Annotated in this window: 327 protein-coding genes, 16 tRNA genes, 2 rRNA genes, 1 other RNA gene, 8 pseudogenes, 4 riboswitches and 1 other annotated feature (1 of these 359 cut by a window edge); of the genes and pseudogenes, 106 read left to right on the forward strand and 248 right to left on the reverse strand. The window is 36.9% G+C overall.

The features are described 5' to 3' along the window. On the forward strand, positions 1-775 hold the 3' portion of the coding sequence (locus AC4G3K_RS08580) for a multicopper oxidase family protein (protein WP_491076594.1). Its footprint begins 767 nt before the window's first position; only the last 775 of its 1,542 coding nucleotides appear in the window; its start codon lies beyond the left edge, outside the window; it ends in the stop codon at positions 773-775. Positions 776-868: 93 nt separating this feature from the next. Here AC4G3K_RS08580 and sdaAA read toward each other — a convergent pair whose 3' ends face one another. From sdaAA to AC4G3K_RS08605, 5 genes are all read right to left on the reverse strand, one after another. Further along, complete coding sequence (gene sdaAA / locus AC4G3K_RS08585; protein WP_491076593.1) at positions 869-1,774, reverse strand: L-serine ammonia-lyase, iron-sulfur-dependent, subunit alpha; 906 nt, start codon at positions 1,772-1,774, stop codon at positions 869-871. 28 nt (positions 1,775-1,802) lie between these two features. Then, complete coding sequence (sdaAB, locus tag AC4G3K_RS08590; RefSeq protein ID WP_491133045.1) at positions 1,803-2,468, reverse strand: L-serine ammonia-lyase, iron-sulfur-dependent subunit beta; 666 nt, start codon at positions 2,466-2,468, stop codon at positions 1,803-1,805. Positions 2,469-2,740: 272 nt separating this feature from the next. Further along, positions 2,741-3,412 (reverse strand): helix-turn-helix transcriptional regulator, encoded by a 672-nt coding sequence (locus tag AC4G3K_RS08595; RefSeq protein WP_491133046.1) that lies wholly within the window; start codon positions 3,410-3,412, stop codon positions 2,741-2,743. 343 nt (positions 3,413-3,755) lie between these two features. Next, on the reverse strand, positions 3,756-4,739 hold the full coding sequence (locus tag AC4G3K_RS08600) for a ring-cleaving dioxygenase (protein WP_491133047.1): 984 nt from the start codon (positions 4,737-4,739) through the stop codon (positions 3,756-3,758). A 125-nt stretch (positions 4,740-4,864) separates the two neighbouring features. After that, positions 4,865-5,392: a YceI family protein gene (locus AC4G3K_RS08605; protein ID WP_491133048.1), complete on the reverse strand. Its 528-nt coding sequence runs from the start codon at positions 5,390-5,392 to the stop codon at positions 4,865-4,867. A 1,313-nt stretch (positions 5,393-6,705) separates the two neighbouring features. On the opposite strand from AC4G3K_RS08605, the gene AC4G3K_RS08610 reads away from it, so the two are divergent. Next, on the forward strand, positions 6,706-8,157 hold the full coding sequence (locus AC4G3K_RS08610; RefSeq protein ID WP_491133049.1) for a DHA2 family efflux MFS transporter permease subunit: 1,452 nt from the start codon (positions 6,706-6,708) through the stop codon (positions 8,155-8,157). Positions 8,158-8,486: 329 nt separating this feature from the next. On the opposite strand, the gene AC4G3K_RS08615 is transcribed toward AC4G3K_RS08610, so the two are convergent. Next, complete coding sequence (locus AC4G3K_RS08615; RefSeq protein ID WP_491076587.1) at positions 8,487-8,876, reverse strand: PepSY domain-containing protein; 390 nt, start codon at positions 8,874-8,876, stop codon at positions 8,487-8,489. A 322-nt stretch (positions 8,877-9,198) separates the two neighbouring features. Between AC4G3K_RS08615 and AC4G3K_RS08620 the strand changes: the two genes are divergently transcribed. Next, entirely contained in the window at positions 9,199-9,873 is a 675-nt protein-coding gene (locus tag AC4G3K_RS08620) for a response regulator transcription factor (RefSeq protein WP_491133050.1), read from the forward strand. Beyond that, positions 9,870-11,237 (forward strand): ATP-binding protein, encoded by a 1,368-nt coding sequence (locus AC4G3K_RS08625; RefSeq protein ID WP_491076585.1) that lies wholly within the window; start codon positions 9,870-9,872, stop codon positions 11,235-11,237. The genes AC4G3K_RS08620 and AC4G3K_RS08625 overlap by 4 nt, the downstream gene beginning before the upstream one ends. Positions 11,238-11,352: 115 nt before the next feature. Here the strand turns inward: AC4G3K_RS08625 and AC4G3K_RS08630 are convergent, their stop codons facing one another. The 5 genes from AC4G3K_RS08630 to AC4G3K_RS08650 form a co-directional block, all read right to left on the reverse strand. Continuing rightward, entirely contained in the window at positions 11,353-11,952 is a 600-nt protein-coding gene (locus tag AC4G3K_RS08630) for a YdhK family protein (RefSeq protein ID WP_491133051.1), read from the reverse strand. 269 nt (positions 11,953-12,221) lie between these two features. After that, on the reverse strand, positions 12,222-13,349 hold the full coding sequence (nspC, locus tag AC4G3K_RS08635; protein ID WP_491133053.1) for a carboxynorspermidine decarboxylase: 1,128 nt from the start codon (positions 13,347-13,349) through the stop codon (positions 12,222-12,224). A gap of 1 nt (position 13,350) precedes the next feature. After that, positions 13,351-14,550, reverse strand: a complete 1,200-nt coding sequence (locus AC4G3K_RS08640; RefSeq protein WP_491133054.1) for a saccharopine dehydrogenase family protein — start codon at positions 14,548-14,550, stop codon at positions 13,351-13,353. Between the two features lie 66 nt (positions 14,551-14,616). Continuing rightward, positions 14,617-15,480, reverse strand: coding sequence for a polyamine aminopropyltransferase (gene speE, locus AC4G3K_RS08645; protein ID WP_491133055.1), 864 nt, complete (start codon positions 15,478-15,480; stop codon positions 14,617-14,619). Between the two features lie 4 nt (positions 15,481-15,484). Further along, the gene (locus tag AC4G3K_RS08650; RefSeq protein ID WP_491133056.1) at positions 15,485-16,957 is read right to left on the reverse strand and encodes an aminotransferase class I/II-fold pyridoxal phosphate-dependent enzyme; all 1,473 of its coding nucleotides are present in this window, start codon (positions 16,955-16,957) and stop codon (positions 15,485-15,487) included. Between the two features lie 849 nt (positions 16,958-17,806). Here AC4G3K_RS08650 and AC4G3K_RS08655 point away from each other — a divergent pair. Both AC4G3K_RS08655 and AC4G3K_RS08660 read left to right on the forward strand, forming a co-directional pair. Beyond that, positions 17,807-19,006 (forward strand): dicarboxylate/amino acid:cation symporter, encoded by a 1,200-nt coding sequence (locus AC4G3K_RS08655; RefSeq protein ID WP_491133057.1) that lies wholly within the window; start codon positions 17,807-17,809, stop codon positions 19,004-19,006. A gap of 442 nt (positions 19,007-19,448) precedes the next feature. Continuing rightward, positions 19,449-21,062 carry an SH3 domain-containing protein gene (locus AC4G3K_RS08660; protein ID WP_491133058.1) on the forward strand — a complete coding sequence of 538 codons (1,614 nt, stop codon included), beginning with the start codon at positions 19,449-19,451 and terminating at the stop codon, positions 21,060-21,062. 114 nt (positions 21,063-21,176) lie between these two features. On the opposite strand, the gene AC4G3K_RS08665 is transcribed toward AC4G3K_RS08660, so the two are convergent. The 4 genes from AC4G3K_RS08665 to ssrS all read right to left on the reverse strand — a co-directional run bounded on the left by AC4G3K_RS08665 (position 21,177) and on the right by ssrS (position 22,485). Beyond that, positions 21,177-21,308 (reverse strand): sunset domain-containing protein, encoded by a 132-nt coding sequence (locus AC4G3K_RS08665; RefSeq protein ID WP_491133251.1) that lies wholly within the window; start codon positions 21,306-21,308, stop codon positions 21,177-21,179. Then, the gene (locus AC4G3K_RS08670) at positions 21,302-21,511 is read right to left on the reverse strand and encodes a thermonuclease family protein (protein WP_491133060.1); all 210 of its coding nucleotides are present in this window, start codon (positions 21,509-21,511) and stop codon (positions 21,302-21,304) included. Before AC4G3K_RS08670 ends, AC4G3K_RS08665 begins: the two co-directional genes overlap by 7 nt. Positions 21,512-21,652: 141 nt before the next feature. Next, on the reverse strand, positions 21,653-22,066 hold the full coding sequence (locus AC4G3K_RS08675) for a hypothetical protein (RefSeq protein ID WP_491133061.1): 414 nt from the start codon (positions 22,064-22,066) through the stop codon (positions 21,653-21,655). A 222-nt stretch (positions 22,067-22,288) separates the two neighbouring features. Beyond that, positions 22,289-22,485, reverse strand: a non-coding RNA gene (gene ssrS / locus AC4G3K_RS08680) — 6S RNA. A 271-nt stretch (positions 22,486-22,756) separates the two neighbouring features. Between ssrS and AC4G3K_RS08685 the strand changes: the two genes are divergently transcribed. Continuing rightward, the gene (locus AC4G3K_RS08685) at positions 22,757-22,936 is read left to right on the forward strand and encodes a hypothetical protein (RefSeq protein ID WP_491076576.1); all 180 of its coding nucleotides are present in this window, start codon (positions 22,757-22,759) and stop codon (positions 22,934-22,936) included. A gap of 132 nt (positions 22,937-23,068) precedes the next feature. On the opposite strand, the gene AC4G3K_RS08690 is transcribed toward AC4G3K_RS08685, so the two are convergent. The 3 genes from AC4G3K_RS08690 to AC4G3K_RS08700 all read right to left on the reverse strand — a co-directional run bounded on the left by AC4G3K_RS08690 (position 23,069) and on the right by AC4G3K_RS08700 (position 25,121). Further along, a complete protein-coding gene (locus AC4G3K_RS08690) occupies positions 23,069-23,215 on the reverse strand; it encodes a DUF1731 domain-containing protein (protein WP_491076575.1) in 147 nt (48 codons plus the stop codon). A 165-nt stretch (positions 23,216-23,380) separates the two neighbouring features. Further along, the gene (locus AC4G3K_RS08695) at positions 23,381-24,226 is read right to left on the reverse strand and encodes an ATP-grasp domain-containing protein (RefSeq protein ID WP_491133063.1); all 846 of its coding nucleotides are present in this window, start codon (positions 24,224-24,226) and stop codon (positions 23,381-23,383) included. Continuing rightward, positions 24,219-25,121, reverse strand: a complete 903-nt coding sequence (locus AC4G3K_RS08700; protein WP_491133064.1) for an ATP-grasp domain-containing protein — start codon at positions 25,119-25,121, stop codon at positions 24,219-24,221. The genes AC4G3K_RS08695 and AC4G3K_RS08700 overlap by 8 nt, the downstream gene beginning before the upstream one ends. A gap of 171 nt (positions 25,122-25,292) precedes the next feature. Here AC4G3K_RS08700 and AC4G3K_RS08705 point away from each other — a divergent pair, with 171 nt between their 5' ends. Beyond that, positions 25,293-26,051: a YqcI/YcgG family protein gene (locus AC4G3K_RS08705; protein ID WP_491133066.1), complete on the forward strand. Its 759-nt coding sequence runs from the start codon at positions 25,293-25,295 to the stop codon at positions 26,049-26,051. A gap of 365 nt (positions 26,052-26,416) precedes the next feature. Here AC4G3K_RS08705 and AC4G3K_RS08710 read toward each other — a convergent pair whose 3' ends face one another. From AC4G3K_RS08710 to AC4G3K_RS08720, 3 genes are all read right to left on the reverse strand, one after another. After that, positions 26,417-27,091, reverse strand: coding sequence for an SOS response-associated peptidase (locus tag AC4G3K_RS08710; protein ID WP_491133067.1), 675 nt, complete (start codon positions 27,089-27,091; stop codon positions 26,417-26,419). Between the two features lie 86 nt (positions 27,092-27,177). Beyond that, a complete protein-coding gene (locus AC4G3K_RS08715; protein WP_491076570.1) occupies positions 27,178-27,657 on the reverse strand; it encodes a spore coat protein in 480 nt (159 codons plus the stop codon). Positions 27,658-28,219: 562 nt separating this feature from the next. Beyond that, complete coding sequence (locus AC4G3K_RS08720) at positions 28,220-28,777, reverse strand: phosphatidylglycerophosphatase A family protein (protein ID WP_491076569.1); 558 nt, start codon at positions 28,775-28,777, stop codon at positions 28,220-28,222. A 132-nt stretch (positions 28,778-28,909) separates the two neighbouring features. Between AC4G3K_RS08720 and AC4G3K_RS08725 the strand changes: the two genes are divergently transcribed. The 3 genes from AC4G3K_RS08725 to AC4G3K_RS08735 all read left to right on the forward strand — a co-directional run bounded on the left by AC4G3K_RS08725 (position 28,910) and on the right by AC4G3K_RS08735 (position 30,665). Beyond that, positions 28,910-29,653, forward strand: coding sequence for an alpha/beta hydrolase (locus AC4G3K_RS08725; protein WP_491076568.1), 744 nt, complete (start codon positions 28,910-28,912; stop codon positions 29,651-29,653). Positions 29,654-29,718: 65 nt separating this feature from the next. After that, positions 29,719-30,234, forward strand: coding sequence for a 2'-5' RNA ligase family protein (locus tag AC4G3K_RS08730; protein WP_491133069.1), 516 nt, complete (start codon positions 29,719-29,721; stop codon positions 30,232-30,234). A 5-nt stretch (positions 30,235-30,239) separates the two neighbouring features. After that, the gene (locus AC4G3K_RS08735) at positions 30,240-30,665 is read left to right on the forward strand and encodes a GNAT family N-acetyltransferase (RefSeq protein ID WP_491076566.1); all 426 of its coding nucleotides are present in this window, start codon (positions 30,240-30,242) and stop codon (positions 30,663-30,665) included. 151 nt (positions 30,666-30,816) lie between these two features. Here AC4G3K_RS08735 and AC4G3K_RS08740 read toward each other — a convergent pair whose 3' ends face one another. Then, complete coding sequence (locus AC4G3K_RS08740) at positions 30,817-31,101, reverse strand: hypothetical protein (RefSeq protein ID WP_491076565.1); 285 nt, start codon at positions 31,099-31,101, stop codon at positions 30,817-30,819. A 149-nt stretch (positions 31,102-31,250) separates the two neighbouring features. On the opposite strand from AC4G3K_RS08740, the gene AC4G3K_RS08745 reads away from it, so the two are divergent. After that, positions 31,251-33,563: a UvrD-helicase domain-containing protein gene (locus AC4G3K_RS08745; RefSeq protein WP_491133071.1), complete on the forward strand. Its 2,313-nt coding sequence runs from the start codon at positions 31,251-31,253 to the stop codon at positions 33,561-33,563. Between the two features lie 68 nt (positions 33,564-33,631). Here AC4G3K_RS08745 and spoVIF read toward each other — a convergent pair whose 3' ends face one another. Next, positions 33,632-33,889 carry a sporulation-specific transcription regulator SpoVIF gene (gene spoVIF / locus AC4G3K_RS08750; protein WP_491076563.1) on the reverse strand — a complete coding sequence of 86 codons (258 nt, stop codon included), beginning with the start codon at positions 33,887-33,889 and terminating at the stop codon, positions 33,632-33,634. A gap of 186 nt (positions 33,890-34,075) precedes the next feature. Beyond that, positions 34,076-34,231: a YjcZ family sporulation protein gene (locus AC4G3K_RS08755; RefSeq protein WP_491133073.1), complete on the reverse strand. Its 156-nt coding sequence runs from the start codon at positions 34,229-34,231 to the stop codon at positions 34,076-34,078. Between the two features lie 171 nt (positions 34,232-34,402). On the opposite strand from AC4G3K_RS08755, the gene AC4G3K_RS08760 reads away from it, so the two are divergent. Beyond that, a complete protein-coding gene (locus tag AC4G3K_RS08760; RefSeq protein WP_491133074.1) occupies positions 34,403-35,116 on the forward strand; it encodes a GNAT family N-acetyltransferase in 714 nt (237 codons plus the stop codon). 394 nt (positions 35,117-35,510) lie between these two features. Here AC4G3K_RS08760 and AC4G3K_RS08765 read toward each other — a convergent pair whose 3' ends face one another. The 13 genes from AC4G3K_RS08765 to mgtE all read right to left on the reverse strand — a co-directional run bounded on the left by AC4G3K_RS08765 (position 35,511) and on the right by mgtE (position 51,039). After that, positions 35,511-39,266, reverse strand: a complete 3,756-nt coding sequence (locus AC4G3K_RS08765; RefSeq protein WP_491133076.1) for an AAA domain-containing protein — start codon at positions 39,264-39,266, stop codon at positions 35,511-35,513. A gap of 186 nt (positions 39,267-39,452) precedes the next feature. Beyond that, positions 39,453-39,809, reverse strand: a complete 357-nt coding sequence (spoVAE, locus tag AC4G3K_RS08770; RefSeq protein ID WP_491076560.1) for a stage V sporulation protein AE — start codon at positions 39,807-39,809, stop codon at positions 39,453-39,455. 22 nt (positions 39,810-39,831) lie between these two features. Beyond that, positions 39,832-40,848 carry a stage V sporulation protein AD gene (gene spoVAD / locus AC4G3K_RS08775; RefSeq protein WP_491076559.1) on the reverse strand — a complete coding sequence of 339 codons (1,017 nt, stop codon included), beginning with the start codon at positions 40,846-40,848 and terminating at the stop codon, positions 39,832-39,834. A 1-nt stretch (position 40,849) separates the two neighbouring features. Then, positions 40,850-41,329, reverse strand: coding sequence for a stage V sporulation protein AC (spoVAC, locus tag AC4G3K_RS08780; RefSeq protein WP_491076558.1), 480 nt, complete (start codon positions 41,327-41,329; stop codon positions 40,850-40,852). A gap of 12 nt (positions 41,330-41,341) precedes the next feature. Beyond that, positions 41,342-41,812: a sporulation protein gene (locus AC4G3K_RS08785; RefSeq protein ID WP_491133078.1), complete on the reverse strand. Its 471-nt coding sequence runs from the start codon at positions 41,810-41,812 to the stop codon at positions 41,342-41,344. Positions 41,813-42,178: 366 nt separating this feature from the next. Next, on the reverse strand, positions 42,179-42,748 hold the full coding sequence (locus tag AC4G3K_RS08790; protein WP_491133079.1) for a CotO family spore coat protein: 570 nt from the start codon (positions 42,746-42,748) through the stop codon (positions 42,179-42,181). 165 nt (positions 42,749-42,913) lie between these two features. Then, positions 42,914-43,813, reverse strand: coding sequence for a nickel transporter permease (nikC, locus tag AC4G3K_RS08795; protein ID WP_491076555.1), 900 nt, complete (start codon positions 43,811-43,813; stop codon positions 42,914-42,916). A gap of 16 nt (positions 43,814-43,829) precedes the next feature. After that, positions 43,830-44,837, reverse strand: a complete 1,008-nt coding sequence (locus tag AC4G3K_RS08800; protein ID WP_491076554.1) for an ABC transporter permease — start codon at positions 44,835-44,837, stop codon at positions 43,830-43,832. 75 nt (positions 44,838-44,912) lie between these two features. Further along, positions 44,913-46,511, reverse strand: coding sequence for an ABC transporter substrate-binding protein (locus AC4G3K_RS08805; RefSeq protein ID WP_491076553.1), 1,599 nt, complete (start codon positions 46,509-46,511; stop codon positions 44,913-44,915). 13 nt (positions 46,512-46,524) lie between these two features. Beyond that, positions 46,525-47,520 (reverse strand): ABC transporter ATP-binding protein, encoded by a 996-nt coding sequence (locus tag AC4G3K_RS08810; RefSeq protein ID WP_491076552.1) that lies wholly within the window; start codon positions 47,518-47,520, stop codon positions 46,525-46,527. After that, complete coding sequence (locus AC4G3K_RS08815) at positions 47,498-48,517, reverse strand: ABC transporter ATP-binding protein (protein WP_491076551.1); 1,020 nt, start codon at positions 48,515-48,517, stop codon at positions 47,498-47,500. Before AC4G3K_RS08815 ends, AC4G3K_RS08810 begins: the two co-directional genes overlap by 23 nt. 275 nt (positions 48,518-48,792) lie before the next feature. Then, positions 48,793-49,572: an enoyl-ACP reductase FabI gene (gene fabI, locus AC4G3K_RS08820; protein WP_491133082.1), complete on the reverse strand. Its 780-nt coding sequence runs from the start codon at positions 49,570-49,572 to the stop codon at positions 48,793-48,795. Positions 49,573-49,677: 105 nt separating this feature from the next. Continuing rightward, positions 49,678-51,039: a magnesium transporter gene (gene mgtE, locus AC4G3K_RS08825; RefSeq protein ID WP_491133084.1), complete on the reverse strand. Its 1,362-nt coding sequence runs from the start codon at positions 51,037-51,039 to the stop codon at positions 49,678-49,680. 132 nt (positions 51,040-51,171) lie between these two features. Here mgtE and prpE point away from each other — a divergent pair, with 132 nt between their 5' ends. After that, positions 51,172-51,918: a bis(5'-nucleosyl)-tetraphosphatase PrpE gene (prpE, locus tag AC4G3K_RS08830; protein ID WP_491133086.1), complete on the forward strand. Its 747-nt coding sequence runs from the start codon at positions 51,172-51,174 to the stop codon at positions 51,916-51,918. Between the two features lie 101 nt (positions 51,919-52,019). Here the strand turns inward: prpE and AC4G3K_RS08835 are convergent, their stop codons facing one another. The 3 genes from AC4G3K_RS08835 to yjbM form a co-directional block, all read right to left on the reverse strand. Then, positions 52,020-52,922, reverse strand: coding sequence for an RluA family pseudouridine synthase (locus tag AC4G3K_RS08835; protein WP_491133088.1), 903 nt, complete (start codon positions 52,920-52,922; stop codon positions 52,020-52,022). A gap of 119 nt (positions 52,923-53,041) precedes the next feature. Beyond that, positions 53,042-53,839 (reverse strand): NAD kinase, encoded by a 798-nt coding sequence (locus tag AC4G3K_RS08840; RefSeq protein WP_491077174.1) that lies wholly within the window; start codon positions 53,837-53,839, stop codon positions 53,042-53,044. 22 nt (positions 53,840-53,861) lie between these two features. After that, positions 53,862-54,485: a GTP diphosphokinase gene (yjbM, locus tag AC4G3K_RS08845; RefSeq protein WP_491076546.1), complete on the reverse strand. Its 624-nt coding sequence runs from the start codon at positions 54,483-54,485 to the stop codon at positions 53,862-53,864. Positions 54,486-54,755: 270 nt separating this feature from the next. Here yjbM and AC4G3K_RS08850 point away from each other — a divergent pair, with 270 nt between their 5' ends. The 5 genes from AC4G3K_RS08850 (at position 54,756) to AC4G3K_RS08870 (ending at position 58,045) form a co-directional block, all read left to right on the forward strand. After that, positions 54,756-55,340 (forward strand): CYTH domain-containing protein, encoded by a 585-nt coding sequence (locus AC4G3K_RS08850; protein WP_491076545.1) that lies wholly within the window; start codon positions 54,756-54,758, stop codon positions 55,338-55,340. Between the two features lie 17 nt (positions 55,341-55,357). Beyond that, positions 55,358-56,029 carry a lytic transglycosylase domain-containing protein gene (locus AC4G3K_RS08855; RefSeq protein ID WP_491133090.1) on the forward strand — a complete coding sequence of 224 codons (672 nt, stop codon included), beginning with the start codon at positions 55,358-55,360 and terminating at the stop codon, positions 56,027-56,029. Positions 56,030-56,266: 237 nt separating this feature from the next. After that, entirely contained in the window at positions 56,267-56,671 is a 405-nt protein-coding gene (locus AC4G3K_RS08860) for a globin domain-containing protein (protein WP_491076543.1), read from the forward strand. Next, the gene (locus tag AC4G3K_RS08865) at positions 56,664-57,548 is read left to right on the forward strand and encodes a ClpXP adapter SpxH family protein (protein WP_491077173.1); all 885 of its coding nucleotides are present in this window, start codon (positions 56,664-56,666) and stop codon (positions 57,546-57,548) included. The genes AC4G3K_RS08860 and AC4G3K_RS08865 overlap by 8 nt, the downstream gene beginning before the upstream one ends. Positions 57,549-57,862: 314 nt before the next feature. Beyond that, a complete protein-coding gene (locus AC4G3K_RS08870) occupies positions 57,863-58,045 on the forward strand; it encodes a hypothetical protein (protein WP_491076542.1) in 183 nt (60 codons plus the stop codon). Positions 58,046-58,285: 240 nt separating this feature from the next. On the opposite strand, the gene pepF is transcribed toward AC4G3K_RS08870, so the two are convergent. The 6 genes from pepF to AC4G3K_RS08900 form a co-directional block, all read right to left on the reverse strand. Then, the gene (gene pepF, locus AC4G3K_RS08875; RefSeq protein ID WP_491076541.1) at positions 58,286-60,097 is read right to left on the reverse strand and encodes an oligoendopeptidase F; all 1,812 of its coding nucleotides are present in this window, start codon (positions 60,095-60,097) and stop codon (positions 58,286-58,288) included. Between the two features lie 51 nt (positions 60,098-60,148). Then, on the reverse strand, positions 60,149-61,300 hold the full coding sequence (locus AC4G3K_RS08880; RefSeq protein WP_491133092.1) for a competence protein CoiA: 1,152 nt from the start codon (positions 61,298-61,300) through the stop codon (positions 60,149-60,151). 120 nt (positions 61,301-61,420) lie between these two features. Continuing rightward, positions 61,421-62,935 carry a cardiolipin synthase gene (cls, locus tag AC4G3K_RS08885; RefSeq protein WP_491076539.1) on the reverse strand — a complete coding sequence of 505 codons (1,515 nt, stop codon included), beginning with the start codon at positions 62,933-62,935 and terminating at the stop codon, positions 61,421-61,423. Positions 62,936-63,123: 188 nt separating this feature from the next. Then, positions 63,124-63,783 carry an adaptor protein MecA gene (mecA, locus tag AC4G3K_RS08890; protein ID WP_491076538.1) on the reverse strand — a complete coding sequence of 220 codons (660 nt, stop codon included), beginning with the start codon at positions 63,781-63,783 and terminating at the stop codon, positions 63,124-63,126. A 269-nt stretch (positions 63,784-64,052) separates the two neighbouring features. Further along, on the reverse strand, positions 64,053-64,448 hold the full coding sequence (gene spxA / locus AC4G3K_RS08895; RefSeq protein WP_066101447.1) for a transcriptional regulator SpxA: 396 nt from the start codon (positions 64,446-64,448) through the stop codon (positions 64,053-64,055). A gap of 356 nt (positions 64,449-64,804) precedes the next feature. Further along, positions 64,805-65,386: an N-acetyltransferase gene (locus AC4G3K_RS08900; protein ID WP_491133093.1), complete on the reverse strand. Its 582-nt coding sequence runs from the start codon at positions 65,384-65,386 to the stop codon at positions 64,805-64,807. A 284-nt stretch (positions 65,387-65,670) separates the two neighbouring features. On the opposite strand from AC4G3K_RS08900, the gene AC4G3K_RS08905 reads away from it, so the two are divergent. Continuing rightward, positions 65,671-65,871, forward strand: a complete 201-nt coding sequence (locus AC4G3K_RS08905) for a hypothetical protein (protein ID WP_491133094.1) — start codon at positions 65,671-65,673, stop codon at positions 65,869-65,871. Between the two features lie 493 nt (positions 65,872-66,364). On the opposite strand, the gene AC4G3K_RS08910 is transcribed toward AC4G3K_RS08905, so the two are convergent. From AC4G3K_RS08910 to AC4G3K_RS08935, 6 genes are all read right to left on the reverse strand, one after another. Further along, positions 66,365-67,549 carry a putative glycoside hydrolase gene (locus AC4G3K_RS08910; protein ID WP_491133252.1) on the reverse strand — a complete coding sequence of 395 codons (1,185 nt, stop codon included), beginning with the start codon at positions 67,547-67,549 and terminating at the stop codon, positions 66,365-66,367. Between the two features lie 178 nt (positions 67,550-67,727). Continuing rightward, on the reverse strand, positions 67,728-68,669 hold the full coding sequence (locus tag AC4G3K_RS08915) for an ABC transporter ATP-binding protein (RefSeq protein WP_491076535.1): 942 nt from the start codon (positions 68,667-68,669) through the stop codon (positions 67,728-67,730). Position 68,670: 1 nt separating this feature from the next. Next, the gene (locus tag AC4G3K_RS08920) at positions 68,671-69,741 is read right to left on the reverse strand and encodes an ABC transporter ATP-binding protein (RefSeq protein ID WP_491076534.1); all 1,071 of its coding nucleotides are present in this window, start codon (positions 69,739-69,741) and stop codon (positions 68,671-68,673) included. Between the two features lie 18 nt (positions 69,742-69,759). Then, positions 69,760-70,788 carry an oligopeptide ABC transporter permease gene (opp3C, locus tag AC4G3K_RS08925; RefSeq protein WP_491133095.1) on the reverse strand — a complete coding sequence of 343 codons (1,029 nt, stop codon included), beginning with the start codon at positions 70,786-70,788 and terminating at the stop codon, positions 69,760-69,762. After that, positions 70,788-71,717 carry an oligopeptide ABC transporter permease gene (gene opp3b, locus AC4G3K_RS08930; RefSeq protein ID WP_491076532.1) on the reverse strand — a complete coding sequence of 310 codons (930 nt, stop codon included), beginning with the start codon at positions 71,715-71,717 and terminating at the stop codon, positions 70,788-70,790. The genes opp3C and opp3b overlap by 1 nt, the downstream gene beginning before the upstream one ends. A gap of 123 nt (positions 71,718-71,840) precedes the next feature. Beyond that, on the reverse strand, positions 71,841-73,496 hold the full coding sequence (locus AC4G3K_RS08935; RefSeq protein WP_491076531.1) for a peptide ABC transporter substrate-binding protein: 1,656 nt from the start codon (positions 73,494-73,496) through the stop codon (positions 71,841-71,843). Between the two features lie 365 nt (positions 73,497-73,861). Between AC4G3K_RS08935 and AC4G3K_RS08940 the strand changes: the two genes are divergently transcribed. From AC4G3K_RS08940 to AC4G3K_RS08950, 3 genes are all read left to right on the forward strand, one after another. Then, positions 73,862-74,239 carry a DUF3899 domain-containing protein gene (locus AC4G3K_RS08940; protein ID WP_491076530.1) on the forward strand — a complete coding sequence of 126 codons (378 nt, stop codon included), beginning with the start codon at positions 73,862-73,864 and terminating at the stop codon, positions 74,237-74,239. Positions 74,240-74,286: 47 nt separating this feature from the next. Further along, positions 74,287-74,527, forward strand: a binding site (T-box leader). A 46-nt stretch (positions 74,528-74,573) separates the two neighbouring features. After that, positions 74,574-75,563 carry a tryptophan--tRNA ligase gene (trpS, locus tag AC4G3K_RS08945; protein ID WP_491133096.1) on the forward strand — a complete coding sequence of 330 codons (990 nt, stop codon included), beginning with the start codon at positions 74,574-74,576 and terminating at the stop codon, positions 75,561-75,563. A gap of 77 nt (positions 75,564-75,640) precedes the next feature. Next, on the forward strand, positions 75,641-75,793 hold the full coding sequence (locus AC4G3K_RS08950) for a hypothetical protein (protein WP_491133097.1): 153 nt from the start codon (positions 75,641-75,643) through the stop codon (positions 75,791-75,793). Between the two features lie 446 nt (positions 75,794-76,239). Here the strand turns inward: AC4G3K_RS08950 and AC4G3K_RS08955 are convergent, their stop codons facing one another. The 4 genes from AC4G3K_RS08955 to AC4G3K_RS08970 form a co-directional block, all read right to left on the reverse strand. Then, positions 76,240-77,001 carry a YjbA family protein gene (locus AC4G3K_RS08955; protein ID WP_491076528.1) on the reverse strand — a complete coding sequence of 254 codons (762 nt, stop codon included), beginning with the start codon at positions 76,999-77,001 and terminating at the stop codon, positions 76,240-76,242. A 93-nt stretch (positions 77,002-77,094) separates the two neighbouring features. Next, the gene (locus tag AC4G3K_RS08960; protein ID WP_491133098.1) at positions 77,095-77,877 is read right to left on the reverse strand and encodes a DUF2268 domain-containing putative Zn-dependent protease; all 783 of its coding nucleotides are present in this window, start codon (positions 77,875-77,877) and stop codon (positions 77,095-77,097) included. 137 nt (positions 77,878-78,014) lie between these two features. Continuing rightward, positions 78,015-79,256, reverse strand: a complete 1,242-nt coding sequence (gene fabF / locus AC4G3K_RS08965) for a beta-ketoacyl-ACP synthase II (protein ID WP_491076526.1) — start codon at positions 79,254-79,256, stop codon at positions 78,015-78,017. A 33-nt stretch (positions 79,257-79,289) separates the two neighbouring features. Continuing rightward, positions 79,290-80,225: a beta-ketoacyl-ACP synthase III gene (locus AC4G3K_RS08970; RefSeq protein ID WP_491076525.1), complete on the reverse strand. Its 936-nt coding sequence runs from the start codon at positions 80,223-80,225 to the stop codon at positions 79,290-79,292. Between the two features lie 184 nt (positions 80,226-80,409). On the opposite strand from AC4G3K_RS08970, the gene AC4G3K_RS08975 reads away from it, so the two are divergent. Continuing rightward, the gene (locus AC4G3K_RS08975; RefSeq protein WP_491076524.1) at positions 80,410-80,655 is read left to right on the forward strand and encodes a hypothetical protein; all 246 of its coding nucleotides are present in this window, start codon (positions 80,410-80,412) and stop codon (positions 80,653-80,655) included. A 4-nt stretch (positions 80,656-80,659) separates the two neighbouring features. Here the strand turns inward: AC4G3K_RS08975 and AC4G3K_RS08980 are convergent, their stop codons facing one another. From AC4G3K_RS08980 to AC4G3K_RS08990, 3 genes are all read right to left on the reverse strand, one after another. Next, a complete protein-coding gene (locus AC4G3K_RS08980; protein ID WP_491133099.1) occupies positions 80,660-80,851 on the reverse strand; it encodes a ComZ family protein in 192 nt (63 codons plus the stop codon). Positions 80,852-80,917: 66 nt separating this feature from the next. After that, positions 80,918-81,670: a Rossmann-fold NAD(P)-binding domain-containing protein gene (locus AC4G3K_RS08985; RefSeq protein ID WP_491133100.1), complete on the reverse strand. Its 753-nt coding sequence runs from the start codon at positions 81,668-81,670 to the stop codon at positions 80,918-80,920. Between the two features lie 59 nt (positions 81,671-81,729). Further along, positions 81,730-82,452, reverse strand: coding sequence for a hydrolase (locus tag AC4G3K_RS08990; protein WP_491076521.1), 723 nt, complete (start codon positions 82,450-82,452; stop codon positions 81,730-81,732). Between the two features lie 263 nt (positions 82,453-82,715). Between AC4G3K_RS08990 and AC4G3K_RS08995 the strand changes: the two genes are divergently transcribed. Beyond that, positions 82,716-82,907: a YjzD family protein gene (locus AC4G3K_RS08995; RefSeq protein ID WP_491133101.1), complete on the forward strand. Its 192-nt coding sequence runs from the start codon at positions 82,716-82,718 to the stop codon at positions 82,905-82,907. Between the two features lie 24 nt (positions 82,908-82,931). Here AC4G3K_RS08995 and AC4G3K_RS09000 read toward each other — a convergent pair whose 3' ends face one another. Genes AC4G3K_RS09000 through argC form a run of 6 tightly spaced genes read right to left on the reverse strand, consistent with a single transcriptional unit; the run spans position 82,932 to position 88,422 of the window. Then, positions 82,932-83,117, reverse strand: a complete 186-nt coding sequence (locus AC4G3K_RS09000) for a YjzC family protein (RefSeq protein WP_491133102.1) — start codon at positions 83,115-83,117, stop codon at positions 82,932-82,934. A gap of 47 nt (positions 83,118-83,164) precedes the next feature. Next, the gene (gene argF, locus AC4G3K_RS09005; protein WP_491076518.1) at positions 83,165-84,127 is read right to left on the reverse strand and encodes an ornithine carbamoyltransferase; all 963 of its coding nucleotides are present in this window, start codon (positions 84,125-84,127) and stop codon (positions 83,165-83,167) included. A 57-nt stretch (positions 84,128-84,184) separates the two neighbouring features. Continuing rightward, positions 84,185-85,348 (reverse strand): acetylornithine transaminase, encoded by a 1,164-nt coding sequence (gene argD, locus AC4G3K_RS09010; RefSeq protein WP_491133103.1) that lies wholly within the window; start codon positions 85,346-85,348, stop codon positions 84,185-84,187. After that, positions 85,348-86,118: an acetylglutamate kinase gene (gene argB, locus AC4G3K_RS09015; RefSeq protein ID WP_491133104.1), complete on the reverse strand. Its 771-nt coding sequence runs from the start codon at positions 86,116-86,118 to the stop codon at positions 85,348-85,350. The genes argD and argB overlap by 1 nt, the downstream gene beginning before the upstream one ends. A gap of 14 nt (positions 86,119-86,132) precedes the next feature. Further along, complete coding sequence (argJ, locus tag AC4G3K_RS09020; RefSeq protein WP_491133105.1) at positions 86,133-87,359, reverse strand: bifunctional ornithine acetyltransferase/N-acetylglutamate synthase; 1,227 nt, start codon at positions 87,357-87,359, stop codon at positions 86,133-86,135. A 25-nt stretch (positions 87,360-87,384) separates the two neighbouring features. Beyond that, positions 87,385-88,422 carry an N-acetyl-gamma-glutamyl-phosphate reductase gene (argC, locus tag AC4G3K_RS09025; protein ID WP_491133106.1) on the reverse strand — a complete coding sequence of 346 codons (1,038 nt, stop codon included), beginning with the start codon at positions 88,420-88,422 and terminating at the stop codon, positions 87,385-87,387. Positions 88,423-88,923: 501 nt separating this feature from the next. On the opposite strand from argC, the gene AC4G3K_RS09030 reads away from it, so the two are divergent. Then, complete coding sequence (locus tag AC4G3K_RS09030; protein ID WP_491133107.1) at positions 88,924-89,559, forward strand: pentapeptide repeat-containing protein; 636 nt, start codon at positions 88,924-88,926, stop codon at positions 89,557-89,559. Between the two features lie 212 nt (positions 89,560-89,771). On the opposite strand, the gene AC4G3K_RS09035 is transcribed toward AC4G3K_RS09030, so the two are convergent. From AC4G3K_RS09035 to AC4G3K_RS09070, 8 genes are all read right to left on the reverse strand, one after another. Continuing rightward, entirely contained in the window at positions 89,772-89,972 is a 201-nt protein-coding gene (locus tag AC4G3K_RS09035) for a twin-arginine translocase TatA/TatE family subunit (RefSeq protein WP_491076512.1), read from the reverse strand. Between the two features lie 141 nt (positions 89,973-90,113). Continuing rightward, positions 90,114-90,572 carry a GNAT family N-acetyltransferase gene (locus AC4G3K_RS09040; protein WP_491076511.1) on the reverse strand — a complete coding sequence of 153 codons (459 nt, stop codon included), beginning with the start codon at positions 90,570-90,572 and terminating at the stop codon, positions 90,114-90,116. A 394-nt stretch (positions 90,573-90,966) separates the two neighbouring features. Further along, positions 90,967-91,611, reverse strand: a complete 645-nt coding sequence (gene thiE / locus AC4G3K_RS09045) for a thiamine phosphate synthase (protein WP_491133108.1) — start codon at positions 91,609-91,611, stop codon at positions 90,967-90,969. Next, on the reverse strand, positions 91,608-92,423 hold the full coding sequence (gene thiD, locus AC4G3K_RS09050; protein ID WP_491133109.1) for a bifunctional hydroxymethylpyrimidine kinase/phosphomethylpyrimidine kinase: 816 nt from the start codon (positions 92,421-92,423) through the stop codon (positions 91,608-91,610). The genes thiE and thiD overlap by 4 nt, the downstream gene beginning before the upstream one ends. Beyond that, the gene (gene thiM, locus AC4G3K_RS09055) at positions 92,420-93,175 is read right to left on the reverse strand and encodes a hydroxyethylthiazole kinase (protein WP_491133110.1); all 756 of its coding nucleotides are present in this window, start codon (positions 93,173-93,175) and stop codon (positions 92,420-92,422) included. Before thiM ends, thiD begins: the two co-directional genes overlap by 4 nt. After that, entirely contained in the window at positions 93,175-93,423 is a 249-nt protein-coding gene (locus AC4G3K_RS09060; RefSeq protein WP_491076507.1) for a hypothetical protein, read from the reverse strand. The genes thiM and AC4G3K_RS09060 overlap by 1 nt, the downstream gene beginning before the upstream one ends. Before the next feature lie 85 nt (positions 93,424-93,508). Continuing rightward, positions 93,509-93,611: riboswitch (TPP riboswitch) on the reverse strand. Positions 93,612-93,677: 66 nt separating this feature from the next. Then, positions 93,678-93,779, reverse strand: a riboswitch (TPP riboswitch). Positions 93,780-93,962: 183 nt separating this feature from the next. Beyond that, positions 93,963-94,271 carry a metal-sulfur cluster assembly factor gene (locus AC4G3K_RS09065; RefSeq protein ID WP_491076506.1) on the reverse strand — a complete coding sequence of 103 codons (309 nt, stop codon included), beginning with the start codon at positions 94,269-94,271 and terminating at the stop codon, positions 93,963-93,965. A 71-nt stretch (positions 94,272-94,342) separates the two neighbouring features. Further along, a complete protein-coding gene (locus AC4G3K_RS09070; protein WP_491133111.1) occupies positions 94,343-95,104 on the reverse strand; it encodes a prolyl oligopeptidase family serine peptidase in 762 nt (253 codons plus the stop codon). Positions 95,105-95,250: 146 nt separating this feature from the next. On the opposite strand from AC4G3K_RS09070, the gene AC4G3K_RS09075 reads away from it, so the two are divergent. The 3 genes from AC4G3K_RS09075 to AC4G3K_RS09085 all read left to right on the forward strand — a co-directional run bounded on the left by AC4G3K_RS09075 (position 95,251) and on the right by AC4G3K_RS09085 (position 96,476). Continuing rightward, a complete protein-coding gene (locus AC4G3K_RS09075) occupies positions 95,251-96,069 on the forward strand; it encodes a Cof-type HAD-IIB family hydrolase (RefSeq protein ID WP_491076504.1) in 819 nt (272 codons plus the stop codon). Positions 96,070-96,144: 75 nt separating this feature from the next. Beyond that, positions 96,145-96,282: a hypothetical protein gene (locus AC4G3K_RS09080; protein ID WP_491076503.1), complete on the forward strand. Its 138-nt coding sequence runs from the start codon at positions 96,145-96,147 to the stop codon at positions 96,280-96,282. After that, positions 96,282-96,476, forward strand: coding sequence for a DUF3813 domain-containing protein (locus AC4G3K_RS09085; protein ID WP_491076502.1), 195 nt, complete (start codon positions 96,282-96,284; stop codon positions 96,474-96,476). Before AC4G3K_RS09080 ends, AC4G3K_RS09085 begins: the two co-directional genes overlap by 1 nt. Before the next feature lie 38 nt (positions 96,477-96,514). Here the strand turns inward: AC4G3K_RS09085 and AC4G3K_RS09090 are convergent, their stop codons facing one another. Continuing rightward, a complete protein-coding gene (locus AC4G3K_RS09090) occupies positions 96,515-97,357 on the reverse strand; it encodes a YitT family protein (RefSeq protein WP_491076501.1) in 843 nt (280 codons plus the stop codon). 135 nt (positions 97,358-97,492) lie between these two features. Between AC4G3K_RS09090 and AC4G3K_RS09095 the strand changes: the two genes are divergently transcribed. The 5 genes from AC4G3K_RS09095 to AC4G3K_RS09115 all read left to right on the forward strand — a co-directional run bounded on the left by AC4G3K_RS09095 (position 97,493) and on the right by AC4G3K_RS09115 (position 101,422). Then, positions 97,493-98,350, forward strand: coding sequence for a DegV family protein (locus AC4G3K_RS09095; RefSeq protein WP_491076500.1), 858 nt, complete (start codon positions 97,493-97,495; stop codon positions 98,348-98,350). Positions 98,351-98,438: 88 nt separating this feature from the next. Then, positions 98,439-98,573: a DUF3941 domain-containing protein gene (locus tag AC4G3K_RS09100; protein WP_491076499.1), complete on the forward strand. Its 135-nt coding sequence runs from the start codon at positions 98,439-98,441 to the stop codon at positions 98,571-98,573. A gap of 125 nt (positions 98,574-98,698) precedes the next feature. Continuing rightward, positions 98,699-99,190 carry a YajQ family cyclic di-GMP-binding protein gene (locus AC4G3K_RS09105; protein WP_491076498.1) on the forward strand — a complete coding sequence of 164 codons (492 nt, stop codon included), beginning with the start codon at positions 98,699-98,701 and terminating at the stop codon, positions 99,188-99,190. A 261-nt stretch (positions 99,191-99,451) separates the two neighbouring features. Next, positions 99,452-100,324: an SDR family oxidoreductase gene (locus tag AC4G3K_RS09110; RefSeq protein WP_491133112.1), complete on the forward strand. Its 873-nt coding sequence runs from the start codon at positions 99,452-99,454 to the stop codon at positions 100,322-100,324. Positions 100,325-100,555: 231 nt separating this feature from the next. After that, a complete protein-coding gene (locus AC4G3K_RS09115; RefSeq protein ID WP_491076496.1) occupies positions 100,556-101,422 on the forward strand; it encodes an SDR family oxidoreductase in 867 nt (288 codons plus the stop codon). Between the two features lie 66 nt (positions 101,423-101,488). Here AC4G3K_RS09115 and AC4G3K_RS09120 read toward each other — a convergent pair whose 3' ends face one another. The 4 genes and pseudogenes from AC4G3K_RS09120 to AC4G3K_RS09135 form a co-directional block, all read right to left on the reverse strand. Then, positions 101,489-102,517 carry a LacI family DNA-binding transcriptional regulator gene (locus tag AC4G3K_RS09120; protein ID WP_491133113.1) on the reverse strand — a complete coding sequence of 343 codons (1,029 nt, stop codon included), beginning with the start codon at positions 102,515-102,517 and terminating at the stop codon, positions 101,489-101,491. A gap of 18 nt (positions 102,518-102,535) precedes the next feature. Beyond that, entirely contained in the window at positions 102,536-104,215 is a 1,680-nt protein-coding gene (locus tag AC4G3K_RS09125) for a glycoside hydrolase family 13 protein (RefSeq protein WP_491133114.1), read from the reverse strand. Between the two features lie 82 nt (positions 104,216-104,297). Beyond that, positions 104,298-105,839, reverse strand: a complete 1,542-nt coding sequence (locus AC4G3K_RS09130) for an alpha-amylase family glycosyl hydrolase (protein ID WP_491133115.1) — start codon at positions 105,837-105,839, stop codon at positions 104,298-104,300. Between the two features lie 34 nt (positions 105,840-105,873). After that, a pseudogene (locus tag AC4G3K_RS09135) lies at positions 105,874-105,959 on the reverse strand (sugar ABC transporter permease); the annotation flags it as partial. Between the two features lie 170 nt (positions 105,960-106,129). Between AC4G3K_RS09135 and AC4G3K_RS09140 the strand changes: the two are divergent. The 3 genes from AC4G3K_RS09140 (at position 106,130) to AC4G3K_RS09150 (ending at position 109,016) form a co-directional block, all read left to right on the forward strand. Beyond that, a complete protein-coding gene (locus AC4G3K_RS09140; protein WP_491133116.1) occupies positions 106,130-107,872 on the forward strand; it encodes a glycoside hydrolase family 13 protein in 1,743 nt (580 codons plus the stop codon). Positions 107,873-108,160: 288 nt separating this feature from the next. Next, positions 108,161-108,544, forward strand: a complete 384-nt coding sequence (locus tag AC4G3K_RS09145; RefSeq protein WP_491133117.1) for a hypothetical protein — start codon at positions 108,161-108,163, stop codon at positions 108,542-108,544. Next, on the forward strand, positions 108,534-109,016 hold the full coding sequence (locus AC4G3K_RS09150; protein WP_491076490.1) for an aminodeoxychorismate lyase: 483 nt from the start codon (positions 108,534-108,536) through the stop codon (positions 109,014-109,016). Before AC4G3K_RS09145 ends, AC4G3K_RS09150 begins: the two co-directional genes overlap by 11 nt. A 174-nt stretch (positions 109,017-109,190) precedes the next feature. On the opposite strand, the gene AC4G3K_RS09155 is transcribed toward AC4G3K_RS09150, so the two are convergent. After that, positions 109,191-109,544: a DUF4240 domain-containing protein gene (locus AC4G3K_RS09155; protein ID WP_491133118.1), complete on the reverse strand. Its 354-nt coding sequence runs from the start codon at positions 109,542-109,544 to the stop codon at positions 109,191-109,193. 93 nt (positions 109,545-109,637) lie between these two features. Beyond that, positions 109,638-111,488: an asparagine synthase (glutamine-hydrolyzing) gene (asnB, locus tag AC4G3K_RS09160; RefSeq protein ID WP_491133119.1), complete on the reverse strand. Its 1,851-nt coding sequence runs from the start codon at positions 111,486-111,488 to the stop codon at positions 109,638-109,640. A 221-nt stretch (positions 111,489-111,709) separates the two neighbouring features. On the opposite strand from asnB, the gene AC4G3K_RS09165 reads away from it, so the two are divergent. Then, positions 111,710-112,279 carry a DUF2777 family protein gene (locus AC4G3K_RS09165; RefSeq protein ID WP_491076487.1) on the forward strand — a complete coding sequence of 190 codons (570 nt, stop codon included), beginning with the start codon at positions 111,710-111,712 and terminating at the stop codon, positions 112,277-112,279. 128 nt (positions 112,280-112,407) lie between these two features. On the opposite strand, the gene AC4G3K_RS09170 is transcribed toward AC4G3K_RS09165, so the two are convergent. The 6 genes from AC4G3K_RS09170 to AC4G3K_RS09195 all read right to left on the reverse strand — a co-directional run bounded on the left by AC4G3K_RS09170 (position 112,408) and on the right by AC4G3K_RS09195 (position 117,437). After that, positions 112,408-113,100, reverse strand: coding sequence for a copper homeostasis protein CutC (locus AC4G3K_RS09170; RefSeq protein ID WP_491133120.1), 693 nt, complete (start codon positions 113,098-113,100; stop codon positions 112,408-112,410). Positions 113,101-113,291: 191 nt separating this feature from the next. After that, on the reverse strand, positions 113,292-114,098 hold the full coding sequence (locus AC4G3K_RS09175) for a GNAT family N-acetyltransferase (RefSeq protein ID WP_491133121.1): 807 nt from the start codon (positions 114,096-114,098) through the stop codon (positions 113,292-113,294). 315 nt (positions 114,099-114,413) lie between these two features. Then, positions 114,414-114,767 carry a YisL family protein gene (locus AC4G3K_RS09180; RefSeq protein ID WP_491076484.1) on the reverse strand — a complete coding sequence of 118 codons (354 nt, stop codon included), beginning with the start codon at positions 114,765-114,767 and terminating at the stop codon, positions 114,414-114,416. A 72-nt stretch (positions 114,768-114,839) separates the two neighbouring features. Then, positions 114,840-115,727, reverse strand: a complete 888-nt coding sequence (locus AC4G3K_RS09185; RefSeq protein ID WP_491133122.1) for a fumarylacetoacetate hydrolase family protein — start codon at positions 115,725-115,727, stop codon at positions 114,840-114,842. A gap of 16 nt (positions 115,728-115,743) precedes the next feature. After that, the gene (locus tag AC4G3K_RS09190; RefSeq protein WP_491133123.1) at positions 115,744-116,247 is read right to left on the reverse strand and encodes a DNA topology modulation protein; all 504 of its coding nucleotides are present in this window, start codon (positions 116,245-116,247) and stop codon (positions 115,744-115,746) included. Beyond that, positions 116,244-117,437 carry a DUF418 domain-containing protein gene (locus AC4G3K_RS09195; protein WP_491133124.1) on the reverse strand — a complete coding sequence of 398 codons (1,194 nt, stop codon included), beginning with the start codon at positions 117,435-117,437 and terminating at the stop codon, positions 116,244-116,246. The genes AC4G3K_RS09190 and AC4G3K_RS09195 overlap by 4 nt, the downstream gene beginning before the upstream one ends. Before the next feature lie 183 nt (positions 117,438-117,620). Between AC4G3K_RS09195 and AC4G3K_RS09200 the strand changes: the two genes are divergently transcribed. Genes AC4G3K_RS09200 through AC4G3K_RS09225 form a run of 6 tightly spaced genes read left to right on the forward strand, consistent with a single transcriptional unit; the run spans position 117,621 to position 119,500 of the window. Then, entirely contained in the window at positions 117,621-117,842 is a 222-nt protein-coding gene (locus AC4G3K_RS09200; protein WP_491076480.1) for a spore germination protein, read from the forward strand. Between the two features lie 11 nt (positions 117,843-117,853). Beyond that, complete coding sequence (locus tag AC4G3K_RS09205) at positions 117,854-118,075, forward strand: spore germination protein GerPB (protein ID WP_491133125.1); 222 nt, start codon at positions 117,854-117,856, stop codon at positions 118,073-118,075. Further along, complete coding sequence (gene gerPC, locus AC4G3K_RS09210; RefSeq protein WP_491076478.1) at positions 118,072-118,689, forward strand: spore germination protein GerPC; 618 nt, start codon at positions 118,072-118,074, stop codon at positions 118,687-118,689. The genes AC4G3K_RS09205 and gerPC overlap by 4 nt, the downstream gene beginning before the upstream one ends. An 8-nt stretch (positions 118,690-118,697) precedes the next feature. After that, complete coding sequence (locus AC4G3K_RS09215; protein ID WP_491077170.1) at positions 118,698-118,874, forward strand: spore gernimation protein GerPD; 177 nt, start codon at positions 118,698-118,700, stop codon at positions 118,872-118,874. Between the two features lie 12 nt (positions 118,875-118,886). Beyond that, positions 118,887-119,282 (forward strand): spore germination protein GerPE, encoded by a 396-nt coding sequence (locus AC4G3K_RS09220; RefSeq protein ID WP_491076477.1) that lies wholly within the window; start codon positions 118,887-118,889, stop codon positions 119,280-119,282. Then, complete coding sequence (locus AC4G3K_RS09225; RefSeq protein ID WP_491076476.1) at positions 119,282-119,500, forward strand: spore germination protein; 219 nt, start codon at positions 119,282-119,284, stop codon at positions 119,498-119,500. The genes AC4G3K_RS09220 and AC4G3K_RS09225 overlap by 1 nt, the downstream gene beginning before the upstream one ends. Positions 119,501-119,505: 5 nt before the next feature. On the opposite strand, the gene hlpB is transcribed toward AC4G3K_RS09225, so the two are convergent. From hlpB to AC4G3K_RS09250, 5 genes are all read right to left on the reverse strand, one after another. Continuing rightward, complete coding sequence (gene hlpB / locus AC4G3K_RS09230; protein ID WP_491133126.1) at positions 119,506-119,808, reverse strand: HNH nuclease-like protein HlpB; 303 nt, start codon at positions 119,806-119,808, stop codon at positions 119,506-119,508. Positions 119,809-120,330: 522 nt separating this feature from the next. Beyond that, positions 120,331-124,071 carry a helicase-exonuclease AddAB subunit AddA gene (gene addA / locus AC4G3K_RS09235; RefSeq protein ID WP_491133127.1) on the reverse strand — a complete coding sequence of 1,247 codons (3,741 nt, stop codon included), beginning with the start codon at positions 124,069-124,071 and terminating at the stop codon, positions 120,331-120,333. Continuing rightward, positions 124,064-127,543, reverse strand: coding sequence for a helicase-exonuclease AddAB subunit AddB (addB, locus tag AC4G3K_RS09240; RefSeq protein ID WP_491133128.1), 3,480 nt, complete (start codon positions 127,541-127,543; stop codon positions 124,064-124,066). Before addB ends, addA begins: the two co-directional genes overlap by 8 nt. Before the next feature lie 307 nt (positions 127,544-127,850). Beyond that, positions 127,851-128,024: a hypothetical protein gene (locus AC4G3K_RS09245; protein ID WP_491133129.1), complete on the reverse strand. Its 174-nt coding sequence runs from the start codon at positions 128,022-128,024 to the stop codon at positions 127,851-127,853. A gap of 328 nt (positions 128,025-128,352) precedes the next feature. Beyond that, entirely contained in the window at positions 128,353-128,964 is a 612-nt protein-coding gene (locus AC4G3K_RS09250) for a TVP38/TMEM64 family protein (protein ID WP_491076470.1), read from the reverse strand. Positions 128,965-129,175: 211 nt separating this feature from the next. On the opposite strand from AC4G3K_RS09250, the gene AC4G3K_RS09255 reads away from it, so the two are divergent. Next, positions 129,176-129,550: a YhjD family protein gene (locus AC4G3K_RS09255; RefSeq protein ID WP_491076469.1), complete on the forward strand. Its 375-nt coding sequence runs from the start codon at positions 129,176-129,178 to the stop codon at positions 129,548-129,550. A gap of 31 nt (positions 129,551-129,581) precedes the next feature. Here the strand turns inward: AC4G3K_RS09255 and AC4G3K_RS09260 are convergent, their stop codons facing one another. After that, positions 129,582-130,163: a competence protein ComK gene (locus tag AC4G3K_RS09260; RefSeq protein ID WP_491076468.1), complete on the reverse strand. Its 582-nt coding sequence runs from the start codon at positions 130,161-130,163 to the stop codon at positions 129,582-129,584. 260 nt (positions 130,164-130,423) lie between these two features. On the opposite strand from AC4G3K_RS09260, the gene AC4G3K_RS09265 reads away from it, so the two are divergent. Next, positions 130,424-130,654 (forward strand): IDEAL domain-containing protein, encoded by a 231-nt coding sequence (locus tag AC4G3K_RS09265; protein WP_491133130.1) that lies wholly within the window; start codon positions 130,424-130,426, stop codon positions 130,652-130,654. Positions 130,655-130,932: 278 nt separating this feature from the next. Here the strand turns inward: AC4G3K_RS09265 and AC4G3K_RS09270 are convergent, their stop codons facing one another. The 15 genes from AC4G3K_RS09270 to AC4G3K_RS09340 all read right to left on the reverse strand — a co-directional run bounded on the left by AC4G3K_RS09270 (position 130,933) and on the right by AC4G3K_RS09340 (position 146,862). Continuing rightward, positions 130,933-131,397: an NUDIX domain-containing protein gene (locus AC4G3K_RS09270; RefSeq protein ID WP_491133131.1), complete on the reverse strand. Its 465-nt coding sequence runs from the start codon at positions 131,395-131,397 to the stop codon at positions 130,933-130,935. A 66-nt stretch (positions 131,398-131,463) separates the two neighbouring features. Next, complete coding sequence (locus AC4G3K_RS09275; protein ID WP_491133132.1) at positions 131,464-132,000, reverse strand: DinB family protein; 537 nt, start codon at positions 131,998-132,000, stop codon at positions 131,464-131,466. A 151-nt stretch (positions 132,001-132,151) separates the two neighbouring features. Then, positions 132,152-133,408, reverse strand: a complete 1,257-nt coding sequence (locus AC4G3K_RS09280) for a M48 family metallopeptidase (RefSeq protein WP_491133133.1) — start codon at positions 133,406-133,408, stop codon at positions 132,152-132,154. A 383-nt stretch (positions 133,409-133,791) separates the two neighbouring features. Continuing rightward, positions 133,792-134,706 (reverse strand): patatin-like phospholipase family protein, encoded by a 915-nt coding sequence (locus tag AC4G3K_RS09285; RefSeq protein WP_491133134.1) that lies wholly within the window; start codon positions 134,704-134,706, stop codon positions 133,792-133,794. A 474-nt stretch (positions 134,707-135,180) separates the two neighbouring features. Then, positions 135,181-135,783, reverse strand: a complete 603-nt coding sequence (locus AC4G3K_RS09290) for a DUF2238 domain-containing protein (RefSeq protein WP_491133135.1) — start codon at positions 135,781-135,783, stop codon at positions 135,181-135,183. Positions 135,784-135,992: 209 nt separating this feature from the next. Further along, complete coding sequence (locus AC4G3K_RS09295) at positions 135,993-136,979, reverse strand: ABC transporter substrate-binding protein (RefSeq protein ID WP_491133136.1); 987 nt, start codon at positions 136,977-136,979, stop codon at positions 135,993-135,995. 18 nt (positions 136,980-136,997) lie between these two features. Next, positions 136,998-137,663, reverse strand: a complete 666-nt coding sequence (locus AC4G3K_RS09300) for an ABC transporter ATP-binding protein (RefSeq protein WP_491133137.1) — start codon at positions 137,661-137,663, stop codon at positions 136,998-137,000. Between the two features lie 28 nt (positions 137,664-137,691). Further along, a complete protein-coding gene (locus AC4G3K_RS09305; RefSeq protein WP_491133138.1) occupies positions 137,692-138,453 on the reverse strand; it encodes an ABC transporter permease in 762 nt (253 codons plus the stop codon). Next, a complete protein-coding gene (locus tag AC4G3K_RS09310) occupies positions 138,446-139,069 on the reverse strand; it encodes a hypothetical protein (protein WP_491133139.1) in 624 nt (207 codons plus the stop codon). Before AC4G3K_RS09310 ends, AC4G3K_RS09305 begins: the two co-directional genes overlap by 8 nt. Before the next feature lie 682 nt (positions 139,070-139,751). Continuing rightward, positions 139,752-140,513: an SDR family NAD(P)-dependent oxidoreductase gene (locus AC4G3K_RS09315; protein WP_491133140.1), complete on the reverse strand. Its 762-nt coding sequence runs from the start codon at positions 140,511-140,513 to the stop codon at positions 139,752-139,754. Positions 140,514-140,876: 363 nt separating this feature from the next. Beyond that, positions 140,877-142,958, reverse strand: coding sequence for a class I SAM-dependent methyltransferase (locus tag AC4G3K_RS09320; protein ID WP_491133141.1), 2,082 nt, complete (start codon positions 142,956-142,958; stop codon positions 140,877-140,879). A gap of 240 nt (positions 142,959-143,198) precedes the next feature. Further along, positions 143,199-143,699, reverse strand: coding sequence for a GNAT family N-acetyltransferase (locus AC4G3K_RS09325; protein WP_491076452.1), 501 nt, complete (start codon positions 143,697-143,699; stop codon positions 143,199-143,201). A gap of 250 nt (positions 143,700-143,949) precedes the next feature. Further along, positions 143,950-144,765, reverse strand: a complete 816-nt coding sequence (locus AC4G3K_RS09330; protein WP_491076451.1) for a ZIP family metal transporter — start codon at positions 144,763-144,765, stop codon at positions 143,950-143,952. Between the two features lie 710 nt (positions 144,766-145,475). Then, positions 145,476-146,186 (reverse strand): B3/B4 domain-containing protein, encoded by a 711-nt coding sequence (locus AC4G3K_RS09335; protein WP_491133142.1) that lies wholly within the window; start codon positions 146,184-146,186, stop codon positions 145,476-145,478. Between the two features lie 292 nt (positions 146,187-146,478). Next, positions 146,479-146,862 (reverse strand): nuclear transport factor 2 family protein, encoded by a 384-nt coding sequence (locus tag AC4G3K_RS09340; protein ID WP_491133143.1) that lies wholly within the window; start codon positions 146,860-146,862, stop codon positions 146,479-146,481. Between the two features lie 292 nt (positions 146,863-147,154). Between AC4G3K_RS09340 and AC4G3K_RS09345 the strand changes: the two genes are divergently transcribed. Further along, positions 147,155-147,448 carry a hypothetical protein gene (locus AC4G3K_RS09345; protein WP_491076448.1) on the forward strand — a complete coding sequence of 98 codons (294 nt, stop codon included), beginning with the start codon at positions 147,155-147,157 and terminating at the stop codon, positions 147,446-147,448. A 70-nt stretch (positions 147,449-147,518) separates the two neighbouring features. On the opposite strand, the gene AC4G3K_RS09350 is transcribed toward AC4G3K_RS09345, so the two are convergent. The 7 genes from AC4G3K_RS09350 to AC4G3K_RS09380 all read right to left on the reverse strand — a co-directional run bounded on the left by AC4G3K_RS09350 (position 147,519) and on the right by AC4G3K_RS09380 (position 153,051). Next, on the reverse strand, positions 147,519-148,385 hold the full coding sequence (locus tag AC4G3K_RS09350) for an aminoglycoside phosphotransferase family protein (protein WP_491133144.1): 867 nt from the start codon (positions 148,383-148,385) through the stop codon (positions 147,519-147,521). Positions 148,386-148,465: 80 nt separating this feature from the next. Further along, positions 148,466-148,669, reverse strand: coding sequence for a hypothetical protein (locus AC4G3K_RS09355; RefSeq protein WP_491076446.1), 204 nt, complete (start codon positions 148,667-148,669; stop codon positions 148,466-148,468). A 584-nt stretch (positions 148,670-149,253) separates the two neighbouring features. After that, the gene (locus AC4G3K_RS09360) at positions 149,254-149,691 is read right to left on the reverse strand and encodes a GNAT family N-acetyltransferase (RefSeq protein WP_491076445.1); all 438 of its coding nucleotides are present in this window, start codon (positions 149,689-149,691) and stop codon (positions 149,254-149,256) included. Positions 149,692-149,796: 105 nt separating this feature from the next. Next, the gene (locus AC4G3K_RS09365; protein WP_491076444.1) at positions 149,797-150,516 is read right to left on the reverse strand and encodes a nucleotidyltransferase domain-containing protein; all 720 of its coding nucleotides are present in this window, start codon (positions 150,514-150,516) and stop codon (positions 149,797-149,799) included. A 120-nt stretch (positions 150,517-150,636) separates the two neighbouring features. Further along, a complete protein-coding gene (locus AC4G3K_RS09370; protein WP_491133145.1) occupies positions 150,637-151,173 on the reverse strand; it encodes a GNAT family N-acetyltransferase in 537 nt (178 codons plus the stop codon). A 290-nt stretch (positions 151,174-151,463) separates the two neighbouring features. After that, positions 151,464-152,219, reverse strand: coding sequence for an SDR family oxidoreductase (locus AC4G3K_RS09375; protein ID WP_491133146.1), 756 nt, complete (start codon positions 152,217-152,219; stop codon positions 151,464-151,466). A gap of 517 nt (positions 152,220-152,736) precedes the next feature. After that, complete coding sequence (locus AC4G3K_RS09380) at positions 152,737-153,051, reverse strand: hypothetical protein (RefSeq protein WP_491076441.1); 315 nt, start codon at positions 153,049-153,051, stop codon at positions 152,737-152,739. 418 nt (positions 153,052-153,469) lie between these two features. Between AC4G3K_RS09380 and AC4G3K_RS09385 the strand changes: the two genes are divergently transcribed. Further along, on the forward strand, positions 153,470-153,877 hold the full coding sequence (locus tag AC4G3K_RS09385) for a hypothetical protein (protein ID WP_491133147.1): 408 nt from the start codon (positions 153,470-153,472) through the stop codon (positions 153,875-153,877). Positions 153,878-153,938: 61 nt separating this feature from the next. Here AC4G3K_RS09385 and AC4G3K_RS09390 read toward each other — a convergent pair. Together AC4G3K_RS09390 and AC4G3K_RS09395 are read right to left on the reverse strand one after the other, a co-directional pair. Continuing rightward, positions 153,939-154,214 (reverse strand): annotated as a pseudogene (locus AC4G3K_RS09390) (ABC transporter ATP-binding protein); the annotation flags it as partial. A 36-nt stretch (positions 154,215-154,250) separates the two neighbouring features. Further along, positions 154,251-154,475, reverse strand: coding sequence for a hypothetical protein (locus AC4G3K_RS09395; RefSeq protein ID WP_491133148.1), 225 nt, complete (start codon positions 154,473-154,475; stop codon positions 154,251-154,253). Between the two features lie 134 nt (positions 154,476-154,609). Here AC4G3K_RS09395 and AC4G3K_RS09400 point away from each other — a divergent pair, with 134 nt between their 5' ends. Both AC4G3K_RS09400 and AC4G3K_RS09405 read left to right on the forward strand, forming a co-directional pair. After that, positions 154,610-154,993 carry a MerR family transcriptional regulator gene (locus tag AC4G3K_RS09400; protein WP_491133149.1) on the forward strand — a complete coding sequence of 128 codons (384 nt, stop codon included), beginning with the start codon at positions 154,610-154,612 and terminating at the stop codon, positions 154,991-154,993. 15 nt (positions 154,994-155,008) lie between these two features. Beyond that, positions 155,009-155,827 (forward strand): SDR family oxidoreductase, encoded by an 819-nt coding sequence (locus tag AC4G3K_RS09405; RefSeq protein ID WP_491133150.1) that lies wholly within the window; start codon positions 155,009-155,011, stop codon positions 155,825-155,827. A 187-nt stretch (positions 155,828-156,014) separates the two neighbouring features. Here AC4G3K_RS09405 and AC4G3K_RS09410 read toward each other — a convergent pair whose 3' ends face one another. From AC4G3K_RS09410 to AC4G3K_RS09425, 4 genes are all read right to left on the reverse strand, one after another. Further along, a complete protein-coding gene (locus AC4G3K_RS09410) occupies positions 156,015-156,431 on the reverse strand; it encodes a small multi-drug export protein (RefSeq protein ID WP_491133151.1) in 417 nt (138 codons plus the stop codon). A 101-nt stretch (positions 156,432-156,532) separates the two neighbouring features. Continuing rightward, the gene (locus AC4G3K_RS09415; RefSeq protein ID WP_491133152.1) at positions 156,533-158,086 is read right to left on the reverse strand and encodes a fatty acid--CoA ligase family protein; all 1,554 of its coding nucleotides are present in this window, start codon (positions 158,084-158,086) and stop codon (positions 156,533-156,535) included. Between the two features lie 299 nt (positions 158,087-158,385). Beyond that, complete coding sequence (lplA, locus tag AC4G3K_RS09420) at positions 158,386-159,375, reverse strand: lipoate--protein ligase (protein WP_491133153.1); 990 nt, start codon at positions 159,373-159,375, stop codon at positions 158,386-158,388. Positions 159,376-159,392: 17 nt separating this feature from the next. After that, complete coding sequence (locus AC4G3K_RS09425) at positions 159,393-160,127, reverse strand: MBL fold metallo-hydrolase (RefSeq protein WP_491076434.1); 735 nt, start codon at positions 160,125-160,127, stop codon at positions 159,393-159,395. A 351-nt stretch (positions 160,128-160,478) separates the two neighbouring features. Here AC4G3K_RS09425 and yhfH point away from each other — a divergent pair, with 351 nt between their 5' ends. After that, the gene (yhfH, locus tag AC4G3K_RS09430; RefSeq protein WP_491076433.1) at positions 160,479-160,613 is read left to right on the forward strand and encodes a protein YhfH; all 135 of its coding nucleotides are present in this window, start codon (positions 160,479-160,481) and stop codon (positions 160,611-160,613) included. 1,017 nt (positions 160,614-161,630) lie between these two features. Further along, on the forward strand, positions 161,631-161,765 hold the full coding sequence (locus AC4G3K_RS09435; RefSeq protein WP_491076432.1) for a hypothetical protein: 135 nt from the start codon (positions 161,631-161,633) through the stop codon (positions 161,763-161,765). A gap of 102 nt (positions 161,766-161,867) precedes the next feature. Here AC4G3K_RS09435 and hemY read toward each other — a convergent pair whose 3' ends face one another. From hemY to hemE, 3 genes are read right to left on the reverse strand one after another with little or no spacing between them, the layout of a single operon-like run. Then, entirely contained in the window at positions 161,868-163,301 is a 1,434-nt protein-coding gene (gene hemY / locus AC4G3K_RS09440; protein ID WP_491076431.1) for a protoporphyrinogen oxidase, read from the reverse strand. A 16-nt stretch (positions 163,302-163,317) separates the two neighbouring features. Beyond that, positions 163,318-164,262, reverse strand: coding sequence for a ferrochelatase (hemH, locus tag AC4G3K_RS09445; protein ID WP_491133154.1), 945 nt, complete (start codon positions 164,260-164,262; stop codon positions 163,318-163,320). Beyond that, a complete protein-coding gene (gene hemE, locus AC4G3K_RS09450) occupies positions 164,262-165,323 on the reverse strand; it encodes a uroporphyrinogen decarboxylase (RefSeq protein WP_491076429.1) in 1,062 nt (353 codons plus the stop codon). The genes hemH and hemE overlap by 1 nt, the downstream gene beginning before the upstream one ends. 287 nt (positions 165,324-165,610) lie before the next feature. On the opposite strand from hemE, the gene AC4G3K_RS09455 reads away from it, so the two are divergent. After that, positions 165,611-166,105: an antibiotic biosynthesis monooxygenase gene (locus AC4G3K_RS09455; protein WP_491133155.1), complete on the forward strand. Its 495-nt coding sequence runs from the start codon at positions 165,611-165,613 to the stop codon at positions 166,103-166,105. A gap of 210 nt (positions 166,106-166,315) precedes the next feature. Then, a complete protein-coding gene (locus tag AC4G3K_RS09460) occupies positions 166,316-167,500 on the forward strand; it encodes an amidohydrolase (protein WP_491133156.1) in 1,185 nt (394 codons plus the stop codon). Between the two features lie 122 nt (positions 167,501-167,622). On the opposite strand, the gene AC4G3K_RS09465 is transcribed toward AC4G3K_RS09460, so the two are convergent. Genes AC4G3K_RS09465 through AC4G3K_RS09475 form a run of 3 tightly spaced genes read right to left on the reverse strand, consistent with a single transcriptional unit; the run spans position 167,623 to position 170,297 of the window. Then, positions 167,623-168,348, reverse strand: a complete 726-nt coding sequence (locus tag AC4G3K_RS09465) for an EcsC family protein (protein WP_491133157.1) — start codon at positions 168,346-168,348, stop codon at positions 167,623-167,625. A gap of 19 nt (positions 168,349-168,367) precedes the next feature. Then, positions 168,368-169,564, reverse strand: coding sequence for an ABC transporter permease (locus AC4G3K_RS09470; RefSeq protein WP_491133158.1), 1,197 nt, complete (start codon positions 169,562-169,564; stop codon positions 168,368-168,370). After that, the gene (locus tag AC4G3K_RS09475; protein ID WP_491133159.1) at positions 169,557-170,297 is read right to left on the reverse strand and encodes an ABC transporter ATP-binding protein; all 741 of its coding nucleotides are present in this window, start codon (positions 170,295-170,297) and stop codon (positions 169,557-169,559) included. The genes AC4G3K_RS09470 and AC4G3K_RS09475 overlap by 8 nt, the downstream gene beginning before the upstream one ends. A gap of 518 nt (positions 170,298-170,815) precedes the next feature. On the opposite strand from AC4G3K_RS09475, the gene AC4G3K_RS09480 reads away from it, so the two are divergent. After that, complete coding sequence (locus tag AC4G3K_RS09480; protein ID WP_491076423.1) at positions 170,816-171,238, forward strand: HIT family protein; 423 nt, start codon at positions 170,816-170,818, stop codon at positions 171,236-171,238. Between the two features lie 960 nt (positions 171,239-172,198). On the opposite strand, the gene AC4G3K_RS09485 is transcribed toward AC4G3K_RS09480, so the two are convergent. Further along, positions 172,199-172,942 (reverse strand): SDR family NAD(P)-dependent oxidoreductase, encoded by a 744-nt coding sequence (locus AC4G3K_RS09485; RefSeq protein WP_491133160.1) that lies wholly within the window; start codon positions 172,940-172,942, stop codon positions 172,199-172,201. A gap of 432 nt (positions 172,943-173,374) precedes the next feature. Here AC4G3K_RS09485 and serC point away from each other — a divergent pair, with 432 nt between their 5' ends. Together serC and AC4G3K_RS09495 are read left to right on the forward strand one after the other, a co-directional pair. Then, a complete protein-coding gene (gene serC, locus AC4G3K_RS09490; RefSeq protein WP_491133161.1) occupies positions 173,375-174,481 on the forward strand; it encodes a 3-phosphoserine/phosphohydroxythreonine transaminase in 1,107 nt (368 codons plus the stop codon). Positions 174,482-174,568: 87 nt separating this feature from the next. Beyond that, entirely contained in the window at positions 174,569-175,084 is a 516-nt protein-coding gene (locus AC4G3K_RS09495) for a tryptophan transporter (RefSeq protein WP_491076420.1), read from the forward strand. 61 nt (positions 175,085-175,145) lie between these two features. On the opposite strand, the gene yhzF is transcribed toward AC4G3K_RS09495, so the two are convergent. Further along, on the reverse strand, positions 175,146-175,331 hold the full coding sequence (gene yhzF, locus AC4G3K_RS09500; RefSeq protein ID WP_491076419.1) for a membrane protein YhzF: 186 nt from the start codon (positions 175,329-175,331) through the stop codon (positions 175,146-175,148). A 259-nt stretch (positions 175,332-175,590) separates the two neighbouring features. Here yhzF and AC4G3K_RS09505 point away from each other — a divergent pair, with 259 nt between their 5' ends. Together AC4G3K_RS09505 and AC4G3K_RS09510 are read left to right on the forward strand one after the other, a co-directional pair. Then, entirely contained in the window at positions 175,591-175,956 is a 366-nt protein-coding gene (locus AC4G3K_RS09505) for a YtxH domain-containing protein (protein WP_491076418.1), read from the forward strand. A gap of 110 nt (positions 175,957-176,066) precedes the next feature. Further along, entirely contained in the window at positions 176,067-176,642 is a 576-nt protein-coding gene (locus AC4G3K_RS09510) for an HTH-type transcriptional regulator Hpr (protein ID WP_491076417.1), read from the forward strand. A 602-nt stretch (positions 176,643-177,244) separates the two neighbouring features. Here the strand turns inward: AC4G3K_RS09510 and AC4G3K_RS09515 are convergent. Both AC4G3K_RS09515 and AC4G3K_RS09520 read right to left on the reverse strand, forming a co-directional pair. Beyond that, positions 177,245-177,331 (reverse strand): YjcZ family sporulation protein, encoded by an 87-nt coding sequence (locus AC4G3K_RS09515; protein WP_066101882.1) that lies wholly within the window; start codon positions 177,329-177,331, stop codon positions 177,245-177,247. Between the two features lie 35 nt (positions 177,332-177,366). Continuing rightward, positions 177,367-177,453: a YjcZ family sporulation protein gene (locus AC4G3K_RS09520; RefSeq protein WP_491077169.1), complete on the reverse strand. Its 87-nt coding sequence runs from the start codon at positions 177,451-177,453 to the stop codon at positions 177,367-177,369. A gap of 282 nt (positions 177,454-177,735) precedes the next feature. On the opposite strand from AC4G3K_RS09520, the gene AC4G3K_RS09525 reads away from it, so the two are divergent. After that, positions 177,736-178,584, forward strand: a complete 849-nt coding sequence (locus AC4G3K_RS09525) for a peptidylprolyl isomerase (protein WP_491133162.1) — start codon at positions 177,736-177,738, stop codon at positions 178,582-178,584. 35 nt (positions 178,585-178,619) lie between these two features. Here the strand turns inward: AC4G3K_RS09525 and AC4G3K_RS09530 are convergent, their stop codons facing one another. The 6 genes from AC4G3K_RS09530 to AC4G3K_RS09555 all read right to left on the reverse strand — a co-directional run bounded on the left by AC4G3K_RS09530 (position 178,620) and on the right by AC4G3K_RS09555 (position 186,489). After that, a complete protein-coding gene (locus AC4G3K_RS09530) occupies positions 178,620-178,790 on the reverse strand; it encodes a sporulation YhaL family protein (protein ID WP_491076415.1) in 171 nt (56 codons plus the stop codon). A 107-nt stretch (positions 178,791-178,897) separates the two neighbouring features. Beyond that, positions 178,898-179,836, reverse strand: a complete 939-nt coding sequence (gene yhaM / locus AC4G3K_RS09535; protein WP_491076414.1) for a 3'-5' exoribonuclease YhaM — start codon at positions 179,834-179,836, stop codon at positions 178,898-178,900. A gap of 65 nt (positions 179,837-179,901) precedes the next feature. After that, the gene (locus tag AC4G3K_RS09540; RefSeq protein ID WP_491133163.1) at positions 179,902-182,886 is read right to left on the reverse strand and encodes an AAA family ATPase; all 2,985 of its coding nucleotides are present in this window, start codon (positions 182,884-182,886) and stop codon (positions 179,902-179,904) included. Positions 182,887-182,903: 17 nt separating this feature from the next. Next, on the reverse strand, positions 182,904-184,130 hold the full coding sequence (locus AC4G3K_RS09545; protein ID WP_491133164.1) for a metallophosphoesterase family protein: 1,227 nt from the start codon (positions 184,128-184,130) through the stop codon (positions 182,904-182,906). A 225-nt stretch (positions 184,131-184,355) separates the two neighbouring features. Next, positions 184,356-185,597, reverse strand: coding sequence for an ABC transporter permease (locus tag AC4G3K_RS09550; RefSeq protein ID WP_491076411.1), 1,242 nt, complete (start codon positions 185,595-185,597; stop codon positions 184,356-184,358). After that, complete coding sequence (locus AC4G3K_RS09555; protein ID WP_491133165.1) at positions 185,590-186,489, reverse strand: ABC transporter ATP-binding protein; 900 nt, start codon at positions 186,487-186,489, stop codon at positions 185,590-185,592. The genes AC4G3K_RS09550 and AC4G3K_RS09555 overlap by 8 nt, the downstream gene beginning before the upstream one ends. Positions 186,490-186,637: 148 nt before the next feature. Between AC4G3K_RS09555 and AC4G3K_RS09560 the strand changes: the two genes are divergently transcribed. After that, positions 186,638-186,823 (forward strand): YhzD family protein, encoded by a 186-nt coding sequence (locus AC4G3K_RS09560; RefSeq protein WP_491076409.1) that lies wholly within the window; start codon positions 186,638-186,640, stop codon positions 186,821-186,823. A gap of 52 nt (positions 186,824-186,875) precedes the next feature. Here the strand turns inward: AC4G3K_RS09560 and AC4G3K_RS09565 are convergent, their stop codons facing one another. The 5 genes from AC4G3K_RS09565 to AC4G3K_RS09585 all read right to left on the reverse strand — a co-directional run bounded on the left by AC4G3K_RS09565 (position 186,876) and on the right by AC4G3K_RS09585 (position 192,136). Beyond that, on the reverse strand, positions 186,876-187,667 hold the full coding sequence (locus AC4G3K_RS09565; protein ID WP_491133166.1) for an enoyl-CoA hydratase: 792 nt from the start codon (positions 187,665-187,667) through the stop codon (positions 186,876-186,878). Positions 187,668-187,818: 151 nt separating this feature from the next. Then, positions 187,819-189,321: a coproporphyrinogen III oxidase gene (locus tag AC4G3K_RS09570; protein WP_491133167.1), complete on the reverse strand. Its 1,503-nt coding sequence runs from the start codon at positions 189,319-189,321 to the stop codon at positions 187,819-187,821. 200 nt (positions 189,322-189,521) lie between these two features. Continuing rightward, a complete protein-coding gene (locus AC4G3K_RS09575) occupies positions 189,522-190,391 on the reverse strand; it encodes an HAD hydrolase family protein (RefSeq protein ID WP_491076406.1) in 870 nt (289 codons plus the stop codon). A gap of 164 nt (positions 190,392-190,555) precedes the next feature. Beyond that, positions 190,556-190,906 carry a YlbF/YmcA family competence regulator gene (locus AC4G3K_RS09580; RefSeq protein WP_491076405.1) on the reverse strand — a complete coding sequence of 117 codons (351 nt, stop codon included), beginning with the start codon at positions 190,904-190,906 and terminating at the stop codon, positions 190,556-190,558. 93 nt (positions 190,907-190,999) lie between these two features. Continuing rightward, the gene (locus tag AC4G3K_RS09585) at positions 191,000-192,136 is read right to left on the reverse strand and encodes a DUF445 domain-containing protein (RefSeq protein WP_491076404.1); all 1,137 of its coding nucleotides are present in this window, start codon (positions 192,134-192,136) and stop codon (positions 191,000-191,002) included. Positions 192,137-192,332: 196 nt separating this feature from the next. On the opposite strand from AC4G3K_RS09585, the gene AC4G3K_RS09590 reads away from it, so the two are divergent. The 3 genes from AC4G3K_RS09590 (at position 192,333) to AC4G3K_RS09600 (ending at position 194,716) form a co-directional block, all read left to right on the forward strand. Further along, positions 192,333-192,548, forward strand: coding sequence for a YheE family protein (locus tag AC4G3K_RS09590; protein WP_491076403.1), 216 nt, complete (start codon positions 192,333-192,335; stop codon positions 192,546-192,548). A gap of 30 nt (positions 192,549-192,578) precedes the next feature. Further along, positions 192,579-193,484, forward strand: coding sequence for a PucR family transcriptional regulator (locus tag AC4G3K_RS09595; RefSeq protein ID WP_491133168.1), 906 nt, complete (start codon positions 192,579-192,581; stop codon positions 193,482-193,484). Between the two features lie 131 nt (positions 193,485-193,615). After that, entirely contained in the window at positions 193,616-194,716 is a 1,101-nt protein-coding gene (locus AC4G3K_RS09600) for an ABC transporter ATP-binding protein (protein ID WP_491076401.1), read from the forward strand. Between the two features lie 103 nt (positions 194,717-194,819). Here AC4G3K_RS09600 and AC4G3K_RS09605 read toward each other — a convergent pair whose 3' ends face one another. Then, entirely contained in the window at positions 194,820-195,068 is a 249-nt protein-coding gene (locus AC4G3K_RS09605; RefSeq protein WP_491133169.1) for a hypothetical protein, read from the reverse strand. A 301-nt stretch (positions 195,069-195,369) separates the two neighbouring features. On the opposite strand from AC4G3K_RS09605, the gene AC4G3K_RS09610 reads away from it, so the two are divergent. Continuing rightward, positions 195,370-195,588 (forward strand): alpha/beta-type small acid-soluble spore protein, encoded by a 219-nt coding sequence (locus AC4G3K_RS09610; RefSeq protein ID WP_491076399.1) that lies wholly within the window; start codon positions 195,370-195,372, stop codon positions 195,586-195,588. 69 nt (positions 195,589-195,657) lie between these two features. Here AC4G3K_RS09610 and fumC read toward each other — a convergent pair whose 3' ends face one another. Continuing rightward, complete coding sequence (gene fumC, locus AC4G3K_RS09615; RefSeq protein WP_491076398.1) at positions 195,658-197,046, reverse strand: class II fumarate hydratase; 1,389 nt, start codon at positions 197,044-197,046, stop codon at positions 195,658-195,660. 385 nt (positions 197,047-197,431) lie between these two features. Here fumC and AC4G3K_RS09620 point away from each other — a divergent pair, with 385 nt between their 5' ends. Beyond that, a complete protein-coding gene (locus tag AC4G3K_RS09620; protein ID WP_491076397.1) occupies positions 197,432-197,728 on the forward strand; it encodes an HPr family phosphocarrier protein in 297 nt (98 codons plus the stop codon). A 117-nt stretch (positions 197,729-197,845) separates the two neighbouring features. Here AC4G3K_RS09620 and AC4G3K_RS09625 read toward each other — a convergent pair whose 3' ends face one another. After that, positions 197,846-199,855: a transglycosylase domain-containing protein gene (locus tag AC4G3K_RS09625; protein ID WP_491133170.1), complete on the reverse strand. Its 2,010-nt coding sequence runs from the start codon at positions 199,853-199,855 to the stop codon at positions 197,846-197,848. A 108-nt stretch (positions 199,856-199,963) separates the two neighbouring features. Next, complete coding sequence (locus AC4G3K_RS09630; protein WP_491076395.1) at positions 199,964-200,128, reverse strand: hypothetical protein; 165 nt, start codon at positions 200,126-200,128, stop codon at positions 199,964-199,966. Between the two features lie 288 nt (positions 200,129-200,416). Here AC4G3K_RS09630 and AC4G3K_RS09635 point away from each other — a divergent pair, with 288 nt between their 5' ends. Further along, the gene (locus AC4G3K_RS09635; RefSeq protein ID WP_491076394.1) at positions 200,417-200,917 is read left to right on the forward strand and encodes a universal stress protein; all 501 of its coding nucleotides are present in this window, start codon (positions 200,417-200,419) and stop codon (positions 200,915-200,917) included. 163 nt (positions 200,918-201,080) lie between these two features. On the opposite strand, the gene AC4G3K_RS09640 is transcribed toward AC4G3K_RS09635, so the two are convergent. From AC4G3K_RS09640 to AC4G3K_RS09655, 4 genes are all read right to left on the reverse strand, one after another. Beyond that, complete coding sequence (locus tag AC4G3K_RS09640; RefSeq protein WP_491076393.1) at positions 201,081-201,545, reverse strand: helix-turn-helix domain-containing protein; 465 nt, start codon at positions 201,543-201,545, stop codon at positions 201,081-201,083. Positions 201,546-201,848: 303 nt separating this feature from the next. Continuing rightward, the gene (thiT, locus tag AC4G3K_RS09645; RefSeq protein ID WP_491133171.1) at positions 201,849-202,439 is read right to left on the reverse strand and encodes an energy-coupled thiamine transporter ThiT; all 591 of its coding nucleotides are present in this window, start codon (positions 202,437-202,439) and stop codon (positions 201,849-201,851) included. A 113-nt stretch (positions 202,440-202,552) separates the two neighbouring features. Next, positions 202,553-202,653: riboswitch (TPP riboswitch) on the reverse strand. 69 nt (positions 202,654-202,722) lie between these two features. Next, a complete protein-coding gene (locus AC4G3K_RS09650; protein ID WP_491133172.1) occupies positions 202,723-203,982 on the reverse strand; it encodes a dicarboxylate/amino acid:cation symporter in 1,260 nt (419 codons plus the stop codon). Between the two features lie 385 nt (positions 203,983-204,367). Next, positions 204,368-204,538, reverse strand: a complete 171-nt coding sequence (locus AC4G3K_RS09655; RefSeq protein WP_491076390.1) for a hypothetical protein — start codon at positions 204,536-204,538, stop codon at positions 204,368-204,370. A 474-nt stretch (positions 204,539-205,012) separates the two neighbouring features. Here AC4G3K_RS09655 and AC4G3K_RS09660 point away from each other — a divergent pair, with 474 nt between their 5' ends. After that, positions 205,013-206,374, forward strand: a complete 1,362-nt coding sequence (locus AC4G3K_RS09660; RefSeq protein ID WP_491133173.1) for a hemolysin family protein — start codon at positions 205,013-205,015, stop codon at positions 206,372-206,374. A 191-nt stretch (positions 206,375-206,565) separates the two neighbouring features. Here the strand turns inward: AC4G3K_RS09660 and AC4G3K_RS09665 are convergent, their stop codons facing one another. From AC4G3K_RS09665 to AC4G3K_RS09675, 3 genes are all read right to left on the reverse strand, one after another. After that, positions 206,566-207,618: an AI-2E family transporter gene (locus AC4G3K_RS09665; RefSeq protein WP_491077168.1), complete on the reverse strand. Its 1,053-nt coding sequence runs from the start codon at positions 207,616-207,618 to the stop codon at positions 206,566-206,568. Between the two features lie 207 nt (positions 207,619-207,825). Then, positions 207,826-209,052: an aminopeptidase gene (locus AC4G3K_RS09670; protein ID WP_491077167.1), complete on the reverse strand. Its 1,227-nt coding sequence runs from the start codon at positions 209,050-209,052 to the stop codon at positions 207,826-207,828. A gap of 278 nt (positions 209,053-209,330) precedes the next feature. Further along, the gene (locus AC4G3K_RS09675; protein ID WP_491133174.1) at positions 209,331-210,248 is read right to left on the reverse strand and encodes a LysR family transcriptional regulator; all 918 of its coding nucleotides are present in this window, start codon (positions 210,246-210,248) and stop codon (positions 209,331-209,333) included. A 126-nt stretch (positions 210,249-210,374) separates the two neighbouring features. On the opposite strand from AC4G3K_RS09675, the gene AC4G3K_RS09680 reads away from it, so the two are divergent. Continuing rightward, entirely contained in the window at positions 210,375-211,664 is a 1,290-nt protein-coding gene (locus AC4G3K_RS09680) for an NCS2 family permease (RefSeq protein ID WP_491133175.1), read from the forward strand. 122 nt (positions 211,665-211,786) lie between these two features. Here AC4G3K_RS09680 and AC4G3K_RS09685 read toward each other — a convergent pair whose 3' ends face one another. The 3 genes from AC4G3K_RS09685 to AC4G3K_RS09695 all read right to left on the reverse strand — a co-directional run bounded on the left by AC4G3K_RS09685 (position 211,787) and on the right by AC4G3K_RS09695 (position 214,791). Then, on the reverse strand, positions 211,787-212,680 hold the full coding sequence (locus tag AC4G3K_RS09685) for a cation diffusion facilitator family transporter (protein WP_491133253.1): 894 nt from the start codon (positions 212,678-212,680) through the stop codon (positions 211,787-211,789). Positions 212,681-212,838: 158 nt separating this feature from the next. After that, on the reverse strand, positions 212,839-213,777 hold the full coding sequence (locus AC4G3K_RS09690; protein ID WP_491076386.1) for a magnesium transporter CorA family protein: 939 nt from the start codon (positions 213,775-213,777) through the stop codon (positions 212,839-212,841). A gap of 513 nt (positions 213,778-214,290) precedes the next feature. Continuing rightward, positions 214,291-214,791: a YusW family protein gene (locus AC4G3K_RS09695; RefSeq protein WP_491133176.1), complete on the reverse strand. Its 501-nt coding sequence runs from the start codon at positions 214,789-214,791 to the stop codon at positions 214,291-214,293. Positions 214,792-215,047: 256 nt separating this feature from the next. On the opposite strand from AC4G3K_RS09695, the gene AC4G3K_RS09700 reads away from it, so the two are divergent. From AC4G3K_RS09700 to AC4G3K_RS09715, 4 genes are all read left to right on the forward strand, one after another. Continuing rightward, positions 215,048-217,195, forward strand: coding sequence for an MMPL family transporter (locus AC4G3K_RS09700; RefSeq protein WP_491133177.1), 2,148 nt, complete (start codon positions 215,048-215,050; stop codon positions 217,193-217,195). Between the two features lie 80 nt (positions 217,196-217,275). After that, complete coding sequence (locus AC4G3K_RS09705; RefSeq protein WP_491076383.1) at positions 217,276-218,064, forward strand: TIGR00266 family protein; 789 nt, start codon at positions 217,276-217,278, stop codon at positions 218,062-218,064. A 432-nt stretch (positions 218,065-218,496) separates the two neighbouring features. Beyond that, positions 218,497-219,099 carry a hypothetical protein gene (locus AC4G3K_RS09710; protein ID WP_491133178.1) on the forward strand — a complete coding sequence of 201 codons (603 nt, stop codon included), beginning with the start codon at positions 218,497-218,499 and terminating at the stop codon, positions 219,097-219,099. A 193-nt stretch (positions 219,100-219,292) separates the two neighbouring features. Then, positions 219,293-219,670 carry a GtrA family protein gene (locus AC4G3K_RS09715; RefSeq protein WP_491077165.1) on the forward strand — a complete coding sequence of 126 codons (378 nt, stop codon included), beginning with the start codon at positions 219,293-219,295 and terminating at the stop codon, positions 219,668-219,670. A 131-nt stretch (positions 219,671-219,801) separates the two neighbouring features. Here the strand turns inward: AC4G3K_RS09715 and glpX are convergent, their stop codons facing one another. The 4 genes from glpX to AC4G3K_RS09735 form a co-directional block, all read right to left on the reverse strand. Next, the gene (gene glpX, locus AC4G3K_RS09720) at positions 219,802-220,776 is read right to left on the reverse strand and encodes a class II fructose-bisphosphatase (protein ID WP_491076381.1); all 975 of its coding nucleotides are present in this window, start codon (positions 220,774-220,776) and stop codon (positions 219,802-219,804) included. A gap of 175 nt (positions 220,777-220,951) precedes the next feature. Further along, positions 220,952-222,394, reverse strand: a complete 1,443-nt coding sequence (gene hpaB / locus AC4G3K_RS09725) for a 4-hydroxyphenylacetate 3-monooxygenase, oxygenase component (protein ID WP_491133179.1) — start codon at positions 222,392-222,394, stop codon at positions 220,952-220,954. A 120-nt stretch (positions 222,395-222,514) separates the two neighbouring features. Next, on the reverse strand, positions 222,515-223,300 hold the full coding sequence (locus AC4G3K_RS09730) for a glucose 1-dehydrogenase (RefSeq protein ID WP_491133180.1): 786 nt from the start codon (positions 223,298-223,300) through the stop codon (positions 222,515-222,517). Between the two features lie 21 nt (positions 223,301-223,321). Continuing rightward, positions 223,322-224,173, reverse strand: coding sequence for a GRP family sugar transporter (locus tag AC4G3K_RS09735; protein ID WP_491133181.1), 852 nt, complete (start codon positions 224,171-224,173; stop codon positions 223,322-223,324). Between the two features lie 458 nt (positions 224,174-224,631). Between AC4G3K_RS09735 and AC4G3K_RS09740 the strand changes: the two genes are divergently transcribed. Continuing rightward, entirely contained in the window at positions 224,632-225,909 is a 1,278-nt protein-coding gene (locus AC4G3K_RS09740) for an MDR family MFS transporter (RefSeq protein WP_491133182.1), read from the forward strand. 138 nt (positions 225,910-226,047) lie between these two features. Here the strand turns inward: AC4G3K_RS09740 and AC4G3K_RS09745 are convergent, their stop codons facing one another. Next, the gene (locus tag AC4G3K_RS09745) at positions 226,048-226,260 is read right to left on the reverse strand and encodes a DUF3006 domain-containing protein (protein ID WP_491076376.1); all 213 of its coding nucleotides are present in this window, start codon (positions 226,258-226,260) and stop codon (positions 226,048-226,050) included. A gap of 284 nt (positions 226,261-226,544) precedes the next feature. On the opposite strand from AC4G3K_RS09745, the gene AC4G3K_RS09750 reads away from it, so the two are divergent. Together AC4G3K_RS09750 and AC4G3K_RS09755 are read left to right on the forward strand one after the other, a co-directional pair. Further along, positions 226,545-226,874: a hypothetical protein gene (locus AC4G3K_RS09750; protein WP_491133183.1), complete on the forward strand. Its 330-nt coding sequence runs from the start codon at positions 226,545-226,547 to the stop codon at positions 226,872-226,874. Between the two features lie 338 nt (positions 226,875-227,212). Beyond that, a complete protein-coding gene (locus tag AC4G3K_RS09755) occupies positions 227,213-228,205 on the forward strand; it encodes a nuclease-related domain-containing protein (RefSeq protein WP_491133184.1) in 993 nt (330 codons plus the stop codon). Positions 228,206-228,506: 301 nt separating this feature from the next. On the opposite strand, the gene AC4G3K_RS09760 is transcribed toward AC4G3K_RS09755, so the two are convergent. The 4 genes from AC4G3K_RS09760 to AC4G3K_RS09775 form a co-directional block, all read right to left on the reverse strand. After that, a complete protein-coding gene (locus AC4G3K_RS09760; RefSeq protein ID WP_491133185.1) occupies positions 228,507-229,367 on the reverse strand; it encodes a DUF421 domain-containing protein in 861 nt (286 codons plus the stop codon). Positions 229,368-229,408: 41 nt separating this feature from the next. After that, complete coding sequence (locus AC4G3K_RS09765) at positions 229,409-229,579, reverse strand: DUF1657 domain-containing protein (RefSeq protein WP_491076371.1); 171 nt, start codon at positions 229,577-229,579, stop codon at positions 229,409-229,411. Between the two features lie 188 nt (positions 229,580-229,767). Next, the gene (locus AC4G3K_RS09770) at positions 229,768-230,466 is read right to left on the reverse strand and encodes a Crp/Fnr family transcriptional regulator (protein WP_491133186.1); all 699 of its coding nucleotides are present in this window, start codon (positions 230,464-230,466) and stop codon (positions 229,768-229,770) included. Between the two features lie 164 nt (positions 230,467-230,630). Next, on the reverse strand, positions 230,631-231,419 hold the full coding sequence (locus tag AC4G3K_RS09775; RefSeq protein ID WP_491133187.1) for an HAD family hydrolase: 789 nt from the start codon (positions 231,417-231,419) through the stop codon (positions 230,631-230,633). Positions 231,420-231,686: 267 nt separating this feature from the next. Here AC4G3K_RS09775 and AC4G3K_RS09780 point away from each other — a divergent pair, with 267 nt between their 5' ends. The 3 genes from AC4G3K_RS09780 (at position 231,687) to AC4G3K_RS09790 (ending at position 233,677) form a co-directional block, all read left to right on the forward strand. After that, complete coding sequence (locus AC4G3K_RS09780) at positions 231,687-232,871, forward strand: NupC/NupG family nucleoside CNT transporter (RefSeq protein WP_491076368.1); 1,185 nt, start codon at positions 231,687-231,689, stop codon at positions 232,869-232,871. 200 nt (positions 232,872-233,071) lie between these two features. Beyond that, positions 233,072-233,200 carry a YpzI family protein gene (locus AC4G3K_RS09785; RefSeq protein WP_491133188.1) on the forward strand — a complete coding sequence of 43 codons (129 nt, stop codon included), beginning with the start codon at positions 233,072-233,074 and terminating at the stop codon, positions 233,198-233,200. A gap of 165 nt (positions 233,201-233,365) precedes the next feature. Beyond that, a complete protein-coding gene (locus AC4G3K_RS09790) occupies positions 233,366-233,677 on the forward strand; it encodes a putative ABC transporter permease (RefSeq protein WP_491133254.1) in 312 nt (103 codons plus the stop codon). 34 nt (positions 233,678-233,711) lie between these two features. Here AC4G3K_RS09790 and AC4G3K_RS09795 read toward each other — a convergent pair whose 3' ends face one another. The 11 genes from AC4G3K_RS09795 to AC4G3K_RS09845 all read right to left on the reverse strand — a co-directional run bounded on the left by AC4G3K_RS09795 (position 233,712) and on the right by AC4G3K_RS09845 (position 245,669). Next, on the reverse strand, positions 233,712-234,929 hold the full coding sequence (locus AC4G3K_RS09795) for a BRCT domain-containing protein (protein ID WP_491133189.1): 1,218 nt from the start codon (positions 234,927-234,929) through the stop codon (positions 233,712-233,714). 359 nt (positions 234,930-235,288) lie between these two features. Continuing rightward, on the reverse strand, positions 235,289-235,900 hold the full coding sequence (locus AC4G3K_RS09800) for a DedA family protein (protein WP_491076365.1): 612 nt from the start codon (positions 235,898-235,900) through the stop codon (positions 235,289-235,291). Positions 235,901-236,534: 634 nt separating this feature from the next. After that, positions 236,535-237,716 carry an MFS transporter gene (locus tag AC4G3K_RS09805; protein WP_491076364.1) on the reverse strand — a complete coding sequence of 394 codons (1,182 nt, stop codon included), beginning with the start codon at positions 237,714-237,716 and terminating at the stop codon, positions 236,535-236,537. Between the two features lie 73 nt (positions 237,717-237,789). Then, positions 237,790-238,629, reverse strand: a complete 840-nt coding sequence (locus AC4G3K_RS09810; RefSeq protein ID WP_491133190.1) for a MerR family transcriptional regulator — start codon at positions 238,627-238,629, stop codon at positions 237,790-237,792. A 99-nt stretch (positions 238,630-238,728) separates the two neighbouring features. Next, positions 238,729-239,202, reverse strand: a complete 474-nt coding sequence (locus AC4G3K_RS09815) for a methylated-DNA--[protein]-cysteine S-methyltransferase (protein WP_491133191.1) — start codon at positions 239,200-239,202, stop codon at positions 238,729-238,731. A gap of 164 nt (positions 239,203-239,366) precedes the next feature. After that, positions 239,367-241,493, reverse strand: coding sequence for a heavy metal translocating P-type ATPase (locus tag AC4G3K_RS09820; protein ID WP_491133192.1), 2,127 nt, complete (start codon positions 241,491-241,493; stop codon positions 239,367-239,369). A 1-nt stretch (position 241,494) separates the two neighbouring features. Next, positions 241,495-241,854: an ArsR/SmtB family transcription factor gene (locus tag AC4G3K_RS09825; RefSeq protein ID WP_491133193.1), complete on the reverse strand. Its 360-nt coding sequence runs from the start codon at positions 241,852-241,854 to the stop codon at positions 241,495-241,497. A gap of 293 nt (positions 241,855-242,147) precedes the next feature. Beyond that, entirely contained in the window at positions 242,148-243,047 is a 900-nt protein-coding gene (locus tag AC4G3K_RS09830; protein ID WP_491076359.1) for an EamA family transporter, read from the reverse strand. 972 nt (positions 243,048-244,019) lie between these two features. After that, the gene (locus AC4G3K_RS09835) at positions 244,020-244,352 is read right to left on the reverse strand and encodes a zinc ribbon domain-containing protein YjdM (protein WP_491076358.1); all 333 of its coding nucleotides are present in this window, start codon (positions 244,350-244,352) and stop codon (positions 244,020-244,022) included. 230 nt (positions 244,353-244,582) lie between these two features. Continuing rightward, positions 244,583-245,221: a protein kinase domain-containing protein gene (locus tag AC4G3K_RS09840; protein ID WP_491133194.1), complete on the reverse strand. Its 639-nt coding sequence runs from the start codon at positions 245,219-245,221 to the stop codon at positions 244,583-244,585. 247 nt (positions 245,222-245,468) lie between these two features. Next, positions 245,469-245,669: a cold-shock protein gene (locus AC4G3K_RS09845; RefSeq protein ID WP_491076356.1), complete on the reverse strand. Its 201-nt coding sequence runs from the start codon at positions 245,667-245,669 to the stop codon at positions 245,469-245,471. Positions 245,670-246,214: 545 nt separating this feature from the next. Between AC4G3K_RS09845 and AC4G3K_RS09850 the strand changes: the two genes are divergently transcribed. Next, positions 246,215-246,463 carry a hypothetical protein gene (locus AC4G3K_RS09850; protein WP_491133195.1) on the forward strand — a complete coding sequence of 83 codons (249 nt, stop codon included), beginning with the start codon at positions 246,215-246,217 and terminating at the stop codon, positions 246,461-246,463. A 76-nt stretch (positions 246,464-246,539) separates the two neighbouring features. On the opposite strand, the gene AC4G3K_RS09855 is transcribed toward AC4G3K_RS09850, so the two are convergent. The 3 genes from AC4G3K_RS09855 to AC4G3K_RS09865 form a co-directional block, all read right to left on the reverse strand. Then, positions 246,540-246,722, reverse strand: a complete 183-nt coding sequence (locus AC4G3K_RS09855; protein ID WP_491133196.1) for a hypothetical protein — start codon at positions 246,720-246,722, stop codon at positions 246,540-246,542. 279 nt (positions 246,723-247,001) lie between these two features. Beyond that, the gene (locus AC4G3K_RS09860) at positions 247,002-247,403 is read right to left on the reverse strand and encodes a cytidine deaminase (RefSeq protein ID WP_491076353.1); all 402 of its coding nucleotides are present in this window, start codon (positions 247,401-247,403) and stop codon (positions 247,002-247,004) included. Positions 247,404-247,464: 61 nt separating this feature from the next. Continuing rightward, positions 247,465-248,616: an MFS transporter gene (locus AC4G3K_RS09865; RefSeq protein ID WP_491133197.1), complete on the reverse strand. Its 1,152-nt coding sequence runs from the start codon at positions 248,614-248,616 to the stop codon at positions 247,465-247,467. Between the two features lie 91 nt (positions 248,617-248,707). On the opposite strand from AC4G3K_RS09865, the gene yeiL reads away from it, so the two are divergent. Then, on the forward strand, positions 248,708-249,370 hold the full coding sequence (gene yeiL, locus AC4G3K_RS09870; RefSeq protein ID WP_491133198.1) for a transcriptional regulator YeiL: 663 nt from the start codon (positions 248,708-248,710) through the stop codon (positions 249,368-249,370). A gap of 89 nt (positions 249,371-249,459) precedes the next feature. On the opposite strand, the pseudogene AC4G3K_RS09875 reads toward yeiL, so the two are convergent. Further along, positions 249,460-249,741, reverse strand: a pseudogene (locus tag AC4G3K_RS09875) (low molecular weight phosphatase family protein); the annotation flags it as partial. 389 nt (positions 249,742-250,130) lie between these two features. On the opposite strand from AC4G3K_RS09875, the gene AC4G3K_RS09880 reads away from it, so the two are divergent. Then, a complete protein-coding gene (locus AC4G3K_RS09880; RefSeq protein ID WP_491133199.1) occupies positions 250,131-252,248 on the forward strand; it encodes a beta-glucosidase family protein in 2,118 nt (705 codons plus the stop codon). Positions 252,249-253,006: 758 nt separating this feature from the next. Here AC4G3K_RS09880 and AC4G3K_RS09885 read toward each other — a convergent pair. From AC4G3K_RS09885 to AC4G3K_RS09895, 3 genes and pseudogenes are all read right to left on the reverse strand, one after another. Further along, the gene (locus AC4G3K_RS09885; protein ID WP_491076348.1) at positions 253,007-253,207 is read right to left on the reverse strand and encodes a cold-shock protein; all 201 of its coding nucleotides are present in this window, start codon (positions 253,205-253,207) and stop codon (positions 253,007-253,009) included. A gap of 385 nt (positions 253,208-253,592) precedes the next feature. Next, the gene (locus AC4G3K_RS09890; protein ID WP_491133200.1) at positions 253,593-254,873 is read right to left on the reverse strand and encodes an MFS transporter; all 1,281 of its coding nucleotides are present in this window, start codon (positions 254,871-254,873) and stop codon (positions 253,593-253,595) included. A gap of 417 nt (positions 254,874-255,290) precedes the next feature. Further along, positions 255,291-255,413, reverse strand: a pseudogene (locus tag AC4G3K_RS09895) (SpoVR family protein); the annotation flags it as partial. 139 nt (positions 255,414-255,552) lie between these two features. On the opposite strand from AC4G3K_RS09895, the gene AC4G3K_RS09900 reads away from it, so the two are divergent. Continuing rightward, positions 255,553-256,125 carry a cupin domain-containing protein gene (locus AC4G3K_RS09900; RefSeq protein WP_491133255.1) on the forward strand — a complete coding sequence of 191 codons (573 nt, stop codon included), beginning with the start codon at positions 255,553-255,555 and terminating at the stop codon, positions 256,123-256,125. Positions 256,126-256,558: 433 nt separating this feature from the next. On the opposite strand, the gene AC4G3K_RS09905 is transcribed toward AC4G3K_RS09900, so the two are convergent. Further along, positions 256,559-256,759 carry a cold-shock protein gene (locus AC4G3K_RS09905; protein WP_491074947.1) on the reverse strand — a complete coding sequence of 67 codons (201 nt, stop codon included), beginning with the start codon at positions 256,757-256,759 and terminating at the stop codon, positions 256,559-256,561. 200 nt (positions 256,760-256,959) lie between these two features. Between AC4G3K_RS09905 and AC4G3K_RS09910 the strand changes: the two are divergent. Then, positions 256,960-257,252 (forward strand): annotated as a pseudogene (locus tag AC4G3K_RS09910) (D-glutamate cyclase family protein); the annotation flags it as partial. Between the two features lie 137 nt (positions 257,253-257,389). Here AC4G3K_RS09910 and AC4G3K_RS09915 read toward each other — a convergent pair. From AC4G3K_RS09915 to AC4G3K_RS09975, 13 genes and pseudogenes are all read right to left on the reverse strand, one after another. Beyond that, positions 257,390-257,764, reverse strand: a complete 375-nt coding sequence (locus tag AC4G3K_RS09915) for a nucleotide excision repair endonuclease (protein ID WP_491076347.1) — start codon at positions 257,762-257,764, stop codon at positions 257,390-257,392. Between the two features lie 171 nt (positions 257,765-257,935). Further along, complete coding sequence (locus AC4G3K_RS09920) at positions 257,936-258,115, reverse strand: hypothetical protein (RefSeq protein WP_491133201.1); 180 nt, start codon at positions 258,113-258,115, stop codon at positions 257,936-257,938. 59 nt (positions 258,116-258,174) lie between these two features. After that, positions 258,175-258,459: an iron-sulfur cluster biosynthesis family protein gene (locus AC4G3K_RS09925; RefSeq protein WP_491133202.1), complete on the reverse strand. Its 285-nt coding sequence runs from the start codon at positions 258,457-258,459 to the stop codon at positions 258,175-258,177. 174 nt (positions 258,460-258,633) lie between these two features. After that, positions 258,634-259,053: an arsenate reductase (thioredoxin) gene (gene arsC, locus AC4G3K_RS09930; protein ID WP_491133203.1), complete on the reverse strand. Its 420-nt coding sequence runs from the start codon at positions 259,051-259,053 to the stop codon at positions 258,634-258,636. Positions 259,054-259,091: 38 nt separating this feature from the next. Continuing rightward, on the reverse strand, positions 259,092-260,150 hold the full coding sequence (arsB, locus tag AC4G3K_RS09935; RefSeq protein WP_491133204.1) for an ACR3 family arsenite efflux transporter: 1,059 nt from the start codon (positions 260,148-260,150) through the stop codon (positions 259,092-259,094). Between the two features lie 17 nt (positions 260,151-260,167). Beyond that, entirely contained in the window at positions 260,168-260,485 is a 318-nt protein-coding gene (locus AC4G3K_RS09940) for an ArsR/SmtB family transcription factor (protein ID WP_491133205.1), read from the reverse strand. Between the two features lie 513 nt (positions 260,486-260,998). Next, positions 260,999-261,997: a DNA/RNA non-specific endonuclease gene (locus tag AC4G3K_RS09945; RefSeq protein ID WP_491133206.1), complete on the reverse strand. Its 999-nt coding sequence runs from the start codon at positions 261,995-261,997 to the stop codon at positions 260,999-261,001. A gap of 290 nt (positions 261,998-262,287) precedes the next feature. Then, positions 262,288-262,916, reverse strand: a pseudogene (locus AC4G3K_RS09950) (SpoVR family protein); the annotation flags it as partial. Between the two features lie 195 nt (positions 262,917-263,111). Then, positions 263,112-263,765 (reverse strand): TetR/AcrR family transcriptional regulator, encoded by a 654-nt coding sequence (locus AC4G3K_RS09955; RefSeq protein WP_491133207.1) that lies wholly within the window; start codon positions 263,763-263,765, stop codon positions 263,112-263,114. Between the two features lie 40 nt (positions 263,766-263,805). Continuing rightward, entirely contained in the window at positions 263,806-264,870 is a 1,065-nt protein-coding gene (locus tag AC4G3K_RS09960) for an ABC transporter permease (RefSeq protein ID WP_491133208.1), read from the reverse strand. After that, positions 264,867-265,598 (reverse strand): ABC transporter ATP-binding protein, encoded by a 732-nt coding sequence (locus tag AC4G3K_RS09965; RefSeq protein ID WP_491076338.1) that lies wholly within the window; start codon positions 265,596-265,598, stop codon positions 264,867-264,869. Before AC4G3K_RS09965 ends, AC4G3K_RS09960 begins: the two co-directional genes overlap by 4 nt. Positions 265,599-265,836: 238 nt before the next feature. Continuing rightward, positions 265,837-266,326: pseudogene (locus AC4G3K_RS09970) on the reverse strand (SpoVR family protein); the annotation flags it as partial. A 271-nt stretch (positions 266,327-266,597) separates the two neighbouring features. Continuing rightward, positions 266,598-267,149 (reverse strand): NADPH-dependent FMN reductase, encoded by a 552-nt coding sequence (locus tag AC4G3K_RS09975; protein ID WP_491076337.1) that lies wholly within the window; start codon positions 267,147-267,149, stop codon positions 266,598-266,600. Positions 267,150-267,330: 181 nt separating this feature from the next. Between AC4G3K_RS09975 and AC4G3K_RS09980 the strand changes: the two genes are divergently transcribed. Beyond that, positions 267,331-267,699, forward strand: a complete 369-nt coding sequence (locus AC4G3K_RS09980; RefSeq protein ID WP_491133209.1) for a winged helix-turn-helix transcriptional regulator — start codon at positions 267,331-267,333, stop codon at positions 267,697-267,699. Between the two features lie 42 nt (positions 267,700-267,741). Here the strand turns inward: AC4G3K_RS09980 and AC4G3K_RS09985 are convergent. Next, a pseudogene (locus AC4G3K_RS09985) lies at positions 267,742-268,377 on the reverse strand (SpoVR family protein); the annotation flags it as partial. 346 nt (positions 268,378-268,723) lie between these two features. Here AC4G3K_RS09985 and AC4G3K_RS09990 point away from each other — a divergent pair. Beyond that, positions 268,724-269,434, forward strand: a complete 711-nt coding sequence (locus tag AC4G3K_RS09990) for a hypothetical protein (RefSeq protein ID WP_491133210.1) — start codon at positions 268,724-268,726, stop codon at positions 269,432-269,434. Between the two features lie 128 nt (positions 269,435-269,562). On the opposite strand, the gene AC4G3K_RS09995 is transcribed toward AC4G3K_RS09990, so the two are convergent. After that, entirely contained in the window at positions 269,563-270,174 is a 612-nt protein-coding gene (locus AC4G3K_RS09995; protein WP_491133211.1) for a TetR/AcrR family transcriptional regulator, read from the reverse strand. Between the two features lie 1,036 nt (positions 270,175-271,210). Here AC4G3K_RS09995 and AC4G3K_RS10000 point away from each other — a divergent pair. Both AC4G3K_RS10000 and AC4G3K_RS10005 read left to right on the forward strand, forming a co-directional pair. After that, positions 271,211-271,432, forward strand: coding sequence for a hypothetical protein (locus AC4G3K_RS10000; protein WP_491133212.1), 222 nt, complete (start codon positions 271,211-271,213; stop codon positions 271,430-271,432). Positions 271,433-271,836: 404 nt separating this feature from the next. Continuing rightward, the gene (locus tag AC4G3K_RS10005; protein ID WP_491133213.1) at positions 271,837-272,337 is read left to right on the forward strand and encodes a DnaA N-terminal domain-containing protein; all 501 of its coding nucleotides are present in this window, start codon (positions 271,837-271,839) and stop codon (positions 272,335-272,337) included. 318 nt (positions 272,338-272,655) lie between these two features. Here the strand turns inward: AC4G3K_RS10005 and AC4G3K_RS10010 are convergent, their stop codons facing one another. Then, positions 272,656-274,068, reverse strand: coding sequence for a SpoVR family protein (locus tag AC4G3K_RS10010; RefSeq protein ID WP_491133214.1), 1,413 nt, complete (start codon positions 274,066-274,068; stop codon positions 272,656-272,658). A gap of 374 nt (positions 274,069-274,442) precedes the next feature. Here AC4G3K_RS10010 and AC4G3K_RS10015 point away from each other — a divergent pair, with 374 nt between their 5' ends. Both AC4G3K_RS10015 and AC4G3K_RS10020 read left to right on the forward strand, forming a co-directional pair. Further along, positions 274,443-274,976, forward strand: coding sequence for an LPXTG cell wall anchor domain-containing protein (locus tag AC4G3K_RS10015; protein WP_491076321.1), 534 nt, complete (start codon positions 274,443-274,445; stop codon positions 274,974-274,976). Positions 274,977-275,561: 585 nt separating this feature from the next. Further along, positions 275,562-275,813, forward strand: coding sequence for a YhdB family protein (locus tag AC4G3K_RS10020; protein WP_491076320.1), 252 nt, complete (start codon positions 275,562-275,564; stop codon positions 275,811-275,813). Positions 275,814-275,917: 104 nt separating this feature from the next. On the opposite strand, the gene AC4G3K_RS10025 is transcribed toward AC4G3K_RS10020, so the two are convergent. From AC4G3K_RS10025 to AC4G3K_RS10035, 3 genes are all read right to left on the reverse strand, one after another. After that, positions 275,918-277,645, reverse strand: coding sequence for a phospho-sugar mutase (locus tag AC4G3K_RS10025; protein ID WP_491133215.1), 1,728 nt, complete (start codon positions 277,643-277,645; stop codon positions 275,918-275,920). Positions 277,646-277,748: 103 nt separating this feature from the next. After that, on the reverse strand, positions 277,749-279,290 hold the full coding sequence (locus tag AC4G3K_RS10030) for a GNAT family N-acetyltransferase (protein ID WP_491076318.1): 1,542 nt from the start codon (positions 279,288-279,290) through the stop codon (positions 277,749-277,751). Between the two features lie 188 nt (positions 279,291-279,478). Beyond that, positions 279,479-281,164, reverse strand: a complete 1,686-nt coding sequence (locus AC4G3K_RS10035) for a glycoside hydrolase family 13 protein (protein WP_491133216.1) — start codon at positions 281,162-281,164, stop codon at positions 279,479-279,481. Between the two features lie 213 nt (positions 281,165-281,377). Here AC4G3K_RS10035 and AC4G3K_RS10040 point away from each other — a divergent pair, with 213 nt between their 5' ends. Together AC4G3K_RS10040 and AC4G3K_RS10045 are read left to right on the forward strand one after the other, a co-directional pair. After that, positions 281,378-281,815, forward strand: a complete 438-nt coding sequence (locus AC4G3K_RS10040) for a disulfide oxidoreductase (RefSeq protein WP_491133217.1) — start codon at positions 281,378-281,380, stop codon at positions 281,813-281,815. Further along, positions 281,812-282,273 carry a thioredoxin family protein gene (locus tag AC4G3K_RS10045; RefSeq protein ID WP_491133218.1) on the forward strand — a complete coding sequence of 154 codons (462 nt, stop codon included), beginning with the start codon at positions 281,812-281,814 and terminating at the stop codon, positions 282,271-282,273. The genes AC4G3K_RS10040 and AC4G3K_RS10045 overlap by 4 nt, the downstream gene beginning before the upstream one ends. A gap of 34 nt (positions 282,274-282,307) precedes the next feature. On the opposite strand, the gene AC4G3K_RS10050 is transcribed toward AC4G3K_RS10045, so the two are convergent. Continuing rightward, positions 282,308-282,700 (reverse strand): DUF5365 family protein, encoded by a 393-nt coding sequence (locus AC4G3K_RS10050; protein ID WP_491076314.1) that lies wholly within the window; start codon positions 282,698-282,700, stop codon positions 282,308-282,310. Between the two features lie 105 nt (positions 282,701-282,805). Between AC4G3K_RS10050 and AC4G3K_RS10055 the strand changes: the two genes are divergently transcribed. Further along, positions 282,806-283,690 (forward strand): RluA family pseudouridine synthase, encoded by an 885-nt coding sequence (locus AC4G3K_RS10055; protein WP_491076313.1) that lies wholly within the window; start codon positions 282,806-282,808, stop codon positions 283,688-283,690. A 100-nt stretch (positions 283,691-283,790) separates the two neighbouring features. Here the strand turns inward: AC4G3K_RS10055 and AC4G3K_RS10060 are convergent, their stop codons facing one another. Continuing rightward, positions 283,791-284,045, reverse strand: coding sequence for a GlsB/YeaQ/YmgE family stress response membrane protein (locus tag AC4G3K_RS10060; RefSeq protein ID WP_491076312.1), 255 nt, complete (start codon positions 284,043-284,045; stop codon positions 283,791-283,793). Between the two features lie 820 nt (positions 284,046-284,865). Further along, positions 284,866-285,099: a hypothetical protein gene (locus AC4G3K_RS10065; RefSeq protein ID WP_491076311.1), complete on the reverse strand. Its 234-nt coding sequence runs from the start codon at positions 285,097-285,099 to the stop codon at positions 284,866-284,868. 313 nt (positions 285,100-285,412) lie between these two features. On the opposite strand from AC4G3K_RS10065, the gene ltaS reads away from it, so the two are divergent. The 5 genes from ltaS (at position 285,413) to ald (ending at position 292,101) form a co-directional block, all read left to right on the forward strand. Continuing rightward, on the forward strand, positions 285,413-287,395 hold the full coding sequence (gene ltaS, locus AC4G3K_RS10070) for a lipoteichoic acid synthase (RefSeq protein ID WP_491133219.1): 1,983 nt from the start codon (positions 285,413-285,415) through the stop codon (positions 287,393-287,395). A gap of 424 nt (positions 287,396-287,819) precedes the next feature. Continuing rightward, a complete protein-coding gene (locus AC4G3K_RS10075; protein ID WP_491076309.1) occupies positions 287,820-288,440 on the forward strand; it encodes a DUF47 domain-containing protein in 621 nt (206 codons plus the stop codon). 20 nt (positions 288,441-288,460) lie between these two features. Further along, on the forward strand, positions 288,461-289,459 hold the full coding sequence (locus AC4G3K_RS10080; RefSeq protein ID WP_491076308.1) for an inorganic phosphate transporter: 999 nt from the start codon (positions 288,461-288,463) through the stop codon (positions 289,457-289,459). Between the two features lie 146 nt (positions 289,460-289,605). Next, complete coding sequence (locus AC4G3K_RS10085) at positions 289,606-290,844, forward strand: PucR family transcriptional regulator (protein ID WP_491133220.1); 1,239 nt, start codon at positions 289,606-289,608, stop codon at positions 290,842-290,844. A gap of 117 nt (positions 290,845-290,961) precedes the next feature. Next, entirely contained in the window at positions 290,962-292,101 is a 1,140-nt protein-coding gene (gene ald, locus AC4G3K_RS10090; protein ID WP_491076306.1) for an alanine dehydrogenase, read from the forward strand. A 127-nt stretch (positions 292,102-292,228) separates the two neighbouring features. Here the strand turns inward: ald and arcA are convergent, their stop codons facing one another. Then, positions 292,229-293,461 (reverse strand): arginine deiminase, encoded by a 1,233-nt coding sequence (arcA, locus tag AC4G3K_RS10095; protein ID WP_491133221.1) that lies wholly within the window; start codon positions 293,459-293,461, stop codon positions 292,229-292,231. Positions 293,462-293,884: 423 nt separating this feature from the next. Here arcA and AC4G3K_RS10100 point away from each other — a divergent pair, with 423 nt between their 5' ends. Then, positions 293,885-295,264, forward strand: a complete 1,380-nt coding sequence (locus tag AC4G3K_RS10100; protein ID WP_491076304.1) for a peptide MFS transporter — start codon at positions 293,885-293,887, stop codon at positions 295,262-295,264. Positions 295,265-295,335: 71 nt separating this feature from the next. On the opposite strand, the gene yhbH is transcribed toward AC4G3K_RS10100, so the two are convergent. From yhbH to queG, 7 genes are all read right to left on the reverse strand, one after another. After that, on the reverse strand, positions 295,336-296,505 hold the full coding sequence (gene yhbH / locus AC4G3K_RS10105; RefSeq protein ID WP_491076303.1) for a sporulation protein YhbH: 1,170 nt from the start codon (positions 296,503-296,505) through the stop codon (positions 295,336-295,338). A 540-nt stretch (positions 296,506-297,045) separates the two neighbouring features. After that, positions 297,046-297,240: a hypothetical protein gene (locus tag AC4G3K_RS10110; protein WP_491076302.1), complete on the reverse strand. Its 195-nt coding sequence runs from the start codon at positions 297,238-297,240 to the stop codon at positions 297,046-297,048. A 253-nt stretch (positions 297,241-297,493) separates the two neighbouring features. Next, positions 297,494-299,389, reverse strand: a complete 1,896-nt coding sequence (locus tag AC4G3K_RS10115; RefSeq protein ID WP_491133222.1) for a PrkA family serine protein kinase — start codon at positions 299,387-299,389, stop codon at positions 297,494-297,496. A 548-nt stretch (positions 299,390-299,937) separates the two neighbouring features. Further along, positions 299,938-300,675, reverse strand: coding sequence for an oxygen-insensitive NADPH nitroreductase (gene nfsA, locus AC4G3K_RS10120; RefSeq protein ID WP_491076300.1), 738 nt, complete (start codon positions 300,673-300,675; stop codon positions 299,938-299,940). Between the two features lie 109 nt (positions 300,676-300,784). Further along, positions 300,785-301,261 carry a tRNA (uridine(34)/cytosine(34)/5-carboxymethylaminomethyluridine(34)-2'-O)-methyltransferase TrmL gene (gene trmL / locus AC4G3K_RS10125; protein WP_491076299.1) on the reverse strand — a complete coding sequence of 159 codons (477 nt, stop codon included), beginning with the start codon at positions 301,259-301,261 and terminating at the stop codon, positions 300,785-300,787. Positions 301,262-301,334: 73 nt separating this feature from the next. Continuing rightward, on the reverse strand, positions 301,335-302,201 hold the full coding sequence (locus AC4G3K_RS10130) for an amidase domain-containing protein (protein WP_491133256.1): 867 nt from the start codon (positions 302,199-302,201) through the stop codon (positions 301,335-301,337). Positions 302,202-302,275: 74 nt separating this feature from the next. Then, on the reverse strand, positions 302,276-303,415 hold the full coding sequence (queG, locus tag AC4G3K_RS10135) for a tRNA epoxyqueuosine(34) reductase QueG (protein ID WP_491133223.1): 1,140 nt from the start codon (positions 303,413-303,415) through the stop codon (positions 302,276-302,278). Positions 303,416-303,498: 83 nt separating this feature from the next. Here queG and AC4G3K_RS10140 point away from each other — a divergent pair, with 83 nt between their 5' ends. Next, positions 303,499-304,188 carry a B3/B4 domain-containing protein gene (locus tag AC4G3K_RS10140; RefSeq protein ID WP_491133224.1) on the forward strand — a complete coding sequence of 230 codons (690 nt, stop codon included), beginning with the start codon at positions 303,499-303,501 and terminating at the stop codon, positions 304,186-304,188. A gap of 59 nt (positions 304,189-304,247) precedes the next feature. Here the strand turns inward: AC4G3K_RS10140 and AC4G3K_RS10145 are convergent. Both AC4G3K_RS10145 and AC4G3K_RS10150 read right to left on the reverse strand, forming a co-directional pair. Continuing rightward, a tRNA-Gly gene (locus AC4G3K_RS10145) sits at positions 304,248-304,318 on the reverse strand. Positions 304,319-304,441: 123 nt separating this feature from the next. Then, positions 304,442-305,227: a glycosyltransferase family 2 protein gene (locus tag AC4G3K_RS10150; RefSeq protein WP_491076296.1), complete on the reverse strand. Its 786-nt coding sequence runs from the start codon at positions 305,225-305,227 to the stop codon at positions 304,442-304,444. 212 nt (positions 305,228-305,439) lie between these two features. On the opposite strand from AC4G3K_RS10150, the gene AC4G3K_RS10155 reads away from it, so the two are divergent. Further along, complete coding sequence (locus tag AC4G3K_RS10155; protein ID WP_491133225.1) at positions 305,440-305,697, forward strand: hypothetical protein; 258 nt, start codon at positions 305,440-305,442, stop codon at positions 305,695-305,697. Positions 305,698-305,791: 94 nt separating this feature from the next. On the opposite strand, the gene AC4G3K_RS10160 is transcribed toward AC4G3K_RS10155, so the two are convergent. The 7 genes from AC4G3K_RS10160 to AC4G3K_RS10190 form a co-directional block, all read right to left on the reverse strand. After that, entirely contained in the window at positions 305,792-307,375 is a 1,584-nt protein-coding gene (locus AC4G3K_RS10160; RefSeq protein WP_491133226.1) for a Na+/H+ antiporter NhaC family protein, read from the reverse strand. Positions 307,376-307,519: 144 nt separating this feature from the next. Further along, positions 307,520-307,700, reverse strand: a riboswitch (Lysine riboswitch). A 479-nt stretch (positions 307,701-308,179) separates the two neighbouring features. Beyond that, on the reverse strand, positions 308,180-308,887 hold the full coding sequence (locus tag AC4G3K_RS10165) for an ABC transporter ATP-binding protein (protein WP_491076293.1): 708 nt from the start codon (positions 308,885-308,887) through the stop codon (positions 308,180-308,182). After that, positions 308,887-309,666 carry an ABC transporter ATP-binding protein gene (locus AC4G3K_RS10170; RefSeq protein WP_491076292.1) on the reverse strand — a complete coding sequence of 260 codons (780 nt, stop codon included), beginning with the start codon at positions 309,664-309,666 and terminating at the stop codon, positions 308,887-308,889. The genes AC4G3K_RS10165 and AC4G3K_RS10170 overlap by 1 nt, the downstream gene beginning before the upstream one ends. Next, positions 309,641-310,609, reverse strand: coding sequence for a branched-chain amino acid ABC transporter permease (locus tag AC4G3K_RS10175; protein ID WP_491076291.1), 969 nt, complete (start codon positions 310,607-310,609; stop codon positions 309,641-309,643). Before AC4G3K_RS10175 ends, AC4G3K_RS10170 begins: the two co-directional genes overlap by 26 nt. A 13-nt stretch (positions 310,610-310,622) precedes the next feature. Further along, positions 310,623-311,501, reverse strand: a complete 879-nt coding sequence (locus AC4G3K_RS10180; protein WP_491076290.1) for a branched-chain amino acid ABC transporter permease — start codon at positions 311,499-311,501, stop codon at positions 310,623-310,625. Between the two features lie 69 nt (positions 311,502-311,570). After that, on the reverse strand, positions 311,571-312,746 hold the full coding sequence (locus AC4G3K_RS10185) for an ABC transporter substrate-binding protein (protein ID WP_491133227.1): 1,176 nt from the start codon (positions 312,744-312,746) through the stop codon (positions 311,571-311,573). A 205-nt stretch (positions 312,747-312,951) separates the two neighbouring features. Beyond that, positions 312,952-313,269 carry a DUF3949 domain-containing protein gene (locus AC4G3K_RS10190; protein ID WP_491133228.1) on the reverse strand — a complete coding sequence of 106 codons (318 nt, stop codon included), beginning with the start codon at positions 313,267-313,269 and terminating at the stop codon, positions 312,952-312,954. Between the two features lie 241 nt (positions 313,270-313,510). Between AC4G3K_RS10190 and AC4G3K_RS10195 the strand changes: the two genes are divergently transcribed. From AC4G3K_RS10195 to AC4G3K_RS10215, 5 genes are all read left to right on the forward strand, one after another. Further along, entirely contained in the window at positions 313,511-314,413 is a 903-nt protein-coding gene (locus AC4G3K_RS10195; RefSeq protein ID WP_491076287.1) for a MerR family transcriptional regulator, read from the forward strand. Positions 314,414-314,622: 209 nt separating this feature from the next. Further along, positions 314,623-315,690 (forward strand): ABC transporter permease, encoded by a 1,068-nt coding sequence (locus tag AC4G3K_RS10200; protein WP_491133229.1) that lies wholly within the window; start codon positions 314,623-314,625, stop codon positions 315,688-315,690. A gap of 4 nt (positions 315,691-315,694) precedes the next feature. Then, the gene (locus AC4G3K_RS10205) at positions 315,695-316,372 is read left to right on the forward strand and encodes an ABC transporter ATP-binding protein (RefSeq protein ID WP_491133230.1); all 678 of its coding nucleotides are present in this window, start codon (positions 315,695-315,697) and stop codon (positions 316,370-316,372) included. 224 nt (positions 316,373-316,596) lie between these two features. After that, a complete protein-coding gene (locus AC4G3K_RS10210; RefSeq protein ID WP_491076284.1) occupies positions 316,597-318,069 on the forward strand; it encodes an amino acid permease in 1,473 nt (490 codons plus the stop codon). 334 nt (positions 318,070-318,403) lie between these two features. After that, positions 318,404-319,090: a YoaK family protein gene (locus tag AC4G3K_RS10215; RefSeq protein WP_491133231.1), complete on the forward strand. Its 687-nt coding sequence runs from the start codon at positions 318,404-318,406 to the stop codon at positions 319,088-319,090. 101 nt (positions 319,091-319,191) lie between these two features. Here the strand turns inward: AC4G3K_RS10215 and AC4G3K_RS10220 are convergent, their stop codons facing one another. From AC4G3K_RS10220 to AC4G3K_RS10345, 26 genes are all read right to left on the reverse strand, one after another. After that, entirely contained in the window at positions 319,192-319,707 is a 516-nt protein-coding gene (locus AC4G3K_RS10220) for a gamma-glutamylcyclotransferase family protein (protein WP_491076282.1), read from the reverse strand. After that, a complete protein-coding gene (pcp, locus tag AC4G3K_RS10225) occupies positions 319,707-320,348 on the reverse strand; it encodes a pyroglutamyl-peptidase I (RefSeq protein ID WP_491076281.1) in 642 nt (213 codons plus the stop codon). The genes AC4G3K_RS10220 and pcp overlap by 1 nt, the downstream gene beginning before the upstream one ends. A gap of 30 nt (positions 320,349-320,378) precedes the next feature. Next, positions 320,379-321,308 (reverse strand): DUF979 domain-containing protein, encoded by a 930-nt coding sequence (locus AC4G3K_RS10230; RefSeq protein ID WP_491076280.1) that lies wholly within the window; start codon positions 321,306-321,308, stop codon positions 320,379-320,381. Next, positions 321,286-322,002, reverse strand: coding sequence for a DUF969 domain-containing protein (locus AC4G3K_RS10235; protein ID WP_491076279.1), 717 nt, complete (start codon positions 322,000-322,002; stop codon positions 321,286-321,288). Before AC4G3K_RS10235 ends, AC4G3K_RS10230 begins: the two co-directional genes overlap by 23 nt. A gap of 346 nt (positions 322,003-322,348) precedes the next feature. After that, on the reverse strand, positions 322,349-323,401 hold the full coding sequence (locus AC4G3K_RS10240) for a DNA/RNA non-specific endonuclease (RefSeq protein WP_491077160.1): 1,053 nt from the start codon (positions 323,399-323,401) through the stop codon (positions 322,349-322,351). 1,024 nt (positions 323,402-324,425) lie between these two features. Beyond that, entirely contained in the window at positions 324,426-326,048 is a 1,623-nt protein-coding gene (gene aspD, locus AC4G3K_RS10245) for an aspartate 4-decarboxylase (protein WP_491133232.1), read from the reverse strand. Between the two features lie 212 nt (positions 326,049-326,260). Then, positions 326,261-327,772, reverse strand: a complete 1,512-nt coding sequence (arfA, locus tag AC4G3K_RS10250) for an arabinosylfuranosidase ArfA (protein WP_491133233.1) — start codon at positions 327,770-327,772, stop codon at positions 326,261-326,263. 750 nt (positions 327,773-328,522) lie between these two features. Beyond that, positions 328,523-329,788 carry a cytosine deaminase gene (gene codA, locus AC4G3K_RS10255; protein ID WP_491133234.1) on the reverse strand — a complete coding sequence of 422 codons (1,266 nt, stop codon included), beginning with the start codon at positions 329,786-329,788 and terminating at the stop codon, positions 328,523-328,525. Further along, a complete protein-coding gene (codB, locus tag AC4G3K_RS10260; protein ID WP_491133235.1) occupies positions 329,772-331,046 on the reverse strand; it encodes a cytosine permease in 1,275 nt (424 codons plus the stop codon). Before codB ends, codA begins: the two co-directional genes overlap by 17 nt. A gap of 459 nt (positions 331,047-331,505) precedes the next feature. Then, positions 331,506-331,587 (reverse strand) — tRNA-Leu (locus tag AC4G3K_RS10265). 7 nt (positions 331,588-331,594) lie between these two features. Further along, a tRNA-Cys gene (locus AC4G3K_RS10270) sits at positions 331,595-331,668 on the reverse strand. Positions 331,669-331,679: 11 nt separating this feature from the next. Next, positions 331,680-331,754 (reverse strand) — tRNA-Gly (locus AC4G3K_RS10275). Positions 331,755-331,762: 8 nt separating this feature from the next. Beyond that, positions 331,763-331,837, reverse strand: a tRNA-Gln gene (locus tag AC4G3K_RS10280). A gap of 53 nt (positions 331,838-331,890) precedes the next feature. Next, a tRNA-His gene (locus AC4G3K_RS10285) sits at positions 331,891-331,966 on the reverse strand. A gap of 5 nt (positions 331,967-331,971) precedes the next feature. Then, positions 331,972-332,045: transfer RNA gene (locus tag AC4G3K_RS10290), tRNA-Trp, on the reverse strand. Between the two features lie 7 nt (positions 332,046-332,052). After that, a tRNA-Tyr gene (locus AC4G3K_RS10295) sits at positions 332,053-332,136 on the reverse strand. Between the two features lie 11 nt (positions 332,137-332,147). Beyond that, positions 332,148-332,220: transfer RNA gene (locus AC4G3K_RS10300), tRNA-Thr, on the reverse strand. Positions 332,221-332,264: 44 nt separating this feature from the next. Further along, a tRNA-Phe gene (locus AC4G3K_RS10305) sits at positions 332,265-332,340 on the reverse strand. A gap of 16 nt (positions 332,341-332,356) precedes the next feature. Then, positions 332,357-332,433: transfer RNA gene (locus AC4G3K_RS10310), tRNA-Asp, on the reverse strand. A gap of 6 nt (positions 332,434-332,439) precedes the next feature. Then, positions 332,440-332,513: transfer RNA gene (locus AC4G3K_RS10315), tRNA-Met, on the reverse strand. A gap of 28 nt (positions 332,514-332,541) precedes the next feature. Further along, positions 332,542-332,617 (reverse strand) — tRNA-Val (locus tag AC4G3K_RS10320). Positions 332,618-332,626: 9 nt separating this feature from the next. Next, a tRNA-Glu gene (locus AC4G3K_RS10325) sits at positions 332,627-332,701 on the reverse strand. 16 nt (positions 332,702-332,717) lie between these two features. Further along, a tRNA-Ser gene (locus AC4G3K_RS10330) sits at positions 332,718-332,809 on the reverse strand. Between the two features lie 3 nt (positions 332,810-332,812). Beyond that, a tRNA-Asn gene (locus AC4G3K_RS10335) sits at positions 332,813-332,887 on the reverse strand. 12 nt (positions 332,888-332,899) lie between these two features. Further along, positions 332,900-333,016, reverse strand: a 5S ribosomal RNA gene (rrf, locus tag AC4G3K_RS10340). Between the two features lie 134 nt (positions 333,017-333,150). Continuing rightward, a 23S ribosomal RNA gene (locus AC4G3K_RS10345) occupies positions 333,151-333,268 on the reverse strand; the annotation flags it as partial.

Below are 333,268 nucleotides of genomic sequence, written 5' to 3' on the forward strand. Positions count from 1 at the left end.
ATCCAATACACGTGCTTACCAGATGGAGCTTGATTCAGGGCAATCTTTTTATCAGATTGGTTCTGATGGCGGTTTATTACCTAAAACAGTTAAAATGGACAGTTTATTAGTTGAACCAGCGGAACGAATGGATGTTATTATTGATTTTAGCCATTTTGAAGGACAAATTATCACATTAAAAAACAATCTTGGTCCTGATGCAGACCCTGCTGATCAAACTGGGGATATCCTTCAAATCAGGGTAAATCAGCCGCTTTCCGGTCAAGACAAGAGCCGTATTCCAAAAAAATTATCAGAAGTACCATCCTTAAAACATAACAAAATATCGGCTATTCGCAACCTAAAGCTGGTTAGTACCACAGATCAATTCAATCGTACTTTGCTGTTGCTTAATAATAAAATGTGGATGGATCCAGTAACAGAAAAGCCGCGACTGGATACTACAGAGATTTGGAGTTTAATAAATCTTACCGCTATTACTCATCCAATTCATATTCATTTAGTTCAATTTCAAATACTTGATCGACGGCCATTTGATGTGGAGCGTTACAATAAAGATGGAACGATTGTCTATACTGGACCGGCACAACCGCCCAAACCGAATGAATACGGATGGAAAGATACAGCCGCCACTCCTCCCGGAGAGATTACCCGTTTGATTATGCGATTCACACCATATAGCGGCTCATATGTTTGGCATTGTCATGTTTTGGAACATGAAGATTATGATATGATGAGGCCGTTTATTGTTATCGATCCAAATAAAAAGGATTAAGAGATTCCCTAATCGGCAAAAGTTCTCGGTCAAATAATAAAACAAATCCGAAAAAAGCGCCTGCCCACAACTGATGCCGGCAGGCGCTTTCTATTATTTCACCAACAAATAATCTACTAATTTCGCCTTTGGTTTGCCAAAGATTTCCTCTTCCAGTCTGCGGCCTGTTGGCGTAGCAGCAAGTCCGCCTTCTGCTGTTTCACGTAAAGCTGAAGGCATGGATTTGCCAATCTCATACATGGCACTGATTACTTCATCACATGGGATGCGACTTGTCACTCCTGCCAACGCCATGTCAGCAGCCGTTATCGCATTAGATGCTCCCATGGCATTCCGTTTGACACATGGCACTTCGACCAATCCAGCTACTGGATCACATACAAGCCCAAGCATATTTTTCATCGTAATGGCAAAAGCTTCTGCAGATTGCTGCGGCGTACCGCCAGCCATCTCAACAATTGCGGCTGCAGCCATTGCACTGGCAGAACCTACTTCTGCCTGACAGCCACCGGCTGCACCAGAGATCGATGCATTATTGGCTACTACAAATCCAAAAGCTGCTGTCGTAAATAAGAATTCAATCATTTCCATGCGCGTCGGATTCAGCTTTTCTTTAACGGCAAATAATGTACCGGGAACGACACCAGCAGATCCTGCTGTCGGTGTTGCGCAAATAACACCCATTGCCGCATTTACTTCATTGGTTGCCACAGCTTTACTGACTGCATCTAATAATAAATGCCCGGAAAGTGATTTACCTGAATTAATATAGTTTTGTATTAATACGGCATCTCCCCCAGTGAGCCCGGAATGAGATTTAACTCCGTTAAGCCCTCTTTCTACCGCTTGTTCCATAACTGTGAGATTTTGATCCATCTGAGCAATGATATCTTCTCTTGATCGCTCAGATACTTCTATTTCCTGTCGAATCATGATCTCAGCAATTTTAACTTTATTGGATTGTGCCAGCTCTACAAGCTCAGCCACATTTCGAAACATATCTTTTACTCCTCCTGAATACCACTATTTAATTTTCCATACGGATTATCTGGTTTACGTCCGGCAAAGAACTCAGTTCTGCCACTACTCCGTCTCCCAGTTTTTGATCCATTTCAATCACCATAATTGCGGTGTCCCCGCGTTCTTTACGAGAAACCTCCATATGGCTGATATTAATCTCATATTTAGCTAATACACTCGTAACAGAATATATCAGTCCAAATTGATCCCTGTGAATAACCAGTATAGCTGGTTGTCCGCCGGAAAGTTTTAATTTAAATGAATTTATTTCAATTATTTCAATCGTTCCTCCACCTATGGAAATACCGACCAATTCCAACTTTTTATCTTCATCATCGAAAAGATTTACCTTTACAGTATTGGGATGTTCAGTAACAGCCTCTTCTACCAGGAATTGAACCTCCATTCCTGCTTGTTCAGCCAATTTATAGGCGTCAGGTATTCTTTCATCAAAGGTGTCAAAGTCCAATAGACCAGCAATTAAAGCTAAATCAGTTCCGTGACCTTTATAGGTTTTCGCAAAAGAACCGTACAATGAAATAATTGCTCTCTTTGGTTGTTTACCAAAAATAGTTCGGGCGGACCGACCAATCTTGGCAGCACCTGCTGTATGTGAACTCGATGGCCCAATCATGACCGGACCAATTATATCAAATGCTGATCGATACTTCATTATGTTTTTCTCCTTTTTCCAACCTGCTTTTTAGATAGCTAATTCCTTCAGATACTTCCATCTTCTCTTTGCTATCTTCCTCATTTATATAATTGTAAAGATTAAATCCAATCCACCGGGTACTTTTTTCCGGATTCCACTTTTACAGTAAATGTAGCCAGTTAAGCTGCGATAAATCCCTGCAATAGACCATGACCAGCTACACAAGCGATTTCCAAATTTAGGGGCTTAATAGTTAAATTGTGAAAATAACCCTAAAACTCCAGATTGCTTTATTTCACCTGATATTCTAATCGGTACTCGATTTGTGTTCGTATTTTTTGCAGATAATTATAGATTGTAAACTTCGAAACTCCTAAAACGGATGCTAAATAGTCAGTTGAACCTTTAATCATGAATGCTCCTTTTTCCTGCAGTAGACGGACACATTCAATTTTTTCTTCAAGACTCAGCATTGATGGCGCTTTATTAAAGCCAGTTAATACTTGATCGACCATATCTTGGATAACTTCCTGCACTGTATTATAAAAAGTTTCGGATTTCTCTTCAGTTTTGGTAAATGATATAAAATCCTGAATCTCTGTTTCATATTGAATCATCATAGATATATCATAATTAATACAAAGTGCACCAATTACTTGTTCTTCTTCATCCCGTAAAAAAATGGTTGACGATTTCATGGTAATCCCATTTGGCAATCTGGTTTTATAGTTTGGCAGATCCTCAATATCAGATTCAGACTTTGTCAGTTCATTTAATACCAAATCCGTACTTGGACTGCCCATTTCTCTTCCTGTAACATTACCAGCTAAATAGATGAGAGATTTCTTTAAGTCAGTAAAGTCATGTACGGCTACTTCACATCTTGATCCAAACATTTTAACGAGCATATCAGCTGTCCTAATCGCCATATTAAAAATCGGCGCATTCGGATTTTTCCCCATGCTCTCACCTCTCTTTTGCAAGCGATTTCAAATATATCTAAAAAAATAAAAAATAATCAAATTTGGCCTTATTTGGCAACACGGATATCATACCATAAATTAGGTAAAATTCAAATAAAATTGTAAAGGTTACAAAAAAATTGTAATAGATTCAGAATGATGAACGCACATTCCTCGCTTGCAGATTAATACTATATCTTTCAACAAAAATAAGGCTAATCGATATTCACCGATTAGCCCTAAAATAGAGGGATTCTATTCATAACATTGCATTTCAGCAAAACATTTTTTGGTTGGCTGAATGTTTCCAATTCTGTCTGACGCTAATTGCTATTTGGACCTATTACAGGTATTCTTTTTCGATTCTTCTTGTACTGCGAACCGTATCGATGGGACGAACTATGCTTTCAATATCATCACGCTTTTCTTCCAAAAACGGTGGCAAGGATAATTTCTCTCCAAGAGTTTCATACGGTTCATCTTCCATAAAACCAGGACCATCCGTAGCAAGCTCAAATAAAATATGCGGAGCTACTTTTGAATAGAGAGAACCAAAATAGTAACGTTCTACATAACCAGAGTTGGGAAGTTTACTTTCTTGTAAACGTCTTTGCCAATCTTCTAACTCAGTGCGATCTTTCACACGGAATGCCACATGGTGGATCGTGCCAAATCCTTGTTGACCCTCGGGAAGCGTTGTATTATTCTCAACAATAACCTGTGCACCATTCCCTCCTTCACCCATTTCAAATAGATGAAAAGATTCATGGTCGTCTATTTCCCTGAACAATAAAACCTCTTCCAGTAGTTGTTTAAAATAATCGAAATAGGAAGTACGCACAAATATAGGCCCCAACCCTGTAATCGCATATTCCAACGGAACAGGTCCCTCTTGCCAAGGTGTTCCGGAAGCAACCCCCACATTGTTCTGATCTGATATGAGTTGATACTGTTGATCATCAAAATCACTAAAAGACAATGTTTTTTTACCGAATTGCTCTTTTATCCCCGTATGGTGCACTTCATATTTATCAAATCGTTTTACCCAATAATCCAAAGCCGCATTATTTGGTACACGGAATGAGGTTTTTGCAATTTCATTTGTTCCATGAAAACCTTTAGGAATACCAGGGAAATCAAAGAAAGTCATATCTGTTCCGGGAGCGCCGACATCATCTGTGAAATATAAATGATACGTTTTAATATCATCTTGGTTTACCGTTTTCTTCACTAACCGCATTCCCAAAACAACTGTAAAGAATTCATATATTTTTTCTGCGCTGCTCGTAATGGCCGTTACATGGTGCAATCCCTTTAATTCATTCAATCTTTGTCTTCCTCCTCTTTTAACTTTTTATCTCGAATTCAAGATATTAGATAAAAAGCCGAGTGATTCCACTTGTTTGAAAATAATCCTGTATATTTCTTTCCCTTAAGAGGAAGCTATAAAACTTATACTTCTGGGTTAATTTCTAATTCTACTTGAATTTTAATGTCTTTTCCTACTAATACGCCACCTGTTTCAAGTGCTGCGTTCCAAGTAAGTCCAAATTCTTCACGGTTAATTTTTGTTTCTGCTTCGAAACCGTATACTTCTACTCCCCATGGATTCGTTCCTTTACCGCCAAATTCCACATCAAATATTACTGGCTTTGTAATATCCTTTATCGTTAAATCACCTTTTACTTTATAATCGTCTCCATCTCTTGTAATGCTTGTAGATGTAAATTCAATTGCAGGAAATTTATCTACATCAAAAAACTCAGCCGATTTTAAGTGAGTGTCCCGATCCTCTAAATGTGTGTTAATACTTGCTGTATCTACTTGAAAATCAATCTTGGCAGTTGTCAAATCTGTTAAATCTGCTGCTTCAATATTTGCTGCGTAAGAGTCAAACTGTCCTTTTACTTTTGATACCATCATATGTTTAACTGCAAATCCAACTGATGAATGAGATTGATCTACTATCCATTTTGTCATATTTATTCCTCCAATATAGTATTTCTTGAAATTCAAGATTTTCATTAAAAACACTATTTATCTTTAATTCGAATATCTTTAATTAAAGATAAATTTAACATACGATCTATACCCTGTCAACGAATCTTAATTGCCATACCGAATTAATCAGGAGACCTATAGCAATATATATGTCATCTTTACAATTAATATGATTATCTATAATACAATTTAGGAATTCAAAAAGGTTAGATTACAAAGCTACCAAAGAGGTTCAACTAAAACTCAGAAAAGATACTTCTATTTTATAATTTTATGGATTTATACTGCTTGTTATATAAGAAAGGTTTATGTTGACCACTTTAAAACACAAAAACCCAGCATGTTCTAATACACGCCGGGTTTATTTTCTTCTTTATGAATTTACCATACTTCATAAAGGATTATTTAATAATGGGGAACTTGCTAGAAGGAAGAGAAATAGATATTCAGAGGATAATGATTTGGTATCGCCTATCGATGGATATTTATTAAAGTTTAAAGAGTTTTATAACCTTCTCCTTAAACCTCCTTAAAATAACCTTCGCAAATTATTATTCTAAAATAGTAAAAAACACTTTATAAATTATATAACAGTTATAATACTTATCCCTATTTAGTTTGTGTTTACCCTGCTCGAAATGTAAGAGTATACATGACAAACAAGGTTTATATATAGATTTATCCTTGACCTATTAGGGTTTTTTGTTATCCTTCATGCACAATACTACTAATCCATAAAAAGATTATTAATAAAAAAATAATGTCATAGAAAGTACAAATTACTTACACGAGAAGAAATATTTTGTTATAGTGGAAAACAGACTGACTGGTTGGTATGGTGGAGGTGTACTAACAGGAGAGATACGAAATCGCTGATTATGTCAATCGCGGTGGGCTATTTCACCAAAAGGATATAAAGGTGTTGGATCCAACGAAACAATCAAAAAGATGTGCAAATGTTTCGTCCTCTCACCATTTCTAAATAGAAAGAAGTAAGATCTCTACTTGAGAATACTGGATTAATCTCAAATTTATATAATTAATGCCCGAGTGGAATAATTAAAAAACGAAACAATGACTTAAGAAACAGCGAAGACCAGGACCTGCTTTCATATAGCAAAGCTGAGTGAAAAGGCACCCTGATATGGTTCAGTATGTATATTTGTGAAAGTCTGTTTTAAATTGAGAGAACTTTATAATCAAAAGTTATTGTCAAATCCTTTTTCTGAAGATTCTGTATTCTTTTATTTTTTAGTGATGAGGCTTCCAATGAAGGGGATGTATATTTACAAATGAGTCCCTATCCGAGAGCAATCTCAAATGTTTTAAATAAATTATTTTTAGAGGAGTTAGAACAAGTGAATAAACAAATCAAAACGGGACCGATTATGGCTGCCCTTCTGGTAGCAGGCTTTGTCGGACTTTTTAGTGAAACAGCTTTAAATATAGCATTAGGTGAATTAAGCCAAATTTTTAATGTGGATCCTACAACAATTCAGTGGTTAGCAACGGGCTACTTTTTAACACTTGGTATTTTAGTACCAGTAACAGGTATCTTGATGCAAAAATTTACAACACGCCAAATGTTCATGGCGTCTTTATTCTTCTCCCTTATCGGAACAGTTTTAGCTGCTTTGGCACCGACATTTAGTGTGCTCCTAACAGCGCGTATCATACAATCAGCTGGGTTAGCTATCATTCTACCTTTAACACAAAGCGTTATTTTTACGATATTCCCGCCTAATAAACGCGGAGCTGCCATGGGAACAATGGGATTAGTTATTTTAGCAGGCCCAGCTTTTGGTCCAACGCTAGCTGGCATGATTTTAGATACATTATCTTGGCCTTGGATTTTTTGGTTTACGATTCCCTTCTTATTATTTTCATTAATCTTTGGCTATAAGTTTATTCCGAATGTCAATGAAATTAGGAACGTATCGATTGATATTTTATCCGTAATATTATCAACAATTGGTTTCGGCGGTGTTGTATACGGTGTGAGCGTAGGCGGAGATCTTGGATGGACAAGTTCAACCGTATTAGGAAGCATCATTGTCGGCTTAATTGCCTTGCTATTATTCTGTATCCGTCAAACTAAGATGGAACACCCAATGTTAAACTTAAAAGCATTTAAATATCCTATGTTCGTATTAGGTCTGGCGATGAATATTATCACTTTCCTGAACATGCTTTCTATGCTTGTTGTTTTACCGATGTATATGCAAATGGCACTTATCGTTTCAGCGTTTGTTACAGGTCTAATATTACTGCCAGGTAGTTTGATTAACTGTATTTTGGCTCCCGTGATTGGTAAATTATTCGATAAATATGGACCTCGTGCTGTTATCACTCCTGGTACAATCCTAGTTGTTATAGGTTATAGTCTATACGCCATCTACGGAACAGATACAGCCCTTTGGATCATGGTGCTGACACACATCATCATGATGCTTGGTGTTGGTATGGTTTTGGCTTCCGTTCAAACGAATACACTAAATGCTTTACCTAGACAATACTATCCAGATGGAATTGCGATTACGCAAACATCTCAGCAAGTAGCCGGGGCAATTGGTATCGCCGTAATGGTTTCACTCTTCTCTATGAAACAAGCTGATTATTTGTCCGGTGCGGCTAATGATTTATCTACTGCGGCTGCTACAGGTTCAGCATTTGTATTTAAGATTAGTTTGATCTTAGCTATCATAAATGTCGTTCTTTCATTCTTCTTGAAAAAAACACAATAAATAGAAGAATCATAGAAACAACCCCCACATGATGAAAGCAAATAAAGCTAATACCCTTAATCCTTTGTGATTCTAGTTGGCGTTAGCTTTTTTTATGATTCTATAAAGTTATCAATATATCCCTAATAACTATCTACGCCTTCTTTAAGAGCTTGAATAGATTCATAAAATATGCTAAATATTAATAATTTTACTCATTCGTTTCAACAAATAAGAGACCCCTAAAAAGATAATTCTTTTCAAGAGTCTCCAGCTATCTAAATCCAACTAATTCAATTGTACAAGTTCTTCATCTTAACGTTGGTTGTACTTAAGAAATTTTTCGGAGTTTATTTTTTAACATCATATTCGGAACGCGCAATATCGTCATCGTCAAGATCATCATCTATTTCAATTGTACCTGTTCTACCTTTTACTGTAATTGTTTTCAAAAGGTTTTCTGGCGTTTTAATTTCTACATCGTATTCGTATTCAGAACGGGAAATACGATCATCTTCCAGATTGAATTCTTTTTGAACGCTGATTACTTCTCCTTCAATTTGCTCCAAAGCAATTTCTTTAATCTGTGCTTCTGTGTAATTGTCATTCTTATTCGCATAGTAATAACCCATACCAACATAACCGCCAACAACTACTAATCCAAGAACAATAATTGCAATAAAGCCGCCTATTATTTTCTTTTTATTTTCTACTAACCTGTTTTTGTATTTTGTTAACATTTCTATCTCTCCTTTTTATCGTTTATATATATTTTCCTTTTTCAATAAATCTTCAAACTGGTTCAAACTGGTCTAATGGGTCATTAAATTGTTTTTAACTTTACGAACATCCTGAGACCATTTGACCAGAATCGGCACCAATTATCATTATATTAATTAGCTCGACTCTCCTCCTGTCTTTTATTCTTTTCCTTAACCTTGACTTCATCATAATGGGTAAACATTAAAGGAACATTAATAAAGGAGAAATGAGTTCTCATTTTTTTTTAATAAAAATGCATTATAGTAAGATATATATAATAGGAAGAAAAGGAGAATAAACATGCGGATTCTCATAGTCGAAGATGAAAAAGATTTACAAAACGTTCTCGCAAACCGATTGAAAGTGGAAAATTACAGTGTGGACGCATGTGGAAATGGGGCTGATGCACTCGATTTTATTTCCATGGCTTCTTATGATTTGATTGTTTTGGATATTATGATTCCAGAAGTAAATGGGCTGGAAGTTTTGCAGCATATAAGAGAAGAAGGAAATCGTACTCCTGTTTTATTGTTAACCGCAAAAGATACTATTGAAGATCGGGTCAAAGGACTGGATTTAGGAGCGGACGATTATTTAATCAAACCTTTTGCCTTCGATGAATTACTGGCCAGGATACGGGTGTTAATGCGCCGGCAATCAGGCAACACATCCAACGTTTATGAAATAGGCGATTTAACAGTGGACTGCAATACCCATAAGGTAACGCGACAGGGTAATAATATTGACCTTTCCAGCAAGGAGTTTGCGATTTTGGAATATATGATTCGCAACAAAGATATTGTATTGTCTCGGGAAAATATTGAACAACATGTTTGGAATTATGATTATGAAGGCGGTTCGAATATCGTTGATGTTTATATTCGTTATCTAAGAAAGAAAATAGATAATGATTTTGAGGTTAAGCTAATCCATACCATTAGAGGATCTGGCTACGTACTGAGGGAAGAGTCATGAGAAAACTATCTATCAAAATGAAAATCACTCTTTGGTATACAGGCCTGATAGTGATCATTATGGCATTGGTATTGAGTATTATTTTAGCCTCCTCAGATAAAATTCTATTGTTAAACATCCAGGATCAACTTGAGGAATCTGTAAAAGAAGGCTTTAAAGATATAGAATATGAAAACGGTCAGTTAGAGATAGATAATGATTTTGAGTATTTTGATGATGGAGTCACTCTTTTAATTTATGATAAAGACGGCGTTCTACTGGAAGGCAATCTTCCAGCCGGATTTGATGGAAATACACCAATAAGTAAGGATAGTTTTCAAACGATTAACCAGAATGGACAGGAATGGCTTTTATATGATCATCCGTATAAAAAATTCGATGATGAACTATGGATTCGTGGCGTTTATCAATTAGACCAATTATCGTCAGCCATGAACACCATTTTACTTGTGACGCTGGTTGCTTTCCCATTCCTTATTATTGTAGCGGCTTTGGGTGGGTATTATATTACGAAAAGGGCATTTCGCCCCGTGCAACAAATGATTGACACAGTCAGCGAAATCAATGATGGACAAGATTTATCAAAACGAATTAACCTAAAGGGATCAAATGATGAAATTCATGCTTTGGCACAGACCTTTGATCGAATGTTCGATAGACTGCAATCTGCCTTTGAGAATGAAAAACAATTTACATCGGATGCCTCTCATGAATTAAGGACACCTACCTCAGTCATCATCTCGCAAGCTGAATATGCCTTGTCTCAACTTGATGAATCGAAAGAAGTAAAAGAATCCTTAGAGGTCATTTTAAAACAATCTAAAAAAATGTCTTCTCTTATCTCACAGCTTCTTTTGCTGGCAAGGGTCGATCAAAAGAACATGGATCATTTTGTTTTTGAACAGATTAATATAAGCGAGCTGACAGAAATGGTAGCAGAAGAATTAACCTATACGGCAGAACAAGCAGGAATTGATATACGTACGGAGCTAGAGGAAAATCTTTTCATCGAGGCTGATCAGACATTACTCATGAGATTGCTTATGAACCTAATCACGAATGCCATTGCCTATGGTAAACCAGAAGGATATGTAAAGATTAAATTATATCAGAAGGATGGCCACGTTATTGGTGAAATATCGGATAATGGGATTGGCATTAACCCAGAGCATATCGATAAAATATGGGATCGTTTTTATCGTGTAGATCCATCGAGAACTTCAACAGCCAATGGCAATACAGGACTTGGTTTATCCATTGTAAAATGGATTGTGGACTTACACGGCGGAACCATCGATGTATCCAGTAAAGTAAACAAAGGCAGTACATTTACATTTTGCTTACCAATGAAAAGACTAAAATAAAGCTATAAACGTGCTGGTTATTTAAATAATCAATTAAACAACTTAGAGCAACCCTAATTTTTAAGAGGCACCTTCTATATAGAGGTGCCTCTTAAAGTATTAAAACTTGATGAAGTTAATCAATTGACTCCAATTCATCTTCAGTGACCCATTTATGATTGGTTACTTTTTCTCCGCCTGTTGTTGGCTTGTAGTCTATCATATATACAGTAGTTGGTTTAGCTGACTCAATTTCTACAGTGGTACCTTTCATACCATCCATATGAGAGGCAGTAGTTACTGTTTTTGTACCAGGCTTTAAGGAATCTGCTCCACTAGCTTTGAGTTCTTCATGAATAATCCATTTATGATTTTCTACTCTTTCTCCACCAGTAGCCGGAGTATATGAAACACTATAGGCAGTAGTATCATAGGCTCCAATTATGGTAGCTTCTGCACCTATCATGCCTTCCATATGTCCATCTCTAAGAATGACTTTGCTGCCAATATTATAAGCCGGATTTTCAGCAACTTTTAAGCCCTCTGGAACCTCATCTGAACCTGAATGATCCATACCGGCATGATCATCCATTTCTTCATCTTGTGGTGGTTGGGTTTCATTATTTAGTTCCTTATTATTCTCTTGACTTTGCTCTTTCTCATCGTATTGAGAGCAAGCACCCAATACGAGGAAAAAAGCAGTCAGTAAAGATAAGAGAGTGAATCTTTTCAACATAACATATCCTCCTTTGATGATAAACAGCCTCACAATTATGTTCTTTTTTCCAATACCCTTTTTGTTGTAAAATCTACCATGACTTCCTTTCTAGTTTTTAAATGTAAACCTTTCAAAAGTAATTCTACAAAAGCAAAAAAAAACACATGCAAAATCGTCGATTATTCCCTTTAATCAGACTGTTAAAATAAAATATAATCGAGTTTCTTCTATTATATAGGCCTTCCTATAGTAAAAAGCCAGATTCCCATTAGAATCTGGCTTTTCCTTTAAGATAATCTATACTTAAAATCCATATAATTAAATTTGTGAAGGATACGGCATTCACCGTCTTGGCCCTGCACCGCAATTGTTGGCAAAGCCATTCCGTTAAAGGTATTGTTCTTCACCATAGAATAAATCGCCATGTCTCCAAAAACCAATCTGTCATTACTTTTTAACGGCTGATCAAATGAATAATCTCCAATAACGTCCCCAGTTAGGCAGGTTGGACCGCCTAATCTATAGGTATAGGCCTTTTCACCTGCTTCGCCACTGCCGATAAGCGGCGGACGATAGGGCATTTCGAGAACATCCGGCATATGGCAGGAAGCAGAAGTATCCAGGATGGCAATCTCCAAATCATTCTTTAATGTATCAAGGACAGTTGTCACCAAATATCCAGCATTAAGAGCTATGGCTTCGCCAGGCTCCAGATAAACCTCCAAACCATATTTCATTTGCATTCGCGTAATACATTCCTCAAGCAAGGCAATATTATATCCTTCTTTCGTAATATGATGACCTCCGCCAAAATTAATCCATTTCATTTGAGGTAGCCATTCGCCAAACTTTTCTTCAATCGCATCCAACGTTTGTGCCAATGCATCTGAATCCTGCTCACAAAGTGTATGAAAATGTAATCCCGATACACCATCAAGCAAATCAGACTGAAATTCCTCAGCAGTCACGCCAAATCTTGATCCTCTCGTACAAGGATCGTAAATTTCATGTCCCACTTGTGTTGAACATTCCGGATTAATACGAAGACCTATGCTTTTATCTGCCTGACGTACTTTATCTCCAAATCTCTCAAGCTGTGAAAAGGAATTGAAGATAATATGGTCACATATTGTGATAATTTCATCTATCTCATCTTCACGGTAGGCTGGGGAAAACACATGGTTTTCCTTCCCCATTTCCTCATAGCCAAGCTTAGCCTCATACAAACCGCTTGCTGCCGTCCCACTTAAATACTGGCCAATCAACGGATACATTGCATGCATGGAGAATGCTTTTTGTGCCAGGATTATTTTACATCCGCACCGGTCCATAACGCCCTTTAGTATTTTAAGGTTTTTTTCCAGTAGACTTTCATCTACCACATAACAAGGTGTTGGTAATTGTTCAAATTTCATCTCAGTCTACTAACTCCGGATTAAAGCTTTCTTTCCAAGGAAGTCCCCATTTATTCAATGCCTCCATGAATGGATCTGGATCAAACTCCTCGATATTGAAGACGCCCGGTTTATTCCATGTTCCATTCATAATCATCATGGCACCAATCATTGCTGGAACCCCCGTTGTATATGCAACTGCCTGTGATCCCACTTCCTTATAACATGCTTCATGATCGCAAACATTGTACACATAGTAAGTTTTATCTTTTCCGTCTTTTTTACCGTGAAAAATACAGCCGATATTTGTTTTTCCTTTTGTACGCGGACCAAGTGATGACGGATCCGGAAGAACTGCTTTCAAAAACTGAAGGGGAATGATTTGTTTACCCTCAAATTCGATTGGTTCAATAGATGTCATCCCTACATTTTCAAGACATTTTAAATGAGTCAGATAACTTTGGCCAAATGTCATGAAGAAACGGATTCGTTTAACGCCAGGAATATTCAAAGCAAGGGATTCAATTTCCTCATGGTGCAATAGGTACATATCTTTTTCACCGATTTCAGGAAAATTATATGTACGTTTAATTTCCATCGGTTCCGTTTCTACCCATCGGCCGTCTTCCCAATAAGACCCGTTTGCTGTTACTTCCCGGATATTAATTTCCGGATTAAAGTTTGTTGCAAATGGATATCCATGGTCGCCGGCATTACAGTCCAAAATATCAATGTACTCAATTTCATCAAAATGATGTTTTAGGGCATGAGCAGAAAATACGCCTGTAACACCCGGATCAAATCCACTGCCTAACAGGGCAGTAATTCCCGCCTCTTCAAAGCGCTCACGGTAATCCCATTGCCATTTATATTCAAATTTCGCTGTATCTTCAGGTTCATAGTTTGCTGTATCCATATAATTTGTTTTAGTAGCGAGACACGCATCCATGATTGTTAAATCTTGATAAGGTAATGCCAGGTTCATCACGATGTCTGGTTTCACTTCTTCAATTAGCGCGATTAGTTCATCTACATTATTAGCATCAACCTGTGCAGTTGTAATGTTAGTTTTTCCGCCATCAAGCTTAGCTTTTAAATCATCGCATTTTGATTTTGTACGGCTTGCAATACAAATCTCTTCAAACACCTCGCTGTTTTGTACACATTTGTTTATCGCTACAGAGGCTACTCCGCCACAACCAATAATAAGTGCTTTTCCCATTTTCTTATCCCCAATCTATTGTTTATTCATCTAGTAAAATATTGTTTCCTCATTGAAAACGAAAAATTATTTTGATACATCCTCTACACTTCTTAGCAATTCTTCCACATACGTAGGCAAAGCGAAAGCTCCGCGATGTAAATTTGGATTGTAATAGCGTGTTTTGATAGTTAACTGTTCCCAGCTCTCTTGATTTAAGTCTGCAAGTGGTTGATATTTTTTGGATGCAAATCCAAATAACCAGTGTCCGGATGGATAGGATGGTATATGCGCCTGGTATACCCGGCTAATTGGAAAACAGTCGATAATGCGTTTGTGTGCCCTTTGCATGGCTGCCCTGTCTTCTGCATAAAATGGACTCTCATGCTGATTGACCATAATTCCATCTTCATGCAAGGCTTTATAACAATTTCCGTAAAACTCTTTTGTGAATAAACCTTCACCTGGTCCGAATGGGTCAGTGGAATCTACAATAATCAGATCATATTGATTTTCACAGGAGCGGACAAATTTCAATCCATCCTCATGGTGAATATGAACACGTGGGTCATCAAGCTTAGACGCTGTTAGCGGTAAATATTTTTTGCACGCTTCAATCACCTTTTCGTCAATTTCGACCATATCAATACATTCAATCTGTTGATAACGGGTTAGCTCGCGCACAACCCCGCCATCTCCGGCGCCAATGACTAACACTTTACGAGGGTTGGGATGAACAGCCATAGGTACATGTGTAATCATCTCATGATATATAAACTCATCTTTTTCAGTTAGCATCATAAATCCATCAAGGGTCAGAAATCGACCAAATTCTTTAGATTCGAAAATATCAATCCGTTGAAATTCACTCTGTTCATTATACAAATGCTTATCTACCTTGATAGATAGCTTCACATCGGCTGTGCTTCGTTCATGAAACCATAATTCCATGCTATCACACTCCTTTCAGTACATTCAGACGTTCAATTGCGAGGTCTTCCGGTCCAGTCATGGAACAACCTTTCGCTTTGGCATATTCAATATAATCAATGATTTCTTCCGTGATTTTCTCACCTGGTGCGAGAATTGGAATTCCTGGAGGATAGCACATCACAAACTCACTGCATACCCGCCCCTTTGTATCACGCAGAGCCAATGATTCTTTATCCGCATAGAATGCTTCTTGTGGTGTAGTCACAACCTCCGGATCAATATACTCTTGTGTAATTAAGCCTGATTGATCCTTTGAATAACGACGGCGAATCTCTGATAAGGCACTAATCAAACGTTCGACATCTCGTTTCCTATCACCCACAGATACATAGGCTAAAATATTGCCTATATCTCCAAATTCTATTTGGATATCATACTCATCACGCAACAAATCATAAACCTCAATTCCAGCAAGCCCGATATCCAGTGTGTGTACGGAGAGCTTTGTTACATCGAAGTCATATATACTGTCACCGTTAATCAATTCTCTTGAAAAGGCATAATAGTCACCAATTTGATTGATTTCTTTACGAACGTATTCTGCAAGGTTTATCACATCTTTGAAAATAGCTTCACCATTTAATGCGAGGTTTCTTCGGGAAAGATCCAGACTCGATAATAGTAAATAGGAGCTACTGGTCGTCTGTGTTAAATTGACAATTTGCCTTGCATAACCAGCATTGATAGATGGGCCCATCAACATAAACGAGCTTTGCGTCAGACTACCTCCTGATTTATGCATGCTGACTGAAGACATATCTGCGCCGGCAGCCATGGCACTGACAGGTAAATCATTACCAAAATACAAATGAGCTCCATGCGCTTCATCCACAAGAACCAACATGTTATAGTGATGAGCCAACTTTACAATCCCTCTCAAATCAGAACAAATGCCATAATAAGTTGGATTGTTGACTAAAATAGCTTTGGCATCGGGATTTTCCTTGATTGCCTTTTCTACCTGTGAAATAGACATGCCAAGCGCAATACCGAGTTCCTTGTTCATTTCAGGATTTACATAGACCGGTTCAGCTCCGCATAGGACAAGTGCATTAATAACACTGCGATGAACATTTCTGGGAAGAATTATTTTATCTCCCGCTTTACAAGCTGTAAGAACCATTCCCTGTACAGCTGATGTCGTTCCATTTACCATAAAAAACGCATGGGCTGCACCGAATGCTTCGGCTGCCAATTCTTCTGCTTCTTTAATCACGGATACCGGGTGACAGAGATTATCGAGAGGCTTCATAGAATTCACATCCACACTGACTGCTTGTTCACCCAAAAAAGCTGTTAATTCAGGATTGCCTCTGCCTCGTTTATGCCCAGGTACATCAAAAGGAACGATCCGTTTTTTCTTGAATTCTTCCAACGCCTCATAAATAGGCGCCCGCCCTTGTGAAAGACGATACGACTTTTCTCGTTCAATCATCACAAAACATCCTCTCGCTGAAAATTCTTTCCTTTGTGCTTGCAGCCTGGCATAGAAACCAATTATTTGACAAAATTTTATTTATTTGTAAATTTATAGATGTTAAAAGACGACAAAAAAGCAAGTGTTCGCGCAAAAATTAGCACATCACTTGCTTGTAGATAGTATTATCCTATTAAAAAGCATATGTAAACACAGACATATTGTTATACATAAAATCCACAGCATTTTATGTCTGAAAAGCTTTTTAATATTCAACATACCTAAATAGGAGATCAGAGTCTATATAGCAAATAAATACTTTTACCACTCTTATTGACCGTTTCACAAGTTTTGCACGATTTATGTCGCACTGGTTATAAAGTAACCAACTTATAAAATTTGAGCTTCTAACTCAATCAATAGGGCAACTATTGTTGCCAGTCGGCATTTGACCCGGCTGTCCGTATGGCCTTAACTTCCCGTGGGCAAGTGGTCAATTTTATCTGCTTGGAAAGACTCTTACTGTGTGAATATTTGCTTTCCAAAAATAACAATGCCCTAATATTATCAGCTAATGAAAAGATTGGCAATAGTTAATTTTAACTTTTTATACCTTTAAAGACTAAATTAACCACTATAATGTATTTTTTAGATTTTCAATATAAGAAAAAACTGTCTTTGTCTTTGTATACTTTTTACCTCTTTCTTATTGAAATCAACACGTATGTTCCCCAACTCGAAAGATTTCTCTCCAAATACCAATCAAAAACATTATTTTTATCCTTTTCAAGCAATTTGGTTACTTTATTATTCATTTTTCTGTATAATCCACATATAAAGAACAAATGTATTTTCAAGGAGGACAACATGAAACAATTCGGTATTTTACCAAAGATTATAGTAGCGATTACCCTCGGAATTGTGATTGGGTTGATTGGACCTGTATGGATGGTTCGTATATTTGCCACATTCAATGGACTGTTTAGCAGCTTTTTAGAATTTATTATCCCATTTATCATTATTGGATTTATTGCTTCAGGAATTGGTGTGATGGGGAAAGGTGCCGGTAAAATGCTCGGAATCACAACCGGTTTAGCTTATGTTTCCACTATACTGGCTGGTTTACTAGCCTTTATCGCAGCTAAAACATTATATCCAGTTATACTGAAGAATCAGGCAGCTCAAACCTTTTCAAATCCTGAAGAAGCTTTGGTATCTGCCTACTTTACCATTGAAATGCCTCCTGTCATGGGTGTTATGACAGCCTTGCTTGTGGCCTTTACAATTGGTTTGGGTATGGCATCAATTAAAGGGGAAGTTCTTCTGAATGTGATGGATGAATTTAAAGAGATAGTTGTTAAGGTGATCAATTCCATCATCATTCCACTTTTGCCTTTTCATATTTTCGGTATATTCGCCAACATGACTCAGGGCGGTCAAATTGCATCAATCATCAGTGTATTTGCAAAAGTATTTGTGATGATTATTGCCTTGCATTTGGTTATGTTAACTCTTCAATATACAGTAGCAGGTACGGCTTTTAAGAAAAACCCGTTTAGTATGCTAAAGACAATGTTACCAGCGTATTTTACGGCATTGGGAACACAATCTTCTGCATCTACTATTCCTGTTACGGTGGAACGTACCAAAAAAATGGGTGTAAAAAATAAAGTTGCGGAATTTACCGTTCCGCTCTTAGCTACTATTCATTTATCAGGAAGTACGATTACATTAGTCAGCTGTGCCATGGCAGTTATGTTATTACAGGGAACAGATGCCAACTTCACGCAAATGCTACCTTTTATTTTAATGCTTGGTGTTACAATGATTGCTGCACCGGGCGTACCGGGAGGAGCTGTTATGGCCGCTCTCGGTTTATTGGAATCCATGCTCGGTTTCTCTGATAATATGCTATCCCTCATGATTGCGTTATATCTTGCTCAAGATAGCTTCGGAACTGCATGCAATGTAACAGGTGATGGCGCTATATCTGCTCTTACAGATCGAATTGTTCCTGATAAAAAGGACCAACATAAAGAAAATGAATGGACCGAAAATGTAATATAAATACGGATTATCTCTTCATAAGCTAATTATTTTTAAGAAGTATTTTTATAATCTGACCCAAGCAACAAGAAATTTAGGCATAAGAAAGAGAAACCTCAGATAGCGAGGTTTCTCTTTCTTTTTAACATCACTTTCAATTATTCACTGCATCTTCGAAATATCCTCTTTATTACACCTTTATGCACGTTTCCTTAACTACCCCATATACACGCAAACCTACAAATATTAATCTTCATTTAATGGATACCACTTTATTGATATTCCTCAAGTTCTCAATCTAATTAATTTATCATCTTTATACTAAAAAAATATATTACATATACCGATATAAAGAGATGACCACTATAAACATAAGTTTTAATGAGTATTATTCACTATATATTTATAGCGCACCACTAATGGTTAAAAAAAGAGAAAATATATTTTTGAGGGGATATCTATCATGAAAGTTTCAATAACACAAAAGTTCTTATTTATTTTCATTGTATTTGCTTTAATTGTATTTAGTACACCAGATTTATATGCGAAAGTAGATGCTGCAGCTATCCAGTACAAAACCACTGACAATGTTAACTTACGCAAAGGACCATCCACCAAGCACAGTATAATCATAACGATTCCTAAAGGGAAAGTAGTTAATTACATAACGAAATCCGGTACTTGGTACAAAGTAAACTATAATGGAAAAATTGGCTTTATAAGCTCAACCTTTGTAAAAAAAGCCACGGTTTCAAAGCTAGCTATTCCATCTGCAACAGTTTTGTCTTCAACAATCTATCAAACGACGGCCAGCCTTAATTTAAGATCTGGTGCCTCCACCAAGCATAAAGTAGTCATCATGATTCCTAAAGGGAAAAACGTAACCTATCTCTCTAAATCCGGTTCTTGGTATAAAGTAAAGTATAGCAATAAGACTGGCTTTGTAAGCTCTTCCTATTTGAAAAAACCAACAACTATAGCCACATCTACTGTGAGTTACCAAACCACGGCCAATGTTAATTTAAGGACCGGCGCTTCTACCAAGCATAAAGTAGTCATCATGATTCCTAAAGGGAAAAACGTAACCTATCTCTCTAAATCCGGCTCTTGGTATAAAGTAAAGTATAACAATAAGACTGGCTTTGTAAGCTCTTCCTATTTGAAAAAACCAACCACTATAGTCACACCTACTGTGACGTATCAAACTACGGCCAATGTTAATTTAAGGACCGGCGCATCTACCAAGCATAAAGTAGTCATCATGATTCCTAAAGGGAAAAACGTAACCTACCTCTCTAAGTCCGGTTCTTGGTATAAAGTAAAGTATAGTAATAAGACTGGCTTTGTAAGCTCTTCTTATTTGAAGAAGCCTACTGCCAACGTTAAAATATCTAATTATAAATATGTTCGATACTATGATACAAATGTCCATGTTTATACAAGCAATCTAAATGCTCATTTAACAGTTTCCAAAGGGAAAGCCAATGTTCTAGAAACATTATCGTCCCTTAAAGTCCCTAATGAATTAGCCAAGACCAACATGGGCTTCTTTGATTCAAAAATGGAACATGGCGGTTTATACATGGTAAATGGTCAAGTAACAAACAATCATAAATCCAAGTACATAATTATGGAATATAAGAAGACTGGAAAAATAGATATTCGTAGTTTAGGTACCACAAATAGCACCTTAGGAGGGAACACTCTTCAAGAATTAGAGAATATGAAAAAAAATGATTATTTTGCTGTTGGCAGTTCATACTCTTTAGTACAAAACGGCAAAAAAAATCTGGCACATAGCGAATATTTTGCACTTAGCAAAAGTCGAAATCCTCGAACTTTGTTTGGTCAAACCAAAGATGGAAGATTTATTATGGCAGTGACAGATGGGCGAATCAAAGGAAGCAGTGGGTTAACAGCCAGTCAAAGTGCTGAAGTTATGTTAAAATTGGGAGCCGTTGAAGCCGTGAACTTTGATGGTGGAGGATCCAGTACCTTTTATATTGGAGGTACACTAAAGAATAAACTAGGAGAAAGTGCAAGAAGAATCGGCAGTGCCCTATTTATTACCAAGTAGGTAGAATATCATTTATAAAAACAACTCCTAATTTCTTAGATTAGGAGTTGTTTTTATTTAGAAAAAATTGGCTCAAGTATTTTTTAGGACCTATTCAATATATATTTTATTCAGTCATTGTTTCGCCTTTATAATAAAACCGGCTTCCTTTGCTTCTTTCACCGTACAAAACATTTCTTCTGCTTTTGTAAGATCATAATTTTGCTGACCAGGTATATGATAGATTCTTAATGATCCTATTAATATTCCCTTTTATAGTACAGGAAGATGTTGTTTTTATAGGCTTCCGGATTGAATCCTTTATCCGTGGCATAATTCTCTACCGACCATATGCCAATATCAAGAGCTTGGGCTTTTTTCTGAATTTCATAGAAACGATCCACATACTTTGTATTGGGTGAATATACATAGGCTACACGTGCTAATCCTTTTTCCAAAAAATGTTTCATTAAACACTTTCCCATCCACATATAGATAAACTAACAACTGCCATATTTGTCACGGCCATCACCAAGTCCTGTTTCTACTTTAATGGATTTACCGGCAGGCAACATCTTTTTAGTAAAATAGATAGAAGCCTTAGATTCATCTCATGCACGTTTTTTCAGGCAAATGATGCCCGTTAATATTACAAGAATCCCCGGAACAAACAAGGTTTTTATGAAATGAGAACCTGTCTGTGGTTTTCCTTCCACAAACATACCTTTACCTGTTACACATTCACTTGGTACTATTCGACCCATTATTTCTTTGGAAACAATGGAATTAGCTAATTGTACAGCTGAATCCTGATATTTTGAAGTCTCATAAAGGGATTCATTTGCTTTTGAATCAGCCATTATTTCATCAGTTGTACTCTTATGAGTGTCGTTCTGATATACGAGTACAGTAGATTCATTTTCTAAATTAACAGCACCAGCGATGACTGTCTGTTTTGTTAAAGTAGGTAGGCAAAAGTTCAGTAAAGAAAATATAATAGCTAAAATAAATACCCTATAACTCATATAACATCCTCCATTAATCAGAACGGCGTTTTCAGCTTCAACTCTTCTATATAATATTAATATAATAAATATTCGAAAAATAATAAACAAAATAATTATTTAATAGCGTTATAAATTATATAAATATACTAATAAATAAAAACAAACCCATAACTGAATCAATTTATTCTGGCTATTATGATAATTTTGCATATAAAAAAACCAATCCCAGTTGGAATTGGTTTTTAAGCCACTGTTGCCGTTACATATAAGAAAGTTTTAAACCACCACTTCTCCAAGTGGGTGTTCGCAAAAGCGTTCCTGCATGTCCTCCAAGTCATATAGACAGAGGCCTGTCATTCCCGCCTTTATATTAAAACTCCCTATTACAGCTTAAAGGTTAAAACTTAAATTATGCATCACGTACAATGTAGCTTGTATAAAGTATATTACTCCTCTATTCGTTTAAAAGCAATGGAGATGACTTCCAAAATGAATAAAATAAATCCTTGGTTTCAAGAAGAATTATGTATTCTATATAATCCGAACATCTATTACTTTAAATTAACACAAAAAGTGCTATTATCAATTTTACTTTTACAAAACGGATTTTATGTAGAGTAAATGAACACAAAATTTTACATTTATTATTTATATTAGTATTATTAACCTATAATCATTAAACTATTATCTATTTATGGAGTGGTTTGGTTGTCATTAATACGTATGATGTCTTCCCAAGAACTGAAAGATTGCATAAAAATCTTGAAAGAAAGTGTGACCGAGAACGTCTTTGAATATGGATACTATCACGAAAGAACTCAGCAAGCCAGCAAAAGACTTGAAATTTATAAATATTACTACGAAAAAACATTGGATATCAAAGACTAATTTGCCATTATAGGAGCTGAATGATACATCAAGATTTTAAATGGAGTCGATATTTTCTTTACTTTATCTCAAGAATCGTATCCTTACATTATTTGATCTCTTTAAATAATACTTAACGAAAAATCAAGCATATCAGCCTATTATCTCTGTTAGGCCCCTTTTCAAATCTCTAAATTTAAATGGATACCCAGCTTGTACAAGCCTTTCAGGAATTACCCAGCGGCTTTTTAAAACAAGCTCCTCCTCGGTCCTAATAATGACTGCCCCTGCTTTAAGCATCCACGCCGGAGTAGGAAAGCCAAATTACCCTATTCATACTGTTTTACGCAGGCTGGCCATTAATTCACGGTATCTGATTGGACATGGTGATGAGCAATTATATACTCCATCCAGATCTTCTCTCTCCATTAGAAAAACGACAATTTGAAATAAATCCTCAATTAATCATTTCATTTGTTTACCAATATACTCTAGGTACATTTCTACAACATTATAATCATAATGCTGATAAAGCGTTCGTGTGCCCACTGCATCTTCTATTTCGTTAAATAAGAATTCGCCATCCCGGTCGACGAGAAAATCAATCCCTACAAAATCAAAATCAAGAATTCCACTTATTTTACCCACTAATTTCCTTTGGCTTTGAGACAAACTATAGCGCTCAGCCATCCCACCAAGTGAAAAATTGGATTTGAACTGGCTTTTGGAATACCGCTTAACAGATCCAATAATCTCTCTTCCTAACAAGAAGACCCTCACATCAACCCCAGGATTATTACATAATTCCTGCAGGATAACTTCATCCGCTTCATACTTCTGCATATGTTCAGTTAATTCTGTTTGACTATTTACTTTATAGACTTCCGTACCCCCATATCCTCGATTGCTCTTTAAAATAACTGGATAGTTTAATGCGGACTGTATACCAGCAGAAGGAATCACCGTCCTTACTGATTTAATCCCCTGGCTGTTTATCATTTGATGCGTTTTAGCTTTATTGTTACAAACTTCTGTCACCCTGTAGTTATTAAAGACTCTGCAGCCCATCAGTTCAAAATGAAGACTGATTTGACTATTCCGGCTTCGATTAATAACGAAATCAGGCCGAAGCAAAATTCTATCACCCTTATAAACGGATAATTTCCCATCTTCAATCATTAAACTCAGATTCTCGGTGAAAACAATCTGAATATCCAGATTATACTTGTTGCCATTCTGAATAAATTGATTGGCAAACCATTGATTTTTTTTGTAGTCTTCTTTTTTATAGATAAGCAACCCTTTATACATGCCACACCTTCTGCAAAATATGATCGAATATATGCCCAGTCACATCAATTCCTGTGCAATCATAAATGTTTTTAATATGTGCATTTGAATTTATTTCACAAAGGATTGGTTCCCCCTCTTCGCCGAACAAAAGATCTACCCCCGTAAAATCAGCACCAATAATCCGGCTTGCCAGAATCGCCAGATCTTCAAATTCCTTAGGCGGTTCAAATTCATGCATCTTTCCACCATTCGTTACATTTGCTCGAAAATCATTTTCAGAAGTACGCAGCATGGAAGCAACCGCTTTGTCACCTACTACATGTATTCTTACATCTTTCCCTTTGCTGCTTTGTATGAATTCCTGATATAGATGGGGTCTCAGAAGTAACTCTTTTCTCTTTTCTAGTAATTCTCTGCGATTATTTACCAGGTGTACCTGTTCACCAAATGATCCGAAAGCTTCTTTCACCACCATTGGATAGGTAAGTTCTCTTTCGAGGAAATCAATAAATGAGTGATCCAATTCGGGTGATTCCAAGAAAACCAAAGGGGAAAAAATGGTTTTTGGTAACTTGACTGAATGATTAGCCAGAGCCTGGAAGGTCATGATTTTATCATCACATGCTTCTACTACTGATGCTTTGTTAAATAAGCGATAACCCAATTGCTCCAATTGTTTTGCCAACCGTACATCTTTATCTAAAAACAGAATAAAATCCGGCTTTTCATACTGATTTTCTGTTTTAATGATTGTCTGATTTTGTTCGATAACAGAAAAAATATCCGAGTTTTTAATTAAATCGAGTATAATCCCTTTTTCTGCAGCTGTTTGTTTATACCAATCATGGATTTCTATAAATTTGGAAGATAATAAGCTTCCATTATAGACTAACCATCCATACATTCTTTCCATCTGAGGATGCTCCTTATTATGTAATTCGTTTGTTTCATTATAGCAAAACCCTATCTATGAAGTATTTCTCATAAAACTAAATAGTACAAAGCAACTATCTATTTTTTTTCATATGATGAAGTATTCTCAAATTGTTTTTAAAATAAAAGTACACTCAAGGGGTTATTCCACATGAATAGACTGCTGATTCACTCTGATTTTGAAAAGGATTTTCATCTTCCAAGGTGGCTGGTAAAGGCATATCAACACTGGACGTCCATCGTCAGCGACCAACACTTTCCGTGTCACTTTGGGGTGAAAGCAGAACGGGATGGACACTTACGGTATACGTATTGTGAAAATCATGATTTTTCATCCCTTCCCCAAACGCTTGCAACATTTCTTGAGTTCTCAAAGACAAACCCCACTATACGGCATGCATTAGTCTTATTCGTACAACCCGAACCGCATAACCTGGATTTCAACTATTACAACGCTTATTTTTGGAATGTCTTATCTTATCTGCATGAACAGGATATCAAAAAGTGGCCAGATGAGTACCCTATGGATCCACATGATTCGAATTGGGAGTTTGTTTTCAATGGGGAGCCCATTTTTGTATCTGGTAATGCTCCTTTTTATCAAAATCGAATTACCAGAAATTTAGGAGATTGTTTGATTATGATTTTTCAGCCACGAAGAATTTTTTCTAATATTTCCCACAACACTCCTCATGGAAAAAAAGCGATGGAACTTATCCGAAGAAAAGTTGAAGAAATCGAAAGTATACCATTTCATCCAGACTTAGGCGGATATGAAGATCAAACTAAAAGGGAATGGAAACAATACTTAATTACAGATGATACAAATCCAATCAGAGGGAATTGCCCGATGAGGGAGACACTTTTATCAAAATGCAAACAAAAGCTAGAAAAGGAAAAACCATGCTGAATGCATGGTTTTCTTGATTTCATATGATTAACCTCTTATATTATATACACAACAAAAGTGTTCCTTTGATTTTTCTGCATCGCTATCTATCAAGGTCCATTTCTAAGAAGACCTTGACCATTGCTCCCAAAAACTCTTTATAAGCCTTAGTTCTTCGAAATTTTTATTATTATTTCGGCTATCAGAATCGTATGAAAGATAGAAACGAATAATGAAATTTTCTTGGCTTTATCATGATTAGAGTATCTTTATTAAAGTAGTTTCACCCTATAGGGAATATTTGGCATTACTTCATGTTATCGTCACAATGGTTCAAAATCGGGACATGGGACAGACAAGTAAAGGCCGCTCAGGCCTTTACTTCATTAACATATTCTCTGAATTAATTGTTCACTATTATTTTTAGGTGAATTTACTTCTGTACTCACTTCAAATGCTTCCATCCATTCAGGGTTAAATGGTTGTAAATACTGAGTTAATAATTGGGAATCCCGTATCTTTGGATCCAGCCAATTTCGTTCATCATCAGGTTTAAGGATAACCGGCATCCGGTCATGTATAGACGAGGTCAACTCATTTGATGATGTAGTGATAATTGTACACGTATAGACAGCTTGTCCTTCAGGTGATTTCCATGACTCCCACAAACCGGCCATTCCAAAAGGTTCGCCACTTTTCAGTTTAATCCGCATCGGGATTTTACGGTCAGGTGTCTGCTGCCATTCATAATAGGAATCAGCCACAATAAGGCAGCGTTTGTTTTGATAGGCTTTTCGAAAACTTGGCTTTTCTGCGAGTGTCTCCGATCGGGCGTTAATCAGTTTATATCCAATTTTTTCATCCTTTGCCCACGGTGGGATAAGCCCCCATCGCAAATAGCCTAATCGGTTTTTTGATCCGTCATTGATGACTGCAACGATCCTTTGGGATGGGGCTATATTATAACTAATCTGGTAATCCATCTCGTCAAACGAAGAATCAATATGGAATCGTTCCATAATTGTTTCAAATGTCGAAAACAATGTAAATCTCCCACACATATCATCACCTCAGAGCCATTATAACAGTCCCGGTATACTTAAACCAAAAAGGCACCCACTTGGGCACCTATTTAATAATTAAAAACTTAATACTTTTTAGCCAAAGCTTTATTCGCATTGTTAACATCGTTTTTAATCAATGCACTTAAATCATAAGCAGGATACATATTGTTTTTAGCCATGTACTTAAAAACCTGGCTATGTAGATCAATAACACCATTCAGTTGATTTGTTAATGTAGTTTTCAATACAGGTGTAGCCGTTTCAGTGATTGCAATCGCATAATTTCGTATTAAACTTTTTGTTAACCCCAAAAGATTCCCTGCATAGAATCCGGCATCCTGTTGATCTCTTTCATCCTCATCCCTTTGTGGTGCTCTTGGAAAGTACTGCAGCAACTCTTTAATATATCTTTCCATAACTTTAATAGCGGTAAGATATAAATTTTTCAGTTCTTGATTTGGTACATCTCTGACCTTCATTTTCAATCCTATTAAGGCATTTGATTCAAAGGCTATTAACTCGTGTAGTTCAAGTGTTTCATGGTATGCCAATGTGTTAGCCAATCAATCATCCCCTCCTTTTTTCCTTCAAGAAGAATATATGATTATATAGCTCGTCACTTTCCATTTTTTATTATGGTCAAATTTCACAAAATATTACTGCATGAACTATATTTAAAGGCATAAAATACATACCTATACATTTACTTATTTAGTTGGGAGTATATCTTAATTAGATAGAAGAGATATCTTACTTTGTCTATCAGTGTCTGATTGTTAATTCTTAAACAGACTCACCACAACAAAACAGAACAAACATTCGTTTTTTCGTTGCATAGAAAACGTACGTTCGCATATAATAGGTATAGGAGGTGACTTAATGAATAATTTAGTTAGAAGCATGCACGAACACATTCCTGTTGATATTATATATGTCTCCAATCAAAATATATTTACAAAGAGACGCATCTTGGTCAAATCAATGGATGACAAACTTATACGGGCCTATTGTTTCCATAGAAAACTTTATCGAACATTTAAAAAAGAGCAAATCCTATCTACCCAGCTTATTTATTGTTCAAAACAATCTTCCTAATAAAAAAAGAAGAGGTATCCCCCTTCTCTCTTAGCCTATCATCTCTTCATGATCAATATCTTGAATTTCACTTTCGGAGAGGGACTCCTCTTTATCACGCTGGCGATGAGCTAATCTGGAAGAGGCACTTGCGGCAATTGCGGCGACCATATCATCAAGAAAAGTATTTACTCCCCTGCCCTCTTTCTTCGTATCTAAATATCGTATGATCCCCAATTTATTCTTATCAAGGTGACCAAATGTTGTGAGTCCAATACTTCCATATCCAAGAACGGCGCCAAACGCAAGCGTCTCATCCACACCAAAAAGAGACTCATCAGATTCTACAATGGATTGTAATGGTTCTGACAGCATTCCCCTTTCAGCTAAACGATCTAGTTCAATCCCTACAAGAAGTGCATGCTGAATTTCACGTTTCATCAGGACACGCTCTACACTGTATATACACTCTTCCAATGTCAAGCCTTCATTATAAGGAAATTGCATCTCATAAACAATTTCCGCAATTGCCTCCATTGATACCCCTCTGCTTTGTAAGGCGAGCTTAGCCGCATTTGTTACAGTTTTACTATGTACACGATTTTTCATCTATTTTTACTCCTTTATTACTCTTTTCTTCATTATAACATCTGAATCTTCGCAATTTAACAAATTTAAGATTATTATTCAAAGGATAAATTATGCTAAAATAAACCTTATAAGAATACAGAGGTGAAGCCATTGGCATTAAGTACTGGATCAATTAAAGGAATGTCTTTTTATAGTAAAGAATTAAATGAGGATCTTGAACTCCTTGTATATGTACCTTCCACCTTCTCCCAACTATATAAGTACTCTGTACTGATAGCACAGGATGGGAAAGATTATTTCCAAATGGGAAAAATCGGACGAGTTGCAGATGAGCTATTGGCAAAAGAAGAGATTGAAAATATCATTATTATAGGGGTCCCGTATAAGAATATCGATGACCGCTGGAATAAGTATCATCCTGATGGTCATAAGCATGCTGCCTATAAAAGATTTCTTGCTCACGAGCTAGTACCTTTTATAGATGCCAAATATCCCACCTATCAAATGGGGATGGGCCGAGCCTTAATCGGGGACTCTCTCGCGGCGACAGTTTCGTTAATGACAGCTCTCGATTATCCCAATACATTTGGCAAAATCGCTTTGCATTCCCCACTCGTAAACGAGACTGTATTATCAGCAGTGAATACTTTTGAGTACCCACACTTAATGCAGATCTACCATACGATCGGGAAAAACGAAAGACAGGTGCAGACTTCCAAAACAGGAATTATGGATTTTTTGGGACCGAATCAGGAACTGAATTTATTAATTGAAGGTAAAGGTTTTCCTTCCTTTTACGAGGAGATTGATGGGAATCATACATGGAAAGCATGGCAGTCAGATATGAAAAGGACGATCACCTGGCTCTACCACACACCAGAACCAGTTAGTTAATTTATTGAATATTTGTTATAATAATGTAATATCAAATTCTACAATATAAGACAGGGGGTTCTTCCATGAATTTTGGCATTGCTATTTTTCCTTCCAAACAAATGCAAGATGTTGTTAACTCATACAGAAAGCGTTACGATTCACATTACTCTACTATTCCACCACACGTCACATTAAAAGCCAGTTTCACAACCACAGAGGAAAAAATCAAGGAAGTATCTGCAAAACTTAAGGAAGTCTCAGGCAAACACGAACCTTTTACCTTAAAGATCTTAAAAGCCAGCACCTTTCAACCAGTTAATAATGTCATTTATTTAAAAGTTGATCCTACCCTGGAATTAATTGCTCTTCATGAAGATTTACACAACGAATTCCTGGGCAAAGAAAAGGAATATAAATTCGTTCCCCATATTACCATAGGCCAAGATCTATCTGACAAGGAACATAATGATATTCTTGGGCAATTGAGCCTGATGAAATTTGAACATGAAGAAGTAGTTGAGCAATTCCATCTCCTCTATCAAACAGAAAACGGAGCATGGAAAGTCTATGAAACTTACCAATTAGGAAAGGGAAATTAACCTCTATGAACATCGAGATTGTATCAGAACAACCAGAAATGGAAAAAGTATTTTCCGTACGAACACAGGTCTTTGTAAATGAACAAAATGTACCGGAAGAAGAAGAAATTGATCATTTAGAAGAGGAATCTACGCACTTTCTCGTAACTGATGATGAAGGAAACCCTACAGGAGCCGGTCGTTTCCGAGTGGTTGACGGCTACGGGAAAGTCGAAAGGATTTGTGTCTTGCCGGATTACCGCTCAAAAGGCGTGGGCCACGCACTTATGAAAGCGATTGAACAATTTGCTTTATCTCAACAAATTGAAATCCTTAAATTAAATGCTCAAAATCAGGCAATCCCTTTTTATGAAAAACTGGGGTATGCCATTACCTCTGAAGAATTTATGGATGCAGGCATCCCTCATCACGCTATGAAGAAACATATTTAAGACTGCAGCTGGCTAAAATGCCACTGCAGTCTTTATTATTTATATACATGATTTTGCTTTCGAAAAACTAAACGTAAGCAGACTAAAAAGCAGTACATTTCTAGAGGAAATAAACTGCTTTAAGAATTACCTTTAATTTTGAATATTTTCATTAAATGCTTTCATTCACAAACTGGCCGATTCCTGTCACTTCTACAGCGGTTTTTTCAACTACATCCATCGGGATATTGTTGTTATGCATGTGATTTGAAGAAAACTGGAAATCTGCACTGTTCTTTTCCTCAAGTGTATCATGATCATTATTCTTATCACGGAATTTGATTGGTTTTATAGGTTTAAAACGAGTGATTGTGTCCTTCGCCAGTTTCTCTGCTGCAATTGTTCTATTTGTATATTGTATGTATTCATATTGTGTTACTGGACTTATGTATCCCATTCTTTTTCCACCTCACTTTTCCACTTTTACTTTTATTACCCAATTTCCACAGGAATAAACAACTATCCGCTTTTGTATTATGTGATTCGATTTGATAAGATGATATTTGTCTGTCGTGATTAAAATTTTTTATATAAATGAGGAATATGATGAAAACAGCTAATTGGAAAAACGAATCTATCTCTTTACTGACATGGCCGAAGGAGGCATTTGGTCGTATTCATGAAGCTGGTAAAAATGGTGAACTTCAATGTGATTATTGTGGTCAACCTGTCTATATGTATCTTGGAATTCATGAAGAGCCGTATTTTACTCATCGCGATTCTTCACGGCCACCATGTGTGGAACAAACTGAGAAAACGAATCTGGCAGTGAATGAGGCTTCCGTGGAATATGGTGGATTTCGTCTACCACAATCAAGGTCCATTATCGATTGTACGGAAGTATCCATTTGGCAAGGTCCAAAGTCCATCACGAATCTGCCTGTATATAATGAAAAGCATTTACCGGGGGTGCATAACTGCCATCCCTTTATCAGCATATTGAAGGAACACGGATGGTTGCTGGATGATCAACAAGCGAGCGCTGTCACTACGGATGCAAAGCATTTACTTGTACTTGCAGGTGCGGGCAGCGGAAAAACTCGTGTTTTAACCGCTCGTACAGCCTTCTTACTAATAGAAAAACAAGCACATCCCAAATCGGTGATGCTTGTTACCTTTACATCGAAAGCAGCTGCCGAAATGAAAAAACGGCTGCAACAAATGCCTGGCGTCACACCATACATGCTGAAGGATGTATTTACAGGCACCTTTCATTCTATTTTTTATCGAATTCTTTTACGGCATGAACCTCAAAAATGGCATTCAAGTAAATTGATAAAATTTGATGGAGAAAAAGAATATGTTCTAAAAATGGCTGCTTCAGAATTAGGAATCGATGAACGAGAATTTGCATTTGATCAGGCATTGCAGCAGATTAGCAGATGGAAAAATGATCTCCTCTCTCCTCAGGATGTTCATCCAACTGATGACTGGGATTTCAGCTGCCTGGAACTTTATAAAAAATATGAATCTTATAAAGAAATAAACGGTAAATTTGATTTTGATGATATGCAAACCGGCTGTTATCAGCTTTTGAAGGAAAATAAAGAAGTGCTGGATTTATATCACAATCGGTTTAAACACTTTTTAGTTGATGAATTCCAGGATATTAATAAAGTACAATATGAGATTGTTAAACTACTTGCTGCGAAAGCAGAATATGCTTGTTTTGTAGGAGATGATGATCAGGCAATCTATTCATTCCGTGGCAGTGATTCAGCTTTTTTGCATAATTTAAAGCTCGATTACACCTATCTTGAAACAATTATTTTAACGGCTAATTACCGCTCTGGTCATAAAATTATCCAAACGGCCAACAAAATTGTATCGCAAAATAAAGTTCGGACACCTAAAAAAATGGTTGCGACACATGACCAATCCCCATCGCCGGTTTTGTTTCATCCATTCGATGAAGAATCTGAAGCAATCATGATTATGACTGACATGACCGAAAAAATAAGGAATGGAGCTAAACCTGACGATTTTGCAATTCTTTATCGTACCAATACAATGAGCCGTGCTATTTTTGAAAAACTTGCATCTTCGAGTCTTCCATTCCGTGTCGATCAAGACTATGACTCCTTTTATACTAGAAAGACCGTACGCAGTATACTTGCTTTTATGAAAGCGAGTATAAATCCAGATGACCCTGGAATGCTGCAGGATTTATTGCCGCCGCTGTATTTAAAAAAGTCGGCAGTTCAGGACGCCAAGGCCCTATCTATCTTAAATGATTGTTCATTGCTCGAGGCACTGCGTTTTATCAACAATTTAAAACCATTTCAAAAGCGGGCAATAGATAAAGCTGTTTCCGTTATTGGTTTACTTAAGGATCTATCCCCCTCAACTGCTATCGAAATGATTGAAAAGGAACTCGGCTTTCAAGCTTACCTCAAAAAACGGGGCGAAGAAGGAAATAAAATGGACAAAGGATCAGATGATATTAAAGATACAAAAATTGCAGCAAGACGATTCGATTCCGTTGAAGACTTTATTCTGCATGCTGACCATATGTCAGCCATGGCAAAAGAAATTAAAACGATATCCAGGGAAACCTTAAATGCCATCCAACTGAGCACAATCCACCGTTCAAAAGGCCTTGAATATAAATATGTTTATATCCTTGGCTGTGTAGATGGAAATATGCCACATGATTATGCTCTCGAATCCTGGCGTGACGGAGACCGTAAACCTTTGGAGGAAGAAAGACGTTTATTATATGTAGCTGTGACACGCGCACGCGAGGGTTTATATCTATCCATACCGGAATATAGAAGGTCAAAGCGGGCAAGAGCTTCACGTTTCTTATCCATTTTAAAAGGGGAGCCATCTTACAAAGAAGCATTGATTTCCAAATAGCCAGGAATGCAGGCTTGGATAATTAGAAAACAGAATAAGCTTCCTATGTAAAGGTGGCTCCTTTACTCTTATTTTTTATTATTCATCATATTGGCAATTGTATTGAAATCCAGTGATTTCCCATCTTTTATGATGGATTGAACCAACTGATCCTCTACATCCTTCGGTACAGGTTTATTGGCAATTTGCGATACCCTCTTAATGACACCGCGGACTGTTCTTTCATCTTTAAAATTTGCATTTTGTAAGGAATTAGCCAATTCCATTACATCTTTCATATTTACGCCAGTTTTCTTCTCCATATTTTTAAAGAATCCGTTATCCATATTTCCGCCTCCTTCTCGTTACAACTATAATATGAGTGTTGCTCTAGAAATGTGAACCTCTTTTCTCCATGCAAGAAAGAGATTCAGACCAAGCTGAATCCCTTGCTTTCATTTACCAGTTGTAAATGTGTGATTATTGTATTGGCACAGAAGAGGTTTTAAGGCCTCTTCTTTGTACTTTCATTATTAGCAGAAGCTAGCGCCAACAATAATTAACAAGATAAATAGTACAACGATTAGGACGAAAGTAGATCCATAACCACCACCGTAGTTACCGCCGCCACCGTATCCATAGCCGCCGCAGTTACCACCGCCGCCGCCGTATCCATAACAACCAAACATGTAAGTCACCTCGCTTTCGCTTAGTACACTCATAACATATGTCAAAAGTGTTTCCTCTGTTTGGGCTAATCTCCATTCACAAATACCTAATTTTTCATAGTGGGTATAAACCCTTGAACTGTCACAATCCTATCTTTTACACTTAAAGAAAACAGTAAGGAGTCCTGCATCATGACTATAGAATGGAAAGAAATCACCCATTTAGAGGATAGACTGTTAAAGGAAACATTAGCTTTATATGATTCTTGCTTTCCTGAACATGTACGGGAGGACCATAACGTTTTTTATGAGTCCATCAGGCAACGTGAAAAAAATCCCCCCAACCATTTTCATTTTTTAGTTGGTATATCAGACGAGAGAGTCATTTGCTTTGTAACCTCTCATTATTTAGCTGATGTAAATAGTGGATATATTGTTTATATAGCGGCTGATCCGAAAGAACGCGGGAAAGGTTTAGGAAAACAAACATTACTAAAAATAGAGGAATTACTCTCTCTAGATGCCAGAAATGCTGGCCACCCTACTTTACTGGGGATTTTCCTCGAAACCGAAAGAGAAGTAGATGCGGATAATGAAGAAGAATACAAAGAAAATGTAAATCGACTTCAATTTTTCAATCATAACGGGTATTTACCAATAAAAGACTATCCGTATGTTCAGCCTCCCTTATATAATGGACAAACTCCTGTGCCTTTATATCTGGCATTTAAACCGTTAACCGAAGTGGATGAACTTCCTTATGAACAAATGGTTAGAGTAATCTATTATGAAAAATATTATAAAATGAATAAGATTTCCTTAAATATCCTTGAGGATTGTATGAATTCTCCGGCTCTTTCCCCTCGAGACAATCTTGTAGAGGACACAAGCTCATCAACTTATTGATTACATTATGATATCTTTCCAGTAAAATACAAGAAAACCCCGGCTAAGCCGGGGTTTTAGTGCTTTATAGACGCTTTCTCTCGCCTTTCACCCATACATGACCCGCTTTTACCCTGGTATAGCACAGGCATAGGTGCTCGATAGGTGCTTTCTCCGGTCTTTCATCCACACTTGACCCGCCTTTACCCCGGTATAGCCCGGGCATAGGCGGTCCATATATACTTCATAGGCGCTTTCTCTCGCCTTTCACCCATACTTGATCCGCCTTTCACCCCGGTATAGCCCGGGCATAGGCGGTCCATAGGTACTCCATAGCCGCTTCCTCCGGCCTTTCACACACACTTAAATCGCCTTACCCCGGGTATAAGTCGGGTAAGGGCGATTTATAGGTGGGTCATAGGCTGATTTTTTTCTTTACCTCTTCACTTCTTACTAATTCCTTGACCTTTTGATCAATTCTTTCGATTTCTTTACTAGGTGCTTTCCACCAGTTTCTGCTCCAGATTCGCTCAATCGTCCAACCTCGGCTTTCGAGGAATCGCTGACGATAGATATCTCGTTCTTTTGCATTGGCAGAACTATGGTACATGGCCCCATCACATTCAATTCCCAATATATATTTTGAAGAATCATTTGGATGAACGATGGCCATATCAATTCTGTATCCTGACATTCCTACTTGTGTAGCTACTTCATAACCCAAATTTCTTAGCTGTTTATAAACTTGTTCTTCAAAAGGCGAGTCAAAATGCAGTCCTAGTTCTTGTACATGTGTGTTGACATTTTCATTGATTTCCTGGACAACCGAATCTATTTCAGCCTTATGATTCTTAGAAACCGCCCTTACATATTTTAAATAGGATTTAAGAAGCTTCGGCCCAATTTGTGCTGTGTTCGCAACATTCAATTCTTCTGGTTCGATGCTTGATACCACGATTATGCGTTCTTTCGCTCTTGATACGGCAACATTTAATCTATTTTCTCCCCCGTATTGGTTTAGCATACCGAAGCGGTTATAAACCTTCCCTTCTTCGTTTTTAGCATAGCCAACAGAGAAAATAATGATATCTCTTTCATCCCCTTGGACGTTTTCAATATTTTTAACAAAAACTCTTTCATCCAGTTCTTTTGCCATCGCTTGATTATAAGCAACATTAAATTCTTGATCTTCTGCTGCTGATCTTTCGATGATATCCAGTATTTTGGTTTGTTGTTTTGCATTAAATGTAATGATACCGACCGTTTTTTTTGGCTGATTAATCAATGTGTCTTTTAAGAGTTTATATACCTCGATTGCTTCTACTTCGTTAGATTGATTCATCCATCTTCCATTTACTTTTTTCCATTGGATTGCTGGAGGATCCTTTAACGGTTCAACATTAGGAGCAATCTGAACGTGTCCATTATAAAAAGCGTGGTTCGAAAAGTTAATTAGTTCCTCATATTTGGAACGATAATGCCACTGAAGAATTTTCTCCGGAAATCTCCTTTTCGCCAAATTTAACAAACTTTGCGATTCATCAATTTCATACTCTTCTTCATCGTCTTCATTAACAATAGAAGACTGGAACATATTAAAAGGTGGCAATTGTTTTTCGTCTCCTGCAACTATTAATTGTTTTGCTCTAAAAACAGCAGGAAGACCGCTTTCTACTGTACATTGAGAAGCTTCATCGAAAATAACTAAATCAAATAATTGATCATCTAATGGGAAAATAGAAGACACTATTTCAGGTGAGGCCAGCCAAACTGGCATTAATTTCACCAGCCCTTTACCGGAAAATTCATTGACCAATTTGCGCAGTGGCCAAATCATTCTCTTTTTTCCTACCTGATGTTTTAGATTCCTTAATTCTTTCGGGAAAACTTTCTGTAGCTCATCGACAGATTGGGTCATTTGATGAATTAAATATTGATTTGCAGCCACCCTTTTCTGCTCAATCAATTGGCCGAATCTTTCCCTTATCCTTGAATATTCACTCGTTGATATTTTTTTAACCTCAGGATATTTGCTTTCCGTTTCATCAATCCAATGAATATAGGTCGAGTTTTTAAATAAATGAACCCAGTATTCCGGTAAAGCTTGATCTGAAGCGATACCTTTCTCTATAAGTTCTTGGATGATTTCTTTTGTTAGCTCTGAACAATCTTCCCAATAAGAATCCATTTGTTGAAGGTCCTCAAAATCCTGGTGAACATATTCTAATATTTTATCTAATTCTTGTAATGGAATATCACCTTCCGCGATTCTGCTTTGATAACGTTCAAGCACTTTATCATCGAAATATCTTTTTAAGCGGTCGATTTCCTCGGACATCTTCTTTGTTTCATTCCCTAATTGATTCATGATCATAAGGGCTTGCTTAATTTTCACCCACTCTGTTGAGTTTGTTCCTTTAAACTTTTCACCTTCTAATAGCTCCTCGAGAATTGATTTACCGGGAAAGGAGGTCCACCACCAAATCCTCAAGCTTTGCAACGTTTTTTTGTTATTATCCTCTAAGTCCGGATATATCTTTGCTAACTTATCTTCCATCAGCCATGTGTAGGCAGGAGTGATTTTTTTATAGTCTAATGAATTTAAATAACCAGATGCGTTCTTCGCCTTTTCAATCAAATCATTAAGCAAATCTACCAATTCCAGCTTATCTTTAATCGTAAATCGTGCAAATGATTTACGGTCTTTCAGTTCGTATTGCTCACCGCCAAATCGTTCATACCACTCGGCATAGCTGTATATTTTTTCACTTATATCAACTAAGACATCTTTGTTCAATTGATTCAACACTGGTTTTAAGTTCAACATTTTAGTCATATCATCTAATGGAGCTGCTTTTCCATAAAGATCATATAAACGGTATCCATAGTTCTGATACTCATATAGCCCCTTGGCAATCTGGTTTAAAAGTTTTTCATGCTCCGTTAAACTTTTTGAAGCAGATTCCAACTCAGATTTCGATCGTTCAAACATGACTCTATTATTCTCAAGAACAGCATTTATTTTGTTATATAAAGGCTTGCGATCCACCTTTTCATCATGAACTAAAGCTACATGGTTGGTTAACTTTAGGCTATCCAAGCGTTGATAGACTACATCAAGAGCAGCCCTTTTCTGACAAACCACCAATACTTTCTTTCCCTGACTCAGTGCATCGGTGATTAAATTTACAATTACCTGTGATTTTCCCGTACCTGGAGGCCCATGGACTACAAGTCCTCTCTTGTATCTTGCTTCTTTTAAAATTTCCTCTTGGGACCCATCTGTAACAAGCAGATTCAGTATATCCGGTTCTTCAGAAGGAGTATTTCCATTCATTTCATCAACCTCAACATCTCCACATTCAAGCTCTTGTGGATCAATCAATTCACTCACCAGTGAGGATAGTGCAGCTTCGTTTGTTAGGTCTACCATTGCATCATAGTCTTTGACAATTGAAGAACCACCCTGTGGAAAGTTCCCGATAATCGCATGTTCTAATAAAGTGATGCCAGTTGTTTCAGGGATATCTTCCTTCCTATACTCTTTTAATTTTGTCAGCCCATCATTCGTAAAGGATAGATTTAATTCATATTTTTCAAAGAACAAACTCCATTGTTCTATATCATATGACTTAGCAATTTCAGCAGCCTCTTCAAAGAAATCTTCAGTAAAATCTACTCTGTTAAATTTCTTAAAAGCTAGAAATAAGGTCCGATTAATCTGCGGACCACCTTCTTCTACTCGAATTATCCATTTATTCGTATTTAACCTGCTATTTTCTAAACGGATGGGATATAAGAATAAAGGAGCTTGAAAAAATGTCCCATCCGCGAGGGTTCCAGATATAAAAGGGAAGCCCAAATAAAAGTCATGGACACCAGTTTCTTCTTCAATGGCTTTTATATTCCGTAATAGATCAGTCAATTTTTTTGACATCACCATGGAATCTTCATTTCTTTTTGTTGCCTTAAGCAAGACAATTTCATCTTTATATTGTTTTACAATCTTTTTTACTATAGATTCACTACTATTTTTATTATCAGCAGATAACTTATCTAATTCAGTCAAATCAAAGCTCCACTTATTGTATATCTTTAATAATCTTATGGAGCGATTACGACGACTAATATTATTTAATTTATCTCTCATATGAATTAGTTTATCTTTCACCGTTTAACCTTCTTTCCAGAAAATCCGCATCATAAAAGGAACCATATATGCTCCCATAAAAAGTAATTTATATAATAATATCTCTTATTTCATTGTTAAATTCAATGGGATGTAATACTAAAAGAATAATAAAAAAATACAAAAAAATCCCCACCATTCATAATTATGCTTAGTGGGGATTTTTCATTAACCTTTTGGTTTAAAAATCAAGGCTGCGATAAATCCAAAGACGATCGCTGCCGTTATACCTGATGATGTAATTTTAAACATTCCCGTTAGCACGCCAATCACGCCATGCTTATCTGCCTCCTCTAAAGCACCGTTTACAAGCGAATTTCCAAAGCTTACAATCGGAATAGAAGCCCCAGCACCTGCAAAATCCAATAACGGTTCATACCACCCGATACCACCCAATATAGCTCCAATGACAACAAATGTCGAAAGGGTATGAGCAGGCGTTAATTTTGCTACATCAAATAGAAGCTGTCCAATCACACAAATAATGCCTCCTACAACAAAGGCCCAAAAAAACATTGCCAGCATATATATCCCTCACTTTCAAGCGCTATAGTCTTTCAATCGCAACTGCGTGTGCTATACAAGGAATAGATTCTCCTTGCTGGAATGTCAGGGGAGATAGAAGAGCTCCCGTTGCTGCCATTAAAATTCGTTTATATCTGCCATTACGCATTTCATTCAGTAAATGGCCGTATAAAACTGACGCTGAGCAACCTGCTCCACTTCCTCCTGATTGTACGGGCTGATCTTCTTTATAAATCAATAATCCGCAATCCCTAAATTTATCTTTATCGAGCTTTATACCCTTCTGCTCTAATAAATCAAGTGCAGTTTCATGGCCTATTTTCCCTAGATCTCCTGTTACGACTAAATCATAATGATCATCAGGAAGTTTTAGATCCCTGAAGTGATGATAAATCGTATCGGCTGCAGCAGGTGCCATCGCGCCTCCCATATTAAACGGATCCTTCAATCCCATATCAACAACCTTGCCTATGGTTGCACTCGTAACAACCAGTTTACTTTCAGGAGATTTATCATTTTTCTCAACTAAGGCAACACCAGCTCCCGTAACAGTCCATTGAGCAGTTGGTGGTTTTTGACCCCCATATTCTGTTGGGTACCTAAATTGCTTTTCTGTAGCGGCATTGTGACTAGAAGCACCAGCCAATACTTTATTGGCACCACCGTAATTAACAATAAAGGACGCAAGCGCCAAGCCTTCAGTGGTTGTTGAGCATGCACCGAATAAACCCAAGTACGGAATTCCCAATGTTCGGGCTGCAAAACTGGTGGGTGTGATTTGGTTGATAAGGTCACCAGCAAAGAAATACTGGATATCATGTGTTTGCAGATTCTTTTTTTCCAAAGCTGTTTGAGCGGCTTCTTCTAATAATACACGACTTGCTTTCTCATATGATTCTTCATTAAGCCAAAGGTTATCATGAATGATATCAAAATCATCTGCCAAATTGCCGTTGCCTTCAAATGGTCCGACAGCCACGCCTGTGGAGGAAATGACCGGTTGATTTTCTAATATCCAAGTTTGTTTACCAGTTAGCATATTAACCTCCTATAACCATTAGATAGATTTGTTTTATTAATGCAACGACAAATGCTGAAAAAACACCATATAGGATTACAGTTCCAGCCAATTTAAATATATTTCCTCCTACCCCAAGTACAAATCCTTCTGTTCTATGCTCAATTGCTGCTGAAATGACTGCATTACCAAATCCGGTAACCGGAACAGCACTTCCCGCTCCAGCAAATTGACCTATCCGATCATAAACCCCAAAGCCTGTTAATAACATCGATAAAAAAATCATCGTTGCCACTGTTGGGTTACTGGCTGTTTGTTCAGTAAAATTAAAATAAAATATATACATATACGTTATAACTTGTCCTAGAAGACAAAATAAACCACCTACAAAAAATGCCTTAATACAATTCTTTACAACTGGGCGTTTTGCTTCATATTTTTGTTCCAGCTCTTTATATTTTTGTTGTTCAGGGGTTAGTTTCTTATTCTTTTTATTTGCCATATGTACACCTGCCTATGCCATACCCTTCTGTAGTTTCATTATTTTATCAAACCAGTTTCCAGCTTTTTTCTTGGGGTATCCTTTATCCTTCACGTTCACGATTAACTCGACTGTTTCAAGAAATATTTTCATATCACTTGATACAGTAAAATTAAAGGATTTAAAGTTTTTCTTTAATTCCTTATCCAATTTACTTTCAATACTTTTCATGTGAAAACGCTGCATATGCTTAACCTTGTACGCCACCAAAATATCTTTATCCTTTTGAACAACAGCCACATCATAAAGTTCTTTATGGGAAGCTACTTTCTTTTTTATTTCTTCTAATGGTGCCTTTGAACTGTCACCAAGGTAGACCGGGTCTTGATCCACAGACTGAATAAGCGACATTCTGGCTTCCTTACTGCTTGAATCACCGGAACACCCGCTTATCATTGTGAAAAACATTGCTATGGCTAAAAATGAAGAAACCCTCTTTTGCATAGCATTTTTCACCCCCTCACTTTATATTAAAATCATTTTCCTGTATTGTTTGTAAAAAACTGCATTTTATCCACTAATTCTAGGGGAAACTTACTTGAGTATGTTAGATTTTTCTAAACAAAAAAAGCCCGCTGATTAAACAGCAGGCTACGGTTGCAAGCGAATCCTCTTTTTATTTTTTGTGCATCCGCAATTTTTTTTTACTTGCTTTGAAGGTGTCCTCTTGATTTCTGTTCCTTTTTGTTTTTGTATTTTCATTAAAGGGTCCTCCTTCCCAAATTAGGACTCATAATAGTATACGTATGTAGGAAGGGATGGTTAGTCTATTATAAATAACCAGAAAATCCAAAAACTAATTTGTATTTTTTAAAATCGGACGATCTTAATATCTTTTATCTGCTTCAATGTATATTTAATCCACTTCTTACCAAAAGCAACTTTAATATAGATATACTCTCCTTTTACTTTTTCAACGGTCCCCCTTAACCTCTTCCCATCTTCCACTATAAAATCACAGACCGGGCTTGGCATGAGTGGCGGCATTTTTGTCAGATAAGCCACCAATTCATCCTTAGACATATCTTCCATACGTTTCCGCTTCTTTTTTCCATTCACTTCAACTGGTTCTGGCAAATTAGATTCTTGTTCTTTTGGAAGTTCTGTTGCGTTCTTTTTTTCAATACCAAAGCTTAATAGAGGCGGTTGCTGCAACGATATTTCCTCATCATCTTGACCTTCAAGTGAATCTTTCAAATTTTCAATATGATCATTCGGTTCCTCCGACTGATTTACTTTATGCATCAATTCTTTTGTCGCAACATTTGTAAAAAAGTCATCAATTTCTACTATTTCTTCTTCACGTAATCGGACCATGATTTGTTCCTTATCTAGCCAGGCATTTGCCGGCAATGGATTGTTGATTTCATTATGTTTCATCCTTTTCCCCTCCTATGCCTGCAGTCTATTTATTATGTATATGTGTATTAACTTGAGGATATTTCAGATTCAAAACGGATTTCCATACAAATCCACGAAAAAAACTCCCAATTGCAGTCCTAACTAACAATTGGGAGTAGCAGATTACTATCCTTTTTTTACAGTCTAACGCTGTTTCATTTTAGGATCCAGGGCATCTCTCAATCCATCACCTAATAAATTAAATCCAAGCACTGTTAACATGATCGCTAAACCTGGAAAGAAGAGTGTACCAGGAGCCTGAACTAAAAAACCCTTCGAATCCGCCAACATTTTTCCCCACTCAGGTGTTGGTGCCTGGGCCCCCAATCCGAGAAACCCAAGCGCAGCCGCCTCAATAATCGCTGTAGCAATGGCCAAAGTAGCCTGAACGATGATTGGTGTCATGCTGTTTGGCAAAATGTGACGTAAGATAATTCTTGAATCCTTCATACCTATTGCATTTGCTGCCATAATATATTCTTCTTGTTTCACACTCAGTACTCTTGATCTTATGAGACGTCCGAAATTAGGTACATTAATAATTGCGATTGCAATCAGGGCATTTTGCAGAGATGGTCCTAAAATAGAAATAATCGCGATTGCCAATAAAATACTTGGAAAGGCAAGAAGGATATCAAAAAAACGAGAAATAACCGTATCAATCCATCCGCCATAATATCCGGCAACAAGCCCCAGTATCGAACCAACAATGACAGAACCCAGTACAGAGAAGAAACCTACCGATAAGGAAATCCGTGCGCCATATAATATACGTGAAAGTATATCTCTCCCAAAGTCATCTGTTCCAAACCAATGCTCGGCAGATGGCGGTTTTAAACGGTCGGTTAAATTAACCTCCTTAAATCCATAAGGAGCAATAATCGGAGCTAATAATGCCAATAAAATAAAGAATAAAACAATTCCCAGACCCACCATTGCCAAACGGTTACGCTTAAAGGCAGCCCATGCTTCCCCCCATGGAGAAATCACTTTTTCTTCCATTATCAATGGTGTTTCACCTGTATTTCGTACCAATTCCCCCAATGCCTTACACCACCCTTTATTTGGAGTATTTAATTCGTGGATCGACCAAAGCATAAAGGAGGTCGACAACTAAATTAATAAAAACAAATGCAGCAGCAATCAGTAAAATACCTGACTGAATCACAGGATAATCCCGATAGCCTATCGCTTCATATAAATATCTGCCTATACCTGGCCAAGCAAAAATGGTTTCTGTCAGAATGGCTCCTCCAAGAAGTAAGCCTGTTTGCAGCCCTATGACAGTTAAAACCGGAATAAATGCATTTTTCAAAGAGTGCTTGTACACTACCCAAAACATACTGACACCTTTTGCACGAGCAGTACGTATAAAATCAGCTTGCATGACTTCCAGCATAGTTGATCTTGTCATTCTTGCAATAATGGCCATTGGAATAGTTGCTAACGCAATACTTGGCATAATCAGATGCTTGATGGTCACAATAAATTGGTCAAAATTACCTTGCAGCAATGTATCTAGCAAATATAGATTAGTGATCGCATTGATTGGATCTCTGATATCTTCACGTCCCGTTGTCGGTAACCAGCCCAGCTGCAGAGAAAAAGCCCACTGCTCCATCAACCCCAGCCAAAAAATGGGCATGGATACCCCAATTAACGCTAAGATCATCGCTAAGTAATCAAACCAGGAATTTGAAAACCACGCACTGATGATGCCAGCATTTACGCCGATGACGATGGCAATGATCATCGCAACAAACGTCAATTCTAGAGTGGCAGCAATATACGGCCAAATCTCATTAGTAATCTCTGCATTCGTTCTAATAGAAGTGCCCAAATCACCAGTAAATAAATTCTTAATATAATCTATGTATTGAACATACCAAGCTTTATCCAATCCAAGCTCCTGAGTTAATACGGCAATGGACTCCTTTGTTGCTCTTTGTCCTAAAATAACCTGTGCCGGATCTCCAGGAATGGCTCTGACGATGGCAAATACAATCAACGTCATTCCAAACAGAACCGGTATAACAGACAGAATCCTTTTCAGAGTATAAGAAAACATCTGTATGCACCCCCATAATAAACTGGCGCCCTTATATGAATCTATCCATATAAAGGCGCCCTTACTTAACCAGTTTTACTTAAATTCTACATTTTTTAAAATATCGGATCCGGTTGGATGCGGTACAAGTCCAGTTAAATCAGCTGATGCTGCCAATATAGGCGTTGAGTGAACGAGTGGAATCCACGGCGCATCTTCATGGATAATTTCCTGAGCCTGTTTGTATAGCTCATTTCGTTTATCCTGATCCACGATTGTTTGCGCTTCAATTAATATGTCATGGAGCTTATCATTTGAATAATAGGAATAGTTATTGGAGCCAATAGAGTCTTTATCAAGCAATGTATAGATAAAGTTATCAGGGTCTCCATTATCACCTGTCCAGCCCAGCATATAGGCTGGGAACTCACCTGCTGTAGCTTTTTCAAGGTATGTAGCCCATTCTACAGTCTGAATTTCTGCCTTAACCCCTATTTTCTCGAAATTTGCCTGAATCGCTTCTGCAATTTTCTTTCCTTCTGGTATATATGGACGCGGAACTGGCATAGCCCAAAGATCCATTGTAAATCCATCCGGATAACCAGCTTCTTTTAATAATTCTTTTGCTTTTTCTAAATCAAATTCATAATCCTGAATTTCATCATTATAGCCTTCAACTGAGTCCGGCAAAGGGTTTTTCGCTGGTTTTGCCATTCCTAAATAGAAAGCATCAATGATAGCTTGCTTATCCACGGCATGGCTTAAAGCTTGGCGTACCTTTGGATTATCAAAAGGTTTTTTCGTTACATTAAATCCTAGATATCCTACATTCATGGAAGGGCGCTCAATTGCTTGAATGTTCGCATTCCCTTTAATCGTTTCAAGATCCGATGGGTTCACACCATCCATCAAATCAATCTCACCGCTTGTTAATGCATTCAATCGGGCGGAGTTATCAGGAATTGTACGGAAAATAATTGTTTTTAATTTTGGCTCTCCATCTACATAATAATCTTCATTCTTTTCAATCACGATTTTGTCATTTGCTTTTTCTTTAAATTTATATGGTCCGGTACCAACCGGGTTTTCCCGGAATTTATCACCATCTTTTTCAACTGCAGTAGGGCTGGCAATTCCAAAACAGCTCATAGCGATGTTTTTAAGGAAGGTCGCCTGAGGACGCTTCAATGTAAATTGAACAGTCGATTCATCAACTGCTTTTACTTCCTTAATAACATGCCCTTCATCCTTTTTATAGCCGCCAAACATGCTGTAATAAGGGAATTGATCAGCATCGCCATTCATCCATCGGTTAAAGTTAAAAACGACCGCTTCTGCGTTAAAATCGGTACCATCATGGAACTTAACGCCTTTTTTCAACGTGAATGTATAAGAAAGGCCATCTTTTGAAGCTTCCCATTTCTCAGCCAATCCAGGCTGCAGTGTAGTATCCTGTTTACCGTAAGTTAATAATGTATCGAAAATATTGATTGTGACTTTAAATGATTCCCCTTCGGTTGTCGTAATCGGATCTAAAGAAGTAGAATCTCCACCACGTCCAAAAACAAGTGTATCTTTTGTATTTCCTTTCTCTTCACTTCCTCCACCCTCAGTTTCCTTGTCGCCAGAATTACATGCTGCCAGTACAATACTTAGCATCAGAACACTGACCATAGATAATAAAAGCTTCCTCATATGAAACCCCCTCTTATATTTGTTTATTATCATTGCTGTCATGTTCACCATAGAGATGACAAGCAGCATAATGATCGGTTTTCATTTCCTGATATACAGGGTTAATAGTCTTGCAAACTTCCATTGCATGCTGACATCTAGTATGGAAAGCACAACCACGCGGCGGATTGGATGCGCTTGGTATGTCTCCAGTTAAGATGATAGATTCACGTTTAATATCTGGGTCTGGTATGGGCACTGAAGATAACAAAGCTTGAGTGTACGGATGAAGAGGATGTTCGTATAACTCTTCGCTGCCAGACAACTCTACCATTTTACCTAAATACATGACTCCCACGCGGTCACTGATATGCCTGACAACCCCCAGATCGTGTGCGATAAAAATATAAGTAAGTCCGAATTCTTTTTGGATATCCTTTAATAGGTTTAATACCTGAGCCTGTATAGATACATCAAGCGCAGAAACTGGCTCATCTGCAATGATTAATTTAGGTTTTGTCATTAGGGCTCGGGCAATGCCAATCCGCTGGCGCTGACCGCCACTGAATTGATGAGGATAACGTTTTAAATGATAGGAATTGAGTCCCACAACATTCATCATTTCTGCCACCCTATTTGCCCGCTCCTTCTTATTGCCAATACCATGAACAATTAAAGGTTCCTCTAATATTTGCTGTACGGAATGCCTCGGATTTAATGATGCATAAGGATCCTGAAAAACCATTTGAATATCACGTCTCACTTGTCTAAGCTGCTTTTTTGACATAGACATAATTTCCTTATCCTCAAAGACAATACTTCCTTCTGTTGGATCAATCAACCTCATTAATAATCTGCCAGTCGTTGACTTTCCACAGCCACTCTCTCCAACAATCCCAAGGGTTTCCCCTTTTTTCACATGGAAGGAAATGTCGTTTACAGCTTTTACTTCACCAATTTTCCTGCTCAAAATACCCCCATTAATCGGGAAAAACTTCTTCAAGCCTTCAACTTTTAATAGCTCCGTCATGAATGATGCCTCCTTCCTGCCCCTGATATAATAGGCATCTTACCCATTGATTTTCAGGAGATACCTTTTGTAAAACCGGATCCACTGTAGCACAGGCGGGCATGGCATATTCACACCGCGGAGCAAAAACACAACCATTCTGAATCATCCCTGGTTTTGGCACATTACCGGGAATCGAATATAATTTACTGTCTTTCTGCCGGATATCAGGTACGGATTTCAACAATCCTTTTGTGTATGGATGTTTAGGGTTTTTAAATATATCCCTGACCGTTCCTTTTTCCACAATTTTTCCTGCATACATAACAAGAACCCGGTCACATATTTCAGCCACTACTCCAAGGTCATGAGTGATGAGAACGATTGACGTTTCAGTATGACTGTTTAAATCTTTCATCAACTTAAGGATTTGGGCCTGAATGGTAACATCTAGAGCCGTAGTTGGTTCATCCGCAATCAATATGTTTGGTTTGCAGACCATGGCCATCGCAATCATAACTCTCTGTCTCATTCCTCCTGATAATTCATGAGGATAATTTTTCATTAAATCAGCAGCCCTGGGCAGCCCTACTTGCTTTAACATTTCCATGCATTCGGTCCGCGCCTGTACTTTATTGCCATTTCTGTGCAGCCTGTATGCTTCAATCATTTGTTGGCCGATTGTGAACAAAGGATTAAGGGAAGTCATCGGTTCCTGAAAGATCATAGAAATTTGATTACCGCGGATTTTTCTCATTTTTGATTCCGATTTTTTTAATAAATTGTCCCCTTCAAAATTAATGACAGATTGGGAATCAACAATAGCCTGCGGTTGTGGAAGCAGCCCCATAATTGATAAAGAAGTCAAGCTTTTTCCACTTCCGGATTCTCCTACAATGCCAAGTATTTCTCCTTTATGGAGCCTGAAATCTATATTCTCAACTGCCGGAACCAGATTTCCGTTTTCCCTAAATGAGACTGATAAATGTTTTACATCTAAGACCACAGAGTCCTCCAAGCCATTCCCTCCTGTGTTCGGTTATTATGTAATTTTTTATTACAATATTCTAAATATTATGATTAATTATGTCACAGCTTTTCCCAATTGACTATCATTTTATTAGAATTAAATTACATTTTTATTATATTTGTGAATAAATAAAGGGATTCTGCAACGATGCCTGAGGTTCTAATTATTCTCCCATTATTTGCACAGAAGTGAAATGACAAAAAAACTCTCCAATGCAAAACGGTTATCAAAACCGCTCCGCCATGGAGAGTAGTCATTACTAGTTATAAACTTAGAATGTGATATCCTGAATCGACATGGATATTCTCACCCGTAATCCCACGGGATAATGGACTGAACAGGAATAATGCTGTATCTCCCACTTCTTCCTGAGTTACTTGCCTGCGTAATGGGGCCCGTTCTTCAAACACTTTTCTTATTTCATTAAAATTACCGACACCTTTGGCTGACAAGGTTCTAATTGCTCCGGCAGATATAGAGTTCACTCTTATACCTTTGGGTCCGAGATCATTAGCCAAGTATTTAACACTTGCTTCAAGAGAGGCTTTTGCCACACCCATCACATTGTAGTTTTGAACTACCCGTTCCCCGCCAAGATAAGTAAGAGTAATAATGCTGGCTCCTTCATTCAGGATATCTTTTGCTTCTTTCGCAACGGCTGTTAATGAATATGAACTAATATTTTGAGCCAATAAGAATCCATCTCTTGTTGTATTCATATACTCGCCCTTTAGCTCTTCCTTATTTGCAAAGGCTATACAATGTGCGATTCCATCTATTTTGCCATACTTTTCTTTTATTAAAGCAAAACACTGTTCAATCTCTTCATCCTTGGTTACATCACATGGCAGGACAAAAGTCTCTGCTCCACCCTCTAAACTGTTTACAAGCTCATAAACACTCTTTTCCATTCGTTCTCCGGCATATGTAAAAATTAATTTTGCACCAGCCTGGTAGAGTGAAGTAGCTATACCCCATGCGATACTTCTTTTATTTGCTACACCCATAACAACAATGGTTTTCCCATCCATACTTAAGTTCATACGAAGGATTCCTCCTTAAAATTAATACATGTTATTAGTACCTACTACTAATCTAAACTAAGTAAGGAAGAATCGCAACCATTATCTGTTTTTCGGCTAAATATATCATCTAAGATACCCCATAAAAATGGTAGCCATTCCAAAATAGATCAGAATACTGATTAAGTCATTAATTGTTGTAATAAACGGCCCTGAAGCGACGGCAGGGTCAATATTCATTTTATGCATCAATAAAGGCACCATGCTTCCCGCTAATGTAGCAACAATTAATGATACCAGTATAGATATTCCAACAAGCAACGCCAGGATAGGTTCTCCTTTCCAAACATAAACAACAACTGTTACTGCAATTCCGCATGATATGCCGGTTATTAGGCCTGTTCCAGCTTCACGCCACAGAAGTTTCAGCTTGTTTTCATCTTCGATTTGACCGGTAGCAATTCCTCGTACAATCACAGCCAAACTTTGGGTACCTGCATTACCTGCCATTCCTGCGATTAAAGGAATAAACACAGCTAGGATCGCTTTTTTTGATAAAGTTTCCTCAAATTGACCTATTAAATTAGCCGTAATCATGCCTAAAAAGAGTAATATAATTAACCAAGGAAGCCTTTTTCGAGCAGATGAAATCGGACTTTTATCCAAATATTCCATATCGGACACACCAGCCAATTTTGAGTAATCATCGGAAGCTATTTCATACATGACATCAATCATGTCATCAAATGTAATGATACCGACCAGATGATGCTGAAAATCGATAACCGGTATCGCAACAAAATCATAGTCTCTCATTTTCTGAGCTACTTTTTCTTGGTCATCGCTTACTTTTACTGCATAGACCCGTCTGTTCATTAGTTCGAAAACCATTGTAGTATCATCCGCCACAATCAAATCCCGCAAAGAGAGAACCCCAGTTAATTTATGATCCTCGTCCAACACATAGATATAGTAAATTAATTCAGCATCCTGAGCTTCCTTTCTCACTAATTTCATAGCAGAGCCTACTGTTTGATTTTCACCAATGCTTATAAATTCAGTTGTCATGATACTGCCTGCTGTTGATTCTTCATAATGAAGCAAATGCCTGATATTTTGCGATTGCTCTTCATCCATTAAAGACAAATAGCTTATCATTTGTTCCTTATCCAGATTACTAAGCAGATCTACAGCATCATCCGTATGCATTTCTGCTAGAATGGAAGCAGCATAGCGAGGATCCATTTCGGCTAAAATCTTTTCTATAACTTCATCTTCATACTCATAAGCAAGGTTTCCGATAAGTTCTGCCATTTCGTCCGGTGATAGAAAATGATGAACGTTAGCCCTTTCTTTTTCATCCAAATTCGCGTAAAACTGCGCTTGATCATATGGATGAATTCCCAAAAATATTTTCCGAAACTGTTGAAGGTTCTCTTCTTTTAAGGTTTGTAGTATATCTCTTTGCTTGCTTTCCTGTATGTCCATACTGGAGGTCACCCTCTCTTTTTATATCGTTCTGCAACGTATCTGCTATACTTTTTACAATTTCCTATACCGATATAATTGAAACCTATTAAAAAAGGGTACTATATAGGGTATAGAAGGAAGTGATTTAAAATGATTTACGATTGTATAGGTGATGTACACGGTTGTTATGAAGAATGTATAGCATTATTTCACAAAATGGGCTACCAATTTGATGATGAAGGTATACCTGAACATCCTAACGATCATACTCCTGTATTTATCGGAGATATAACAGATCGAGGCCCTAATTCTATCCAGATGATCCATCTTGTATGGACTTTAACCATACAAAGAAAAAAATGCTTATACATTCCAGGCAACCATTGCAATAAATTATATCGTTATTTCCTAGGTAATAAAGTAAATGCTATTCATGGCCTAGAAACAACAATAGCTGAACTCGATGCTTTGTCTAAACCAGATAGAAAGAAAGTACGCAACAGATTTATGCAATTATATGAGTCTGCACCTCTTTATCTTATCTTAGATCAAGGAAAGCTTGTCCTTGCCCATGCTGGTATCAAAAAAGAATTTATAGGATTAAAACATAAGGCCGTAAAAACATTTGTATTATATGGAGACATAACTGGTAAAACGCTCCCAGATGGAAGACCTGAACGAAGGGACTGGGCACAACATCACCCAGGTAACCCGATGATTGTCTATGGACACACACCTGTTCGTGAGCCAAGAATTAAAAATAATACGTATAATATTGATACCGGAGCTGTATTTGGAGGGAAATTAACTGCCTTGCGTTACCCTGAGCTGACCTTTTTTTCTGTTCCCTCTTCTCTTGCCGCGGTTCCGGAAAAATTTCATACTTATGCTGAATGATTTTATTGCCACACCCTCCCCTCTCGGAAAGGGTGTGGTATAATTTTGCATTTATATACACTTTATTTTACGACAATATCTTCACAGCGTACATTTTATTCTCACTTACCATCAGTATTAATGACATTCCTTATATCTTCCGGTAAGGAACATTCAAACGAAAGTATTTTTCCAGTTAAAGGATGAGAAAATTTAAGGGAATAACAATGCAATGCCTGCCGTTCAATCAGTTGTCTGCTTCCTCCATATAAATCATCCCCCAACAATGGATGGCCTTTGTGAGCCATATGTACTCTTATTTGATGGGTCCTTCCGGTTTGCAGCTTTAATTCTAAAAGTGAAAATGCCTCATACGCTTGAAGTGTGGTATATTCCGTACAGGCGTATTGTCCATCTGCACGAACCTCACGTTTAATAATACTTGAATCCATACGGCCAATGGGCTCCTCCACAATACCCTCTAAAGGTGTAATGACACCCGTTATAAGGGCTTTATACTTTCTTTCAACCGTTCTTACAGACCGCGACAGACTTAATAGATGGTGTATATGCCTATGCTTTGCAATCAAAACCATACCTGATGTATCCCGGTCCAACCTGGTGACAATATGGACAGTTGCCAAATGTCCAATTTGTTCATAATGTCCCATAACTGCATTAGCTAGACTGCCAGTTGGATGCTCTCTTGATGGAATTGTAGACATACCGGCTGGTTTTTGAACGACCAACACATAGTCATCTTCATAGACAACAGCCAACGGAATCTTTTCAGCCTTTAGTTGATCACTTCCCTCTTCTATCGGAAAGACAATCTTAACCTGGTCACCAGTCCTTAGTATGTATCGAACGGTCACTTCTTGCTGATTAACAAATATGTAGCCGCCTTTAAATTTAATATCAGCCAGCGCTGATTTTGATATTTTTTTATCAGCCAAATATTCTCTCAAAACTTTATTGCAATCCTTATTTTCTATTGTCCACTCCATCGTAAATGGCTTCCCCATAGTTACCTTCCTTTTATCATTCATACTTCGTAGTTTTCGTACTTAATACGTTGTTTATTCAGTAAAAAAAGGTGCCCAAAAGGTACTTGCATACTTTTAGGACACCTATTATATCTTTCTTATTCTGTAACAAAAGAATCACGTACTCTTTTCCAGAATGGAAAAGGTCTGAATCGTGCGAATCGGATTCGTTCATCGGCTACTCTGAACTGGATCGATTTCACTTCTTTATGCAAAAGACTTAAATGATCGATCGTAATCTGAAAATCATCGTTTGTTACTGGTTTCATCATACAGGTATGATGTGCCGGCAGTATTAGAGGGGAACCAATTGTACGGAACACTCTATTATTGATAGATGCCATTTCCGTTAATTGTATGGCAGGGATAGATGGATGAATAATGGCTCCGCCAAGCGCTTTATTATAAGCTGTACTTCCGGAAGGAGTAGATACGCACAGACCATCTCCTCTAAATCTTTCAAAGGATTGCCCTCTTATTTCTACATCCATTACAAAAGTACTACTACCCACACTTTTTACCGTTGATTCGTTTAAAGCTAAATATTTGGCTTCTCTGCCACCATGACTGTAACGAACCGTAACCTCCAGTAATGGATATTCCACGGTTTGATAGGGAGTTTTAGCTATAGCATTCGCAAGCTTACCTATCTCTTCTGGCGTCCAGTCAGCATAAAAACCCAGGTGACCTGTATGCACACCCACAAATGCAGTTTTTTCAAGGCGGGAACTATATCTATGAAAAGCATATAATAATGTTCCATCACCGCCGACAGATATAACAACATCTGGTTGATCTTCATCATATATGACACCCAGACTATCGAGTTGATCCTTTACTTGCTCCATGAAATGATTGGATTTGGTATCTCCTTTAGACGTGACTGCATATTTCATCATAATCTCCACCTGTAAAGTGTTATTTCCCCCTCTTCTTAAAGACGTATCGCTGAGCTTCCTGTATTTCCAGTTTAATTTGTGTCATTTCTTCATCCAAATGGAAAGCAGCTTCAGCTAATCTCTCTAAGCGACTACGTAAAATTTCCGGGAATTGTCCGTTATACTTATAATTAAGCGAATGCTCGATTGTAGCCCAAAAATTCATCGCTAGGGTACGAATTTGTATCTCCGCCAATATTTTTTTCTCCCCGTGAATTGTTTGAACCGGGTATTCAATAACAACATGATACGAACGGTATCCACTTGCTTTTTTATTTGTAATATAGTCTCTTTCTTCAATAATCACAAAATCGGTTCTTTGCCTTAATAGCATAACTACATGCTTTATATCATCCACAAATTGGCACATAATCCGAAGGCCTGCTATATCCTGCAATTCCATTTCGAGCTTTTCCTCAGGGATTTGCTTTTGATAAGCCTTATCGAGAATACTTGCGATTGGCTTAACACGTCCAGTAACAAACTCAATTGGTGAATGTTCTTTTTCTAAGTCACATTGAGTTCTTATACCCCTTAATTTAATCTTTAACTCATCAACCGCCTGTTTATAAGGAGCCAAAAATTCATCCCATTTTCTACTCATGGATTCCACCACCTGAAATACTATTCAATATCTTTTACAACGAGCAAGGGAAAACTTCAAAATGATGACTTTTTCATGTATTAAAATTTTTATGTCTATGAATTGTTCACTGAATGTTACCCACTTATAATGAATACGATATGTATTATTATTGCCCTTAAACTGTTCAAAACCATTTTAACATAAAGATTATAGGTATATCTAAGCTTGTTGTTATCAAATCAAAAAGTCATAATGGTTATACATAATTCTATCATGGAGGATGAACATATGAGCGAACAAATCGAAATTGAATTTAAAAATATACTAACAAAAGAGGAATTTAATCACCTAAAAGAACGTTTCAGGATACAAAATGAACAATTTGCAGTTCAAAAAAATCATTATTTTGACACTAAAAACTTTGACCTAAAAAAATATAACTCTGCTTTACGTATACGTGAAAAAAATTTATCTTACGAGATGACACTTAAGCAACCTCTTATAAACCAGAAAGGTCTACTAGAAACGAATTGGGATTTGAATCATATGACGGCCAATAGAATAATAAAAGACGGCGGTATACCTGATAGTAAAATAGCTGATAAGATTAAAGAATTAAATATCGATCCAGAAACCATTCATTATTTTGGTACCCTGACAACAAAACGGGTAGAGGTTCTTTATAAAAGCGGCCTGCTCGTTTTAGATAATAGCTCCTATTTCCAAATTGAGGATTATGAGGTAGAATTTGAAGTAACTAACTATGAACAAGGAAAAAAAGAATTTGATCAACTATTAAGAGAAGCCAATATTCCAAAGCGGCCAACAAAAAATAAAGTACAACGCTTTTACAATCAAATGATTTTAAACTGACTGAGGAGTGAACGTAAGTGAATGTAGGAGACTTAAATACAATGATTCAGCTTCAAGCCCTGGGATCTCTAAGATCAACTCATACTCAACCTGCATCTCAAATACCGTCTTCTGATAATTCTTTTCAGAATTTGCTGAATGAGGCACTTACATCGGCCAGCAACCCAACCAGTAATAATACTGAAACTAGTAATGGCTTAGGTACCTTGGCCACCTTACTTAATAAAAGCTTACTTTCTACTTCACCAGAGCTTGTTAATCCTTTCCCTGTTTCCAATCAGCCAACTAATAAAACAGGGAATACGGAACAGCCTAGTGGCTACGATGACATTATTAAGGCAGCTGCCAATCAATATCATGTTCCTGAAAAACTAATCAGAGCAGTGATTCAGCAGGAAAGCGGTTATGATTCCAATGCCATCAGTTCTGCCGGAGCATCTGGCTTAATGCAGCTGATGCCTGCGACAGCTTCTTCCCTTGGTGTTACCAATATCATGGACCCCTATGATAATATTATGGGCGGAACGAAATATCTCCAATCTATGCTCACAAAATATAACGGGGATATTGAACTGACCTTAGCATCTTATAATGCAGGTCCAGGAAATGTTGATAAATATGGCGGAGTCCCGCCATTTAAAGAGACACAAAATTATGTAAATAAAGTCATGTCCTCCTATTACGCATAGTCGAAAGAACAACCAAAGCTGTTCATCTAAATGGACAGCTTTTTGTTCACACTCAGAAATTTTATATACACATCCAAAATATAATTGAAACAAGCAAATTCCCCTAAAAACTTACAACTATTATACAACCACACCATTTTCATAAATTAAAAAAACAGGTAAAAAAGCAGGATATTGGTAAATTTAGGTCCTACTTGTTAAAATTATTCTTATCAACTCATGGAGGGAGAATAATGTATGGAAGAACATCCAACTCCATATGATGCATTCGGGAAAGAGCGGCTATCTGAATTAATAGATGCATTCTATGATCTTGTGGGTTCTCATCCACTGCTGGCTCCTATATTTCCACATGACCTAACAGAAACAGCTCGTAAACAAAAACAATTTCTAACTCAATTTCTGGGAGGACCACCACTATATACCGAAGAGCATGGCCATCCAATGTTAAGAGCCAGACATCTCGATTTTGAAGTTACACCTCTGCGTGCCAAAGCCTGGCTGAGCTGTATGGAGATGGCTATGGATACCATCGAACTAGAATCTCCCTTAAGAGAGTATCTATTTAACAGACTTACCTTAACAGCTGAGCATATGATAAATACGAAAGATTCCCAGCAAAAAGGTGATTTTTATGAATAAACCTAATTCTTCTATTCCAAAATGGCCAGATTGGCTTTCTGCACATCAATTTTTTAAACCATTAGAAAAACCATTAGAAATTTATATATTTATAGATCCTACTTGTTCAGCCTGCTTTGAGTTAGACCGAATTATAAAAAGATTGAAATTGGAATTTGGACACTACTTTTCTTTAAAATATGTATTTAGTAAAAAAATAGGACTGAATAACTCAAAGACTAAAGCGCAACATAAAAATTCATCCCCTCTATCAGGCCCAATCAGAACAGGGATTTCCTGCGATGAAAATATTTGGATCAGCAATCCTGAAAACTCTTTATACATCACCCCTATTGCGATTAAAGCGGCTGAATTACAAGGAAAAAAAGCCGGTTATCGTTTTTTCAAAAAGATTCAGGAGGCTTTATTTCTTGATCAAAAGAGTGTATCAAATTGGCACACATTATTAGCCTGCGCTCGTAAAGCCCATCTTGACTGTGATGAATTCTTGCGTGATATCCAATCAGAAAGGGCTATAAAGGCTTTTCAATGCGATTTAAAGATCTCTTTGGAAATGGATGTAACTGATTTGCCAAGCTTGGTCTTTTTTAATCAAAAGATGGAAGATGAAGGGATAAAGGTATCAGGAACCTATCCTTATGAAGTTTATGTTCAAATACTTGAGGAAATGTTGGGTTTTCCACCTAAAGCACAGTCACTTCCTCCTATAGAGGATTGCATTAAGGATTTCCAAATTATTAACACGAACGAAATTACCTTCATTTATCAAATGGATAAACAGGACGTTGAAAGAGAAATGAAAAAATTACTTTTGAAGCGCACTGTTGAGAGGGTATCATCCTCCAATACTACGTATTGGAGATATGCAGAAAATTAATTATACTCGCTATTATCATTAATATTATTCTACAATATTTTATGCATAAATAAGAAGAAGACTCTGTAATCGGACAGAGTCTTCTTCTTCATACGAACAAAGGGGATGGGAGAAATTTTTCACGGTCAAACAAAGGGGTAAATGTTTGCTAGTGATCAACTTCACAATAGTAATATAACAAAACTTGAACACATATGCAAGTACTTTGTTCATTTATTCACATTTCTGTCATTTTCTCTGCATACTCCCGCTATCCTCACCATATTTTATAGAAAATAATACTTTTACTTCTATTTTATTAAAGGGTGATCTCAATGAAAAAATTTTATATTGGCGGCTTAATTGTACTGATTTTATTTGCCTTATTTCTGCAATTACTTGGTATTATGCGCATAATACCTCTCTACGTATCATCACCCATATTATTTCTTTCTTTTTTTATCTCACTTTCCAGTATGGGTTATCAAAAGAAATTCAAGGGATTTAAAAGACATTGATCAGACCAACTTTTGGCCAACATGAAAGAGATTGCAACTTATCTCTTACTAATGAGACCTCAAAATATAACTACTAGGGCTGGCAAATACGTACCCAACCTAACAGCAGATTTTCTACGCTCTGCTGTCTTTTTATATTTCGATAAATCTTTGCTGTCTCGACCTGTCTTCATTCCTACTTTTACATAATAAAAGCACAGACCTTAAACTCGGTCTGTGCTATATAAGTTAGTCTATTTCTTATTTATTTAATAAAGCTTCCATCTCATTCAATTTTTCTTCAAAGACTTTACAAGCTTCTTCAACTGGTTGCGACGAAGTCATGTCTACACCAGCTTTTTTAAGAACCTCAATTGGGAAGTCACTTGAACCTGCTTTTAAGAAATCAATATAGCGCTCAACAGCCGGTTGTCCTTCTTCTAATATCTGTTTACTTAATGCAGCTGCTGCACTGAATCCTGTCGCGTATTGGTAGACATAATAATTATAGTAGAAATGAGGAATTCTAGACCACTCCAAGCCAATCTCCTCATCAATGACAATATCATTACCAAAATATTTTTTATTCAATTCATAATATTTCTGAGTAAGACTATCTGCTGTCAGAGCTTCTCCATCCTGTGCCATCTTATGAATGATATGTTCAAATTCAGCAAACATCGTCTGACGGAATACGGTCCCTCTAAAGCCTTCAAGATAATGATTTAATAAATAGATCTTTTTATTCTCATCATCAATCGTTTTAAGCAAATAATCATTTAATAACGCTTCATTTGTAGTAGAGGCTACCTCAGCTACAAAGATTGAATAATTACCATATGGGTATGGTTGATTCTTGCGTGTGTAATAGCTATGCACAGAATGGCCAAACTCATGTGCCAGTGTGAATAAGTTATTCACATTATCCTGCCAGTTCATTAAAATATATGGATTAGTTCCATATGAACCCGAGGAGTATGCACCACTTCGTTTACCGCGATTTTCCTGAACATCCACCCAACGATTATCAAATCCTTCTTTTAATACATTAATGTACTCTTCACCCAGAGGCTCAAGTCCTTTTAACACATATTCTTTGGCCTCATCATATGGAATATCCATTTTCACATCTTTTACTAATGGTGTATATAAATCATACATATGCAGTTCATCCACACCCAATAGCTTCTTACGCAATTTTACATAACGATGTAATAAATGCAGGTTGTTGTGAATGGAATTGATTAAGTTTTCATAGACACTTTCCGGAATATTATTATTGCTTAACGCAGAATGTCTGGCAGAATCATAATGACGTACTTTTGCATAGAAATTATCTTTCTTTACCGTTCCGGATAAAGTACTCGCAAATGTATTGCGGTATTGTCCATACGTCTTATACATCGCTTTAAAGGCTTCCTCACGAACTCTGCGATCGCTGCTTTCAAGAAATCTGCTGTACCGTCCATGAGTCAGTTCAACCTCTTCTCCGTTTTCATCTTTAACAGTAGGAAAACGAAGATCAGCGTTATTTAACATGCCGAACGTATTGGAGGCAGTCCCCATAACTTCTGATGCCTGGGCCAATAAGGCTTCTGCTTCAGCTGAAAGAACGTGAGGCCTTTGCAGATTAATCTCTTTTAAAGATTGCTCATACAGGGAAAGTTCCTTTTTATCTTGCATAAATTGATTGATCTTTTCTTCATCAATCGCCAATATCTCAGGTAAAATATAGGAAAAAGCACTGGCGGCCTGCGAATATAGATTCCGTGCCCGATCGTCCATTCCTTGATAAAATGTATTACCGGTGTCCTGGTCGTATCTCATATGAGAATATGTATACAAGCGTCCAAGTCTTTCAGTAATCATATCCTGGAATTGCAACGCCTGCCATAAAGTATCAGCACTATCTCCCAATTTCCCTCTATATTGATCTCCTTTTGGCAATTCCGCCAGAATTTCCTTGAATTCCTTTTCCCATGCTTCATCACTTGGGAAAATATCCTCCAGTCTCCACGTATCTTCGACTGGTATGTCTTTTCTTTCAGGTAATTGTTTTACTTCTGCAGTCATGCAGTTCCCTCCAATCATTTACTTCTTACATAATTGTTCTTCATAATACCTTTAATTCCCTTCAAAAAAATCGAATAACCTTAATTTGATGATCTCATTAAGATTATCAGCTAAAGTGAACTCTTCTCTTATTATATAATGATTTGTACTTATCTTTTCCAAATACTCTATTTTTCTGAGAAAATTAAGATATTCTTTTAATGCAGCGAAAATATTCTGATTCATTAAAGGACATTTATTTATAATAATATCTTTATTCTTTATTCTTTCCAAAAATCTACTATGAATCCATCTCTCACTTATTGATCCACGCAATCTGAACTCATTCATTAAATCTATATAGATGAATCCTTGCCAGGTAAAGGCCGGCACCCTGTACATGCAGCCACTTAACAAAGGAATTCCTACAAACTCAGGTACATTATAAGGAGATACCCCTGATTGATAAAATTCTTTCATCAACTTACTAGTTAAACCTTTGTACCGTATTTCATTATGTAGTAGCAAATTACGTTTTTTAAACCACTCGTTTAGATATGAAATTTCTTTTACGGGAGGGGATACAATATTTTTCAGGGTCAGGATATCCGTTAAACATATACTTACCATTTGTCCAAAATGCTGTTCTATTGAAGCAGGTATAATATTTACGAGTGCCATTATAGAATTAGGGTGCTTAGGGTCATGAAAGAGGAGAAAAGCGGAAGAAGATTTGTTGAGGGCAGATTTAAGGGTAGAGTTTAATTTCCACAGATACTGGCTCTTTCGTTTAATGAAATGTTTGTGGAAAATCCAGATGGGAACAATATCAGCATTTATATACCCTAGTGTCCTTTTTAAAAATATTTCCTCATGAATAGGCGAACATTGATATTCAATCGCATAAGCCTGGTTTTGATTCCTCACATAAATATCAGGCCTTTGTTTTATTTTAGCTAAGTATTTTTCCAGTTCGACATCCATTTTACAGCTTACTAACCATCGGTATAAATTATGTTTCCCCGATAGATGATCTGCCGTCTCAGATTCAGCTGCTGCTTGGCAAGTCTCTTTGGAGTGATGAGCAAAATGTGGAATCGTACGTGGACCTGAACGGTGGATTACTCGATTGAGGCACGCAGGACAGCGGTACTCTTCCACATGCTTATTTATAATATTCTTTGCATGGATTTGCTTGTTATCTTTATTAATAGCAACCAGCATGTACAGTCTCCTTTCGGTGTCATATACATACCTTTATTCTCGATTACTATCCATAACCCTTCGTGCTAATGAAAATCTATTTGTCAATCTGATGAACACACCCCCTGATTGATTCAAAAATTACAGCATTGGGGATAACAATCTTGATAATGATTCCAACATTCTCATGCCAAAATTACGTTCCTTAAAGATGTCTATATGCAGCTCATTAGAAACCAATAAATCATGTAAATAATCATTAACCAATGTTTGTACACTTTCAGTTTTATAGAGAAAAGCATTTACTTCAAAATTTAAATGGAAGCTTCTCATATCCATATTCGAAGTACCTATAGAGGCAAGCTCACTATCAACTATGATGATTTTTGAATGCATGAATCCTTCTCGATATTCATAAACTTTCACTCCTGCTTCCAACAAATCCGGATAATAGGATCTGGAAGCATGGAATACAATTCTTTTATCTGGATTGCTTGGCACTAATAATCGAACATCTACGCCGCTTAATGCAGCAATTTTTAAAGCAGAAAATATATCTTCATCCGGGATAAAATAGGGAGAAGCGATCCATACTGACTTTTTTGCTGAAACGATCATAGAAAAGAAGATATTTTTAATAATGCTGTGTTCATTATCCGGCCCCCCCGCAATAATTTGCACTCCTCCATGCCTTTTTTCACCATCTGTTTGCATGGGTGCCAGATACTCATCTGTCAAAAAGCTATGATTGGTCATGTAATACCAATCCTGCATAAAAATTAATTGCAAACTGCGGACGCCTTCTCCATTTAACATCAAATGAGTATCACGCCAAAATCCATAGTTTTCATCTTTGCCCAGGTATTCATCTCCGATATTTAATCCGCCAACAAATCCAATATTACCATCAACCACAACGATTTTACGATGATTTCTAAAGTTGAATTTATTATTTAAAAAGGGCAGCCTTACAGGGCCAAATGCTACTACCTCGATCCCCCATTTTCTCATTTCATTCAGATATTTACCGGAAAGAGTCCATGAACCAACAGCATCATAGAGAAATCGTACTTTCACACCGTTTTTTGCTTTATTAATCAATATGTCTTTAATTTCATTCCCCAATGTATCGTGGCGTACAATATAATACTCTATATGTATGTGATCTTTAGCTTGCATTAATGCTTCTTTAATGGCATTAAACGTTTCTCTTCCATTTGTAAGGACTCTGGTTTCAGTAGATAAAGAGATTGGTGTGTTTCCAATTTGTTCAGCAAGATTGAATAATTGCTTATAATCCTGATTTTCATCAGCAATCTCCAGTAATTTTTTTTCTTTTTCTCCGGTTATATCCATATACTTTTGCTTATCTAAAAAATATTTCTTTTTAAAGATTTTTTCTTTCCTAAAATTTCTTCCGAATAACAGATAAAAGAAAAAACCTACTACAGGGAATGCTCCTAACACAATCAACCATGTAACCGTCTGTGTAGGATGTCGATTTTCCATAAAAATAACAAATGCAATGAAAAAAACAGATAAAGTAAACAGTATACTTCCATAATGAATATAATTTCCATTGTAATTTTCCCCATATACCAAACCAATTACTCCTAAAATTGCGATAAACAAAAGAACATTAATAAAATTCTTCATAATCCCCACCTATCCATTTCCTAGCAAAACTTCCATTATCTATACCCCATAATTGATCTATTGACTCAAATACCTTATCGGCATTATCCATTATTACCAAAAAATGTTCTCTTTGTGTAAGGGTTCATAAAAACGAACCTACAAAAAAGCCGACTTCCTTCAGGAAATCAGCCTTCAATGAATGTAAACTATGCAAAGTATTGACTTACAGTTGAGATTACATCATTAGGTATAATCACTTTGCCATATTCTTCGAGCCTATGAATCGTTACCACAGACTCATCTGCATATTCAAGTAAAATTGATAGCATATTATCAATTTCCTCTTCTGCAAAATCTCCGTCCGGGAATTCAACATACAAATAATATATATTTTCAAAGGAGAACAGTTTAGTCATAACTCCTTGGATTCCATTTGTTTTACTTAACGCAATGACATCTTCAAAGTCTTTGAATGAAAGGACAAACTCCAATGTCTCATCCTCTGCTATTTGCTCTTCTATCGCGTGATTAGTTTGAAAATGCTCTTCAAGCATGGATTCAATTTTCACATCAACAGAATTGGCGGGATCATCAATTGGCAAATCGAATTTATGACCATCCTTGGATAAATGGGCTCTAGTGACTAAAATCTCCAACCCTTTTTCAAGAGCTTGAATCTGAATCCAAAGTGGGCCTTCGACAGTAAAATCCTCTTCTTCATGCACTTCATCCATCATTTCCCAGAAAAGTTCCTCACTTCGATCACGATTATACCAGATTTCTTCTCGATCGAAGCCTCGCTTTTCAATATCTCCATATGAAATGTAGAATTTTACAGTATTCTCATTAATGCGTTCGATTTCCATGATTCACTCTCTCCCTTCTGGTTTGAGGTAATTGAAGGGATATACCCCCAAACTAGGTTGTTATATCTTTTCCCTGTTTTAAAAATTGTTAATCATGGATGTACTATTTATAAAGCAGGTGGTAGTTTTATTTTATGACAAATAAAGAATAGTGGGAAACAAAAAGCCTATATTTCATAAAATAATTATGTCTAATAATTTAAGATACACTAAAAAACCCCTTGCTGTCCAGGCAGGGGGTTTATTAATCGTTTATTAATCATTAAAAACTAATTGACTAAGCGCTGTGCTTCCCGTAGTTGAAATGTTCTTACTTTACGAGGTAAAAATCGTCTGATTTCATCTTCATTATAACCAACTTGCAGACGTTTCTCATCAATGATAATTGGTCTTCTTAATAAGCCGGGATTTTGTTGGATGATATTAAACAATTCCTGTAATGGTAAATTATCAAGATTTACATTTAACTTCTGAAAAGTTTTTGAGCGTGTTGATATGATTTCATCGGTACCATCCTCAGTCATACGTAAGATCTCTTTGATTTCATCTAGACTTAATGATTCAGAAAAAATATTTCGTTCTTTATATGGAATATCATGTTCTTCTAACCATGCTTTTGCTTTTCTACATGACGTACAGCTAGGTGATGTGTAAAGTGTAACCATTCCCTGTCACTCTCCCTATTCTTAAAGTTCCCTTATCCCGATTAAGCTATATATTTAACATTTTACAATGCTTTATGTTACGACTTAAATTATAATAATTATAATTAAGAAATATATAAATTATTATACATGATAAATTCTGGAATGTGTAGAGATTTTTTAGAAAATGTTTCCGTATTTACTAAATATTAAAGTCACTATCCTATAAATGAAATAAATGTTATATTAATCCATTCTTTTGTTCTATATCATTTGACCTATACCTGTACAATCCTATATAATCTACTATTTATATACCCGAGAGCAAAGCTGTTAAACCTCTTAAAAAAAAGAAAAACAAGTTGAAAATTAAAAATTCAACTTGTAATTCCTTTTAAAATATCTGATTTATCTTCCTTTATTTTCAGTGCTTTCTCAGTTGGTCTATATTTACCGCCATATAATTCTTCATCTTTATACGTATGCAATTCACTATACACTTCCTGCATTGCTCTTAATACTTCTTGATCCATAACGGCATCTGGTTCCGGACTCCAATATAATAGTTCTAATTCCACATCTTCATTTGTGGCAAGAGAATTTTTGATGTAGGAGACAGTGTTTGCATGCTTAAATCCTTCCCGTTTATAGAAACGTAGTCTTCTCTCTGAATCTTCTTCTGTCTCATCTGCAGGCTCTACCTCTAAAAATATTAGTTTACCCTTCGATTTCAATTTCTCCAAAACCTTTTTGCCTGTTCCATTCCCTCTGGAATTACTCATTACATATAAATAATCTACAAAGATAAAATTCTCTCTTTCTGCATATAATAGAATATGACTTTTTCCTTCATCAAGGAAATAATCCTTTTTGCCGTGATTTAGCAGCATGTTAATATGTTCTTCTGATTTCATTTCCTCTTGCGGAAAATATTCACATAATTTTTGATACCAACTCATACGATGCATCTTCTCCTTGTCTATCTATTTCTGTATCCCTTTCACGGGAAGCGTTCTTTTGCTGTCTCTTTTAATCTACTATATCGAACACTAAGCTTCTCTTGGATCATTCAAATGAGTCTATCATCTTTATGAGGGGAAACTCTCAATTAATATAATGAATTAAAATAATACGAATAAAATCAACAATCAAGGTACATTTTCCCTTTTTCGACACTTATTAATCTATTACAATAGAATTGTAAAGAACTTTACACTCATGAAATACTGGAAGGAGAATCAAAATGAGCGAATATATCACAGATTTTATTTTAGTGGCCTGTTTGATTATTGGTCTGACCGCTTTTATGGGTCCCTTAACAAACGGTATCGGAAATATGATTTTCGGAAGGCGTCAACGTTCTAAATACGTAATCCAATCCAGCCGTTCCACAGCCGGTTTTAAGAAGGTTGGAGGTAAAGGAAACAAAGAAGGCAAACACTAACATTACTTTTTTATGAGAAAAATATCATATTGTCCTCAATTTCGCTACGCATTCACTAAAAGCTATATCGGTATTACAAAGTGATCTAAAAACTGTATTATCCGGATAATGAATTATTCAAGTACTTTATCTAAATATTAAAAAGCTATTTCTTCTATCCATTAAATAGCTATTCATCTTCAGACATCACTCACTTAATCTCTCAATATTAAATCGCAAAACAGAGATAGATTCTCTAACGCTTACTCTCATCATTGCTTGTCTATTTCCTATAAATGCAATTAAAAAGAATTGGCTTTTGATGTGACCCTCTAATGTTTCTTAGCCAAGAGATCCTATCCTATATTTCCATCGTGATACTCTTTCACAATCATAAGCAGCTTATATTCCTCACTATATTTAGCCATAAAAAACTGCACCCAATTGTAAGATGTGTCTAACAATTGGGTGCAGTACATTTTTGGCCAATTCTTTTTATCTGTATGAATTTGATTTATTGCTTATAATTAACTCCGGATGTATAGCGGTTTCCTGCGTTCCATAATAAAAATTCATTGATTCCTTCCTCATTCAAGGCTCGAATTTGATCCTCTACTTCTTGCTTTCCGTATGTCTTATAATTTCCGTTCCCTAACCACGGAGCTGTAAAATCCTGTATCCAAGGTCTTGAAATGGGCGGATTCTCTAAACTGCTTAATTTTTTATTTTCGAGTTTTGCATATTCTTTTACAAGCTTATATGGCTCTAAATCAGGTTTTGATATTCCAAAGTACGATGTCCAGTGACTTGGATAAATCATAGAGGAAATGACATCAACATGCTCAGATATCTTTGAAAAGTTTTGTCCAATACCTGGTGCCTCTGGTAGAGTCGCAGAATAACCAAAGATATCAACAGATACTTTTACTCCATATGGCTCCAATTCACTCTTAGCATACTCTACAAAGTCCGTAACAGCATTTACACGGTGCTGTACATTGTCTACCGCTTTATCTCCATAATTACCCACTGAATATTTCAATTCTTTATCGCGCGTCTCAAATCCTTCTGGGAAGCGAACGTAATCAAACTGAATTTCTTGGAACCCCATTTCAGCTGCTTCTTTCGCAATTTCTACATTATAGTCCCAGACTTCTTTCACAAATGGGTTAACAAATGATTCCCCTCTGCCATTTTTCCATACTTCTTTTCCGTCCATGAAGGACCATTCAGGTTTTTTATTTGCCAAATAGCTATCCTTAAATACCGTTATTCTCGCGATAGGATATATCTCTCTTTTTTCCATATCCTTCAATAATTTTTCCGGATCCTTAATTAAGTTCACTCCGGCCTTTGCATAAGGTTTAGAGGCATCTGGTTTATAAGTTAAATTGCCGCGGTCATCTTTAATATCTATAACCATGGCATTTAAATCAGTAGAGTCTACTAATTTTGCCAGCTCATTATACTTACTGCCACCTGCAGAATTACCTGTTACATAAATGCCGCGAACTGCATCCGGATATGTAAATGAAAAATTTGATTTCTTCATAAACCGGTTCATTCCATCAGGAAGTTCTTTATTTTCCAGAACAATTTTCTGTCCGCTATGCAAACTAAACTCTTTTTGAGGTGTAGCAGCATAAGCTACTTCTGAATAAAGCGCTCCAATTAATAGAATGGACAAAAACACTGTCATTTTTTTTACCATTTTCATTCCCCACATCACTCCTTCGTATCAATATCATTATACCTCCAATTACTATGAAAAAACCTCTCATTTCACTTTACTTCCTAATATAAACCAAAAAGGTTATCCATTAAGGATAACCTTTTTGTTAGCATTCCAATAAAATTCATAATTCATTAACCGGAACTTATTTAATATAAAATTTCTTATATTGCTCTAGTTCCTTTAATGAACATAACACATGATGTCCTGGAGCCACTTCACGCATTTCTAACTCTTCATTCTCAGTATAATTATGAACTTCTGGATTATAAGCTTTTCTTCTGCGCGTACGCTCACTTTCAGGATCCGGAAGCGGAATAGCAGAGAGCAGAGATTGGGTATATGGGTGCATTGGATTTTTATATAAATCTTCACTATCTGCTACCTCAACCAATTTACCATAATACATAACACCAATACGATCACTGATGTATTTAACCATAGACAAATCATGAGCGATGAACAGATAAGTTAATCCCTTTTCTTTTTGAAGCTTTCTTAAAAGATTAACAACCTGAGCCTGAATGGATACATCCAATGCTGAAATTGGCTCATCAGCAATAATAAATTCAGGATCCACTGCAAGAGCACGGGCAATTCCAATCCTTTGACGCTGTCCACCAGAGAATTCATGCGGATAACGATTCGCATGCTCACGGTTAAGCCCAACCGTTTCGAGAAGATCATATACACGTTTCATGCGTTCTTCTTTATTTTTCGCTAATCCGTGTATATCAATCCCTTCCGCAATAATATCCGCTACAGTCATACGAGGATTTAATGAAGCATAAGGATCCTGGAAGATCATTTGCATGCCACGGTTAAATCCCTTTAGCTCTTTACCTGATTTTTTGCCGTGAACGTTTTTTCCTTTAAAAAGGACTTCTCCACCACTCAAATCATAAAGACGGATAATGGATCTCCCTGTTGTTGATTTACCACAACCTGATTCTCCCACAAGACCAAAGGTCTCACCTTTATAAATATCAAATGATACTCCGTCTACAGCTTTAACCATATTAGGTTTATCGACATTAAAATATTGTTTAAGTCCTTTGACTTCGATAATTTTTTCTTTCGTAGCCATATTAATTAACCCCTCCTACTTGTACAGGTTTCTCGAAATTGGAGGCCATATGGCGAATACGCTGTTGGACAAGCTCCGGCGGCGTCACTTTTGGTGCATCCGGATGCAGGAGCCAAGTTTTTGCAAAATGAGTATCTGAGATCTGGAACATTGGCGGCTCCTGATCATAATCAATTGCCAACGCATATGGATTCCTTGGTGCAAATGGGCAGCCCTTCGGCGGATTAATTAAGTCCGGAGGAGTACCAGGAATAGCTATTAATTCCACATCACCGCTATTGTCTAAGCTCGGCATAGAGGATAAAAGGCCCCATGTGTATGGATGGCGCGGATCATAGAATATTTCATCCACAGTTCCTGTCTCAACAATTTGACCTCCATACATAACTGCTACACGGTCTGCCACATTTGCAACAACGCCCAAATCATGTGTAATAAAAATAATGGACGTATCAATTTTATTTTGTAAATCCTTCATTAATTCAAGTATTTGGGCCTGAATAGTCACATCAAGGGCTGTTGTTGGTTCATCAGCAATCAATACTTTTGGATTGCAAGAAAGCGCAATCGCTACCACAACACGCTGCCTCATTCCACCTGAAAATTGGTGAGGATATTGATTCATCCTAATTTCAGGCTGAGCGATTCCTACCAGTCTTAAAAGCTCAATTGCTCTTTCACGAGCAGTGGCTTTGCTTAAATTTTGGTGCTTGATTAAGCCCTCCATTATTTGCTTTCCGACTTTCATCGTTGGGTTTAAAGATGTCATCGGATCCTGGAAAATCATTGACATTTCTTTACCGCGGATATGCTGCATTTCTTTTTCAGTCATTTTTACAAGGTCACGGTTATCTCCAAAAAGAATCTGCCCCTCTTTTATACGCCCTGGAGGGTTGGGAATTAATCTCATTAACGCCTTTGTTGTTACAGATTTTCCGGAACCGGATTCTCCAACAATAGCCAGTGTTTCCCCTTTAAACAGGTCAAAACTAACTCCACGTACAGCTTTAACCTCACCACCATAGGTATCGAAGGAGACATGTAAATTTTTAACCTCAAGTAATTTTTCCATTAGTATTCTCCTTCCCTACTATTTCCGCATTTTTGGATCAAGTGCATCACGAAGACCATCAGCCAGTAAGTTAAAACTTAAGATTAAGATACTAATAGCCAAGGATGGAATGATCAATAAATATGGATATGATTTTAAATATCTAAAACCGTCATTTACCAATGAACCTAAAGATGCTTCGGGTGCAGCGATTCCTAAACCGATAAAACTTAAGAATGCTTCAGTGAAAATGGCACTCGGAATTGTAAACATGGATGTAACAATAATAGGTCCTAATACGTTTGGCAGTAGATGTCTGAAAATTAAGCTTCTATTTGAAGCACCAAGAGTTTTCGATGCTAATACATACTCTTGATCCCTTAATTTCAAAAATTGTCCCCGTACCATCCGGGCCATTCCAATCCAGCCGGTTATAACCATAGCGAGTGTAATCGAAAGCACTCCGGGTTTTTCAAAAATCAGAATCATTAAAATAACAACTATTAGGTATGGAATACCAACAAGAACTTCAATAATACGCTGCATGACAGCATCTATTCGACCTCCAAAAAATCCTGAGATTCCACCATAGGTAATGCCAATGAAGAATTCAATCACGGCTGCCAAAATAGCAATGTATAAGGAAATTCGTGCACCGTACCAAACCCTTGTCCATTGGTCACGTCCAAGATCGTCCGTGCCAAACCAATGATATTTATCTCCAATGCCATTTTTCTCATAGACATTAACACCATTCTTATCTGTACCATCGAATGGAAGCCAACTGATGCTTTCTAATCCTTGTACACGAGGAGGCAGTTTAGAATTCGTTATATCTTGCTGCTTATATGTGTATCCGGACATCATCGGACCAAAAGTGGCTAGTAAGATGAAAATAATAACCATGACAAGTCCGAAAAGCGCCCCTTTATTTTTAACTAAACGTCTCCATGCATCATGCCAAAATGTCAGGCTGGGACGATCGATTTTTTCTGATTCATGAGTTTCTGGTCCGACTACCTTAAACAAATCGGGAGAAATCTTTTCGTTTTTTAGATTATTTTCCATTATTTTTTCCCCCCAGCAAGGCGGATACGAGGATCAACAATTCCATACATGATGTCCACCAAGAAAATTACAATAATAAATAAAGCACTGTAGAAAATTGTGGTACCCATAATGGTCGGGTAATCATTCATATTAATAGAGTTAACAAATTGCTCCCCTAATCCAGGAATTGCAAAGATTCTTTCAATTATTAATGTTCCTGTCATAATATTGACAGCCATTGGTCCAAGAATCGTAATAATAGGAATCAATGCATTTCTGATACCATGCTTAAATACTACACCTGTGTTTGATATACCCTTTGCCTTTGCAAGAGTAATATAATCGGATCCCATAACCTCCAGCATTTCAGATCTCATAAAACGCGCGATACTAGCAATAACCCCTGCTGAAAGTGCCAATGTTGGCAAAATCGTATATTCGAATCCATCCCAGAAAGCAACCGGGAAGATTTCAAACTTAACAGCAAAGAAATACTGTAAAAATGCAGCAAAAACGAAGGAAGGAATCGAAACACCCAGGACAGCAATAACAGTGGCACCATAATCTATCCATGTGTTATGACGCAGTGCAGCAGCTATTCCTAGCATTAGGCCAACAATTGTTCCAAAAATTAAAGCCTGCAAACCTAAATGGGCAGAACTTGGTATACGTGTAGCTATTAATTCAGTAACAGGTCTGTTGTCATATTGAAAGGAAGTACCTAAGTCCCCTTTAACTAAGTTTGTCATATATATGACATACTGCTTTGGTACCGGGTCATTCAATCCGTATTTTTCATAAATAATCTCTTTTTGTTCAGCAGTTAGCTTTTCCTGATTTTTCAGCGGGGATCCCGGCAGCATTTTCATCAAGAAAAAGGTAGCAGTTGTAATAACAAATAAGGTAATAATCATGTAGAGAATCCGTTGTAATGTATATCGCAGCATTAATAGCCCCCCTTTTTCATTTTACTAAAATTATTTATTATTCTGAATTTTATCCTATAACTAGGGAAAAGGAGAGTACATGCCATTTCAGGCATACACTCTCCCATTCAGGCACACGAGCTATTATTCCTCGATTGATACCCACTTGTAGCTGTAATCCCCACCAAATGCGTGGTTGTATAGGTTTTTAACTTTATCTTTCATTAAGAAGGAAAGTCCTCGTTGGTAAAGTGGGCTGATCGCCGCATCTTGTTCAATTAGAATTTTCTCTGCTTTTTGAAGAGCTTCCCAACGTTTTGGCAGATCACTCAATAGAGTAGTTCCAGCTTCTTTAACCAATTTGTCATACTCAGGATTGCTATACTCCATTTGGTTATGAGCTCCGCCTGTTATGAACATATCGATGAAAGTCATTGGATCTTGATAATCTGGACCCCAACCCGCATAAGAGAAGTCATAATCACCTTTAGATTCTAGATCAAGTTTTTGTTTGAATGGTTGTTGTTTAAGGTCAACTGTAAGACCTGGAAGAGCAGTTTCAAGTTGTTCTTTGATATACTCACCAGTTTTCTTAGCAGAGTCACCATCATAGTTTAGCAATTCAAGCGTAACTTTTGACTCGCCAAGTTCTTTCAAACCTTGTTCCCAAAGTTTTTTAGCTTCCTCTTTATTCGTAACGTTCATATCGCCATTAGTATCACGGAAGTCCTTACCATCCGGACCTTTAACAAAGTCACTTGGTACTAAGTAGTACGCAGGCACAGATCCATTGTTTAAGATTGTATCAACAAAAGCTTTTTTGTCATATGCCATATCAATTGCCTTACGGATATTAACATTTGCTAATGTTTTGTTCTTTTGGTTAAAACGGATGAAGTATACAGAAGTATCTTTTTCCGTACCGAATTCTTCGCTATCTTTGTAGTTATCAACGTTTTCAGCAGTCAAACCTACACGATCAATTTTTCCAGTATCATATAAGTTTACGGCTGTATTTGTATCTTTTACGATTTTAAAATTAATTTTTTCTAGTTTTACAGTATCTTTATCCCAGTATTGATCATTTTTAGATAATGTGAAGCTTTCTTCATGTTTCCACTCAGATAAAGTGAATGGTCCATTGTATAGTGTTGTATCTGCTTCAAGACCAAATTTTTCGCCCTGTGCTTCAACAAACTTTTGATTTTGTGGCATAAATGTTCCGAAAGAAAGAAGAGATTGGAAATATGGGATAGCATTTTTTAATTTAATTTCAATAGTATAATCATCAGTTGCTTTAGCACCTAATTCTTCTAATTTCTTTTTACCAGAATTGATTTCTTCAGCATTCTCAATTACATACAACATGTATGCATATTCTGCAGCAGTTTTTGGATTTAAAGCTCTTTGCCAAGCATAAACGAAATCATGAGCTGTTACAGGATCGCCATTTGACCATTTTGCATCTTGGCGAAGTTTAATCGTGAAAGTTTTACCATCTTCACTTACTGTTGGATCGCCCTCAGCAACACCAGGAACAACTTTATCTCCCTCAGTTAGACGGTATAAACCTTCCATAGTATTGTTCATGACGTTGAAAGAAACAGAGTCAGTTGCTTTTACAGTGTCCATAGACGGTATTTCAGAAGTTTCTACCAAGTTAAGAACTTGTTCTACCTCTTTCTTGCCATTGCCCTTTTCTTTGCTGTTTGTTTCTTTGTCTCCGCCGGAACAAGCTGCCAAGAATGTGCTTAAAGCAAGAATCATTACGAGAAATAATGAGATTTTTTTTGCTTTCATACTAGTAAATGACCTCCCTATTCTTTTTTTATCTCTTCCAAAATTTTCAGAAGATTTCGTTACCAATCATAAAACGTTTCAGAATTTTTTGCAATCTTTTTTTTACATTTTGTTTACGAACTTATGTCATTTAAAAGACAATAACCAACAAAAACCCTTGATATAACAGGAATGGGTAAAATATCCTATTAAATAAAAATAATTTTATTTTTTCTGAAAATTTAACTAAAAGCAATGTAACACTAAAAAATTGAAACGTTATGAATATAATAAAATTTTTAGAATAAACTTTCAACTTTAAAAATAAAAAAAATTAATATAATATTTAAATACATCAAAAAAACCATATAAATCGGAGGAAAGACATGCGATCTTTACAAGCAAAATTTTTACTATTAAGTGGTCTTGGCCTTATGATTTCTATTATCTATTCATTTTTACAAAATCATTTTTTGCTTGCCTTTATTGATGCATACTTCTTGATTGGCCTAGTCTATGTATGTGCCGGTGCAATTTTATACGTTATTGGTGGAGGCTTTTTCTCAATCTTCTCCTACTCCTTTAAGAAATTTTGGAAAATAAATTCAAAAAAAGAAGAATACCTTTCGGAACTTGAAGGTGAATCCGATCAACAAGGCCCAAATATGGAGGTACTTACCTTCTCCTGGACCAGTCCGTTACTTTATTCAGGAATCTTTTCCTGTGTCTTTACATTTATTTGTTCAATAATTTTCTTTGGATAGTTGCAATTTACAGCCGGTTTAAGTAGAATATCATTACTTAATATTTATTAAAGGCTATGACAAAGAGTAGTAAGGTAGTACAAGGTTTTCAGAGAGTTTGTGGTCGCTGTGAACAAACAACCAAGTATACCCGAATGGACTTTTAAGCCTCCTGTAGGAAAAGGTGCAGTATGACAGGACGTATGCCCGCGTTACAGGGCACGAATATCTTTATGGATATTCCTGAGTGGTTTATGTTCTTAAATGTAAACAATTAGGGTGGTACCGCGAATCCCATTCGTCCCTTTTAATAGTGGAGGCGAATGGGATTTTTTATATTGAAAGGAGAATGATGATGAGTATTATATTTTCTGGCATACAGCCAACCGGTCTCGTGACCCTTGGTAATTATATTGGAGCGTTAAGACAATTTGTTGAACTGCAAAATGACGCCCATTGTTATTTTTGCATTGTCGATGAACACGCTATTACGGTTCCGCAGGATCGGCTTGAATTAAGAAAGAACATTAGAAATCTGGCAGCCCTTTATCTAGCGGTTGGCATTGATCCTGAGAAAGCAACGATTTTTATACAGTCTGAGGTTCCTGCTCATACAGAAGCCGGATGGATTATGCAATGTAATACTTCTATCGGCGAACTTGAACGGATGACTCAATATAAAGACAAATCAAAATCCCAGGTCTCAGTTTCAGCCGGTCTTCTTACTTACCCTCCATTAATGGCTGCTGATATCCTTTTATATCAAACGAGCCTTGTTCCGGTTGGCGATGATCAGAAACAGCATGTTGAGTTGACCCGCGATATCGCTGAGCGCTTTAACAAGAAATACGGAGAGGTCTTTACGATTCCTGACATCCAGCTTCCTGCTTCAGGAGCGCGTATCATGGCTTTACAGGATCCAACAAAAAAAATGAGTAAATCCGATCCAAATAAAAAATCGACGATCTCTTTATTGGATGATTTAAAACAGGTAGAAAAAAAGATCAAGAGCGCTGTTACAGATTCTGAAGGAATCGTGAAATTTGATAAGGAAAATAAACCAGGCATATCAAACCTTTTATCTATTCATTCTGCGCTTAGCGGAGAAAGCATTGAATCCATTGAAAAACGATTCGAAGGTAAAGGGTATGGAGACTTTAAAGCGGAAGTAGCTCAAGTTGTCGTTGACACCCTTCGGCCAATCCAGGAACGTCATCAGGAATTATTAAACTCTCCAGAGTTAGATGAAATCCTTGATAAAGGTGCACTTGAGGCAAATAAAGCGGCTAATAAAACATTACGAAAAATGAAAAATGCAGTTGGATTGGGCCGTAAAAGAAGATAAAATAAACTGCATTAAAAACAGAAGGTAGCCTGATGGCTACCTTCTGTTTTGGTATCTAAGCAGGGGGATTTTGCAAATTGGCTGGATTAATCATAATAACGGCTGGATTTATGATGCGTTTGGCTCTATTTCTCTCTCATTCGGCTGGATTTTTCTTTCATTTGGCTGGATTCTGCTCACTCGACTGGATTTTCCGCTCACTAAGCAGGATTACCTTACATAATGGCTGAATATCTGACTGTTGCTCCTCGCGGGCCAACAGGATGTTGGTCATGAAGACGTTGCCACAGGACGTGGCGTATTTAGTCTTCGTTCCTTAATTGAGCTGTTTCAGCTTTTTATTCAATCCAGCTTCAACAGCTAGAAGCTCAGGACATAAGCATGACCTCTACAGGAGGGGAAAGCACCTCCTTCCGAGTCCCTGTCTTATGCTCCTCGCGGGCCAACAGGATGTTGGTCATGAAGACGTTGCCACAGGACGTGGCGTATTTTGTCTTCGTTCCTTAATTGAGCTGTTTCAGCTTTTTATTCAATCTAGCTTCAGGGCCTAACCGCTCGAGGTCATAAGGGTAGCTGCTGCGGGAGAGGAAAGCGCTCTCCCTTCGCACCTCCTCTTATGCTTGTCGCGGCTGACCAAGGCCCTTCAGCCTTTTAAGTAAAAAAGATCGACGATCCATTAGAGCATGGATGGTCGATCTCCTACTTCCATTTCCCAAAGCTTTTCAAAAAATGGTTGTCCTTTTATTAGTCGTTCGCATAACATGGCGTGTTTCTCTGTCCAGCCTATCTTCATTTCTGAATATAGCTTGTCCCAAATTTCATCGAAATCCATTTTTACAACAGTTGAATAGTGCTCCGGTGCCCATTCCGTATACCAATAGCGAATTTCGGCCGTATTGCTTGAACTTTTTAGTTGATCAAGTACCATGAACAGGAGTTGCTTTAGTTGACGTTCCCTTCTCGTTAACCCAAGCATAAAAGCCGGAGAGGGAGAAAGAATATGGTACTCTTTCTTCTTATAATCGGCAACCATTGTCTCGTAATCATATGGATGAGCATCAACATTACGGACCATATCATAGGCCAATTGCTCTTGCCTGGGTATTAATCTGCTCTTACGGATAGGGGTGGTATATCCTATCGTATCAATGGCAATGATACCAGTCCCATCTGTAGCAACAAAACAATAATCCATCGGAATTCTCTCATGATTCTTTCGAACATATGCCTTTTTGTATACATCTTGAAGAAGAGTGGAAGGCAATTCTAATAAATCATTTTCAATGTAATGAAAAAGAACTGGCTCCACTTTCAAAAGCGGAACCTGGTCAAGTAATTCAACCGTATCCTCTTTCCTCCACTCGTGAAAGCTGCAAATGTTATAACTGTTTTCTTCTCCTTCAAACCAATTTACCCAAACATCATGGAGATACAACATTCCCGAATATCCCTCACTTCTATCCTATTTGTCAATCATTATAGGCAAGTTGCTTGTATAATATTCCTTAATTGAGTGGCAAATTAATTTTCCTTAGCTTTTGGATAATCCTTTTAGAAATTTATCTGCAGATAGATCAATCATTTCCTTCGTTGTCAGCGAGTGAAGTTCTGCATAATCTTTAACCAGCTTATAACCTACCGCATACCCAGCCATTTTCGGCACGGTTCCGTGCCCAAACAACAACTTATCATGTAGCGGTTCAGACCTCTTCAATTCAAAATTCGGTTTAAATTCATTTTTAATCAGATTCTCTAAATCTGTTTTTTTCTCACTTGTAGTCCAGGGAGCTAAATAAGCTTCATTACAATATTCTGATACCGCAAATTCTGCAAGGCCTTCCATAATAATAGAGTCAGCCAGCCTATATTTAACCCGATTTCCTAAATGGTTCAATCTAGTCGTATGATGATACTCATGGACAAATAACGCTTCAAGCTCTTTTTCGTTCACGTTCTCTGTAATAAACAAAAATAGTTTATCCACATAAGCAATACCAGACTTATGTTTATTGGGTGAGCGAAATAGGCTAAACACTTCACTCGCCATCGGGAATAGAAATATAGGTATTTCGGGTCCATTCCACGCTTTTCTATATTTTTTGTAATGATGCGCGACCCTGTTCCATACCTTACGTGTCTTCATCTCCTGGAATGTCTTTTTTGTTTTATAATTGGGCCTGTATAATCCTATTCTATTCAAAGCTTCAATCAAAACCTGTTCTCTCATATTCACCGTATCTAAAATATGTTCTTCAATTTGGTCACGATTATAAAAGGACTCATCTAACCATTTATCCGTGCCGATAACTCCCATTCCATTCACCCATCTTTGTTTATATTTGAATAGAGCATTATATGATAGGACATATAAATGGGAATCAATTAGGTAACGATAAAAAATAGCCCCTACCTTTTGGTTACCATTCCAAAAGGGGGACTAATTAAAAATGACTAACTGTCATATTTTTTAAAAACAATTGTGGCATTGTGGCCGCCAAATCCAAGTGAGTTACTCATTGCACAGTCTACCTGGCATTTTCTTGCTTCATTTGGGACATAATCCAAATCGCATACCGGATCTGGTGTTTCCAGATTAATAGTGGGTGGAACGATATCATTTTTGATTGCTAAAACCGTATAGATGGCCTCAACTCCACCTGCCGCACCCAATAAATGCCCGGTCATTGATTTAGTTGAACTTACTGGCAGTTTATATGCGTGGTCGCCAAAGACTGTTTTAATTGCCATCGTTTCATAGGAATCATTGTATTCTGTGCTCGTTCCATGAGCATTTATATAATCAATCTGTTCAGGAGCTAAGTTCGCATCATTAATGGCCATTTTCATTGCCCTTGCTCCACCTTCTCCCTCAGGGGCCGGTGCAGTGATATGATGAGCATCTCCTGTCGATCCATATCCAACAATCTCTGCGTAAATTTGTGCATTTCTAGCAAGCGCATGTGACAATTCTTCAAGTACCAGAATTCCTGCACCTTCTCCAATAACAAAACCGTCTCGATTTTTGTCAAATGGACGGCTTGACGTTTTAGGATCTGGATTAAAGGATAAAGCCGTATTGGCACAAAATCCAGCTACTGACATTTTCGTAATGGGCGCCTCCGCTCCACCTGTAATCATCACATCTGCATCCCCACGCTGAATGACTTTAAATGCATCACCAATGGAATTCGTACCCGTGGCACACGCTGTGACTGTACAGGAATTTACTCCTTTCGCTCCAAGAAGTATGGATACTTGTCCAGCAGCCATATCTGGAATAAGCATAGGTACAAAAAATGGACTGACCCGTCGATAGCCTCTTTTTTGGAATGTTTCATATTGCTGTTCGAAAGTCTCCATGCCGCCAATTCCGGATCCAATCCATACACCAACACGATTTTCATTCTCAGGAGTAATCTCCAATTTGGCATCCTCAACAGCCATTTTTGATGCTGCAACTGCATAATGGGTGAATCTGTCCATTTTTCTGGCTTCTTTACGATCAATAAAATCTGTAATCTCAAAGTTCTTGACTTCTCCAGCGGTTTTGGCAGGATATTCATCAGCATTAACTCGGGTTAATGGACCGATTCCTGAAACTCCCGCCAGGAGGTTCTCCCAATTTTCCTGCAGGGTATTACCTATGGGAGATATAATCCCCATACCGGTTACAACTACACGTTTACTTTCCATCACAATCTCTCCTTGAGTTAGACTCGGTTTTTCTTATTTACCCCAACGCATCGCAACGGCTCCCCATGTTAAACCAGCTCCAAAGCCAACTAACACCAACAAATCACCATCCTTAATTTTTCCAGCTTGTACTTCTTCAGCAAGCGCAATCGGAATTGTGGATGAAGATGTATTTCCGTATTTATGAATTGTTTTGGACATTTTTTCGATTGGCAGCTCCAATCTTTGTCTTGCAGCTTCCATAATACGTATATTTGCCTGATGCGGAATAAGAAAGTCCACATCCTCTTTTGTCAGTCCTGCTTTATTTAGAACATTGATGGATGATTCGCCCATTTGTCTAACTGCAAACTTATAGACTTCCCGACCATTCATAGTGAGATAATCTTGCTTTTTTTGCAAGTGTATACCGCCAGATCCATCCGCACCAAGCTCAAAAGATAGAATGCCCTTTCCCTCACTGACAGGGCCCATTACTGCTGCTCCGGCTCCGTCTCCGAATAATACAGCCGTATTGCGGTCATTCCAATCTGTAATTTTTGAAAGTTTTTCTACACCTACTACTAAAATCGTACGGTAACTGCCTGCGATAATAAATTGACTTGCTGTTATTATTCCATAGGTAAAACCAGCACAAGCGGCACTGATATCCATCGCCGCCGCATTCACCGCACCCAATCTTTCCTGAATCATACAGGAAACAGTAGGAAAAGATTGATCTGGTGTAACGGTTGCCACTAAAATCATATCGATTTCTTCAGCAGTCACACCAGCATCTTGCATAGCCCTGATCGCCGCCTCATAGGCCATATGCGAAGAATCCATTGAATCATCGGCAATTCTTCTCTCTTCTATTCCAGTGCGTGTTCGGATCCATTCATCTGACGTATCAACCTTTTTTTCCAAATCAAAGTTTGTCACCACATTTTCAGGAAGATATTTTCCAACTCCTATTATGCCAGCATTCATCCTTACACCCCTCTTGCTATATTCATCTGATTATATTAATTGATATTATGACTTGGTGCTAATTTTAAAAGATTTCTGTCCCTATTGCAACAATTTTCCTAAAAAGATGAATGAATGTCCATACAAGCAAGCATAAGCAACATACATTATTTAGTAAGAATAAATCGTAAATGAGGTGACTGTCTTGAACGAGGAACAACAGAAAGATAGTACAGGAAATCAGGAGGCTTTTAATCGTTTCATGTTTGGTGAACGCGCTATTAAAAGCCAGACGAATAGTCCTCCCCCTGTAGAACAGCAACCATCCAATATAGATTACACTAAACTAATGGAGCATTCCGAAGTATTGATGACAACTTTCAATGAACTGAGTCCATATTTCAAGAAACTACCCGCGCTATTAAGTAAGTTTACAACTTTAATCAAGTAACTACCTATTGCTCATTTCTTTTTAAACGCCCGTCTTTAAATCCCTTTTCATAAGCTTCATCCATAACCGTAAAGAAAATTTCCATAAACGGCTGCAATTGCTGACGTTCTATTTCTAAACCAGCCTCACTTAATTTCTGTTTAATTTCTGAATAATGTTTCATAGCCATGGCCATATATTCAAGTTTTCTCTTCATGTATAACACAACCTTTCTAACTAACGTAAAAAAGAAAAGAGAGGAGGAGATAGGAGATACAGCAACCTAATAGCGCTTGATTTCCCTAACCCTTATATGCTTCTTAACTAAATTAATCCCCTCTTGCGGGGATATTTTTGTGACAGCCACATATTCCTTCATCCCTTGTCTTTGAGAAATCGGATTCCTCGTTTCTCCGTCATCTACAATAATCTGATATCCAATTTCTTTTAATACAAGTTGCCAATGCTTTTCAATATCAGAGTAAACCTGAAAAATACCATCTTCGATTCTTGATATATTTAAAATAGCTGTAACAGCATCACTTATATAGATTGCATCTCTTCTATATTCGTGTTCATATTGTTCAAAGGGAAATTGATCATGACTGAAGCATTTGTAAAAGAAGGTATTCGCTGGCTGCCATGGACCATAGATGGTTGGCATAATGATGGTGGTATTCACTTGATTGGATATATGATCGTTTTCCAGCCACTCTTTATCCATTACAACATAAATAAATGTATCCTCATTTTTTTTAGGGATTTTTTCTATATATTTAAGGCATTCTTTAGATTTTATATCTATGTCACTGATATAGAGAAAATAATTCTCCTTCCATTCACCCATTAGTTGTTCCTGATTTTTTAGTGTAAAATTTGAATTCCTGCCTAAAAATAATTCTTTTTCTTCCTTTTCTATTGGATTGATCCCAGTGGCCAAATCTACCCCAATAACCTCCAAACCTTCTTCCATTAACTTATTGCATATCTCAAATCCAACAAAGGAAAATGGAGACAGAATAATATGTTCAGGCATATAAAAACCCCCTGTCGGTTTATATAAATGTATTAAACCAAACAGAAGGTTATTCAGTTTTAAAGTTTTTTTTCATATTTTTTAAAAAATGAACTGATTTGATATGGAATAATATATCTTTTTTCGGCTGTAATATACTTAATCTCTGCTAAAGGATGTTTATTCAGGAAAGATTGATATTTGAACGGCAGATGACTTTCAAGCTTTTCGAGAATATGAATAACTAATATCGGTACATCCTCGCTTAATCTAATATCTTGTTTTTCCTCCATCCAATCTGCGAATGTATGATCATTCAAATGATAGGCCTGGTATAGCTCGTTTTTCATTTTTTTTAAGAAAAGCTTATTAGCTTTTTCTTTTGCATAGCTCTGTTTTACGGATAATGTCGGGTTCATTAATACAATGGAGCGTATCTTTTCTTTTAATTTTTCACAAATTGTATTTAATAATAATGCACCGGTTCCTTCAGCTAGGATATGAATTCGTTCATTCACAATTTCCTGGCGGATAAAAAAAGCATATAATTCAACAGCCAAGTCCGCTGCTTCATCATTCCCCCAGTGTGCACTGGATAAATGGGAACTAAATAAGGTATATCCTTTAGCCAATAAATTTTCAATCATTTGCTTTTTGCCAGGATGATCCAGCCAAAAATTAGCATTTTCACTTATATAGTGTCGATCCCCACCAAGTAACATAATCGCAAAACCGCTTGGCTGCTCCGGGTAAAAAATGGTTGTCCATTCTTTATTAAGTTGAAACGTTTTATGATTGATCATAACTTTCCCCTCAAATAACCTTAGTCCATTTTAATGTATGTCGTTATAAATCAATATGTCCGGGCTTATTAACCCTCTTATCAGAAAGGAAAATTTATTCAATTATTTCGCATTCATAAACTCTCTTCATTTGGGCTATGTTATGATAAAACCCAATGTAATAAAGGACAAACCATTTTTACATAATTTATTTAAATTGTTTCCAGGGTTTTGTAATGTATGATAAAATAATAACGGATTGTAAATGAACGGGGTGAGAAAATATGAAATATATTTTGACATTTATATGGACATTTGCATTAACACATATGGTGATTTATGTGACAAGTTCAATGGTTGAGGGCGGTAAATATGATTTCAATACGGCTACCATTCTAAGTGTGGTTATTACCTTATTGATTCTAGTCGTTTCAGCCATAATTCCCAATGATCCAGTACACGAATCCGGACATTAATTTATTTCAAAAAAGGGCTGCTATTTAGCGGCCCTTTTTTGATACATATGTCCAATGACGATCATCATTGGTTGTTTCAGGAAAATACTCTCCTGCCTTTAATTTAACCTTCTTCGGGTTAACGACATTACTGCCAGTCTCCCCGATTTCAATATACTCACCATTGTTCGGTGCCTTTTGACCATGTTTAAAATGACGATTCTGTCCCAAAAAAATCCCTCCTTTTGTTCTAGAATCCCCAATTATTCTTCATCTTATTAGCTTGGTTTGACCATTAAATCCACCAAAAGTGCTTTTTGAGCATGTAAGCGATTCCCTGCCTGTTTAATGACGATTGAATGTGCAGAATCAATAATGGATGATGCTACCTCTTCACCTCGGTGTGCAGGTAAACAGTGCATAAATAGGTAATCTGCTTTGGCGCTGGCTGCTAATTGTTCACTTACTTGAAACCCTTTAAAATCAGCCCGCCTTTTTTCATTTTCTTTTTCTTGCCCCATACTGGTCCAAACATCACTATAAATGATATCTGCTTCGGAAACCGCATCCTCTGGACTATAGAACAATTCTATCTTTCCACCAGTAATAATGGACTCTGCCCTTGCTTTCTCCACCAAGCCAAGATTTGGTTCATAACCTGCCGGCGTAGCAATCGCGATATGCATACCCGATTTAACGGCTGCCATCATCAGAGAATTGGCAACATTATTGCCATCACCCACATAGGCAATCTTAATTCCCTGTAGATATCCCTTCTCTTCCTTAATAGTTAATAAATCCGCCAATGCCTGGCATGGATGTTCCAAATCGGTCAATCCATTAATGACTGGTACATTAGCGCTTGCTGCCAATGTATCCGCTCTTTCATGATCGGTAGTGCGTATCATAAGTGCATCTACATATTCTGATAAAACTTTAGCTGTGTCAGCTATCGGTTCACCTCTTCCAAGCTGCGAGTCATTTCCACTTAAAAAGATAGCATGTCCTCCAAGCTGAAGCATACCTGCTTCAAAAGAGACACGTGTTCTCGTTGAATTTTTTTCAAATATCATTCCTAAAATTTTCCCTTTTAAGGGAGTGTCCATATATCCTCTATTCATTCGCGCTTTTAACTCTTCTGCTAAATTCAGCAAATCAGTCAATTGTTCCGCATTAATGTCCTCAATGGACAGAAAATCTTTTTGGCTGAGTATTGATGTAGTGCCATACAGTAGTTTCATATCTGTTTTCCTTTCAGTAATAATATCGATTAATACTTGATACAGAATAAATAAGCATTATACCGTTGTGATACGTAGAGACATTTTGCATACTTCCTTCAGTATAGCTAAAGCTAATAAAAGCTCATCCTTTGAAACAGTCAGAGGGGGAAGCAAACGAATAACATGTGAACCAGCCGGTAAAACAAGTAATTGATGATCAAGGATTTGGCTGATATATGGAGCGGCCTCTACATGTAATTCAATCCCTATCATCATTCCGTCTCCCCTAATTTCTTTTATAACGGGAAGATCGTCAGCCGCTTTTTTCAATTCATTCATGAACCATTCAGCCTTATGCCTGACTCCTGCTAAAAATTCTGGATTACTTATTTGCATTAAGACCGCTTTACTCGCCGCCAATGATATGGGATTGCCACCAAAGGTAGAACCATGCACACCCTTGCCGAATGCTTCATTCAATTCTTTTTTAGCAATCATGGCCCCTATCGGAAGACCATTACCAAGTCCTTTTGCTGTGGTTACAATGTCCGGTTTTATCCCTTGATACTTTAAATATGCATATGGATAGCCTGTTCTCCCATTTCCTGTTTGCACTTCATCTATAATCAGCAAAATATTACCCTCATTGCATAATTGATAAAGACTCTGGAGAAAAGTTTCTTCAATTGGGATAATACCGCCTTCTCCTTGAATAACTTCTACCATAATCGCCGCGGTATCTTCATCAACAGCTGCACGGACTGCCTCCATATCATTAAATGGAACGTAGACAAAGCCTTCGAGCAAAGGCCCGAAACCCTCATGTATGCTGCTTTGCCCAGTAGCAGCCATAGCTCCAAATGTACGTCCATGAAAGGACTGTTGAAAGGTGATGATTTTTGTTTTTCCAGTTGCTCTTCTGGCCAGCTTAAGTGCCGCTTCATTCGCTTCTGCACCGCTGTTGCAAAAAAATACACCCTCCAATCCGGTAAGTTCATTCAGCTTTTCCGCGACTTCTTCCTGTATTGGAAGCTGAAATAAATTAGAGGTATGCCAAAATAACTGTAATTGATTCTCAACAGATTTTTTAACCTCTTCATTCTGATGACCGAGATTAACCACCCCAATGCCGGAAGTAAAATCAAGATACTTCTTTTTCCCCTCAGCTTCAATCCACGAACCTTCCGCTTTTATCGGGGTAATATCCCATTTTTTATAAACTGGTAATAGAGCAGACATTACATCACCCTCTCTTCAGCTCCAAGGAATGTACCCGACCACTTATTATTGGAGAAAAATCCGGATACACCGCTTGTAATTAATATCATTGACGCACCGTGCCTTTTAGCAGTTAAAGCAGCCTGCACTTTCGGAATCATTCCTCCATATATCATGCCTTGATCAATCATTTCGGTAATCTCATATTCCGTTATATGTCTAAGGATTTGATTGCCATTTTGTATGCCTATAACATCCGTTACAAATATGCACATTTCAGCCTGCAATGCCGCTGCGACTGCTCCTGCAGCGGAATCTGCATTCACATTAAGCTTTTTGCCTTCTCTAGACATTGAGATTGGGGTAAGCACAGGATACATTCCATTTGATAATAGACTCTCCAAAAAATGGATGTTCACCTTTGTGATGGTCCCAACCTCCCCAAGCTCTTCTTTATTAATATAATCTGCTTCTAAAATGAATCCGTCTGACCCGTTTATACCGACTGTTTGAAATCCCCTGGATTGTAACTTATGCACTAGCTGCCTATTGGTCTTGCCTGCAAGGACAAGTTCTGCAATCTCAAGAGTCTTCACGGATGTTTTTCTTAATCCATTTTCAAACTGGACAGGGATCTCGAATTTCGCGAGCATGTCATTAATATCAGGACCGCCTCCATGAACAAATACAAAAGAATATCCACGAATCTCTAATTCTGTTAAGCTATCAAAGAAATCATCGGTTAATTGATCAATAATACTGCCACCGCATTTGACAACGATTACCTTCATCAACACATCTCCCCTTATGTTCGATAGCTTGCATTAATTTTTACATAATCATATGTGAGGTCACATCCCCATGCAGTCCCTGTACCAAGTCCATCTGTCAATTGAATCTTGATTTGAACTTCATCACCAAGTAAATAGTCACGTGCTTGTTCCTCATCAAAAAGAATTGGTGCTCCAAAATGAAGAACTTCCACATGTCCAAAAAAGATGCTAACCCGCTCCTGGTTAAAAGGAATATTGCTTCTCCCCATCGCCCCTATAATCCGTCCCCAATTGGCATCTGCACCATATACGGCGGTTTTAACTAAATTTGAGCCAATAACAGTTTTAGCAAGGGCTTGAGCCTCTTGATCTGTTTCTGCCCCTGTTACGAGCACCTCCACAAGTTTAGTAGCCCCCTCACCATCACGAGCAATTTGTTTAGCCAAAGATTCAGAGACCACTTTTAACAGATCGACAAAACGGTTCCACTCCGGATGCTTTTCTGAGAGCATTTGATTATTTGCCATTCCATTCGCCATCACAACGACCATATCATTAGTTGATGTATCACCATCTACAGTAATTTGATTAAAAGATACATTCGTGACCTTTCTTAATGCTCGATGCAAGGCGCTTTTATCCACATTCGCATCTGTTGTAATAAAGCCCAGCATCGTAGCCATATTGGGATGTATCATGCCTGAACCCTTTGCCGCTCCACCCATTGAGACAACAACCCCATCGATTACAGTTTGAAAAGCACAACTCTTTGTCCTTGTATCTGTTGTCAAAATGGCTTCTTCAAAATGGTCGGCCCCTGTCCCATGGTCTGTCAAATTCAGTTTGGCTATTCCATCGCATATTTTATCGATTTCCAAGAATTCACCAATTACTCCGGTAGAGGCAACACCCACGTAGGATGGTGGTAAATCTAATTTTTCCGCGACTTGTGAACGCATCAGATAGGCATCTTTTAATCCACGACTTCCTGTACATGCATTGGCACAAGCACTATTTACTACAATTGCCTGAAGTTTCCCGTCAAATTTTAAGCTTTCTTTTGTTACCAGGATTGGAGCTGCCTGATACGTGTTTAATGTATATACTGCCGCAGCATTCGCCGGAACAGTCGAATATAAAATGGCCAAGTCATTACGTGAATATCGCAAACCTGCATGGATTCCTTCTGCCTGATACCCTTGCGGTGTAAGAATTCCTCCTTTTACTGCCTTGATCTCTTCATTCATAAGTACATTCATTAGTGATCTCCACTCCCTTTGTCTCTTATGGATAGACTGGATAAAAACCTAACCCTTCTGTTTCTTCTAGCCCCATCATGATATTTGCATTCTGAATTGCCTGACCAGCAGCTCCCTTAACTAGATTATCAATCACAGAAACCACCGTAACTCTTCCGGTTCTTTCATCTAATCGGAAACTGATATCACAAAAGTTTGAGCCATAGACTTCCTTTGTGGAAGAAAAGCAATTTTCACCTCGATATCGGAGAAAGTATTCATTTTGATAAGATTCAAGGAAAGCATTGTTGATATGATCAGCTGTAACATCAGGCTTTACTTTTGCATGCATCGTTACCATAATTCCGCGTGTCATAGGGGTGAGATGTGTAGTAAACATAATCGGAGTGAGCGCAGAATCCCATTCTGTTAATTGTTGCTCAATCTCTGGAATATGCTGATGCTGATGAACTTTATAGATTGATAGATTTTCATTTACATGAGAAAAATGGGTTGAATCATTACTCTTTTTACCTGCTCCTGATACACCTGATTTTGCATCGATAATAATGTCAGATGATTCAATTAATTCACTCGATAAAAGTGGTCCCAATCCTAACAAAACAGCAGTAGGGTAACAACCGGGATTTGCAATCAAACGACTCTCACGAATCTTATCCCTGTTCCATTCAGAGAGCCCATACACGCTTTTGTCTAATAAATGACTAGGTGCAGGTGTCTCTTTATACCACTTTTTATACATTTCGCCACTTTTCAACCTGAAATCGCCGGATAGATCTATAATTTTCACGTCATATTCAGATAATTCCGGGATAAGCTCCTTTGAAATACCGCTGGGCAAAGCTAAAAATACAAGCTCACTTTGTTTTGCAATGAGCCCGGGTTCTACTTCATTTAAAATATGTGGGAGAAGTCCATAATATTGCCTATTCTCAGAATCAAGGCTATTTCCAACACTCGACGATGAATATACAGCCGTTAAACAGAAAGTTGGATGATTCGAAAGTAAACGTATCAATTCCATTCCGCTATATCCTGTAGCCCCTACAACAGAGACATCCATGTTTCCACCCCGCTTATTGATTGTATATTCTGTAATATCTATCTATTATAGTATGTATATTTATAAAATTAAATGTATTTTTATTTAAATTCTAAAAATTGGTCTTTATCCCTAATCAACATCGTTAAAATCATTAGCTTCCATGATTAAATGAGTAATAGGTAGAGCAAGTGCCAATCATTCATATATTATTAATCCTTACCTGTTATGGTTGCAAAAGCCGCTATTCACCAAAATTATGATTAACCACCTACCATTTATGTATAGTTTTAATGATCTTTCCAACCTTTATTTAACAACAAAATAAAAGATACTCTAATTTGATCACTACATAGAGGATCCTTATAGCACTGGACTTTTAATAATTTGCTTCATACTTCGTGATATACTAAAGCCTCACTCTAAAAGGACAGTTCTTTCATTCGATATATGAAAAGGTTTTGTTAAAATGCTATATAATTGTTTTTAGATAAAAAATGAAGGTTAGAAAGTGGGAAGGTTATGAAAATTGATACACCAAAAATATCGTTAGAGTTAACCGAAAGGAACTTTTCTGATATTTTTCATGAGGAAGATCCCATACTAGAAATGTGTATAATCTCCAACTCTGATTTTACAAATGAAGTTGTTGATCGAGCACGCCTATATAATTCAGTGATTACTAATTGTCGGTTTTCTAATACCGATTTTAGTCATATTGAATTGGTAGATGTCTGTTTTGAAAATTGCGATTTATCCAATGTTAACTTAAGTAATTCTTCCATTCATAGAGTAGAATTTATTAACTGCAAATTACTGGGATGTAATTTTCCTGAGTCTTCTATTCGTAATGTGAAATTCGAGAATTCGATATTAAACTTATCTACATTTGGATATTCAAAGCTTGAAAAAGTAATATTCAATGAGGTTTCATTAGAAAACGCAGATTTTTATGACTGTAAACTTAAAAAAATAGAATTTAATTTATGTAACCTGAATGGAGCAAACTTTGAACAAACATCATTAAAAGGAATCGATATTAGTTCTTCTAATTTTGACTCACTTATGATTTCCATAAATGATTTAAATGGATGTAAAGTATCAACACACCAGGCTATTCAATTTGCCTCCTTATTAGGATTAATTATTAAAGAATAGTGCTGATGCTTGATATATGGATTTCCTCGGTATCAGATAGCAATTCTCTCTTTTTTAATCATTAAAGGACCTAAAGAAAACCATTGATAAGGGCTTAACGTATGCGTAAGAAACCCTCAACAATATTCAAAAAATAAAGAAGGAATTCAGAATATGGACTCTATAACATCCTTCTGAATTCCTTTTGTCTACAATCAGAAACTCTTATAGAATTAAAGAGTTTTTGTTTTGTCAATTTCTATCTTTTCATTCTTTTTATCATCATCTTCAATCATACCTTTTGTCGCAGTTTTAAACTCTCTTAATGTTTTTCCGAATGCTCTCCCTATTTCCGGAAGCTTTGATGGTCCAAAAATCATTAGTGCGAGTACTAAAATCAGAATAAGCCCTGGTATTCCAATATTTTGAAGCATATATTTCTCTCCCATCCGAATATAAGTCTGCTAAAATTTAACATTATTCTCATAGTCATCCTAACATTCTCATAACTTAAAGACAATTATCTCTACTAGTATTCATTTACAATTGACTTAATCCCGCAATCTTTAGTATGACTATAGTTTTCTTTCCAAGCGGATCATATCCCTGCATAATATTCCGTTTTCATATATGGGCTCAGGGTAATTCCGACTAAAATAATCATGGTCGATCCCCATTATTCTAAAGCCTGCTTTTTGATATAAAGCCAGTTGATTGAGACTAGAGTTCCCGGTTCCAATTTCTGCAATGCGATACCCTTTAGATACTGAAAAAGAACAGCCATATTCAATCAGGGTTTTCGCGTATCCTCTTCCCTGCCATTTTTCATCGATTGATAGGTTCTTAATTTCAACCCGGTCTGGTGTATTTGGACGGATTATTATGATTCCTGCCACATTCCCATTCAGGCAGAGTTCAAAAATCCAGCCTGTTTTACTATACTCATCTATCTGCTGTTTAGAAGGATCTGCTTTCAATAATAGCTCCCAATGTTTGTCAGTGAGTTCTGTACAACTGCTAATCTTTTCAATCATCACTTGTTTCATCCCCATTAATTAATCTATATGTCTAATGCTCGTATGTTTAGTTCATCTAAAGAGAGACAAAATGTCTATTCTAACCTTAACCCAACTCCTAATGTTTTACCAAATAATCACAATCCGGTATCGCTCATATGAAAAAAGACGAACAGCTGTTTATAACAGTGATCGCCTTTTCATACGAAATTATTTGGTTACCTCATCATGATAAGCAATTAAAATAATATCTTTATCTAATTGCTCACTTAGTTCATCCTGATACTCATTTGATTTAATCTTCATTTAATTGTGCTACGTCATAACGATGCATGATGTTCCTCCTGTATGTGTAATGACAAAGAGAACTTCTCTTTCCTTTTTTATCATTCCCATAGGCATTGCATCCGTTTCATGCTTTTACATTTTTTGTCATCTCAAGCTTAAACAGTTCAACTGCCTTAGTTGGATGTTCACTTAATGAGATGGCAGAAACAACGGCAATTCCATCTGCACCTGCTTCTAACACTTCGCGTGTATTGTCCGGTGTTATGCCGCCTATCCCTACAATCGGCAGTTCTGGATAAAGATCTGCCACTTCTCTTAAAAATCTGGTCCCGCTAGGTTTCTTGGCGTCACTTTTCGAATTTGTAGGAAATATAGGTCCTATTCCTACATAATCGGTTCGATATTTAATGGCTTCTTCCACTTCAGCCATAGTGTGTACAGATACGCCAACCCATTTGTTCCCCATCATTTTCCTAACTTTTTGTACCGGTAGATCATCCTGTCCGATATGAATACCATCCGCATTAAGAGCAATCGATAATTCGAGATCATCATTTACAATAAACGGTACATCATATTGTTTACAAAGGCGCTGGCAGTTTTTTGCAAATTCCAGATATTTAGTTCCTGAGAATGCTCCCTCACCCTTTTCCCGAAATTGAAAAGCAGTGATTCCCCCTTTTAATGCTTCTTCAAGCACTTCTAATGGATTGTTTAAGATATTTTGTGAACCCATTACAAAATAAATACGAAGGAGATGTCGATTCAATTTAGAATCACCTCACATTTTTCATACTGATTATAGGCAAAATGATTCGTCGGCCCATGCCCATGTCCCAATTGCAAATCATATTTGATTCCCATTTGGATGAATTTTTTCGCCTCTAAAATTGCTCCAAGGGTCGAATATTCATTTGCAAGAAAAGCCGTAATCGCTGCAGAAAAGGTACATCCTGTTCCATGCGTATTTTTTGTGTGTACTCTTTCCGATTGCAAACTGAATGTCTCTCCACCCACCAAATAGACTGTATCCTCAGCAACCTGTTGATTATCTATATGGCCGCCTTTAATGACCACGCATTCTGCTCCATAGCTCATCATGATTTCTGCTGCCTTTTTTCTATCATCTGCAGTTACGATGTCTATTCCACTCAGTACTTCCGCTTCCGGTATATTGGGCGTAATCATAGTAGAGATAGAGAATAACTTTTTACGCAGGCTGTGAACTGCCTTTTCATGCAATAGACTCGCTCCGCCTTTTGCAACCATAACCGGGTCAATAATAAGTGGGATGTCGAGATCCTTTAGTACGTGGTATACTTCCTCAATAATTTCCTCAGAATATAACATACCTGTTTTAATCGCTGCTACATTAAAATCTTCAACAAGTACTTCAATTTGCTTCCGAACAAACAAAGGATCAACAGGATAGATTTCATGTACTCCGTTTGTATTCTGCGCTGTTAAAGACGTAATGGCTGATGTCCCAAATACTTTTAACTCCTGAAAAGTCTTTAAATCAGCCTGGATTCCTGCTCCACCACCACTATCAGAACCAGCAATCGTCATAACTACTTTCATATCAAGTCCTCCCCTCTGGATAACCGATTCAATTCATTTAAAATAACTGTCTGGAAATCACCTACATAGTTAGATTGTTTACCGGCCAAACTGCCGATAAGTTTATATTCATGTAAAAGTTCCTGCAAATGGACAAGATTTACCTCCTTGATTGTCAATGCAGCAGCAGAAATAGCACTTAACAAGCACCCTGTACCGGTAATCTGTGTCATGTTGATATGGCCTCCTTCTACCATGGTGCATATGGATCCATCCGTTAAAACATCTTTCTCTCCAGATACAATCACAAAGCAGTTATATAAATTGGCGATTTTCTTTGATTCCTTTTTAAGATCCATCTCACCCGATCCACCATCTACTCCCTTTTGTGTCCAGTCGACACAAGCAATGGTGGCAAGCTCCCCTACATTGCAACGAATCAAAGTAAAATCAATTTCTTCCAAGAATTCCTGAACACTTTCTTTACGAAATGTACTCGCTCCCACGCCAACCGGATCAAGTACAACTGGAATACCATGGATATTTGCTGCCTTTCCGGCTGTCAGCATAGCTTCTTTTGTCCGTTTATTGAGTGTTCCAATATTAAGGAGTAAAGCATCTGCTTTACTGACAATTTCCTCTATTTCATTTTCTTCATCAGCCATAATAGGAGCTGCTCCAACTGCCAATAGGCCGTTTGCCTGTAAAGGTGCTACCACATAATTAGTCATACAATGAATAAGTGGCTTCCTATTCCTAATTTGTTTAAGCATTATCTTAACCCCTCCGGAATCCAACTTTGTTTAGACATCACCATTTCTCCAAAAATCCACTCGTACAAAAAGCTTTTATGGAAAAGTTCTATTAACTTGTTTTGCTTTTGTTCATGGGCATGGCGCACATAATAGTTCAAACTCTCTATTGGCAATGTTCCATCGGCGAGCTTTAATATGAATGGATAATCAAACCTCCCTTTCCAGCAAACATACTCCTCTCTTCGCACTTCGTTGCAAAATGCCATTTTCAGCCCTCCATTTTTTGGTGGACGTATGGAAAAAGACCCTTTAATAGTGTGGGTATTTCACATACTAAAAAAGGGTCTCATATCAACTGATGATATTGCTCCCTACGTCAGTATTAACTGTACAGGTTCAAAGGGTCAGGTTTTACCTTCTCAACTCGCATTCATGAGTCCCCCCGCAATCAAAACTATTTAATTGGAAACAAAAAAAGCTCTTCTAAAAACCTGAAGAGCTTTTCGCACATATCCAATAGGCCTATGTACTAATTGCTCCCTACGCCAGTGTTAACTGACAGGTTCAAAGGGTCAGGTTTTAACCTTCTCAACTCGTATAATGAGTCCCCCCGCAAATAATTTGATTATTTTTACTTTATCAGAAATAAAAGCTATTTTCAATCCAGTATGCTAATTACTTTATGCCATTTGCTAATATGGATTTTGATTCAATCGCCTTTTTTAAAGTTCCCCGTTTCCTCATTACCACTGCATAAAAGAAGAGAGCCCATAAAACAGCTCTCTCCTGAAAATTCTTTTCTCAATTATCGGATGCCCAAGGCAATTTTTGCATAGCGGGACATACGATCCTTTGTCCATGCCGGTGTCCAAACAATATCCACATCTACATTTTTCACTTCCGGCAGTTCTTTTAATGCATACCGTACCTGATCGACAATGGTACCAGCCAAAGGACAGCCCATAGCTGTTAAAGTCATTTTAACTGTGACGTCACCTTCTTCAGTCATGTCCACATCATAGATTAACCCTAGGTTTACTATATCAATACCCAATTCTGGGTCTAAAACTTCTTCTAATGCACTCATAATACTATCTTTCATGTCTTGGTCCATATTCATTCTCCTTCCATTACATTCATGCTTCAATCCTACCAAACTTTGGGCAATCTGACCATTCTTATTCCTTATACAAGCTTCTCTTCTATCCAGTTTACAGCCTCTAACAACCCTTTTCTTGTTACAGCGTGTCCGGCATTTTTTTCAGATATATAAGTAATCATCCCTGTTTCTACTTTTTCTTGGTGTTTATCAATAAATGCACGACTACCTGCAATAGGTACGACCGGATCCATTTCCCCATGCCAGATGAAAAGTGGCCGATTTCTTAATTTTTCAGGTTGCAGGGATAAATCAAATTTTTCAAGAGAACTGAATACTTTCCATTTCTCTTCTTCCGTAAATCCCAAATCAATTCCCTGTTTCTCAAATTCATTCACTTGGTACTCTGCAAACTTTCTATAGGCCGGATTCCCCATCATACTTACTCCAACACGAATCCAATCATATTGAGTTAACGCACCAAGCGTCGTGATTGCGCCCATAGATGTCCCGCCAAGGCCTATACAATCATAAATCGCTAATCCATGTTCAGTGATATATTTTTTAATTATATGAAGTTCTTTTATGGAAGTTATGACAATTTTCCAAAATGACCTAGATAAATTCTGTGTATCCCCATCTTCACGTTCCCCGTGCAAGGACGCCTCGGGCAAAAATACTCTGAAACCTTTTTCTGCCAGGAGGTAAGCATAGTGTAAATTATGTTCTTTGGCGCTGGTGAACCCATGAAGAAATATAAATCCAGGAATAGGGACATTATTCATATCCTGCTTACCTACAATAAGCATGGGAATGTGTTCTACATATACTTTTTCTACTTGTATCATTGTTATTCCCCATTCTTTACATATATTTTACAAACCAAACAATACCAATAAACCTTTATACTTGTTATGATATATAAAAGAAGATTCTAAATGGAATTAATTTAACTTATAATTCTAGAATAAACTTAATTTAGAAGGAGAGCCATATGACAGATAAACATTTAATTGTACTTGATTTAGATGGAACTTTGTTGAAAGATGATAAAACCATCTCTCCTCGTACTAAAAACGTATTGCAAACATTACAAAATAATGGCCATGAAGTCATGATTGCAACGGGCAGACCTTACCGTTCCAGCGAACCATACTATCGTGAAATGCAATTTAAGACACCGATTGTAAATTTCAATGGTGCCTTTATCCATCATCCCCTGCATTCAGACTGGGGCATGCATCATTCACCGCTTGATATTAAAGTTGCCAAAGAGATCGTGGAAGCTTTGAATGATTATCGTTTCCACAATATAATCGCCGAAGTAAAAGATGATGTGTATTTCCATTACCATGATGAAAAATTAATCGATATTTTTCAACTCGGAAGCCCTAGTGTAACTACAGGAGATCTCCGCCAATTTTTACAGTCGGCCCCTACATCCATGCTCATACATTCCGATGAAAATGATGTTGCCGAGATCAGAAAACATCTTTCAGATGTCCATGCTGAAGTTATTGATCACAGGCGCTGGGCAGATCCATGGCATGTTATAGAAATCGTAAAAAGTGGGATGAGTAAAGCCGTTGGTGTTGATTTGGTCGCAAAAGATTTAGGGATATCCAGAAAGAATATTATCGCATTTGGCGATGAAGATAATGATTTAGAAATGCTTGATTATGTTGGCACTGGCGTCGCTATGGGTAATGGCATCGAACAGCTGAAAACGGTAGCTAATCATATTACGTTATCGAATGAAGAGGATGGAATAGCCGTCTTTCTTGAAGAAAAATTCAATATTAAGTCTGCGTGACTAACAATATCTCCTGTTGGTTATGATAAAAACGACTCGTTTTAGAGTCACAACTTGAATGCGGGAGGTTTTTCCATGGGAAAAAGGAATAAATCAAAGCGCTTTGTCCAACAGGGTAAGACCGCTGTTTCCAAACATAGTGAGCGATTCCCATATCGGACAACTATGGAAGAGGCGGAAGCAGCAGAAAATTCTACCTGTGGAGGACTGTAATGCGTAATGAATTATTTAACCGTGCTCAGAAAGCAGTAGAATTAGCCCAGATAAAAGGCTCTAATCAGCAAGAATTAATTACCAAAGCACGCAATGAGCTTTCTTCTGCATTTGCAAACTCTACTCTGGCTGAGCAGGCTCAATTGCATACCATGCAGGATATACTGGATTCCCTAGAAAAGCATTCAAACTAATGAAAAAGAGCACAAGACTAAGGTCTTGTGCTCTTTTTTTAATCTTTACGGAAAGAACCGATAACACCGGTAGATTGAACGATATTCGTAAAGGCATGTGGGTCGACTTCCTGAATAATACTCTGCAAATCATAAAGTTCATAACGGCTGATTACAATCATCAGCATATTTTTATCTTCACCAGTAAAGGCTCCGACAGCAGGAATCATCGTAATTCCGCGTACCAACTTGGAATGAATGGCCTGTTTCAATTCATCGGCGTGTCTCGTTACAATCATAGCCGTAACTTTTATATGTGTTGTATGAATAGCATCAATCACTCTCGTAGATACATATAAGGAAATCATGGTATAAAGTGCCTGTTCTTCTGAATACATAAGACCAGCTATTGCCACAATAGCTCCATTCAGCATTAAAAAGTAAATACCAATTGGCTTATCATTGATCCTTGAAAGAATCATTGCCACAATATCCATACCACCCGTGGATGCACCAAATCGTAAGGTGATTCCAATACCGGCTGCTCCAATTACACCACCGAATACAGCATTTAGAATAATATCATCGGAATAGGATTGCACAGGTAAAATTTCCAAGAATAAAGACATTAATAGAACTGCTATAAAACTGTACATTGTAAATGAACGCCCAACCTTAAACCAGGCTAGAACAGCAATTGGAATATTAAGAGCAAGTAATAATACCCCCGTTGATACATTGATATTCGTAAACATGTCCAATGCTGCAGAAATAATTTGTGCTGTACCCGTAAACCCACTCGCAAATATGTTCGCGGGAATTAAGAAATAGTTCATTGCAATTGCATTTAATAAAGCTCCAATCACAACAGCAAGTACTTTTTTTGTTTCATTCCAAACCAATTTTAGCTCCTCCTTATGTTGACAACTACAAATAAATTCCCCATGATAAGATAGGTGTGTGAACAATTTTGTTTTCTAAAAAAGATTGTAGACTTATAATTAAACTAAGAAAATTTTAAAAAAGTAGGTGTCTATATGAGTGTACAAATTTTGGCCGATAGTGCAAGTGATTTGCCATTAGAATACTTCCAGGATAACAACATCATTCTTTTTCCATTAAAAGTACATCTTGATGACAATGAATATGATGATCAAGTTACCATCAAACCAAAAGTAGTCTACGATGCCATGCGATCAGGAAAATCACCTAAAACATCACAGGTGTCTCCACAAAATTTTTATGAAAAATTTGAACAGCTGGCAAAAAATAAACAACCCGGCCTTTATATCGCCTTTTCTTCCGAATTAAGCGGTACCTACCAAACAGCGGTTATGATGAGAGACGAAGTTAAAGCTGAGTACCCAGATTTTCATTTGGAAATAATAGATAGCAAATGTGCATCCTTAGGATATGGTCTAGTCGTCATGGAAGCCGTACGCAAGGCTGCCAAAGGAGCCACCATGGAAGAACTGAAAAAAACAGCACAGTTTACTGCCTCCCATATGGAACATTTGTTTACCGTGGACAATGTGGAATACCTGGCTCGAGGCGGACGAATATCCAAAACTTCAGCTTTTATCGGCGGATTATTGAATATCAAGCCACTGTTAAATGTTGAAGATGGTAAACTGATCCCACTAGACAAATTCCGCGGCCGCAAAAAACTAATGCAAGCCGTAATCGATACCATGAAAGAACGCGGTGACCAATTAGATAAACAAATAATTGGTATCAGCCATGGTGACGACATCGAAAAGGCTATGGAATTTAAGCAATTGATTGAAGAAAATTTCCACCCAAAATCTGTTTATATTTCATCTGTCGGCGCAACTGTTGGCGCACATGCCGGTCCAGGAACAATCGCTATTTTCTTCCTAAACAAACTATCCTGACTCTGTATTCTGATGTATACATATTTTTCCCTACTAGCAACATACTAGACATATTCACAGTAAATAAATTGCAAGGGGGATAGCACACATGGCCTATCATACTTCAGATAACAATAAAAAAGCCAGAGATAATCAAGCTAAGCATGAATTAAAAAATATCCAGGAAGAGAAAAACCGAAAAGCCGGGAAAAAATCTTTTTCAAAAAAAACTGATCACTTATAAGTAAAATCTCCATCTCACATCTTAACTGTGTATAAAGAGGATTTCAATTAAAATCCTCTTTTTTAATTGTATTTGAACTTATATAGAGGTTTTTTTATAATGAAAATAAAAAACGGAGGGATAATATGGCTAAAGAAAGCTCATTTGACGTTGTTTCAAAAATTGACCTATCCGAGGTATCAAACGCTGTTACGATGGCTGTGAAAGAAATTAAAACACGCTATGATTTTAAAGGAAGTAAAAGTGATATTCATCTGGAAAATGAAGAACTCGTTCTTGTTTCTGATGATGATTACAAAATGGAGCAACTGAAAGATGTTTTAATCAGTAAACTGATTAAACGTGGCGTTCCTATAAAAAACCTTGATTATGGAAAACTGGAGGGTGCTTCAGGCGGGACAGTTCGGCAAAGAGCTAAATTGGTACAAGGCATAGACAAAGAAAATGCCAAGAAAATCAATGCTATCATTAAAAATTCAGGTAACAAAGTAAAATCCCAAATACAGGATGATCAAATCCGCGTGACGGGAAAAAACAAAGATGATCTTCAGCAAGTTATCGCCGCGATTAGGGAAGCTGATCTTTCCATCGAGGTTCAATTTATCAACTTCCGCTAGTAGTTACATAGGCTGAAAGAGAAAAAGCTTAAATAAACTGCACCTCTATTGCCAAATCCAATTTAACAATTGCAGGTGCAGTTATTATACTGGATTTACTCCGAATGAATAATCATTTCTATCTATTTTAAGACCCTCTTCAACTACGTTGCACCCCTCTTTTTATTACCAAACAGCTAAATAATTATACTTTCCAATGTTTCTTTTTCCATAAATGAGGAATAACAATAGGGAAACATTAATTGGAAAGGATGTTGCGAAATGAATGAAGATATAAAAACCGGTAAAGATGGATTTCCAGCCCAAGAACAGGATACTCAACCAGGTGTAACTAAAGAAATGAAACCTGAGCCAAAAGAATTCGATGAAAATTATAAAGGCAGCGATAAATTAAAAGGAAAAGTAGCAATTATCACAGGCGGAGACAGTGGGATTGGCCGATCCGTTGCCCACTATTATGCTAAAGAAGGCGCCAACGTTGCGATTGTGTATTTAAATGAACATGAAGATGCGAATAAAGCAAAAGATTTAGTAGAAAGCGAAGGCGTACAATGTATGCTATTGGCTGGAGATGTCGGTGACAGTGCTTTTTGCCGTGAAATCGTTGAAAAAGTTAAAAGTGAATTCGGCAAAATTGATATCTTAGTCAATAACGCAGCTGAACAGCATCCTCAGGAAAGCCTGTTGGATATCAGTGATGAACAATTAGAAAAAACATTTAGAACCAATATCTTTTCACAATTCTATTTAACAAAAGCCGTCCTTCCTCATTTATCTAAAGGAAGCTCAATTATCAATACAACATCTGTAACAGCCTATCAAGGTAACGCACAATTGATTGATTATTCTTCAACAAAAGGTGCCATTGTTTCCTTTACCCGTGCACTTTCCAATAATATTGCCAGCAAAGGAATCCGCGTGAATGCAGTTGCACCGGGTCCAATTTGGACACCATTAATTCCAGCTACATTCGAAGCTGATAAAGTAGCTGAATTTGGCCAAAATGTGCCACTTGGACGCGCAGGTCAACCATCTGAATTGGCACCTACTTATGTTTATTTAGCAAGTGATGATTCCAGCTATGTCAGCGGACAAGTACTCCATGTAAATGGCGGATCTGTTGTTAATGGTTAATTGATCGACTATTTAGTTCGGTACTATTTTCAAATGAATGGGTAACAATGCCTTGTGATTGTTACCCTTTTTCTATCCCTTTCTTCTAATTTTAGACTATTTCTTAAATCAAAATAATCCTATTAAAATGCCAAACATACAATCTATTACTTTATGCTTTAGGAACATGTTTGATTTCTCCAAAGAGTGGAAAAGTAGACACATAGATAAAAATAATGGAGGTATTTAGTTATGAGTGAAAGATTTGAAAGTGCACCAGGACAGGAACAGGAAGTTCAACCAGGATTGCAGCATAAAATGGATCCTGAACCAATTACCGTTTCATCTTCCTATAAAGGCAGTGGTAAATTAAAAAATAAAGTTGCTATTATCACAGGTGGTGACAGTGGAATCGGCCGATCCGTTGCAGTCTACTATGCCAGAGAAGGTGCTGATGTCGCGATTCTTTATGTCGACAGAGAGCAGGAAGATGCTGAAAAAACAAAAGAGCTTGTGGAAGCGGAAGGCCGTAAATGCTTATTAATCACAGGAGATGTCGGTTCTGAGGAAGTTTGTATAAACGCTGTGGAAAAGACAGTGGAAACATTCGGCAAACTTGATATTCTTGTTAATAATGCCGGGGAACAGCATGTTCAGAAGGAATTTACCGACATTACAGCAGAACAATTGGAACGTACATTCCGAACCAATATATTTGGTTATTTTTACATGGCGAAAGCAGCCTTAAAACATCTTCCAAAAGGCGGAAAAATCATCAATTCTGCCAGTGTTACAGCCTATCAGGGGAATCCATTGTTAATTGATTACTCATCGACAAAAGGGGCGATTGTATCCTTTACCCGTGCCCTCTCCAATAGTATTGCTCCTAAAGGTATTTATGTTAATGCTGTTGCACCAGGTCCTATTTGGACACCATTGATTCCAGCCTCCTTCTCTGCAGAACAAATCGAGGAAAGCTGGGGACAAAATACTCCGCTGGGACGTATTGGACAACCCGATGAGTTAGCTCCAACCTATGTTTACCTGGCAAGTGATGATTCATCCTATGTATCTGGTCAAACTTTGCATGTGAATGGCGGCAGTGTCGTTAACGGATAAACGATATATTATAACAAACGGTGAAGAAACCAGATAACGTTTCTTCACCGTTTTTTTATCAAGTTATTAAAGTAACTCCTTTTTGACAACTGAAGACCGAATAATTAGTTGATGCGGAATAATCATGCGCTTGGTCGGCCCCTTGGGGTTCTTAATTTTAGAAATCAATAATTTGACGGCCTGATATCCCAATGTTTCAATATCAATATCAACAGATGAGAGCGGAGGCTTTGACAATTGTGAAGTTAAAATATTATTAAAGCTTACAACTGAGATATCCTCCGGAACACTGATATCCATCTCATCGAGCATGTTTAGTACACCAAGCGCCATAAAATCATCTGCTACAATCAAGGCTGAAGGAGGCTTTTCGAGATTCATTAATTGTTTGACAGCTTCTTTTCCACCTTCAAGCATAAAATCTTCATGAATCGCATATTCCTTTAAAATTGGTATTCCAGCTTCCTTCAATACTTCTTCATATCCTCTCATCCGTTCAATCGTGACGACAAGATGAGCACTACCCCCAATAAAGGCGATATCCTTATGGCCATTCGACAGCAAATACTTAGCTACATCTTTACCCGCCTGAAAATTATCGTTGTCTACGTACGTAATACTGCTATCATGCATAGGAGGCTTTCCGATAACAACAAACGGGTACTTCATTTTATAAAGATAGTTCAAAACTTTATCATCTATTTTGGAATAGAGTAAAATTACTCCGTCCACTCTGCCGCCATGGATCATTTTTTCAACTTCGTCAAATATCCCATCATCTGATATACCTGTTGTAATTTGCAAGCCATATAAATCTTCATGCGCTGCCTGACTCAACCCTTTCATAACTGTGGAGAAAAATGGATTGAGAAATGATCCATCACCGGACTTTGGCATAACAATGCCTAAAACTTCACTCGATTTATTTGCCAAACTTCTCGCAATAAAATTCGGATGATATCCAATTTCTTCCATAACTTCTCTAACTCTTCTTTTTGTTTTCTCACTTATTCGTGAATTGTTGGCAATTACTCTGGATACTGTCGACGGTGCCACATTTGCCAATTTCGCTACATCTTTTATCGTTATCGCCATACGATTGTTCCCCATTTCCTATTTAGCGATTTGATTGAAGAGATAGACTCTTGATTCATATGGTAATAAATAGATGCTAATCTGTCCGTCCACTTCATCATACTGATTATTATAATTACTAAGAATAAGCTCACCTGTCAACCCATCGAACACCGGAAGTTTAATAGTCTGCTGATACTCACTGAAATTACAGATAACTAATGCCGTTTGCTCATCTGTAAATCTAGAGTACATGTATACATTCGGATCATCCTCGAAATAAAGCTTATACTCACCATAAACAAGACAATCGTACTTCTTGCGCAACCGAATCATTTCTTTATAAAAGGAAAGAATTGAACTTGAATCATAACGCTGATCGTTGACATTAATCGCCTTATAATTCGGGTTCACCTTCATCCAAGGGATACCCGAAGTAAATCCACCGTTTAGCGACTTATCCCATTGCATAGGTGTTCTAGAATTATCACGTCCGTTCTTCCAAATCACTTTCATAATATCTAGATGGTCTCTCCCTTTTGCCGTTTCCAGCTGGTAATAATTCTTCATACTAATATCATCGTAATCATGAATAGAAGGAAAAGCCACATTAGTCATACCAATTTCCTGGCCCTGATAAATAAAAGGAGTACCCTGCATAAAGAAATACATAGTTCCCAGCATCTTAGCACTTTCTTTCCAATACGTCTGATCATTTCCAAGCGTTGACACAATGCGTGGTTTATCATGATTTTCAATAAATAATGCGTTCCATCCTTTACCATGTAACTCAGTTTGCCATTTTGATAGGATTCGTTTTAATGCTACAAGATCGAGATCCACTTTGGTTTCTTTTTCCCATAAACTTAAATGCTCAAATTGAAACACCATATCAAAAGCACCGTTATTTTCTCCTACCCATGGGTCTGCATCTTCGGCACTTACACCACTTGCTTCCGCAACCGTCATAATGTCATAGTTTGAGAAGGTGTTCATTTTTAATTCTTGAAGAAAATCATGAATTCCGTCTTGGATCGTGTACATCTTGAATCCTTTTATTCCGCCACTTTTCACCCCTGAGTCATTCGGATAACCACTCTTCTTTTTAATATGGCTAATTGCATCAACCCGGAATCCGTCAATCCCTTTATCCAGCCACCAATTGACCATTTCGTATACAGCTTCCCTCATCTCCTTGTTTTCCCAATTCAAATCCGGTTGCTTTGCTGCAAATACATGCAAATAATATTGCCCGCTTTCCACATCAAATTCCCATGCACTGCCGGAGAAAATACTCTCCCAATTATTAGGAGGGATACCAGGTCTGCCATCACTCCATATATACCAATCTCTTTTCGGTGAATCCACTGCCGTTTTGGATTCAAAAAACCAAGGATGTTCATCACTTGTATGGTTAACAACGAGATCCATTATAAGCTTCATACCCCGTTTATGAACATCCTCAAGTAATTCGTCAAAATCTTTCATGGTTCCAAATTCGTCCATGATTGATTGGTAATCACTGATATCATATCCATTATCTACATTTGGGGACTGATAAATAGGGCAAATCCAAATAACATCTATCCCCATCTCGGTTAAATAATCCAGCTTACTAATTACTCCCTGCAGATCACCGATTCCGTCTCCATTTGAGTCTTTAAAACTCTTTGGATAAATCTGATAACAAACTGCTTCCTTCCACCACTTCTTATTCAAGCACTTTCATCCTCACTTATGTTAATTAATCTATGGTTGTTATTAAAAAAAATGGAGAGATATTAGATCCCTCCATTATATTTCAAGTATGGTTGTTTTGCTGTTTGCCTTTTTTCCAAGCCAGATAAAGAAAAATAAGAAATGCGATAATAACGAAGACAATAACAGCCATATAAACGTAATTCACGCCACTTTTTTTAGCTGCCAAATAGACTTCTGATGTCTCACGATCCAATGTGATTGAATAGGTATCCTTGCTTTCTCTTACCATATCTCCGTTAAGCCTGCCACGTAACTCTTCATTTGATGCAAGCTTAGTTGGATCGAGTTGAATGGTTTTTGTTTTCGAACTATTATTAATCGCAACAATCATTATTTGGTCTTTATACTCTCTTTTATAGACGGCCATACCATCTTGCTCATCCAAAAGCTCAAGTGTTCCTTTTCGCAGAGCCGGATACTCGTTGCGTAATTCTGATACTTTACTAATATATTCAATTAGGTCCTTGTCTGTTCTAAAATCCATCATCTTTCGATTATCGGGTATCTTATTGCCATTTAAGGCTATTTCAGAACCGTAATACACCATTGGAATGCCAGGTGTTGTGTACATATAGGTCATAAGTAATTCCCATCTTGTACCTGGGAATTGATTATTATCTTCCATTGATTTTGTGAATCTGGGAATGTCTTCATTATCAACCATGATTCCCAACTGATGAGGCTGACTCATTGATTTCAACCGCTCACTCCAGATAGAGAATAATGAATCCATCTCCTGGTCCGGTTTAGCAAATACCCTTCTCAACGCGTTCATTTGTTGATCATCTATTATCCCGGAAATACCTGAATTCTGAAGGGCAACCAAATCAGATTCATTTTCAATAGTCCCGTTACCAAGCAGAAAGAAATCATTCTTCACTGATTTCATTTCTTTACTGAAGGTTTCCCAAAAATCAACAGGCACGTACTGAAGACTATTTAACCGGTAGCCATCAATATTGGTTTCAGTAATCCACCACTTTGCAGCATCCAGCAAGTAGGCAGCAACCTCAGGATTTTCCTGTGCCAAATCAGGCAATCCGTCTATCCATCCAGTCTGTATACCTTCCTTTTGGCTACCCGAAGCCAGTACATTTTTATCATGGAACCACTCTTTTTTTGCTGGTTCTTTAAGCCATGGATGATCAGGCCCAACATGATTCGGATTAAAATCTACAATTACTTTCATATCACGTTTATGTGTTTCTTCAACAAGCTTTTTAAATTCCTCTAATGTTCCATAATTCTCATTAATTTTCTTGTAATCCAAAGCCCAATTCCCATGATAGCCTGATTCTGTGTTTTCAACGATTGGATTCAGTGCGATAGCGGTAAAACCCATTTCCTGCAAATAATCAAGTTTTTCAATAATACCGGCAAAATCCCCGCCCTGGTATGTATTAAAATTATCCAAGTCTACACTAAAATCGTTTTTCGTATTCCCGTTATAAAATCTGTCCACCATGATGAAGTAGATGGACTCATCCTGCCAATCTCCGTCCGCTTTTTCAGCAGCAGATACAGGTACTGCATAAAGCAAGATTAACGGCATCAGCAGTATGGCCATTACCTTTTTCAACATATATCTGTCCCCCCTATTTCTCCCATAAATAACCTTATCCCTTTGTACTGCCAGCCGTCAATCCGGAAACAAAGTATTTTTGGAAGAATAGGAAAAAATTACGATTGGACTTGCAATTAAACCCATTTCAAAAATTATTGAGTTAGTTTCCTTTAAATTATGGGTAGAAATACAATGGTATAATCTGTTTTTTTTAGATTGATATACTGCCTTGAACTGATATAGTTAAAGTCAGGGTAGCGCAAGCGTTTGCATTTATTTTTCGTATATACTGAGAGGAGAAATATCATATGGATAAAGCATCTGTTATACACTTTGCCCGAGATCAATTTATGTACAGTTCTTCAATAAACTCCATCACGATTATGATCATGAGTAAGAAAAATGACATTACAAAAATGGAATTAATACATGGGGATCCCTATGAATTTAAAGAAAGCAAATGGATTTACCAAGCTGAGGATATGAAATACACGGGCAGTGATGAACTTTATGATTATTGGCGCTATACCATTGAACTTCCACACCGAAGAGCTCGATATGCCTTTCGCTTAACTGACACGAACGGAGAAACAGCCTATTTTTCCGAAAAAGGATTTTATGAGGAGCTTCCTGATATCGGCCTACTATTTGCCCTGCCATACCTTCATCATACAGAAGTATTCAGTGCTCCTGAATGGGTTAAAGATACGGTTTGGTACCAAATCTTCCCTGAACGCTTTGCAAATGGTGATACCAAATTAGACCCTAAAGGTACACTTCCATGGGGAAGTACAGAACCAACAACAACCAATTTCTTTGGCGGTGACTTAGCAGGTGTCATTGATCATTTGGATTATCTAAAGGATCTCGGTATAAACGGTATTTATTTCACACCAATATTCCATGCCTATTCCAATCATAAATATGACACGATTGATTATATGGAACTTGATCCGCAATTCGGGACGAAGGAAACATTAAAACTGCTCGTAGAGGAAAGTCATAAACGTGGAATTAGAGTGATGCTCGATGCTGTCTTCAATCATAGCGGCTATCATTTCAAACCATTTCAGGATGTACTTGAAAAAGGGAAAGATTCCAAGTATAAGGATTGGTTCCATGCACACAACCTTCCACTGGATGAAAAGAATCTGAATTATGATGCTTTTGGTTTTGTAGAAACCATGCCAAAATTAAATACAAAAAATCTGGAAGTAAGAGAATACTTGCTGAATGTAGCTAAGTACTGGATTCGTGAGTGTAATATTGATGGCTGGAGACTTGATGTGGCCAATGAAGTGGATTTTGATTTCTGGCGTGATTTTCGCAAAGCCGTTAGATCCGAAAAAGAGGATGCGTACATACTGGGGGAAATCTGGCATGATTCCATGCCTTGGCTGCGTGGAGACCAATTCGATGCCGTGATGAATTACCCATTTTTAACAGCTATATTAGAAATGTTCGCTAAGAAATCGATTACGCCGGTACAGTTCGCTGAAAAAATGACGAAGGTGTATCATATGTACCCTCACACTGTGAATATGGCCGCTTTTAATTTAGTCGGAAGCCATGACACGCCAAGAATTTTAACAGAATGTAAAAACAATTTAGATGAGATTAAGCAGATTTTCACGATATTACTAACCTTTACAGGTACACCATGCCTTTATTACGGTGATGAAATTGGGCTTGATGGTGAACAGGATCCGGGCTGCCGTAAATGTATGCCTTGGGATGAGGAAAGCCAAAATCTGGATCTGCATAAGCACGTACAAACTCTAATCAACTTGCGCAAAAAACATAAAGAACTTGCCAATGAAGGCGATATTCTCTTTGTCTCTCATGATCCTGAAGTAGTCATGTATAAAAGAGAAAGCGAAGACTCTCTTTCCTATGTTTGCATTAATCTTGGCAAAGAACCTAAATCTTTATCTATGGATGAATGGAAGGAAGCCAAACCTCTTTATATGGATTCTAAAAGTCAATGGGATAATAAGAACCAGCTTACCCTTTCAGAAAGCGGGTATACGATTCTATCAGTCTCCAAATAAGTGTAAGGCCACCTAATATGAACGGCCCCTTAAAAGTTAAACACCAATCTAACTTTTAAGGGGTTTTTTATTTATTTTCTAACTTATCTACTCTTCCACATCTTTAAATAGAATTCCACAAAAGGAACTTTTTTACATTGCAGTGCATACAACAGTGCGGGTACACTTAAGAGAACTCTTCTCATAGAGAAGATTACAAGTTCTTTTCATTTTAGCGATTTTAGTCGTAATTTATTAGATTTTCTATGTATAATAGAAAGAAGATTTTTTTAGGAGGATTTAAAACTAATGAAAATAGCGCTAATCATTTTATTTAGTATAGCAGTCGTTTTGCTCCTTATTTCATTTCTTAAAATGAAGAAGCAGGAGAAAAAAGAAACAAAGCAGCTGGATACCTATTATGCTGTCATGCTGGATGAAACAAATAAGTTGCAGGAACAAATCAACAAACTAGAACTACATGAAGAAGTTACGGCTAATGAAGCTGGTATCATGGGATATCACACTGAGGAACGTCAAGTCATGATCAAAATGCTAGATTTATACAAACGCGGCTATTCCACAAAAAGTATTGCCTCTATTACCAAACTGACAGAGGATGAAGTGTTAGGAAGGCTTGCTGCATATGATAGTCCAAGCCAAAGAAGGAGGAAAGCAGTCCATGACGCCTAAAGTTTTAAGCAGTTTTGCTGCAGGAATAATTGTAGCAGCAGGTGTATGCGGTGCTGTGTATTTTTCCTCCTCCGAAGAAGAAACAGTTACTCAGGCTTCAGAATCTCCGAAAAATGCCGTTACTAAAGAACTGACAGAAGATGAAATGAAGGATGAGTTATCTTCTTTGGGTTATGTTATAAAAACAGAGGACGAATACTCTGCTGAACTGAAAGAAGCAGAGAAAACAGCAAAAGAAACCTCAGATCAACAGGATCAAAAAGTTATCTACAAAACAGTAATAAATGTAGCTAGCGGAATGACCAGTATTGATGTGGCAAACGCCTTGGTTAAAGGAAAAATTATAGACAATGCTTCCAGTTTTACAAAAACAATTGAAAGCAGGAAGTTAGAAAACAAACTGAAACCTGGCGTATTTGAAGTTGATAGTACAATGTCACTAGATGAAGTAATTAGCCAAATTTTTAAATAAGAAATAACAGCCGGGGACCGTGGTAAATGTACATTCCAAATGGTTTCCGGCTTTTTAATATCATGCCAACCCTTTTCTAACCTAGAGGTTCTTCTCCAAATCTTTCCCATAAAACCGGAAATAAATTTTCCAGATCCTCTTCTTCCCACTCAAATTCTATATCAGGTACAGGCTTCAACCCCTTTTTTCAAGCACATCCAAAAACTCATCATATATATTGTCATCCCATTCCGTATCACCTGTCTTGATGAGGGTATAGGCATCCAATCCAACAGTTAACAATTCTTCATTTTGCGGGAACCCTTCATCATCAAGGTTAACTTCACTTATGTATTCAGCTAAAAATTCAGGATTTTTCATTACTTTGTTAAATATCTCTTCTCCCTGGCCAATCAACCATCCACGAAAATAATCAAATGTATCGTCAGAACATCCGCCCATCAAAACAAAAGCTGCTCCCCATAAGCGAGATTGATAACTAGCGTACATTGATTTTTGAAATATAAATTCAAATTTTCCCATGACCATTTATAACATATTTTTTAAGAAAGCATTAATTATAAGTCACATTATATGCAAATCAAAAGGCTGCCGATAGGTTCTCAGGCAGCCTAAGTTAATTCAAGAATCTTCCAAAATGATATTATAGTGTTTAAACCATAAATGCACCTGTATCAAATAAGCAAGTAATTGTGGACCGGACATTAATTGACCATACCATGGCGTTTTAAATGAAGATCCTCCTGATTCTACAAGGGCTTTCAGCTGATCTCTGTCAAAGAATTCGTATAAGGGGGAATCTGTATCCTCCAGCAGTTCTTCGAGCCACTTCTTCACCAGCTTTGTATAAAGGGGATTATGTGTTTTCGGATATGGGCTTTTCTTTCTATACAGGACTTCTTCTGGAAGAATTCCCTTCAAAGCTCTTCGTAAAATGCCTTTTTCACGGTTATCTGCCATTTTCATATCCCACGGTATATTCCATGCATACTCCACCAAGCGATGGTCAGCAAATGGAACCCGTACTTCCAAACTGGCTCCCATACTCATCCTGTCTTTCCGATCCAATAAATTAGTCATAAACCAAGTCATATTTATATAAAATAACTGCCGCCTTTTCGTTTCTATATCAGATTCCCCTGAAAGTAAAGGCGTCTCAATTATACTTTGTTGATATTTATCCTTTACATACTCTTCAATGGAGAGTTTATCTTGCCAGTCTTTCCTAAGTAATTGATGCCGTTCATGTATAGAGCGCATCCATGGAAAAGTATCATTTGATAACTGTTCAGGATTATGAAACCACGGATAGCCTCCAAATATCTCATCCGCACATTCTCCAGAAAGGCCGACGACATACTCTTTTTTTATTTTTCTGCAAAACCAAAGTAAGGAAGAATCGATATCAGCCATCCCTGGTAAATCTTTTACCATCATAGCCTCACTCAGATTGGTGATTAATTCTTCCTGGCTGATTACACAATAATGATGCTTTGTTCCAAATTCCCGGTTCATTAATTCAATCCAATGCCCATCTGCATTTGGCTGGAATTCATTCGCCTGAAAATGGGCAGCATTATCTTCATAGTCAATTGAGTACGTATTGAGCGCAGGTTTTCCCTCCTTTTGAAATTGTTTGGAGGCGATGGCTGTTATCGCACTTGAATCAAGACCTCCTGACAGGAACGTACATAGCGGAACATCTGAAACCAATTGCCTCTGCACAGCATCTTTCACCAGAAAACGGACCTTTTCCGCCGTTTCATCCAGATTATCGCGATGTGCTTCACTCTTCACATTCCAATAACGTTTAATCTCTATTCCATCCTTATTAAAAGTTAACGTATGCCCTGGACGGAGTTCCTTGATGTTTTTAAAAACCCCTGATCCCGGTGATCGAGATGGACCAAGTCCAAGTATTTCGGCAAGCCCTTCTCTTGTCAGAATCGGCTTAATTCCTGGGTGAGCCAGTATTGCCTTTATTTCAGAGCCAAACAGAAATTGACCATTTTGCAGGGAATAAAAAAAAGGTTTTACCCCCATTCGGTCTCTTCCCACAAATAATTGTTGTTTGGCTTCATCCCAAATCGCAAAGGCAAATATCCCATTAAAAAAATCCACGCATTTTTCTTGCCATTCCATATAGGCAGTTAACAGAACTTCAGTGTCCGAATGGCCAGTGAATGAATATCCTTTTAATAATAGTTCTTTGCGAATATCTTCTGTATTGTAAAGTTCACCATTGTAGCATAGAACAAAACGATTTCCATTTTTTTCTCGAATCATTGGTTGTTTTCCACACTGTGGGTCGACAACAATGAGCCTTTTATGTCCCAAACCAACATGTTGGCTATCCCATATATTCGTATCATCAGGTCCACGTTTAGAGAGTGTATTCGTCATTTTAACGAGAATCTCTTTCTCATGATTAATAGATCGATTAAATTCAACCCAGCCAGTAATACCGCACAAAATACATCATCCTTTCAAACAAGCAATGGCCCAATCCTGCTATCATGATATGCTCCAGACACAAAGTTGTTAATTGTCCAACTTTAAGGAATAGAGTTATAAAAAAAGATGCTTATGTAAAGAAATAGAAGACAGTGCCAAAGATTTTATATAATGACAAAATGGAATGCAGGACTTGAGTTTTACATATGACTCTTTTATCTGCACTTGGAGGCGCACACATGAAAAATCAACTTAGAATTCAACTATTAAGTCAGCAGCTAAGAGCATATACAGAAGGAATTTTTGAAAACATTAATGATCAATGGGTCTTTTTCGATGAAGAAACGGATGAGGCCTACCCACTCGAGGAATATATGAATAACGAGATATCCATCTATCGCAATAATCGCTGGCGTAAGGGCACTTTGGTTGAGGACGGAAAGTTATTATCAGGCAAAGAAATTATATTTATAAAAGATGAAGATCAGGTCCGGATCAAAAAAAACTTACAATATTCTTTAGAGCGTTTACTTGAAGATTTACAGGACGATGCCTTCTTTCAATTCATCACAACGTTAAATAGCATGAATTTTTCTGTCTATGATTGTATATATGGATATAATCAACTATCCTTTTCATCCGCGGCGCAATTAACGGGCACGAACTTTTTTATCTTTGATAATAGTGACTATATCTGTTCCCTCCATCATCATTTTTTCGAGCACAATAAAGAACACAACCGCTTCGAATTCACCCTGAATACGGGCAAACGGATGGTCATCGAAAAGCTATTAAGAAATAAAGACTAAGGAATGAGGCAACATCTGTTAATCCACATCTCCAATTTAAAATGATATGACCAAAGGGACTTCCGTCTGAAGTCCCTTTGGTTATATACAAAAAAACACCCATCTAAAAATATGAGTGTTCCCTTCCATTACTTAATCCCAAAATATTCAAGCAAGTATTTGGTCTTCTTAAAGTCGAACCCGTTGGCAAATGATTTGTCTTTTCGGACCCCTGTTCCAAAATGGTACTCCTTTGCATCCAGAAATGAATGTAATTCCTTGATATTCTCTGTATCAAGGCCACCGCCTACCAATATCTCAGGACCTGACCATACATCTGATAAAGCAACCATCTGCTTTAATTTTTCCCTACCTTCATAAGCGCTTACCTTACCGCCGGAAGTTAGAACCCTTTTTACATGTCGGGAGTACTGACAAAGAACTTCAAGCCCATCTGCATGAGTTTTGAGTTCATCGAATGCCCTATGAAATGTAATATCCAAATGAGGTACTTCCTTTATCACTTTCTCCAAAAGAGCTTGGTCAATTTCTCCATTCTTCAGACAGCCAAATACAATTCCACCTACACCCAAATCTGAAAAGGCTTGAAGATCTTCCTTCATTGACATCCAATCGAATTCATCATATTCAAATGAATAGCCGTGCGGGCGCAGCATCACCTGAACAGGAAGCTTCACACCTTCGATGACACGCTTTACCGTCCCGTAACTTGGAGTCAATCCGCCTTCCGACATGGCAGACACTAACTCCAACCGGTTAAAGCCAAGCTGTTCTGCTTTAATGGCATCTTTTTCATTTTCAATAATGCATTCCAAAATCATATGATCACCTGCTTCTCGTTCATACTATTAAATCCACGGATTGATATCCCGGAGAAAAAATTATTTCATAAACTCATTATAACAAAACGAACCGTTAATTTTTTAGGCGATACTTATTATAAGAGTTTTTAGTTAGAATTAACATATTATCATTTAATGCAAAAAATATAGGTTTGACTCACTCCATCAATTTAGAAAGATATGTCCCTAATGAATGACAAAATCACTTTTTTACAAATGGGGCTAAGTGTTAAGTTCTCATTCATTGGAATTATAACAGCGTTGCACGCTTTTTCATAAAATTCCAACGGGCCAGCCTGCCCAATAATAGCATATTCATAGCCCTTTTCTTTCATCTCTCTTAAGCAATGATGAAGGAGGGTGTATCCTATTCCTTGCTCTCGGTTTGATAAAGAAGTACCCATCGGACCGAACAATCCCTTCTTTTCTACATCAAAGCAAGCAAAACCATTAATCTGGTTTTTTTCTATAGTGATGAAAATAGGAATATTTTCTTGTGAAAATCCGTTTTCAACCGATGCGTTCCATCTGTTTCCGAATTCATTTTCTACAAAAGACTTTAACCATGCAGCATCATTTTTCTCTGCTTTCCTACAATTTATATTACTTGTTGAAATGGTTGGGAATTCATAATCCTTTAGAGGAACAATCATATCTCTTGGAGATGATACTATTCCAAGTATGCCTGAAACATCTAATCCATCCAGTAAGGCACTTGTTAAATCGTCATTGCTTCTAAATAGCGCATCAGCTAAATGGCCCTCATTTAAATAAACTTGTTTAAAATGTTTCATTCGGTTACACGCACTTATTAGTACCTGTTCAGTCGATAGGGAAATATTTATTGTAAAGGGTTCATAACTAATTCCTTGTTCGTATTTATTGGGGTATATTTCCTTAACTCGCTCATCTACTAAATCCAAAAGTTTTGGATATCTAAGAGATAGCTCAGCACAGACACCTGTCTTCTCGAGCAATATACCTAATACTAAATGGACTGGATAAACCATATTTGTTGTTCTTTTGGCCTCTATTTCTGCCTGTTTTAAAATCCTTAAAGTACGTCCAGTGTATTTCAGGGACCTTCATCTCCCTTCCTAGTTTTTTAAGAATTCTAGAAGAGTAATTGAAACACCTCTTATTATAAAGATTTTATACAAATTCCTTTAGTAAAAGGGAGATGTTTTCTTCTTTATGGATTAACTATATGGCTAGCCTTCCTACCACTAACCATTCTTCCTATGAAAATAATCAAAATAAAAAGCCCAGTCTTCATCGACTGAGCCTCTCTCTTATCCGAATATTTGAATACCAAAAGGTAATCTAAAGCCAAGCAATAAAACTAAAACAAATGCAATCCAAAACTGGATTAAGAATGATTTGTGATTTTTTCCTTTTGATCTCTTCACATTTGTCATTTCCATTGCAGCGATTACCCAAATACCAATAATCGTCTTGGCGATATACTCTCCACTAATATTGGAAACTTTCATTAACAACATGATACCAGTTGCAATAATTAATATGTATAGCACCCTATTAATCATCATCATTATTTTTAAATTTTTACCTGTCATCTTTAAAGACACTAAGAACACAATAATAGATAACACCCACATGAAAATATGTTCATAAGTTCCACCCATAAAATCCCCCACTTTCAACATTATTCAACATAATAGTAGCATAATAGCATTTAATGTACGACTATTACGTCCTTACTCTTTACGTATTGTTGATTTTAATGTTCCAATTGCTTCAATCGTTATTTCGATCACATCATCGTCTTTTAAATATCGCGGTGGTTTAAAACCTTTCCCTACCCCAGCCGGTGTACCCGTTGCAATGATATCTCCAGGCTCTAATGTAATTCCTTTAGAAATAGTTGCAATAATTTCATCAATCGGAAACAAAAATAAGGATGTTCTGGCATATTGCCTTGTTTCTCCATTCACTTTTGTTTCAATTTCGAGATCTTCCGGGTGCGGTACTGCATCTTTTGAAACAATCCAAGGACCTATCGGACATGTACCATCCAGGCTTTTCCCCAGGAAATACTGTTGATGTCTGGATTGCAGATCACGTGCTGTAATATCATTTAAGATGGTATATCCGAAAATATAATCATAGGCTTTTTCGCGGGATATCGAGGTTCCCTTTTTACCGATTACAATAGCCAACTCCCCTTCATAATCCAGCTCATTTGTTACTTCTTTATGAAGTGGAACGGGTTGTTTATGGGCATTAACCGTTGTTGGAGCTTTCGTAAACACAATCATATCTTCTGGCACAATGCCTCCATCAAACTCCGTTGCATGTGCTGCATAGTTTTTACCTACACAAAAGATGTTTTTGCTCGGCCTTGGCAATGGAGCTAACCATGTCAATGAATCTATATTTTTACCCTCTATTTTCTTTGCAGCCTTCTCCCACTTTTCAAGTTTCGGCAGCCATGATTCAGATTCTTCAATCAATACTTGCAGGGATACCGGCAGTCCTTCGAGCTCCGGGCAGCTTTGTTTAATTGCTTCCAAAGAATAAAAAGTATCATGATCAATAAGTCCGGCTACAGATTGTCCATTTTCCTTAATCGTTGAAAATTTCATCTTTCATTCATCCCTTCTAAGATAAGTTAGCAAGCCACTTTTCTAACTGTTTCCTATTTCTAAAATGGTAAATCTGTTTGTCATCTATCTTTTGAAGCTTCTCACGTAACCTCGGTGCCTGTTTCTTTTCAAATCCCCATACCCATTTGATAAATTCCCAATCAACCTTTTCTTGGCATCCTTCATTCAGATCTGGTCGTGTCTTTCCATGATACATAAATCGCCGTTTAATCACGCCATATAAACAAGACCACCTAGAATAATCGAGGAAAATAACCATGTCTGCTTGATTTAAACGAAGATCCATTGTCCGATTAAAATTGCCATCTATAATCCATAAGGGCTTACCGGCTAGACTGCTAACAAAATCATCCCATTCGTTTTCCGGAGTTGGAATCCAGCCTGGACGCCAATAATAGAAATCCAGATGATAAACGGGCAGACTCAATACTGACCCAAGTTCTTTCGCCAAAGTAGACTTGCCTGTCCCTCCGCTTCCGACTATCATGATTCTTTTCATTGAGAAGCACCAACCTCCTTTTCCCGTTTGAATGATGGTTTATCCCAGTACGTAACGATTCTCCAAACATATTCAATTGGTCCCAATCTAAAATATCGCAACCAATATTTTGCAAATACCAGTTGGAACAGGATAATCAGAAAAGCGAGGATGGAGCCCATAAATGCTCCTACATCTCCATATAATCCAAGTCCATAGGAATAAAAGAGTAACGTACATATAATAGAATGCATGAGGTAGTTCGTAAGTGACATTCGTCCCAGCCTGACAAAAGGAACAGCTATTTTTCTTACCTTAGGAGATTTTTCATAAAGAAGGGTAATCCCTGTAATAATAGCCAATGTCAGTAAAGGGCCGCCAAAAGAATCCTGCAAAAATTCACTCGCATAATTTTGGCTCGACAGATACGGATACATTTTTAAAATAAGTCCTATCGGTAAAGATACCAGGAACATGATCCGTATTTTTTTATAATGGACTTTCAGATTTGAAATCCATCCCAGCTTAGCAAATGCCATTCCTGCCAGAATACATGGAAAGACTGATAAAAATATGAAAATCATATTTGGCAGTCCATTGACAGCAACCCAGTCATTAAATCTTAGGGAAAAAATCTCTGCGGACGTCCCGCTTGAATAGATCTCAATGGCTTCATTTATTTTTGAAAAATCAGTTTTTAACAACCCTGATGTTGGAGTCATTAATTCGATCAGCAGCATAAGTAACCCTAATATTCCATAAGGAATGGTATATAACCATACCGATAAGTGAAGCAATGTTTTACCTTTTAATCGATAAACAAGCAGCAAAAGAAATCCACAGATGGCATACGTGATTAAAATATCCCCATGCCAAATTAGAAATGCATGAATCATCCCTAGCAAAAGTAGAAATATCATCCTTCTCGTAAATAAAGCAGGAAATGAAATTCCCTTTTGTTCTGCTCTATTCATTAAAATAACCGTGCCAAAACCAAATAAAAAAGCAAATAACGGGTAAAAATTACCCTGTGCAAAAATATCAATTAGGGCGTATGTATAGAAATCTACCTTGTTCTGCCAATAATCATATTCAAGATATAAAAACGGTGAATGAAAATCAAGCATGTTTACAAGCAGAATTCCAACAATTGAAATTCCACGCAGAAAATCTATGACATGTATCCTCTTTTGATCTGTTATAGATTGCAAAACTACCTCACCTTTCTTCCAATAATTTCTTTTAAAACTAGTGTAGCAGTTTCTGTGAAAAACCCCTATTAAAATATGTATTCTAAAAAGCTGGAGGTCCCTCACCTTTGGAGCCCATTACACATATACTGCAAAGAATTGTTAAGGAAGGAAGACACAGAGATACCCAAGGAAGGTGTTCATATGCCAGGTATTGTAGGTATTGTCCAGATTCTCAGCATTGGGAGCAGTGGTGTATTTAATGTAGGGGATATTTATAAAGTTACTCCCTACTCTAATGCCAAGACATTTTCCGGAGCGGGATCTTTTAATACGGGTGACTATGTAGCTGTGAACAATCCTTATAGTGCTACAAATACGTTTGATGCAGATACCGTTGACCAACCAATTGCATTTACGTTATAGAGGTGAAAGAAATGAACATCTTTATTAAACAAACCATTATGATTAATACAATTAAAATTAACGCAATTGCCAATGCTTCCGTCCTGCAAATTGGAAGTGCCGGTATCATAAAGTCAAAATCCCTTATGACCAATTCCGGCGGATTTGAGGCACCGGCTCCAAAAGCGAATCATCCCTTTTTTGCGACTGAAGAGAATACTCCTCAGGTCCAAGTCCAGGATAGGAAAGGATGAGTCATTTGCCACAGGATGTAAGCCAATTCCTTTACTATTTACAAAACACGCTGGAGTCCCAGCAACAAGCCATTTATAAACTTGAAGAAGATATAAAGAAATTAAAAGAGGAAATAACAGTAGCAAAACAGCAGGCGCCGATTCGAGTGGACCGAATTGAATATAAATTTGACCAATTGAAGGTGGAAAGATTAGAAGGCACCTTGAATATTGGCTTAACTCCATCAGATTTAGAAAAAATTGATGAATTGGCAATCGATCATCACACCCCTCCCGGTCCATTTCTTTTTCCAGCCAGAGACGAATTTGTCCATCAATTATCGAGCGAGGTCTTACTCGACCTAAATAATAATAAGGACGAAATCTTTAAAAGAGCCGAAAAAATCTGCGAGCAAAAAGCAGATGACACCATGCGCTCCTTTATCATGGAGGACATTGCCAGACAGCTGCCACAGCGCATACATCATTATTTAGACCAAACGCCCCCTCATAACCGAACAGAGCATAAAATTCCGGATATACGGGAGCAAATATCAGAAGTTATGAAAACGGATATAGAAAACGCCATCATCAGATTTATGGAGGTTTATCCTGATTCAATGAAGGAGCAGTGAGCAACGTGATGAATTTCCATGTCGTGAATGAACAAATAAAGGTTGGCTGTATTAAATTAATTTCAGTATCAAGCTCTTCAGTCATTAAAATCGGCGACACTGAAACCATGCAGCTTTTTTCGGCCTCTGACACCCCATTAAATGCCATAGAGTTTGGGCCGTTACAGCCCATCGTCAATCGATAGAGAGGATTTGCTATGTGGAATAGGACATCGGTTGTCGACAATATCCATGTGTCCATCTTATCAAGGGGAGCTAGCTTTGATATTGGCGAAATCCAGTATTATTATTCAGTTGATAATGTCCTTGCCTATCAACGAGAACAGGAACTCTTTTACGGACAGGAAGGAAATTTTGGTGATTACGCAGTCTTCTACTCTGTACCGGACTTCGAACCAATTGATGAGATGATTCAAGTTAATTTCGAACATCAAAATCCATATCTTTTTGTCGATTGCATCAGAACACAGGCTATTTCAGCCTCCTCTTTATTACAAATCGGAAACGGACGATTTATCCGTTCCGAAACCAGAGTTATGAATGTCAGACAACTCATAAATAGGCCTAGAAATGAAAGAAGGGAGGAAACTTAATGCCTGCTTTTGTCGGTTCCGTTCAAGTTCTCAATGCAGGAAGCGGAATTATTCAATTCGGCGACTCCTTTGTTATATCACCAAAATATGCCAGCAAAAGTGTGAATGGTTCAGGTTCCGGAATTAACGGAGGAATCATTTTTGATACAAACGGAATTAGCGGAAACTCAGTTATTGGTATAAGTGGAGTTGATCAGCCAATCTCAGCGAACAATTAAATCTCTCACCTTCTTCCGGCCTTATAGCCGGATTTTTTTATTCTCGGCAATTTACCTGCCGGCTGCTTTTTAATCCAATTTAAATATTTCTTTATTTCAGGGTCATCCCTCAGTTTCTCAATCGTATTAAGTCTGACGGCCAGCTCCGAGTTTGGATAAAGGGCATGAACTTGTTTATGGCAAGGAATACACAGCTTGGAGGTATCTTCGGGACCTCCGCCAAATTCCCGTGGAATTAAATGGTGAACCGTTCGTTCCACATGGTCCCGTAAACACAATTCACACATACCCATTCTTGCTTTCCTCATTCAATCACCTCCCATTTTTATCACACACTCTTAATTTTAATTCGCAGAATGCATGACAACTTGTTTAACAGTAATCTCTATACTAGGAAATCAGGTTAAGGATAACCATTTACTAAGGCATCATATTTTTAAATTAAATAAATAATGATCGTAAAGCACGAATCATTTTTATTTTATCTTGCCATTCATCATACAAATCCATTCTTACTGTTCAGTGTGAGAACCGGTGAAGGATTCTATAAATATCCTAATCCAGCCTATCAAGTAAGAGACTTTTTACAGCCTTAATACAAGTAAATTAATTCGAGTTAGTTTTGAATAAAAAGTGCCTCCCATTACAAAGGTCGTTTCAAATTTATAAGAGTGAATATACATAACTTAAAGTAATACGCTTTAAATAGAACTTAATTATTGTTTGAACCAACCTCACCTGACAGGAAACCTCTTTGATTTACCAAGAGAAAACAAAAAAGGGCGACACACCACGCATGGTTTCCCATACATCTATGCCGCCCTTAGAAATTAAAGTTTTAATACATGTGTTCCATCAAAGAACAGTAAATATCTTTCTGATACTTTTCTTTTCAGAATTTGTTCAATGGCTCTTGTATATAATTGAATCTGTTTTTCATATCTTTCTTTTAACACAGGCTCTGCTTCTTCAAATCCATTTTTAAAACGATCCGTGATTGCGTCTGTTTTATAATCAAGCAATACGAGGCCATTTTCATCTTCAAACAGGCAATCCACTATCCCCTGCACAAGAATGTTCTCTTCACCAGCCTGCCAGTCCTGATACGCTTCATGAGCTGGAAATGCCATAGTAAATGGTATTTCCTTACGCACTTTTTTAGCATGCTGCAGACGTTGTCCCAATTCACTCTCAAAAAAGCTTAATATCTGATCAACTCTAATTTCACTGACTTGTTCCTTCGTAGCAAATTCCTTCATCACCAAAAACTCGAGCAGAGTCTGAATAGACTCTTCTGTGACCGGTTTCGTAACATCCAAGTGCTGCATTACCAAGTGCATCATGGTTCCTTTTTCAGCAGGTGACATTGTTTTTTGCTGCATAAAGGCTGGTCTCTTTAAGTTCATCCGTTTAAAGGTGGCCTTTACTAAATCAGTTGCACTGTACTCATCTTTTGAATCATTCATTCGTTTCAACTCGGATACAGACTGCTTGGAGCGCCCTGTAGTCGCACTTTTAAATCGATAATCCCATTCGATTTGTTCCCTGACCTGTTCTTTATATTCTGATTCAATCGCAATGGGCTCCATTTGCTCAATCGATTGAAATAACAGTTTGCTCTCCAGGCTCTCTTCTTCTTTTGACGATTGCAGTGTATTCGCCTTTCGAACATGAACCTGCCATTCGGATGGATGAGCAGCAATCTCAAGCATCGAGTCGCCGGCAATTGTCCCCTCTTTAAACATGCGATGCCTAACCAGGGAAGGCCCAATCCAATCCATATAGGAAGTAGCATTCGCTCTTGTATAATCCGGAAGCAGCCAACCTTCTTTATTCTCAAATACAGACCATTTCTTAAACGATTTTTCAGCATCTGCCAGGGTTCCTATTAAGTACAGCTTCTCTTTTGCACGGGTTAACGCAACATACAGAACACGCATTTCTTCCGCTATATTTTCGAGGAGCTGCTTTTTCTTAAAGGCAATCTGCGGCAAGGAAGGATACGTGATTCTTAATTCCGGATTCACATAGCGAAAAGCCAGCCCCAGATCCTTATCCACTAAATAGGAACGTTTTAAATCCATTTGATTGAATTTTTTAGATAGTCCTCCCAGGATTACGACAGGGAATTCAAGTCCCTTACTTTTATGAATCGTCATAATTCGGACGACATCTTCCTGTTCACCCAAGGCACGTGCCGCACCCAAATCACTGCCTCTTTCTCTCATCCGATCGATAAATCGGAGAAAGCGGAAGATTCCTCTAAATGAGCTTTCCTCATATTGTCTGGCACGATTATATAAGGCCAATAAATTAGCCTGCCTTTGCTTACCGCCAGGCATCCCGCCAACAAAATCATAATAGCCGGTATCTCGGTACAGCTGCCAAATTAAATTGGACAATGTCCCCTGACGAGCCTGGTTTCTCCATTCGTGAAGATAGTCAAAGAACTTCACCACTTTTAAATAGACAACGCCATATTTTTCAAAGGACCCAGTCTGGCAATAGGCTTTTAATGCATCATAGAAGTGTCCCTTTGGTAAGGTAATCCGGATATCGGATAAGTCCTCCTCATCCAACCCTACTATAGGAGAACGCAGCACAGACGCGAGCGGAATATCCTGATACGGATTATCGATAACTTGAAGAAGTGAAATCATAATGGCCACTTCTGTCGCCTCAAAGTATCCTGTTGAAAGATCAGCATAAACAGGTATACCCTGTGCCCTAAATTCATCCATAATTTGAGGGGCCCACGGCATGGAGCGCAGCAAGATAACAATGTCCCGATAGGTAATGTTGCGGTATGTTTTCGTTTTGGCATCATACACTTTGCGGCGTTCACCAATCATCTGTTTGATCAATTCAGCCATTTGCCTTGCTTCTAACAAAACCGTCTCGAGATCTTCGTCTGTTTCATCATTATCCTCGGAACCATAATCCGTTCCTTCTGCTGCTTTATCAATCAAATACAGCTCCACCGGATACTGCTCATCCTCAGGATAGGCTGCTCCTTTTTTCAGTTCAGCTGCTTCATCATATTCAATTTCACCAACCGTTTTCCCCATCAATTGTTTAAATAAAAAGTTGGTACCGGCCAATACTTCACTACGGCTTCGGAAATTTTTATTTAAATCAATCTTTATTCCGGTATCAATCGGTTCTGTCGAAAACCGACTGTATTTTCCCATGAAAAGATTTGGTTCAGCCAGCCGGAATCGATAAATCGATTGTTTAACGTCACCAACCATAAACATATTGCCGGTTGATTCACCGTCCTTTGTGACAAGCTGTAAAATTGTTTCCTGCACCATATTGGTATCCTGATACTCATCGACAAGTACTTCCTTGAACTTCTCGCGATACTCCAATGCAACATCCGTTGGCTTTAATACTCCATCCTCATCAATTGCCAGGATTTCAAGAGCCATATGTTCCAAATCGGAGAAGTCAACAATCCCACGTTCAAGCTTTTCTGCCAGGAATCGCTCTTGAAACGCTATGACCAGCTCGGCAAGCGTCAACACATATGGCTTCATATCAGCTATATCCTTCAAAAAACTATCCGCTTTTCGAAAGAATAAGTCGCTCGAGATTCCATTGATCAATTTCTTAACATCATCTCTCAATTTCTTGGCTTGACCCGCTAATTCCTCATCACAAGTCCCTTTGCGAACCGTTTTAGCCTTTGCAAAGCTAGCCTGCGAAAATGTATCCGCCATCGATTGCCAGTCTGCTTCAAGCGATTCAGATAATTTGTTAAGCAGCTCTTCATCAAATTTAAACGTTTCGCCAAGAGCCGCCGGACCATCAGGCAGTAAGCTTAATTGATAGCCTTCATGCGTCATTTCCTTTGCTGCCGCTAGGCGCATCATAATGTCAAATTTCAAGACAGGATAGAAAGGCAATTGCTCAATCTTAGTATGTTCCCCTACCTCATACATATCGACAAGGCTGCGGAGCCACTTTTGCGGGTTGGGGTTGGACCGTGAGAAGTCATCCAATACACGAATGATATCCAGAATCGTACGGTCACTGCGGTCATCCGTAAAAGCATCGACAAGTCGGAAAAATGGTTCATTATCTGAGATTCCATACTGCGTTTCCAATACATCCTCAAGAACTTCATCTTTAATTAATTCGATTTCCGTTGAGTCCCCGATTCGAAAACCAGGATCGATATCCATTAAATAATAATGGCTTCTCACCACATCCAGGCAAAAGGAATGCAGGGTTGAGATATTCGCTTTATTCAACAAGCTGAGCTGTTTCCGTAAATGCCTGGATTCCGGATTCTTCTTAATTTCCTTCTCCAGCGCTTCGGCAATTCGGTGGCGCATCTCAGCAGCTGAAGCATTCGTAAAGGTAGCAATCAGTAAACGATCCACGTCAAGAGGGTTATCTTCTGAAATAACCTTTCTGATAATCCTCTCAACCAGTACGGCCGTTTTACCACTTCCGGCCGCTGCAGCTACCAAAATATCATTTCCATCCGCTGTGATCGCTTTCCATTGGTCATCTGTCCATAAAGCATCTGCTGGTTTTACGGGAATTTGTTTCTGGTTATTCATCTTCTTCTTCCTCCTCCCGTATAGCCTCGAAGATTTCTTCTTTTTTAGCTGGTTTAAACACTCTGTATTCATTACTCTCAAGAGAAGGATCAAACTGACAAACCGTTTTATAATTACAGAATGTACACGGTAATTTATTTTGCAGGCGATAAGGTTTAATATCAGCCACACCGCTCGTAATCGCATTTCCTGTATCGGCATACATTTTCTTCATATGACGGCTTAAAAGAGAAAACTCTCCTTCACTTGCGATCCGAGAAGCTGCCGTGAAATGCCCGTCCTTTTTAAAGCCAGCCGGCACAATCAGGGATTCTCCATTTTCTAAATCACTGTCCATCATCTTAACAACCTCGTCATCCCCTAAAAGCAATCCTTTCATTTTAAAGCTTTTAAAGACTTCCCGTTCAATCTGCTCTAACGTATAAACCCCGTTATTTTTAATTAATGGATTGTGAACATGGAAATAGAGGACACCGGCAGGCTTAGCTTGTGCCCCAACCAAGAGTGGTGAGTGCGTGACTACAATATCCAGGTAGGTCAACATTTGCAAGGCTATTCCATAATAAATTTCTGTAAAGTTCAAATCCTTCGAGCTCGATTTATAATCGACGATTCTTAAATAGGTTCCATCATCTGTGGTTGCCTGATCTATCCGGTCGATACGCCCAGCCAGCTCCATCTTAGTTCCATTTTTAAGATCAAAAGTCAGAGGCGGCAATGTACCACGACTGCCAAATCCAAGCTCAAGCCCAATCGGTGAAAACTGGCTATTTTTAGCCTGTCCACTTAGGGTAATAGAAGCTCTGGCTACAATTTGCTCCAGCTTTCTTTTTAGATAATGGAACCGGTTTGATGATAATAAGATTTCATTTTGCAGCTTGGGAGCCATGACCTCTACTGCTGTTCTGGCTAATTGGATACACTGTTCCCGTGATAAAGCGCCCCAGCTTGTACCGCGCTCAATAATTTGTTCCGTCATCCACTGCAAAGCACCGTGGAACATTTCACCGATATCAGGAGCTTCTAAACGATAAATATCCCGTTCCCTAAGTTTTAAGCCGTGTGAGGAGAAATGCGCAAATGGGCAGCTATTGAAGAGCTCCATTCTCGACACACTGCCCTGGATTGTCTCTCCATACAACTCAACTGCTTTTTGATCAGGGATTTTCTTTGCTTTATTTTGATAGGAAAGTGCAGAAAGGACAAATGCGGCTTGATCCTTCATTGGACCCTCTTGTACATATTCGTTATATACATCCCACCAAACAGGTGATACTGGATAATTTCTTCTCTTCTGCTGAAGCTGACTTGCCAAAAATGACAGCGTTGCTCTCGTCTGAACCACATACTCCAATTGCAGCGCATCACTCATTTCAGCCGGATCATGCACAAAAAAGGTTTCTTTCACCGCACCGAATAAATCCTTCACACGTTTAATATAAGAGGACGCTAATAATTGCTTTCCTTCATCATCAGCCAGTGGATAGGAAAAATAAATATAGTCTGATGCAACCAGAAAAGCCTTGTATGCAGCAAACTCCTCATCCAACAATTTGGTGCTCGATGTTGGGGCCAGCTTAATTCCGGAAGAATGCAAGGTTTCCCGATCAGCATCCGAAAGAATTCCCCCTTCACTGACTTTTGAAGGAATCACTCCTTCATTCAAGCCTGCTATGAAAGCTATTTTGACATTTTGGGGACGTGATAAATCCATATTGGCCACCACAACTTGGTCAAGAGATGGCGGAATTAATGAAAAGTTCAACGTTTCCATCCCGCTCTCTAGGATTGCAGCAAAATTCTTTAACGTAACCGGCCTGTCCCCAACAATTTCTACAAATTGATCCAGCAAATCAATGACACCATTCCATACCTGATCGTGCTCAGTTGCATAGATGAGCCTGCCTGCTTTTTCATCACTTTGGGCTTTTCTTTCAAGCTTTTCCGGTATATTAAGCTCATCTAAATACATGTATAGAGCCTGAGCATAATCTGTACCATTTTTTGCCTTCTTAAAACGATTTGCAAGACGGCGGATGGGCTCTGCCACTTGTTCTTTCGTTTCATTTAACAAGGCTTCCATTTTTAACTCTGCATCTGTCTGAGCACTGTCCACCAGCTCAAGGCCGCGGTTTCTTTTATATGTCCATTCTTGTTTCTTAATCCAGCGGTCACCATAATAACCTCTCGACAATACATAATTTTCGAGCAGGGCAGCGTTCTCCCGCTCCTTTGGTATATACGCATCTTTCGCAAATAAAAGATCTGTTTTGATTGCCCGAAACATCGGTTCATAACGCCAATTATTCGTTACGGCTTCAAGAGTCGACCGTACTAACTCAACTAGAGGGTGATTGAGCATCGGCCTCTTTTGGTCAATAAAGACAGGGATGCCATAGTCCGTAAAGACGGTTTCAACCACTTCAGCATATTCCTGACTGTTTCTCATTAACACAAATATATCTCTGTACCGATATCCCTCTCGTACACTCTTCAAAATTTTACGCGCGATACCTTCCACCTCAGCCCTTCTGTTTCCGGCTGGGCAAAATTCAAATTGCGGCGTACGCTCGAATACGGGTGCCGGTCTGTTGGCAAACCATGTATCCAAATGCTGCATAGATTCGTTCTGTATAAAACGATGCGGCTCTTTAAATACACGATCCTCCTCAACCTGTACTCCGTTTTGAAGTGCGATTTGATACAAATCAAAATAAGTTTCACCTGTCATTCTAAATAAATGCAATGGATCAGGTGCCAAATCTTTGAATGGCTGATCCAATGTCAAGGAAACCGTCACATTCCTGCAGTGTTGCATCAAGCTTGCCATAATCCCATATTCTTGAGTTGTAAAGCTGTAAAAGCCATCCACATAAATTTCAGCATCCCGCAAGTAGGATGATTCAGGCATCTTTTCTACCAGTAAATTAAAGTAGTCCTCCGAATCAACGTACTGTCCTTCCAATTCATGTTCAAACCCATTGTATAAAAGAGATAGATCATCAAGCTTCGAACGGAGAATCGGTGATACATCACCATTTGTCTGGTTTAGCATCTCATCAGGAGTAAGACAGTATCGCTTGCACTCCTTCAACAAATCACTTAATTGAGTAATAAACCCCTGCTTATCACTCGAACGTTGAAAGGTCTTTAATTCGTCCTTTTTTTCCTCCATGATTTTACGGATCACCATGTTGACACCGACATTATTTAAATGCCGTCTGCCCATGCCGCCTGTTTCCTGCAGAACCTTCCATGCCAGCCGGCTAAAACTGAACACTTGGGCACGTATCATCCCGCCGAGATTTGGCGTATTGATTAATTCCAGCTCAGCCTGAAAAGTCATCTGATCTGGAACAATATATATAATTGATGGACCTTCCGGATCATGCTCCAGCTTAGCCCTAATATCATTTAAAATGGTTTCTGTCTTACCAGTACCTGTTTTTCCAATATAAAATTGCAAAGACATTAAATGTGCCTCCCCCCTTTATATCTATCTCTCTATTTTATCATAATTAATATCGTTTTCTCCTCAATTGACTCTATATCCCATCATTGTAAAAAATGGTTTATTTTAATTGTGACAACAATTTTTTTTGCTAAATACGCAGGAAATGAGAGAGAAGGAATTAATCTTATGGAGAAGACAAAAAAGACACTAATTTAAAAATTACAATCTGTGAGAGACTACTTTCACTACAAAGAAAAACAATGACCATTTGTATTCATGATCATTGTTTTAATTAGTTCCATATTAAATTGTAAACTATTAGTAATTAACAAATATAAAGCAGAAAAGCCCAACGTGTGTAAGCTACAATAGATATTCCAGCCATTCCGACCGACGAATCCCACTCCTTCTCCTTCCTTGATCTCTCAAACGTAATATTTTCAAATAGCTTTGTTCCGCCATAGTTTTTTTCAATTTGTTGTACACTGCATACAATCATGGTATGAACTCCTCTCATGCTCATACCTTATACATAAAAAGAAGCCATTAGAAAGTCGATATAAGACTTCCCCATGGCTTTCGAATTCCTATTTTATCGAGGGTATAGAGACTTATTATCGTTCTTTATTCATATGAATTTCCTTAAAAAGAAATTGCACATGAAAAGTAGCACGAAGCAATGACAAATTTTTAAAAGCCATTACAAACATACCTTCACAGAACGATTCACTCTACACCTCCTTTAACGAGTTAATTTAATTAAAATTAAAAACGTCCAGACAATTATTAACAGCTGCTGTTTTACTCTTCATAGATGTCTTGCCATTCTACGAAGGTTCCTTCTGGTCCACACGGTTTAAACGCATCTCGACTTGTTTACCTATAAGCCATAACAGGACAATGACGATACCAACAATAATACTTTTAACCGGTTCGCGAATTAAAGACATAATGTCATGGCCAATATAACTAATAGTAAAGATCATAACCAATTTTCCCGCAAAGACTGCAAGCATATATTGTTTTGGACTAATGTCAGATAATCCACAAACTATATTTACAATCGCGGAAGGAGTAAATGGGAAACAAAGCATGATAAATAGCGGGCCAAATCCATGATGATTGATCCAACGCATTGCCTTTTGCACAGCTGCATGTTTATGTACAAAGGATAGGGCTTTTTTCTTTCCATATTTTCTGGACAAATAAAACACAACCATCGCGCCAGCCACAGCCCCTGTCCAGGATAAAAGAAATCCAAGCCACAAACCAAATGCATTGGCATTAGCCGTCACAAAAACAAACAAAGGCAAAAACGGAAGAAACGCTTCAAAAAAAGGGAGCAGCAATCCCGGTATGGGACCCAAGTTTCTATAATCACTTATTAATTTGGCTAAGTGCTCCATAGTTAGCCAATCTGTTAACCAATTAAAATCCATAGTCTCTCCTCACAAACAAATGACAAATTCTGTTCATACTCTATAGATATCCCCAATTATTATGGATTAAAACAATCATTATATTTATTATATCAGATTGCTTTAAAGAGAGAATTAGTTAGAAAATAAACTTGTCAAAAATGTGAAAAGCGATTATTCTATACAAGAACATACGTTCGTTTTTTACAGACATTGAAAGGACGCGATATACATGACCCGCATCCCTACAGAAGAACGCAATATAATGGAAAAAGCGATTTATCTACCAATGGTTCTCACTGTACTGTCACGAGACCTCCAAGTAGTAAAAGTATCGCCCTTCAAATTAAAACAACCTTACTTATTACTGATTGATGAAACGATGAAACAGATCCAAGCGGAATTAAAACAAGTAAGCCACTATATGAGGCAGCATCAACTCAAAGTGGAAGAAACAAAAAGAGACGAATCATTCACATCTTTTTTATTTCTTTATAAAGGCTATGAGGAATATCATAATTATTTCAATCCCCGTATCCGCAATAAAGTACAGGAATTACTGGAATATTATTTTTTAAAACAGTGGACGGATGAACTGAAAAAATAAGCGGCGTTGTTAAAGGAATTTATTAACGTTCTCAATCTCTATATGGAGACTGGTTTAAACTATTTGTTTGAAAATCAGATTTCCGATCATTCACTTGGATGGCATTATATAAATAATTTGTCTTTCGCTCTGCCTCTGCAAGTTTCTGAAGGAGCTTCGACTTTAGCAATGCTGTTCTGAGCATTTGGTTTTCAATGATACTATAAGATACCGGTATTACAATAGATTGTTGATTGTGGAAATTGATTTGTGTTTTAGTCGCGCTAATCTTAACTCTGGATACGATGTGCTCATAAGAAAGCCAGATGCACGATTCTTTCGCAGGAGATGTAGTAGGAAAAAAGAATAAGCGATTTCCCGGCTCTATTGAAATGGGAACTTTATGTGAAATACCAAGAAGTGTTTTCGTTGACTGGCATCTCCCAGGATAGTTTGCACCAAAGTAATCACAACTGGATTTAACTACTTCAGATGGTCTAAAAGGTACTAAAATTTCTTCATCAAATTCAATGATTTTAGAATATGTTTTTGATCCATATTCAACTGGAACGATAGCAAATGTAAATGGACTGATTTCGTAATCCTCTCTCCTGCTTATCACATTTGTTTCCATGGCTTCCTCCTTGTATGAGCCTACATTTAAACTACCATTTCAATATAACATAATATTTCAAAATAATTGGTTTATTCACCAAAATTTCAAATTTAACCCAAAACTCTTGTGATTTCTGAGGTTTTTATTTTTTATATATTGGGTATTTTATATAATAACTATATTAACCTATTATAATAAATTTTCTGAATTATTTAAATATTTGGTTGATTTTTCTTTTTATCTGACTTATAATAAAAAAAAGCAACGGGGGGATATCCATGAATCACGAAAAAGCAAATACAGATTTCGTAAAGGCTGTTGATGTGACTGTTGACCAGGCGACCATGGAAGACGTACTTATGGATATGATGATTTACGAAGCCCAACTAACCCATGCACAAAAGAAACTAAAAAAAGAAATTGATCAGGCCTTAGACAATAGAGACAAAGAAGCGTTTATGAAACTTTCCGCCGAGCTAATTGAATTGGAGAAAAACTTTGGTCACTAAGCCAAACAACTTGTTAAAGTAAATACTAGTATAAAAAATCACAGGGCAAGGATCCTTTAATCCTTCCCTGTGATTTTCTTGTTTTCAATCTTTTAATCTGTGTTTGACTCTTACCAGTACTTAGAATGAAAACGTTGATTGAATCAATTACTTCGTAAATGCAATGATTGTATCAAACCTTTCCTTACCTCCTATCCGGACTTGAACCTCTTCTTTAATAATCTGATGATACCCTTTTGACAAATGCATTGCCCCATACTTCCATCACAAAGCACCCTCTAATTTACATCCCCCAAATATACGGGGACAGGTTCTCCTTTAGTATATTTGATAAGATATCCCCTCATTTGTTGCGGATAGACTCTGTAGGTTAATAAATCACTTAATGACAGCCATTCAACTCCTATTTGACCGTCGTCCGGATTGGTTCCATTGTGCACCATTGTATGAGTACCTTTAATTGTACACAAAAACATATATTCAATTTGATGGGTGTCATAATCAAAGGCAGCGTGTTCATGGTTTTTACCAATATATTCACGGATCAGGATTAAATCGTCTATTTCAACGTCCTGCCCTATCTCTTCTATACATTCTCTTTTCAACGTTTGATGAAAGGTTTCTCCGTACTCTTGTCCACCACCGGGCAATATATAATAGAACCCTTCATGATCTTCTTTTTTGATAGCGAGTAACTGATTGTCCTGAATAATAATGGCTTTAACTGAATTTCGAATAGGCATTTATAGATCATCCTTTATGGTGTATTCTCCAATCAAAAAAGAGCTAAGGAAATTAAAGCCCCAGCGTTATTGAATCGGAAAGGAGTCAGAGTTTATATAACGTTCTCTAATTATATTGGTGTGATGCCGCTCATGTCCGGCAATGATAACAGCCAGAGCACTGACTGTTATTTCGAAATTGTTTGCTGATCCTCGGCACAGCCAATCCTCATTGGTTAGACTCTTCACCAAGACAATCGTAGACTGACGAACGATTGAAAAACATTGAAGAAGCTCGTCCATTGATTGTCTCGTAAAGACTGCTTGTTGAACATATTCCTCCTCATTAAAACCCGGGAGGTTCTGGCTCTCTCCCCGTGCAATTGAAAGAAGCCTATATGCCATGATTCTCTCAGTATCAATCATATGGCCAACCATGTCTTTAATACTCCATTTCCCCTCGGCATACCGGTATTCTGCCTGGTTATTTGTAATTCTCTTTAGAAAAACAACAGTCTCCTCCATTTGTTCAGTTAAGATTTCGATTATATTGCCTTCAGGAACCAATTCTACATACGGTTGATAATAAGCGGCATATTCACTGTGTTCTAATTGTTTCCTCATAGTCCTTCTCCTTTTATCTACTCCCTTTATTTATTCCACTTTCTTCGCTAGATTCCTCTATTGTACAAAAGCAAACAGAGCCATCTAATGGCTCTGCTTTCTATCCTATTTTCTTGCTTATCTTCCCATTCAATATTAAAGATTACAAAGACTATTCTTTAAACTTCTCTGCCCTCTCAATTCTCTCAAGCATGGTTGGATGGCTATTACGGAGTATTTTAACCAGCAAAGGCGGATTCATTTGACTTAGTCCCTTTTCAGATAGCTTCTGAAAAGAGGAAATGGCCGCTTCAGGATTATTAGTCATTTTTAACGCATAGGTATCTGCTCTTGTTTCCTGTACACGTGATACATAATTCGTAATGGGGTTTGCGGCAAACAACAGGATAGATGTAATCAATAAAAAGAGCGGTAATGAGCGAATATCACTCATCGATTCTAAATGATATAAGTCTCCTCTTTTTCGTATCGCCCTCTTCATCCATTTATCCGTCAGCCATAAGCCAACCAGCATAAGAATCAAATAGCCGCCAATTCCGATGTATATATGCTTTTCCACATAATGAGCCATTTCATGAGCCATGATAAAAAGAATCTCATCATCCTCAAGACTATTTAATGTAGTGTCCCAGAGAACAATTCTGGAATTTGAACCAACCCCTGTCACATAAGCATTTAAAGAATTGGTTTTCTCCGACATATTGACTTCATACACATGCTCAGCAGGAATATTCGCTTTTGCCGCCAGATCAAGAATTTGCTCCTCCAACGCTTTATCTTTAAGCGGATAAAAATCATTGTAGAGCGGATCGATGACGACCGGTTGAATAAACATCACGAATATCGTAAATGGAATGCATAGCAGCCAGCTATACAGCCACCAGCGAGCAGGGCTTTTCCGAATGAGCCAGTACAAGACGAGTACGACAATTAAAGTCATTCCTAAGTCCACCCAGAACTCAATCAAGTTATCTTTCATCCAGGAGGAGAAGACTTGAGTGGATATGCCATAGGCAATCGAAATTTTATATCGAATGTATGAGAGCGGCAAAAAGACAATGAATAGAAGGAGTGAAAGCCAAAAAACATAGCCGCCAATTTGAACGAAACGTCTTTTCCAAGTTTGCTTGCCCCATTTTTCAATTCCTTTAGATAGTCCCGAAACAAGGACTATCGCATAAAATAACCACTCAAGCGGTGTACTGATAAAGAAGAAGAAATTCCGTATCTTGGAATACGATTCACTTTTTTCTATCATTTCTTTATTCATAAATGTGTTGGGATCAGCACCGGTTCCCTTCACCGAATCAGGAATAGCTGTATGGGCACCGTGAAAAAGATAAACATATATTGCTAATGCGTAAATCAAAAACAGGCCAATTATGAACAGAGTCCATTTTTTTCGCAAAATTACCCCTCCTAAAAACATTCCTTCTATATAGTTTACAAGCATTCGTACAAGTTAGAACTCTTATTCATTCTTTCTCCATTCCGCCACATAATAATCATACATTCTCACATGTTTCAATAACTTCACATTAACCATCATATATATAATGGTAAATATTGAGGACTAACAAAACGAGGGGAACTGTTGAATGTTAATTTACTATTTAACTGGTTATAGATAATTGCAAATGGATTTTCCTAAGGGAGTCACAATGGAATCCACTATCGGTACAAATTATTCTTTCAAGGAAATGCCACAAAAAATACGCTTATTGGAATTTATGTCTACGAGTCCAGAAAAAGACTGCCAATTGACAGTCTTTTCTTATGCTCTTGGCTTCGTTAGTAGAACTTGGACCCAGCACAATTAGAATCTTCAGCTTTGCAGCCTACATAATCTGTCCCGAGAAAGTCTAGCAACTCCTGATTTCGGTCATGAAATTGTTCTAAACCTTTTTTATGTGATTTCCACATAATCTCCGTATTTTTTTCAAAACTCTTAAGTTCAAACGGCGGTCGATAAACGAATGCTTTCCCTTCTTGCTCCAACTTTTCTATCAAATTCATTGTTTGATTATAATGATGCGCACGATTCTCCATGGCTTGAACCAGTTGAGGATATTTCTTACGCAATAGCTTCACTGCCCATTTTGTCTGACTGTCGAGCTTCTTCCTGTAGCCCTTTGGTCTGGTCAAAATGATGACATGTTTTTCATAACCATCCGCTATCGCCTTTTGGATTGGTACCGAATCAGCTAATCCTCCATCATAGTAAGGAATATTATTTATTTTGATTTCAGGAAACAGAACTGGAATAGCACATGTGGCTCGTAAAATAGTAGCCCCTTTGTCCATTGTTTTGCCGTCCATGTATTCTACCTTTCCGGTATAGGCATTTGTCACACCAAATAAAACCTTACCTTGGTAGCTTTGAAATGTCTCCCAATCAAAGAAATCCAATTGGTTAGGAACCGTATCATATGCAAATGTAAGCCCAAATAGGCTTCTCTCCGTGAGAAAATTACGCACTCCGACATAACGCTTATCATTCCGGTAAGTAGATATGAAGCGAATCGTTCTGTTTTTTTGCTCAGAAATATAGGAACATGCACTAATGGCACCCGCAGAGATTCCCAATATGTAAGGAAACATAATCTCTTTCTCTAAAAAACCGTCTAAGACACCCGCTGTATATACCATGCGGAATGTTCCGCCCTCTAAGATCAAGCTCGTATTTTTTATATTGATAGGAATCATCTAAAAGTCTCCTTTATTTGTGCTCATATATATGTTTATAGATGTTGTTTAAGCCATAAGGAACCCCATGTTCTCTTCATAACTCCTCATCCATAATTATTTGTAACGCATCAAAACTTCTATAGCGCTGGTTCATCTATACTATTTTTCTCGTAAAAAGGAGCTGTCCCGAAAGCCAATGAAGTATGGCTAATAAGGGGCAGCTCTTTCTTTCTATCAAAATGTTATGATAATAAATAATTATCTTTTCAATACAATCCGGTCACATATCAACCTACCATAAGGACGTTTACGATGTAAATAATTATACCATTGAAAAAATTGAACGACTGATCTTCAACAAGTGAAACCTGCTATTACCCTTTGTATTTTATTATAAGGGAATTCATATATTTAAACTCGAATTAGAACAAATGACCTTTGTAATCAACTGAAATGAATAACCCGGGTGAATTTAAAAAAAGACGGCCACAATCAGTCGGCCGCCTTACGCTCATGATTTCTGATAGAGTAAAAGAGGGCGCTTATGACCCCACCAATCAACCCGTCCATCATATCGAACATCGTGTCCTTTGGATCGCGCCCTTGGGCGGTAAAATGGAACCATTGATCACCTGCAAACTCGAGCAGCTCCCATGCACCAGCTGAGCAAAGCGCAAAGATAACCATAAGACCTGCCAGAAATACTTTCGACAACTTCCGCATAAGCTTCTCACCAATTATCTGCTTGGTTAGTACCAATGCCGCGTATCCGAGCCAAATGCCTGAGGTAACATGAAGGAAATCATCAAAATGCTTAATCGCATACCCTCCACCAAATGTTCCAATTCCGACTGAAATAAAAACAAATAAATACGTCATGATCATAAGTAGCCCATCAAGCGGCTGCTTTGCCTTCCATTGCCAGCCCCCCATAACAAGTAGGCTCACACAAGTCAGAATGCCCATGAACCCCTTCGTACCGTCACCTTTAAAGAACATGATCATTGTTCCAACTAACATCAACAGAGTAACTGCTAAAAATGTAGCCTTCTCCATTTTCATCCTATTCATCACCATTTCTCCTCTCGCTGCCAAATGTATGTCTTCTAATAAAATATGCTGTATGTATAGATGCGCCTTAAAAATTAAAAAAAGCCATGCGAACGGCACCATTCAGAGGAAAAATCTCCCTTACACAAGGTGGTCGCAATACCATAACTCCCAGATTGATAGCTGATTCTTTTTGGAAAGTACATATAAAAAAGGCATGCTTCTTAAGTTTTAAAGAAACATGCCTCCTTCTACTATTCTACTTCCAATAGTAATGACTGGATATCCACATCGTTTTCAATCATATTGTTCTCTTTCATGAATTTTACCGTTTTTTCCATACTTTCAATATCAGAAGGTTTAATTTCCATATTGAAGTCATACATTTTATACATTTCTTTTACACCATCCAGAGGTAGCTCGGTTTCTTTTGCTGCAATCTCCATAACTTCCTCATAATTTCCATCGATGTATTCCAATGTTTCTTTTTGTACTTGTAAAAATTTCTTTACTAAGCCAGGATTCTTCGAATAGAATTCTTCACTAGTAGCCACTACGATTGTTCCATCAACCAGTCCATCACCATTGGTAACAACCTGATACCCATCTTGAATCATATTATAGGCGGCCGGGCCAGCCAGTAACGCAAAATCTACTTCTTCCGCCACTAACGCCGCTTGTGCAGATGGAATATCCATTTGTACAAATTCGATATCCTTATCTGTTAAACCTTCAGTTGCTAAATAATTGATAAGCAATTCATGTAAAACTGTTCCTTTTGGACCTGCTACTTTTTTCCCTACTAAATCGGTAGGTGATTTAATACCTTTAAGGTTTGTAAATAACATAAAAGCCTCAGGAGAACGACTATACATGCTCAAAATTTTGATATCCGCACCATTCGATGCAGATAATATGACAGATGTGGCACCTACTGCATTCAGGAATTGGATATCTCCCGAAGCTAATGCTTGAGTTTGTTCAGGACCGGTAGTTAAATTGGAATATCCAAATTCGATCCCTTCTTCCGCAAAAGAATCGGCTAACAATCCTTTTTCTTTTTCAACAATGGAAGGAATATTTAAAGGAGATTGCACGTAAGTTGCCTGCACCTTATCCACTGAATACGTGTTCTCATCGTTATTTTTTGTGTTTTTCTTCTCAGAATCGCTATCTTTTCCACAGGCAACAATAACTGAAACGCTCAGTAAAACAAGTAAAGATATTAACCATTTCTTCATTATTTTATGTCCTCACTCTCACGCTAATTTTTCTATGATGTCTTTCTTTATTTCTATTAGAGATGGCGATAATACATCTCTGGGATATTCATACGACTCCAGATTAAATTGAGCATGAATTTTCCCATCATTAACTATAAATATATTTTGCCCGATTGCTATAGCTTCTTCGATACTATGCGTAACAAAGATGATACTTTTCTTTTTTAGTTGGTAAATTCTTATTAATTCTTTCTGCATTGCTTCACGTGTGAAATAATCGAGTGCAGCAAATGGTTCATCCATTAATATGATGGATGGGTCATAGGCTAATGCTCTTGCTAATGCAACTCTTTGTTGCATGCCACCGGATAATTGGTGTGGATAGGCTTTCTCAAATTTCTCTAACCCTATCAAGCTCATTAACTCTTCTATTTCGTCAGAATTTATCTTTTGTTTTTCTAAACCAAATGTAATGTTCTTGGATACAGATAACCATGGCATTAAACGGGGTTCTTGAAAAACAAAGCTAACTTTTTCATCACTATCAATGGATATTTCTCCTTGATCGCATTGCTCAAGATTAGCTAAGATGCGTAGAAGCGTAGTCTTCCCACATCCGCTTTTCCCCAAAATGACACTGATGCTATTTTGAGGGAAATTGACATTAACATTTTGCAATACATCATGCTTTTTCCCATCCACCATAAAGCTTTTATAAAGTTGATTTATTTTAATCCCAGCTATTTTTTATACCTCCCCTACGAGTGAATTTCTTGCTTACGAATGAGAAAACTTTATCGCAGAAGACTCCAAGGAGACCAATCACGAGAATTCCGACAATCACTTTATCAGAGCGGGACATCGTCTGCGCATCTAATATGAAGTACCCTAAACCGCTCGAAGCAGCAATCATTTCTGCACCAATAATGGCTCTCCAGCTATATCCAAGACCAACCTTCATCCCTAAAAGAATATCTGGGACAGCAGACGGGAGAATGATTTTCAGAAAACGTTGCCCCGGAGTTAATCCTAAAACCTCACCGACCTCCAGAAGCTTATGATCACATGAACCAAACCCCTTTTTTATATTTAAAAACATTGGAAAAAACGAAGCTAAAATGATTATGATCGTTTTGGATTCTTCTCCGATGCCAACCCATAAAATTAGCAAGGGAATCAGGCTCAGAGGAGGAACATTTCTGAAGAACTCCACAATATGATTGTAATAAGGAGAAAGAGAGGGCTTTAAACCAGCAATGATACCTAGGATAAAGGCGAATATAAAGGCAATTGAAAAACCGACAAGTACTCTATTCAAGCTTGCAAAGATATGAATAAACAGTTCTCCCGTTTGTACCATTGATACAAAGGTATCCCATACTTGCGTTGGACTAGGCAGAATATAGGCGCTCCATATCTCGAAATAGCTGCATAAATACCATACGATTAAAATAACAGCAATCGGTATCAATCTTTTTATTATATTATTCATTTGTTATTCGAACTCCATCTCCATTATGGCAACCACCTCGGCAATACAACATTTCTATTAATTGTTTATCTTGCCTAGATGCATCCTGGAAAAAGCAATCAATATCATGCTTAGATGCAAGACTGACCACATTAGGGATATTATCAAAAAAACCTGGCGGAATCGGACTATTTTCAATTGGTTTACTATTTAATCTGATATGATGTTCTCTGCAAAACTGAGTCCATGTTTGAAATATCGTGTTTTTTAATACTAATTTGTTTCCTAGATCTCTTAAATCTGTACAAGGAGTGATGATATAGAGTTCTGCATCATCGTCTTTATATCTATTAGCGAGTTCTTCCGCACAATGAATTAAGATTGGATGGATAGTAGAGTACTCCAAACTAGCATGATCATAACGAGTTTTTACATAGGTTATAGCTTTAGGACATCTATTGTCACAAAGAAGCTGCTTACAGCTTTCATATCTCTCTTTATTTTTATCTTTCACTATTTGTAAGTGATTTTCTTCACAAGCAACAATTTGAAACCCTATACTCTCTAAAGTAGAATGTAATTCTTCCAGATCGTACATCTTTAAAACGACAGGATTTAGCCAAATATATTTTTTCACTTCCTTCTCCTTTCTTATTAGAAAGCGATAAACACTAATGCCTAAAAATTATTGAGATATAATATTATCATAATTGATAATGATTATCAATGTAGCTTGTACTATTTTAACACTCTACACTAGAGTCTTAAAATTATTCTTCAAATCTATCTAAAATAAAAAATCTCTTTAGTGCTAATTGATCTGAACCTAAACTAATAGATATAAATTGAAAGGACATACCGTATTAACATAATATGGTATGTCCTTTGTTAAATCATTAAAACACTGAATTAAAACTGCATTTCTCCTGTTAAAAATCCCGTAATAATAATTGCGATAAAAATGGCTAATAGCCAAAAGTGAAATATCTTTAGATAAAGAAATAGGTTTTAGATGCTTTTTTAACTTATCATATAAAATAAAATCAAGGATTTATAGGAATTACAATAATTATTGCGATTAGATCCATGTAAGTAAACGGCTTACTAAGATAACTATCTAAGTAAAAATTAGTTAGTAAAATTACAATAATGAGTATACACTTTATCCCCAAATGTTTAATAAGATTCATATTCTGCACTCCATACCCTGAATTAACCTATTTCAATTGTCGTATGACAAATCCCTTTCTCATACATACAACGCCAGCCATCTCTCAGAACTTTATTAGTAGAAAAACAACTGTGGCAGTGATCCCTCCTTATCGTCCGAAAGTATGCCCGCCATTTAGAAAAACAGTCTGACCTGTCATGAATCTTCCTTCTTCACTGGCTAAGAATACAACCCCTGGAGCTATATCACTGTCCGGGTTACCAAGACGGCCCAGAGGAACTGGCTCCATTGTTTTTTTATATCCTTCTGGATCATGTTCCATCCATAGTTTCGCAGCAGGTGTCAGTGCGCCTGGAGAAACGACATTTACCGTTATGCCGAATTTACCGAATTCACGTGCTGCAACACGTGTTAAGCCACGAATCGCTTCTTTTGCGGAACCATAAGCAGCGAATTTTTCCATCCCATCGATGCCAGTATCCGAACACACATTGATGATACGGCCATAACCCGACTCTTTCATATGAGGGACACATTGTTGCATAAAGTAAAGTGAAGCGACTGTACCTGTTTTCCAGGCCAGTTCCATTGCTTCGTATGTTGTTTCAAGTATAGAAGCAGTAGGTTTTGAGGCCTGTGCATTATTGATGAGAATATTTACAGCACCCAACGTTTCAACCGTTTTATTGACAACATTTTTTACTTGCTCTTCATTCGAAACATCACATTGAACAAATAATGCTTCCGCACCCATATCTTTTAGTTCTTCAACAGCCTTCGCCCCTGTTTCAGCATTGAACTCAGCGATTGTAATTTTCGCCCCTTCTTTAGCGAGCGCTTTCGCGAACGATAGTCCCAACCCCTGGCCTGCTCCTGTAACAATAGCTACTTTTCCGGCTAATCTGCCCATAGTATAATCCCCTTTACATAGTTCGTATTGATTGATGCCAACATATTGATTATAGATGATACTTGATAAAAATTTATAAGAATCTGAATTTCGATCTATACGAATCCTTATATAAATAGTATTTGCATGCATATCATACGTTCAGAAATAATCTCAGCTTTTTTTCCTGGTGCCTTCATCAAAAAAACGTTAATCCTGATAAGGGGATCAACGCCTTGTTTGTTTAAAAACATTTAGCTCCTCAAATGCTGAAAAATTAAATAATCAAAGGGAATAGATTATAAAATAACCTTAAGGTCTAAAGCTTCTATATTATCTATCTGAAATTTTCCTCTTCCATTCGAAATGATAGCTTATTTAAGATTATTTTTCTTTTAATTTTTTCTGAATCACAATTAAGCAAGTTGAATCCGGTAATGGAACGGGACGATATGTTTCATCTAAAAACTCTATCTTCGAATCCAAGGCATGTGTGTATCCTTTCTGCAAATAATGCTGGTTGACCAAGATTTCGGCATCCTCTCCTAAAGTCTCCTTGATTAAAACTTCATATTCCGAAGGGGTCAAATAACCAAACTGTTCTTGAACTTCATGCGGGTAGGCTTCTTCTCCCCATGTGTAGGTATAAAGAAATTCCATGCAATCATTGATCCGCATTTTAACTTCATTATGTCCCGCCACTTCATAAGAAATGGCCCGGCCTTCAAAATCCTTACTATACCGCTCAAGAATCTCTAAATCGTCGGAATCTCGGAAACGGATAATTCGTGAGACCTCTTTTGGCTCAGTCATAATACCGTCACGGATGATAATTCTCCCACCTTGACGTAACATTCGAAAAGCACCTTGAAGTGCTTTTCGAATAGTTTTCATATTAAATTTGGTTTCATCTGTCTCAATATAAGAATAGAGCTCATGCAGGATAGAACAAAAAATGATCGTATCCACAGGTTGATCCAAATCCTGTTCAAGATCTAACGCATTTCCGAACTGAACTGTCCACGGTAATTGCTCCTTTTGAATTCGTTTTTCGAGGGACTCTATCACATTTTTGCTAAAATCTATGCCGAATGCGTTCGCCTTTGGATATCGTTTTACGATTTCATCCAGCAACGCTCCGCCTCCCGGACCGATATCCGCAATGTCCGTTCCTGTGATATAGTCCAAGATGACCCTTTTGAAATCAATGGTCTGATTCATAGTCTCCAGATACTCCTCTTCGTTGTGAAAGCGGTCAAACTGATCTCTTCGTAACTCAAAGAAGTCATACAAGAGGAGTATAGCTTTTTCAAAGAAAGTTCCATATTTCTCTGATTCCACGCAAAATTCAATCAGTTTCTGGCTGGGTGGGCTAAAAACAAAACGAAAGAACACTGTATCGCTCATCTTTCCTTTTTTCTCCACCAGAACCGATACATGCGGATTATCTTTAATTTCTCCTGCCAACAAATCATCAAATGTACATTCAGACAAATACTTTTCGAAGATTCTTTTTTTAAATAGATTGACTTTTTTCTTCCCTTTATGATCATAATACAGTTCCTTCATGAGTTCGGAAAAATTAATATGACTCACCTGCTCTAAGGAACTTTTTCTGCTGATTATAAGAAAAATCTTTGTGAACTCCTCCAATGTAAAATCCTTTAATGCTGCTTCCACATACCATAAATCACGAGAATCAAGCAGAGTTTCTATCTCCTTTTGAAGACGGATATCACGGAAAATTCGCTGAAATTCGTTATCGAAATTTTCTCCGTTTTGAATAGATTGCTGACGGAGTTTTCGGAGACGTTCTTTCCACGTGTCTCCCTGCGTGAAATTGCCCTTTACAATAGATGTCACGGCTTGTTGAACGTCTTTTTCAATCGTTTCCCATAGAGATGGACTGACCGCTGCAATAATACACTTATTCAAGAGCATGAGCAATTCAATGGATTGATTGTTTTCCCCTCCGCTCCAGCGGTGCAAAACCGGATAGAGGGATTCATTTTTCGTCAGCAAAGATTCTCCACGTATATACTGCCCCACCAAACCATGAGTGGCGATGAGAGCAGCAATCAATTCCGTATGTTCATCTGGCTTTGTCGTTTCCATTTGATAAATCTGGGCGGAACCGATATTGTGAACATACACATTGACCCCTTCCGTTACCCATCTTTTACGTTCTGAAGGGGATCCGCATTTAGCGACTTCAGCCCAAACCAGTGTTTCTTCTATTAGGTTAGTAATCTCTTCAGAGAAGTGAGATTCATTTGCTAAGATTTCGAGTGTCTTTTTGGTATAATCCCATACCGGATTCTTTGGAATCCTCTCTAGCGCTTCCACGTTTTCCATGTTGACGGGGTGTTCTTTCGTTAATAGTAAGTACTTGGCCCAATGATTAGTTTTTAGCCATCCTCGCTCCTTGCATTCGATTTTATTCATGATTTCCACGCTTTTTACCATCTTTCTGCCTCAAACCTTCCTAGTATTCTCTACATTTTTCAGTAAACCTAATTATCTGAAATTCTACTGTATATTACTCTAGAACCTTTGCTTGATTACTATCCTCTGTGAGTATAGACGTAACAAAACCTATAAATTCTATCCGGTTCTTTTTAATAAGAGGTGTAACTTTTGATAGAATAATAAAAAGGAAAGAAAAGATTATGCTCGTGTTTGTTTAGAACAATCTCTTAAATATGATTAGCAACAGTATACAAAGACTTCTTTTCCCTTTAGATTTATTTCTTTTTCAAATTGCATACCAATTTTTTTAGCAACTTTTTGAGACGCTATATGATCTTTTTGAATAAGCGCAATCATTTTTTCAATCTTAAGTTTGTTTTTTCCATATTCCATTAACACTCTGGCTGCTTCAGTTGCAAACCCTCTCCCCCAGTATTCTTGCGATATCCAATAACCTATTTCAATTTCTTGTTTACCATTTATAATTTGGGGCACCAACCCTGCATGGCCAACGCGCTTCTTACTTTCTTTGTCTAAAATGAGTTTCAAACCATAATGAGGATCGAAGGAATATGTATCATAAATCCATTCTGTAAATTTTTTGATTCCTTCATTATCTCTTATTTGTCCGTTCCCTATATAGCGCACCATATTCGGGTTGGTCAAAAGTGACTCAAGAAAAGCCAAATCATGATCATTGTATGGTCGCAACCATAATCGTTCCGATAAGATTTCCATCATAAAACCTCACTTATAGAGCCATTTTGATTTGTCATACATGGGTAACTGCCTATATTCTCATACTTAAATTCGCCAAAAAAGGCTCCAATCCTTCTTGTATCCAATCTTCATACACCAAGTACATTGATTTATATTCTTCAATGTAAAAGTACGGGCAAATAAAAAAGCAGCCCGATAATTTATTTAATCGACTGCTTAGTTAACCCAGTTATACTGTTTAACGATCTTGTATAAGAAAAAATTCAAGTTATCCCAATGCTACATCAAGTATCATCATTAATGTGAAGCCAATCATTAAACTCATGGATGCTAAATCCTTATTACCCTTTTCTTGTGAACTTGGAATTACTTCTTCAGCTACAACAAATATCATGGCTCCAGCGGCAAAGCTCAGGGCATAGGGTAATAACGGTTCAATAAAGGCGACGGCAAATGCCCCAATGACGGCAGCAATTGGTTCAACCATACCTGAAAATTGTCCGTAGAAAAAGCTTTTCCTGCGAGACATCCCTTCTCCTCTTAAAGGCATTGAAACAGCCACACCTTCAGGAAAGTTTTGAATCCCGATTCCAAGAGCAAGAGTTAAAGCACCAATTAAAGAAGCTTCCGTCCCGCCATTTGCAAGAGCACCAAAAGTAATCCCAACCGCTAACCCCTCTGGGATATTATGAAGGGTGATAGCAAGAACCAATAGCGTACTCCTTTTCCTATCTTTTCGATGATATCCTTCCGCCCCACTAATAGGGGTATTTGGATGGAGATGGGGTAGGACCTTATCAATTCCCCATAAAAAAAATCCACCTAATAAAAATCCTAATGCTGCCGGAAACCAGGCCCCTATGGCATTATTCTCTGACATTTCGATGGCTGGCCCCAGAAGAGACCAATAACTGGCAGCAATCATTACGCCACCGGCAAACCCCAACATACTGTCTAATAATCGCTGGTTTATGGTCTTTGTCGCAAATACCAGAGCGGCTCCAAGTGCAGTCATTCCCCATGTAAATAAGGTGGCTAGAAATGCTTGTGTTATTGGATTGAAATTTTGAAAAAAATCTACCATTATAAAAAACTCCTATAAAGACTAAAATTAGATTAAGCTTGAAAAAATCGATAAAATCATAAGCGTATAGAATCTTAAGCGTCTTTTATTCTCAATTAATAATTAGCATGAAACCAAATCTGATTGAACGCAATAAAGTACTATATCCCCACTTACAGCTGCGATAAACCTATTATTGTCCTCTGAAACATATTCCTTAAACGCCAATTTGGATTTAATAGTACAAGGCAGTACTGGTATACGACAAGAAGAATCCCGATGTAAATTTTATCCTTCATATGTTTTTTATGGCACTCTCTTTTACTTTTTCATTTCAATCATTAAAATAATCTTCATTTATCTTCATAAGGAATACAATCTTTTTCAAGTGATCGTACCTTTGTTTTTAATCCCTCCTTTTCTATATATTTATACTAATATGACAAAACTATTGTCTGTGCTACTATAAAGAATTTAAGAAACAAATTTGGATGTAAAATTACGGATTTTTGTTATTCGAAATAAGACTACTATTCAAGGATATATTTTTGAAAATATCCCCTTTTTATTATTATTTATTTGAAATCGAGTAATTATTACCATCGTATTAATTGGTACAATTTTTCAATACACAACAAGAATAGGAAGGAGATATATAGGATACTTCGAAAGTTGGCAATAAAAAAAGAACCACTTACATAAACGTAATGGTTCAAAAATAAATAAAAAAATCAATAATTATAAGATGAATCATTTGCTGTCAAAATCAAGCTGGTGCTTTCAGTATTGTAATATGTATCAATCAGATGCTTCAATTCATTCATGGCTTGATTAGCCCTTTCCGCTTGCTCTTTGTTGATCGATTCAATGAAAAGGATAGCATCGGTCGTATCACGAGTTAGCATTGTTCTTTGAGCTTCTCTCCAATTTAAACATCTGCAAATAGCACCAACTTGATCATAATAAATGATTTCCTCCGGTAAAGCCGGTGAATCATGATCAGCACCGATTGGCAGGAATGGTTCTCCACCCTTTGCTTTTCCAAGATGCACATCACCAATAATTGAATTTATATCCTCGCCACCACAGGGAACTGCATATTTTAGAGAAACACTGTTGTACATATCCACCAAAGGATTAATAGGCAAAAATTCTTTATTTTGATTGACTCTTTTTAACAATGCTTCAATGGATGATCGAGTACCCTTCTTCGTTTTGAAATTGCCAAATGCTTTACGCCATTCAGCGATAACTTGATTTTGGCTAAATGTATCTTCTGTTAAAAATGCAGTAGCTTCTTTAGTCGCTCTATTAAGAAGTTCAGAGAAATAATCATAATTTTCTTCTAAATACTTATTTTTTATATTTCTTACAATTAACATATTAATTTGAGCATTGGGGAACACCTCCCAAAATTCAGTATCAACTATAAACTTTCCCATTACATAACCCTCCACTTCAAAGCTTTTAATAATGAAAGGACCTACTAAAAATCAAATCAATAATTTGTCGTTCATTATCCATATCTCAAGTTTAAACAAATTTTAATTCAATGGTATTTTCTCCTTTTCCCAAATACCCAGCCGTATAACCTTCTTCTTTTTTCCAATGGTTAATTCCAATCTCTTTTAATCAGGCAGTTTCCAAGTCCGTTTCTTTTAAATTTCACTCTTAAAATAGCCGTGCATCGAGAAAAGGCTTTGTTCCTAATACACCATTAGCTAATTTGCATCCTCAAGGAGTGGTGTCCTTAAGAACTTCCCTTAATTGTAGTGGCGAAATGGTTCCTTGATGAAAAAATAATTGCCATCTTCCATTAATTAATTTCCATATAGAGCTTCGAAATGTGTTACGAGCTCTTGTTTTATCTACAATAAAATAGGTAGATAAAACGACATCTGATGCTAACGGATAAATTTCATAATTATAGAGTGACATCTCAGTTAAAGCAACTCTGGTTTCAAGGCATGCTTTTTTATCAAACATATAACCCGAACTACCGATTTCAAAAAAATCTTCAGCTAGTATTTGATCTAATTTTTCTCGACTATTACGGACTTCAAAATTAATATGACTTTCCTCTAGTTCTTTTAAAAGCTCTTTTAAATTTACATCCATTGGAATTGCCCCTTTACTATACGTTTTACTATGATTATCCAATTTCTCCTGAGTTAATTGAATATTTTTCTGTATTTCTTCAAATGTTAATAAAAGAGGTGAGGAAAATGAAAAATAATCAAGGCCAATCCAATGATTAGATTCAGCTACGAAATCAGGGAAAGACGTAAAAAAAAACGGTGATTCTCTTTTATAACAACATATCCTCACTGTAAATAGCCGCCAAGGTTCACCTTTCTAATCGAATAATGAATAATCAAAATTACAATTGCAAAATAGAAGGAGAAAACGGATGACAGAGTATAGTAAGGATGCTATTCAAATAAAAATGGAGCAAATTTTATCTCATACATGCGGCTCTTTTGAAAATTGTACGGAAGCCAATATACAGACTTTTTTAACACAATGCTATGAAGAAAACATTGATCCGCAATATTGCTTAAGCTGGGTTTCGGAACATAATGCAAAAATCCCCAATTGGCCTAATGTATCTAAAATTTCTCAGGAGTGGATTAATGGACACACCTCCACTGGCTCCGCCTTTCTACTCAACCTTGAAGACGAGATGCACTTCGGCAAAAGCTAAGCTGTCCACTGGACAGCTTTTCTGGCGCTAACTAATATGGCTATGATAAACAATGCATATCTTCCTCATTTCAAAGCACCAGTTTTTTTAAAATGGCCAGATTTTCTTCAAAAAATACAGCATGTTTTTCGATTCCGCGCTTCTTACACCACCCAATACTATTGAAGGCATCTGTAAAGCGATAAAAAGGTAAGACAATTCCTAAATCAATTAAAGGCCGGATACTTTTATAGCCTTTTTTATAAGCTTGGTATAGGGAATGATCATAGTTTAAAAAATCACGATACAGTTTAGTGAAATCGATTTCAGTTGAACCAAATCGTACAGATTCAAAATCGATGATTCCTGAGACTTGATCACCATCCATTATGATATTTGCCGGGCGAAAATCCATATGTACTAAGCTAGGCCCATCTGGATCAGGGAGTAGTTTTTTCATTACTTCAAACTTTTCTATGGATTGTTTATATAAACTTTCATCTAGAACATCTCTTACATGTTCAGCAAAACTATAAAATTTAGCTTCTATAAAATTAGACCAGTTTGGAAATTCATTTTGTATGGCAGTTAACTCCTTCTCGGCAGGTGGCTGTGTGGAATGCATCGAAGCATGAATAACCCCGACTTGATAGGCTGCTTTTCGTGAAACCTGGTTGGTTAAGGATTGTCCTTTTAATTCGGATAATAAAAAAGCACCCGGACAATTCTCATCACCAGACCAACAGTCTAACATCTCCGGAATTACAACCCTTCCTTTCAAAATCTCATACGCTTCTAATTCCCGCTGAAACTTCAATTTTGTATATGGAATTTTGATAAAAATATTTTCGGCATTAAGCAAATTACATTTATAGACTGTTGAACTATAAGAATTCTCAACCTCATTTATGGATAATACCTGCAATCCAAATTGTTCAATGACACGTTTTATGATCAAAATCGCCTCCACATTTTCCTTATACATGTTTGAAATCAAAGACATAAGATAATCTCTTGATAAAATAAATTCACATTAAATCAGCTTTTACTATTTTCTTCTAAAGACTTCTCTTCTTTTTGCTTATCTTCATAATCCTTTGCATAGCCCCTTAATAGCGTGGATAAAATTGCCCCAGTTATTGTCAAGAATATATTTAATGAAGGGTTTTCAAACATCCAGATGCAAATAATCGAAGGTACACAGAAAATAATTAAAATGGTATACATTTTTTTGTTAGTCATCTCTATCTCTCCCTCTTTATCTGGTGAGATTTAATGGTTATGTTGAAGAAAGACTTCTTTTTTAAAGAAGATTTTCTTTCATTCAAGTTTGTTTCGCAGCCACATACGTTTTCAGCATGTCCTCAAACAAAGTACGAATTATTTAAGGATAAATACTCAATATTCAAAAACTCAAATATACTGCCATTTGTTGATAAGGTGATTTCTTTTTATGATCTATGATCTGGAAGTGGATAAAGAGGATTTAGATGGATATTTATTATCATAATGTAAAGTAAAAGCAATCTTCAGAAGTCTCTCTTCCTCCCTACAGCAGCATTTGAAGTAGAATTATCCACCACTTTATACTGAAATGATTCGACTCGCGTTCTTCGATTTTCACGATGAATCCAACACGCAGTGCTTTTCAAGATTTTTATGGTCCCAAAAATAAAAGATGAAAGATTTCGATAATTTTACTTACGGTATTGATAGTGTATATGTGGACTCATAATTAGTACAAACAGAATTAATAGTTATAGTCTGGGTCGTTTTAATTATGCTTGATTATACGCGTACTAACGGCCTAGTAGTGGAGAATATCTTTATTTTAAAGATTTCTTAAATACATAACTTACTTTGTCATAGTTCATACGCTCTTCATAAAAACGATGTGCATCTTTACGCTGTAACCCTGATGATAAGGATATAGTTTCATAGTTGTTTTCCCATGCCCAATGATGGACATATGTAAGTAGTTGTTCACCATAGCCATTTGAACGCTTATTCGTATCCGTTACCAGATCACATACCCAAACAAATCGGCCATTATAAAGGGTGATCATCGGTTTAAAACCAATTACCGCAACAATTTGACCGTCATCAACTAGAGAATACATTTTGTATCTATCGTTTTCTTGTGCATCCAGCACTAAATTTACATATGTATATTCATCAAGATGTGTTCGTAGCTGCTTCATAACCGGAAAAGCTTCCAGTATTTCATTTTTTGATTGAAGTTCTTTAATCATGACTGTAACCATCCCCCTTTTTTTACATCTGAATATTCCGTTAATTTTGTTTAATATATCTCTTGACTTGCTCCCTATATCTAATAATGACTTTAACTAATCTCCCTCATAAGGTTCTTACTTTTTTCCTAATGAAAATCCGTGAAATAACTGTCCACCAAAGGGTTTTAATACACCTTCAACTAATTGTATGACTTGGTTTTTCTCACCTGTCTGATAAAAACAATCAAAAGCTTCTACAAATTGGTTTGTGAAATGTTCGTCTAATTGTTTTAAAGAGCGAACCATCCACTTAGATGTACCAATCCATTTTCGATTTGTTCGTAATACAAATTCACTTACCAATTCAGCAAGCGCATTGGCTATAAAAAGCTCCTCTGCCCGATTCGTACAGCCTTTAAAATCATCAAGAACATCCGTAATAAAATAACGCTTTATATTAATCATTTCGGCTGACCATTCTTCTGGACCTTTTCCCAGTATTTCTTTAGCTTCTTTTTTAATTGAATCAATTATTCCATCATCCTTTAAAACTACGCCTTCCGAAACCATTCTTGGCAGTGAAGGCCTTGCTCTTTCACAATCACTTTCAAAAAACGGTTTATAAGAGGTTAAATTATGTACAAAGATTTCAATAGGCCAATCAAGTTCTATTAATGATTCTCGATAAGATGAACTGATACTTTTGTCAAAAATAACAATATCTAGGTCAGATGTTGCAGTTGCCTCACCCCGAACAACACTGCCTGCCAATAGAGCTCCCTCACAGTTTGGAAAATAATTTTTAATAAACTGTTGGGCGGCTTCAATTGGGTTTAACTTTTTAATTGGATCCATTGACGCACCTCTGATTCGATAAATATCCTTATTTGATTCTCCACCGAGGAAGAAAACACCTTCTAATTCACGCTTTTTTTGTTAAGAAAAATGAACTGGTTCACAGCTTTCGATTTATAATTATTTCATAGTTTCCCATTCTTCTCTCAGTAACCCCATTCTAATAGAATCATAATACTCATTATTATAGAAACGACACTTTCTTAATCTCGCTTCCATTTGCATCCCTAATTTTTCGCCAACTTTAATCATTCTGTGATTACCAGACCAGGTTGTGTATCCCACGCGTACTAAAGGCATTGTTTCAAATAAATGGTCAATCCATATTTTTAAAGCTCTTGAACCATATCCGCCGTTCCAATATTGAGGATTATATATTCCGATGCCCATTTCTAACCACTTTGATGGTTCATGTTCCCAATAATAACTAACTGTACCGATTATTTTTCCTTCCACTTCTATTCCCCAGTAATTTTTTTGATCAATAATCTGTTGGCTTTTCTCCAAGAAATCATCATAGGTCATCGTCTTATGTTCAAAATAAGGAGCATCCCACTTTTTCCATTCTGGAGATTCTTCTTTATACACCATTTCCCACAAAGAATATAAATCTTCTTGTTTAATTGGCCGTATAACTAATTTATTTCCCTCAAACATATGTATAACCTGCCTTCCTTTGAACATTCTTGTATGCATGCCAAACCAATATACTAAACTACCTTCAAACTGGTATATAAATTGAAGCCATTTCTCGATTACTTTACAAGATTCATAAATACCTACTCAATAGCAGTCAATCATGGATCCTTCCCATATAATACTGACCATCCGATAGATATATATTTATCCTTTTTCAAAAACTCATCCACTTCAATTATAAGGATTGATTGCTTTTCGATTTGATCTCCAATCGTAAACTTTAAATAAACTTTCTTATTAATAGCCTTTTAACCACGTATGAATCCGCCTTCTGAATGAATGACTTGACCAGTTAACCACTCCCCATCCTCGGACACAAGGAAACCAATCATACGGGCGACATCCTCAGGTACACCGATCCGTCCCAATGGGAACTTTGGTAAGAGCTGCTCCCGAATTCCATCTGTCATACAAGTTGAGTCGGTTGGACCCGGGTTTATGGCATTTACCGTAATCCCTAATGGAGCTAGTTCAGCAGACAATGATCGAGTAAATGCAGAAATGGCTCCTTTTGTAGCTGCATAGGCTAATTCACTAGGCATTGCGCCAAGTTCCTGTCCTGATGTAATATTAATGATTCGTCCTGTTTGATATCCAGCTTTTTCAAAGCGCCGAGCAAACTCCACACATAGTAGAAAAGTAGTTCTCATATTAACAGCATAGTGATCATCCAGTATTTTAGCATCGAAATTCAAATATCCATCTCTTGTAGAATGAGCAGCATTATTGATTAAAATGGACGGTACTCCTAATTCCACAGAAACGTGGTCCAATATTTCATATGCTGCATTAACATTCGCTAAATCGATCTCCATGCTATTGCAACGAACTCCGCTTGTTTGTAACTCATTACAAAAGTTTTCTGGCCATTCCTGATCTGCCCTCCAGTGCGTAAAGTAGATATCCGCTCCCTGTGACGCTAATTTCCGGCATATGGCAGTTCCAATATCTCTTGAACTGCTCGCTCCTGTTACTACAGCTGTTTTCCCATGTAAAGAAGTCATCATTTCCCTCCCCTAAATCAGGTATATGATTAATCATAATGAACAATCCAAATTTTTACAACAGACATAAAATGCAGCTTATATACAGTGATAATAAAATTATTTAATAGTGATCAAAAAAGATAAGAGCCCTGCTACATTTAGAACGTAGCAGGGCTCTTTAAACTTGTTTAAAGTTATATTTTTTTACTTTTATAAACCCTAAAGAATGAATATTAAAGTTGTTTATTTACTATAGAACGAACGCACCTGTTTGTTTACGTACTTTCTTTCACATAAATAATTTTCCTTATGAAATCTTACTGTCATGCTCCCCCTTTTTATCCAAGAAGGAAAGCATTACGTAAAAAGATCCAACCCACTCCTTGATTTCCATATAAAATCCAACACAAAAAGGAATTAATCCTTCTAAGATCAACACCCCAGTTAGTTTAAGTATATTCTTTTACAAAATTAATTGGCATTAGCTAAATGTTTCTTTCGCTTCAATATTTTATCTTTTAGGGCAGCTAAGGATTTAGTTCTCCCTCTTTTCCAAAATTTCCAAACTTCCTTTTTTCTGTTCTTTAAAATGCTCTAACTGTCTAGGAACATTAGTTACCCTGTGATATTTTGCATAGAACTCTTCCCACGCTTTTCCATCCAGACGATAATATTTTTCCAGAATATCTATGTAAGTAAACATTGCCTGTTCCACCACAATTTCAGATAACTCATATTCGCTTGGCAATTCCATATCCAATCTATCGCATAACAATTTTTGTAATCTCTTTGCGTACTTTATCTGTCCCTCAGGTATATCTAGGTTCTCATATTCCTCTTCAATGCTCATGATTATTTAGTTCCTTTCCGATTAAAAAAAGCGTAACAATTAATAAACTTATTATTAACTAAAAAAAGATGCTCGACAATACCTTCTATTATATTAAAATAATATAAAATTCACTTCTACTCAAAAGGCAAGTCAACCTATTAACTACTAAATATTATTAAAAATCATGATTTAAACTCAATTTCTTCGCATATAAAAAGCTATTATGAATAAAGATTGTGCAAAACGATATAAGCTTCTCTTAGAGATTTATGTATTCTATAGAATTTGGTATTCTTCCATCTACTAATCAATCGTTCTAGAAGCAAAAACTCTGACTACAAATCTATACTTTTTCATTGGAATTTTTTGAATATTGTAATATATTATTAGTGACCCCTATAATTGACTTATGATTAAGTTGAAAGTAGGGATATAGATGCAAGGCAATGAAAAAACATTAGGTTATGTACGAGTAGTCATTGATGAAAATGGAAAGGTAGCGCATATTTGCCCCAACACTTTACACCATCCAGACCCAAGTGAACAAGAACGTTTACAAAAAACGATTACGGTTGAAAAATTGGATGAGCTTTTATCTAGAAAAGATCATTCCTACATTGATTGTCAGGTTTTAATCGTATTCTATGAGCACAATGGCCAATTATCTGTAGAGCATTCCTTGACGATTCAACCAAAATTCAAAAGCTTCTGGAGAGAAAGAATCACAAAGAAAATTGAAAAGCATCCTGAGAGCATGCGCGATGAAATCCACATCCAGAGCCGCATCGATTTGTGGGAGGGAACATACAAAGAGACCTTTGTTCCAACGAGAAAAATTGGCTAAAATAGATAGAAACAGCAAGCTTAATGCTTGCTGTTTCTGTTTGTTTACTCCTATAAATATATTATCCCAATAAGCTGCGATCAGAGATTTGCGTATTACGTTTTAGCTTTTGGAATTCGTTCATTAATATATCAATCGTTAGCGTTTGTTTAGAGGAATGGTCTGCTTCGTAAAGAATTTCACCGCTATCCATCATGATTAATCGGTTACCCAAATCAAGAGCCTGCTGCATATTGTGGGTAACCATTAAAGTTGTCAATTTATGCTCTTCCACGATTTTCTTAGTAAGATCTGTTATCAGCTCTGCCCGTGATGGATCAAGCGCTGCTGTATGCTCCAAGGGGCCTATCGCGTTCACAGACCATCTTTTCCGTTAATTTTCATAACATTCTTCTTTAATATACTGTTCGATGTAGCCTCGCAAATTACCAAGCTGTACATCAACCATTGTTAGATTGAACTTCAATCTGCCAAGTTCCTCGTCCTCCACATACATAGCCTTCATATTGTGACTATACTCGTTTTTTAAAGGAACTAACATACGTCCTAAAGTATCAATCGCCTCAATTACTACAACAAAATGTTTATGGTGATCCATAGCCTTTATAAAACTCGTAGCAAAACACTGATTATAATCCCCTCGAAAAAATTTCCATCTTATTCCACTTAAAGTCTTGACATAGAGTGCACTCTAGCAGTTAAACTTTAAACTAACTTCATTAGAAAGGAGAAATGTACGATGTGGATCTTCTTATGAGTATGCAAATTAGTCAACTCGCCAAAGAGACTGGATTATCAATTCACACGCTTCGTTACTATGAAAAGGAAGGTATTTTCCCGCCCATAAAACGTAATGAAAACGGGATTCGGGTTTATGATTCCGAAGACGTTGAATGGATCAATTTCGCTTCCCGCCTTCGCGAAACGGGAATGAGTATTGCCGATATGAAGAAATTCGCACAACTCGTCATTCAAGGAGACGAATCTAAAAACGAGTGTATTAAAATGCTTCGTCAACAAAATATGCGAATCAAAAATCAAATGGAGCAATTAACACGCTGCACGGAACTCATAAATTACAAAATCGAGTTATATTCTTCCCCAGCAGGGGATTAGAAGGAGAAAATGAGGATGAAAACTATATTAATTACTGGTGCATCGGCAGGAATCGGGAGAGCAACGGCCTTACATTTCGCGAACCAAGGATGGAATGTAATTGCAACTATGCGTTCTCCTGAAAAAGAAACGGAATTTACCAAAGTCGAGAACATTTTGGTCACCCATCTCGACGTTGAAATCAAAGAATCCATCCACAACGCGATTGAACAAGGGATCGAGAAATTTCAGAATATTGATGTAATTATAAATAATGCTGGTTACGGTTCATTTGGTGTCTTTGAAGCTGCAACAGAAGAACAAATCCAAAGACAGTTTAACGTCAATGTTTTTGGCCCGATGCAGGTAATAAAATCGATCCTGCCTCACTTCAGAAAGAATCGTCAGGGACTTATTATCAACATTAGCTCCGGAGGAGGAAGACTCGGACTTCCGTTGTTTTCTCTTTATAATGCTTCCAAATTTGCCCTAAACGGATTTACGGAAGCTCTATTATACGAGTTAGCCCCACTCAATATTCGGGTAAAAATCGTGGAGCCGGGACGAACTAATACCGATTTTACAGGCAGATCTATGGACCCGCTGCAAGATGCCCAATTGACGAATTATAGTGAAATCGAGCAAAAAATTGGATCAGTGTACCAAAGCTTGTTTGACCCTCAACAAGTCGATTCCCCGAATCTTGTTGCCGAATTGATTTACAAGGCGGCAACCGATCCTTCCAGTCAATTGAGATACCATACCGGCGAAGAAATAATGAAGGAACGTGAAGAACTAAACGAAGATGAATTTATTAGCAATATGGCACAAAGCTTTGGTATTGATATTCCATAATATTGCAGTAAAGATGTCAAAGTACATCACTAATAGACGATGATTCTAAAAAGATATAGCGGGTAAAATATAAAAGGGTTAGCCATAACTAGCCCTCTTTTTTAACTCTGTATATACTTAAATCCAATTTATGTACCGTAATATGTATGAAGAGATCGCTGTTGTAATAGCCGACCAAACAATTAAGCTAAACCCCATCCAAGTAACTAACTACTCTGATTTTAGAAGAGCCGAACCTAAGAGTCAGTAAAGTAGTTATATCCGTCCCTAGTATGAAAGGAACCCCTAAAGCGAATAACGGCAGACCATGTTTTTCACAAATATGTCTGGCCATTGTTTCTATTTTTGTAAGATCTATTTTCCTCTTCTTTGATCTACGTTTATTAAACCATTCAGTAATTTGTCTGAAGTACATCGCATAGGCTATAACCATAACAAAATTACCTAGAAACGCAATAATTGCAACTGCTAACGGTGCCATTCCCAATGCGATACTTACTGGAATAACAGAAAACACATCTAAGAATGGTAATAAAGATATTAGAAATAATACGATATACTGCCATACGATGATTTTATAGAAAGATTGTAAAATCAGGTACAACATAATTTCAATAAAAAAGTGAGTAAAGGCTTTTTTCAGCGATAATGATTTAGAATAAAAAAATTCCCGCATCACTGCGGGTACAAGTATACGTTCTTCTTCTATTTTGTTTGTTGCAGCATAGCATTTTTTAAGGCTCTGCGGAGAATTTTACCTGTCGTATTTTTAGGAAGCTCTTCCATAAAATCAATTGATTCAGGTACTTTATATTTAGCTAAATGCTCCTGACAATAGTGGATTAACTGTTCTTCCGTTAATTCAGGATTTTTGGACACTACAAAACATTTGATGACTTCTCCAAGATTTGGATCCGGAGCCCCTATTACGGCTACTTCCGAGATTTCCGGATGGGCGAATAAGACTTCTTCCACTTCCCTTGGATAAACATTAAATCCACCGACAATGACCATGTCTTTTTTTCGGTCTACAATATAAAAATAATCTTCATCATCTTTTCGAGCTAAATCACCCGTATATAACCATCCATCTTTTATTGCCGCTGCAGTTTCTTCAGGCATTTTATAATAGCCCTTCATCACGTTTGGACCTTTGACAATTAATTCACCAACTTCACCCGGTTGAACCTCTTCACCCAGTTCATTGACTACCTTATTCTCCACATGAATAATTGATTTACCAATAGAGCCAGGTTTTCTTGGTCGATCGATTGGATTAAAGCAAGTTACAGGGGATGCTTCAGATAAACCATATCCTTCTGAAACAATTACATTAAACTTCTTCTCAAAATTCGTTAGTAAAGCAACTGGCATAGCCGAACCTCCGGAAATACAGAAGCGGAGAGTTTTAAAGCTATTTAGATTGTCTCCCGGATATTGTAAAAGGTAATTGTACATCGTCGGTACACCTGCAAATAGTGTTACTTCATATTTTTCAGCCACTCTGAATACTTCTTGAGGACTGAATTTAGGCAAAATGACTAATGTACCACCATTCAGCAATGGAGCATTCAAGGAAACCGTCAAACAAAATACATGAAACATTGGCAGCACGGTAATAACGCGATCATCTTCATTTATCTGCAGGTAATCCGCCACATCTCTGGCATTACTATAAAGATTTTTATGCGTAAGCATTGCACCTTTTGGTTTTCCCGTAGTACCTGAAGTATACAAAATGAGTGCTATGTCATTTTCCTCGACTTCCGGAGCAGAAAAATCTCCAGTTGCCATTTGAAGCACTTCTGTAAACGTTTTCATTTTATCGGTAATCGACAGGTCCTGAGGCAATTCATCTGACCCCTTACCGGTTGGACAAACTATGACATGATTGATTTCAGGCAGCATCTGTTTCATCTTCTCAAACATAGGTATTAGTAAATCTATTGTGATAACTGCTTTTACATCTCCGTTTTTTAATATGTATGCTATTTCATCAGCTGTATAGGTTGGATTAATCGGAATGGCCGTTGCCCCCAATCTCATTAATCCATACAAACCTATTATGAAATGCGGTGAGTTGCCCAATAATAGAGCGACATTATCTCCTTTGTTCACTCCCAACCGTTGAAGACCCTCTGCGAAATGTGTCACTGCTCCATTTAATTCAGTATAGCTTGTTTTCTGATCCATAAAAATATACGCGGGTTTTGTTTTAAACTTTTCTGCCGTCTCTAGAAGTTGGGTTGATAAATTCATATTATTCCCTCCCCTGATAGAAAGGTGTAAGTTTTGTTAAAATATTCTAAATACACCCAATCTTTATTATAGAAAAAGAACTAGGCATAAGCAACTATTTAAAATTAGATATATGGATTGACCAGCCATCCATATTAGAGAGCAACAAACAGTATAAAAGACCCATTCTTTAATATATTTCTACAAGAATAACACGTTTTTTTAAAATAGTTATTTAAGAAAATATAAAAAGCTTCTTAAGGCTTATTAAACCCTCAGAAGCTATTTAATCGAAAGTATTTTTCAAGTCATAATTTCATTTAATATAAAAGATTAACAAATTCCTCTGTTGTGATATTTCCGAAATAGTGGCTAACATTTACATCTTTCAATGCTTGTCCAATTTCAGCTTTAGAGAACCTCACACCAATTAATCGCTTTTCAATGTCTTCCACATCACCGACTCCAAAGAAGTCACCATATATTTTACATTCCTCAATTTTCCCTTTGGCTACATCTAAGCGAATATCAATTTGTCCAACTGGGTAACGATGAGTATGCTGAATATTAAATTTAGGTGATTTTCCATAATTCCAATCCCATTGTTGATAACGTTCTTCGGAGATTTCCATGATTTTTGTCCAATCTTCATCCGTCCATTTATATTCCTGTATGTTTTCCGTACCACCAAAAATATGTTCAAGCAGCTTTTGTCGGAATTCTTCCATGGTCAATGGGTCAGACAGAAACTCAGATATATTGGCAACTCTTGAGCGAATAGATTTAATTCCTTTAGATTTTATTTTATCTTCTTTTACCTTTAAAGCTGACACTACATTTTCAATTTCACTCGATAGCATTAACGTACCATGGCTGAACATTCTTCCCTTAGTAGCAAATTGGGCATTCCCTGAAATTTTACGCTCTCCAACCACTAAATCATTGCGGCCGCTCAGCTCAGCATTTACGCCTAATTCTTTCAATGCTTCAACTACTGGTTCAGTGAACTTCTTGTAGTTATGGAAGCTTTCACCGTCATCTTTCGTGATAAAGCTATAATTTAAATTTCCGAGGTCATGATAAACCGCTCCGCCGCCTGAAAGTCTGCGAACAACAATAATATCGTTCTCTTCCACATATTCCTCGTTGATTTCCTCAATCGTATTTTGATTTTTCCCTATAATAATAGAAGGCTGATTGATGTAAAATAATAAATACGATTCATCAATATTTAAATGTTTTAGAGCATACTCCTCAATGGCCAAATTAATGCGTGGATCTGTTATTCCTCTATTATCTAAAAATAGCATGAGTCATTCCCCCTGAATTAAATGTGAATTTTTAAACCAGTTTTGGCTAAATCAATCTCACCTGTATATACTTTAGCTGCTTGCTTTACTAGATCATTCTGATTACCGAAGTGAGGCAAATGCGTCAATATCAATTTTTGTACATTAGCATCCCTGGCTATTTGTCCAGCTTGGATACTGGTCAAATGTCCAGCCTTTTCAGCATCCATGCCTTCATAAAAATTACATTCGCACAGTAAAACATTCGCTCCCCCGAAAAAAGGAACCAATTCGGGAAAATAAGCCGTATCTGCCGTATAGGCCAATTTTTTGTTCTCAGCTTCTATCATATAAGCATAGCATGGAACAGAATGTTTTGTTTTAAGTGCTTTTATACGGAAGGGACCGATTTGAACAGATTGGCTTTCCAAAAAAGGTTGCCATACTGTTTGGTTTTTATATGTCAGTGTACCAGCTGCCGCTTTATCTTCTGTGTGGGCATAAATAGGCAATGGCTTTTTTTCATTCCCTAACATTTGATCTATTAACAGAGCATGTTGTAGTACTCCAATGTCCGCAATGTGGTCCGTATGAAAATGCGACAAAAGAACGGCATCCAACTCACTTGGTTTTATGTATTCCTGCAGTTGAGCTAATACTCCGCTTCCGCAATCGAGCAGTAATTTAAATCCCTCATGTTCGATAAGATAACCCGAACTCGCTTCTTTTTTTCCGGGAAACCCTCCCCAAAATCCAATAATCGTTAAGCGCATTCTACCCCTCCATTTTAGATCATTCCAGCTTGATTTTGTTGCACAGAATGGAACTTTACCTTTTTACAAAACAAAAGGAATAAGCTCTTGCATTCATCTATCCTTTTTCACTTTGTGCTTGCCCTCGGTGTCCCATTTCCTTTACAGAAGAGTAAACCTTAATGATGGAATCTAATAAGCTTCACACTCAATATATAACAATTAGCCTATTTTTTCATCTTTTTCAAAATTGTATTAAAACAGCGTTGACTTTCCAAATCTGTTATAATACAATGACATTATCAAACAGTTATATAACAGATTAAAATAATAAAATCTGTTATAAATCAATTAAAAACGGAGGTTTTAAACATGGTACGAAACGTTATGGAATTCTTCAGAAACTTGCCCCCTAAGAAGTGTTCAGAATGCGGTGATAACATTGAAGAACAGCACGAATGCTACGGAATCGTCTGTGATAAATGCCTGCGTCATGTATCTGAATAGTCTTTGATTAATGTTAGCAGCAATCCCCTTTAACACCGGGGTGCTCATATCGACTGTAATCTTACAGTCCCTTATTTTTTAAATTCCCTCTATTTTGCGATTTGCAAAAAACCAGCCAAAACCATTTGGCTGGATATTTTTTGTTGTTATTTACTAGCTGTAAGAAAAATTTAATCCTATATACCTTAGATTGGTCACTTAGGACCTAGGGTTCCTTCTTTCACTGACCGTGCCAATCGCTTAATATCAATATTTAAAACAGATTAAAATCTTTATTTAATGTTGTTTGAGTAGGTGTTAGAATAATCAGTAGGAATCCAAACATTCCCAAATCGAATCCTTATGATACCTTGGAGAAATAACGCAAGAGTTATAGGTGAGTTGAATTAACGATAGATGAGGTGTCTAAAAACAAATGGAAGACCATCCCAAAAGAACTGAAAAATTTAAAAGAAAAGAACCCTCAGAGATTTTGTTTTATGTTGGAAGTATGTTTCTATTAACTGAATTTCTTCCTAGCCGATTCAGCTATAATTGGGCAACCATCAGTGTATCCTTGGGTTTATTTCTACTAATTCTTACTCTTAATCTGGTTATTAATAGAATAAAGGGCTTTTATTATACAAAGTGGATTGTGTTTATTCTTATTTTTATTTCAGGTGTAGGGTTGCATCTCTTCAATACCATAAATGATATTTGATCTACTATTATTCGAATGTTTATGCGGAAATAGCCGTTTTAAATGAAAAAATATAGAACAGTTAGATAAAACCATAAAACCAAAAGTATAAGCTATCGTTTTGATCTTTCTTTACTCAAAACAATAGCTTTTTTATGTATATTGGAATCAGGAAATTTGATGAATTTTAATTGGACTTTATTTAAGCCAATATTTCTTGATCCTATCAAGGAGTAAAATAACAATTTTCCTTTTCCATGTGATTTCCTTCCTCACAAAGGGTATAAAACTATCATGACGCTCATATATATCCATCAGATACTAAGGAGTGATTGAATATGATAACCTGGATGTTGACCTTTGTATTCTTTATTTTGCTTTTGGTATCCGGTGAAACAGCTGTAAATATCTATTTAACAAACTTACTGAAACTATCACATGATCATGAGGATGCAACTGTGAAAGAAAATTAAAGGATTATTCAGCTGATTCTTTCTTTAAGTATAATAATATACACAAAAATAAAAATCCGAGAAATTCCTCTCTGACAAAGGAATCTCAAGGATTTTTTAGTTTTACAGATTTTTATTTTCAATATATTTGAGGACTTGGTTCATCGCAGCAATCCCCTGATCAATACAATCAGGCATTCCGATACCATTATAGGATGCTCCGGCTAAATAAATACCCGGCAGCTCTTTAGCCATTTTTTCCTTGATCGCTTTCAACTGATCTAAATGGCCAACCTCATATTGAGGCATTCCTTCATTCCAGCGAGTGACGATTGTGAAATCTGGTTTTTCAGTAATTTGCATGATTCTGTTCAAATCATCTAAAACAATTTGTTCAATTTCACCGTCCGATAAGTCTACGACTACCTCATCACCGGCTCTTCCTACGTAGCATCGTAATAAAACCTTGCCGTCAGGTGTAGTATGCGGCCATTTTTTATGAGTCCATGTACAGGCTGTAATGGTATAATCGCTGTTTCTCGATACAAGGAAACCTGTACCATCAATATCCTCTTTAATCGCACTGGCATCAAATGCCATCGATACTGTAGCAACTGATGTGGAAGGTACTTTCTTGAACGGTTCAAACATCTCATAATCGGGCAGAATTTGCGGTACAGTCTGATGGGGAGTAGCTAAAACAACAGAAATAACAGGCAACCGCTCCCCGTTATTTAATTCCAGCATATACCCATCACTTGTTTTAAAGATTCGATCTACTCTCGTACTTTTAAGAATCTGCTCCGCAGGAAGCTTTGCTTCAATAGCATCCGTCAACGATTGCAGCCCTTTCTTAAAAGTGCGGAACATCCCCAACTTGCTGTCACCTACTGGTTTATTATCTTTGGACACTGTTTTTTTAGGACGATTTCTTTTTGTACCCAACACGATACTTCTGTATTTTTTCTCGAGTTCAAGCATATCAGGAAACGTAGACATCGTGCTTAATTTATCGAGATCTCCTGCATAAATTCCTGAAAGAAGCGGTTCTACCAGATTCTCCACCACTTCATCCCCAAGGCGGCGCCTTAAAAATTTCCCTAACGGCTGATCACCTGTTTCTTTGGAACGTGGCAATACAAAATCCATAGCTGCTCTCATTTTACCCGATAGAGAAAATAACCCTGTCGTAATAAACGGTCCTATCTCCGTAGGGATACCCATAACCGATCCGCCCGGAATGGCATGCAGTTTATCCTTTACAAGAATATAAGATTTACCTGTTGAGTTTGGAACTATCGTACTTTCGAGTCCTACCTCTCTTGCTAAGTCTGTCATACTCTTTTTTCGTGCCAAGAATGAATCAGGACCTCTTTCAATGACAAACCCGTCACGTTTCACCGTTTGCATTTTACCGCCTAGCCTGGTTGTAGACTCTATTAAAATAATATTATAAGGCAAATTGTCTTCATTTACTTTTTTATTAAGGTAATAGGCTGCCGCCAGTCCTGCAATGCCACCGCCAATGATTGCAATATTTTGTTTAGTCGAATCCACTTTTATCGCCTTCTTTTCATTGTTGGTTAAGGTTTATTTTTTTCATTACGGCATCAACCATAGCATTGATGAAATCAGGATGTGTATTCGGCATAGCTGGACGATAGTATGTTGCTCCTATCTCATCCGTAACTACCTTACACTCATAGTCATTGTCATAAAGAACTTCCAAATGCTCTGCTACAAAACCTACCGGTGTATAAACAAAAGCTTTATATCCATGTTCATTATAAAGATCTCTTGTAAGATCCTGAACATCTGGTCCAAGCCATGGATCAGGGGTGTTGCCGGCACTTTGCCATCCAACAGCATAGTTCTCAACGCCGGCCCCTTCAGCAATCAGTTTCGCTGTTTCTTCCAATTGTTGTTCATATGGATCGCCCAGTTGTTTGATTTTTTCCGGTAAACTATGTGCAGATACGATCAATATTGCTGCTGATCTTTCTTCCGGCGTCATTTGATTAAATGCTTCTTTTACATGGTCAACCCAATATTTAATAAAGTTTGGTTCTTTGTACCAACTTTCTACAGAAGTTATACTCATGCCATATTTATCCGCAATTTCTTTCGCACGGCCATTGTATGATTTAATGCTGAAAGTGGAATAATGTGGTGCCAGAACAATACTGACTGCCTCAGTGATGCCATCAGCGTGCATTTGTTCAACAGCATCTTCAATGAACGGCTCAATATGCTTCAGACCAACATAAGAAACAAATTCATATTGATCCTGAGCTTTATTAAGCGCTGCTTCCAAGTGAGCCGCCTGATCATTTGTCGTTTTTCCAAGCGGTGAGATTCCACCAATCGCATGATATCTTGATATTAAATCTTCGAGCATTTCATCAGATGGTCTTCTTCCATGACGAATATGCGTGTAATAACGTTCAATATCTTCTTCTTTATATGGTGTACCATAAGCCATTACCAATAAACCGATTTTTTTCTTTGAATATGCCATTATTTCGCCTCTCCTTTAGATGCAATGATAGATGCAGAATATTCATGTATAAAAGCTGTCAATCGTTTTAAAACTTCTGGGTTTACTTCCGGGAAGACTCCGTGGCCGAGGTTAAATACATGTCCTGGTTCCTGTAATCCCTGTTCGATAATCTCTTTTGCTTTCTTCTCAATAACATCCCAGGAAGACGATAGCAATGCCGGATCGAGATTTCCTTGTACTGTTTTGTTTATTCCATTATTTCTTGCTTCTGTAATGGATAGTCTCCAATCAAGACCGACCACATCGAGAGGAAGGCTATTCCATTCCTTAGCCAAATGGCTTGCACCCACACCAAACATAATCAATGGAACTTGCTCTTTCCTGAGTTCTGTGAATATTCGATTCATGATTGGTTTAATATAATATTGATAGTCTTGAACATTTAAGGCACCAACCCATGAATCAAATATTTGGATGGCTTTTGCTCCCGCTTTTACTTGAGCTTTTACGTAGACAATAATGGTCTCTGCCAGTTTATCCATTAAAGCAAACCATGCCTTTGGTTCGGTATACATAAAAGCTTTTGTTTTCGTATAATTTTTAGAAGGACCGCCTTCAATCATATAACTTGCGATTGTGAAAGGGGCTCCTGAGAAACCAATAAGTGGTACGGATAATTGCTCTTCGGTCAATAATTTAATCGTATTAAGAATATAGGGAACATCTTCTTCCGGATGCAATTCACCCAGCTTTTCTACATCAGCTAATGATTGAATTGGATTGGAGATGACTGGTCCAATTCCTGATTTAATATCAACCTGTACGCCAATTCCAGGTAGAGGAGACATAATATCTTTATATAGGATTGCTGCATCTACGTTGTATTGTTCGACCGGAAGTCGAGTAACATAGGCAGCTAATTCCGGTTGATGAGTAATTTCAAATAAGGAATATTTTTCTTTAATTTTTCGATATTCAGGCTGAGATCTTCCTGCCTGTCTCATATACCATACTGGAGTGTAATCCACCTTCTCTTTATTGATTGCTTTTAGGAAGGTATCATTGAAATTTTGTCTCAAAGCCGCTCCGCCCCTCTTTTTTACCATATATTTTATATTTTTTTCCTAATTTACATCGTTTAGGCATCAATAACAACTATATCCTTTCAGCCTAACCTTGTATATAATCGTGAAAAAATTGTCAAAAAATAGACTTAATTTTAAGCATTATAGTTAACTTCCCTTTACCTAATCGCAATTTAGTTTATGAATTGCCTAATATAGGGTAAATAAAATATTACAAATTAGAATAATTACTATTAACTAACAACTCCATTATACTAAAATATCTAATCAGGGGGCAAACAATGAACTTCTATATGACGACCGGAACCTTCAGTTTTTTAAAAAGAATACAGGATAAGCGGACAAATTTATCTCTTATTTTGTTGAACAATCCTAAAACAGCCGCTCTGATTCATGAAACGGAGGAGAAAACAATCTTTTCTTCAGCAAGGAAGTTCGAAGTTTTGGATGGATTTGGTCCACTTAAACAAGAAGGATTTTTTGCCCTTTACAATATACCTGTTTCTATTGAAGATCGACCTGCATTTGAGTTTGAACTTAAGAATAAATTGGTGGCTGTAAAAAACCAAGATGGAGTCAATACCATGCGTTTATTGCGGCCTATTAAATCTGATACCTATGTCGTTATGACGAGCTGGAAAAACGAGCAAGCCTATGCAAAATGGGATTCAAGTACGCTATTGACGAACAAATTCAAACTATTTAATACACAGGTTATGTTTACAGGCAATCCTTACACAGCTACCTTCCATGCCCATAAAGAAGAAAACAATTAACAGAAACAGGAACTAAGTAACTTATTAAATTCATCCGTACCTTTAATGATAATTAAACTGACCTATTTTCTATATTGGCGGCTTAATTATTTTTTAACCCTTTTTTTAGATCTCAATCTATTAAACTTATAGAAGTTTTACCAATATTAGTTTGAAAATGGGTGATTATGTAAATAAGGATACTAGATGTCATTTTATTAGGGGGATTATATGGAGAAGGAGCTATTCCAACGATTAGAGGATAATTTTAAAGAAATGGTAGCCATTCGCCGTTTTTTGCATAAGCACCCTGAACTCTCCTTCCAAGAAAAGAAAACGGTACAATTTATTAAGAACTTTTATAAAGAATTAAATGTCCCCATACGGAGTAATGTAGGAGGCGGCGGTATTGTCGCAACCATACACGGTAAATCCCCCGGAAGGACTGTTGCTTTACGTGCAGATTTTGATGCTTTACCCATTCAGGATGGTAAAAATGTCCCTTACCGCTCCACAGTGCCAGGAGTTATGCACGCCTGCGGTCATGATGGGCACACAGCTTTATTGCTGGTCTTGGCAAAGGCAATTAAAGAAATGCAGCATATGTTAGAGGGAACCTATGTCTTTATTCATCAGCATGCAGAGGAGCTTGCCCCCGGTGGTGCTAAGTTTATGATTGAGGATGGCTGTCTTGAAGGGGTAGACGCCATTTTTGGAACTCATCTATGGTCTCCATTCCCTACTGGATCCATATATATAAGCCCTGGACCGATTACGGCTACCGCAGATCGGTTTAAAATAACCATTTACGGTCAGGGTGGTCATGGCGCAGAGCCACATAACTCCAAAGATTCTTTGGTCATTGGGGCAGAAATCGTTTCCCTTTTACAAACGATAACGAGCCGAAAGATTGATCCGATGGATGCAGCCGTTGTATCGATTGGGAAATTTAAAGCAGGAGAAGCATTTAATATCATTCCTGACAAAGCCTTTTTGGAGGGGACTGTCCGCACCTTTACATCAGAAATACAAGAGCAGATCATTGAGGAAATTGAACGGATTGTTAAAGGCGTCTGCCTGGCAAATAATTGCCATTATGAATTAAGGTACTTCAGAGGATATCCTCCAACCATTAATCATCAAGCTGAGGCAGACTATATAGAATATAAAGCCAGCGATATCGTTGGCAGCGAAAATATACAAAAAATGATGCCACTGATGGTTGGTGAGGATTTTTCATATTATCTCCAGCATGTCAGAGGAGCCATGTTTTTTACAGGCGCTTCTCCGAAAGGATCAAATCATCCTTATCCACACCACCATCTTTTGTTTGACTTTAATGAAGATGCCATGTTAATCGCTGCAAAGACCTTGGGCAGTGCTGCCATCGGTTTTCAGGAATGGCGCTATTTTTGACTTTCCCAGCGGCGGATTCGATACTCATAATCCAGAAGTTTTCCAGGGTTATGGACAAATAGGAAACAAAAAAACTGGCATTCTTTTTTCACGCCAGTTTTTCCCTCTTTATCTTTCTTTTTTCATCTATTTTCTGCTTGCTTAAACCATCTCATTCGGTAGGCATATTTTGCTGTTTCTCCCAATTGTTCAAGCAGCTGATGATTAGCCCAGGCTCCTACTATTGCGCCAATACCCGGTACCAATTGCATCATTTTTATAAAGTCAATGGAATCACGATACTCCTGCTGAAAGCTTCGCCAATCCATTTTCATGTATGGCTCTTTTTGATTTTTCCAGTCTTCTATTACTGGGAGAAGCTCTTTTCTTTTCTCCACAGAAGAAAAAGCGAGTTGGAAAACAAGTAGGATAAATACTCTTTCTTCCCATTTTTTCGGGTCATATCCATATAGCTCAGAAATACTGAATAAATACTTTATTTTTATCGAAAGAAGCAGAGGGAAATCCGAAAGACCAAGTAATAATCCACCAGCCCCTGTCCCTGCTCCTTCAATAACTGCCGTTCTTCTGTATACATTCAGCATAGATTGAGCGAATTCTTCTTTTTCTTCAAGCGTTTCCCCTATATGATCCACTTTCTTAAAATAGGTGGAACTATATAATACACCATCTACCATTGTTTTAATGGAAGTGCTAATTATATCATGTACTTTTTGAGGTATTTTTTGATTGATGGCCGTTTGAGCTTGTTTGGACAGCCGCATGGCCATACTTGGCATTACGCTAATTTTTTTCTTCCATAAATCCAATTCCTGTCTAGCTCTTTGCTCGTACCTTTCAGATAACATACATAACCCCCAATGCCGCTTACATTTTTTTCATTGCAAATGGCCTGAAAATAAAAACGAACGCAAAACCAATAACCAGTGTTAAAATAGCCAGTTTAACCCCTTCACCAATAAGAATTGTGACAAAGAAAATCAAATTTTGAATAACCAAAACAGTAATCAATAGCTGTAGAACGGCCTTTCTTCTATAATCTGTATGCAACGGATAGAGATCCATCACCATTTTTTGATCATGATGATGCCAAATTGGCAAGAGTTGCAAACCAGTCATATACAAAAATAATACTGCAACAAATAGCGTCCCCCAACCGAGATCTACGAATAAGAATAAAACAACCCCAATGACTGTCAACCTTACAAACAGCCCTAGGTAATCATTTGCTCTGACAAATGTTCTGGCATATAAGTAGCTGAACGGATTATTAGACTTACCGGACAGCATCTTAATCACACTGCCAAGCCAGCGCCTCTCCGAAATTTTTTCACGCAATTTTGGGACATCCGTAAACAAATTGGCTATTCGATAAAAGGCAGCCATCCTGCTGTTTTCCAGCTCAATCAGCTTTTCCCAGTGTATACTTTCTTTTCTTGTGCTTTTCCAGTAATACAAGCAAAGCCCTCCTAAAAGAAACAGCACGCTCGCAATAAAAAAGAATGATTCATTCTTAACAAGAAAATACACAAAAGCTGTATTTAGAACGAAACGGATTAAACCATCAATAAGAGTAGTACTTTTTTCTCTGTAGTATAAGGCAAACCAGCGTGAACATAGATTAATCCCCTTAACGATCAGTAAAGCTAGGAGCAGCCACAAAAAGGATACAGTTTGTTGCATCGTTTGAATATACATCGGCATTAAAATAGCCAGTGCCATAATAAGGATATAGCCCTGCATGACTAAACTGAATATAATTGATTTTTTTATATAGGATGATAATTTTGACTCGATCGGCAACAAAAATACAATATCCGGATCTCGAAAAAATGTTGTAACTGGGCTAATCGTAATAATCAATCCTAAGATAATCGCCATAATCCACCCTGTTGGAAAATCTGGGGTCAATGTCTTAAGCCATTCACTGTAATAATACCCCGCTCCTCCAAGCAAAATAATCATCACAAAGACTAGGTGTCCATTAAATATGTACCGTAAGTATTTGGTTGTTTCCTTCAAATAATTATTAAATCGGTCCTTCCATAATGTTTCCTTATTCATGGCTATCTTCCTTTGTCAATTGCAGATAAATATCATCCAGAGAAGCCCCAGGCATGTTAAATTGATTGCGTAAATCTTCAATATTCCCTTTAGCCCGTACCTCACCTTCATGAAGAATAATAAAAGAGTCGCAATATTTTTCTGCCGTAGCCAGGATATGGGTAGACATTAAGATCCCTGCTCCCTGATCTTTCATATCCTTCATCATATCGAGTAAGGATTGGATGGCAAGCGGGTCAAGCCCAACAAATGGTTCGTCAACAATATATAAAAAAGGCTCAGCAAGAAAAGCACACATAATCATTACTTTTTGTTTCATCCCTTTGGAAAAGTGAGCCGGAAACCATTTCAGCCTTTTCTCCATTCGATATTCCTTTAATAGCTTCTCCACTCTTTCTTTATAAACAGACTCTTCTATTCCATAAGCCATGGCAGTCAATTTTAAATGCTCTTCTAATGTCAGTTCTTCATATAAAATAGGGGTTTCAGGCACAAATGAAAATTGTTTACGGTAGCTGTCTTTATCATCCTTAAACTGGCTTCCATTTATCCTGATTTCTCCTTTTTTCGGTGTCATTAAACCAATAATATGTTTGATGATCGTTGATTTCCCTGCCCCATTTAATCCAATCAATGCGACAAGTTCATTCGGTTTCACTTCAAAACTCACGTCTTTTAATACAGGGGTCTTCGTATAACCGCCTGTTATATGATTAATTTCAAGCAATGACATAGAGACAGTCTCCTTTTCTTTTTCTTCCTTTCATTGTAACAAACGTGTCCTCAAACGGAAAATGCTAAAAGTAATCACAGATTTTTTTATGACATTTCTATGTATATTAAAAAAAATCATGGGCAATCTATAATCAGAGGGGAACAACATTCACTTTACTTCATTGATAAATGGGGTGTTGGTTCGCGATAACGTATGGCTTTAACCTAGGGTTTGATCAGTGTACTTCTTTTTGAAAATGGGGTGTTCGCTAAAGGCCTATAACCTGAAATTGGGATTAATAATTCCAAATATTAAGGGGTTGGTTGCATTGGACATAACATGGGAAAACGACAAAATTGCTCCATCTAACGGATTGGAGTAATAGTCAGAGAAGATTCTGTACGAATATCCAGGAATTAAGCTTCCCCTCAGAGGATGGGGCGTAACATTTTATGTTGCGTCCCTTTCCTTTTTTCCCGTTTCTGTCTGTGCTACACTAATACATAAAGAATGAAGAAATAGAAAGGGTGTTGACCATGGAAGGTTGTATTTTTTGTAAAATTAGCAAAGGCGAAATTCCCTCCGCAAAAGTTTATGAAGATGAGCATGTGATGGCCTTTTTAGACATAAGCCAGGTCACAAAAGGACATACCCTCGTCATCCCGAAAGTACATAAAGAAAATGTGTATGAATTGACACCTGATATCGCAAGTCATGTGTTCCAGGCCGTACCTAAAATAGCTCGTGCTCTAAAGCAAGAATATCAGCCGATCGGACTGAATGTGTTAAATAATAATGGTGAACATGCGGGCCAATCCGTCTTCCACTTCCATATCCACTTGCTTCCTCGCTATGGCCAAAATGATGGATTTGGCGCTGTTTGGAAAACACACACAAGCGAGTATACCGGTGAAGACCTAGCTAATATTGCTGCGTCAATCAGTCAGCATATTCAATAATCGGAAATTAAAACAAGTTGGCTGCCTTTTAATAAGGCGGCCGTTTTTTGTTCGTATAGTTCACAATCGTTAAGACTGACTGCCTTCTTTTATAATTTAGATCTGTTTCTACATCCAAACCATCTATTTACTATATATTACTATTACAAACTCACACATACTTAAAATCCTTCTCAGATCATTCATATCATAATTGGCTAATACATACTTTATTGTTTAAATTACAATAAAACGGAATATTCAGGAGATATAAAGAATTGAGCATTAATAAAAGAATGTACTATACTATACCTATATTATTTAATTTCTAAATAATATAATAGAATTTTACATAATCGCCAGCAAAACTGGAGTTTTTGGTATAAGCCCATATACGTTTTGGAAGGATAATTTATATGATTTGTATGATTAATATACTTGTTACGCTAGATATAAATTAATATCCAATGATAAGCTGGATATGGATTATGTGATAAACCACACCGTTTTCCTCCACTTTTGCGGAAAGAAGAAACCGTGGAAACATAACTACAACGGCAGATTTCATGCTCTATATAAACACTATGATAAGTTGGCATTTAGTGAGGCGTATGCTGTTGGACAAGAATTACTCCAGTCTGCCTTAAGTGGTAAATCCAGTCTTCTCTAAAATTATGTTTCAAAATAAAATTAGACTGTCCAAAGCATCTTGAATGAGGTGCTTTTGATTTTTTAGAATGTGGTTAGAATCTCAATTAAAATTGAATAGTATTTCACTTATAGTTTATAAACTAGTCGACGGCGCTTAACTTAAAAAGGACAGAATACAGCGGAAAAGTTAATTAAATCAACATCAAGCAAAATATCTATTAAGGGAACCCGAAAGATAAAAGAAGCTAGAGAGCATGACCCGCATAGGAGTTCTTTAATTTCTTTTGTCATCAAGTCTGACAGGCTCTTAATAGAGCCTGTCACCTATCTTTATTGAGCTGTATATCCACCGTCTACAAGGATAGTTGTGCCAGTAATGAATTCATTTTCTGCAAGGAAGACAATAGCGTGGGCAATTTCATTCGGTTGACCTAAGCGGCCAATTGGATGTTTCTCCACAAGATTGTCATAGTAATCTCCCAATGCCTCTTTGTTTACCATTCCAGATTCAACATAACCAGGAGCTACTGCGTTTATACGAATACCGCGGTTTGCATATTGGATAGCCGCTGATTTTGTCATCAGGTTAACTGCACCCTTTGAGGCGTTATACGCAAATGCGCCAGGCTCACCTACACTTCCTAAAATTGAGGAAGTATTGATAATCGCTCCGCCACCGGAATTTAGCATCTGATTGATCGCGTGCTTAATCCCAAAGAAAACACCGTCCTGATTAACACGAATCACTTTTTGATAATCCTCATAGGACAATGTGTGAGTTTCACTCAAAGCCCCAATACCGGCATTGTTCACCATGATATCCAGTTGACCATATAAAGTTACAGTGTCCTTCACAAGATTTTCTACAGACGACTCACTGCCAGCATCTACTTGAATAAATGTCACCTCAGATCCGTCTGCTTTTAATTCCTCTACTCTTGCCTCTCCTGCTTCTTCATTATAATCAGCCATAACAACCTTTGCCCCTTTATCAGCAAAAGCTTTTACAGCGGCTAACCCAATACCGCTGGCTCCTCCAGTCACAATGGCTATTTTTTCTTTTAAATTCATCATAGATTCTATTCCCCCTTATTTTACAAGCGCTTTCATACCATTCTATCATTATAGAGAATAAAATATAGTTTATTTGGTTATATATGTAAATTTAACTATATATAACTTAAAAAGGCTGGTAAGCTTCATTCTGGTTGTAGCTTAAAGCCACCTGAAAAAGGTAAAGTAATGAAATGTATTTAGTATATAAACATAAGCGAGGGTGAAAAATTTCAAAATCTACTAATTTAGATAGTTCACTCTTCTGAGCTACATAGGAAGAATATGTTCATTTCTAAATAATCTGACACCCTATAACTAACAAAATAGTCTGATTTTTTATTTATCTTTACCATTATTTGAGGTAGAATATGAGATGATTTACACCCTTTAGTTCATAAAAGCACTACAGAATTCTAATATAATAATTACGATATCGGAAGGGGAATGAAGATGACACGTGCTTATAATTTCAATGCCGGGCCTGCTGCTTTACCGGAAGAAGTTCTATTAAAAGCTAAACAGGAATGGATGGATTTCGATGGTAGCCATATGTCTGTTATGGAATTGAGCCACCGTAGTGAAGAATATGGAAAAGTACATGCTAAAGCAACGATTTTGCTGAAAGAGCTTATGAATATTCCTGAAAATTACGAGGTATTATTTCTGCAAGGTGGAGCGAGTCTTCAATTTTCCATGGTACCTATGAATCTCCTGTCTCCAGAAAAAACTGCAAGCTATATTTTGACTGGATCCTGGTCCGAAAAAGCATTAAAAGAGGCGCGTAAGATTGGCCGAACAGAGATTGCTGCTTCTACTAAGGAGACAAATTATAAGCGAATCCCTGAAAATGATGAAATTACTTTGGATCCTAATGCTGCCTATTTGCATATCACCAGCAATAATACCATTTATGGCACACAGTGGAAGGAATTCCCTCATACACATTCAGCCCCACTCATTGCGGATATGTCCAGTGACATACTAAGCAGACCAATCAATATCGCTGATTTTGGGCTTATTTATGCAGGTGCCCAAAAAAACCTTGGCCCCTCAGGTGTCACAGTCGTGATAATCCGGAAAGACTTAATTAAAGAACAGCCACAATTACCAACCATGCTCTCTTACGATACATATGCGATTTCCCAGTCTTTATATAATACTCCTCCGACTTTGGCTATCTATTTGTTGGCTTTAGTTCTTGAGTGGACAAAAGATAAAGGAGGTGTTGAAGCAATAGAAAAAATCAACATCCAAAAAGCTAAAACCATTTATCAGACTATAGACGAGAGTGCAGGATTTTATAAAGGCCATGCAGAGAAAGTAAGCCGCTCAAACATGAATATCACCTTTACCCTGCCTAGTGAAGAATTAACAAAATTATTTATTCAGGAATCCAAAAATGCTGGCTTTGTCGGTTTAGCCGGTCACCGTTCAATTGGTGGATGCAGAGCATCAATCTATAATGCTGTTCCATTAGAGCATTGTCAAAAGCTATCCGAATTCATGAATAATTTTAAAAACAAGCACATTCACGTGTTAAATATTACTAATAGATGATATACTCTAAATAACCTTTTCGCGATTGGCAATGAGCGCACAATCGGAAAAGCAAATGAGATGAGATGAGAATAGGAGAGATGAGAAGTGAATACAAAAATTATGGTGACTTTATCCCTATTGGTTGGAATTGGGGCTGTATTGCACACCGTCATGCCAGGAATTGTGTTTGGCATGAAACCAGATTTAATGCTGATTATGATGTTTCTTGGGATATTCTTATTTCCAGATCTTAAAAACACGATTCTGTTGGGAAGCATAACCGGAGTTATTTCCGGATTAACTACTACTTTTCCAGGAGGATTAATTCCAAATCTGATTGATAAATTTTTCACCGCATTACTTATGTATGCTATTTTTAGCTTTGTACAAAGATTAGGAAAGACATTTACCATTTCAGTCACGCTTACTTTTATAGGCACACTGATATCCGGAATGCTATTTCTTGGATCTGCCTATCTAATCATTGGATTACCTGGCCCATTTCTTGCATTGGCAGCTGGAGTAGTCTTACCTGCAACAGTTATTAATACTGTCGTAATGGCCATTATTCATCCCATTGCCAGCGGCATTTTAAAACGATCAAATATAGCCATTAATTAATAGTTAAAGAGGATGGAAACCATAATAGGCTTCCACCCTCTTTTTTATTGTTCTTTGATGATTAGAATCTCCACATTAAGATTAATACTAAAAGAAGAACAGTAACCCATATTCCACTCATATGAATTCTTTTCTTTAAGACCCGTTTGGCTGGATACACTCCTCCTCTTCCAAGTGAAATAATGGAGTAAAACAATATACTTATAAATGCACTGAAAAGGATTAATATGAGTAAAAAAATCGCCACTTTTCCTCCTCCTTTTCATCTTCCTATCTAAGTGTATGCACATCCATTATTTATATGAAATAACATAATAAGGGATAAATAAATAAGAAATAACTCAAAATATAAATGAATATTTTCCCAAAAATAGTTTCCGAAAATAGTTTTTTACGTTTAAAATAATATAAAAAAAGGAATTGTTAAATATAAGGAATAATTTTAAAGGGAATTTTAACTTTATGTAGAAATCTGTTATGGAAAGATAAAATTGAGGTGAATAGTAATGAAAGCAAAATCTTTATTGATCGGTTTTATTTCTGGGCTTACAGTAGCCGGAGTCTCTGTATTATTTAGTACACCCAAGTCCGGAAAAGAGTTACGATTACAACTTAAGCAATCGAAAGATGAGACTATGGACCTTCTTCTAAATGTAAAAAGAAGTGTTGTCCAATTGAAAGAAGAATGTGTATCCGCAACAACTGTTAGTAAAACACAAATTCAGGACTACGTAAAAGGTGTAAAAGAGGCATTGGATGAATGGAAACAAGACAGCCAAGCACATACGAATGCTATTAAAGTTCAAATTAATGATGTTGAAGTAGCCATCCAGGAGCTCGAAACAGCTATTTCTCCGCTCACTACAAAATAAAACGCCACCGAGAAAATAAAGGTAAAAAAACTAAAAATTTGGCAAATTACCATTTTTGTTATTTAATATTTTATAAGGATAATAAATAAAGAAAAGTAGGTGAGCGTATTATGACTGAAAGTTTGAATTCCATCAAAGAAGCTATGCTATTTACCCAACGCGTTGCTCAACTTAGCAAAGCTCTCTGGAAAGCAATTGAAAAAGATTGGCAGCAGTGGATCAAACCCTATAATTTGAATATCAATGAACACCATATTTTATGGATTGCTTACCATCTTAAAGGTGCTTCTATCTCGGATGTTGCTAAGTTCGGTGTCATGCATGTATCTACAGCTTTTAACTTTTCTAAGAAATTAGAAGAACGTGGTCTTCTTAAATTTTCAAAAAAGGAGAATGACAAACGTAATACCTATATTGAGCTTACGGAAGAAGGAAACCAACTTTTGCTTGAACTTGTAAAAGTATTCGATTCATCTAAGAACTCTGTCTATTTAGGTGCACAACCGCTGAAAGACCTATACGGGAAATTTCCGGATATGATGGAAATGATGGCGATTGTGAAAAATATATATGGAGATGACTTTATGAATATTTTTGAAAAATCATTTGCTAATCTCGAAAATGAATTCACGGATGAAAATGGAGTTCTGGAAAAAATTGAACACCAAAAAGAGCCCATTCAATAATAATAGTTAAAAGCGGAATGACCAAGTAATTTACTCCGCTTTTATCTTGAATGGGCTTGTGTATTTAGTCACAATGTGTTTTATATATCTCCGATTCTCTCCCTTCACATTTCCCCTTAGATAATTAAATATTAAAATGATTCATACTCTTTACATAATTGGTACTTTTTTGATAATGTAAGAGAGATACTAGCGTCAAGGAGGATAACAGAGTGATATCTCTCATTTTGTTTTCAATATTTGCCCTTTCTATTTTGTACTATATAAATAAATTATCCGAAAGCTTCTGTATAAAAAAAGAAATACCAGAAGCTAAACAGGCGAAATTTTTTCGTACGATTAATATTCTTATTACCACCCTGTTAATCTCTACTTATATTGAAATAACCTACACTATATAAAAGACGAATGCCTTTCGGCACTCGTCTTTCATTCCTTTTACAAATTACAAATGCCCCGGTGTTTAGATGAGATTCAGAAGATACCTGAAGCCTTCTTTATAACCTCATAAGCCACTGGTTAAACAATATGGTGTAGCTTATATAATGTTTAATTGGCACAGATGGCCATTTATCATGTGCCATTCTTTTGTAATTCATTAATTAGTTAATCCATGATGCCCCAATAATAACCAACAAGATAAATAAAACTACCAATAAAGCGAAACCTCCGCCGTATCCACCAGACATGTTGTATCCTCCCTTCAGTTACATACTTGCTTTAGTTAGTACACGTATGATGCACCAACAATCACGAGTAAAATGAACAGAACTACGATGAAAGCAAACCCTCCACCAAATTCTTGACTCATGACCACACCTCCTTTTGAGCTGCTACCGTATCATATTCAAATCCAGTAAAAAGGAATGGGCCTTTTGCTTAGTTACTTGCTTTTTTTCGGTGATTATTATCCATTTACCTAAGGAATAAATTGCATGTTTCTATGCCTAATCACCCTATAAATCCACGGTAATTGTTATAATTGTCAAATAATATTAAGGCTTATCCTTTTTTTAACATAGGTTTTATGTTATAGTTAGGCATGTTATAAAATACTTTTTATTTTGGCAACATGCTAAAAGGAGTGTAGTGGATGAAGAAATGGTTAATTACGTTGGCATCAGCGACTTTACTTATGAGTCTTGCAGCCTGCAACAACGAATCGGATGAAGCAGTGGTAGAAACTAAAGTGGGAAATGTTACTAAAGAGGAACTCTATGAACAATTAAAAGATCAATACGGGGATCAGGCAGTAAAAGAACTCGTATATAAAAAAGTTCTCTCTGATAAATATAAAGTAACAGATAAAGAAGTGAATGCACAGGTTGATGAAACCAAAGAAAGTCTCGGTGAAAATTTCGAAGCAGCTTTAGCACAGTCTGGCTTCAAAGATGAAAAAGCCTTTAAAGAATCCGTAAAATTCAACCTTTTACAAGAAAAAGCAGCTCTTGATTCAATTGATGTAACGGATAAGGAACTTAAAGATTATTATAATAATAAATATAAAATCGACTTAAAAGCTCGCCATATTCTTGTTGCGGATGAGAAAACAGCGAAAGAAGTGAAGGCTAAACTTGATAAAGGCGAGAAATTCGAGGATTTAGCAAAGAAATATTCAACAGATACAGCCAACAAGGATAAAGGCGGAGACCTTGGCTGGTTCGGCGTTGGACAAATGGTAGCAGCATTTGAGAATGCAGCATATGGCCTTGAAGTCAATAAAATCTCTGAGCCTGTCCAAACGGAGCATGGATTCCATATCATTCAGGTAACAGAGAAAAAGGAAAATGATAAGCCTTCCTTTGAAAAATCAAAAGATGAAGTAACAAGGAATGTTAAACTTGCTAAAATGGATTCCGCGAAAGCTCAGGAAGCCATTCAAAAAGTGATTGATGCTGCAGATATTGAAGTAAAAGATAAAGATTTAAAAGATGCCTTTTAATCTTAAAAAACTCGACCGAATGTGGTCGAGTTTTTTTATTGTGCCATTGCTTTTTTTCTTTTTTCTTCTTCTATTCTTTCTATATAAACATTTCCCTCCTGTTCAATCCAGGTTTCATCCACTTTTTGTTCTTCCCTGATTGATTTGATGGTCATAAAAGCACTTAAGAAGATGCCAGATATAATCAGTCCAATAAAAATTGACAAGCTTGTCTTCTCCCTCCTTAAGGATTTAGTATCCTTTTTAAAAATATATGCTTTAAAAAAAGAAATATGCTTTCCGTTAAGCGGAAAGCATATTTTATGACGTGATTCTATTTTATATTGGGTTTATAAAGACTCCGATTATCAAGAGGGAATATTCGCTCTGTAAATTCTCCCGGTTTTACCCGATCAAGTGCACGATCCATCATATTCATCTTTGCATCTAGGTTATCAATATAGTGTAAGATTTCTGCCTCTTTAACTAATGGCGGTTTTGGACTGCCCCACTCCGCTTTACCATGATGGCTCAAAACGATATGCTGAAGGATAAGGACTTCCTCACCATGAATATTTAATTCATCAGCTACCTTCCCAATTTCATTCACCATGATGGAAATATGACCAAGCAGATTCCCTTCAACCGTATAGGTAGTTGCAATCGGTCCTGAAAGTTCCTTAACTTTCCCTAAATCATGAAGAATAACGCCTGCATATAATAAATCTTTATTCAATGTTGGATATAGCTCAGCAATTGATTTTGCTAAATTCAGCATGGATACAACATGGTATGCCAGCCCTGAAAAGAATTCATGATGGTTCTTCGTGGCAGCAGGATATTCCAAAAACTCATTTAAATATTTTTTAACCAAATGTCTCGTTATACGTTGGATATTAGGATTCGTCATTTCAAATATATATTTTGTAATCGTATCAGACATCTCATCTTTACCTAAAGGAGCAGTTGGCAATAAATCGGCAATATTGACCAACTCATTATCGTTCTTCATACGAATAGAACGAATCCGAAGTTGCAGCTTCCCTTTGTAATTTTGCACATCACCTGTTACACGTACAATCGATTCAGGTACATACAGTTGTTCATCTTCAGATTTCACATCCCAAAGCTTTGCTTCTATTTCCCCGCTTTTATCCTGAAATATTAACGATAAAAAAGGCTTACCGTTACTTGCTGTCCCTTTTATAGCATTCTTTATGAATAGATGAAGATCAATCGTATCTCCAACTTCATGATGGGCAATTCCCTTCATGTATATCCCTCCCCGGTCAATTCCATATTCATTATATCACGCAAAATAAAATTATTAGCTTAAAATCAACTTGTTAATTGAATAACAGCCTGCTTATCAAACATAGTTGCTATATGTTCATGGCAAGTGAAAAAGAGAACTTGATTCCCCTCTCTACTAATATGCTTTAATAGAGATATCATTCTCTCCGATCGCTTATCGTCAAAATTCACAAAAGTATCATCCATGATAAGCGGCCATTCTTTCCGTCCATCAATTGTTCCCGCTAAAGCAAGCCTTATCGAAACATACGTAAGTTCCGCCGTCCCTCTGCTCAAAGTTTTAGAGTTGACCTGCATTCCATCATGGTCCAATAATGAGAGCCCCTCTCCATCATCTGAAAATAGGATTTTTACATATCTTCCATTCGTCAGATTACATAAATACTCATTAGCCTTTTCAATAATTGCCGGGAGTTTTTCTTGCTTATACAATTTAATAGATTCCGCTAAAGCTCCCTTTGTAATACTGTAGGTCATCCACTTTTTGGCCATTAATTGAAATTCTTGTTTTACTATCTGATGATTGTGAAGCAATTCCTCCACTGTTCCATCTTCTTCAAGCCTTGTAATCTCATACTTTACCTCAGCCAACCTTTTTCTTAACCGATTTAATGTAGTTTCACAGCTATCAAGCTCACTCTCTTTTTCTGCTATTCTTTCCCTTAAAACGAAGTCTGTAACAGTATGGTAACGATTGAGATCCGAATAGTTCCCGAGCTGCCCAATCAATTGTCTCTTGGAAGAGTTCAGCTGATTTCGTTCTGCAGCATCTCTCCCACGTTGATAAAACTCTTCTACATGATGACACTCCGCTTCCTGGAGCAGCTCCTGTTTTTCTTGATTAAGCTGTATGCAAACATCTTGAAGCGGCTCTATTTCCTCCTCAAGCTCCTCTAACTTCTCGTTAATCATATTTTTTTGCCTATAGGCCAATTCATTTTCCTTATACTTTTGAACAATGGAGTGATTTATTTGCTCAATGCTTTGGTTAACCTCCACACCAAACTCCTCTGCAAGCTTATGAATATATCGGATATACTCAACCTTTTTTTCTTTATTATAAGAGAGCAATGATCGCAACTTGTTCTTTTCCAACATAAGATTTTTAATCTTTTCAATACGCTCAAAAGCATCAAATAGCATAGTACGGGAAACATCATCTGGAAGTGACCATTCATTTCCAAGTGATATCAATTTATTCTCACAAGCTGCCAGCTCTTTTTCCCATTCTTCAAATGCATCAATTAAACTGTCAAATCTCGCTTCCTGCTGCTCTTTACGCAGTGATTCCAGCTTGTACTTTTCTCGATTTACCGTATCCTCTTCAAGTACGTTTAGTTGCATCCGGTAGCTTTGTTCATCTACGGAAATCACTGGTGATTGCTTTACAATTTCCTCATAGTAAGCAATTTCTTTATTTATTTCCTCCGATTGCAGCTGATTACCCATCATGGAATTCATAAGTATAATGAGAACAATGCTGACAACTGCCACTATCATTCCACTGCCCATTGGCAGGTGTCCCCCTATAATGAATAAAAGGACTGCCAGGATTGCAGCAAATAGGACAAACCCAGAGATAACCGTCTGTTTTTTCTTACCCTTTTGCTCAAATCTTAATGCTTGATCCCGTCGTTGCTTTAATCGTCTAATGACTTCCTTTGCTGACTTTTCTTCCAGAGCTGCCTGATCTACATAATGATACTGTTCCACTGTTTTCTTCAGTCTTTCTCTTTCATAGTCGGGCAATAATTTTTTCTCATAAATATCTATGATTTGTTCAATTTGTTCCAATTTTACCCGTTCTTTTTCAAGCTGTGTATCAAGCTCCAATTTCTTCTTTGTGAGTGTATGCTTCTCTAATTCAAGCTGTTTAATTTCTTCCTTGCGAAAGATACTTGTATCAAAGCCTTCCATTATTTCAGGGTCAAATTGTGTATGCAACTCTCCCTGCAGCTTTGTAATTTTATCCTCCAAATGCTTCCATTCAATTGATAGGGTCTGGATTTCTTCGTTTAAGTTGCTCAATTTATCATAATAAAATTCAGCTTGACGTACCTTCTCAGCACTTCCAAGCCACTGTTTATTGACACTTAAAGCATTTTTTTCATCCTGGAGGTCTTTCAGTTTATTTAACTGAGTCTTTAATAATGTTTCCTTTGCCGTCCTTTCAGCCTCTACCTTTTCCATACGCCCCATCCCATTTACCGGAAAAGGAGATTCTTTCAATTCATCGAGGCGGGCTTGAATTGCGGCTAGTTCATGAATGCTTGGCAGCAGTCTCTGCCAATCTTTTAAATGTATTAAATTGGTTTTGATTCGATCGATTTTTTCTTGATTAATAGATATTTCGTCAATCAATTGCCTATCTTCAGCCAAAAATGTATTATAGCTTTTTTCTCTCTCCCTTGCTTTCTGAATGGCCTGGGAACTCTGTTTTAATTCTGCCAGTTTTTGATTTATAAGTGGTTTTTTACCGCCAGGCTTAAAGAGGCTATCCATTTGCTTCTGCAGCCCCGCTTCCATATCCCAAAGCCTTTCGCTTCCGCTCATACCTGCAAAAAAAAGATATTTCCCTAATTGATCTTCCTCCAGACGATAAATGTCTTGCAGGCCGTCTAAATTAAAGGAATAAATGGATTCATAAAATCCTCGGTCCACTCCCTTTAACCATTCTTTTATTTTCTCCTCTCCCCCGACTTTACCGGACCTGTCATAAACCGCACAATCAGCACCCTGATGTCCTTTCACTCTTTCAATCATTATTTCCCCTATTTCAGGCAGCACAATGACCAGCTTCCCCCCATATCGGCTGCCTCCTATCGGCTCATAAGAGGGAGTTGTTTGGTTTTTTGCAGGAAAACCAAATAGCATCGCATGGATAAAAGAGAAAATAGTGGATTTACCAGCTTCATTTTCTCCATAGAAAACATTTATATCTGAAGTTAATTCCAGTTGGTAGTCAACAAATTTACCAAATCCATATATATGTATTTTTTTTATAATCAAAATATGTTCTCCTCATTTCAACGATTTAAACGCTTCACTAATTCTAACGTTGCCTCGTCCAAAATTTGCTGCCACTCGCTTTCTTCCCAAGATTCCAGGTACTTTCTAGCCGTAGAATGCGTAAAGAGAGCTTCTCCGTATTTCATATATTGTTCAGAATTCATATTGGCAGTATTCCTCAAAAGTTCATCCATAAACGTTTCAGATACCTCATCATTTCCACTTGTATAATGGGGTGGAATCAATGTACAGGAGTGAATCCATACAGACGGCTCATTCATATCCTCTTCACCCTGAATTCCTTCAAGTAGGCTGTCCATATCGAAGTAAAGCCATTCCTGGCTAGGATCGGCCGAGGATGCATCAATCATTATATTCAAGAGAATATACTTATCTGGCTTAAAAGCATCAGCTTTTGCCCTTTCCAGACCAGCTATGAGTTCATTTATAGACGAAATATGATTGGCAAGAATAATTTCCGTCTTCCATTCCAATGTAGAAACTGGTACAAATTCTAAAATAGTGGCTGATCCAGACATGGTAACCATATAGAATCCTTTTTCACCTGTCTCTTTTTTGTTCCTGCCCTGAAGACATCCTGGATATATGGCCGGAGGGTCATGAAGGATTTCCATTCGTTTATGAATATGGCCAAGGGCCCAATAATCAAATTGTTTACTGAGCAGCTCACTTCTCGAGAAAGGAGCATAGTTTCCGTGGACACTCTCACCATCTAAATTCCCATGTAAAATCCCAATATGGTAATCACTATTTCCGGTTGGTTTATATTCCTGAATGATCCGATCATGGATATGACGTTTATCATAGCTGAATCCATACAGGTTCACGCTGGTTCCATCATCCTCTTTGATAAATTGTTTAACTTCTACTTCACGTCCATAAACATAAACATTTGGGGGTAAACTAATATCAAAATAATTTCCATTTATATAATCATGATTTCCATGAATTAAGTATACAGGGATAGAATGGTGATTCAATCGCTCCATTTCCGACTTGAATTTTAATTGGGCCTTCAAGTTTCGCTCTTCATGATCATAAATATCTCCGGCAAAAATAACAAAATCGATTCTTTCCTGAATGGCCTTGTCTACAAGTTTTGTTAGGGCAACATATCCACTGTTTTTTATTTGATCATAAATGGCACTATGCATATGTTGAAATCCCGAAAAGACGCTGCCTAAATGAAGATCTGCTGCGTGTATAAATTTTACGCCTCGCATTGTACCACACTCCTTCCATGCCATTTTACTACAAACAATTGCTCAATTTACCGTCCTAATCAAAAAAACACAAATCTAATTATCTCATATGTTGACTAAAATTATTTAGGTCATGCCTTTTTATAATCAGCGTGGGATTACAGAGTCTCTGTAAACCAGGTAAGGTGAGTTAATCACGAAAAAGCATAAAAAACTCACTCCCTATACAAGGAAGTGAGCAAATTTTTATTTATTGCTGTTTGTCAAATCGAGTGCCTTTTTAATATTTTTATACGAACTGGAATTTCCATACAACAGTACTCCACCTTTATATACTTTGGCTCCGATATAGGCTAATAACCCAATCGTCACAATCAGAATGGCAATACTTATTGCAATTTCAACATTAGATATTTCAAGCATTCCTACACGCATAAACATAAGCATAGGCGAAAAGAACGGTATATAAGAAGTAACCGTTATAAATTTTGCTTCCGGATTAGTAAGCCCTATCATGGCAAGCATGAATCCGAGGACAACAAGCATAGTCATTGGCATAATCATTTGTTGCAAATCCTCAATCTTACTTACTAAAGATCCAAGACACGCTGCCATCGTTGCATATAATAAATACCCTAAGAAGGTAAATAAAACCGCATAAATAATCGTTTTTGACCTCATATTATCAAAGCCAAACGCTTCGAAAATTTCGCCCATCCCACTGCTGGTATTTTTAAACGACATATAGCCGACCAACACAAATATCGCGAGCTGAGTTAATGTCAAAAGAGCAATCCCCGTAATTTTCGCAAACATTTGCTGAATGGGTGACACACTCGATATTAGGATTTCCATCACTCGGGAGGATTTTTCAATGGCCACTTCATTGGCAATCATACTGGCATAAACGACTACAGAGAAATAAATCACAAATATCATCACATAGACAAGACCACGAGCCTGATCAAGCTCTTCTTCTGATTTCGCCTGATCATTTAATGGGACGATTTCAAACGAAACAGGCTTGTATATCGCTGCGAGCTGTTCATCCGTAATATTAACCTTCTTCGTTAACACACTTGTTTGGATCTGCTGCAAAGCAGTTTGGATTTCTGAACTTTCATTCGAATTGGCGATCGATTGGGCCTTAAAGATACCTGTCGGAACATCATCCTGTTCCCTCAGCACCAAATACCCTTCCAGATTCCCTTCTTCTTCATCTTTCTTTGCGTCAGCTTCGGTTTTATAGGCTTTAAGTCTTAATTCACTTCCACTGCTGCTCAGTTGTTTTTCCAATGCAGAATAAAAACCGCCTGATTCTTCCACAACCCCAATTGTCGTATCATCTTTGTCAAACAAACCTACAATCCGATCCAGATTCATAAAGGCTAGAACCATTAATAAAATAATACCTGTTGATACGATAAATGACTTACTTTTTACCTTCGATATATACGTTTGAAATGTCATAATCCAAAATTTATTCATATTGAGCACCAACCTTTTCAATGAAAATATCCTTCAAGGATGGTTCTTCCAATTCGAACTTCCGTATAAAGCCGCGTTTCACTGTGTCCTGTAAAATCAACTCAGCATCCTTCTCATTGGTAATTTGCAAATGGATCCCTTCTGTTACTTCTGTTGCTTTTGTGACCCCAGGATAATCATTCAGGAAATCCAGAGCAAAATCAGCATGAATGACAACATTCTTTTTACCAAAGGAACGCTTTATATCCTTTAGTGATCCTTTAACAATTGCCTGCCCATTTTGAAGTATGCAGAGCTGTTCACATAATTCTTCTACATGTTCCATCCGGTGGCTGGAAAAAACGATTGTTGTTCCATTTTTTCTTAGATCATGCACAGCTGTCTTTAATACTTCTACATTTAAAGGATCCAAACCGCTAAATGGTTCATCTAAAATTAATAACTCAGGTTTATGTATAACTGAAGCAATAAATTGTATTTTTTGTTGATTCCCTTTAGAAAGATCGCCAACCTTTTTATCGTAATACTGCGGAACATTAAAGCGATCCAGCCAATCTTTCGCTTCCTTTATAGCATCGGATCTGTTCATCCCTCGTAAACGAGCCAAATAAATTAATTGATCACCTGTTTTAATTTTCGGGTACAATCCTCGTTCTTCAGGAAGATACCCGACCCTTGAGCTTGTAGAATAATCAATTTTCTTTCCCTTCCAACTGACGCTCCCTTCTGTTGGATCCAACAAACCGAGAATCATCCGAAAAGTTGTTGTTTTACCGGCTCCATTTGCTCCAAGCATCCCAAATATCGTACCCTCTGGCACATCAAGTGACAGATTATTCACTGCTGTAAATTCACCGAATCGCTTTATCACATTATTTACTAGTAAAGTCAAATAAAGTTCCCCCCATTATCAATTCCTATATTTATTTTATTATACTTCGTCTAATAATTGAAAGGTAATTCTAAACTTTACAAATTTTAACTTTCTATGCGAAAATAATATCATCTGATAGATCAGTGTAAATTTAGGAGGAATAGAGATGAAAACCTATAAATTAACCGTATTTGAGACAGATGGTGAAAAAGTATTGGATGAATCGTTTCAGGCAGAGAATGATGATATGGCCAAAGAAATGGGACAAAAGCTGCTGGCTGAAAAAGGATACGAAGAAAAGACACATCGATGCACCTCACCGTTAGGCAAGCTTATATTATTTCACAGATAAAAATAAGGTCTGTATAATTCCATTCTACTCGGAATTCCACAGACCTTATTGCTTATTTTCCTTTAAACCTCGGTTTTCTTTTCTCTACAAACGCCTGAATACCTTCAGCATGATCTTCCGTTTGTCTCATCACAAATTGTGAATGTTTTTCTAATTCGAGTATCTTTAACAATTTTGGACGGTTTGTTTCAGCAAGAATTTTTTTTGTACGAATCATAGACTGAATTGGTTTTGCCTTCCATTCTTCTACTTTTCTTCGAACCTCTTCTTCAAGGCTATCCCTCGCTACCAGATCAACCAAACCAATTTCTGATGCCTGATCAGCATTCATTACATTACCTTCCCAGATTACTTCCTGGGCTCTTAATTCCCCAAGCCTACGTTCCAGGAAAAAATGTCCTCCGCCATCAGGAATTAAGCCAATCCCAATGAAATTCATGGCTAATTTACTCTCCCGCTCCGCAATAACGCAGTCAGTAGCCAGGGCAAGGCTGAATCCGAGTCCCGCCGCTGCCCCATGAACGGCTGCAATTGTTAATTTAGGCATCGTGTACATAGCCATGGCTAGTTCATTAATACAATCCATTATTCCGTAAAAATCTTTTTCATTGCCCAGGTTAAACATGGATTTAATATCACCGCCTGAGCAAAATCCGTTTCCATTCCCTTTAAGAATAATGATTGTAATTTCTTCATCAAGACTTAAAGCTTTCAATTCTTTGTTTAATTCCACGAGCATCTCTTTATTAAGAGCATTTAATACTTCAGGACGGTTTAATGACACTGTAGCGACAGTCCCTTCCTTTTGCACAACTACGCTCTTGATAACAGAGGCAGGTTTCACTGGCAAAATCCCCTTTCAAATTTGATATATTTTTATTATAAATGTTTTTGTAAGCGTTTTAATACTAAAAAATGTAATAAATTAGAGTTTTTTGTATATTAAACAAATAAACAACCGAGTTCTCGCCAAATCGGAAAACTCGGTTGTTTATTTATCGCGTTAATAAAGCTTTTAAATACTCTATTTTTTTATTTGTATAATGTTCATATCCTTCATTATAGGATTTAGGATCTTTTGGATTGGCAAAATGAGTAATTTTCCCGGAGTCAGGGTCTATAAATTTGCTGGCCGCTCCACATCCAAGTCCTAAAATTGTCTGCTGTTCCTCCATAATCAGTATATTATATAGACTCTCCATGCCAGGTAAAGCATACCCGACATTCTCAAGGTTACCTAAAATATTCTTTTGTCTATATAAATAGTATGGATGATAACCATGGGCTTGGGTCCATTTTTCAGCTTCATTCATCATTTGTTCCACTTCTGTACGATCTGCAACCTTATAGCGCATTTTATTTCTCGTCATCTCAGAAGCCCGCTTAAAGGATAAGGTATGCACAGTTAATGATTCCGGCATCAGTTTCTCCGTTTCATCCAGACTGTTCTTCAGTTCATGGACACCTTCACCCGGAAGTCCGATAATTAAATCCATATTCACATTATTCATACCGGCATCTTTTGCCATCTTATATTTTTGGATTGTTTCCTCTACTGTATGATGTCGCCCAATTGCCTTCAATGTTTCTTGTGTATAGGTCTGTGGATTAATGCTGATCCGGTCAATATTCCATTTCTTAAGAACCTGTAACTTTTCCGGTGTAATGGTATCCGGCCGGCCTGCTTCCACCGTGATTTCCCGCACTTTTGATACATCAGGGAATGATTCATATAACTCTTCATATAGCATGTCCATCTCTTCAGCTGAAATACTTGTCGGTGTCCCACCGCCAAAGTAGATGGTTGTAATTTTTACTTTATTGTCCTTCAGCCATTTACCGATTTCTCTCATTTCATAATGAAGTCCTCCGAGGAATGAGGTCACATTTCCCTGACGTCCATTAATGGCATAGGCAGGGAACGTACAATATGCACATTTAGTAGGGCAGAAGGGAATCCCAATATAAATGCTCACTTCCCTCTTCAAATCATATAAATCAGGAATGACTTCTAATTGGCGGGCAGCTATTTCTTCCAATAAATCCAATTTTTCACCTGAGATAGAATAAGAATCACTCAACTGCCTTTTTGCAACCGATGCATCTATATTATCTTTTACATATTGATGCCATAATTTAGTCGGACGAATACCGGTTAATAATCCCCATTTCTGAATTACTCCTGTATATTGCTCAAGAACCTTTAAAAAAACATATGAAAACGAATGCTTTCTTTGTTTAAAAATTGCCTTTTCATCCGCTGAGTCCGTGACATTCCTATTAAATGTGGATTCGTATACATTATTGTGAAGAGAATCCTTTAATATTGCATCCGTATATAATGTATGATCGATTATTTCTTGGTTTAAAGTAATCGTTAAATCTGAAGGTGTTTCATCATTCGTAAGCAGTGTTGCTTCTTCAAAAAATAAGTCTGCAATCAAAGACAGAGGTCGATACAGCCTTTCATCTTCAATGCCATTTATTAAAATACGCATGCCTATCCCCTTTTCAAAAATTCAATCCATCTCAGTTTACTGAACATGTTGTAAGTGGTCAATCCTGAATAAATCTTCTTCCTTATCATAACTATTTAGGTTAACTGATATTCAGTTTTGGATGGTTCTTCAAAAGCAAAAAGGATAGCCGGTGCAGCTATCCCTATCCGTTTGGTATATTATCCATTATAAACCATACATTAATCAATCTTGATATTCATCTTTTTTAAGAAACCAATGGGATGCTGTCTTCTAAATACCTCTTTAATCAGGTAGGCCACGCCCAGTTCATCATTGCTACGGGTGATCCATTTCGCTGAACGCTTAACATCGACATCAGCATTTGCTACAGCTACTCCTAGTCCAGCTCTTCGTACCAGTTCAGATTCATCCAAATCACAGCCAATTAAAACTACTTCACTTGCTGATATGCCTCTGCTTTTTAACAAGTAGTTGAATGCTTTCTCTTTCGTAGCCTGTACCGGCAAAATTACTAGCTTATTCGACTGATCCTCCTGTATCGTTACGTTATCAAACATTGCTTCAATACCGGCTTTCGCATCTGCTCTATCCTGTTTTGTATCCAAATAGATATCAACTTGCAGCGGAGACAATGGATGACTGTGTAAATACTCTTCCAGAGAGTCTACAAATTGTTGTGCATATATAGCGGTTTCTCCCGGAGTCCATTTGATTCTTGTAAAGAGTGGTGTGGGCATATCTACTCGATTTCCAATTGTTAAATCCTCATGTATCAAACGAATATGTCCGCCTAATTTTTCCAAAAAGCGCACAATATCAAGGGTTGTATTTTCCGATATTCGTTTAACAAAAATAGGATTTTTGAGATTTTCCAGAATGAATCCACCCTGATGTGAAATGATATGCGGATTACACTTGAGAGCTTTTCCTGTTCGTTGTGCATAGTCATAATTACTCGAGCTTAATAAGGCCACTTCTACTCCCTTTTTAGCTACATATTCTATCGATTCTCTTGTAAGAGTATGGAGTTTTCCATTTGAAGATAATAGTGCACCATCCATGTTAATCATTAACATTTTGTATACCATGATGTTCAATCCACCTTTCATGATGCCCATATACATTCTGTATGCGGTTTTTGGCAGATTTATAACTTTTTTATAAAGAAAAAAGAACCGCTTTAGCTTATGAACTTAGTCCCTCACTAGTTTGCAGTGGAGAATGTTCATGCGCTAAACGGTTCTTTATATGTTTAGGATTGTGTTCCGTACAAATCTTCCAATGGTTTTGTGATAATACGATTTAAATCTGTAAGAATCACACTCATTTTTTGTTCTGCTTCCATTAATTTAGAGATAGCTTCATGCTGTTGCACAAGCGCTACTGTTTTTTGAGCCTGCATTACCTCTTCTTCTGTAATTTCCTGACCCATCATTTGTTTTTGCTGAAGATTCATTTGTATGTCTCTGAAATTATTAAACATCGTTCTTGCTTCTTCATCAGACATTATAGCATTGTACATATTCTTTAATTCTGTATACTCCGCACTTTCACGTATGCCTTTTTCTACTGAATAAGCTAAATCATATAAGTTAACTGCCATGATATACCTCCTGTTTTCTTTTACATTGAAGTCTTCCTTACTATACCATTATCAAAAACATTATACATCCATTGTATGTTCTGCAGAACGATTTTAATTCATGATAATCATAAAGATTCCTTGGAAAACCCCAATCAATCCGCCCAATAAAGCTCCTAAATACGTAATCATTTTCAATTCGCTTTTTGTGATAGACAGCACCATTTCTTCCAGACGTTCCACTGGAAACGAAGCAACCTGATCACGGACAATTTCCTGTAATTTCAATTTTTCCATGATAATTGGTACTTTCTTAACCAGAAGAGTCGCAAGTGCATCAATTAAATTTGGCAGCAATCTCCCTTTAACAGTCTCATTCCATTCACCAGTTAATTGAAGGAGTGTCAGATTAGATAAATCAATCTTTTTATAACCAGTTGAGATTCCTTTATGAAGCAAGCTTTTCATTTCATCCAATGTATAAAATTGTTCTACTTCTGAAATTTGCTTTTGTTTTATTTTATGCCACTCATTAAGCAGGATTTGCGTTAGCGTATCCTTAGTGCCTGGATTTGAGAGGAATTTAATAATCTCTGGCTGAAGTTTTTCTCCCATATTCACATTACCTAACAGCATCTGTATAATTCCGCCGAGTTTTCCACGTTCTTTCATGAAGTCATCAGCCATTTTTTGAAGCCTTTCCTTACCTTGATTACTTGCAAAAAAAGCAATCGCTTTATCCAATATATATTTGGAGGTATCCGGTATTTTATGTTCTATTTTTCCCTCTACACTTACTGGAATAAAGGTAGCTAAAGATTTATGCTGATTTTGGCTGTACCAATCTTCTAACCAATCAAATGACTGAACTTCCAGTCTTTTTATGATTGTATCCGGAATATCAGCCATCCCTACTTTTTCAAGCGCCTCCTCTATAGAGATATCAGAAAAAATGGTCTTATCCAGCATATTTTCACCAATTCTCTTAGCCTCTACTTTGACGGCTCCAGTAAGCAATTTATTTTTAATACTCTCAGGAGTGATTAAGTGTTCAACAACCATTTTCCCCATTTGATCTGCCAATTCATCCCGTCTTTTCGGTATTAATCCGGGGGTAAATGGCAAACGTTTTCCAAAAATATAAATAGCCTCATATGGGTGGAATAGCATTTTAATAGCCAAGGCATTAGTAATCCCGCCAATAAGGGCACCCACTACTACCACAGTGACGATTGTTATAACGATATTCATACAGTAGCTCCTTTTTAACTTCCTTTGTGTAATGATTAGTTTAGACTTCTTACTTGTTAAAATGCAACCTTCAAAACCTGGTTTCAACTTATATTATATCGTTCTTTTATTCATAAGGTATTAATAAATATGAATCGTGTATTTAAAACGGTATAATAATTATTATTTCTATCAATTTAGAATTTGAGGTGTATCTATGATTAGTCATTTTGATTGGAAATCATTATATGAAACAGAAAAAATACCTGGTTGGAAGTTTTCCTTTTACTATGAAAAAAAAAGGTGTAAAGGAATTTACCATAAAGACGGTTCCATTACCTGGGTTAACACCATCATCGAGGACGAAACGAAGAGAGAATTAGAATCCCGAGTACACGAATTAATGCTTTATCATATATATGATAATCAATAGACTATGATATAGGATATATGGAGGATTATTATGAACACTGACTTACTTAAACTCTTTCCCGACGCAATCCGTGTTCCAAATCCACTGGAGGATCCGTCTTATTATTGGTATATAGAAAATCCGAATGAATATATTGGTATTCCCAAAAGGTCTGTAACGTCTGATCAAATAGCCATATTAAATGCTTTTATGAAGCCTTTTTATCTTCATACTGAACAGTTGAATAAATCAGCCCAGCAAGTTCAGTGGCATAGCCTTTTATATCAGCAAGACTCTGAACCATTACATAAAATAGATGATAGCTCTTACCGATTTATCCATTATCATCTGCCAAACAGTGATATCAATATTGCAGACTTTTCCGACGCTATAAATGGTTTCTTTCATGCCCCCGTTATATGTTGGAAAGACCCCTATAGCGGCGTCATCATCGAAAATACCAAATCAGTCATGCTTACAAATCAAGATTTCAACGCTATCATTCATACTCTTGAGAGTGATTTATATGCATATATCCGCTTATTTATCGGAAATAATTATCCTCTTACCGAGGACATAATGACAAATTTCGATTCCGAAGATACATGTTTTAAAACAATATGTCTCTATAATACAAAAGACAAAGTCATCACGTTTTCTTCCGCATTTCTAAACCTTTTATTAATAGGTAAAAATCAAGCTTTATGTATTACGCTTGCTAAAAATTTGCTCGGCACGTTAGAAAACGAAAAAGATTTGCTCCGTACTATTAAAATTTATATTGAGGCCAACGCTAATGCGACCGTTGCCGCCAAACAGCTATTTCTCCATCGAAACAGTCTGAATTATCGGCTTGCTAAATTTTATGAAATCACTAATCTGGATGTCCGCAAATTTGAAGATAGCTTATGTGCCTATCTGGCCATCCGCTTACTGGAGCAAACAAATTATCATTAAGTGCAACCCGCCCATGTCCTAATCGATTTATTTGTGCAACATGAACATATATTTTTAACTATTAGACTAGTAAAATAAATTGTGAAAAGGGTTTCATTATTAAATGGTTTTTTAAGGAGGACATTATAAAGATGGCTGAGCTAAAATTAGAACATATTTATAAAGTTTATGACAATAAAGTAACTGCAGTTACCGATTTCAATTTACACATACAGGACAAAGAGTTTATCGTGTTCGTAGGCCCTTCTGGATGTGGTAAATCCACGACCTTACGTATGATCGCCGGATTAGAGGAAATATCTAAAGGTGATTTTTATATTGATGATAAACGAGTAAATGATGTACCGCCAAAAGACCGTGATATTGCAATGGTTTTCCAGAACTATGCCCTGTATCCACATATGAGTGTGTATGATAATATGGCTTTTGGATTAAAGCTACGTAAATTTGATAAAGCTGAAATCGATCGCCGTGTGAAGGATGCTGCGCGTATTCTTGGACTTGAAGAATATTTAAATCGTAAACCAAAAGCCCTATCCGGTGGTCAACGTCAACGTGTTGCATTGGGCCGTGCCATTGTTCGTGATGCTAAAGTATTCCTTATGGATGAACCTTTGTCAAATCTTGATGCTAAATTGCGTGTACAAATGCGCGCCGAGATTGCTAAGCTCCACCAAAGATTGAATACTACTACCATTTATGTGACGCATGACCAAACTGAAGCAATGACGATGGCTACTCGCCTTGTTGTTATGAAAGATGGCTTAATTCATCAAGTTGGTGCACCTAAAGATGTTTACGAAAAACCCGAGAACATCTTTGTAGGTGGATTTATCGGATCTCCTGCTATGAACTTTCTTTCTGGTTCTTTAGAAGATGGCTATTTTGTAACTGGCAGTACACGCATTGCTGTTCCTGAAGGTAAATTAAGCTATCTTCGTCAAAAAGGCTATATAGGCAAAGAAGTAGTACTTGGTATTCGTCCAGAGGATATTAATGATGAACCTATATTCATAGATGCTTCTCCAGGTTCAACAGTTACCTGCCAAATTGAAGTAGCAGAACTCATGGGTGCTGAAACAATGCTCTATACACAAATTGAAGGCCAATCCATCGTAGCACGCATTGATTCCCGTACTGATATCAAACCAATGGATACCTTGAAATTAGGACTTGATATGAACAAAGCTCACTTCTTTGATAAAGACACTGAGGTTAGAATTCGCCCTTAATATTTGAGTTAAATGAAGCCAATTTCCTTTATGGATTTGGCTTTTTTGTTTCTTTTCAGATACGGTACTGCCCTTTCCTTTTTACCAGACCTCTAAAAAGACCCTAAATATCCATTTCATGAATCGATATTACTTTATCTTTTCCACATTGGCTGCAAGACAAAAGATGTCTGCATATAGACTGGTTCACCGATTGAGGGTCACCATCTATTTCCTTCTGTATATACGTTTCCAGATATGCACTGTAATCATCGTAGTAATCCATAACCTTTCCAAAATCATCCATATTATTATGACATGCTATACATGGATATACGATGGAGGTTAGACCATTGCATAAAGGACATTCCATACAACCCGCCCCTAACTTCGTCTTTCCATTAGCGTTTCACTTAATCAGATTTTTTATGTTTATCTAGGTCAATTAATATTTACCTGTTTACACAATGTCAGTCCCCCAATTTTTTCTAATTATATCTGTGTATAAATTAAAATGAACCTTTCCATACTAGCTACTAGAAAGACGAAAACTTATAACCTTGGGTCAAGCCGTTAAAGGGCTTTGGGGATTCCACACGATAATCTCCTACTAGTCGGTTCAAATCCGACTGACCCAACCAAACTAAAATTAATTTTTATGGAGGAGCTTATACATGAATCAAAATAGATCAAACAGCAATTCATCTAATGAATTGGTTGCTCCAGGAGCAGCAGAAGCAATCAATCAAATGAAATACGAAATTTCTAACGAATTCGGGGTACAACTGGGTGCTGATACAACAGCGCGTGCGAACGGATCTGTTGGAGGAGAAATTACCAAAAGACTGGTTCGTATGGGCGAACAACAAATCAGCGGTAAATCTCAATCTTAATTAAAACTTCATAATTTAATGGACAAAACCCCCTTCCGTATATTCCGGAAGGGGGTTACTTTTCGTTATTTAAGATTTCTGTTTGACCATATCTTTCGGATTCACCCATTGATCAAATTCATCCGATGTTAAATAACCTGATTTTAAGGCTGCTTCTTTTAATGTACTATTATCTTTAAAAGCAAGCTTGGCAATTTCAGCTGCTTTCTCATATCCAATATGCGGATTCAATGCTGTTACGAGCATAAGTGAGGATTCTACATTCTTTTGAATACTTTTTATATTCGCCTCAAGTCCTACCAAGCAATTAACCCTGAAAGATTTAAGAGCATCTGACAATAATCTGGCTGATTGCAGGAAGTTATACGCAATGACAGGTTTGAACACATTCAATTCAAAATTACCCTGGCTGGCTGCAAATCCAATAGCTGCATCATTTCCAAATACTTGTACTGCAACCATTGTTAAAGCTTCACTTTGTGTCGGGTTTACCTTACCAGGCATAATAGAGCTTCCAGGTTCATTGGCCGGGATCGTAAGCTCTCCAATTCCACTGCGAGGGCCGCTTGCCAACCAGCGAATATCATTGGCAACCTTCATGGCATCCATAGCCAGTGCTTTTAATGCCCCGTGTGCATAAACGATTTCATCATGGCTGGTTAGTGCATGAAATTTATTTGGTGAAGAACTGAAGCTATAGCCAGTCTGTTCAGAAAGATAACCCGCTGTTTTATCGCCAAATTCCATATGTGCATTAATACCCGTTCCAACAGCTGTACCACCGATCGCCAGGCTCAGTAATTTCTCTGAGCTTTCTCTAATCATCTGTTCAGAACGTTCAAAGCTATATCTCCAACCGCTTATTTCCTGGCCAAGTGTTAATGGAGTAGCATCCTGCAAATGGGTACGTCCAATCTTAACAATGTCCATGAATTCCTGTTCTTTTTCTTGAAGCACTTTTATAAAAGCAGTTATTTCAGGTAGTACATTTTTATGAATTGCCTCATAGGCAGCAATATGCAGGGCAGTAGGATATGTATCATTAGAACTTTGCGACATATTTACATCATCATTTGGATGCAAGGTTGCTTCAGACCCATTTTCTTTCAACCATTCATTCCCTTTACGTGCCACCACTTCATTAATATTCATATTACTTTGAGTACCGGACCCAGTTTGCCATACTTTAAGAGGAAAATGATTATCTAAATTTCCTTCAATAATCTCATCACAAACATATGATATGGCATTCTTTTTTTCTTCAGCTAAATTACCTAATTCATAATTGGAATATGCCGCCGCTTTTTTCAGTTCTGCAAAGGCATATACAATCTCAATCGGCATTAATTCTTGTCCAATCTTAAAGTTATTACGGCTGCGTTCTGTTTGAGCTCCCCAATAACGATCAGCTGGAACACGTACTTCTCCCATTGTATCTTTTTCAATCCGATATTCCACCTTCATCATCCCCTATTTAAAATTATCTCACTATTAAGAACATACTCTCTATTATGGCAAACGGTCAAATGATAGCGCTTAAATTTTATTCTTAAAAGACTCCTGTATTCCAAAGCGCATGTCTAATAAAAAAACCAAAGTCATGACAATAGCTATACCAAGCGTGACAAACCCATCTATTATGTATACAATTATCAAGTTAAAACAGATAATTAACCTCTTATCTACATAAATAGAAAATAAAAATATCTCATGTTGAAAACTATACCGAGATTATTCCAGTTCACCATAATATCCCCACACTATCTATTTTTTGTTTAACTGATATAGCATCGGGTAAATAGTATATATATCCTTCATAAACACAGATGAAAAGGTGAGATAAATGGAAAAATATGAAATGGGTTCTACTGAACTTTCTATTGACAAACAAATTACACTACCACAATTAATGTGTATTGCACAATATGCCAAAAACTATGATGGATCAATAAATCTGGAGAAAAATGGCCAGGAAATTGATGTTAGAAATATTTCTTCATTAACAGCATTTTTCTTAACATTAGGTCAAGATGCTCATATCAAGGTTCTTGTTAAAGGGGAAAATGCACAAGCTGCAATCGATCATATCGAAAATATCTGTCTGGAAGAGAGTACTGAGTTAACTCCATCAATGTCTTAATCCAAAATACAGAAAAGCACATTTGAAACCGTAACATTTACGATTTCAAATGTGCTTTTTTCATTTTCACTTAACTGATAATCCGGATCCATATTTTATCTGAGGAACATCCCACGCTTAATTCTTCCAGCGATTGAGCCAATCCTCAAAACTCTTATTGATTTTTTCCTTTTGCTCAATCCAATAGTTTTTAAAACGATTCTTTTCTGCTTCCTTCTCCATATCATTAATGGTTGGGACATCAAAAGTTTCACGTTCCATATTTTGCAATGCACCTGTCATAATTTCTTTAAAAACAATATTTGCACCTCTTGTTTTATCTTTTAAAAGATACTGATTAACTGTCGTTCTGTCATATCCCATCCACACTGCACCAACGAGGTTAGGAGAATAGCCGACAAACCATTCATCTTTTACCGCATTTTGCGCTGACACTCCATTTACCTGAGTTGAACCTGTTTTACCGGCTATATCTCTATTCTGTACTTTTGCATTTGTTCCGGTTCCATCTTCATGCTCTACGACACCCTTAAGCATCGCTGTCATATTTTCTGCTACTTCTTTTGTCGTAACCTTTGTTTCTTTTCCTTTAAATTCATCTACTTCTTGTCCATTGGCATCTTCAATCTTTTGGATAAGATGCGATTCCTGACGTATTCCTTCATTTGCAAAAACAGAATAAGCAGAGGCGATTTCTAAAGGAGATACACCTTCATGTAAACCTCCTAAAGCCAGACCAAGATTTCGATCCTCCTTTTTTAACTTAATGCCAAACTTCTCTGCATAATCTATTCCAGTTTGAATACCTATTTCATTTAAAAGCCAAACAGCAGGGATATTTTTAGATTTATAGACAGCCTCAAACATAGGGATCTCCCCCTCATACTGGTCATTATAATTCTTTGGGTTATAATCTCCGGCAAATTTCATTTCCTCATCTATAATTAAATCTGCGGGTTTATATCCCTTTTCAAGAGCAGGCGCATATACCGCAAGCGGCTTCATAACTGAACCTGGCTGGGCCTTTAATTGGGTTGCCCTGTTGTATCCAAGAAAAACATGCTCCCCTCTTCCCCCCACCAGTGCCCTCACGCCCCCTGTCTTGGGATCAAGTAAAACTGCACCGCTCTGCACAAGCTCATTTGTATTTGAACCTTTGGCGAATAAATCATCTTGTTGATAGACCTTTTCGATCGCTCCCTGCATACTTGTATCTAATTCAGTATAGATTTTGTACCCGCCCGTTAATAACTCATCCTGGACAATTCCATATTCTTTACTGGCTTCCGCAATCACTTGGTCTACATAGTATGGATACATGCCTTTTAACGGGTCGCTTAATTCTGTCAATTTAATTTCAGTATTAACTGCTGATTCTCTTTCTTCATCCGTAATAAAACCGCTATTTTTCATTTGCTTGAGCACGACCTTCTGTCTGTTTTTAGCGGCATCATAATTTTTATATGGATCTAAAGAAGAGGGTGCGTGTATTAAACCGGCCAGCAAAGCAGCCTCTGATAAATTAATTTTTTCAACTTCTTTACCAAAATATACTTTGCTGGCATTCTGAATTCCCCAGGCTCCATGACCAAAATAAATTTGATTTAAATACATTTCCATGATTTCATCTTTTGTGTATTCACGTTCAATCTGGCTGGCAATTGCAACTTCTTTCAGCTTTCTTTTTAACGTTTGTTCAGGAGTTAGCAACGTTATTTTTGCCAGTTGCTGCGTAATGGTACTTCCACCCTGTACGACTGAGCCTGCTGTGAAATTTTTGTATGCAGCCCGAATAATTCCTTTATAATCAATCCCAGTGTGTTCATAAAAACGTCGGTCTTCTATCGAAATCACTGCATCAATAACATGTTGCGGAATTTTATCGATTGAAACACCTTCCGTTTTATTTGCTGAAATTTTACTTGCCTCTTCTCCATTCATGTCATAAATAATAGTTGGCTGCATAAGTTCAGTTTTTAAATGAGACAAATCTACTTCCTGATTAAAAAGTATATAAAAAAATACACTTATGATAAGACCTACAAAAGATATTCCAAGCAGAAGAATCTGTAATAGACGAGAATGGTCGAATATACCCAGTGCTTTTTTAAAATACTTTTGACGCATCCTTATTTCCCTCCACTTATAATCAATTAAATTTATATGTATTTTTACATATTATACACAAAAAATAAAAAAACAACTGATAGACAGTTGTTTACCTTCACTCTATTTTCATTTAATAAACTCATTATTCGAGGCTTCAATTTCCTTATGCAATATCTCCATATACATATAAACAATTTGCTTTACTTTAACATCTGCTCCCAAAACATCCAAATGAGTTAAGCATTTTTTTATAATAGGGTGAATACCTTGGGGTTGTTTATCTTTGAACATCCACATCACCTCTTTTTTCTATAACACAAGAATACAGGAAATTTACCGGTATGACCACTGGTCTTTTGTCATATTTATCTAATTATCGATTAGTTTAGAGATATCGTACAATATAATCGTTTTCTCCAGCAAATTAAGTAAAATCAGGTCATTTGATACTTTACACTTATTGCTACAGAACAGCATCTTATAGGCAGATTGATACAGAGATACATGTAATATGTTTCCATCCATCTGATTTAGGATAAATAATAAAGGAGAGAAAAAAATGGAAGGGACTGAATCTATATGTTCAAACATATATTAGTGGCGTTTGATGGCTCAGATTCGGCAAAATTAGGTTTATCAATGGGACTAGATCTTTGTAAGAGTAATGAAAACTCATTGTTGTCAGTTGTATATGTTTATGAGGAAACTAATGAGGCCTCTATTCCAGATGAAACATTTGTCACTTCCAGCAATGCACCATTCTATGCAGACTCCAGCCAGGGTCAAACCATCTTATCAGAAAAGAGTCATCTAATAAACAACAGCACATCTACGAGTACTCAGCTTGAGGAAATTGAAAGATATGTAAACAGTCTTGAAGATAATAATTTGATTCATTCACATTTTGTTGTACTCGAAGGGGACACGGATGATATGATTCTCCAATACGCAGAGAAAGAAGGTGCCGATTTAATTATTGTCGGCAACAGCAGCAGTTCCGGCCTTCGTAAATTATTCCTTGGAAGTATTTCCGAAAAAATTATAAGTAATTCCAATTGCCCTGTTTTAGTCGCTAAATAAAGACTAAATGTACCTGATCCTACTAATATGACCTCCTGCTTTTCTGCAAAGAAACAGGAGGTCATCCATTTGCCTTCTCAAATCGAAAACTCCTTAAATTAAAAGAGACATTCCAGGAAAACTTCATTCATATGTACCGCAGGAATCTCTCTTATTCCAAACATTATGATTGCAGAACTTTATTGACTAATTCTTTAAATTTACTATGGACATCGTTTTCATTTAATGAGCTATAAATCCGGTATTGATCCTCGTCCAGAATCCGGTAGTGTTCACTTATCATATTTTGCTGCAGAACATACCCTCCTTCAAGCAGAATATCTTTCCACCATACCTTGCCGCCAAGCATTTTTTCTTTTCTGTAATCAATTCTTTCTCTTGAAACCGTTTCAATAACTTCGAGTGGATCCCCGCCAAATAATGTCTGCACAGTTAAGGTTTCACGAAACAATGAAACGACAGCCACAACAGTTGTCCAGCTTGCTTCATTGCGTTCCTTTTCGATCTGCACCAATGTTTTTTTGGAAATTCCTATTATTTCAGCCATCTTGTCTTGTGTATAATCAACCTCCACACGGATTAATCTCATACGTTCAGATATTAGACGAATAATCTCATCCTTACTCATAAACATCCCTCTTCCCATCTATAAATTAATATTTTATACTCTCCACAATCAATGTTCACTACTACTATTATAATAGAAATAAATGGAAAAGAGGTACTATAATGTATATATTTACTAATTTTTTTATATTCCCTTGTTCTTCTTCCTAAAAACCTACTTAGAATAAAAGTAAAGGTCAAAAGAACCAGTCTATACTAAAAATAATAATTCATTAAGAATAGAGAAATAGTACACAGTAGGTATAAGCGAAACACAAAAAGGCTCTCAATGATGTTGAGAGTCCAGATATAGTGATTTATTCATTTATGAATGATGTGCGGGCTTTCTGAGGATGACTCGCGGTGCGGCAGCAAATAAAAGCATCATAATAAATCCGCTAACAATCACACTTGGCAACATGTAGGATAAATTATACAGTAACGAAAATACAGCGACCGATTGGCCATCGGCCGAACCAGAACCAAAGAACACGATTCCGGCAATAAAATGAGCGATAAAACGCAGAGTACTACCGAGTAAGATTCCCATTAGGACCATACCAGAAGTTTTCAAGTCCTTCTTTCTAATTCCTTCTCTTTCAACATACTTAAACACAAGTCCTGCTAAGCCAACTACCGTATAGGCAACAATATAATCAAGGAGCCCTTGAATAGGGTGCATGATATAAGCAGTTCCTGATAATATTTGCAATAGACCAAGCAGTAATCCAGTTGTTACACCCCCTTTGACACCCCAGCGATACGCCATTAAAAAAACAGGTACCATAGCAATTGACACGCTTCCTCCCTGCGGCCATAAACTGAAAGACAGAACACTGGCCAATAAATCAAAGATAAATGCCAAAGCAGAAAAAACAGAAATCTCCACCATAAATAATAATCGGTTGTTTCTCATTGTACTTCCCCTTTCTATCAAGAGTTTTGAATAGTCATCTCAAGTCTTGATCGGGCATAAACAAAATACAAAAAAGCAATGCGCGCACAAAATGGCTCGCATTGCTTACATTTACATTCATTCAGCCACATTCCTACGCTAGTGTTAACTAACAGGTTCAAAGGGTCAGAACTCATTCGTTCACTCTCAGCCACTGGCTCCCCTTGTGGAATACTATTCATTTCTTACATCGTACTAATTTTGCCATCTATAAGCAAGCATTTACTTTTCAAAACTAAACTAATTAGGCAGTCATTTCTTCTACTTCTATTTCTGATGCTTCATTTTCCCTTTCTTCACGTTTCTTTTCAGATTCAGCAATGATAAGGGCACAGGATGCATCTCCTGTAATATTAACTGCTGTTCTAGTCATATCAAGTAAACGATCAATACCCAAGATCAATCCTACACCTTCAACCGGAAGGCCAACCTGTCCAAGAACCATGGTCAGCATGATTAATCCCACACCTGGTACTCCCGCTGTTCCAATACTTGCAAGAACAGCTGTTAATATTACGGTAATTAATTGCGTCATCGTAAGTTCCACGCCATAGGCTTGGGCAATAAATACAGTGGCAACCCCTTGCATGATAGCTGTTCCATCCATATTAATGGTAGCACCAAGTGGCTGTACAAAACTGCTGATGCTTTTTGGTACTTTTAACTCTTTTTGTGTAAGCTCCATAGCTACCGGCAAAGTTGCACTGCTCGATGAAGTACTAAAACCTACTGTCATAGCTGGGAAAAACTTCTTGAAAAATTCAATTGGATTACGTCTCGCAAATATTGCAATGGCTCCCCCATATGTGAAAATGGTATGAATCAGCAATGCCAATAGAACGACGATCATATAAAGACCCATATTTCTAATAGCTGGGAGACCCTGATTGCCAATAGCAGTTGCTATCAAGGCAAAAGTCGCATACGGTGCTGCTTTCATAATAAGGTTAACTAAATACATCAGTACCTCATTACCTTGCTCCAAGAGGTTAATAATACCCTTTGTTTTCTCACCAAGAGCCGTAATGGCAATCCCAAAGAAAATAGACATTACAATTACTTGGAGCATATTTCCTTCAGCCATCGCCTGAATTGGATTCTTTGGAATGATATTAATGAGAGTTTCAGAAAAAGAGGGGGCTGTAGTGGCTGTATATTCAGCCGAGGCAATATCAAAATTACCTCCATTCCCTGGTTTAATGACTAAGGCAAGGAATATACCAATTGTGATGGCAAATGCAGTTGTAGACAGGAAATAAAGAATTGTTTTACCACCAATCCTGCCGAGTTTTTTAGGATCACCCAAACCTGCTGTACCCAAAGTGATTGAAATGAGTACAATCGGGACTACTAACATTGTGATGGCATTAATAAACAGATTGCCAATTGGTGAAAATGCTACAGTATTTAAGATTTCAAATAATTGAGGTGAAAAAATATTAAGAGCTAATCCTACAATCGCACCAATAAATAATCCTAATATAATTCTAATTGTAAGGTTCATAGATGCCCTCCTTCAATTTTTTATATTATCAATTTAATAATCCTCCCTAATAAGGAGGATTTATCAAAAGTACATCTAACTAATCAGATGCATTTTTTATTATTATAATATAATAATAGTAGATTATTCCTAAGATGACAATGGAAAGAATTACAGGAGGGATTTATGGTGTTACTGAGTCTTAATTTGAGCTAAATTGGATCTAAGAACGATGTAGGAAATAATAATAAGTATCGTATTTCATGGGATATTTTTTCTTAGTTCTCTTTATATATATATAACGAACATTTTCCATTTTCAACAACTCATCCAAAAAAAAAAGACGCAATATATACGTCTTTTCGGAAAACAGCTTGCCGTTTATCAAGTTATATATATATTATAATTAATGATTTTTTAAATCTACTTGCTTCTTGTACTCTGATGTATTTTCAGCCATTATTTCATTACCCAGAACAAAGGGACCTGAAATAAACACATTCGTAAATATTTCATTACGCGATTTTGTCTTTTCAATGATTACTCCCTGCACTTTGAATTTAGATACGATATCCACCCACACAGTCTCCACCTCTATTTTATACTAATCGATACACATATACCCATGCCGTCAACCCTCAAACCTGAATATGAGCATTTTATTTGACATATACAAATAAATATATTTCATATCGAAAGTATATGTATATAGCACTATATTTATGTTATCTATGAAAATAATTCCACTCTTTAAATTTTACTAAATTACTGAAAAAAAGATAGTCCCATTTTTCATTTTGGAGAAAATACAAGTAACGAATAAATTGGGATTAAAAACAAATGCTATTCATTTGAATATTTAATATAATGGTTAGTAATAACTCTTTTTCCAATACTTCTCTTATTAATCAAGGGGTGATTTACATGGGAAGTTGATGGCCAAATACATTCATATTATCGATATTATAAATTTAACCGATTGAGCTAAAACACCAGCTAATTACTACAGGAGGTGACTCCTTGACCGTCATAAACGGTTAAAGGAAATTTATTGGACATATGGAATTTGGTTTTTATAGCCATTTTGATTGCGTTAACCGCTTTTTTTGTTGCATCGGAGTTCGCAATTGTTAAAATTCGATCTTCACGGATAGATCAATTACTGGAAGAAGGAAATCAAAGGGCAATTAGTACAAAAAAGATCATTACTAATCTGGATGAATACTTGTCTGCCTGTCAGCTCGGAATAACGGTTACAGCACTTGCACTTGGCTGGATAGGTGAAGATACATTTGCCTCTATCATATCTCCGTTCATGTCTATATTGTCATTGCCGGATACCGTTTCGAAAACCCTGACCATCATTCTGTCTTTTATGTTAATAACATTTATTCATGTAGTTATTGGTGAATTAGCACCAAAGACTATTGCCATTCAAAAAGCGGAAGCAATTGCTCTTCTTATCTCTAAGCCACTTATGACGTTCTACAAAATAATGTATCCATTTATTTGGGCGCTTAATGGTTCCGCCAGACTTACTGCAAAATTAGTCGGGGTCGAACCTGCATCGGAACATGAGATAGCACATACTGAAGAAGAACTGCAAATTATTCTTTCTGATAGCTTGAAGAGCGGCGAAATCAACCAATCTGAATTTAAATATGTAAATAATATATTTGAATTTGATAACCGAATCGCTAAAGAAATTATGGTACCACGAACAGAAATGATTTCCTTATCAAAAGATAACCTGGTAAAAGATTTTATTGATGTATTTCATGCAGAGAAATTCACCCGCTATCCGGTTATTGATGGGGATAAGGATCACATCATCGGATTAGTGAATGTAAAAGAAATACTGACAGATGTTGTCCAGCATAAACAGGTTACAACGGTTACTTTGGAACCCTATATCAGGCCTATCATCCGTGTTATCGATACATTTCCAATTCGTGATTTATTAGTCAAGATGCAATCCGATCGCATCCACATGGCCGTTTTAATGGATGAATACGGCGGAACTTCAGGATTGGTTACTATTGAAGATATTGTAGAAGAAATTGTTGGAGAAATCCGCGATGAATTCGATGCTGACGAAGTACCTGAGATTCGTAAAAATTCAGATGGTTCCTATATCATTGATTCAAAAGTATTACTGAGTGAAATCAATGACTTACTTGGCACTGATTTAGACGATACCGATATCGATACAATAGGCGGATGGGTGCTAACTGAAAATTATGATGCTAAGCTGGGGGATACTGTCGATCTTGGGAGCTTCGAAGTTACCATCATTGATATGGAAGACCATCATATACGCTATGTTGAAATCAAAAAAAAGGTTAGCGAGTTTCAGCTTTTAGAAGCCTCGCATAAAAGTATCGTCAAGAACGATAACGTACTGTTCTCCTAAACACAAATGAACCATTTTTTAAATACTGGACTGTACCTTCAATTAGGATAAAATTACTTAATTGGAGATGCAGTCTTTTTAATTTATGTCATCTATCTCAAGACCGCTACAATAACCTGCAATCATTTAAACAATAATGTACTTTTTTAGGTAATAAAAAAGCAGAACCCCTATCAGGTTCTGCTCTATAGTCATTCGGTTAGTACGGTTGTTTTTGTCTTATACAATTTATAGAGCCTTATAATATTTTGGGAAATCGTTTTTACAACAGCATAGGTTGGGACGGCCAATATCATCCCCATTATGCCTGCTAAACTTCCGGCAACCAATAAGATCATGATAATGGTCAGCGGATGAATATTAAGTGATTTCCCAATAATTAGTGGAGATATTAAATTTCCATCTAATTGTTGAACAACTAAAATCACCACAATAACAAAAATAGCTGTTAAAGGAGACTGAAATAAACCGACAACCACTGCAGGTGCAGCACCAATAAATGGACCTACATATGGAATGATATTAGTAACAGCAAGTACCAACCCCAGTGTCAGGGCATATGGTAAATCCAAAATTAAGAAACCGATAAAACAACTGGCACCAACAAAAATACAGACAACAATTTGTCCCTGTATATAACTTGCTAATGTCTCAGAAGTTTCGTGAATGATAACCATACCTTCTTTTCTAAAAGAAGCTGGCAAAAATCTCATAATCGCATTTGGAAGCTTATTTCCATCCTTCAGCATATAAAAGAGGATGAACGGTACTGTTATGATAATTAATGTCAAATTCGTGATAAAGGAGAAAACGGCCGAGACTCCAGTCGTGATATTCTTTGTCACATTTGTTGTAAATTCAAGCAATCGGTCTTTTAGTTGGTCGATTTGCACAAAATCCTGTTGGATTACATACTTAACCAACGGGGAATCAGATGCGTCCTCAATAATTTTTATAATATCATCGATAAATTTTGGAGTATTGACGACTAAATCCGTTATTTGCTCTGAAACAACCGGTCCAACTGTTGCTCCTCCAAATATGAATAAACCAATCAGAGCTATGTATAGTATCAATATTCCTATGATTTTTGGGATTTTACGCTTCACCATAAATTTTAAAAACGGATTTAACAAATAAAACAAAAACCCTGATATTAAGATTGGAAAAAAGAGCGTAGAAATGAAGATTCCAATTGGGTTAAATAAAAAAGAAATTTTTGTGCTAACAAAAATGACCAGCATGATCAATAGAATTTCCAATGTCCAAAAATGTAATTTTGATTTCAATTATATCCTCCTCTCCTTATATTCGTTTATTGACCATTATATCTCATTTATCAACCGAAAAAAACATTTCATAATCCAAGCAGACAAAATGGCAATCAGCAAGCTCTTGCTTGCGATACAAATAAGCCGGAACAGTTAAGCTCCGGCCTACTCTACAGCTAATTAGAATGCCCAGTTTCCGTTTCGAAAAATAGGTTCCATAGTTCCATCTGCCAATTCTCCATCAATGTCCATTTCAGCTGATCCAATCATAAAGTCTACATGAGTAATACTGATGTTTACACCATTTTTAGCTAATTCTTCTTCATTCATCTCTTTGCCTCCTTCGAGACAAAAAGCATAGCCTGAGCCAATAGCTAAGTGATTGGAGGCATTCTCATCAAAGAGCGTATTATAAAATAATATATCCGTATCGGATATAGGAGATTGATGAGGTACTAATGCAACTTCCCCAAGGTAACGTGCTCCAACATCAGAATCAATAAGATTCCTAAGGACTTCTTCTCCTGTTTCAGCCTTTACATCCACAATTCTTCCTTTTTCAAACGTTAACGAAAAGTTATTAATGACATTGCCGCCATAGCTTAAAGGCTTCGTACTTGTAACCGTTCCATTTACACCTTCTTTATAAGGAACTGTGAAAACTTCCTCCGTTGGCATATTGGCCATAAATGGTACACCTTGGCTATTCACACTTCCTGCTCCGCACCACTCATGCTTATCAGATAGTTCAATCGTTAAATCCGTTCCAGGAGCTTTATAATGAAGAGCTTTATATTTTTTTGAATTTAAATAATCTGCTTTTGTTCGCAAGGTCTCATCATGCTCTTTCCACGCCGCAACTGGATCTTCACTATCAACGCGGACAGCTTTAAAGATAGCATCCCAAAGCAAATCGACACTGTTTTCTGACTCTGGGAAAATTTTATCTGCCCAATCCTTGCCAGCTGCAGCTGTTACACACCAGCTCACTTTATCAGATTGTGTGGCTTGTCTAAATTTATTTAATGCTGTTCCTGCTGCTTTTTGGAAGTTAGCAATTCGTTTTGGATCAATACCTTTTAATAAATCAGGACTTTGAGAAGTAATAGATAAGAAGGCCCCTCCCTTTTCTACCAAAGTCTCACGTTGAGCCACAATCCATTCAGGAAATTCATTAAAGGCTTCATCGGGAGCCAATTCATATTTAATACGGCTAACTTCCTCATCCCCCCAATCCACATATACATGTTTGGCACCAGCTTCGTATGCATGTTTGACAACTTTTCGTGTTAAGGGTGCTGATTCTATTGAAGATGAAATAATTAATATTTGTTCATTTTGAATATTGACGCCAACTTTCACAATCAATTCTGCATATTTGTCTAATTTTTGCTCAAAATTCATTATTTCCAGCTCCTTTAAAACATCATTCCCATTCGTTACTATTTTACCACGGCCTTTTAAAAAGAACAGATGAAGAGATTTTCTCTTCCAAAAATTATAAAAACAGTAGACATTTCCTTATGTTCTTTAGCCAGTTCATCGAAAAAATAGTGTCGTCATACTTCTTCCTGTATAATATCCTTCATCTTAATCATTACACTAAATCACCCGGCTATGGAGTGATTTAGTGTAATGATTATATTTTGTCTCGATTACCACTACTCTTCTAGAGATGTCTAACATCACTTTATACTGCTGCCTTCTTCATCAGTAACAGGACTTTTCTTTGTCTCTTGCTTGATCATATGCAAGAAATTCTCCACTGTTTTTGCCAAGTATCTTTCTTTTGACCATATAACACCCACCGTGGATGTTAAATCTTGTTCTTCAAGCTGATAGCTATATAACTGGTGCATATCATATGTCTTTACAACTGATTCCGGCACGACGGTGACCCCGAATCCTTGCTTTACTAATTCGAGTAATAGCTTAATGTCTGAGCATTCACTCTTTACAACAGGCTTTATGTGCAGCCGCGAAAATTCACTGACGATCATTTTATAGATTCCCAGTCCTTCATTGCTTGGCAGAATTAATGGTTTCTTACTAATACTCTTTAATGAAACAATCGGGTTGGGACCCTCTATTTTTTTATCCGTCAAATAAACAAATGGCTCCGTTTTAATGGGCAATATATTCACTTCATGAGATTCAATTGGAAAAATAACATATCCAATGTCAAGTAGCCCGTCCTTAATCATTTTTGTCAGTTCCACAGAATTACCTTGATAAATGGTGTAATAAACATTTGGATATTTTTGATGAAAGTCATTCAGATAACCAGCCAATTGATGATCAGAAAAGGTGTTTACTCCTATGCGGAGATTACCGCTTAATCCCTCCACCATTTCTTTCGTTTCCGTTATCATTTCTTCAAACACTCGGATGATATCTACAGCTTTTTGATAGAGTGAGACTCCAGTCTGAGTTAATTCAAGCGTGTTTCCTTTCCTATTAAAAAGGATTACTTCCAATTCTTCTTCCATCTTCTTCAGTTGTTGACTGAGGGGTGGTTGGGCCATATGCAATCGTTTTGCCGCTCTAGTAATTTGTTTTTCTTCCGCAATCGCCACAAAATAACGTAACTGTTTAATATCCATTTCCTTGCCCTCATTTCTACAGTTATATCAAAAAGATATACACATAATACAAAATAAATATTTTTCATATACTTAGCACAATGATAGCATAGGAAGGTAGCTTTTTAAAAAGGAGAACGACACAAGATGGAAAAATTATTTAAATTGGATGCTCACGGTACAACAATAAAACGTGAAATCCTTGCTGGCTTTATATCTTTTATCACCATTGTTTACATCATAATTGTCAATTCTAAAATCTTATCAGAAGCCGGTATTCCATATGACGCAGCTATGATTGGCACTATACTTACCTGCGTATTCGGCTGCATTATAATGGGACTGTGGAGCAATTCTCCCATCATTCTCGTCCCGGGAATGGGGATTAATGCGATGTTTACGTATACAATCGTAATCAATGGTGGCTATAGCTGGCAGGAAGCTCTTGGAATTGTTTTTCTTTCAGGCGTGTTTTTTATGCTCATTGCTTTTACGCCATTGGCTAAAAAGATTATTGATGCAATCCCGCACTCCTTAAAAGTAGGAATTACTGTTGGGATCGGAATTCTATTAATGTTTATCGGTTTTGAGCAAAGCGGAATTATCGTTTCCTCCCCTGAAACCATGGTTGCTCTTGGAGACTTAACAAATGCAGAAACCTTGTTAACCATTCTTGGTCTTATAATTACCTTTATTTTATTTACTCGTAATGTCCCGGGGAATCTTCTAATCAGTGTTGCTATCATTACCATTCTGGCCATTATCCTTGGAGTCGTAAACCTTGATGAATTTGAATGGACACAACCATCATTCAGTGCGTATAAAGAAGTTTTTGGAGCTATGTCATTTAACAATTTCTTCTCAGTTGGTTTTCTGTTAACTGCATTTTCACTGGCAATGGTTGTAACCTTTGAAAATATTGGTTTGATTCATGCGCATAATGCATCTATCAAACAGCCTGAAAAAAATAATAAAGCTCTTAAGGCTAATGCTGTATCCGTCCTTACATGCGGAATATTCGGCTCAAGCCCTACTGTTGCCACTGTCGAAACAGCAGCTGGAATCACAGCAGGCGGACGAACAGGATTAACAGCTGTCACAACAGGTTTATTCTTTTTAGTTTCACTGTTTTTAATACCGGTTATAAAAATCATTCCGAATGCGGCTATATCCCCCATCTTAATTTTAATAGGGGCATTGATGATCCAAAATATTGCGGAAATTGATTTGAATGACTTAACCGAGAGTTTTCCTGCTTTATTGGTCATTGTTTTAATACCATTGACATTCAGCATTGCAAATGGAATGGCTATTGGTTTCATCGCTTATCCATTGATCAAGTTATTTTTAGGTAAAAAACGCGAAGTTTCTGCTCCGCTTTATATTATCGCTCTATTATTCACACTCAATTTTGTCTTTCAATATACTTCAATTTAATGAATAAGCAGGACAGGCTATCCAAGCACCTGTCCTGCTTATTATTTCCTATTAAATATTGAATGAATGAATAATATAGGAAAGAAGGCCAGTTTACAAATAAGATGTAAACTGGCCTTCTTCTATTCAGGGAAGTATGGATTTAAATGTATGAGAACTTCTTCTACATGATCGAATTTTTTCATCAGAGCGTACTTTATCTCCCTGGAAAGATCATGACCTTCCTTAATCGTTTTATCCTGGTCGATTGAGATACGAATATCCATCATGATGTAATGGCCATGCTCCCGTGCCCTAATGCGATCAATCCGTCTGACTTCCTTAAAACTAAGGATGACGGATTCGAATTCCTTCATCATTTCCGGTTGTACATTGCGTTCAATCAAGATGTGAAAAGCTTCTGTTAACATTTCTTTTGCAATCTTGAATATTAGATAGGCAACAAATATACTTGCCACTTTATCTCCATACATGAGAAAGGGAATTCCCAGTTTATCGCCAAGATATGATACTAATATCCCGATTGCAGCAGCCAGCGAAGCAACAATGTCTGCCTGGTGATCGTAAGCCACTGCTTCGATGGCTTTACTGTTTACCCGTTTGCCAACATTCATTGAATATCGGAATAAACATTCTTTCGCAACATATGAAAATAAAGCAACCCAGAAGGCAATCATACTTGGCGTTTCAACAGGATGGAAAAACCCTGCTATACCTTCGTACACAATATATACTGATACTAATAATAACAAGATTCCAATAACTCCGGAAACGATTACCTCAGCTTTACCATGTCCATATGGATGCTCCGTATCAGCCGGTTTATTTGAAACTTTTAGTACCAATAATACGATAACCGCCGCAAAAACATCAGCTGCCGAGTGAATCCCATCTGCAAATAACGCATCACTGCTTGCAACTATCCCAATTGCGATCTTCCCAACAGTCAGAATTATATTGCTCCAAATACTAATCCAGGCAACCCTTTTTGCCATCGACTCTCTAAGTTCCAAAATAATTCACCCCATACTTATTACACCTATATAGAAAACCTTCTATGAAAAGTGTAAAAAAAGTTAGCAATACCATACGCAAAATAATATTTTATCTTTTTCATGAAAGACACTCAACATATTTAGCTTGCCCCAAAAAAAAGAGATAGCTTTTGCTATCTTTAAAAGTATCTCTTTTTCCAAAAAATAATGGTTGTGATTGACGATAATAGTAAGGCAACACAAATCACACCTATAAACGCATAAGGGTTATTTTGAAAAGGTAAATTAACATTCATTCCATATATACTGGCTACTATAGTAGGGAATGACAGAATAATTGTTATGGAAGTTAAAAACTTCATCACTATGTTCAGGTTATTTGAAATAACCGAAGCAAATGTATTCATCATACTTGTTAAAATAGAGTGATATGTTTCTGCCATCTCAATCGCCTGAGTGTTTTCAATAATAACATCTTCTAAAAGATCCTTGTCTTCTTCATACATTTTTAAATGATTTAATCGCAAAAGCTTTTGCAAAACAATTTTATTTGATTTTAAGGACGTGGTGAAATACACCAAACTTTTTTCTAACGAAAGGAATGCATATAACTCTTCATTTTTCATGGACTGATGCAATTCTTTTTCAATATCGTCCGTTTTACGGTTAATTTGTTTCAAGTATCTTAAATAATAGCTGGAAATATGAAATAAAATTTGTAGAGCAAACCGTGTTTTTTTATACGTATAGAATCCCTTCATTTTTTTATTAATGAAGTCAGTAATAATTGGATTCTCAATAAGCGAGATAGTGATAAAACACTCATCGGTTACAATCAGACCAATTGGAAGAGTTTCATAAAGTGGAAATCCTCCATCATCATACGTAATATAGGGAAAGTCCACAATAATTAATATATGATTGTCTTCTCTTTCAAGCCGCGAACGTTCTTCATCATCCAGCGGGTCTTTAATAAAATCTTCAGGTATATCCAAACGATCCGAAATTAACTTAATTTCACTTTCGCTGGGGGCAACCATGTTTACCCAGCATCCTTTTTTTAATTCATCTATCTTTTGTAATTTACTAGTTGTATCTGAAATATAATATTCTAACATAATTTAACCTCCTCTCATTATGAGGAAGCAACAACTCTTTTTAAAGGAATGACGATTATCTTTCCCCACCTATTATAAAAAGTACTGTTGGTTTCCTCAGGCAAGCTCGTGTCTGGGTCACCCGAATCGTAGTTACTCAATAATCTCAACTCCTTTGCGGATAGTTATGCCTCTTACATCTTATACCTAACATTCAAAGCTGTGCAATGGGAATTTAATGATTCATGAAAAAAGAAGAACACAGGAGTCTTGCTATACTTCTTTATCAATCGTGAGCATTTATATTAGATGATCCTTCACTGTTCATCTTTCAACATTTTTTAGTGAAACTCTTCCTCCAATCTTTTTATAAAAAGGTAGATTTCCATTCTTCATTCCTTTTACCCTACCCTTCCTTATTATTTTCATAACATTATTTAAAAATATAATAGGATGTGAACACCTATTTGTTGATCTAGTTGTGAAAAAAAACAAAGCATCCCCTTTATCATACCTGAGGGATGCTCTGTTCAACTATTTGTTATTTCTATACTCTTTTTCCGTCCCGTCATTGAATGTAATATCCACATCAATCACCTGATAATTATTATCTAATTCAAACGCTGAAATAACTTTGGATAGAACATCATCCTGTGATGTATTAGCATCAATATCTAACTTTTTAAATATTGGGTCTAAGCGATCAACGGCATCATTGCCTTTTACTCTCTCGTTATTGAGATCATCTTCAATCGAAGCTTCTACCCCTTCGTTATCATTTTCGTAGCTAGCCTCATATTCTTTATTATTGTCATATTTCACTTCAATATCGAATTCTCTAAAAGAGTAATCTGATTCTTTCATGCCAGAATTATTAGTACCCGTGTTATTGTCTGTTGCTGTATCATTCTTGTTGTTTTCTGTTGATTGATTGTCATTTGTTTGTTTATTTGTTTGCCCGCCATCATCATTATTGCAACCAGCTGCAAAGATCATGAGTACACACATACAAAGGATAAGTGATAATTTCTTCATCTTGTTTCCTCCTAAGTTGTATTATGAAGCATTTATTTTAGTAATCCCCCATTTCAACAAAAAATACACCTCTTCTTTTTATTTGCATGAAAGATAGTACCTCTATCCTTGATACAAGTTAATCCACCCTACCCATTAGGTAAAATAGAATGAGATTAATTTCTGTATATTGGAAACTAAAGTGAGGGTAAGACCTTTGTCCTTGGGGTATATAGGATTATGGCAGATATCAGAACTAAACAAGGAGGTTTATAGAATGTTGTATACATATCGTAAAATAATCTTGTCGATTTGGATTATTTTCACTCTGGCACTGGGGTTCTTTGCTCTTAAAATGCCCGGAATTCTTCAAGGCAGCGGTTTTGAGATGGAACAGTCCTCCTATGCTAAAACGAACGAATTATTAGAAGAAAAATTTGACCAATCAGCTTCTCCCTATATTATCTTATTTGAGAATAAGGAGAATCTGAAAGAAAAAGATTTTAAACAAAAAATTAATACTGTATTAAATGATGTAAATGAAATTGACGGGATAAGCTCAATTGAGTCACCTTTAGAGAATAAATCACAATATAAAAAGGAGATAGCCTATGCCTCTATCTCTTTTGATGAAGACAAACATGAACCGAAAGATTATATTAAAGCTCTAAAACAGAAAATAAGTGATCAGGATGTTTTGATTTCTTTGACAGGCACTCATGTTATTGAAGAGGATATGAACAAGGCTTCTCAGAATGATTTAAAAAATGCTGAGATGATTGGAATTCCGGTTGCCATGGTTGTATTGTTACTGGCTTTTGGAGGGCTCGTCGCTGCCTCCATCCCGCTTATGACCGGAATTGTTGCAGTTGTCTCTTCTATGGGAATCATCTATTTTATAGGGACTAGTGTGAATCTCTCTGTATTTGTTCTGAATGTCGTTCCCATGATTGGGCTAGCTGTCAGCATCGATTTTGCGCTTCTTTATATCCATCGATTCAGAGAAGAAATTGAACATCATGAAGTTAAGAAAGCGGTAAGCATTACAAATAGAACCGCTGGCAAAGCAATTGCTTTTTCGGGAACATGCGTAGTTCTCGGGCTTTCCGGAATGTTTTTCATTGATATTGATATATTCCGCAGTATCGCAGTCGGCGGTATCGCAGCTGTTTTCATTTCCGTGATTTCAGCCCTCACCTTCCTTCCAGCTCTATTAGGAATTATCGGCAAAAACATCAACAAAGCTATGATTCTAAAAACAAAAGCGAACTCTGACAGTAAATGGAGGAAATTCGCAAACTTTGTAATGAAGCGCCCAGTAATTACATCCTTGACTGCCTTACTCATTTTAATTGTTGTCGCAACGCCTATTCGTAATATTGATTTAGAAATACCAGATGCTGAATCATTACCATCTGATAGTCAAACAAGAATTGCTTATGAGAAATTCGAAGACTCTTTCCTTCCAAGTGATCAGTCGAATGTACCTATAGTTTTGGAAGCAAGAAATCAAGAGGACATATTATCAAAGGAATCCCTTGAGAATATAGAAACCTTTATAAATAAACTAAAGGAAGATGAACTTGTCGATGAGGTTGATTCAATTTTTACTTATACAAACACAAAATCAGCAGATGAGTTATATCAAACCTTACAATCTGAAGAGGCTAGTGAAAAATTGGCTCCAGTTCTCGAAAAATTAGTGAACGAAGATACTACCCATATAACCGTCAAACTTGATGCTGCATACAAAACTGCCAAAGCTAAGGATTGGGTTCGAGAGGCAGAGAATCGTGACATTCATCCAGAGCTGACTCATACGATTGGCGGTCAGGCTAAATTTACACAGGAAATTTTCGATGAAATACTGGAGCAGGTTCCTAAGGGTTTATTACTGACTATTGTGGCTACCTACTTAATTTTATTAATCGCATTCAGGTCCGTACTCATACCGTTTAAAGCCATTCTGATGAATATCTTATCCCTTGGGGCTGCATTTGGGATCATTGTATGGATGTTCCAATATGGGAATTTAGGAGTCGAGCCTAATCCAATTGCCCTGATGATTCCGATTTTAACGTTTGCGATTGTTTTTGGATTAAGTATGGATTATGAAGTCTTTTTAATCTCGCGTATCCAGGAAATATATTTAAAAACTGGAGATAACGATAAAGCAACCCTTGAAGGTTTAACAACAACAAGCAAAATTATTACCTCGGCTGCCGCCATTATGATTGCCGTTACTGGCGCCTTTGCCTTCACAGATATTGTACCGGTCAAACAAATTGGGGTCGGCGTAGCGTTGGCTATCTTTATTGATGCCACTCTCGTTCGTATGGTCCTTGTTCCTTCACTCATGAAACTGCTGGGTAAATGGAATTGGTGGTTCCCTGGACAGAAAAAAACAAAAAAAAGCATTGATTAAATAAACATCAGACTCGCACCCTTGCCCACTATACATTAAAATTCAACTGAAAGGATTTACCAATTTGGAGGTGTCCCACAATGAACAACCATGAAATTGATTACAAGATTTATGGCGACGATATGCAATTTGTAGAAGTGGAACTGGATCCGAAAGAAACTGTAGTAGCTGAAGCTGGCAGCTTAATGATGATGGATGACCAAATTCAAATGGAAACCATTTTTGGAGACGGTTCTTCTTCTCAATCAGGAATGATGGGCAAATTATTCAGTGCTGGAAAAAGAGTTCTGACTGGTGAAAATTTATTCATGACAACTTTTACGAATGAAGGAACTGAGAAAAAACATGTATCATTTGCAGCTCCCTATCCTGGAAAGATTGTGCCTTTGGATTTAAGTGAATTGGATGGAAAAGTAATTTGCCAAAAGGATTCCTTTTTGGCAGCTGCCAAAGGTGTATCAGTAGGTATCGAGTTTCAGAAAAAAATAGGGGCTGGCTTTTTTGGCGGGGAAGGCTTTATCATGCAAAAACTTGAGGGTGATGGCCTGGCTTTCGTGCATGCAGGAGGTACTCTTCATCAAAAAGTATTGGCTCCAGGAGAAAAAATACGGGTGGATACTGGCTGTATCGTTGCCATGACTAGAGATGTCGATTACGATATTGAATTTGCCAAAGGAATTAAAACTGCCTTATTTGGCGGGGAAGGCTTATTCTTTGCCACACTGCAAGGTCCAGGAACAGTTTGGGTGCAATCACTTCCCTTCAGTCGCCTTGCAAGCAGAGTATTTTCTGCTATGCCTTCAAGAGGCGGATCAAGCGATGAAGGAAGTATGGCAAAAGGACTTTTTGATATGTTTAATGGGAAATAAAGAAATAGCAGTATAGGAGCCCAATAGAATTTTTCTATTGGGTTTTTTGTAATTATTTTTTATTTATTTTGAATAATATGGTAATTTAAATTAGAGGAATAATTAATGGATTACTTACTTCGAGAATTACAATTGCCCTTTAAACAATCTCCCTTTCTTCTGTCCTTAGTCTTTAAAGTACACATTTAGGAAGTAAAATTACAACCGTGCTCCAGCCTTTCCTTGTTCCAAAATAAACTAGTTTACCTATAGTAAGGGGTGAAGTGTTGATGTCCATTTATTCCTTATTCTTTATGATTACCCTTCCTGTCCCTGTCACTGATGCATTTAGAAGAGAAGTTCATCCTTCTTTCTAAGCATTAGAAGAAAAAATCAAGTTTAATGTGTTATAATTATATTAATATAATAAATTTTCTGAAAAGGTGATGAGTTATGAGTATCTTGAATAAGTTTCGTCCTACCAATCCCACTGAAGAACTTCTTTTCAAAGCACTTGATGCTGATGAAAATACTGATACGGAAACAATCATCCAACTTTTAGAAGCCGCCTTACAATCAGACACAGATAAAATGCCGAAGAGGGTAAGTAAGATGCTATTCCCTGCAAAAATTCTTTTGGCTGACCAATATATAGAAGTAAATAATCTGCAAAAAGCCAGAGAAACATTTAAATCTGCCTTATCACTGGCTAAAACAGATATGGATAAAATGCATGTGCATGAAGCTCTTGGAAAGATGGAGTACTTACTAAGTGATTATGAAAAATCAGCAAGCCATTATCTTAAATCATTGCATTACGCCTCTAAACACACATCTGAAGATGCGATGAAAACCGTTCATTCCCATTTATTGCATCAACTCGGCCATGTATTACTTGATAACCATCGTACCATTACAGAGGAACAAAAGAAGCAAGCAGATGAATATCAAAAATATTTGCTGAATCAGCCAAATGCCTATAACTTAACGAAATTAAATTTTTATCGGGACATTGGGATGGATTGGTGGAAGGAATTCCATCTATTTAACAATTAAATAAGCCAGACTAAATATCGTCATTACAGTCTACTTGGATTTTTATCGAGATGATTAAATTGTCTCGTCGCCTTGAATTCAGTTTTGAATGGTCAGTTGTTTCCAGTACTCTTAAAATGGAATTTTTAACCTACCCCTCGAATCGAGTATAATAATAGGGCAGGAAAAAAGTAGAGAAGGCTGGTTAATATTGATGATTTTACTTGAGAAGGAATTTTGGAAATTCAATATAGTTGGAATCGTTAATACGATTAACTATTATATCTTGTATTTAATATTTAAAGAGGCTGTTCAGATGGACTATCTATATGCCCATTTATTTGGTTTCTTTATTAGTATGATTGGCTCCTTTTACCTGAATTCCTTTTTTACATATCAGACAAAACCAACTTTAAAAAAATTTCTAAAATTCCCGTTAACCTATGCCGTGAATATTACAGTGTCAACCCTTGCCATTTATATTCTGGTTCAGTTACTTTCTATACATGAGAATATTGCTCCGGTAATTGCTACAATCACTGCAATTCCATTTACCTTTGTCATATCAAAAATGATTCTTGCCAAGGATTAAATCGATTTGTATTATCCTGAATAATGACTTGGATTTTAAAGCATCATTACAATTCTTTTTTGGCACTTTAAATAAAATAATCCTATAAAAGCAAATACACCGCTTTTATAGGATTCTATTCTCAGAAGCTTTTACTGATGTTGCGTATGGATGAATTTTATATTTCTTGTATCAGCGCCTACCAGTAATAAGGAGTGGGTACTCATTTTTCCACTCGCTAATTTCTTTACTCCATTCAAAAACATCCCATCGGTAATGGCCGTTGCAGAGAAAAGGCAATCATCTGTGCGGACAATTTCATCCAACTCAAAAATTTGGGTTGGATTTTCAATTCCCATCTTTATGCAGCGATCATATTCTACTTGATTCATCGGTACTAGCTGTCCTTGGAAATCCCCACCGAGACATTTTAGTGCTGTCGCCGTGATGACACCCTCTGGAGCTCCACCTGTACCTACAAGCATATCAATCTCCATTCCATCGATTCCGGTTGCTATAGCACCTGTAATATCTACATCAGAGAATAACTTCAACTTCGCACCAATTTCGAGAACTTCTGCCATTAATGTATTATGCCGGTCACGGTCCTGAATCATAATGGTTAGTTCTTTTACGTCTTTCCCCAGTGCTTTCGCAACTGACCGCATATTATCTTTTAAGGAGGCATTCAGATCAATACACCCTTTTGCACCTGGCCCAACAGCCATCTTTTTCATATACATATCAGGAGCATGAAGCAGACTTCCACTTTTCGCAGCAGCCAGCACAGCCATTGAATGATTTTTCCCTTTAGACATTAAAGTGGTCCCTTCCACTGGGTCAACCGCAATATCAATTGCCGGGCCAATGCCGCTTCCTAGCATTTCATTTATATAAAGCATCGGTGCTTCATCCATTTCACCTTCACCAATTACGACTCTTCCACACATATCAATTGTGTTCAAATGGTGCCTCATCGCCTTTGTCCCTGCACCATCCGCTTCGATTTTATTTCCTTTTCCTATCCAGGGATATGAAGCAATGGCTGCCTGTTGTGTAACATGCAGTAACTCTTCCGCAATTTGCTGTACGGTGTGTTTCTTACTCGTATACTTGGTGAATACCATAATCAACTTCCCTCGTTTAATAGTATATTTACACCTATCCATTTTAGAATCCATCTATGCCAATAAACAAGTTCATAATTTTGGTAATACTATTGCGAACAGGAATGGATTTGATTGTGAAGGAAATGCATACAATAATAAAGACAGCTATCTTTACAGATAACTGTCCTATCACTCAATATTCACTTAAGAATTGATCAACTAATTTAATATAATTTTCTTTTGGGTAACCCATATAAAGTCCTGAAGCCAATCTTACTGCATCTCCAAAGAAAAATCTCTCATAAAGAGATTGCCTCGTTCCAAAGGCACTCATGGACATATCCCATGCCAACCGAAAAATCTTCACTTTTTCTTCAGCTCCAACAATCGCTCCCTGTAAATATAGATCAAGATCCGCTCCAACTTCTGACGAAAAATCCGCTTCTGTTGGAATGGCCATAAGCCCACTTGCTCCGATTAATTGCAGGATTTCTATACATCTTGGATACAAACGAGCAAATAATAAAATGGCTGCCTGCAACGGATTCGCATCGGGTACCATTGTTCCCCACTTATCTACTTTAGCATTCAACTCTGATGCCAAGAGCAAAGCCTTTAAAGATTCCAAGCCTACATATATTTCACTGATTTTTTCATGTATATGCTGATACTCCCCCACCTGTATGGAGTCGATCATCTTTTGGGCAACCCCCATAATCATTTCCAGCTTGATGATTCTTCTACTTGTAACCTGATGGACTGCCAGTAGATGCCAGCTACTTTCCAGATAAATTTTTTCAGCTATGTTAGGATTCTCATAAAACAGTACTCTGTCCCAAGGAACCAGCACCTCATCAAACACAACAATTGAGTCTACTTCATCAAATCGGGAACCAAGCGGATGATCATAAGCCGAATCCCGATAGCTAAACGGTTCTCTGCCTATAAATTTCAATCCCGGCGTGTTGCTTGGTATAGAAAAACCATAGGCCAAGTCTTTATTATGTCCGGCGCCATTTGCAGGAAAGACAAGTATTTCATCCGTAATTCCACCCTGTGTAGCTAAAAGCCTGGCACCATTTATAACAATCCCATCATCTTTTATTCCTGTAGTCTGTGCTGATATCGTTTGTGTGAAATTTTCAATGTAATAAGATGAGCGATTTACTTGTGGATTGATAAATGTATGAGTGAATGTTAAATCTTGCTCGCGTGCATTCTCAAATATCGTAAGCATGTTTTTGGTGAAACGTTCATCCTGCTCTGAAAAAATAGTCGCTGCAGATGTAAAGGCCATCATCACCGTATTCATATAATCAGGTGATCTTCCCAAAAATCCACCATTCGATTTAGCCCATATTTGTGTCATTAATCTTCTTTTTTCTAAATCCTCTTTTGTTTTTGGTTCCAAGAAAGAAGTTCCAACCAAATTACCAGTAACAGGTGAGCGAAATGTCATGATATCCTTATTGGATTCCTTTAACTGTAAATCATATAACCCAGCCTGACTCTTCATGACTCCTTTAAAAGCTTGATGTTCAGAAATTTTTCCATTCACTTTTTTTCCATCTATCCATATCACAGCATGAAGATCATCTATTTTTTTAATGTATTCTGATCCAGATCGTACCGGCATATCACAACCACCCTTATTTAATCAGATACACTAGACTATGAACATACCTATCCAATATATGTTCAATTCTCTATAAAATATCCAAAGGGCTTGCTTTTCATTTCAAATGTATAAGGTGCGTTACCCTTTACCTGCCTGGAAACCTGGATATTGTGTCATTCCACCATCCACAAATAAACTTAATCCTGTTACATAGCTTGCCTCCTTCGATGCAAGCCATACTGCACAAGCCGCAACTTCTTCAGGCTTACCGATATATCCCATAGGAATGAGATCAAGGACTTGCTGCTTTGCTTTTGGATCATTGAATTTTTCTTCATTAATTGGTGTATTGATGGCTCCCGGACAAATATTATTTACACGAATTCCTTTTGGTGCATATTCTAAAGCAAGAGTTTCACTCATCAATTTCACTCCGCCCTTACTAGCTGCATAGTGAACAAAATGAGGCCACGGAATCTGCTCATGAACAGATGACATATTAATGACAGAACCTTTTATTTGATGGTCAATCATATACTTGATTGCTTCTCTGCTTCCCAAAAAACATCCGGTAAGATTAGTAGAAATAACTTTATTCCAGTCTTCCAAACTTAATTCATGTGAAGGTACTTCATTTTCCATCCCGGCATTATTAATCATGACATCAAGCGTTCCAAACGCCTCCACGGTTTCTTTTATTAATCTCTTAACATCCTCTTCTTTCGAAATATCCGCTTGAACAGTAATTGCATCCCCACCACAAGCTTTAATCTTTCGAACGATCTCATCTAAATCCTTTTTAGTCGATCGATAATTAACGACTACTTTCGCTTTTTCTTCTCCAAAACGGATAGCCATAGCCTTTCCAAGCCCTTTACTCGCTCCCGTTATAACGACAACCTTACCTTCTAAATCTTTATACATTGTTGTTTCTCCTCTCAACTATTATTTTTTCGTATATCCTAATAAAACTCCTCCGGCAATAACAAGGAAACATCCTGCGATTACCATCATTATTCTTTTCTTACTTTTTTTCTCTCCTAATAAGAATATCCCGCCAAGAGTAGAGATTACGATACCTGTTTGAGATAATGAATAACTCGTAGCTACACCGATTTTTGGCACTGACAGGAGAAGCGCAATATTACCTGTAGCCCAAACAAGGCCAGATAGCATATTACGAATCGAATACTTATTAAATGCACGCTTCCAAAATGATATTAAAAGACCGACAGATAGCATCCCTGTTGCCTGTGGAAGTATAGCTGACCACCCATCAATTTCATACCATCTTATTATGACAACATAGCCTATATATCCTAAAGACGATAATATCAACGTGATCATGCCTTTTTTAAACTGGTTTCCTTCTTCATCGCTATCATTACCAACTGAATTAAGAACCACGCCAGCAATTAAACAGCACAGAGCGACTATTCCAATGGTAATTTGAATCTTTGTACTCCATTCATTAAAAACTATAAACCCGAATAGAGAAGTACCAATTAATTGCATACCCGTTGATATTGGCACTGTTTTAGAAACACCTATATACTTGACACTTATAAACTGTCCAGTTTGTCCGATTGCCCACAATCCACCTGAGATTATACCGACAATCCAAACCGTTCTATTAAACTCGGGATCAGAGAAAAACAACATTATAATAGCAAAGAAAAATGCTCCCATTGTAATCCCCAATGTTTGACTATATGGATTACCACCAAGTTTCACACTAATTAATACTAAACTGCCCCAACATACTGCAGCTATTAACGCTAACAAAATTCCCGACATGTATATCCCACTTTCTACCCTTTTAGTATCTTTTTACTTTTGCATAGCTATAAATTACCCCTATTTACCTATCAAGAAACGTTAGGCTGATTTCCCTATTAATCTTTTACTGATTTCTGATTGTTTGCTTATCATGTAAGCGTAGTTATTCATGATTAATAAATGGTCAAAATACTTATTCTTTAGAATCGATACCTCTCGCTTTGTTATGGGTAATTTCTATTTTAAGAAGGAATTTGAATTGAAATGGGAATTAGTAAATTTTTCTAATAACAGGATTGATTAATTTTAGCTTTTTTATCCGTCGAAAGTCGTTTGTCCCATCTAAAAAAGCCAAGGTAATCTTTTTTAAAATATAAATCAATATAGTGTTGGAATATTCATTATTTTCAATTTTAATATTGCAATATTATTAGAATGGTATAAAATTACATAATGGGAAATGGGAGGGTTTATGCATGGGGTTTAAACAGTTTCACCGTACGATTAAAATACGGATTATAGAGTCTTTTTTAAGTTCAGCCATTGGAGGTATGGTTTTTCCATTCATGGCAATCTATTTATCTTCACATTTTGGGGTAAAAAAAGCAGGACTCTTATTGCTGATTAATGTGTTTGTCGGAATAGCCATTAATTTCTTCGGCGGATATTTTTCGGATAGTTTTGGCAGAAAAAAATTAATAGTCTTTGCTGAGTCCCTGCGGTTTTTGGCATTCTTGACCATGATGATTTGTAATTCACCTTGGTTTACAGAACCACTGATCACTTTCTTAATGATGACCGTCAATAGTATTTGCTGGGGCTTAGCCGGACCGGCAAATCAAGCAATGTTGATTGATGTCAGCCGCCCGGAGGAACGTAAATCGATGTATACAATCATGTATTGGGCAAATAATCTTTCCATTGCCTTTGGTGGAGCCATTGGCGGCTTTATGTTTAGAGAATACTTCTTTGAATTACTCCTCGCTCTATCTTTTGCTTCATTAATGGCATGGACCTTGATTACATTCTTTATTGATGAAAGCTACATACCTGACAGAACTGACAAGAAAACATCAACCCAGCATGTTAAACAATTATTCTTAAATTATTATTCTGTTTTCCAAGATAAGATTTTTGTCCTTTACGTATTAGCAGGTGTCTTTGTTCTATCTATGGAATTTCAATTAACAAACTATATGAGCATTAGACTGTCTGAAAATCTGCCTATTCAAAACTTATTCGGACTTGAATTTGGCGGAATCGAAATGGTTGGATTCCTGCGTACAGAGAATACGATTCTCGTCGTCATATTGGCCCTATATGCCACAAAACTTATTTCAAATTTAAACGATAAAAATGTATTAATCACTAGCTGTATTATCTTTGTGGGTGGTTATGCCGTGATTTCTTACTCCAATAATATCTGGCTTCTGTTCGGAGCAATGCTGATCGCAACCGTTGCTGAAGTATTGCGTGTGCCTGTCCAGCAAAATTATATGGCTAATTTACCGCCTGAACATGCAAGGGGTTCCTATTTAGCAGTAAATGGTATGACCTATAATGTCTCTAATTTAATTTGTTCTCTAACCATTACACTAAGTGCCTATCTTTCTAATCTAGCCACATCCATTTTTATTACGGGCATTGGTGTAGCCGGCATTCTAATCTTCATTAGAATCATTCCAGCTTTGGATCACAGAATTCATCCTGAAACTGAGTCGGCTAACAAGGCATCGATGAGCATAACAGAATAATTGCAGAACTAACCCGTCTACAACAATAACTGGATTTTTCCTTCTTGAGACACAGAATTTTCATTTTCATTATGTTAAAAAAGCTCAGAGCCTATGTCACTGAGCTTTTTATCTGTCCAAGATATTAAAATGAACTATTTATTCAATTAAGTCATCCATGAGAGATTGTACACGTTTTTTTCTTTTTTCGGTTTCATTTAAATCATGCTCATAGTTTCCACCCTTTTCAATTAGTACATCTCCAGCCTTAACATCACTGGGTAATTTGCCTATTTCAATATCTACCATGCTTTTATCAGATTTCTCGCAGACTGCCAAATGGCCTTTGAATCGATTAATAATTAACCTCATCTCATGTTCCTCCCTTATTTAGCTATTTTGAGTGGTATATGTACATCGGTCTTACTGAATAGAAAAAACAACGACTAGCTAGTACTTGATGGTGGGCATGGCTGGATTATGCTTGAGTTTGGCTGGATTCGTGGTGACTTCGGCTGGATTTTTCCTGTTATCCGCTCTATTCCCTTCCACTTCAGCTCTATTCCGCTCTCCTATGCTACACTTCTTATTTGTCTTTTTAATAAAAGACTCAAATTTATCCCTGAAAGATGCGATTGTTTGGATAATGCTTGAGTTTGGCTGGATTTGTGGCGATTTCGGCTGGATTTTTCCTGTTATATGCTCTATTCCCTTCCACCTCGGCTCTATTCCACTCTCCTATGCTACACTTCTTATTTGTCTTTTTAATAAAAGACTCACGTTTATCCCTGAAAGAAGCGTTTGGTTGGATTATGCTTGAGTTTGGCTGGATTCGTGGCGATTTCGGCTGGATTTTTCCTGTTATCCGCTCTATTCCCTTCCACCTCGGCTCTATTCCACTCTCCTATGCTACACTTCTTATTTGTCTTTTTAATAAAGTACTCACATTTATCCCTGAAAGATGCGATTGGTTGGATTATGCTTGAGTTTGGCTGGATTTGTGGCGACTTCGGCTGGATTTTTCCTGTTATCCGCTCTATTCCCTTCCACCTCGGCTCTATTCCACTCTCCTATGCTACACTTCTTATTTGTCTTTATAATAATAGACTCACATTTATCCCTGAAAGATGCGATTGGTTGGATTATGCTTGAGTTTGGCTGGATTCGTGGCGACTTCGGCTGGATTTTTCCTGTTATCCGCTCTATTCCCTTCCACTTCAGCTCTATTCCGCCTATTCATATTAGATTTCACAAGAAATACAAAAATTATAGTTTAATTGAATGATATGATTATTCCAACCTCATCTGGAAAGGAACGATTCCAATGATTCTAAAAAGCAGAGAAATACCGGAGAAAATGAAGAAACTTGAAGCATTACTTAAACGATTACCCACTGCTCATTCGCAGCGAACGAAAGTAGAAAGGGATCTTGCCAGAATAACCGCTGGATACAAAGGAGAAGGTGCTTTAGATTACTATTTAAGTTTCCTCGAAGAAAAAACGTACTCTATTCTTCACAATGTTCGACTCTCAACCAAAACATATTTCTTCCAAATAGATACTCTACTTCTTACTCCATCTTTTATTCTCATCATTGAAGTAAAAAATATCTCTGGAACTATTCTAATTGACCCTGTATTTAGACAGCTTATCCGTACAATGAATGGCACAGAAGAATACTTCCCGCACCCAGAAGATCAAGCTTATCATCAAAGATTTCAATTACTGAATTGGTTTCAACACCATAAAATAGTATTCCCACCGATTGAACTACTAGTCGTATTTACTAATCAAAACTGTATTTTAAAAAACAGTTCATTTCCTCAGAATAATCAATCCTCCTCTATTATTCGTACAACAAGTCTTTTGAGCAGAATTGAACAAATTAAAAGTAAATACTCAAAAGAACAACTTACCAAAAAGGAAATCCGTAAAATAGCATCTCTTATTAATAAACATCATGTATCTCCTACTCTTGATATTCTGCCTAGCTATCAAATTGAACGAAAGGAACTCATATTTGGTGTTCAATGCCCTGAATGTACCTATTTTTATATGGTACGAAAGCAAAGAAAATGGTATTGCACTCATTGTGGGACAATTTCAATACATGCACATCAGCAAGCCCTACAAGATTACGCACTTATCATAGGACCATTGATATCTAATAAAGATATAAGAGAATTTTTATGCATCTCCTCCACCTCAATTGCAAGAAAAATTATGCAATCTTCTAATATCCCTTCTATTGGTACAACGAAAGACAGACAATACCAGTTAGAACCATTGCCTGAAGAATTTTATCCTCATGATTAGAAATAAGTACATTTAAGTGAAAAAAAGAAAGACAGACTATCCTCATCCGTCTCATCAATTTCTATTCCTTAATAATATTAAAATAATTTCATCCTTTAAATTTCCCGGGCAATAAAAAAGGTTTCTAAGTTCCATACAGACTTTTTATAGGTTATTTTCAATCCTGCTCTTTCCATATTATTTTTGACTGGTACTGTCGAATTTTGCTTGTTAATCATCTCAAGTTCTTGAAATTCAGAAATAGATTGAATCAGTTTCACAAATAAAACAAGGTACTTCCATTTGTGGGTGTCCCTTCACGTTAATTCCTTAATATATATGCTACCTTATCAATAGCTTCTTTCATTTTTCGACTATTTTTCAAGTACATCTGTTTGGCTTCCTGATCATCGGTTGAATGGGCAAATAATTCTAAATCTGCCTGACATTTTTTCATTGTGGCATATAAAAGTGGTTTCTCCTGAAGAGAGGGTACCTTAATTTTGTCATCGAATAAATCTATGGTTAAATCGCCATAAGCATTTATTTGCCCTAAAAACACATTATCCAATGACATATCCATTTTTGCTAGTTCATTATGTACCCAAGAACGGCTTTTTCCAATGCTTACAAGTGGTTCGTCTAGGATAACACCGTCCATAATAACCGTTCTTGTCTCTTTTTCCTTTGGCACCTTTATGTTCATATCCTTTGGTGTTAGTGGTCTGTTTTCTCTTTTTAAAAGGACATTCAATGTTCCATTTGCCTCTAACACTGCGTATTCTACTTCTGCAATGTCGAAAACACCATTTTTACGTAACATTTCTAAAAATTCATCAGCAGTAACTTTCTCTTTTTTTAAATTATTCTCCAGAACCTTACCATCCTCCATAATAACTGTACCTTTCCCATCAACAATATCACGGAATTTTTTGCTTCTAAGAGTGATATGATTTGAGGCATAAGGAATGGCTGCTGTGGCAACTATGGCAAGGATGCCTAGATGGATTTTTTGGTCAAGACCCGTTACAACTTCGGCACCGATATTCCCTATCGTTATTCCGGTAACATACTCAAACATAGATAACTGAGCTATTTGCTTTTTCCCAAGTATTTTGGTGATCACGAATAAAATTAGCAAAAAAAGTACAGATCTTACTATGACATCTAACCAATCAGGCATTTTCAATTCACATCCTAAATGAGCTAAAGTACTTCAGCTCGTTAATCCATCGTATGGACCTTTTTTTTAATATCTGTAACAATTTCTCCGACAAGTAGCATCGCTTCGTGTAAATCTTTGGCAGACTCTTTATGGAGCGTCTGTAATGCTAAAATTGATAGACTTGCTTCAATCCCTTCAAGACTGGCCAAGCATGTTTTTAAGGTTGTCATATTTTCTACCTCCTTGAATAAGGTGTCCATCCATTTATCTTTATTCTGTGATGTGAGATTACTTTTATACATTCCTGTGTAAAGTCTGATTTCATCTACCAACAATGGTTAATTAGCAGTACAACTATATGTATTTATACCTCGAAAATAAAAAGAGCATATTTCATACGAAATATACTTCAAAAATTTTATTCATATATATTATTATTTGCTATTTCCTTCAGCCTATCTATATCTTTAACAAAAAGTTTACCATTCGATCTGCTGATTATTTCATCATTGCAAAAGTTTTTAATCACTCGATTCAAATGTCGATAGCTTGTTCCAACCATATCCGCAATATCCTTTAAACTTGAGCCTACAGCTTCTTCATGATAAACCGGTCTCTCACCATCTGTAGTTGTTGATAATAAAAAGCTGGCTAATCTTACTTCTACAGGATATAAAAGATTTAATGTGGCTGCATCAGTTTTGGCACGGAATCTACGTGTAACCACATCCAGTAAGAATGACAGGAATCTTGGATCGTTCCCTACAGTATTTCTAATTGTTTGGTACGGTATTTTGAATACGAGACAATCAGAGCTAGCTTCAATCGTGTGAAGCACAAGCGTACCTTGTATATACTCAACGTCCCCAATAATTCCCAATGATTTTTGAAACCGTAATATTAAACGTTTATCATCAGGTGTAATGGTGTATATTTTAACTTTGCCTTCAACAAGGAAATACATATCGTTGATTTCATCACCTTTGGAACAAATCAACTGTCCTTTTCTTATTTGCAATACATCAATATCATTAAATTGAATGCCAGAGAAAATCTCGCACATATTATACTTTTTTAGATACTTTAAAATAATTATCTCTTTTTCAGCTTTTTGCATCAGATGCTTCACCTTCAATTATTTTACCTTCATTAGTCAATCATTATTATGAAATACGAATAGAAGTATAGCTATTATACTGTAGTTGGTAAATATATAATCATTTCCAAACAAAACAGAGTGACTTTAATACAAAAGCCACTCTGATTTATATCTATTGGTTGTTAAGCAATCAGAATATGTTCTTTAATCGTTTCAATGACACCTGCTTGATTATTAGTTTTTGCTTCAAATCTAGCAATCTCTTTTATTTTTTCATGGGCATTTCCCATTGCAAAGCTATAATACGCACTTTGCATCATTTCAATATCATTTAAATAATCACCGAATACCATTGTTTCGTCGGGCTGTATATTCAAAAGCTCTTGGACTCGCTTTATGGCAATGCCTTTATTGGCACCCGGATTCATAATATCCATCCAATAATAGCCACCGATTGTCACTTGATAATCATTTTTAAACTGAGTAAAGTATGTTGCACTGTTTTGCTCAGCCCCTTTGAAATCAAGAAGGCTTACCTTTAAAATCTCATCCTCCACATGCATTAAATCATCGACCAACTCACATCGAGCATAATATTTATTAACTTCTACAAGGGCCTCTGGTGCTGAATTTTCGATATAGGCCGCTTTTTTTCCACATAGGACGATATGTACTCCCTCTATATCTCTCGCCAATTCTACAAATTTCTTTGCTTCTTCTAATTTTAGTGTTTGGGAATATAGCTCTTTCCCTTTATACACGACATACGTTCCATTCTCCGCAATAAATAGCATTTGTTCCTGTATATCGTGGAATCTCTCCACAAGATTATAATACTGACGTCCACTAGCCGCTCCAAAAATGATATCTTTCTCTTTTAATTTATGAAAAACATCATAAAAATCCTTAGGAAATTGATTATGATCATCTAAAAATGTACCGTCCATATCTGTTGCTATCAATTTTATCATCCGACTACCCTCTCTCTTCTCGTTGCTCGTTATAAACTGATTATAAATGACTTCCATCTTTTTCACATGATTCAAAACATTTTCCATTCTATAAGTATACAATTTTATTTTCAGAAAAATTATATATTTCTTTTAATATTCATTTAGGACATATGTCCTTGTAAGTCCATATATTATGTCAGTATAATTCTTCAAGGTTAATGGTTATAAATTTCACCATTGAGCAAAATGAAAGTAAATAAATAAAAAGATTGAGGGGTTTTTTTAATGAGCATTATTCTCGGTATTCTCGGAATTGCATTGTTAATAGGAATTTCCTATTTATTTTCCAATGATAAAAAGAATATCAATTTTAAAGCTGTTGCCATCATGATTGGGATCCAGTTAGTCCTAACTTTCTTATTACTAGGTACAACTGTAGGTCTAAAAGTAGTTGATGCGATCGCTGGAGCATTCAATAAATTATTGAGTTACTCCCAGGAAGGTATAGACTTTGTGATCGGCGGATGGATTCCTGAGGGAGGTTCTCCATTCTTCGTAAATGTCTTAATGCCAGTTATCTTTACTTCTGCATTATTATCTGTACTTACACATTACAAAATTCTTCCTTATATTATCAAATATATTGGCGGACTTATTTCAAAAATCACTGGTTTACCACAAGTAGAAAGCTTCAATGCTGTTAACTCTATATTTTTCGGTCAATCAGAAGCCATTCTTGCAATTAAAAGTCAAATTGGCAAACTAAATTCCAACAGACTATTTATTGTTTCAACATCAGCAATGGCAAGCGTATCTGCAGCGTTAATTGCATCCTATATGACTATGCTACCTGCAAAATTTGTCTTAATCGCTATTTTCTTAAATATGTTCAGTGCATTAATCATTACTTCCATCATGACACCTGTTAAAGCAGCGAAGGAAGATACTGAAATCGATATTGAAGACATGGTTCAAACTAAAAATGTATTTGAAGCCATTGGTGCCGGAGCATTAGACGGTGGGAAAGTAGTCGTAATCGTAGCAGTTATGCTAGTAGCATACTTAGCGATTTTAGGACTATTAAATGGAATTGTCGGCGGAATTGTTGGTATTGATTTAACTACCATTGTTGGATATATCTTATCTCCAATTGCTTTCATTATGGGTATTCCAGCAAGTGAAATGATCACAGCTGGTTCTGTAATGGGTACAAAATTATTAGCAAACGAATTTGCTGCCATTTTACAATTCCAACCTTTAATGGCAGACATGTCTGAGAAAGCAGTTGCTGTTATTTCTACATTCTTAATTTCATTCGCTAACTTCTCTTCTATTGGGATTATTAGCGGATCCATTCAAGCGATCAATGGCGCAAAAGCAAAAGAAGTAAGCTCATTTGGTTTTAAATTATTCCTCGTAGCTACAATGGCTTCCATTCTTTCTGCTACAATAGTAGGTCTATTTATCTAAAATCATTTGGATAGGATTATCAGGAATTACCCGGTATCCTATCCTTTTTTATTTAATCACCTTCGATTTTGCTGTCACAAAAATTCCCTTCTCCCTTTCTATGATTTCCTCTATCTTTCCTTAAATTTCCTTTGGAAAATTGTAATAAAAAGTCAGTGAACGGTTACCCTAATTCTATTCAAGTAAAAGGAGTGGATAATATGGGTAAAGACAGACAGGAAAAGAAACTAAGAAACAGCAAACGCGTTGAATCTGACCGTAATCAAGCTCTACATAATAATGGTTCTACGCGTCTGGATACACCTGATGAAGCACGAAAAGATCAATAACCGAGTTATTACTTTGGTTAAAGACACTATTTTATCCTATTGACCTTAATGCCTGGAGGATTCCCAATGTTTTATAATCTGATAAAAACCTTACATCTCGGGATTATTGGTGGTGCTCTTTATCTATTTATAGAGTTACTATGGCGAGGACACACACATTGGACAATGGGAGTGCTCGGGGGCATTTGTTTCACTTTGTTCGGATTGCTTACTCTAATGAAAATCCCCCTATATATGAAAGCTTTGGCTGGGACTCTATTAGTGACCTTCTTAGAGCTATGCGCCGGTCTTATTTTAAATCTATGGCTAAAGCTATCTATATGGGATTACAGTGCGCTTCCTTATAATCTCTATGGACAGATTTGTGTGCCATATGCTCTATTATGGTTGCCTTTATCAATAGCTGGTATCATCTTGTACCCCTGCTTATACTCTTGGTTGTTCCAGAAACATTACTCAAACCTTCGAATAAATTAAAAGGACCAATGCGCTTCATTGGTCCCTCACCTATTCAATCAATCATCAATCTGAATTGTTCTTCTGTTATAATAGGGATTTTGAGAGATTCCGCCTTTCTATATTTGACGGTCCCTACTCCTTTTGCCCCTATCAATAAAAAATCCGTCTGGTTTGTAACTACCCCTGCCAGTGTTCCACCCGCCTGTTCAATTAATTTCCTGAATTCGTATCTTCTTATTGAAAGGGTACCAGTAATAACGACGGTTTTCCCCTTTATTCCATGCTTTCGTACCTCTTGATTGGATAAAGGTTTATTTCTACATTCCCTGTTTATACAATATGAATGCTCATCATTGCTTTCTAATTTATCCCCACAATCAGGGCAAATATCAGGTTGGACCACGCATATTTCAGAACCTGTCCGTTTTCCTTTCTCCACACCTATGATAGTGTGTACATCTTCCATTAAGACATGGTCACCAATACGAATATCCATTGATTTTATCATGGAAAAGTTGGGCAACCTGAGGGTAAAATAACGTTCGCCAGCCATATCATTCGCTTTTATTTTTATAACAGTCTCGATTTTTCCAGTTGAATTAACTTCAGGATTAATATCATAAACTGTGAGAATCACCTCATCCGGTGAAAACGGTAATATGAACTCTTCTTTGCACCTAGGTGTATTAGCAGCTAGTATTTGTAGACCTGATATGGAATAACCAATCTCTTTACGATGGTACTGATGAAAGGTTTTATAGTACCTCAGCATATCTTTATAGGTATTTCCTAGCTGTTCATGATAAACGACATTAAATCCCTGTTTCATTAGAAACTCCAAACTTTCCAACTCGGTATGAAAGCTGCCACTATCCAATCCATCGATATCAACAATACTTGAGACAATTACCCTTAGTTTATTCTGTGCACCATCCATCTGCTGTACGATTATTTTCTTCGTTAAATCCTTATGATCTAAATACTCACCTTTTATATTCTTCTTTTCGAAATCTGAAAATGTGTGAATGACGTTCGCCCTAACTTTTACTAATCCACTAAACGGAATCTTGTCAGGTACATCCACACTTGACCGAACCGCTTGAGTCACATCAACTTCGCAATGGTCCTGATCCATAGTTATCTTCTGAAGCTCCCGCTTTTGATAGGTTATATCGACTTGCAACCCATTAATAAGTAGTTTAATCAATAGCGGAGAGGAAGTTTTTTCTATATATTGTTTTAACTTTTGAAAGAGTTTTTCTGTATACATTGGTCTGCGTCCTTTAAGATAATTCAATCTGACTTGCGGATTACTAGTCTATCTATATTTTAGCAGGTTATTTGCCTATTTTATTTACGGAAATTTTCTCCTATCCTGATACATATAATGGAGATCTTCTCCTATACAAAGGGTCAGACCAAGAATTGCAAACTGGTTTTAACTTTGAACTAGATAAGTACATTTTCTTTATCTTGCTTTACAGGTAAATTAATGTAATCACTTTACCTAATACCATAAAATTACTTTTAACTTAAGAAAAGGTAAGTTCGATTTTAATGGACTATATACCATCTGAATAACAAAAGCCCTTGAACTCCATCCATCAGGAGACCAAGGGCCTTTTTAGGTTATTTTCGTTCTTTTCTTTTTCGAATATACCAGATGATACATAGGACAAACAGCAAGGCAAGTAATACATAAATAACATTTGAAAAAATGTCCATATATTTTACAATTTCATGCCAATTTTCTCCTACACTTGCTCCAAGTGAGACCAAAATGGTATTCCATACAACTGTTCCAATCGTTGTGAACAGAAGGAACAATGGGAAATTCATATTGGACATCCCTGCAGGAATAGAAATCAAGCTTCTAACTAATGGGATAAGACGACAAAATAAAACGGTCCAAATGCCATACTTATCAAACCATGCATCAGCCTTATAAATGTCTTCTTTAGTAAGGCGAAGAATTTTCCCATACCGATCAATGATTTTCTCTAATCGACTGACATCAAGCAATCGGCCAATATAGTATAGTATGACCGCACCAGAAACCGATCCAATTGTCGATACCGTTATGACACCAACTACAGTTAAACTAGTTTCATTGGTCATAACTCCTCCAAATGTTAAAATCACTTCAGATGGAATCGGAGGAAATACATTTTCTAAGGCAATCAGGAAAAATACTCCCCAATATCCATATTGATTCATTAAATCCGTAATCCAAGACTCCAATTGGACCATCCTTTCTATCTATCGGTTAAATATTAATGACCAATCAGAAATATTCCTATAACAAAAATACATTTTACTATTATAATAATTCCTTCATTGGACAATCATAGCAATCCTCATTATACTATAACATCATAAAATAATGAGAATGTAAAATAATTACCTCTAACAAATACTCTTTGCTGGCTCTTGATAAACCTTCCTATAACCGCTTTTCCTATCTATTAAATCCGTTGATGGAGCCAATACAATTAAAACACACTTCTGATAAAACAGGTTAAACCTGGGGTTATTAGATACACAATTAAGCCTTAAATACATGTATTGGCTAGAAAACTCCTCTTCAATCCACCTAATCATTACATACCCCATCCTTACTAGCATATAATTTTACGCAAGAATAAAGGATTAGTTTGAATAGATAGGAATGCCCTTATTATCTCCTTACAACCCATAACAGATAGTCAAGACGCTCGTCCTATAAATAAGCTGAACTCTCTCCACTACACTAATATATGCGATCTGATATAGAAAAATGAGTTTTGTGAAAATCATTACAGCAATATTGCCCATTAGGTAAAAATAATCTAAAAAATAAAACAGCTGTGGTTAAAACAGCTGTTTTTCTATCAATCTATGACTGTACTTCCGTTTTCTGTTCATGCCACACAAGCGAAATCAATAGGCTGACTCCTAATAATACAGCGGCAAACATATACGGATAAATGAGATTAACATCAAATAGGATTCCTCCGATTGCCGGTCCGATAATATTTCCAACACTCGTAAATGCTGAGTTCATACCGCTGACAAATCCCTGGTCACTTCCGGCGATGCGGGATAAGTACGTCGTTATAGCCGGTCGGATTAAATCAAAAGCAAGGAACACAATAAACGTTACCGCTAGTACACTCCAATAAGCAGACGCTCTTGTTAAAAGGAAGGCAAAAACTGCTCCTACCAGTAAACATAGCTTAACAAGCCAGATTTCCCCTATCACTCTTGTAATTTTCTCGAATAAAAACACTTGTGCGATGACACCTAAAATGGCGCTAACCGTGATAAGCATCGCAATATCCTTAGCTGTAAATCCAAATTTATGATCGACAAATAAGCTGTACATAGATTCAAAGGTAGATAGGCCAAGGGAAGAGGATAAAATAATTAAGAATGGGATAAGGTAAATAATCGTTAATAGCTTATGATATCCATTCTTTCCAGATCCTTCTTTTGACGAATTCGTTTCGACTGTCCGCTCGGGTTCACTTAACATGATGATGGAAAAGATACCTGCGAAAATCCCTAATCCAGCAGCAAAATAAAAAGGCACACGCGTACCAATATCCGCTAAAAACCCGCCAATTCCCGGCCCAATGATAAAGCCAGTATTAATAGCTGCTGATAAATATCCCAACGCTCTTGGGCGTTCCTTAATCGTGGTAATATCCGCAATAAATGCCGTTACTGCTGGCATAATAAATGCCGCACTAATTCCGCCTAAAACCCTGGAAAAGAATAATACCCATACCTGTTGGCCTAATCCGAAAATCAACTCTGATATGCCGAACAGAAACATACCGATTATGATCATACGCTTTCTTCCGTATAAATCTACCCATTTACCCGCAAACGGTGATACGATAAGTTGAGCTACCGCAAAGGCTGAAACAAGATATCCCATAATCGTACCATCCAATCCAAGCTCTCGCATAAGGGTTGGCATAACTGGGATTACAAGGCCAATCCCTAAAAATGCAATAAATAAATTACTCAATAATAGTATTAGTACTTTATTCTGATTCTTGTTGCCAGACATATCTTTACTCCTTTACTTGTATGCTAGTTCGAAACTCCTACTAATTAAAATAAACCCTATAGTAACTATAAGGTCAAGAAATTTTTATTTGAACTTTCAATTCAACGATAAAATCATCTTCATTGATTGCCGTATCGGTGAAAGGCATGTACAGTTCATAGACTATCTTTTCGGTTTGTATTTGATGATTTAAAATATAAGAATAGAGGGTCTCATAGCAGGATTCATATACATCATCCGCTGAATGAAATGCAATACATATGTATTCACCGGCAGGCAATTCGTCCTTTTCCATAAGTTCGTTCGATAGCGATATTTCTTGGTCGGATAAAATCGGTGTAAATATAGAAGTATATTTCCAATCATGTATAGAATCATATTTTTCTAATGGATACGTGGCACAGTATACACTGTCGAATACGGTTCCATGGTCTTCTAACACTTTCATTAAATGGCCGTATTCTTTTACAGGAATACTGGTTGCGGATGAAGGTGCTTGATTATAGATGAGGATGCGCTGTTTATCATATTTTTTTATATACACTTTTTCTAATTGATTAGAAGAAGGTTGATTCAGGATTTGCTTTTTCTTATACCCCAATATGGCCTTCACATCCTCAAGCCGACGCAACTGCTGCTCAATTTTACTTTCCTGCTCATCTAAAAATTCAGCCATTTCCCCTGCTGATAGCTGTAAAACAGATTTTATCTCATTCAATGGAACCCCAACATGCTTAAGTGATTTAATGATATCCAGATAAAACAACTGCGTATTGCTGTAATATCGATATTGGTTATCAGGATCGGTATAGGAAGGTTTAAATAAGCCGATTTTATCGTAAAAACGTAATGTCTGAACGGATATATTCGTAAGTTTTGACACTTCACCAATCAAAAAATATTGTTTCTCCATTTCTGGCTCCTTATGGTCTGTTTCATGTATTTAGACATACTTCATTATAGACCATTGAAGAACATTTATGAGTCAGAGTAAATCGGCTTACATCAGACTTTAATTAGTTATCCTTTCAAATTCCAGCTCCAAAAGCCTCTGTTTTATATCAAGTCCTCCGCCATACCCGACCAGTTTTCCAGTAGAACCGATAACCCGGTGACAGGGTATAATAATAAAAATCGGATTTTTATTATTTGCCATCCCAACTGCACGAGAGGCACCAGAATTCCCCAATTTAACTGCTACCTGCTTATAGCTTCTTGTCTCGCCATAAGGAATCTCCAACAACTCTTTCCACACACTCTTTTGAAAAATTGTACCATGAGGGTTCAGTTTTACAGAAAATTGCTGCCGTTCTCCTTTAAAATATTCTTCTAGTTGTATAGCTGCTTCTTTTATTAACCTTGTTTCCTTGATCTCCGCCTGTATCCGTTTTTCACCTAAGAACACATCTGTAATTCCTGTTCCATCTTCTGCTATCCCTACTTTACCAATTATGGTGGTATAGTAATAGACATATTTATTATCCATATAGAAATCTCCCTTCACCTTCTGCCTAAAGAAAAAATTCATATATTAACCGCTTCAATTTTAGTTTCTGATCCATGTAGATCTTCTACCTGTATTTCTTGATAGAACGTGCGAACTTCTTTTTAAAATATAAAACAGGAAGCCAATTTGCTTCCTGCTCAATATTAATCTTTTACTCTCAATAATCTTAAGCTATTCAATGTCACCAGTAACGTGGCACCCATATCTGCAAAGATAGCAATCCATAAAGTTAACCAGCCGGGGATGACCAATAGTAAGGCTACAACTTTAATAACCAATGAAAATGTAATATTTTGTTTAATGATGGTCAGTGCCTTTCGGCTTAACTTAATTGTATAGGGCAGTTTACTTAAATCATCTGACATTAAGGCAATATCAGCTGTTTCCAAGGCTGTATCTGTTCCAGCACCACCCATGGCAACTCCTAAATTAGCAGCAGCCAAAGCAGGAGCATCATTAATACCATCACCAACCATCGCCACATGCAGATTGTTTTCACGGAGTTTTCTTATATAATTCAATTTATCCTCCGGCAGCAAATCAGCCTGTATATCTGAAACTCCTACTTCATTACCAATTGCGGAAGCCGTTCCTTCATTATCTCCTGTAAGCATAATTGTTTTCTTAATTCCGATTTGATGAAGCTTCTGAATGACTTCTTTTGAGGATTCCCTTACTTCGTCAGCCACTGCCATGATCGCCAATATTTCTCGTTCCGTACCGAGTATCATAATGGTTTTACCTTGAGTTTGAAGGTTAAGAATATGTTCTTTGTATTCTTCTTTCACATTAGTAGACCATATTTCCTCAAATAAGTGCAGGCTTCCTACATAATAAGTTTCTTGATTAACATTTGCTTTAATTCCTTTCCCTGTAATGGACTGAAAATCTTCTACCACTTTATCTTTGTAATTCAGTCCCATTTCATCTGCCTTTCTGGTTATTGCTGAAGACAATGGATGCTGTGACCCTTTTTCAAGAGCCGCTGTGATCATTAATATGTCATTTTTATTTTCACCAAATGTGATAAAATCTGTTACAGTTGGAACCCCTTTTGTAAGGGTACCCGTTTTATCGAAGGCTATCGCATCTAAATGGCCGGCTTCTTCCAGATGAATACCGCCTTTTATTAAAACTCCATTTTTGGCTGCATTACCAATTGCCGTTACAATAGCAACCGGTGTTGATACAACCAGGGCACATGGACAACCAACCACTAGAGCAGCGAGTCCCTGATACACCCAAATACTCCACTCTGCATCAAAAAATAATGGAGGTACAATAGCTATAAAGAATGCGATCAAGATGATTGCAGGAGTGTAATACTTTGCAAATTTATCAACAAAAGCTTGAGATGGCGCTTTTTCTGCCTGAGCTTCTTCGACTAAATGAATGATTTTCGATAAGGTTGTATCTTCTACTCTTTTTGTGACTTCTACTTCCAGTAGTCCTTCTTCATTCAATGTTCCTGCATACACATCATCATGGATTGTTTTAACGACCGGAACACTTTCACCTGTAATGGCAGCCTGATTTAAAGTCGAAGTTCCTTTTATCACCTTACCATCCATCGCTATTTTTTGACCTGGCTTAACAATCATAATGTCGCCAATCCTTATGTTTTCTACATCAATCATAATTTCGTGATGCCCACGCCGAATCAGGGCTTCTTTAGGGGCAATATCCATTAAAGATTCTATTGATTGTCGCGCCTTATCCATTGAATAACGTTCCAATGCTTCACTGATGGCAAACAGGACAACAACCGTTGCTCCTTCGCTCCACTCACCAATAAGGGCTGCACCAATGATTGCAATCGTCATTAACGTGTTCATATCAAAGGTAAAACGGATTATATTTTTCAGTCCAGTTATAAAAAGTGTATAACCACCAATCAGAATTGCAGCTCCATACCCAATTGTAGGAATAAGATGCTCTTCACCGTATATGCGACTTAAAACCAAGCTAATCACTATTAGTACGGCGGATATATAAACTTTATAGGTTTCTTTTTGCTTCCAAAATGGTGTCTTTTCAATTTTCTTCTCTTTTTCATCACGTATTTTCAAGTGTTCAAAGGCACCCGCTTTTTCTATTTCTTCCATAGTTGCTGAGCCCTGCACATAAATTTTAGATGCTCCAAAATTAACTTTAGCATCTGTAACTCCTTCTAGATTCTTTACATTATTCTCAAATATACCTGCACAATTAGCACAAGTCAGTCCCTCAATTCGATACGTTTTTTGATCAGCATTGACTTTTTCGCTCATTTTATTTCACCTCTTTTTTATGCATCAAGGCTATCATCATGATTTGTTTAATATGTTCATCATCCAATGAATATAGTGCTAATTTACCTTCTTTTCGATACTTAACAATATCCTGTTTGTAAAGAGATCTTAGATGGTGAGAAGCAGTCGCTACTGATGAACCAATAATATTCGCTATGTCACATACACATAATTCTTCATCTTGGCAAAGAGCATACGTAATTTTCGCTCTATTTTCATCAGCAAGCGCTTTAAATAATTGAGCAACACTGCTCAAATTCTCATTTTGTATATCTGCCTGAATACGATCTACCTTTGTTTGATCAAATGTGTATACATCACATGTATCCTTTTTTCTCACTATTTCACCCTCTTCATTCAAACCTTCGTTTGATTATATTATATACCCTCCATACTTATCATTCAAATATATGTTTGAATAAGAAAAAGGATTGGACTATTCTAGTTTTGAGCTTAGATAAATATCTATTTTTACAATATATTTCTTTTTAAGATAGATGATTTATATTGGGGTTCCTAATAACAAAGACGTCCACTTGTTAATGTGGTTTATCAAGAAAGAAAAAGACTGTCGACAATGTCGACAGCCTTCGTATGAGCTATGCTAATCTTTATCATACAAGAATATTAGAATCACAATTCAATTGGTTCATTCTGAATTTTACGTTTCCATCTTACCCTCATATTTGGATAAGCAATTCCGCATAAAATAATAATAACACCCATCCATTGTATAGCAGTTACTGTTTCATTGAGCACCAAAGCAGACATGAATACAGCCATAGGCAATTCTGAAGCACTTAAGATGGTCCCAAGCCCGCTTCCTATCTTAGGCATACCTATATTAAAGAATAATGGTGGGATTAAGGAAGCGCATAAACCTGCAACTATACTATATTTAAATAAACCATCCATCAATGAACCATTTAGAAGGAACATTGGCGGGAATACTATTAAAATAAGTAATGCTGCCCCCGTTGTCATCATCGCACTCTTATAAATGGGATGAATTTCAATATTGCTGCGCCCACTCACCACAATGAAGGAGGCAAATGATGCTGCAGATAAAAGTCCCCAAATTATACCCGCGAGAGAAAGTTCACCATTACTTGCCATGACACCTGATGCAAGAATGGATCCTAATAAAATGACTACTGTGGCAATAGTATTTTTCTTACCAGGAGCCTTTTTGTCAAGTATATATTGTAAAACAAAACTAATCCATGTAAATTGTAACAGCAAAATGATGGCAAACGAAGCATCTACATAAGTCAACGATTTATTATAAAAGATTCCCGTCAGACCCATTGGGAACCCACTTATTAATAAAGTTACCATTTGCTTACCTGAGAGCTTAACCTTAGGTACAAATATTGCAACAATCCATAGCATAACAGCACCCAAGAAATACTGACTCCCCGTAATTTCACCCTGTGTAAATCCTTCCCCATAGGCAAGTTTCACAAAAGTAGAAACCACTCCATACGAACATCCACCTAAAAAAACAAGCAAAGCATACTTCCAAATCCCCAAAATAAAATCCCCCTTAATTAAAAAGCTGAAACGGCTTGTTCAGGAGCGAGGAGCATAAGACAGGGGCACGAAGGGAGGTATTTTCCCTCCCGTAGTGACCATGCTTATGTCCTGAGCTCCTAGCCGTTGAAGCTAGATTAAATATAAAGCTGAAACGGCTTGTTCAGGAGCGAGGAGCATAAGACAGGGGCACAAAGGGAGGTGTTTTCCCTCCCGTAGTGACCATGCTTATGTCCTGAGCTCCTAGCCGTTGAAGCTAGATTGCATATAAAGCTGAAGCGACTGTCCAGGCCTGACAAGCATAAGAGGAGGTGCGTAGAGAGAGTTCTTTTTCTCTCGCAGCAGCTACACTTATGACTCGAAGGCCTAGGAGCTGAAGCTAGATTAAATAAAAAGCTGAAACGGCTTGCCTAGGAGCGAGGAGCATAAGACAGGGGCACGAAGGGAGGTGTTTTCCCTCCCGTAGTAACCATGCTTATGTCATGAGCTCCTAGCCGTTGAAGCTAGATTGCATATAAAGCTGAAGCGACTGTCCAGGCCTGACAAGCATAAGAGGAGGTGCGTAGAGAGAGTTCTTTTTCTCTCGCAGCAGCTACACTTATGACTCGAAGGCCTAGGAGCTGAAGCTGGCCAAAAATAAAAAACACCCACCCCTAATAAAGGGATGGGTGGCGAAAACAACACATTCAAAAATCCACCTGCTGCACAAAAGCTCTGCAGCTTTTAAAAATATAATATACCTTACAGATTATAATCACTATTTATATGGATGTAAAATATAAACTATATACTTCTTTTGAACCTTTAGCTACCCTTTAATAGAATAAGTCATAAACATACAAAAGACATTGCGAGTTCCGCAATTCCTTATATGTAATCTTTACAATCAATTTAACAATTTTGCTTCTTTATCTTTATCTCATAAAAATGCGTCCAACAATTATTTTGTTGAACGCATTTTTAAAACATTATTTATATCTTTTTAACAAATTCAGATTTCAATTTCATTGGTCCAAAGCCGTCTATTTTGCAATCAATATCGTGATCAGCATCTACTAGACGAATATTTTTCACTTTTGTACCCTGTTTTAAAACTGATGAGCTGCCTTTAACCTTTAAATCCTTAATAACTGTAACAGTATCCCCATCATTTAAAACATTTCCGTTAGCATCCTTGTACACTTTTACCTCTTCACTTTCAGTTTCTAACGTCCACTCATGTCCACACTCTGGACAAACTAAAAGCGGACCATCTTCATATGTGTATTCAGAATTACATTTAGGGCAATTTGGCAATGTTGTCATATTTATTAACCTCCGCAGAATTAACTATTATCATTCAATAGTATTCTCATTTTACAAACATAAATTAAATTTCATGTTTATATCCATAAAAAAGATTATAACCATGACAACCGGCCATTAGAAGTAGTGTTTTATTGGTAAATAACCACCATACTTGTCTGTTGAAATAAGTTTTCGATATAATCCCAACTGCATAACTTCTTTTTTTAACGGTTCAGAGCAAAAAAATTCTATTCGGCAGAACCAAATAAAACTCTTAATGCTTTTGGTAGATACCTTTTTTTATAAATAAATGAAATGAAGTTGAGAATGAAGGCAGGAATTTTTTTAGGGAAATATTGTTTAGAGTACATCTGGAAGTACGCTCTCTCTATATCATTCCATTGATTATCTTTTTCCTGTTGCATGAATCGAGCAACATCAATCACTTTGACTTCATCACTCGAAGTAAGAATGATATTTTTAAGGTGTATATCAGAGGGATTCAATCCTACTTCCTCCGCCAATTTTAAAGCCTTGCTTATCTCTTTAAACTTCCTTTCTGGAACAAAAATACCTCTTTGTAAACACTGAAATAATGTATAGCCCTCTATAAAATCAATGACGATATAATTATTACCATCATCATATAACGTTGGATAATATTCTATATGCTTCAATTTACGGTAAATAGCCGCTTCCTCAAAAGCTATTCTCTTTATGTGCGGAAAGTATACTTTTAAAGCTAAATCTTTATCTTTAATTTTAAATACATAGGCACTCCTGCCTGTACCAATTAGTATTAGATCTAGACTATATTTCACTAATCTTGGTTTGAGCCCATTCATTTCAATCTCTACGCTATCCGCTAGAGCTTTATACGTTATCATAAACACCTCATTTTAAAATAAAATCCCCATATCATATAAGTCCAAAACGATCTAGGCTTATTTGAAATGGGGACTTTCCTTATTAATATTAAGATATTAGACTCATTATACTATATACCTTTGGAGATTATTAAGATATCTGCTTTAGTACAAGAAATATAAATAAAGAATACTTCGAATCAACAGTTTATTTGTTTTAAATAAAAAAGACTCTCCAAGGAGAGTCTTTCAGTTATAGGTTAGGTTATTATGCTTTTTGAACGTTAGTAGCTTGAGGGCCACGTTGACCTTGTTCTACTTCAAACGTTACACTTTGACCTTCGTCTAAAGATTTGAAACCTTCGCCTTGAATTGCTGAGAAATGTACGAATACATCTTCCCCATCTTCACGTTCGATAAATCCAAAACCTTTTTCTGCATTAAACCATTTAACTTTACCTTGTTCCATGTTTGTTGCCTCCCAGTGTGTACATCACACAATGTATTACTATCCTTGCTCAAATCACCTTAGACGAAAAACAAAATCACTTCTAAATCTGTCTAGAACAAAAATAATTCTTCTTTATAGTAACATGTTTTTCAGGATTTGGCAATTTTTAGAATTGCAATGATGTACTTAATAATTTCACTCTTTATCTTCCCAGTTTTTCATAGTCTTAAACTTACAACGTGTTTTTGTTAACGCAACTCCAACCATCTTTGTTATAGAGCTCTCAAATACAAACAGATTAACTTATTATCCCAGCTTTAGATTTTCTTAATTTTTTATAAACAGGATAATAGTCTATTTTATTTATCTGCTCGTTCTTCTGATTGTTTACAAGCGATACAAAAAAATAGACAAGCATCTGTCTATTTTCATTATTTTTAGAAAATAATGAAAATACCGCAAGTTAACAAGCAGACCATAAGTATCTAACAGGTATGTTAGTTATTAAGAATCAAAAAATTATTATGCTAGTATATAATCATGAATTAAATGAGGTGACTATTATGAAAGAGACTATTGTAAATACAAACTTAAAAAGTATGATTAATATTGAAATCTTAAAGGCTGCAAAAGCTGTTGACACAACAACAGATGCTTCCGAATATTATTATAAAATTATGGAATATAAAAGAGCGAAGAAATTAAAAGAACTAAGATCCGAATTAAACAAAGGAAATGACTATGTCTTAGAAAAATTAAATCAATTATCCAGCAAAAACGCTTCTTTTTATAAAAGTCAGCAAACGAGCTGACTTTTACTTTATCAATCATCATTTCTGGCCAGCTTATGAATACCCTGTTCTTATCCCTTGTATTAAACCAGCAAAATTAATTCTTCATTAATATAAAATTCTTTGTAAATTCACTCTCATTTGCAGATATCACATTTTTTAAATCCTTCGTTCGTAATACATACTCTTTAATCCCTATAAATTCTGATTCTGCAATCAAGTAAAACTCTGTTCCTTTTTTAAAACCTTTAAACTGTTTATTTAATCTAAATACCTTCATAAAATGACCCCTAGCGATGAATTAGAATAAACATTTATTTAATCATATCCAATAACTTCAAATCTAACTTTTTTATTATACATTATTCAATACTTGATAAACTTTTTCTACAACGAGTAATCTGTTCGAGGATTAATTCTAAGGGAAAGTAACTGGATCCTATACCTATACATCTTAAGCAGGATGGGACATTACCCTGCCTTTAGTAATTGCTGATTCCATTCAATAAAATGCAAGAGAGAGCCAGTCTAAACCGGCTCTCTCTTTTCTTACCTATTTTTACATATCTAAGTCTGTAAAGGCATATGGCACTAATTCTTTTAGAGTCAATTCTTTACATTCATTTTTAGCATTCGTTAAATAAACAGGCATGTCAGGTGGGCAAAATTCCACTAATACTTGTCTACAAATACTGCAAGGAGGAAGATAATCCTCTGTAGCCCCGGCAATCGCTATCGCTTGAAAATCTCCTTTTTTATACCCTTTCGTAATAGCCGTAAAAATAGCGGTTCTTTCTGCACAATTGGTTGCCCCAAATGAAACGTTTTCAACATTTACTCCATTGATAACGCTTCCGTCTTTTAGCAAAAGGGCAGCTCCCACAGGAAATTTAGAATACGGCATATACGCATTTGATTTTACTGCACGGGCACTTTCCATTAATGTTTCTTTATTTACCATCCTGATCATCTCCAACCATATTAAATTGAATAAAGACACTCGTTTCCTATATTATACCAAGTTAGTAACTATATTTTCTTCTTGTCACTAAAATGATCCAAATTGCAGGCAATGTAAAAATGGCCATTCCAGCGAAAGAGAGTCCTGGAGAAATATCATATAAAAATCCGCCTGCCAATGTCAATATCGCTGTGCTAAAACTCATCGCAAAAGCTGAATATACTCCTTGCGCATTGGAATTTTGCTCTTTGGGCAACGAATTTGTTATATAGAGAATAAATGCATAGTGGGCTAACGCAAATGACAGTGCATGCAAACTCTGCGATAACATAAAGACCCATACATTAGGAAATATAAATATGAGTAGCCAACGTAAAGTCGAACCAATTGCGGCTATCAATAGTAACGAAGATGGTTGCCATTTTCTAAACAGATGATCAGCCTTTGCAAAGCAGATGATTTCAAAAAGCACAGCAATATTTATTATCATTCCAATATAATAGGTGTTCACACCTAGATCCTGTAAATAGATATACCCATAATTATAATAGGAAGCATGGGCACCCTGAAGTAAAAATACAATCAGCAAAACAATTGGAAAGCTTTTAATCTTCCATAAGCTGCTCATCTTCATGGAATTCTTACTATCTTGTTGAATCGGCTTCTCTAACAATATTGATGGTGTTGGTAACATATACTTGATAAGCATTATTGCAAGCATAAACATCATCGCCCATAAAATTGCTTTGTCTCCAAAATATCCGGTAACCATACTAATCATGAGCACAGAGACTATAAAACCAAGAGATCCATATGAACGAGCTTTTCCGTATGCTCCATCTCCTTGTTTCATTAGAATAACTGCCGTACTTTCCACCGCGGGTAACAAGGTTGGATAAAAGACACTAAAAATGAGAGTAACAACAAATAGTGAACTAAATGATGTCGAAGGAATATAAAGGAGTGTCCCCACTAATGAGCTAATTATTAACATAACAACGACTTTATGGGCGCTCCAATATTTAGAGGCAAGTGGATAAGCAAATAAAGCGGATATCCCCCGTATGACCAATCCAAATCCCATAATCAAACTTGCTTCTGAAACTGTTAATCCTTTTCCTTGGACAAGAAAGCCCGTCCAATAAGGGAGAAATATACCCCATGTCATAAAAAACATAAAAAAGTTCTGTGAAAACCAACGTGAATTGTTCATTCTTTTTCCCTCCATATTGATTGCATCATAGCATGTTCACCTATACAATAATGTGAGATATCTCATATTTTTAGTAATCTGGAGGAAAAAAGTGCAGTTTTTATCTGAACCCTTGCGTAGTCAATACATTGATTTATACAATATTCAATCTTATTTCAGCTTTTCGATTAAACCGTATATTCAAGTCCATCAATTTGAGCGTGGAGAATTCATATATAAAGAAGGTTCTATACCGGAATACTTATATCTCCTTGTCGAAGGAAAAGCGAAATTATATATTACTCATGAAAACGGGAAAGTATCTCTCCTAAATTTTATTGAAGCACCTTCCTTTGTAGGCGAACTCGAATTGTTAAATGCCGAAAAATATTCCATAGGAGTTCAAACATCAACAAAAGTCATTTGTTTTGCTATCCCTATGCATTCTTGTAAAGAAAAACTATTGAAGGATCCTGTTTTCCTCAGGCATCTGTCCATATTTTTAAGCAAAAAGACACATCTTCTCTCATTTAAATCTGTTCAAACACAAATTTATCCACTCGAAAATCGGTTGGCCTCATTTATTCTAATGTCAGCTGAAAATGATTTTTACAAAGAAAAACATACTGAAGTCAGTGAGTATTTAGGTGTCTCCTATCGCCACTTATTACATGTTCTATCACATTTCTGTAAAGCAAATCTTATAAATAAATATGAACGTGGCTATATTATTATAGATAAGGAACGGCTTCAGCAATTAGCTAAAATTGATTAATGATACATATGTCCAATTCACTATCTAATAAAAAAAGCTAATCTGATGATTAGCTTTTTTTATTAGATTAGCTTTAATAATTGACAGGCTTATTCCCCAGTTTTAGCGAACCGGTCGATGCGATCTCTTATCTCATCACGTACCCTTTGGAAGAATGCCCATTTTTCTTCCTCACTTTCTTCCGCTTTCGCCGGATCATCAAATCCTCAATGAACTCATATTACGCTTGGCGGCGTTACTGGGCAATGTGCATCTGCATGTCCACATAAAGTTAGGAACAAATCTGCATGATTTAAAATGTTCGGATCAATCATATCTGATGTGTGATTCGTTATGTCTATATTTACTTCCTGCATCGCTTTCACTGCATTTCTAATTTAAACCATCATATACTCGAAGAAACTCATTTATTCGATTTTTCACTTATTAATTATCATAATACTAAAATATCTACTAATAAAACAAAAATAGTACGAGTAAAAGGATGATAAAAAAAATATAATTTACACATTGAAACCAAATTATATAAGAGAATTCCACAGATTTAACAAGGGAAGTCTCATTTTCTTTACTTAGGATTTTATAGAATTATCTGGTTATCTTAAATATGTAAGCGATTTAGCATTTAGCTATAAGGTAAAAGTATTAGAAATAATACGTTTATTTTTATAAAAATATTGTGTTAGGAGTGTTCATCATGAATAATCAACATACTACTGATACAGAAAAGAATGGACAGTTTCCATGGATGGACAAGTCATTGTCACCACGTGAACGTGCTGAAAAGCTTGTAGCTGCTATGACATTGGAGCAAAAAATTGCCCAGCTTCATGGCGCGATGAATACGATTAATATTTATGACATGCCATCTATGGATGAGATGAATGCCATGAGCCCTGAGGAACAAGATCAACTTATGGCCCAAATCCAGGTACAGCGCCATGTAAAAGGTATTGATGAGTTAGGAATCCCACGTTTTCGTATTACTAACGGCCCTGTAGGCGTTGGAATGGGCGACGGACACCCAAGCCCGCCTGCTACGGCTTTGCCAATGACGATTGGACTTGCGGCAGGCTTTGATCCAGAGCTAGCGCGTGAGTATGGAGATATCATTGGTTCAGAAACAGCTACGCTTGGTCAGCATGTTCTAGAAGGACCAGGTGTTTGCTTACACAGAACGCCAATTGCTGGACGTAACTTTGAATATTTCTCTGAAGATCCATACCTTTCTGGCGTAATGGGCGTTGAGGTTACGAAAGCGATTCAAGACCATGATGTTATCGCCATGGGTAAGCATTATGCTGTTAACGACCAGGAGTACGAGCGCTTCCGCACAAGTGTTGAGTTGGATGAGCACGTATTGCGTGAGCTTTACCTGCTTCCGTTCGAAATGCTAGTTAAGGACGGGGATATTGCTGCAATGATGAGTGCCTACAACCGCGTCCGTGGTGTATATGCAACTGAAAGCCGATATCTCCTCAACGATATACTCCGTGACGAGTGGGGCTTCCAAGGATATGTTCAATCTGACTTCTGGTCTTGCCGTTCTGCTGCCGCTTCTTTGAACGCTGGTATGGACCATGAGATGCCAGATGCTAAATGGTTGAACGAGACGAATGTCAAGAATGCCCTTCAAGACACTAGCCTTGAGATTGAAACGGTTGACCGTGCATTGGTTCGCCGCTATACGCAAATGTTCCGTTTCGGTCAATTCGAGCGCCCTTACAACCCAGGTGAGATTGATGCAAAAGGTCATGGTGCTAGATCTCGCAAAATCGGTTCCCAGACCGCTGTTCTTCTGAAAAATGAAGGCAAAATGCTGCCACTTGATCCGAAAGCTTATGACTCCATAGTAATCATTGGTCAATCTGAGTACGTTGATGATGCGTGCAATGGTGGGGGTGGTTCTTCAAAGGTTACTCCGCTCTACACGGTACCACCAGTAGAAGGCATGCAAAATGTCCTTAAAGGTCTTGGTTCACACACGTCAGTCAGCAAGGTTACTGTCGCAAAAGATCTTTCAAACCTTGACGAAGCCAAAGAAGCTGCTGCTAAAGCTGATATGATTATTCTAATGGCCGGCTTGGTTGCCTCTGAAGGTTTTGATTTACCTAGTCCAAACATGCTAAATGATCAGAATCGTATGATCGACGAACTATTGGATATCAACCCGCAAACGGTTGTAGTCATGAAAGACAGCAGCCCTGTCATGATGCCATGGATCCATAAGGCTAAAGCTGTTCTTGAGGCGTGGAACCAAGGTACTGAAGATGGTCACGTCGTTGCCGATTTACTCTTTGGCGTTGTAAATCCATCCGGTAAAGTTCCTACCACATACGCAGCTTCTGAGGATGATCTTTTATACGCAGGCAGACCTGAGCGCTATCCTGGTACAGATGAAGGCAATGGCTTCCCGGTTATCCGATATTCTGAGGGCCTTAACATGGGCTATCGTTGGTTCCAGTCCCAAGGAATTAAGCCATTATTCCCGTTTGGATACGGTCTATCCTACACAACCTTTGAGCTTTCCAGATTCTCAGTAACACCATCACAAACAGATGGAAAATCCCCTATCACGGTAAAAGTGAACGTAACCAACACAGGAAAAGTTGCTGGAGCTGAGGTTGTTCAAGTATATCTAGGTATTCCTGTCCAGGGACAGCCACCTAAGCGTCTTGTTGGTTTCCAAAAAGTTTACTTAGAGCCTAATGAGTCACGTGAAGTTAGCATCACGATTGACCCAACTGCCACGAACCATCCAATGGGTGTATGGGACTACTACGAACACGATTTCGTGGTGAAACCTGGCGAGTACACTGTATATCTTGGTACATCCAGCGAAGATACTCCTTACAAAGAAACAGTAATTGTTGAATAAGTAATATTAATTAATAGCTAGAAGGATTGAATCAATAATAAGATTCAATCCTTTTTACGTGCATTAAAATATGTTTTCCAATTGGAAGTACTCTATTAAAGGCTTTGTTCTTCCTTCGTTATGCCAATTAATTATGATAGTCTTTGAAAACTTGCTTTGGGTCATTATTAGCCCTTTCTTCAACCAAATATTGCAAGAAAGCTGCGCCAGTAATCGAACATAATACTTGTTAAACTCCCTCTATAACTGTCACTTCCAAACTACTCTAAGGAATAGTTACCATATCTGTGCTTAAACAGATCCATCAATTTTATCTCTATATTTGTTTAAAAGATTTTTCAAATAGAAATAAAAAATCATCTTATTAATTTATTTATTTGAGAGAAAAGCAAGCGTTAAAATTATAATGTGGAAGAAAGTAGTGATTGGCGGTCTCCTTGCCCAATTCAGAGCTTAATAATTTGGTTGGAAGTCCCCCCTATTACTGGATGAGGAAATATTAGAAGATGTCCACGAGACGAATAAATAGAGCTAAAAGGGGTAGAACATTTGATAAAAAATCCCTTACAAGTAGGCAAGGTTAAATTAGGGATTATTCAAGCGCTATGCTATACTTAGCCTACCATTTGCTATTACAGTTTCATTCGTTTGTTGCACAAGCTTTATTCATTTATTGAATAAGGCTTTTTTTATTGACCAGCAAAATGATTAAAAACAAAAATAGACCCTACAAATGTAGGGTCTATTTTTAGCTGTTATTAAGCTTTTTGAACGTTTGTAGCTTGTGGGCCACGTTGTCCTTGTTCTACTTCAAACGTTACGCTTTGACCTTCGTCTAAAGATTTGAAGCCATCGCTTTGGATCGCTGAGAAATGTACGAATACGTCTTCTCCGCCTTCACGTTCGATAAATCCAAAACCTTTTTCTGCATTAAACCATTTCACTTTACCTTGTTCCATAATTGTTGCCTCCTAGTGTGGATGTCCACACAATGTATTACTATCCTTGCTCAAATACCTTAGACGAAAATCAAAACTGCTTCTCAATCTGAAACCGAACAAAAATAATTCTTCTTTAGAATAACAGATATATTTAGAAATAGCAAAGAATAAGATTAAACTGTCCATTAATACCTGTAATCTTCTACTATTGCCACCACAACTAATAGTAGACTTTGAATAAACAAGAATGATTTAACTTATGAAAGTTTTGATTATCTAACCGAATATAGCAAAGGGAAGGTAAATAATACTATATAGTAAAAAGGATGCAAGGTTAAAACAGTAAAATGCCCCGTTCTAACCCAGGTCAGAAAAAAAGACCTGCTAGAGCAGGTCAATGGTTTCAGATATTCAAGTGTTTGGAATCCCACACTCCTGATTCTACTAATTTATCCTTCCCTTTATATGCAAAGAGAACGGCAAGAATATTGATGACTAACATGATCAGGATGGCGTACAGTCCTGCCGTATAGCTTCCTGTGAATTGAAATATATATCCATAAGCAGGAAGGGCCACAATAGAAGCGACTGCTAATCCTAAAGAAGCTGTGGAGTAAATTTGGCTGTACTCTTTGTTTCCAAATAAACTTTGCGTCAACGCAGGTGCTAATGTGCCGATTCCGCAGGTCACAAAGGCAAAAAGGACGAGCGAAACGAAAATCATAGCCGAGCTGGATGAAGCGAACAATAAAAGGGAAACGGAAACCATTCCCAACACCATCGTGAATATGGTGGTATTTTTCGAACCTATTTTGTCATTTAAAATCCCGACCACAAGTGACCCCAGCACCACACCAAGCATATAGATACCCATAGCGCTTCCTGCGAACGATTGCGTATACCCCTTGCCAACTAGATAAGTCGGAAAGTGCATGGAAAAGCTGGCTATCGATGTGATCAAGAAGAAGAAAATGGCCAATCCATAAAAAGCAGATGATTTTTTCGCCACCGCCATGGTAACTCCTTCTTCTTGCGTTTGTTCTGTTTGGTCTGTTGAGTCTTTCCCTATCTCAGCTGTTCCGTATGGATATAACCCTTTTGCTGGAGACAAGGTTTTAATCAGGAGAAGAACGATTGGGACCACGATGACAATAGCCGCGACTCCGACTGCCACATACGAGTATCTCCACCCATGACTCACAATTAAATTTCCGATCATCGGCTGAGCGACGGCCCCAATCAGACCGCCAGTTGCTGTCAGGATACCAAGCGCCAACCCGTTCCTTTTTTTAAACCATTGGTTGATCAGGACAGGTCCAGCAATCACGGTGATAAAGACACCTCCAACAGCCAACGGAACCGCAAATACATACCATCCCCATACTGAATTCATCATGCTGAACACCACATAAGAACCTGCTTGCAAAAAGATTGCCAAAATCAAGAGCAACCGAATATCGTACTTGGCCATCAATTTTCCCCCAAAAGGAAGAAATAACATGGTGACCACAGCCGATACACTTAAATATAAAGTCAAGTTCCCAAGCCCAATATCCAAGTCTTTTGAAATAGGCGTTAAGAAAAGGCTTGCGGAGTTATTTACCGCCCCTTTCCCGATACCGACAATTATACAAAGCCCCACCAGTATCCACCAGGCATAATGAATTTTTTTCTTACTAGTCATACAAATCCCCCTTAGTTGTCTGTAACGAGGAAGCCTAATGCTTCCTCCAATCCCGCTTAACGCAATATAGTGGTTCCCCCGTAAACCACCATGGTTTGCCCCAAGATATGATCGAAATCACTGCTCGCTGATAAACCGGTTGAAGCATAAAGAATTAAAATGCTCACATCAATGAATATGTATAATAAATGCGATTTTCTTTTTCCTAGGATCCAATCCCTTGAAGCTCTCGGTCACCTCCAAACGACCGACAGATACAAATTTTAACACGATTCCCAAAAATAAGACACGAAAATTACTAAATATTTCAATTGATACCTTTTTGAATTACTACATATTACAGCACTCTCAAATTCAAGTAAGAGCATCTTCGATATGCGGAACGCTCCTTCTCATCTCTTCATCCAGACTGTTTTATCGCCCTTCGATATCCTCAACCATTTTGATGCCCAAACTATAGGGGGTAATGCCTGTTCGTGACGGCTGCTCCATACCTGCATTGAGCTTCGCAAATTCAATCGCTTCCCCGCTCATCAACTCAGGGTTTGTAAGGGATGCATTGGTACCTAGCTTCATTCATTTAAGAATTTCAAAAAGCCTAATAATTACCCCAGCTCTAAGTACATTCTCTTAAACAATGAATAAGATAATTTTATAAGATGTGAAGGGATTGAAAAAAATGTATTATGTTCCTTTTATATATCCATATCCGTATCCTTATTATATGAATATACCAAGGTATAACTATGCTAGACATTCCGTTTACAGGACGTTTTCTAATGAGATAGATTATGGTAACAGATTTGATTCTTTTCATTCTTCCCATGCTAACGAAAGGGTTATGTTGAAAGATAATGGACCGGGACCATATGTTGTTGATATCAATAAAGCAACAAAGCAAAACAATACGTATCGCACTGCATTATGGACAGGAACACATTTACAAGTAACTTTAATGAGTCTCAATGTTGGGGAAGATATCGGTTTGGAGATTCACCCTGAAGTTGATCAATTCTTACGTATTGAAAAAGGGAAGGGAATTGTTCAAATGGGCAAAACTAAAGGAGATTTAAACTTTAAAAGAAATATCTATGACGACTCAGCAATTATGATACCTGCTGGAACATGGCACAATGTGACCAATACTGGTACTATTCCGTTAAAACTATACTCCATATATGCTCCTCCCAACCATCCAAATGGCACTGTTCATATGACCAAAGCAGATGCTTTATCTATGGAAGAAGGCTAGGTTTCAACAACTTTCTCCCTCTAAGCCATAGCTAAATAAGGGAACCGTGTAACCACCACCTATTTCTCCTAATCCATAATAAGAACAGTAATATAGTAATAATAATAACACCATATTCTAATATTTAAGAAAGGACCAAAGAAATGGGAAGCATAACGGAGGTGGGATAGAACCCACCTTCTTTTAATTACACGGGATCTTGCATATGGAAACTCATATAAAAACAGACAAACAATCCTTTTGCAGACAAACTGATTTAAATTAGGGATTATGCAAGCACTGTGCTATACTAAGCCTACCATTTGCTATTACAGTTTCATTCATTTGTTGCAAGCTTTATTCATTTATTGAATAAGGCTTTTTTTATTGACCACCAAAATTGATTAAAAACAAAAATAGACCCTACAGATGTAGGGTCTATTTTTAGCTGTTATTAAGCTTTTTGAACGTTTGTAGCTTGTGGGCCACGTTGTCCTTGTTCTACTTCAAACGTTACACTTTGACCTTCGTCTAAAGATTTGAAACCGTCGCTTTGGATCGCTGAGAAATGTACGAATACGTCTTCTCCATCTTCACGTTCGATAAATCCAAAACCTTTATCTGCATTAAACCATTTCACTTTACCTTGTTCCATAATTGTTGCCTCCTAGTGTGGAATTCCACACAATGTGTTACTATCCCTGCTCAAATACCTTAGACGAAAATCAAATTCTCTTCTCAATCTGAAACCGAACAAAAATAATTCTTCTTTAGAATAACAGGTAATTCCAATAATAGCAAACCATACGACCTCACCTTCATAATTGGATGTTTATCTATGATTGTTAGAATAGCCCGATGAGAGAAAAGGATGCTATTCGAGCAGTCCAGGTCACTAGCCGGTTACCTTCTGTACATGGCGCTCCTATCCATATCGGCAATCCGGCTGCAATTGGCATAGAGGATCTCCATCATCCAGATTTCGGTGACAGCGTAATTATAAAAGATAGTGTATCCCTGTCTTTTGGGCATGCGGCGTGACTTCCCAAGCTGTTGCCATGCATATAAAACCAGAAATCATGATCACCCATGCTCCAGGCCATATGTTTATAACAGATTTAAAAAATGAACAGTTTAGAATACTTTAGTCCTAACCTTCTACAATCTATTTGAATAATTAAGGTTTTCTCCATACTAATGTCAGTGACCGCTTCCCCGAAAAATAAAAAACCACAACAAAGTTGTGGTTTGGGATTCGGTTGATATGCAGCTTTGTGTTTCTCACTTAACTAAAAAACACTTTGTCGACATTATATTTTGCGCGAAGTGTATTGATGATGTAGGTTTCATAAATTTCACGTTCCATTGGGTCTTCTACGATCATCAATTCAATTTTATGAACTTCAGCTCTGTGATCTTTGATTGGGCTTACGTTGTCCTCGAAATGCTTTTTTACTCTTTGGCGCAGTTTTCGCGCTTTCCCGGCAAAGAGAAGCTCGTCGCTGCGATTATAAAATAAGATCAGGCCGCCTTTGTCGCGGGGAATCTGGTGAAAATCGATGAAGCCATAGATTGGCTTTATGACTGGTTCGCCTTCTTTTGGCTGTTGCTGTCTTTGGGTAATGGTTAAATCTGGTTTAGGGATTACAATGTTAATCATTTTATCACGTCCTCTTTCGTTAACCTTTATCATATCATACGATTGGTGTGAAAGATAGGATTATTTCGAATGTTCCACTATACTGAAATTTACATGTAGTTAAATTTCAGCAACTATTCGCTGGTAAGATAGCGCATACTACCTTCATTCAGCGGCTCCTTACAACATTTTTTACTGCCACAAGAAACTATGATGAGTCGGTTCACCATACAAAATTGGTTTACCTTTAAAAAAATCTTTTTCCATCCAACATTTTGCATCTTCAGGGCTTAACTCTCTTGTACTCATTATTAAATTTAGAAAGCTCTCAAAATACTCAACTGATAAATTACCTCCATGATTTACAGTCATAATTCCCGCATCCCTCATCATATTTTTTTGATAACATTATAGTTTTCAATCACGTTCAATCAATCGCACGTTCCTTCATTATATCCATTTAACACAAGACCTAATTCACCATCTTCTTCTTCTGCATCAATAGTTACATTAGTTAATTGGCCTTTGATTTCAGGTTGGATCGCGATTTTAACACCCATGATATCTTCTGCAATATCTCTTTCTTTTGCTTCCTGAAGTGCCACTCCCAAGTTCATTCCACTGCATCCCGCAATCTCATAAAAGCGCAAAGTAGATACTCCTTTCGTTTCCATAGCTTGTTGTAGATAGGTTTTTGCCTGTTCCGTCATTTTCATTTTGCCATTCCTCCATATACTTAGTAGTGTGTTGTTTTCATCCCTCTTAGTTACTAGCTAATTTCTAATGTAGCTCTGTATCCTTCCATTCTTTATGCTGGCTCTATGGGAGGATATGGACGATAAAGATAAGCCAAAAGCCAAGAGATTTTCCCTTGGCTTTTGGTTGGTAGATTATTCACCTGTTTTGGCAAAACGTTCAATGCGTTCGCCAATCTCATCGCGCACTCTTTGGAAGAAAGCCCATTTTTCTTCATCGGTTCCTTCTGCTTTTGCTGGGTCATCAAACCCCCAGTGTACACGTTTCACATGTGGCGGTGTCATCGGGCAGTGTTCATCCGCATGACCGCATAATGTCACAACTAAATCCGCATGATTCAGTATTTCTGGATCGATCACATCGGATGTTTGATTTGTAATATCAATATCGATTTCTTTCATGGCTTTGACCGCATTTGGATTTAATCCATGTGCTTCAAGTCCTGCGCTTTTGACATTCCATTCAGGAAGAAGCTGTTTCGCCAATCCTTCTGCCATTTGGCTGCGGCAAGAGTTCCCCGTGCATAAGAAATAGATGGTTTTTTTATTCGTCATAAGTATCATCTCCTGGTTGGATAATTAGTGTGTTGTTTCTATAACTTAATTGTACGGAAATATTTCTTTTCCCATCTAAGTGCCACAGTTACCAGTGCGATGAGGACAGGGACTTCGACGAGTGGCCCAATGACCGCAGCAAATGCTTCCCCGCTGTTGATTCCAAATACCGCAACAGCTACCGCAATCGCCAATTCAAAGTTATTACTAGCAGCTGTAAACGATAGGGACGCCGTAACAGGATAGGAAGCACCTGCTTTTCGGGATGCGAAAAATGATACCGCGAACATAACCAAGAAATAGATTAATAATGGGATAGCTATCCGAATCGCATCCAATGGCAGTTCAATAATTTTTTCCCCTTTTAAAGAGAACATCATCACAATCGTAAACAATAAGGCAATCAAGGTAAATGGAGATATCTTAGGTAAGAAGGTTTCCTGATACCATTTTTCTCCCTTAACTTTCAGTCCAATATAACGAGTCAACATGCCTGCCACAAACGGAATTCCCAAATAAATCAATACGCTTTTCGTAATTTCCCACATGGAAATTACAACTGTTAGGTTTTCCATGCCAAACACTCCTGGTAGAACGTTCAAGAAAAAGTAGGCGAATACAGAATAAAATAAGATTTGGAATACTGAGTTAAAGGCCACAAGCCCAGCTACATACTCTCGGTCCCCGCGTGCCAAGTCGTTCCAAACAATAACCATGGCGATACAACGGGCGAGGCCAATCATAATCAATCCAGCCATGTATTCAGGATAATCATGTAAGAAAATAATGGCTAAGAAGAACATTAAAACAGGACCAAGCAGCCAGTTTTGAAATAAGGAGAGCAATAATACTTTCCAGTCTTTAAAGACACGCCACATTTCTTCATATTTAACTTTTGCCAATGGTGGATACATCATGATGATCAATCCGATTGCAATTGGAATCGAAGTAGTCCCCACAGACATGGTATCTACTACATTTTTAAAATTGGGCGCAAATACGGCAATCAATACACCAACCGCCATGGCGACAAAAATCCATAACGTTAAATAGCGATCTAGGAATGATAGCTTTTGGGTCACACTTCTTTCTTCCATTTGGTTTCTCCTCCTCATTACTCCTTAATTTGTTCACAATCAGTTGAACAACAATTCGCGTTGATAGGTTCCAACTGATCAATAATGGCTTGGATATAAGGCATTTGAACCTCATTTAAACGGCAATATTTCCAAGTCCCTTTTTTTCTCTCCAGGATAATTCCAGCATCCTTTAGTTTTTTCACTTGTTGACTAACCGCTGGCTGAGAGATTTGTAAGACATCGACAAAATCACACACACACACTTCACCATGTTTAAGGCATGCCAGTAATTTCAATCGATTTGAATCACTTACAGCTTTTAACAATTGAGCCATTTCCTCCATTTGATTCATATTTATACCACCTTATATAATCATTCTCTTATATAATTACACACTTATATTATCCTTTATGCTATTTCTTTTCAAGCAGGAAGATGTCTTATATAACAACTTTACACATTAAATTGAAAAGACCATCAAATACAATAGTCGGAGGTTTTAATGGTCTTTAAAAGCATTTTCTTTATTTAATTAAATCAATCATTAATCAACACCATTGATGGCGCTTCTTCTCTCCAAAAAGGAAGGCGATATCTCTCCATACGCCAATCAATTTTCCAATTCTTTCTTTGCAGCCGATTTCCTTAAATCTATAAATGAAATGCAAGGAAAGGCTAGTAGTGTTTTCTGGAATAATGCTTGATTGAAAACTCAATAACTTTCGATTTCACTGGTTTCATTTAGTGATAAAACCTCGTCTATAAAAAAATAATAAAAATAAGCTTGGGATATCCCAAGCTTATGAATCGTTCAATAAGTAAAATATTCTTTCATTCATCTAGTTTGCCTCAAAGTTATAATTACTTATTCCCCTACCATTCCATCATTATCGTTATCGCGCATATAAGGATATAACCAATGGTCACTCGTTATGGGCATACTGAAACCTGCATCTTTTGCTTCTTTAATCGTTACTTGTCCATTACCGTTAGCATCAACACTAGAAATATCACCACTCGTGTTTGAACTAGTTGAATTGCTTGAATTGGTTGAATGAGAAGGTTTGTTGCCTGTTAGACCTAGTGATTCATTTACTTCATCAGGATTCACATTGTCAAATGAATCAACAATCTTGTTGCCCCTTATAGTATAGGTATACTTATAATGCGAAGGAATCTGTGTTTCCGTATTCGGATATGTGATAATTGCTTCAAAATTAGTAGCTCCACCTGCACGACGAATCGCGTCTTCCATATAAGCTTGATCACCATGTCGGTTGAGTGTACTTTCTTGCGGGGTAATATTATACGCATTCGATACCCCTCCGAGAGAATCAGCGATTATATGCCCTTCATCTAAAACAGCACTTTCGACACCAGGAACCTTCGCCTCATCAGAGTAATATCTACCAGACGATGTTACAGGTTCGCTGCGGTCATCTTGCAGAATGATTTCGTCAGCAATGACACGTACTAATTGACCGTATTCATTCGTAAATGCCCAATATTCACGGTCCCCAAATCCAATGTCAACGACAACTTTAGATTGACGATATCCGGACAAATCACCACCATCCACTTCAATCCGTTTGTATCCTGAAAACTGTTCATCATTTGAATGGGTTGGTGTTTCCTCTAATACTGGTTCATCAACTACTTGTTCCTCTACTACTGGTTTATCAACAACTGAAGTGGTAGTTTCTTCTTTCTCTTCTTCTTTTTTGCTATTTTCTTTTGTATTATCTGTGGTTACTTCTTGTGAATCCGTTTCTCTATCTGTAACGGATCCTTCCTCTACGTTCGTACAACCAACCATAAACATAATCATTAAAAGTGAGATTATATAGTTTATTTTCTTTTTCATTTTAGGATTCTCCTATAATTAACTTTAATAACTTATAAATGGTATTTTATCACATAATGTTATTCTATTTTTATTCCCGCATTCATTTTCCTTTTATTTCTACAAGCATTTAATTTAGAATGCGTTTCATATGCGAAAAAATAAATAAAGCGATATAAACCCTGACTTAACAACAAAAAAAACACGGTGATTTTATATACGAAATACTGTGCGTTTTGACTAGATATTTACTAGTTGGCCGCTCACAAGTAAAAAAAGAAGCCAATCGGGGATTGGCTTCTTCTCATCAATTACACATATTTACGACTTACGCTCTTCCCATCATAACTAAACAAAATCCCCTTGCCTTCCAACATAGTCTCTATATAAACTGTCCATCCCCAAATGCAAATGCGGCAGAACCTTCTCCAGGCATTTCACATCGAGCCCAATATCTTCAAACCAATGCTTTAGGTGTAACTCTCCATTTTTTAGATAATATCCGTCATTCACCGTGATATCCGGGAATCCACCATTCACGCACATGCTGACGAGCTGATCATGTACCGCTTTCCATAGCTGATCGACAATCTTATAGTCGCGCCATTTTTCTGGAACAGATACGTATCCTCACGCATAACCAGATCCTTTGTCAGGTAGTTACGTGAGAAGCTGATATACAATTCAATCTCCCGCACTTCAGACATTTTCTCACAACCTGAATTCAATTTAACGCCGCACCTTCTCATCTCTTCATCTGGGTTGTTATAGCGTTCTTCTATATCCTCGAACATCTCGATGCCCAGATAATATGGGTTACTGCCTATTCTTGATGGCTGCACCACTCCTGCATTGAGTTTCGAAAATTTAATCGATTCCCCACATATTAGATCAAGCTCACGCAGGATGCGTTGATGCCAGTAGCTCGCCAGCCTTCGTTCTCCTAAGGATCTCAAAAAAACCTGATTTCTTTACTAATCAGGTTTTTTACATAAGAGCATTACCACAACAACATTTTGCTATGTACCCCATACAATACTCTGTATAAAAAAAGCAGCTAAAAAATAGCTGCTTTTTACTGAAAAGAGTATCCTTATTTAAGCCTTTTGTTACACAGTGGCTTCAGTAAAATCTTCTATTGAGAAGATTGTCCAAGCCCGTTTAGTATAAAAAATATAGCTTCCTCAATTTCATTCTCGCTAATGGAATGTTTATTTAACAATATAAAATTAGAAATAAACATTCCACCTATTACTGTGATGAGCATTTTAAGGATTACATCGTTTGATATGTCTTTAATTTCGCCTCGTTGTTTATATACCTCAATCACTTTTATTAAATGATTAAATCCAATCTCCAGAACATTAGGAAGTAATTCGTTTCTAAGTTCCTCTTTATAAAATATTTCCTTAATGAACACCTGAAATATTTCTCTGTTTTCAGAGAGAAAAGCACTACGGTTTGTTACAAGAGCTCTTAAAAACTCTTCAAATGTATACTTATCATTCATAAGTTCACCGACGAGTTCATCTACCATCGTAGGGAAGAAATCTTTTAGAAAAGGAATCATTATAGATAACAATAAATTTTCCTTCGTTCCATAATGTTTAAATATTGTTCCTTCTGCTACACCTGCTTTTTTAGCTATTTCAGATGTTGATGTATTTGAATATCCTTTTTCCGCAAAAGACGTAATAGCAACCTCAATAATTTTCTTTTGTTTAACCGTTTGTTTATTGGATTTTTCAAGTATTTTAGCCATTTCATCTAGTAGATTATTATTTACCATTTTAACCACCATCTTTGTTTAAAGCTATATCGCTTCCGTATTATAGCTTACGATACTTTTTCAAAGCAAACAAATTTAAAACGATAAACACTGCTGCAAAAGCCAATAGAATATATAGGTTACTACTAATATCAGATAAACTTAAACCCTCGTACATTACTCCTTTTAACGCATCTGCTGCATAATACAACGGCATAAAGTTTGCGAATACTTGTAGCCAATCCGCCATTCCCTCAATGGAGAAAATACCCGAGAAGAATATTTGTGGCACAATAATGATCGGTATGAACTGAATCATCTGAAACTCTGAACTTGCGAAAGAAGATAATAATATTCCAAGTGACAAGGCCACAAGAGCAATAATGACATTGATTAACATAACCGTCCAAATGGAACCAACTAAAACCATATCCAATACATTTATCGCAAACAAAACGATAATAACAGTCTGTATCAATGCCAGTAAACCATAGCCAACAAGGTATCCTGCGACAATCTCTCCTCTTTTAATAGGTGTTGCTAATAGTCGCTCCAACGTGCCAGTTGTTCTTTCGTTTAATAAGCCTATGCCAGAGATTAAGAAGACGAAGAAGAAGACAAAGAACCCAACTAAAATAGGACTAAAGGTATCAAAAAGCTCTGTTTCACTGCTGCCATAAACATAATTTGTGTTCAAGGAATCTAGTGAGAGCAATTCACTCTGTATTGCGTTAGTCCCCATCAATTTTAATTGCTTTGCTTGAGTATCAATTTGCTTTACTTTCATTTCTAAACTTTTCGCTATTGTAGGATCATCATTAAGTAAAGTTAAGGTTGTTTGATCGGCTTCCACTTGTAAAAAACCATCTAAATCTTTATCAAGTATCATTTCATTAACATTAGAAAATTTGTTATATTCCTTTACTATAATATCTGCATCTTCTAATTTTTCGATAATTTTCTGATTCCCATTAGCAACTCCCAAAACAGGATCCACGGTATTTCCATTAAAGACTAGGTTCATTAGTGTTAATACTAATAATGGAGCAACAAAGAGAAGAGCCAGTGTACGTTTATCTCTTAGTATTTGTAATAAAATCCTCTTAATAAGTGCTACTGTTCTCATTGTACTTTCCTCCCGGCATCCAAAAATACCTCATCTAAACTATTGACATTATATTGTTCTTTCAATTGGCGAGGTGTGCCAGATGCTATGAATGAACCATCTCTAACCATTGCGATATAATCACATTTTTCAGCTTCATCCATTACGTGAGTCGTTACAATAATCGTTTTGCCTTCCTCGTTTTTCAATCTTAACAGCTCATTCCAAATACTTAATCTTAATTCAGGGTCTATTCCCACAGTAGGTTCGTCTAATATCAAAACTTGGGGATTTTGAATTAAAGCGATTGCAAGAGATAATCGACGTTTCATACCTCCTGAGTACGCTGACACTCTTTTATTAAGGTCTGCGGTCAAGTTAACTAATTGTGCTGCATAGGCAATCCGTTTCTGTTTTTCAGTTTTGTCTAACTTAAAGAGCGATGCGAAAAACATAAGATTTTCCTTACCAGTAAGAGCCTCATATAATGCATCTGATTGTGCCATATATCCAATTTTTTGCAGGATATTTAAATTAGGCATTTTTTCACCTAATAAATAGACAGAACCTTTATCAGGAACATCCATTCCAACAATCATTTTTATCAAGGTGGTTTTTCCAGCTCCTGAAGGCCCTATAAAACCATAAATACTCCCTTGTTTAATATCTAAGTTGATATCTTTTAATACCACTTTTTTGCTGAAACTTTTTGTGACTCCTTGAACTTGAATAGCATTAGCTTCACTCATTATGTAGTCCTCCTTCCAAAAGTAAGTGTTTACTCACTCACATTGATTATAATCCCTGGTTGAGTTCCTTTCAATAAAAAGTGAGTAATTACTCACTTTTTCATATTTCGCACTAAACCCATCTTAATGAAAAGCACCAAAAAACTAGATAATATCTATATATATCTAGTTGTTGATTCTTGAAAAATGTTATCACACCAAAGAAAAGAGAACCGTCTTTTCGGTTCTCCTTTCCCTTCTATACATACTTCCTACTCACACTCTTCCCATCATAACTAAACAAAATCCCCTTGCCTTCCAATATCGTTTCCATATGAACCGTTCGCCCCCATAGATTGTGAAGATGAGGCAGAACCTTCTCCAGGTATTTTACATCGAGCTCAATATCTTCAAACCAATGCTTTAGATACAGCTCTCCATTTTTCAGGTAATCTCCGTCATTCACCGTGATATACGGGAACCCGCCATTTACGCGCATGCTGACGAGCTGATCACGTACCGCTTTCCATTGCTTATCGACAATTTTATAGTCGCGACCTTTTTTCTGGAACAGATACATATCTTCACGCATGACCAAATCCTTTGTGAGGTAATTGCGGAGGAAGGAGATATCCAATCTCCCTCACTTCAAACATTTTCTCTCGGCCTGAATTTGGTTTAACCCCGCGTTTTCTCATCTCTTCATCAGGATTATTATATCTTTCTTCAATATCCTCAAACATCTTGATGTCTTCCTTGCTTAATTGATACACCAACAATCTCACCGAGAAGAAGAAAAATATTAAATGATATAAAGAATATAATCAGACAAGCTGTAAAGGAGAAAAGTCATTCTTTTCAGTCATAAATTGTGGAGGCATTACTGGTCCTTCTGCTTTACCTAGTACAAGTTCAACTGAGTGACATGAATGCGAAAATGCGAATTGCCTCGCTATGGAGTTTCTTCTGCACGTAATATTGGAAGTGGATAATTTACCATTAAAACCTACCTCAAAACAGTTAGTCACGAACTGTTTTTAATGCTGCACTCCAAGATATGACTTCATTTAACATTGTTTCAACAACTGGAACGTGTATGTCAGTTGGCTTGAAAGTAAAATGATCTGAAAAGTCTGTGAATACTGAAAGTGCTGGATGTGTACGTACATCAGCTATGGCTAATTCACCTAAAATACCTCGTAAATGTTCTGCTGCGCGCGCTCCACCAACTGCTCCATAAGAAACGATACCCGCTGCTTTGTTGTTCCAAGGTTCCCGTGCTAGATCCAGTGCATTTTTCAAGGCACCGGTAATGCTGTGGTTATATTCCTGGACAATAAAAATAAAACCATCATATGCTCCTATCGTTTGATTCCATTTGATGATACGTTCATCGTCCATCGCTGTTGTACCGAAGAATGGTAAATCAAATTCTGCGATATCGATAATTTCAAATGTAGCATCATCACGTTCATCTGCTAATGATTTCACCCAATCACCTACTTGTGGACTGTTTCGACCTTCACGAGTACTTCCTAGGATAATACCGATTTTTAAAGTTTCACCAGACATTTATAATTCCTCCTTATGGTTATTAAATATTTTTATTTTTCAGTAAATTCTATATATTCAACTTACTTATAATGGTATTATAAACCCTAGGGTAATAAAAAAAAGTAGGCACTTCAAATATACATAGTTACTTTAAAGAAACTATTGGATTTGATGAGCTTTCTAAAAGGAATGATTGAAATTGGAAACAAAAACAGTCACACATAATAGAGATAATTGTGCCAACATTGAAATTGCTATGGATATAATTGTTGGAAAATGGAAGCCTGTTATCCTTTTCCATTTATCAAATAACGAAAAGTTACGTTTCAGCGAATTACAACGAGCCATTCCAGACATCTCTAAGAAAATGTTAACGAATCAACTACGTGAATTAGAATATCATGACATTGTACATCGTGAAGTGTATGCCGAAGTACCGCCACGTGTTGAGTATTCAAAGACGGAATATGGCCTGAAGTTAAATTCCGTCCTACTCGCAATGCAAATATGGGGATTAGAACATTTACAACATTTAAATGAACTCAGCCGTTTACCCAAGAAATCTTAAAATGAAGAAAGGAGAACCAATACATTGGCTCTCCTTTACCTTTTATACATACTTCCGACTCACACTCTTCCCATCATAACTAAACAAAATCCCCTTGCCTTCCAATATGGTTTCCATATGAACCGTTCGCCCCCATAGATTGTGAAGATGAGGCAGAACCTTCTCCAGGTATTTCACATCAAGCTCAATATCTTCAAACCAATGCTTTAGGTATAACTCTCCATTTTTTAGATAATCTCCGTCATTGACCGTGATATACGGGAATCCACCATTTACTCGCATGCTGACGAGCTGATCACGTACCGCTTTCCATTGCTTATCGACAATTTTATAGTAGCGATCTTTTTTCTGGAACAGATACATATCTTCACGCATGACCAAATCCTTTGTGAGGTAATTGCGGAGGAAGGAGATATCCGATTCAATCTCCCTCACTTCAAACATTTTCTCTCGGCCTGAATTTGGTTGAACCCCGCGTTTTCTCATCTCTTCATCAGGATTGTTATATCTTTCTTCAATATCCTCAAACATTTTGATGCCCAGATAATATGGGTTAATGCTTGTTCTTAATGGCTGCACAACTCCTGCATTCAATTTCGCAAATTCAATTGACTCACCGCTCGTTAAATCAAGCTCGCGGAGGATACGTTGATGCCAATAGCTCGCCCAGCCTTCGTTCTTCTAAGGATCTTAAAAAAGCCTGATTTCACTGTTAATCGGACTTTAGGAGAAACTCTGAATATTTTGATGATCTTTGGGGATTGGACAAAATGAATTAACTGGAGAGCCTAAAAGATTATGGATTCATTTATTGAACAGGTATCAACACTACATTTAGATTAAGTTAGAAGTTGTATATAAATGAAAAAACTCACTTAGAAATTCAAGCAATAGCAGAGAATTAAGGCTGTCGTATGACTGTCTTCTCTTATGCTGCTAAAGGGGCAGATTAGTGTAATAAGAAGGACTTTGATACTGGAATATAGAAATAAAGAATATAGTTTGTTTGTACTGAGGTGGTACAATGGGAATTTTTATAGATATTTTTTCAATTAAGCATATTGGTTCTGAAAAATACGCAAATATTTTTTTTGATTTAATGAACAAAAATGGACTGGATATAGAGAAAATCGGATTATTTGAACCAATTAAAAAGCTTTTTACAATTGAAGATGCCATCGATATGTGGACGAAAGAAGAACCTGGTATTTATGATATTGCAACGAATAAATCGCTTGGAAAAACAGGCGGTATGCTAGGGAAGAGTAAGGGATGTTGGTTTGACATTCATTGGTGGTTGCATCCGACTGAATTAAGTCTGAACCACTTAACTATTTATTTGAACAAAAAAGTATTTAATCAAATTAAGAACGATAATGTGCCATTGTTTGAAGAGTTAGTGGAATGTTTCGAAGCTATTTATGGTTATGTATCCGAAGAAGAAGTACAGGAAAGGCAGCATAAAACAGGAACATTAAAAGAAAGAATTCTAGGTGTCTTTTGGCTTAACTACTTTTCTCAAGTCTTTGTAGATTACTTAAATAATGGAGATTTATTTTATGAATTTCCTTGGAAAAAAATAAAGGAAGTTAATAATAAGGGAATTATTTTTCAATTAACTGATAATCCCTTCGATCAAACAATTGCTGATTTGGAAAAAAAGGCACAAAAATTATTTGGGGTAAATAAATTCAATGCAACCGCAAAAGATTTCCCAAAAATACTTTTGCCGTAATTCTTATTCAGCTAATGTGGCGTTAATCCAGGAAGGATTAATGCCTTTTTGTGTTGAATTCCTTATGGAAGTAAAGGGACAGGTTAGCGGAATAAAAACCATAAAATATATGGGAAATTCCATATATTTTATGGTTTAACAAACGTTATCTTAGTTGAATCATAATACCTAGTAATCATTAGTAGTTGTTCGTTCATAAAATCGGCTGAATAGATAAAATTGTGTTCAACCCAATAGGAGATAATTCCTATCATAGAGTAAGACTGTGCACGAACAAATAATTCCTTGTTAATTTTTTCGAAATATTGGGATTGATTGTCGCAGTAGCTTACTTCAGTTAGGAATAATTCCTCCAGTACACTACTGAATTTTTTATTAAACCCCTTAAATGCCTTATTAGTAAATAACAATCTGAAAATTTCCGAATTATCTTCAATGTATTTGAATATTTGAATTGCTTGTATGGAAACCTTATCTAATTCGAGAGTTTTTATTTGTTTATAAGGCTCTCTAAAGGCGGCAAGAAAACCATCGAGTGTTTCATCAATAATTTCGTCGATTAATGATTGTTTATCCAGATAATGGACATAAAAAGTTGCTCGATTATAATTGGCTTTTTCCGTTATATCAACAATTGATACCTTTTCGATATCATTCTTTTCGTTTAATAAAGTAAAAAAAGCATCTTTCAAATCCCTTTTAGTTCTGATTACTCTCCGATCTTCTTTTTTAAGTTTCATAGCATAAGCACCCCGACTTTTTAATCTTTTTAACGTGTTTTTTTCAACACTTTTTACGGAATGTTGAATACTAATACATATCTGTTTTATTGTGGATTGAAGAAAAAACCTATCCAGTTATAATAATGATGATAAATGATATGTTAGCCGACTCGTGTTGTTTACTAGATCTGTTAACATTTTATATTGATAAAGGGAAAGAATTCAAATAAAAACTGTTAGAAAGTTTTGTTTATAGTTTGCAATCTTAATTATAAATATGGGACTTATCATCGAAAATACGAAGGGGATTTATACGTATGCGTTCGACTTGCCATCTTATAATAACTAGGTTAAAAACTTTGTATATGTTTCGCGAAACCACTATCGTAGAAGTTTTTTGCAAAAATGACTCTCCAACTATTATTATTTATTATTCATATGGTTCTTATAAAATTATCGATATGATAAACAATACAAAAACAGAAATTTACCACTGCAATTATATGAAAGTGGTCGAAACAATTATGTTTAATTTTCGATTCCTACTTCCTAAACAAAACACTGTTGAATTATCTCAACTCTGGAATGGAATAGACGTTTATTAAAGAGTAATACCTCATATAAGAAGTACATTATGACAGAAAGGATCATTATAGATATTAGGAAAAGCAAATTCAATAAGTATTGAAGTTATTAAATAGTTGTTTTACCAAATAAAACAAAACGTATTACAGAATGGTTGGAAGCCAATTCAGAGAAAACCATTCTTGAAATTAACTATTCGGGCGATAATATCTATGATTATTTTCCAGAAGTAAGAGTAGTAAAGAGGGAGCTGAAGAAAATTCAACTCTTTTTTATTGAATGAACTCATATTTAAATGCAACAAATTATTACTAATAATAAAAGGATTAATGTGTAGTCTTTATTTGATTGTTACACCGTTTGAAGGCCTTGGTCGATAGGTCATTGGATAGATTATGATCAGACACACTATTTCATTTAATTGGGTATCAGTTTATTTTCATTTATTACCAGCCGAAGAGGTGAAGCAATGCCAACAACAAATCACATACTAAAAATGCTGAAAACTATGGAGACATTTCCTGATTGTGAAATTGAAGAAGTATTTACCAAAAATAATATACCTAAAGTAAGAGTACGTTACCTTCATACTTTGAAGCATTTTGAAGTAACAGATTTAACAAGTAATAAACAAATTAGTTATAACGATTACAACGAAATAGTAGATTTAGTAAAAAAGCTTTTAAAATAGATAAAAACTTTTTAAATAAACAAATATTTATGAAGTTGATTTCTAGAGAAGTATTAATAATATTATCCTTTATTTCTCTGCTGCAAAGGAGATTACTTCTATTAGGATCTGTGATTATAGCTTTTTTCACAAAAGGGATGCATTCCTGTAATGAATGAAGAGTATAAAGCAAGTTTGTGAAGAAACGTACTTAAACAAACAGGGGCGTTAACAGAATAAAGAAGCTTAAAAATATCCTCTTTTTTAGTGATACTGTTTAGAGAATCCTCCGCGAGCTTGATTTTACAAGTGGCGAGTCAATCGAATTTACAAAGGTTAATCAGGAATAGTATAACCGTCAAGAGTTTATACACTGGTTCCGATATACTTGACTTATTAATTTCTTAAGGATGGGATGGAAAGGGATGCTTACGAAGAAAGAGATGGAACTCATATATAATAACAAGGATGTGTTAGTATCACTTCTCCAAGTGGCTGAGGTACGAACGGTCTTCAAGCTATTCATGGTGCAAATCGATTTTCCTCAAAAGGAACAAATCTTGTTTGAGATCGATTCTGGCTATTATGAGAATTTTGGATATCTGCTCGATAAGATGTTAGCGGCTTATATGAAAGTGAATCCAGAAATCAAAACAGATACTTCTTTAAATTCGGTAACAAACGAAATCTGGAGTGAAGCTTTAGAAAGCTTATCAGATGACATCAGTGAGCCCAGTTTCAATGCTTGGTTAAGAGATACGTATCTAATCAAAGAAACAGAAGATACTCTCTTCGTCTCAGCGACGAATTCTTTCACAAGAGATTGGTTAGAGGAGCGGTATACCGATAAGGTAAAAAATGTGTTGAGTAACACCAGATGCAAGGAACATGATGTGAAGTTTGTTGTCCCTGACCCGACCCGTTGAATCCTAAAAAATAATGGGGTAAGTTATCCTATTGACCTTTAGCGACAACTAGAATAATGGAATTAGAAAGATAAAAACCGTGTCAGGCTAGCTAACGGTTTTCTTTTATTTGGTCCCATTAAACAATAATGTTGATGTTTGATTAAATTACCATCGATTCCGTTTGTCTCTTTTCGTTAACCTTCCCCTTTAATAAAAAATCGATTGCCCTCATTTGTGTTTAATAACGTTCTAGATATGTATTTAAATAACAAGGTATAATCTTTCTGAACATAAAAATAAGAAAAAGCCAATCCCCGATTGGCTTCTTCTCATTACTCATACATACTTCCGACTTACGCTCTTCCCATCATAACTGAAGAGGATTCCTTTTCCCTCTAGTATCGTTTCCATATGAACCGTACGCCCCCATAGATAATGCATATGCGGCAAGACTTTCTCTAGGTATTTTACATCCAGCTCAATATCCTCAAACCAATGCTTCAGGTAAAGTTCCCCATTTTTCAAATAGTCCCCATCATTCACCGTTATATAAGGGAACCCTCCGTTAACTCGCATGCCGACAAGCTGATCTCGTACCGCTTTCCATTGCTTATCGACAATCTTATAATCGCGTCCTTTTTTCTGGAACAGATACATATCCTCACGCATGACCAGATCCTTTGTCAGGTAGTTACGTATGAAGCTGATATCCGATTCAATCTCCCGCACTTCAAACATTTTCTCTCGGCCTGAATTTGGTTTAACACCGTGCCTTTTCATCTCTTCGTCTGGGTTGTTATACCGTTCTTCAATATCCTCAAACATCTTGATGCCTAAATAATACGGGTTGATGCCTGTGCGTGATGGCTGCACCACTCCTGCATTCAATTTTGCAAATTCAATTGACTCACCGCTCGTTAAATCAAGCTCGCGGAGGATACGTTGATGCCAATAGCTCGCCCAGCCTTCGTTCATGATTTTAGTTTCGAGCTGCGGCCAAAAATAAAGCATTTCTTCACGCATCATGGTTAATATATCTCGTTGCCAATCCTCCAGATTGCGGCTGTATTGCTCAATAAACAGGAGTATATCCTTTTCTGGCTGCGGCGGAAACTTTTTCACCTTTGCCTTTTTCTTTGGACCCGTTTCCTTATTACCTATATTCCATAAATCATCGTACGGAGTAATGATATCAGGTGATTCCTCATCGGTTTCTGCTTCATCCATGGACCAATTTAGTTTTGGACGTACAAGTGATGGATCGATATGCTCCTCAATCGCCAGGACAGAATCAAGAAACTTTTCTACCTCCATTTTGCCATGATCAATCTCATATTGCCTAATTCTTTCCGCTGTGGCAGACATACTTTCAACCATATCCCGCTTTGTATTTTTAAAACGAACGTTATTCTTAAAGAAATCACAATGGGCCAGTACATGCGCTACAATCAGCTTATTTTGAATCAAGGAATTGGAATCTAATAAAAAGGCATAACATGGGTTAGAGTTAATAACCAGCTCGTAAATTTTACTTAAGCCCACATCATACTGAAGCTTCATCTTGTGAAACTGTTTACCAAAACTCCAATGAGAGTATCGAGTTGGCATCCCGTAAGCCCCAAATGTATAAATAATTTCACTTGGGCAGATTTCATATCTCATTGGGTAAAAATCCAGTCCAAATCCGACCGCGACTTCCGTTATTTCATCAATGGCATATTCTAAGTCTTTCTGCTCGTCTTCTCTCACCCAATCCCCCCTCATTACTACTTATTTAATAAATATGATGATATGGGGAATTCATGTTTATAAGATTTACATTATGGAGGAAAACCATCTTGGATGGTAATGTTTTAATTTTTATTACTTTTCTAGACGCAAAAAATCTGTGCACTTTTTTTCACCTATCTATTTTCCATAACAACAAACGCACAGGAATAATATATATAAAAAATTCTAAATAATTATTATTTTATCTGATTAATGCTCGTTAGATGGTAAAATACAAAAAAAGGACATTATCCCTGAATTAATCCTTATAAATAAAGATTAAATAAAGCCAAATAGCAAAAAATGACTTGCTTGATCTATGGGTGTGCAGGTCATTAAGAAGGAGGAGCAGTATGAACGGATGGCGTATCGCTAAAGGGTTAGGAGTAGTCTTGTTCCTCATGCTAGGGATACTGTCCTTCCCTACAATGGGATGGGCCTTAAGCTGTGCTGAACCTCAACCAGTGGAACAAGCATTTGACGATGCCGATGCAGTGTTTAAAGGAATCGTGAAGGAACATGATGGAAGAAGGTTCGTTATACAAGTGGTCACGGTCTTTAAAGGGGACCTGGAACCGCGTACCATTGTGAAAGATACGACGCGAGATTGGCTGCAAGAAACCCTTAAAGAAGACGGTACCTACCTTATATATGGATATAACGATTGGTTTCACATCGGAGTCAGCCCTTGCGGACGGACAGATGATTGGGCACAGATGAAAACGGATGTAGAAATGTTTCCAAATGGGGAGCAGGCTACCTATGACGAAGATGACTATCTAGAATACACCCAAAGCCGAGATTTGAAAATAGCCAGTGCCATTGCGGGACTCCTTCTTTTGACAGGCGCGTGGATATTTTGGCGACGCAGACGAAATACCCGATGACCAGCACTAGCTGGTTTTTTGTTTGCTCTGCCCCCGTCGCTTCTTCATATACAATACAGGAATCTAACCGAAATCCTATGACAAATCATTATCCAAGTCTTTTTGCTCGTCTCCTCCCACCAAATCCATCTCAATACTACTTACTTAATAAATAATTATTTTTATAAAAAATGAATGAGAAACATCATCTAACTCTAATGAACCCGCAGTAAATAATAGGCAAATCCGATTGGTTCATTCACTCAAGTGGAGAAGACCTCTAGAGTAATTCAAATTCCCTTTAGTCAGTCATATAAAATGGCGTATGTGTATTTTTTATTATCTTTTCAACATACAATTCTAACTTCCATTATTTTTCTACATATAAAACATCCAGCCCATATTCTACACACAGTTATCACTTCCTACATTTAATATAGGATAATAACCATTGCTAATGGTATTAGGATAACCGCTTTGCCAAGAATTAAGCCATGGAAAGTTTCAAATTTACATTTTACAAACTGCCCAACTTTTACAGGGTGATAAAATCATGACTTTGAACAAACTAATTTTAACTCCTCCACTTAAAGGAGTGTGAAGTAAATGGATAAGGTTGATTATGATCGTGCTTTGTACTACACACATCGGTCAGAATGGGATAACCTCTTACTTCTGATGGTACGGACAAAAGACCACTTTTTGTCCAAAAAAATTGAACATTTTTTGCATGCCTATCATTTTTCAAAGGAGCAAACCTCCGTTGAAAAGACCCTGAATGCCCTCCTTCAATATATTGACCATGCCACATTCCTTCCGGATAATGAGGAAGAGGGTTGGGCAATGCAAACTTTTTAATATCCTTATTTTTTTCTGTGGTGGGAAAAATATACGGCTAAATGCAAACAGCGAAACACGGCGCAAAAAAATAGAGAGCTGACTTTTTAGTCAGCTCTCTATTTTTATATTTCTGATACCTTTTGCATCATTTCATTCATAAAGGATTGGAGCTTTTGCTCACTTGCTTGTTTTTGGCTATCCTTAACTGCAAAGTAGAACTTGATTTTTGGCTCAGTTCCTGATGGTCTTAAACATACCCAAGATTCATCTTCAAAGAAATATTTTAGAACATTGGATTTTGGTAAATGAATTGCTTCTTCTTTATTCGTAAGTAAATCCAATCGTGTGCTTTCTTTATAATCTTCTACAGCCACTACTTTTACTCCCGCAAGAGATGTTAGCGGCTCCTTACGGAATGTAGCTAGAATTTGCTGGATATGTTCAGCTCCTTCCTTTCCTTTTAAAGTCAGGGAACGCATTCCTTCTAAATAATATCCATGTTTTTCATATAAATCTTCAAGTGCCTGGTATAATGTTTTACCATTACGTTTGTAGTGGGCGCAAATTTCTACAGCCATCACGGTAGCCTGGACCGCATCTTTATCACGGGCAAAATCTTTAATTAAAGAACCGTAGCTTTCTTCATATCCAAATAAGAAAGAATATTCTCCAGACTCTTCATATTGCTTGATTTTTTCCCCAATAAATTTAAAACCAGTCAAAACATCTTCTGTTGTTACTCCATAGTTGGAAGCAATAGAACGTCCAAATTCTGATGTTACGATTGTTTTGAACATGATCCCATTAGTAGGTAATGTTCCTTTTTCTTTTTTCTGAGAAAGGATATAGTCTAAGAATAACGCACCTGTTTGGTTACCGGTTAAAACAGTGTATTCCCCTTCATCATTTTTAACAGCCAAACCAACACGATCAGCATCAGGGTCTGTAGCAATTAAAATATCAGCACCCATTTCTTTTCCTTTAGTGATGGCTAATTCAAACGCAGCATGTTCTTCTGGGTTTGGAGATTTTACAGTTGAGAATTCAGGGTCTGGTAACTCCTGCTCTTTTACCACTTCTACATGTTCATAACCCAAATCTTTTAGAGCACGACGAACCGGAAGATTTGCTGTACCATGTAATGGTGTAAAAACAACTTTCACATCTACTTCTTTTGCTAAATTTGGCTGTTCAGTAATCGTGAGGACTTTTTCGTTATAGGCATCGTCCACTTCTTTGCCGATTATTTTAATTAATCCTTTATCACGTAATACGGACTCTTCTTCTACTTTAATTTCGAGTTCATTTTCAATTGCATTCACCATCTCGATCAGAACATCGGCATCAGCTGGCGGTAATTGTCCGCCATCTTCGTTATACACTTTGTAGCCATTATATTCTGGTGGATTGTGACTTGCTGTGATGACGATCCCACCGATTGCATGTAAATATCGAACTGCAAAAGATAGCTCTGGAGTTGGGCGAAGGCTATCAAATACATAAGCTTGAATCCCGTTGGTTGCAAGTGTTTTGGCTGCTTCCATTGCAAATTCAGGTGATTTATGTCTTGAATCATAAGCGATTACCACTCCGCGCTGTTTTGCTTCTTCTCCTGATTTTTCAATATATGATGCAAAGCCTTGTGTTGCTTTACGGATTGTATAAACATTCATGCGGTTTGTTCCAACACCGATTTCACCGCGCATACCGCCTGTACCAAATTCCAAATTTTTGTAGAAGCAATCTTCTAACGCGACTTCATCATCCACAAGTGCAGTTAGTTTTTCATGCAACTCTGGTTCAAGCGTCAAATGATCATTCCATCTATTATAAGTTTTTTTCCAATCCATATATTTTATTCCTCCTAATTAAACGATCCTCTTTATTTTACTAAATATTTAATATTTCTTGAATATTATTAAGGAATATCTCTAAAGAAATATTTTCCAAGTATTATCGTTTGTAATGAAGCTCATACAAGTCTTTTCTGCGATCTTTTAACTGGCGTACCGTTCCAGATAATCTCTGACGTCTAAGAATCTCAAGGTCAACATCTCCAATGAGTACCATTTCAATATTGGCATTGGTTTCGCCCACGATCCCATCGCGTGGATACTCAAAATCAGATGGGGTAAAGATCGCTGATTGTGCATATTGGATATCCATATTTTCAGTTTGTGGTAAATTCCCCACTGTTCCTGAAATGACGGTATATATCTGATTTTCCACTGCACGAGCCTGTGCACAGTATCTTACACGCAAATATCCTTGTCGATCTTCTGTACAAAATGGTGTAAAAATAATATTCGCTCCTTTATCTGCCGCAATCCTGGACAATTCCGGAAACTCAATATCATAGCAAATGAGCATGGAGATTTTTCCGCAATCCGTATCAAATACATTGACCTCATCACCAGCGCTAATTCCCCACCACTTTTTCTCATTTGGTGTAATGTGAAGCTTATATTGCTTCTCGATTGTCCCATCTCTCCTAAAGAGGTAAGCAATATTATATATATTATCATCCTCTTCTTTCACAAAATGTGAACCGCCAATAATATTCACATTATAGCGGACAGCCAGGTTTGTAAACAGCTCAATATATTGCTCTGTAAAGTCTGTTACTTTTCGGACTGCCTGACTCGGAACCTTTTCATTTAAAAAGGACATTAATTGAGTCGTTAATATTTCTGGAAATACTACAAAATCAGAATCAGCATCTGCAGCAACATCAACGAAATATTCCACTTGGTTTGCAAAATCTTCGAATGAGTGAATCTTTCTCATCATATATTGCACGACACATATTCGAACAGGATAAGCTGTTTTATAATACCGTTTAGATTTAGGACGATAATCTACATTATTCCATTCCATCAGGGTCGCATTTTTTCCTGATGCTCGGTCATCTTCCAAATAGTTTTGATTAATACGGGTAAGTGTAAACTCATTCAAAAATTGGAAGGATAAAACCGGATCATATATTTTATGTAAGCGTACTTCTTCCACATATTCACGTGCAGTCATTTGATCTGCATATTTATGGTAGTTTGGAATCCTTCCGCCGATAATAATACTTTTCAAATTTAACCTACGGGCTAATTCCTTACGTTCCTCATATAGACGATGGCCAACTTTCATCTTTCTATATTTTGGATGGACCATAACTTCAATTCCATATAGATTTAAGCCGTCAGGATTATGATTCGTAATATATCCATCATCAGTTATTTCAGACCAGGTATGGCGATCATCATATTCATCAAAATTAATGATTAAACTTGAGCATGAACCAATTACTTCATCATTTAGTTCAGCTACAAATTGCCCTTCTGGAAAAATGGATAAATGGCTCTCCAAATGCTCGTGCTTCCACGGATCCATCCCCGGAAAACAAAGCTTTTGCAGCTCCAAAATATCATCTATATCGCGAATCTCCATTCGCCTAATTTCCATTTTATGTTCATATTTTGTTAAATCCAATTCCTCTGTCACAGACATGACACTCCTTTTTAAAAGCCATTCTCTCTATCCTCTGTTTTTTCCCATATTTTAATTTTTTCAAACAATCCTGAATGGCTATATGACTAATAGGCAAAGACATGCTGACAAAAGGTCCCCGGTTTAGTCAGCGTCACAAAAAGAAAAGCTGTTGGCTTCAGTTTCCAACAGCTTTATGAGGATTATCTTTCAATTAAATAAACTACGGCTTCCCAGGGTTTCAGGATTGTCTCAGCGGCTGTTTCTTGTTCTGCACGATCAGAGTAATTGCCAATTACCTTTTGTCCAGAAAAATCTTTTACGCGGTCCGGCCAGCTTACACGCTGTTCTTCACCTGTGAAGTTCGTTAGTACAAGCAAAGTTTGATGATTAAGATGTCTCATATAGGCAAAAATATATTCATTTTCTGCTTCGATTAACTCATAACTTCCTTCTATTATAATCTGCATTTTCTTGCGCAGGGCGATTAGCTCCTTATAATAGTAGAAAATCGAATCATGATCCTTTAATGCATTCTTAGCATTAATGTCTATATAGTTTGGATTTATGTTAATCCACGGTTTCCCTGTTGAAAAGCCAGCTTGTTCGGTATCATCCCATTGCATCGGAGTTCGAGCGTTGTCACGTCCTTTTGCATAGATCCTTTTCATAATCTCCTCTGGCTTCATACCTTTTGCTAATCTTTCGTTATACATATTCCTACTCTCGATATCCCGATAATACTCTATATCCGGAAATTGAACATTTGTCATCCCAATTTCTTCACCTTGGTAAATATAAGGTGTACCTTGGAGGAAATGCAGGCATGTTCCCAGCATTTTAGCTGATTTAATACGGTATGCTCCGTCATCTCCAAAACGTGAAACAATTCTCGGTTGATCATGATTGTTCCAATATAGACTGTTCCACCCTTTTCCATGCAATTCTGTCTGCCATTTTGAAAGTATTTTTTTTAATTTTATTAAATCTAATGGTTGTATATCCCATTTACCTGATGGACCGGAATCTACATCCATATGTTCAAATTGAAAAATCATATTTAATTCATGACGATCCTCAGCTGTATATAATATCCCTTCATCGGGTGTTACACCTGGAGTTTCCCCGACCGTCATTACATCGTATTTAGATAGAACTTCTTTATTCATTTCTTGAAAATACTCATGTATTTTCGGGCCGTTCATATAATGTTCAGCTCCGGATGCATATTCTTTGTCTTCAATGACTGACCCATCAGGCAGAGCAGAGTCTTTAGAGATGAGGTTGATTACATCCATTCGGAATCCATCTACACCTCTATCCAGCCAAAACTTCATTAAATCATATACTTCTTTGCGGACTTTTTCATTTTCCCAGTTGAGGTCTGGTTGTTTTTTGGAGAACAAATGTAAATAATAATCATCTGTTTCTTCATTATATTCCCAGGCAGATCCACTGAAAAAGGACTCCCAATTATTCGGCTCTTTTCCATCTTTTCCAGGACGCCATATGTAATAATCCCTATACTCGTTGTCTTTAGATCTTTTGGATTCAATAAACCAGGCGTGTTCGTCAGATGAATGGTTGACGACAAGGTCCATCACAAGTTTAATATCTCTTTTATGCATTTCCTCAAGCATCAATTCCCAATCCTGCATTGTTCCAAAATCGTCCATAATATCGCGATAGTCACTAATATCGTAACCGTTATCATCATTTGGCGACTTGTATACCGGCGATAACCATACTACATCCACACCCAGCTCTTTCAAATAATCCAGGCGTGCTATAATTCCCTGAATATCCCCTATCCCGTCTCCATTAGAATCCATAAAGCTTCGTGGGTAAATTTGGTAAACGACAGATTCTTTCCACCATTGTTTTTTCATCGTTCAGCACCTTCCTTATGATATGAGCAAAATTATTTTTAATTTCTTCTAAAAGAGCTGGATTCGGTCTTATATTCTTTTATGTATCCAGCCAAGGACACCATAAGTCTTTTTACCCTCAACAAATGATAATAAAGCGATTTCTTTTTACAATATTATGATAACATACTATAATTTTAATAAAGGTAATAAGTTGAAAAGGGGGGAATTTTCATGCTTAAGAAATTGATAAATCGTGATAACGCCCTTTTTCTGGCATTTGCTGCAGCCTTTATAGCGATGGCTGGCAGTCTTTATTTTTCAGAGATTAAAGGCTTTGAGCCATGTGTTTTATGTTGGTATCAACGGATTGTCATGTACCCTTTCTCGGTGATTTTAGTACTGGCAATCTGGAAAAAAGACTATCATATTGCTTTTTATACAATGATTTTATCAGCTATTGGCGCATGTATTTCAACCTATCATGTGCTCATTCAGAAGGTACCGTTCTTTATGGATCGGGCAGTTTCATGCGGCCGAATACCGTGTACTGGGGACTACATTAACTGGCTTGGCTTCATTACTATACCAATGCTTGCATTAACTGCTTTCATTATCATATTTGTATGCAGCTTGTATATATTTAAAGTGACAAAGGGGGAAACAAAATGAAGAAAGTTGTTATTTTCGTCGCTGCGGTCGTTCTGATTTTTGCCGCTATCGCGTACTTAACCAATAAGCAACAAACAGAAAAAACGGCAGGCAGCAACAACCCATATGGTAAAGATGAATTAAACCCTGCGACTGTCGATCAGTTAGATGATCCGCTGTATCAAAACATCATTAAACCGGATGAATTGGATGAGAAACTGGAAAAGGAAGAAGCAGTGACCGTTTATTATTTCAGTCCGAAATGTTCACATTGTGTAAATACCACTCCCATTCTAATGCCTGTAGCAGAAGAAATGGATGAACACATCTATCAATATAATGTGCTTGAATTCGAGCAGGGCTGGAATGAAATTGATGCAACACCAACACTTATCCATTATAAGGATGGGAAAGAATCAAGCCGTATCGAAGGGGAACGCACTGCTGAGGAATTTAAACAGTGGTTTGATAATTTATAAAAACACGCCGGGTGCATTTACTCGGCGTGTTTCTTTAGATTAAATAGGTATTGGCGGCTTTTGTCTGATACAATGGAAGTTCAATCTGTCTATTCTCACCAAAAAAGTGTTTATGCTCAAACGGAAAAAAGATACCAAGTTCATTTAATAGCTTTGAATTGTGATTAAATAATTCCACAGCCTCAGGATTTTCATTTTGATTCTCTAGAATGATCATTAAGGTTTGAATACATGACAATGCTTGAAAGGCACCTTTTAATGTACCGATATGAGAGTTTGAATCAGGTACAGACAACACTTCATTTAAGACAAACAAATCAATTAGTTCTTTTGTGAAGTACATAGGAAACAATTCATTATAAAATTTTTCAACTGCCTTACTTAGTTCAATATCCTGTAAATGAAGAGAACCTTCGACAATTTTCATATTGAACACCCTACTTTCTGCAATCTTCCTCTGTTGGCATATATAGGATAGCACATGATATTGTATATATAATACTAAATAACTTTGCAAAAATGAGGTATTTACATGTTAAACGTTACTAAATCAGGTCCTTACGCTCAAATCACCTGCCCCTCGGATTGGGTGGGAAAATCGATAGAAACCATTTTAAGAGATCATCTGCACATTCCAAAGAAAATGCTGCACCAGTGGCGAATGGAAAAGAACGTCTTATTGAATGGTGAAGCGATTTCTTGGTCAACAAAAATACAATCTTCTTCTATTATTTATATACCCATTTATGCAGATGATTTAAATGCATTACTACCCATAAAGAAGAAATTGGAAATTCTATATGAAGATGATGATATTATGGTTGTGAACAAGCCGCCATTTCTTAATACCCATCCTATTTCTGATAACGATCATCAATCTTTAATGAATGTTGTCACAGCCTATATTAATAATAATAAAATTAAACCTAGGCATATCCATCGCTTGGATAAAGATACATCCGGGGCCATTCTCCTAGCTAAACATGCTTATGCAGGAGCTATACTGGATAAGGCTTTAACAGATGGGGAAATTAAGAGGACGTATGTGGCACTTGTTCAGGGGATTGTAAAAAAAGAGCAAGGTACGATAAACGCTCCAATTGCAAAAGACCGACATACACCGGGGAAAATGAGAGTAAGCCCATCCGGAAAACAGGCAGTGACAAAATATGAAGTATTAGAAAGAATGAATTCTATAAATCAAACGCTTGTTTCCTGTAAATTGGAAACAGGCCGCACTCACCAAATTCGAGTCCATATGAGCTCAATTGGACATCCCCTTGTTGGTGATCCCTTATATGGGGGAAAGAAAAGTGCACATCTAAATAGGCAAGCCCTTCATGCATACAGATTAGAGTTTATACAGCCGCTTACCGGCGAAAAACTGTCTGTCGAAAGCGAAATCCCATTTATATAATGTCCTTTCAAACGAAAAAAGACAAATCCTCTCCTACCTATTATGGTAGAAAGGGTTTGTCTTTTGCTTCTTAACTTACTTAAAGATGTTTAAGTAATACTTAAGCAGTTTTATTGATAGCTTTCATAATCATGCTTACGATGAAGATTAAAAGAATTGCACCGATTAAAGCCGGAATAATGGCATATCCTGCAACAGATGGTCCCATATCTCCGAATATCGCTGTACCTAACCAAGAACCAATGATACCTGCAATAATGTTACCAATGATTCCGCCTGGTACATCCTTACCTACGATTAGACTTGCAACCCAACCTAAAATTCCACCTACGATTAATGATATAATAAAACTCATGATATATTCCTCCTTGAAAGTTTGTTTAATTAGCCTGACTTTTGTCAGTTACTAGGACTAGGGATAATTGCTTTATAACTTAAAATAGATTTCTAAATATAGAGTAGCCAACAGACTCAAGTTTATCCCTAATCTGATAAGTATTCTTGTCAGATATTATTTTACAAGAGCTATGGTTACTTGCAGACAGGTTATTGAAAGTAGATCAACTTTCACTGCCTTGTACATATTCAACGGCGCCGTTAATACTCTATAGATTCCCCTTTCTATCAGTCCTAAACATTTTTTTAATTATTTTTGGTAATTTTTTTATAGAGGATTAAGCTGCCTGAAAAATGGGTATATGTTATGTTTTAATAGTTATTGTTGAATAATGGTATACTAAAAAGAGTTCTAACTATCCATGATTTTTTTCTACTATATAATAGGAAAGAAAAATCAGAGTGCTCAAAAGTATTGGAAATTAGGGCTATATCTTGTTACATGGTTCATTTAATTTATAACTTTAGATGTAGCTTTAATTATTTTCATTTAATATGAATACCCTAGTAGTTAGCATATTTATAAAACAAAACCCAAAAATTATATCATTACTATATTCTTCATATTATAAGGAATACGAAGAGCCTAGTTCTCGATAGATCATTAAGCTACTGTTGGAGATGACTACATTTTGGGCGATAATGTAAACATACACATTTAGAGATGAAATTTGTCTTTCGGATAAAGATACAAAATTATTCGAATTGTTTTTATAGCGTTTTCATTATATAATAGCTCCAAAGAATTCCTGGAATCTAAATATCCCTAATGAATTAGATCATAAGCCAAACCGATTCACATCTGTGATCTTAACGCTTAATAACCATTTAAATTTATCATCTGATTCACATATTCCGTATCTTGCCTTACCGACTCCCACCCCATCACGTGTTACTACGCTTTTTTGATCAATAGAATCATTATTTATTTCTATTGAACCAATCTGTAATGTATGTTCTTGTCCTCTGTATAGGGAGCATATAATATATAGAGTTACCCACTTGTCAGTCATCAATAATTTTATCAATACCAAGCCTAGATCATAAAAGTCTTGTCCATTAACTAAATCCGAAAGTGTGGGGAATAAAAATAAACAAAAGAGCGCTGGATACGTCCAAAAATCAACATTATTAATGGTCTATTTTAAAATATGGAAACCCTTATATATAAGGATTTTATGAGGATTTTGTCGAAAGAATTCAATTTGACTTTTCCCAAATTCAGTTTATAATTCAATATTGTTATCTCTTTTTTCTGAGCCAAACAAATATAAGCATAAAAATGCGAAACTAGTATAAATATAATCTTAATACCGAGGTGAAACAATGAGTGCATTTATGAGCAAAGCGAAAAAGAGCTTAAGTGGACCTGTTGGTTTCCTTATAGTCGCTGTTGTTCTCTTTTGGATTAAAATCTATACAAGTTATATAGTTGAATTTGACCTTGGTATCACGAATACCATGCAAGAATTTTTACTTTTTATTAATCCAATCAGTTCAGCGGTTATTTTCTTTAGTCTCGCTTTATTGGCAAAAGGCAGACGTTCATTCAAGTGGTTAGTTGTCATAAACGTCATACTTTCCATTGTGCAATATGCCAATATCGTTTATTATCGATTCTTTAACGATTTTATTACATGGCAGACTTTAAAACAGACGCAGAATCTTAATGCTGGTGAAGGTGGCGGATTATTCGGAAGTATCCTGGAGCTCATACGTATTTATGATCCATTGTATTTCCTGGATGCAATCATTCTGATTTTGCTGATTGTCTACAAAAAATTCCAGCCAAGTGAAGGCCGTGTGAAATTACGCAAAACAGGTGCAGTTTTTACATTTGGTGTGGGAATGCTCGTATTGAATATTGCATTAGCTGAGATTGACCGTCCGCAATTATTAACTAGAACATTTGACCGAAACTACCTGGTCAAATATCTAGGAACCTATAATTACACGATCTATGATGGATTAAAGACAATGAAGGTGAATGCCCAAAAAGCATCGGCAGATTCCAGTGACTTAACAGAAGTACAAAACTTCGTACAGGCTAATTACGCAGAACCAAACAAGAAATACTTTGGAGCCGCTGAAGGAATGAATGTTATCTATATTCATTTGGAATCTTTCCAAAACTTCCTGATTGATTACAAATTGAACGGTGAAGAAGTAACACCTTTTATTAACTCGCTTACAAAAGATAAAAATACACTTTACTTTGATAATTTTTACCACCAAACAGGTCAAGGTAAAACATCTGACTCAGAAGTACTTTTAGAAAACTCCTTGTTTGGACTGTCTCAAGGGTCAGCTATGACTACAAATGGTACAAATACGTATCAATCAGCAGCTGCCATCCTTGAACAAGAAAAAGGATATTCTTCTGCCGTGTTCCATGGTAACTACAAATCCTTCTGGAACCGCGATGAAGTTTATAAATCTTGGGGAGTTCAAAACTTCTTTGATGCCAGCTACTATGACATGAAAGATGAAGATGTTTTAAATTACGGTTTAAAAGACAAACCGTTCTTCGAGCAGTCTAAACCGATGCTTGAATCATTACCAGAGCCGTTCTATACAAAATTTATTACAGTATCTCATCACTTCCCTTATCCAATTTCTGACGAGGATGCTACCATTGAGGCAGCAACAACGGGAGATGGCTCTGTAGACCGTTATTTCCAAACAGCCCGTTATTTAGATGAATCTGTAGAACAATTTGTCAACTATCTAAAAGAAACAGGTCTTTATGATCGTTCTGTGCTTGTATTCTATGGCGATCATTATGGTATATCTGAAAACCATAATGAAGCTATGGCACAAGTTCTTAATAAAGAGGAAATTACGAAATATGATTCTGCTGAACTACAGGAAGTACCTTTAATTATCCGTGTACCTGGTATGGAAGGCGGAATACAACACCAATATGGCGGACAGGTAGATTTAATGCCAACATTGTTACACTTACTGGGCGTTGATTCTAAGAAATATATCCAACTTGGTACTGATTTATTATCAAAAGACCATACTGAAATTGTACCTTTTAGAGACGGTGACTTTATGAGCCCGGATGTAAAATATATTGATGGTAAATATTACGATTCCACAGGAACGTTGGTAGAAGAAACTGAGGAGTATAAACAAATGGAAAAGTATGCCTCTACCATGCTTTCAATGTCCGATAAAATTATATACGGTGATTTACTCAGATTTTATACACCAGAAGGTTTTAAACCTGTAGATCCATCAAAATATAATTACAATTTAAAAGCTACGGATACTAATAGTTCTTCGAAAAACAGCGTTGAGTAAACAAAAGCCCCCAATTCCTCAAGGAACTGGGGGCTTTTTTATATCTAAATTAAATACGTCGACATGTACTTATCACTTTACTCAGGAATCACAGGCCTAGCTCAAAACGGATTCAACACTTTTTAAATGGATAAAGACATACTCCTCAAATGTCTAAGTCTTAGCTGCTTCTCCATCCCCTTATATTCCTAATAAACTTTATCCAAAGACTCCCTTTCCCCCTCTAATTTTATAGAGACATATTTTTGTTAATTTTATTTCTGAATGTTACAAGTTTGTAAATTCAATGTAAATTTTAGTTGTTTAAAACCATGTTTATGTAAATATTCACTAAAAAAAATGTTTTTCCTTTCCAAGTATAAATAAAAAGTTTAGTATTAATTTTGTTATAAATTTTAATTATTTTCCGAAAGTGGAGGTCACTATGGTATTCAAATCTAAGAAAGATAAATTTTCGGTTATGCTTTTAAATATTTCTTCAAATTTAAAAGAAAGCTCTGATTATTTCGCAGATTATAAATTAAAAAACATTAGCGATTTAAAAATCTTCTCCGACACAATGAAACAATATGAAACAACTGGAGATGATTTTGTACATGAAGTGATTAAAGAGCTTAATAACGCCTTCATCACTCCGATTGAACGTGAAGATATATTAATGCTTGCGATGACAATGGATGATGTTTTGGATGGTCTTGAACATTGTTCTGCTTTGTTTGAAATGTATTCAATTGTCAATGCTAATGAGTATATGTTGAAATTTGTTGACGAAATTCGCAATGCCGCTCATGAAATTGACCGAGCTGTAGAATTACTAACGATAAAAAAATTAAATGACATTCGTCCGATTGCGATTAAAATTAAAGAACATGAATCTTCCTGTGATACCTTGCATCGTCAATCTGTTAAACACCTTTTCCTAAGTGAAAAAGATCCAATTCGCATTATTCAATATAAAGAGATTTATGAGAACCTGGAGGAAATTGCAGATTATTGTCAATCTGTTGCGAATACATTAGAAACAATTGTAATGAAAAACTCTTAATGAAAGGTTCCTAAACAATTATGGATACATTACTTTTAATTACAGTATTGATTGTCGTATTGGCCTTAACCTTTGACTTCATCAATGGTTTCCATGATACAGCCAATTCGATTGCTACGGCAGTGTCAACCAAGGCATTAAAACCAAGGCATGCTATTTTAATGGCTGCAATCATGAACTTTGTAGGAGCCATGACATTTACAGGTGTGGCAAAAACTATTACAAAGGATATTGTTGATCCATTTACACTCGAAAATGGATCAATTGTTATTATGGCAGCTTTGGTTTCTGCAATAGCCTGGAATTTAATCACTTGGTATTATGGCATTCCAAGTAGTTCATCTCATGCAATTATTGGTTCTATTGCTGGAGCAGCGATTGCATCATCTGGTTTTAGTGCGATCCATTTCAGCGGATTTATAAAAATTATTTTTGCTTTGCTATTCTCACCATTCATCGCCTTTGTGGCTGGTTATATTGTTTACAGTATCTTCAAGGTAATCTTTAAAAATAACAATTTAGCAAAAACCAATAGAAATTTCCGTTTTATTCAAATCGGTACTGCAGCTTTGCAGTCATATTCTCACGGAACAAATGATGCTCAAAAGGCAATGGGAATTATCACTCTGGCACTAATCGCAAATGGTTTTACAACATCCTCTGATATTCCTTTATGGGTACAATTAGCCTGTGCTACTGCAATGGGGCTTGGAACGTCTGTAGGCGGTTGGAGAATTATTAAAACAGTCGGCGGTAACATTATGAAGATTCGTCCTGTTAACGGTGTGGCAGCTGATATTACATCTGCAGCCATTATCTTTGGTGCAACCTTTATTCACCTTCCAGTAAGTACTACTCATGTTATATCATCTTCTATCATGGGTGTAGGTACTTCCCACCGTGTGAAAGGCGTAAAATGGCATACGGCACAGAGAATGATCATAACCTGGATTATCACGATACCTATTTCCGGAACTTTAGCTGGTTTGATTTACCTACTTTTAAATTTTATTTTTTAATTAATAATTTCATAGAAGGAGATTGGATGGGTTACAAATTCGTAATCATATCCAATCTCTTTTTTAATTAGTGTGTTCTTTCTACATATCATTTACCATTTATTGTATTATAGGGATAACAATCAATTTAGTTAAGGAGTCTTTCAATGGATAATCAGTACCATTCAAAAGATTTTTTTAAAGGATTATATGGAGGCCTGGATGAATTTGCTGATCGACTCAGTTCTTTGATCCGTTATCCGATAACCATTGAGGATGCCAATCATCAACTACTGGCCTATAGTGCTCATACCAATATTACCGATCAAGCCCGCATTCTAACGATTATGGGCAGACGCGTACCAGAAAAAGTAATTAATGCTCTTTGGAAAAAAGGGATTATTCCCTTCCTTCTTCACAATGATAAGCCCATCATTGTCGATTCCCTTGATGAAGTAGGACTTGGCAAAAGAATTGCCATATCCATACGAAAAAATGATGAAGTGCTGGGGTTTATTTGGGCTCTTCAATCCGACACAGTCATTACAGATGAAAAACTATCCATTTTGATATTCGCGGCTAAGGAGGCAAAAAATCAACTCCTACTACTCCAGTCTCGTTTAAAAGGCCAAGAAGAAAACTGTCAGGAATTCTTTTGGAAACTGTTGACCGGCCATTATACTGCAGAGAAAGCAATCCTTGCAGATGCGGTTAAATTTCCATTTACATTACCTAAATACTACACCATCGTTGTCATTGAATTTGAATCCTCTATTGATATCGATTTGGATAAGCAAATCGTCTACCTAATCAGTACGACACAAAAAGCGACTATTGTCTTCTACACAATTGATCAAAATAAGCTAATCCTTTTAATAGATGCCTATAAGGACCAACCAAAGAACTCTATATCCATTTTTATTCAGTCTTTTACAGCCGATATGAAGGATCGCTTCAATATTACCATCTGTTCAGAAGGCTGCGGAAACCTTTATTATGAGTATATTGATGCCTATAAAAGTTATTCAGAGGCTCTGGAAGTCATTAGTTTAAAGAAAAGGTATACAGATGAATTAATGGGTGTATATTGGTACGATGAACTCGGCCTTTATCAATACCTACCTATCATCAGTGAAAAACGTAATAGCCAAACCAAACAACTCCCTATCGGTCTTAATGCTTTAAAGATATATGACAATGAACATCAGACACAACTATACGATACATTAGAAACCTATTTAACCTATAATTCCAATCCAGCCGTTACATCTGCTATTCTGCATATACATCCGAATACTCTTTCCTATCGTTTAAAAAGAATATCTGACATCAGCCATTATGATTTAAAAAATCATAAAATAACGTCCCACCTTCTGCTCGAAATGAAATTAGCAAACTATTATTGATTGAACGTTTGTGAAAATTCACAAATCCTTATTTTTGAATTTTCTGTTTTTAACATACTATTCAAATAAAATACGGATTATAATAGCTATACATAAGATAAGACAGGAGGATAAAATATGCTGATAGGAATCCCTAAAGAAATTAAAAATAATGAAAATCGTGTTGCCATAACTCCAGCAGGTGTTGTGACTTTGGTGAATGCCGGGCATAAAGTCATGGTAGAATCCTCAGCTGGAATGGGCAGTGGATTTATAGATGCGGACTATGAATCAGCCGGCGCAATTATTTATCCTGGTGCAGCAGAGATTTGGGCAGAAGCAGAGATGATCATGAAAGTGAAAGAACCTCTGCAAGAGGAATATAAATATTTTCGCCCTGGTTTAATTTTATTTACCTACCTTCACTTAGCAGCATGTCCTGAATTAACAAAAGCATTAGTAGATTCAGAAGTGTTTTCAATCGCTTATGAAACTGTTTCATCGGGAAAATCGCTGCCATTATTAACCCCTATGAGTGAAGTAGCAGGTAGAATGGCCGTCCAGATTGGTGCGCAATTTCTTGAAAAGCCTCATGGTGGAAAAGGAATATTGTTAGGTGGTGTCCCTGGGGTTAAAAGAGGAAGAGTAACGATCATTGGTGGTGGAGTAGTGGGTACTAATGCTGCTAAAATTGCTATTGGATTAGGAGCAGATGTAACCATAATCGATTTAAGCCCGGATCGTTTGAGAGAACTTGATGATATATTTGGAAACCAAGTGACGACCATTATCTCCAACCCATTTAATATTGCCAATTTGGTTGCCGAATCCGATTTAGTGATTGGTGCTGTTCTTATTCCCGGGGCAAAAGCTCCAAAGCTTGTGACAGATTCAATGGTACAAGCTATGACACCGGGTTCAGTTATTGTAGATGTGGCAATCGACCAGGGTGGCATATTTGAAACAGTTGACCATATAACCACACATGATCATCCAACTTACACCAAACATGGTGTGATTCATTATGCAGTAGCCAACATACCCGGTGCAGTCCCAAGGACTTCTACCATTGCATTGACAAATGTGACGATCCCTTATGCCCTCCAAATTGCAAATAAAGGGACAATCCAAGCTGTTACAGATAATCCTGCATTATCTAAAGGGGTTAACACGCTAAACGGATATGTTACCTTTGAAGCGGTAGCCAGAGATCTTGGGTATCCTTATAAAACAATTACAGACGCTATGAATCGAACAATTCAAGGAAGCATAAACTAGGAATCTATATTCCTGTGATTCTTATTCTTATCCAAAACTAATTAAAGCCGGTGGAATTTTACTCGTCGTAAAATCCCACCGGCTTTTTCAATTATGAGGTGGGTTTGTCCCTTCCTCCGCCTATCTACTATTCTCGCACAAGAGGCATACTCATACAGCGTGGGCCTCCTCTTCCTCGAGAAAGCTCTGAACTTGGGATTTCTATTACTTCCACCCCACAGTCTTCTAATAGCTTATTTGTTACCACATTACGATCATATGTAATCACAACGCCCGGTGCTATGGCCAATGTATTTGATCCATCATTCCATTGTTCTCTCGGTGAAAATATTTCATCTCCTCCGCCACAAGGGATTAAGGCCAATTCCGATAATTTCAATACTTCCTTCAATGTATCTACTAAATTATATCTTCTTGATATTTGGATACTCTTTTGATCTGTCAGCTCCAGGATAAAAATATTCATTTGCCCATTTGTTCCTTCAATTTCAGGGTGAATCGTGAATTTATCTTTATCGACCATTGTAAAAACCGTATCCAAATGCATAAAAGCACGTTTTTTTGGTATTTCAACAGCCAGTACCTTTTTATAAGTCGTTGAACCACTAAGGAGATTATAGGCCATTCTTTCAATTGCCCATGCCGATGTTCGCTCACTTACTCCAATGGCCACAACCTCATCACTTAAAATGAGGATGTCCCCTCCTTCTATCGCAAAAGGATCCGAACGGTCCAACCAATGTGAGTGATTTTGGCTCTGATATTCAGGATGATTCTTCATTATAAATTCCCAGAAAAGAGATTCCCTTCTTCTGGCTGCAGTGAACATTTTATGGATGGTCATTCCCTCCCCAATAATCGCTGCAGGATCCCTTGTAAAATATAAGTTTGGAAGCGGGTCAATATAAAAAGGATACTGGGTTGATAAAAAGTCATCAAGATGTACCTTTTTATGGTCATCCAATTCTTTCTTTAATACACCCTCCATTAATTTCTTTACCAATTCTGTATCTGATAAGGATTCAAGGTATTCTTTAACCAATTCATAGCTTCCAGCGAGGTGATGCCTGCTTTCCAGTAAAAAGGTATTAATTAACTCTGATTTATTTTCAGGAGCTGTAAATGATTCCTTCACTAAATTTTCCAGGTAGACGACCTCTACATTACGATCTTTCAGCGCAGCAGCAAACATATCATGTTCCATTTGCATCTTTGGAAGGAAAGGAATATCATCAAAAAGCAATCTTCCCATATTTGAAGGTATCAAATGCTCAATTTCTTTACCTGGCCTATGTAAGAGTACTTTTTTCAGTTGGCCTATTTCAGATGTAATATGTAATTTATTTTCCGTTTTATTCATTTCACTTATCCCCTTAAAAAACACCATATTTGGTTTTATTCAGCTATTTCCCCTTTTTCAGGAAAAGTAATCCTATTTCAGTAGATTAATTGTCATATACATGGTTCCCTTATAACACTTTGTTTGTAAGACTTTTTATAATAAACTGACTTTTATTAAATGAAATTTATTTCTTTTTCAATATAATAATATGTGGTAATATACCATTATACGCGGATGTATTTATATACAAAAAAGTTGGTTTTATATTCAAAGAATAATACTGGAAACTAATAAAAATACAACTTTTAATTCTAAATAATCATAATTGTTGAATATTTATGAATCTTTTTACTTCGCTAAAGCACTAAAAAAACTATTGTTATTTACTCTAAATTTTCTTAAAATAGTATTTATGTTATGAAATAAGGAGAGGAAACAGAGATGTCAGTTAACACTCAAGCTCAGGAGCTTGGCAAGAAAAAGCATCCTCCTGGATTATATCTTTTATTCCTAACAGAAATGTGGGAAAGATTTAGTTATTACGGCATGCGTGCTATTTTAATCCTCTATTTGACTACTGAGTTAGTCAGCGGCGGATTGGGGATTGATAACAAAACAGCTCTTAGTATCTACGGATTCTACACTGGTGCTGTCTACTTTACACCGCTTATTGGTGGATGGTTGGCAGACCGTTATCTAGGTCACCGCCTGTCTATTACAATTGGCGGAATCTTAATGGCCTTAGGTAATATTGCTTTATTCGCCCATCAGAGCCAAACATTTTTATACATTGGCTTAGCGTTATTAATCGCTGGTAATGGTTTCTTCAAACCAAATATTTCTACATTGCTTGGACAATTATATGTAGGCAATGAATCTCGCCGTGATGCGGGCTATACAATCTTCTATATGGGTATTAATGTTGGTGCTTTCTTTGCCCCATTAATCATCGGATTTGTTTCGGAAGATTTATTTGCTACGACAGTTAACGGAGTTATGACATATGGGTACAAATATGGTTTCTTAATTTCAGCGATCGGTATGATCATCGGTCAATTGCTATTCAACCTATTTGCTAACAAATACTTAGGCGATGCCGGTAAACGTCCATCCGTTACTCAAACGAAAGAATCTAAAGAAAAATCCAATGCTCCATTAACGCGCAGTGAGAAACAACGTACTTGGGTAATCATTATCATTACTTGCTTTGTTGTCTTCTTCTGGGCCGGTTTTGAACAAGCTGGAAGTTCCTTAACTCTATATACAAAAGACTTTGTTGATCGCAATGTACTTGGTTATACAGTGCCAGTATCCTGGTTCCAATCGCTTAACCCATTATTCATCATCCTATTGGCACCAATTGTCTCTGCACTATGGGTGAAACTTGCAAGCTCTAAACGTGGTGACATTCCGGTTCCGACTAAAATGGCAATGGGGATGATTACTCTAGGTTTGGGTTATATCGTATTGTTATTTGCGATTTTCCAAACAGGTAACGATGTTGCGAGCGTGGAACAAAAAGCAAACATCATGTTTATTGTGGTAACATTCTTCCTTCATACAATGGGTGAATTGTTCTTATCTCCAGTAGGACTTTCCCTTGTAAGTAGAATTGCTCCAGTTAAATTAGCTTCATTGCTAATGGGTGTATGGTTAGCATCATCTGGTGTCGCTAACATTATTGCTGGACAATTAGCTGTTGTCACACAATCACTTGGTTATTTTGAAGTATTCGCTCTAATCGGCGGTGTAGCCATTTTCTTCGGTCTAATACTTTTAGCCTTATCTAAGAAACTTGTTGCAATGATGGAAATGAAATAATTATTCTATAAAAAAGACTGACGCAAGGCGCAAGATTTTGTATCTGCCCTTAACGTCAGTCTTTTTAATTATTATGAACCTGTACTCCCCACTTCTTTTTTAAAGAAACTTCTCATTGCATGAAAGACATCAGCCTTTTGCTTCAATATATAGTATTGAAACTTTTCATCCTTAATGTTTTTATATGCGGACATTAATGTGGAATTTCGATTGTATTGGTTAACTTCCCCGTACCCAAACATGTTGGATACGTCCATTAATTCTTCAACTAGTTTAACACAACGAGGGTTATCTGAAGTTAAGTTATCTCCATCTGAGAAATGAAAAGGATAAATATTATAGCGTTCAATTGGATACTTTTGTTCGATAATCTCTAAAGCCTTACGGTAAACCGATGAACAAATCGTTCCACCGCTCTCTCCTTTAGAAAAGAAATCTTCTTCTTCTACGACCTTGGCTTCTGTATGATGCGCAATAAATTCAATATCAACAGTTTCATACTTGGTTCTTAAGAAACGTGTCATCCAAAAGAAAAAGCTGCGAGCCATATATTTTTCCCACAGCCCCATACTTCCAGATGTATCCATCATGGCCAAAACGACTGCTTTAGATTCTGGCTTCTCAACTGAATTCCACGTTTTGAATTTAAGATCATCCTGATAGATTGGTGCAAATCCAGGATTGCCCCCCAGTGCATTTCTTTTAAAAGCACTAATCATCGTTCTTTTCTTATCTACATTTCCCATTAAACCTGTCTTCCGAATATCATTGAATTCGTAATGCTCGACTGTATGATCTCCCTGTTCTTTTTCTTTTAAATTGGGTAACTCGAGTTCAGAAAACAAGGCTTCCTCAATCTCTAATAAAGAAACTTCAGACTCTACATAATCTTCTCCTGCCTGGTCTCCCGCTTCTCCTCCTTTTCCCGGTGCCTTTTGCCCACTTCCATCTCTTGCAACTACATCTCCTACCTGGGAATCTCCCTCTCCCTGACCAATATGCTTGTTTTTATCATAATTATAACGAATTTTATATTCATCAAGAGAGCGAATCGGGATCTTCACCACATTCTTCCCATTGGACATGATAATACTTTCCTCTGTTATTAGTTCAGGTAAATTATTTCGTATCGCTTCTTGCACTTTCTCCTGATGTCTTTGCTGATCATCAAAACCTTTTCGATGGAGGGTCCAATCTTCCTTTGAAATGGCGAACTGATGGCTATCATTCTTATCCGACATCGTTTTCCCCCCTATATAGCATTCATCATTTTTTAGTTGTTTTGATTTTTTCAAAATCACTGTCTGATTACTCTATCCTATGCGTAAGCTACGATTTATTGCCAAAATATTCTTAAAATAAGACAAAGTTTCGCTCATCCCTCACCATTTAGATCATATAATTCTAAAACCATACATATGACTGAAAATAGTTTAAGGCAGGTAGGAATTAATTCAGGTAGTGCTCACGAATTAAGGCTTGTATGACGCTTTTGAAAGAGGATTATAAAAGGGGGTGCTTTACTGTGGTAGTTTAAATATTGGCGGCAAGTTAATGGATATCAATGAGAATATGAACGAAAGTAGCCAAATATCTTTAGAATAAGCGGTTTTTTTAGCAGTCCTGTTCATCTCCATACAATAAAAAAATCCTATGTTTTGTATAGGAGCATTTGTATTCATAAAGAAAAACGCTTGGATATTCCCCCCTTATTATCAAACAGAACTTACGCGGGAGATGCCACTCAATAACCAAGCGTTTTTGAGAAACGACCTATTGTTTTATTTATTTTCTGCCTCTTCTTCCTCATGTTGAACAGGATCTGGTTGCTTATCGTATTCTTTGGATAGTTCTTCATTTGTCCTAAGGTGCTCCATCTGTTTTCCCAGGTTCTTCATTTCCTCAAGATCCGGTGCCATTGAGCCATTCTCAGCAAGACTTTCAGCAATCGTATCTGCCTTTGCATCTTTTTTCATTTTCATCACCTCCTATGGCATATTCCCAGCCACCCCTCTTAATAAACATTATTTTCCAATAAACTATTATACTACCTTGCTAATCTCTTTCTTACCCATATCCCAGTCTCGAAAATTTTGGAGGATCAGTCCATATAGGTGTTCTCCTTCTCTAGAGAATATTAATCTCATTCTTTACATGTAAATAACAATTAAAAAGAACTATCTGTAAGTCGTTTGAATCGACTGTTTAGATAGTTCTTCACTAATAATCTTATCTATTCAACAAACTTCCTACATATCGAAGAAGCTCATTAGCTGATGTAGAATTATATCCATGTTCGTCTATTAATCTGGCAACCACTTCGTTTACTTTCTTTAATTGACTTTCATCTGGAGTTTTAGATGAAGTTGTAATTTTAACAACATCTTTCAAGTCAGCAAACAGTTTTTTCTGGATTGCTTCGCGTAAACGGTCATGAGAATTGTAATCGAACCGCTTGCCTTTACGGGCATAAGCAGAAATACGGATTAAAATTTCTTCTCTGAATGCTTTTTTGGCATTTTCAGATATGCCAATTTGTTCTTCAATAGAACGCATTAATTTTTCATCAGGATTGATTTCCTCGCCTGTTAGGACATCGCGAAGTTTTGATTTATTGCAAAAAGCTTCCACATTATCTAAATAGTTGTTCATTAATGTTTTTGCTGACTCCTCATAGGAATAAACAAATGCCTTCTGTACTTCCTTCTTCGCAATATCATCATATTCTTTTCTTGCAAGAGAGATATAGTTCATATAGCGTTCTTTCAACTCTGCTGTAATGGAAGCATGTTGATCCAACCCTTCTTTTAAGGAACGCAATACATCCAACGCATTAATGGATGGTATTTCTTTTCTGATAATGGTGGATGATATGCGGTTAATGACATAACGTGGATCGATACCGCCCATTCCTTCATCTGAATATTCCTTTTTTAATTCCTCTACATCTGAAGAATTAAAGCCTTCAACGTTTTCTCCATCATATAACCTCATTTTTTTGACAAGGTCAATATCACCTTTTTTCGGTTCCTTCAATCTACTAAGAGTAGTAAACATGGCAGCGACTCTTAAGGTATGCGGTGCGATATGGACGTTTGATACATCACTTTCATGAATCATTTTCTTATAAATTTTTTCTTCTTCGGATACTTTTAAATTATAAGGAACCGGCATAACAATGATTCTGGAATGCAAAGCTTCGTTCTTTTTATTAGAAATAAAGGAACGATATTCCGTTTCATTCGTATGCGCTATAATTAATTCATCCGCGCTTATAAGTGCGAATCTGCCCGCTTTAAAATTCCCTTCCTGTGTCAATGAAAGCAAATGCCATAGGAATTTCTCATCACACTTTAACATCTCCTGAAATTCCATCATCCCACGGTTTGCTTTATTTAATTCCCCATCGAAACGATACGCTCGCGGATCGGATTCTGATCCGTACGTAGCAATCGTAGAAAAATCGATGCTGCCAGTTAAATCAGCAATATCCTGTGATTTTGGATCAGATGGACTGAATGTCCCCACTCCAATCCGTTTATCTTCAGATAGGAAAATCCTTTCTACGGTCATATCTTCAATTCTTCCATGATATTCCTGTTCTAATCTCATCATATTTAAAGGCGAAAGATTTCCTTCGATCCTAATTCCATACTCTTCAAAAAAATCATTGCGCAAATGTGCAGGTATTAGATGCAGTGGATCTTCATGCATTGGGCAACCTTTTATCGCATAAATCGCTCCCCGATCCATCCGTGAATATTGCTCAAGTCCCCGTTTTAAAAGTGTCACTAAGGTCGATTTACCACCACTCACAGGCCCCATTAATAGCAATATACGTTTTCGCACATCTAATCGTTTAGCAGCTGGATGAAAATATTCCTCTACTAGACGTTCAAGTGATTCCTCAAGACCAAATAATTCCCCTTTAAAGAAGCTATATCTTTTCTTTCCATCAATAATTTCAACGCCTGCATCCTTAATCATGTTGTAAACCCTGGAATGAGCTGACTGAGCGACTAAGGGTGTTTTCTTTAATAGTTGCAAATAGTCACCGAATGTTCCTTCCCACTTCAACTTTTCCTCTTCTTCTCTGAACTGTTCTATTTTTTTTATGATATCCATTCAGTATTAATCCTCCCCTAGCTGTGATTCAGCTGCTACTAATACTGTATGCACGTATTGAGCCAAACATGTGCTATGCCCTCCAGAATCCATAAATGAATTGCCTGATTTTCGATTTATTAAAATACTCTCATTAAAGAAAAAAATTAACTAATATGGTATACTTTTTCCAAGATACCGATATAAGGAGGACCTTTCAATGACTGTTGCTATTATAATTGCTGTATCCCTAGCATTCCTTGCTGCCATCTTCACCGGCGGCTACAACGACAAAACAAACTAAAGTGCTGAGGCGACTGGTCAGCTCCGACAAGCATAAGAGGAGGCATGTAGGGAGGCGCTATTCCCTCCCGCAATGGCTACTCTTATGTCTCGAGGAGCTAGGAGCCGAAGCCGGATTAACTAAAAAGCTGAAACGGCCAAATTAAGGAACAAAGACTAAAATCGTCACATCTTGATACCTTGTCTCTTGCTCACATAGGTCAAGGTTAATAAAGTAAAAACCCCTCACTTTCAGCTCATGAAGTGAGGGGTTTGCTGTTTTATATTTATTTTAGAGCAAAGTGTTTGGACTTTACAAAATCCATCATGAATTCACGCTGTTTGCTTGTTAGCAAACCAATAATTTGCTCTGTCCATCTATCTTGTCTTAAGCCGTCTGTACGTTCGTTATAATAGGCTGAGATGATTTCATTATATTCTTCGAGTTCAGTCTGCTTGTCCTCATATTCATTCTCATGAAAGACTGCTTTCAGTGGCAGACGCGGTTTAGTAGCCGCTTCATCTTCCGGATAACCAATGGCCATTCCGAAGAGCGGAATTACGCGATCAGGTAATTTTAAAAGATCAGAAACCTTTTCGATATTATTTCGGATACCACCGATAAAACAGATACCGAGATTCATCGATTCAGCTGCAATGGCAGCATTTTGTGCAGCCAACGCTGTATCAATTAATGAAATTATGAAAGTCTCCATACTTTCCAGATTGTGATCTATATTTGTACCTTCTAGATCAGCAGCCAGCTTATGGCGATTATAATCTGCACAAAACACTAGGAAATATCCATTCTGTTCTACATAGGACTGTCCGCCTGCCAGTTCAGCCAATTGTTTTTTCTTATTATGGTCACTGATCCCAATAATTGAATAAGCCTGTACAAAACTCGATGTTGACGCAGACTGTGCTGCACTGACAATCGCTTCAACTTGCTCTGTTGATAATGATTTATCTTTAAATTTTCGAATCGAACGATGATTCTTTAATAATTCAATCGTTTCATTCACTGGACTAAAGCTCCTTTCTATCGTTTCGTCACCAAATATACCAAACAGTACGGATGTCATCTAAAGATATGTTTAATATGCTAAAACAAAAACTTCTCAAAAGGAGAAGTTATGTTAAATGTATATAATTTTGTTGGCGTAATGCTTCATAAATGACAATCGCTGCTGTGTTCGATAAATTAAGTGAACGAACATGGGTATCATTCATAGGCAGACGCAATCCTCTTTCAGGATGCTCCTCTAATAAATGCTTTGGCAGACCTGTTGTTTCTCTGCCGAAAATAAAGAAGTAATCTTTAGTGGTATCTTCATATGAAATATCACTGTGATAATTCTTAGCAAACTTTGTGATGTATAAGAACTCTCCACCACTATTCTTTTCAAAAAATTCCTCAATTGAATCATAATAAATAATGGTTACATGCTCCCAATAATCAAGTCCGGCACGCTTCAACGCCTTATCATCAGTAGAGAATCCCAATGGACGGATTAAATGCAGAGTTGTATCAGTGGCCGCACAGGTGCGGGCAATATTACCCGTATTTGCCGGGATTAATGGTTGATATAAAACAATATGTAAAGACACTTTTTCTCACCTCTGGATAGTTTAAGCAGCCTTTATTATAACACTATTTATCCCTTTTCCAAAAATGGGAGCCCTAATTCGTTAGTATATGAAAAAATTTATATTGAATATTGGGAGTGTAAGCTGTGGAGTCTTCGTAATCCCAAAATCTCAATCGACTGTTTGTTGTATGAGCATTTACCAATGGATTCCCATATTCATCCTTTGCTGTCACAATTGTATTATGATTGTACCTGCCATCTCCTTCAAAATCATAACAAATGATGTCCCCAATCATTAATTGGGTCGGGTTCTTCACTTCCTTCGTCCAAGCAGCTGCTTTTAACATCAGCATAAAAGCATGTGCTACTGTCCAACTATAACTCCAATTGCTTTTCCCTTCTATCCACCACCCCTTTGTACGATTCGGCGTGCCCCACATCGGTACTCCACCTGCATATAAACATTGGGATATAAAATTTGTACAATCGTCCGTGAATTGCGGAAAGTTAGGATTAAAGGAGTTCCACCATCTCTCAGCATATTGAACTGCCTTCAACCTGTTATAAGCAATCTTGGAACGCGGAGAAACAACATTCAAATTCTTAAGGAGACCTTGATCCAGTACTTGAGGCTTTTTGATTAATTCCTGATCATGTAACAGGTCGGTTCCTTTAAAAGAAGCTTTGCGTAATTCTACTTCTTCTTCCAGGTAAAATTGTTTTCCTTGCTTAATCGCGAGCTTCCAATGTATTTCATAAATCGCATCAATGGCATCTGTCCGTTCTGCAATTTTTTTTACATGTCCCTTAGCCATTACTTTGACTAATTCTCCCCCGCGCAATTGGATTCCATCGCGCTTTTTTACCAAGCTCTCTATGTTATCTTTCTTATAAGAAGATGGATCTTCTTTGAGTTTTTGTATTCTCTCCACGACCAATTTGCGCAAGTTTTCTTTCATCAATTCATTCACACTCCTTTTTTTAAAAAGTATGATGAATGTATAAATTCCATACAAAAACCGGAGTAAAAAAGTTACTCCGGTAAAATAAGGTGGTCGATTGCGCCTTTTATCTCATCCACTACCATCTGATCTTCCTCTTTTGTTAGACAATCTGTTAAGATATCACTTGCTTCCTGGCCACCTATTTTCCCAATAGCCCATGCTGCAGTAGCCCTGATAACTGGCCTCGGATCCTTTTGCAGTAATTCTTTAATAGATCCAATACTATCTTGATCCTTGAAGTGTGCCAGCGCCATAATCGCATTTCTCTGAATCGGCATCTTTCCACGCCATGAACCTGAAATACTGCCAAACTTCTCTTTAAATTGGCGATTACTTAATGTTAACATGGTCTTGAGCTGAGGTTTAGCTAATTCTGGATTCGGCTCGCATTCAGGATGATTATGAAAGTCTATACGGCGATTATATGGACAGGCTGTCTGACAGGAATCACACCCATACACCCTGTTGCCCATTTTATCTCTGAATTCATAAGGAATCATTTCCTTCGTTTGGGTCAAAAATGATATACACTTCTTGGCATTAATTTGTCCGCCCTGAACCAATGCTCCGGTAGGACAGGCATCCAGACATTTTGTACATGTTCCGCACAAGTCCTCCATTGGAGTATCAGATGGAAAAGGGATATTCGTAATCATTTCTCCAAGATATAGGTAAGAGCCAAATTCCTCATTTAAAATAGAGCAATTTTTCCCGCTCCAACCAATACCGGCCCGCTCTGCTACGGCACGATCCACTAATTCACCAGTATCAACCATTGATGATAAGAGGGATTCAGGCAACCGCTCTAAAATAAATGCTTCAAGCTTAGCCAATCTATTCTTTACTACATAATGATAATCCGTGCCCCATGAAGAACGGCTAAAAATACCACGCCTGTCGCCAGCTTTACTTTTAGGTGCATTCTTAAGTTTGGAAGGATAGGCTATGGCAATAGCGATAATAGATTGAGCTTCCGGCATTAGCTTTCTTGGATTGGTCCGTTTATCCAAATCTGATTCTTCAAACCCCGATGCAAAGTTAAGATTCTGTTGGTCAATCAGCCGTTTCTTTAACACCTGGAAAGGATCAGCTGATGTAAATCCTATTTTATCGATCCCGATTGTCTTGCTGTAGTCAATAATTTCTTCCTTAAGTAAACGAAAATCCATCTTAGCCTCTCCTTTCTAGGAAATATGTATAACTCTCGTATTTATGGTAAACTATATTCCAATCATTTTGGAGGTGTAAATTTATGCAAATTCAAGTGGATCGGCAACTATTTGAATGTGCCGGCGATGTAAAAATCGGTATTATCTCCTATCAAGAGATTGTGGCAGATGCCCTACCTTCCATGCTGATAGGACGTCTTCAGCTCTTTATCGAACATTTACATACTGAACTGGAAAGTAAACCCTGGAACGCATATGAAGGGATTGTATCATGGAGAAAAGTATTTAAACAAACAGGAAGTGATCCTTCCCGCTATCGCCCCTCAGTGGAATCATTATTTCGTCGCGTCAAAAAAGAAGCGTATACGCCATCAGGAAATTCAGCGATCGCTCTCAATAATTTTTTCTCCCTGCAATATACATGTCCAATGGGAATATACGATTTAGCAGAGGTGAAAGGTGATGTGGTGTTCCGAATCGGTACACTTGAGGATTCATATGAAGGTTTAAATGGCCGTGTAAACAAATTAGAGGGGATTATAGGTTCTTTTGATCAGACAGGCCCATTTGGCAGCCCTTATGTAGATTCTGTACGTACCAGTGTGAATGACCATACAACAAATGCACTGCATGTCATTTATTTTCATCCTGAAATGACTAAAGAACAAGCAAAGCAGATCATGCAGGCAATTTCCAAAATGTTTATTCAAGTCCATGGAGGAGAGTCTGCAATCCATCTATTGAGTCAAGTAAAAAATATTATAAAAATATAAAAAACGCAATGCTTCGTACTCCAAGGTTACGAAACACTGCGTTGTTAACGGAAATTAAGAGCGGGTGAAGGGAATCGAACCCTCATCATCAGCTTGGAAGGCTGAGGTTTTACCACTAAACTACACCCGCAAATAAGATAAGTATTATACTAGCAGATTGTTCAACATATTTCAATCTTTTTTCGACAAAAACTGCAAAATTTATTTAATAAATAAAACTGGCATCCTCAAAAGTAACGGACGCCAGTTCTTCTCATACCTTTAAACTTCGATTTCTTCTTGCTTCTTGTTTCGCATTATTCACAAAGCAAAAAGCCGATTCAAAGACACTTAATTTCTCCACTTCACGATATAATGACCAAATTCGGGTAGCAGATTGATAATTGCTTTTTTCCAATATATAATTACTCTTTCTTAGATAAGCATGAACGCTTTTTAATCTCATTGCTTTAAATCCTCGTTTTAATATAGAAAGCCAGAGAGCAAAATCTTCTGGTATATGGCGATTGTTGGTCAATTGAACTTTCCCAACTTTATATTGATCGATTATAACAGTTGAAGTGCCAATCGCTGTTGTATTTCTTAACAAGTCTTGATATGTAAGTTGATTAGGCATCTTTATGACAGGTTCATAAGCAAGGTTTCTCTCATCAATAAATTGATAATCCGTGTAACTAAATGCCAAGTTATGTGCTTGCATAAATTCAAGCTGTTTTTCCAATTTATTTGGTGCCCATAAATCATCAATGTTAAGAAAGGCAATATAATGACCTTTAGCAGATTTAATAGCCATATTTCTAGCTTCTCCCGGTCCGACATTTTCCTGAAGGGTAATTAATTTTATTCTGGAATCTTCCATTAGGTACTCTCTTATTAAACTCCTGCTATTATCAGTAGAGGCATTATCAACAATAATGAATTCCCAATTCTCATAGGTTTGCTTTTTAACTGACTCAATGGTTTGACGAATAGATACCTCTGAATTATAGCTAGGCATAATAATGGATACTAATGTCCTAAATGGAATACTGCTTCTCATGATTCCTCACCCTCCTAAAATGATTCATACTAAATCTCCCAAAGATCAATTGTTATACAAATATAATATTATGTATCCATTTTATTAACAGATTAAACACTTTTATGAACCGAATTTTAAAGGTTCCTTATTTTTTTTAGCAAATGATAGTTACTGAAATACCTCATATGGATTATTATGGGAATAGCAGGTGTTGAAGGGAGTGTCTTTCATTGAAAACGATTATTCAATCATTAGTTGTTTCCTTTATCATTCATTTGATCTATATAGGTGGACCACTCCTAGTAGGCTATATTAAAACAAGGTATTATAAACCTGATTTTGATGATAAATGGGGGAACGTAGAACTACTTCAAAATGAAGTTGTTTTTGGAACATCCTCCTCTCCACTGACTTTCCTAATTACCTTCTTCGGGGTTGCAGTGATTTGTGGATTAATAGTCAGAGCCTATAAGAACATGCTTAGTTAAAATAGATTAACAATCTAAAAGGAGCAGGCTAGAGAACTCTGGATTATCACGCCCCCCTTGTAAAAAAAATAGCCGGTTTCCCGGCTATCCTATTTTAAGTATTCATTATACTGTTTTCCATTTGTTCTTGTTTTCGTGGCTTAGTCATCCAAGCAAATGAAGCAAGCAATACGATAACGATCATCAGTGCAAATGGTGTACTTCCTGTAAATCCAAGAACAATATACCCTGTCATGGCAATACCTGCACTGATTAAAGCATATGGGAGTTGCGTCATCACATGATCGATATGATGCGCACAGGCACCTGTAGAAGAAAGTATTGTTGTATCTGATATAGGAGAGCAATGGTCACCAAATACAGCACCGGCCAACACAGCTGCCATAGCGGGTAAAATCATCGTAATATCTGTCGCTGCCGCAATTTCTCCGGCTATTGGAAGCAGAATCCCAAACGACCCCCATGAAGTACCCGTTGCAAATGTCATCAATCCGGCTAGTAAAAATAATAACAATGGAAGGAAAGATACATTTAAATTTAAGGAGTGTACTAATCCTGCTAAATACTGGCCTGTTCCAAGCCTACCTATCAAGTCAACGATGGTCCAGGCAAATAATAAAATATATACCGCTGGCAGCATAGCGCCAATTCCATGCTTAAGTCCCTTGGTAAACACTTTTATAGAGACTCCGCGCAGTATAAAGACTTGTCGTAAAAACATAAGAATGGTTACGATTATACCGATTGTACCACCCAACACTAATGATTTAGTGACATTAGTATTTTCAAAAATAGTCAAAAGAGTCGCATGGCCGGCAACTTCCTGATAACCTGTCCATAACATGGCAGCTACTGTACCAATAATAAGAGTCACAATGGGAATCACTAAATCTCCGACTCTACCTGTCGTACTTCTCGGTAAATCTTCTTTTAATTCTCCCGGCACTGTCTTGGCTGGGTTATAAAGAATGCCTTCCGCTTCTGCTCTTTCCTCGTGTAATTTCATTGGGCCGACATTCCAATTTCGGTAGATAACAATAAAAACCATAACCAATGCTGTAGTCGCATAAAAGTTCATTGGAATCATTTGAATAAATGCTGATAAGGAACTGTATTCTGTCACTTGATGAGTAACGAAAATACCCCCAATCAACGCAATAATATAAGCTCCCCAGCTCGAAACCGGCATAATTACACAGACTGGTGCCGAGGTGGAATCAATGAGATAGGCAAGTTTTGCTCTCGGTATCTTATGTCTGTCCGTTATTGGACGTGCTACTTGGCCAACTGCCAAGGCATTAAAATAATCGTCAATAAAAATGAGTATTCCAAGCAAGGCCGCTACTAATTGGGCACCAACTCTTGTTTTTACATGTCTCATCGCCCATTCACCAAAAGCGTGGCTCCCACCTGAGATTGAAATAAACGCAGTAATAATACCAAGGATGAGTAAGAATAAAATAATATATATATTGGATACATTAAGTGACCCATCTGAAATAAAGATTCCTTTTACGGCATCACATATAAGAATAAATGTTTCTCCCATTTTAAAATCAGCAAGCATGAAAGCCGATGCCACAATTCCCACTCCGAGGGATAGCAAAACTTTTCTTGTTAAGGCCACCATCAAAATGGCCAATAATGGGGGAATGATTGTATAAACTGTCGTTTCCATTTTTTCCTCCTCCACATAATTAAGGGGAACTCACCGTGTGGGCTGTACCTTTGCTCTCTTTTCTTCCAGCATAAAAGAGAATAAAGAAGGGCTGCAATAGAGAAATATCTAATGCAACCCTGTATCAGCTTATCTTTCTCCATCACGACCTGTAGCTCCTCATTATAAGAACCTCTTACAATGACAGTGTTGCTTTTATTCAAAACAACCCCAGCAAGTTCATTTTTGACTAATCAACTTGCTTCGGCAGTCTCCCCTTTGGGCTATGATCTCTGTTGTCATCCTCACATAGCTTACTCTTGAAACCTGCACCTCTACCCCATCGAAATGATAAGGTACTATTCTATTATTATTATTCTAATATAACAGATACCAATATTATTCACAACGGGGAATAGATGTGCTTTTTTCAGCTATTTGATTAATTATATAGATTAGGTCTTTCAAATTTTACACATTCCCAGATTATGTATAATAGCTTGTAGTAATAAAATTATTGTTAAGAAACCGATAAGCTTTTTCAATTCTTATCGTAAATACTCTAGATAGAATCTCAGCAATCGAGGAAGAGAAAGAGATTATAGAATAAGCAGTATAGGTTAATGTTCCCGTTAATTCCACGTATTATTTTTATAATACTCTACTTAAAAAAGTGAATCTGGAAGATTGAGCAAAGGTTTTACCAGTTATCTTATTAATTAAAATGTATATTGAATTTATATCAAGCCATGTACCATTTATATGAACTATGGCCTACATAAAATCACTCCTCAGCAGAAGTTACAAAGGAGTGATTTTTATCCTTTAATGCCCGCCAAGATAAGCCATTTTAACCTTTTCACTTGAGGTCAACTCATCTGCAGATCCTGAGAGAACAATTCTACCGGTCTCTACCACATAAGCACGATTAGCAATCGATAAAGCTAAATTAGCATTTTGTTCAACAAGTAGGATAGTTGTCCCCGAGGCATTAATTTCTTCAATTATACGAAAAATCGTTTTAACAAGGAGTGGTGCAAGTCCCATAGATGGCTCATCGAGTAAAAGTAATTTCGGTTTTGCCATTAATGCCCTTCCCATCGCAAGCATTTGCTGTTCTCCACCAGACAGTGTTCCTGCAGGCTGTTTCAGCCGTTCATTCAACCTGGGAAAAAGCTCAAATACCTTCTCCAGATCCTCCTTAATCCCAACTCGATCCTTACGTAAGTAAGCACCGAGCTGTAAATTTTCATCCACTGTCATATTGGCAAAAACTCGGCGTCCTTCTGGTACATGTGAGATTCCCTGCTTTACAATCTCTTGTGCTGCTTTTCCAGCAATTGATTTATCCTGATATATGATTTGACCTTGTTTCGGTTTAAGTAAACCTGAAACAGTTTTGAGCAATGTACTTTTGCCAGCTCCATTAGCACCGATTAATGTGACAATTTCCCCTTCCTCAATATGAAAAGATATTCCTCTTAATGCCTGAATATTGCCATAGTAAACATTAATATCTTCGACCTTCAGCATCAGGATACCTCCTCACCTAGATATGCCTCTATAACCTTAGGATTATTGCGCACTTCATCCGGTGTTCCGTGGGCGATTAATTGTCCGTGATCAAGTACATAAATACGTTCACACACACCCATCACAAGTTGCATATCATGCTCAATCAAAAGTACTGTTAAATCAAATTTTTCACGTATTAAGCTGATTAAGTCCATCAGCTGGTCAGTTTCTTTAGGATTCATTCCTGCTGCCGGTTCATCCAGTAAGAGTAACCGCGGATTCGTCGCTAAAGCTCTTGCTATTTCAAGCCTGCGCTGCATTCCATATGGGAGATTCTTGGCTTTTTCATCGCGATATGAATCCAAATTAAATATTTTCAAAAACTCGACGGCTTTTTGGTCCATCTCTTTTTCTCCGGAAAAATGATTGGGCATTCTAACTATTGAACTGAACATAGAATGTCTAGCCTGTGAATGATAAGCAACTTTCACATTATCAATGACAGATAAATCGCCGAACAAACGAATATTTTGGAACGTCCTGCTAATTCCCTTTCTTGTAATTTTGTAAGGTGGCAGTTTATTTAGTTTTTCATCATCTAAATAGATTGTTCCCTCTGATGGTACATAGACCCCAGTTAAAAGATTAAAAAAGGTTGTTTTCCCTGCTCCATTAGGGCCTATTAAGCCGCAAAGTTCTCCTGGAAACAGCTCCATAGACACATCTGCTACTGCTCTTAATCCTCCAAATCGAATCCCAATATTGTCAACCTTAAGTAGTGGTTTGATGGTTTGCATCCTTCACTCCCCCTTTAGTCTTCCTTTTGAAAAATGAGGTGATTTCCCTTGTACCCATCAATCCCTGTGGCCTGTATAGCATTGTCACGATTAAGATAATACTGTAAAGGAGCATTCTTGTTTCCGAATAGTCTGATAAAAACGAAGAAATGAATGTTAAAAGAATAGCTGCAATCACCGAACCTGACAAGCTGCCCAATCCTCCCAAAACTACGAATATTAAAATATCAAAGGACCTTAGGAAGCCAAAGGTAGACGGCTGTACAATATAAAAGTTATGGGCGTATAGACCACCTGCAATTCCGGCAAAAAAGGCACCAATGACAAAGGCAGCTACTTTATAATACGTAGTGTTAATCCCCATAGAATCTGCTGCTGTTTCATCTTCCCTAACAGATATACATGCACGACCATGAGTGGAATTAGTGAAATTCCGAATGACAATAATCGTCACTAAAATACAGCCAAACACCCAGGACCAAGTCGTCATTTGAGTGACCAGCATCCCTCTCGCCCCGCCAATATAATCCATATTAAGGAAAACAATACGAACAATTTCCCCAAATCCAAGTGTGGCAATCGCTAAGTAATCACCCTTTAATCGTAAGCTCGGAATCCCTATAATCATGCCGACCAAAGCCGCTATGATTCCTCCAATCAGCATAGCCAAAAAGAAAGGGATTTCAAAATTCATAGACATAATAGCAGATGCATATGCCCCAACTGCCAAAAAGCCTGCATGTCCAATTGAAAATTGTCCTGTAATACCAATAATTAAATGCAAACTAACAGCAAGGATGATATTAATCCCAATCGTGATAATAAGATTAGTATAAAAAACATTTATATATTCGCCTGAAATAAGAAACTGTATTAAGGCAAACAAAACGAATGAGAGTAAAATAGAGAGCCAAAAACCTTTAACCTTCTTAAAAATTGCCATCACTATGTCTCCCTTACACTTTTTCTCTTCGGTTTTTTCCAAATAAGCCCTGCGGCATAAAAATTAAAATCAAGATAAGGACAACAAATGCAGCTGCATCTCTCCATAAGGATAACCCGAAGGCACTGACCAACGCCTCTACTACACCAAGTAGCAGTCCACCAACCATGGCTCCCGGAATAATACCAATTCCTCCGAGAACAGCAGCGACAAAAGCTTTAAGACCTGGCATCACTCCCATTAATGGCTCTATTTTTGTATAGTAAGTCCCAAAAATAACACCTGCAGCACCAGCAAGAGCAGATCCTATCGCGAACGTAGCAGAAATTGTATTGTTAACGTTGATTCCCATTAATTTTGCTGCATCCGCATCAAATGAAACCGCACGCATCGCCCGGCCAATTTTGGTTTTATGAACAACAAATTGCAGGACGAGCATTAGGAAGATTGATACACCCAAAATCATCAGTGATTGACTTTTTATCATGACACCAAAGATATCTATGGTTTCAGATGGCAGAACATCCTTTGGATATGCTTCAGGCTGCGCTCCCCTGATGCGAATCATCCCGTTTTCAATTAATAAGGAAACACCTATTGCCGTGATGAGTGCTGCTATACGAGTTGCATTGCGAAGAGGTTTATACGCAATCCGTTCAATTAAAACTCCAAATATGGCACAAGCCACCATGGCTAGGAGCAATGCGGGGAAAAAAGATAATTCCATAATCGTAATGGCATAAAAGCCAATAAATGACCCGACCATAAATACATCGCCATGTGCAAAATTGATTAGTTTTACAATTCCATATACCATCGTATAACCCAGTGCTATTAAAGCGTATATACTGCCAAGTGATATCCCATTTACCATTTGCTGAATGAATTCCATAACCCGACTCCCCTCCGTCCATATTTCAAAAACAGGAAGCTTTTTAACAAAGCTTCCTATTCCTCTTTCTTATGGATTTACCTTCGTTTCAAAAACTTGCTTACCATTTTCATATTTTAAAATAGAAGCTGACTTAACTGGATTATGATTTTCATCCATCGTTAAATTACCCGATACAAGTTGTAAGTCTTTTGTTTCCGCCAAAGCATCTTTAATTTTTTCGGGTGTTGCATTATCCCCTGCACGTTTGATGGAATCAGCAATGAAGAAGGCTGTATCGTAACCAAGCGCAGCAAAGGCATCAGGTGATTTATCTTTATATTTCTTTTTAAATGCTGATACAAAATCCTGAATTTTTTTGTCCGGATCTCCAGCAGAATAATGATTCGTTATAAAGGTATTATTCAGTGCTTCTGTACCTGCAATCTCGATTAACTTAGGAGAATCCCAACCGTCTCCTCCCATAACCGGAACGTCAATTCCTGACTCACGTGCCTGTTTTAAAATTAAGCCAACTTCTTCATAGAATGCCGGAACAAAAATAAAATCTGGACTCGCTTTTTTAATTCTTGTCAGCGTTGATTGAAAATCAGTATCTTTTTGTAAGAACGCTTCCTCTGCTACAATTTGACCGCCCGCTTTTGTAAATGCATCTTTAAAGGCTGCTGCCAGCCCCTTGGAATAGTCACTGGAGCTATCTACATAAATAGCAGCTGTTTTTGCTCCCAATTCCTGCTGAGCAAAGTTTGCTGCAACTGTTCCCTGGAACGGATCAATAAAACATGTTCTAAATACATATTCATTGACCTTGCCATCCTTTGAAGTAATGGTTTCATTTGTTCCTGTCGGTGTAATTAATGGTACTTTATTGTCGTTTGCAACTTGGACCTGTGCTAGCGTATTTGTACTCGTTGCCGCACCAATCATGACATTTACCTTATCCTGGCTGGCGAGCTTTATAGCTCCAGTCGTTGCTTCTGCTGCATCCGATTTATTATCGTATTTCACAATCTTCAGCTTTTTGCCTTCCACACCTTCTTTGTTTATTTCATCAAGTGCCAATTCCATCCCTTCCACAATCGATTGACCATAGGATGCGCCGCCTCCGGTTAATTCAAGGTTTGCTCCAATTTTAATCGTATCTCCCTTTTCTCCGCCGCTCGATTTCTCCCCACCGCATCCAGCCATAACACCCATACCTAATGATAATGAAAGAATAATACCTGCGAGTTGCTTCTTTTTCATTACACATGCCCCCTGTTTTTCATATAGATAAAGATATGAAACGGTGATTTAATTGAAAGATTAAAATATTCTGAATATAGTTTAACTCGTACAGGAAAATATGTACATATATTTTTTTATTTTGATATTATAGCAATACATACAATTCAATCTATAACCTTAAAAACAAATAATGAACTGAAAGAACCCAGTCTCATGACTGGGTTCACTTTTGGCTATATGTATGGGAATTAACTTTGTATAGATCAGTTACTGCCTTTTTTCGTTCAGCAAGTTTATATTGAAATAGAGCGGTTGCCAATAAATTGGCTCCTATAAAAAACAGATTTCCTTGTGCATTGGAATGGAGCAGTTGGTTTTCAAAACTCATGTTCTCATAAAATTCACCTTGAGAAACCCCCAGCTTTTTTCGTTCTTCATCCATTTCTTTTAGTCCCTTTACATACTTATATTGCATTGGCAAGAGTAGAAGAGACAATAAAATATAAGCAATACCAATTCCAACTATCAATTTTACCCCCATCTCAACCCATCCTTCACTTATTTCAAGAAATTCCATACACCAATTATGTACGTATGAATATATGGAAACTGCTCCAAATTTATTATTTGAATTTTTAACAATAGACTCAAGTATTAATCGCAAAGATATGTAATCTTTAAATTTACGATCTTACTTTAGTACCTCAAAATTGCATTCTTTTATAAATTTAATATACTGTTAAAATGTAGGAATCCAAAGTATTTTAGGGGAAATGTTATTTATGTATAAAATTAACGCTGTTTCTAAACTGTTAGATATGCCATCTGTTACTATTCGTTCATGGGAAACCCGTTATCATGCCATTACTCCAAAGCGTACTGACACAGGTCACAGAATATATACTGAGGAAAATATAAATGATTTAAAATGGCTTAAAAAGCAAGTTTATAACAATAAAATGAGCGTAAGCCAGGCCGTTCAACTTCTTAAAATTCAAAAGGAAAAAGATAAAGGTATTTTCAATCAGAACCAATCAATAGACCCCACATTAAACCAACCATTCTGTAAACAAGTTGATGAACTCTTTAATGCAGTTTTGCAATTTGATTCTGAAAGATGCAATCAGCTTTTTGATTTATACTTCTCCCAATTTCATTACAAAACTGTTTTTTATTCTATTATTGTCCCGCTTATGTACAAGGTAGGTAATGCTTGGGAGCAAGGAGAATTGTCTGTTATTAAGGAGCATATGATTAGTAATATTGTGCTTCAGCGCGCCATTAATTTTTTTACGGTTTTCCAACCATCCCCTGTTCAACCTAAAGTGATTGCCATTTGTCCGGAAGGAGAGCATCATCAACTTGGATTAATCCTTTTTACGCTCTTTTTAAAAGAGCAACATTATCCGGTCTATTATATAGGTGCCAATACACCACTTGATGGGTTAGATGAGATAATTAAGGAAAAGCATATTGGTATAGTGGCCATCTCGATTTCCAGTGATAAACATGATAACGCAGTCCAAAAATACATAGACGCCCTTTATAAGAAAAATCCAAAGATTAAATTTATCGTTGGTGGGCTAGGGATTAGAGAAAGCACACAACAAGGTCCTCGCTGGGATGTATCCCCGTCTGATAAAGATTGGCTGCAGATTTTGAACGAAATCAATCAATACCTCTAAAATAAAATAACTATCCTCACACCCCTATTCATGATATGCCCCAATAAGCCGACAGATTAAAAGATAAAGTCTGTTTGCCTATCGGGGATTTTTTTATATTCTAACCAAAATTCCCTGTAATTCAATTATTTGCTATTATTATATTTTTCTTATACATTATTTATATATTAACTATATTTACAATATGAATTATGTGAGGATGGGGATGCATGTTTTTAGCCTGGAATGAAATTAAAAATAATAAACTACGCTTTATTTTAATTGTTGGGGTTCTAACACTTGTTTCCTATCTTGTCTTCTTTTTATCCGGGTTGGCTAACGGGCTTGAAAACCACAATAAAGAAGCCGTTGATAAATGGGATGCAAATGGAATCATTTTGACGGATGAATCAGATATTACGCTCCCGCAATCAAGTATGGAAATTGGCGATTATGAAGGCAATGGTACAGATGAGTATGCCGTATTGTCCCAGTTTAACTCGATTGCAAAAGTAGATGATAGTAAAGCAAATGTCTCTCTTTTCGGTATCCGTGAAGATGAATTTATTATGCCTGAGGTAACTGAAGGAAAAGCTTTTAGTAAAACTGGTGAGGTAATCGCTGATGATTCTCTTAAGGATGAGGGGTTTAAAATTGGTGACGAATTGAGCCTTTCTTCCACTGACACCACTCTTACCATTACCGGATTTACAGAAGATGCAAAATTCAATGCTGCGCCAGTATTGTACGGATCTCTGGAAACCGTTCAAGAAGTTCGTTTTGGTGAAGCTGCAAAACAAAAAGAGGACCAAATTAATGGCTTTGTCATTCGTACAGATAACTTAGACAACGTCACTGTCGATGATGCGCATAAAGTTGTATCTACACAAACATTTATTGAAAATATGCCTGGATATTCAGAACAAAACTTAACTTTAACCTTTATGATTTATTTTCTATTTATTATATCTGCCGTTATCTTGGCGATTTTCCTTTATGTATTGACGATTCAAAAAATCAGTATTTTTGGAGTCATGAAAGCTCAGGGTATTTCTAACAGCTATTTATCAACATCAGTAATTGCACAGACCTTCATCCTATCTCTGGCAGGTGTACTAGTTGGTTTTATTCTAACCCTTATAACTGGTTATTTCTTACCCGCAGCCGTTCCTGTTGCCTTTAACTATATTGACATGCTGATTTATGGTGTTGTCCTGATTGTTGTATCCATACTGGGAGCACTATTCTCTGTTCAAACCATTGTCAAAATCGATCCTTTAGATGCGATAGGAGGTTAATATTATGGCATTACTGGAATTAAAAGAAGTTAACAAAGTCTTCAAATCCGGTCGCACAGAGATTGAAGCATTAAAAACGACTAACTTTACAGCAGACGCAGGAGAATTAATTGCCGTAATCGGTCCTTCCGGTTCCGGGAAAAGTACGTTTCTAACCATTGCAGGTGGTCTTCAAACACCTAGCAACGGGGAAGTTTATGTAAACGGCCAAAACTTAACTAACTTTAAGGAAAAAGAGCGAGGAGCTGTTCGATTAAAAGAAATAGGCTTTGTTTTGCAAGCTTCTAACCTTGTTCCCTTTCTTACAGTAAATCAGCAAATGCAATTACTGGATAAAGTGAAAAAGGGCAATATGCAAACAAAACAGCTACAGAATCTTATTGATGCACTGGGAATCGAAGATCTTCTTAACAGTTTCCCATCTGATCTATCAGGTGGTGAACGCCAGCGTGTTGCGATTGCTAAAGCATTATATACAGATCCAAGTATCATTCTCGCCGACGAACCAACCGCTTCCCTTGATTCAGACCGTGCCTTTGAAGTCATGGAAATGTTAAAAACCGCTACGACTAACCATGGGAAAACAACGATTGTGGTGACACATGATACTAGACTGATAGATTATTGCGATAAAGTTTATAAAATCGTCGATGGAACGCTTACTCTAGAATCAAACAAATAAATTTCCCCTCTCTGTCCATGTTATATGTATAGAATTTGAGCATCCCTGCTAATCGAGGTGATGCTCTTTTTTATTGCCGCCGCCCCTCATGTTCAAAACTACCTCCTAAACAGAACTTTCTGTAAATTACGATTATTAACTAAAATGTTTAAGCTTGCCTGCTAAATTGGTATATAAAACTACTATATTATAAAAATGAAATTAAGAAAGAGGCATACAAAAAAATGGAATCTTCCATACCAAAAAAACGACCTATATTTAAAAAGAAAAGAAAATTAAAGCGAAATTTAAAATCGAGGCACTTAACGATGATTTCACTTGGAGGAACGATCGGCACGGGGTTATTCCTTGCCAGTGGAAATACAGTTCATACAGCCGGTCCTGGTGGTGCACTTGCTGCCTATCTGATTGTCGGTATAATGGTGTACTTTCTTATGACTAGCCTTGGAGAAATGGCTGCCCATATGCCAGTTGCCGGGTCATTCAGTATTTATGGAGAGAGATTCGTTGATCCCGCATTTGGTTTTGCACAAGGTTGGAATTACTGGTATAGCTGGGCCGTCACAATTGCAGCAGAATTATCTGCGATCGTGTTAATTATGAAATTTTGGTTTCCAAACAGCCCTTCAGCTTTATGGAGCGGATTATTTCTTCTTATTATTTTTCTTTTAAACGCACTCTCCGTAAAAAGCTTTGGAGAGTCTGAATATTGGTTTTCATTAATAAAAGTGATTGCAATTATTATTTTCATTGTCTCAGGTGTCTTGATGATATTCGGAATTCTCGGTGGAGAAGCAATTGGATTCAAAAACTTCACAGTGGATGATGCACCTTTTAATGGAGGAATAACAGCTATATTAGGAGTCTTTATGGTGGTCGGCTTCTCATTTCAGGGAACAGAACTAATTGGAGTTACAGCCGGTGAAAGTGAAAATCCTGGCAAAACAATTCCTAAAGCCGTTAATTCAGTTTTTTGGAGAATTTTAATTTTCTTTATCCTATCTATTCTAATCATTGGTCTGGTTATTCCTTATACTAGTCCAGAGCTGGCTGCCACTGATAATGTGGCAAAGAGCCCATTTACTATTCTATTTGAGCGCGCTGGCATCGCCTTTGCTGCATCTGTTATGAACGCTATTATCCTAACTGCTATTCTTTCAGCAGGTAATTCAGGAATGTATGCAGCAGCTCGTATGCTATGGAACTTAGCGGAAAGAGGACATGCTCCAAAATCACTTGGAAAATTGAGCAAAAAAGGTGTACCTATCAATGCTTTAATCGCAACTGGCCTGGTTGGCTGTCTGGCATTTTTAAGTTCATTTTTTGGAGACGGTGTGGTTTATGTCTGGCTCATTAATGCAGCTGGTTTATCTGGGTTCATCGCTTGGCTTGGCATTGCCATCAGCCACTATCGTTTTCGCAGAGCATATGTGGCTCAAGGCTATGATCTAAATGATCTGCCTTATAAAGCAAAATGGTTCCCATTCGCACCACTCACTGCTGCCACGCTCTGTATCCTAATCATACTTGGCCAAAATACAGATGCTCTATTTGGCGGACCGATTGATTGGTATGGCTTAATGGTATCCTATATCAGTCTTCCACTATTTCTGATTTTCTGGTTGGGATATAAATTTATTAAGAAAACAAAGATTGTATCTCTGAAAGAAATGAATGTGAAAAAAATAAAGGCATGAAGAATGAAGAACCTCTCGTTACTAACGGAGGTTCTTTCTCCATTAAGTATATGATCTAGAAACCTTTCTATTCTATCTCATCTCTTCCTCGAAACAAACTAGCCTATCAGTCCGTGATAATCCATTACATTCCTTAAGCAACCGTTAACTTTTTCGTTCATTTAATTGCAAAAAATTGCATCCGTTTCCTCATGCACTTATTTTCCAAATTATAGATTTAAGGATATTTTCTTGATGAGTTTTGTATAATCCAATTTGGTATGTGGAATCATTTCGATTAAGCTGCATTCTTTTCATTTATGCTAAAAAGTAGGCCGAGAGTAAGGAGACAGATATGGAATACAGAATAAGAAAATTCCTTTCATTATCAGCTAATTCGTTACTCATGGGCATGATTTTGGCCTTAGTGGGTGGATTTTTAGATGCATATACGTATGTCACCAGAGACGGAGTTTTTGCGACCGCACAAACAGGAAATACCGTTTTATTTGCGGCGAGAGCAGCCAGCACAAAATATGGAGCAGCCATACAAAATGTGCCGCCTTTTTTAGCTTTTATTGCCGGCGTTTTAACAGCCGAATATATAAAAGACAAACATGATATGCACAGACGAGCTGTTTTACTATTGGAGTGTATCATTTTATTTATTGTCGGTTGGTTGCCGGGAAGTGTACCCAATATGATTGTCACGATGAGTATTGCCTTTGTATCATCCCTACAAATAGCCACCTTCAACAAACTGGAAAATTGGAGCTATAATTCAACCATTACAACCGGAAATCTGCGAACTGCCTCATCAGCTTTTTACGGTGCCTTTATAAATCATGATTCTGAATCAAAGAGAAAATTTAAAAGATTTTCCGCCATTATACTCTCCTTTATTTTCGGTGCATTAATAGGGACCTATTCCAGTGTCCATATGGGAAACACGTCTATTTGGATTGCTGCCGGAATTATCCTCTTCATCGTTATTTTATATCATAAAAGTAAAGAGAATATGGAAGAATTTATTAAGGAATAAAACGATCGGTACTAATGTTAAAAGAAAACAGCTGCATTTCTGCAGCTGTAAGATCACATTTATGCTATAGATTCTTGTATAATTTATCTTCACTTAATTCCTTAGCTAAAAACATAACTTTCTTCCACTTCATTTTTAGCCATTCCTGTGATCATATCTCCAGTTTGATAGAGATCTTCTTGTGTATTTCCGCTACTCATATATTCTTTCCAATCGCCATGTGGAATATAAATGGCATGGTTATCAAAAAGTGTATCTTTGCCTTTGTTATAGAAATATACATAACATTTTTCTTTTTGATTGGTATGAAGATTGTCTACTTCCAGAATAACTTTATGGTATTCATTTTCAGGATTTTTTTCGCTTATAAACCCCTCCATCTGATCCATTGCCTTCATTGTATCCTCGTAACAATCTCCTTTTATGACCATTATTTCTCCTAATACCACATCTTCACCAGAAGTGATAGCAGGATATCCTTTATAGGGCATATGATATAATTTCATATTTTGTAACTTGGCCTCTTTTTTCTCAATGACCTTATTATCTAAATACTTATTATAATTGAAAAAACCTTCCCGTAAACTTCCATAGACAAAAAGATTGATTCGTTTCATTAACAAATCTCTCCGCCGATCGCTTTTATATCTTTGTCATAAATAATACAAGCTTCAATAGCGAGCTCTAATCCTTTCACAATATCATTTAATGACATAAACGGTGTATTTTTCTTATCCATCACTTGCGAAGTCATATAAGGGATGTGAATAAATCCACCTCTTATATTCGGATACTTCTTATCAATCATGTACAGGATTCCATACATGACATGGTTACAGACAAATGTTCCGGCTGTATTTGATAATGATGCCGGGATGTTATGTTCATTCATATGTTTGACCATAGCTTTTACTGGTAAATTTGAAAAATACGCTGATTGGCCATCTGAATGGATAACTGCATCAATTGGTTGATTTCCTTCGTTATCTTTAATTCTATAATCATCCAGATTAATAGCAACTCTTTCAGGAGTTATATCAAATCTTCCTCCTGCCTGACCTACCGAAATCACAATATCAGGCTTGTGCTGCTCTATTGCATTCTCGATTGCTTTAACGGATTTATTTTGAACTGTAGGTATAATGACTTTAATAACCTCTGCTCCTGCGATTCTGTTGCTTACCATTTTAACAGCTTCTTCAGCCGGGTTTACTGGTTCTCCTCCAAATGCATCAAATCCAGTTATTAATACTTTCATAATTTATTCTCCTATTGTAAAGTTTTTATCTTAAAATCCCCAAATATACATCATAAATATATGAACAACTAATAATGTTAAAGCGATTGGAGCCTGTGCCCTTATGACTGAATTTTTATCTTTAAGTTCAAGTAATGCGGCTGGTAACATATTGAAGTTCGCAGCCATTGGTGTTATTAATGTTCCACAGTAACCGGCTGTTAATGCCAGAGTTCCACAGATAAGAGGATCTCCGCCTATTGCAAATACAAACGGTACACCAATGCCGACAGTGATAACAGCAAATGCGGCAAATGCATTCCCCATGATAGCTGTAAATAGTGCCATTCCTACGCAATAAGTCGCTACACCTACAAATGCGTTCCCTGTTGGTATAACATTTGAAATAATAGAGGCGATCTTATCACCTACACCTGCAGTCGTGAATAATACGCCTAATGAAGCTAATAATTGAGGCAGAATTGCAAATGATCCGATTGATTGATACATTCTATTAGTATCTTCTAACAACTCTTTAGTAGTCCCCTTAGTTAAAACAAACGTAAATAGTAAAGCAAATATGGATGCTATACCAATCGCTACAGTTCCAGGGAAACTAGTAAACTGAGCCACAAGCATGGCTATAACTGCAATAGACAATGATGGGATGAATATTTTCAAGCCTAATTTTTCTGCCTTTAAGTTTGCAAAAGTCTCATCTAATTGTTTTAACGTTCCAATATTTATTTGCTTAGTTGCCGATAAAACGGCTATCACAACTACTAATACACCTACTATTGTACTTGGAATATAATTTCCCAGTATGAAAATTACTGCTAATAGCCCCCAAAACACTGCTGTACCAATTCTTGTTTTGTGGTTCTTATCTTTCAAGGTGAACACCATAGTAATTCCCATAAATAATCCGATCATGATATAAAATAGTTCTAATAAAATATTAGAGAATTGCGCTATATTCATTATTGGTCACCTCATCCTTCTCCATATTTTTACTAGAATACTTTTGCTTTAATTTTTTATCTAATAATAAATTTTGCACCGTCCAGAAAATAAATGCAATTACTGCTATCGGAAAAGCAACTTTCGATACTTGAAGTGTATCTACCTGCATGCCCAGCCCTTCTAATGTAGAGGCAATTAAAAGTACACCTGAATTTGCAATAAATACATTTTGCGCAAAGAAATTACCGATATTATCAGATGCTGCTGAGTACGATTTTATTCTTTCAATATCTTTTTCGTCGACTTTATCTCCATACTTAGCAATGGCTGCACCTTCTGCCATTGGGCTTACTAAAGGTCTAACAAATTGTGGATGTCCACCAAGTGTTACACCCATACCAATCGTTACTTCTCTTATAAAGGTATAACCACTCAGTAATTTTCCTGCGGATAAGCTGCTTGCTTTTTTAATCAGCATAACTGCCTTTGCTTTTAACCCATATCTTTCACTCAACCCTATAACAGGAATAGTAATCAAAAATAAACAAGTTACTCTATTTGATACAAATGCTTCTCCGAGTGTATTGAGAATTTCTACAATATTCATGTTTGCCACAAGTCCAGTCGAAATACCAGCTACAACAACAACTGCAATAGTATCTAACTTTAAGGCAAAACCTATTATTATGATAATGATCCCTAATAGTTCCATTCACAACTCTCCTATTCCAATGTTTTTATTATTCTACAATAATTTATAATTATATATTCATCCTTGTTTATTGTAAATAATATGGCTGAAGATACTTCATCATTTTAATTAGGTAAAGTAAAAAAAGGTGATTATTTTCATAAGGCTGATTTCGTAAAGATTGTTGCTAATGCGATTAAAAAAGAGACAGCTTTTTGCTTTCTCCATTGTTCACTTAAAGTTCCTGTTAGCGAGTATTCGTGAGAAAATCATATTAAACTGAGGAAGTTTAAGGATTATTTATCACAAACAGAACCCTCCTATTAACTAGGAGGGTTCTGTTTTAATATTCCTATAGTCTAGATGCCTACTCACCTACCATCCCATCACCATCGTTATCACGCATATAAGGGTACAACCAGTGGTCACTCGTTATAGGCATACTGAAACCTGCATCTTTTGCTTCTTTAATCGTCACCTCACCATTACCGTTCGTATCAACACTAGAAATATTACCGCTTGTGTTTGAACTGGTTGAATTCTTACTTGAATTGGTTGAGCTCTTACTTGAACTAGTTGAGTTAGAAGACTTGCTTTCTGTTAAACCAAGCGATTCGTTTACTTCATCCGGGTTAACATTGTCAAAATTATCTACAACCTTATTGCCCTTGATGGTATACGTATACTTATAGCTTGAAGGAACCTGTGTTTTTGTATTCGGATAAGTGATAATTGCTTCAAAATTTGTCGCACCACCTGCATCACGGATCACTTTTTCCATATATGCTTGGTCGCCATACCTGTTCAATGTACTTTCTTGTGGGGTAATATTATAAGCATTTGATACCCCTCCTAGAGAGTCAGCTATGATATGTCCTTCATCAAAATTATCACTTTCCACACCCGGAACTTTTGCCTCGTCAGAGTAATATCTACCAGATGATGTTACAGTCTCGTTACTGTCATCTTGTAGAATAATCTTGTCAGCAATGACACGTACTAGTTGCCCATATTCATTAGTAAACGCCCAATATTCACGATCCCCATAGCCGATATCAACGACAACATTAGGTTCGCGATTTCCGGACAAATCGCCACCATCAACTTTGATAAGTTTATATCCTGAGAACTGTGTCTCCTCTTTTTTCTTTGCTTCTTCTTCCTTAGCTTTAGCTTCCTCTTCTTTTTTAGCTTTGGCCTCCGCCTCTGCTTTAGCCTTAGCTTCCTTTTCTTCTCTAGCTCTGGCTTCTGCCTCTGCCTTCGCCTTAGCTTCCTCTTCTTCTCTAGCTCTGGCTTCTTCTGCCTCTGCCTTCGCCTTAGCTTCCTCTTCTTCTTTAGCTTTAGCCTCCGCCTCGGCTTTAGCCTTAGCCTCTTCTTCAGCTTTAGTTTCTACCTCTGCTTCAACAGTAGCTGTATCTATTTTTTCTTCCTTTTGTTCTACCTTTTGACTACCATCTGCAACCTCTTCTACCGGAGATGTAGTAACACCAAATAAAATAAAAGATACTATTGCTACAGTCCCAAAAATCGAAAATGCATACCTTCTTTTTCTTTTATTTTCAGGAAGCCATCGTAACGCAACCCTTGGTCTAGCTAAACCGATAACTAAAGCTAAAAGAGAAATTAAAAATATACCTAAGAATAAATCATCCATCTTTTTTCCTCCTTATACTTTTTGTATTTATGTTAATAACAAATAGGCTTTTCCATAATTACTCATATTCTTATTTACCACTTTGCAATCTAAACTCAACCTAGATATTATTTCCATATAGTAATAAAGCCGGAAGAATTAATAAAGAGACCTCCAGAATCTGAACCAGCTAATAGGTTATCAATATCTCTCTGTATATCATTTTTTTATATGCTATCCTGTTTTTGGGTATGCCAAATAACCCTCCAGTTTCATTTTGGAAGGTTACTCTTATATTGGATAAATATTATTTCCTAAGCTATATCCAGGAAATTCTCGTTCTTTTTCAATAAAGCATCAATCTATTAAAGCAGCTTATTTTGTACTTCACTTTCTTTTTTAGCTATGCCTATCCCCACAACTGGGTTCATTCTTTCTCGTCCTCTTGTAATTTTACCAGTAACCCTAAACCTCCAAGTGGTCAATAAAGCTTCGCTTGTTATACGAGATCTCAGTCCCCAACTAGCCTCAAACATATCTACAAGTAGGGGGGAACCGGATACAGAGTAATCCTAAAATATTCTGAGGGTACAGCGACATTACATAACTTCTAAACGCAAGTCAAAAATTCAATGATTTAGTTACTTTCCACGGACTGATGGTGGCATCAAATTCGAATAAGAAACAAACTTTAAAAGCCTTGCTACATAAATTTTGTAGCAAGACTTTTAGATACGTTAACGATAGGGATACTGTTAACAAACGAACATATATACATATCTGTTGCTTTGAACGTTAAAGTTAGTCAGAACTAACTATTGCCCATTTTCTCTTTCCATTCCAATACATAATTTTCTAGTACCTTTTTTAGTTCTTGACCAATATGTAAGTAGTCCTCATCATTTAGATTGGCAAGAGATACACGAATGGACCATACGGGTGCTGAAAATCCTTCACCGCTTAATAATACAATCGATGACTTCTCTGCTAGGCGGTATAAAATATCAACCGGGTTATAATTCTTTTTCAGGTAATCAGTGAATCCTTTTTCAAAATGATGATTGCACCAGATTTCCAAATCGATTTCTGTATAATAGTCTGCATCGTTAGGCAAGTGTTTCTTGGGTAAACCCAGACCTTTATATAATAGATTCATCCTTCGATGTAAAATATCTATTGTTTTTTGCTTGTATTCATTATTAGTATCGAGCATTGCAAAAATCGAAAATAAAGCCATTTGTACTTGTTGAGGAGTAGATAGTCCAGCTGTGTGGTTCATCGCAACATCTCTGCTATCTGCCACTATTCGATCTATAAACTTGAGATTATCTAGATCCGGTGTAAGGGTAGCATACCTTTTATTGAGAATATCTTTCTCTTCTTCTGGTAACTCATTAATTAATTTATCAAATATATTGGATTGATTTATGGAAATTATCCCTAATCGCCACCCCGTCACACCAAAATATTTAGAAAATGAATACACTCCAATTGTATTAAATGGTAAATCGACAATTAGAGAGCGAAATCCCTCAACAAAAGTGCCGTACACATCATCTGAAATAATAATAAGATTTGGGTTATCTTGTTTTACAATTTGAATAATCTGTTCAATGGATTCCTTATTCATTGAAACGGAGGGCGGATTGCTCGGATTTACTAGAAAGAGTGCTTTAATATCCTGATCCTTTAACTTTTCTAATTCCTCAACTGGGTATTGCCATGTATGCTGTCCTTCATTGTCTATTTCAGATGCCTCAATTTTTACAAGCTTGTAATCATTCCTGGGGAGTTCTGGAATCTCGATATAAGGTGGAAAAATCGGAACCATCACAGCAATTTTTGAGCCTTTAGGCAGTAAGTAATTTTTATATAACGTATCAAATACATAACACATGGCTGCCGTCGCCCCTTCAACAGCAAATAAATCAAATGGACCAGATGTTGTATTTTCACCACACAACTCTTTTATAAAAAAATCCAGCACAACTTGTTCAGTTCTAACAAGCATTCGATCCGGATTTGGATAATTATCTCCAATAATCCCATCTACTAATTCATAGATCCATGTATCTGGTTCAAACTTTTTAATAGTGATGCCGTAATCAATGATTTCTTTTAGTAATTGGATCCCTGGCGCTTGCTGATTTTCCTTAACATATTGATTAAAACGTTCTGCAATACCTATGCGACTAGGCATGCCAGCTAAATCACCTTCATCCCATATGCGTCTTGATTCAGTGATAGCAAATTGTCCAAGTGTGAAAAAAGCTTCTCTAGGTGTAGCTGCAATCCAATTAGGATTACCACGGCCCGCATCCAGCATTGCTCTAGTCATTCTCATTTTTCCTTTTGCAAGATCAATGAGTTTATCTTTTAATTCAAACGGACTTATTTTCTCTAATTGAAGACTATCCTTTTTTAAATCATCCATCAAAATCCTCCTAACAAACTGCTAAATCCATAAGAAAAGTATTCCACAAGTAAACATGGAATATTATCGGACTTATCTATTTCTCTCGATAACAGATTATTCAGGGGAAAGGAGGGATCAATAAAAGGTAGATCGTTCTCTCTCACTTCAGCTTAAAATTATTTAACCTATTAGAAAAGCTTCCATATTCTACATATGGAAGCCGCTTATCCTTATCTCTGTTTTGCTAAACGAATGACATTCCAAGACAACTTTGGCAAAACGGATACTACTTTGCCATTATTACATTTTGCATTCCCATTTGAATGTGGTTTTACTGTTTCTTTATCGACTGAATTGGTCTGTTTCATATTTTCATTTTCCAGAACGATATGCTCTATAACTTCATATCCATTAAAATTACGTATATCTACCTCTAACTCCAATCCTTCTTCCAAGTGACGATTAACCGCAAAGATCGTTAAAGTATCTTCTTCTTCATTATATACTGCTGTAGATTCTAAATAGGGAACATCTGTAAAGTCCTTACTATCATATTTAGCACTAGAAATAATAGGATTTAACGATATACCGCGACCATATACCGATGTATGCATATAAGGATAGAATATGGTTTGCTTCCAGGCGGGTCCATTATTTTCAGCCATAATTGGAGCAATAACATTCACTAACTGCGCAAGACAGGCTATTTTAACTCGATCCGCATGTTTCAACAAAGTAATCAACATACACCCAACTAATAGCGCATCTTCAAAATTATATATATCTTCTAATTGCGGTGGCGCTATACTCCAAGGTTCAATCTGTTTGTCTTGTTCATTACTGTGATACCAAACATTCCATTCATCGAAGGAAAGATTAATCGTTTTCTTACCACGTTTTTTAGCCTTTATATAATCTGCAATGGAGATAACTGATTTAATGAAATCATCCATTTCTAAAGATAACGCTAAATAATTGGATAGATCATTGTCACGATTGCCATAATATTGATGAAGAGAAATGAAATCAACATGGTCATATGTATAATCTAAAACCGTTGCTTCCCAATCAGCAAATGTAGGCATGTTTCGATGTGAACTTCCGCATGCAACCAGTTCAATAGTTGGATCTACCCATTTCATCACCTTTGCTGCTTCCTGAGCTATTCTTCCATATTCAGCAGCAGTTTTATGCCCTATTTGCCAAGGTCCATCCATTTCATTGCCAAGGCACCATGTCTTTATATTATGGGGTTCTTTTACACCATGAGAGATACGTAGATCACTATAATAGGAGCCGCCGGGATGGTTGCAATATTCCACTAAATTTCTAGCAGCGTCAATACCCCTTGTACCCAAGTTAACAGCCATATTTACATCTGCATTCACCAGTTTAGCCCACTTCATAAACTCATTGGTGCCCATTTCATTGGTTTCAGTAGTTCCCCATGCCAAATCTAAACGATTAGGGCGTTCTTCTTTAGGTCCTATACCATCCTCCCAATTATAGCCGGAAACAAAATTTCCTCCAGGATATCGGACTAACGGCACTTTGAGTTCTTTTACTAATTCAAGAACATCCTTTCTAAAGCCATTTTCATCTGCCTGAGGATGAGTAGGCTCATAAATACCTCCATATACAGCTCTGCCTAAATGTTCAATAAATGAACCATATATACGATTATCAATTTCGGCGATTTTAAAATCTTTCTCTAGAATCATTTTCGCTTTATTGGCTGCCATTTACTTATACCTCCATTTTTTCTATACAAATGCATCTGTACATATCCAATTTTGGGGTACGGATAAATATATTTTTCGGATTCAAAGGATAATCTATAATCAATCCAATCTCTAAAAATAAGAGTTTTTTAATTAACAAAACATGCACTACGTTCTCTTTCTTTTTTCTCTGCCACCATAGAAAATCTCTAAATATATATGACTTAATATCTTATCCTGATAAAACATGCCTTCTGAACAGATTTCTATCCATTCACCATATAAATAAATGGTTCCTGTACGCCTTACGATGTATTATAACATCAGGTGAATAGTTTGTGCGTCGACTGAACTAAGTTGTTTTAATTTATAAGATTTTTCTAAAAAATATTTATAGCAACTGTGTTCTTACTCTTTTTTAACTAGGCATGCAATTATTATAAATAATAAAAAAGAGAGCAGCCTTGAAGAACTACTCTCGTCAATTATCCAATTGGCATCATTTGTTATTCATGATTCTTTCAGCTTGATAAAATAAAATGAAAGAGGTGATCGTATGGTTTGCAAAAAGAAATAGATAATAGCTATTGCTCCACCATGTATTATAATCGGATTTATCCTATATGCATTGGTCGGAGAAGATATTTATATGCTAAAAGTACTGTACATTGTTCATAATATACGTTCACTCAAAAAACACCCCTGAAAAGGTATATTCGTGTCTACCTTTTCAGGGGAAGTTCATTAACTGATGATGATCTTCACTTATACTTATATAAAGGTAATAATCTTTTGATGTTGCAGGAAAACTTTCGTTTCACGAGGCTTTGTTTCAGCAATTATTTTACCGTTTCGAACAGAGTAGAGAACCTCTGCTTGCAGGCGAAGCGCATGGTAGCCATTCTCCGCATTAAGCACAACGAAGTTTGCCGGATTTCCTTCTTCAATACCGTAGTTTTTGAGGTTCAATGCTTTTGCGCTATTATCAGTCACAAAACGCAAACTGTTTGCAATATCACTATAACCCATTAACTGTGAAGCATGTAAGCCCATATGCAGTACTTGCAGCATATTCCCATTTCCAATCGGATACCAAGGATCCATAATATCGTCATGACCGAAGCAAACATTTAAACCGTTTTGATCAAGCTCTTTTACGCGTGTTAAACCACGGCGTTTTGGATACGTGTCAAAACGCCCCTGCAGATGAATATTCACTAGTGGGTTTGCTACGAAGTTCAATTCGGCAAGTCTAAGTACGCGCATTAATTTATATGTGTAGGCATCATTGTAAGAGCCCATTGCCGTTGTATGACTTGCTGTAACACGGCCTTGATAATCGTTCATAATCGTTTCTCGGGCTACAACTTCCACATGGCGAGATTGTTCATCGTCAATTTCATCACAATGAATATCAATCGGCTTGTCATACTTCATTGCCAATTGAAAAATCTCGCGAATAGATTGAACGCCGTCTTCACGCGTAAATTCAAAGTGCGGTATGCCTCCTACAATGTCAGCACCCATTTTTAATGCTTCCTCTACCAGTTCCAGCCCATTTGGATAAGAAATTAGACCTTCCTGCGGGAAAGCAACAATTTGCAGATCAAGGTATTCCTTCATTTCTTCTTTTACTTCAAGCAAAGCTTCTAAAGCTATTAAAGAAGGATCTGTTGTATCAACATGTGTACGCACAGCACCTATCCCATTAGCAATTTGCCAGCTAAGTGCTTTTTTTGCGCGCTCTTTCACATCCTCTTTTGTTAAAGAATCTTTTCTTTCAGACCAACATTGAATACCTTCAAATAAAGTCCCACTTTCATTCCAACGTGGTTGGCCTGCCGTTAAGGTAGTATCCAGATGAATATGCGGTTCAATAAATGGTGCACAAACCAACTTTCCGCTTAAATCTATTGTTTCATAGCTTTCAAATCCACTTGTACCAGCTTTAACAATCTTTACAAATGTACCATTTTCTATTAGTAAATCCCAAAGACCTTCTCGTCCAAAGATGGCAGCATTAGCCCACTTTTGCATAAAAGCATCCTGCCTCCTCTTCCCTTTCAGTAACAACTGTTGTTTTCATTAGCTTAACAGCAACTACATAAATAACTCCTGTGATCAATAATGTGTTTAGTGAAGCGATTCCCGGCAATGTTAATCCCGAGATGACACCAACAGCCCATGCAATGATGGCTGGGATATGTACTTTTGCAATGTTAGCCTTCTCATACTGAATGTATTGTCTTTTTTGGATAAAGAAGAAATCCACTATAATAATTGATCCAATAGCTGGTAGAGTGGAGCCTAAGAATGTTAGCCAGCTTGTGAAATTATTATAAAGAACGATGGCAAATACCGTACCAATCATACCGTTGATCATAACCATGAATACTTTCGGCTTCTTGAACATGGTTGCAAAACCAAGTCCGGATGCGTACAATGAGTTATCATTTGTTGTCCAGATGTTTAATCCGAGCACTAAAACAGCCGGTAATAGTAGTCCTTGTGTAACCATTACGTCTGAAATATCATTATGACCTGTTGCAATTACACCAATTGCACCAAATAAGAACATTAACGTATTTCCTAAGAAAAAGGCAATGACTGTCGTTGTTACAGCATGCTTTCCTGATTTTGCATAGCGTGCAAAATCGGGTGTTAATGTCCCACCACTAATAAATGAACCAATTGTAATCGTTAAAGCTGCTGCTAATGTTAATGAAGTTTCAGGTTGATAAGCAAGAAGTACATCCAATCCGCCCATATCCATAATAGCCATGCCGGCACTCGTTGAACCAAAAATCGCAATAGCCGGTACAGCAATGAAACTTAAGATTGTTAAAGCTTTCATACCAAAATAAGCAGTTGCTGTCATTAAAATCCCTGTAATGATAACAATCGGTACTAGTGGAAGGCCCGTTAATTTAGAGACCGGATAGGCAAACATTCCTAGCCCAACGCCAAACCATCCTACTTGTGTTGCTGATAACATGAATGAAGAGATATATGCTCCTTTTTCACCAAAGCTATATTGTGCGAGTAAGTGAGTCGATAATCCTGTTTTTGCTGCAATATAACTTAATGCCCCTGTAAATGCCCCTAATATTAGATTTCCAAGTAAGATGACACCCATCAGTTGCATAAATGTTAATCCTTCACCTAATGATCCACCGGCCCACATACTTGCTGAATAGAATGTGAAGCCAAGCATAACAACAAGCATTTTAAGGAAGCTGTTGCGATTTGCTTTAGGTACTGATTGAAATGAAAAATCTTTGTCTTTTAATTGCACTTTTGTTTCCTCCCAAGTTTTAGTCTTGGTGAGCAAAAAAACCACTTGCCGCAAAGTGACAAGTGGAAAATGTCAGAAATAAACGTATTTTCTTTATACAATAATATGTGTATAAATACGTTCTCCAAACAGTATATCGCCCACCTTGTCAGCCTCTCTGGACTGCACTTAAAGGTTTTCATTTAAATTAAAATTATAGTAACAGATTCATTCACCTAAGACAATGGTAATTAATGGTGGTTAGCTTATAAAGAAAATAAGACGTATTATAGTTTCTCTTGTTACGAGATCTAAATTCTTTAAGTAATATATTTCTTCTCTTCATATTTAATTCTCCTATTCGCACGATTCATTGCACACGATTATGCATCGTTTTTGTCGTGTAGGAAAAATAAAAAAAGCTCCCAGCATAAAATGCTGAGAACCTTGATTTGACAGCTTTGGCCTACTGTCTAATGATACCGGTGGTCGGGGTCGAACCGACACTCCTCACGGAACACGATTTTGAGTCGTGCGCGTCTGCCAATTCCGCCACACCGGCATGATTTTGGAGGCGGCAACCGGATTTGAACCGGTGATAAAGGTTTTGCAGACCTCTGCCTTACCACTTGGCTATGCCGCCAATATATTCGTTGGAGCGGAAGACGGGATTCGAACCCGCGACCCCCACCTTGGCAAGGTGATGTTCTACCACTGAACTACTTCCGCATATAGGTTGGCTGGGCTAGCAGGATTCGAACCTACGAATGACGGAGTCAAAGTCCGTTGCCTTACCACTTGGCTATAGCCCAACAATTAAAATTTATTAGGTAATATAAGCTATTATTTAAATTAATTAAAAAAATGGGGCGACTGATGGGAATCGAACCCACGAATGTCGGAACCACAATCCGATGCGTTAACCACTTCGCCACAATCGCCATGTTGGCAGGGGCAGTAGGAATTGAACCCACACTGGAGGTTTTGGAGACCTCTGTTCTACCTTTAAACTATGCCCCTATATGAATGGTGGAGGGGGGCAGATTCGAACTGCCGAACCCGAAGGAGCGGATTTACAGTCCGCCGCGTTTAGCCACTTCGCTACCCCTCCGTTATTAAGAGTGCCGGCAAGAGGACTTGAACCCCCAACCTACTGATTACAAGTCAGTTGCTCTACCAATTGAGCTACACCGGCATAATAATTAAATGAGATTATATTATTTAAATTTTAATTTATAATGGTGGCTCAGGACGGAATCGAACCGCCGACACAAGGATTTTCAGTCCTTTGCTCTACCGACTGAGCTACTGAGCCAACTTCATTATGTAAATGGCGGTCCGGACGGGACTCGAACCCGCGACCTCCTGCGTGACAGGCAGGCATTCTAACCAACTGAACTACCGGACCATTTTATTGCGGGGGCAGGATTTGAACCTGCGACCTTCGGGTTATGAGCCCGACGAGCTACCAGACTGCTCCACCCCGCGCCAATGTGAATGTGATACTAGAATATTATGGTGGAGGATGACGGGATCGAACCGCCGACCCTCTGCTTGTAAGGCAGATGCTCTCCCAGCTGAGCTAATCCTCCATTTTTAAGTGGTGACCCCTACGGGATTCGAACCCGTGTTACCGCCGTGAAAGGGCGGTGTCTTAACCGCTTGACCAAGGGGCCATTTAGTAAGTTATTATGGCGGAGAGCAAGGGATTCGAACCCTTGAGACAGCGTTGACCGTCTACACGATTTCCAATCGTGCTCCTTCGACCTCTCGGACAGCTCTCCATATGGCTCCGCAGGTAGGACTCGAACCTACGACCGTTCGGTTAACAGCCGAATGCTCTACCACTGAGCTACTGCGGAATAATTTATAATGCCTGGCGACGTCCTACTCTCACAGGGACTCGCGTCCCAACTACCATCGGCGCTGAAGAGCTTAACTTCCGTGTTCGGAATGGGAACGGGTGTGGCCTCTTCGCTATCGTCACCAGACGATTTTTGTCAGCAACATTTATTATTATAATTGCATTTCTGACATTTTTCAAGAGTTTTTTTAAAGAAATTTCATCTTTTTTATTCTCTCAAAACTGGATAATGTAGGTTCGGCAAGTTGCGTTTTGAATCATTTGGTTAAGTCCTCGAACGATTAGTATCCGTCAGCTCCATGTGTCACCACACTTCCACCTCGGACCTATCAACCTGATCATCTTTCAGGGTTCTTACTAGCTTGCGCTATGGGAAATC

It is taken from the genome of Bacillus sp. z26 (genome assembly GCF_058313635.1).

Excerpts from the sequence above, each read along its gene's own strand:
- sdaAA (WP_491076593.1), bottom strand. The coding sequence starts at position 1,774 with ATGTTTCGAAATGTGGCTGAGCTTGTAGAGCTGGCACAATCCAATAAA.
- sdaAB (WP_491133045.1), bottom strand. The coding sequence starts at position 2,468 with ATGAAGTATCGATCAGCATTTGATATAATTGGTCCGGTCATGATTGGG.
- AC4G3K_RS08595 (WP_491133046.1), bottom strand. The coding sequence starts at position 3,412 with ATGGGGAAAAATCCGAATGCGCCGATTTTTAATATGGCGATTAGGACA.
- AC4G3K_RS08605 (WP_491133048.1), bottom strand. The coding sequence starts at position 5,392 with ATGACAAAATGGATAGTAGATCAATCTCATTCATCAGTTGGATTTGCA.
- AC4G3K_RS08610 (WP_491133049.1), top strand. The coding sequence starts at position 6,706 with ATGAGTCCCTATCCGAGAGCAATCTCAAATGTTTTAAATAAATTATTT.
- AC4G3K_RS08615 (WP_491076587.1), bottom strand. The coding sequence starts at position 8,876 with ATGTTAACAAAATACAAAAACAGGTTAGTAGAAAATAAAAAGAAAATA.
- AC4G3K_RS08620 (WP_491133050.1), top strand. The coding sequence starts at position 9,199 with ATGCGGATTCTCATAGTCGAAGATGAAAAAGATTTACAAAACGTTCTC.
- AC4G3K_RS08625 (WP_491076585.1), top strand. The coding sequence starts at position 9,870 with ATGAGAAAACTATCTATCAAAATGAAAATCACTCTTTGGTATACAGGC.
- AC4G3K_RS08630 (WP_491133051.1), bottom strand. The coding sequence starts at position 11,952 with ATGTTGAAAAGATTCACTCTCTTATCTTTACTGACTGCTTTTTTCCTC.
- nspC (WP_491133053.1), bottom strand. The coding sequence starts at position 13,349 with ATGAAATTTGAACAATTACCAACACCTTGTTATGTGGTAGATGAAAGT.
- AC4G3K_RS08640 (WP_491133054.1), bottom strand. The coding sequence starts at position 14,550 with ATGGGAAAAGCACTTATTATTGGTTGTGGCGGAGTAGCCTCTGTAGCG.
- speE (WP_491133055.1), bottom strand. The coding sequence starts at position 15,480 with ATGGAATTATGGTTTCATGAACGAAGCACAGCCGATGTGAAGCTATCT.
- AC4G3K_RS08650 (WP_491133056.1), bottom strand. The coding sequence starts at position 16,957 with ATGATTGAACGAGAAAAGTCGTATCGTCTTTCACAAGGGCGGGCGCCT.
- AC4G3K_RS08655 (WP_491133057.1), top strand. The coding sequence starts at position 17,807 with ATGAAACAATTCGGTATTTTACCAAAGATTATAGTAGCGATTACCCTC.
- AC4G3K_RS08660 (WP_491133058.1), top strand. The coding sequence starts at position 19,449 with ATGAAAGTTTCAATAACACAAAAGTTCTTATTTATTTTCATTGTATTT.
- AC4G3K_RS08670 (WP_491133060.1), bottom strand. The coding sequence starts at position 21,511 with ATGAAACATTTTTTGGAAAAAGGATTAGCACGTGTAGCCTATGTATAT.
- AC4G3K_RS08675 (WP_491133061.1), bottom strand. The coding sequence starts at position 22,066 with ATGAGTTATAGGGTATTTATTTTAGCTATTATATTTTCTTTACTGAAC.
- AC4G3K_RS08690 (WP_491076575.1), bottom strand. The coding sequence starts at position 23,215 with ATGCTTAAAGCAGGGGCAGTCATTATTAGGACCGAGGAGGAGCTTGTT.
- AC4G3K_RS08695 (WP_491133063.1), bottom strand. The coding sequence starts at position 24,226 with ATGTATAAAGGGTTGCTTATCTATAAAAAAGAAGACTACAAAAAAAAT.
- AC4G3K_RS08700 (WP_491133064.1), bottom strand. The coding sequence starts at position 25,121 with ATGGAAAGAATGTATGGATGGTTAGTCTATAATGGAAGCTTATTATCT.
- AC4G3K_RS08705 (WP_491133066.1), top strand. The coding sequence starts at position 25,293 with ATGAATAGACTGCTGATTCACTCTGATTTTGAAAAGGATTTTCATCTT.
- AC4G3K_RS08710 (WP_491133067.1), bottom strand. The coding sequence starts at position 27,091 with ATGTGTGGGAGATTTACATTGTTTTCGACATTTGAAACAATTATGGAA.
- AC4G3K_RS08720 (WP_491076569.1), bottom strand. The coding sequence starts at position 28,777 with ATGAAAAATCGTGTACATAGTAAAACTGTAACAAATGCGGCTAAGCTC.
- AC4G3K_RS08730 (WP_491133069.1), top strand. The coding sequence starts at position 29,719 with ATGAATTTTGGCATTGCTATTTTTCCTTCCAAACAAATGCAAGATGTT.
- AC4G3K_RS08735 (WP_491076566.1), top strand. The coding sequence starts at position 30,240 with ATGAACATCGAGATTGTATCAGAACAACCAGAAATGGAAAAAGTATTT.
- AC4G3K_RS08740 (WP_491076565.1), bottom strand. The coding sequence starts at position 31,101 with ATGGGATACATAAGTCCAGTAACACAATATGAATACATACAATATACA.
- AC4G3K_RS08745 (WP_491133071.1), top strand. The coding sequence starts at position 31,251 with ATGAAAACAGCTAATTGGAAAAACGAATCTATCTCTTTACTGACATGG.
- spoVIF (WP_491076563.1), bottom strand. The coding sequence starts at position 33,889 with ATGGATAACGGATTCTTTAAAAATATGGAGAAGAAAACTGGCGTAAAT.
- AC4G3K_RS08755 (WP_491133073.1), bottom strand. The coding sequence starts at position 34,231 with ATGTTTGGTTGTTATGGATACGGCGGCGGCGGTGGTAACTGCGGCGGC.
- AC4G3K_RS08760 (WP_491133074.1), top strand. The coding sequence starts at position 34,403 with ATGACTATAGAATGGAAAGAAATCACCCATTTAGAGGATAGACTGTTA.
- spoVAE (WP_491076560.1), bottom strand. The coding sequence starts at position 39,809 with ATGCTGGCAATGTTTTTTTGGGCCTTTGTTGTAGGAGGCATTATTTGT.
- spoVAD (WP_491076559.1), bottom strand. The coding sequence starts at position 40,848 with ATGCTAACTGGTAAACAAACTTGGATATTAGAAAATCAACCGGTCATT.
- spoVAC (WP_491076558.1), bottom strand. The coding sequence starts at position 41,329 with ATGGCAAATAAAAAGAATAAGAAACTAACCCCTGAACAACAAAAATAT.
- AC4G3K_RS08785 (WP_491133078.1), bottom strand. The coding sequence starts at position 41,812 with ATGCAAAAGAGGGTTTCTTCATTTTTAGCCATAGCAATGTTTTTCACA.
- AC4G3K_RS08790 (WP_491133079.1), bottom strand. The coding sequence starts at position 42,748 with ATGAAACATAATGAAATCAACAATCCATTGCCGGCAAATGCCTGGCTA.
- AC4G3K_RS08800 (WP_491076554.1), bottom strand. The coding sequence starts at position 44,837 with ATGTTTTCTTATACTCTGAAAAGGATTCTGTCTGTTATACCGGTTCTG.
- AC4G3K_RS08805 (WP_491076553.1), bottom strand. The coding sequence starts at position 46,511 with ATGAGGAAGCTTTTATTATCTATGGTCAGTGTTCTGATGCTAAGTATT.
- AC4G3K_RS08810 (WP_491076552.1), bottom strand. The coding sequence starts at position 47,520 with ATGACGGAGCTATTAAAAGTTGAAGGCTTGAAGAAGTTTTTCCCGATT.
- fabI (WP_491133082.1), bottom strand. The coding sequence starts at position 49,572 with ATGAACTTAAGTATGGATGGGAAAACCATTGTTGTTATGGGTGTAGCA.
- mgtE (WP_491133084.1), bottom strand. The coding sequence starts at position 51,039 with ATGGACATACAGGAAAGCAAGCAAAGAGATATACTACAAACCTTAAAA.
- prpE (WP_491133086.1), top strand. The coding sequence starts at position 51,172 with ATGATTTACGATTGTATAGGTGATGTACACGGTTGTTATGAAGAATGT.
- AC4G3K_RS08835 (WP_491133088.1), bottom strand. The coding sequence starts at position 52,922 with ATGGGGAAGCCATTTACGATGGAGTGGACAATAGAAAATAAGGATTGC.
- AC4G3K_RS08840 (WP_491077174.1), bottom strand. The coding sequence starts at position 53,839 with ATGAAATATGCAGTCACGTCTAAAGGAGATACCAAATCCAATCATTTC.
- yjbM (WP_491076546.1), bottom strand. The coding sequence starts at position 54,485 with ATGAGTAGAAAATGGGATGAATTTTTGGCTCCTTATAAACAGGCGGTT.
- AC4G3K_RS08850 (WP_491076545.1), top strand. The coding sequence starts at position 54,756 with ATGAGCGAACAAATCGAAATTGAATTTAAAAATATACTAACAAAAGAG.
- AC4G3K_RS08860 (WP_491076543.1), top strand. The coding sequence starts at position 56,267 with ATGGAAGAACATCCAACTCCATATGATGCATTCGGGAAAGAGCGGCTA.
- AC4G3K_RS08865 (WP_491077173.1), top strand. The coding sequence starts at position 56,664 with ATGAATAAACCTAATTCTTCTATTCCAAAATGGCCAGATTGGCTTTCT.
- AC4G3K_RS08870 (WP_491076542.1), top strand. The coding sequence starts at position 57,863 with ATGAAAAAATTTTATATTGGCGGCTTAATTGTACTGATTTTATTTGCC.
- pepF (WP_491076541.1), bottom strand. The coding sequence starts at position 60,097 with ATGACTGCAGAAGTAAAACAATTACCTGAAAGAAAAGACATACCAGTC.
- AC4G3K_RS08880 (WP_491133092.1), bottom strand. The coding sequence starts at position 61,300 with ATGCTGGTTGCTATTAATAAAGATAACAAGCAAATCCATGCAAAGAAT.
- cls (WP_491076539.1), bottom strand. The coding sequence starts at position 62,935 with ATGAAGAATTTTATTAATGTTCTTTTGTTTATCGCAATTTTAGGAGTA.
- mecA (WP_491076538.1), bottom strand. The coding sequence starts at position 63,783 with ATGGAAATCGAACGCATTAATGAGAATACTGTAAAATTCTACATTTCA.
- spxA (WP_066101447.1), bottom strand. The coding sequence starts at position 64,448 with ATGGTTACACTTTACACATCACCTAGCTGTACGTCATGTAGAAAAGCA.
- AC4G3K_RS08900 (WP_491133093.1), bottom strand. The coding sequence starts at position 65,386 with ATGAGTTGGTATCAAAAATTATGTGAATATTTTCCGCAAGAGGAAATG.
- AC4G3K_RS08905 (WP_491133094.1), top strand. The coding sequence starts at position 65,671 with ATGAGCGAATATATCACAGATTTTATTTTAGTGGCCTGTTTGATTATT.
- AC4G3K_RS08910 (WP_491133252.1), bottom strand. The coding sequence starts at position 67,549 with ATGACAGTGTTTTTGTCCATTCTATTAATTGGAGCGCTTTATTCAGAA.
- AC4G3K_RS08915 (WP_491076535.1), bottom strand. The coding sequence starts at position 68,669 with ATGGCTACGAAAGAAAAAATTATCGAAGTCAAAGGACTTAAACAATAT.
- AC4G3K_RS08920 (WP_491076534.1), bottom strand. The coding sequence starts at position 69,741 with ATGGAAAAATTACTTGAGGTTAAAAATTTACATGTCTCCTTCGATACC.
- opp3C (WP_491133095.1), bottom strand. The coding sequence starts at position 70,788 with ATGGAAAATAATCTAAAAAACGAAAAGATTTCTCCCGATTTGTTTAAG.
- opp3b (WP_491076532.1), bottom strand. The coding sequence starts at position 71,717 with ATGCTGCGATATACATTACAACGGATTCTCTACATGATTATTACCTTA.
- AC4G3K_RS08935 (WP_491076531.1), bottom strand. The coding sequence starts at position 73,496 with ATGAAAGCAAAAAAAATCTCATTATTTCTCGTAATGATTCTTGCTTTA.
- AC4G3K_RS08940 (WP_491076530.1), top strand. The coding sequence starts at position 73,862 with ATGCGATCTTTACAAGCAAAATTTTTACTATTAAGTGGTCTTGGCCTT.
- trpS (WP_491133096.1), top strand. The coding sequence starts at position 74,574 with ATGAGTATTATATTTTCTGGCATACAGCCAACCGGTCTCGTGACCCTT.
- AC4G3K_RS08955 (WP_491076528.1), bottom strand. The coding sequence starts at position 77,001 with ATGTTGTATCTCCATGATGTTTGGGTAAATTGGTTTGAAGGAGAAGAA.
- AC4G3K_RS08960 (WP_491133098.1), bottom strand. The coding sequence starts at position 77,877 with ATGGGAGTTATCGGCACGGATAAATGGTTAGATGAGTCCTTTTATAAT.
- fabF (WP_491076526.1), bottom strand. The coding sequence starts at position 79,256 with ATGGAAAGTAAACGTGTAGTTGTAACCGGTATGGGGATTATATCTCCC.
- AC4G3K_RS08970 (WP_491076525.1), bottom strand. The coding sequence starts at position 80,225 with ATGAATGCTGGCATAATAGGAGTTGGAAAATATCTTCCTGAAAATGTG.
- AC4G3K_RS08980 (WP_491133099.1), bottom strand. The coding sequence starts at position 80,851 with ATGAAGAGAAAACTTGAATATATGGCCATGGCTATGAAACATTATTCA.
- AC4G3K_RS08985 (WP_491133100.1), bottom strand. The coding sequence starts at position 81,670 with ATGCCTGAACATATTATTCTGTCTCCATTTTCCTTTGTTGGATTTGAG.
- AC4G3K_RS08990 (WP_491076521.1), bottom strand. The coding sequence starts at position 82,452 with ATGATCAATCATAAAACGTTTCAACTTAATAAAGAATGGACAACCATT.
- AC4G3K_RS08995 (WP_491133101.1), top strand. The coding sequence starts at position 82,716 with ATGAAATATATTTTGACATTTATATGGACATTTGCATTAACACATATG.
- argF (WP_491076518.1), bottom strand. The coding sequence starts at position 84,127 with ATGAAACTACTGTATGGCACTACATCAATACTCAGCCAAAAAGATTTT.
- argD (WP_491133103.1), bottom strand. The coding sequence starts at position 85,348 with ATGTCTGCTCTATTACCAGTTTATAAAAAATGGGATATTACCCCGATA.
- argB (WP_491133104.1), bottom strand. The coding sequence starts at position 86,118 with ATGAAGGTAATCGTTGTCAAATGCGGTGGCAGTATTATTGATCAATTA.
- argJ (WP_491133105.1), bottom strand. The coding sequence starts at position 87,359 with ATGAATGTACTTATGAATGAAGAGATCAAGGCAGTAAAAGGAGGAATT.
- argC (WP_491133106.1), bottom strand. The coding sequence starts at position 88,422 with ATGGATGTCTCTGTTGTAGGGGCTACAGGATATAGCGGAATGGAATTG.
- AC4G3K_RS09030 (WP_491133107.1), top strand. The coding sequence starts at position 88,924 with ATGAAAATTGATACACCAAAAATATCGTTAGAGTTAACCGAAAGGAAC.
- AC4G3K_RS09035 (WP_491076512.1), bottom strand. The coding sequence starts at position 89,972 with ATGCTTCAAAATATTGGAATACCAGGGCTTATTCTGATTTTAGTACTC.
- AC4G3K_RS09040 (WP_491076511.1), bottom strand. The coding sequence starts at position 90,572 with ATGATTGAAAAGATTAGCAGTTGTACAGAACTCACTGACAAACATTGG.
- thiD (WP_491133109.1), bottom strand. The coding sequence starts at position 92,423 with ATGAAAGTAGTTATGACGATTGCTGGTTCTGATAGTGGTGGTGGAGCA.
- thiM (WP_491133110.1), bottom strand. The coding sequence starts at position 93,175 with ATGCTTAAACAAATTAGGAATAGGAAGCCACTTATTCATTGTATGACT.
- AC4G3K_RS09060 (WP_491076507.1), bottom strand. The coding sequence starts at position 93,423 with ATGGCATTTTGCAACGAAGTGCGAAGAGAGGAGTATGTTTGCTGGAAA.
- AC4G3K_RS09065 (WP_491076506.1), bottom strand. The coding sequence starts at position 94,271 with ATGGACCAAGACATGAAAGATAGTATTATGAGTGCATTAGAAGAAGTT.
- AC4G3K_RS09070 (WP_491133111.1), bottom strand. The coding sequence starts at position 95,104 with ATGATACAAGTAGAAAAAGTATATGTAGAACACATTCCCATGCTTATT.
- AC4G3K_RS09075 (WP_491076504.1), top strand. The coding sequence starts at position 95,251 with ATGACAGATAAACATTTAATTGTACTTGATTTAGATGGAACTTTGTTG.
- AC4G3K_RS09080 (WP_491076503.1), top strand. The coding sequence starts at position 96,145 with ATGGGAAAAAGGAATAAATCAAAGCGCTTTGTCCAACAGGGTAAGACC.
- AC4G3K_RS09085 (WP_491076502.1), top strand. The coding sequence starts at position 96,282 with ATGCGTAATGAATTATTTAACCGTGCTCAGAAAGCAGTAGAATTAGCC.
- AC4G3K_RS09095 (WP_491076500.1), top strand. The coding sequence starts at position 97,493 with ATGAGTGTACAAATTTTGGCCGATAGTGCAAGTGATTTGCCATTAGAA.
- AC4G3K_RS09100 (WP_491076499.1), top strand. The coding sequence starts at position 98,439 with ATGGCCTATCATACTTCAGATAACAATAAAAAAGCCAGAGATAATCAA.
- AC4G3K_RS09105 (WP_491076498.1), top strand. The coding sequence starts at position 98,699 with ATGGCTAAAGAAAGCTCATTTGACGTTGTTTCAAAAATTGACCTATCC.
- AC4G3K_RS09110 (WP_491133112.1), top strand. The coding sequence starts at position 99,452 with ATGAATGAAGATATAAAAACCGGTAAAGATGGATTTCCAGCCCAAGAA.
- AC4G3K_RS09115 (WP_491076496.1), top strand. The coding sequence starts at position 100,556 with ATGAGTGAAAGATTTGAAAGTGCACCAGGACAGGAACAGGAAGTTCAA.
- AC4G3K_RS09120 (WP_491133113.1), bottom strand. The coding sequence starts at position 102,517 with ATGGCGATAACGATAAAAGATGTAGCGAAATTGGCAAATGTGGCACCG.
- AC4G3K_RS09130 (WP_491133115.1), bottom strand. The coding sequence starts at position 105,839 with ATGTTGAAAAAGGTAATGGCCATACTGCTGATGCCGTTAATCTTGCTT.
- AC4G3K_RS09140 (WP_491133116.1), top strand. The coding sequence starts at position 106,130 with ATGGATAAAGCATCTGTTATACACTTTGCCCGAGATCAATTTATGTAC.
- AC4G3K_RS09145 (WP_491133117.1), top strand. The coding sequence starts at position 108,161 with ATGAAAATAGCGCTAATCATTTTATTTAGTATAGCAGTCGTTTTGCTC.
- AC4G3K_RS09150 (WP_491076490.1), top strand. The coding sequence starts at position 108,534 with ATGACGCCTAAAGTTTTAAGCAGTTTTGCTGCAGGAATAATTGTAGCA.
- AC4G3K_RS09155 (WP_491133118.1), bottom strand. The coding sequence starts at position 109,544 with ATGGTCATGGGAAAATTTGAATTTATATTTCAAAAATCAATGTACGCT.
- AC4G3K_RS09165 (WP_491076487.1), top strand. The coding sequence starts at position 111,710 with ATGAAAAATCAACTTAGAATTCAACTATTAAGTCAGCAGCTAAGAGCA.
- AC4G3K_RS09170 (WP_491133120.1), bottom strand. The coding sequence starts at position 113,100 with ATGATTTTGGAATGCATTATTGAAAATGAAAAAGATGCCATTAAAGCA.
- AC4G3K_RS09180 (WP_491076484.1), bottom strand. The coding sequence starts at position 114,767 with ATGGGTGGAACTTATGAACATATTTTCATGTGGGTGTTATCTATTATT.
- AC4G3K_RS09185 (WP_491133122.1), bottom strand. The coding sequence starts at position 115,727 with ATGAAATTTTCAACGATTAAGGAAAATGGACAATCTGTAGCCGGACTT.
- AC4G3K_RS09190 (WP_491133123.1), bottom strand. The coding sequence starts at position 116,247 with ATGAAAAGAATCATGATAGTCGGAAGCGGAGGGACAGGCAAGTCTACT.
- AC4G3K_RS09200 (WP_491076480.1), top strand. The coding sequence starts at position 117,621 with ATGCCAGGTATTGTAGGTATTGTCCAGATTCTCAGCATTGGGAGCAGT.
- AC4G3K_RS09205 (WP_491133125.1), top strand. The coding sequence starts at position 117,854 with ATGAACATCTTTATTAAACAAACCATTATGATTAATACAATTAAAATT.
- gerPC (WP_491076478.1), top strand. The coding sequence starts at position 118,072 with ATGAGTCATTTGCCACAGGATGTAAGCCAATTCCTTTACTATTTACAA.
- AC4G3K_RS09215 (WP_491077170.1), top strand. The coding sequence starts at position 118,698 with ATGAATTTCCATGTCGTGAATGAACAAATAAAGGTTGGCTGTATTAAA.
- AC4G3K_RS09220 (WP_491076477.1), top strand. The coding sequence starts at position 118,887 with ATGTGGAATAGGACATCGGTTGTCGACAATATCCATGTGTCCATCTTA.
- AC4G3K_RS09225 (WP_491076476.1), top strand. The coding sequence starts at position 119,282 with ATGCCTGCTTTTGTCGGTTCCGTTCAAGTTCTCAATGCAGGAAGCGGA.
- hlpB (WP_491133126.1), bottom strand. The coding sequence starts at position 119,808 with ATGAGGAAAGCAAGAATGGGTATGTGTGAATTGTGTTTACGGGACCAT.
- addA (WP_491133127.1), bottom strand. The coding sequence starts at position 124,071 with ATGAATAACCAGAAACAAATTCCCGTAAAACCAGCAGATGCTTTATGG.
- addB (WP_491133128.1), bottom strand. The coding sequence starts at position 127,543 with ATGTCTTTGCAATTTTATATTGGAAAAACAGGTACTGGTAAGACAGAA.
- AC4G3K_RS09245 (WP_491133129.1), bottom strand. The coding sequence starts at position 128,024 with ATGATTGTATGCAGTGTACAACAAATTGAAAAAAACTATGGCGGAACA.
- AC4G3K_RS09250 (WP_491076470.1), bottom strand. The coding sequence starts at position 128,964 with ATGGATTTTAATTGGTTAACAGATTGGCTAACTATGGAGCACTTAGCC.
- AC4G3K_RS09255 (WP_491076469.1), top strand. The coding sequence starts at position 129,176 with ATGACCCGCATCCCTACAGAAGAACGCAATATAATGGAAAAAGCGATT.
- AC4G3K_RS09260 (WP_491076468.1), bottom strand. The coding sequence starts at position 130,163 with ATGGAAACAAATGTGATAAGCAGGAGAGAGGATTACGAAATCAGTCCA.
- AC4G3K_RS09265 (WP_491133130.1), top strand. The coding sequence starts at position 130,424 with ATGAATCACGAAAAAGCAAATACAGATTTCGTAAAGGCTGTTGATGTG.
- AC4G3K_RS09270 (WP_491133131.1), bottom strand. The coding sequence starts at position 131,397 with ATGCCTATTCGAAATTCAGTTAAAGCCATTATTATTCAGGACAATCAG.
- AC4G3K_RS09275 (WP_491133132.1), bottom strand. The coding sequence starts at position 132,000 with ATGAGGAAACAATTAGAACACAGTGAATATGCCGCTTATTATCAACCG.
- AC4G3K_RS09285 (WP_491133134.1), bottom strand. The coding sequence starts at position 134,706 with ATGATTCCTATCAATATAAAAAATACGAGCTTGATCTTAGAGGGCGGA.
- AC4G3K_RS09295 (WP_491133136.1), bottom strand. The coding sequence starts at position 136,979 with ATGAAGAAATGGTTAATATCTTTACTTGTTTTACTGAGCGTTTCAGTT.
- AC4G3K_RS09305 (WP_491133138.1), bottom strand. The coding sequence starts at position 138,453 with ATGAATAATATAATAAAAAGATTGATACCGATTGCTGTTATTTTAATC.
- AC4G3K_RS09315 (WP_491133140.1), bottom strand. The coding sequence starts at position 140,513 with ATGGGCAGATTAGCCGGAAAAGTAGCTATTGTTACAGGAGCAGGCCAG.
- AC4G3K_RS09320 (WP_491133141.1), bottom strand. The coding sequence starts at position 142,958 with ATGGTAAAAAGCGTGGAAATCATGAATAAAATCGAATGCAAGGAGCGA.
- AC4G3K_RS09325 (WP_491076452.1), bottom strand. The coding sequence starts at position 143,699 with ATGGAAATCTTATCGGAACGATTATGGTTGCGACCATACAATGATCAT.
- AC4G3K_RS09330 (WP_491076451.1), bottom strand. The coding sequence starts at position 144,765 with ATGGTAGATTTTTTTCAAAATTTCAATCCAATAACACAAGCATTTCTA.
- AC4G3K_RS09335 (WP_491133142.1), bottom strand. The coding sequence starts at position 146,186 with ATGGGAAAGTTTATAGTTGATACTGAATTTTGGGAGGTGTTCCCCAAT.
- AC4G3K_RS09340 (WP_491133143.1), bottom strand. The coding sequence starts at position 146,862 with ATGGATGTAAATTTAAAAGAGCTTTTAAAAGAACTAGAGGAAAGTCAT.
- AC4G3K_RS09345 (WP_491076448.1), top strand. The coding sequence starts at position 147,155 with ATGACAGAGTATAGTAAGGATGCTATTCAAATAAAAATGGAGCAAATT.
- AC4G3K_RS09355 (WP_491076446.1), bottom strand. The coding sequence starts at position 148,669 with ATGACTAACAAAAAAATGTATACCATTTTAATTATTTTCTGTGTACCT.
- AC4G3K_RS09360 (WP_491076445.1), bottom strand. The coding sequence starts at position 149,691 with ATGGTTACAGTCATGATTAAAGAACTTCAATCAAAAAATGAAATACTG.
- AC4G3K_RS09365 (WP_491076444.1), bottom strand. The coding sequence starts at position 150,516 with ATGGATCCAATTAAAAAGTTAAACCCAATTGAAGCCGCCCAACAGTTT.
- AC4G3K_RS09370 (WP_491133145.1), bottom strand. The coding sequence starts at position 151,173 with ATGTTTGAGGGAAATAAATTAGTTATACGGCCAATTAAACAAGAAGAT.
- AC4G3K_RS09375 (WP_491133146.1), bottom strand. The coding sequence starts at position 152,219 with ATGACTTCTTTACATGGGAAAACAGCTGTAGTAACAGGAGCGAGCAGT.
- AC4G3K_RS09380 (WP_491076441.1), bottom strand. The coding sequence starts at position 153,051 with ATGAGCATTGAAGAGGAATATGAGAACCTAGATATACCTGAGGGACAG.
- AC4G3K_RS09385 (WP_491133147.1), top strand. The coding sequence starts at position 153,470 with ATGCAAGGCAATGAAAAAACATTAGGTTATGTACGAGTAGTCATTGAT.
- AC4G3K_RS09395 (WP_491133148.1), bottom strand. The coding sequence starts at position 154,475 with ATGGATCACCATAAACATTTTGTTGTAGTAATTGAGGCGATTGATACT.
- AC4G3K_RS09400 (WP_491133149.1), top strand. The coding sequence starts at position 154,610 with ATGTACGATGTGGATCTTCTTATGAGTATGCAAATTAGTCAACTCGCC.
- AC4G3K_RS09405 (WP_491133150.1), top strand. The coding sequence starts at position 155,009 with ATGAAAACTATATTAATTACTGGTGCATCGGCAGGAATCGGGAGAGCA.
- AC4G3K_RS09415 (WP_491133152.1), bottom strand. The coding sequence starts at position 158,086 with ATGAATTTATCAACCCAACTTCTAGAGACGGCAGAAAAGTTTAAAACA.
- lplA (WP_491133153.1), bottom strand. The coding sequence starts at position 159,375 with ATGCTATTTTTAGATAATAGAGGAATAACAGATCCACGCATTAATTTG.
- AC4G3K_RS09425 (WP_491076434.1), bottom strand. The coding sequence starts at position 160,127 with ATGCGCTTAACGATTATTGGATTTTGGGGAGGGTTTCCCGGAAAAAAA.
- yhfH (WP_491076433.1), top strand. The coding sequence starts at position 160,479 with ATGGTACGAAACGTTATGGAATTCTTCAGAAACTTGCCCCCTAAGAAG.
- AC4G3K_RS09435 (WP_491076432.1), top strand. The coding sequence starts at position 161,631 with ATGATAACCTGGATGTTGACCTTTGTATTCTTTATTTTGCTTTTGGTA.
- hemH (WP_491133154.1), bottom strand. The coding sequence starts at position 164,262 with ATGGCATATTCAAAGAAAAAAATCGGTTTATTGGTAATGGCTTATGGT.
- AC4G3K_RS09455 (WP_491133155.1), top strand. The coding sequence starts at position 165,611 with ATGAACTTCTATATGACGACCGGAACCTTCAGTTTTTTAAAAAGAATA.
- AC4G3K_RS09460 (WP_491133156.1), top strand. The coding sequence starts at position 166,316 with ATGGAGAAGGAGCTATTCCAACGATTAGAGGATAATTTTAAAGAAATG.
- AC4G3K_RS09465 (WP_491133157.1), bottom strand. The coding sequence starts at position 168,348 with ATGTTATCTGAAAGGTACGAGCAAAGAGCTAGACAGGAATTGGATTTA.
- AC4G3K_RS09470 (WP_491133158.1), bottom strand. The coding sequence starts at position 169,564 with ATGAATAAGGAAACATTATGGAAGGACCGATTTAATAATTATTTGAAG.
- AC4G3K_RS09475 (WP_491133159.1), bottom strand. The coding sequence starts at position 170,297 with ATGTCATTGCTTGAAATTAATCATATAACAGGCGGTTATACGAAGACC.
- AC4G3K_RS09480 (WP_491076423.1), top strand. The coding sequence starts at position 170,816 with ATGGAAGGTTGTATTTTTTGTAAAATTAGCAAAGGCGAAATTCCCTCC.
- AC4G3K_RS09485 (WP_491133160.1), bottom strand. The coding sequence starts at position 172,942 with ATGATGAATTTAAAAGAAAAAATAGCCATTGTGACTGGAGGAGCCAGC.
- serC (WP_491133161.1), top strand. The coding sequence starts at position 173,375 with ATGACACGTGCTTATAATTTCAATGCCGGGCCTGCTGCTTTACCGGAA.
- AC4G3K_RS09505 (WP_491076418.1), top strand. The coding sequence starts at position 175,591 with ATGAAAGCAAAATCTTTATTGATCGGTTTTATTTCTGGGCTTACAGTA.
- AC4G3K_RS09510 (WP_491076417.1), top strand. The coding sequence starts at position 176,067 with ATGACTGAAAGTTTGAATTCCATCAAAGAAGCTATGCTATTTACCCAA.
- AC4G3K_RS09515 (WP_066101882.1), bottom strand. The coding sequence starts at position 177,331 with ATGTCTGGTGGATACGGCGGAGGTTTCGCTTTATTGGTAGTTTTATTT.
- AC4G3K_RS09520 (WP_491077169.1), bottom strand. The coding sequence starts at position 177,453 with ATGAGTCAAGAATTTGGTGGAGGGTTTGCTTTCATCGTAGTTCTGTTC.
- AC4G3K_RS09525 (WP_491133162.1), top strand. The coding sequence starts at position 177,736 with ATGAAGAAATGGTTAATTACGTTGGCATCAGCGACTTTACTTATGAGT.
- yhaM (WP_491076414.1), bottom strand. The coding sequence starts at position 179,836 with ATGAAGGGAATTGCCCATCATGAAGTTGGAGATACGATTGATCTTCAT.
- AC4G3K_RS09545 (WP_491133164.1), bottom strand. The coding sequence starts at position 184,130 with ATGCGAGGCGTAAAATTTATACACGCAGCAGATCTTCATTTAGGCAGC.
- AC4G3K_RS09550 (WP_491076411.1), bottom strand. The coding sequence starts at position 185,597 with ATGAATAAATTTTGGATTATGACATTTCAAACGTATATATCGAAGGTA.
- AC4G3K_RS09560 (WP_491076409.1), top strand. The coding sequence starts at position 186,638 with ATGAAAACCTATAAATTAACCGTATTTGAGACAGATGGTGAAAAAGTA.
- AC4G3K_RS09570 (WP_491133167.1), bottom strand. The coding sequence starts at position 189,321 with ATGCGTATTTTAATAAATGGCATTGAAGATGAAAGGCTGTATCGACCT.
- AC4G3K_RS09575 (WP_491076406.1), bottom strand. The coding sequence starts at position 190,391 with ATGGTATACAAAATGTTAATGATTAACATGGATGGTGCACTATTATCT.
- AC4G3K_RS09580 (WP_491076405.1), bottom strand. The coding sequence starts at position 190,906 with ATGGCAGTTAACTTATATGATTTAGCTTATTCAGTAGAAAAAGGCATA.
- AC4G3K_RS09585 (WP_491076404.1), bottom strand. The coding sequence starts at position 192,136 with ATGAATATCGTTATAACAATCGTCACTGTGGTAGTAGTGGGTGCCCTT.
- AC4G3K_RS09590 (WP_491076403.1), top strand. The coding sequence starts at position 192,333 with ATGATTAGTCATTTTGATTGGAAATCATTATATGAAACAGAAAAAATA.
- AC4G3K_RS09595 (WP_491133168.1), top strand. The coding sequence starts at position 192,579 with ATGAACACTGACTTACTTAAACTCTTTCCCGACGCAATCCGTGTTCCA.
- AC4G3K_RS09600 (WP_491076401.1), top strand. The coding sequence starts at position 193,616 with ATGGCTGAGCTAAAATTAGAACATATTTATAAAGTTTATGACAATAAA.
- AC4G3K_RS09605 (WP_491133169.1), bottom strand. The coding sequence starts at position 195,068 with ATGGAATGTCCTTTATGCAATGGTCTAACCTCCATCGTATATCCATGT.
- AC4G3K_RS09610 (WP_491076399.1), top strand. The coding sequence starts at position 195,370 with ATGAATCAAAATAGATCAAACAGCAATTCATCTAATGAATTGGTTGCT.
- AC4G3K_RS09620 (WP_491076397.1), top strand. The coding sequence starts at position 197,432 with ATGGAAAAATATGAAATGGGTTCTACTGAACTTTCTATTGACAAACAA.
- AC4G3K_RS09625 (WP_491133170.1), bottom strand. The coding sequence starts at position 199,855 with ATGCGTCAAAAGTATTTTAAAAAAGCACTGGGTATATTCGACCATTCT.
- AC4G3K_RS09630 (WP_491076395.1), bottom strand. The coding sequence starts at position 200,128 with ATGTTCAAAGATAAACAACCCCAAGGTATTCACCCTATTATAAAAAAA.
- AC4G3K_RS09635 (WP_491076394.1), top strand. The coding sequence starts at position 200,417 with ATGTTCAAACATATATTAGTGGCGTTTGATGGCTCAGATTCGGCAAAA.
- AC4G3K_RS09640 (WP_491076393.1), bottom strand. The coding sequence starts at position 201,545 with ATGAGTAAGGATGAGATTATTCGTCTAATATCTGAACGTATGAGATTA.
- thiT (WP_491133171.1), bottom strand. The coding sequence starts at position 202,439 with ATGAGAAACAACCGATTATTATTTATGGTGGAGATTTCTGTTTTTTCT.
- AC4G3K_RS09650 (WP_491133172.1), bottom strand. The coding sequence starts at position 203,982 with ATGAACCTTACAATTAGAATTATATTAGGATTATTTATTGGTGCGATT.
- AC4G3K_RS09665 (WP_491077168.1), bottom strand. The coding sequence starts at position 207,618 with ATGCTGGTCATTTTTGTTAGCACAAAAATTTCTTTTTTATTTAACCCA.
- AC4G3K_RS09675 (WP_491133174.1), bottom strand. The coding sequence starts at position 210,248 with ATGGATATTAAACAGTTACGTTATTTTGTGGCGATTGCGGAAGAAAAA.
- AC4G3K_RS09680 (WP_491133175.1), top strand. The coding sequence starts at position 210,375 with ATGGAAAAATTATTTAAATTGGATGCTCACGGTACAACAATAAAACGT.
- AC4G3K_RS09690 (WP_491076386.1), bottom strand. The coding sequence starts at position 213,777 with ATGTTAGAATATTATATTTCAGATACAACTAGTAAATTACAAAAGATA.
- AC4G3K_RS09695 (WP_491133176.1), bottom strand. The coding sequence starts at position 214,791 with ATGAAGAAATTATCACTTATCCTTTGTATGTGTGTACTCATGATCTTT.
- AC4G3K_RS09700 (WP_491133177.1), top strand. The coding sequence starts at position 215,048 with ATGTTGTATACATATCGTAAAATAATCTTGTCGATTTGGATTATTTTC.
- AC4G3K_RS09705 (WP_491076383.1), top strand. The coding sequence starts at position 217,276 with ATGAACAACCATGAAATTGATTACAAGATTTATGGCGACGATATGCAA.
- AC4G3K_RS09710 (WP_491133178.1), top strand. The coding sequence starts at position 218,497 with ATGAGTATCTTGAATAAGTTTCGTCCTACCAATCCCACTGAAGAACTT.
- AC4G3K_RS09715 (WP_491077165.1), top strand. The coding sequence starts at position 219,293 with ATGATTTTACTTGAGAAGGAATTTTGGAAATTCAATATAGTTGGAATC.
- glpX (WP_491076381.1), bottom strand. The coding sequence starts at position 220,776 with ATGGTATTCACCAAGTATACGAGTAAGAAACACACCGTACAGCAAATT.
- hpaB (WP_491133179.1), bottom strand. The coding sequence starts at position 222,394 with ATGCCGGTACGATCTGGATCAGAATACATTAAAAAAATAGATGATCTT.
- AC4G3K_RS09730 (WP_491133180.1), bottom strand. The coding sequence starts at position 223,300 with ATGTATAAAGATTTAGAAGGTAAGGTTGTCGTTATAACGGGAGCGAGT.
- AC4G3K_RS09735 (WP_491133181.1), bottom strand. The coding sequence starts at position 224,173 with ATGTCGGGAATTTTGTTAGCGTTAATAGCTGCAGTATGTTGGGGCAGT.
- AC4G3K_RS09740 (WP_491133182.1), top strand. The coding sequence starts at position 224,632 with ATGGGGTTTAAACAGTTTCACCGTACGATTAAAATACGGATTATAGAG.
- AC4G3K_RS09745 (WP_491076376.1), bottom strand. The coding sequence starts at position 226,260 with ATGAGGTTAATTATTAATCGATTCAAAGGCCATTTGGCAGTCTGCGAG.
- AC4G3K_RS09755 (WP_491133184.1), top strand. The coding sequence starts at position 227,213 with ATGATTCTAAAAAGCAGAGAAATACCGGAGAAAATGAAGAAACTTGAA.
- AC4G3K_RS09760 (WP_491133185.1), bottom strand. The coding sequence starts at position 229,367 with ATGCCTGATTGGTTAGATGTCATAGTAAGATCTGTACTTTTTTTGCTA.
- AC4G3K_RS09765 (WP_491076371.1), bottom strand. The coding sequence starts at position 229,579 with ATGACAACCTTAAAAACATGCTTGGCCAGTCTTGAAGGGATTGAAGCA.
- AC4G3K_RS09770 (WP_491133186.1), bottom strand. The coding sequence starts at position 230,466 with ATGCAAAAAGCTGAAAAAGAGATAATTATTTTAAAGTATCTAAAAAAG.
- AC4G3K_RS09775 (WP_491133187.1), bottom strand. The coding sequence starts at position 231,419 with ATGATAAAATTGATAGCAACAGATATGGACGGTACATTTTTAGATGAT.
- AC4G3K_RS09780 (WP_491076368.1), top strand. The coding sequence starts at position 231,687 with ATGAGCATTATTCTCGGTATTCTCGGAATTGCATTGTTAATAGGAATT.
- AC4G3K_RS09785 (WP_491133188.1), top strand. The coding sequence starts at position 233,072 with ATGGGTAAAGACAGACAGGAAAAGAAACTAAGAAACAGCAAACGCGTT.
- AC4G3K_RS09790 (WP_491133254.1), top strand. The coding sequence starts at position 233,366 with ATGGGAGTGCTCGGGGGCATTTGTTTCACTTTGTTCGGATTGCTTACT.
- AC4G3K_RS09795 (WP_491133189.1), bottom strand. The coding sequence starts at position 234,929 with ATGTATACAGAAAAACTCTTTCAAAAGTTAAAACAATATATAGAAAAA.
- AC4G3K_RS09805 (WP_491076364.1), bottom strand. The coding sequence starts at position 237,716 with ATGTCTGGCAACAAGAATCAGAATAAAGTACTAATACTATTATTGAGT.
- AC4G3K_RS09810 (WP_491133190.1), bottom strand. The coding sequence starts at position 238,629 with ATGGAGAAACAATATTTTTTGATTGGTGAAGTGTCAAAACTTACGAAT.
- AC4G3K_RS09815 (WP_491133191.1), bottom strand. The coding sequence starts at position 239,202 with ATGGATAATAAATATGTCTATTACTATACCACCATAATTGGTAAAGTA.
- AC4G3K_RS09820 (WP_491133192.1), bottom strand. The coding sequence starts at position 241,493 with ATGAGCGAAAAAGTCAATGCTGATCAAAAAACGTATCGAATTGAGGGA.
- AC4G3K_RS09835 (WP_491076358.1), bottom strand. The coding sequence starts at position 244,352 with ATGACAACATTGCCAAATTGCCCTAAATGTAATTCTGAATACACATAT.
- AC4G3K_RS09840 (WP_491133194.1), bottom strand. The coding sequence starts at position 245,221 with ATGATAACGTATAAAGCTCTAGCGGATAGCGTAGAGATTGAAATGAAT.
- AC4G3K_RS09845 (WP_491076356.1), bottom strand. The coding sequence starts at position 245,669 with ATGGAACAAGGTAAAGTTAAATGGTTTAATGCAGAAAAAGGTTTTGGA.
- AC4G3K_RS09850 (WP_491133195.1), top strand. The coding sequence starts at position 246,215 with ATGAAAGAGACTATTGTAAATACAAACTTAAAAAGTATGATTAATATT.
- AC4G3K_RS09855 (WP_491133196.1), bottom strand. The coding sequence starts at position 246,722 with ATGAAGGTATTTAGATTAAATAAACAGTTTAAAGGTTTTAAAAAAGGA.
- AC4G3K_RS09860 (WP_491076353.1), bottom strand. The coding sequence starts at position 247,403 with ATGGTAAATAAAGAAACATTAATGGAAAGTGCCCGTGCAGTAAAATCA.
- AC4G3K_RS09865 (WP_491133197.1), bottom strand. The coding sequence starts at position 248,616 with ATGAACAATTCACGTTGGTTTTCACAGAACTTTTTTATGTTTTTTATG.
- AC4G3K_RS09885 (WP_491076348.1), bottom strand. The coding sequence starts at position 253,207 with ATGGAACAAGGTAAAGTGAAATGGTTTAATGCAGAAAAAGGTTTTGGA.
- AC4G3K_RS09890 (WP_491133200.1), bottom strand. The coding sequence starts at position 254,873 with ATGACTAGTAAGAAAAAAATTCATTATGCCTGGTGGATACTGGTGGGG.
- AC4G3K_RS09900 (WP_491133255.1), top strand. The coding sequence starts at position 255,553 with ATGTATTATGTTCCTTTTATATATCCATATCCGTATCCTTATTATATG.
- AC4G3K_RS09905 (WP_491074947.1), bottom strand. The coding sequence starts at position 256,759 with ATGGAACAAGGTAAAGTGAAATGGTTTAATGCAGATAAAGGTTTTGGA.
- AC4G3K_RS09915 (WP_491076347.1), bottom strand. The coding sequence starts at position 257,764 with ATGATTAACATTGTAATCCCTAAACCAGATTTAACCATTACCCAAAGA.
- AC4G3K_RS09920 (WP_491133201.1), bottom strand. The coding sequence starts at position 258,115 with ATGACTGTAAATCATGGAGGTAATTTATCAGTTGAGTATTTTGAGAGC.
- AC4G3K_RS09925 (WP_491133202.1), bottom strand. The coding sequence starts at position 258,459 with ATGAAAATGACGGAACAGGCAAAAACCTATCTACAACAAGCTATGGAA.
- arsC (WP_491133203.1), bottom strand. The coding sequence starts at position 259,053 with ATGACGAATAAAAAAACCATCTATTTCTTATGCACGGGGAACTCTTGC.
- arsB (WP_491133204.1), bottom strand. The coding sequence starts at position 260,150 with ATGGAAGAAAGAAGTGTGACCCAAAAGCTATCATTCCTAGATCGCTAT.
- AC4G3K_RS09940 (WP_491133205.1), bottom strand. The coding sequence starts at position 260,485 with ATGAATCAAATGGAGGAAATGGCTCAATTGTTAAAAGCTGTAAGTGAT.
- AC4G3K_RS09945 (WP_491133206.1), bottom strand. The coding sequence starts at position 261,997 with ATGAAAAAGAAAATAAACTATATAATCTCACTTTTAATGATTATGTTT.
- AC4G3K_RS09955 (WP_491133207.1), bottom strand. The coding sequence starts at position 263,765 with ATGGTAAATAATAATCTACTAGATGAAATGGCTAAAATACTTGAAAAA.
- AC4G3K_RS09960 (WP_491133208.1), bottom strand. The coding sequence starts at position 264,870 with ATGAGAACAGTAGCACTTATTAAGAGGATTTTATTACAAATACTAAGA.
- AC4G3K_RS09965 (WP_491076338.1), bottom strand. The coding sequence starts at position 265,598 with ATGAGTGAAGCTAATGCTATTCAAGTTCAAGGAGTCACAAAAAGTTTC.
- AC4G3K_RS09975 (WP_491076337.1), bottom strand. The coding sequence starts at position 267,149 with ATGTCTGGTGAAACTTTAAAAATCGGTATTATCCTAGGAAGTACTCGT.
- AC4G3K_RS09990 (WP_491133210.1), top strand. The coding sequence starts at position 268,724 with ATGGGAATTTTTATAGATATTTTTTCAATTAAGCATATTGGTTCTGAA.
- AC4G3K_RS09995 (WP_491133211.1), bottom strand. The coding sequence starts at position 270,174 with ATGAAACTTAAAAAAGAAGATCGGAGAGTAATCAGAACTAAAAGGGAT.
- AC4G3K_RS10000 (WP_491133212.1), top strand. The coding sequence starts at position 271,211 with ATGCCAACAACAAATCACATACTAAAAATGCTGAAAACTATGGAGACA.
- AC4G3K_RS10005 (WP_491133213.1), top strand. The coding sequence starts at position 271,837 with ATGCTTACGAAGAAAGAGATGGAACTCATATATAATAACAAGGATGTG.
- AC4G3K_RS10015 (WP_491076321.1), top strand. The coding sequence starts at position 274,443 with ATGAACGGATGGCGTATCGCTAAAGGGTTAGGAGTAGTCTTGTTCCTC.
- AC4G3K_RS10020 (WP_491076320.1), top strand. The coding sequence starts at position 275,562 with ATGGATAAGGTTGATTATGATCGTGCTTTGTACTACACACATCGGTCA.
- AC4G3K_RS10025 (WP_491133215.1), bottom strand. The coding sequence starts at position 277,645 with ATGGATTGGAAAAAAACTTATAATAGATGGAATGATCATTTGACGCTT.
- AC4G3K_RS10035 (WP_491133216.1), bottom strand. The coding sequence starts at position 281,164 with ATGAAAAAACAATGGTGGAAAGAATCTGTCGTTTACCAAATTTACCCA.
- AC4G3K_RS10040 (WP_491133217.1), top strand. The coding sequence starts at position 281,378 with ATGCTTAAGAAATTGATAAATCGTGATAACGCCCTTTTTCTGGCATTT.
- AC4G3K_RS10045 (WP_491133218.1), top strand. The coding sequence starts at position 281,812 with ATGAAGAAAGTTGTTATTTTCGTCGCTGCGGTCGTTCTGATTTTTGCC.
- AC4G3K_RS10050 (WP_491076314.1), bottom strand. The coding sequence starts at position 282,700 with ATGAAAATTGTCGAAGGTTCTCTTCATTTACAGGATATTGAACTAAGT.
- AC4G3K_RS10055 (WP_491076313.1), top strand. The coding sequence starts at position 282,806 with ATGTTAAACGTTACTAAATCAGGTCCTTACGCTCAAATCACCTGCCCC.
- AC4G3K_RS10060 (WP_491076312.1), bottom strand. The coding sequence starts at position 284,045 with ATGAGTTTTATTATATCATTAATCGTAGGTGGAATTTTAGGTTGGGTT.
- AC4G3K_RS10065 (WP_491076311.1), bottom strand. The coding sequence starts at position 285,099 with ATGACTGACAAGTGGGTAACTCTATATATTATATGCTCCCTATACAGA.
- ltaS (WP_491133219.1), top strand. The coding sequence starts at position 285,413 with ATGAGTGCATTTATGAGCAAAGCGAAAAAGAGCTTAAGTGGACCTGTT.
- AC4G3K_RS10075 (WP_491076309.1), top strand. The coding sequence starts at position 287,820 with ATGGTATTCAAATCTAAGAAAGATAAATTTTCGGTTATGCTTTTAAAT.
- AC4G3K_RS10080 (WP_491076308.1), top strand. The coding sequence starts at position 288,461 with ATGGATACATTACTTTTAATTACAGTATTGATTGTCGTATTGGCCTTA.
- AC4G3K_RS10085 (WP_491133220.1), top strand. The coding sequence starts at position 289,606 with ATGGATAATCAGTACCATTCAAAAGATTTTTTTAAAGGATTATATGGA.
- ald (WP_491076306.1), top strand. The coding sequence starts at position 290,962 with ATGCTGATAGGAATCCCTAAAGAAATTAAAAATAATGAAAATCGTGTT.
- arcA (WP_491133221.1), bottom strand. The coding sequence starts at position 293,461 with ATGAATAAAACGGAAAATAAATTACATATTACATCTGAAATAGGCCAA.
- AC4G3K_RS10100 (WP_491076304.1), top strand. The coding sequence starts at position 293,885 with ATGTCAGTTAACACTCAAGCTCAGGAGCTTGGCAAGAAAAAGCATCCT.
- yhbH (WP_491076303.1), bottom strand. The coding sequence starts at position 296,505 with ATGTCGGATAAGAATGATAGCCATCAGTTCGCCATTTCAAAGGAAGAT.
- AC4G3K_RS10110 (WP_491076302.1), bottom strand. The coding sequence starts at position 297,240 with ATGAAAAAAGATGCAAAGGCAGATACGATTGCTGAAAGTCTTGCTGAG.
- AC4G3K_RS10115 (WP_491133222.1), bottom strand. The coding sequence starts at position 299,389 with ATGGATATCATAAAAAAAATAGAACAGTTCAGAGAAGAAGAGGAAAAG.
- AC4G3K_RS10130 (WP_491133256.1), bottom strand. The coding sequence starts at position 302,201 with ATGAAAGAAAACTTGCGCAAATTGGTCGTGGAGAGAATACAAAAACTC.
- queG (WP_491133223.1), bottom strand. The coding sequence starts at position 303,415 with ATGGATTTTCGTTTACTTAAGGAAGAAATTATTGACTACAGCAAGACA.
- AC4G3K_RS10140 (WP_491133224.1), top strand. The coding sequence starts at position 303,499 with ATGCAAATTCAAGTGGATCGGCAACTATTTGAATGTGCCGGCGATGTA.
- AC4G3K_RS10150 (WP_491076296.1), bottom strand. The coding sequence starts at position 305,227 with ATGAGAAGCAGTATTCCATTTAGGACATTAGTATCCATTATTATGCCT.
- AC4G3K_RS10160 (WP_491133226.1), bottom strand. The coding sequence starts at position 307,375 with ATGGAAACGACAGTTTATACAATCATTCCCCCATTATTGGCCATTTTG.
- AC4G3K_RS10165 (WP_491076293.1), bottom strand. The coding sequence starts at position 308,887 with ATGCTGAAGGTCGAAGATATTAATGTTTACTATGGCAATATTCAGGCA.
- AC4G3K_RS10170 (WP_491076292.1), bottom strand. The coding sequence starts at position 309,666 with ATGCAAACCATCAAACCACTACTTAAGGTTGACAATATTGGGATTCGA.
- AC4G3K_RS10175 (WP_491076291.1), bottom strand. The coding sequence starts at position 310,609 with ATGGCAATTTTTAAGAAGGTTAAAGGTTTTTGGCTCTCTATTTTACTC.
- AC4G3K_RS10180 (WP_491076290.1), bottom strand. The coding sequence starts at position 311,501 with ATGGAATTCATTCAGCAAATGGTAAATGGGATATCACTTGGCAGTATA.
- AC4G3K_RS10185 (WP_491133227.1), bottom strand. The coding sequence starts at position 312,746 with ATGAAAAAGAAGCAACTCGCAGGTATTATTCTTTCATTATCATTAGGT.
- AC4G3K_RS10190 (WP_491133228.1), bottom strand. The coding sequence starts at position 313,269 with ATGGGGGTAAAATTGATAGTTGGAATTGGTATTGCTTATATTTTATTG.
- AC4G3K_RS10195 (WP_491076287.1), top strand. The coding sequence starts at position 313,511 with ATGTATAAAATTAACGCTGTTTCTAAACTGTTAGATATGCCATCTGTT.
- AC4G3K_RS10200 (WP_491133229.1), top strand. The coding sequence starts at position 314,623 with ATGTTTTTAGCCTGGAATGAAATTAAAAATAATAAACTACGCTTTATT.
- AC4G3K_RS10205 (WP_491133230.1), top strand. The coding sequence starts at position 315,695 with ATGGCATTACTGGAATTAAAAGAAGTTAACAAAGTCTTCAAATCCGGT.
- AC4G3K_RS10210 (WP_491076284.1), top strand. The coding sequence starts at position 316,597 with ATGGAATCTTCCATACCAAAAAAACGACCTATATTTAAAAAGAAAAGA.
- AC4G3K_RS10215 (WP_491133231.1), top strand. The coding sequence starts at position 318,404 with ATGGAATACAGAATAAGAAAATTCCTTTCATTATCAGCTAATTCGTTA.
- AC4G3K_RS10220 (WP_491076282.1), bottom strand. The coding sequence starts at position 319,707 with ATGAAACGAATCAATCTTTTTGTCTATGGAAGTTTACGGGAAGGTTTT.
- pcp (WP_491076281.1), bottom strand. The coding sequence starts at position 320,348 with ATGAAAGTATTAATAACTGGATTTGATGCATTTGGAGGAGAACCAGTA.
- AC4G3K_RS10230 (WP_491076280.1), bottom strand. The coding sequence starts at position 321,308 with ATGAATATAGCGCAATTCTCTAATATTTTATTAGAACTATTTTATATC.
- AC4G3K_RS10235 (WP_491076279.1), bottom strand. The coding sequence starts at position 322,002 with ATGGAACTATTAGGGATCATTATCATAATAATAGGTTTTGCCTTAAAG.
- aspD (WP_491133232.1), bottom strand. The coding sequence starts at position 326,048 with ATGGATGATTTAAAAAAGGATAGTCTTCAATTAGAGAAAATAAGTCCG.
- arfA (WP_491133233.1), bottom strand. The coding sequence starts at position 327,772 with ATGGCAGCCAATAAAGCGAAAATGATTCTAGAGAAAGATTTTAAAATC.
- codA (WP_491133234.1), bottom strand. The coding sequence starts at position 329,788 with ATGCAAAAGTGGGCTAATGCTGCCATCTTTGGACGAGAAGGTCTTTGG.